Origin of the sequence: Synechococcus sp. NOUM97013 (assembly GCF_014279815.1) — a bacterium.
In the GTDB taxonomy this organism is placed as follows: domain Bacteria; phylum Cyanobacteriota; class Cyanobacteriia; order PCC-6307; family Cyanobiaceae; genus Synechococcus_C.
In genome coordinates, this window is record NZ_CP047941.1 from 281,430 (window position 1) to 715,708 (window position 434,279).

The following is a 434,279-nucleotide window of genomic DNA, read 5'->3' on the forward strand; positions in this document are numbered from 1 at the left end:
CGTGCACAGCACCATCGAGCGTTCTGCGCAACGGATTGTGATGCTCTACGGCGGCCGTTTTCAGTGGGACGGCACGGTCGAGGAATACCGCGCAACCGACAACCCCTATGTCGTTCAGTTCAGGACGGGTAACCTGCGCGGACCGATGCAACCCTCCGACCACTAAGCCATGCGCCGTAGTGTCCGTGAAGCCATCGTTGGGTTCTCGATCGTTGGAGCGATCGCAGGATTTGCTGGAACGATGCTCTGGCTCAGAGGCGTCCGGCTTGGCTCTGAAACCTGGACCGTGACGGCTGATTTCCAGAACGCTGGGGGTTTGGCCGCGCGTTCTCCCGTGACGTTCCGGGGAATCATGGTGGGAACAGTGCGCTCGGTCCAGGTCACGCCGATGGCAGTGCGAGCCACCCTGGAAATCAACAATGAGTCCCTGCAACTTCCGCTTCCGGTGAAGGCGGCGGTGTCGTCCGCTTCTTTGTTGGGCGGTGACGCTCAGGTGGAATTGGTGACCACGGCTGTGCCCTTGCCGAAGGATGCACCGGGGCCGAAGTCACGCCGTTGCAAGGACAGTGCAATCCTCTGCGATGGAGCCACGATCCGCGGTGAATCTGCAGCGAGCCTGGCCACGATCACCGCCACTCTGGAACAGCTGCTCAGTGAGGCGGAGAAGGCCAACCTGATCCCTGCGTTGGTGGAATCCACCAAGCAGTTCGGCATCACCAGCCAGGATGCATCCACGTTCCTGAACACCGCCGATGAGGCGGCTGAGAATGTTGACGCGCTGGTGCAGGAGCTGCGTGATGAACTGGCTCGGGCCCAACCCACGGTCGACAATCTCAACCGAGCAACAGCGGAGGCTGCTGCTGCTGCCGCCAACATCAACGCGCTGGCCGAAGCCTTCAACAACCCCGAGACCGTTGGTGACCTCAAGCAGACGGTGACCAATGCCCGTGATCTCACCGCTCGGCTGGATTCCGTCGGCGGTGATATCGAGCAACTCACCGACGATCAGCGCTTCATGGCCGGTCTGCGCAACGTGATGATCGGTTTGGGGGCCTTCTTCGAGGAGGTCTATCCAGTGCAAACCGGACCATCGAATTAGACCCCGTACCTCATGTCACGGAGTTGATGGCATCCATGGCCACTGCGGCAATGGCCTGATCGCTTGCTTTGGGAAGCTGAACGTATTTGCCTCCGGCGGCTTCGGCCAGGTCTTTGCCCATGCCACTGCCGATGAATTTGCGTTCAGTGTCGATCACCAGCAGTTTGATCCCGAGCATGCGGTAGCGGCTGGCGACATCCAGCACCTCCTGTTTGAGGTCGGGCTTGTCTTCGCCCTCCAGTTCCGGTTGTCCAAGGGAGGCGCTGAGGGGCACATTGCCGCGCCCGTCGGTGATGGCGACCACCACCACCTGACCCAGATCACCGGTGGCGAGCGCATTGGCGCCGACGCGGGCCGCCTGGGTGAGGCCGTGGGCCAGCGGTGAACCACCCCCACAGGGCATCGACTCCAGCCGTCTGCGGGCTGCTGTGATCGATCGCGTGGGCGGCAGCAGCACTTCAGCCTGATCGCCGCGGAAGGGGATCAGGGCCACTTCATCGCGATTTTCATAGGCCTCCGTCAGCAGACGGATCACGGCCCCTTTGGCGCTCTGCATCCGGTTCAGCGCCATGGAGCCACTGGCATCCACCAGAAAGATCACTAGCGCTCCAGCCTGACGCTGAAGAAGCTTGGCCCGCAGATCAGCTTCCTCCACGATCACGGTGCGATCCGGCTGCCGCTCGCGCCTGGCCTTCTGGTACGGCGCAGCGGCGCGCAGGGTGGCGTCGACCGCGATCCGACGGACCGGGCCGCGGGGCAGCATCGGCTTCACGTAGCGGCCGCGGCTGTCGCTGAGCACCACGGAACGGCTGCCACTGCTGCCGCTTTTGCTCTTGGCGGCGTTGAACAACAGCAAGTCGGAGTCAATGGCCACGGCTTCGGGATCGAGCATGAATTCCTCCGGCACCGCGGGTGGTGCCTGGTCTTCATCCGAGTCGTCGTCGTTGTTGTCGTCGTCCGTGTTGTCGTCGCTGTTGTCCTCGGGTTGATCGTCTTGATCCTGGTCAGATCCCTCCGGTGGCGGCGGCTGGTCCTCCGGGTTCTGTTCACCGGCGTCCGGTGGCGGCGGTGGCGTTTCGTCTTGAGGAGGCTCCGGCGGCGGTGGCGGCTCCATCTGCTGATCCGGGGGAGGCAGCTGGGAGGCCCGTGGTGCGATCACCAGGGCCACCGCCACCTGCAGGTCCTCGGCGTCAACCTGATCCCGACCGCTCAGGGCGGCGTGGGCCTTGGCCACACGTACGGCATAGAGCTCGGAACGATGCCCTTCAACACCACCGCGGATCGCTTCGGTGACAAGGTATTCGATTTGCTCACGACTGATCGACACATCCGGCAGCCACTGGCGGGCCAGCAACAGCTGGGTGGCGAGCGCGTCGGTGTCCTCTTTCCAGCGTTCCGCAAAACTGCGGCTGCACTGGCCATGACTGAGCACAGCGTTAGTGATCTCCACCCGCTGTTCGGTGCTCACCAGCTGATCGGCCGACAGGGCGATGGCAAAGCGGTCCAGCAGGTGGTCGCGGACGTTGCCTTCCTCCGGGTTGTAGGTCGCGATCAGCAGCGGTCTGCAGGGGTGGCTGAGACTTAAGCCTTCCCGTTCCACCTGGTTCTCGCCTGCGCCAACGGCTGCCAGCAGCAGATTGACGATGCCGTCGTCCAGCAGGTTGAGCTCATCGACGTAGAGCACTCCCCGGTGGGCTTCCGCCAGCAGGCCGGGCTGGAATACAGGGCTGCCGCTCGCCAGCGAGGCCGTCACATCGACGGCTCCCACCAGGCGATCTTCCGTGATGCCCAGCGGGACCTGCACAAAGGGAGCGGGAATCACCGTGGACGGCGGTTCGGTGCCGAGGGTTTCTCGGAGGCTGCTGCCCCATTCCTCCGGCCGTTTTGGATCCAAATTGCGCCCCGGTCCAATCGGCACCTGGGCATGGGCTGGGTCGAGAATTTCAATCGGTGGAAGCAAGGCATGAAGCCCCCTGGCCAGCACCGATTTGCCAGTGCCTCGGCCGCCGGCGATGATCACGCCTCCCAGTCCTGGATCCACAGCAGCCAGCATCAGGGCGAGCTTCAGCGTTCCATGGCCGGTGATCGCCGCCAACGGAAAGGCTCGGTTGGCTTGATCCATCGCTGCTGTGCTGGCCACGCCGCTGGCGACCCCTCCACCTGAAACCATGAACGTTTGCCGGCCCATCGCGTGAGCGCCAGTCTCGCTGATCAGGCTTGTTCTCTGGCAGTGGCGTTGGGGGCCAATCGTCCGAGTGCTGCGGGCAGCCCCCGACAGACCCTGATCCGCGTGCGTCCAGAGCTCGAAACGTTGCTGTGCGACTGGGCCCAGACCAGCCCTTCCCGCATCTGCTGTTCCTGGTCGCCTCTGCTCGAAACGGTTCCGGTGGGAGGGCCGCCGGGTCAGCCGATGTATTGCAACGCGGTGGTCTTGATCGGCGGTGTGCCTGGTCCTCCAGGGGTGGAGGCGGCGCTGGCGCTGCTGGATCGTCTTCAAGCGCTGGAGGCGCAGTACGGCCGTGATCGTGACCGGGAAGAGCGTTGGGGCCCCCGGTCCTTGGATCTGGATCTGCTCTTTTGGGGCGACTGGCGGTTGGAGCATCCCCGGCTGGTGTTGCCGCATCCACGCCTGCATCTCCGTTCCTTTGTGATGGAACCTCTGCTCGCGGCCATGCAGCGCTCCACGCTCTGGCGCGCCTGAGTCAGCTGCCAGCCGCAACCGTCCCGAGGTCGATCACGACATCGGCCAGGGTCAACAAATCCGGGTCGTGGCTGCTCACGAGCACCAGACGCTGCCTGGACCGTTCTTGAATTACCTCGCGCACCTGGGCTGCAGCGACAGCGTCCAGAAACGCAGTTGGTTCATCGAGCACGTCCACCGGCCGGTCCCGTAGCCAGGCGCGTAACAGTCCGAGTCGGTGAATCTCTCCACCGGAAAAGGGGCTCTGGGCCAGAGCCATCGGGGCCTCTAGGCCTTCCGGACGATCCAGCAGATGCGCAAGCCCCAGGCAGTGCAGCCAGCTGGCGATCGTGGCGTCCGGCAGCTCGCGGCCCAGGAGCAGGTTGTCGCGCAGGCTGGCCTCAAACAGCGCTGCATGCTGGGGCGCGCAGGCCATCAATTGATGCAGTTGCCTGGCGCCCGCTGGCCCCGAGAGCTGCCAGCGGGCGCTGTCGCAGGTGATGGTCCAGGCACTGTGTTCCTCCTCCTGCAAGCCGCTGATCTGATCCAGCAGGGTGGTCTTGCCGCAACCCGAGGGCCCTGTCACCGCAATCAGCTGGTTGGAGCGCAGGCGCAGGCTTTGGGGTCTGCCGTCCTGTTTCGTGGTGCTGCACCAGTCCAGCTGCGTCCAGCGGCTGCCATCCAGCGTTGTGAGTGCAGGACCATCCAGAACCATGCCCGTGACCTGTTCTGGACCTGGGCGCAGTTGCTCGCGGCGCAGGCAGAGGGCTTCATAGCCGGGGAGGTTGCCCAGGCACAGACGCCGGGCCTGGACCACACCACTCAGGGAGGATCCGGCTCGGTAGGCCAGCACCAGGGTGGTGGTGAGCACCTCGGCGGTCAGGGCGTCACCTTGCAGGAGCAGCCAGAGGCTGGCGATCGCCACCACGAGCGTGTCGCGCCAGGCGTTGTAGCCCGCGCGGCGGCGCACCCGTTCGCGCAGCAGCCATCGCCCCTTGGCGGTTTCCTGCGCAAACCGATCCAGGAGCCAGTGTTCGGCTGCCGCCGCTCGCACGGCCTTGAGGCCATGCAGGCCATCGCCCACGGTGCGCTGCAGTGCGGCATTCAGGCGGCTCTGAATTCGGCCCAGACTCCAGCTTCCCGATCGCTGCAACAGTGCGGCGATGGCGGTGGCCATCAGGGCCATCAGCAGTGGCCAGGCGGCGGTCCGACCCACCAGCAGCACGCTGGCCAGGTAGATCACCATTGCCAGCAGGGCCTGCAGCATGCGCACCGCCTGGTCCATGCCCAGGGCGGTGCGGTTGATGTCGGCCATGAGCAACGCCAGCAAATCGCCGCGGCCGAGTTGATCCAGCTGGTTTGAGGATGCTGAGAACACCTGTTGCAGCAGTTGCTGGCGCAGGCGATCCGTGAAACCGGAGCGCAGGCGTTCCCGGCTCACAGCCACGCGTCCCTGGATCAGTCCGCGCAGGAGGATCAGAGCCACCAGCAGGGCCAGGCTTGCCGTCAGCGGCAGGCTGACGTTCAGCCCCTGCATCGCGTTGGTGTTCGATTCATTGCCCAGCAACAACGTGATGGCCAGCCCCAGCCCTGCGATGTCCAGCACACTGCTGACCGCACTCAATCCGGCCAGGCGGCTCAGATGGCCCCATCCCGCCTCCTGGGCCAGTGCCTTGAGCAGCTGCAGCTGCCGCCGCCGGGGCAACACGGTGGGTGCCGTTGTGGGGGCAGCGGTGGTCGGCGCGTGATCGTGCAAGGACGGGTGGCCCAGCCGGTGATGTGCTGACGATCCTGCCGCGCAACCGCCATGCTGGTGCCCGCTTTGCTCTCTCTCATGGCATCACTGCCGGCCCCTGAGCCCTACGAGCTTCTGGAGACCATCGAAGCCCTGGATGCCCGCAAGGTGCGCTTTGAGCGCAATCGCATCAAGTTGCCCATGGGGGTGGAGGGCACCTTCGGGATCATTCGCCATCCCGGCGCATCCCTCGCCGTGCCGATCACCAATGACGGTCAGGTGGTGGTGCTGCGTCAGTACCGCTTTGCCGTTCAGGCGCGATTGCTGGAATTTCCAGCCGGCACGTTGGAGGAGGGGGAAGATCCGCTGGAGTCCATGCAGCGGGAACTCGGGGAAGAGGCCGGTTACAGCGCGGCCCGCTGGGACGCCCTTGGTCCGATGCTTCCCTGCCCCGGGTATTCCGATGAGGTGATCCACTGCTTCCTCGCCAGGGATCTCACGGCACTGGAGAACCCGCCTGCAGGCGATGACGATGAAGACCTGGAGGTTGTGCTGATGCGTCCAGCGGAGCTGGATGCCCGCCTGGCCTCAGGAGAGGAGTGGCTGGATGGCAAGAGCGTCACCGCCTGGTATCGCGCCAAACAACTGCTCAATCTCTGATCAAGACCATTCCGATGACCGCTCCCCGCACGCTTTTCTGGCACCGTCGCGATCTTCGCCTGGCGGACAACACCGGCCTGCAGGCGGCTGCGGCCCTTGGGCCTGCGGTCACCGGGGTGTATGTCCTGGACCCCGCCATTCTCAATCCACCCGCTGAGCTGCCGCCGATGGCGCCGGCGCGTCTCTGGTTTCTGGTGGAGAGCCTGGTGGAACTGCAGCAGCGTTGGCGCGACGCTGGCAGTCGTCTGCTGGTGGTGGCCGGGGATCCGGTGCAGCGTCTGCCGCTGCTGGCCTCGCTTCTGGAGGCCGCGGCGGTGGTCTGGAGTCGGGACGTGGAGCCCTACGCGCGCGAGCGCGACCGTCAGGTGGCGCGGGCTCTGCAGGCCTCCGGCCGCAAGGTGCTGGTCGACTGGGATCAGCTGCTGGTGGCTCCGGAGCTGCTCAAGACCGGCGGCGGTGATCCATACCGCGTCTATGGCCCCTTCTTGCGCAACTGGCGTGGACAGGTGGAGCGCAGCGAACCTGGCACCGTCGATGCTCCGACGGGGTTGATCGATCTGGATGCCGGCAGTCTGGAGGCATTGCAGACGGCTGCGGGTGAGCTCGGTCGCCTCTGCGCTGAAGGACAGCGCGAACTGGAGCAGCTCCGCTCCGGCCATGGCTTCCAGGGCACGGACCTCTGCCCCTGCCGTCCCGGTGAAGCGGCGGCGGCGGGACAGTTGGCTGCGTTCGTCGATGGTCCGCTGCTGGGTTACGAGCCGGATCGCAATTTCCCTGGGATGCCCGGCACGTCGTTTCTGAGCGCTGCTCTGAGTGTGGGCACCGTCAGCCCTCGCCAGGCCTGGTGCGCCGCTCAGGAGATCAAGGACGTGGCACGCAGTGATGAGCAGCGTCACGCCATCACCGTGTGGGAGCAGGAGCTGGGTTGGCGCGAGTTCTACCAGCAGGCGCTGTTTCACTTTCCTGAATTGGCGGATGGGCCCTACCGGGAGCAATGGCGTCGCTTCCCTTGGGACAACAACGAAGACTGGTTTGATTTCTGGAAGGACGGTCAGACCGGCATGCCGATCATTGATGCGGCGATGCGTCAGCTTAATCAGACCGGTTGGATGCACAATCGCTGCCGCATGATCGTGGCCTCCTTTCTGGTCAAAGACCTGATCTGCGACTGGCGCTGGGGAGAACGCGCCTTCATGGAGCTGGAGGTGGATGGTGACCTTGCCGCCAACAACGGTGGCTGGCAGTGGAGTGCCAGCAGCGGCATGGATCCCAAACCTCTGCGCATCTTCAACCCCGCGACGCAGTCAACGAAGTTTGATGCGGATGGTGAGTACATCCGGCGATGGTTGCCGGAGCTTCGCCATGTGAACACCAAGGATCTGCTCAGCGGTGAGATCGGCGCTCTGGAGCGTCGCGGTTATCCCGAACCGCTGATCGATCACAAGAAGCAGCAGGCCCGCTTCAAAGCGCTCTACGCCACGATCCGATCGTGAAGCTCAGGCGGCGACCTGGCAGGCCTGATCGCTGGTTGAGGGGCGTTGCTTGAGAAGGCCGCGCAACACGGAGATCACCTGGTTCTGCTGGTCTTCGGAAAGTTCAGGGAAGATCGGCAGGCTCAGCACTTCACTGCAGAGCTGTTCGGTCACAGGGAAACTGCCGGCCGCGAGATTCAGATCCGCGTAGGCCGGTTGGCGGTGAATGGGGATTGGGTAATAGATGATTGTGTTCACTCCCTGGTCCTGCAGGCTCTGTTTCAGCCAATCGCGGCAGCGGCTGCTGGGCAGACCGAACTCACTGGGAGTGTCGCTGCATTGACCCGCGCAATGGTTTTGTCCGTCGGGACAGAGGCTCACGCGCACCACAAATTGGTTCCAGCCATGGCCACAGCCCTGGGCTGGGTCAGGCAGCTGCAGTCCATCGAGATCAGCGAGGGCTTCGTGGTAGCGCGCTGCGATGGCCGAGCGTTTGGCAACCCATCCGTTCAAGTGCGGCAGCTTCACGTTCAGGACGGCGGCCTGCAACGCATCGAGCCGGCTGTTGTAGCCGAGCTCGGTGTGCAGATAGCGGCGCGGCATGCCATGCACCGCCAGTTCCCGCATGCGCTGGGCGATGGCGGCGTCATGACAGGTCACAGCACCACCATCACCGGCAGCACCAAGATTTTTGGTGGGGAAGAAGCTGAAGCAACCCACGTCCCCCCAGCTGCCGACAGGGCGTTGATCCCACGCGGCACCGGTGGCTTGGGCGCAATCCTCCACCACCTTCAGGTGGTGTTTCTGGGCAATGGCCATCAGACTGGTCATGTCCACAGGACGCCCGAACAGATGCACGGGGATCAGCACTTTCGTCGCTGATGTGATCGCTGCTTCGATCTGCTCCAGATCAATCAGATAGGTGTTCGGGTCCACATCCACGAACACCGGAGTGGCTCCCACCGCACTGATCGCCTCTGCGGTGGCAAAGAAGCTGAAGGAGGCGGTGATCACCTCATCGCCAGGTCCGATGCCAAGGCCTCGGAGAGCCAGGATCAGCGCATCGGTGCCGCTGTTGCAGCCCACGGCATGGGGCGTCCCAACAGCAGCGGCGAACGCGGTTTCAAACGACTTGATGTCGGGGCCGCCGATGTACTGGCCGCTGCGCAGCACCCGCAGCACGGCTTCATCGAGTTCCGGTCCCAGATCGGCAAGTTGCTGACTGAGACTGAAGGGAGGCACCTGCATGGAGGCACATTAAGCCGGTGTCCCGAACCATGGGGGTTCCTGTCCGGGATGCCACTTGATGTTGCAGCCGATGGAGGGCTGCTGGCGTTCACTCACCGCCTCTCCCTTCAGAACGGCATCGAGGGCGGCCCGTAGATCGCGACTATCCAGGGGAACCGCGTTGCCGGGACGACTGGCGTCCAGTTGGCCGCGATAGCGCAGGGTCTGACGGTTGCTGGCGTCGGGGGCGAACAGAAAAAACTCAGGTGTGCAGGCGCCCTGGAGGGCCTTGGCCAGGGTCTGCTGCTCATCCAGCAGGTAAGGGAAGCTCCATCCGTGCTGCATGGCTTGGTGTCGTAGCCCCTCGGGGCCGTCCTGGGGGTGCGTGGTGAGGCTGTTGCTGGCGATGCCGATCAGTGTCACCGCGCTGCCGTAGTTGTGTTCCAGCCGGCTCAGTTCCGGTTCCACATGCTTCACGAAGGGGCAGTGGGCGCAGAGCAGCATCAACAGCACGGGCCTTGAGGGCAGTTCCGCGTCGCTCAATATTTCCGGGGCCGATCCACCCTCTAGGCGGCCGCTGACCCGGGCCAACTGGAACGCCGGCAATGGCGTGCCAAGCGGAAGCATCGTGGAGGGAGTGAGAGCCATGACACCCAGCCGAAAATCGCTGCACTGGTGGTCATCCTCCGCCAGACTCCGGCCCTGCTGGTCAGTGATCGCGTGCGCAGGCGTGCTCTGGTGATGGGATTCCCCGGCCTGGCCCTGGCTCTCGTGCTCATGGGCTGTTCAGCCAGGACGGGTCCCAGCTGGAAGGTGTTCCCGCTGTCCAGACGCAGTCCCCATGACGGCCTGGCGGTGGTCAGTCAGCCCGATGGCTTTGGCCTTCATCTCTTTTTGGAGACGGACACCAGTGATCCGGAGCGATGCGAACCCCGCTGGTTCCCGGACGCCGCGCGATTGTTCAACGGCAATGGCACCGCTCCGTTCAGTGCTGGCTTGGCGCCTCGCGACGAGTTCTTCGCTGTGGTGCGTCGCAAGGAGGTTCGCGCGGCGCTGCAGAACGAACTGAAAGCGCTGTGTGCGCAACGGGCCCCGCAGGCGCGCTGGCAGTGGACGGATCCTCCGACTCAGGCCTCTGAGGTGATTCCGGTGCTGTTGCCGGCTTATGAGGGGGAGGATCTGCTCACTGATCCGGCCGAGGAACAGCAGCGTGAAAAGGCGTTGCTGGGGGAGAGTTAGAACCCTTCCCAGACGACAGGTTCCGCTTCACGCCAGTAGCGACTGAATCGGCCGAGCCTCGGTGGCCGCGGTAGTTGCACGAACGGCTCCGGTTCCAGCAATTCCAGATCGATCTGACCGTCAATCGCAGCCGCGATGCGCTCTAGGCGTGGATCCACCGGCAAGCTGCTGATCACTCCGTCGGCGTTGTGGCGTTTGGCGAATGCGATCACCTCCTCGGCGACGTCGCCTTTGCGCAGCGTCAGTGGCAGGTCAAGCGCGCTTTCGTAGAGAAATCCAAGGCGCTTGCGACTGATGCTGGCTGTCCGGATCCAGTGGGAGTCGAACACAAACAGTGCCGGAGTGCCCGGGTAGGCGATCAGAGCGGGATTGCTGGGGCCCAGAGCTTCCTCATGCACCCAGAGAATCGGTTGTTGAAAGGTCATCACGGGTTAGCGCTGGGGGCGGGCCATGGCGGCACTGTTGCCGCGTCCCTGCTGGCCGCGACGGTTGTTGCTGGGACGGTTGTTGCTGCGACGGGTGTTGGGTACGTCACGGATCGCGGCCTGTGCGGCGAAGAGTTGCGATTCCAGCTGGTCGTAGCTGCCCTCAAAGGGGCACTGATTCGCGCTGGGGCAGTGTTCGCAGAAGCGCCCGTCACTGAAACGCTCGAGGTTGCCCCTGTTGAAGAAGTAGGGCTTGTGGCTGAAGCTGCTGGCCACCCATTGCCAGCTGAGGTGATTGCTGGCGGGATCGCCGTCGATCAAATGCTGGAGAAACCAGTCCGCTCCGGCTTTCCAGTGCACCCGACGCCAGTGCACCACGTAGGCGGCCATCCACATGCGGGCGTGGTTGTGCAGCCAGCCCGTTGTGACCAGTTCGTTCTGGAAAGCATCCATGCAGGCCAAGTCGGTGCGGCCATCGCGGATGTCTTCTGGAAGGTCCCGCTGATAGGACGCCGGGTCGTGCCCGGTTTTGAGTTCCTCCTGGCTGTCATGAATGCCGTCACCAAGGTCGACCCACATCCGCTGCCAGAAGTCACGCCAACCCAGCTCATTAATCAATTTTGTGCCGTCGTCCCGGTTGCGGACGCGCTGGAACACGGCGTCTCGCACTTCGCTGAGACTGAGAACGCCATGGCGGATGTAGGGGGAGAGACCCGTTGCAGCACCCCTGAGATGGTTGCGGCTCTTGGCGTAGCGACGCGGATCGACCTTGTTCAAGAGCTTTTCAGCTGCCTGACGCCCTCCCCTTATGGGGCTGAGTGAACCCTCGGCTTCGGGGAACTGTTCGGCCAGAAGCTGGTCGAGGGCCGTTCGGTCGTGGATCGTTCTGGGCAGATCGTCAGGCTGATCAGGCCATGACAAGGGAGCTGGGGAAGGCTGCGGCGGCACCGTTTTGGTCGACGTCGTCGGCTCATCCTGTCGATCCGATCGTTCAACCGCGACTGCCGCTGGCAACGCAGGGGCCGGGATGGGTGAGAATCCCTGGATACTTCAGTGAATTCCGGTCCGATGCTTCTCGATCTCACGGGCAAGAAGATTCTCGTTACCGGTATCGCCAACAACCGATCGATTGCCTGGGGCATCGCGCAGCAGCTCAGGGCCGCAGGTGCCGAGCTGGGCATTACCTATCTCCCCGATGACAAAGGTCGCTTCGAGGCCAAGGTGCGTGAACTCACCGCGCCTCTCGAGCCTTCTCTGTTCCTACCTCTGAATGTTCAGGATGCGGCCCAGATGGAGTCGGTGTTCAGTGAAATTAAGGAGAAGTGGGGTGTGCTGGATGGTTTGGTGCACTGCCTGGCCTTCGCTGGTAAAGAGGAGCTGATCGGCGATTACAGCGCCACCACCGCTGAAGGGTTTGCCCGTGCCCTTGAGATCAGTGCTTATTCCCTGGCGCCTCTGTGCCGTCACGCCAAGCCGCTGTTTAGCGAGAAGGCCGGTGTGGTCACCCTGACTTACCTGGGTGCTGAGCGCGCGATCCCTAATTACAACGTGATGGGTGTGGCGAAAGCCGCTCTTGAGGCTTCCGTTCGCTACCTCTCGGCTGAGTTGGGCCCTGACAAGCAGGTGCGTGTCAACGCGATCAGTGCTGGTCCGATCCGCACTTTGGCCAGCTCGGCCATCGGCGGCATTCTCGACATGATCCACAACGTGGAAGAAAAGGCGCCGTTGCGTCGCACCGTCACGCAGACCGAAGTGGGCAACACAGCTGCCTTCTTGCTCAGTGATCTCTCCAGCGGTATTTCCGGACAGACCATCTATGTGGATGCGGGCTACTGCATCAACGGCATGTGACTCGGCATGATCGGTTCATCCACGTCGCCGCTGGAGCTGGGCAGCATGCGTACAGGTGAGATCCACAGGGTCACCGGTGAAACCGATGTGAAGGTGCGGCTTGGGCTGGATGGCACCGGTCAGTGCCAAGCCAGCACCGGCGTGCCGTTCCTGGATCACATGCTGCATCAGATCAGCAGTCATGGCCTGATCGATCTGGAGATCAATGCGGTGGGCGACACCCACATCGATGATCACCACACCAATGAAGATGTGGGGATTGCCGTGGGACAGGCCCTGGCGCAAGCCCTTGGAGACCGTCGCGGTATTCATCGCTTCGGCCACTTCGTGGCACCCCTGGATGAGGCTCTGGTGCAGGTGGCGCTCGATTGTTCCGGTCGTCCGCATCTCAGCTACAGCCTGAGCATTCCCAGCCAGAAGATCGGCACCTACGACACCGAACTGGTGAAGGAGTTTTTTGTTGCCGTGGTCAACAACAGCGGACTGACGCTGCACATCCGTCAATTGGATGGTGCCAACTCGCATCACATCGTGGAGGCCTGTTTCAAGGCCTTTGCTCGGGCCTTGCGACTGGCGACGGAACTGGATCCGCGTCGTGCCGGTGCTGTTCCCAGCAGCAAGGGAGTGCTGGAGCAGGCGGGTGCCAGCTGATCGGCATCCGCGCTTCACAGTCCGTTACGAGAGGATGGAGGCCTCTGCCATCACTCCGTGACCGTTGCTCCTGCTGCTGAACGCTTCCAACGAGCGGAGTGGGCCAGCGCATTCCGCAATGTGGAGGATGAGCTCACCGCCGTGCCGGTCAAGGCCGCTCGGGGCACGGTGCCTGCGGAGCTTCTGGGAACGCTGTACCGCAACGGCCCCGGTCGTCTGGAACGCGCCGGTCAGCGTGTGCACCACCCCTTTGACGGGGACGGCATGATCACGGCTCTGCGTTTCGACGCAGATGGTGTGTCGCTCACCAACCGCTTCGTGCGCACCGCTGGCTGGCAGGCGGAAGAAGCTGCTGGCAAGGTGCTCTACCGCGGTGTGTTCGGCAGCCAGAAGCCGGGTGGTCGTCTGGCCAATGCCTTTGACCTGCGTCTGAAGAACATCGCCAACACCGGTGTGGTGCAGCTCGGCGATCAGCTCCTGGCTCTCTGGGAGGCGGCCGAACCGCATGCGCTTGACCCGCACAGCCTGGAGACTCACGGGATCTGCCTGCTGGGGGGTGTGCTGAAGAAAGGGGAGGCGTTCAGTGCTCATCCCCGCTTCGATCCAGGTCACCACGACCGTCCCCGCATGGTCACCTTCGGTGTGAACACCGGGCCGCGCAGCACCATCCGGCTGATGGAATTCTCCACAGAGGATGATGCTGCTGCAGGGATCAAGGCCGGTGACCTGCTCAATGACCGCCGCGACACGTTCGGCGGTTTCGCCTTTTTGCATGATTTCGCGATCACGCCCAACTGGGCGGTGTTTCTTCAGAACGCGATCGACTTCAACCCCCTTCCGTTCGTGCTCGGTGAAAAAGGTGCTGCCCAGTGTCTCCGCTCGAATCCCAACGGTCAGGCCAAGTTCTGGTTGATTCCCCGTGACAGCGGCGCGTTTGCAGGGCAAGCGCCTCGCATCATCGATGCTCCTGACGGGTTCGTGTTCCATCACCTCAACGCATGGGAAGAGGACGGTGATGTGGTGGTGGAAAGCATCTACTACAGCGATTTCCCCTCCATTGGCCCAGACGTGGATTTCGCGGCCGTCGATTTTGACCTGATCCCCGAAGGTCTGCTGGAGCAGTGCCGCATCCATCTCGATCGCGGCACGGTGGAGACCAAGCGCCTCAGCGAGCGCTGCTGTGAGTTCGCCATGGTGAACCCGGAGCGGGAAGGTCTGCCCTGTCGGTTTGCCTGGATGGCTGCAGCGGCGCGCGCTCAGGGCAATGATCCCTTGCAGGTGATCAAGAAGCTGGATCTCAGCACCGGTGAGCGTCAGATCTGGAGTGCGGCACCGCATGGGTTTGTGAGTGAGCCGCTGATGGTCCCCAGGCCCGGTGCCACCACCGAAGACGACGGATGGGTGCTGGAACTGGTCTGGAACGGTGAGCGGGAAGGCTCCGATCTTGTGATCCTTGATGCGGCCGATCTGCAAGAACTGGCTGTGCTGGAGCTGCCTCTGGCCATCCCCCATGGCTTGCATGGCAGTTGGGTGTCCGCCAGCTGACGGATGGATCCGGTGATCACTTGGCGGTGATCAGTCATGGGCCAGTCACCTCTTGACGCGCGAGCGGATCTAGACATCGGTCGTGGCTCTGATCCCTGTTCTGCTGATGCGTTCCAGGTTTGTCTCTGTTCCCTGTCTGGCTGTGATGACGTCACTGCTGGCGGGAGTCGTTGTTCCCCCTTCCGTGCAAGCAGAGAGTCAAGGTCCTCAGTGTCGTGGCACATTGCTGCAGCTGATGGTTCAGGAGCGAGGACAGGCCCGCTCGGAACGCTTCCGCTTCAACCTGCGCTTGGAGGCTGAGGCCGCCAGCGCTGCGGCTGCGCTGGATCAGCTCAATGCTCGACTTGATGTGCTGCGCCAGGCTCTCACCCCGTTGGTGCAAGACAGCTTGGTAGTGCCCGCGCCCAGCACTTTCCCGATCGGATCGGCCGCTTCAGCGAGCCGTTATCGGGCTGCGACGACGATCAGCGGCCAGGTCAGCCGCGGCGACTATGACGCCTTGATTCAACGGGCCGGTCGCTTGCCAGGGGTGCGGCTGCAGGGCATGACATCGCTGGCGTCCTCCAGCGGACAGGAGGCACTTGAGGAGCGTTTGCTGAAGCGTGCCTTGGAGCGCGGTCAGCGCCAGGCCGACCGCACCGCATCCGCGCTGGGGCTTCGCCGCGCGTCGCTGCTGCGGATTGATCAGCGCAGCAGGCCTCCGGTTCGCGTATTGGCGATGGCTGCTGATGCCTCCTCTCGCTTCAAACCGGACGAGGCTCCATTGCCCACTGGAACGATCAATCTGGCTCTGGATTACTGCCTGCGCTGATGCTCTGGCCACTCCGGAGCGCTCGTGCTGTTCGGGTTAGCGATGGCGCCATTCCTTCCAGGCCAGGCGGGGCGCCGTCCAGAGCGTGCACAGCACCAGCGGGGTGACGGGCACTGCGGCGATCACGATGAAGGCCTGCAGGGCATCGATGGAGGTGCTGTCCCCCAGGCCCGTGCCGATGCGCAGCAGCACCAGGGTGAGGCTGCCGATCATCAAGGCCCAGAACAGCCGCAGCAGTGCCGGTGGTTGCTTGCGGCCGCTCACCACCATGGCCGCGGCATAACTCATCGAATCGGCGCTGGTGCACATGAACAGCACCACCAGCAAAAGGCCGATGGGGATCAGAACACCCGCAAGGGGCAACTGACTGAGGATGGTGAGCAGGGCAGCGGCAGCGCCGTTCTGAGCCAGCGCGTCACCGATGCCACCTCCGGCTAACTCCAGATACAGTCCCGTGCCACCCAGCAGGGTGAACCACAGGTTGGTCACGATCGGGCAGAGAATGGCCACCGCCAGCACCAGTTCACGGATGCTGCGGCCGCGGCTGACGCCGGCGGTGAACAGCCCCATCAGCGGCGCATAGCCGAGAAACCACCCCCAATAGAACACCGTCCAGCTGTTCACCCAGTTCGCCGGCACGGCATTTGGTGTGAGGGCCATCTGCGGCAGATGGATCAGGTAGGTGACAAAGCCGCTGAGGAAGTGCTGGATCAGCCAGAGACCCGGGCCCAGCAGCAGCAGGCCTGCCGCCATGGCCAGCGTGAGCCACACGTTGAGCTCCGACAGCCACTTGATGCCTTTCTGAATGCCGCTGACGGTGGAGCTCGCAAAGACGGCCGTCAGCAGCACCACCACGAGAGATTGCAGCCCAGCGCTGTCGGTCAGCCAGGGCAGTTGCCCTGCGGCGTTGCTCAGTTGCAGGGACAGGAATCCCAGGGGGCCGACGGTGCCGGCGATCGCCGCCACCACCGACAACCCATCCGCAAGGTGACCGAGCGGACCATCCACCCAGCGGCGCGGCACGATGTTCACCAACAGGGTGCGGGGACGCAGGGGTTCACCGCGTCGCTCCTGGATTGAAAAGGTGATTGTGGTGGTGGTGGCCACCAGGGCCCACGCCAGAAAGCCCCAGTGCAGAAAACTCACCGCCAGGGCGGGATCCACTGCCGCGGCTGTACTGCCCTCGACCCCTGCGAACACCGGTGATGGCGTCTGGAAGTGATACAGCGGTTCGGCTGCCGACCAGAACACACCACCCCCCGCTAGCAGGGTGCAGATCAGCACCGCGCACCAATCAAAGAATTTGAGGCTTGGTTTGGCGTCCGCTCCGCCGAGCCGGAGTGTTCCGATCGGGCTGATGGCAAGGAATAGTGCGATCAGAAAAAGCAGCACCACCATCCATTGCCAGACCCCGCCAAGGGCATCACTGATCACGGCTTTGCCGTTGTCGGTGAACTGTTTGGCCAGGGCCAGGTCGATGGCCGACACCAGCAGAAAGATCAGCAGAGGAATGGCGCCGACCCAGAGGGGGGGCTGGCGCCACCAGGAGCGCTGGCTCGTGGGGATGTCAGGCATCGGTTGAGGGGTGAGGGGTCAGGCGCGGACGGCGTCGCGTTGGTGGCTCCAGCAGGAGAGATCGACGGCGGGTTGTTCGCCGCTGGCGAACCGTGCCAGCGAATCACCGATCAGGGGAGCGAACTTGAAGGCCTGGCCAGAGCCTCCGGCGAACAGACTCAGCTTCGGGGTGAGCCGGTCGAGAACGAAGTTCACGTCGCTGGCCATCGAGTACGGGCTGATCACGGTCTCCACCCGCTCCTGCACGCCCTCCAGTTCGTTGAACAGGAAGGTGTCGAGCAGTTCCACCAGGCGTGCTGGTGGCTCGGTGACCATGGCGTTGGGTTCGGCGACGCGCAGCTCCTGCGGGGCCCAGTCGATGCCGGCCTTGATCCTTGGGCGGCCATCTGCTGTGTGGCTGAGCACTGGGAAGCCGTAGTAAAGACCACCGTCATCGCCGCGTTCCTGCTGGAAGCAGAACCACTGCGGGTACCGATCGGCCAGCGCCGGGTCGACGGTGTAATGGGCCCAGAGCATCGGCCACACCTCCAGCTTGGGAGCCAACCCCAGGGGGGCCAGCAACAGCTGGCTCCAGATCCCGCAGGCCACCACCAGCTGTCCGGCGGCGATGTGTGCGCCGCTTTCCAAGGTGACGCCACCGCCATCGGGATCGAGGCCCGCCACGGGGCAGTGCTCGATCAGCTGATGGCCGGCGTTGCGAGCGGTGTTGATCCAGTGGCTCACCACCTTGTCGCTGCGCACGGCACCGGCGGTGGGTTCGAACAGTCCGGTGAAGCCCGCCTTCGGCTTCAGCGGGAAGCGGGCAGCGATCTGGTCGGCATCGAGGGCTTCGTAGGGAATGCCCTGATCGTCCATGACCCGACGGGCTCCGGGGATCGATCCCTCAATCGTTTCTTCATCCCAGCTTTCGCCGTAGAAGAGCAGGCCGTGGGTTTCCCTCAGTTGTGCGCCAGCGTGGCTTTCTTCCTCGCGCCAGAGGCGATTGGCTTCCTGGGCTAGACGGCAGAGCACCGGGTCGGAGTACATCTCCCGGAACATCCGGGTTTCGCCGTAGCTGCTGGCCTTGGCGTGGGCCAGGGTCTGGGCTTCCAGCAGCACCACATCGCGGATGCCCCGGCGCGCCAGAGATGCAGCGCAGCTGAGGCCCGCCATGCCGCCGCCGACGATGACGACCGCCGCTTGGGTCGGAAGGGATGGTGGGGTCATTGGCCGTCTCCGAAGCTCAGTCCGATGGGTTTGCGTTCGCGTTCAGCCGCCACTTCCTCGAGGGCGGCCCCCACGGATAAGCCTTGCTCGCGTTGATTGAGATAGTCACTGGCCCGCTGCCGCACTTCGCTGCGCACAAAGGCGTAGACATCCTCTGCACCGGCGTGCTTCCAGGCTTCGGGTGAGAAGCGTTCGATGGAGTCGGCAATCACGGCACCGGCATTCACCAGCGGATCCGGCAGCACGCGAATGCCACGGCGACGCAGATCATCGGCGAGTTGAGGCGTCTGAAACGGAGCATTGGCTGCTGGAACCACAGACTTCACGCGCAGGGCTGAAGCGATCTCGGTGGTGATTAGCCCGGAAATAGAGCAGGGGAGCAGCAGATCCAGTTTCAGCTCCCACCACGGGCAGTCGAGTGGCAGGGGGGTCGCACCGACGAAGCCGGCGCGTTCCCGGTGGACATCCACGGTGAACACCGTCCAGCCATGGTCAACAAGATCCCGGGCCACGGTGCCGCCGACCGCACCGCAGCCATGCACGAGGGCTCGGCCAGGGCTGGCGTCCTTCAGCGCTTGTTCCAGCACAGCTTCCACGGCGCCGAGGGTGCCGTGGGCGGTGGCGGCACTGGCGTCCACCGGGCTGCCGACCGCTGCCAGCACGTGGGGGGTGAGCGCCGTCAGGCGTTCCATGTCCTCCAGGCTGGTGTTGAGATCGCAGCCTGTGATCATGGCGCCATCAAGCGACTCCAGCAGCTCGGCGGTGACGCTGATCAACTCATCCTTCACGGCAGCGGGTTCAGCGGCCCGGGCCACGATCTTGCCTCCGGCGAAACCGGTGCCGTAAAGATCGTGTTTGTGGGTCATCAACCCTGCCAGCCGCTGTCCGTCGGCGATGCAGGCCTCATCGCTGGGGTAGTTAAGAAGGCGCAGGCCCCCGTTGGCGGGTCGCTTGGCATCGGTGTCTTCCGCCACTACAAACACCGAGAGGTGGTCGGAGACGTGTTCCGCCAGCACCGACACCGTCGGCGCTGCTGTCTTGCCACTGCTCATCAGGCCACCTTCTCCATCATTTGGTGGTGTTCGACGTAATCCAGACTCCATTCGCTGGGAGCGTCGGCGATGCGCTGCTGCAGGCGCTTGAACACGGTGTCTGCTGCGGCCTCGCCAGCGGCACCGGCAAAGCTGTGGCGGCTCCAGCTGCGGATCGTCGCCATCAACCCAGCGGCGAAAGCGTCCGTGTCACCGTTTTCGTTCCAGCGGCGGCGGTAGGGGCATTTCACGTAAACCGTGCGCTCATCCACAAGGCGCAGACCATTGCGGTAGGGCGCCGAGCTGGTGTCCTTCAAGGGAGCCATGAACTCCTCAGGGGATTTGTAGAAGTTCAGAACTGTTCCGTTGCGGTACTGCTCCTCGCTGATCAGGCCTTCGTCCGCCATGCCACGCCAAATCTGGTGCAGCTGGTCATGCACGTTGCGGGTTTCGCCGCCGTTATGGCCGAGATAAAGGCCCGCTTCGTCACGGGAGAGGTTCACGGTCAGTAGTCGGCCGCCCACCTTCAGCTCGCGGCTGCGCAGCTCAAGGATGTGGGTCCAATCCTGCATCGCCTGGGTGGTGAAGCGCTGGAGCGCGTCGGCATCACCGGAGGCCAGCACATGGGTGTGGCTGTCGAGGGGGCCAGGGGAGGTGCTCAGCCAATGCATGGCCGTGGCGGAGAAGCCGAAGCTCACGCTGTTCGGCGCTACAGAGGGCTCGTAGAAGCTGCGGGCACTCACCAAAACGGTTGGCTTCGGATCGCGGGGGATCTGCAGGGCCAGGTTGTTGGCCAACGCAATGTTGTCGTTGCTTGGCAGGTCGTTGCCGATCAGCGTCAGGTGGGCCTTGGGCTGGTTGGCATGCAGGCGATCCAGCACCTGATTCCAGAGCCCGACTGCGGTGCCACCGTCGGCAGCCCCGTAATCGATCAGGACATGGCTGTCAGTAACAGCCAGTTGATTCACACAAGTCAGGGCCCAGTCGGAGGCGGCTTCGATGCAGAGGAGAGCGCCTTCGGTCTGCGCGCTGTAACCCGTGGTCATGGCGATGGCCATGGACCTCGTCAGCGTCAAGTTCCACCGTACAGACTGAGTCTTGTTCAGGCTTGCGATTCGCCTGGTCGGGTGGGATCAGTTCGCCTTCAGCAGTTGGCGCAGTTGCGGTTCCAGCAATGTGAAGGCTCGCCCCCGATGGCCGTGACTTTTCTTCTCCTTCAGTGACATTTCAGCGAAGGTACGGCCGGTGCCGTTCACTTCGAAAATCGGGTCGTAGCCAAATCCCTTGTCGCCACGCGCTGTTTCGGTGATGCGTCCTTCACAGCGGCCTTCCACCTCAAGCAGAACCGTGCCATCGGGAGCCGCCACGCACAGCGCTGCGCAGAAGCGGGCCGTGCGGTCCTGCTGGTCTCCCAGAGCCTTCAGCAAGCGCGCAATCCGTTCCGGGTCGCTTGGGGCGTAGCGGGCCGAATGCACCCCAGGTGCCCCATCGAGGGCATCGACACTGAGGCCCGAGTCATCCGCCAGTGCCCATTCACCTGTTGCAGCAGCAACGGCCAGCGCCTTGATCCGGGCGTTGGCGGCAAAGGTGCTGCCGGTTTCCTCCACCTCCAGACCCTGAGGTTGCGGTCGTACCAGCAGGGGCAGATCGCTGAGCAGTCCTTCGAATTCCCGGATCTTGCCCTGGTTTCCGCTGGCGATGACCAGTGTGCGCGTGCTCATGCTCAGGCCGCCTCCGCAAAGCTGCGGGCCCAGGCCAGCACTGCTGCCACCCGGTCAGCATCGGGTGCTTCGCAGTAGAGCCGCAGCAGCGGCTCGGTGCCCGAGAAGCGCAGCATCAACCAGTAACTGGCTCCCAGCCTCAGTTTCACGCCGTCGGTGGTGATCACCTCCTGCACCGGCATGCCTGCGATCTCCTGAGGGGGTGTGGTTGCCAGCAGCGATTCGAGGCGGCGGCGGGACTCCATGTCGGCCAATCGCAGATCGAGACGGTCGTAATGGCTTGCGCCGCCGCAGCGTTGGCGCAGCGCTTCCATCCGTGCGCCCAGGGGTTGACCGCCCTGCACCAAGGCTTCCAGCACCAGCATTGCTGCAAACAGGGCATCCCGTTCCGGCAGGTGCATGCCAAAGCCAACGCCGCCGGACTCCTCTCCGCCGATCAGCACCTCTCCGGCCAGCATTTCCGAGGCGATGTATTTGAAACCGACGGGCAGCTCCAGCACCTCACGGCCCAGGTCCTCCGCCACCAGGCGCATCAGATCGGAACCACTGACGGTTTTCACCACAGATCCCGGCAGGTTGCGGGTGCCTGCCAGGTGATCGATCAGCAGGGGCATCAGCTGCTGGGTGCTGCAGAAGTTGCCTTGCTCGTCCACAGCGGCGATGCGGTCGCCATCGCCGTCGAACACCAGGCCCACGGCGGGCTGGCCCCGTTGGCTGCAGGCCTGCACGGCTGCGATCAGTTCCTTCAGGTGAGGTGCAAGTGGCTCCGGAGGGCAGCCCCCGAACAAGGGATCACGGTTGCTGCGGATCTCCGACACGAGACCGTCGACGTCGGTGCCCAGCAGGTCCTGCACACATCCGGCTGCGGAGCCGTGCATCGGGTCCACAATCACCCTCAGCCCCATCGATTTCAGCCCTGCGCGGATCCCCTCCAAATCAAGTTTGCGACGCAGGCCTTCGAGGTGCTCGCTGCGGCCATCGAAGCGTTCCAGTTCGCCGGCGACTGGGACGCTGACCGCTCCAGCGGCCAGTCGCTCTTCCACGGCTGCGGTGAAGTCGCCCTCGACCGACCCCCCAAACGGACCCTTGATCTTCAAGCCAAGCCATTCCGGTGGGTTGTGGCTGGCGGTGATCACCAGGGCCCCGAGGGCCTGGCGTTCCACCACAGTCCAGCTGCAGGCTGGGGTTGGAACGGCTGAGCTGGTCAGTAGGGGTGTGAGGCCGACTCCGCGGACGGCGGATGCAATCGCTTCGGCCAGTTCCGGTGCCAGGAAGCGACGGTCATAGCCGATCACCACGGTGCGGCTCTTCAGTCCTGCCGGTGCCTGATAAGCGAGCTCCTGCGCTGAGGCTGCCGCGACGGGCAGCAGCCGTTCCACGGTGATGTCCACACCAAGGATTCCCCGCCATCCGTCAGTGCCGAAGCGGATGGGTGCTGCAGCCAGAGGGAGGGGAGGCGACGCCATGGGATGCCTGTGCTGCATGTGGATCTAGCAGCCGGCCGCCGTAACGTCGGCGGATGGGTGACACCCCTTCCGTTGACAAGCCACTCAACGACAGACTGCTGCGCAGTTGGACTCGTTGTCGCCGCCGCGCCTGGCTGGATCGCCATGGTGACCCCGCTCTGCGCGTTTACACAGCCCACAGGACGCTTCAGCTCGACGATCAGCAGCGCAGCTTCGTGGCCTTGCTGCCGCGCAAGCCAGGTCATGGCATCGACGCCTGTGCACGCGGTGATGCGGGGGTGGTTGGCCTGCGATTGACGGGTTTCACCGTGGATGGACACCGTCTCGAAGCCCATCCGGTGTTGTTACAGCGTCAGTCAGGCCAGAGCCGATGGGGTGATTACAGCTACAAGCCGGTGCTGGCCCGCCAGGGGAGACGTCTTACACGCGAGCATCGCCTGCAGCTGGCACTTTCCGCCCGGCTGCTGTCGGATCTTCAGCAGGCTCCGGTGACCCATGGCTTGGCTCTCGCTGGAGCGGGTCGGCGCTTGGAAAAGGAAACGGTTGCTTTAGGTGACAGCCTGCAGCGCCAGCTGGATGAAGCCCTGCGCAAGCTGGCGGCCGACCTGGAACGGCCTACGCCTCCACCATTGGCGGCTGATCGGCGCAAATGCACCCTCTGCAGTTGGCGGGGTGTCTGCAATGCCGAAGCCCGTCGGGAGGGACACCTCAGTGAGGTCAGCGGCATCGGCGCCAAGCGCCGGGACATGCTGCTTGAACTCGGTATCGACAGCCTGAAGACGCTGGCCGATGCGGACCCAGTCGTACTGGAAGCGCACTTGAAGCACTTCGGCGAACAGCATGGTGCTATGGCGGCACCGCTGGTGGCCCAGGCTCGGGCGCAACGGGATGGACAGGTGGAGTCCCTGCTCCCGTCGTCTCCCGCACTGCCGGAACTGGTGGATGCTCCCGGGGTGCTGCTCTATGACATCGAATCCGACCCGGATGCTCGCGACGACTTTCTGCATGGATTCGTGCGTCTGTCTCGGGATGGGAACGGCAGCTGGGCCCTGGATAGCGCCACCTATCACCCCTTGCTGGTGCTGCAGGAGCATGGTGAAGCCCGTTGCTGGAAGCGTCTCAGTCGCTTCCTGGCCCACTATCCCGATTGGCCGGTGCTCCACTACGGGGAGACGGAATCCCTGGCGTTGCGCAAGATGGCGCAGCGCCAGGGTGTGTCTGAGGCGGATCAACAGGCGTTGCGGCATCGACTGGTGGATGTGCACGCCCGCCTACGCCTTCACTGGCGGATGCCTCTCAACAGCTACGGCTTGAAAACCGTGGCGGATTGGCTGGGGTTCCGCTGGAGCCAGGTCGGGGTGGATGGCGCTCGGGCTCTGCTCTGGTGGAGGCAGTGGCGAGGGACCGGTCGTCGCGATCGTGGACCGGTTCAAGCCTTGCGCTGGATCTTCACCTACAACCGGGATGACGGCATGGCCACCTGGGCCGTGGCCGCCTGGATGTTGGCTCAAGATCGCTCTCTTCAGTCCCCCATCGGTGGATCACAGAACCCTCCGGGCCGTTGAAGCGTGATCGGGATCGCCTCGGCGCCGGCTTCCAGCCTCTCGGCATCAAGGGCCTGGCGTCGCACCAGGGCTAGACCGAACCATTGGCCTGACTGCGGGTTGCGTGCTGCGCTGGTGATCACACCGGCCCGCTCGGCGTTCAGGCTCAAGCGGTCGCCGCTCTTCAGTCGAGGCTCCTCAAAGGCTGTGGTGCTGCGCCAGCTGCGCAGTTGCTGTTTCACGCCACCACGGGACGCGAGCTTGGCCACGGTCTCCTGACCGAGGTAACAGCCTTTGTCGAGTTTCACCCACTGGGCTAGGCCCAGTTCAAAGGGATTGGTGTCTCCGTTGAGCTCCGCATCGCTCAGCGGCCAGCCCTCCCGCAGTCGCCAGGCTTCCAGCTGCTGCGCTGAAGCCGACGTCGATTCATTCCAGGCCGCTGGGGGCTCTGCGCCGTCATCCAGCCAAAGCACCGCTTCTGTTGCCGATAACTGTCCCTGTTGAAGGCGCTGCAGCCGGCGCTGATCCCGTATCGGGCCCAGTCGCACCCGGTCGGCCGGAAAGATGACCCGATCGAAACCCTGTGTCACGAGCTCGGGGTTGCCGTGCAGCACCAGCACATCGGCTCCTGTGTCATCCAGTTGGATCTCCAGCAGAGCCTGCACGCGGCCCGTGGCATTCAGCCAGCAGGCCGGAATCAGTTCGCCCTCGCTGGCACTATTCACGCTTGCGCTGGTCTGGCCGTGCAAAAAGCCGGCGCAGCCGCTGCCCTCGAGTCGGAGGAGCGGGAAGGTGGCGTCCCAGATCAGGCTGTCCATCGCTTGCATTGCTGTCGTCACTGGGTCAGTTCTGCGGCGCGGGCCGCGATCTCGCTCAGGCGAAACAGGCTCATCAACTGAAGTCCTGCGGCCTCCATCGCTTCGGCTCCGCCTTCCTCGCGGTCGACGATCGTCACCACGCGTTCCACGCTGTAGCCGGCCTCTTTGAGTTGGTTGACAGCCTTGATGGACGACCCGCCTGTGGTGACCACGTCCTCAAGCACCGTTACCCGCGCCCCCGCTGCAGGCAAAGGGCCTTCGAGCCAGGCGCCGGTGCCGTGGCCCTTCGCTTCCTTGCGAACGATCAGTGCATCCAGGGCGCGTCCCTGTTGGGCGGCGGCCATGGCGACACCGCTCACTAGAGGATCAGCTCCCAGGGTCAGCCCGCCCACGGCCGCGGCGTCCGCTTCCACCAGCGCCAGCATGGCGGGGCTGAGCAACGCCAGGCCACTGCCGCTGAGCGCCACGGGTTTGCAGTTCACGTAATGGTTGCTGCTGCGGCCGGAAGCGAGGGTGAACTGTCCATGCCGATAGGCCTCTTGGGCCAGGCGGTTGAGCAGGACATCACGGTCCATGGTCGTGTCGGAACGATCGGACATGGGGACTGGTGCACAGCGGATCCTCTGCCTAGTTTGCGCGCAGTGGTGTCTGGTCCCCTGTGAATCGGCAACGGTTGGGAGTGCTACTGGTGTTGCTCACGCTGGGTGCAGTCCCGGCTGTGCAGTCACGGCCGGTGATCTGTTCAACGACCCTGGAAGCGCCTCCACCTGCTCAGGAGCCTGGAATGCCGGTGGAGGTGACCCGTTGCGCACCGGTGCAGTCCACGACTGCTCTGGTTGAGGAGCGTTTCTATACCTGGACCGCTCCCTTCGCCAGTGGCGTTGACCTGTTGCATCAGGTCACCGATGTGCTCGGGATCGCAGTGGGAGGCGTTCAGGGCAACCGATTCATGGGTTTCGGCTTCCCCGATCAGACGATCATCTGGGATGGCACGGCGCTTGAGAACACGTATGCAGTTTTGCTCGAAGAGCAGAGCGACCCTGTGCCCTGGCGCACCGTGGACATCTTCAACGGCTTTGACGGCAGCCTTGCGGATGACGCTCGGCCCTCTGTTCCGGAGAGAGCAACAGCTGACACCACCTTCCCGCCGGTGCGTGCCCTGTGGTAAGACCACCGACCAAGGGGGGTCTAGCAATCTGGTGAATGCAGCGAACTCATAATTCGCCTAAGGCGGGTTCGATCCCCGCGACCCCCATCACATTGGATTGATGCGCACCCTGCTGCTGATCGCGCTGCTGGTTCTTCCGGCTCTGTTCGCAGCGGCAGAGGTGGCGCTGCTGCGTCTGCGTCCTAGCCAGGTGCAGGAGCTCACGGAAGAGGGTCGCCCCGGCGCACAGTCGGTGCAGCGCCTGCAGCGGCGGCTGCGCATCGCACTGCTGATGACCCAGTTCGGAGCCTGCCTGTCCCTGGTGGCTCTGGGCTGGATTGGTCGAGGCTTCGGTCAGCGCTGGTGGCCCCTGGGGATGCCCTCCGGACGCTGGTGGGACCTGGTCTGGTTTCTGTTGCTGGTCGTGCTGGCGACGCTGGTGGCTGGATTGTTGCCCAGGGCCTGGGTGCTCAGCCGTCCAGAAATGGCCGCCCTGCAACTCGGCCCTGTGCTGGAGGGTGCGATCCGGGTGATGCGCCCCGTGCTCTCGGCTCTGGATGCATTGGCTGCGTTGCTGCTGCGTTTGGCCGGGCTGAACCAACGCTGGGATCAACCGGTGCCTGCCCTGACAGCGGGTGAGCTGGAGACGCTCATCGAAAGCGGAGCTGTGACCGGTCTCAAGCCCGATGAACGCAACATCCTCGAAGGGGTTTTCGCTCTGCGAGACACCCAGGTGCGGGAAGTGATGGTGCCGCGCTCGGGCATGGTCACGCTGCCTGTGGAAGTGCGCTTCGCGGAGTTGATGGAAGCGGTCCACCGCACGCGTCACGCCCGATTCCCAGTGATCGGTCAGTCGCTGGATGATGTGCGCGGCGTGCTGGATCTGCGCCATCTGGCCGAACCCATTGCCCGAGGTGAGTTGCGTGAGGACTCATGGCTGGAGCCCTATCTCACCCCGGTGGAGACCGTGTCTGAGACCAGCAATCTCGCAGATCTGCTCGCGATCATCCAGTCAGGACATCCCTTCCTGCTCGTGGTGGATGAGCATGGTGGCACCGAGGGTTTGGTCACGGCTGCGGACCTCACTGGCGAGATCGTCGGCGATGAACCCGAAGATGAAACGGATGAACCCGACTTGCTGCCAGTGGCGGAGCAGCCGGGAACCTGGTCAGTGGCTGGGGATCTCGAAATTGTCGAACTGAACCGGCAGTTGCAGCTGGATCTGCCGGAAGCCGACGACCATCACACGCTGGCTGGCTTCCTGCTGGAACGCCTTCAGCACATTCCTTCTCCTGGCGAGGCCCTCAGTCACGGAGGCCTTCAGTTCGAGATCGTGTCGATGGCCGGTCCGAGAATTGCGCGGGTCTATCTCGTGCAAACAGAGGAACCCGAAGCGCCTCTGGATCCTCACAATCGGGAACAGGGCGCGACGTAAACCGCTGGGTTTCGCAGCGATCACCGATAATCAGCCGGTTCGCGCAGCCGCACTGATGACCGACCCCATGGTTCCGGTGAAGGTCGGTGTGATCGGGATTGGCAATATGGGCTGGCATCACGCCCGTGTGCTCAGTCTTCTCAAGGACGCGGAGCTGGTCGGTGTCGCTGACCCGGATGCGCAACGTGGTTCCTTGGCCACCGAACAATTCGGATGCCGCTGGTTCGCTGACTACCGCGACATGCTCAGTGAGGTGGAGGCGGTGTGCATCGCGGTGCCGACGCTTCTGCATCACCCGGTGGGTCTGGCCTGCCTTGAAGCGGGATTGCATGTCCTGATCGAAAAGCCGATCGCCGCCAGCCAGGAGGAAGCCGCAGCACTTAGCGAGGCTGCCAGTCGTGTCGGCAGGCTGCTCCAGGTCGGACACATCGAGCGCTTCAACCCTGCCTTCCGTGAACTCACCAAGGTGGTGGCCAATGAGGAAGTGGTGGTGCTCGAAGCCCGGCGTCACAGTCCTCACGCTGATCGTGCCAATGACGTGTCGGTGGTGCTCGACCTGATGATTCACGACCTGGATCTCGTGCTCGAACTCGCCGGTTCGTCGGTGGTGCATTTGGCTGCGGCTGGAGGTCGCAGCGCTGAGGGGCCGATCGACTACGTCAACGCGACCCTCGGTTTTGAGAACGGTGTGGTGGCCAGCCTCACGGCCAGCAAGATGAGTCACCGCAAGATCCGCACCCTCAGTGCGCATTGCCGCTCAAGCCTGGTGGAAACCGATTTCCTCAACCACAACCTGCACATTCATCGCAGGGCCCATGAGTGGTACTCCGCGGATCACGGAGAGCTGCTCTATCGCAACGACGGATTCATCGAGGAGGTGAGCACCACCTCCATCGAGCCGTTGTATGCAGAGTTGGAGCATTTTCTCCAGTGCGTCAGAGGCCGCGAGACTCCAGCTGTGGATGGCCAGCAAGCGTCGCGAGCGTTGAAGCTGGCTGATCTGATCGAACAGGCTGTTGAGCAACCTGGCGTCGGCGTTCCGATTCAGTCCCCGATCTGATCTGGATCCGTCAGTTCAGCCCTGCTTGTTCGGCGAGCTCTCTTAGCGCCTGGATCTGCCACTGGCGGCATTCCGCTGGGGAAGATCGATAGAACTGCTCCCATGCCGTTGCCTTATGGAGGGGGTAGTCCTCTGTCGGCTGCTCGGGATGGGTGTCTCGCCAGCCCACACGCACGGCGTGTCCTATCACCACATCCAGGGCGATGTCGTCGTCGAAGCGCATGCTCGGATTTGCTGTGGCGAAGGCCATCAACGAGAGCAGGCTCTCGGTGCAGAGCTGGCGATATTCCGGAGCCCCGATGCGGCTGAGCAGGTGCTCCACCTGAATGGCGAAGTTTCGCTCTCCAGGCGTTTTTTCCAGCAGCAAAGCACTGGTGAGTCGGTTGCGGCGTTCCAGCTTGTCGCCAATCACCAGGCCGCGGCAGTGGTGGAGGAGTGACCAAATCCCGGCGTAGAACTCCTTGGGGACCTGTTGCAGAGATCCAAGACGAATGCGGTGCTGCAACCAGTTGCTACCGCCAGGGCGTTCGTCCAGGGGTTCCGGGATGTTCCATTGCACCTGTCCGCTTAGGTGAAGCAGCTCGCGGCGTTGTAGGGCTGCCCGGGCGTGATCGACGTCTGCCAGCACCGTTCGCAAGCGCAGACTGATCTGGTGAGGTGGTTCATCACAAAGGGCCTCAAAGGCTTCGTCCTGGCTGAGCTGGCGTTCACTGGCCAGCTCTGAGGTCAGCAACAGCAGTAGCTGACCGAGCTGGAATGTCAGAGATCCTCTGATCATGTCGGGCTCGCGTCGCGCGATGCCGTCGAGGGCCAGCAGCAGCTCCTGCTGCAACATCCGTTCCCGGCTGTCGATGCCGCAGGTGCGATCAATCAGAGCGGCGATGGCTTGGCTGGAGATAGGACTGACCAGCCGTGAGTCGCTGGTGTAGTTGCGCCCCACCACCACCTGTTTCTGGCGGCTGAGGAGATCGATCACGGCATCTTCCAGCTGTGGATGGATCAGACCGATGGCGCCGGCGCAGCGGCGCGCCACGTTCCAGTCCTCCTGCTTCAGTCCGCGCCGGTAAATCTCCTCCACAAGCGTGTTCAGCTCCACAGGCGCGCCTTGCGGGCTCGTGAGGATGGCCTGATGCCCCAACCGACGGGTGAGCAGTTCCAGCACCTCCGCCTGTTCCCGGAGGGAGTGGCTGCTCCAAAGCCTGCGTCGCAGCTCCTTCAGCGGGACGTCGTCCAGTTCTTGTTCCTGCGCTGCCGTGAGGTCGCTCAAGTCGGTGGAGTCCTGCAGCAGCTCCGCAGCCTGGCCTTCGGCAGTCGGGCTGAAACGGTCAAGCTCAGCGGGTAGCTTCTGCCACTGGGCTTGCTGAGCCAGGGTCTCCAGGTCGCCGAACTGCACGGTCACCCCTTCCACGCAGCCGCTCTGCAGCCGCGCGGTCAGCTCCAGCAGCAGTCTGCTGCTGCGTTCCAGTAGAGCGGCCTGCACGGGAATCAGCAGCAGTGGTGCGCCAGGACCTTGCCAGTGCCGTTGCAGCAGATGCAGTTCGTTGACGACCGTGTCCACGAGATGACGTGGGTCATGGCTCAGGAAGAAGGTCCCTTCCTCCAACACGGCGGGTAAGAACCCGAGAGTCTGGTCGCCTTGGCGATACAGGCGGGCTGTGACGGTGGTTTCAGGTCTCAGTGGTGGGTGCCCTGTAAGGCCGAGTGCGGCATCAGCGCCGACATATTCCAGCCGCTCCCTCAGGGCATCGGAGGGCAGCACCTTCAGGCCCGCATGGTTGGGCTCACTCACAGGCAGCCCCAGGCTCTGCAGTCGCTGGGCGACGACCGCGTCAGCGGGAACCAGCGCCACCAGCACGGCAGGGCTTCCCAGAGACCCCTGATGTCGCCGCCCGCACGGGTCAAGATCCTCGGCTTCGATCAACCCCTCCAGGAGCATCTCTCCAAGCCAGGCCAGGCTCTGGGTCCAGAGCAGCGGAACGTTCTCATTGGCGACACGCCGTTGGCTGCCGGGGTTGCGTCGTTCCAAGGCCAGCAGCTCTTCAGGAACGAGATACAGCTCAGGGAAGAGGCGCTGCCCATCGCGGTCCACCTGGAGCGCCTCCAGGCGCTGCCGCCATTGCCTGGCTTCGTCCCAGCGCTGCTCGCAGCAGGCAGTCATCAATTCGTAGGCCAGGAACAGGGGCCATTCCGATTCGATCCCTTCGAACTTGGCCAGTTCATCCCGTTCGTAGTGCAAACGGCTGATGTCCTCCACCACGGTCTGATGGCCGTCGCGGCGGAAGCGCTTGTAGCCGTAAGCGCCGCCGAGTTCACGCCGGATGCGTGCGCTGGTGCGCTCAATCAGGCCTGGGTCCTCCACAGCCCAGGCCGGATAGCCGATCACCGAGAGGCAGGCGCTGTCGACTTCTTTGCTGGCGGATTCCCTTGGCAGCAGGCCCTGGAGGGCCCGTCGCAGACGCACGACGGCGCCATGGGGGATCAGGACTTGGGTGCTGCCATCGCCGTGTTCGCCGTAGAGGTCGATGCCATCGAGGGCTTCGAGCGCTGCTTTGGCCATGCCGATGGAGCTGGCATTGCGCTCCGGCAGCCCGTGATTGCCCTTGTCGCCCCGTTCCCAGATGCCGTAGTCCGGCACCCGGTAAGCCCGGGACACGTAGTACACCAGGTTCTGAACAAAGGCCGCTTCGTGCCGGTTGTGGATCAGGGTGAGGCCGCTGCGGGTCAGTTGAGCCAGCTGCAGCAGGAACAGGGACGTGGCATCGATCTGCAGATGTCCCCAGCCGTCATCCGGAACCACGGGCTCCCCGCTGGCGCTGTCGTATTTGGCATGCAAGGCATCGAGTGGATCCAGGCTGCGCTTGAAGCGCTCCACCTTCCCGGCCTGGCGCATCATCGCGTTGAGTAATCCGCGCATCAGGTCCACCACGCGCTGCTCCAGCTCCCAGCTGCGCTGGCAGGGGCCTTTCATCCGGTGATGCGCCTTTGCCAGGCCCCACACACATTGAATCGAATAGACGCAGTCCCGGACCCAGGCATCGCCGTAATTGCCATGCACGGTGTGGGCTGTGCTGGCTGGCAGCAGTCCGCTGATCGGGTTCTGGCGCTGCAGCACCACGGCCTCGATCGCCTGATCCAGTTTGTTTAGCCGCTCCAGTTGTTGGGCTTGGTCTTCAGCTGTCGGCTGCGACAGAACCATGGCGTCAAGCGCGACCAGACCTAGATTCTCTCTTGCAGGCGATCCCTGGATGGAACCAATCACCACTGGTCCGCGCGATCAGCGCCGGTGCCGCGTGCTCGGCATCCCCATTGATGTCTGCCGGGATGTGTTCGCCGCTGCCATCGGTCTGCACAGCGATGGTGGTGGTCAGATCGTCACCCTCAATGCTGAGATGACGATGAATGCCCGTCGCGACAGCGATTTGGGTGCTGTCATTGAGGCTGCGGATCTTGTGGTGCCGGATGGAGCCGGCGTGGTCTGGGCTCTGGGACGGCAGGGCGTGAAGGTGCGCCGCAGTCCAGGGATTGAGCTGGCCTGGTCATTACTTACCTATGCCGCTGCCCATGGCTGGCGTGTTGCGCTGGTAGGCGCTTCCCCTGATGTGATGGAGCGTCTGCTGGATCGACTCAGCGTCCAGTTGCCTGATCTGAAACTTGTATTTGCTGAAAACGGCTATCAGCAGCCTTCGGACTGGCCTTTGTTGGAAGCACGGCTAAAAAGCCTCAGGCCCGATCTTGTGTTGGTGGCACTCGGGGTACCCAGACAGGAATTTTGGTCCTGCAGCCAGCGTCAGGGGTTGCCAGGACTCTGGATGGGTGTTGGAGGCAGTTTCGACGTCTGGTCCGGTCTGAAGCAACGGGCTCCCGAATGGACCAGTCGACTCCGGTTGGAGTGGCTGTATCGCCTCGTTCAGGAACCGAGCCGCTGGCGCCGGTACCTGGTGCTACCTCGTTTTGTCTGGACAGTGCTGCGCCGTGGAGAACGGCGCAGCTGAGGGCTTTAACGGAAGCCGACCGAGGCCTGCCACACGAAGGCCAGAAGCAGGAAGAACACAGGGATGATCGGCAGGATGTCGATCAGCGGACCGAAAGCTTGATAAGCCTCAGGAAGCTGGGCCAGCAGATCGAGGGAAAGTGCAGCCATCCCGGCAATAAACAGTCAGTGTGCGGACGCTACCACGTGTGATGAGCAGGAGAGGTCTCCTCCCAGGGAGCGAAATCCTCTGAAAAACAGCCGTCCTGAATCGCCTGGGCCATCGCCGTGGTGAAGCGGATCAGATGGGTGAGGTTATGCAGGCTGAGCAGGGTCAGCCCCAGCAACTCCTCGCTGCGAATTAGGTGATGCAGATAGGCGCGGCTGTGCTGGCTGCAGGCCGGGCAGGGACAGGTTGGATCCAGTGGCGAGTGGTCATGGCGGAACCGGGCATTGCGCAGGTTCCAGCGTTCTCCGCCCACCATGGCGGTGCCGTGTCGACCCAGCCGCGTGGGCAGCACGCAGTCGAACAGATCAATGCCGTTGGCGACAGCCACGCTCATCTCCCGAAGCGTGCCGATCCCCATCAGGTATCGGGGGCGATCATCCGGAAGCAGCGGCGTCACCTGGCGCACGATCTTGTGCATCTCCTCCACAGGCTCGCCGACGCTGACGCCGCCGATGGCGATGCCCGGGAGATCAAAGCTGGCGACGGCGCGGGCGCTGCGTTCGCGCAGGTGGGGGAAGCAACCGCCCTGAACAATGCCGAATAGAGCCTGATCATCGCGATGGTGCGCCTGCGCGCAGCGCTCAAGCCATGCGTGGGTGCGACGGCTTGCTTCCTCCACATCGTTTTCTGTGGCCGGATAAGGGGGGCACTGGTCGAAGGCCATGGCCACATCCGCCCCGAGCGCCATCTGAATCTCCATTGAGCGTTCGGGTGTGAGCAGGATGCGGCTGCCATCACGGGGGTTGCGGAAGTCCACGCCGTGGTCGTCAATCCGATTGAGGTCGCCAAGGCTGAACACCTGGAAACCACCGGAATCGGTAAGCATCGGTCCGTCCCAGTTCATGAAGCGGTGCAGTCCCCCAGCGGCTTCCACCACTGCTTCTCCCGGTTGGAGATGCAGGTGATACGTGTTGGACAGCACCATCTGAGCGCCCGTGGCGGCGAGCTGATCCGTGGTCACGCCCTTCACCGTGGCCAGGGTGCCCACGGGCATGAAGCGTGGTGTGGTGACGGTGCCGTGGGGCGTGGTGAAGCTGCCGCAGCGCGCCGCCGTGCGCTGGCATTGATCCGTGATTGTGAAGTCGAACACCCGCCTCTCCAACCAAGGTCTGAACCTACGGTGAGCGCATCCCCGTGCGGTCGACGTCCTGCGGTTGAGCTCTCCTTCCTGGCTGCGTGATCTGGCCGGTGCCTGGGTCTTCTACACCGTCCTGCCCGGCTGGATCTGGCCGGCGCCCCGCTTTGAGCGCATCGCACGGTTTGCCCCCTGGATTGGTGCTGTCATCGGCGGATTGATGGCCGGTCTCTGGCTTCTGCTCACGGCTCTGGGCTGGAATGTGCTCTCGGTGGCGCCGGTCGTGTTGGCCTTCGGTTTATGGCTCACCGGGGGACTGCATCTCGATGGCCTGATGGACACGGCGGATGGTCTGGCCGCGGGAGCGACTCGGGTGCTGGAGGCGATGGATGACAGTCGCGTCGGCGCCAGTGGTGTGCAGGCCCTGGTGATGGTGCTGCTGCTGCAGTTCGCGGCCCTCATGCGCTTGGACGCGACGGCGCCGGCGGTGTTGATCCTGGCTGCCGTGGCGGGGCGGGTTGCGCCGCTCTGGGCGATGGCGCGCTTCCGTTATCTGCGCAGTGAGGGAACGGCTGCGTTTCATCGCCGCCATCACCGCGGGCTGCGGGAAGGTTGGCCAACACTGCTGTTGCTGGCGGTGGTGATGGTGATGGCCCTAATGCTTCAGCCAGGTCTGCTGCCGCTGCTGGTTGTCGTGGTGCTGCTGGCTCTGGGCGTTGCCGTGTTGGTGGCGGAATGGCTGGGGCGTCGCCTGGGGGGGCACACCGGAGACACCTATGGCGCCAGCCTGATGGTGACGGAAACCCTGGTCCTGCTCCTCATGGCGGTGTTGTTGCCTTGGATGACCGCGGCAGCCTGAGCACAAAGGCGTTGCCCATGGCCGGCAGGGTCGGATCCAGTGTTTTCGGAGTGGTCTGCAGTGTGAGCGAGCCGCCAAGGTTCTCTGCCAGCTGTCGCGCCAGGGCAAGGCCAAGGCCGGATCCCGGTCGATCGGTGCTGCTGCTGCCCCGCTCCCCTTGCGCGAAAATCCGTTCTCGTTCCTCGTCCGGGATGGCCGGTCCTGCATCCCAGATGCAGATGCCGTGATCGAGCAGCGTCAGGCCCAGCGCGCACCCCGCTGGGCTGTAGCGGAAAGCGTTTTCCAGCAGGTTGGCAACGATTTCCGCCACCACGGCATCGGCTGCGGCGCGGGGTGCCTGCGTCCAATCGGGCCATTGCGATGGCCCATGCCAGGGTCGGCTCTGCAGGGTTGCGGTGGCTGATGCCCTCTGAATCAGCGGAGACAACAGGTCCGAGACGGTGAGATCAGGAGCATCCGCTGGCACGGGTGGAAGCAGCAGCGGTGTGGCGTTGTCTGCTCCGAGGCGTGGATCCGCCTGGCCGATGCGATCGAGAGACTGCAGGTAAAGGTTGAGCTGGGCCTGTTCCTGCATCAGGCTTTCCACCAGTGAACGGTGCTGATCGTCTGGCCCGAGACGACGCAGCAACAGCTGGGCGTAGGTCCGCAGGGCCGTCAGTGGGTTTCGCAGCTGGTGCACCACCAGATTCAGTTGATTGCGTTGCTGATCCAGCTGGTCGTGCAGACGACGGCGTTCCAGTTCGAGGCCAAGGATGCACGCGAGAGTGTCTGCGCATGCCTGAAGACGCGGGGCCTCATGGCTCTGGGGATTGGGCGATGGATGTTGCTCGGCACGCAAGACGCCCAACAGGTTCTGGTCGTGGCGCAGTGGGTACCAGCGGCGTTCCGGTGCTGCGCTGCGCAGGCTGGGATCATCCGAAATCGCTGGGGGCAGTGTCTTGTTGTGCGGCCATTGCGCCACAAGAGTCAGCGTGGGCGTCTCCTGCTGATCCCGTTCGGTGACATAAAGGGCCAGTCGTGCCAGGTCAGCATCAGCGGCGAGGAATTCCAGTTGCTGCTGCGCGAGTTCCAGAAACCGATCGGAGAGATGCATCGGCGGAACCGTGTTGCTGAATACAGACGACTGGCCGGCAGCTGATCCGACCTGCTTGCCAATTTGGGAAAAAGTCTTAAGATCAGATGAACGACAACAAGCACACCCTTCGGGCGGCCGTGCTTCTTCGTTGCTCCAATTGAGGTTGCGCTTTGCGCTCAACCGAGGTTACAGCAGAGGTTGATGTATCCCCTGTTGACGTCGATGTCATGTCGACGTGAGCCATGGAGTGAGTCCATACGCGATCCGGTGACCCTGGATCCCTTGATTCCTGTGCTGATGATTGCCGACGCTTGTCGCGAGGTGGTCACTGAAGGGCTGTGAGCAACAGCTCGGATGTTCAGCGCTCCCCCGTCCTCTCTCTTCACTCCCGTCCACGGGAGCCTTTCTCTCATGTCAAAGAAGCGCAAGCGGATCAGTCGTCGTCGCCTCGCTGGCCAGCGTGTTCTCGCGCATGTGCCCACCTTCAATCTGGAAACCGGTGAACACAAGCCTGTGACGGCTGCTCGCCGTTTCATCGCTGAGGGTGGCCTTGTGCCTCCGGCCCTGCTGTTCGTCCGTCGTAACGAGCACACCACCGACCGCTTCTTCTGGGGGGAGAAGGGTTTGTTCAGCGCTCAATACGCTGAGGAGAACCACTTCCTGTTCCCTTCGCTGCGTTGCATCGTCGACAAGGTGGGTGAAGAGGTCATCTTCGAGGGGCTGGAACTGGCTTCTGATGACTGGGAAGAGATGGAAGAGTACGAATACGCCTTCGTCTGATCATCAGCCGCTCTGACTGACGGACCCGTAGCGCCCAAGGCCTGGCTGGATTAATCCAGCCAGGCCTTTAAGGTTTGGACCATCGCCTGCTCCGCTTGCTGCGGGATCGCATGACCGCCCGGAAAGTTGATTAAGTCACAGTCGGTGGATGATCCCTGCTTCAGTTGCGTCTGCAAATTGACGGAAGCTTCCGGCGGGACGACGTCATCATTGAGACCATGCAGCAACAGCACTGGGGGGCGCACCTGGGGTGGCGTCCAGCTCGGATGGCCGTAGGCGCTGCAACCAATCACGCCGGCCAATGGCAGGTTGCAGCCTGCGTGCACGGCCATGGCGCCTCCCTGTGAAAAACCGATCAGCACCGTTCTTGACAGAGGAATCGGCGTTTGCTCGAGTGCCTCAAGCCGCTGCTGCAGTTGGGCAACGGCTGGGGTCACGGCCTGCCAATCGGCAGGGAACAAGCCGTACCACTGGCGTCCCATGCCGCCGGGATGGGGATTGGGTGCAGGCAAGCCAAGACAATCAATCGCGGCTGGCAGCTGTGCGCTCAGTGCAGCGCCGAGGGGCATCAGATCATCGGCATCGGCACCCCACCCATGCAGAAGCACCAGTCGCGCCGTTGCCGGAGGCGTGGCGGCGTGAAGCACGGAATCGGGCATGGGTGCGTGTCCTGCTGCTGCGTAGGTTGGCCCAAGGTCTGTTCCGTGTCCTGCTGCCATGGCTCCCACAGCGCTGCTGAGCGTTTCCGACAAGCGCGGACTGGTGCCGCTTGCCGAGGCTCTGCATCACCGTTTTGGCTATCAGTTGCTGTCCAGCGGTGGCACGGCCAAGGTGCTTCAAGACGCCGGCCTTCCTGTGACGAAGGTGGCTGATCACACCGGTGCACCTGAAATTCTGGGTGGCCGCGTCAAGACCCTCCATCCCCGCATCCATGGCGGAATCCTGGCCCGACGGGGCGATGCGGCCCATGAGGCGGATTTGGTTGCTCAGAACATCGATCCGATCGATGTGGTGGTGGTCAACCTTTATCCATTCCGCGAAACGGTCGCCGATCCCGCTGTCAGCTGGGACAAGGCCATTGAGAACATCGACATCGGCGGTCCCACCATGGTTCGCTCAGCGGCCAAGAACCACGAGCATGTGGCGGTGCTCACCGCCCCGGATCAGTACGACAGGGTCCTGGCAGCATTAGAGGTGTCTGGCGGTGCACTCAATGCTTCGGTCCGCCGGCAACTGGCGCTTGAGGCATTTGCGCATACAGCGGCCTATGACGCGGCCATCACCCGCTGGATGCAGGCCCGACCTGAACTGGATCTGGAGCCAGAGACATCGGCCGCGGCTCTGCCCTGGCTGGAGGCGCTCCCCCTGCGTCAACAGCTTCGCTACGGCGAAAATCCGCATCAGAAGGCTGGCTGGTACAGCGCTGAGACATCCGGCTGGGGTGGTGCTGTGCAGTTGCAGGGCAAGGAGCTGAGCACCAACAACCTGCTGGATCTGGAGGCGGCTCTGGCCACGGTGCGTGAATTCGGTTACGGCAGCGGGGGACTGCATCCCGCCAGTCGTGCTGCTGCGGTGGTGGTCAAGCACACCAATCCCTGTGGTGTGGCCGTTGGTGATGGCACAGCTACGGCGCTCACCCGTGCGTTGGATGCCGATCGGGTCAGTGCCTTCGGCGGCATCGTGGCTTTGAACGGGTGTGTGGATGCTGCCGCAGCCAAGGAACTCACCAGTCTGTTCCTGGAGTGCGTCGTCGCCCCTTCGTTTGCACCTGAGGCCCGCGAGATCCTGTCGGCCAAGGGCAACCTGCGCTTGCTGGAGCTGGCTCCCGAAGCCATTGATGCGGCTGGGCGCGATCACGTCCGCAGCATTCTTGGCGGAGTGCTCGTTCAGGACCTTGATGACGAACTGGTCACACCTGACGACTGGACCGTGGCCACCGACCGTGCGCCCACGGCGACGGAGCGGGACGATCTCTGCTTCGCCTGGCAGCTGGTGCGACATGTGCGCTCCAATGCGATCGTCGTGGCACGCGATGGTCAGAGCCTCGGGGTGGGAGCCGGCCAGATGAACCGGGTGGGTTCGGCCCGAATTGCTCTCGAGGCTGCTGGCGCTCGGGCCAAAGGTGCTGTTTTGGCCAGTGATGGATTCTTCCCGTTCGATGACACGGTTCGCCTGGCCGCTGAACACGGCATCACCGCTGTGATTCATCCCGGTGGCAGCAAGCGAGATGACGATTCAATTCGGGCTTGCAACGAACTGGGCGTGGCCATGCTCCTGACGGGACGCCGCCATTTCCTGCATTGACGCGATCATTGCTGCGCTCGCCCGGGCATCAGCCCGGGGTGTTGCAGTTCTAGGGTCATTGAAATCCATGTGATCTTTGATGCCTGCGACCCTGTCTTTTGGCCTCAACTTCGTTCATCCCTTGATGATGTGGTCGCTGCTCGCCGCAGGCGGTTACGCCATGTATCTGGGCATCAAGGCCAAAAAGGTCCGAACCGGCACGGCCGAACAACGCAAGGCGTTGCTGCCCGGAAAGTTTGCTCAGCGCCATTACCTCTGGGGCAGTGCCCTGCTTGCCTTCATGGTGTTCGGCACCATCGGCGGCATGGCCGTCACCTACCTCAATAACGGCAAGCTCTTTGTCGGCCCCCACCTGCTGGTGGGCCTGGCGATGACCGCCATGATCGCTGGCGCTGCTGCATTGTCCCCATTGATGCAACGCGGCAATCTGATTGCCCGCAAGGCTCACGTCGGACTGAATATGGGCCTGCTCACCTTGTTCCTCTGGCAGGCGGTCAGCGGTATGGAGATTCTCAACCGCATCTGGGAAAACCGCTGATTCAGTTCATCTGCTGAGGTTTCAGTGCAGAAACCCCCTTCATCGATGGAGGGGGTTTTTTGATGGCGTTGATGATGCAGGGATCAACTCAGTTGGCGGCTAAGTGGTCTCGAGGCCGTTGAAGAGCTCTTGGTGCACCGCAAAGGTGTGATAAAGCGATGTGCCATCTTCCGGCTGAAGCTTCCGGCCATCGCAGGTGTAAGCGATGGAACAGACGAGATTTCCATGCCAGGCGATGTGGTCATCACTGTGTGACTGAGACCAAGACATCATTTCTGCAAAATCAATTGCGAGGTGCGCCCCGATTTTTGTGCAGGCTTTGCAGAGTTTGTAGAGGGCAGGAGGCTTTGAAGCTAGTGAGAGTGACTGCCTCAAAGACAATTCATTGAACACACCGGTGTAGCGGATGTAGTCAATGATTTCCGTTTCATCATCGCTGAGATCGGCCTTCAGCAACGCCGCTTCAAACCGTTCTGGATCGAGGCTGGGTCTGGGCGCGACCGACATGGGCAATCAGAAGGCGGCCCGACGCCGGGGGGGACATGCCAACCCGTGGCTGGCATGAAAGTCTTCCTGGACTTTCCAGGTGAGTCGACGAGAAATCTGGCGCACGATTTGGCGGAGCAGATGATCGCCGCTGGATTGGACCAGACGGTCGGGAAGCATGGTGATCACGCGAGGCAAGGCCACCCAGACCGTCAGATCCAGAGTCCAGCTCACCCAGGTCTGCGCGAGGCCTGAGGGATCCAGCTGATCATTCACCAACCCAAGGCTGGCCTGGAAGTCAACGTCGTACAACTTGGCCAGGCTGGGATCAAGATCCGGCAGCGCTACCGTCTCGATGGCGTATTGGTCGTTGTCCCGGGGCAGCAGACGCAAGCCGATGGTCGGCTCCACCTCGAATCCGAAGTTGCCGAAACGTCCCAGGGTGAGGGCATAGGCCTGGGCGTCGATAGCTTCCACGTCCATGGGAGCGGCGCAACGACGAAACCAGCCTTCGTGTTGATCGAGATAAGCCGAGACCGTCTGGGGATCAGCCCGCATTTCCATGCGGTCACTGAAGTGACTGCGGTAGCAGCGCACCTGGGGGTCTTGGTCCTGGCGAGAGCGCAGGGTATCGGCTGATGGTCTCGACAAGAGCAGCACGGATGGGAGTCCCTGGCGGGTCAGTCGCACAAGGTGAACTAATGTAAAGCGCTTGGGTCGTCAGTTCTCATCGCTGAGCGCAATCAAGCGTTGGATCACGTGTTCCACCACGCGATCGGGTGTGGATGCACCCGAGGTGATGCCCACGTTGATGGGGCCACTGGGTAAGAAGTTGTGGTCGCGGGTCAGGTCCTCGCCCAGTGGTTTGTGCTCAATGCTGTTGTCTTCGCTGATCCGTTCCGGCGTGTCGATGTGGAAGGAGCGAATGCCGCGACTGATCGCGATTTCCTGCAAGTGGGTGGTGTTGGAGGAGTTGTAGCCGCCGATCACGACCATCAGGTCCAAGGGTTCATCCACGAGCGAGAACATGGCGTCCTGGCGCTCCTGGGTCGCATCGCAGATGGTGTTGAAGGCCAGAAAGTGTTCGTTTAGCTGAGTCGGGCCGAACTTGCTGAGCATCGTTCGCTCGAACAGCCTGCCGATTTCCTCGGTTTCACGTTTGAGCATCGTGGTCTGATTGGCCACTCCCAGGCGTTCCAGATCGCGGTCGGGGTCAAACCCAGGTGAGCAGGCCTTGGAGAAGCGGGCCATGAAGCTGGAGCGCTCGCCTTTGCCAAGGATGTAGTCGGCAACAATCTGGGCTTCCTCCAGATCAAGAACCACGAGGTAAGTCCCGGCGAACGAACTGGTGGCCAGTGTCTCCTCATGCTTCACCTTGCCGTGAATGATCGAGGTGAACGTGTGCTTCTTGTGTTTCTCGACGGTGTTCCACACCTTCGACACCCAAGGACAGGTGGTATCCACGATGTGGCAGCCCCGTTCGTTGAGCAGCTGCATCTCCTGCACCGTGGCGCCGAAGGCGGGAAGAATCACCACATCGCCGTTGGTGACGCCAGAAAAATCCTTGACGCCATCCTCAACTGGGATGAACTGCACGTTCATCTCGCGCAGGTGATCGTTCACCGAAGGGTTGTGGATGATCTCATTGGTGATCCACAGGCGCTCGCTGGGGTAGTGCTTGCGGGTTTCGTACGCCATGGCGACGGCTCGTTCCACGCCCCAGCAGAAGCCGAAGGCTTCGGCTAGGCGCACATTCAGGCGGCCATGGCTGAGCTTGTAGCCGTTTTCGCGGATGGATCCGATCAGACCGCTCTGATAGGCCTGCTCAAGGCTTCCCGCCACTTCCTCGGCCCGTCCGAACCCGCGTCGGTTGTAACGGTCGGAGTGATGCAAGGAGCGCTTGAAGGCGTGGGTATCCATGGGCGCGGCGGCAGTTCGGTGACTCTATGGGCTGTGGGCCATGGTCGTCTTCATGGAATGACCAGGGCGAGGTCATTCCCATGGGAGTGACCATTAGAAAACCCCGACCCGTGAGGGCCGGGGTTGATGGGTTCACGTGATGAACCTCAGTTGCCGGCAGAGGCGAAATCGGGATAAGCCTCCATTCCGTGCTCGCCGATGTCGAGACCGTTGATCTCTTCTTCTTCGGTAACACGGATGCCGCCGAACAGAGCACCGATGATGCTCCATGCGATCCAGCAGGTGACCAGCGTCCAGATGGCATAAGCCGCGCAGCCAACAGCTTGGATGCCCAGCTGAGAGATGCCGCCGCCGTTGAACAGGCCAATGCCGGTTGCACCGTCAACGCCCCAGAGGCCAACCACCAGGGTGCCCCAGACGCCGCACACGCCGTGAACGGAGAAGGCGCCGACAGGGTCATCGATGCCTGCGTTGTCGAGGGCTGCGACCGCGAACACCACGATGATGCCGCCGATCAGGCCAGCCACCCAGGCACCAACCATGGTCATGTTTCCGCAACCTGCGGTGATGCTCACCAGACCGGCAAGGATGCCGTTGATGATCATGGTGAGGTCAGGCTTGCCAGACGTGATAGTGGATACGATTGTGGCGCCAATGGCTCCACCAGCTGCGGCAAGGGTGGTTGTCACGGCCACATAAGCAACCGTTTCATCCATCCCAAGCACAGAGCCCGGGTTGAAGCCGTACCAGCCGATCCAGAGGATCAAGGCACCCAGTGTGGCGATGGCCATGTTGTGGCCAGGAATGGCTTGGGTGCGGCCATTCACGTATTTACCGATGCGGGGTCCGAGCAGCATGGCGCCAACCAGGCCAGCCCAGGCACCCACGGAGTGAACGATGGAGGAACCAGCGAAATCGATGAAACCAAGTTTCGCCAGCCAGCCATCGCCGTTCCACTGCCATGAGCCGGAAATCGGATAGATGAAGGCGGTGAGGACCAGCGCGAAGATCACAAACTCACCGAACTTGACGCGCTCAGCAACAAGTCCGGAAACGATGGTTGCGGCCGTTCCTGCGAAAGCAGCCTGGAAAAGGAAATCAACGGAAGGAACGAGGCTTCCATCCGTGACCATCTCGGGAGTCACCGTGGGATCAAAGAACAGTCCCAAAGCGCCACCTTTGCCGTAGTAAAGGATGCCGTCCCAGAAGGCGCTGCCATACATCAGCGAGAAGCCGATGAACCAGTAGGCAGTCACCGCCAGAGCGAAGACGAAGAGGTTCTTGGCAAGGATGTTGACTGCATTTTTCTGGCGACACATCCCGGCTTCCACCATGGCGAAGCCGGCGTTCATGAAGATCACCAGAATGGTTGCCACCAGCAACCAGAGATTGTTGGCGAGAAACGCTGCGTTCAGATCGGGGAGATCAGCAGCGTGGGCCGACAGGTTGAAGAGGCCCAGACCCACGAGGGCCACAGGCACGCAAGCGAGCCAGGTGAGCGAGCGGTTCGTGCGGAAGCCGCGAATGCTTCTCAGGAGAAGCATCGGTCCATTCAGGAGGCTGACCTCCTGAAGCCGCGACTTGCTCCGCCTGGAAGGCGTATGCAGAGCAGTTGTCATGAATGAGGAGCAGGGCTGCAATCACAGTGAGGATTTCCTCACCGCTTAGATAGCAATGTGCACCTCAACTGACACCTGGCAAGTGTCTGTTGTTACACAACTGATGCTGGGTATTGCAAATTGTGCATGCGCAGTAACGAACGCTGCATTTCACTTGTTAAGCGGTTTTGGAAGGCACACATCCCTCGTCCCTTCCCAAAGCACGCGATCGGCTTCAAAGCGAAAACAACACGGGAGCACTTCAACGCCGCAGGCCATGGCTTCGCGGAAGAGCTCCCCATAGCGCGGGTCGGCGATGTCGCCTGGAGCAAAACCCGTCACATCCGGTCGGCTCAGGCAAGGCACCAGCACGCCGCGAGCCTCTGGCAGCACATGCATCAGTTCCTGCAGGTGTTTCTGACCGCGCTCTGTGACGGTGTCAGGGAAGAGGGCCAATGGGCCGTCGCTCCAGGTGGTGTTTTTGACCTCGAGATAGATCGGACGCTGATCTTCGGCGCTGGCATCCGGAGTGAGCAACAGGTCGATGCGACTGCGGCGGTTCTCGCCGTAGGCCACCTCAGCCCGGATTCCAGCAATCGCACCCAGCTGCTGCTCCAGGCAGCCGGCTTCGATCGTTGCCCGGATCAAACGGTTGGGTAGTGCGGTGTTGATGCCCACCCAGCAAGGCGTCCCGTCGGCACCGGGAACTTCCGCCTGCTCCCAGGTCCAGGCCAGCTTGCGCTTGGGGGAGGGGGCGTAGCGCATCCGCACCCTGCCACCGGGATGCAGCACTCCGGTCATGGGACCGGTGTTAGCGCAGTGGGCCGTCACAACGGTCCCGTCCTCGAGTTCAACGTCTGCCAGAAAGCGTTTGTAGCGCTTGATCAGGACGCCCTCCGTCAAGGGTTCGAATGCGAGCAGCGGGGTGACGGTCATCGGGGCGGGCTGGCTGCCGCCATCGTGCCTTGTACATGCACCGAGAATCCCCGCATGTGATGGAAGAGGCCTGCGGGCGTCAATGGCGAGATCCCTTAAGCGCATTGCCCTGGTGGTCACCTATGGCACCCTCCTGAGCAAAGGAGGTGGGTTGATTCGCCAACTGGTAATCGCTGCCGCCTTCGGCGTTGGTGCGGCCTATGACGCCTACAACTACGCATACGTGCTGCCTGGCTTTCTGCTGATCCTGCTTGGAGGGATCAATGGGCCGTTCCACAGCGCCATGGTCAGCGTGTTGAGCCGTCGCCCCCGCGACGAGGGAGCCCACATCCTCGCGGCGCTCAACACCACGGTGAGTGCCCTTTTGCTCGCGGTGACGGCGGTTCTGGTGCTGGCGGCAGAACCATTGATCACGCTTGTGGGGCCGGGACTGTCTCCTGAACTGCATGGGATTGCCGTCGCGCAGTTGCAGGTGATGGCTCCGATGGCCTTGCTGGCTGGCTTGATCGGCCTCGGTTTCGGGTCCTTGAACGCGGCGGATGAATTTTGGATTCCTGCCATCTCTCCGCTGATGTCGAGCCTGGCTCTGATCGTTGGGGTGGGTCTGCTCTGGTGGCAACTGGGTGCCTCGATCGCTGAACCCATCCATGCGCTTTGGGGTGGCGTGGTGCTGGCGTTGGCCACGCTTGTGGGGGCCCTGTTGCAATGGTTGCTCCAGCTGCCGGCGCTGGCGCGCCAGGGTTTGGCGCGTCTGCGCCTGGTGTGGGACTGGCGTCATCCCGGGGTTCGCGAGGTCTGGCGCGTGATGGGTCCGGCAACGCTCTCGTCGGGGATGCTTCAGATCAACGTGTTCACGGACCTGTTTTTTGCGTCGGGAATCTTCGGTGCAGCCGCCGGACTCGGCTACGCGAATCTCCTGGTCCAGACCCCTCTGGGTCTGATCTCCAATGCCTTGCTGGTGCCGCTACTGCCGACTTTTTCTCGCCTGACGGCTCTGGAAGATCGTCCTCAGCTGATCGCCAGAATTCGTCAGGGGGTGATGTTGTCAACGGCCTCCATGCTGCCGCTCGGCGCGTTGTTTCTGGCCCTGGCGGCGCCGATCGTGGCGCTCGTCTATGAGCGTGGTGCCTTTGATCAGCAGGCGGTGCAGCTGGTCACTGGGTTGCTGATGGCCTACGGCATCGGCATGCCGGCCTATCTGGGCCGGGATGTGCTGGTGCGGGTGTTCTATGCCCTCGGTGATGCGACAACGCCCTTCCGTCTTTCCGTGGCGGGCATTGGTCTGAATGTGCTTTTTGACTGGGCTCTGGTGGGTGGCCCCACGCCCTGGGGATCGCAGTTGCCGATCAATTTCGGCGCGCCCGGTCTCGTGTTGGCCACCGTTCTGATCAATCTGCTCACCTGTGTGGTGCTGTTGCTGGCGCTTCAGGCACGTCTCGGTGGGCTGCCGCTGAGGGAATGGGGCTTGGACACCATCAAGCTGATCCTGGCTGCGGTCGGCGCAGGTCTCTTCGCCTGGGGCCTCAGTGTTGGCCTCGCTTGGCCGGAGCATCTGATCGGACGTGGTCTCCAGGTGGCGCTTCCCGGGAGCCTGGGGCTGCTGCTCTTTATGGTTTTTGGTCAGGCTCTGGGCGTGCCGGAAGTGAACCAGATCAGTGGTGGCCTGCGGGGCAGGCTTATCCGTCGGTGAGCCGCACCGCGCGCTCCTCGCGCACTTGGATGGGTAGCTCGAGGTGTTGGCGTCCGATTACCTGTGGTCCTTCCACCGAGAGAATCCGCGCCTCGATGCCGAATTCGCGGAAGGCCGTATCGATCTCCTGGATCAAGGCTTTTTCAACCTGCGCTTCGGGATCGACAACCTTGCCAATCAGCCGTTCGCCCAGCCGACCAATTCTCTGGCGCACCACCTCTCTGGCGTTGGTGACCTCGATGATGAGCACGGGCACTCCAGGTTCTCAGCAACCTTATCGGCAGTGGTCCTCAAGAATCTGCTCGAGTTCGCAAAGTTGAGAGGACGGCAACAGGCGTGCCAGGGGTAGACGGCTGCTGCCGCCTCCAATCGGAACCTGCACGGCTTCGAGGGCACGCCGAGCACAAATGGCGGGGCCCTGGTCGAGAAGAGCGCTGCATTCAATGGCAAGCGTTTCGGCCAGGCCAGCGTCCCTGAGATACAGATGCCAGCCCGCCACCTGCAGATACAGACGGTCGCCCAGTGCAGCGGTGAGGTCCTGCAGATCAGCAGCGTCCAGGGTCATGGCGATGGCGAGGCTGCCGTCATGTTGCTCTCAGGATGCGGAGCTGTCCGCATCCTTACCTGGACGCAAGCGCAGAACGATCACCAGGTGGGTGATCAGTGCAGCAAGCCAAAGCTCGCTGAACAGGTCGAGATGACCCCAGGGTTGGCGCATTTCCTGGATAAACCAAAGCCCACTGTTCACTGCTGCAAACACCATGGCGTGCAGCACGAAATTCACCACTCGATTGAAGTGGCGGTACGTGGGATCGGTGGGGTCAGCGGGGCCGTACCAGCGGATGGGCATGGGGATGGGCCGTTGCAGTGAAGTGATTGTGGCGTGGGGATGGACCCCTGTTGACGAAGGGCACCTCTGTGGGGTCAGATGGTGTCACGCAAGCGCTTGTAGCTCAGCGGATTAGAGCATCTGACTACGGATCAGAGGGTCGGGAGTTCGAATCTCTCCAGGCGCGCTTTCAAACTGCCTCCGGGCAGTTTTTTTTTGTCTTTTTCGACAAACAGGGCCCGTTGCTTACGATTTAGGCAACGCAACATTGCAAGGCATGACGGATTTCGCTTCGGCCCCGATCAATGCATCCTTGGCCGCCATGGATCCGGCCATCGCTGGCCTGATCGATCAGGAGCAGAAGCGGCAGGAGACCCACCTCGAACTGATCGCCTCTGAGAATTTCGCGTCCCGCGCTGTGATGGAAGCGCAGGGTTCCGTGCTCACCAACAAGTACGCCGAAGGTCTCCCCAGCAAGCGCTACTACGGCGGTTGTGAGCACGTCGATGCCATCGAAGAACTGGCGATCGATCGAGCGAAAGAGCTGTTTGGTGCTGCCTGGGCGAATGTGCAGCCCCACAGTGGTGCGCAAGCCAATTTCGCGGTCTTTCTGGCTCTGCTGCAGCCTGGCGACACGATCATGGGACTCGATCTCTCCCATGGCGGACACCTCACCCATGGCTCGCCGGTCAATGTCAGCGGCAAGTGGTTCAACGTTGTCCAGTACGGCGTCGACAAGCACTCCCAGCGCCTCGACATGGAGGCCATCCGTCAGCTGGCGTTGGAGCACAAGCCAAAGCTGATCGTCTGCGGCTACTCCGCCTATCCCCGCATCATCGATTTCGCCGCCTTCCGTGCCATCGCTGACGAGGTCGGTGCCTACCTGCTGGCCGATATGGCCCACATCGCTGGTCTCGTGGCAGCTGGTGTGCATCCCAGCCCCGTGCCCCACTGCGATGTGGTCACGACCACCACGCACAAAACCCTTCGGGGGCCTCGCGGAGGTCTGATTCTCTGCCGTGATGCCGAGTTCGCCAAAAAGTTCGACAAGGCCGTGTTCCCCGGAAGCCAGGGCGGTCCTCTTGAGCATGTAATTGCGGCAAAAGCCGTTGCCTTCGGTGAGGCTCTGCAGCCGGCGTTCAAGCAGTACAGCCAGCAGGTGGTCGCCAATGCCTCAGCGCTTGCGGAACGTCTGGTGGCCCGCGGCATCGATGTGGTGAGCGGTGGCACCGACAACCACGTGGTGCTGCTCGACCTGCGCGGCATCGGCATGACTGGCAAGGTCGCCGACCTCCTGGTCAGTGATGTGCACATCACGGCCAACAAGAACACTGTGCCCTTTGATCCCGAATCCCCCTTCGTGACCAGCGGTCTGCGCCTCGGTACCGCCGCGTTGACCACGCGCGGTTTTGATGTCGAGGCCTTCCGCGAGGTGGCCGATGTGATCGCTGATCGTTTGCTCAATCCCGAGGATGATTCGATTCAGGCCCGTTGCTTGGAGCGAGTGGCAAGCCTCTGCAGCCGTTTTCCTCTGTACGCCACGGCTGCAGAGCCGGCGCTTGTCTGACTGGACCACACCCCCTTGGATCCACTCCAAGGGGCTGCCTAGGATTGCCCCATTACGGTCCGTACAGGGCTGCCACCTCCGGAGTTTTGCGTGACTCTCGCGAGCACTCCTCTCGCAGTCGCCATCGGGATCTTCGTCGTTTCGGCGTTGATCACCACGGTGATTGCGCCGGTGGTGCGGCGGCTGGGGTTGCTGCATGGATTCACCGACACGCCTGATCCGCGCAAGCAGCACAGCGTTCCCATGGTGCGTTTGGGTGGAGTGGCCATGGTGTTGGGCTTTTGTTTGGCCCTGGGGTTGACCTGGCTGGTCGGTGGATTCGGACTGCTCTCCCCAGCCCGCGATCAATTGATCTGGACCACGCTCGCGGGTTCGCTCTGCTTCTTCGTGATCGGTCTGGCTGACGACCTCTTTTCGCTCTCGCCCTGGCCGCGGCTTGCAGGTCAAGTGGCTGTTGCTGTGGTGGTCTGGTCGCAGGGGGTGCAGATCGGTGCGATCGATCTCCCCTGGTTGTCCAGCAGCGCAGAGGCGTTGGTGCTGCCCGACATGATCAGCCTCTTGGCCACGGTGATCTGGCTGGTTGGAATCACCAATGCCATCAACTGGTTGGATGGGCTGGATGGTCTTGCCGCCGGAGTGGCGGGCATTGCGGCCATCGGTCTCGTGTCGGTGAGCTTCTCTTTGCATCAGGTCGCTGCAGCGTTTCTCGCTGCAGCGCTCGCCGGATCCTGCTTCGGCTTTCTCCGGCACAACTTCAATCCCGCCCGCATTTTCATGGGCGACGGGGGGTCTTATTTCCTTGGTTTCAGCTTGGCTGCCATCAGCATCGTGGGCCCCGCCAAGGGGCTGACCACCGTCAGCCTGCTGCTGCCGCTGCTGATTCTCTCTCTGCCCTTGGCTGACATGTCGGCCGTGATCATGGGGCGGCTCCGCTCAGGACGATCTCCCTTCTATCCCGATCGCCGCCATCTGCATCACCGGCTGCTCAGGGCCGGATTCAGTCATCGCCGAACCGTGCTGCTCATTTACGTGTTCACCCAGTGGCTCGCAGCCATCGCGATGGTGGTGGCCAATGTGGAGATGCGTTTTCTCTGGCTCGGTCTTGCCACAGCGATTCTGGTCGGCACCGTCGTGGTGATTCAGCGTCAACGGGGCGACGCGCTCGAGTCTGAAGCTGTGCTCACTTCGAGTGATTCGTCAGTTCCGGAGGATTGTCCCCAGTCCTGCTGTTCCGACCCCCATGGTTGAGAGATCTCAGCCCTTCGGTGTGGAAATCCTCTGCGTCGGCACGGAGCTGCTGCTGGGCAACATCCTTAATGGCAATGCCCGCTGGCTGGCAGAAGAGCTTTCGGCCTTGGGGCTACCGCATTACCGGCAGACCGTGATCGGCGACAACCGTGAACGGTTGATCGCCCAGATTCAAGAGATTGCAGGACGCTCGCGGGTGTTGATCACCACCGGTGGGTTGGGCCCCACTCCCGATGACCTCACTACCGAAGCGATTGCCGCTGCGTTTTCAACGCCCCTTGAGGAGCGGCCGGAGGTCTGGGCTGACATCACGGCGAAGTCACGCAGTCGTGGTCGGGAGCCCAGCGTTGAGACCCGTCGTCAGGCCTTGCTGCCTCAAGGCGCAGCAGTGCTGCCCAACCCCACCGGGACTGCTCCGGGAATGATCTGGTCACCTGTGGAAGGGTTCACGCTGCTGACCTTCCCTGGTGTTCCGAGTGAGATGCGGGCGATGTGGCAACAGACGGCTGCACCCTGGTTTCGTCAGTCTGGTCTGTCCACTGGTGCTTACGTCAGCCGCATGCTGCGGTTCTGGGGGATCGGCGAATCGGCGCTGGCTGCGCAGGTTGGCGATCTGCTCGATCAGTCCAATCCAACGGTGGCACCGTATGCAGGCCGCGGAGAGGTGAAACTGCGAATCACGGCGCAGGCCGCGTCCGAGGCCGAGGCGCAGCGTTTGGTGATGGCCACGGAAGACGATCTGCGCCAGCGCACCGGCCAGCTCTGTTTCGGGGTCGATGATCAATCGCTGGCCAGCATTGTGCTTGCGCAACTGCGTCGACGCGGTCAGACCCTGGCAGTGGCTGAGTCCTGCACCGGAGGGGGGCTGGGCGCCGAGCTCACCGCTGTGCCTGGATCGTCGGACGTCCTTCTCGGCGGGGTGATTGCCTACTCCAATGCCATCAAGAACAAGGTGCTCGGTGTGCCGGAAGCTCTGCTTGAGCAGTTCGGTGCCGTCAGCGATCCTGTCGCTGAGGCGATGGCGGAGGGCGTCCGTCGCCTCACAGACAGTGACTGGTCTCTGGCCATTACGGGGATTGCGGGGCCAGGTGGTGGCACCGAGTCCAAACCGGTGGGTTTGGTGCATCTCGCTGTTGCTGGCCCCGATGGATGTGAGAGTCATCCCATCAGACTCGGCTCCAGCCGCGGTCGTGACTGGATCCGCATGGTCAGTGCCGGTGAGGTGCTCAACCGCCTGCGGCTGCGGCTGATCGCATCGAATTCCTGATAGCTGGCCATCTAGGGTTGGCTGTTCACAGCTGGCCTGGAATGAGCAGCGGAACCCTTTACGACAAGGTCTGGGATCTGCATCGTGTCGCGGATCTGCCTGGCGGAGCCACACAGCTGTTCATCGGTCTGCACCTGATTCATGAGGTGACCAGCCCCCAGGCTTTTGCTGCTCTCGACGAGAAAGGTCTGTCGGTGCGCTGTCCTGAGCGCACGGTGGCCACCGTTGACCACATCGTTCCCACCCTCAGCCAGGCTCGCCCGTTCGCTGATCCTCTGGCGGAGGAAATGCTCAGCACGCTGGAGCGCAACTGCGAACGTCATGGCATCACCCTCAATGGCCTCGGTAGTGGTCGCCAGGGGATCGTGCACGTGATTGCTCCCGAGCTGGGCCTCACCCAACCGGGAATGACTGTGGCTTGCGGTGACTCGCACACCTCCACCCATGGCGCCTTCGGTGCGATTGCTTTCGGGATCGGCACCAGTCAGGTGAGGGATGTGCTTGCGAGCCAGAGCCTGACGATGAACAAGCTCAAGGTGCGCCGGATCTGGGTGGAGAACCGTCTCAGCGAGGGTGTGTTCGCCAAGGATCTGATTCTCCATGTCATCCGCACTCTCGGGGTGAAGGCAGGGGTCGGTCATGCCTACGAATTCGCGGGACCCGCAATCGACGCCCTGTCGATGGAGGAGCGCATGACCCTCTGCAACATGGCGATTGAAGGTGGTGCGCGCTGCGGCTACGTGAACCCTGATCAGGTCACCTTCGACTACCTCAAGGGCCGAGCTGAGGCACCTGCGGAGGGACTGTGGGATCGAGCCGTCACGTGGTGGCGCTCGCTGGCCACAGATGCTGATGCTTGCTTTGACGACGAGATCCGTTTCGACGCTGCCACCATTGCTCCTACGGTGACCTGGGGGATCACCCCTGGCCAGGGCATCGGTGTGGATGAGTGTGTTCCGGTCTCGGACGAGCTCGAAGCTGCTGATCGCCCCATTGCGGAAGAGGCCTATCGCTACATGGATCTTGCCCCCGGTCAGCCCATCGAGGGTGTGCCGGTGGATGTGTGTTTCATCGGCAGCTGCACCAATGGTCGACTCAGTGACCTGCAGGCTGCTGCCGCTGTGGCCCGCGGTCGCCATGTGGCAGAGGGCATCAAGGCGTTCGTGGTGCCTGGCTCTGAACAGGTGGCCCGGGCTGCAGTCGCAGAGGGATTGGATCAGGTGTTCCGGGAGGCTGGTTTCGAGTGGCGGGAGCCAGGCTGCTCCATGTGTCTCGCCATGAACCCGGATCGTCTGGAGGGACGTCAGATCAGTGCCAGCTCCAGCAACCGCAATTTCAAAGGCCGTCAGGGTTCTCCCAGCGGTCGCACGCTGCTGATGAGTCCAGCGATGGTCGCTGCCGCTGCAATCGCAGGCCGAGTCAGCGATGTACGTCAGCTGAACTGAGCTCAGCGCTTCCAATTTCGTTGTTTTCTCGCTCCCGTTGTCTGTTTCGCTCATGACTGAGACCACTGCCTTCCCTCAGGGTCCGATTGTTCGGGTGTCAGGTCGTGGACTGGTGCTCCGGGGTGATGACATCGATACCGACCGGATCATTCCGGCCCGTTTTCTCAAATGCGTGAGCTTCGATGCCCTGGGTGAGCAAGCGTTCGCGGATGACCGCACGGAGCTCGCCGGCAAACACCCCTTCGACCAGGAGGCGCATCAAGGCGCGTCGATCCTTGTGGTGAATGACAACTTCGGTTGTGGATCCAGTCGTGAGCATGCGCCTCAGGCGTTGATGCGCTGGGGCATCCGAGCGGTGATCGGCGTGAGCTTTGCTGAAATTTTCTACGGAAACTGCCTGGCACTAGGCATTCCCTGCGCCACGGCTGGCGTGGACGAGATTCGCAAGCTTCAGGATGCGGTGCAGGCTGATCCAGCTGCGGAATGGACCCTTGATCTGGAATCACTGACGCTCAGTGATGGTGCGACGACCCAGGCGCTGGCTTTGGCCGGTGGTGCGCTCGACATGCTGCGCAGCGGTCAATGGGATGCCACCGGACAGTTGCTGGCCAGAGATGCTGAGCTCACCCGCACCATGGCAGGGCTTCCTTATCTGCACGGCTTCTGATTCGCGGCAGACAGCTGAATGATTGTCTATGACTGAGACAGAGGCTCCTCGGCCATGACTCAGTTCAGCTTTGTTCCGATGGCCGCTGCCGTGCTGCTGAGCGGTCTTGCTCCTTTGGCGCTGCGTGCTGGAACGGTCGAGTCCCTGCGGGTTGAACCCTATGGATCACCCCACGAACGCCTGATTCAGTCCGGTGCCTGCGTGGGCTGTGATCTACGTGGTGCTCCTCTGGAAGGCGCTCATCTCATCGGTGCTGATCTCCGCAATGCCGATCTTCGCGGAGCTGTTCTGCGAGAAGCCAATCTTGAAGGCGCTGATCTCAGTGGAGCCCGTCTTGATGGGGCTGATCTGCAGGGAGCCAGCCTCAGCAACGCCGATCTCTCCGGAACAGACCTGCGTCGTGCTGATCTGAGGGGCGCAGTGGTGATCAATGCCTATGCCCCCGATGTGCGTACAGAGGGCATGCGTTTCGCCGGTGCGGACCTCACCGGCAGTCATCTGATCTACGGAGGCGGCACCGATTGACGCCCCTGGGCATCAGAACGGTCGCTCTTCCAGTTCGTTGGGCAGATTTCTCGGTGTGTACGGAATGAAGGGGCGTCCGGTTCCCGTGAAGTTGAAATCATTCAGGCGGAAGCGGAAGCCGCCGATGCCTTCGTAGGGATTGAAGTAGAACCCGAGGTCATAGCTGCGCCGTTGCCAGCGCAGTTCGATGTTGGAGTTGATCACGTTGCCGTAGAACTCCGAGCCGGGGTCGATGTTGACCCCCACGCCTGCATTGAGCAGCAATGGACCGGCGATTTGCTGTGTGATGCCGATGCCGAGTGTGGCGAGATCCACCGGCTGATCGAATTTGAAGGGGCTTTCACCCTGCTTGAGGGTGCCACCCCCTGACACCGACAACTGGGTGTAGTCGAGGAATGGCTTGCTGAAGGTGCCGAGGGTCAGGGTCGGTCCACCGGTCAGGCTGATGGTGCCTTGGCTTCTGCCGTCACCGAAGGCCGCCATGGTGGTGTTGATATTGGTGCGGAATGTGAGGCCAGGAACGATCGCCACCGGCGAGTAGCGATAGGCCGCTTCCGGAGTGAGTGCCGCAGGCTTCCCGCGCCAGAGTGGATAGCTGCTGTTCATCGACCCGTAGAAATTCGCTCGCATGGTGTCGATGAGCGGATTATCGCTCTGGTTGGTTGTCGTGAAGCTCTCGGCCTGATAGTTGCCGACGCCCAGACGCCAGATGTAGTTATTGCTGAGCTTGCCCCAGTTCCAATTGCCTTTCTTCTCGCCGAATACGCCAAGAGCGCTGTAGACGTCGGTCTCACCCAGTGAGCCGTTCCAGGTGCGATAGCGGTAAGCACTGAAGAGACGGGCTTCCACTTCTCCCAGAAGTGGAAGATCGACAAACCGAGTCACATCGCCCCAGAAACGACTGCCGTTCAGGAAATTGCTCGGATCGAGCGTGCTGATGTCGGCTTCGGCCTTTGCCGTCCAGCCCATGACCTCCGCACTGAGCTCAGCTTCAAGGCCAAAGAGATCACCGAGGCTGTTCTCCTGGGTCACTTTGGCGCTGTCGATCGATGTGCCTGGGGCCACATAGCTGGAGTTGTCCCCGTTGATGGCCCGTTGCAGCATGAATTGCGGTTCGAGCTCCAGGGTGACATCGCTTGAGAGTTCGATCGGGCGGAGCATGCGCCCGATGTAGAAGCCACTGCGGTCTTCATCGTCGATGCCAAACACCCAGCGGTTCTCCACCTCTTCCTCTTGCTGGATGCGTTGCGTTCTCGAGACGGGGATCGGCAACCGCTCCTCGACGATCAGTCGGTTGCGCTCACTCTTGATCAGGATGTCGCCGTTTTCCACTTCCGTGGCGACCACATCCTCGGCATCGATGCGTGTCTGCGCTGGCGTGAAGGGGTCGTTGGTGAACCCCATCCGATCGCTCGTCCATCCCTCAGGGGTGAGTTGCACGCGCGCAGCCTGAATTCTCCAGCGACTGATTTCCCCTGTGATCAGCTTGGTGTCTCCTCGCTTGTTCAGTTGGGTGGGCTTCACACCGCCATAGCGATTTTGTGACAACACCTCGCTGTTGCGGAGGCCGTCGGCCCCTCCCTGGTTTTGTTCAATCACAAAACGTTGTTGCAACTGAATGCTCGTGATGCGTTGATCAAGAGCGGCGATCGCTTCGCTGCGCAGTCGTTCCTGTTCCCGGGGCGACAAACGTGATTCACGGGTCTGGGCAAGTGGTTCCGAAGAAAGACCATCTGTGGTGGCCCTGTCTGAACTGCGCGTCGGGTTGCCGAGGGTGATGTCTTCCAGCTTTTCGCTGAGTGTCTGTGGTGCAAGCCTCGACTCTCGGTTGGGATCAGGACATCCCAGTGGAGGCGGCACTTCTGTGCCGACGGAAGCCGGTTGGTCCTGCCCCCAGCGGTATCGCACACCCACCAGGTAGGCGTTGCTGCCTTCCTTGACGCCGTTGTAGGTGCCGAAGGCTCCCGATCGGTGGTGAATGCGTCCCACCAGGGACAGCTGCTCTGAAACGGTGGCCTCCAGTTCGAAGCCGAGATAGTTGAGCAGTTGCGAGAAGTTTTCTCGGTAGGTCTTCTCGTAGTTGCTGACGGAGGTGTTGTAGCTGATGCCTTCCACAAACCCGAAGCTCAGCCAAGGCTGCACCCAAAGGCGGGCGCCGATGCCGAGGATGCCTTCCCCGAACAGCTGACCTGGGGTGTCTGCGTTAGGGACGTCCTGGTTGAACGGTCCGCCCTGTTGCACGTAGGCCTGGTGGCCGAAAAGATCCGCTTCGAGTTCCAACTGCAGCGGTCCTGCACGCCAGATGCGTTTCTGCAAGCTGACGCCGAGCAAATACTCCGGCCGCATCCTGCCGTTGAAAAGAAACGTGTCGCCGAAATTGGAATCGATCATCTGCCCGCCCCAGGCGGTGACGGCCCAGGGATGCGGGTGCCAGTCGGGAATCGGTGGCAGTACGGCCGGGCAGGCCATGTAATCGCCTGGCGTTGGATTGTCAGCAGGCTTGTCGGGAACCGCCCATTCCGTTGCGGGCATGGGAAGCTCGGCTTCCCAGAAGTTGGCACCGTCTCCCTGGGGACTGATGCGATTGGCTGTGCTGGATTCCAGCTCGATGTCAATCGATGTGGGGAACCCAAGCCCGTTGCTTTCGATGACCGGCAGCAGCGCCTTGGGATCCCGGCCGGGGTCCTGAGAGCGACGGTCTACGGAGTCGCGGCTGGTGTCGCCTGCGCTCGGATTGCTGGGAAATGGGTTGAAGTCAGCTGCTGCTGAGTCGAGGTCGAGAACGCCGTAGACGTCCTCCATGGCGCCGTTGCGGTGCACCAGGCTGAAGCGCAGCGTGCTGGCCTGAAAATACTGAGCGCCTTTGCGATACCGGACGCTGCCTCGAGCAAAGAGGCTGTTGAAGTCGCTGTCGAACTCAAGCCGATCGGCCTGCAGCACGCCGCCATTGAGCAGCAGACGCACATTGCCTTCCGCGATGAACAGCTGGCGTCTGGCGTCGTAACTCTGACGATCGGACTTCAGCCGCAGTTCGAGGGGCGGCTCAGGAATGGCATCTGGATCTGGGTCAGCCTGCGAGGCTGACCTCGCCGTCAACGATGCACTGTCTTCAGAGCTTGCGAGTTCATTGATCTCGCTGGAACGGCAGGGGGACCCCAGTACGGCAGCAACCGCCATCAGGCCGGTGAGCGTGATCGAAGTCCGGGACGCTGACAAACCTGCGGCGCAGTGGCCGGTGATCCTCACATGGTCACCACCAGCAAAGGGCTGGAAATGACCAGTGCGCGTCGTGACCCTTCAGTGCCGGGTTGAACCGAACACCGTTGGATCCGATTCAATCCCCAATCAATCTTCCAGATCCTTGCGGCTGGGTGTCCGGCTGGGATCACTCGCCAGGAATCCGAACACGAAGATCCCGAGGAAGAAGAAGACGACCGAGTAAACGGAGATCTTGAGGGCGAGCATGGAGACCGACCGGCGTCTTTACAGCGCCATCATCTTATGGGTCAAGGTTGGGAGATCACGATGCAGGCCCCTCTGCAAGCCCGACGATTGGCGTGGATTGAAACGTTTCGACGTCGCAGCCGGGTGGATCTGCTGTCGTTCTGGCATCGCCATGGCGATCGGCAGCAACGGGCGGTCGTGCAGGAGCCATGGGGTGCAACGAACCGCCCTGACTGGGCTGAGAGGGGTCTGTTGATCTGGCCCCGCGGTGGTGTCTGGCTGCAGATCGAGCAGACGATCACCTGGCCTGAGCACTGGCGTCCTTGCGCGGACAGCTGTGAGCGATTGGAATTGAGCTGGTGGGCCGACGAAGTGCGTCTCTGGGTCGACGGCGATCTGGTCCATGAAGGGGATCTATTTGACACCCGCTGTCGCTGGGCGTTGCCGCATCACTGGTGTGAGGGGCCGGGAGTGCATGTCTTGCTGGAGCTGCGCAGTCCCTGCCACGACGATGGTGCGTTGATTACCAGTGCGTTGGTGCGTGAGCCGAAGCATCCCGAGCGGGATCCCCAGGGATGTCTGCTCCCGGAGGCCCTGCAGCTTGCCGGCACGGCTGTTGATGCCATGCCTGAGAGTTGGCTGGCGTGCGATCCAGAGTCAGACGAAGCCGTGGATCTGGTGCGGCAGCACCTCGCTCTCCAGTCCCGTCCCGGAGGTGGTCTGCATTGGGTCGGGCACGCCCATCTTGATCTGGCTTGGCTCTGGCCTGTGGCCGATACCTGGCAGGCAGCAGAACGCACGTTCCGTTCCGCCTTGCAGCTGATGGAGCGTGATCCTGAATTGCATTTCGCCCATTCCACGCCGGCTTTGTACAGCTGGATGGAGCGCTATCGCCCAGATCTATTCGCACAGATTCAGGAAGCCAGTCGCGAGGGACGCTGGGAGCCCATCAATGGACCCTGGGTTGAAACCGACTGTGTGCTGATCAGTGCAGCGTCGCTTTGGAGGCAGTTTCAGCTGGGTCAGGAAGCCAGTCGCCGGCAGTTTCCGGAATGGCGACACGACTTGGCCTGGCTCCCTGACAGCTTTGGTTTCGGGGCAGGCTTGCCAGCGGTCGCTCAGGCAACGGGTGTGCGTTGGTTCTGCACCCACAAGCTGGCCTGGAATGCCAGCAATTCCTTCCCTCATCGTCTGTTCCGGTGGCGCAGCCGAGGCGATGGGCAGGTGCTGGCGCTGATGCTGCCTGGGATCGGCACCGATGCCAGCCCCGTGGCCATGCAGCAGGAACAGCGTTGTTTCGAGCAGGCCACCGGCGTGGATCAGGCGTTGTGGCTCCCTGGTGTTGGTGATCACGGTGGTGGGCCAACCCAGGAGATGCTCGATCAGCTGCAGCTGTGGGACTGCCACCCCCAGTCGGTGTCACGACGTGGGGGCACGGTGCGTGGCTATCTGCAGGGGTTGGAGCCCTGGACGGCGTCGATGCCGATCTGGCGGGATGAGCTTTATCTGGAGTTGCATCGCGGCTGTCCCACCTCGCGTCCGGATCAGAAACGTCACAACCGCACCTTGGAAAGGCTGCTGCGCGAGGCGGATCTCGTCGAAGCGCTGGGTGCGGAGGCGATGCCTGGCAGGGACTGGCCCACGCTTCTGTTCCAGCAGTTTCATGACATCCTTCCCGGCACCTCGATTCCGGAGGTCTTCGATCAGGCGGAGTCTCAGTGGCGCCGCGCACGCCGTCAGGCGGCAACCGCTCTCACGGAAGGTTTGCGCTGTTTGCTCGATGGCAAGGCCTCTGATGCCGTGCCAGCCCCCGATGGTGTTGAGCGTTGGGCCTGGTGCGGTCTGCAACCGTTGCAGCGTTGGTCCCCGCTTCGGAGGTTGCCGAGCGGTGATTGGCGCTGCCAGGGACGCGATCTGCCGGTGCAGCAGGCTGCCGGTGGCGGCGTTTGGGTCCAGCTTCCAGAAGCTGCAGGCATCGTGGCCCTGCCGCTCGAGCGCAGGATGGATGCGATCGCCGGCTGTCCTGCTTCCGAAGCGATCCGTCATCCCATCTGGGTGCAGACCCTTGCCGAGCAGCACTGGCGTCTCGGTAACGGCTGTCTTGCGCTTGAGGTGGATGAGCGCGGTCTGATTCGTCTGCAGGATGCCCAGGGCGTGGATCAGCTCTCTGCCCCTGTTCAGATCAAGCGCTATCAGGACCATGGCGAGTTCTGGGATGCCTGGGATCTTGCGGGCGACTATTTGCAGCATCCGCTGCCGCTGCCGCAGCGATGGCAGGTGGAGATGCAGGAATGTGGCCCTCTGTTGGCACGGGTGGTTCTGCGTGGCTCGTTCGGCGACAGCACGCTGCGGATGGATCTGATCCTGCGCGCAGATACACCGTGGCTTGAGCTCCAGCTCAGCCTCGATTGGTATCAAACCCATGAACTGCTGCGGATGGTCTGCCCGCTGGCGGCTCCAGCCGTGCGCTGGGCGGCAGACACCAGTGGGGGTGTGCTCGAACGACCTGCCACCGCCACAACACCTGGTGAACAAGCGCGATGGGAGGTGCCGGTGATTTCCTGGATGGCCAGTGAGGCGTTTGCTCCGGGTGGAGGTCTGGGATTGCTGCTCGACGGGCCCCAGGGCGCCGATGCTGGACCTCAGCATCTCGGTGTGTCCCTGCTGCGTGGTCCGACTTGGCCGGATCCGTCGGCTGACCAGGGGCGTCATCGGCATCGACTGGCCCTCATGCCGTCGCCGCAGGGGTGGATGCGGGATGGCCTGCCGCAGGCCGCCATCGCTTTTCGCGAACCGGGCTGGCAAGGGCCGATGGACCTTGTGGAGAGTTGGCAGGGCTTTCCGGCCCTACCCCAGGCGCTCACACCAGTGTCGTTGCGCTCTGATCCGGAGCGGGCTGGGACGGTGTTATTGCAGGTGCTCAATCCCGGCGCAGCCCGGGTGATCTGGTCACCTTGTGACGGTGACTGGAGACTGGAGGGAGGGGCCGATGCCGGCCGCATTCCACCAGGTGTCCTCCGTGAACTCAGGCTGGTGCGTCAGTCCTCGTGATCATCAAAAGGATCGTCCAGTCGCTTGGATGGCGGACCGAAGGCTGTGTAGACCCCGAAGCCAGTGAGTCCAAGCAGGGCAGTCAACACCGCAATCGCCACGGATAGGGCCGGGGAGGAGCTTTCCATCACATCTCTCGACAGGATTGACCCTCTTCAGGGCCAGGACCCCTAGAGTATCCAGACTGAACTTCACCCGAGACCTCAGCGCCGCTATGGCTCAACGCACCCGTCTGGGCGATCTGCTCCGTCCCCTCAACTCCGAGTACGGCAAGGTTGTCCCCGGCTGGGGTACAACCCCAGTTATGGGCATCTTCATGGTGCTGTTCTTGGTCTTTCTCCTCGTGATCCTCCAGCTGTACAACCAGTCGCTGATCCTGGAAGGCATCAATGTGAATTGGAACGGTGCCGGCTGACCCGGCTGCATAGGTTCCTTTCATGAACATCTTTGGTATAGGCCTGCCTGAAATGGCGGTCATCGGCGCGGTTGCGCTGCTGGTGTTCGGACCCAAGCGTCTGCCGGAATTCGGCAAGACGCTTGGTAAAACGCTGAAGGGTTTTCAAACGGCGTCGAAAGAGTTTGAGCGGGAGATCAGCAAAGCCATGGCTGAACCCGAAGAACTGCCTGCTGCGAAGACTGAGATCGAGTCTTCTTCTCCGAAGGAGCACGAGGACTGAACCCTTGATTCAAAGCGGTGACCTCCGATTGGTGGTCGGGTTAGGCAATCCGGGCGAGAAGTACGCCTCCACTCGCCATAACGTTGGGTTCATGGCCTTGGAGCAATTGGCTTCTCGCGAGGGAGGCCGTTTTAAAGCGATGGGCAAGTTGCAGGGCGAACTGGCGGATGTCGGTTCCGGTGGTGCCCGTCTCCGGCTTTTGATGCCGCAGACCTTCATGAATGAAAGCGGTCGTTCGATCCGTGCGGCTCTCGACTGGTTCGGCTTCGAGATTCACCAGCTGATCGTGCTGGTCGATGACATGGATCTACCGCTGGGCCGGCTGCGGCTGCGCGCTGGTGGTGGTGCTGGAGGGCATAACGGCTTGAAAAGCACCATTCAGCATCTGGGGACGCAGCAATTTGCCCGGTTGCGAATCGGGATCGGTGCTCCTGGACGCACCCCGGAGGAGCGCCGCGCTCGCACCGTGTCTCATGTGCTCGGCCAGTTCAATCGCGATGAAGAGCCACTTCTCAATGATGTGCTGAGCGAGGTTCTCCGAGGTCTTGAACGCATCCAGCGCCAGGGCCTGGATCGTGCCGGCAATCATCTCAATGGGTTGAATCTGGCTCCGGTGGCTGAGGATGAAGCGGTCTGATGGCGCGGCTGCCCGTCACCACAGCGCATCTGCGTGTGCATCACCAGAGCTTTCGAGACCAATGCCTTCAGGGTGAAGTGCAGGCGGGGGGATTCAACTGGGAATTTCAGTGGTTCTTTGATCGTGGTGAACTCTGCGTTGAACCTTCACTCGGCAGAGCCCTGATTCAGGACGCGCTTCAGCGCTTTCTGGTCAAGTCGGATTATCGGCTGGAGGCCGGTGGGGATTACAGCTTCACGGTCAGGGCCCGATTCTGAGCGATGACGGCTCCGGCCAATCGAGTGGAAACCCGAGGTGGTTTTCCAGCATCACCAGTGCTGCGACAGCGTCCAGTTCGCCTGGGGGCAATTGCAGCCCAAGAGGCACCAGCCTGCGCCAACCGCGCGCTGGCCATAGCTGCCAATACCGCGATCGTGCCATCAATGTCGTGCCACGTTCGTCAACCAAAGTCACTGGCAGTTCGGTGGGGAGTTGCGCTGTCCAGTGAGCACTGGAGGTGCCATTGCCCACGATCAATTGTTCCGGTGGCGTGGAACGCTGCCACCGTTCCAGGGTATTCAGCACAGCATCGGCTGGGAGAACATGCCCTTCGATCACGCAGCGTTGCTCTTGGGACGCCAGCACCAGCCCGCACTTGCTGCGACCTGGATCAAGGGCGGCAATCCAGCTCATGAGCCCGAAGCATCCGAATTGGATTCGATGCTTCGCTTGATTCTGAGCTCGATCGCCACTGGATCGGCCGTTTCGCTGCGGCGAGCCGCCACCGCTTCGAGTTCAACGCGTCCCCGTCCCCGCTCGATCAGTTCCTTGGCGAGGCTATTCAGAGCATTGCCATCAAATTGGAGTCCCTGGCTGAGGGAGCCACGGCGCTGGGCCTTTGCCAGCGTTGATGCCAACAGCAAGTTGAGGCGGTTGCGGATCGCTTGCGGATCGCGTTCGTCACTGTTGAGCGTCGTTGTGGCCAGCACTTCACCTTCGATGGTGACCGTGACATTGGGACGGACATCCGGGAAGGCATAGACCACACGTTCGCCACGGAGCACATTGGCGGCGGAACGCAAGAGAACCACCCAGGTGCCGGGCTTGCGAATGGCCTGTTCGAGCCGGTTGATGTCTTGTCGGGGCACCAAGAGAATCTGCCGATCCGGGGCTTCGCCCGGTAGCACCTGTTGGTAGGCCTGCTGATTGGCCTCTCTGAGGATCTGGTCGATGACCTGGCGTGCCTGATCCGGTCGATCGAGTTTGAGGGTGACCGTTGCAAGAGGCTGGCCACTGCTGATCGCCACATTGCCCCGTCTCAGGGCGAGCAGATTCTCCTCCAGTTGCAGCAGTTCGTTTTCGCCGTCGCGGATCTGTGCACGAACGGCGTTCAGCTCGGCATCCGTGCGACGAATTTCGGCATCACGATTGCTGACGTCCTGGCTGAGGCGCTGACGCTCCGCTTCGAGGCGACGGGTCTGCTCCTGCAGCGGTTGCAGCGTGCTTCGCAATTCGCTGGCACGGGCTTGCGCGTCAGCCAGGGTTTGCCGAGCTTCGATTTCATCGCTGCGGGCCTGTTGGAGCTGGTCGCGTGATTCCTGCTGTGCTTTTTGGCTGGCCTTCAAAGCGGTGCGGCTGCTGCGCAGACGCGCCTGGAGTTCATTGAGTTCGAACAGGCCGACCCGCAGCTGGCGACTCACCAGGAGCATCAGCCCGAGCGACAGCACACTGATCAGGCTCCCTGTGAGCACAGTGATCAGGACTGCGGTCTGACGTGGGCGCAAGCCAAACAGACTCAGTCGGGCTTTGCCCACCCTTGAGCCCAGGCGATCTCCAAGTGTTGACAGCACCCCCCCCAGGATGAGGAGGGTCAGCAGCAGCAGCCAACCTGTCACGTGCTCTCAACCATGCGGCAGCCCGCTGAAGTGGTGCCCATCTTCACCCGTCGAGCATTTAGCTGAACCGCTTGGCTAGGGCGATGGGGTCAAGAACGGTGATCTTCTTGCGGTCGATCTCCACCAGGCCGGAGTTGCGCAAGTCTCCGAGCAGACGGGTGATCGTGACCCGCGTTGAACCGATGGCTTCCGCGATCGCTTGGTGGGACAGACGCAGGTCGATCGTGATGCCCTGCGTGCTGGGAATGCCGAAATCGCGGCAAAGCACCAGCAGAAAACTCACCAGTCGCGACGACATGTCGCGGTGCGTGAGCGTTTCGATCATGGTTTCGGTCTGCAGGATCCTGCTGGACAGACCTTGCAGCAGCAGAAGCCCAACGCTGGTGTCGGCTTCGATTGCCTGCCTGACGGAGCTCGCAGGTGCCGTCACCATTTCCACCCGTGTGAAGGCAACGGAGTGATAGAAGCGGTCGGAGCGATGACCCGTGAGCAGAGAGAGCACCCCAAAGAGACTGTTCTCTCGCAGTAGCGCCACGGTGATCTCTTCACCGGATTCGTAGACCCTGGAGAGACGCACGGCGCCGCGGCGGATCAAGTAAACGCGTTCTGCTGGATCGCCAGGGAAGAAGATCGTTTTGTTGCGCTCTACCAGTTCGGTGCTGGCACCTTCGAGCTCACGGATCACCTCCAGCAGCGTTCGGCTGGAGGGCGTGGGTGCATTGGTCAGGCTGGTTTCAGGCATCCGACCAACGGGTGGGACGGTTCGGCTGAACCCGCGCATCACTTCTGCCATCTCGACCCATCTGATGGGTGGAAGTTACGGAGCGATGCGGGGTCACCCTGTAGCAATCAACACGTTTCACGCTGCTGGTGAGTCCTGGAGTGCTGTCTGTTGGTGTGCCATCAGCCGGCTGAGGCCCGGTTCCGCCAGGTCCAGCAGGCTGTTCAGCTGTTGGCGGCTGAAGGCGGCACCCTCCGCTGTGCCTTGCAGCTCCAGGAGATCACCGGCGTTGTTCATGACCACATTCAGGTCCACGTCGGCGCGGCTGTCTTCGCTGTAGTCGAGATCCAGAAGAGGTGCACCATCAATCAGGCCCACGGACACGGCGGCCACTTGCGCTTGCACGGGATTGCTGCTGAGGCGGCTCTGCCCCACTAAACGTTCGCAGGCTTTCTGCAAGGCCAGCCAGGATCCGGTAATCGCCGCGGTCCTGGTGCCGGCATCGGCCTGAATCACGTCGCAGTCCACCAGCAGGGTGTTTTCCCCCAGCGCTTCCATGTTCAGGCATGCCCGCAGGCTGCGACCGATCAATCGCTGAATTTCCTGCGTGCGCCCGGAGAGTTTCATCAATTCGCGTCGCTGACGTTCGGGAGTGGATCCCGGCAACAAGCGGTATTCAGCACTGAGCCATCCCAGGCCTTGATCCCGACGCCAGCGGGGAACGCCCTCCTCGTGGCAAACGCTGCAAAGCACTGCGGTGCGGCCAGTGCGCACAATCACGGAGCTCAGGGCAAAGCCCATGGGGTCCCATTCCACCGAGAAATCCCTTAGGTCGGCGGGCATGCGGCCATCGTTGCGCGCGGTTTCGCTCATCGGTTATCAGCGTGTGTTGATGAGCCTGCCATTCGGTATGAGACACCAGGGATGGTGTCGAAGATCTTGTGAATCGCATTTTCACCGCTAGATTCGAAGCCTCCTGGTCGTTGTGGACCAGTCCAGACGAACGCGATGACCGCAAGCCTGAGCTCCAGCCATCGATCCCGCGATAGGCGCGGTGCCGATCACGGAGCAGTGGAGCGCTCGCGTCTTCAGCCCTTGCCGGCGCTTGACCCTCGCCCACCCCTGCATCTGGTGGCCCCTGAAGGTCAGCTTCAGGTGCACACCGCTCCTTATCGCGGCAGTTTTGGCACTGTGCTCAGTCAGGCCCTGCGGAGTGCCGGACTGGGAAGCCGCGTGGCCGTGATGCAGTTTCTTAAGGGCGGTGTTGCTCAGGGGCCTGAGGCTGCGCTTACCTTGTGTGACCGCATGACCTGGATGCGCCCAGCCGTGATGGAGTGCCTGTCGCAGCCCGCCAGTTCATCCGAGCCGGCCACGATTGAGGCGGTCGAAGCAGTCTGGGCGGTTTCCCGCGACCATCTCGCCTGCGGCGATCTCGATCAGCTGGTGCTTGATGAGCTGGGTCTGGCAATCGCCCTTGGATACCTCGATGAACAGGATGTGCGTGCCAGCTTGGAAGCTCGTCCGGGATCAATGGATGTGATCATCACAGGGACATCCATTCCTGAGTCCCTGATGGGGCTTGCGGATCAGGTCACCGAATTGCGCCGGGGTTTCTGATGCTCAAGAACGACCGCTGGATCACAGAACAGGCTGCCTCCGGCATGCTGGAACCGTTTCAGGATGGCCTGGTTCGTCATCTCGATCCCGATCAGCGGCAGCATCCTGTTCTGAGTTTTGGATGTTCGTCCTATGGCTACGACCTGCGGCTGTCGCCTCAGGAGTTTCTGATTTTCAAACACGTGCCAGGCACGGTGATGAATCCCAAGCGATTCAATCCAGCCAACCTCGAACCCACGGAACTGCATCGGGATGAGGACGGTGAGTACTTCATTCTTCCCGCCCATTCCTATGGACTTGGCGTGGCGTTGGAAAAAATGAAAGTGCCCCCCAACATCACAGTGATTTGCCTTGGCAAAAGCACCTATGCACGTTTGGGAATCATTGTGAACACAACACCGGCAGAAGCCAGCTGGGAAGGCCATCTCACGCTGGAATTCAGCAACAGTTCCGGCGCTGACTGTCGGATCTATGCCAACGAAGGAATCTGCCAGCTGTTGTTCTTTGAGGGTGATCCCTGCGACACCACCTACAGCGATCGTCAGGGCAAATACCAACATCAGCCTGAGCGGGTGACGCTGGCCAAGGTCTGAATGTCCTTGGCTTGAATGTCTTCAGGTCTGCAATGTCAGGGCGCGAGTCGCGCCTTGTGAAGCCTGGTTTTTTCATACCAAGCGGCGAATTCAGGAGCCCATTGCTGCAGATGCGGCCACATCAGATCGCAGAGCTCGCGGATTTCCTGCTGCGCGTCGAGCTTGGCTCGGAGATCCATGAAGTGGAGAAAGGCTCTGAGGCTGAAGCTCACCACGAAATGCTGGCGGTAGTCGAACGGCAGGATTCCGCGGGCGTGTTCTTCGGCGAAGCCTGAGCGCAGAAGGTCCCGGTAGCGCTCAGCAGCCTGTCGGCACAGCGTCAGGTCCTCGCCTCTGAGGGCGTCGCTGTAGGTGTATTTCTTGCCTTGGCGATCGCTGTAGTCCCCCACGGGGCGGAGGTAGAACACCTCCTCCAGTTCAAGCTCCCCGTCCGCGGCACGGCAAATCCTTTCGCCTGTGTAACGCATCGATTGCACATCGAAGCTCACCCCCACCCGGTGTGTGCGGGCCTGCTGCATTACGGAGTGAGGGAACCAGCCCACATTCAGCACGATTTGGGCGTGTTCCAGAGGGCCGTAGTGCCCTCGTTCACCAGCGAGTAGGCGTTTGATGCAGATTTCGCCCGCGCGCGTCTCATCCGGCCATTGCTCCCGGTCGCCAGCGACGAACCCTTCGCTGTAGTCCTGATGCATGCCTGCGTAGACACACTGCTGGGGGTTGGGTGTGGCGGAGATCAGGTCAACCCTGAAGCGGGAGTCCATGGCAGCGGTCAGATCGAGGGGCAGGGATGTCGGCTGATCATGGCCGCATCGGATGGCATTGAGCGGACTTTATGCGTGGCTTCGTGGTCCGGTGGCATCAAACGCGGCGGCTTCCGGCATGGGGCTGCTGCTGCCGATCCCTGCCAGCACAGGCAAGGGGCTGCCGTCGAGCAGTGAACTTGCGATGGCATTCAGCTCATCCGCCTTGCGGCCGCCGAGGGAGCGTCCACGCATGCTGCCGTCGGCAGCGAACAGATTCAACTGGGGAATTCCGGTGACGTCGTAGCGATCGGTCAGATCCAGCCAGCGTGGGTTGTCGATGTTGACCAACACCACATCCAGTGCTGAGCCGTGCTGCCGTTCCATTTCGAGCATGGCTGGTGCCATCTCGCGGCAAACCTCACACCAGTCGGCGTAAAACTCCAGCACGGTGGGACGACCATTGGTTAGCGCCACTTCGGGAGGCAGGGATCGTCGCGCCAGCTGGTCCAAAGGTGATTCCAGGCTCCCACCGTTGCGCAGCAGAAAGAGACTCACGGCCAAGGCGATGGCGGCCACCAGCAACAGCCCCTTCTGCAGAGGGGATAGTCCAGCGTTTGGTGAGCTGTCGGTCATGGGCGACTGACATCAGGGTTCCCACTCTGACAGGACAAACCGCTTGCTGTTGCTAGCGTCTGAGCGCAGAAGACGAAGCCGAATCACGGTGTTAGTCCGCCGCGAGTCCGCCACCAAGCTGATGTCCGTTCTGCGATTTTTGTTGCTGCCACTCCGGGCGCCCCTGCTGCTGGTGTTGTTCGGTGTGTCGCTGTTTCTCGGGCATCACTGGGCCATTCAGGAAACATGGTTGGCGGAGGCGCACTCCATTTCGGTGAATGCCTTCTGGGCCATCGAACTGATCCAGGCCCTGGTGGTTGTGATCATCTGCACGATGCCCGACCTGCTCTTGCGGCAGCTCTCGCTGCTGATGGCTTCAAGCCGTGTGCTCAGCCTTGTGGTGACGCTCACCCTGGTGATCACGGTGGGGCTTTATGTGTTGAGCCTCAGCCTGCTGTCGGATGTTCTCATCCTGGCGTCCGCCACCTTGCTGGCCCGGCTTGACCTGAGTCGCATCAAGGTGGTCCCTCCGCCGCAGCTGTTGGCCTTCTGGTTAGCGGTGATTGTGGTCAGTGGCATCTGGGTTGGTCATGGCCTCCCCAACCCCGCCGCTTCACTCAGTGCAGCGATCGCCGCTTGACGTCAGTTGGTGATAGGCCCAGAGATTGCCGAGCACTTTTTTCGTGTAGAGACGTGTCTCTGGGTAGGGAATGCGCTCTGTCCAAAGTTCAGGGTCCTGCTCCAGCTCTGAGCTGACCCATGACCCTGCAGCTCCAGGACCAGCGTTGTAGCTGGCGGCAACCAGCCAGGGATTGCCATCCCATTGCTGCAGCAGGAATGCCAGGTAGCGAGCACCCAGGACGGCATTGAGATCCGGTTGGCGCAGTTGCTCGGTGCTGAGCTCTTCTCCTGCCATCTCAGCGGCCGTTGCCGGCATCAGCTGCAGCAGGCCCTGGGCGCCGACCGGTGAGGCCACGGCTGGCGAGAAGCGTGATTCCTGACGAGCGATCGCCAGGAGCAGATCCAGGTTGACCTGCTCCTGTTCGGCTGCTTGCTGGAACTCGGTCAGCAGTGGTTTTGGATGCTGGCTGTGATGCAGCAGAAAGCGGGTCGGGCAGTCGGGATCCACCAGGCGCAAGCTGGATTTCCAGAGCCGACTGAGACCGCTCCAGTAGTCATTCACGCTCATCAAGAGTCGGCCTTCCACCAGGAGCTCCTGTGGGGATGGATCGCCGGCGGTGTCTCGGCTTTGCCAGGTCTCCAGGGCTTCGCGGTTCCAGCCGAGGCGCCACAGCTGATCGATCAAGGGATCGCCGCTGTCGAGTGCTGTCCAGGGTTGGCTCCGATCCGATTCCGTGTCCTCCGCTTCCAGCCCGCTGACGGCTTGCGTGCCAGACAGCTCCGGCAGCTCTGCGCCCTCCAGCCGTGCACCGGCTCTCCAGGTGTAGTAGCCAGGTGGTTGCGTGGCCACCAGTGCCTGCCAGATCTGCTGGGCGACGTCGTCGTTGCCGCGTTTGAACGCACTGAAGCCGCGCCAGAACTGCTGGCGTGCTCTCAGTGGGTCGGGCAGTTGCTCCTCGGGGATGGCGCTGAGCCACGTGTTCGCTTCATCCCATCGGCCTGCGAGTAAGGCTTCACGGGCAAGATCCCACTGCAGTTGCCAGCTGGCTGGATCGTCGGGCCAGCGTTGCAGCACGGCCAGTCCACCGTCACCACCGGCAAGGCGGACCCTTGCTGCGGCCACATCCACGGAGGCCGTTTGCACGGACTTAGGCAGCGCATCGAGCAGGACAGGGTCGGGACGCAGTGGCTCGCTCAGCAGGGCTGCGGCCGCGAGCGCTTCTGGGCTGTCTGGATGGTCGTGGGCGAGTTCTAGCAGCATCGCTTCTCCCCGGCCTCGCTGCTCGCGACTTCCCCGCATCAGGCTGCGACCGATCAAAAGGGCTTGCTTAGGAGCAAGGGGAGTGCCCTGCAGGCAGAGCTCCGCAGCATTGCCATCCCCGAGTTGGGCCAGAGCGCCGGCCAGCTGTAGGCGCTCCTGTTGCGTCATGCCTTCGCCAGTGATCGTCCCGCAGGCCTGACGCAGCAGGGATTGCGCCCCTGGCCACCGGGGACCCCAGCGGGCCAGGTGGAGTGCGCTGGTGAGAACGCGCTGCTGATCGGCATCCTTCGGCAGTTCCGCTGCTGCGGCTAGGGCAGCGGCATGGCGTGGCTGTTGGCGCAGCAGCTCGCGGTGCAGGTCGGCTTGGTTTTGGCCGAGGTGATACCGGGCATCAGCGCTCGCGGCAGTGGCAGGAAAGCGTTGCAGGAGTTCAAGCCAGAGCTCCTGCTCCTCTGCTTCCAGTCCCAGAGCCCCTGCCGTCAGCGCTTGCTGTTTCAGGGCGATCGCTGCAAGGGGATCCGGTCCCCATCCCTGGCCACTCAGCAGACGCCATCGGCGGTTGGGGGACGCGCTGCTGCGGCTGGCGAGAAGGAGAGCTGCTTCGCGTCGCTGCTGGGGTTCGCGCGACCACCGGTAGTGCTGCCAGAGTTTGGTGCTGCTCAGGTGGGGTGTTAGCTGGATCTGCCCATGGCGCAGCAGCTGACGGCCGCCAATGATCGCCAGGATTGCGAACAGGGAGGAGCCGCCGAGCAGCAGCAGGCCGCGAATGCGGGTGAGTCGAGCGCTCAAGCCAAGGCTCTGAACTGCTGGCATTCTGTGGCCAGCGGGGCTGATCTGGATGGTTGCGCAGCGACGGAGGCCTCGACCGGTCCAACAACAACAATTGCGTTGTGCCGTGGTCGGCGGCCTGGCCCTGCTGCTGTGGGGCCTGCGTTGGCTCTGGCCTCTGCCATGGCTGCCGGGCTGGTTGCTGTTGCTGATCGTTGCCTGGGCACTGCTCGAGTTGGCGGCCCTGATGCTCTTCCCCAGGCGTTGGCGCTGATCTCGATCGTGCAGCTGAGGGCCTGGCACCGATCGAACGGTCTGGTGTCTCAGGGCTCTTAGGGTTCAATCCACAAATGAGACCTCATGGCCTCCTCTGCTGCCCATCCGCTCGGTTCCCTTCCGTCGCCTCAGATCAGTTTCGGCACGGATGGTCTGCGCGGTCGGGTCGGCGATGCCATCACGCCAGCCCTCGCCTTGCAGGTGGGCTTTTGGTGTGGACGCGTGCTGCCGGCAGACGGCCCCGTGCTGATCGGGATGGATTCGCGCTGCAGTGGATCCATGGTGGTGGCAGCCCTGACGGCAGGCCTCACAGCGGCGGGTCGGGACGTGTGGACGCTCGGACTGTGCCCGACGCCCGCCGTCCCTGGGCTGATCCGTCGCTTTCAGGCTGCAGGTGGTCTGATGGTTTCCGCCAGCCACAACCCCCCGGAAGACAACGGCATCAAGGTGTTCGGCGCTGACGGGAGCAAGCTTGGCGCTGACTTGCAAAGCCGGATTGAGTCCGGCCTGCGAGGGGACGTGGAGGCCGCTTCGTCGCTGGGTACCTGCGGTGCTGCCCACCATCGCTCCGAGCTGCTGGAGCATTACCGCGACAGCCTGCTGAGCAGCGTTCAGCATCAAAGTCTGGCGGGGGTTCCGATCGTTCTCGATCTTTGCTGGGGCTCTGCGACAGCCTGCGGTGCCGAGGTGTTCCGCGCTCTTGGTGCTGACATCACCGTGCTCCATGGTGATGCCGATGGTGAGCGCATCAATGTGGGCTGCGGGTCCACCCATCTCGAACCGCTGCGTCGCGCGGTGGTCGAGCAGGGGGCTTCCATGGGCTTCGCATTTGATGGCGATGCCGATCGCATGCTCGCGGTGGATGGGCGCGGCCGCATCGTCGATGGCGATCATGTCCTCTATCTCTGGGGCTCAGCGCTTCAGGAGCGTCATGCCCTTCCGGATCAACGTCTGGTGGCCACGGTGATGTCCAACCTGGGTTTTGAACGGGCCTGGCAGGCACGGGGGGGGCAGCTGGAGCGCACACCTGTTGGCGACCAGCATGTGCATGCTGCGATGGTGAGCAGTGGTGCAGCCCTGGGCGGTGAGCAATCGGGTCACATCCTTTCGTCCGCTCACGGCCTCGCCGGGGATGGTGTGCTGACGGCGCTTCAGCTCGCCACCCTCTGCCATGCCCAGCAGATCACCCTCGCTGATTGGTTGGACCGCAGCTTCCAGGCCTACCCCCAGAAGCTTGTGAATGTGCGCGTGCCGGATCTGGCACGACGCAAGGGCTGGGCTGATTGCGAGCCGTTGCGCGAGCTGGTGGAGGAAGCCGAGCAGGCGATGGCTGACGAAGGCCGGGTGCTCGTGCGTGCCAGTGGCACAGAGCCGTTGCTGCGGGTGATGGTGGAGGCGGCGGATGCCACGACGGTGGAGCGCTGGACATCACGGCTGGCTGAGGCTGCCGATCAGCACCTCAATGCGGCCTGAGGCCGGCCCGATCCAGGGCGAGAACCAGGGCGCCGTGGCAGGCATCACCATCGGTGGTTTGCCAATGACTGTCGGGGAGCTGCTCGCGAAGCGATGTCTGCACCAGCTGGAGGAACAGCGGCATGTGTTCCAGGGCTCCGCCCCTGGCTTCCAGGCAGGGGGCCTGAAGGCCCAGAGCATGGGCGGTGGCTGTGGCTGCTTTCGCCAAGGCTGATGCTGAACACTGGAGGATCCTGCGGGCGGCCGGGTCTCCATTGGCGGCGGCATCCGCCACCAGGGGCGCCAGCCTTGCTTCATCGGCCACAGCGTGGCGATCGCGCACTACAAGTGCTTTGAGCTCGGCGGCACTGCGGCAATCAAGCGCTTCCCACAGGTTGTGGCGCAAAGGACCATCGGGAACCCGACCATCGGCCATGCGCACGCTGAGTTGCAGGGCTTGATGCCCGATGTCGAAGGCGGATCCCGCTCCATCCAGCCGCCAGCCCCAGCCTCCGCAGCGGTGCTCTCGACCGGTGGCATCGCGGCCCACCACGATCATCCCGGTGCCGCTGATCAGCACGATTCCTGCGCGATCAGGAAACGCACCACGCAACGCCGTGCGTTCATCGCCGGTGGCCAGGCAACGGTGTTCAGGCAGTGCCAAGGCACTGGCGAGTAGGGCCGCGCCGCGGGTCTGCAGATCCGTGTCGGCTTCGATGCCGCTGGCCCCGATTGCGGCTGCATGCAGATGCTCCCTGCCGAGAGGTTGTTCCCGGGATTCATCCCTGACTTGCTCCAGGGCCGCCTCCAAGCTGGAGTCGATGGCACGCCGGAAGCGTGCTTCACCATCGTGGGCATCGAGATGGGAGACGCCACTGCCACGTCCCTCGCCCAGCACTTGAAAACGCTCGCCGTTCCAGCGACTCAGCCGACAGCGGCAGGTGGTTTGTCCGGCATCGAAGCCGGCCAGGAGGACCAGTTCCTGGTTCACGGTTTGCGTGTCATCAGACTCAGGGTGGCCAGGCAGAACCATCCGCTGATCTGAACTTCCGGTCGGAAGAAGATCGTGTCTGCAGCCCCTTGCATCATCAGGCCGGCGATCGCTGCCAGGCACCCCAGGCAGGGGAGGGCCAGATCACTGTCTGCGCTGAGCGCCTGCAAACCGCGTCGCAGGCTGGCTGTGGCCAGACCGATGCAGGCCAGTAAGCCTGGAATGCCAGTTTCCACAAGGATTTCCAGGGGGAGGGAGTAGGCGCTAAGCGCATTGAATTTTGGTTGCTGATACAGCGGATAGATGCTGTTGAAGGCGGCATTGCCGGGGCCGATCCCTAGCCAGGGCCTGTCCTGGATCATGTCGATCGCCGCTAGCCAGACGTTGATGCGGAAGTTGTTTGAGCTGTCGCCTCGTCCCGCCAGCAGGCTGGTCATGCGGGTTCGGACGGGCTCCACTTGCGTGGCAGCGAAGGCAATCGCCATGCCCGCCAGCACCAGCAGGGCGAGAGGCAGTAGGCGACGCCAAAAGAGCGGCCAGTGGCGGATCTGCCGCAGCACCAGAAGCAGCATCAGTACGCCGAGAGCCGCCAGCATTCCCAGCCAGCCGCCACGGCTGTAACTGAACAGGGTTGATGCGGCGCCAAGCACCAGTGCGGTTGCGGCAAAGAGCTTGGATCCCCAGCCGCGCCATCGGAGCACTGCCACCACGGCAATGGGCAGGATCGGCACTAGGTACCCAGCCAGCAGATTGGGATTGCCCAGAGGGCCATAGATGCGAATCGTGCCCTCCGCCACGGAATTGGGATCCGCCCAGCGCGCCAGTTCCTCTGTGGGGCCGTAAAGCTGCCGCAAGGCCAGCACGCTGCTCAGCAGGGACCCACCCAGCAGCGCAGCCACCAGGCGGTCCCACCACTGCGGTGCCTCAGCCAGCAGCTGCCGCATCAGGGCGTAGACCCCGAGATAACTGATCAATTTCACAAGGCCTTTGGCTGCGGCCATCGGCACGGGGGAGGCCCCGGTGGCGAGTACTGCTACACCAAGGAACAACAGCACCCAGCTGCTGATCGGACCGATCCGTCCAGGTGCCCGCGTCAGTGACCACAGCACCCACAGGGCTCCGCAGGCGAGAACAATCAGTCCGAGTCCAGCGCGGGTGAGCACCGGCAAAAATCCCAGCAGCAGGATCAGCACCAGACCAGCGAGCGTGCTCAGGCGGTGCTGCTGCACGGACGATCCCCCTAGAAGCCCCTGCCAGCGCAGCAACCATGGAGTTGGGGCCGAAGCCTCAGGCATCAGGAAGTGAGAGCGGTTTCAGCGGGATTATCGACCCGTTGCCAAGCCTCCTCCAGGTCTTTGAGCTCCGGCACCGGCCGATTGTTGCGTCTATACAAAACGCGATAGGCCGGTAGGCCTTGCTCCTGCACGTAACGCTCGCGCTCGGTGGGCACCGGCAGCGGATTTTCTGCCCGCCAGGGACGCGCGTCCTCGTCTGGGCGTTCGAAGCAGTCGCTGAGTTCCGTCAACGCCACCATCGGTTCGATCACTTCGAGCACATCGCTTTGCAGGAACAGCTCCCTTCCAGGGGTGAGGGCCGCGGCGACGGCTCGCAGCAGCGAGGGTTGCATCACCCTGCGCTTGCGATGGCGTCGTTTGAACCAGGGATCGGGGAACTGAATGCTCACCAGCCGCAATTGATCCTCGGGAAGGGCTGCGAGCCAGCCCTCAACACTGATGTTCGCGTTGCAGAACAGGTAATGCAGGTTGTGGCGTTCGAGCCGATCGCGGTCGCGCTGTGCCGCCAGCACTAGGGGACGGCGGATCTCGACGCCGAGATGATTCCAGTTGGGTTTCAGAGCCGACAGTTCCAGAAGACAAAGACCACGTGCGCAGCCGATGTCCAGGTGAATGGGGCGCCTGGGGTCATCAAATAACTGGTCGGGTCCTGGCAGCTCCAGGGGTAGCTGGAAGAAGCGGCTCAGGGGATTGACGTGCTGACGCATCAGGACTGGCTGTCGCTTTCAGGGGGATCGCGGCGCAACAGGCCCCAGCAGGCGGTGTAGCCATGCAGATGAGTTGCCCCACCAAGAGGGCCAAGCTCGCCGTTGCAGAAGCTGCCGGTGACGGGAAGGTCGGGAAAGACGTCGCGGGCGATGCTGATGTCGCCGTCGGGGCCGCCGAACAGGCCGCTTCCTCGTCCCAGGCAGGCGAACAGTATGCCCATCAGGGGGGCGGAAGCTGGATCGCGTTCTCGGCTGTTGGCCAGCAGCTGTCTGGCTTCCTGCCTTGAGGCCTGGGCTTCACGCAGCTGGAACTGCACGTTCTGACCCGCGCGCACCCGATCCGCCACCGCGACAGCCCCATTGCGGGGATCCACGCCGATCAGGTTGCGCACCAGGAATGCGCGCTCAGGCTGCTTGTTGGAACGTTCGCGGGATTGGAGCTCCGCGAGCGCAGCACCCGCGCTGAGCTCCTGCCGTTCCACGCCAAGAAACAGCGAATGCTGAACCAGTTCGCGGTCTTCGTCGCTCAGGTCGGCCAGCACCCGCTGCAGGCATGCCACGGGGCTGGCGCGGCGATCACCATCGCTCAGTTCAAGCAACACATTCCTCTGGGCTTGCTCGATGGCAAACACAGGGCCGATCGGGCGGCACCCCTGCGCCACCACCGGATCGAGACACCAGCTGCCGCCAAGGCTCAGACCCACTGCGCCACTCAGCACCTGATCGTCCAGGAGCAGCGAGCCGTGGTCGGCGTTATGGGGCACAGCGATGCCGCCGATCTTGGCGATGCCTGGATAGGCGTAATCCAAACCGCTCACCAGATCGTTGATGTTGTTGCAGCTGGGGTCCATCAGCAGCAGAAGGGAGCGGCTCTGCGACGGGTCAACGCCTACCCAGTCCTGCCAGTGCTGGGCGGCTCCGTCGAGATCCGGAAGCTCGGTGCTGTCGAGGCGGAAACTGGTCAGTTCAGCGCCAGGAAGATTGAGCAGGCTGACGCTGAGGGCCGCAGAGCGCTCCAGCTCATGGGCATCACCAGCGCTGGTCGTCCCCACCACGCCGCCGCCGAGGCATCCCACCCAGTGCTTGGCTCTCAGGCGTTTCTGCAAGAGCGGCAGCAGGCGGGTCAGATCACTGGCGAAATGGCTGGAGACGAATACCAGGGCCAGGTCCGCTTCGGCAGAGCCCAAGCAGCCAATCACCTCGCGCGTCGCCTCTTCCATCGACGACTTGCTGGAGAGCGCATGGCGGCATCGCGCCTCTTGCCCGCGGCTCCTGAACCAGTCGAGGGGATTGAGCGGAACCATGAACTGGACCCTACCAATCCTGTGGACTTGACGGATGACCGTGATAATGAGCCTTCCAATGACCCTGGCCGGTGCCCGACCTCACGACTCGCACCCTGGTGTGGCTGACTTATCGCTTGGGAGCTGCCGTCGCTCTCGGCTTGCCTTTGGTGCTGCTGATCTGGTCAGGCATGAAACGGGAACCGGCGTTGGTTCGCCTGCTGGGCATCTATTGGAAGGTGGCCAGCCTGCTGGCGATCAGTGTTCTTCTGCTGACGGATCAGAGGCCCATCGGTTATCTCACCGCTTTCCTCGCGCCCTTGCTGATGGCGGCCTCTCTCTGGTTCTGGGTGGATCTGAACGAGGAATTGGCTGATAGCCCTCCCGGTCGGGCGCTGCCCATGACCGTTCGGATCTGGCGCTGGGCACTCACCTTCTTTGCGCTGTTCGCGGCTGTGATGTCAGGTTCAGCTCTTGATTGCACGCGTCAGCTTGAGGCGCAGAGCTGCCGGATCTGGCTGGAAGCACCGCAGGGACTGCACCGCGTTGTGGAACGCGTGTTTGATTTTGTCTTCGGCGGTGAGTGGACGATGGCTGTGGCCGCTTTCATCGGCTACGTGGCGTTGGTGGCCTACGCCGTGGGATTGCTGCAGTGGGCTTTGGTCCGCCTTCCTCGCCAGGGTCGGGTGGCAGGCGATTTCTGAGATGGAGCCTTCGGTTTTGGTGCAGAAGCTGGAGGAACGCACCCGGCTGAAGCCTGAGCGGGTGGTGCGTCTGCATGGCGTGGTTGGCGCCGAGCCCTTTGAGTTGCTGATTTTTCGTGGCTTCAGCAGCAGCACCACCCATCCAACCGCCTTTGATCCGGATGCCACCGTGCTGCCGGACGGCACGCAGCTGCAGCGAGCCGAACTGCTCCAGGGTCCACTGAACCCAGACGCAGAGATCGTCCTTGTTGGGCCGATCTCTCCAGATGAACTGCTGGCTCAGGCCATCTGGTGAGTGCGGCGTTCCAGCACGCCCACACAGCGTCCGCAGATGTGGGGATGCTCCGGGTGCTGACCCACATCGCCTTCGTAGTGCCAGCATCGCTCGCACTTTTTGCCACGTGCACGGCTCACTTCGATCACGGCAAGTTCGTCCTCCTGGCTGGCCAGTAGTTCGGCCCAGGGCTCACCGCCAATCTGCAGCTGTGAGACCAGCAACCAGTCCCGCAGGCCATCCACTTCTGCATCACCCTTCTCGCACAGCCAAGTGAGTGCGGCCTGCAGCTCGGGATTGCGAGCTTCGAGGCGAACCGAGGCTTCCAGCGATGCGCCCAGCTCCTGACGGCCGCGGCAATCTTCCAGCACTTTGTTGACGGCGGCGCGCAGCTCTCTCAGTTGCTGAATCGGAGCGCTGAGCTCGGGATCGCGCCAGTCGGATGGAACCGTCGGCCAGCCGCGGTGGAAGACCGAGGTCTCCTCCACGGGGTATGGCAGGTTCTGCCAAATGTCTTCGGCCATGTGGCACAAGACAGGAGCGATCAGTCCGGCCAGGCGTTCGATGATTAGGGCCATTACGGTCTGGCAGCTGCGCCGACGCCGGTCGGCGGGGGCACTCACGTAAAGCCTGTCCTTGGCGATGTCGAGGTAGAAGTTCGATAGATCGGTGACGCAGAAGTTCTGCAGCAACTGGAAGAAGCGGAAGAACTCGAAGCTTTCGAAGGCTTCCGTGATCTCATCCATCACTTCGGCTGTGCGCTGCAGCATCCAGCGGTCCAGTAACGGCAGTTCCGCCACAGGGATGGCGTCGGTTGCCGGATTGAAGTCGTGCAGGTTGCCCAGCAGGTAGCGGCTGGTGTTGCGCACCTTGCGGTAGACATCCGCCAGCTGGCGCAGGATCCCGGCCCCGATCGGCACATCGGCGGAGTAATCAACCGAACTCACCCAGAGCCGCAGCACATCGGCGCCGTAGGGCGGTTCCTGCTTCTGGTTCTTGCCCCCCTCGATGATCACCATCGGGTCGACCACATTGCCGAGGGATTTGCTCATCTTGCGGCCCTTCTCATCCAAGGCGAAGCCATGGGTGAGCACCCGCTTGTAGGGGGCGTGGCCATTCACGGCAACTGAGGTGAGCAGTGAACTCTGAAACCAGCCGCGGTGCTGGTCGGACCCTTCCAGGTAGAGGTCGGCGGGATAGCTCAGGTTGTCGCGCTGGCTGGCGACGGCAGCCCAGCTGGAGCCGGAGTCGAACCACACATCCATCGTGTCGGTGCCCTTTCGCCACTGGTCGGCTTGGTCGGCGTAGGCGGGCGGCAGCAGATCCGGTTCGTCTTTCTCCCACCAGACGTCGGCGCCGTGTTCGGCGATCAACGCTTGGATGTGATCCAGGGTGTCGGCGTTCAGCAGCACCTCGCCGTTGCTGCGGTGATAGAAGACGGGGATCGGCACCCCCCAGGTGCGCTGGCGGGAGATGCACCAGTCGCCCCGCTCCTTGACCATCGATTCGATCCGGTTCCGACCGGAGGCAGGGGTCCACTCCACTGCAGCGATCGCATCCAGGGCCTGTTGACGGAACCCTTCCACGGAGGCAAACCACTGTTCCGTGGCCCGGAAGATCGTGGGTTTCTTGGTGCGCCAGTCGTAGGGGTAGCGGTGGCCATAGGCCTCCTGCTTAAGCAGGGCTCCAGCGGACTCAAGCGCCTCGATGATTTTGGGGTTGGCATCTTTGAGCACATTCAGGCCCGCAAACGGCCCGGCTTCATCGGTGAGGGTGCCGGCTTCGTCTACGGGGCAGAGCACTGGCAGCCCGTTCTTCTGGCCGGTGTGGAAGTCGTCGACGCCGTGACCCGGCGCGGTGTGCACGAGGCCTGTGCCCGATTCAGTGGTGATGTAATCGCCGCCGATCACCACCGGACTGATGCGCTCCAGCAGCGGGTGGCGGTAGGTCAGCCCAGCGAGCAAGGCGCCTTTCACCGTGGCGCGTCGGCTCAGCGGTCGATCCAGGGTTCTGCTCAGGGTCTCGATCAGATCGGCAGCTACCAGCAGCAGGAGGCCTTCACCGTCGTCGGCCAGGGCGTAATCAAGCCGTTCATTCACCGACACCGCCAGGTTGGCCGGCAAGGTCCACGGTGTGGTGGTCCAGATCGCCACCTGAAGGGCCTTCCCCAGGGCTTTCTCCTCGGTGGGCAGATCCAGGCCCTCGGCCTTGAGGGCATCCCGCAGCGTGTCCGGCAGCTTCACGGCTGGGAAGGCGGCGTAGACGCTGGGGCTCGTGTGGCCGTCGGGATATTCCAGTTCCGCTTCGGCCAAAGCGGTGCGTGAACTCGGGCTCCAGTGCACCGGTTTCAGGCCTCGGTAGATGTGCCCCTTGAGCACCATCTCGCCAAACACCCGGATCTGAGCCGATTCGTACTCCTTTTGCAGGGTCAGATAGGGCTTTTCCCAGTCCGCCCAGATGCCCCAGCGCTGGAAGCCTTTCATCTGGCCATCCACCTGTTTGCGGGCGTAGGCGGCAGCTTTTTTGCGCAGCTTGAACGGTGTCAGCGCCTTGCGCTGCTCCTGATCCATCGACTGCAGCACCTTCAGCTCGATCGGCAGGCCGTGGCAGTCCCAGCCCGGCACATAGCGCACCCTCCGTCCTTTCAACACCTGAAATTTGTTGATGACGTCCTTCAGCACCTTGTTGAGGGCGTGGCCCATGTGCAGAGCACCGTTGGCATAGGGCGGGCCGTCATGGAGGGTGAAGGTTGGACCGCTGTTGTTCAGGCCCAGCTCGCCGTCGATGCCCTGGTCTTTCCAGAAAGCCTGCAGTTCCGGCTCACGTTTTACGGCATTGGCGCGCATGCCAAAACCCGTCTGCAGCAGGTTGAGCGTGTCCTTGTAGGAGGGACGTCCCTCGGCGGTGGCGTCGCGCGTCTCCTTGCTCACGTTGGGGCAGCTGCAGAGGAAATTATCCGTCTTCGTTGGCCGGAGTGGTGACAACGTTTTTCTCTGTGCTCTCGCTCTCGCCACTGGCGTCATGGTCAGAGGCTTCCTGAGGCTGGGGTTCTTCAGGACGGACCCAGCGCTTGCCGCTGCGGCTGCTGCCTTCCGGTCTCTCGGCGGCGGGGACTGAAGAGCGCAGGCTGCCTACGGCCTGGCCGGTGTTGCTGATCAGAGTATTGAAAGCGGTTCCGAGCTGCTGAACGCTGGTGGACCAGCGTTCTCGTGAACGCAGGCGTTGTCGTTCTTCCGGGCTAAGGCGCTGCCAGCGGGATTGGGCCACTTCCGCGGTGAGGCGACTGATCAGCAATCCCGCACAGACGACGGCGAGCATCGGGGCACCGCGCAGTCGATCGCTGCTGGTGACCAGCACAAGGCCGAGCAGTAGCACCACTCCGCCCCAGGCACCATCTCTAGGCCGACTGAGTTCCGTGGCCAGCAACGGCAGCAGCAGCACTGCCAGACCCAGCAGCAGGCAGACGTCTCCAGCAAGGGTGGCCAGCATCAGCACGCAGGGATGTCTGGGGTCATTCTGGGTCGCTGCCTAAAATTGTCGCCTGCCCATCTGGCGGAATTGGTAGACGCGCTGGTTTTAGGTACCAGTGGCTTCGGTCGTGGGGGTTCAAGTCCCCCGGTGGGCATCCATTTCCCTAATTTGGTGTTGATTTCTGTCAACAGACAACGCGCTTCGCTGAATGACTCAGGCTTTCGCACAACCTGCAATGCCGTCCGCTGAGGGGCGTCTGCGTTCGGTGCCGAAGCGGTTCGTCGATCCTCCAGCGGCGTGGAATCCCACTGTTGGTCTGTTTTTGGGGGGCTATGCCCTTGCTGCATTGACGATCTGGGGCTGGTTTGTCGCCGATTGGCCGTTGCTGGTGCTGCTCTGCACAGGGTTCCTCGCGCTGCACCTTGAAGGCACCGTTGTGCATGACGCCTGCCACAAGTCGGCCCATCCCGTTCCCTGGGTCAACCAGGCCATGGGCCATGGTTCCGCTCTTCTGCTGGGTTTTAGTTTCCCGGTGTTCACGCGGGTGCACTTAGAGCACCACGCCCATGTGAACGATCCGAAGAATGACCCGGATCACATCGTCAGTACCTTCGGCCCTCTCTGGCTGATCGCTCCTCGATTTTTCTATCACGAGGTTTTCTTTTTTCAGCGCAAGCTCTGGAAGCGCTGGGAACTGATGCAGTGGGGACTGGAGCGCGCCGTGTTCTTCACGATCATCGCGGCTGCAGTGAGCTTCGATTTCCTTTCTTTCATCTTCAATTGCTGGTTCGCACCAGCGCTGATGGTGGGTGTCACCCTTGGCTTGTTTTTCGACTATCTGCCTCACCGCCCCTTCACGTCCCGCAATCGCTGGACGAATGCACGCATCTATCCCGGCAGGATGATGAACTGGCTGATCATGGGTCAGAACTATCACCTGGTGCATCACCTCTGGCCATCGGTGCCCTGGTTTGAATACAAACCCGCCTACGAAGCAACCAAGCCTCTTCTGGATGCCAAGGGCTCACCGCAACGGTTGGGGATCTTCGAAACGCGTGCTGACAGCGCCAATTTCCTCTACGACATCCTTGTGGGCGTGCGTAGCCACAAGCTCCGCAGCGGCAAGATGCGTCGCGCCGCACGCTTCATCCCTGGACGCTCCCTGCAGCGCGGCTGGCTGAGTTTCGTCGACCGCATCGCGATCAAAACCCAGCCACGTCGGCCCCATCAGCGCTGATCACTCAGCAAGGATCTTCGGTACGCGGAAGAAATCACCTTCCCGCAAGGGGGCTTGATTCAGTAGTTCTTCTCTAACTTCGGTTGCGACCACTGTGTCTTCACGGGTCACATTCACCACTTCCACAGCGCGCGTAGTGGGTGGCACCCCATCCGTGTCGACACCCTGCAGCTGATCGACATAGTCGAGGATGCGCTCGAGCTGACCGGTGTAGGTCGTGATCTTGTCTTCGGGCAGATCCAGACGTGCCAGATGGGCCACCTTGCGGACGTCGTCGGCCGTGATCTTGCTCATGCGGCGTTGAGAAATGTGCTCAGATCCTCGCGCAGCGCCTCCGCTGCCGTGTGAAGCAGCTCTTCACCGTGTTCTGGTTTGGCAAGAAAGGGATCTGACCCCATGCGTCCGTCGGGGTAACGACGGCGGAAATCGGCTGGTCCATGAATCGAGCCGCACGGGGCTGCCTCTGGCAGGGCGCGCTGTTTGCTGATGAGGCTGTCGTGCAGATGAAGGGTGACGGCGATTTCGCTGGGTGTGGCGTGCTGGCCTTCGCGATTGCCGTAGAGATCACGGGCCCGCCGCATCACAGGGCCGGCCATGAACCAGTTGGCGAGCCTGCAGCGCAGACGGGGCGCCACCTCAAGGCCGCGGCTGGCCGCTGTGCCGTAGGCCTGTGCGAACGCGGCCTTGGCGGTGGCGATATTGCCACCATGACCATTCACCACCAGGATCCGCTCGAATCCGTGAGTGGCCAAGGACAGCACCAGGTCATGCAGCACGGCCAGCAGTGTGGCGGGCTGCAGGCTCATCGTTCCGGAAAAGCCGAGATGATGCTCGGCCATGCCAAAGGCCTGCACGGGGGTCACCAGAACGCCGCTCCTGCGGCCCAGTTCCAGGGCGACGGCTTCGGCCGTGAGGGCATCGGTGCCGATGGCACCGGTCGGACCATGCTGCTCGGTGGATCCCAGCGGGATGATCACGCCCTTGCACGTTTCCAAGTAGCGATCCACGTCCGGCCAGCTCTGCAAAGCAAGGCGGATGGCATCCGTGCTGGCGACAGGGCCTGGTAGCGAAGTGGTCATGTCCACATCCGAGCGGATCCTGATGATGGCGCTCAGTGGGCTGTGCCGTTGCCGTCGTACTTGTCGGTGTTGTAGTAGCCGCCGCGGGTGCCGAAGAATGCTGTGGCCAGCACGAACAGGCCGCTGCCGAAGAGCAGCACGGTGCCCAGGTTGAATCCAGAGAGTGCGGCGTCCATGGCGTTGCCTCGTGTCTTATCAGCCTGGCAGGGACGAGCCCGTTGTCATCGCCTGCATGAGCGGATCGTCATCGCCGCCGATTTCACTGCCGGTGCTGGGGATGTTCAGCCATTGGCGTAAGGCCCGGGTGATCCAGATGAAGGGCAGGGTGTCGGCCAGGGCCGCGACCGCTTTGAACAAATAGCCGCTGGCAATGAAAGCAAGCAGCTGCGGCGCCACTGGCTCGTCGGGCCTCACAGGAAGTACGCCTGCGGCGTAGTGACTGATCAGCACAACGGCACTGGTGTCCACCAGTTGACTGACGAGGGTCGAGCCGTTGTTGCGCAGCCACAGCGCCTGTCCATGGCTGAATTGCTTCCAAAAATGGAACATGCGCACATCGACAAACTGCGCGGTGAGATAAGCCGCCATGGACGCGAATACAGCTCCAAATGCCAGCCGCTGGATCTCAAAAAAAGTGTCGTCTGGAGCTCCTGCCAAGCCCGGAAGCAGGCCCCCAAGCCAGAGAATCAGCACCACCCAGCCATTGAGCAGCAGGCCCACCCACACCACCTGTCCGGCGCGCTCTTCGCCCCAGATCTCGCTGATCAGATCCGTGCAGAGGAATGTGATCGGGTAAGGGAGCGCTCCGACCGCCACCACAATCGGCCATGAGCCGATCTGCCCCAGGGCCAGAAATCGGGTCAGCCCAAGGATGTTGAGCATGGCCAACGTCCCTAGGAACAGTCCTGCCAGCACCAGAAAGGTCAGATCACGCCTGGCTTGTAAGGCCTTGGCTTGCTGAGCATCGAGCATCAGTGGGGGCAGAACGGTTGGCCGTGGCCGATCAAACGTTGTTTTAAGACAGATCCACGACGAAGCTCAGTGGTTCAACCGAACCATCACCATCGGGATAGTTGGCGAAGCCCACCACTTGATCGGCATAGATCGAATTGGCAGTGCTGAACACGCTTTCAATGTCGGTTCCGCTTTTCATGATGTCGAGGGTGTTCCACTCCGCTGCTTCCTTGAAGGCACCGCTGCGATCGCGTTCAATGGTTGCCACTGAGGCGATTGCCAGTTCTTCGTCACCGTTCAGATCTACCGATGTCGCAGGGAGGTGATAGGCCCCATCGTCGTCGCGATAAATTCCTTCGAAGTGAGTGATTAGATCGGCACCATCTTGTTCGTTGTTGTAAGAAAAAGTTTGATAATTAAAAAATCGTCCTGTAATTGAGTCGTAGTCAATTAAGTAGCCATCACCAATTGCGAGTTTGTCATCTTTTGAGTCGAGGACTGAGCCGCTTCCTCCGGCAATTGTGTAAAACCGTTTGTTGTTCTGCCAGATGCCATAGGCGGTATGCGTGACCAGAGGATTGCGATCTCCTGGGAAGCGAATGAATGATTGTTGTCCGCTTTGAAGGTCGACGAGAAAAGCTGTGGATTTCAAGCTGAAATATCCTGTTCTTCCGTCGCGATCCGCCTCGTCGGCATTGCCAACGGCCAAGCCACCGTCCACGGAGTGGACAAAGGTGTAGGTCGCGCGTTGCCTGGACTTGGTGATGCCTTGGATGGCGTTCCATCCACGGATGGTGGAGCCGTCCGATCGTCCGGCATACGTGAACCCCACAACCGCCGGATCGAAGGGGTTCGGGCTGCCCTCGGTGTCTCTGGTGAAAGCGCCCACGTAATTGACCCGGTCAACCCCCGGAAGGCGATCAGGCCCGTACACGCTGGTGCCAGCAGCTTCGAATCGCTCAGGGATGGAAACGATGGACCATCGCCCTGATCCGCTTACGCCGTTGGATTGCGCCGCGTCCAAGGGGCCTTGATAGGCCAGGCCGACGGGATTGGGGCCCGACGAGTTATTCGCGCCGACCAGCAAATAGCTGTTGTCTGTCTCGCCGCCTTTGATTCCCTGTAAGTAAGTGACGACCTCAGGCGAAGACCCTGGGTTGTACTGAAAGGGCGAGATGGTTGATTCAGGCTTGGTCATTGCAATCCACTCGCCACTTGTTGATCTTGGCGTCTGTTGTTCAAATCCTTGCGTTCCTCAATGTTTTTTTAGAATTCATCGAGTCATGGCTTGCTGGTTAATTAGAGAGGCATTTGTTTCATGATTGTGCTGTCAGTTCAGGCGGTTGTTGTTGCTTCTCTATGTAGCCTTGTCAGGATGAAATGAATACGGTTGTCGCTCCCGTCGCCGATATGTCCATCGCCAAGAATTTCCCAGCTCTCCCTCAATCCTTCTTTTGCTGCCCCGCAGAAGTTGTCGGACCTGGCTTGGTGGGCTGCAGGTTGGTGAAACGCCAAACAGACGGCAGCCTGCTCTGGGGTGTGGTGGTGGAAACGGAGGCGTATTCCCAGGATGAGCCCGCCTGTCACGGCTATCGCCGCCGTTCACCGCAGAACGAAACCCTGTTCGGTGAGCCAGGGCGGTTCTATGTGTATGTCAGCTATGGCATCCACCACTGCGTGAATGTGGTGACGGATCGGGCTGAATGGGCGAATGGCGTGTTGCTGCGAGCGGTGGCGCTCCCGGATGAACCCGAACGGGTGGCGGCAGGGCCTGGATTGCTGGCGCGCCGTTTTGGCATCGATCGCCAGCGTGATGCCTGTTCGGTTTGTGGTGAGCATGACCTGTGGCTGGCGCCGCGCACTGCCGCACTGATGGATCCCGTGTTGACCACCACCACCCGCATCGGTATTTCCCAGGGGCAAGCGTTGCCCTGGCGCTGGTATCTGCAAGCCAGCCGCAGTGTGAGCAAGCGTGCGCGCGGCGATCGTTCCCCGAAGCCTGCTGATGCCTTCCGACCGTGATGAGGCGTGGGCGGACGCGCGATGGGCCTCTACGGTTAATAGCAGTGATCGGACGCCCAGTTGAGCGCCTGGACCCACCGTCACATCCTTGATCTTGCGGATTTCTCCCGTGAGGATTTCGCCATGGTGCTGGAGCTGGCCCATCGCTTCAGTTCAATGCCAGCGACGGGTGCCAGAAGACTGCCGGCCCTGCAGGGTCGGCTCGTCGCCACGTTGTTTTTCGAGCCCAGCACCCGCACGCGCAGCAGCTTTGAGTTGGCGGCGAAGCGTCTTTCAGCAGATGTGTCCAGTTTTTCGCCGTCCAGCAGTTCGCTGAGCAAAGGCGAGTCGCTGCTGGATACCGCCCGCACGTATGTGGCCATGGGGGCGGATGTGCTTGTGGTGCGTCATCGCTGCACCGGTGTTCCTCGTCAGCTGGCGGAAGCATTGGAACGTACCGGTGAACGCACGGTGGTGCTCAATGCCGGTGACGGCCTGCACAGCCACCCCAGTCAGGGTTTGTTGGACCTTTACACGCTCGCTCATTACTTTGACCCCAAAAATCCGTTGCCTGAGGCACTGCGCGGGCGTCGCATTGTGATCGTGGGTGATGTGCTCCACTCCAGGGTCGCGCGTTCCAATCTCTGGGCGCTTAGCGCCTGCGGCGCGGATGTGGTGCTTTGCGGGCCCCCCAGCCTTGTTCCGGAGGCCTTTGCCCATTTCCTCGATGCGCCGCCGCCTGGTCAAACGCAGGATCCGGTGTCGCAACGCGGTTCACTCACGCTCAGCCGGGATCTCGATGCTGCACTCGTGGGAGCGGATGCTGTGATGACGCTGCGCTTGCAGAAAGAACGCATGCGCCAAAACATGCTGACCGATCTCGATCGCTACCACCGCGATTACGGACTTACCCATGAACGGCTGCGGCGCAATGGGTGCAGCATCCCTGTGCTGCACCCAGGGCCTGTGAACCGGGGGATCGAGATGAGCGGCGCTCTGCTCGATGACCTGAACGCCAATCTTGTGGAACGTCAGGTCAGCAATGGCATCCCGATCCGTATGGCCCTGCTCTATTGGATGGCGGCTGCTGAATCCGCGCTGGATCCGCCGTCAGTGGTTTGAGTGGACCGGCCTGACACCTGGTTGGAGTAGTAATCCATTGCTGCGCGGAGCGCAGCTCCGGGTTCGGCAATCGAGGGACCTGTCTCGGGAGCCATCGGGAACGCGGCATCCGGTGCATCCAACCCCATGTGCTGGCTGGGCATCCCTGTGAGCAGCATGGAGGCACGGTCCTGTGACACCACCGCAAACATCCACTTGACGAGCAGGGTCACGCGGTTTTCCCGGGTGGGCATGAAGGCCAGGTGGGCCGCTGCCCACAGCAGCCACCCGATGCCGCCTTTGAATTTCAAGCCCCGCAGGTCAGCGACGGCATCGATGCGGTCGAGCACTGCCATGCTGCCGAAATCAAACCAGCTAAAGCTGGGCCGTGCCGTCCCGGCCACGATGGCGGCGATGTCTTTGCCGACGAATCCACCGGCCTGGGTGGCCGGTCCCGCCATGCCAGGTAGCGGCTTGCCATCACGTGTGTGCTTGTAGCTGCAGAGGTCTCCCACCACGCGAATCTCGGGATGCCCAGCCACCGAGAAGTCGGGTTCCACCACCACACGGCCGGCGCGATCGGTCTCACAGCCGACGGAATCGGCCAGCTTGCGTCCCAGATGAGAGGGGCGCACACCTGCGGTCCAGATCACGGTGGCGGCTTGCAGGCGCTGATCACCGTCGGGTGTCCCTACAACCACCTCGCCGGGTTGCATTGCTTGCACCCGGCCTTTGAACAGAAACTCAACGCCGAGATCGCTGAGCGATGTTTGCGCTGCTTCGGAGAGTTGTTCCGGCATGGCGCGCAGCACCCTTTCGCCAGGATCCACAACCACGATTCGGGTGTCAGCTGGATCCAGTTGTCGGAATTCCTTGCGCATGGCATTGCGCATCAATTCCGAGGTGGCACCGGCCATCTCGCAGCCTGTGGGGCCACCACCAACAATCACTACTGTTTGTAGGAAGCGCCGAGCTTGCAGATCGGGAGTCTGTTCGGCCTGTTCCATGGCCATCAGCAGACGCCGCCGAATCTCTTCGGCATGTTCGAGGATCTTCATCGGTGGCGCAAAGGTGCGCCAGTCCTCGTGGCCAAAATAGGTACTGCCGGACCCTGTGGCCATCACCAGGTAGTCATAGCCATAGGTTTTGCCGTTGAAGACGATCTGCTTGCTGTCGGTTTTGATCTCGGTCACTTCCCCGAGCAAAACCTGCACATTGCGCTGACGTCCAACAAGCTGGCGGAGCGGTGTGGCGACATCACCTCGCGAAACCAGCCCTGTTGCCACTTGATACAGCAAAGGTTGGAAAAGGTTGAAATTGCGTTTGTCGATCAGAGTGACTCGAACGTCAGCCTGAGCTAACGCTTTGCAGGCCCGCACGCCTGCAAAGCCACCACCAACGACCACCACATGGGGAGCTTCGCGCAGACGCTCTTCAGGTGGCTCCAGCTCGAGGAAGAAGTGCTCTCCAGCCATGGATGCATCGGCGGCGGGTTTGTTTGCAGCGTATGGATGCCAATCCGATTTGTCTGCGCTTTTCGCAGCACTCTCGACTTTCAGAGAAGTTTGAAACCTTCCAGCAGCAGCCCATACAGCAGGCCGATTCGCGTCATGTCGAGCAGTTGCCGGCCAAGGTGACTGCGTTTGTCGCGTGCCCAGTGGCGACGCACTCGCACCATCACTTCCATCAGTCCCACGCTGAGCATGGCGGCCACGGGGTCCATAAGGCCCAGGCTGCCTGAGATGGAGGCAATGCCGTTGCCGATCATGAAACTGCCTGTCAATGCAATCAGCAGCAACGACGCTCGGCGCCAGGGGTTAGTCGCCCAAAGATCCAGTCGGGTCGAAGCATCGCCGACGCTGCGCTGGAGACGTGTGGATTGGAGGCGCGCTGTCACTAAGAGACTCCCCCACAAAAGGGGCAGGGAAGACAACCGATGATCCCCATCACCCGGCCCTTGCCCTGCCAGCAAATGTATACACCATTTATGGCGTGTATGCCTTTATCAAGCGCTACATATTGGGGCTTTTTATGAAAAAAGCCCGGAGAATCTCCGGGCCGGATGATGGGGACTGGCGAAGGAAAGCCCGAACAGTCCCGTTCTACAAGGGGGGTGTTTCCGGGTCAGTCGGATTCGGCTTTAGCTTTGCGGGAGCTCTTGCCTTCGAGAAGTTCAAGCAACGCTTCCATTTGGGCCATCACGCCACGCACCTCTCCGGCCTCTGGCAGCAGGCCATCTTCCATCACGCCTTGATGCATTTCGCGCAGTTCCTGGCGGATATAGCGCAGGTGGCTGACGACCTGTTCGCGTTTCGACTGAGACATCAATCGTGGCTTTCTCAGCCTCTCTTTTACCGCATGGCCTGATCCTGCGGACCCATTCGCTGAACATCAGCGGCGCGCCAGCCCTCCAGCCAGCAGGATCAGGCCATAGGTGAGCAGTGCTGATGGACGCATCAACACTGATAAAAAGGTGGTCATTGTCAACGCGCTCAGCAGCACCGGTCGGATCGAACGTCGGTAGCTGGTCAGAGAGCGTGCCATCACTCAGCGTTGTGCAAATTGTGCGCGGGCTTCGGCATAAAAAGCAGCATCGATGCATTCGAGCTGACGTTCCTTTGCCATGGATTCAATTCTTCGCCGTACGGCGGGACGCACGAAGAATGGAACTTCCTTGAGTGATTTTTCTGCTTCAGCGCTCCAGTTCACTCAGTTCCAACCATCCTCGATGGAGAATAGGGGATTCGAACCCCTGACCTCTGCGGTGCGATCGCAGCGCTCTACCAACTGAGCTAATTCCCCGCGCAGCGCAACTTAGCGCCTGTGTTTGCGATCTTCTGGGGGCAGGATGGATGAAAGTTCCAACGTTTGGATGCCGATTACACCGGAGCGACTGGCCGCCTTTGATGAAGTCTCGGTGGCAACGTTGGCGCGTCGTCTTGAAGACGACGACTATCCGACGCCGTTTGAGGGCCTCGGTGATTGGCATCTGCTCAGGGCACTTGCGATTCACCGTCCGGAACTCACGGCTCCCTACGTCCATCTGATCGATCAGGAGCCCTTCGACGAGGACTGAAGCGATGGAGGGTCTGCTTAAGGGGCGACGGATTTTGGTGGCGGCCTGTGGAAGCATCGCCGCAGTGAAGACGCCGCTGCTGGTCAGTGCGCTGGTGAAAGCCGGGGCTGAGGTGCGTTGCGTGGTCACCCGAAGCGCGGCTGAGTTGGTCAGCCCAGTGGCGTTGGCCACTCTCAGTCGTCAGCCCTGCCTGCAGGATGCCGACCAGTGGGATGCCGCAAGACCACGGCCGCTCCACATCGAATTGGCGGAATGGTCTGAGCTGGTGATCGTGGCTCCGCTGAGTGCGTCATCGCTGGCTCGTTGGGTTCACGGTGATGGTGAGGGGTTGTTGGCCAGTCTGCTGTTGGCCTGCGAATGCCCAGTGCTGGCCGCCGCCGCCATGAACACCGCGATGTGGCAGCACCCGGCCGTACAACGCAACTGGCTTCTCTTGCAGGACGACCCTCGCGTGTTGCCCCTGCAGCCCGAAGGTGGGTTGCTGGCGTGTGATCGCATTGGCACCGGCCGGATGGCGGATCCAGGTCAGATTGAACTGGCTGCGGCCAGTGTCCTGCTGCAGTCGAATGCCGAAGGCACCATCGCCAGAGATTGGCAAGGACGCCATGTGGTGGTGAGTGCCGGTCCAACCCAAGAGGGGCTGGATCGCGTTCGTGTGGTGTCCAATCGCAGCAGTGGCCGAATGGGGGTTCTGCTGGCCCAGGCTGCTCGCCTTCGAGGTGCCAGCGTTGATTTGGTGCATGGCCCGCTGCAGGTGCCTGTCTCTTGGCTTGAGGGGCTGCATTGCCATCCTGTTCAGTCGAGTGCAGCGATGGGTGACTGTCTGGACCAGCTCCAGCCCTCTGCCGATGCGGTGTTGATGTGTGCGGCAGTGGCGGATCTGCGACGTGCCGAGCCTGAGGACCCTGTTGATCCCAAGTTGCCAAAAGATTTGCTGCTGCAAGCAATGGAGAGCGGTTGGGAGCTGGTCCCGGATCTGCTCAGGCGGTTGGTGGATCGCCGCCCCGAAGGTCAGCTCATGCTGGGTTTCGCCGCCTTGGCTGGATCCGAAGAGCAGCTGCTTTCCGGTGGTCGCGAGAAGTTGCTCGCGAAAGGGTGTGATCTGTTGATGGTCAATCCCATCGATCGTCCTGGCCAGGGATTCGAGAGTTCACAAAACGGCGGCTGGCTGCTGGGACCCGCCGATCAGGCTGAGGCGTGCGCCCCGCAACACAAGCTCGCTCTTGCGCACCACCTGCTGAATCGCCTTCGTCGCTTGGCGGCTTAGGCGGCCATATCAGCGGGGCCTTGATCGAGAAGATCAATGAATGTGCGCAATTGCAACCGCGGGATGTAAGGCCATCCGCCACTGCGTTCCATGGTCTGCAGCAGGCCGAAAAGCTTCTGGCGATCTTCTGGGAGGCTGGCCCGGAATGCGCCGTCTTGGAGCTCCCGATGCAGTGCTTCGAGCTCCCGCAGCAGCATCAGCAATGTTTCCGGGTCACCCCGGTGCTCCTCTGACAGCTCACGCAGCTGATCGAGCATCGGCTGCAGTGTGTTGTGAATGGATTGGGTGCCGTTGCTCTCCACCGAGAACGCTTCACGTTGTTGAGACGTGCAAAAGGCTAGCCGGAACGGCTGTTTGCCCCTTGTAGGATCCGCCAAACCGGTGGATACCTTCATCGTCCGGCCTTTGGGCATCTCCTCCATGCGCTTCCGTCCCCTGCTGGCCTTGGTGCTGGCTTTCTGTCTCACCTTTGTGACCGCCTGCAGCGGCGGTGCTGACGCTGTCGAACGTGCGAATGTCACGTACGACGACATCCGCAACACAGGCAAGGCCAACGACTGCCCCACCCTGTCTGATTCCGCTCGCGGCTCTATCGCTCTCACTCCTGGCAGTGCTTACGAACTCCGTGGCATCTGCATGCACCCCACCCAAGTGTTCGTGAAGGGTGAGCCTGCAAACAAGCGTCAAGAAGCCCAGTTCATCGAGGGCAAGATCCTGACGCGTTACACCTCCAGCCTCGATGAGGTCTATGGCTCTCTCGTGGTGGGTGAGAACGGCATCGCCTTCCAGGAAGAGGGCGGCATCGACTTCCAGCCCATCACCGTTCTCGTCCCCGGCGGTGAGGAGTTCCCCTTCACCTTCTCAAGCAAGAACCTGCAGGCTGAAGCCGAAGGCGCTGCCATCACCACCAGCACGGACTTCGAGGGCACCTACCGCACCCCCAGCTACCGCACCAGCAACTTCATCGATCCCAAGGGTCGTGCCCTGACCACAGGCGTCGACTATCCCCAGGGTCTGATTGGTCTGGGTGGCGACTACAAGGAGCTGGAGACTGAAAACGTCAAGCGATACATCGATGGTCAGGGTGTGATGAGCCTCTCCATCACCAAGGTGGATCCTGAAACCGGTGAATTCGCCGGTGTTTTCTCCGCCATTCAGCCTTCCGACTCCGACATGGGTGGTCGTGAAATCGTTGACGTCAAGATCAACGGTGAGCTGTTTGGTCGTCTTGAAGAGGCCTGATTCCAGGTTGGGCTGACCCGTCTCTAGCGATGGGTCATTGGCAAGGGGGGCACAGCCCCCCTTTTTGATGTCTTGATGTCGGATGCCGGTCTTCACGCTGCGGTCTGGGAGAATCGCGCCGATATCCCTCCGCTCCGGCCTGTCATGACCGCCAGCACCTCTGCTTCCAAGACCGGTGTGATCGCCCCCTACGGCGGCACGCTCGTTGATCTCATGGTGCCGGAGGCTGACCGCACCGCTGTGAAGGCCTCTGCGACCAAAACCCTTGAGTGTTCCGATCGCAATGCCTGCGACGTGGAGCTGCTGACGGTCGGTGGCTTTTCGCCCCTGCGCGGGTTCATGCACCAGGAGGATTACGACGCCGTCGTCAGCGGTCACCGTCTGGCGTCCGGTCAGCTGTTCGGTCTGCCGATCGTGATGGACACAGACCGCGATGACGTCGAGGTCGGCGACAAGCTGCTGCTCACTTACAAGGGTCAGGATCTCGCCGTTCTCCATGTGGAGGACAAGTGGGAGCCCAACAAAGTTGCTGAAGCACAGGGTTGTTATGGCACCACCTCGATCGAACATCCGGCGGTGCGCATGATCACCATGGAGCGCAAGCGCTTCTATCTCGGTGGCAGCGTTCAGGGTCTTGAGCTTCCCCAACGCGTTTTTCCCTGCAAGACCCCTGCCGAAGTGCGTGCTGGTCTTCCCGATGGCCAAGACGTCGTGGCGTTCCAATGCCGCAATCCCATTCACCGCGCCCACTACGAGCTGTTCACCCGTGCGCTGCACGCTCAGAACGTCAGTGAGAACGCCGTTGTGCTGGTGCACCCCACCTGTGGCCCCACACAGCAGGACGACATCCCTGGCGCTGTTCGCTTCCAGACCTACGAGCGCCTGGCGGCGGAAGTGAACAACGACAGCATTCGCTGGGCTTATCTGCCCTACGCGATGCACATGGCAGGTCCTCGTGAGGCTCTGCAGCACATGATCATCCGCCGCAACTACGGCTGCACTCACTTCATCATCGGCCGCGATATGGCGGGCTGTAAGTCCTCCCTCAGTGGTGACGATTTCTACGGTCCCTACGACGCGCAGAACTTCGCCAAGGAGTGCGCGCCAGAGCTCACCATGGAGACGGTGCCCTCGCTCAACCTCGTCTACACCCAGGAGGAGGGTTACGTCACTGCTGAGCACGCCGAAGCCCGTGGTCTCCATGTGAAGAAGCTCAGCGGCACCCAGTTCCGCAAGATGCTGCGTGGTGGTGAGGAGATTCCTGAGTGGTTTGCTTTCCGCAGCGTTGTGGAAGTGCTTCGGGCCGCCTGAGCTCTCAGGTTCCTATTAACATTCCTTCACCAGAGGCGGAAGATCCTTGAACAAGCGTTGGCGAAACATCGGCCTCGGGGCCTTGCTGGTTCTGGCGATCGTTGTGATCGCTCCAGCTTTCTTTGGAGGTGGCAGCGGTCCTCAGCCTGAGGCTCGCTCCTTGCGATACAGCGATTTTGTAGAGCGTGTTCAGGAGGATCAGGTCAGCAGGGTGCTGCTGTCTCCTGATCGCGGTACAGCCCAAATCGTGGAGAACGACGGTCGTCGCGCGGAGGTGAACCTCGCTCCCGATAAGGATCTGCTGAAGCTGCTCACCGACCACAACGTTGACATTGCTGTTCAGCCTTCCCGTCAACCGGGCGCCTGGCAGCAAGCTGCCACCAGCCTGATTTTCCCTTTGCTGTTGCTCGGTGGGCTTTTCTTCCTCTTCCGCCGTGCCCAAGGTGGCGGAGGTGGCGGTAATCCCGCGATGAACTTCGGCAAGAGCAAGGCTCGGGTTCAGATGGAGCCCTCCACACAAATCACCTTCGGTGATGTGGCCGGTATTGAGGGCGCCAAGCTCGAACTCACAGAAGTTGTCGACTTTCTCAAGAACCCCGATCGTTTCACCGCCGTCGGCGCCAAGATTCCCAAGGGCGTGTTGCTGGTGGGCCCTCCTGGTACCGGCAAAACCCTGCTGGCCAAAGCGGTGGCTGGAGAAGCGGGAGTGCCGTTCTTCTCCATCTCGGGCTCTGAATTCGTCGAAATGTTCGTTGGTGTTGGTGCCAGCCGCGTCCGCGACCTGTTCGAGCAGGCCAAGAAGAATGCCCCCTGCATCGTGTTCATCGATGAAATTGATGCTGTCGGTCGCCAGCGTGGTGCCGGCCTCGGCGGCGGCAACGACGAGCGTGAGCAAACCTTGAACCAGCTCCTCACGGAGATGGATGGTTTCGAGGGGAACACCGGCATCATCATCGTGGCAGCCACCAACCGCCCTGACGTCCTTGATGCTGCACTGATGCGCCCCGGTCGTTTTGACCGTCAGGTGACTGTGGATCGTCCCGATTACGCCGGACGTCTCCAGATCCTCGGCGTTCATGCCCGTGGCAAGACCCTTTCCAAGGACGTGGATCTCGACAAAGTGGCGCGTCGTACCCCCGGCTATACCGGCGCTGATCTCTCCAACCTTCTGAATGAAGCGGCCATCCTTGCTGCTCGCCGTGATCTCAGCGAAGTCAGCAACGACGAGATCAGCGACGCCATCGAGCGTGTGATGGCGGGTCCGGAGAAGAAAGACTCCGTGATGAGTGATCGCCGCAAGCGTCTGGTCGCCTATCACGAGGCGGGCCACGCTCTGGTTGGAGCCTTGATGCCCGACTACGACCCGGTTCAGAAGATCTCCATCATTCCCCGTGGTAATGCTGGCGGCCTCACCTTCTTCACCCCGAGTGAGGAGCGGATGGAGTCGGGCTTGTACTCCCGTACTTATCTGCAGAACCAGATGGCCGTTGCCCTTGGCGGCCGTGTGGCGGAGGAGATTGTCTACGGCGAAGATGAAGTCACCACTGGTGCCTCCAACGATCTTCAGCAGGTGGCGTCAACAGCACGTCAGATGATCACGCGCTTCGGCATGAGTGACAAGCTTGGACCTGTGGCCCTGGGGCGCTCCCAGGGAGGCATGTTCCTGGGCCGCGATATTGCTGCTGAACGTGATTTCTCAGAAGACACTGCCGCCACCATCGACGAGGAAGTTTCTGAACTGGTCGCCGTTGCCTACAAGCGTGCCACCAAGGTTTTGGTCGACAACCGTTCGGTGCTCGATGAGCTCGCAGACATGCTTGTTGACCAGGAAACCGTCGATGCTGAGGAGTTCCAAGAACTTCTGATTCGCAGCGATGTCCGCATTGCCGAATACGTCTGACCGATCGGAGAGGTTGATTCGCAGTCTGCGTCTTCAACCTCTCCTCGTTGTTTTGCGTCCAGACGCCAGCGACTTCCAATCAGCGTTGCCTCACACCCGTCTCTGTCGTCAGCTGGATCAGCTGGCAGAGGCGGGTGTTCTTCATGTGGAGCTGGCCTGGACTGCCGACCCTCGCTGGGCCGATCTGGTGATGGCCTTGAAGTGCCGTCATCCCCAGTTGCAGATCGGTGCTGCCTCGATCACAGAGCTGTCTGCCCTCGAGCGAGTTGCTGAGCTCGACATCAGCTATGCCATGTCTCCTTTGCTGGATCCAGCACTTCAGGTCAGAGCGGATGCGCTTGATTGCTTGCTGGTGCCAGGTGTGATGACGCCATCCGAGATTCGCCAGGCCAGCAAGCTTGGCTGCCGGTTGGTCAAGTTGTTTCCGGCCAGCGTGCTCGGTTGCGGGTTTCGTCGCCAGATTGCTGCGCCGATGGGTCCGCTTCCGTTCTTGATTGCGGCAGGAGGGCTGCGAGCGGTGGATCTGTCCCCATGGCTCCGCGCCGGCTATGACGCCATTGCTCTGGGGCGAACGGTGTTCGAAGACGACCGGCTGGACCCCTCCCTGGGCGCGTGGCTCAACCCATAAGTGGTAGTCCTGAGACTCATCTGCTACACCTGAGATAGATATTGCGTCACTGATGTCTCAGTTATCCATCAAGTTGAGCGATAAGGCTGATGCCTTAATCGCCCAGTTGCAGAAGGAGATCTTCAATCGACGGCGAAAGAAGGTCACCGCTGCCGGTGTTGTCGAGACTCTTGTTGAGAGTGGTGCCCGCTCGCAATCCGACAAGCGTTTCGCCACCTCTTGGGTCAATCTGATCCAAGACATCGAAAAGGCGGCCAAGCTTGCCAATGCGCATGGCAGCAAACCGTCGACACTGACGGATGAAGAGTGGGTGATGGTGCTCAGCCATCGCAACCGTCAGGCTGCTGCCAAGCCCGCGCGCAAAACCGGTTCCAAGCAGCGCACGGCCCCAACAAAGTCAGCAACGAAGACGACGTCATCGCGCAAGTCTGCTGCCAAAACAACGACTGCTAAATCAACAACAGTTCGCGGCGCCAAAAAAGCCTCGAAAACCAGCGCATCGAAGGTTGCTGCTGCAAAGAGTGCCCCAGCGAAGACCGCGTCTGCCAAAACCACCGCATCTGTGGCATCAGCAGGCAAGCCGCGACCCGCGCGGAGAGCGCGTAAGGCCACCAAGTCCGCGTCAGTTGGCTCAGCAGCCGGCCGCATGGCCAAGGCTGTCGCTCAGCTCGCCAGTGCCAACGGCATCAGCTCACCCGCACGGAGCTGATGCGCTGCGTGGAGTGCTCACTTCACCAGAGGCTGCACTGGCCTTGCTGTCTCAGCAGATGATCGGCCAGCACCAGATTCACCATCGCTTCCACCATCGGCACGGCCCTTGGCAGCACGCAGGGGTCGTGACGTCCTTTAGCGGCGAGGGTTGTGGCCTCCCCCTTGTCGTTGATGGTCTGCTGCTCCTTGCGGATCGTGGCGGTGGGTTTGAAGGCCACGCGGATCACGATTGGCTCACCGTTGCTGATGCCGCCCTGAATGCCACCGGAATTGTTGGTGGCTGTGCGCAGTCGACCGTCGTCGCTCGGTAGGAAAGAATCGTTGTGCTCGCTGCCTTTGAGTTGTGTGCCGGCAAAGCCGGATCCAATCTCGAATCCTTTGGTCGCCGGCAATGACATCACTGCCTTGGCCAGGTCGGCTTCCAGTTTGTCGAACACCGGCATGCCCAGGCCCACCGGTGGACGATGGACCACGCATTCGATCAGCCCACCGCAGGAATCTCCCTCCCGGCCAATGGCCTCGATGCGTTCGATCATCCGGTCCGCCATGACGGGATCGGGACAACGCACGATGTTCGCTTCCACGTCATCTCTGCCGACGCTGTGAATGTCGACGCTGGCCTCCAGGTCGTGAATGCGTTTCACCCAGGCCACCACCTCGGTGCCGTGTGCCTTGAGCAGCATCTGTCGAGCGATGGCTCCAGCCGCGACGCGCCCAATTGTTTCGCGCGCTGATGCGCGGCCACCGCCACTGCGTGCCTGAATGCCGTATTTGGCCTGATAGGTGGCATCCGCATGGGATGGCCTGAAGGCCACTTCCATCTCCTTGTAATCCTGCGGCCGCTGGTCTTTGTTGCGCACCACCATCGCGATCGGTGTTCCCAGCGTCATGCCATCCATGACGCCGCTGAGAATTTCCACCTGATCGGCTTCCTTGCGTGGTGTCGTGATGCGACTTTGGCCAGGCTTGCGTCGGTCCAGTTCAGCCTGGATGGCGTCCCGGTTGATTTCCAGCCGCGGTGGACAACCCTCCAGGATCACGCCAACCCCGCCCCCGTGGGATTCCCCAAAGGTGCTGATACGGAACAGGGTGCCGAAACTGCTGCCCAATGGAATGCCTTCACTGGCATGAGCGTAAGAGAGCTCAGATCAGCGCGTTCAAGGCCCCAGCTGGGTGTTGGTCAGAGGGACGGTCTCGCAGCATCTCGAAGTCACCAAAGTCGAAGCCTGGCCCGACGCAGCAGCTCACCAAGGAGTACTGACCTTCCGCACGGGCTGCCATCCAGTGCCCGGCTGGAACCGCATGCACCGGTTGGTGCAGAGACAGCACGGTTTGTTCAGCCACGCCACCTTCTGGTTGCAGTGTCCAGAGGCTCAAGGGCGAGCCTTGAAGGTGTGTCCAGACTTCGTCAGCGTGGTGAACGGCATGCCATCGGCTGATGGAGCCTGCATCCAGCAGATAAAGGATCGTGGTGATGGCTGGGCGTTGCTGGCCATCGTTTCGCTGAACCGACAGTGCGCTGCGGTGCAACTCCTTGAACCAGCCACCCTCCGGATGAGGAGTCAGTTGCCACTCGCGGATCAGCTGATCCACCACTTGTTGGGGTGATCGCGTCGAAGTGGTGGTGTCCGGGGACGAGTCAGGCATCAGTTCGGAGTTTTCGCAAAGCGCATCCGCTTCCAGAAGAGCCTGACCTCGTCGTGAGTGCAACCCATTGATCCATCAGCTTCTCCGGCGGCGTCACGCGAAGGTTGGGTACCAGAGCAGCAGATCAGGCTGAAGGCAACGCTGTTGGGATTCATCGGGTTTCCTGGCGATGTGTTTTGTTTGGCAACTCAGTTCGCTTCGGATGTTGCTGGATTGTTGGATTGCAGACCCCGTCGCCAAAGGATGAAGGGAAGGATGGTGACCGTCATCAGCACGCCGTAGACCGCTGAAGGCAAGCTGAAGCTGTTCAGCTCTCCCTGCGTCAGTGCGGGGCCAAGCAAGGACCCGACGACGATACCGATGGTTCCGTTTTGAAAGCCCGCTTCAATGGACAGGGTTGTGGTCTGAGCTGTGGGCAGCTGCAGCAAGGCGCCGAGCGCGAGTCCGATGGTCAGCATGAGCAGATTGAGGCTCAGCAAGGTGGGACCGATCACCGAAAGATTGGAGGTGAACACGTTCCATTGGCTGGTCAGGGTCCCGACCACGATCAGCAGGAACAGCAGATTGGCCAGTCGACTGGCCGTCGGTTCCACACGTCCGCAGAACTGGGGTGCTTTCTGCTTAAGCCAAACCCCGATCAGCACCGGCACGGTGGCGATTGAAAACACCTTCAGGCTGAGCGGCAGGATCGAAATCTCCAGGGCTTGATTCGGCATGAACAACGGTGCTGTGACGCCAAGAATCAGCGGCAGGCTGATGGCTGTGAACAAACTGGCGAGCGCGGTGAAAGAGATCGATAGGGCGACATCTCCACGTGACAGGCGCGTCATCACATTGGAGGTGATACCACCTGGGCAGCAGCTCAGAATCATCACGCCGACGGCCAGTTGGCCATTCAGCCCGAATAGGCGCAGCAGGATGAAGGCCACTATGGGAAGCACAATCACCTGGGCCAGTGCACCGGCCAGCAGTGCACGTGGTTGTCGGAACGCCCGCGTGAAGTCCTCTGGTTTGAGGGACAGACCCAGGCTCAGCATGATGAAAGCCAGGCCGACGGAAAGAATGAGTTCGATCAAGGACTATCCAGCTGTGCAAAAACTTCGGGGAAGACTAACTGTGGTCCTCCAAACAGCCAATAAGGCTTGCAATCAAAGTCTTTACTGCTTTGCAAGTGCGTCTAAATGCGCGTGAAAATCATGCCAGTCACGACGAACTTGTTCTGCATAAGGTTGTGACACTGAGCGCACGAAATATTGGAATTCTGAGGGTTGATCATGCGCGATGAGATTGAGTTTATCCTCGAACGTGGATGTTGTTTGATGGTTGGTGAGACGCCGTGCTGCTCTTCGGTGTTTTAGAGCAAGCACCTCTCCCCACTGCTTCGCCATCAGGAGAAATGCTTTGGAGGAAAGTTGTGTTGTGTCAAAGTCGCGCTTGTAAGGACAGCGCTCACGGATGGAATAGCTTTCATGTTCGAGGTTGAGCCATCCCAGATGATGATCTGGGAAATCAGAGAGTGCCCTATAGGCATCGGCATGACGGATGGCGTGACTTGAGAAGTTCTGGTTGTATTCGTCTGTTTCCTCTTGGCTCATGTATCCATAGGCTGTGGGTTGATGTTGAAGTTTGATGTCCAGGATGAAGTCATGCTCCTCTGAATCCTGATCCGTTTCACGGATCAGGGCATAAAAGCGTTGATTACCCAACGAGCCTGTGCCTGCCCCGATGCGTTCAGCAACATCAAGAATTTGCATGCGGCTTTCAGAAAGCTCGAGGCCTGCGGATTCATCGTGGTGTTTTCGATAACTTTTGAGAGCGTCCCTTAATTGTTCACTACGCTGCCCGTCAAGGGGCTTGACTTTGCTCGGGTTGGGCTTGAAAAGACGATTTTCTGAGCCGATTGTCCATTTTTCGAGCATTTTTCTCCTCGAGCTTTTCTTCTCAGTTTTTTTTAGAAAATCCGATAGTGGTTTGCAGGTGTTGTTTGAGGTAAACGTGGTTGCAAACAGTTTTTCTGCTTTCACCGTTTTCTGGAAGCTCTTTAAATAAGAGCTGGAAAATGCATCGAGGGCAGTGCTGATTGTTTCTGTGTCGTAGAGCTGGCGTTCCCAGCAGTCGAGCACGATGCTCGTTGAGAACCGCCAAATGTCATATTGATAGTCGGCAACAAGCGAATCGTCGAAATCGTCAAAGCCAAAGCAGACCTTTTCGCCTTGATGCTTGAAGGCGCCCATGTTGTAGACATGAGAATCGCCTTGAAGCCATGTTCTGGACCATGCAGCTCCTCCGAATTGATGGAGTCTCCAGGACCCTGCAAAATCTGCCCAGAACAAATGATTGGTTCCACGATAAAAAATATAAGGGGATTGAGCCATCTTCTGAAATTTGATCCGCTTCGGCTCCTCCGGGAGATAAGAATTTTGGGCCCGAATTGCTTCTAGGATTTTGCCGTTTCGGTCATAGCTTTTTGATTTGCCAATCAGGTCTTTCATGCGGGTGCCTCCTCTGCCTTTTCTGCTGTCGTTCTAGCTAGGAGCGTTCCAAGGGTTGGTCTTGACGCCAACAAAAATCCCCCTTTGGGGAGAAGACTTCCCGATTGAACCGAAGCTGAATCTCTTTCCGATTTCAACCTCAGGCTGTTTCGAGCAATCGATGGTTGGAGCTTGCAGAGCCAAAGGGCTGGACTCAGCAGCAGCCCGGTCGACGGAAACGGAAAGAATGAGTCGATCAAGCTCGATGCAGCCGTTTGCGAGGGAGCAGGTCAAGTGCGGACGCATGAATCCATCAAAATGTCGAGCTGACGGCTCGGTGGGTCAAAAACTTGCTCTTTAAAGAAGACGCTCTACAACCAGTGAAAGAAGCGACTTATTGGCAAAATTGGGCATTGAGTAAAGATGCCCGTTGGTCGCCGAGTGAAGCCGCTTTGCCAAGATCGACACAAGCCTCTGCTTCGTTGCCGAGTCCACTTCTGGCGATGGCGCGGTTGACGTAGAAGTTGGCAAAGTTGGGTGCGATCTGAATCGCCTGATCAAAATCCTGGATTGCTTCCTGATAGCGGCCAAGATCAGATAGAGAATTGCCTCGATTTCCGTAGGCAATCGCCAGAGTGGGCTGAAGCTTAATGGCTTTCGTGTAGTCGTTAATTGCAGATTTGTTGTCCCCTAGTGCTCTGCTGATGGCGCCTCGATTCACATAGGCAATTGTGAGGCTTGGATTGATTTTTATGGCCTCGTTGCAGTCTGAGAAGGCATCTTTGAGTTGCCCTAGATTTAATTTTGCGGCGCATTTGTTGGCATGTGCCATGGCAAGGCCCGCATCTAAGGTCAATGCTTTATTGCAATCACTGAGGGCGGATTGGTATTGCCCCAGTGATACCTTGGCGCTGCATCGGTTCAGGTAAGAAGGGGCGAAGGCAGGTCCTTTCTCAATGGCGCGATCGCAATCCTTTTCGGCCTCAGAGAAATCACCCAGTTTTAACTGAATTGAGCAGCGGTTGTAGTAAGCGATGGCCAGAGAAGGATCAATCTGGATGGCCCTGTTGCAATCATTCCAGGCTTTTTCGTAGTAGGAAGCGTCGGCCGTGGCTTCGGCAAGCTGGGTGTATGCACCACAGCGATTCATCAGTGCGACTGCATGATTTGGATTCTTTTGAATGATGCGATCGAAGGTCCGAATTGCGGCTGTGTAATCGCCGGCCAGAAATTCCTGAAAGCCTCGCTCCACTTGCTGATCGCTTTGAGCATGGCCTGGCAGATGTGCCATGCAAGCTGTTGCGACAACAGCAAGAGAGAGAAAAGATCTAAGGATCAGAGGTGTGTGCAAGATCTTTGCTGATATTTTTCGACTCTATTCATCAATCTGATTTGTGCAAGAGGGATGACTCGACGATTGATCGTTGAATCCCCTCGAGTGGTCCTTAACACACAACAAAAAGCCCCCTCGTGAGAGGGGGCTTTCCGATTCAACCGAAGCTGAATCTTTTTGAGACTTCAGCCTCAGCCGATGGCGGGAGCTTGCAGAGCCACAGGAGTGGACTCAGCAGCAGCCAGGTCGAGGGGGAAGTTGTGAGCGTTGCGCTCGTGCATCACTTCCATGCCGAGGTTGGCGCGGTTCAGCACATCAGCCCAGGTGTTCAGGACGCGGCCCTGACCATCAAGGATGGACTGGTTGAAGTTGAAACCGTTCAGGTTGAAAGCCATGGTGCTGACGCCCAGGGCAGTGAACCAGATGCCAACGACAGGCCAGGCAGCCAGGAAGAAGTGAAGGCTGCGGCTGTTGTTGAAGGAGGCGTATTGGAAGATCAGGCGACCGAAGTAACCGTGGGCAGCCACGATGTTGTAGGTCTCTTCCTCTTGGCCGAACTTGTAGCCGTAGTTCTGGGACTCGCTCTCGGTGGTTTCACGCACCAGGGAGGAGGTCACCAGGGAGCCGTGCATGGCGGAGAACAGGGATCCACCGAACACACCTGCGACGCCCATCATGTGGAAGGGGTGCATCAGGATGTTGTGCTCAGCCTGGAACACCAACATGAAGTTGAAGGTGCCAGAGATGCCCAGGGGCATGCCGTCAGAGAAAGAACCCTGACCGAAGGGGTACACCAGGAACACGGCGGAGGCAGCAGCCACGGGTGCGCTGTAAGCAACGCAGATCCAGGGGCGCATGCCGAGGCGGTAGGAGAGTTCCCACTCGCGGCCCATGTAGCAGAAGATGCCGATCAGGAAGTGGAAGACAACCAGCTGGTAAGGACCGCCGTTGTACAGCCACTCATCGAGAGAGGCAGCTTCCCAGATGGGATAGAAGTGAAGGCCGATGGCGTTCGAGGAGGGCACAACAGCACCAGAGATGATGTTGTTGCCGTAGATCAGGGAGCCAGCAACGGGCTCACGGATGCCGTCGATGTCGACGGGGGGTGCTGCGATGAACGCAACGATGAAACAGGTGGTGGCAGCCAGCAGGGTGGGGATCATCAGCACACCGAACCAGCCCACATACAGGCGGTTGTTGGTGGAGGTGACCCACTCGCAGAAGGACTGCCAGCCATTGGCGCCGGAGCGCTGCTGAATGGTGGTGGTCATGAGAACGGGAAAGAATGTCTCCGAGGAGACGGTTTATGGAAGGGCAGGAAGCCCTGCCAAGCCGGAGTGTAAAGCAACATTGCGGAACGTGTCCACAGCTTTATGAAGCTGATGTGAAGAACCGTTGAGCCGGCGCTCCGGCGCTCTAGCTGAGGTGCTTGTTAGCGTCCGAGCCATGGACGGAATCACTCACCAGCCAGCGTTACCAGTTCTGAATGATCCGTCAGATGAACGGGTGCTTCTTGTTCGTCTGCCTTGCAATCCCATCTTTCCGATCGGCCCGATTTATCTGGCCGATCATCTGCACAAGTGTTTTCCCGGAATGCCCCAGCGCATCCTGGATCTCGCTGCCTTGCCGGTGCTGGACGTGCACCGCGTGCTGCGCATCACCATCGATCAGTTCCGTCCCACGCTTCTGGTCTTCTCCTGGCGAGACATTCAGATCTATGCCCCGGTGGATGGGCGTGGTGGCAACCCATTGCAGAACTCTTTTGAAGTGTTCTATGCCCGCAATCCTCTGAAACGGCTGCATGGGGCCCTCGGTGGTCTGCGGTTGATGACGAGCCACTACGGAGAGTTGTTCCGCAATCAGACGCTGGTGCGCCAAGGCGTCAAACGGGCGCGGCGCCATCACCCCCAAGCCCGCGCTGTGCTGGGTGGGGGTGCCGTCAGTGTTTTTTACGAGCAGCTGGGGCGTTCACTGCCGAAAGGGACCATCGTCTCGATCGGAGAAGGAGAGCCTCTCCTTGAAAAGCTGATTTGCGGTCAGTCAATTCATTCCGAGCGTTGTTTCGTTGTTGGCGAATCCATCCGACCGGGGTTGATTCATGAGCAGCCAGAAAGCCGCCCCAAGACAGCCTGCGATTACAACTACATCGCCTCGATCTGGCCCCAGCTCGATTGGTACCTCGAAGGAGGCGATTTTTACGTGGGTGTGCAGACCAAGCGCGGCTGCCCTCACAACTGCTGTTACTGCGTTTACACCGTGGTTGAGGGCAAGCAGGTGCGCCTCAATCCCGTGCAGGAGGTGGTTAAGGAGATGCGACAGCTCTATGACCGGGGCGTGCGCGGCTTCTGGTTCACCGATGCGCAGTTCATTCCCGCTCGGCGTTACATCGAAGACGCCAAAGAGCTGCTCCGCGCCATCAAAGCTGAGGGACTGACCGGCATCCGTTGGGCGGCCTACATCCGTGCCGACAATCTCGACCCCGAGTTGGCTCAGCTGATGGTCGAGACCGGCATGAGCTATTTCGAAATTGGGATCACATCGGGTTCACAGGAACTCGTTCGCAAGATGCGCATGGGATACAACCTGCGCACGGTGCTCGAGAGCTGCCGGATGCTTGCTGATGCCGGATTCCGTGACCACGTCTCGGTCAACTATTCGTTCAACGTCATTGATGAGCGCCCGGACACGATTCGTCAGACCGTGGCTTACCACCGTGAACTCGAGCGGATCTTCGGCGCCGAGCAGGTGGAGCCGGCCATCTTCTTCATTGGCTTGCAGCCCCACACGCACCTGGAGCAATACGGATTTGACCAAGGGCTGATCAAGCCGGGCTACAACCCAATGAGCATGATGCCCTGGACCGCACGCAAGCTGCTCTGGAATCCTGAGCCGATGGGAAGCACCTTCGGCCAGGTTTGCCTTGAGGCCTTTGACCGCAACCCCTCCGATTTCGGGCGCACGGTGATGGATCTGCTGGAACGGGACTACGGAGAAGCCCCGCTCAACGAAGCTCTCCGCGCCTCACTTCATGGTCGTGCTGCTTTGGCTAAAGCTGTCAGCTGACCCACAAGCAGCAAACTCAGGGCTGTGATTCCCACAACTCCGCCCAAGGGATTCGCATGAAGTCCCCCGGGACCAATCAGCCACTCCGGTGCACTGGGCGAAATCTGCAACAGTCCAGCCCGCAGGGCGAACCAACCGCCAACCAGGCCTCCGTGAAGGCCAACACATCCCCATAAAGACCCCCCATCCAGTCGACGCTGCACCGCAAGCACCAGACCTAGAAGCATGAGGCCTGTCAGCAGCCCGATCATCGGCAGGACCCCTTGATCGAAGCGGGTATGCACCAAGCTGAAAATGACCGCCTGACCAATCACTGCGATACGGCTGCCTGCGATTTCGTTCAATTCGCCCCAGAGCCATCCTCGGAAAAGCAGTTCTTCCGCCAGGCCAACCCCGAAGCAGAGCAAAAGCGCATTCAGGACGTCTCCGCTGGTGAGCTCTCCAAGCCACCGGCCCCATGACCCAAAGATGAGTGGAACGCTGATCAGCACCAAGAGGCCCACGGAGCGCAGCAATCCATAGGCCAGACAAACAGCGCCAGAGGGCTCTCCCCTGCGACTGCGCAACCCCAGCGTCAACCAGGGATGGCGACTGTTCCAGCGCTGCCGCACCCAGCTCGGCAGCAGAAGAATGAACAGCAGCAGGCTCTCGATCGTGCCGATCAGCGACAGCCGTGCCGCCGAGGTTTCAGGCAGCACCTGGGCCAGGGGCTGTGCCAGCAGCCAACCCAGCCCGTAGAGCAACGGAATCAGCAACAGAGTTGCGATCCAGCGAGGACGTGCCTGGAGCAGCCGTCTCCAGGTCTTCACCATGACAGGAACGATCAGTTTTCCGGCTCGATGCTGCTGGTCAGGCCCTTGCCCTTCAGCGTTTCGCAGTAGAACTCCGCCGGCTCGAGATCGCACACGATCACGAGGCCAACCCCGGTGTTGTGGGCTTCCAGCATCACCGCCATGCAGTCCTGTTCACTCAGCTGAGGAACCACCTGACGCAGAGTGGTGACCACGTATTCCATGGAGTTCACGGGGTCGTTGTGAAGCAGCACCTTGTAGCGGGGCGAGCGCTTGCGCACCCGCTCCGTTTCTTTGTCGAGAACCGCGGCTCCACCGGGTTTTGCGCTGGGGGACTCCACTGCCATCGCCATGGTTTTCAGCTGATTGAAATGTAAAGCGACCGAGCTCACGGCGGGATCAGAGGGCCTTGATCCGAGCCATGGCGGTGTCAACATTCTCGCGACTGTTGAACGCCGACAGTCGGAAATAGCCTTCGCCGGCTGCACCGAAACCGCTCCCTGGTGTGCCCACCACATTCGCCTTGTTGAGCAGGTGGTCGAAGAAGCCCCAGGAATCTATGCCGTCAGGGGTTTTGATCCAGACGTAAGGCGCATGCTCACCGCCGTAGGTGGTGAGACCGGCGGCATTGAGTTCACGGCGAATGATCGCGGCGTTCTCCATGTAGAAGCCCACCAGGGTCTTCACCTCCTTCTGACCCGCTTCGGAATACACCGCTTCAGCACCGCGCTGAATGATGTAGCTGACGCCGTTGAATTTGGTGCTTTGGCGACGGTTCCAGAGTCCCCAGAGTTCCACAAAGTCGCCGTTGGCGGCTTTGCCCTTCAACCCCTTGGGCACCACCGTGAAGGCGCAACGGGTGCCTGTGAAACCGGCGTTCTTGGAGAACGAGCGGAATTCAATGGCGCACTCCCGCGCTCCTTCGATTTCGAAGATGGAACGGGGCAGGCTCGGATCCTGAATGAAGGCTTCGTAAGCAGCATCGAAAAGAATCAGGGCATCGTTGCTGCGGGCGTAATCCACCCAGGCCTTGAGCTGCTCCCGTGTGGCGACCGCACCGGTGGGGTTGTTGGGGAAGCAGAGATAGATCAGATCGACCGGTTCGTTGGGAATCTGAGCTGCGAAGCCGTTGTCAGCACTGATCGGTAGATAGCTCAGGCCTGCGTAGCGCCCCTCATCACCAGCATCACCGGTGCGTCCGGCCATCACATTGCTGTCGACATACACCGGATACACCGGGTCGGTCACCGCGACGCGATTGCCCTCGCCGAGGATGTCGAGGATGTTGCTGCTGTCGCACTTGGAGCCATCGGAGACAAAGATCTCCTCAGCACTGATGTCGCAGCCCCGAGATTGAAAGTCGTGCTTGGCGATTGCTTCCCGTAGCCAGCCGTATCCCTGCTCAGGGCCGTAGCCGTGGAAGCCCTCCGCGGTGCCCATCTCATCAATGGCCGCTTTCATCGCTTCACGGCAAGCCAGCGGCAGCGGCTCGGTGACATCGCCAATGCCCAGACGAATCAGTGCCGCGTCGGGGTTGGCAGTGCTAAAGGCTTTCACCCGACGGCCGATCTCAGGGAACAGATATCCCGCCTTGAGTTTGAGGTAGTTGCCGTTGACCTGAACCACGGAAAAGCCGCTGTTTTGCGGGCATCCTCCTACATACGATGCAGGGAGCCGGGTCGGCACATCGTGACCGTCGCTCTGAACCCATCCATCGCTCCGGTGGCGTTCGACGCGCTTGTCGATGCCGGTATCAACCGGCCAGCCCGCTACATGGGCCATGAACTGGGCGTGGAGCCCCGCGACTGGCAGGGAGCACGCGTGCGCTGGGCGCTCACCTACCCAGAGATTTATGAGGTGGGCTCCAGCAACCTCGGGCACATCATTCTCTATTCGATCCTCAATGCCCTTCCGGGCCAGGTGTGTGATCGGGCCTATCTCCCTGCAGCCGACCTGGCTCAACGGCTAAAGGAGCGTGACCAAGCGCTCTTTGGTGTGGAAAGTCGCTGGCCGTTGAACGCCTTCGACATCCTGGGCTTCAGCCTCAGTTACGAGTTGGGTGCCACCAACATCCTGCAGATGCTGGATCTCTGCAGGGTGCCGATCCGTGCTGCCGATCGTGGTGACCGTCCCTTGGGTGACCCGGAGGCTCCGCCCTTGATCTTCGCTGGGGGACCGACGGCCACCAGCAATCCGGAGCCCTACGCCGCATTCTTTGATTTCATCGTGCTCGGCGATGGTGAGGAACTGCTGCCCGAGATCGGGCTTGTGCTGGCGGAGGGGAAGGAGGCAGGTCTGAGTCGCTCGGCACTCCTTCGCGATCTCGCCTTGGTGCCAGGCGTCTACGTGCCCTCGCTCTACGGGCCCGGGGCCGACGGGGTCACCATCGAACCCCTGGAACCCGGACTGCCTCAAAGGGTGTTGCGGCGGGTGGCGACGCCCATGCCGCATTACGCCATGGGTCTGGTGCCTCATGTGGAGACGGTGCATGACCGGCTCACGGTGGAGATTCGTCGCGGCTGCACCCGTGGCTGCCGGTTCTGTCAGCCGGGAATGCTGACGCGCCCTGCCCGCGATGTGGAGCCTGAGGCGGTAATCGAGGCAGTCGAGACCGGTATGCGCAAGACCGGCTACAGCGATTTCTCGCTGCTGTCGCTCAGCTGCAGTGACTACCTGGCCCTGCCTGCCGTTGGCGTTGAGCTGCGCAATAGGCTTGCGGACCGCAATGTCACGCTGCAGCTGCCCAGCCAACGGGTGGATCGCTTTGATCAAGACATTGCCCACATCCTTGGTGGCGCGCGCCAGGCGGGGCTGACCTTCGCGCCCGAAGCAGGCACGCAACGCCTTCGCGACATCGTCAACAAGGGGTTGACCGATGACGACCTGCTGCAGGGGATCCGAACGGCGATGCAGAACGGCTATCGCAAGGTCAAGCTCTATTTCATGATCGGTCTTCCGGGGGAGACGGATGCCGACGTGCTCGGCATTGCCGAGACCTGCCGGATGTTGCAAGAGCGTTGCAGGGATCTGGGGCGCCTGAGCCTCAACATCACCATCAGCAATTTCACGCCGAAGCCGCATACGCCGTTTCAGTGGCACAGCGTGTCGACGGCGGAATTCATCCGGCGCCAGCAGTTGCTGAGGGATGCCGGACGGCGATTGCGGGGCGTGCGCTTCAACTTCACCGATGTCCGTCTCTCGGCCATGGAGGATTTCGTGGGGCGCGGCGATCGACGGCTGGCACCCGTTATCGAGGCGGCCTGGCGCGCAGGTGCGGGGATGGACGCCTGGTTCGAAGCGCTGGATCGCACCTATGAAGCCTGGACCGGTGCCATTGCAGAGGCCGGTTTGGATGGGCGATATCGCGAGATGGAGCTGGGGAGCTGGGGTGCCGTGGCTGCTCTGGAACTGGAGGATCTCAAAGGGTTCTGTGCTCAGCCTCTGCCCTGGGATCACATTGACAGCGGCATCGATAAGTCCTGGCTTGCGGACGATCTTCAGCAGGCTCTGGCGGCCAGTGTGGTGCCGGACTGCTCGTTTGAAGGATGCAGCAGTTGTGGGGTCTGTGGTCCTGATCTGGGCCACAACGTGGTGGTGCCTCCACCTGCGGTGCCTGGTGCTGTTCCGCAGCAAGCCCCTCCGAGCGAACGGGTCTGCCGTCTGCGTTTTCGCTTCAGTAAGACCGGGGCCATGGCCCTGCTCAGTCACCTCGACCTGGTGCGATTGCTGGAACGCGCATTGCGTCGCAGTGAATTACCAGTGAGCTACACCGGCGGCTTTCATCCCTTGCCCCGCCTGCAATTGGCCCTGGCGCTGCCTTTGGGTGTCGAGGCGGAAGGGGAATGGATGGACCTGGAGTTCCTTGAACCTGTGGTTCCTTCCGAGGTGATGGAGTGTTGGCAAAAAGCACTGCCCCCGGGACTGTGCCTGCTGGAGGCCCAAGAGGTGCCGGTGTCGTCGCCCAAGCTTTCGCAGCAGCTCCAGGCCAGCCGGTGGCGCTTTGTGCTCTGTGGCACTCCGACTGAGCCTTTGCAGGATGGGGCTCCATGGCAGCAGGCCATCCATGATCTGCTCAACCAGCAGGAGCTGATCTGGGAAGACAGCGACAAGAAAGGTCGACCACGTCGCCGTGACATGCGTGCGCTGCTCCAGAACCTCCGCCTCGTGGATCTGATCGCAGACAATCCTGCTGCTCAGCCCTGCGCCGCCGAACTTGAGTTGACCGCGACCGTCGATTCCCAAGGCCGCAGTCTCAAGCCAGCGCAGCTGCAGATCTGGCTGGCGCAGCACCTGGGTTTTGAGTTGTCACTGTCACGCGTGCGGCGGATGGAGCTCACCCTCCTGCAGTGTTAAATTCAGGTCAGGACTTCATTCCAGAGGCTTGAGCCATGGATGCGTCCCGGTCTTCTTGTCCCCTTCATTGTTTGGAACGAGAGGCCTGAGCCTTCGTTCTAGCCGGCGTCACAGCGCTGAAGCGGTTCGACCATAGGAGTGTTTCACTCCGTGCCATTGAGACCCGCGGGTCCTTTCCAGAAGCAATTTCAATTTCCTCCGTTCGACGGCCCTGATGGTCCGTTGATTCGGCATTTGTCCTGACGGGCTGCGTCAGTTCCTGTTTATGCCCCAGCAAATCGTCATCGCCGAGCAGCTGCGCATCGCGGCAGTTCTGTCTGATGATCGCGTTGATGAACTGATCGTGGCGCAGGGCCGCTATCAAATCGGCGATGTTTACCTCGGCACGGTGGAGAACGTTCTGCCGGGCATTGACGCTGCTTTCGTGAACATCGGCGAAAGCGAGAAGAACGGCTTCATTCACGTGACGGATCTCGGTCCGCTGCGTCTCAAGAAAGGGGCAGCAGGAATCACGGAATTGCTGGAGCCTCGCCAGAAGGTGCTGGTGCAGGTGATGAAGGAGCCCACAGGCACCAAGGGGCCACGCCTGACCGGCAATCTCGCTCTCCCCGGGCGCTACCTCGTTTTGCAACCCAGCGGACAGGGCGTAAACATCTCCCGCCGGATTGGTGCTGAAGGGGAGCGCAACCGTTTGCGTGCGTTGGGTGTGCTGATCAAACCACCGGGCGCAGGCCTGCTGATCCGCACGGAAGCTGAGGGAATCAGCGAGGACCTGCTGATCGACGATCTGGAGTCACTGCTTCGTCAATGGGAAGCCATCCAGAAAGCGGCAGAAACGGCATCACCACCAGTTCTGCTCAATCGGGATGAGGATTTCATCCACCGCATCCTTCGGGATCACACCGGTCCTGATCTGGTGCGTGTGGTGGTCGATGAGGCGGATGCGGTTGATCGCGTCACCAGCTTCCTCGGTCAGGACGGCTCCAATGTGTCGGTGGAAGCGCACAGCGAATCCGATGAGCTGCTGGAGCACTTCAAGGTCAACGCCGCGATCCGCGATGCGCTCAAGCCAAGGGTGGATCTTCCCTCAGGCGGTTACGTAATCATCGAGCCCACCGAGGCGCTCACGGTGATCGATGTCAATTCGGGATCGTTCACACGCTCCGCCAATGCGCGCGAAACGGTTCTGTGGACCAACTGTGAGGCGGCGGCTGAGATTGGCCGGCAGCTGAAGCTGCGCAACATCGGTGGGGTGATCATCGTCGACTTCATCGACATGGATTCCCGTCGGGACCAACTCCAGCTTCTGGAGCACTTCACCACCGCTATCCGTGATGATTCGGCGCGCCCCCAGATTGCTCAGCTCACGGAACTGGGGCTTGTGGAGCTGACGCGCAAGCGTCAGGGCCAGAACATCTATGAGCTGTTCGGGCGAGCCTGCCCGAGCTGCGGCGGACTGGGCCATGTGGCTGTGCTGCCCGGCAAAGATCTTCTGCAGCCTCTAGCGACGGCCACCGGCTTGGTGCGGTCGGCAGCTTCAGCCCGAGCGGAGGTCTCTGCCCCTTCTGAAACCGGCGGTGGCCGCCGCCGCCGCGGCGGTCGCGGACGTGCCGGAGCTGCCTCTGAAACGACAAGCCCTGCCGACGCACCGCTGGAGGCTCAGGTTGCCGGCGAGTCCACATCGGAGGCGACGGAGCCTGCAGCAGCCAACCGTCGCCAGGATCCAGAACTGGTGGCCGTGCCGATGGATGACGATCAGGAAAAGGTCTACGGCTGGCTTGGCTTGAACCCCGTGCTGCTGCTGGATCCCCCGCCAGAGAACGACAACCTGATGGTTCGCGTTGTGCGGCCTGGGGAGGATGCCGACACTGTGCTCGAAGAAGCGCGGCAGCAACTGGCCGCGAGTTCAGGGCGTCGCCGCCGTCGCGGCAATCGTGGTGGTCGAGGCGTTGCGCGCAGCGGTTCTGCATCGCCTACGCCAGCGCCAGAACCCTCAGCCTCCCGCGCGGACGACAAGCCGTTGTTGGTGGAGATCACACCCTTGGAGGTGGCCCCGCTCATCGAGCTGCCACCAGAGCCGACAGCCGTGGTGGCACCAGAGCCCACCCCGGCTGCTGTTGCGGCACAGGAACCTGTCTCCGTGGCCGTTACAGAGCCTGAGATGCCAGCGGCTGAAGCACGTCCCGGTCGCCGCCGCCGTCGCTCTTCGGCCGCAGTGGAGTGATCGTCGGTGTTGATGAGGTTGGTCGTGGGTGTTGGTTCGGCCCCGTCTTTGCCGGGGCGGTCTGCCTCACCCCTGAAGCCGCCGACGCACTCTCTGATCTTGGGTTGACCGACAGCAAAGCGCTGTCTCCAAAACGACGTGCGGCCCTGGTTCCGGAAATCGAGTCCCGAGCCATGGTTTGGGCCCTCGGTCAAGGATCAGCGCGGGAGGTGGATTCGTGTGGGATTCGTGTGGCAACGGAGTTGGCGATGTTGCGGGCCCTTCAACGCCTTCCGAACACTCCGGATCTGGTGCTGGTTGACGGTGTTCTTCCTCTGCGTCTCTGGGCCGGTGAACAGCGCACCATTGTCCGAGGAGACAGCAAGGAAGCCTCGATCGCGGCAGCCAGTGTGCTGGCCAAGGAAGCGCGCGATGCCCTGATCCGCCGCATGGCGCTGCGTTTTCCCGGCTATGGGCTGGAATGTCATGCCGGTTATGGCACGGCTCGCCATCGTGCAGCGCTGCTCGAATCAGGGCCGACGCCGATGCATCGTCAAAGCTTTCTCACCAAAGTTTTGTCGGCTTCATGACCGGGCTTCGTTCAGCCCCACCTCTTGATGCGGGGATTGGGCGCACCAGTCTTGAAAATCTCGCACCAGTTGCCGGCCCACCCGGCCCTTGATCGTCACCAGGATGCCGTTGAGGATTGATTCACCGGTGCTCTCCAAGACACGCTTGGGAATCAGCTTCAGCAGCGGTGGCTGGCTCACCGTGACGCCCAGTCGCGCTTCGCCCTGCAAGCCCTGATCGCTGACCTCCAGCAGCGCTTCCAGACTCAGCTGAAAATCATCCACCAGGCCCAACCCCTGCAATGTGGCGTCTGTGGCCTGAATGGAAATCGATCCGTCTCCGCACACGGTTTTCAGTGAGACAACAGGTGCGACCTGAAGTTGAAACACCTGCAGGGTCGTCACGGTGTAGCGATACCGGGAGGGACCGGTCGCTTCCAGTTGCTGGGGGTCCAGCAAGGCCTTGATCACGCGCTCCTCTTCCTGCAGATAGCGGCGCAGGCGGTCCGTCTGATTCGCGACCGGCAGATCGAGATGCTGACTGGCGCGGAAGGCCAGGCTCATGCCCCTTGTGCTGACGCGGCATGATCCTATCGATGCGAGTGCAGGGATCCATGCCGATGCGGGTGGCGTTTTTGGGGCCAAAGGGCACTTATGGCGAGCGGGCTGCCAGGGCCATGGTGCGGTTGGAGCAGCTCGGGGAGGCTGATTTGGTGGCTTGCACCGGATTGCGCTCGGTGGTGGAGCATGTGGCGGATGGCCGCTGTGAGGCTGCCGTGGTGCCCGTTGAGAACTCCGTTGAGGGAGGGGTCACCGCCAGCCTGGATGCGCTCTGGTCCCATCGTGAGCTCTGTATCCGCCGCGCTCTGGTCTTGCCCATTCGTCATGCGCTTCTGAGCAGTGGCCCTCTGGAGGGCATCAGCGAAGTGCTGTCGCATCCACAGGCTCTGGCGCAATGCAGTGGTTGGCTGGCCACGCATCTGCCAAAGGCGCTGCAGTTGCCCACCACTTCGACAGCCGAAGCCGCCCGGATGGTGAAGGGCAGCCGCTTTCGTGCGGCCATTGCGGATCGGGCGGTGGGCGAGCAACAGGAGCTCGATGAACTCGCCTTCCCCATCAATGATGTGGCGGGCAATTGCACACGGTTTCTGCTGCTCTATCGAGGAGAACCTCTGCGGGAAGGACAAGTGGCGAGCTTGGCATTCTCCTTGCATCGGAATGCACCGGGTGCCCTCATCGAGGCTCTCCAGGGGATCGCTGGTTTAGGGCTCAACATGAGCCGGATCGAATCGCGTCCTTCCAAGCGTGAACTTGGTGAGTACGTGTTTTTTGTTGATGTGGAACTTCCTGTCCAGAACTCAGCAGCGGCGCTGACCGAATTGGCGAGCCGTCTTGAACCTCTCTGTGAACATCTGGCGGACTTTGGTGCCTACCCCAGCTCTGAACTCAATTGATCAGAACTGAGCCGGAATACCCCGAACTGCATCATCCCGCGCGCAAAAGCCCAGCGCATCAGCATCAGGGTCGGTGTTTCGCGCAATCCCTGAAGCACGGCGGATGGTCCGAGTCTGAGCACCGCCGCCGGTCGGCGTAGACCTTCATAGATGGAATCGTTCCAGGATGGCAGCGTGGCTTCCGTCCAGTCGCTGGTGTCGATCAGGCCGCGACGTTGATCACTGCACTCCAGGTTGTGCTGGAACCCGGGGATGCTGGCAAATTCAGGATGGGCCCATTGGGTCAGCAACTGATGCATGACCCACCGTTCCCGTGCATCAAGGGCACCGTCGCGGGGGTCGCGGCGATTCCAGTCGGCGACCGCCAGCGCCCCTCCGGGCCTGAGCACTCTCAGCAACTCATCGGCGAACCGCTGTTTGTCTGGCATGTGAGGACCGGCTTCAACACTCCACACGCCATCGAATTCACCATCGGCGAGGTTCAGGTCCAGCGCATCCATCACGGCGAAGCGGCAGGACAGCCCCTCCGGTGTCAATTCAGTTGCACGTCGAATTTGGGCCGGGCTGATGCTGATGCCGAGGACGTCAAAGCCGTAATCGCGAGCCAGGATTCTGGCGCTGCCGCCGATGCCACAGCCCACGTCCACCACCTTGGAACCCGGTGGCAGCCGATCCAATCCACTCCAGTGCACGAGTTCATGCACGAAATCAGCCTTGGCTCGCCTGAAATCGCGATGCCTCGGGGGATTGCCGTAATGCCCGAGATGGACATGCTCACCCCAGAGGGTTTCCAGCAATCGATCGTCGGTCCAGGCGTCGTAGGCGGAGGCCACGCTTTCGCTGGAGTGGTAAGCCCGATTGCGGCGCGTCCAGAGTGCGTAAATGCCGGCAGCAGCAGCGATCCCAACGGCTGTTGGGGCAAGGAAAGTGGGGAAAGACATCAACCGTCGTTGCCGGAATCGGCGGAGGAAAGGGTGTCGCGCAGCACCGTGCGAGCCGCGAGCTGACGCCGCGTTTCATCGAGCATTTCGAACTCCTGTTCGAGCCTGGTGCGGGTGCAAGTGAGTTCCAGCAGTTCCTGTTGTTGATCGGCCACGGGGCCACCGAGATGTGCACCGATCCAGAACGACAATTCCCGAGGTAAATCAGGAAGGTCTTCCGGCAGTTCGGTGGGAGAGTCAGTGAGCTTGCCTGTGAGCTCGACCACATCACGCAGGGCTGTAGTCACCGATTCGGTGAGCGTGTGCAAAGCATCGATGTTGTCTTCCGGATCGTCTTCGATCCAGCTGACCATGGCACTTCGGAAGGGTGTTTCTCGGGTCACGTTCAACACCCTGAACCGCTGTTGGCCAAGCGTGATGATGTTGCTTCGGCCGTCCTCGCCGGTCTGGTGTTGAATCACTTCCGCGCAGCAGCCAATCGGGGCCATGCTCTGGCTGCGGGGATCCCAACGCACCACGCCAAAACGTCGATCGCTTTCGAGGACGCTCTGCAGCATCATTCGATAGCGCGACTCGAAGATGTGCAGCGGCAGAACGTCGCTTGGAAAGAGAACGACATCCGGCAGAGGAAAGAGAGGCAGTTCTCTGACGGACAGATCAGCCACGCAGGAATCAATCGAAGAGAGAAATCCTAGGCAGCTGATCGGGGCATTGTGCTCGGCTCAGAGCTTCACTTCGATGTCAACGCCACTGGGAAGATCCAGCTTCATCAAGGCATCAATCGTCTTGGCAGACGGGCTGTAGATGTCGATGATGCGGCGGTGGGTGCGCGTCTCGAAGTGCTCACGGGAGTCCTTGTCGACGTGAGGAGAGCGCAGCACGCAGTAGATCTTTCGCTTCGTGGGAAGGGGGATCGGGCCGATAGCAGTCGCTGCTGTGTTGTCAGCCGTTTCAATGATTTTGTCGCAGGACAGATCCAGCATGCGGCGGTCAAACGCCTTGAGGCGGATGCGGATCTTCTGCTGAGCGATGGCAGTGGACATGAAGCGCTTAGAAATCTCCGAGGGAGATGACGAAAGGTGGATTGTCGAGGTGCAGATCGAACGTCAATTAGACAGTTCGACTCGATCGAAAAATAGTAAAGGATGGCCCGGTCGGAACCGGACCATCCCCAGAGATCTGGGACTCAGATCACTCGATGATCTTGGAGACCACGCCAGCACCGATGGTGCGGCCGCCTTCGCGGATAGCGAAGCGCATGCCTTGCTCGATGGCGACGGGGCAGATCAGCTCACCGGTCATCTGGATGTTGTCACCAGGCATCACCATTTCCACGTTGGAACCGTCTTCCGCGGTGAAGGCGGTGATTTGGCCGGTCACGTCCGTTGTACGGATGTAGAACTGCGGGCGGTAGCCAGCGAAGAAGGGAGTGTGGCGGCCGCCTTCTTCTTTCTTGAGCACGTACACCTGACCCTCGAACTTGGTGTGAGGGGTGATGGAACCGGGCTTCACGAGCACCATGCCGCGCTCGATGTCTTCCTTCTGAATGCCGCGCAGCAGCAGACCAACGTTGTCGCCAGCCATGCCCTCATCGAGCAGCTTGCGGAACATTTCCACACCGGTGACGGTGGTCTTGCGGGTGTCCTTGATGCCGACGATTTCGATCTCTTCGCCGACCTTGACGATGCCGCGCTCGATACGGCCGGTGGCCACGGTGCCGCGACCGGTGATGGAGAAGACGTCTTCCACAGCCATCAGGAAGGGCTTGTCGACTTCGCGCTCAGGCTCAGGAATGCTGGAGTCAACAGCCGCCATCAGTTCTTCGATCTTGGCTTCCCACTCAGCCTCGCCTTCGATGGCCTTCAGGCCGGAGACCTGAACCACGGGGATGTCGTCGCCGGGGAAGTCGTAGCTGGAGAGAAGTTCGCGGATCTCCATCTCCACCAGTTCGATGATTTCTTCGTCATCGACCATGTCGCACTTGTTCAGTGCAACAACCAGAGCGGGAACGCCCACCTGCTTGGCCAGCAGGATGTGCTCCTTGGTCTGGGCCATCGGGCCGTCGGTGGCGGCACACACCAGGATGGCGCCATCCATCTGAGCAGCACCGGTGATCATGTTCTTCACATAGTCCGCGTGGCCAGGGCAGTCCACGTGGGCGTAGTGACGAGTCTCGGTCTCGTACTCAACGTGAGCAGTGTTGATGGTGATCCCGCGCTCGCGCTCTTCAGGAGCGCCGTCGATGTCGGCGTAGTTCTGAACTTCAGCCTGACCCTTCTTGGCGAGCACGTTGGTGATCGCAGCGGTGAGGGTGGTCTTGCCGTGGTCAACGTGGCCGATGGTGCCGATGTTGACGTGGGGCTTGTTCCTTTCGAACTTCTCGCGTGCCATTTGTGTAAAGAATCGAGGGGTGAATTAAGGGTGTTTAGAGATCAGGAATTGCCCTGATTCTTGGAGATGATGGCCTCGGCCACATTGCGAGGAACATCCTCATAGTGGCTGAATTCCATCGAGAAAATACCCCGACCCTGGGTCATGGATCGGAGCTCGGTGGCGTAGCCGAACATCTCGGCCAGGGGCACCTTGGCCGAGACTTTCGACGTGCCATCGTCAATTGCCTGACCTTCAACCTGTCCTCGACGGGAGGACAGGTCACCGATGATCGAGCCGAGAAAATCCTCGGGGACCTCGACCTCGACTTTCATCATCGGTTCAAGAAGCACAGGATTGCACTTCTTGACCGCATCTTTGAAAGCCATGGAGCCGGCGATCTTGAACGCCATCTCCGACGAGTCCACATCGTGGTATGAACCGTCGACCATGGTGACTTTCACGTCGATCATGGGGAATCCGGCAATCACGCCGGACTCGCAGGTTTCCTTCATGCCCATTTCAGAGGGCTTGATGAATTCCTTGGGGACCACGCCGCCGACAATCTTGTTGACGAATTCGAAGCCGGATTCAGGCTCGCCGGGCTCCATTTCGATCACAACGTGACCGTACTGACCCTTACCACCGGTCTGACGGGAGAACTTGCCTTCACCACCAGAAGAGCTGCGGATGGTTTCGCGATAGGACACCTGAGGAGCGCCGATGTTGGCTTCCACCTTGAATTCCCGCAGCATGCGGTCCACCAGAATCTCCAGGTGGAGCTCGCCCATTCCGGCGATCACGGTCTGACCAGTTTCCGCATCCGTGTTGACGCGGAAGGTGGGATCTTCCTCAGCCAGTGCAACCAGCGCTTTGGAGAGCTTCTCCATATCGCCCTTGGTCTTGGGCTCAACAGCCACGGAGATCACAGGCTCTGGGATGAACAGGGTCTCCAGGACGATCGGATCGTCAGAGGAACACAGGGTGTCACCTGTGGTGGTGTTCTTCAGTCCGAGCACGGCGCCAAGATCGCCGGCGCGCAGGGCATCAACTTCTTCGCGGTCATCAGCCTTGAGCACCACGAGGCGGGAGATGCGCTCTTTCTCACCCTTGGTTGAGTTGAGCACGTAGCTGCCCTTCTGAAGCACACCGGAATACATCCGGACGAAAGTGAGCTTGCCGTAGGGGTCAGCCATGACCTTGAAGGCCAGTGCGCTGAAGGGTGCGTTGTCGTCAGATGGACGGACGGCTTCCTTTCCATCAGGCAGCACGCCTTGAATGGGGGGAACGTCGATCGGTGCAGGCAGGTAATCGACAACGGCATCGAGAACCAGCTGAACGCCTTTGTTCTTAAAGGCTGAACCGCAGAGAACAGGCACAAGGCCGTGCTTCAACACGCCTTCACGGATGCCTTTCTTCAGTTCTTCAGTGCTGAGTTCGCCAGATTCCAGGAACTTCTCGATCAGGGCCTCATCGGTTTCGGCGACGGCTTCCATCAGGAAGTTGCGCCATTCCTCAACCTGATCCTTCATGTCGTCAGGAACATCGGTCACTTCGATGTCCTGCCCAAGGTCATCCTTGTAGATGTGGGCCTTGTTCTCAACGAGGTCGATGATGCCGCTGAGTTCACCCTCAGCCCCGATGGGGAGCTGGATTGGTGCTGCGTTGGCCTTCAGGCGATCCTTGATCTGGCCGTGAACCTTGAGGAAGTCCGCACCCGTGCGGTCCATCTTGTTCACGAACACCATTCGAGGCACCGAGTACCGATCGGCTTGCCTCCAGACAGTTTCCGACTGGGGTTGGACACCACCCACAGCACAGAACACTGCGATCACGCCATCGAGCACACGCATGGAGCGCTCCACCTCAATGGTGAAGTCGACGTGCCCAGGCGTGTCGATGATGTTGATGCGGTGATCTTTCCAACTGGTGGAAATTGCAGCAGCTGTGATGGTGATGCCACGCTCACGTTCCTGGGCCATCCAGTCGGTCACTGCGGCGCCGTCATGCACCTCGCCGATCTTGTGAACCACACCCGAATAGAACAGGATTCGTTCTGTCGTGGTGGTTTTGCCAGCATCAATATGCGCGGCGATACCGATATTTCTGACGCGTTCCAGGGGGAAGTCGCGGGCCACAGGAGTTCTCCGGGGGTGAGGCGTTAAAAGGCGGGTGAGACTCTACAGGTCAGCCATGAACATTCGTGTTGATGACTGACTCCGAGAGGATCAGTAGCGGTAGTGGGCGAAAGCTTTGTTGGCTTCGGCCATCTTGTGAGTTTCTTCGCGCTTGCGAACGGCGCTGCCGGCCTCGTTGGCAGCATCCATCAGTTCACCAGCCAGTTTCTGGGCCATGCTTCGGCCGTTACGCGCACGGGAGAAGCTCACCAGCCAACGCAGCGCCATCGCAGTGCCGCGCTCCTGGCGCACTTCCATGGGGACCTGATAGGTCGCACCACCGACGCGGCGTGCACGCACTTCAACCAAAGGGGTGGCGTTCTTGACAGCGGTTTCGAACAGTTCGATGGGGTCACCGCCGGTCCGCTCGCCAATCAGGCTGAACGCATCAGAAAGGATCCGCTGTGCGGTCGACTTCTTACCGTGCTTCATCAACCGGGCCACCAGCATGGTGGCGAGGCGGTTGTTGAACTGAGGATCGGGAAGAACCGGGCGCTTGACGGCGGCGTTACGGCGTGACATGGACTGTCAGATCGGGATAAAGAACAGAGATTTGAGGGTGACGGGTACGGGACGGCCCGGAATCGGACCGCGCTGCATCACTCCTTAGGAGCCTTGGCGCCGTACTTCGAACGGGACTGGCGACGGTCCTTCACGCCAGCGGTATCAAGCGTTCCGCGAATGATGTGGTAGCGCACACCGGGCAGATCCTTGACACGACCGCCGCGGATCAGCACAACCGAGTGCTCCTGCAGGTTGTGACCAATGCCGCCGATGTAGGCGGTCACCTCAAATCCGGAGGTGAGGCGCACACGGGCCACCTTGCGAAGGGCCGAGTTGGGCTTTTTGGGTGTGGAGGTGTACACGCGGGTGCACACGCCACGGCGCTCGGGACAGGCCTTCAGGGCGGGAGACTTGGTTTTCGCCTTGGAGCTCTGGCGCTCAGTGCGGATCAGTTGCTGGATGGTTGGCATCGACGGTCGCGTGGCGGCCGGAGATCCGACCTGGTTCGACAATCCATCACCATACCGGGTCGCCTTCCCTGGTCTTTTCAGATCCGACTGAAGGCGCTTCCGCAGGCACAGCAGCGCACTTGATCGTTGCTGAGAATCAGAAAACCGCCCCCGCTGATGTCGCTCCGGTAGTCGAGGGTCAACCCTTCAAGCAACTTGAGCTGCGCTTGGGGTGCGTGCAGCGTCACCCCGTCAGCGCGTGCGACGGGAGTGCCGGCAAGATGTCCTGGCTGCAGGCGAATCACGTTCTGCTCGCAATGACCCTTGGTCAGATCGAGGTGCATCAGACCTGGGGTGCCAGCAACAGCGGCCTGGCGGCCCAATTCAGCGGCGGCTGTTGCGGTGATCTGCAGCATGGCTGCCATGGTCTGCGGCACGACGGGTTTTCCAGTTTCGCAGCATCCCGGTCATGGGCTGACAAAGCCAAGACCGTTCTGAACGCGGGGTGTGACGCCGCGACCGGTCATCAGGGTGTGATTGGCCGCCACCAAGGTGGTGGAGCTGCCGCCATCGAGATTGAGGGCGTCGCTGATGCCCAGCTGTTGGAGGGCCAGCGTGGTCTCCAGCAGCGTTGGGTCGCTGCCGGAACGTCCCCGCAGCGTGAACAGCCACACGCGCTTGTCGTCCTGCCCCACAACGGTTCGCGGGGCTGACTGGGAAAGGAACGCCTGACTGAAGCCTTCCTGGCGTCCTTGAAGCACCATCCGGCCCCCCTTCAAAAGCAAAGGGCCTCCCGCCAGAACCTGCGGTTGTTGGCCGACTGGGCTTGAAGGGCGCAGGTTGATGCTGACCTGATCGCCTGGCTTGGCTGGGAGTGGGGCCCCTGCACGGGACACGATCAAGGAGCTGCCGGCTGCAAGAGGGACTCCGCGCACCAGTGCCGCGCGATCGTGCTGGCCGATGACTTTCCCGGCACGAATCGAGATCGCTTTCTCTTCGCCGCTGAGTGCTTTGTAGACAGGCCCCCAGGCACGTGTGTAACGACTCAGGCCCCGCTGCACATAACCGCTGTTCAGATGGCCGAGCCCCCAGCGACGTCCGCCAGCGACCTGAAGGGTCTGATCCAGTCGCAAGCGGTCGAAGAGCAGGGGCTGGCCGATGGACCAGCCGATCGCGCCGCGATTGAGAATCGGGCCTGAGATCCAGGTGCCATCCATGCGAATGGCACCGAGCGGGAGTTGTCGCACGCGATTGAAAAACCCACCGTTCACGGCAGTGAGCGCGCGTTCTTGCTGCGCCAATTGCGTCAGATACCGAAGTCCTGTCTGGGATCCCCGGGCTGGGAGCGGACGCAGGCTGAGGCTGTCGCTGTCGAAGGGGGTGCCGGCGCGGTAAACGAGCAGCGGTTTGACACCCACGCGCACGGTTCGGACATCGAGCACCAGTCCCTGCGCTTGTGCGGCCTTGATCGCTGGGCTCATCAATGCCGCCTGCAATCCATTGCCTGGGGCCACACGGCCTGGACTCCGCGTCGGGTTCAGGCCATCGATCACGATTCGCCAAGGCCCCGCCAGCGTGAGCGTGGGCTGTTCGCCCTTGCCCTTCAACACCAACGCTTGAGATTGGCGTTGCGCGGTCAGTCCGATTTGCTTCAGCTGTGCGTTCTGTGCGGGGGTGGTTCTCACCCCAAGCAGCAGATCGTCATCCCTGCGTTGCATCAGCGCTGGGCCGCTCAGGTCCAGCACCAGGCGTCCCGCTGTGCTGCCCTTGCCCTGACGCAGTGCGAGCACGCGCGGGGAGGAGAGTGTGAGCGACAACACCTTGCCGCTTCTGCTGCTGCCCACCTTCAGAGCTCTGAACCAGGGGGCGGCATCTACTGCGACTTCATCGTCAAGGGTGCGCGTCGGCAGTGATGCCAGCAGCCGTCGCTCTCCGAACCACTCGAGCGCTTCGCCCGCTCGCTCCTGAACCCGTTGAAATCCCAGTCTCCCCGTGAGGATGTCGAGGGGAATCCAAAGCTGACGAGGGGATCGCCGGTCGCCACCGATCCAGATCCAGGTTCCTTCGGTGGTGATGCCACCGATGCGCACCGCATCACCCTGGCTCTGTTCCGCTCTCCGAATCTCAACAGTTGGTGGGGGAGGCGGCGGCGGTATGGGCATTTGAAGACGCTAGCCGGGGTGGTCGATCCTTAGGATTTGAGTTTGGGCCGTATGGATGAGATATCCAGTTACGGCATTCGTCCGACTTTTCTGCAGGTCATGACTCACCTTCCCGGTTCCTATTGGCCCTACAGCGACAGTGCTGCGCCTGAGGCCGTGGCCGGTGAAAAAGATGCTTGCGGCGTTGGATTCCTGGCGCAGCTTCAGGGTGAGGCCAGCCATTGGGTTCTGCAGCAGGCCTTGCGTGGACTGGGTTGTATGGAGCACCGCGGCGGGTGTGGCGGCGATGGGGACTCCGGCGATGGTGCTGGTGTGCTCTGTCAGATCCCCTGGACCTATCTACGGGAGGTTTGGCCAGAAGCGGCCGCAGCGAAAGGTCTGGGCATGATGTTCATGCCCACGGAGGCAAGCTGCCGAGAGGATGTACGCCGCGTCTGTGATGCGGAGGCCACCGCCCTGGGGTTGCGACCTCTGGGATGGCGCACGGTTCCTGTTGATCCAACCGTGCTTGGTCCCATGGCGCGGGCAACGGCACCTGTTATCGAGCAGTGGGTGCTCGATGGCACTGGGGATGACTCGGCTTTCGAGGGTCTGCTTCTGCGCTTGCGCCGCAGGATCGGTGCTCGAATCCGTGCCGAGTTCGGTACCGATGGTGGCCATGAGCTTTACGTGGCGTCCCTGAGCAGCCGCACGGTTGTTTACAAGGGGATGGTGCGCTCCGAGGTCTTGGCGCAGTACTACGCCGATCTCAGGGATCCGCGTTTCGCCGTCAGCTTTGCGGTTTATCACCGACGTTTCAGTACCAACACACTGCCCCGCTGGCCACTGGCCCAGCCGATGCGTTTGCTGGGGCATAACGGCGAGATCAACACCCTTCTGGGCAACCTCAACTGGGCCAAAGCCTCGGAAGCCAGTCTTGAGAACGTCTGGGGTGAGGCGGCCGATGACCTGATTCCGGTGGTGAATCCTGCCTTCAGTGATTCCGCCAACCTCGATGCCACCTTGGAGCTGATGGTGCGCAGTGGGCGGTCGATTACCGACAGCCTGATCACGCTGGTGCCGGAAGCATTCCGAAATCAGCCCGACCTCGACACTCGTCCGGATGTGACGGCGATGTACGAATTCAATGCCGGAATCCAGGAACCCTGGGATGGCCCGGCGTTGTTGGTGTTTGCCGATGGCAAGCGGGTGGGGGCCACGTTGGACCGCAACGGGTTACGGCCAGCGCGCTGGTGCACCACTGAGGACGGTTTCGTGATCATGGGATCGGAGACCGGTGTGGTGGATCTCAGCGGCAAGACCATCGTCCAGAAAGGGCGACTCGGCCCTGGACAGATGGTGGCCGTGGATCTGGAACGCGGTGAGTTGCTCGACAACTGGTCCGTCAAGGAGGACGCGGCGTGTCGTTTCCCCTACACCGAATGGTTGCAGCAGCACCGCCGCAGCGTGGCTCCGCAGCCCTGGGCCCAGGACCGACAGGTGAGTGAACTCGATCTTCTGCGCCTGCAGACCGCCATGGGTTTCACCGCCGAGGATTTCGATCTGATCATTGAAGACATGGCGGCTCTGGGTAAAGAGCCGACCTACTGCATGGGTGATGACATCCCCTTGGCGGTGCTCTCCGATAAGCCCCACCTGCTGTTCGACTACTTCAAGCAGCGCTTCGCCCAGGTCACCAACCCACCGATCGATCCGCTTCGGGAAAAGCTGGTGATGAGTCTGGAGATGCATCTCGGTGAACGACGTCCTGCCCTGAAGCCCCAGGCCGAGGCCGCTGCCGTGATCCATCTGGAGACCCCAGTGTTGAACGAGGCCGAGTTGGCTGCCATCAGCCAGCAGGGGCTGCCGGTGCAGACCCTGTCCACGCAAGTTGCAGTTGAGGCTTGTGCCGGCGGGCTGCAGCCTGCGCTCGAAGCGCTCTGTCAGGCCGCAGAACAAGCGGTGCGCAGTGGTGCACAGGTGCTCGTCCTCTCCGACCGAGTCGATGCGTCAGGTGCCGCTGCTCCGCTCACCCCCACCACGGTGGCCATGCCATCGCTGCTGTCCGTGGGAGCTGTGCACCATCACCTGCTTCGACAAAAGCTGAGGTTGCAGTGCTCCCTGGTGGTGGATACCGCGCAGTGCTGGAGCACGCACCACATGGCGTGCCTAATCGGGTATGGCGCCAGTGCCGTTTGTCCTTGGCTCACTTGGGAGACCACCCGACACTGGCTGGAGCACCCCAAAACCAAAAAACGCATTGAGCAGGGCAAGCTGCCCGCCCTGGATGCCGATCAGGTGCAGGCCAATGTGCGTTTGTCTCTTGAAAACGGCCTTCGCAAGATCCTGTCCAAGATCGGAATCTCGCTGCTGGCCAGTTACCACGGCGCTCAGATCTTCGAGGCGATCGGTCTTGGTGCCGATGTGATCGACATTGCCTTCAGCGGGACCACCAGCCGGGTCGCGGGCATGACTCTTGCTGAATTGGCCAATGAAACCCTGTCGATGCATGCCAAGGCCTTCCCCGAACTGAATCGCAGCAAGCTCGAGTTCATGGGTTTTGTTCAGTACCGCAGTGGTGCCGAGTACCACCGCAACAACCCCGAACTCTCCAAGGCATTGCACAAAGCTGTAGCCCAAGGCCCTGGCTACGACCATTTCTCCACCTACCAGGCTCTGTTGGAGAACCGACCGGTCATGGCCCTGCGGGACCTGCTGGACTTCAAGTTGGCATCCACCCCGCTTCCCCTCGATCAGGTGGAAAGCGTTGAGAGCATCTGCACGCGCTTCTGCACGGGTGGAATGAGCCTCGGCGCACTGTCCCGTGAAGCCCATGAAGTCCTGGCGGTGGCGATGAATCGCATCGGCGGCAAGAGCAACAGCGGTGAGGGCGGTGAAGACCCAGCCCGTTTCCAGGTGCTTAAGGATGTCGATGGAGAAGGTCGATCGGCGTCCTTCCCCAGCATCGGTGGACTGCGCAATGGCGATACCGCCTGCTCCGCGATCAAACAGGTGGCTTCAGGCCGTTTCGGTGTGACAGCTGAATACCTGCGGAGTGGTAAGCAGCTGGAAATCAAGGTGGCTCAAGGGGCCAAGCCCGGTGAGGGCGGCCAGTTGCCAGGTCCGAAGGTGGACAAGTACATCGCCTGGCTTCGCAACAGCAAGCCAGGTGTGGCTTTGATTTCACCGCCGCCGCACCATGACATCTATTCGATTGAAGATCTCGCCCAGTTGATCCACGATCTCCACCAGGTCCATCCCGCAGCGCCTGTCAGCGTGAAGCTGGTGGCTGAAATCGGTATCGGCACCATCGCTGCCGGTGTGGCGAAAGCCAATGCCGATGTGATTCAGATCTCGGGCCATGACGGCGGCACCGGCGCCTCACCGCTCAGCTCGATTAAGCATGCCGGCGGCCCTTGGGAGTTGGGCCTGACCGAAGTGCATCGCGCTCTGTTGGAGAACGGTCTGCGTGAACGGGTGCTGCTGCGGGCCGATGGTGGCCTTAAAACCGGCTGGGACGTGGTGATCGCTGCCCTCCTTGGTGCAGAGGAGTACGGCTTCGGTTCGATCGCCATGATCGCCGAAGGCTGCGTGATGGCTCGCGTTTGCCACACCAACAACTGCCCTGTTGGTGTGGCCACACAGAAGGAGAACCTGCGCAAGCGCTTCACCGGCGTCCCCGAGCATGTCGTCAACTTCTTCTGGTACGTCGCCGAGGAAGTTCGTCAGCTGATGAGCTTGCTGGGTGTGAGCAGCCTTAAAGATCTGATTGGACGCACCGATCTGCTCAAGGCCCGATCGATCGAGTTGGCCAAGACCAAGTGTGTGGACCTTTCCAGCCTGCTCGCTCCGATCCATGGTGCTGAGGATCGCTCCTGGCTTTGCCATAGCGCTCAGGCCCATGGCAATGGCCCGATCCTTGAGGATCAGCTCCTGGCGGACGCTCAGCTGATGGCTGCGGTGGAGAGCCATGGCTCGCTCAGCCGCAGTGTTGAGATCATCAACACCGACCGCAGTGTCTGCGCCCGACTGGCGGGTGAAATCGCCCAACGCCACGGCAACCGTGGTTTCAACGGACAGCTCGATCTGACCTTCCGTGGCGCTTCCGGGCAGAGCTTTGGTGCCTTCCTGGTGCAAGGCATGAATGTTCGGCTCGAGGGTGAGGCGAATGATTACGTCGGCAAGAGCATGAACAGTGGCCGGATCACCCTGGTGCCTGCTGATGCCACTGCCAATCCTGGCGATCAGGTGATTCTCGGCAACACCTGTCTGTACGGAGCGACCGGTGGCGAACTGTTTGCCCATGGTCGTGCCGGTGAGCGCTTTGGTGTCCGCAACAGTGGTGCCCGTGCGGTCGTGGAGGGCGCCGGAGATCACTGCTGTGAGTACATGACCGGTGGCGTTGTGGTGGTGCTTGGCAGCACCGGACGCAACGTCGGTGCCGGCATGACCGGTGGTGTGACCTTCCTGCTCGATGACAATGACCGGGTCACTCCCCGCGTCAATCCTGAGATCGTTGAAGTGTGCAGCATCACCACCGATGCGCAGGCTTCGTTGCTGAAGCAATTGCTCGAGTCGCATGTGGCGACCACTGGCAGTGAGAAGGCTGCAGCCCTGCTGGCGGATTGGTCAGCGGCCAAGTCGCGGTTCAAGGTGCTGGTGCCACCAAGTGAGCGGGAGGCCATGGGCTTGCTGGATCGGGCTGCTGTGGCGGCCTGATCGCTCTTGATCCATGCCTTGGTTCGTCAAGCAGGAAGTGTTCACGCCAGCCATGCGGGCACTTCCTGCCGATGAGCGTCGCTCCCACTGTGATGCCCATCGCGCATGGCTCGATGCTGAGCGGGCGAAAGGCAGGACGCTTTACAGCGGTTTTCTCGTGGATGGCCAGGAGAAGCCCGGAGGCGGCGGCTTGCTGATCTTTGAGGCCGCGTCCTATGAAAGCGCCCATGCCTGGGTGACGCGCGATCCAATGATTCACCGCGGCCTGGTGACCTGGTCGCTGCATGCCTGGCGACCTGTTTGTGCCAATGCCTTGCCCTCTTCGCAGGCTTGGTGAGCTTGCGGCGCAATTTTTCCTGACTGGTCCCTGGCAGGCTTCTGGTTAGCGGGGATGGCTGAGCATCAGCTTTTGCACCTCGCCAGCGTGGTAACTGCTGCGCGTGAGTGGTGTGCTCACCACCTGAAGGAAGCCCAGCTCACCTTCACCCACCTCGCGGTACGAGTCGAACTGCTCTGGAGTGACGAAACGGTCCACCGCCAGATGCTTCGGACCGGGTGAAAGGTATTGACCGATGGTGACGATGTCGACCTGATGCGCACGCAGGTCGCGCAGCACATCAATCACTTCCGCATCGTTTTCTCCGAGCCCCACCATCAGTCCTGATTTGCTGTAGGCCTTGGGCCAGCCTTCACGCACACGCTTCAGCAGCTCCAGCGATCGCTGGTACTCACCCTGTGGTCTGGCTTGTCGATACAAGCGGGGCACGGTTTCGATGTTGTGATTCAGCACATGGGGCGCCGCCTCCATCACGGTGGCGAGGGCATCCCAGTTGCCGCAGAAGTCAGGGATCAGCAGTTCGATGGTGGTGAGCGGTGAGCGCTGTTTGACCTGTTCGATGCAGGCCACGAACTGGGAGGCGCCACCGTCCTCCAGGTCGTCGCGATTCACTGAGGTGATCACGACGTGCTTCAGACCGAGCCTTGCCACAGCCTCGCCGAGGCGTTCAGGCTCTGTGGGGTCGAGCTGCCGAACGCTTTTGTCGAAGTCGATGTCGCAGTAAGGGCAGGCGCGCGTGCAACCGGGGCCCATGATCAGAAATGTGGCCGTCCCGCCTGCGAAGCATTCCCCGATGTTGGGACAGCTGGCTTCCTGGCAGACCGTGTTGAGCTTCAGGTCAAGCAGCATGTCTGCAACGGCTCCGATGCGTTCCCGTTGCGGTGCTTTGACGCGGAGCCAGTCAGGTTTCAGGACGGAGGTCATCTTCTAGAGTCGGGCCATCGGGATGTAGCGCAGCTTGGTAGCGCACTTCGTTCGGGACGAAGGGGCCGCAGGTTCGAATCCTGTCATCCCGACTGCATTGGTCGGCATCAACTGAGTGCGGCTCCGGGGTATCCACGGGGGGTCACCATTCGGCCGCCCATGACCCGACTGCTGCTGTTGCCGATTACCAGCACAGTGAGCATGTCAACGTCAGCTGGCTTGAGGCTAGCCAGCTCGAACAGGCTCACGCTCTCCTCCCGTCGTCCAAGTTGGCGCGCCATCACCACGGGTGTTGTTGTCGGTCGATCGGTGAGCAGGATCTCAATGGCTCGCTGAAGCTGCCAGTCACGACCTTTGGAGCGTGGGTTGTAGAGCGCCACCACAAAATCTCCTGCTGCGGCAGCGTGCAGCCGTCGTTCAATCACCTCCCAGGGTGTGAGCCTGTCACTCAGGCTGATGGTGCAGAAGTCATGCATCAGCGGTGCTCCGGCTTTGGCCGCCGCCAGTTGCAGGGCTGAGAGGCCTGGGTGCACCTGGAATAAAGGCCGATCGCTTTCAGGCAGATTCATCCACAGTTCCAGGGCGAGTCCGGCCATGCCGTAGATCCCGCTGTCGCCTGACGACACCAGCGCAACTCTGGTGCCCGCACGGGCCATCTCCAGGGCCTGCTGACACCGGTCGCGTTCCCGTGTGAGCTGTCCATCCACCCGCACCTGATCGTGGCGGCGCAGGGGCTCAAGAAGATCCAGATACAGTCCGTAGCCGACCCACGTCACACACCGACTGAGGGCTTGCCTGGCATCGGGGGTGAGCAGCTCCAAGGCACCTGGCCCACTGCCGATCAGATGCAGCTCGCCCCGTTGAGGTGCAAAGGCTTGGCTTGCTTCAGCGATGGCGACCGTGACGGCACCCTGTTCACCAGGTTCGGCATGAAAGATCTGCTTGGGTTGATGGAGAGGAGCGCCGTCTCCTGCTGCCAGTAGAGCCGCAGCTTCCGCGACCGATGCCGTACCCATCTCCGCTTTCACCACCTCAGATGGCGTGGGCACGGCAACCTTCGCCAGGCTGGCAGCGTTATGGAGTCGAAAGGGCCATCCGTGCTGTTCGCTTAGGTGAAGGAGCGCTGGCTCATCAGCCTTGGCGTCGATGCTGCTGATCCCGGCCACCGCTTCAGGCGCCAGTGATGCTTGAGCGAGGACCGATGCGACAGCACGGTCCACCAGGCTCTCGCTGGTGTTGCGCTCGCAACCGATGCCGATCCAGAGCGTGGCGGGATGCCAGCGGCAGGCCGCGGCGTCAGTGCTAGCCCCGATGCTCAAGGCGGCCGATGGGTTGGCTCCATCCAGAAGATTGAGCCGTTGGCTGCCAGCACTGGTGGACCAGAGCGTTGTTCCGCTCTGCTGAGCCAGGCTCAGCGGTTGCTCCATGGCCTGGGATTGCATCAGCTGATGCCAGGCGCTGGCTTCGCCTGCGCGAGTCCAACCCCATGCCTCGCCGAAGGCATCCAGTGCCAGGCGACCTTGCGTATTGGCATCACCGGTGAGAACGGCTCGGCCTCCAAGAGCTGCGGCCAGATCGCGTGCCAGCTGCTCTGCGCCAGCGGCATGTCCACCCAAGAGCGGCACCACATGCTCACCCCGTGCATCCACCACCACCACCGCCGGATCGGAGTGCTTGTCCTGCGCCAGAGGAGCCACCAGCCTGGTGACGGCGCCAATGGCGCCAATCACCAACAGATTGCCTCCACGGTTCCAGTGCGCTGACAGCAGCTGCGAAGCCTGGCCAATCTGCAGATCCGCGGGTTTGTCCTGCAGCGCGGTTGCAGCACCGGGTGTCAAGGCGATTGTCTGGATGTGTTCCATCTGCTGCAGGCGTTGCAGCAGCGGCAAGGCGCTCGCTGAGAGGCCGAGAGCCAGCGACAGGGTGTCCGCCTTGTGCGTGTTGGTGATGTCAGCGTTCAGGGCGAGAAGCCTCGGGAGATCAGCGCTGGGTGCCGTTGGCGTTCAACAGCTCCCTGGCTGATCCTCCCAGGCTGCTGGTGGGGGCATTGGTGTTGGACTCCTTCTCTGGGGCGAGTGGTGGTGCAGCGATCGCCTTGGGCTGGCTGGTGCGCTCGCTCTTCGGCGGGTTGGCTGCTGTGGGTTTGGCGTCGGATGGGTCCGGCGACTCAGTCACCTGTTCGCTGGCGGGCGCGGGCTGCGGTTCCAGCTGGACCGCATCACTGTCGCCCGTGATCGACTGAGAATCTGGCGTTGAGGTCGTGTCTTCGACGGTGGGAATGGGTTGTGGCTCGGGGGCAGCGGGTTGCTCTGACTGGGTGGGCTGCTCTGTCGTCACGACAGCTGTGGACTTGGCTGGTGGCGTGGGTTCTGGAATGGCCTCTCCGAGCAGACGTGCGATCTGCTCATCGGAGAGCTTGGATTGCATCCAAATTGGTCGCTCTCCTGAAAGGGCGTCTGGGGAGCGGAACTGATTGTTGAAGACCGGAGTGATCGGTTCCCCCATGCCATCCAGCAGCTCCATCTGAACACCACCATTGCCGGCACCTTTCAACCAAAGGGCGTCCTGGCGGTCGGCCAGAAAGCTGTCGCCGTTCACGCTGATGCGCAGCCTCCATCGTCCATCGCCTTCGCGAAGGTTTTGCAAAGGCGCATTCCAGATGAGCCAGTCGATCAGCAGCGGCTCGCCGCGTCCCAGTTCTGCAGGACTGACGACGGCAAGCCATGGCGCATCCTGTTCGGGCTGTGTGCCGATCAGTTCCTGCAGAAGGTCCAGTCGCCATTGAATGCTGGCCCCAGGCGATTTCACGGCTTCGCCCCAGGGCATGGCTGCATAGGCGCTGAAGCGATGACTCCCAGGGGTGAGGTCCGGCAGGTCAATGCTCAGTCGACCCTCGCTGGCCTGGCTGAATCGCAACGGCGTCTGATCATCGATTTGCAGAGCCACGTGCGCCCCAAGCCCCAGCTGAGGGTCTTCAGCCAGCGGCCAATCTTCCACCTGAATCTCAATGGATGTGCGGCGATTCTTCAGCAGGCTTCCATCGTTTGGACTGATCAGCGTTAGGCGCGGCTGGTGACGATTGAGGGCCTGTTGCAGTTGCTGCACCGCGCCAGGGGGGCTGACTTCCTGCAGGCGACCCGTCGGCGCGCTGGCATCGACGATGCGATCCTCGCGAGCCCTTGAGCTGTTTTGATCGCCTCCCCATGGCCAGGCCTGAACTGGCGCGGCTGACCAGACGCTGATCAAGAGCACCATCACGGCTGCCAGCCAGCGTTGAAGGATGTGGTTCCGGCCTGATGCCGTCATGGAGCCGAGCTTGAGTGCAGTCATTCTGGTCATCGACGACAGGTCGTCACTCGCAAGCGAAATATGCATTATTTAGGCGAATATTTTTTGTCTTTCGGTGATGTTTACTCCCTTGAATCGATCTTGCTTCGCTGATATTCAGCTTTGGGAAAACCCTAGATGGAGACAGGCCCGCGGCCGGATTGAACCTTTGTAACTCCCTTGGGTGAGATGAGGGTCTCCGCTCCTATGCTTCCGCCAGCGGTCCCCTCATCAGGGGCCCCAGCTCCAGTGGCTGTCAGGGGTTTTGATCCTTGAACGCCATTGGTGCCCGGCCGTAGCGAGGTTCGTCCGAACTGCGTCCGGGGCCCCGGTGAATCTTCGGATTTGCTGGAGGGGTGTCCCACCACCTCGATCCCGTCCCTCGAGGAACGACTCGATGACCATCAGCCCACCAGAGCGTGGGAGCACCGCGAAGACTCAGGTCGAGAAGGTCGACAATCCAGCGACCTTCGAGCTGTTCGGAAAGCCCGGACACTTCGACCGAGCCCTCGCGAAAGGTCCCAAAACCACTACCTGGGTTTGGAACCTCCACGCCAACGCTCACGACTTCGACAGCCACACGAGTGACCTTGAGGAGGTTTCTCGGAAGATCTTTAGTGCTCACTTCGGCCATCTGGCCGTGATCTTCATCTGGCTGAGCGGTGCCTTCTTCCATGGCGCTCGCTTCTCCAACTTCTCCGGCTGGCTCGCCGATCCCACTCACGTCAAGCCCAGTGCTCAGGTGGTGTGGCCGGTGTTCGGCCAGGAAATCCTCAACGGCGACATGGGTGCCGGTTTCCAGGGCATCCAGATCACCTCTGGTCTCTTCCATGTTTGGAGGGCCTGGGGCATCACCAACGAGACGCAACTGATGTCTCTAGCCATCGGCGCTCTGGTGATGGCCGGCCTGATGCTGAATGCAGGCGTTTTCCACTATCACAAGGCAGCTCCGAAGCTCGAGTGGTTCCAGAACGTTGAGTCAATGCTCAACCACCACCTCGCTGGTCTTCTCGGCCTGGGCTCACTGTCCTGGACCGGTCACCTGCTGCATGTGTCCCTGCCCACCACCAAGTTGATGGATGCCATCGACGCTGGCCAGCCGCTGGTGCTCGACGGCAAGACCATTGCTTCAGTGGCGGACATTCCCCTTCCTCACGAATTTTTCAACCAGGATCTCCTGGCTCAGCTCTACCCAGGATTCAGCGCTGGTATTGGCGCTTTCTTCCGTGGTGACTGGGCTGCCTACAGCGATTTCCTCACCTTCAAGGGTGGTCTGAATCCGGTGACTGGAAGCATGTGGATGAGCGACATCGCTCATCACCACCTGGCTATCGCGGTGCTGTTCATCGTGGCCGGTCACATGTACCGCACCAACTGGGGCATCGGACACTCCATCAAGGAGATCCTCGAGGGGCAGAAGGGTGATCCCCTGCTCTTCCCTGCAACCAAGGGCCACGACGGCCTGTTCGAGTTCATGATCAACAGCTGGCATGCTCAGCTGGCCGTGAACCTTGCACTGCTGGGATCTCTGAGCATCATCGTTGCTCAGCACATGTACGCGATGCCTCCTTATGCGTACATGGCGATCGACTATCCGACTCAGATCGGTCTGTTCACCCACCACATGTGGATTGGTGGCTTCCTGATCGTTGGCGCTTCCGCTCACGCGGCTATTGCCATGATCCGCGACTACGACCCCGCCAAGCACGTCGACAACGTGCTCGACCGGGTGCTCAAGGCACGCGATGCCATCATCAGCCACTTGAACTGGGTCTGCATCTGGCTGGGTGCCCACAGCTTCGGTCTGTACATCCACAACGACACCATGCGTGCTCTGGGTCGTCCCCAGGACATGTTCAGCGACTCCGCCATCCAGCTGAAGCCGATTTTCGCTCAGTGGATTCAGGGTCTGCACGCCTCCGCAGCCGGCAGCACGGCGCCTAACGCTCTCGCCAGCGTCAGTGAAGTGTTCAACGGTTCGGTGGTTGCCGTCGGCGGCAAGGTTGCCGCTGCGCCGATCCCCCTCGGCACCGCTGACTTCATGGTGCACCACATTCACGCCTTCACGATTCACGTGACGGTGCTGATTCTTCTCAAGGGTGTGCTCTACGCCCGTAACTCCCGTCTCATCCCCGATAAGGCCAACCTCGGCTTCCGCTTCTCTTGCGATGGCCCTGGTCGTGGCGGCACCTGTCAGGTGTCTGCTTGGGACCACGTGTTCCTCGGTCTGTTCTGGATGTACAACTCCCTGTCCGTCGTGATCTTCCACTTCTCCTGGAAGATGCAGAGCGATGTCTGGGGAACGGTGAGGCCTGACGGTTCCGTCCAGTACCTCTCCAATGGCAACTTTGCCAACAGCGCCATCACCATCAATGGCTGGCTGCGTGACTACCTGTGGGCACAGGCCGCACAGGTGATCAACAGCTACGGATCCAACACGGCCGGCTACGGAATCATGTTCCTTGCAGGTCACTTCGTTTGGGCCTTCAGCCTGATGTTCCTGTTCAGCGGCCGCGGCTATTGGCAGGAGCTGATTGAGTCCATCGTCTGGGCTCACAACAAGCTGAAAGTGGCTCCGGCCATCCAGCCCCGTGCGCTGTCCATCATCCAGGGCCGTGCCGTGGGTGTTGCCCATTACCTCCTGGGTGGCATCACGGTGACGTGGGCCTTCTTCCACGCCCACATCCTTGCGGTGGGCTGACCTTTCCTGACCTTTCCCTCTAATGGCAACGAAATTTCCTTCGTTCAGCCAGGGTCTGGCACAGGACCCGACAACCCGCCGTATCTGGTACGGGATCGCCACGGCTCACGACTTCGAGAGCCATGACGGAATGACGGAGGAGAAGCTTTACCAAAAGCTCTTCTCCACCCACTTCGGTCACCTCGCGATCATCGGCCTGTGGGTTTCGGGCAACCTGTTCCACATCGCCTGGCAGGGCAACTTCGAGCAGTGGGTCGCCGATCCTCTGCACGTAAGCCCTATCGCTCACGCAATCTGGGATCCCCACTTCGGTGAAGGCGCCATCACGGCGTTCACCCAGGCGGGAGCTTCCTCACCGGTGAACATTGCCTACTCAGGCCTGTATCACTGGTTCTACACAATCGGCATGACCACCAATGCCGAGCTGTACCAGGGATCCATCTTCATGATGATCCTGTCAGCCTGGGCTCTCTTTGCCGGTTGGCTGCACCTTCAGCCCAAGTTCCGGCCTTCCCTGGCTTGGTTCAAGAACGCTGAATCGCGCCTCAACCACCACCTTGCTGTCCTCTTCGGCTTCAGCTCGATCGCCTGGACCGGTCACCTGGTTCACGTCGCTATCCCTGAATCCCGCGGCCAGCACGTCGGCTGGGACAACTTCCTCAGCGTGATGCCCCACCCCGCTGGTTTGGGTCCCTTCTTCACCGGCAACTGGGGTGTGTATGCCCAGAACCCTGACACCATGGGTCAGGTGTTCGGTACTGCTGAAGGATCCGGCACTGCGATCCTCACCTTCCTCGGTGGTTTCCACCCTCAGACCGAAGCCCTCTGGCTTACGGACATCGCCCACCACCATCTGGCCATCGGCTGCATCTTCGTGATCGCCGGCCACATGTATCGGACCAATTTCGGCATCGGTCACTCCATTAAGGAGATTCTCGAAGCCCACAATCCTCCGAAGGGCACTCCCGGAAACCTCGGTGCAGGTCACAGCGGTCTGTACGACACCCTGAACAACAGCCTGCACATGCAGCTGGGTCTGGCTCTCGCCTCCCTCGGCGTGGTCACCTCACTTGTTGCTCAGCACATGTACGCCATGCCGTCGTACGCCTTCATTGCGAAGGCCTACACAACGCAGGCTGCTCTGTACACCCACCACCAGTACATCGCCATCTTCCTGATGTGCGGTGCCTTCGCTCACGGTGCGATCTTCTTCATCCGTGACTACGACCCCGAAGCCAACAAGGACAATGTCCTGGCCCGGATGCTCGAGCACAAAGAAGCGGTCATCAGCCACCTGAGCTGGGTCACTCTGTTCCTCGGTTTCCACACCCTGGGTCTCTACGTCCACAACGACGTGGTCGTGGCCTTCGGTACCCCCGAAAAGCAGATCCTGGTTGAGCCTGTCTTCGCCCAGTTCGTTCAAGCCGCTTCCGGCAAGGCGATCTACGGCTTCGATGTGCTGCTCTCTAATGCTGGTGGCGCCGCCGCCAATGCCAACGCTGCCTACATGGGCGGTTGGATGGATGCCATCAACGGTTCCCGTGGCAGCAACGATCTGTTCCTGCCCATCGGCCCTGGTGACTTCCTGGTTCACCACGCCATCGCACTGGGTCTCCACACCACCACCCTGATCCTTGTGAAGGGTGCCCTGGATGCCCGTGGCTCCAAGCTGATGCCCGACAAGAAGGACTTCGGCTATTCCTTCCCCTGCGACGGCCCCGGCCGTGGCGGCACCTGTGACATCTCCGCTTGGGACGCCTTCTACCTGGCTGTCTTCTGGGCGCTGAACACAGTGGGTTGGGTCACCTTCTACTGGCACTGGAAGCACCTCGCCATCTGGCAGGGCAACGTTGCTCAGTTCAACGAGTCCAGCACTTACCTGATGGGTTGGTTCCGTGACTACCTGTGGCTGAACTCATCCCAGCTGATCAATGGATACAACCCCTTCGGCAGCAACAACCTTGCTGTCTGGGCTTGGATGTTCCTCTTCGGTCACCTGGTGTGGGCCACCGGTTTCATGTTCCTCATCTCCTGGCGTGGTTACTGGCAGGAGCTGATCGAGACCATCGTCTGGGCTCATCAGCGCAGCCCCATCGCCAACATGATGGGCTGGCGCGACAAGCCTGTGGCACTGTCCATCGTTCAGGCTCGCGTTGTTGGTCTGGCTCACTTCACCGTGGGTTATGTCCTCACTTACGCGGCATTCCTGATCGCATCGACGTCGGGCAAGTTCGGCTGATCCAGCTGATGGTCCTCTGAACACCAACGTCGTTTCTCGAAATTCCCCCGTCCGGCTCTGCCAGGCGGGGGTTTTTTCTTGTTTGCGGGGTTCGCCTCAGATGGTTCGTGTCAGACAGTGAGGCCCAGCGCGTGTCTCAGCTGATCTCGCTACGACGGCTTGTTCATCCATGCTGCATTGCAGCCCCCACCCAAGCAGCAAGACCGGCATCAGGCTGCACGCTTTTGGTCAGGATCTCCTATTCAGATCGGCCAAGGCCATGGACCATCATCTCGCCAAGACATCGCCCGAAATGTTGGTCCTTGCTGGATCAGTTGCTGAACAAAATGTCGAGTGTGCGCAGATAGGTGTGTAGTCCAGCGTCCTGGATGGGGAGCACGTAGGCATCAGCTCCGGATTCGTTGTGATGGGAATGCCAGTAGCCCGGTGGCGTCACGAAAGCAGCGCCAGCGACCCAGTCCTCTCGGTGGGGATTGCGGATCCCACCCTGGTCATCTAGTTCTGTGCCGATCAGCGTGTAACACCCCGGTTCGCAGCCGACGGCGAAATCCAGGGCGATCGACTGGTGGCGGTGCGGTTTCTGTTCCTGGCCGGCGGGCAGGATGCCGAGCATCGCCCAGAGAGTGTGGGTGACTGTTCGAGTCTGTGGAAACGCAGCGTTCCCCAGCAGCACGCTGACGCGATTGGCGCGGGCGCCACTCGGGCTTGCCGCGATTTCCGCCAAGCGTCCCTGGCTGTCGAGATGGCTGTAGAACGTGGGCTCAAATCGGGATTCACTGGGCGTGACGCCCAGATGGCGCAGCAATGGCGCGTCGTGCACCCAGTAGAGAGCACCCTTGCCGCGACTGGTGTGAATGGCATCGCCGCCTGCGGGTAAGACGAGCATGTCGCCTTTGCTCCAGCTGAAATGCTCGCCGCAAGCTTCGGTTTCGCCTTCGCCATCGGCCACGAAAAACAGCTGGCTCGTGGCCACCGCCGCTGTTCGCAATTCGGTGTCATGCACGCGCACGAAGTTCGCGCAGAGCGACGGACCGGTGGCTGGTCCGTCGCAGTTGAGCTCCGCGCTGAGGTCGAGTGGCAGCACGGCACTGCCACTCTCCTCGAAGAATCTCGGTGAGAAACTGCGATAGGGCACCACAGAGGTGAGGCCGCTGCGGATCGGATTCGCTGCTTCGCCGTAAGAAAAGAATTGCGCCTGTTCTGAGGAAGCCCGCCGTTGTGTTGTGCTGATCACCATGGCGCGGCTTCTTTGAACAACAAGGGCACCCACACTACAAATCGCTGCATCCAGGGGTTGTATGCATTGCGTCATGGTTCCGACTGGAGTCAGTCATGGCTCGGACGCATCCTTGATGTGGACTGAGAACCATCCAGGTTCTGTCCTCCTTTCCATGTCGATGCCCTCATTTCCACCAAGGCTCGAGCTTGTCGTGTTGCTTGCAGGCGCTGTGGTCGGTTACAACCTCACGCTGCAAATCCTGCCAAGTCAGCGCATCAACCTGGCGCAGCTCGAGGTGCAGGACCGACTCGATCGTGGAGAACCCAGACCCTTGGATGCCACCAGGACGTCCATGCCGGTCACCCAATCCGATGCGGTTGCAACCGCCATGGCTTTGGGTTCAGGTGTCTGCACGGTCCCAGCGGGGGGCGGACCTGCCTTGAACGAACGCTTTGAACCCTGCTAATGGGAGTGCTGGCCCTGGTGTTCAAATGAATGACCTTGGGGGTTCAACCATCCAGCTCTGGTGTTGCAGGTGCCACACCACGCCAGCGTTTGATAGAGAAGTAAATGGACGGCACCACAAAGAGCGACAGCAGGGTGGATGCCAGCAAACCGCTGAACACCACAGTGCCGATGCTGATCCGGCTCGCTGATCCGCTGCCTGTGGCGAGCAGCAGTGGTAGAAACCCTGCGAGGGAGGTCACGGCGGTGAGCAGGATCGGCCGCATCCTGTTGATGGCGGCGCCTTCAATGGCTTCGAGCAGACCAATGCCCTGCTGGAGGCGTTGATTGGCAAACTCCACGATCAGGATTCCGTTTTTCGCCGCCAGGCTGACGAGTACCAGCAGACCCATTTGGGCGTAGACATCGAGGCTGAGACCACGCAACTTCAGACCGATCAGAGCACCCAGGAGTGCCATCGGCACAGTGAGCAGAATGATCATTGGATCAACAAAACTTTCGTAGAGGCCTGCGAGCAGCAAGTACACCACCGTGAGGCCGAGGGCGAACAGCACCCAGGACACTGACTCCGCGCGGGTCTCCTCTCTGGCTAGGCCCGTGAAGGCCAGGGCCAGATTGTTTCCGCCGGTGCTTTCGCTCAGTGCTTCGAGTAAATCGATCGCCTGGCCGCTGCTGATGTTCTCCTTCGGTACAGCCGTGATGCTGATCGAGCGATTTTGATTGAAATGGTTGATCGTGTTGGCTCCGGTGTCACGGATCAGGCGTGCCACGTTTGCGACTGAGACCAGTTCACCGCTGCGGTTGCGCACCATCAGACTGGTCAGATCATTGGGCGTGCTGCGATCCCTTCCCTCCAGCTGGATGTAGATGCTGCGGATTTCTCCGCCTTCAAAGGTGTCGTCGATGTAGCGACCGCCGATGGCGGTGCCGATGTCCCTCAGCGTTGCTCCGACTGGTAAGTCCAGTGAAGCCATCAAACTGCGGTCAATCTCCAGGCGCCATCGTGGTGAACTGGCATCGAAACGGGTGCTGACCCGTTGGAAGCTGCCAGTGGCTTCAGCGGCCTGAATGAACTGCTGGGCCTGTTCTTCAAAGGCTTGCAGGCTCAGTTGGCCACCGCTTCGGTCGAGCAACTCCAGTTGCAGACCCGACTCACTGCTGAATCCCCGCACGGTGGGGGGTGTGGTCACGATCACCCGTGCATCACTGATGCGCTGACGCAACGCACGGTTCAGCCGTTTTTTTATGGCTTCGCTGCTGTTCTCGCGTCCCGGTCTGTCCTTGAGCGGTGCCAGACGCAGATAAAAGGAACCGGCATTCTCTCCGCTCTGTCCGAAGGAGCTTCCTGCATAAAAGTTGCCGCTGCGCACCAGCGGTTCCTCCGCGACAACTGACCGAATGCGCTCCATCACCGCTTCGGTGCGCTCCAGGCTGGCCCCGTCCTGAAGAGTGAAATAGCCACGCACCTGCCCTTGGTCTTCATTGGGAATGAAGGCTGTGGGAATGGTGGCCAGGCCAATCCCTGTGATGACCAAACCAGATAGCAATAGGGCGATCACCAGGCGACCGCGTGGGAGCCACACCGCGAGTAGACGGCTGTAGGTCTGCTGGACCTGAGTCATTCCACGGCGCAGTCCGCGACTGAGTGTCTGCACCGGTCCCGGCAACCGTCCGCCTCCAGGCCCAAGCACACGCGCGCAGGCCATGGGCGTGAAGGTGAGGGCATTGAAGGTGGAGAACAGAATCGCGCCGCAAATGGCAAGAGCGATCGGTTGATAGAGACGGCCGATGGATCCTGGGATCAGCAAGACCGGCAGGAACACGGCTGCCAACACCAGTGAGGTGGCGAGCACGGCGCCACCGAGCTCAGCCATGGCATCTTCAGCGGCCCCTTGTGGTTCGTCGCCGGCTTCAATGCGGCCAGCGATGTCTTCACTCACCACAATCGCGTCGTCCACCACGATGCCCGTGGCCAACACGAGGCCGAACAGGATCAGGCTGTTCAAATTGGAACCGCTCAGCCGAACGACGGCAAGACTGCCGATCAAGGCGACAGGCACGCTGAGACCAGGAATCATTGCCAGTCGCCAACGCCCCAGAAACAGCACAAGCACGACGAGCACCAGCACCACCGAATCGCGAAGCGTTGCGGTGGTGCGATCGAGGTTGGCCTGGACGGTGTCCGCCACATCAACAATCACTTGCATCGTCAGCCCCGGTGGGAAGCTGCTTTCCAGTCGCTCCAGCTCATCCCTGACCGCCCGGCTCACCGCAAGAGCGTTGGTCCCGTCACGTTGATAGATGCCCATGGCGACCGAGCTCTCTCCCTGCAGGTTCAGGGCTCTGCTGCCGTAGTTGCGCTGTCCAAGCTCCACACGACCAACATCCTTTAGCCGCACCAGCCCTCCACTCTCTGTTCGCTGCACGACCATGTCTTCGAAGTCGCGAATGCTGCGCAGGCGCCCTTCTGCATCCACGGGCAGGCTGAACAACTGACCGCCGGGGGCCGGAGCTTTGCCGAGGTTGCCGACTGCCGCCAGAACGTTCTGTTCTGCCAATGCGGCACTGATGTCGTTGGTGGAAAGGTTGAACTGCTCCAGTCGGTTGGGATCCAGCCAGAGACGGAACGCCAGTTCGCTGCTGCCGAACACCCGGACATCCCCAACTCCAGATGCGGAGCGCAGGCTTTCGCTCAGGCTTTGATCCAGCCAGCCACCGAGAAAGATTGGCTCATACATCCCGGCCGGGGCGCTGAAGCCAAGGATCAACAGCAGATCGTTGCTGGATTGGCTCACGGTCAGCCCCTGACGCGTGACGGCCTGGGGCAGACGGCGACTGGCGAGGTTCACCTCGTTCTGCACCTTGATGGCGTTGAGCTCGGGGTCCCCGGACGCAAACCGCAAACTGAGGCTGGCGCCTCCTTGTCGGCTTCTGGAGGTCATGCTCTCCAGCCCATCGAGACCGTTGAGCTGCTGTTCCAGCACGGTGGTGACGCTCTGCTCCACCACCTCAGCCCCAGCCGCCGGAAAATTGGCGCGCACACTCACGCGTGTCGGAGCCAGTGGCGGAAGATCCTCGAGGCCTAGCCCTATCAGGGACACCACACCGGCGAGGAGCACCAACAGGCTGCAGACGATCGTGAAGACGGGCCGTCTCAGGAATGGCTGGGAGATGGACCGCACTGCTTCGATCTCAAACGCAGTGGCAGTCAGACAATAAAGATCCCCTCCAACAATCGCCGATGGTTGAAGGGGATGGAATGGGAATTGGGTTTAAAAACAGTTCCCGGTAATCAACCGACGCTCCAGACGCCAGCAGCAATCTTGAACAGGTCCTGAACGTGGACGGTGTTGCAGAGGAACCAGGCGAACACAGCACCACCACAGCCGCCGAGCCAGAAACCACTGGTGAAATCAGCCCAGCCCATCCGAGTGAACAGATCAGCGGGAGGATTCTCGACGGTGGGGTCGGAAGGCGGAACGTTCGGCTGGGCACCCGGCTGGTTGTAGAGCAGGAACAGCAGGGTCAGGATGTGCACAGCACCGATGGCAGCCAGCAGACCTGCTGTCTGGGCGTATTCGGTGTTGCGAAGGGGGCCGCAGATCGTGAAGGGGCCGTAGAGCAGGTAGCCGAACGCAGCTCCGGTTTCGATTCCACGGAAGTTGGCGGAGATCCCTGGCCGATAGAGGGGCAGGTTGTTGATCAGCGCCTTAATGAAATAGCCACTGTTGACGGGTGTCGCCAGGTTCCCAACACAGGGATCAGACGCTGGAGTGACGGTCATTGGATGAAAAAGCCGAGGTTGAAGGGTTTGCAGCCAGCGATCACTCAGCTGCTGTAATCACACGTCCAACGAGAACGATGAATACTGCGGGAAAAACAATTCCGATGATCGGCACAAAGATCACCGGCAGCCATGCGGCTGCAAATTCTCCAGTCATGGCAGCGGCCAAAAGGTCCGCCGTTACTGTAGGGACTGCCTTTCTGCTGGTCTCAGACCAGGCTGATCGGCGACATAAAAGTTCAATCCATCCGGCCTTTGCCGTTCAGTGCCCATGAATCAGCTCCTTGCAGGTGGTGCCGCACTCGTGCTGATGGCTGTGCTTTGGGCCCTGGGCCGTCGGCCTGGAAAAGTTCTGCTGCGCAGCACGGATGCAGCGTCCGTGGCGGCGATCAATCGGGCACAGCTGGGTGTGGTTGAAACCGTGCTGACCAAGGCGGACGGCACGTCCCCAGCCGAACCTGGCAAGGTCAAAATTGCAGCTGTTCAGTTCGAGCCTCCCGCCGGAGTCTCGGAGCGCATCGCTTTGGAACGTCAGTTGCGTCAGGCAATGGATCAAGGCGATCCCCTGCTCAGACTTGATGCCATCGTCACAGCCGGTGCCTGGGGGCATGGGAATGTCCTGCCGCTCTTGCGCCGTGGTTTGCGTGATGCGGACAGCCGTGTGGTCGAAGCCGCTGCGGCGGCGATTGCGCGACACCGTGGAGCCACCAAGTTGCCTGCAATTCAGGCGGCTCGCCCGCCCCGCAACGTGGCGCGGATGCGGTAGATCGGCCGCCCCTGGCTTTCGTGATAAGTGCGAATCAGGAGCTCCGCTAATAGGCCAAAGCAGAACAACTGGATGCCCGCCAAGCCCAGCACCACGGCCATCGTCAGCAAAGGACGGTTGCCGATGTCGGCTCCCATCAGCTTGATCACCAGGAGGTACGAGCTGGCGACAAGACTGGTGGCAATGGCAATCAGTCCCCCGAATCCGAACACGTACATGGGCCGGGTGAGGAAGCGTTTCATAAACCACACCGTGAGCAGGTCCATGAGCACGCGGAAGGTGCGGTCAATGCCGTATTTGCTGGTTCCGTACTGTCGGGCGCGGTGATTCACCTTCACCTCGGTGATGCGAGCCCCTTCGATGAAGGCCAGTGCGGGGAGGAAACGATGCAGTTCCCCATAGAGGCGCATGTCGGAGAGCACGTCACGGTCATAGGCCTTCAGCGAGCAGCCGTAATCGTGGAGCCGCACGCCGGTGACGCGGCCGATCAGTTTGTTGGCCAGCCGTGAAGGGAGTTTGCGTTGGAGTTCCGCATCCTGGCGATCGAAGCGCCAGCCACTTACGAGGTCGTAGCCCTCACGCAGCTTGTTCAGCAGGAGTGGAATGTCGGCGGGATCGTTTTGAAGGTCACCATCCAGACTCACGATCACCTGCCCCTGGGCCACATCGAAACCAGCGGCCATGGCCGCGGTTTGGCCGTAGTTCTTCCGTAGCAAGACGCCCACCAGCTCGGGAACCTCGGCACTGATGCGCTCCAGCACGTCGGATGTTCCATCGGTCGACCCGTCGTTGACGAGCACTAGCTCAAAGCGCTCACCGGTCGGTCGAAGCGCTGTCAGGAGCTGCTCCACCAGCTCCGGCAGGCTTTCCTCCTCGTTGTAGAGGGGAACCACGACCGAAAGGTCCAGCCCAGCCGTCATCGAGATCCGATCGATTTCAGAGCAACTTAATCGGCGTCAGCGAACACACCTGCAGGCCCGAGCTTTGCGTCCTGTCCATTTCTCAGGGCAAGGTGCTCCCGTCATGGCAGCGGGTGACCCGCCCCGCACCGCGCAGTTCCGCTCGGTAGTGGCTGGCCACAGGATGACCATCAGCAGGGTCAAGGCTGTCGATGCCAATGCCGTTGCGGCCATGGTCACGGCCAGAGCTGTGCATGTATCGACCATCTCCCAGATGGATCCCCACATGGGTGCAGCGCTCCGGCTGGCCGAAGAAAATCAGATCACCCGGTTGCAGCTGGGTTGGATCCTCAGGGCTCACAGCCACCGGATGGCAGAACCGTTCCTGTTGGTAAGCATCACGAGGAAGCCAGATCCCGGCGCTGGCAAATGCGGTCTGAACCAGGCCGGAACAGTCGAGATCAGGACCGATCGTCCCTCCCCAGAGATAGGTGTTGCGGCGCTTCGAGGCCCTGTCCAGCCAGGCGAGAACGTCGCCAAGGCGAGCCTGGATGGCATCGGCGCTGAGCAGATGGGGGTCCCAGGCAGAGCAGGCAACGGCCTGTCCATCCAGCTCGCTGAGGGACAGCCAACAGGGATATCCGTCCTCCATCAGCACCACGCGCATCCGGTTGTGTGCGTCGGGCTGTAAGGGTTCGATCACCTCGCAACGCCGACCTGCTGCTGCCTGGGTGGCCAGGCCTTCTCCATGGTTTTGGGCGTAACCATTGAGGTCACGACCCAGACTCCAGCAGCTGCCGGCGCGGATGAGGTCCGGTGCGATCGGGGTGCCTAGGGTCGGCATTGCCACAAGCCATTGCCATGGCGTTCTACCGCCCCGAGCAGGGGATGCAGGGTCATCTCGCTGGGTTGATCGATCGGTTGGCGGATGATGGCCGTCCCGGCCTTCATGACCAGATCTCTGTCACCTGGGTCCGTTACGACGACTCTTCCCCCACCAGTGGCAGTGGGTTGGGTGCTGGATGGGCTGATCAAAAACAGCGTTATCCCGCCAGTGTTGTCAAGTTGATCTACGCGGTTGCCGCGGAGCATTGGCTGCAGCGAGATCTCATTCCCGACAGCGAGGAGCTTCGCCGCGCGCTGCTCGACATGCTCGCTGATTCGAGCAATGACGCCACCGGGCTCATTGTCGATCTGCTCAGCGGTACCACCAGCGGTCCGACGCTGCGCTCGCCGTTTCGAGAGCAATGGGAACAGCAACGCCTCGTCGTGAATGACTGGCTGCAAACCTTCGGCTGGCCTGAGCTGGAGCACATCAACTGTTGTCAGAAAACCTGGGGAGATGGTCCCTATGGCCGTGAGAAAGCGTTCTACCGGGATGACAACAGCAATCGCAATGCACTCTGTACAGCCGCGGTCGGACGCATGCTCGAGGCGGTGATGACCGATGCGGTGCTGTCACCCCCCGCTTGCCAGCGCTTGCGTGATCGTCTGCTGCGTTCCCTGGATTTCACCGCACGCGCCGCGGATCCTGAGAATCAGGTGGATGGATTTCTCGGAGGTGGTCTGCCGTTGGAGTCTCTCCTCTGGAGCAAGGCCGGCTGGATGAGTCAGGCCAGGCATGATGCGGCCTGGTGGGTGGTGGAGGATCAACCGCCAACGCTTTTGATCGTGTTCTCTGAAGGCAGCAAACAAGCAGCAGATGAAGCGTTGCTGCCCGAAATCGCCAAGGCAGTTGCTGCTTATCAGGCCGTTTAGGGCTTGTGTTCAATTCAACGGAGAGGGAGGGATTCGAACCCTCGACAGAAGTTGCCTCCTGTAACTCCTTAGCAGGGAGCCGCTTTCAACCACTCAGCCACCTCTCCAGCGGCCCGACCACCATATCAAGCTGTCGTCCGATCAGACCACCAGTCGCGGCAGGCGATGTTTGAAGCCGCACAGCACCTCCCAGGGGATCGACTGTGCCAGCTCCGCCCAATCCTGTGGGCGAATCACCTCTTGACCGTCTTGCCCCAGAAGTGTGATGACGTCCCCGACCTCGACATCCGGATGATCGGTGACATCCAGCACCAGCTGATCCATGGTGATCGAACCCACCTGAGCCAGGCTGCGACCGCGGTGCAAGGCATGAATGCGCCCTGACAAACAACGGCTGACGCCATCGGCGTAGCCAATCCCAATCACTGCGAGTCGACTGGGGCGATCGGTGATGAAGCGGTGGCCGTAACTCACGCCAACGCCGGCATCCACCTCCCGGATCAGGCTCACGCGTGCTTTGACCGCCATAGCGGGCTGCAGATCCAAGCTCTGCTCCAGGTGGGCACTGGGCGCGTGGCCATAGAGGGCCAGGCCGACCCGCACCTGATCGTGATGCAGCGAGGCATGGCGGAGCGTTCCGGCTGAGTTGGCGAGATGGCGTTCCAGGCCGTGGGCTCGATGGGCACGCGTGACCGCTTCAAATCGCTCGTTTTGCATGCGGGTGATGCGCTCGGCATCGCCGTCCAGTTCCCCATCAGCCAGTGCTAGATGGCTGTAGACCGCACGTAGGTGCAATTGGTCGAGCTGAAGGATGGCGTCGGTCAGGCGTTCACCGTCCTCCCAGTTGCAGCCAAGACGGGTCATGCCCGTGTCGATCTTGAGCTGCACTGTGAAGCGGCGACCGCTGCCGCTGGCGAGGTTCTGACAAAGCAGGGCTTCGCGCATGCTGCTCAATGTCGGCATCAGTTGCCAGTGCAGACAGGCGCGCAGCTCCTCTGCCTGGGTCAGGTTGCCAAGCACCAGCACAGGCAGTTCCAGTCCCGCTCGGCGCAGTTCGATGCCTTCCTGCAGGGTGGCGACGCCGAGACTGCTGGCTCCCCCGCAAATGGCAGCGCGGGCCACGGTTTCAGCCCCATGGCCATAGCCATCGGCCTTGACCACTGCCATGAGAGCGCAGTCATCGGCCAGCAAGCGTTTGATGGCCCGTGCATTGGCTTCCACGGCCGCGGCTGATACCTCCATCCAGGCGCGCTGGCGCGGATCAGCTCCAACAACGCTTTCAGGACCTGAAGCGCTGTTGGGCTCGGCGGACAAATCAGGCATGCGAGCCAGGGTAGTGAAGGTCACAAAGCTGCCTCTGTGACCCCATTAGCATGCCGTGAAACCAGAGGGCTGGCATGGGCCAGGTTCTTGTCCTCAATGCGTCCTATGAGCCGCTGAACATCACCACGTGGCGGCGTGCTGTCGTGATGATGATCAAAGGCAAGGCTGAAAGCCTTGAACACGATTCACAGCGACTGGTGCGTTCCGACCTGCACGTCCCTACGGTCATCCGTCTGCGTCAGTTCGTGCGGGTGCCATTTCGTCGCATTCCCCTCACTCGCCGCAACCTCTTCCAGCGGGACAATCACACCTGTCAGTACTGCGGCAGTCGTGAGCAGCTCTCGATCGACCATGTCATTCCACGCAGTCGGGGTGGCCAAGACATTTGGGAGAACGTGACTACCGCCTGTACCAGTTGCAATGTTCGCAAGGGCAGTCGAACGCCTGATGAAGCAGAGATGCCGTTGCAGCGGGCCCCTCGGCGCCCATTGAGCAGTCTGAGTTTCGAGGCGGTTCGTCAGATTGATTCGGGTCGGCACCGTGAGTGGGCGAAATATGTCATCGGTGCCTGATGGCCGCGATGTCAGTCGTCGGACTGTTCGCTCAGTGCTTCCAGTTTGCTGCGTTGTTCTTCCGCGACGCAGGCATCAATCACATCCTCCATCTGTCCTTGAAGCACTGGATCAAGACTGAAATTGCGACCCAGTCGATGGTCGGTGACGCGGTTGTCTTTGGCGTTGTATGTGCGGATTTTTTCGCTGCGATCTCCAGTGCCAACCTGGGCACGACGGGCTGAACTCTCACGTTCATTGGCTTCAGCCAGCTGTCGCTCATAAAGCTTGGCCCGGAGGATCTCCATGGCCCGTTCCCGGTTCTGCAACTGTGACCGTTCCTGGGTGCAGAACACCCGGATGCCGGTTGGCTTGTGCAGCAAGTCAACGGCGGTTTCCACCTTGTTCACGTTTTGTCCTCCGGCACCACCTGAGCGGGCTGTGCTGATGTCCAGGTCACCGGGATCAATCTGGACTTCCACAGGATCCGCTTCCGGCATCACGGCCACGGTTGCCGTCGAGGTGTGCACACGTCCCTGAGACTCTGTCGCGGGAACCCGTTGCACCCGGTGCACACCGGCTTCGAATTTCAGTTCGCTGAAGACGGCGTCACCCTTCACGGACAGAATCAGCTCTCGATAGCCCCCCAGGTCTGCTTCGCTGGCGCTGACCGGTTGCACGCTCCAGCCTCGACGGCTGCTGAACCGCTCATACATCCGTGCCAGATCTCCCGCCCAAAGACAGGCTTCATCGCCACCGGCACCAGCTCGGATTTCGAGCATGACGCTGCGTTCATCACGAGGATCCCGTGGCAGCAATGCCACTGTCAATTGTTGAATCAAGGCGTCGTGGCGTGCATCCAGTGCCTCCAGCTCCTGCTGAGCCAGCTCCTCCATCTCCGAATCTCCGCGGCTGTCGCGGAGCATTGAACGCGCCTGGTCTCGTTCGTGAATCACGGTCTTCAGAGCTGCGTAGTCCAGCACCAGAGGTTCCAACCGTGAACGCTCCTTGGCGATCGTCTGCAGACGTTCAGGATCTGCTGCCACATCAGGGTCAGCGAGCTGACGTTCCAGGTTGTGGAAACTGCTGGTGGCCGCGTCGAGGCGACTGTTCAGGGTTGAAGGATCCATCGCCACGGGTGCACTGACTTGAGCGGGAACGGACAGGAGAGATCAAACAGAAAAAAGCCCCGAAAGCAGAGCGAGTTCTGCTTCCGGGGTTCTGGATCAATGGCCTGAAGTTCAGGAATCGGCCTTGGCGTCGCTGGCCTTGTCGTCGGATGTGGCGCTGGTGCTGCCCATCCCGTATTTGCGCATGAAACGATCCACACGACCTTCGGTATCCAGAATTTTCTGGGTGCCGGTAAAGAACGGATGGTTGCCGCTCCACACATCGACGTGGATTTCGGGTTGGGTGGAGCCAGTGGTCATCACCACTTCCCCGTTGCAAATCACCTTGGCATCGGGATACCAGGTGGGATGAATGTCGGACTTGGGCATGACAGAGATCAGCGCTTGGAGAACTGGGGAGCCTTGCGAGCTTTCTTGAGGCCGTACTTGCGACGTTCCTTCGCCCTGGGGTCACGGCTGAGGTGGCCTTCAGTCTTCAAGGGCTTGCGGTTGTCAGCGGACAGCTCGCACAGTGCACGGGCGGCACCTTGCTTGATGGCGTCAGCCTGGCCGGTCAGTCCACCACCACGAACGTTCACCAGAACGTCGTATTCAGCGGTGAGACCCAGGGTCTGCAGCGGAGCCTTGACGGCTGCGATGTATGCAGGGTTGTAGTTCAGGTAGTTGTCGCCAGGACGACCATTGATGGTGATCGTGCCGTTGCCGGGGACGAGGCGAACGCGGGCAACGGAGGTCTTGCGGCGACCGGTGCCCCAGTAGACGACGGAGTTGGAAGTGCTCATTGGGCAGAAGCGGCGGGATCGAGCTGCAGGGGCTGGGGCTGCTGGGCGGCGTGGGGATGCTCTGCACCCTTGTACACCTTGAGCTTGCGGAACATCTGGCGTCCCAGTGCGTTGTGGGGAAGCATGCCTTTGATGGCTTTCTCCACGATGCGCTCGGGCAGTCGCTCCTGGAGGTGGGCGAAGGTCTCGACCTTCATGCCACCGGGACGACCGGAGTGACGCCGATACAGCTTCTGCTGTGACTTGTTGCCACTGACACGCACCTTGTCGGCATTCACGACAACGACGAAATCGCCGGTGTCCAGGTGGGGGGTGTAGCTGGCTTTGTTCTTGCCGCGAAGCACGGAAGCCACTTCGGTCGCCAGGCGGCCGAGGGTTTGATTCTCAGCGTCCACCAGGTACCACTGGCGTTCGATCGAATCGATGGAAGGGACGGAGGTCTTGTTCATCGCGCCGGCATGCCGGTTCGGTTATGCCCCGTCGCATGACGACGAAGCTGGGCAGGGAGCATCAGTGACGCCGTGGCGTTCTGACCAGAGCTCAAAGATCGACTTTACCTGTCCGTGGTGCACCCCTTGATCAAGCAAGGAGGAACCGACCGGTCAGGCTTGGTGTGGCCAGGGTGGTGGATCCGGGGGCGGATCTTCCGAGGCCAGAAAAAACGTCGGTTGACAATCGTACCAGCCGCCCTTGCTGAAGATCTCCTCGGGGTACCCAGCGCGCAGCAGGCACAGACCTTGGGGTGGTGCTCCATCCTTCACTTCATGGCGGCGCCGTTCCCGCCAGCGTTGCTCAAAGTGTTGCAGGGTCAGTCGGTGTTCTCCCACAGCGACCAGTTGGCCCATCAGCAAGCGAACCATGCCGTAGAGGAACCCACTGGCCTGGATCTCGACGTGAATCAGATCTCCCGCACGCTGGATGCACACGTCCTGAATCGTGGTTCGGGAGTGCGACCTTCGACTGCCGGCTCGCTGGAACGCTGCGAAGTCATGGCTGCCAAGAAGGCCTTGTAGTGCCTGCTGCATCACCTGTTCATCGAGGCGGGCCTGATAGCGATGCCAGCTCCACGGTGCAAGAAACAGGTTGGGGCGGCGACCGTTGTAGATGGTGTAGCGATAGCGCCTGTAGCTCGCGGAATAGCAGGCATGCCAGTCGAGCGGGCGCTCGACAGCTTCACGCACCCGGATCGAACCAGGCAGTCGCCCGTTCAGTGCAGGTGCCCAGCGGCTGGCGGGGATGGGGCCACTGCAATCGAAATGCACCACCTGGCCAGCGGCATGAACGCCGGAATCGGTGCGTCCGGCGGCGACGCTGTGCACCGGCCGATGAGGATCGAGGGCTGCAATGGCGTCGTCCAGCACGCCTTGAACGCTGGTGCCCTGACGCTGCCGTTGCCAACCGCAAAAAAAAGACCCCTCGTACTGAAGGCTGAGGGCAATCCGTCGTGGACGATTGCCGACAGGTTCAGTCAAGGAGTCAGTTTCGGAGCGCTTTGAAATGCTGATGCCAGACAGTCTCAGACCAATTCGATGATGGCCATCTCGGCGTTGTCACCACGGCGACGAACCGTGCGAGTGATCCGGGTGTAGCCGCCCTTGCGATCGCTGTAACGCTCAGGAGCCTTTTCAAACAGAGCGTGCACCAGCTGTTTGTCGTAGACGTAGCCCAGAACCCGGCGACGGGAGGAGAGGCTGCCTTCCTTGGCAAGCGTGATCATCCGTTCTGCTTCATCACGCAGAGCCTTGGCACGTGCCTTGGTGGTGGTGACGCGACCTTCGCGGATCAGCTGCGTGGTCAGGCCACGCAACATGGCTTTGCGTTGGTCAGCGGGGCGACCCAGCTGCGGGACTCGGCATTGGTGACGCATGGTTCTGTCGGGACTGAAGACGTAAGGACGGGAGTGAGATCAGGCGCTGGTGCGGCTCTGAGGGATCTGGATGCCGATGCGCTCGAGAGCCTCGATTACTTCGTCAGCAGACTTGGAACCGAAGTTCTTGATTTCCAGCAGATCCTCGTAGCTGAAGCCCATCAGATCGGAAACTGAATTGACCTGTGCGCGCTTCAAGCAGTTGTAAGCACGCACCGACAGATTCAGCTCCTCGAGAGGGATCTGGGCTTCTGCTGTGGGTTCCGGTTCGGCGGGAACCTCTTCCACCATGGTCACAGTGGCCAGGGGCTGGAAGAGTTCAATCAGCTGATTGGCCGATTGGGCGATGGCGTCATCGGGTGTGATGGAGCCATCGGTCACCACCTCCATCCGCAGCCGCTCGCGGGCGGAGCCTCCTTCTGCGACAGCGGTTTCGTCAATGGTGAAATTCACACGGTGGACGGGCATGAACACCGCATCGATCTGGAGAAGATCGATGGCGCTGGTGTCTTCGCTGTGGCGATCAACAGGGCGATAGCCCACGCCACGCTCAACGTGCACTTCAAGCTCGAGGCTGTAACCCTCGCTGACGGTGGCGATCACCCGCTCTCCGTCGACAACTTGAACCTGTGAGGAGAACTGCAGATCCTTGGCTTTCACCGTTGCGGGCCCGGCAATCACCAGACGGCCGATTTCCAGTTCGCTGGTGCGACTGTTGACCGTGATCTGCTTGCAGTTCAGCAGGATGTCGAGCACATCTTCCCGAACGCCGGGAATGGTGGCGTACTCGTGATTGACACCAGCGATGCGCACGGCCGTTACGGCTGTGCCCTCGAGGTTGCCCATCAGCACCCGACGCAGCGAATTGCCAAGCGTCGTGGCTTGACCACGCTCCAGTGGGCCGATGAGAAACACACCGGTCTGGGAGCGATCGTCAGCGATCTGATGCTCGATACGGTCGATCTGGTATTGCAGCACGGTCTGAGGCGGGGGAGAGAGGGACCTGAACAGGGACGCGTTGATCAGACGCGACGACGCTTGGAACGGCGGCAGCCGTTGTGGGGCAGCGGAGTGACGTCGCGGATCAGCGTGATTTCAAGACCTGCAACCTGAAGGGCACGGATGGCGGTTTCGCGACCTGAACCAGGTCCACGCACCAACACCTCGATCTGACGCATGCCCTGTTCGAGGGCGCGACGAGCAGCCGCTTCAGCTGCGGTTTGGGCGGCGAAGGGTGTGCCTTTGCGAGCACCCTTGAAGCCACTGGCACCAGCCGACGACCAGGAGATGACCTCTCCGGTGGTGTCGGTGATCGACACGATCGTGTTGTTGAAGGTGCTCTGGATGTGGGCAACGCCGTTGGGGACGTTGCGCTTGGCCTTCTTGGGACCTGATTTCTTGACGGTTTTGGCCATGGGCCTGCAGTGAGAGAGGGCTTATGGAACAGAAAGATCCGATCTGCCGCGGAAGGCTTACTTCTTCTTGCCAGCCACGGTTTTGCGGGCGCCGCGGCGGGTGCGGGCGTTGGTGCGAGTCCGCTGACCACGCACAGGCAGGCTCATGCGGTGACGACGTCCACGCAGGCAACCGATGTCCTGCAAGCGCTTGAGAGCCATGCCCTCCTGGCGACGCAGATCACCTTCGATGGTGAAGGCTTCGGTGGCACCGCGCAGTTTCTGCACATCGCCATCCTCGAGATCCTTGACTCGAGTGTCTGGGTTGACACCAGTCTTGGAGAGGATGGTTTTGGCCCTGGTGGGACCAATTCCGTAGATGTAGGTGAGGGCGACTTCGATCCGCTTGTCGCGGGGAATGTCGACACCAGCAATCCGTGCCACTGAGCTAACAATCGAGGGGGAACAGGTGCCGCCGAAAGGCGGCGAGGGGGGCGATCAGAATCAGTCGTCCAGGGTCAACCCTGGCGCTGCTTGTGCTTGGGGTTTTCGCAAATGACCAGGACGCGGCCGTGGCGACGAATCACCCGACACTTGTCACACATTTTCTTGACCGAGGCGCGCACCTTCATGGTGTGGCTCTCCAAAAATTCCAAACAGCTAACGTACCACAGCGGGTCAAGCAAGTACCTCTTCGATGCGCTGGGTGATCGCTTCGACGCCTCCGTGCGCTTCGACTGAGACCAGCAGGTTTTTCTCGCGGTAGTAATCGATCAGCGGGGCTGTTTGCTCCTGATACACCGCGAGCCGGTTGCGGATCACGGCTTCGTTGTCATCCGCACGGCCACGGCCCAGAAGACGTTCGATCAGCACTGCATCGTCGAGTTCCAGCAACACCACGCTTTCAATGCTCTGGTTGAGCTCCAGCAGGAGGGGTTCGAGCGCTTCGGCCTGGGCCACATTGCGCGGGAAGCCATCCAGCAGCCAGCCCTGGCCATTGAGGGCTGAAAGCTGGGATTTCACGATTGCCAGCACCAGGCTGTCGCTCACCAGCTCGCCACGATTCATCACGGCTTCGGCTTCCTTGCCCAGTTCGCTGCCGGCAGCCACTTCAGCGCGCAGCAGGTCGCCTGTGGAGAGATGGCGGAGATCGTGGGCGGCGCAGAGCCGGGCGGCCTGAGTGCCTTTACCGGCACCAGGAGGGCCAACGAAGAGGAGGCGTTGCTTCATTGAATTCAGAGACTGGTCGAAAAAGGTCTGTGGTCCTCGCAACTACTGGCGCACAAGGCCTTCGTAGCGCTGAGAGATCACATAGGTCTGAACCTGCTTGGCCGTGTCGATCGCGACACCGACGAGGATCAGCAGTGAGGTGGCACCCAATCCCTGGAATGTGGTCACGCCGGTCGCGCGTTCCACCGCTGAGGGAATGATGGCCACGGCCCCAAGGAACAAACCTCCGAGCAGGGTGAGCCTGTTTTTCACGCCCTCCAGGTAAGTCGCGGTTGCGCTACCTGGGCGTACGCCCGGGATGGCAACGCCTCCACGCTTCAGATTGCTGGCCACGTCAACTGGGTTGAACGTCAGCGAAGCGTAGAAATAGGAGAAGCCGAGAATCAGCGAAAAGAACACCAGGGCATAAATCCAGGCATTGGGGCCGCCGGGGTTCAAGGCGCTGGCAGCTTTGATCAGGAACGGGTTGTTACTGACATTGGCCAGGGTGAGAGGCAAGAAAATCAGCGCTGACGCGAAGATGATCGGCATCACGCCGCCGGCGTTCAACTTGAGGGGCAGATAGCTCTGACGATTGGGAAGAACGGCGCCTCCCCCGACCTGGCGCTTGGCGCTCACGATCGGTAACCGTCGCTGACCCTCCTGCACGAAAATGATTCCCACGATGGTGATTAGAAACACCAACACGAGGATCACGATGCCGAAAACGTCGTTCCGATCGCCCGTCTGCGCCTTTTCGATGGTTGAACCAAGCGCTTTGGGCAGAGTTGCAACGATGTTCAGGAAAATCACCAGAGACGCGCCCTGACCAATTCCCCGCTCGGTGATCACTTCACTGAGCCACATCACGACCATGGAACCCGTCACCAGCGCCAAGGCGGTCTGGGCAACAAACACCACCTCAGATAGGCCTTCTATGGCGTAAGGCCGCAGGATCATCGCGAAGATGATGCTCTGAATAAGACCCCAGCCAAGCGCGACATAGCGCGTGATCTGGGCCAGTTTGCGTCGACCCGCTTCACCTTCATTCTTCTGAAGGTCTTCCAGCTGCGGCAGCGAGGCAGTCAGCAGCTGCAGGATGATCGAAGCATTGATGAACGGCAGGATCCCGAGGGCGAAAACGCCAAGCGTTGAGATGCCGCCACCGGTGAAGATGTCGAGGAAGCCGATCAGCTGTCCACCCTGTTCGATGAACGACTGAAAGGCGACGCGGTCGATACCCGGCATCGGGATGTAGATGCCAAGACGAATCAACATCAGCAACCCCAGCGTGGTGAGAACCCGGCCTCGCAGCTCTGGGTTCTGAACCAGCTGGGTGATCACTTCAGCAGCGCTGGGGTTGCGTCCCCGACTGACGAGCATGGAACAGAGATTGTGTGGGTTGGGCTTGATGCAGCAAAGCCGTCCGCGGATGGTATCCAGCGGACGGCTTTGACCTTAGATCTGTGGAGGTTGATCAGTGTGGATCTCAGTCCAGCAGTTCGCAGGTGCCACCGGCTGCTTCGATTTTGGTCCGTGCGGAGGCCGTGAAGGCAGCGGCTTGAATGGTCAGCTTGGCCTTGAGTTCCCCGTTGCCAAGGATTTTCAAGGGATGCTTGGGGCTGGTGACGATGCCGTCTTTCACGAGTGAATCGAGATTGACGGTGCTGCCAGCCTTGAGCTCATTCAGAGCTGACACATTCACCACGGTGAAGTTCTTGGGGTTCACCACCGGGAAATGCTTCAGCTTCGGAACGCGCCGATACAGAGGCATCTGGCCACCCTCGAAGCCGGGCCGGGTTGGACGGCCCGAGCGGGACTTCTGTCCACGCATGCCGAAGCCACAGCTCGCACCTTGGCCAGCGGCGATGCCGCGACCTTTGCGCAGTTTGCGGCGACGGGCGCCTTTATTGGCCTTGAGAGAGTCGAGTCGGAGAGTCATGGGGAATCAGGAGTAGATCTGCTCGAGGGAGATCCCCCGTTCCTTTGCGGTCTCCTTGTGCGTACGGAGACTGTCCAGGGCCACCATCGCAGCCCGGGCGTTGTTGAGGGGTGTCTTACTGCCGAGGCGCTTGGCCAGCACGTTTTTGATGCCAGCCAGTTCGAGCACGGTGCGGATGGAGCCGCCCGCGATCACTCCGGTACCCGGTGCGGCAGGGCGAATCAGCACGCTGGCAGCACCGTCACGACCGTTGGACAGGGTCGGAATGGAGTTGTGACGGGTGAGCGGCACCTTCACGAGGTGCTTCTTGCCATCAGCAACGCCTTTGCGCACGGCACCGATCACATCACCGGCCTTGCCGACGCCGACGCCGACCTGACCACGCTCGTTGCCGACGACAACGATGGCGCGGAAGCTCATCTTTTTACCGCCTTTCACGGTTTTGGAGACACGGCGGATCTGCACCACCCGTTCTTGCCATTCGGAGTCACGCTCCTGGTTTCGGCGGTCGCCGCGACGTCCGCCTCGGCGGTCTCCACGGTCACGACCACCACGACGCTGCTCCTGCTGCTGACCTTCGGCCGCTGCAGGGACGTCGGACGCTGCCGGGACAGCGTTGGAATTGGATTGAGGGTTGGAATCGGTCATGGGTTAAGCAGGAATCAGAACTGAAGGCCCGCTTCCCGGGCGGCGTCGGCAAGGGCTTTCACCCGGCCGTGGTACAGGTTGCCGCCGCGATCGAAGACCACCTGTTGGATGCCCTTGGCCAGGGCACGTTTGGCCACCAGTTCACCGACAGCGACAGAGGCGGGGCAGGTGCTGCTGGTGTCTTTGAGACTGGTGCGCAGGTCCTTGTCGAGGGTCGATGCCGAGCACAGAGTGCTCTGGGCATCGTCGTCGATGACCTGGGCGTAGATGTGACTGTTGGAGCGGAACACAGCCAGACGGGGACGCGCGGCTGTGCCATTGAGGTGACGACGCAGGCGGCGATGACGCTTCTGAGTCTGTTGTTTGCGGGAAAGGGTCGACATGGTGGATAAAGCGGAAGGTTGTCTGGCAGTGGATTACTTCTTGCCTGACTTGCCTGCCTTGCGCAGGATGCGCTCGCCCGCGTACTTGATGCCCTTGCCCTTGTAAGGCTCGGGTGGGCGGATCGCGCGGATCTTGGCGGCTTCATTGCCCACCAGCTCCTTATCGATGCCGGAGACCGTGACGTTGGTGTTGTTTTCCACTGCGAAGGTGATCCCTTCGGGTGCCAACATTTCGATCTGGTGGCTGTAGCCAGCGCTGACGACGAGCGTCTTGCCCTTCACCTGAGCCCTGGAGCCCACGCCGACGATTTCCAATCGCTTGGAATAGCCGTTGCTGACACCTTCGATCATGTTGGCGACCAGCGTGCGGCAAAGGCCGTGGCGCTCCCGGGAGGTGCGCTTGGTGCTGGTGGGAGCCACCACGATGGTGTTGTCCACCTGATCGACACTCACGCCGTCGGGGAGTGTGCGTTTCAATTCGCCCTTGGGTCCCTTCACGGTGACGGCGAGGCCATCGAGGCTCACGGTCACCTTGTCGGGAACGGGAATGGGGGATTTACCGATACGAGACATGATTGCGGCTCCGGATCAATAGACGTAGCAGAGCACTTCACCGCCGACGCCTTGCTTGCGGGCGTCGCGGTCGCTCATCACACCCTTGGAGGTGGAGATGATGGCCACCCCCAGTCCGCCGAGGACCTTGGGCAGGCCGCGGGTGTTCTTGTAGATGCGCAGGCCAGGCTTGCTCACCCGCTGCATCGAGCGGATGGTGGGCTGGCGGTGCTTGCCGCTGTACTTCAGCTCCAGCACCAGACTGGTGTGGACGCCTTCGCCTTCTTCACTGATCTCGGCAATGAAGCCTTCCTGCTGCAGCACTTTGGCGATGCTGCGCGACATGCGGGAAGCGGGGACTTTCGTGTTTTGGTGACGTTTCTCACTCGCATTACGAATGCGGGTGAGCATGTCGGAAATAGGGTCGTGATTGGCCATGGTGGTTTCCGAGGAGGGCTCAGTTGCTGCGGAATGGCATTCCCATCTCGCGGAGGAGGGCCCGGCCCTCTTCATCCGTGCGGGCAGTGGTCACGATGGTGATGTCCATGCCCCTGATGGCGTCGATCTGGTCGAAGGAGATCTCAGGGAAGATGATCTGCTCTCTCACCCCCAGGGTGTAGTTGCCGCGTCCGTCAAAGCTCTTGGGGCTCACGCCGCGAAAGTCGCGGATGCGGGGCAGTGCCAGGTTGATCAGGCGCTCCAGGAAGGCATACATGCGATCGCCACGCAGGGTGACGGCGCAGCCGATGGGCATGCCTTGGCGGATCTTGAAGCCGGCGATGGCTTTCTTGGCGCGGGTGACAACGACCTTCTGGCCGGTGATCTGCGCGAGCTCGTTGACCGAAGCCTCAAGAGACTTGGCATTGGCGGCGGCTTCGCCGAGTCCCCGGTTCACGGTGACTTTCAACACCTTGGGAACTTCGTGGACGTTGGAGAGACTCAGGTCTTTCAGCAACTTGGGCTGAATGGTCTCCCTGTAGCGCTGTTTCAGTGACATGGCTGGGGGATGAAACTTCTGGACTTGGTCAGAAGGCGGTTCGAGGTGATCAGTCGATCACTTCGCCGGTTTTCTTGAGGCGGCGCTTCTTGTTGCCGTCTTTGTCGGTGATCAGCTCGACTCGGCTGACCACTTTCTTGTCAGTGGAATAGAGCATCACGTTGGAGGCGTGCAGGGAAGCCTCTTCCGTGACGATCCGACCACTTTCACCTTCCTGGGTGGGCTTCACATGCCGGGTGCGCATGTTGATCCCTGCGACGATCACACGGTTTTCGGTGGGAAGGGTGCGGAGAACCTCTCCGGTCTTGCCCTTGTCCTTGCCGGTGATCACCTGAACGGTGTCGCCCTTGCGCAAACGCATCTTGAGGCGCTGCGTTGAGCCAGATTTAGGGGTTGCAGTTGCCATTTTCAGATCACCTCCGGTGCGAGGGAGACGATTTTGGTGAAGTTGCGATCACGCAGTTCACGCGCGACAGGACCGAACACGCGAGTGCCCTTGGGGTTCTTGTCGTCGTTGATGATCACAGCTGCGTTGTCGTCGAACCGGATCGAGTTGCCGGTGTCGCGACGCAGGGTGGCCTTGGTGCGGACCACCACAGCCTTCACCACATCAGACTTTTTCACGCCCATGTTGGGCATGGCGTCTTTGACGGCGGCCACGATCACATCGCCCACGTGGGCGTAGCGACGGTTGGTGCCCAGCACACGGATGCACTGGATGCGCTTGGCGCCACTGTTGTCAGCGACGGTGAGGAAGGATTCCTGTTGGATCACTTGGCGACCTCCTCAGCTTTGGGACTGTGGCTGAGAACTTCAGCCACGGCCCAGCGCTTGTGGCGGCTAAGCGGACGTGTTTCGGTGATGCGAACACGGTCACCGACGCGAACGCTGTTGTTCTCGTCGTGAGCCTTGTAACGGGTGGTGCGGCTCACCGTCTTTTGATAGATGGGATGGGGGAAGCGGTTTTCCACCGCCACCACCACCGTTTTGTCCATCTTGTCGCTGACGACGGTGCCGACCCTTTCCTTGAGTGCCATGGGAATGAAGCGGAGGATCAGGAGGCGGTGGAGCTTTGACGCTCCTTCTGCACCGTCAGGAGCTGGGCCAGCTTGAGGCGGCTTTCCTTAAAACGGTGAGTGTTGGCCAGCTGCCGGGTGGCTTGCTGGAAGCGCAGGTCAAACAGCTCGCGACGGAGACCGTTGATCTGGTCGGTGATGTCTGCATCAGAGAGTTGACGCAGCTCGGAAGCGTTGGGACGGGCCATGGTCAGGACTCCACGGTGGCGGCAGCAGCTGCCGGAGCCTTGGCACCGGAGGACTGCTCCTGTTCATCGAGAGTGATGAACTTGGTCTTCACAGGGAGCTTGTATTGCGCGAGGCGCATGGCTTCCTTGGCGATTTCGGGGGTGATTTCATCACCGCCCATCTCGAACAGAATCCGACCGGGCTTGATCACCGCAACCCAGAATTCCGGGTTGCCCTTACCGGAACCCATCCGGGTTTCAGCGGGGCGCATGGTGACGGGCTTGTCCGGGAAGATTCGGATCCAGATCTTTCCGCCACGCTTGACATAGCGGGTCATGGCACGACGGCTGGCCTCGATTTGGCGGGAGGTGATCCAGCCGCACTCTTGGGCCTGCAGAGCGAACTGACCGAAGGCGATGGTGTTGCCACGAGTGGCAACACCGCGCATGCGGCCGCGCTGCTGTTTACGGAATTTGACGCGTTTTGGACTCAGCATGGTTCAGGCCTCCTGTTCACCCCTCGTTGGAGCGGTCTTCGAACTGTTGGGGCCTGCGACCGGCCCGTCGACGCGGGGTTGCCCCCACAGGCATCTGTTGCTGGGCTTCATCACCCAGCACTTCGCCTTTGAACACCCACACCTTGATGCCCAGCACGCCGTAGGTCGTGCTAGCCACCTTGGTGGCGTAATCGATGTCGGCGCGAAGGGTGTGCAAGGGCACACGTCCTTCTCGCGTCCATTCGGTTCGTGCGATTTCCGCACCGTTCAGACGTCCTGAGACCTGGATCTTCAGGCCGAGAACGCCAGCGCGTTGAGCACGCTGAACAGCCATGCGGATGGTGCGACGGAAGGCGACGCGCTTCTCTAGCTGCTGAGCGATGTACTCAGCGAGAAGGAAGGCATCAGCGTCGACACGCTCCACCTCGACCACGTTGATCCGAACCTGACGGTTGCGGTCGCCGACGGTCTTCTGGATGCCGGAGCGCAGCTCTTCGATGCCACTGCCCTGGCGGCCTACGAGGACGCCGGGACGAGCTGTCTTGAGCTCCACTTCAAGCTGATCGGCCTTGCGAGCAATCAGCACGTCGCTGATGCCGGCGGAGCCGTACTTCTTGTGGATGAACTTGCGGATCCGGTCATCCTCTTGGAGGAGGCTCGGATAACTCTTGCTGGGTGCGTACCAGCGGGACCGGTGCTCCTGGGTGATCCCCAGGCGTAAGCCGGTTGGATGGATTTTGTGTCCCATCAGTCGGTGTGCTCGGGGGTCAGGAGTCGGTCTTGGCTGCCACAGCAATGCTGATGTGGCAGGTCTGCTTCTTGATCTGGTAGGCCCGGCCTTGGGCACGGGGCCGATAGCGCTTCATGGCAGGGCCCATGTCAGCGCTCGCTTCAGAGATCACCAGGGTGGAAGGATCAAGACCGAGGTTGTGCTCGGCATTGGCCACTGCGGAACGCAGAACCTTGGTGATGGGACCGGTGGAGCGATAGGGCATGAACTCGAGCATGATCAGCGCGTCGCGATAGCTGCAACCGCGGATCTGATCGAGCACCCGCCGCACCTTGGACACGGAACCGCGGATGTAGCGGCCGTGGGCCTGGGCAGTGGTTGCCGTTGGGGATGACGTTGTCATGGTCTCAGCGGCCTCCTTTTTTGTCTTTGATGTGGCCCTTGAAGGTGCGGGTGGGCGCGAATTCGCCCAGTTTGTGACCCACCATTTGTTCAGTCACGAAGACGGGCACGTGGGTGCGTCCGTTGTGAACGGCGATGGTGTGGCCGATCATCATCGGCAGGATCGTGGAGGCCCTGGACCACGTTTTGATCACCGACTTGTCGTCGGCGGCATTTTGCTTTTCAACCTTGCGAAGAAGGCTGTCAGCGATGAAAGGGCCTTTTTTAAGTGAACGTCCCATGGCGGATTAGGCGAACGGCAGAACAGTGATGAACATCAGGAGTCGCGTCCGCCACGGCTCCGCTTGGACGTCTTGCGACGCTTCCGGAGGACGAACTTGTTGCTCGGCTTGTTGCGCTTGCGGGTCTTCAGACCCAAGGCAGGTTTGCCCCAGGGGGTCACCGGGCCTGAGCGGCCGATCGGTGCACGACCCTCACCACCACCGTGGGGGTGATCGCAGGGGTTCATCACGCTGCCTCGAACCTGAGGACGGCGGCCGAGCCAACGACGTCGACCCGCTTTGCCCAGGCTGGTGTTGCGGATCTCTGAGTTGCCGACTTCGCCGAGCGTGGCGTAGCACTCACGACGAACGAGGCGTACCTCGGTGGAGGGCAGCTTGAGAGCGACGTAATCACCCTCTTTGGCCATCACCTGGGCGCTGGCACCTGCAGTTCGGACCATTTGGCCACCGCGTCCGGCATAAAGCTCGACGCAATGGACGCTGGAACCGAGGGGCACGGCCGAAAGAGGCATGGCATTGCCAACTTCGATCGGTGCCTCAGGACCAGACATAACGGTCTGACCAATCGCTACTCCTGCGGGAGCGAGGATGTAGCGCTTCTCGCCATCGGCATAGAAGAGCAGGGCCAGACGCGCATTGCGATGCGGGTCGTAATGGATGGCTGCCACCTTGGCGGGCACGCCGTGCTTGTTACGCCGGAAGTCGACGAGGCGGTATTGCCGCTTGTGACCGCCACCGCGATGGCGGCAGGTGATCACGCCGCGGTTGTTACGTCCTTTGCGGCGGTGCTTGGCCACCACAAGGGATCGTTCCGGCTTGCGGCCGGTGACTTCACTGAAGTCGGTGACCACCCGGGTGCGGGTTCCGGGGGTATAGGGGCGGAAGGTACGGATTGCCATGACGTTTCAGACCCCTCAGGACTCAGGGAAGAGTTGGATGGAGTTGCCCTCGGCCAGGCGCACCACCGCCTTCTTCACCTGAGCGCGCTTGCCGGCGAAACGGCCGACCCGGCGACTGCGGCGGGGAGGATTCATGGTGCTGATGCCGATGACCTTGACATCGAACAGCTGTTCGACAGCTGCCTTGATGTCAGGTTTGGCGGCCCGAGGGTCCACCTCGAAGGTGTACTGGTTTTGTTCCAGTGCACGGGTGGCTTTTTCTGTGATCAGAGGCCTGCGGATCACATCCGCGAGGCGTGCGGTGAAGCGCTCAGTCATCTCCGTAGACCTCCTGGATGGTTGCGAGTGCCTCTTCGCCCAGCACCAACGCGTTGGCGTGGAGCAGATCGAAGACGTTGAGCTGATCTGCGGCGATCAGCTTCACCTTCTCGAGATTGCGCACGGAGCGACGGACTGTCTCAGACGGTGAAGTGAGCACGATCAGCACCTTGGCGTCAGCCGCAATGCCCAAGCGACCCAGCGCATCGAGGACTTCGCGGGTCTTGGGGGCTTCGAGTGATGCACCGAAATCCTTCACCACGGTGACGTCATCAATGCGAGCCATCAGCGCAGTGCGCAGGGCCAGACGACGCTCCTTGCGATTCATCGCAAGGTTGTAGGTGCGGGGTTTCGGTCCGAACACGATGCCGCCACCGGGACGCAGGGGGGTGCGGATCGAACCCTGACGGGCGCGACCGGTGCCCTTCTGCTTGTAGGGCTTACGACCGCCACCGCGCACTTCCGAGCGGGTGAGGGTGCTGGCAGTGCCCTGACGGCTGTGAGCCTGCTGACGCAGCACAGCGCGATGCATCAGGTCGAGAGCGGTGGATTCCTTGGCCACCTTCAGGTCGAGGGAGGCCTTGCCGGCTTCCTTCCCTTGCCAATCACGAACAACACAATTGGCCATCACTTACCTCCTTTGGCGGGCTTGGCACCCACGCGATTGGCGGGACGGATGTTCAGCAGTGAACCGGGCTTGCCGGGTACGGAGCCTTTGACGACAAGCAGGTTGCGAGCACTGTCCACTTTGAGGATGGTCAGCGCGCGTGTCGTGGTCTTCTTGCCGCCGTAGCGACCAGCCATCCGCTTGCCGGGGTAGATCCGACCGGGGGTGGTGCCTGCACCCGTCGAACCGGGTTCGCGGTGATTCTTGGAACCGTGCGTCATCGGGCCACGGCTGAAGCCGTGGCGCTTCTGATAACCAGCGAAACCACGGCCCATGGTGTCGCCACTAACGTCAACCTTCTGGCCGGCTTCGAAATCACCAACGGTGATAGCGCCACCCAGCTCGAGACCGCTCAGGTCGTCGACGCGGTACTCACGCAAATGACGGAGCACCTCATCACCTGACTTGGCGAGGTGACCCTTGGCGGGCTTGTTGACCAGCTTGTCGCGCGTTTCGCCGAAGCCGATCTGGACGGCCTCATAGCCGTCAGTTTCTGTTGTCTTGAGTTGGGTGATCCGGCAAGGGCCCGCCTCGATCAAGGTGACCGGGACGGCTTTGCCTTGCTCATCGAAGAACTGGGACATACCCAGCTTCTTCCCAAGGATGCCGATGGACATGGGAGGTAATGACGCCAGCGTGGACAACCCTCATCACTGCGGCTGAACGCTGCAGAAATGACGGCCTGAGGGCGCTGATCGATTGGACGCAGTCATGACCGAAAACTCAGAACAAATGTGTTCCGCGCATTTCGGATTGGGGCTAGCGAGCGAATCAGCTGGCTGGGACTTGCCCGATCAGAAGGATCGGTAGTTTCCCGGCAGCGCATCGAACAAGTTCGTTGTGCTGCTCTGGCCTGTGGATCCGGCGCAATCGCCGGACCTGCTCGTCGTACTGGAGGCCCGGCTAGCGGACGGGCACAGATCGACAGAGCAAACAAAAACACTACACCACAGGGTTCCCCATTCCCCAGACCACGCTCCAACTGCCAGACTCCTCACCATCTGAATCAAATCCATGCCGTTGCTGCTTTCAGGTCGGGGCTTCCGCCGTGAACTGGAGTCGGCTGGAGTGATGGCGGTGCATGCCCCTCTTGAGGGCGGTGCTGAGACGCGACTGCTGCGACGCCTGCGCGCCGCCGGGTATCGCACGCAGATCACCTCCGCGCGAGGCCTGGGTGATCCTGAAGTCTTTTTGTTCCAGAAACACGGGATCCGACCGCCACACCTTGGCCACCAGAGCGTTGGTCGTGGTGCCGCTGTTGGTGAGGTGCAGGAAGTGATGCCTCAGCTCGGAGAAGCATTGCTTGGCGACAAGCCCGTTGTCCTTTGGTTGCTGGAGGGTCAGGTGCTTTCGCGCTCGGAGCTTTTGTCGCTGTGCGATCTCTGTCGCCGTGAGCCACGTTTGAAGATTGTGGTGGAGATGGGTGGAGCCAGAAGTCTGCGTTGGCAACCCTTAAGCCAGCTTCTTGGGGTCTGACTTCCACAGCGTTGACAACCAGCGCTCCACGCCTTTCCGGTGACGACGCCCTTGCACAGGGGCGTTGGGTCAAGCTGATTTGCGGTGCCAGTAACCAGGACCTGGCATCTATTGCCGACCTCTGCGCTCTCTACGCCGTTGCCGGCGTCCATTGTGTTGATGTGGCGGCCGATCTCGCGGTCGTGCGAGCGGCGCGCCTGGGGCTCCAATGGGCTTTTGAACACACGGGCCAGCGTCCATGGCTGATGGTCAGTGTCAGCGATGGTGCTGATGCGCATTTCCGCAAAGCTGCGTTTGATCCCACTCTCTGTCCATCGGATTGCCCGAGACCCTGCGAGGCGGTTTGTCCTGCGGAGGCCATCGATGCGGAGGCGGGAGTGGTTCGGGATCGTTGCTATGGCTGCGGGCGCTGTCTACCCGCCTGCCCGCTTGGGCTGATCGCAGCATCGGATCATCGCGTCGGTCTTCAGGACCTTGGCCCCGTGCTGGAGCAGTTGCGTCCGGATGCTCTTGAGATTCACACCGCTCCCGGACGTCTGGATGATTTTCAACGCATGGTGGATCAAGTTGTCGCTGCTGCGATTCCGTTGCGGCGGCTTGCCGTGAGCTGTGGGCTCGAGGGGCATGGCTTGAATCCCGAGGGTCTGATCCGTGAGCTTTGGGGCCGCCATCAGGTGCTGCGCCGTTTGGCTTTGAAGCCCCTCTGGCAGCTGGATGGGCGCCCGATGAGCGGTGATGTGGGCCTCGGGACGGCGAGGGCTGCGCTGCGGCTTTGGCAGCAGGTGCGCACCAGCGCGCCGCCGGGGCCTCTGCAATTAGCAGGAGGAACGAATGCGGCCACACTTGACCTGCTCGATGGTCTCGGCATCCCACGCAGCCAAGGTCCTGCCGGTGTTGCCTTCGGTGGCAGGGCACGTGCACTGGTGCAGCCTCTTCTGCAGGAGGCTGAAGCGCGTCAATGCAGTCTCCGCGACTGGCCTGAGGGATGGTCTCAGGCTCTCGAGCTGGCACGCAGCTTGGTGGATCCATGGCTGGCCCGTGGCCTGACACCCCAGCAGCAGCCTGAGTCCTGCTAGAAGGCGGAGATGGTCCGATCTGCCATGGGCCTTCGACCATGAGCACCGAGCGAATTACCGATGACCTGCAGCGCCTGTTGGCGCTCTTGCCAGCCTTGGTTCAGGACGCGCTGGAACCCGATGACCGGCGTGATCAGCTCCTCGAGGTGGTCCTGGATCTGGGCCGGGTGCCTGAGGCGCGTTATCCGGGACGTTCCATTGCGCTGGGCAGTCGTTGTCTTGAACGTCAGGATCTGCAGGAGGTGGTGAACCGTCTCGGTCAGTTTGGTGCTGATAACCGGGCCGGCATCGAGAGGACCCTGCACCGCATCAGCGCGATTCGCAATCGCCGTGGAGAGGTGATTGGCCTCACTTGCAGGGTTGGCCGTGCTGTGTTCGGCACCGTTGCCATGGTTCGTGATCTGTTGGACACCGGACGCTCGCTGTTGCTGATGGGCCGCCCGGGTGTGGGCAAGACCACGGCATTGCGCGAAATTGCCAGGGTGCTTGCGGATGACCTGCAGAAACGCGTGGTAGTGATCGACACAAGCAATGAGATCGCTGGCGATGGTGATATTCCGCACCCAGCCATCGGTCGTGCACGTCGGATGCAGGTGGCCAGGCCGGAGCTTCAACACCAGGTGATGATCGAAGCGGTGGAAAACCACATGCCTGAGGTCATCGTCATCGATGAAATCGGCACGGAACTGGAAGCCCAGGCGGCTCGCACCATTGCCGAGCGTGGCGTGATGCTGGTGGCCACAGCTCATGGCAACGCCCTTGCCAATTTGATCAAGAACCCCACGCTCTGTGATTTGGTTGGGGGCATTGAGTCCGTCACGCTCGGTGATGAGGAGGCCAGGCGCCGCCGCACCCAGAAGACCGTGCTTGAGAGGGCCGCAGAGCCGACTTTCCCGCTGGCGGTGGAGATGCACACCCGTGACCGCTGGGCTGTGCATGAGGACGTGGGACGCACGGTGGATTTGCTGTTGCGTGGCCAGAACCCCAGGCCTCAGCAGCGTGAACTCCTCGAGGACGGCCAGGTGCGTCTGGTGATGTCTGAGCCGTCGGAGCTCCGGCCACCGCAGCGTCGTCCTGCTCTTGCCGTGGTTCCAATGCCCGATCCAAGGCAAGGACGCACCAGCTCCCGCCGCGCCGGCGACACGCCTTCAACTGATGCTGAAACTCATCCAGTGGATGGCGACGCCGTCGCGACTCAGTCTCCGTCCACGACGGTCGCCGACCTGCAGGTGCTCTGCTGTGGGCTCAGTCGTCAGCGCCTCGAGGAAGCCGTGCGCTGCCATCGATGGCCTGTGCAGGCGGTGGACGATCTGGCCGATGCCGATGTCCTTCTGAGCGTCCGACAGGGGCTCGGTCGTCAGCCCGCCTTGCGTCGTCAGGCCCGAGAGGCTGGTGTGCCGATCTTGGTGATCAAGTCGGACTCGCTGGCCCAGGTGGAACGGGCTCTGGAACGTCTGCTCAGTCGCCGGCGCAGCGCCAGTTCGGATCAAGACCCTGCATCCACATCTGCCTCCCCGGATCGCGGAGATGCTCTGGCTGCGCTTGAAGAATGCCGACTGGCGGTTGAGCAGATTGTGATGCCGGAGGGGCGGCCTGTGGAGTTGCTCCCACGCAGCGAAGCCGTGTTGCAGATGCAGGCAGACCTTGTGTCTCGCTACAGCCTGAGCAGTGATGTTTATGGCCCCTCTGATCAGCGCAGACTCAGAGTTTTCCCCCCCTGACTCTTACCTTGCTGGTCCCAGTGGATTGACGAAGGTCACTCTGCTGTGGGTAACTATTTGAACGCCGGTGCTGCACTCCATTGGGAGTCGCAAATCTGGATTCAATGGGCCGTCGCCAAGTGGTAAGGCAGCGGGTTTTGGTCCCGCCATTCCTAGGTTCGAATCCTAGCGGCCCAGTTTTTTCTCAATCAAGGTGCCCGCTGCCGATCTCCTGGTCTTCGATTTCGACGGGGTGATCGTGAATGGCATGCAGGAATACTGGTGGAGTGCCAGGCGTGCGTTGTTGAGGCTGCAACCCCAGTCCTCACTCCAGGAGAGCGTTCCTGAAGCGTTCTGCCAGCTCAGGCCCTGGATCCATCACGGCTGGGAGATGGTGCTGATGGCTGCACTGCTGTCAGAAGCGGATGGGCCTCTCCAGCAACGCGGTGTGATGACGTTCGTCGGTGACTACGACCGACAGTGCAAGGCCGCACTCGCGCGTTTCGGTTGGGAGCCGTCATTGCTGCAGGCGACCCTTGAAGCGGTGCGCGCCGATGCGGTGGAGGCTGATCGCGACGGCTGGCTGGCTTTGCATCAGCCTTATCCCGATGTCCCCGATCGTTTGAAGGCTCTGGCTGAAGAGGGCATCGCCTGGTCTGTGCTCACCACCAAGGGAAAGGCTTTCACCGCGGAGCTGCTGGCCGCGATGGGGCTCGTGCCCGCCCGTCTCGATGGTCATGAGTCGGGCCCGAAGCCGGAGGTGCTGTTGCGCTTGGCCGAGCAGTGGCATCTGCGCGGCTTCGTTGAAGATCGTCGCCCCACCCTTGAGAGCGTGCGTGCCACTGCAGGCCTGGCTGAGCTTCCGTGCTGGCTTGTCAGCTGGGGTTATCTGCAGCCCGCGGACTCTCAACAGCTTCCCAGCGGCATTCGCCTGCTGAGTCGAGATCGCTTCGTTTCCCCCTTGGCGGAGTGGCCCTGATTCGATAACGTACATCTGTACTACGTGAGACGGATGGCCTGAGTCGGGGCACTGGATGGTTTGTCCGGTCTCTGATCTCACCGCGACGTCGGTTTCACCGCCGTCCCGATCAGCTGCTTGCGGCGTCCTTCTGCTCTTTAACTGTCTAAGCCATGCCAGCCGACGTGAAAGCCTCCCAGTCCTCCGGCGGAGATGTCCGCCCAGGTGAGCGCGATAAAGCGCTCAACCTCGTGCTCGGTCAGATCGAGCGCAACTTCGGCAAGGGCTCAATCATGCGCCTTGGAGATGCCTCCAGGATGCGGGTTGAAACAATCTCCACCGGTGCTCTCACCCTCGATCTTGCCTTGGGTGGCGGGTATCCCAAGGGGCGTGTGGTCGAGGTCTATGGCCCAGAGAGCTCCGGTAAAACGACGCTCACCCTCCATGCCATCGCTGAGGTGCAGCGCAGGGGCGGTGTTGCGGCCTTCGTCGACGCCGAGCATGCGCTCGATCCGGTGTATGCAGCGTCGCTTGGCGTTGATATCGAAAATCTGCTGGTCTCGCAGCCTGACACTGGCGAGATGGCCCTGGAGATCGTCGACCAGCTTGTGCGTTCTGCTGCCGTCGACATCGTGGTGGTCGACTCGGTTGCGGCGCTCACGCCCCGGGCCGAGATTGAAGGAGAAATGGGTGATCTGGCGGTGGGCAGTCAGGCCCGCTTGATGAGCCAGGCGATGCGCAAGATCACCGGCAACATCGGTAAATCCGGTTGCACCGTGATCTTCCTCAACCAGTTGCGCCTGAAGATTGGCGTGACCTATGGCAACCCTGAAACCACCACCGGTGGTAACGCGCTCAAGTTCTACGCCTCGGTGCGTCTTGATATTCGTCGCATTCAGACGCTCAAGCGAGGAACCGAGGAGTACGGCATCCGGGCCAAGGTCAAAGTGGCCAAAAACAAGGTTGCCCCTCCGTTCCGCATCGCAGAGTTCGACATTCTCTTTGGGCGGGGGATCAGCACGCTCGGCTGTCTGCTCGACCTCGCTGAAGAAACCGGTGTCGTCACCCGTAAAGGTGCCTGGTACAGCTACGAGGGCGACAACATCGGGCAGGGTCGTGACAACACGATCGGCTGGCTGGAGCAGAACCCTGAGGCCAAGGAGGCCATTGAAGTGCTGGTGCGTCAGAAGCTGACGGAAGGATCGGAAGTCACCTCCAATTCCATGCGACCTCTCGCTGCAGCTGCGCGCTCCGCAGCTTCAAAGACTGCCGGCAAGTCAGAAGCGGCTGCGTCAGCGAAGGGTGCCGCCTGATCACCCTTGAAGGGTCTGAGGGGAGCCGCTTTCTTGGCGGCTTCCCTGCAGATTGCTGGCGATGCGTTGTAGTTCCTGAATGGCTTCTGCGCCTTCGAATTTCACCAGCTCGCGTCCATTGCGAGATTCAACCCAGCTGATGCCGAAATCAGACACCAGGAATCGCACCATGTGTTGGTCGCCGATCTCGGCCATGAAGGATGCGCCGCTGCCATTGCGACCTTCGCCATCGTCACAGACGTAGCACGTTGCTGTGATTCCTTCTTTCTTCAGGCTGGATGCCAGAGCCTGCAAGCTCATCACCAGGTCTTGAACAACCGATCGGTATTGCTCGGAAAGACGGAGAAACACGGAAAGCGACCCCCAGAGTGAATCAATTCTAAAGGTTTTCTTCTGATTTCAGTGTTCAGTGTTGACCGGCCGGTTCAGGGCATGTCCGCCAGGGTCCACCAGCCGGCAGCAGGGCCGATGAAGCGCACCACGACCCAGAGCACCACCAGTGCGCCAATGCCGATCCAGGCGCCTCGTGTGGTGATGTCAACGAACTGAGCGCCCTGGGCACGGGTGAGGGGTAGCCAGGCGATGAAACGTTCGGCCTCTTTCGGGTCTGGTTTGCGTTGCCGGGGGGGCAGTCCCTGGCTGGCACGACGGCGGGCTTCACCCATCACACGAGATTCATCTCGACGGCAGCCTAGAAGTGATGCTCACTCCGGACGCAATCTCTGCAACGGTTCCCAGGGTTCCATGGCGCGCAGGACTTGTTCCCCCCAGCTGCGTCCACGAACGCGTCCATCGAGCATGGCCAGCCGGCCTCCGCTTTGCCGAAGTGGGGCAATGGCCGGGATCAGTTTGGCCAAGGCTTCCGGGAGAAGCAGGGTTCTGAACCAGTCTTTGCCCTGACGCTTCAGCGACTCCACGCGAGCAGCTGTCAGTGGTTCTTCCAGGCTGGCAATCGGGAGCATCGCCGCGATCAGTTGATCGGGGGCCGGAAGTTGATGCTGATGCTCGAGCCACCAACTCCAGCGGCAGCAGATCACCCCGTTCACTTCCGGTGCTGTGCTTTCCAGGGTGACTCGGCTGCCGAACTCCGCCGCCAGTTCACTGCAGAGGCGCTGGCGCATCCCAGGCGGGTCGAGCAGCACAACAGTTAACCCTGTGCGTCCCAGGATCAGGCGTCGACTTTGTTCCAGCAGATGGCTGGAATAGATCTCCGTGTTGGGGAGTGGCTGACGTCTCGGCAGATACAGCGGGATTGGTTCAGCGCGGGGGACGTCGCGTAGGTCAATGTGCAGGGCGTCGTCGGACGTTTCAGTCGAGTCACCATGGCGGCGACAGCCCCCGTCGCCATGCAGCAGCGTCCAGGGATGCGTGCTGAACATCCGCTCGAGAGATGCCAGCGGCTCCAGGGGTTGAAGATGCCAGCTCCACTGCAGTGTCTTTGCATTCCAGTTGGCCCAGCTGGCCCAGGACGACTGGTCCAGTGCCATCAGGTGGCACCAGGGTGCAGGTGTGGACCCCAGCAACTGCAGGAGATCCCGCACCCGCGTCAGAGCGCTCTCAGGCATGGCGATGTCCCGGTCGGTCCCTGTTCCGCAGGAGGCGACCTGACGGCTGAGGCGCTCGTGTAGTTCCAGCAGGCCTTCACCCGCTGCAGGGAACGCTGTGCGCAGTTGCTCCCAGTGCACGGAGTCGATTTGCAGTGCCATGGCCAGGCGCAGTCGCGACGCCAGGGTCTCCGCCGCCGGAATGACCAGATGGTCTTGGGGGCGCAGCCTGCCGTCGCGATGCAGGTCGACCAGCTGCTGCGGCGTTACCAGCCAGAGCTGATCCCCAGGCGGGGGCAGATCACCGGTCCAGCAACTCAGTCGGATGCCGCTCTCCATCAGTCGAGGGCGCTCCACCTGGAGCAATCGCTGCTGTTGCAGAGCGTCCAGCACTAGCACCGTGTGACGGCTTTGTAGGGCCAGCGGCACCATCAATGCCAGCCACCAACGAGCGTTGCTGCCCGCGGACAGTTGGATCCGGGTTCGATCCTGACGGCGCAAGCTGCGTCCCACCAGGCGGCTGAGCGTGAGCTCGTGCTCCCAGTGCCCTGCGCTCCCCCGGAGGAGGTGTTTCAGCTGCTGATGGGCCTGAACTTCCAGCATGCGCGCCACCCTAAGAAGCGTTCATCGGGTGGTTGGTTCACGCTGAGCTGTTCCTTCACGGTTGATGGCCAAGCAACATGGGTGGCTTGTGCAGGCTGGGCATGGACGACGGGCGGGTTCGAGCACTGGGCGTCAGCCGTGTGGGTGTGGTCGGTCTTGGTTTGATCGGTGGTTCGATCGCCCTTGATCTGCGCGCACTTGGTGTGCCTGTGCAGGGGCTCGTTCATCGCGCCAGCACCGCCGAGAGGGCAACGGCCAGGGGGCTGGTGGATGCCGTCAGTTGTGATCCAGCCTGTCTTCAAGGTTGTGATGTGGTGGTTTTGGCTCTGCCTCTGGAGGCTCTGTTGAACCCTCCTGAGGTGCTGGTTAAGGCGCTGCCGGACGCCGCCGCTGTGACCGATGTGGGGTCTGTGAAAGGGGCGGTACTGGATGTCTGGAGGCATCGGCATCCCCGTTTTGTGGCGTCGCATCCGATGGCTGGAACTGCCGAGTCGGGGGTGGAATCCGGGTGTGCAGGCCTGTTTCGCGGACGTCCTTGGGTTGGAACCCCCGAGGCTGCAACAGACGCGGACGCTGCGCAGCAGATCCAGCAGCTGGCTGAGGCCCTCGGCGCGCATTGGATTCAGGCTGACCCGCTCATTCACGACCAGGCTGTTGCTCTGATTTCGCACCTGCCCGTGATGGTGAGTGCTGCTTTGCTGCGCGCAGTCGGTGAGGAACGGGACCCGCGCGTGCGCGAACTCGCCAAGCAGCTGGCATCCAGCGGTTTTGCCGACACCACCCGGGTTGGCGGCGGCAATCCCGCTCTGGGAACGGCCATGGCTTCACGTAACACCGGCGCCTTGCTCAAGGCGCTCGCCGCCTACCGCTGGAGTCTTGAACAGCTGGAGGAGGCGATCCTCAACGGTCACTGGGCCCAGTTGGAGCGGGAACTCCAGACCACGCAAGCCTTGCGACCGGAGTTCCTCAACGGTCCGTCGGCCTCCTCTAGCGCTTCAGGCTGAGTTCCCGTCCGCGCGCAGCCATCATCTGTTGGCAGGCCATCAGTGCAGACAGGCTTACTCCCGCGGTTCCCTCGCCAGGGTGGATCGAATCTCCGCACAGCCAGAGATTGGCCACCGGTGTTCGGCTGGCCAGGCCGAAGGGACCGAAACGGTCAGGACTTTGCCCGAGCCCACCCACGATTCCCTGGGGTCGACCGGTCCAGTGAGCGAAGCCTCGGGGTGTGGCCAGTTCCTGATGCAGCCAGGCGTGATCGGGTAGATCCAGCGCCGCATTCACCCCCATCCGAATGGTGGTGAGCAGCTCCTGTTTGCGGCTCTGATAGGCCTCCTCCTCCATGGTGTGCCATCCCTCCGGTGAGGTGAACACGCTGGCGATCACGGTGGCTCGACCCTCCGGGGCTCGGCCATCACCGTCATGGCTCACGGAGAGAAACAGAGAGCCCGGCGACGCTTGATCGCGCTGCAGATGGCCTGGACAGTCCGGAGGCAGGTGTCGACGCTCCAGTGCTCCGTAGAACACGATGGCGCCACTGGGTGCTTGAAGTGTGTCCAGGTGGCGTCGGTAGGTGTCCGGCATGAGGTCAGGGTCAGGCAGCAGTGCCGGCAGGCTCTGGGGAGGAAGGCTGCAGATCACGTCGCTGGCGTGAAGGCTTGGCTGGGATCCATCCGGCAGGTCCACCTGAACCCTCCACCCGGAACCGTCTGAACCCCGCTGTAACCTCTGGGCCCGATGGCGCAGCAGCACCTGGCCACCATCGCGTTCGATGGCGCTTCGGAGGCTTTCACTGAGACTCTGCATGGAACCCTGCAGGTGCCAGAGCCCTAGGGGCGCTTGACACATCTGCAGCACCGTGGCGCCGTAGAGCGCTGCCGTGCGGTCACAGGGCTGCTGGGAATAGAGGCGTAGCTGCAGGTCAAGAAAGCGGCGCAGCCGTCGGTTCCCGCCGCACCCCGTCAAGCGCAGTAGATCCCCCACTGTCAGCAGACCAAGAGGGGCGCTGATCAGATTGCCCAGGCTCAGCGCTGCGAGCGTTCGACTGAGATCCCAGCCGCTGCGAACGGGAAGGACAGGATCAGCAGCGGCGAACTGCCAGTTCTGCTGATGAATCCAGCTGCAAAGCTGCCAAAACCGTTCAGTGCCTGGGAATTGCGCCTCACGCTCCTGATGCCAGCGCTGAGGGTCGTGCCAGAGGTGGATGGACGCTGAGCCGTCGTTGAGGTCCACCACACAACCCGGGTCGAGTCGCTTGGCCGCTGGTGGGTTGATGTTCAGGTGGTCAAACAGACGGGCGTGGCTGCCCCCCGGTTCCAGACCGGCCACCTGGGTGGCGCCAACGTCGAAGGTGTAAGGCCCCCGTCGGAATGTGCCGGCACATCCACCCAGCTGATGGTGGGATTCCAGCAGGGTGACTGCGATCCCGTCATGGGCAAGAAGGGCTGCGGCCGTGAGACCAGCAATGCCACCGCCGATCACAATCACATCCTGGCCGGCGTCCATCCGCGGCTGCCTCCATCGGGCGATTTCGATCGCGTCATGCTGGCAGCAGCGACCGATCAGCGTGGATGCGGGATGAGCTGGAGCAGGCCCTCGTTGCGGCTGGCGACCTGCTGGCCGGTCGGCAGATCGTCGATCTCAGCCCTGTTGGTGGTGGAAGTGTCGGCTCCAGTTGGCGCGTGACGCTCAGCAATGGCGAGGCACTGTTCGTCAAGCTCGCTCGGCCTGACAATTTGCTTGCGGAGCAGTCGGGATTGGTGGCGTTGCGGCAATGGGCTGATCCCGCGCTGATCGAAGTCCCTCAAGTGCTTGCCCACCTGCGCTTGGGTGCACGCTCCGCATTGGTGATGGCTTGGTGGAACCCAGGACGGGGTGATCAGTTTCAGCTCGGTCGCGGCTTGGCTCGACTGCACCGCAGTTCAGCTCTGTCGAATCCCCGTCGTTTCGGCTGGGATCAGGACGGCTTCATTGGCCTCGGACCTCAGCCTGGTGGCTGGTGTGAATCCTGGGGAGAGGCGTTCACGCGATTGCGTCTGCGCCCCCAGCTGGAGCTGGCGCTTGATTGGGGTCTCGTTGAAGCGGATTGGGAGCCGTTGCTCTCACCCGTGATGAATTGGCTCAACCGGCATGCGCCACAACCTTGCCTGGTGCATGGAGACCTCTGGGCCGGTAATGCCGCGGTGCTGGATGACGGCCGTGGGCTCTTGATTGATCCCGCGACTTGGTGGGCCGACCGTGAGGTCGATCTGGCCATGACACAACTTTTTGGTGGATTCACCCGCCGTTTTTGGGAGGGGTACCAACAGGAATGGCCTCTGGATGACGGGGCCGAGCAGCGGATTGAGGTGTTGAATCTTTATCACGTGCTCAATCACGCCAATCTGTTCGGTGGCGGGTACCAACAACAAAGCCGCAGCATCCTTAAGGCGCTGCGGCGTGATTGGCTCTAGGAGAGCGTGATGGGTTGTTAGTGAGCGAAAGGGCGTCAGCCCAGATACTCCTGACGCAAGGACTGGATCCGGGTCACCAGGGCACTGCGCTTGTCACTTGTGGTGAGGTTTTTCCAGCTCCATTGACCGACGACGACGACACCGAGTAGCTCGAGCAGGCCGGGCACAACCGGAAGCAGATTGATGGTGTCGAGAATGCCCTTGATCAGGATCTGAGCAACGATCACCGCGGCGAAGATGCCGACCACCTTGCCGATGCGTCCGGCTTGGCTCCAGTCGACTTTGTCGAGGGTTTCGTTCACCTTGCCGAGAATGTCCTTGTAGCGTTCGGCAAAATCGACGGTGTCAGTGCTGCTACCGGTGGTCTCGGTCGCCTGAGTGGTGGTTTCGTCGCTCATGACGCCTAGGCGTGGATTTAATACTCCGAGACAATATCGGCAAGCTCAGTCGAATGCCATGGCGGCTCTGCATCGATGTTGAGTGTCTGATCATTCTCAGGGCTTCTCTTGCAGCTGTTGCACCCGAGGAAGGTTGCGCTCTGCTGATCGGCGAGTCGTCGTCGGAGTGGTCGATTCGTCAGGTGTGGCCTTGTTGCAACGTGTGGAAGCCTGGGCTTTCGGGCTTCCCGGAACCGGAGGGCAACGGTGCTGCCGATCCCCTGGAGCTGCCATCACGCTGCTCGCGATTTGTGCTCGACCCACGTGAGCAAATCGCAGCACAACGCTGGGCAAGGGCCCGTGGTTGGCAGGTGCTGGGCAGCGCCCATTCCCATCCAGGCGGTCAGCCGGTGCCCAGTGCCATCGATCGTCGATGGGCTGCAGCCGCTGGTGTGATGCTGATCGATGCCGGCAGGGGCGGTCTCGCGGCATGGTGGCTTCAGGGCTCTGCCCCGGATGCTGTGCACGCACTGCCGCTGGTGACCTGCCACACCATCCCCGCTTAGCCCCATTCCCCCTGCTTCGGTGATGACGGAACCTCAAGTCCAACTCGATCTCAGTCCTGACGAGCGGGGACGGTATGCCAGGCATCTCACCTTGCCGGAACTGGGTATTGAGGGTCAGAAGCGACTGAAAGCTTCATCGGTGCTCTGTGTCGGCGCCGGTGGACTGGGCTCTCCACTGCTGCTGTATCTCGCGGCAGCGGGTATCGGCAGGATCGCCATCGTCGATGACGACTGTGTGGAGGTCTCCAACCTGCAGCGCCAGGTGATTCATGGTGAGGGAACGGTTGGCCAGCCGAAAGCACAGTCCGCCAGGCGACGGATGCTTGACCTCAACCCCCATTGCCAGGTGGAAGAGCATCGCTGCCGCATCACAGCGGCGAACGCCCTGGATTTGATCGCTGACCACGATTTGGTGGTCGACGGGTCCGACAACTTCCCCACGCGTTATCTGATCAGCGATGCCTGCGCTCTGTTGAACAAGCCATGGGTGTACGGCTCGGTTCAACGCTTCGAAGGGCAGGTGAGCGTGTTCAACCGGGGACCCGCGTCACCTGACTATCGCGATTTGGTGCCGGAACCCCCTCCGCCGGATCTCGTTCCCTCCTGCGCTGATGGTGGAGTGATGGGCGTGATGCCTGGACTGATCGGGTTGATTCAAGCCACCGAAGTGATCAAGGTGCTCGCCGAGATTGGTGACCCGTTGGACGGACGTCTTTTGCTTGTGGATGGGTTGTCGATGCGCTTCCGGGAACTTCGGCTTCAGCGCCGACCGGCTCGGACATCGATCACTGGCCTGGTTGACTATCAGGCGTTCTGCAATGCCGCTGAAACCAAGCGCGGCGAGGAGTCGACAGCGGTGAACAGCATTTCCGTGCGCGAGCTCAGTGCCCTGATGGCGCAGGGGTCCGAGTGGGTTCTGATTGACGTTCGCAATCCTGCTGAGGCCGACGTGGCTGTGATCGAAGGTGCGCAGTTGGTGCCCCTCGCCAAGATTGAAAACGGTGAAGGTGTGGAAACGGTGCGCAGCCTGGCGGACACGCGACCGATCTATGTGCACTGCAAGATGGGCGGTCGCTCTGCCCGTGCGGTGGAGCTGCTCGCGCAGCACGGGATTGACGCCACCAACGTGACCGGAGGAATCAATGCCTGGTCCCAGGAGGTGGATGCCAGCGTTCCCGTCTACTGAGGGCCCTCGCCGCAGGCCGTCAGTAGTCCACTCCCCGCTTCAGATCCACCCCCTGTTCGGCGTAGTGCTTGTGGCACACCATTTCGGAATGGACACTGGCCAGATCGAAGTAGGCCGGGGGATGTTTGCAGCGGCCCGTGATGATCACTTCGGTTTCAGAGGGCTTGCGAACCAGGGCTTGCACGATTGGTTCCACCGGCAGTAGCTCCAGATCCACGGTGGGATTGAGTTCGTCGAGGATCACGGTCTTGTACAGACCGCTGGCGATGGCCGCCCGAGCAATCTCCCAGGCCCGTTCGGCCTCCACGTAGTCAATCGGTTCCTGTTGGCCTCTCCACACGATCGCGTCACGCCCCGAGCGCAGATGATCCACGAGATGCGGGTAGCTCTCGCGTAGCGCAGCGATTGCAGCATCCTCGGTGTAGCCGCTACCCCCTTTCAGCCACTGCAGGATCAACACGCGGTGGCTTTTGTCCTGACTGATCCCGCGTCCGATGGCCTGCAGCGCTTTGCCGAGGGCGCTGGTGGATTTTCCCTTGCCTTCACCGGTGTAAATCTCGATGGCACCGGGAGTGGTGTAAGGCAGAAAAGTGTCGTCAGACGGTTCGATCCGGCGATGGGCACGCATCTCCGAGTGCAGATCGGCGATCTGAATCAAAGGCTGGGGTGCAGCCCGACCCGTCACGATGATCTCCATGCCCTCCGGCCGTGAGGAGAGGGTCTTCACCACATCGTCAATATCCAGCAAGCCCAGGTCGAGCAAGGGGTTGAGCTCGTCGAGCACCACGACGGAGTACAGCGCACTGGCGATGGCTCCACGGGCGATATCCCAACCGCGTTGTGCTTCCTGCTGGTCGAACTTGGTGGCTTCCTCGGCATTGAAGTAATCCGCCCGGCCCGTGCGCACCTGATCGATTAAGTGCGGGAAGCCTTGCTGGAGAGCCTCGATGGCCGCGTCCTCGTCGTAGGCCCGCCCCGGTCCTTTCAGAAAACGCAGCAGCAGCACGCGCGTGCGTCGCTGCTCACAGATGCCAAGACCGATCGTGCGCAGCACCACGCCAAGTGCCGCTTGACTCTTGCCCTTGCCTTCCCCGTCATAAACATGCAATTGACCGAGACTGCGCTCTCGGCTGTCGGCAGCGGTCACGATGCCGATGTCTCGTTTGCTGCGACGTCGTGATGCGCTCGAGCTTCCGGATGACCGGGTTGCGTCCATCGTCAGGCCCTGGATGGCGCTTCGTACGATCGGAGCATACCCAGATTCCCGCGTTCAGCAGTGGCTTTAGAGACTTTTCGCCTGCTGGAACGCCTGTCGCCTGAGGATGCTGAGAGGCTCGGTCATCTGCGGGAATGGATCCACGCCTTTGACAACGTCTGCGTGGCCTATTCCGGTGGTGTTGACAGCACCTTGGTCGCTGCCATTGCCAAGGAACAGTTGGATGAGCGCGCTTGGGCGATCACCGGGGTTTCACCCGCGCTGGCTCCCCACCTGCTGGCAGAAGCCCGTCTGCAGGCGCAGTGGTTGGAGATGCAGCATCGCGAGGTGGAAACCCGTGAACTCCAGGATCCTGCCTACAGCAGCAATCCCACGGATCGCTGTTACGCCTGCAAACGGGAGTTGCACAGTCAGCTCGGGCCGATTGCCAAAGCAGCGCAGGGCGCTCAGGTTCTCGATGGGGTCAACCTGGATGACCTCAGTGACCATCGTCCTGGCATTCAGGCGGCCCGTGATGCCGGTGTGCGCTCCCCCCTGGCGGAGTTGAAGATCGATAAGGCAGGAGTGCGCCGTCTCTCCAAGGCACTCGGTTTTCCCTGGTGGGACAAACCGGCCCAGCCTTGTCTCGCCTCCCGTTTTCCCTATGGCGAGGCGATCAGCCATCGCCGTTTGCAGCAAGTAGGCCAGGCCGAAGCCTGGTTGATTCAACAGGGTTTTCCGCGGGTAAGAGTGCGTTCTCAGGGACTGTCGGCACGGATCGAAGTGCCGCAAGATCGCCTGCCAGAGCTGCTGGACCCCACTCGACGCACCGCCGTGGTTGAAGCGCTGATGAAGCTCGGTTTCACCAGCGTCAGCCTGGACCTTGAAGGGTTGGTGAGTGGCAAGCTCAACCGGGTTTAAGCAGGCAAGGCGGGTTCAGCCTTTCTCAGGGCAGGGTGTGCGTTCAGCATCCGCAATCGCTGCAGGGGTCTCGCGCAGAAAACTCCGCAGTGCATGCTTGCGCGCACCCAGTTCGGTCCTGAGGTGTTCACAAGCAGATTCCGGCATGGTGTGGTCTCCGCAGGTGAAAACATCCACCGCGGCGTAGCCGTTTTCGGGCCAGGTGTGGATGGAGATGTGCGATTCCGCTAGCAGCGCCAGACCGGTGACCCCTTGGGGTTCGAAACGGTGGGTGATGAGGTTGAGAAGCGTCGCACCAGCACGTTTTGCTGCAGTTGTGATGGTGGTTCTCAGAAAGGCTTCGTCGTCGAGCTTGCTGTGATCGCAGTCGTAAAGCTCGAGGATGCAGTGCTTACCCACCATGTCGGTGGCACTGGTGCTGGCAGAGCTAGAAACAGGATTGATCTGGGCATCGCCCCATCCTGGGTTGGGATGCAGGCAAGGCAGGGATTGCTCCATCAGAGGACGCAACAAAGGGTTGCTGAATTTAGCTTTTTCTCATCCCGTTTCTCAAGTGATCGGCGTTGAGAATCTGGGAGCGTTGGCGCCAGCCTCCTTCGAAGGCATCCAGGTGAGTGGCGCTCACAAGGCACTGATGCGTGTCCCCAACGGCCTCTAGCAAGGCCAGCTGCCGGCGTGGATCGAGTTCCGCCAGCACGTCATCCAATAGCAGCAGTGGAGGGTGTCCGCACAATTCACCCACCAGCTCCAGTTCGGCCAGCTTGAGAGCCAACACGATGGTTCTCTGCTGACCTGCAGAACCGAAGCGACGTGCAGCCGTGCCGTTCAGGACTAACTCCACCTCATCGCGGTGGGGACCCACCCTGCAGCTTCCAAGTCGTTCCTCTTCCGGGCGTTGTCGTCGTAACTGCTCTTCTATCGAGAGACGCCAGGGTTCTTCTGCCTCTTCACCGTCCAAGCTGCTGCCGGGGGCGTAGCGAAGCTCCAGCTGCTCCTGCCTGTCACTGAGGCGTTCTTGCCAGGCCGCCGCCAGGGGTTCAAGCCTGGCCAGCGCGCGGCGCCTGCGCCGGTGGATGCGTGTGCAGACCAGCGCCATCTGGGTGTCGAAGCTGTCCAGCAAGACCTGTTGTTCCGATGAGGATCCGAGCCCACCGCGGCGCCAGAATTGACTGCGTTGACGCAGCAGCCGGTTATAGCGACCGATCAGATCGGCATAAATCGGCTCAAGCTGGAGCACCACCCGGTCCAGCCACTGCCGTCTGAGGGCGGGCTCGCCTCGCACCAGATGCAGATCAAGGGCACTGAAGCCCACACAGCGCAGTGGCCCCACAAGGTCCATCTGGCGCTGCAGCACTTTGCCGTTGCGTTTGGCTTGGCGTCCGCCTTTGCGCCTGATTTCCAACTCGACCTGCTCATCGTCATGACAGGTGGCCTTGAGCAGGGCACGTGAGGCATCCCAGTGGATCAGATCCGCGTCTTGGCTGGAGCGATGGGAGCGAAGACTTCCCAGCAGTTCAACGGATTCCAGCAGGTTGGATTTGCCGATGCCGTTGCTGCCGATCACAAGCAGGCGCGGCGCATCAATCTCCAGCTGCAGCTGGCAGTGGTTGCGGAACTCCTGCAGTTCGAGCCGGAGAAGCCGAATCGGTCCGGGTGCGGCGTGTGGCTAAGGTAACTGTCTCGCGGTTGATCTCACAGCCAAGCGGGGGCATGTAGCTCAGTTGGATAGAGCATCAGATTCCGGTTCTGAGGGTCGGGGGTTCGAGTCCCTCCATGCTCGTATTCAGAGAGGTTGTTCGCTCAGCGAAGCCTCAGCCCCATGGCTCTGATCCCTCCAGGATCGAGCAGAAATCCCTGCGACTTGATCGCGTCTAAGGCCTGGACCGGTGCGGAAATGGAAATGCTGCATCCCGGCAGGTCGCGACGCAGGCACGCCAGGGATCGATGCACGAGCGCCTTGAGCAGCTTGGGCTGATCCTCTCCAGGGGCCGCGGCCAGATTCCAGAGGTTGGCATTGAGGGCCTGATCGCTGGTGGCTCGGACGAATCCGACCAGTCGCTGCTCTTCCTGATCCAGGATGCAGAGATGCCAGAGGCTGCGTTGCAGCGCCAGGGGCCAGCGTTCCACTGGATGCGGTTGGTCACCGCACGCCTGCAACAGCGCGTTGATGCAGGCGCCATCGGGAACATGTTCCATGCTGAAGCGGTAGCGCTCCGGCAGGCGTGGGACGGCAGCTTGTTGGCGAAAAGGAAGTAGTCCCACTTAGCCGGTGTTGCGCATGCCGGCGGCGATGCCGTTGATGGTCAAGAGAGCGCCGCGAAGCAGTTCGCTCCGGCTGTAGGTGCGTCCGTCTCCATCGCTGGATGACTCACTCATGGGCGGCTGGCGGTTCTGATCCCTCAGCCGCTTGAGCAGAGCCACCTGGAGGAAACCGAGCGGCACGATCGTGCGGTTGCGCAGGCCAACGGAGAGCTGCAGAGCGGGATCGGCATCCAGCAGCCTTTCCTGCCGAGTGATCTCCAGCACCAGGCGTCTAGTCAGGCTGTATTCCTCAGCGATGGTGGTGTAGATGCGCTCGAAAGCTTCACGATGCTCGGCGCTCCCGAGGCTGCTCACGTAGTGGCGGGCCAGGTCGAGATCCACCTTGGAGAGAGTCATCTCCACTTTGGAAATCAACATGCGGAAGAACGGCCAGCGCTGGTGGAGCGTGCGCAACAACGACAGCTGATCCGGATCAGCCTCCAGTTCCTCGCTGAGCGCGGTTCCGACTCCGAACCAGCTGGGGAGGAGGAAGCGGCTCTGGGTCCAGCCGAACACCCAGGGAATGGCGCGGAGGCTGGAGAGATCTCTGGCCCCCGATTTGCGTCGCGCGGGTCGACTGGAGATCTGCAACTTGCTGATTTCTTCGATTGGGGTCACCTGTTCGAAGAAGGCCACGAGATCGGGGTTGTCGTGCACCAGGGCTCTGTAGTGACGCCTGGAACACTGGGCCAACCGTGCCATCAGGTCATTCCAACTGGGCGTTGCATCCAGTTGATTGGTCACCAGACTGTTCTGCACCACCGCGGTGGTGACGGTTTCGAGGTTGTAGAGCGCCAGTTCCGGCAGGCTGTATTTCGAAGCCAGCACCTCACCCTGCTCGGTGATCTTGATCCGACCCTGCAGGGTTCCGCTGGGCTGAGCCAGGATCGCCTGGTAAGCAGGGCCGCCTCCGCGGCCAACGGAACCGCCACGGCCGTGGAACAGGCGTAAGGCCACGCCGTTGTGGGAGGCCAGATCCTGCAGCGCAATTTGGGCTTTGTGAATTTCCCAGTTACTGGAGAGGAAGCCGGAGTCCTTGTTGCTGTCGGAATAGCCCAGCATCAGTTCCTGCAGCGGCAGGCCTTGGCCACCCACCCGCGGCAGCAGATCTCGGTAGAGCGGGGTCTGGAACAACTGCTCCATCACCTCTGGGGCCCGCTGGAGATCCTCAACGGTCTCGAACAGGGGAACCACCAGCAAATCTGCGTGGCCGGCGGAGGGATCCACCAAGCCGGCTTCCTTGGCCAGCAGCAGTACTTCCAGCAGGTCGGACACGCTGTGACTCATGGAGATCACATACGTGCGACAGATGCGGCTGCCGAACTCGTCTTGAAGGCGATGCAGCATCCGGAACACATCCACGGTTTCCGCAGTGGTGGCGGACCAGTCCACGGAAGGGGGAATCAGTGGCCGTCTTGTCTGCAGCTCCTGCAGCAGCCAGGCGACCCTCTCGTCTTCATTGAGATCGCCGTAGGCCTGATCAGGGTTCAGATAGCGACTGAGTTCGTCGAGGGCATCGCTGTGCCGGGTGCTTTCCTGACGGATGTCGAGACCTGCAAGGGAGAACCCGTAGATGTGCACCTGAGTCAGCAGGGTGTCGAGGGGTTCACAGGTGAGATCCGTGCTGACAAGGCTGGTGCGGATTAGCTCGAGATCGCTACGGAATTCAGCGACCGATCCGTAATGCAGGGCTTCGCTGGGTTGTGCATCTGGAGGGCAGGGCGCGAGGCCATCGGCAGGCGCGCGCCAGCCGGCATCCGCCAGCTGATCGTTCCGCAGTTGCGTGAGGCGCAGCCGTTCCAGCATGAAGCTGAGCTTGAGTCGGTAGGGCTCCAGGCGATAGCGAGTCGCGCGTTCCTCATAGACCTCTGGAAACCGCAGTCGGTCCATTTCGAGCGACTCCAGCAGCGGTGCACTTACCTGACTCCATTGCATGGAGATGCTCAGCTGGTCTCGCAGGTTCTGAACCGCGTTGACGTAGCGGTCCAGCATCAATTGACGCTGATAACAGGCCGTGCGCCAGGTGATGTCGGTGGTCACCGAGGGGTTTCCGTCTCGGTCGGATCCAACCCAGGAGCCAAAGGTGCAGAACGAAGAAGGCGGCAGCTGCACATCCGGGTAGCTGCTTGAGAGCGCCGTCGAGAGACGCCGCCGCAGCTGAGGCATGGCATCAAACAGCACCTGCTGGAAGTAGTGCAGGGCGTAGTCCACCTCATCCAGCACCGAGGGCTTGAACTGGTGCAGCTCATCGGTTCTCCACCAAAGCCGAATTTCTTCTTCCAGCTGCAGACGGATGCCGGAGGCTTCGGATGGGCTGGTGTCGGTTTTGGCTTCCAGTTGCTGCAGCAGGCTGGCAACACGCCTCTGTTTGTGCCGCACCGTGTGACGCACGATCTCGGTTGGGTGAGCCGTGAACACCAGTCGGATGTCCAGTTCCTGGAGAAGTGTTTCCAGCTGGTTGGGTGGGACGTTCAGGCGGCGCAGCCGTTCAAACAGCTCGCAGAACGTGGCGGGTTCGGTCTGGGTCGCGAGCGGTGGAGCGAAAGGGTCGATCTGGTCAATCAGTTCTTGGGAGCGGACAATGCTCTCCAGGTAGCTGTCTTCCTCGATGCGTTGCTCGAGAATGTTGACCAGCTGGAAATAGAGCGAGAACGCACGGGCTGCCGCAATCGCTTCGGACAGGTCCATGTCGCGGATGAGCGACGCCACGCCACCGCTGTTCTGGTCGCTGCTATCCGGAACGCCAGGGTCGCTGAGCTGCTTCATGCGCAGCAGCCGTTCGGCTTGATCCGCAGGACACTCGCTGCGTAGCACTGTCTGCCAGAGATCCTCCACAAGGGCCAGTCGCTGCTGAAGCAGCTGACCGTTACCGGGGCACTCGGAGACCTCCGCCCTGGGCTGATCGCTCGCAGGAATCGTTGCGGAGGATGAGGACATGGACAGCGGGCTGGGATCGGAAGTCGTCATGATCATCCCAAAGCGCGTTCAGCCGAGACACAAACACCACGCATCTCTTCGTCCCGCATGGCGCTGATACTGCCTCTCAGCATCGCTTCAACTGTTTGTCCGCGATGAATGCCATCCAGCCAGCGCATGGACTGATTGCCGTTCATCAGAATGGATTGAAGCGGTTGAAGCTGCTCATGCAATCCCAGCTCATGGGCGAGTGGGGTCACCGAGGCAATCAGTTGCTTGAGCCAGTCTCGGCAGGAGCGCTCATGGCCGTCATGCCAGTCACGGAGCGTGGCTTCGAGGCTTGACTGCGCCGCGGCCCGGTCGTTGTCCATGCTCAAGAGTTCCAGATCTTCAAGGCTGAGGCTGCTGCTGTGCAGAGGGTCATGGGTCTGGGGGTCACGCAACACCTGCTGCACGCGCAGTTCAAGCAGAGCGGTCACGGCCAGCAGCACTTCGGGATCTGTAATCAGATCACAGATGCGCAGTTCCAGTCGGTTCAGCTGATGGGGGCGATCCGGTCCATTGGCACGAACCGATGTCCACAAATGTCGAACGTTGTGCATGGTGCCGGCATCGATCTGGGCTTCGGTCCAGGAGATGAAGTGCTGGTGATCGCGGAAGAGCGGCACGCGGGCTGGTGTCAGGGGGAATTGCAGCCATCGCTGGGAATGGGCGCCAGTGACCTGGCCGTTCAGGAAAGGCGAGCTGGCACTGAGCGAAAGAAGCAGCGCGGCTTCACAACGCACGAGACGCAGAGCTGCGAACAGGTCATTCGGGTCGTCAATGCCCAGATTGACGTGAACGCTGGCCGTGACCACCGCGGTCCCATAGGTGGCCTCAATCAGGGCGTGGTACGGGTTATTGGGATCGGAGCGTTCGAAATGCTGGGTGTCTCCGAGGCTCAGCGTGCTTCCAGGCAACAGCGTGAGGTCCTGATCCATCAGCCAGCGGCGGAGTTGGCGTCGTGGTGACAGCAAGGCTTCCGAAAGCCCTTCGTAGTCGGCTTGGGGAGCCGTCACGTACTCCAGATTGCGATGGTCCGGCTCCGTGACGAACCCTGTCAGCTCTTGTTTGGCACGTGCCGCAACGCCGACATTGCGCCCGTCTTCACGGCCGGTGAACAGCTCCACTTCGAATCCCTTCAGCAGGCGATCACTGCTCATGCCTGGGAATCCTCGAGACAGGCCAGTGCCGTCAGCATTCCTCTGGCTTTGTTCAGAGTCTCCTGGAACTCCGATTCAGGTTGGGAGTCAGCGACGATTCCAGCTCCTGCCTGCACATGCAGTGTCCAGCCGCCACTCTCTTTGGGCTGAACCACCATGGTTCGAATCGTGATGGCAGTGTTCAGGGCACCGGCGAGGTCAACGGAGCCATACACGCCGGAATAAGGACCTCGGGCATCAGGCTCCAACTTGTGAATCAACTGCATGGCACGGATCTTTGGAGCGCCGCTCACGGTGCCGGCAGGGAAGGACGCCATCAGCAGATCCCAGATGTCCTTGCCTGGAGCCAAGCGCCCTTCCACTTCGCTGACGATGTGCATCACGTGGGAATAGCGCTCGATCACCATCAGGTCTCCGACGGAGACCGAGCCTGGTGCGCAGACTCTGCCGAGATCATTGCGACCCAAGTCCACGAGCATCACGTGTTCGGCACGTTCCTTGGGGTCGGCAAGCAGGTCGGCTTCAAAATTGCGGTCTTCCACCGGGTTCGCACCACGGGGGCGGGTGCCCGCAATGGGACGGAGCACGGCACGGATCCCGCCTTGATCAGGCTCCGCCTTGACCATCACTTCCGGGCTGGAGCCAATCAGCTGCCAGTCGCCGAAATCGAAAAAGGCCATGTACGGCGATGGATTGATCATCCGCAGACTGCGGTAGAGATCCAGCGGAGGGTGGCTCACATCCGCACTCAAGCGCTGGCTGATCACCAGCTGGAAGGCATCCCCTGCAGCGATGTGCTCCTTGGCGGTATCGACGGCTTGATGGAAGTCCTCTCGCGTTCTGTTGCTGGCCGTCGTGGGTGAGTTGCCACGATCCGGCAACCAGTTCAAGGGTCGAACGGGAGGCAGTGGTGCCGCCATGCGTTCACGCAGGGCATTGATTCGCGCCATCGCGCTGTCCCAGGCCTCTTCAGGGCTGGATGAAGCGCCACGCTCACCACTTAAATCGCCGTAGGCAACGGCGGTGATCAAGCGTTTCACCTGATCGAAGATCAAGATGCTGTCCATCAGCATCCAGACGCCATCAGGGGGCGATCCGTCCGCCGGTTGGTGAACGGGAACTGTGGGTTCGATCCAGCGGATCAGTTCATAGCCCCACATTCCATACAGCTGGCCGAGGGGGGGGAGGCCGGGAAGTGAGGTCGGGATATAAGGACTGAGGCAAGCACGCAGGCAGTCAAAGGGATTGCCCGAGAAGGTCTCCCGATGACCATCGCGCCACACACGCTGCAGGCCTTGGGGCCCTGCCGACAGTGTCCAGAGCGGGTCACAGGCCACCACACTCCATCGACCAAGCGTTTCACCGCCTTCAACAGATTCGAGCAGAACACCTGGAGGTCTCCCGTCGCCAACCTTGAGCCAGGTGGTGAGTGGCGTTTCCAGATCCGCTGGCCAACTACAGGCGACGGGGATCAGGGTGGAACCCGATTCGGCGGATTCCAGGAAAGCTTTGCGGTCGGGACTGAGCATGTCGAAATCGTCAAAACCGACCGCAGACCATCATGCCGGGTGATTGCCCGGCGTGATGGCTGGGTGATTAGGCGATCAGGAGTCGAAGGTGTTGCGACCGCTGAACTTGATTTTGGCGGGATCGGTGTTCTGACCGATGCGACGAGCGTTGTGCCCCACCATGGAACGTCCCTCGTTCACTTTTTCGGGGAAGACGCCGTCTGCAGGATGCAGGAACTCGGTGTCACCACCAGGGAAGATCCGATAAATCTTGTAGTCCTCGATCCGGGGCTTGAACTTGGTGCGGAGCTGGGTTCCGAGCGCCAGGCATTGCTCTTTACGAGCGAAATACATGATGTTTTCGCCTGAGTTCATCATGGCTGCCCCGCCAGTGGGGAGTTCGAACGCCTGGTCAGCGTTGCTGCTCCAGGTGATCGCATACTTCTCTTCCGTCTCAGCGGAGTTCAGAAGGCCGCCGGTGCTGCCAATGAACTGTGGAAGCTGTCCTGTCAACGCCGTTGATGCCATGGCTGTCCTCGGGAGATCGGAGTGCCGATATGGCTGGAAAGTAGCAAATGATTTGGTGCGAAATCCTCTTCCGGCAAGGACCTTCACACCCGTCAACAATGACTTGCGATCGGAAAGAAAACGGTCAGTCCTTGATCCCGGCGCTGAGTGAGGCGACCACCCAGTCGTTCGAGCAGGTCTCGAGTGGCGTTCTGGCTGAGTTGCAGGCCTCCTGTGCTCGTGTTCCAGCTGAGTACGGGGCCCAGTTGCTCCTGTGAAAGGTTGTCGCTCTCAAGGCTCTCGAGTTGGTCGGGAGTTCGACTGAGCAGCTGCAGTTTGAGCTTGGCGCCAGCGGGTTGCAGGGTGAGCGTGAGGCTGCTCCCCGCCGGCAGCCCGCGACTGCAGCGATCGATCAGGCCGCCCAGCATCGGTTCCAAGCGTCCAGGGTCACTCAGAACTGGAGACAGATCCTGCTCAATCTTCAGCTCAAGGGTTAGTCCGCGGCGTTGAAGTTGTTGTTCCCAGCCTGGAGCGAGTGTCTGCAGCATCGCTCCAAGGTCGGTGCGCGCAAGGGCAGAGGGGCTTTCGGGTTGTCGCTGGAGTTCGGCAGCCTGAAAGATCAGCCCGAAGCGGTCGATCTGTTCGCTGCATTCGGTGTCGATCTGAGAGAGGCGATCCAGCACCTGCTCCGGCAGGTCTCGCCGTCTCAGCAGGGAGCGGATCAAGGTGCGAATCGTGGCAAGAGGGGTGCGCACCTCATGGGTGATCGCTTCCAACAAGGACAGCTCTGCATCGGCTTTGTCCGCGTTGGATTCAGCCCGCGGCTGATCTGAGCCGAGATCGCTGGCGCGGGCTGCCTGCAGCGTGACGGTCGGAACCATGCCCGCCAGTCGCTCGGCCAGCTTCGGCCAGAACTGCATCGCAAGATCGCTGCTGCTCTGGAGAGGGCCCAGGAGGCGAATGGCCTGTTGGAGATCGTTGGCCTGGTCTGGCGCATCACGGCGCAGTCGCTGCTCCACGAGGGTCAGCACCTGGCCAAGGACGTCTGGCTCACTGCGCATCAGCAGCTGACGTTGGCCTTCTGCGCCGTAGAGCGCGAGGGCGACCTGCAGTTTCCCTGTGATCACGATCAGCAACGGGTCTTGACTGTCGGAGTCTTGAAGGGGCAAGCGCTGGAAGTGGTTGCAGGATGCGGCCGCTTCCGCCTCTGCATCAGGTTTGTGTCGTCGATCGGGCGGAAGCAGCGTCGACCTCTCAGCGGCGTGCAAGGCATCGAGGGCCTGCGGTGCCCAGACCCAGCCCTGAAACCGTTTCAGCAGGTCCGGTGAATAGAGGGCCGGAAGCGGTGCTGCCAGCCAGACTCCTCCGCTGGCATGCCCGTCGGATCCGAGAAGTTCCTGAAGCACTTCCAGGGCTGCCCACCAGAGTCGGCGGGCATTGGAATCGTTGGCGTGTCCCTCAGGAACATCCGCGGCCATGCAGGCATGGATCGACTGCAGCAGCGGTGTGGAGTCTTTCAACGGATCAGGGCCCGTCTGGATCGTCTCGCCACTGAGAGACAGAGGCCGAGGGCGATGAAGTTCACGACCATGGCGCTGCGCCCGTAGCTCATGAAAGGGAGAGGAATGCCTGTGACGGGGCCCAGGCCGATCGTCATAAAGATGTTCACCACAATCTGGAACATCAACATCGTGGCAACGCCGATCACTGCCAGAGATTCGAAGTCGGTGCGAGCTTTCCCTGAAATCTGCAGCAAACGCCCCATCAGCAGCGCGAAGCCGACAACTACCAAGATCGTTCCTAAAAAGCCCATTTCTTCGCCCAGTGCACTGAAGATGAAATCAGTGTGTTGTTCGGGAATGAAGCGCAGCTTTGTGAGTTGCCCTTGCAGCAGGCCTGTCCCAAAGAGTTCTCCGGAACCAATCCCCACCGTGCTTTGTAGGAGGTGATAGCCACCACCCAAAGGGTCCTTGGCCGGGTCGAGAAACAGCACGAGTCGATCGCGCTGATAATCCTGCAAGCCGTTTTGCCAGAGCCATGGAGTTACGACTGCAGCTGCGCTTTGAATCGCCAGAACCAAAGCCAACGCTGTTTTTTTCCAGGGAAGAGATCGGTAAGCGATCGCCAGGGTGAGCGGAATCCAGAGGGCCAGGCCCCAGGGGAACAGTCCTGCCACCAGCGCTGTGATCAAAGGTGAGAGCAGCAGAATGAGCCACTCAAACGGCATCCCTGACCAATAGAGCATCGTGAGCAGAAGCGCTCCGAAGACAAGCGATGTTCCTAGGTCGGGTTGGATGAAGACCAGGAACCAGGGAATCGAGATCACGCCCAAAGGACGCAGCAGGTCGACTGGGCGTTCCACCGGGTGCCGATCAAGCACAGCTGCCAGTAAAAGAATGGCTGACAACTTTGCAAATTCCGAGGGCTGAATGTTGAAAGGTCCGATGCTGATCCAACGTTGGGCACCAAGGGCTGTAACCCCGATCATTCGAACAGCGATCAGGCTGATCACTGTGAAGATGTAGATAGGAAGCAATAAAGGCTTTAAACGCTCGAGCCTTAATTTGGCTAAAGAAAGTGCAATAAGGATGCCAAAAACAGCTGTCACAAGCTGCGACAACCACAGCTGGGTGTTCATGAATCGAAGAAGGCCTGTGAAGCTAAGGGAGAATGAAGACAATCCTTCCAATGCTTCTTGGCGCTCGATGCTGAGGATTAAAAAGCTGGAAATTGTCACCATTACGAGTGGCACACCCCAGAGAATCCAGTCGCGCTCTCGACCCTGCCGTTTCCCTGGCCGTCTGACCAAAGGCTGTCCGTTGAGGCCCACTCCGGACACCATGATCAGCGTTTCTCGATCACCGTCGGTGTCAGTCGCTCCGCTAGCTCGAGGAAGGTGCGAGCACTCGCCGAGTTGGGATGGGCCAGGGTGATGGGCTGACCTTGGTCGCCTCCTTCTTGCACGAGCATTTCCATGGGGATTTGTGCGAGCAGAGGTACGTCGAAGGCGTCAGCAAGGGTTTGGCCGCCGCCGCTGCCAAACAAGGCATAGCGCTTGTCGGGCTGATCCGGGGGAATGAAGGCACTCATGTTCTCGACGACGCCCAGCACCGGAATGCTCATTTGGCGGAACATCGCCAGGCCGCGGCGCGCATCCTGAAGAGCCACCTGCTGGGGCGTGGTGACGATCACCACGCCTGCCATCGGGACGGCTTGCGCCAGAGAGAGTTGGGCATCGCCCGTGCCGGGAGGAAGGTCCACCACCAGCACATCCCGCTCGCCCCAGTTCACCTGGTAGAGGAATTGGCGGATGATGCCGTTAAGCATCGGACCTCGCCAGATGACCGGCTGGTTCTCTTCGATCAGTAAACCCATCGACACCATGGCCACGCCGCAGGTTTCGATCGGCTGCATCGACTGGGTGTCACCACTGCCACTCACTTCAGGGGTGCGATCGGCGACGCCGAGCATGGTTGGAGCGTTGGGGCCGTAAATGTCGGCATCGAGCAGGCCCACCCGCAGACCTTGGGCCGCTAAGGCGCACGCCAGGTTTACGGCGACGGTGCTTTTGCCTACGCCGCCCTTGCCGCTGCTCACGGCGATCACATGGCGAACCCCTGGAATGGATTGCCGCTCCGCAACCTGCCCATGGCCAGCCTGGCCGATGCCGCCCTGGGACGGAGGTTGGCCAAGCTCAAACTGAACGTCATCAATGCCTTCCAGCTGCAACAGCCGTTGCTTGGCTGCGCTGACGATCTGATCACGCTGGCTTTGTGCGAAGCCAGGCAGGTTGAGTCGGATGACGGCTCGAGGGGGTGCCACTCTGACCTGATCAAGCCAGCCCAGCTCCAGCAGTGAGCGCTCGCTTCCAGCATCGCGGAGGTCGCTGAGAGCCTGCGTCGCCTGTTCTGCTGTGGTCATGCATCCCTTTCGATGGGCTGGATCCTAGGGGCGCTTCCCATGACAGTCCTTCACACCCACTTGTCGGAGGTGGGTCTCTGCTGAAAAGGTCAGAGGAATTCTGTCCTTCTCAAAATGGTCCGTTCCCTGCTGAAGCGTGTGAAGGGCCGAGTACTGGGTGGTGGATCGTCGTCCCCCGCAGTCCCTGCTGGTGAGCGACCGCCAGCCGACTCTCGTGAGCGCGCCCGCGCTTTGGTGATGGGTTTGCAAGACGAGATCTGTGCCGGCTTGGAACAGCTCGATGGTGTCGGCCGTTTTCAGGAGGAGAGCTGGGATCGTCCCGAGGGTGGTGGTGGCCGTTCCCGTGTGATGCGTGAAGGCCGGATCTTTGAACAAGGCGGCGTGAACTTCTCCGAAGTTCATGGCCAGGAACTGCCTCCTTCCATCCTCAAGCAGCGCCCCGAGGCGAAAGGGCATCCATGGTTTGCCACCGGGACCTCGATGGTGCTGCATCCCAGGAATCCCTTCGTCCCCACCGTGCACCTGAATTACCGCTACTTCGAGGCAGGTCCGGTGTGGTGGTTTGGCGGTGGAGCGGACCTCACGCCCTTCTATCCCTTTCTTGAGGATGCCCGGCATTTCCACCGCACCCACAAGCAGGCTTGTGACTCAGTCGATGAACGGCTTTACCAGGTATTCAAGCCCTGGTGTGATGAGTACTTCTTCCTGAAGCACCGTCAGGAAACCCGCGGGATCGGTGGCATTTTTTACGACTATCAGGATGGTTCAGGTCGGCTGTATCGCGGTCAAGATCCTGAAGGCCCAGCAGCCATCAAGGCCGGTGAAATCGGATCCGTAACCCTGAACTGGGAGCAGCTCTACGCTCTCGCCCAGGCCAACGGCAAAGCATTCCTGCCCGCCTACACCCCAATCGTTGAGAAGCGCAATGGCCTGGCTTATGGCGATCGTGAGCGGAACTTCCAGCTCTACCGGCGTGGTCGCTACGTGGAGTTCAACCTGGTTTGGGATCGGGGAACGATCTTTGGCCTCCAGACCAATGGACGGACTGAATCCATCCTGATGTCGCTTCCACCTCTGGCTCGCTGGGAGTACGGCTATCAGGCGCAGGAAGGGTCTCGTGAAGCCTTGCTTACGGATCTGTTCACCCGTCCACAGCACTGGTTTGATGACCCATCGTTGGAGGAGCGCTGCCGTCCTCATCAGGCCGTCGACTGATCGTTGGCTGCGGCTTTGGGGGTGTCGACCCCCAGTTGGATCGCTTCAACAATCCGGTAAGCCAACGCTGTAATCACAGCGTCACGGCTGATCGGATCACGCAATTTGGCCTCCAATGCTCCTTCCAGCTTCCCGATTTCCAGGATGCTGATCCCCCGCTTGGGAGCGCCAAGTCCTCCGCGAAAGCGAAGGGGATAACGACCGAAATTCAGCGCCAGGCTTTCATCGATCCGGGTTGCAGGGCTGCGCAGATTCGGAATCAGTCCCGATCCGACGCCGTGTTTGCCGTAAGCATCGAAATGGATCTCCACGGCGTAGCCACCGCTGTCGTGGTGACGACGGCCGACGGACCAGTTGGTGTCGGGATCCTCCGGGTTCGGAATGCTGATTCGCTCGGGTTCGTAGCCGCTGATGTTGAGGCCCCGTGCCTGACCTTCCGCGACGACCGCGTCACGGACGCGACGATTCCAGAACAGTTCATCGCGCATGCGTGGATCCATGGGTGGGGCCCCACGTCGGTCGACGGCCGCGCCGGAGGTTCCGGCACCCTCGATGCCCTGTGAATCGGCATGTCCAGCCAGCACAAGGATGGGGACGTCGGATGGATGCCGCCGGCGACCTGTCCAGGATGCGGGTTTGGAAGCTTGGACTCCTGTCAGGGGGTCAACGGTCAGCAGGTGCGGAGTGTCGGCAGCTGTGGCCAGGCTTGCCAATGCAGCCATGCCCGCTGCGTTGAGAGCGGTGATCAGTGCCAGCCGCCGCTTCTGCATGGTCAGATCGGGGAAGAGAGCAATGCCCCGTCGCTGGCCAGTTCCAGCGACTCGGCCAGGTCCAGCTCAAGGGCAATCAGCTCATCGCGATGGGCGCGCAGACGCAGTGTGCTGCCATCGCGGGGTGCGGGTTCAATCAGCCGAATCTGAATTTCTTCGGTGCGCCGTGACCGGCGGGTGTAGATCAAGCCAGCTAGTGGGCCGAGTGCAGCAAGCAGCAGAGGCCACCAGCTCAGTGCTGGGTTCACCTGGCGGACGACCAGGCCGAGGCTGCCTGCTCCAACGGTTCCCAGCAGGGACAGCAGCACCGCCAGAGGGATGCTGCTGTCCACTTGGCCTCTGTATGCCAGGACGCAACGTTCAGCATCACCGCCCTGCTGACTCCAGCCGCGCTCTTTGAGCCATGCATCCAACCCCTCGAGCACCTCAACGGGTGGACGAGGAGAATGCACCTCCACGATGGTGGTGCGGTCTTTGCTGGCTGCTCTCAGGAAAAAGACAAGGCCGATGCCCAAGAGCACGGTGAGCAGCAGCGTGGATGTCTGAGGCGATGGCATCCGTTGCTGCTTGAAGGATCTGACCGTTCTAAGTGGTCAGGGGGCCATGCTCGTGCAGCCAGCGGTGCCAGGGCTCCATCAGACGCTCCGCTTGCCCTCTGGCGTCCTGATGCAGGTGCAGCATGCGCCGTGGTCTGCCTCGGCTCGGGCAGCGCTTCGTGTAGGAATCGAGCATGTCTTGGCGCTCGAGGAAGTCGACCGCCTGATGCAGGACGGTCTCGGACAGCCTCAGCTGAGGATGATCGTTCTGCAGGCGATGAAGCAGTCCGGAGGGGTAGCTGTCATCTTGCAGAAGGCAGGCCAAAACCCAGCAGACGGCCAGCTCGAGATCGAGGAACAACGGGGGCGGCTGCTGGAAGTAATGCTCGATGTCTGCAAGGCAGGCGCGCGCGGGTTTCCGTTGGGTGAGCATGAGAATCTGCTGTCTCAGTTGTGTCTAACCTCGTCTCATTCTGATTTTCAAGCGTCCAGTTAAAACTCATTCGCTGGGGTTGTGGCGTCAAAGTGGGGATTGGTTGGCCTGCTCCCTGCTCCTCTTCTATGGCTGAGATTCCCAATGAACCCCGTGCCTTCGCTGTCTTTGACGGCGATCTGGATCAGGATTGGTTTGATCGGTATGCGGGGGCTCAGGCTCTTGCGGTCGACACCGAGGCGATGGGCCTGATTCATGGTCGGGATCGGCTCTGTTTGGTGCAGATCTGCGACGACAACGATCAGGTGGCCTGCATCCGCATCGCGCGTGGTCAGGCTGATGCGCCCCGGTTGAAGGCCTTGATGGAATCCCCTTCGATTGAGAAGGTGTTCCACTTTGCCCGTTTTGATGTGGCGGCCCTGGCCTCCGGGCTTGGGATTCGGGTGAATCCCATTTTTTGCACGAAGGTGGGTAGTCGCTTGGCGCGCACTTACACCCCCCGGCACGGCTTGAAAGACCTCGTCAACGAGCTGGTGGGTGTGGAGCTGGACAAACAAGCCCAGAGCAGTGACTGGGGCCGCGTCGATGAATTGAGCGACGTGCAGCTGGCGTATGCCGCGAACGATGCCCGCTACCTGCTGCCGGCTCGGCGGCAGCTGGAGATGATGCTTCGCCGTGAGGAGCGCTGGGAGCTGGCGGAGCGCTGCTTCGCCTGCATCCCAGTGATGTCGGATCTGGATCGCTTCCGTTTCATCAACACCTTTGAGCACTGAGACTGGTCGCCAACGGGAGCCCGGTTGGCAGGCTGCTGTTGGCCTCAGTCTTCGAGCATGAAATGCTCGTCTTTGGGATCCGCTTCGAGCAAGCGATCCAGATTTGTTCCGGCTGGAGTCTCCGCTTGATCAGCGCGGGCTTCATCCAACAGTTTTTGCGCCATGGCTCGGCGGCTTTCCACGTCCCTGGCTCCATCCCGTGCCGCTTGTTGATCCACGCGTCGTCTGGCTGATGCCTGGCTGATGCTCAGCAGGCTGGCCAGTTCCGCGCAGAGCCTCAGATAGTCGCGGTCCTGGATGGCAGCCATGGCGAAGGGAAGGAAGGTTGTGCTTGGGAATACAGCTCCAGTATCAGCGTTCAGGTGCAAGCTGTTGGATCACCTGCTGTGCAATGGCATCGCTGCCGCCGGCCGAGCCCATTCGTTGGCGCCCAACGCGTCCCATCTCTTGCCGCAATTGTTGGTTGTTCAACAGTTGCCCCAGGCGGCGACTCAGCTCGTCTTCGGAGCTGCAGATGCGCACGGCGCCCCCAAGTAAGCGACTCTGGCGTTTGGCAAACCCCCGGGTGAACTGGGGCCCGCGACCTGGCAGGGAGAGGGCGGGAATTCCAAGTCCCACCAGTTGCTCTGTGGCGGTGCCGGCGGTGGCGACGCCGGCTTCTGCCCAGCCTGCCCACCGGCCGAAGCGTCCTGGGCCGAGCAGCAGCAGTAGCGGTCCACGAACCCAGCATTCGGTGGCTTCGAGGTCGACACTCGGCGGTGGACAGTTGCGGAAGCCCAGGTCATCGAGGAGTGGGTGCAGGTCTTGGTGTGAGGGTGACGAGCCCGTCGCGGCCAGCACGGCCACAGGCACCGAGCTGGGCAAACAGATCAGGGCGCTGAGCAGCCGACGAAAATTGCTCAGTGCTTCGGGCATCCGGCTTCCGCAGAGCAAGAGGATGCGTCGGCAGCGTTCAAGGCTTTGAGGTGCTGGTGTCAGACACAGTCCATCCATCATTGGGTTGCCGGGACTGTCCGCGTTCACGCCATGGCGCCGTAGCCCTCTGGCCGTGAGCCTGTCGCGCACGGCAACCAGCCTGCAGAGCCGGCGCTTCATCAGGTGCCATTCCCAGGGATCCCATTCACTCCCTTTGAGTGCGTGGTAACGATCGCTTAGGGCGCGCCCAGGGCCGCTGGTCCAGGTGAAATCACTCTTCGGGGTGCCGATGAAGCCAAAGGGCAGGCCTGAATTCCAGGCCATCAGTAGTGGCAGCAGATCCCCCACGGCGAGGATTCCTGCAAGGTCCTGGCGCGACTTGCGCAGGCTGCGCCACTGCCGCCAGGTGAGGAGTGGAAGCCCGGCGAGTAGGTCTGCAAGAAGTGCCCGCAGGCTTTGGTTGCTGAACCCACCACTGGGCAGGCGGGCACCCGGGCCGACCCGCTGCAGCCACCCTTCCTGCTCGGCTGTTTGAAAGCAGCGCCCCTCGCCCACCAGTGGCAAAACCTTGAGCCGCCACGTCGGCTGCCGTCGATGCAGGGCCTCGAGAATCTTGAGGGCGATCAGATCCTCACCGTGTCCGTTGCTGACGACCAGCAGGGCCGGGGCGGTCTCGCTGATACGATCCGCCAGTGGAGCGCCAGCGCTCCGGACGGCGGCATGGCCAAGTGGTAAGGCAGAGGATTGCAAATCCTTTATCCCCAGTTCGAATCTGGGTGCCGCCTTCGTCATCTTCTGATCACTCGCAGGTTCAGAGCGTTGCTTCTGCACGAATCTGCCCTCCATTGGGTCCGACGGCCGAACAGCGGATTGTGTTGTCTTCGCGCGCGCAACGGCCGTCTTTGGCTGGCCAGGCTTTCGGAACGCTGACGGCAAGGCCATCGTTGCTGTAGCGGGCCACGGACACGCTGTTCACCGGGCCGGCCCAGCTTGGGGCTTCCAGCGCACAGCGACCGAGCTGACAGCGCAGCGGAACGATTGCATCTGCATCCGGTAGCGCGACCACAAAGGTCAGGGTCTCGATGGAGCCTGGCTCCTCTCCATCGCTGAAGAAGTGAATGCTCAGTACGGATTCGGTGCGTCCATCGATTTGCACCCGCCAGCAGCGTTCGCTGGCTCCGCCCGACGTCGTCTTCAGACAGTTTTTGCTCGCGGTCTCGAAGCGACCTGTGAATGACTCCAGTTCGGCTTTCGCCATGCCAGGCAGCATGAGCCCCACGCTGAGAGTTGAGGCGACGGCCGTTCGCCGGAGCAGCTTGCATGAACGCATGGGCTCAGTATTCGTTGTCGGCCACGCACATGCCCATGCAGCGGATTCCATTGTTGGCCGTGCGTTGGCAATGCGGACACAACACGCGATCGCCAGGACTCAAAGCATCGTTGGTCTTGTCATCGATGGGAGTCGGTGCTGGTTCGGCAGCGGACACAGACATCACTTGAGACGCTTTCCAGCGATCATGGCGTGGAGCGAACCAGGCCGGTGTGACAGGAATCGGATTCGGCACGTGGTCGTGGGGCAATCAATTGCTGTGGGGATATCGCCCTGGTCAGGATGACCCGGAGCTGAAGGCAACGTTTTCAGCGGCTGTCGCAGCCGGTCTTCGGCTGGTGGATACGGCGGATTCCTATGGGACAGGGCGCTTGAATGGACGCAGCGAGGCCCTGCTCGGTCAGTTCCTGGCTGAGATGGAGCCAGCAGCGTGCCGGCAGATGACTGTCGCCACCAAGCTCGCACCCTTTCCCTGGCGTCTAGGGCGTCGAGGTTTGGTCAAGGCGTTTCAGGCCAGTCGTCAGCGTCTGCAGGGCCGACTCGACAGGGTCCAACTGCACTGGAGTACGGCCCGTTACGCCCCATGGCAAGAGCTGCCTCTGCTCGATGGTCTTGCCGATCTGGTGGAGCGGGGCGAGGTGCGAGAACTCGGGCTGTCCAACGTGGGGCCCCGCCGACTTCGTGTTCTGCATCGCCGGCTTGCGCAACGTGGCGTCAAGCTGGCCAGTGTGCAGGTGCAGTTTTCGCTGCTTGCTCCAGAGCCGTCACGACCGGGTGGCATTCTCGAAGTGTCACGGGACCTCGGTGTCGAGGTGCTGGCGTACAGCCCTCTTGCGCTTGGGGTTCTGGCCCGGCCGTCGGGTTGGGCTCCCCAGAGCGACACGGTGTTGCGTTCAAGCCTCTACCGACGTCTGCTGCCTGGTTCCGAAGTCTTGCGTCAGGCCATGGCCGCGATCGCTGCGGCACGAGGTGTCACTCAGATGCAGGTGGCGCTCAATTGGTGCCGCGCCCATGGAGCCTGTCCGATTCCCGGTTTTCGTCGACCATCCCAGGTGGTGGATGCTCGGCAGGCTCTCAACTGGATGCTCACAGAGGACGAGCGACGTCAGTTGGATCAGCTCAGTTTCGAGTCGGCCGTGAGGATGCCGGACAACCCGTTTCAGAGCGCCTGATCGCTGGGCTCAGGATCAGGGCTCACGACCACCGGCAGGCTTGAGGCCTGAGGCTGCAAGGAAACCACCTTGAGTGGGGGTTTTTCGTCTTTAACCGCTTGGTCCGCACTGTTTTCGCAGGCCGTGAGAGCTTCTTGCAGCAGGGAGTCGAACGTGGCGCCGGGCAACCGGTGCCGCGCGATCTCAAGGAAGGTTCGGGGCAGAGATTCGCCCGCTGCCATGCGAATGGCTGGGTTGTCCCTGCGCTGTTGTTGTTCGTCTTCAATCGCCCTGAGGAATCGATGCGTGACGTCTCGTTTGGTACATGCCTTGATCAGGGTGTCCCGGTCACCCTGCATCTGCTCTAGTTCGGTGATGCGTCGTTCAAGGCTGACCAGGACTTCTGCCGCCTCTTTGCTGATATTGGCGAGCTGCCCATCGGCCAGAAAGGGCATATCGGCGACAAACACTTTGCCGTGATCTTTGAGTGCCAGGAATGTGGGCCTAGGACCACCCTGTCGTTGGGGGCCGTTCTTGTCGTAACCAATGGGGGCTGGACGTCGGGGAGGCGTTGGACCTGCCGATGAACGACGTCGAGTTGTGCGCTGCTGCGGCCTATCGAATGGCATGTCTCTAAGACGTATGTGACGACGCTTGGATCGACAACGTGCCGATCAGTCTGTGTCGACGATAACGAGGGCACTCGATCCCAGAGCGTTTTCTCTGAAGGCTGTTGGAGATTGTTGGACGAGGGTTCGCTCAGGCTGGCAATCCGCGAACAGGCGTGTTGTCACTGCCATTCGCTTCGCAGATGCTGCCGATGGTCCAAGCCTGGAAACCGCTGGCTTCGCAGCATTGGACAGTGCTTGCGACTGCCGTTTCGGGAAGCACCAGGCAATAACCAATCCCGAGATTGAAGGTGTGCCAGAGATCCCGTTCCTGAATCTCGCCCGCGCGTTGAAGCCATTGGAACAGCTCCGGTCGGGGCCAGCTCTCAGCAGTCACGTCAGCGATCAGGCCAGCAGGCAGGCACCGCGGCAGGTTCTCGGGAATCCCTCCTCCAGTGATGTGGGCCATGGCGTGAATGGGGGTTCCCTGGCCGAGGAGATCTTTCACCAGTGCTCCATAAAGATGTGTCGGACGCAGGAGGGAGTCGATCAGTAGTGCGTTATCCGGTCCGAAGCGGGTTTCTGCGCTTGCGTCATTGGCTTCAAGAATTTTTCGCACCAGGCTGAAGCCATTGCTGTGAACGCCGCTGCTGCTGATCCCAACAATGCGATCACCGGCCTGGACGCCCTGTCCGTCAATGACGGCATCTTCGTCGACAACGGCAACGCAGAATCCGGCAAGGTCGTAGCGACCCGGCGGATAAAAACCGGGCATTTCAGCGGTTTCTCCCCCGAGTAATGCGCAACCGCTTTGGCGGCAGCCATCGGCAATCCCTTCAACCACGGTGGCCATGGCGTCCGGGCTCAGGGCACCGGTGGCCATGTAGTCGAGAAAGAAGAGCGGTTCGGCGCCACTCGTGATCACATCGTTCACGCACATCGCCACCAGATCGATGCCGACGTTGTGATGGGCCTGGTGCTCCTGAGCTAACTCCAGCTTGGTGCCCACTCCGTCGGTTCCCGAGACCAGTAAGGGCCGTTTGATTCCTGCAGGCAGGCGGATCATGCCCCCGAAGCCGCCGAGACCTCCCACCACCTCCGGTCGGTGGGTCGCTTCCACCCCGGCTTTGATCCGGTTCACGAAGGCACGCCCCGCTTCAACATCCACACCGGCGGCTCGGTAATCCATTCGCAGCAGCAGTTCTCACCTGATCCTCTCCCCTCGTGGGCGCCATGGCTCGATCGAGGGGTGTGGCGGTGGATTAGCCGGCCCCGGCCTCATTAACAGGGCTTGTTGATTGGATTGTGCTGGCTGATGTTTCCTGCTTCTTCCTGCGGGCCATGCATCCCTGTGGCAGCAAGCGCTGGGACTTGATCACAGCTTTGAGCCTGAGCACATCGCTGATCGGATCGCGCTTGGCAATAGCACTGAGCATTTTTACGGTCATATCGCTTTCGATTGCTCAGGTCAACGGCCAGACGTCCTCAGGTTTTGACGACGTCGTGATCCAACCGCAGCCGTCCAACCGCCAGCTATGGCTCGACTCCTTCCTTCGGCCGCTGCATTTGCAGCAGTTTCACTCTCTGCAGTGGCGCTGTTCCCTGTTTTCGCGCGGGACCTTGAGGGTTTCGAATTCACGGATCCGCTCGATCTGGTGATTCCTGCCGAGCCTGCTGCTGCCATTGAGCCTTCTGCTCCCAGCCTCGAACCCGCAGCCCCTGTTCTTGAGCCCGCTGATCAGTCGGACTTGGCCATCGTCGAGCCCCAGGAGGTTGCGCCGGAGTCCTTGCTGCCAGCGCCGCCACCTCAGCCGACAGGTCCCGTTGTGGTTTCAACCCACTCTGGTGAAGCCAGTTGGTACGGCCCTGGCTTCTACGGCAACCGCACTGCCAATGGTGAGGTGTATCAGCCAGGCACGATGACAGCTGCCCACAGAACACTCCCTTTCGGCACCCGCGTGCGTGTGACCAACCTCTGGAATGGTCGGATTGCTGTCGTCCGCATTAACGACCGAGGGCCTTTTGTCGGTCATAGGGTCATTGACCTTGGCCATGGCGCTGCCCATGAGCTGGGCCTGGTCAGCAGTGGCATTGCTCAAGTCCGTCTTGAGGTGCTCCGCTGAGTCTCCGCGTACTGCGCAATCTCGCTGAGCTGCGTGCTTGGCGTGCCTCACGGCAGGGGCCCGTGGAGTTCGTGCCCACCATGGGTGGTCTTCATCACGGCCACGCCAGCTTGATTCGATCAGCACGGGTTGATGGCCCAGCGGCGGCGTCAGTGCTGGTCAGCGTGTACGTGAATCCGCTTCAGTTCGGAGAGGGAGAGGATTTCGAGCACTACCCCCGCACACTCGCGTCGGATTGTGATCTGGCCGAGAGCGCCGGGGCGGATGCAATCTGGTGTCCTGATGATGTTCAGATCTACCCCGAGGGCCTTGCCAATGGCTGGAGGCTGACGGCCCCATCAGCGCTGCAATCGAGGCTGTGCGGACCCTGGCGACCAGGCCACTTCGATGGCGTGGTCACCGTCGTCACCCGTTTGCTTGCCTTGGTGCGTCCTGATCAACTTTGGTTGGGAGAAAAAGACTGGCAACAGCTCACCATCTTGCGTCGGATGGTGGCTGACCTCGGTCTGCCAGTGCGGGTAAGGGGCTGCGCCACGGTGCGAGAGGTCGATGGTGTGGCAGCCAGTTCGCGCAATCAATATCTCGCTCCTGCTGAGCGCCTCAAGGCCTCCGAGCTGTCTGCAGTGCTCCGGGAGGCTTCGAACGACTTATGCGACGGCGATCAGAATCTGAATGCTGTGTTGTCGGAACGCAGGCGGCAACTTCATCAGGTCGGTTTCAAGGTGGAGTATGTAGAGGTCGTCCATCCAGCCACACTGCAGCCGTCGGCTTCCCCTCGATCGCTGCGTCTGCTCGCTGCTGCAGTCCAGTGCGGTTCAACCCGACTGATTGATCACGTCTTCGTTATGACCCGTTCTCCCATCGTTGCCATTGACGGTCCTGCCGGTGCTGGTAAGAGCACGGTTACCCGGGCATTCGCCGAACGATTGGGTCTGCTTTATCTCGATACCGGTGCGATGTATCGCGCGGTGACTTGGTGGGTTCAACAGCAGGGGTCTGATCCTGCTGATGAATCAGCCGTGAAGGTCCTTCTCGACGGTCTGGAGGTTGATCTCTCCCCTTTGAAGAATGGAGTGCAGACCGTTCGCGTCAATGGCAAGGATGTGACCGATGCCATCCGAGATCCCAAGGTCACCGGCTCGGTTTCGCTGGTGGCTGCCCATCCCTGCGTTCGGGAGCTTTTGACGCAACAGCAGCAGCGGCTCGGTGAACGAGGCGGGCTGGTGGCCGAAGGCCGCGACATCGGGACGGCTGTGTTCCCCGATGCCGAGTTGAAGGTGTTTCTCACGGCCACACCGGAGGAGAGAGCCCGGCGCCGTGCCAAGGATCTTGAGGCCCGCGGCCATGCCGTTCCCGATCTCGCTGAGTTGGAAGCGCAGATCGTCGAACGCGACAGGCTCGACAGCACCCGTGCGGTGGCACCACTGGTTCAAGCAGAAGATGCCACGGAAGTGATCACCGATGGCATGTCCATCGAAGCGGTGATCGATGCATTGGAAGATCTCTTCCGGTTCCAGGTCGCTGAAGAGGTCTGGCCAACGCCGGCACGGGATTGAGTTCAGGGTTGACGTTCACTGCCTGCGCTTGCTGGCAGCAGCTCGTCAAGCAGCGCTGTGCAGGCATCGTCAAGGAGGTCGAGCACATGCTCAAATCCCTCATCGCCTCCGTAATAGGGATCAGGCACCTCCGTTTCGTTGAAGTGCCTGGCGTAGCTGAGCATGGGGCGGATCTCAGCGGAGGCTTGAGCTCCGGCTTCCTTGGCCAGGCTCGTGACAGCTGCAAAGTTTGCATCGTCCATGGTGAGCACCAGGTCAAACTCAGCCAGATCGCTGAGCTCGATCTGGCGGGCGCGGCTGGGTAGGTCGATGCCGCGCCGCTGGGCTGCAGCCCGCATCCGTCGATCGGCTGGGTTACCCACGTGCCAGCTGCCGGTGCCGGCTGAGTCGACCACGAACCGGTCACTCAGGCCTCGCTCCTGCAAATGATGCAAAAACACTCCCTCGGCAGCGGGAGAACGGCAAATGTTGCCGAGACACACGAACAGCAGCTTCTGAGTCATCGCTTTGACACGCGGAGCAGAGCCAGATCAGCCCTCTGTCGCACCACCCTGACAGGCTCCTCGACCGATGCCAGTTGTTTCAGAACAGTCATCGCCTTGGTTTGAAGCAAGGGCGTGATGACGTTCGAGATCAGGCGTCGTTCCAGGCCATAGGCCGCGGCGTAACGGACGACCCATTCGTCATCTACACCGGCGTGCAGAAGGCCCTCACAGCAACGCACGAGTTGATCGTCTTGGTTCAGCAGGTCGAGGTCCAATTCGGCGAGGCCTCGTGTCGCAGACCGACGCACGCTGGGGGCAATGTCGGCTCGCAGGGCGTGATCGAGCAGGTCGAGACCACGTGGATCCCGCAGAGCGGCCAGCGCCTTCACTACCCATGCCCGAGCTCCGTAATTGCCTGTGTCCATGCTTGTGAGCAGGTCAGGAACGACTGCTCGGCCCAACGCAATCAGTCCTTGCGTTGCAATCGCTGCCACGGCCGGGTTGTTGTAACTCAGCACCTTGATCAGTGCCGGTGCCGCGTTGGCGTCGTTCAAGGCACAGATGCCCCGGGTTGCCTGAACAAGTTCGGGCGTTGATGTGGCCCGGTCGAGTTCCAGCACAGCAGTGGTTAAGTCAGTCATGACCGCTAGAGCAGGGCATCCATGGCATCCAGCACCGTGGTGGAATCACGGGTGGCATCACGGGATTCCGCCAGGCCACGCAAGGCCACCAGCTTCAGACTGGCTTCGACGCTGGCGTCTTGAATGGCTGTGAGTGCCCCTGTCCAGCCGGTGGCGCCCAGATCAAGCAGTGCTCCTCGCCGCACGAGTGGTTCCGGGTGTTGAAGCAGGCGGATCAGTTCCTCGCCGAAGTGCACCTCATGGGTCAATTGCAGCAGCGCACGGCAGGCCGCTGCCCGCACCAGTGGCCTGGGGTGGTGCTGGAAGGGGTGGAGGGTGGCGGTCACCTGAGCGGTGTTCAAGCCGATGTCGCCCAGAGCCTCCAGTAAGGCTTCACAGGGTTCGCGCAGACGAGGGCTTCCGTTCTGTTCGGCTCCTGCTTGTTCGATGCCACTGCTGAGGCGATGGCAGATGGGCTGGATGGCAGCTTCGGCTCGGATCGAGCCCAGGCTGCGGGCCGCTTCTTCCCGCACGGTGTAGTCGTCAGACTGCAAGAGCTGGATCAGTGCATGAGTGGCCGCGTCGTCTTGAAGCAATCCGAGGGCACGAATCGCATTCAAGGCGACACCACGTTGATCAGCATGCGTGTCGTTTTGGTTGAGATAGCCAAGACATCGAAGCAGCAGTGGGAGTGCATCTGGATGCCTTGACCGCATTTTTCCCAGCCACCAGGCTGCGTAATACTGCGCTGAATAATCCTGTTCCTGTCGCAGATTCTCGAGAATCCGTTGTTCGCTGAGAGGTTCCATTACGTCCAGTTGGCTGGAAGGTCGGTTGCCCAGCTCGCCGTTTTTTGGAACTTGAACTCACCGGCAATGGATCCCCAGCAGCGTTCGTTGGTTTTGGGATCATGGCCTCGATCCAGCGTCTGCAAGGAATCTCCTTCCAGTCGAAAGGTGCTCACCAAAATCGTGTCTTTGCCGTTGCGGTGCACGATGCAGCGGCAGTTGGGTTCCATGGATCCTTCATACACACCACGCTGTTCAATGACCTGGTAGTGGCATTGGTCAAGACAGATCAGGTCGCTGTCTTGGATTGCACTGCGACAGTCATCGTCAAAGATGGCTGTGCTGAAGCGTGACGGATCTCGGAACGTGTGGTTCCAGAGCTTGATCACGCCTCCCTGTTGCTCTTCAGCACGGATCACGCGCAGGCGGTAGGGATTCTTGGGATCAACGGCATAGGTCTGTTCCAGCAGGATTGAGCCTGCTGGAAGTTGCGCGATCGGCCGATAGCGGAGATGGATATGGGCGAACAGGGGGGGATTGTCGAAGGCCTGCTTTTGATTGCTGTATTCCCCGCAGAGCAGAGACAGAAAGCGCCCGACAGTGGACGTCATCAAGAGTTCTTCCCGCGTCAGATTCTGAACATTAAAAAAGCCCTCCGGAGGAGGGCTGGGACTCAAGCTCGCTGATCGATCAGATCAGGGCGTTGATGGCGTAATCGATGTAGCTGTTGGCTTCGGTTGCTGCGTCGCCACTCAGACCGTGGTTGGCCTTGATGTGCTTCAGAGCTTCCACGTACCAGGAAGGGGAGAGCTCGAAGGTGCGGTTGATCTCGTCGAGACCGGCGATCAGGTAGTCATCCATGGGGCCGGTGCCACCAGCCACCAGGCAGTAGGTGACCATGCGCAGGTAGTAGCCCACGTCACGGGAGCACTTGGCCTTGCCCTCAGTGGTGGTGGAGTAGTTGGACCCCTCCATCTGAGTGGTGTAGGGGAACTTGGTGTACACAGCCTGTGCAGCACCGTTTACCAGGGAATCAGCCTTGGCGGACAGAGCCTTGGCAGCTTCGAGGCTGGCCTTGGCGCGGTTGAAGCGGCCGGAAGCGGCCTGCACTTCGGTGTTGCTCAGGAAGCGACCCTGGGAGTCGGCAGCTGCGACGGCTTCGGTCAGGGGGGTTTTCATTGATCGTTAATGGTGAAGAGAACGACTGATCCGATGGCTCGATCAGGCGACAGCGGCTGCAGCGCGGTCGAAGTAGGTGCCGATTTCGCTGCTCAGGGAAGCGCAATCGCCGGAGGTCACGCCAGCTTTGTCATTCACGATGGCCAGGGCGGCATCCTTCATCAGGTTCACGCCAGCGGCAACAGAAGCGCCGGGGGTGCCAAGAGCCAGGTAGGTCTCACGCAGGCCGTTCAGGCAGCGGTCCTCGAGCACGGAAGCGTCGCCAGCGAAGCTTGCGTAGGTGACGTAGCGAAGGATGATCTCCATATCGCGCAGGCAGGCAGCCATGCGGCGGGAGGTGTAAGCGTTGCCGCCGGGGGCGATCAGCGCAGGCTGCTGAGCGAACAGCTGGCGAGCGGCTGCAGCGACGATGCTGGAGGCGTTGCTGGAAATGCGGTTGACAGCGTCAAGGCGCTTGTTGCTGTCGGAAACCATCGCAGCCAGGGCGTCGATTTCGCTGGCGCTGATGTACTGGCCCCGGGCGTCGGCCTGGGCGACAACCTTGGTGAAGGCGTCGAACATGGGTGAACTCCTTGAAACTGTGTCTGGAGAGTAAAAAATCTGCAGACCTGAATGGGGACGGCTGGGAAGCTGTGCCCATCCCGTCGCCAGCGATTCTGGCCAACTCCCCGGAAGCCCCCCGATCCCTGTTCATAATGTTTAATCCCACTGCCGTGGAACAGGTTTCGGGGGGTGAGGGGATCGACGATTAGTCCAGGTCAAACAGCACGTCGTGGATCAGGCGTTCGGTCCAGTCGCTGCCGTGAAAACGCCCGAGCATTCCCCGCGCTGGATCCTTCTCCGCCCTGTAAGCCGTGTAGCGCCGTTGGCCATCCAGCAGTTGTTGGGATCTTTCCTCTGCAACAGGCTCCGCTTCCCTCACCAGATCGAGATACAGCTCGAGGTACTCGATGTAGGCAGGGAATACAGCATCACGAATCAATGCGTCGCCTTCGTCGCCGAGAGGAAGACGCGTCCATAGAAAACAGGGTGAAAAGAAGGGTTCGGCTTCTTCCGGAATGGGGCCTCCGCCAGGCAGTTGTGCACGCCAGCGTTCAAAGATCGGTGTGAGACGCGCCCAGACGGCTTGGGTGTGGGCCGCGTCTGTTTTGAGTGCTGGTTGGAGATCCAGAGCGATCAGATGTCCGTTGGGGAGTGTGACTAGATCCGCGCCGAAGAAGGGCAAGTCGTAGCTCGTCCTGGGATTCATCACCAGATTGAGCACGGAAGCTGCGTTGCCGGCTTCCACGCAGGCGGCGCGCACTTGCCTGAGCTTGGTGGTGCTGCAACCCCAGGTCTGCGTGGTGGCTTCGAAGGGTCGGGATGCTGATCCGCCGCGATCGGTTTTATCGAGAAAAGTTGATTCGATCGGATAGGGCTCAGGTGCTTGAGCCTGGAGACGACTGATGGCTTCTTTCAGGAAAGAGGCCCAGCGCCAGCCGCTCAGTTGGATCGGGTCGATGCTCGAGGAACGTGCTGCGCTCATGTCAGGCTGCAGGGAAGAGGAAGTTGTGGAGGAATCGGTCGGACCAGTCTTTGCCGAAGTGACTGGTGAACAGCCCATGGGCAGGGTCCCGTTCAGCGCTATAGCGGTCGTAGGCAATTTGAAGCTCCGCAACCCGATCGGGGGAGAGTTGAGAAGGCTCAGATGCGGCCGAATCGTGCATCTCCCAGAAGCACTTCAAAAAAACCGAGAACGCTTGCGGAAGTGATTGTTGAGCCTGTTCCGCGCCGCCTCGGCAAAACAGGAGCCATGGGGAGAAGTACTGATTGGGATCAAACGAACGCATCGTTTCCTCTCCGCTCAGATCCGGATAGGTCTCGTTGAGTGCTTTCAGCCCCTGATAGTGCCGCTCCATGTAGGCGGAATCCTGAATCAAAGGTTGGAAGTCGAGGACGGCTACGAGCTTCTGTCTTGCCCCAAACCAAAGCAGATCGATCCCGAGAATGGGGTGATCGAGCGTGTGGTCTGGATACGCGACCGAATTCAGCACCTGAAGCGAATCGCCGGCATCCAAACGGGTCACACGCCAGCGGCGGAAGCCAGGAACTGACCAGAGCCAGCTGTTGATGGTGCTGTTGTTTTTCTGAGACCGCTGGGCCGCAAACGTGGGGTCCAGGTCCTGCTGTGTTCCACCCCTCTGCTGGATGTCGTGATGGAGGGACTCAAGGAAAGGGTCGAACATCGAATTTCAGGCCTCCCGGTCGGCAGTGCTCTTGGCCAACGACAAGATGTCATCCGTGCTGGTGCAGCGTCGCTCGGTGCAGTAAGTCGTCATGCTCACACCGTTGAGGTTCTGCACCGAGCTCACGCGCATCCGGAGCTGATCGGTCACAAACCAGCAGCGTTCAATGCCCACGCTCGTGTCGTAGCGGGTGGTGATCGTGAGCACACCGTCTTCGTCGAAGCGGTAGTGGCTCAGCACCGCTTGTTTCTCGACGTATCCCTTGTCGCGCAGGAGAAAGCCGCGGCTTGGATCGCTGGCATCAGCAACATTCACCAATGCAGCCGCCCGGTCGTCGCTGCGGTCTCCTTTCTTGAGGTTGCTCTCCCACCAGAAGCGAGCTCCACCAGCAGCCTCTTTTGTCTCCACCCCGAGCGCTGAGCAGATGGTGGCAACGCAGGGGTCGTCGGCACCAAAGGGAGCCACGATCAGATTGGAATCCCCAGCCTCGTCGTCCTGATGATCCAGGTGATGCACTACCCGACGGATCATCCAGTTGCCAGCACTGGCCTCAAGGAAGTCGCTCATGGAGCGTGGGCGGATGCAGAGGGAGCCAGTCATCAGGCGCTGTGTTGGCGGATCTGTTCTTCCAGCTGTTCCACCACAACAGTCAGGCGCTGCAGTTCGGGATGTTCCGCAATCGTCGCGTCGATGCGTTTCTGGGGCAGCTTGAGCTTCTGGCCCATGGCGATCACGTCATCGCGGAGGCGGTCTCGATAAGCAGAAAGCTCTTTCAGTGTGTCCTGCAGTTCTGTAATGGACGGCTCGGTCATGGGTCGGGCTGGAATGGGCGGAGCGTAATCCTCAAAACGATCTTCATTAAAAGGTGAAGCAAAACGGAAGATGCCCGTTTTGATCGGGGGCTGCGAGTCCTTGTTGAGGCTGCTGGGACGCCCAAACCGTCTGGTGATTCAGACTTCTCAGTGTCATGGTGCTCTGGATGACGAACCTTTGCGTAACAGCGACCACTTCGGCGAATCAACCGGTCGAAGCCCCTAGTTTCATGTGGCGCTTAGGGCATCGCTCCAAGCACCCAGTCACCAGCTATTGAGCCTGAGGGTTTGATTGCAGTCCATCGGTTTCGTTGAAACTCCTTGGCACGCGGTGGCTTTCTTCCCTCAATGTCCTGCTTTCCAATGCTCGACGCATTTTCTCGTTCCGTCGTCAGTGCTGACGCCAAGACCGCAGCAGTCGGCGCCGGCGACATCGCCGCTCTCCGCAGCTACGTGTCCGAAGGCAACAAGCGCCTGGATGCTGTGAATGCCATCACCTCCAATGCCTCCTGCATCGTGTCCGATGCTGTGACCGGCATGATCTGCGAGAACACCGGCCTGATCCAGGCTGGCGGCAACTGCTACCCCAACCGCCGCATGGCTGCCTGCCTGCGTGACGGCGAAATCGTTCTCCGCTACATCTCCTACGCCCTGCTGGCTGGCGACGCTTCCGTGCTGGACGACCGCTGCCTGAATGGCCTGAAGGAGACCTACATCGCTCTGGGCGTTCCCACCCAGTCTGCTGCTCGCGCTGTCGCCATCATGAAGGCCTCCGCCACAGCTCACATCGGTGAAACCAACACCGAAGCCAACGGTGGCAGCAAGTTCCGCAAGATGGAAACCACTAAGGGTGACTGCTCCGCCCTCGTTGCTGAAGCAGCTTCTTACTTCGATCGTGTGATCAGCGCCGTCAGCTGAGTCATTCGGGTTTTCCCTTTCTTTCAAAACAAACTTCCATCACAGGATCTCCACGATGAAATCCGTCGTCACCACTGTCGTGACCGCCGCTGACGCAGCCGGTCGCTTCCCTTCTCAGAACGACCTCGAAGCCGTTCAGGGCAACATTCAGCGTGCAGCTGCTCGCCTGGAAGCCGCTGAAAAGCTGGCTGCTGGTCTTGACGCTGTCACCAAAGAAGCCGGCGACGCCTGCTTCAACAAGTATCCCTACCTCAAGCAGCCCGGTGAGGCTGGTGAGAACCAGACCAAGGTGGACAAGTGCTACCGCGATCTGGGTCACTACCTGCGCCTGATCAACTACTGCCTGGTTGTCGGCGGCACCGGCCCTCTGGACGAGTGGGGCATCGCCGGCGCCCGTGAGGTGTACCGCACCCTGGGTCTGCCCACCGGCCCCTATGTGGAAGCACTCACCTTCACCCGCGATCGCGCTTGCGCCCCTCGCGACATGAGCCCCCAGGCTCTGAACGAGTTCAAGTCCTACCTCGACTACGTGATCAACGCTCTTTCCTGAGTCCTCGATTACGTTCACTCGATTGTCAAGAAAGGAGGCCGCAAGGCCTCTTTTTTTGTCTGATTTTTAGTGCCCTTATAGTTCATTGTCTCCCTTAGATTGGAGTGCAAATTCGGAACTCATTGAAGGGTTCAAATTCTTTTCTGATACGACCATGCCTGCAGTGAATGATGAGCGTCCCGATCTCGACGCTTTGTTTGCCGATCTGGCTCATCCCAATCCCCATCTGCAGACCCAGGCCTATCTCGCGATGGTCGACCACTGGCCCGAGGAGTCGATGCCGCGACTGATTGATCTTCTGGATCAGCCGGATGTGTCGCTTAGGCGTGCGGCTGTTCGTGGTCTTGGCGCTTTCGGTCGCACGGCCTTGCAGCCTTTGGCTGCTTTGTTTCAGCAGAGTGACGATGGAACCGTCCGTGCCAGTTGCGTGAAGGCGTACGCGCAGATTGCTTCCAATTATCCCGGTGAGCCTTTTTCCAGCGAAGCGATGGCAGTGTTGGATCAGGCCCTGTCGGATGCGTCTCCCGTCGTTTCCCAGTCAGCGGTGATGGCTCTGGGCCAAGTCGGCATCCAGGCGTTGCCAACACTGATCCGGGTCTGCAAAGGCGACAACATTGCCCATGTGCAGTCGGCTGCGATGGCCCTTGCCGAGATCCCCGATCCCAGGGCTGAGGCCTGTCTTCGCGAGGTGCTCAGCGATCCCGACACGGACCCTCTTTGTCGTCAGATGGTTGAAGCGTCCTTGGGGCGCCTGGAGAGTGCGCGCTAATCAACATAAAAAAACGGGGTCGGGCCCCTCAGCCCTTCCCCGCATCTGCGCATGCAGTGCTCGACGCGAACACTACCCATGAAACATAAGTTAAAGACCTCCGACTCTGACGATCAGCGCTCCTGACCAAGCTGGTTGATGGCTAGCCGGAAGATGGGAATGAGGCTGGCGTCCTGCTCGCTGCTCATGCACGACTCGAGCTCAGGAATGGCTGATGGATCGTCGAGCTTCATCAATGCGAGCGCTGCATTTTTGCGGACCAATGGCGATGAATCTTGAAGGTTTGGGATCAGCAGAGGCATAGCCCAACCGCTGTCGTTGAGTTTGCCCATCAGGGTTGTGGCTTCAGAACGCACCTCTTCATCGGGATCCTTCAAGGCACCTAGCAGCAACTGCCTGGCCTCCTCGTCCCCCTGGTTTTGGATTTGATCGCCAAGGGCTGCGATCGCTGCCGTTCGAATCAACGCATTCTCCGATTTCGCTGCATCGCGAAGTGCCTGGGGGGCACGAGCTCCGACAAACGCCAGTCCCCAACTGGCCAATCCCGTTTGCATGGGTGTGTTGTTGGGGTCAACGATGATGTTCAGCAGACCGTCCACGGCATCGGCACCGATCACGGCCATCGCACCAACGGCTGATCCCTGAACCACGGGGTCGTCGTCATTGAGCAGGGCTTTCAGCAGGTGTGGTAGCGCTTGCTTATCGGAAATCAGGGTGAGGGTCTTGGCCGCGGCACGACGCACGGTGACGTTGTCGTGATCACACATGGCCTGACACAAGGCAGGTACCGCAGCACTGCCCACCGTGCCGAGGCTTTCTGCAAAGGTGAGCCGGAGCAGTCCTCGCTTGTCGCCGAGTCCGGCCACCATCCGCTCGATCGCCTGGGTGTCTCCCGCCAGACGTTGACCTTGACGCAACTGCTGCTTGAGCTCCTCGGCAAGTTGCGCAGCTTCGTCTTCACTCAGCGTGACGGGTTCAGCACTGGTCAGCGATGAGGGTGCGTTGGTCAAGAGTTGAGCTGAAGCGGTGATTCAGTATCCGATGCTGTGGCGGCTAAGGTCACACCAATGTTCTGAATCGTTGTGACCACCTTCGTTCTTTCCCACAATCTGCAGGTGAACGATTCGGCTGTTCCTGCCTTGGTTTTTGATGCTTTGGCTGCTGGTTTGCAACAGCATTGCCCTTCTGTCACCGCGGCTGAAGCGCTCAGTCACCCACATTGGAAAGTGAAACTTGAGTCGACGGCTTCTCCTGAGGCTCTGGCGCGTGAGCTCGTCCAGGGCTGGCGTCGGGTGCGTATGGACCTGAGTCACGGCCAGGCTCATGCCGTCATGGCTCTCGGAGGTCGCAAAGATTCGGAAGGGAACCCTGGAGCGCCCCTGCAACAGGGTGGTTGGGGCGTTGATGTGGTGGAAACAGTGGACCCGAAGGGTTTTCTGGCTGCGATCAACTGGACCGGCCTAACGGCCGGTCGCCCTGCGGATGGGGTCTTTGAAGTGGTTGACCCCGCGGCCTGAGTTCAACCGCGGCGGCGTTTGGAATTCCGGCGCCCTGCTTTCTTGGACGTCGACGCTGCTGTGGCGGTCTTGGGAGCCACTGACTTGACGACGGGGTCTGGGCTTGGTGCCTGATCCTGATGTGCAACGTCGGATCCCACTCCGTGAATGCTCAATCCACGGCTGTGCATCGATTGAACACTGCGGCTCAGATGTTGAAAGGGAATTTTCAGGCTCCGTGCGGTCCATGGGCGGGAGCCCGGCACGATGCCTGCATGCACGGTGATGGACTGTTCAAGCGTTGGGCCCATGGCTATTGCGCAATCGATTCCTTGGAAGATTGACGCAGAACCCCTGTTGCGCCAAATCTTCTCAATCTTCCGTATCAGCAGGTGATTTCGCTTCGCCAGGGCAGGAGCTCCTGCAGAATTAACACCATCAAAGACCGCTCAGATGGCCGGAGCACTCGACAATATTCATCCTGGTCTGTCGCAACAGGAAGCCATCCGCTTGTTGATGGCTCCTTTGGAGACTCTGGAGTCGCAAAGCGACCCCTATATGGCAGCCGCACATCTCATCAATTTTCCTGGTGAAGCAACAGAACAAGCGCTGCTTCGGTTAGTCGCTGATGCCGAACAAGCGCAACCTCGCCGTTTGGCGCGTCGCAAAGCTGTTGAAGTTTTGGCGCGGCTGGGTTGCCGTGATGCCATCCCTGCGATCGGACGTTGTTTGCAAAGTGATGACCCCTATCTGGTTGAAAATGCTGCCTTCGCGCTCAAGGAGTTGCGCTGCCAAGACGCGGAGATCCATGCAACATTGGTCTTCTTAGTGGATCAACCGTCTCAGAATCAGCGGGTGTTGATTCAGAGCCTGGCCGCTCTTGGAGTGGATCAAGCCCTCCCATCCATTCAGAAACTTCAGGAGGCTGATTCGCCAGGTGTGCGTGGTGCGGCCATCAGTGCCATGGCTCAACTGGGCGGTAGCCGGGAGTCATTGCAACAACTGGAGGACTCCATGGTGTTGCCGAACCAGATGGATCGGCAATCTGCCATCCAGGATGCCATTGATGCAGATGCAGTGGAATTGCTTCCGCAGATTCTGCAAGCCCCGGTGTCGCCAGTCTTTCGGATGCGAGCCGTTAAGGCGCTCTGGCCTCAGGATGTTGCTCAACTGGACAATTTGAATTTGCTATCTGTTCTTGATGCACTTGCACATGATCATCCTGAGTCTCTCCAGTTGGTGCATGCTTACGATCAAGCTCCGACCGACGAATTCTTGATCCAGGAGTTTTTCGGCACTGATTTCAGTCGTTGTTATTTAGCTTTGCAGACACTCCGGGATCGATCTGCCGAGGATCTTTGGCCTCTTCTGCATCGGCGTTGGAATGAAGAAGCGCACAATGATTACGGTGCCCATTACTTTTTCATTCGGCTATTCGCTTCGTTGGCTGATGCCTGGTCTCAAGATGCACGAGCCATCATCCAGAACATCCTTGAAGACGCGATCAAAACTCCAAGGCCGCAATTTATGAAATCCAAACCTGCTGCAGTGTTGGCATTGTCGCGGCTTGGCCTCATACATTCTGAAGCACACTTCGAATCTCTACTGGATCCATCGCTCACTCCCTTCTGGGAATGTCGCTATGCAGCCGTGATGGTGGCACCTAAAACGTGTCTGCAGGGTTCGCTCAGCGACCCATCGTCCTTTGTGGCGGCCCGTGCCAGTGAAGCTGTAAAGGCGTTGTGAGGCGAAGCGGTGTTCAACCGTTTGATTGATCCAAAAAAAAGGGCGGTGAAACCGCCCTTGGATCTGATGAATCGGATCGATTCGCTCGGCTGACAATCAGGCGAGGGAGTTGATCACGTAGTCCAGAGCAGCGTTGTACTCGGTCAGAGCCTGGGGGCTCAGGTCGCGGGGGGCGCAACCGTCGTTACGCATCTGGGTGAAACCAGCAACGTAGGTGCCGGGGTCGATGCTGAGGGCCTTGTAGACCTCACGCTGACCGTTGATGGCCAGTTCGTCCAGAGGGCCGGTGCCGCCGACAACCAGGGAGTAGTTGATCAGACGCAGGTAGTGCACGAAGTCGCGCTTGCACTTTTCCTTGCCTTCGGTGGCGCACTGGCGGGGCTGACGGCCGGTGGCACCGTTGGGGTACTGGGTGTAAACAGCGTCGACAGCGCGCTGGGCGATGGCGTCGTAGTTCTGAGCGATCTTTTCAGCAGCCTCGAGACGGGCAGCTGCACGCTGGAGGGAACCCTGCACAGACTCCAGGTCGGAGCTGGTGGGGAAACGGGAACCGCTGTCAGCGGAGCCGATGACGGTGGTGAGAACGGACTTCATTGATTTAGAAGAAGGGTGTGCTTGAAAATCTCAGGCGGTTCAGCTGATGGCGCTGATCACCATGTCGAAGTAGGAAGCAGCCTCAGCGGAGAGTGCGTTGCAATCGCCCTCGGTCACGGGCATTTTGCGCTTCTCACCAGTGGTGTTGTTGGTGTTGGTGATGTGGGCGCAGGCAGAAGCCTTCATGATGGCCACAGCACGAGCAGCGGAGCCGGAGGGCACACCCAGAGCTGCATAGGTCTCGCGAAGACCATTCAGGCAGCGGTCCTGAAGCACGGAAGCGTCGCCGGCCAGCAGGGCGTAGGAGACATAGCGCATGATGATCTCAGCATCACGCAGGCAAGCAGCCATCTTGCGGTTGGTGTACACACCACCGTTGGGGGCAGTCAGGCCGGTGTTTTCGCAGCAGATGCCTGCAACGGAGTCGGACACCACGCAGGAAGCGTTGGCAGTGATGGCGTTCACGGCGTCAAGGCGCTTGTTGCCCTCGGCGATGAATGCCTTGAGGTCGTTCAGCTGAGCGCCGCCGATGAAGCTGCCGCTGGAATCAGCGGAGACAGCCTGCCTAGAGAATGCGTCGAGCATAGTCAATGCTGTTGGGAGGGGAGGAGATGCGATGCATCACGCTGTGAACGTACGCCCGTTGAACGGTGGTGAGGGCTTTCCTGTTGAGCTTCTCAATAGAAGTTTGCAAGTGATAAAACCAAAGAGAATGTGAAGAGCGTCTCTTGGGTGTTCAATTCATCTTCTTCAGCACTTGTGCGCAGCTCCAGCGCAAGGGGAGCCAGCCATGGCTGCAGCTCAGTTCGTTGATGAGATCGCGTTGATCGCTGAGTGAAAGGTGCAGGCAGCTCCAGGCTGCAGCAATCCTCGACTTTGCGTATTGAGGTCCTGTTTCTGCCAGGGCATCCCGCACCAGGTCAGCGCGTTGCGTTAGGCCAAGCAGTCCGGTGCAGTTGGCGAGCAGGTAATGCACCCCGTAATCGCTGCCCAAGCTGGTGCGCAAGTCGTCGATCAGGTTGAGCTGCTGCTCGGGAGCCAGGGTCATCAAGGCGCGAGCGGCTGAGTACTGACGTGCTTCGTCACGGTGTTGCAGGTCAGCGCGAATGGCTTCGGGGGTGCTGGCCGTGTCTGCGATGCCATCCAGATGCAGTTGGCGTGGGTCATCCATCAGCAGCTGTTCCAGCAGCGCGGTGCTGTGCGAAAGGATGTCGCCGGACGGGTCGCTGCTGATTTGGAAGGCACTTTTGGCGCGCAGTGGCATCGATACAGGACATCGGATCAAGGCTGGCAGTGCCTCGATTTCACGAGCGTCCCCCAGGTCAATCACAGCGGCGCGGCGCCGGCCTGGATTCTCATCAGTGAGTTGGCCGAGCAACGCGTCGAGACCATCAAGTTTGTGCAGCACACGAATGCTGTAGGCGCGTGCGGCTCCGGCCACCAGGGGATTGCTGTCGTGCTGGCAGCGGGTGATGGCATCGCCGCGATCGACCAGTTGCAGGCGCGTGAAGGTCTGGATCACGGCCCGGCGCTGGTTGTCGGGTCCGTTGAGGGCCCCGAGCAAGGCGCTTTGCTGTTGCTCATCGAGCGGGGCATTGATGCGTGTGATGGCATCGGCGGCGTTCACCACAGTGGGCTCATCGCTGTCGTCCAACGCATGGACCAGGGCTGGAATCGCTGTGGCGTCTTTGCGACGGCCAAGGGCTTCAAGCGCTTTTCTGCGCGTGATGCGTTCAAACAAGTTGGCGTTGGTTGACCAGGCAACGTTGATCAGCGTTTGCAGCGATTCTTTTGAGCTACAGGCTCCTAGGCGAGAAGCTGCCAGATATTTGAGGCCTGGATTGTCAAGTTCTGAGGGGTCTTGTTGAATCAAATCAAGAGCTGACTCTTCACTCATCCCGGCGAAAAGAGTGTCGAAGCGTTCGCTCATGATTGGGGAAAACTGTGTCTATAGCGTCGAAAGGCTGAGTTGGCCTATAGTCGCCGCGCGCTCACTTTACGGCAGATGGCTGTTTCAGAGCTGGCAATGGTTGAGCTTCAACGTTTTGTTGAAGATTTAGGTGCTGAATCTTCCCTGAAGTCTGTGTCTACTCAGCAAGACCTGGATGCATTGCTTCAGAAAATAAAGAGTCCTTTGGCGTCGGCTGTGATTCCTATGGAGCAGGCCACAAGGCCTCCGAAGATTTTGGTGGACTCGGGGACCACTGAAATTGGTCTGCCGTGGCGCATTCTGCAGTGCCCGGGAGGGCCGCTTGTGCTTCAGATGATCTGTGACGAGATCAACTTTGCTCTTTGGATTCAGGAGTGCTGATTGTGAGCTCAACTAGCCTTGAAACATTCATCCAGCGGGTGGTTGATGATCATGCCTTGGCCACAGGCATTAAGCCACTCCAGACGCATTACGACATCGTCGATTATGCGGCAAAGTCTGGCTATGAATTTGGCTTTACTGACTGGGCTCGGCATCTGGCGCTCGATGCGTTGAAGGCGTCCGATGATGATCTTGATCAGATGTTGCGTGCTGATCCGGTTCATTGGAGCTGGGCTTTCCGGCAGTTATCCACTTGGCGGAATCTCTTGATGGATGGTGCCGCTTCAGATGGGCTTCGCCCTGGTTTGTCGCCTGCAAGTCCTGCGGCTGTTGTTCAGCCTGAGTCTGAATCTGAGCAGGATGCTGTGCTGGAAGCATTCATTGCTGTCGTCAAGCAGCAATCTGACTTGAAAGATCGAGTGAAATCTGCTCGCAACCAAGATGAGGTGATTGAATTGGCTCAATCCATGGGCTATTCAATTGACTCGTTGACACTTTTGCGTCGTTGGAGTCAGGTGTCTGATTTCAGCAAGCCGACCTGGTTTGGTTGGTTCGATGATTGAATCATTCAGCTAATTTCGGCGTAGCGAGTTCGGGTGGAGCCGCGTTTGGCCCAGTAGGTCACTAAGTCTTCACCCCCCGGTCGAGGTACAGCAGCCGTTGCTCTCAGGATTTTGAAGGTGCGTCGTGGTCCCATCGGCCAATTTCCCGCAGCCGAAACGGTTCGAATGTGTCCGCCGAGGTTTTCGATGCACTGTTCAAATTTGTCCAGGTGGCTCTGATCGACGGTTTCGAAGACAAAGTCCGTGCCGACACAGATCAAATGCTGTGATCGGATCCAGGTTTTGAGTTGTTTTTCGGCGTTCACGCTGGACATCGGATCAGCGTCCGATCCTGGAAACACTATCAGCCAAGCCAGTCAAGTGTGAGTTCGTTTCCGAGATGAGCCATTCTCTGGAATCGGAGTGCACCATGCTCGGATCCCCAACATTGTGCATCTGATTCAGGGTCAAAACCACGGTCCCGGCTGATCCAGGTCGTCGCATTGACATCGACTTCGCTGACGAGATAGGTCAACTTGCCGTCGCGGGGAACCATGCAGTTCTTCCCTGGCTCCACTTCTCCTTGGTATCGGCCGGGTTCGATTTCTCTGAAATGCATGGCGCAGCCACAACGGGGTTTCAGAGACTCAACATTCAAGCTGTTGAGCAGCTCAGGCCGAGATCCAGCTCCAGCTAGTCGGATGGGGTCGCTGAAACCGAAGTTTTCGACGACAAAACAATCATCACTGCTAGTGAGCTTATGGATGCCTTGTCGGTAGGGCCGCCATGGATCGTGGTTGTAGCTCTGTTCTGAATAGAAACCTGGAGCGTTGAGTAGGCTGAAGGGGAGAGGCCTGAAAAAAATATTGATGTGGGCAAAGTCTTTTGGGTTGTTTCGCGCTTGCTCATAATTGCTGTAATGGCCAGCAAGCGTTTTGGCGAACGCAAGAAGAGCGTTTTGATCGATCTGACTCAACATCATCTTGGAATTAGTGGGTCAGTCGTCGAACTTCTGACGCGAATGATGTTTGCAGCACGCCAGAACCTGCTGATGTTCGCAGCACTGATGAACGGCAGCGCACATGCTCTGAGACGAACCAAATGCGTTCTTCCGCGATCGACTGCTCGTATTGCGTTGTCAGAAGAAAGGTGCCGTCTTCAAGAAAGCTGTATTTCGAAATGGCAGGCTCGGATTCGGCATACCCGACACTGCGAATTAATTGTCCTGAGGTTTCATTGTCGGGAATGGGAACCAGCAAGCAGCTTCCTGAAGAAACTGCGCTGGGGTCGTCGGGTTCCCAGTCGCTTTCCGCAGCCCATTCCATCCGAAACGCAGATTGAAAGCTTGCGTTGTTATCCAATGATGAGGATGCGATCAGTTCTTTGATATCACTTTGATCGCTTTGATCGGTGCTCTTGATTTCAATCTCGCTGAGGACGTCCTCGAATTGCTGAAAGGCGAGTGAATGTCCAGAGCGCATCGAGCGCCATTTTCCCACACTTTGTGAGACGAATGATTCGATCCTCATTCAGGCTGTCAACCCTGCTGCTTGCTGTTTGCTGAAGGGGCCGAGCTGCGATTGTTTTGCACCATGTTCACCATGGAGTCAATCATCAGCGACATTGCCATGGGAACTCCTGCGACGGAATCCTGAAAGCCCTGGGTTTGACCTGAAAGCTTGCTTGAGGTGTTGCGGACGATCGGCATCTGTTTTTTGCAAAGGGCAATTCCAGATCGCCTGGTGGGTCGTCTGGAAATTGGTCCTGGTGTCGGCCAGGACCAATCATGCTTGAAAAAGCAGGCTGGATCGGGAAATCCAGCTCAAGCTTTAAGCGTTCGCAATAGAAAGAATGCGTCCGCCTTGAGCCTGAATGCTCTGGATGGTTTTGGACAGTGAGCCGTAGCTCACAACCGAGCGCTGCGAGGAGCGACGCACGGCACCCAGCTGAACGCGGGATGTCCAGAGGATGGTGAAGGAATTGCCACCGCCAACAACCTTGCGCGTACCGGCAGCGGTGGGATTGGTGTTGGAAGCCACGCTGGTTTGCAGCACGGAGTCGCCAGAGCGATCGAAGCCTGCAAATCCAGTGTCCAGCGCTTTGGTGCGTTGGTAGGTGACGTTGCTTTGGCCCACCTGGCTGAGGGAGGTGCGTGCGTAAGGAATGCTGTCGGTGCCGAAGTTGTTCAGGTACTCGTCGCTGTAGGTGTAGCTGGCGATTTCTGCTTCAAAACCTTCTTCAGCCAGCAGCTTCACGTGAGCGCTGATTTCCGCCTGATCGCGGGGAGGACGGCCCAGCAGGTGCTTGAAGTTCAACTCAACAAACCGGTAGGGGCTGTTGGTCTCGAGATAGAGACGGCGATAGGTCTCGGACTGCGCCAGTGCGGTCACAAGACCCTGCACGGTCAGATCACCATTGATGAACAGAGCCTCAATCGATGGGCACTGGTCCAGCTCCATCAGATGGCGATTGCCAAACACCTGGCGATAGGCAGCGCGGATGATGTCGCCTGCGTGCTCACGATCAAGATTGGCCGTGCTGGCGAGCGTGGCTGTTGCAGTCATGGGTTGAGGGGAAGGGTGCGTCGATGTGCGGGCCTGGATCGCAGATCAGGTCTGGAAGAGACCCGCTGGGGGGAGGGGAGGTGGACGGTGCGTGATGCAGGGATTACATCACTTCGCTGATGGAGACAATCCGTCCGCCACGGGCGTGGATGTACTTCATCTGGCTGGTCATGTCCTTGCCATTCACCAGGTAGCTGGCGTTCGGTGTGCGCTGGCGACCGCCGCGAGGCTGGGCCTGCACCACGATGCGGAAGCGCTTGGTTGTTGCCGAGGGGGAACCGGCAACGGCACCGTTGCGGTTGGCGCGGACGGTGGTGCTGCGCCAGCCGCTGGGCACGCTGTTGGTGGCGACGGAGGTGACCAGTGACGAGCTGTTGGTGACCGCGTCGCTGGCGGCATAGCCTTCGGCCAGCGACAGATGGCGGTTGAAGGCGACCTGAGAACGACCCTGTTCGCTGAGGATGCGCATGTAGGGCACCGTGTCTTCACCGAAGGTGGACTGATACTCGGTGCTGTCGAGATAGCTGTTGATTTCGGCTTCGTAGCCGTCGTTCGCCAGGATCTGGATGTGCTCGCTTAGCTCGGCCTGCGAACCGGGTGCGCGACCCAGAAGGTGTTTGAAATTGAGCTCGACGAAACGGTAAGGCGCGTTGCATTCGAAGAAGCGACGGCTGTACTCGGGTGAGAGCGCAATGGCACGGACCAGTTCCCTGGTGCTGAGATAGCCCTCGGCGAACTTGCTTTCAGCGCTCATGGCACGCTCCGACTCCATCAGGTGGGGGTTGCCCATGACCTGTCGGTAGGTTGCACGGATCAGACCGTTGATCTGATCAGCGGTATCGGCAGGGCAGCGCTGGAAGACTTCCTGTTCGCGTTGGCCGAGACCGAAGCCAACGTAGGCATCGTTGCGAATCGGGGTGGAATCGCCACCATCGCTGCTGGTGCGCTTTTTGGGCGCAAAGCGGACGCCGCCGGAAGGGCTCGCGCCTCCGCTGGCACCACGGGCACCGGAAGGAAGGGCGATGTAGGCGCTCGTGCCGCGAGCCAGCACATTGCTCAGCTGGCTGCTGGATCCAACGGCACTGTCACTGATGGCGAAGCCTCGCTCGAGCGCCGCCATGTTGGCGAAGCTGTTGTTGGGAATTCCGGCTGCCGAGGTGAAGGAGCGGGTGTAGGGAACAACGTCATCACCGAAGACCTCGGCGTACTCAGCGCCGTCAACAATGAAATCGACGACGGCGTCGTGTCCGCGGTCAGCGAGCAGTGCGATGTGCGCTGACATCTCAGCCTGATTGATCGGTGGCCGTCCCAGCAGGTGCTTGAGGTTCAGCTCGATTCCCCGCTGCGGAGCGACGCCTTCAAAGAAGCGAGAGCGATAGAAGCTGGACTTGGCCAGGCCGCGCACGAAGTCACGCACGTTCAGTTCGCCGTTGCAGAACTGGGCTTCGAGCTCAGCCGAGCGCTCGTTGTCCATCACATGGGCGTTGCCGTACACCTGGCGGTAGGCCGCGCTGATGGCCGTGGCCAGCGCCGCTGCGTCATCGGGTGCATAGCGCTGAGCGGTGACGCCGTGGGGGCAATCCTCGTGATTGCGGGGCCCGATGGCGATCTTCATCGTGCTGCAGGACTGACGTAGAAATTCGCCATTGCTGAGCGCAGGCTTGGCCGCAGCGTTGCGGTTCCTGCTGAAGGAGACCGGTCCGTCGTTCAGGGATTCAGCGCCAAAACCTTTGGAGGCAGACATGGTGAGTGATTCGCGAGGAGAGGTGGGAGTGAGTGTCCTGGTTGGCTGAGAAGCGAGGTGTGGATGTCATGCGCAACATCCGATGCTCGCTTCAATCAGTGTTCAGCCTGTTGAAGGGACAGGCGTCAGCGCTCAATTCGCTGGTGTGATGCTGGCGATCTTGCCGCCCTCGGCGTGGATGCGCTTGAACTGCTCAGAAAGCTTGTCGAAGGGCACGTAGTACACCCGGTTCGAGCGGGTGTAACGCGAGATGCGACGCACGTTGTTGGCCTTGTAACCCGTGACTTCGATCCGGTAGGTCTTGCCCTGATCGCCTGCGCCAGCGCCGTTGCGGTTGGCAGCATCCTGGAGGTTGGTGGAAGGACGGAAGCTCCAGCCCTGCGCTTCTAGAGAGGAGGGCGGTACCACCGGCATCGGACGGTTCTGATAGGCATTGCCGCCGAGCTTGCTGCTGATGCCCGAAAGATCACCCTTCAAGCTGCTGCTGCTGTTGCCGCGCAGAAGCTGGAAGCTCCAGGTGAATTCCTGCAGGGTGGTGCAGGATTCCGTTTTCCAGCCGCGCTGGAAGGGCACCGTCCACTCGCCGAAGGTGTCCTGATAGTCAGCGCAGTCGAGAAAGCTATCGATGTCGGCCTCGTAGCCATGGCTGTCAAGACGCTCGGCGTGGGCGCGCATTTCGTTGAAGTCAACGGGTGCGCGTCCTAGGAGGTGCCTGAAGGCCAGCTCGATGTAGCGGTAGCGGGAGCAGGAGTCAAAGAAGCGATCGCGGTAAAGCTCGCTCTTGGCGATGCGACGCACCAGCTCACGAACACTGATTTCACCGAGTTTGAACTGGGATTCCGCGACGAGCTGGCGCTCGCTCTCCATCACGTAGGCGTTGCCGAGGACCTGCTTGTAAACAGCACGGATGATCTGTTCTTTCCTGGCGTCGTCATCGCCCGGAATCAGCTCGAGAGGAGCTTCGCTTTCCTGGGAGAAACGCTCAACCCCGAGCAGGGAGGCAGGACCGAAGGGCATGGAAAACGCCGTCTGTTACGGCAGCCATCGTCAGATGTCTGCGGTAGCGATGGCAGCTTTCTTTATAAACCTCAATCAATTGTGTGGGAATGTTGCGTGACGTGTCACTTTTTCAGCCCCTCTTGGGCCAGCTTTGATTTTCGAAGGTGACTTTCAAGTTGGTCGCTGCCTTTTCAGCGCAGATCTTCTAAGGATGCGCGCGTGTTCTGTCGGGTCATCGGGTTCCAGCAATCCAATTCTGTGTAGGGGTGGCTCTGAAGCACTCCCACCTGATCTTTCAGGCCTGTGGTGAGTGAGAAGTCGGCCCCTGCGATCGATTCAATGCCTTCAAGGCCAGCTTCGGTGAGATCGGCTCCACGAAAATCGGCAAAATCAAGCTGGCATCCGCTGAAGCGTGCCCCCCGACAGCGTGCGCCTTGGAGAACGGCATGGCGTAGATCGGCGCCCACCAGTCTCACCTCATCCAACAGGCAGCCGCTCAGGTCCGCTCCGCTGAGATAGGTCCCCATCAGATTGGCGCCGCGTAGGTCCATGCCGCGCAGGTCGGCCCCATTGAGAAAGGCGCCATTGAGCCGAGCGCCAGGGCCGACCGCCCCAGAGCTACGTGCGTCAAATCCCTCAGGAAACTTCGTGCTGTCGTCGTAGCGAGCCAGGCGCAGGTCAGCGCCGTCCAGTCGGCAGCTGCTCAGGTCGGTGCCGCGCAGGTCGACCCTGCAGAGCAAGGCGTCACGAAGGTCCTGGTTGTCCAGTCGAAGTCCGCGCCAGTCCGCACCACGGGCATCCTTCGAGGCACCTTGAAGATCTTCAGGGCGCTTCAGTTCGGACGGTGTCCAGTCGGTCAGTTGCAGCGATGCGGTCAAGTGAATCAACGGGTGCTGTACATCGAGCCTGCCACGATCAAGACGACCCTGAGCAATTCGATGCCGCCCACGACGGCCAGGCCGAGCCAAAGCTTCTTGGCCCATGCAGGTGGCTCTTTTATCCAGACCGGAAGCTCGCTGAGTGCGTCCTTCGTCTGCAGCTTCTGCTCCCACAGCATGTCTCGGTGATCGCTGCCGTAGCGGGGGAAGCGCTGGTAGATCGGCTTTTCGCCAGTCGGCGCACCAGGGATCACCCGTGATCGCTGGCACGGCACGTCGTCATAGCCGAAGGCATCGAGATATTCCGCGCTGTCGAGCACGGCATCGACGAAACCACTGAACCCCTTATCGGCAATCACGATCGACCAGCTGATCCGCTCGCTCTGGCCATGAACAGGACGACCCAGCACCCGTCCCACCACCTGGTCAACCAGGCGGTAGTTAGTGCTGCAGGCGACATAGCCTTCTTGGAACCGCCGTGAGAGCAGCAGGCTGCGGATGAAGTCACGGGTCGTGATGCTGCCATCACGAAACTGCGACTCGAGATTGACGTCCCGGTCGCATTTCATCGCATGGAAGAAGATCTGCCGGTAGGCCTGTTCGATTTGGGCGCTGCGATCGTCGCGGCTCGGAAAGGTTGCTCTTTTGAGTTCGGAGGTCAGGCCACCCAGATCCCCAACGCGCTGGTTCTGGCTTGTCAACGGATACTCCAGTAGCTGAAGCGCCATCGGTAGAAATGCTTAGTTGATAACGGAAATTCTCGGCCTTTTTCTCCCGCTAGAGATTATTGGCTTCGTGTCTCTTCATCACGTGTCGAATCATGTTGCTGATGTGCTCGAGCGTTTCCCCCAATGCCTTGGCGTGGTCGGCTGAGCTGAGGCCTGCGTAGGTCTGCATGGAGTTCTGGCGGAGGTGGGCCAGGGCTCGTAAGAGTGCCGGCACGGGCACATCCAGCAGGCTGTAGAGCTCAGCCAGGGCCACCATCCCTTCGCGATCGGTGATCTCCGTGCGCTTCAGGGCGATGCCATAGATGCTCACGCGCAGGAAATGAAAACAATCTCGCCAGCAGGCATCTGCTCGCTCCTGGGGGTGGAGCTTGCCACCAGGTTTCACCAGGTCGGGCTCGTCGCTCAGCAGCGCAGACCGTGATCGGTCCACAAGCGCAGGCACGAGGTCCTGAAGGCTGACCAATGGAGCGCAGTCCACTCCTGACCATTGACAGCAGCGCTGCAATTCCTCAGTGCTCAGCAAGCGTTGATCGCGGTTCGCCGTCGCAATCACCTGGCGCAGATCGAGGGCAATGGTGGGGTCCTGGTCGAGACCGCACACTTTGGCCCGTTGTGCCAAAGCTCTGATCTGATCTGCGCTTGCAGCGTTCACGGCTGCGCCGATCCCAAGGGAATGTTGGGCAACACCGGGCAAGCGGTCAGCCAGCCGTGACGTTCGAGGTAGAACGCCCAGACGATGTCTCCACCCACGCCTGGGCAGTGCTTAGGCATGGCCTCCGCGAGGGAGGAGCTGATGCCCAGGTGTTGCAACAGCGCTCCTGCATCCAGTGCCGATCCGACGTCGGCGGATCGAATGGCAGCTCCCACCACCCAGGTCAGTCGCGTCGACTCAAGGGCGCAGCTGTCGCTTTCGCAGGCCAAGAGGATGTTTCCTGGCTGCGGCATGGCGGCGTAGGTGTCCTGCCAGAGCTTCAGATCATCGGGTTTCAGGTTCAGCCGGAGAACGTGCTGATCGATGGTGTGCAGCTGCTCGTTCTCTTCCCCGAGATTCTCCATCAAGGACCTGAGGCTCGCCTGTGGTGATTCGTTCATCGCTCGACTCAGGCCAAACCAACTGTATCGGTGTTGTTTGGAGACATCTCACGCCTCTGAAGGTGTTGCCACAAATGGGTGAAAACGACGTCGCTGGACAAGTTCTGGACGATCGATACCATCAGGCCGACCCGGTGCTTTTCCCATGGCCGCAACTGACTCCAGTTCCGCGATGGTTCAGCAACTCAGTCGTCAGCTGCATGCGGTCAGTGGCATTGCTGAATCGCTGACGCTGCGCTTGCTGGCATTGGAAGAGCGCTTTGCGCAGATCGAGACTTCTCTTGATGCTGCGCCTGAGCACGCCGAACACGATGCTGACTCCCAGCAATTGTTGGTCGAAAGCAGTGATCGCCTGAAGCATCTCCAGGGCCTTCTGGATGACATGCCGGCTGAGGTTGCCACCGCTCTCCAGGCCGTTGATGAGCCCGCGGTGTTAGCTGTCGTTCAAAACAACGACTCGGTTGAGGACGACCTGATGGAGTCGGAGCACGAGCTCGACGCTGATCCCACTGAGACGGTGTACGTGGATGATCCGCAAATCGAGCATCTCGAGGAGCCTGTGAGCCAGGAGAGAGATGAGGATCAGATCGATCTGCTGAGCGCCTGACGATCCTTCTCAGCCCACCAGGATTCAACTGTTCAGATCCAGAAGACGCACGCGGAAACGGGCCACTTGTCGAGCCTGCGTTGGCTCGGATTGCACAAAGGGGTGGTCGCTGAGGTGTGTCAGCACGATTTCGATCCGCTGCTCGAGTGATTGGTCGTCGAGTTCACCTGCCTTGAGGCAGCGTTGCCAGGCTGGATCAAACACCATGGCGAAACCATCGGCGTTGTTGAACTGGCGATCGTCGTTGATCGGAACAGGGATCAAGGAGCGATTCAGCGAAATGCCAGGACCCAGATTTGAACTGGGGACACGGCGATTTTCAGTCGCCTGCTCTACCAACTGAGCTATCCCGGCGCGTTGTCTGCGCGACCCGCGAATCCTAAATCACGGCGTGACGCTGAGGCGTGTTCTCGCCAGACAAATCACCCCCTGGGTGACGATTCCAGCGGTTTGCAAGGCGTCACGGGCGGCCATGACAGTGGCTCCGCTCGTGACGATGTCATCCACCAACCACACCTGCGCAGCGTTTGAGCTGAGTGTTTCCAACAGCCCAGTCGATGAAAGGCGCTCCCTCACCACTTGAAAGCTCCCTTGTTGATTGAGCAATCGCTGCCGGCGGTTGAGGTGGTGTTGCCCCACGGTGGGACGACTGCGTTCGAGCACAGGGACGCACGGTTTCTGGAGGCTGCGGCACAGCAACTGCGGAAGGTGATTGGCCCGGGATTTCGCTTTCCAGCTAGGGATGGGAATCAGCAGGGCATGTTGCGACAGTGCGCTGCGCAGTTCTCGGCACAAGATGTGCAGAACAGTGGAGTCTGGTGTGATGCGCAGGCGTAGAACCATCCGCCTCAGTGCACCCTCGTACCAGCCGGCCGCATGCCAGGACAGTGGCTCGAGACCCTTCAGTCCAGAGGCTTTCAACCCCAGGCTCTGCCAGCACGTCTGGCACAGACCTTCCTGCTCAGTGGTGAATGGATTGGGGGTCTGGCAATGCCAGCAGACTGGCTGAATGAGCAAATCGCTCAAGCAGCGTTTCAGGGAAATCAGCACGTCATGGCAACAGGGGTTGCCGTCAGGATTCCCCGCTTTCGGCAGGTGCCGGCATGGCGCGGAGCATGGCGACCATCGTGCGATGGGCGTCTTCGCTGTCGGTGAGGGTGTGATCGAAGCGGATGCTCACCGGCTGACCATTCACATCCAGGATCATGGCTTCAGCGGTCACTTCCGACATCTTGGCGGCGGTGGCATCCGTCAGACCGCCGTAGTGATGGGCGTAACGCAGCACAGCATCACTGTGATCGTCGTTCATATGACGACAGATGCGTTCGCTGACTGCGGGGGTGAGCGGATCGGCGGCCATGGGAAAAAATTGGGGTGGAGAGGAACAGGTCAGCTGAAACGCTGCCAGAGCAGCAGGGCCAGGCGGAAACCGCTGAATCCCACGTATCCGGCCAGCACGATGAACAGCCCGATGGCGAGTGCGTCGCGAAGTCGGTTCGGCAAGGGCTTATGAAGGCGCATGCGATTCTCCCTCGGAAATCACGGATTGTTCACGCGTCTGTTGCAGAGCATGCAATGCCAGCCGTGCGACGCCTGCGGCTGGGGGCGACGCACAACTGCGGATCGGCAGCTGCAGAAAGCGTTCCCTGATCTTTCGCCATTGAGGATTGCGGGCTCCGCCGCCGAGGGTGACTAGGCGTTTCGGTGCCGGTGCGCCCAATTCGGTGAGCTTCGCCCACCCCTGGCATTCGATCCGGCTCAGTCCTTCGAGCAGAGCGTGGAGGTAGAGGGCATCACTGACTGGACGCGGCGTCAGCACCGCTTCCATCTCGGGCGCATCCACGGGAAAGCGCTCACCCCGACCGATCAAAGGACGCAACTGCAATCCACTGTCGCGATCAGGGTCAATCTGACGGCTGAGCTCTGCCAGATCGATGCCTGGAAAGCACTGGTGTAAGACAGCACCGCCACTGTTCGAAGCACCTCCCGCCAGCCAACGGCCGCCGACGCGATGGGTGGAGGTGCCAGCTCCACTGTTGAGGGGGCGATCCGTGAAGCGTTTGAGCACCAGCGTGCTCCCCAGCACGGTGATGCCCTCGTCCTCTGCGGCATCTGCCGTCAGCACGGCTGCATTCGCATCCGTGGTGCCCGCGATCACCTGCAGCTGTTCAGGCAAGCCGAGCTGTTGGGCTAGCGCAGGTGCGATGGTGCCGAGCGGTGTCCCGCTGGGACGGATTTCGGGCAGGGCCTCCTTCCAGGGCAGGTCTTGGAAGGCTTCGGGCCACCTGTTCTCGTTCAGGCACCAGCCGAGACGAAGATTGTTGCCTTCTTCGCCATAGCGCCAGTTCTGCATCAACCAGCCGCTGATCCAGTCGGCTTGATGGCGGAGCAGCAGCGGTTGCGGATGCTGCTGGATCAAGCGCAAAGCACGCGCCACGCTGCCGCTGGCACTGGCCGCAGGCCCACCCTTTGGAATCAGTGCGGCAACTGCGGAGATGTGTTCAGGGCACGCCAAGTTGTAGGGCAGGGCGTTGCCGAGTGGTTGGCCGTCTTGGCTGCAGGCGAGAAGGGTGCCCGAGGTGCCATCGACGGCCATCGCCGCCAGGCGCATCCTGTCCGCGCTGGGAATGGCTTGGATCAGTTGGCTGCATCCGGCGACCCAGTCCTCGGGATGTTCCAAGCCTCTGGGATAACCAACCGCTTCGCTGAACAGCAGGTCCCGCTGCGCATTCAGAACGGCGACACGCACACCACTGGTGCCCAGATCAATGCCGAGCACCAGGGGGTTGCCCATGCTGGTTTCAGGCGTTGCGCAGTTCCGCTGCCTTGGCATCCACGTCTTCCCAGGGTGCCTTCAGATCGTTGCGGCCAAAGTGTCCGTAGGCCGCAGTGTTTTGGTAAAAGCGTCCGCCACGTTTTTGCGGCAGGTTCCGGAGATCGAAGGTTTCGATGATGGCTCCAGGGCGCAGATCAAAGTGTTGCTGCACCAGCGCAGTGAGAGCGTCGTTCGCAAGCTCACTGGTCCCAAAGGATTCCACAAGAATGGAAACGGGTTTGGCCACACCAATGGCGTAGCTGAGCTGCACTTCAGCGCGTTCAGCCAGTCCTGCCGCCACAAGGCATTTGGCGACATAACGCGCTGCATAGGCTGCAGAACGGTCCACTTTGGTGGGGTCTTTACCGGAGAAAGCGCCGCCACCGTGGCGGGCATAACCGCCATAGGTGTCGACGATGATCTTGCGGCCGGTGAGACCGGCATCTCCTTGTGGTCCGCCCACCACAAATTTGCCCGTGGGATTCACCAGATATTTGGTCACTTCCCGGTTCGGTTTCAGAGCGAGATCCGCTGTGGCTGGTTCCACGACATGGGTCCAGAGGTCTTCGGTGATTCGCTCGCGGATTCCTTGCTCATCGCTGATACCGGCGACCTCTTCAGTGTGTTGCGTGGAAATCAGGATGGTGTCGATCGCCACCGGCTTGTCGTTTTCATAAACAACACTCACCTGGGTCTTGCCGTCAGGCAGCAGGTACTCGAGAGTGCCGTTGTGGCGCACTTCCGCGAGGCGTCGCGACAAGCGGTGGGCCAAGCTGATGGGCAGGGGCATCAGCTCCGGTGTCTCATTGCACGCGTAGCCAAACATGATTCCCTGATCACCGGCACCGACGAGATCCAGAGGGTCGCCGGCATGGTCATCGGCCTCGTTCACACCCTGGGCGATGTCAGGGGATTGTTGATCGAGTGCGACCAAAACGGCACAGCTGTTGGCGTCAAATCCACCTGCCCGGGCTCCGCTGTAGCCGATGTCATTGATTACATTGCGGACCAGGCGAATGAAGTCGACCTGGGCCTTGGACGTCACCTCGCCGGTGATCATGCACAGGCCGGTATTCACAACCGTTTCGCAGGCGACGCGGCTGGAGGGATCCTGGGCCAGAAGGGCGTCGAGTACGGCATCACTGACTTGATCGCAGATCTTGTCGGGATGGCCCTCCGTCACGGACTCGGAGGTGAAGACGTATCGACTCATGACCTTCGGTAATTGCCCGGGACTGTAAGGCGTCGATGCCTCAGGACTGCTTGGACTGCCCTCCGAGCGTGAGTTCACTCCAACGGTGAATCAGGTGCTCATGTGCTGTGAGTTGAGGAGATTGGTGCCACCCGGCCACATAACCCAGGGTGATTCCGATTCCGGCTTGTCGTGCCATCAGTAGATCTGTATCGGCATCGCCAATCAGGGCGCAATGCGATGCCTTCAGATTCAGCTTTGTGCACAGTCCGTGCACAGCTCCTGGATCAGGTTTGCTGGGTTGATTGTCTGCACTCCAGACATCGGTAATGCACTCACCCAGTTGATGTGCATCGATGAAGCCCTGAATCCCCGCTGTGGTGTCATTGCTGATCAAGGCACAGACCACACCTGCTGCCTTGAGTTCTCGCAGGATGTCTGCAGCACCTGGAAGGAGTGCAGTGGAGTTCCCCGTGGAGCTCTTGGCTTCATGGTTTTGGTCCACCGCATCGAACATCTCGTCGGCCAAGACCAGGGCGCGTGGCCAGCCGAGCCGCATCTGACAGAACACTGTCGCCGTGCTCAACAGGTTGTGTTGCCGAGAGGCCACTGCCAGGGTTCCGTCAGGGGTGACGCCGGACTCACAGCGGCCGTAGGTTCTGGCCAGCAGGTCGTGGAGTTCGCTGAGCTCGCTCTTGGATGCACCCATCGCTTGGAAACGTTCCAGGGCTTCCGTGATGCGAGCATCTGCAAGAGCAATCAGACGAGGCTCGCTATGGGAAAGGGTGCCGTCCTTGTCGAACAGCACCCCTTGCACCGGGCCGAGTGAACGGCCCCTGAGTTGGAGATGAGCCACAGGCTCAAACACCTCAGACCATCATTGAGCCAAGAGACTCTTCGCCTTCCTCGGCCTGTTCCAGCAGCATCTGCTTGTAACGGGCAGCCATTTCTTCGGCCTTATCGAACACCTTCTGAGGGTCGGTGAGCATGTCACCGGGCTCGGGTTCAAGTGCCTTGGTCGATAGAGAGATCCGACCGCGCTCCGCATCGAGGTCGATGATCATCACCTTCATTTGATCATTCACATTGAGCACCGAGTGCGGTGTCTCGATGTGCTCGTGACTGATTTCGGAGATGTGCAGCAGACCGCTGACGCCGCCGATGTCGATGAAGGCACCGTAGGGCTTGATGCCACGGACAGTACCGACAACAACTTCGCCGACTTCGAGGCGATTCATCTTGCGCTCGACCAACGCACGACGGTGGCTCAGCACGAGACGGTTGCGCTCTTCATCCACCTCGAGGAACTTCAGAGGCAGGAAGTCAGCAACGAGTTCTTCCTTGGGCTTGCGGGTGCTGATGTGGGAGCCCGGAATGAATCCACGCAGACCCTCAACCCGAACCAGTGCACCACCCCGGTTGGTTGCAAACACTTCGGAGTAAATGGTGGCGTCTTCTTTTTGAAGCTGACGCACGCGTTCCCAGGCGCGCTGGTATTCGATCCGACGAATGGACAGCGATAGCTGACCGTCTTCGTTCTCTTCACTCATGATGAAGAACTCCCGGATCTCTCCGGGCTGGAGCACATCGCTCAGGCCCTCAACACGATTGATCGAGACCTCTTGAAGAGGCATGAAGGCCGCTGTTTTGGCCCCGATGTCGATCATTGCGCCCTTCGATTCGAGCGCGAAGACTGTGCCGTTGACGATGTCGCCAGGCTTGAAGTTGTAGTCGTATTTGCTGAGCAGCGCTGCGAACTCGTCGAGCGTGAAGCCAGCGCTGTCCATGTCCCGGCTGGCAGCTCTGCTGCTGGGGTCGTCAGCAGTCGGGATGTCATCAGGAATGCTGAGGTCTTCATCCGTGCCGAAGTCAGCTTGATCAGCTGCGCCTTCAACCACTGCGTCTGGCGCGGATGCGACGGCTTCAGCGGAGTCCACTGCAGATTCCTGGGAAGGATCTGTGGGGGTGACAGTCATGGAGCGATGGCGGTCTGTCCGATGGACAGAGCGAAAGAAACCGAGACAGGCCCGCCGACCTGAATCGAGCAATCTTCCATTTTACAGGGTGACGGCCAGGCTCAGATTGCGGCTGTCAATTCCGTCTTCGATGCGCTGATTCCTTCAAGGGTCGCCACGAAGTCACTGACCCCGCTGAACTGGCGGTAGACCGAGGCAAATCGGATGTAGGCAACCTCGCTGATCAACTTGAGTTGATCAAGCACCAGTTCGCCGATGTCGCTGCTGGAAACCTCACGGCCACTGCGCTGTTGGAGGCTGAGTTCGAGTTCCTCAACCATGGTTTCCAGCCGTTCAGGTGCAATACCCGTTTTCTCGCATGCACGACTTAAGCCATGCAGAAGTTTGCTGCGGCTGAATGTTTCTCGGTGTCCGTTGCGCTTAATCACCGTGATTGGCACGGTTTCCACTCGTTCGTAGGTGGTGAAGCGAAATTCGCAATTGAGACATTCCCTCCTGCGTCGCACACTTCTTCCACCATCGGCTGCTCTTGATTCGAGCACCCGGCTATCGGTGTTTTGGCAGGAAGGGCACTGCATGCCCGCAAAATCGCGTTACTGAATGAATTGTACGTGTTGCGTCCACCCATGACCGCTTATGGCTCAATTCACGCTGTTTGACATAAAAAAAGCCCCGCCGAAAGGCGGGGCCTGAGGGATTACTTGCCGATCTTCGGGGGATCGCGGAAGGCGATCGCGAAGAAGAGGGTGGCAATCGCAAGAGTGAGGATGAGGATGTAAGCGAAGCTTTCCATCGGTTATCTCCTGTAGGGCGATCAGCTGAGGGGAGTGCCTGCCGGGGGCACGAAGCCTTCGGGCAGACGACGGGTGGAACGGTCTCCCAGTTTTTGGAAGAGGCCGAATTCCACCTGTTCGCCGAGATCGGGATCGATGCCTGCGAACACGTCCCGGTAGAGGGTGCGAGCACCATGCCAGATGTGGCCGAAGAAGAAGAGGAGGGCGAAGGTGGCGTGACCGAAGGTGAACCAGCCGCGGGGTGAACTACGGAAGGTACCGTCCGAGTTATAGGTCTCGCGATCGAACTCAAAGGCTTCGCCAAGTTGAGACTTGCGAGCAAGACGCTTCACTTCCGCAGGGTCGGTGAAGGTTTGACCATCCAGAGCGCCGCCGTAAACGGTGGCCGTGATGCCCTGCTGTTCGAAGGAGTACTTCGCTTCAGCACGACGGAAGGGGATGTCTCCACGCACAATGCCGTCACTGTCTTCGAGAATCACAGGGAAGTTCTCGAAGAAGTTGGGCAGACGACGTACCTGAAGGTCGCGACCTTCTTTATCGGTGAAAGAGATGTGGCCCAGCCAGCCGGTGGGAAGTCCATCACCGTTCACCATGGGGCCGACGCGGAACAGACCACCTTTGGCGGGGCTGTTGCCGACGTAATCGTAGAAAGCCAGTTTCTCGGGGATTGATGCGTAGGCCTCAGAGGCTGTAGCACCTTGATCCATCGCCGTTTGTACGCGACGGTTGATTTCGGTCTTGAAGTAGCTCTGATCCCACTGATAACGAGTGGGGCCAAAGAGTTCGATCGGGGTGGCAGCAGCCCCGTACCACATCGTTCCGGCGACGATGAATGCTGCAAAGAACACAGCAGCAATCGCACTGGCAAGGACGGTTTCGATGTTTCCCATGCGAAGAGCCTTGTAGAGGCGCTCCGGAGGACGGGTGGTGATGTGGAAAATGCCGGCGATGATGCCAACAATTCCGGCCGCAATGTGGTGAGCGACGATTCCACCCGGGTTGAAAGGGTTGAATCCTTCAGGTCCCCAAGCAGGTTGGACGGGTTCGAGGTGGCCAGTGATGCCGTACGGATCGGAAATCCACATTCCCGGTCCAAACACACCGGTGAGGTGGAAAGCGCCGAAGCCGAAGCAGCCCAGACCTGCGAGCAGAAGGTGAATACCGAAGATCTTGGGGAGATCAAGGGCGGGCTCACCGGTACGGGGGTCCTGCCAGATCTCAAGATCCCAGAAGGTCCAGTGCCAGATGGCCGCGAGCATCAGCAATCCGCTGAAAACAATGTGCGCAGCGGCGACGCCTTCGAAGCTCCAGAAGCCGGGATCAACGCCGGTGGCGCCAGTGATGCTCCAGCCACCCCAGCTGTCCGTCACGCCCAAGCGGGCCATGAAGGGCATCACGAACATGCCCTGACGCCACATGGGGTTCAGGACTGGATCGGAGGGGTCGAAGATGGCGAGTTCATAGAGAGCCATCGAGCCGGCCCAGCCGGCAACGAGGGCTGTGTGCATGAGGTGCACGGCCAGTAGTCGGCCGGGGTCGTTGATGACGACCGTGTGCACCCGATACCAGGGCAATCCCATGGGTCAGGTTCGGGGGAACGGAGCTGCTAATGCAGCCAGACCCGGCGATCGTAGGCCGTTCGCTTCAAGACACGCGTCCAGCTGTCGCGAGCCGCAATGTCTGGGTCTCGCCTTTTTGGAGATCGAAGTTCTCGGCTCCGCGCCTGTCCTGGGATCGCAGCTGTCTTTCCTTGCCACGGTCAGGGGGGTTACAAAACGCAACCTCTGGGGACAAAGTGGTTGCGTTTCGGCGTGTCACAGCGCTTTTGCCTCGGAGGTCTCATGCCCGTTATTCGTTTCGTTCGCGAAGGTCGGGATGTGGAGTGCTACCCAGGCGAAAACCTGCGTGAGGTTGCGCTTCGCGAAGGCATCCAGCTCTACGGATTGAAAGGTCAGCTGGGCAACTGTGGCGGTTGCGGCCAGTGCATCACCTGTTTCGTCAAGGTTGAAGGTGACTCCTCTGAGCAGGCACTTAGTCGGCGAACAGCGGTTGAAGACGTGAAGCTCAAGCGCCGTCCAGAGGAGTGGCGTCTGGCTTGTCAGGCCTTGGTCGAGCAATCGGTGGTTGTGCTCACCAAACCTCAGACCTCGATGGCTGATCAGCAGAGGCGTGTGGCAGCTGCGTTGCAGGCGCCCTTGCCCTCTGGGCCTGTCGAATGGCCGCGTCCAGTTGGCGCTGATGACGACGAGGAAGATGCCGTCGAGGAGGGTGACGCGGAGGGCTCGGCCGATGCTGAGATGGATTCAGAGAAGGCTTCCCCGCCTGCTACGCCCGGTGACGACCGCTGATCGCTTCGCGTCAAAGCTTTCCGGACGGTGATACGTTCCAGCAGGTTCTTTCACGTTCATGGAAACCAACGATCTCGGCTTCGTAGCCAGCCTGCTGTTTGTTCTGGTGCCGACCGTCTTCCTGATCATTCTTTTCATCCAGACAAACAGCCGCGAAGGTTGATCACCTGCGGCTGTTGAACGTCTGGGGTGTTCAGCTCCAGGCCGTTGGGGTTTCTGGTGTCATTCAGCCCTGCTCCGGTTCTCTCACCAGGAGAACAGGCGCGGGGGCATGAACCCTGATGTAATCGCTCACAGAGCCACCCAGCAGTTTGTCGAGGTCTACGAGACCTCTGGCGACCAGAGGGCGTCGGTCTTGAGATGCCAAAACCACCAGATCAGCATTGATCTCTTCAGCAGCACGACACACTCCCTTGCCGATGTCTGTGTCGGTGACGTGGAGTGGTTTCAGGTCCACCCCGAATGTCCGCGCCCGTTGCACCGCTTTGTCGAGAAAGCTGTCAGTGGTCGTGGAGGCTCCGCGTGATGGCGTTGGCTCCTGCCTTGCCACGTGGACGCCGGTGAGTTGACCGCCAGGGATGTCACGCACCATTTCGCAGGCCAGCTTCAAAGCGTCATCGCCAACGCCTGTCCCATCAATCGTGACCATGATGCGATTGATATGTCTCACATACAGGTCGTCACGCACCAGAAGCATCGGACGTGTCGAGAGTTGAAAGACGTACTGGCTGGCACTGTTCGAAAGGATGGATTGCAGGCGCCCGAGGCCTCGCGAACCCATCACGATCAAGTCGACATTGAGTTCTTCGGCAACCTTCAGAACGGTCTGCTTGGCGTCGCCGTGGCGGATGATCGAATTGACTTCCTGGGGGTTGAGGCCAAGTTTTTCAATGGATGAGGACAGCAGGTTCCCGGCTTCGGACCAGTGTTCCTCGGACTCGTTTTTGCTTTGCTCCGTCACCACGTGCAGGAGGTTCACGCGAGCGGCCTTGAATGCCGGTAGGTCGCGCAGCATGTTGATCATTTCTCCGACATGGCCTTTGCCGGAGTCGGCGATTAAAAGGTTCTTGAACACGGCGAAATTTCAGCCTGTGCAGCAGCCTATGGCCGATTCCTACGTCCGGTAGACATGGTGAGTGAGAGCGTTACGGCCGCCTGGTGCTTGACCAAGCGTGTGCTTCCTCAGCACACCGATCACGGTGGCGTGATGTGGCATGGCGCCTATGTGGGATGGCTTGAGGAGGCAAGGGTGGAAGCCCTTGCTTCCACTGGGCTCCCTTACGAGCAGATGACCGCGGCAGGGTTGGAGATGCCGGTGGTCAATCTGCAAATCCGTTATCGAGAGGCGTTAAGGCTTGGTGACTCCGTTGTTCTGTCGAGTCGATCCGAGCCACAGAAAGGGGTTCGCTGGCCTTGGAGAACGCGCTTTCTGCGGCATGGGGTTTGTATCGCCGAGGCGCAGGTGGATCTTGTGCTGCTACGGATGGACTCCCGGCAGGTGCTGCGACGTCCACCTGAGTCCGTGGCCCAGGCCTTTGCACTTTTGCGGCAAGGCCATCAGACGTAGGTAGTAGTTTATTTGTACTAGTCCGGATTGGCTTTTGCGTTCCTGGTGGTGGTTGTGGTCGGCATGTCCCCAGATCGGGTCGACGCGAATGCGCCAGCTCGCTGCGGTTGCAGACGCGCTCCCCGAGGGGTGGCCAGAGCTTTGGCGTTGGCCACTGGAACGGTTCCGACGGGAGTTCTCTTGGCCTGAATCGGTGCTGACCAGCATTGATGCCTTCCGCTCGACGTGTGATGACGCGCAGCCTTACGAGGTGCCGGCTCAGGTGTTGTTGCCCTGTGATGACCTTTGGCCAACGCTGTTTGCTCGTTTGGAGCGGCCGCCGCTGTCTCTTCAATGGGAAGGTGAGGGGTGTTTGTTGCCCTGCATCGCATCTCAGCAGGCCGTCGCTGTGGTCGGCACGCGACGTCCCTCGTCCCATGGTCTGCGCATGGCCGAACGCATTGGTGAACTCCTGGCTCATGCGGGTTGGCCGGTGGTCAGTGGTCTGGCAGAAGGAATTGATGCCGCCTCTCATCGGGGCTGTTTGCGCAGTGGTGGTCGTCCTGTCGCGGTTCTTGGAACGCCTTTGCATCGTGTGTATCCACCCGAGCATCGTGCTCTTCAGGGGGCTGTGAGTCAGTCGGGGTTACTGGTCACTGAGCTTCGCCGCGAAACCAGGGTTCAGCGATCGAGCTTTGCGTTGCGGAATCGCTTGCTCGTTGCGTTGACTCGCGCTGTTGTTGTTGTGGAGTGCCCAAAAAGCAGCGGTGCGCTGCTCTCCGCGGCCATGGCCCAACGTTTGGGCGTGCCTGTGTGGGTGGTGCCTGGAGATGCGCTGCGCGATTCAGCGCGCGGTAGCAATGCACTGCTCCGTTCTGGAGCGCATGCGCTTCTGGATCCACAAGATTTGCTTGATGCACTGGGTCCTGGGCCAGTCAAAGCGGTGAGCCCTTCGCCAGTTGCGCGAGAAACGAAGACGGCCATGTCTCCTTCCATCGGCGATCTCCATAGGCAAGTGCTTGAGCTTGTGGATGCCGGCTCAACCCTGGAGGAGATGGCCCATGCGTTGAAGCTCGATTCACAGGCTGTGGCTGCGGAGTTGCTCAGGCTTGAGCTGGATGGTTTGCTTTTGGCGCAGCCAGGACTGCGCTGGAGACGGCTTTAGGTTTGTCGGATGGTCTCCCACCTTTGTTCCGGTGAAGAGCTGCTGGCTTGGCGTCGAGCTCAGCTTGCCCTCGGAGGCCGGTCTGTTGATCTCGACTGGCTCCTGGATCTGCAGGGCGAGCTGCGTTGGGCTGAGCTTCAGAGATTGCGACTGCGTCCAGAGTTAACGGTGTCGTTGGCCTGCTCTTTAGAAGCGCTTGCACACCTCTGGAGGCGACATCTGGATGGCCATGTTCCTTTGCAGCACCTCGTCGGCCGTTGCCCCTGGCGTGATCTGGATCTTCAGATCAGTGCCGCTGCCTTGATTCCACGACAGGAGACGGAGCTTCTCATCGACTTGGCATTGGAGCGTCTCCAGGATCCAGCCCTTGCGCCTCATCTGCGGGATAGACGCTGGGCTGATTTGGGCACAGGAAGCGGTGCGATGGCAGTCGCTCTGGCTCGTGCGTTGAGGGGATGGCATGGCCATGCCGTTGATCTCAGCCCTGCGGCCCTGGATCTTGCCCGGATCAATTGCCAGCGCTTGGCGCCGGAAGGTGGGTGCCAATTGCATCTGGGCCATTGGTGGACGCCGCTGCGTCCTTGGTGGGGGCAGTTCAATCTCGTGGTGTCCAACCCTCCCTACATTCCCTCCAAAGTGGTCGATGCGCTTGAGCCTGTGGTTCGAGACCATGAGCCTCGCCAGGCGCTCTGCGGTGGTGCAGATGGTCTTGATGCTTGTCGGGAGATCGTGGAGCTTGCTCCTCAGGCGTTGGCTCCAGGGGGGTGGCTGCTCATTGAGCATCACCATGATCAGAGTGAACAGGTGCTTCAGTTGATGGAGTCCTCTGGACTGGTTGCTGCCGAGGCCCGCTGTGATCTTGGCGGTGTGAAGCGTTTCGCCATGGCCTGTCGAGAGCCCAGATCGTCCGTCACGTTGCCTCCCTCTGCATGACCACCGACGCATTGCCTTGGCTGCAGGTTGATGAGATGGCACTCCATCTGAACCAAGGTGGAGCGGCTTTGCTTCCCACTGACACGCTGCCGGCTCTGGCGGCTGCACCTGACCACGCGGCTCAGGTTTGGAAGCTGAAGCAACGTCCACAGGACAAGCCGCTGATTCTGATGGCGGCGGATGTCGATTCGCTTCTCAGTCTCACCACCGATGAGGTGCGTCTGGATGCTGAACCACTGGCGCATCGTTACTGGCCTGGTGCCCTCACTCTGGTGTTGCCGGTTGAGGGTGAGCAATACGCCGGGCTCAATCCCGGAATGAACATGCTGGGCTTGCGCATTCCTGCCTGCACAGCGACGCGCGAACTGTTGCGAGCCACAGGTCCCCTCGCCACCACGAGTGCCAATCGATCAGGGGTGCCAGCCAGTCAGAACGAAATGGAAGCCTCCACGGCTTTTCCGTCTTTGCCTCTTCTGGGGCCGCTTCCCTGGTCCACTCCTTCAGGTCAAGCCAGCACAGTGATTGCTTGGTTATCTCCTGGGAAGTGGCATTTGCTGCGCCAGGGCGCTGTGATGGCGAATGAGATCAACGGATCCCCCCCATGCTCTGGCTGATCGGACTTGTGCTTGTGCTTCAAGCAGCGTTCCACTGGATGCTGGAACCCATCATCCAAGCAGTGACGCCATGGTTCGAGCTCAAGTTCATGCCCTGGCTGTTGGCTGGCATAGGACTGTGGCTGCTGTCTGGTGGGAAAGACGTAGATGATCCGTCTTGAAGACAGGGCTGGACGGGATCAGAAAGCCGGCTGACGGATTTGAACCGACGGCCTTCGCTTTACAAAAGCGCTGCTCTACCACTGAGCTAAGCCGGCAATGGGGGAACTGTACCGGTGCACATCTCCTCGAGAGGCTTGGATCGTTGCATCCACCAGAGCGTGAGTTGCAACCGAGATCTGCAGCCTGTTTTGTTGAGCGCACTGCTGATATGACTTTCCACTGTCCGAACGCTGATCAGTCGAGCGTTAGCGATGGAACGGTTGCTCATGCCCTGGAGCAACAAGTTGAGAACCGCGACTTCGGCTGGTGTGATGTTGAAATTGGCCATGCTCGGGGGAATGAGTGTTGAAAGCATTCCCCGGCGAGCCGTGATCAATCAGGTGTGCTTGTCGCCAGTGAACGTCGGATGGGCAGGTTCGCCACCAAAGCGGTGACGCGATCTTCGGTTTCAAGACTCACATCACCTTCCTCCAGATCGATGTCGACATACTTGGCTACCACTTCAAAGATCTCCCGTCGCATCTGATCCAGCTGTTCTGGGCTCAGATCACTGCGGTCATGCGCCAGAACCAACTGGAGGCGTTCTCGCGCAGTGGTCGCACTGGCCGGCTGCCGTCGCACAATTTTGTCGATGAGGTCGCGCAAGTTCATAACGGTCAGAAGATCTTGGTTTGGATCAAACGGCGCACCTTGGCGCGGAATCCGCGACGCCCTTCTCGGGCCGGATCCATGAGCGGGATGTCTTCTCCTTGAAGACGTTGGGCGATGTTTCCGTAGGCCTTAGCGGCCGGTGAACCACTCCCATTCAGGGTCAAGGGTTCTCCTCGGTTGGTGCTGACGATCACCTGTTCATCCTCAAGGACCAGGCCCAGCAAAGGCAACGCCAGGATGTCGGTGACATCGTCAACGGCCAGCATGTCCTGACTGGCCATCATCTTGGGCCGCACCCGATTGAGCACGAGCTGAACGGGTGAAACGCCGTGGGTGTTGAGCAAACCGATCACACGATCGGCGTCCCGCACGGCGGACACTTCGGGCGTCGTGATCACGATGGCTTCTTTGGCCGCGGCGACAGCGTTCTTGAACCCGTCCTCGATGCCTGCCGGGCAATCGATCAGAACGTAGTCAAAGCGTTCAGAGAGCATCCCCGCAATGGTTTGCATGTCTTCGGGCTTCAGCCACTCGAGCATGCGTGGGTTGCCTGCCGGCAGCAAGGCCAGGTTCGGCTCCTGCTTGTGCTTCACCAACGCCTGATCCAGGCGGCAGGTCTCAGCCAGCACTTCTTGAGCTGTGTAGACGATCCGATTTTCCAGGCCGAGCAGGAGATCGAGGTTCCTTAGGCCGAAGTCGGCGTCTAGGACAACAGTGCTGGCGCCTTGCCTGGCCAGGGCAATGCCCAGATTGGCTGTGAGGGTTGTCTTGCCGACACCCCCTTTTCCCGAGCAGATCAGGATCGTTCGCGAATTGGTCACGGGGTCCCGGTTGGTCGAGTCACATTAATGGCATCAACCGATTGCGTCTTTCTGCAGCCGTGGTGGCTGCAATGCTGAAAAAGGAGCCTTGGCAGCTTCGATGGTGATCGCTCCATCACGTACGCAGGCCTGTTCCGCCAGTCCTTCTTGCGGTGTTTCCTCCGGCCCCCTGGCGACGAGATCGGCGATCCTCAGCTGCAGAGGCCTGAGCTGAAGCGCCACGATCCGTGCAGATTGATCACCGTTCCGCCCGGCATGCGCACGACCGCGCAGTCGTCCCCAGACGTAAACATCGCCGTCCGCGGAAACCGATCCACCAGGATTCACATCACCCACCACCAGTAGGTGACCGTGGGTTTCCAAGTGATCTCCTGATCGCAGCGTTCCCTGATGGATGCTCAAAATCTGACTCTTCCCATTCTCATGATTCATCGGTGGGTCCCGATGATCTGCGCTCTCAAGGGCTTGTCTAGATTTCAGTCCTAGAGCCGCTGCGCTGATCAGGGTCTGCTGGCAATGGCTGGTGACCAGCTGCAGCTCATGGCCGGTGTATTCAAAAACTTCAAGGATCGATGCAAAGTCTCTGCAGGTGAGCGACCAGTCGCAGGTATCGAGGTCGATGGGTCCAACTGGCATGGAGGCGAGCTGGGCAGGGAGCCACTGCTGCCAGGCATTGGTCTGGAACGGTGGGAGTTGGAGACGCAAGCTCGGCTGTGGAATGGAATCGACGTTCATGGGCGAACGCTAGATCGATTCGCTGGGCCTAGAGCGTGTTGGCGTGGGCTTCGCGCAGTTCGTCAGTGATTTCACGGGGGTGAATCAGCCAGGCTGTGTCCGCTGGTGTCGCCAGGCTGTTCACCAGGGGTGAGCACTGTTCCAGAGCCTGCAGATTGTGCCCATCCCAAAGCCTCAGACCGCCGCGATACGGGTGGTATCCATAAATCTGATGATGACGCAGGCCGCAGCAGAGTTCCGGGTCCAAACCAGCGCGGTCGGCACTGGTTTGGGCTTTGGCCAAAAGCTCCAACTGCAAGGAAGCAGACAACTGACTGACATCGAGGGCTTTGAGCAGACGGCGGTTGATAAAACGGTCGCAAAGCTCTGCGAGCGGCTCGGGGGCCTCATCTCTCCAGCGCTGGAGGTGATAGCCCGTTCGGATGTCGTCATTGGCGAGATAACGATCCAGGTCCAGTTCCGAGGACTCCCACAACCAATCCCGCATTGTTGCGTCGGCCCAGATGCGATCGGGCCCTAGTCGTCTGGCCTGACGGATCAACTGCTCCAGCAACCAATTGCAGACCACGTTCAGGCGGTGGTTGTAGACGCTTCGATACATCAGGTTCCGGACCACCAGGTAGTGCTCTACGGCCATGAGGCCCTTTGGATGAATCGCCATTTCCCCATCGGGGGCCAGAGTGATGGCGGCCAGAATCCGTTCCAGATCCAGTTGGCCATAGCGGGCGCCCGTGCTGTAGCTGTCGCGCAGCAGATAATCGAGCCGGTCGCAATCCAATTGGCTGCTCACGAGCGCCTTGATCACACCGCGTTTGGAGCGGCCATGCTCCAGCAGGTCGGCCACGGCATCCGCTGTTCCTGCCGCAAAAGACTCCAGCGGCGTTCGGATCTGAGGATGGTCGCGAACGATTCGCGCGGACCATTGCTCGTGGTGCGTGCCGAACATCTCCTCGCCGGTGTGGCTGAGGGGGGCATGGCCGAGATCATGCAGCAATGCGGCTGCGTAGAGCACACCTTGTTCGGATTTGAGCGAAGGGTCGAGTTCGATCAGCCGGCCCATGGCGCGGCGTGCGATGGCGAAAACCCCAAGAGAGTGTGTGAACCGACTGGACTCTGCGCCGTGGAAGGTGAGAAATGCTGGTCCGAGCTGACGGATGCGGCGAAGTCTCTGAAACGGGGCTGAATCAACCAGGGAAAGCACCATGGCCTCCGCTGGCTGATCCGTGTCAAGGCTGATCCCATGGTGCAGAGGATCGTGATAAGTCCTGGTGGACATTCAGCTCAGTTCCTCGTCAACACCTTCGACCGGCGGGGATGGTGGTTCCTCTGCCACCTGATTGGCCTCCTGGTCGATCAGAGACTGGAGCATGCGTTCTGCATCGCTGAGCCAGCGATCACCTTCGCCGCCTGGGTTGAGCGGTTCGGGCCCATCGAGGGTTTTGTCCGGTGTGATGCCTTGGCCCTGGATGTCGCGTCCGCTTGGCGTCACATAGCCGGCCACAGTCACAGCGAGGCCACTCCCATCACTGAGATTGGTGAGCGTCTGGATGAGCCCTTTCCCGAAGGTGTTGCTGCCCAGAAGCAGGGAACGGGCATCGTCCTGGAGCGCGCCGGCAAGGATTTCACTGGCGCTTGCTGTCCCCCCATTCACCAGAGTCACCATCGGCCCCGAATACAGAATCTCCGGCCCCGCCTGAATCGGATCGGCGATTCCCTCGCGATTGCGGGTCTCCACGATGGGCTGCTGATCCAGAAAAGCGTCGGCCACCGCTAGGCCTGCACTGACCAATCCGCCTGAGTTGTTGCGCAGATCCAGGACCAAGCCTTCCACGCTTTTATCTGAGAGATCCTCAATCGCTTCACGGACCTGATCGGGAACGCTCTCACTGAATTGTGTGATGCGGATGTACCCGAGTGTGTGCGCATCACTGCGAAGGCGACGGGTTCGCACAGGACGCAAGTCGATGTTGCGGCGTTCCAGGGTCAGCTCCAGTGGCTCTTCTTCCTCCGGTGGCAGAAGTGTGAGGACCACCTGGGACCCGACCGATCCCCTCAGGCGGGCAGCCGTTGCCTCAAGGCCGAGCGTCTCCACCGATTCACCATTGACTGCCAGCACTTCCGTGCCACTGACCACGTCAGCCTCAGCAGCAGGAGAATCCTCCAATGGAGCGATTACCACAATGGCGTTGCTGTCTTGTCGATGTCCCAGTTGAAGCCCGACGCCACTCAGGCTTCCTTCGTTACTGGCCTTCATGACGGCATAGTCATCAGGACGCAGAAGCCGGGTGTAGGGATCGTCGAGCGGTAACAGCATCGTTTCAATGGCGCTGTAAGCCTGCTCGCTGGTTTCGATCGTGTTCTCAAGAGCCTTTTGACGGAGGCGTTTCCAGCGGATTCGATCGAACTGGTCCGGGTCCAGATATCCCTGGTTCACCAGACGCCAGCTTTCCACCACCAACTGCTGCGCATCGTTCAGTGCAACTGCGGAAGGACTAGCCATCAGCAGGATCAGTGTGATCGCCATTACTCCAGAGGCCAGACGCCGCAGGCGATCTGACCACCCGTTAACAGTCGGCAACATTGGCTTCATCCCAGCGCGCAACAGGAACGTCATCAGTAGACTCTCGCAATCCAAGCCCACCTCTGCATGGCGAACTCCTCACCTGTCTACGACTGGTTCCAGGAACGTCTTGAAATTCAGGACATTGCTGATGACATCAGCACCAAGTACGTGCCCCCGCACGTCAACATCTTTTACTGCCTGGGCGGGATCACCCTTGTGTGCTTCCTGATCCAGTTCGCGACAGGTTTCGCGATGACCTTCTATTACAAGCCCACTGTGGCGGAGGCCTACAGCTCCGTTCAGTACTTGATGACGGACGTGAGCTTCGGCTGGTTGATCCGCTCGGTGCATCGCTGGAGCGCCTCGATGATGGTGCTGATGCTGATCCTTCACGTCTTCCGCGTCTATCTCACCGGTGGTTTCAAGCGTCCTCGTGAGCTGACCTGGGTGACCGGCGTCACCATGGCTGTGATCACTGTTTCCTTTGGTGTGACCGGTTACTCCCTTCCTTGGGATCAGGTCGGTTACTGGGCTGTGAAAATCGTGTCCGGAGTCCCCGCTGCCATCCCTGTTGTCGGCGACTTCATGGTTGAGCTGCTTCGCGGTGGTGAGAGTGTTGGTCAGTCGACTCTCACTCGCTTCTACAGCCTGCACACTTTCGTGATGCCCTGGCTGCTTGCTGTGTTCATGCTCATGCACTTTCTGATGATTCGTAAGCAGGGCATTTCCGGTCCCTTGTGATCCATTTCAGTCTCTGAGCTTCACGCTTTCAGAGTCGTTGATCTGATTAAGGTTCCAACAACACCCATTTGATCCATGCACATTCTTAAGAAGCCGGATCTCTCAGATCCCAAGATGCGCGCCAAGCTCGCCAAGGGTATGGGCCACAACTATTACGGTGAGCCAGCCTGGCCAAACGATCTGCTCTACATCTTCCCGGTCGTGATCCTGGGAACCATTGCTTGCATCGTTGGCTTGGCTGTTCTCGATCCCGCCATGCTGGGTGACAAGGCTGATCCCTTCGCAACCCCTCTGGAAATTCTCCCTGAGTGGTACCTCTATCCGGTGTTCCAGATTCTGCGTGTGGTGCCCAACAAGCTTCTGGGCATTGCTCTTCAGACTCTGATTCCTCTGGGTCTGATGCTGGTTCCCTTCATTGAGAGCTTCAACAAGTTCCAGAATCCGTTCCGTCGCCCTGTGGCCATGGCTGTGTTCCTCTTTGGCACTGCCACCACGATCTACCTCGGAATTGGTGCCGCTCTGCCCATCGACAAGTCTCTGACTCTCGGCTTGTTCTGATCAGGTTTTGGTCTGATCAAGTTCGATTTGCTCATCCCATCAGCCCGGCAAATGCCGGGCTTTTTTTTGGGTTGTTTCGACACCACTGCATCAGTCCCCTGGCTTGGAGCCCAACGCTCGTTGTTCTGATCGTCAGCTTGAGCAGAATTAAGACAGTGAGCTGCTTTCTGCGTTGGTCTCGCCGGGTTCTGGCACGGCACCATCATCCAGATCCAGCAACAGAACGTCGTCCGGCTTCACGCGAAGGAAGTGATGGAGGAGCAGAAATCCCACAATGGTCCAGGTTTGGTAGGTCCTGGACTGTTGTCCGACCCAAGTACCAGTTGGGCCATCGAAGTACTCCGCCCATTGCTGTCGGGGGAGCTGATTGAGATGACTCCAGTACGACTCCTCCAAGAGTGCCTTCATCTGTCCCATCAGCAGCACATCGGCATGGGGGTGACGACGTTCATGGAGAAGGATCGAACTTCCGAAGAACCACAGCAGGCTGGGCCAGTGACCACCGTTGTGGTAGCTCCATGGCCAGTTCTTGGGATCAGAGCCTGTCTTGTTCTGCCATTCGAGACTGTCCATGGGTGGATGACAGATCCGCATGGGCATCTCAGCCATGAGATGGTCGCGGTTGTGCAAGGTGAGCCTGAACAGTGCACGTTGCTGAGGCGCTGTCAGCAGGCCGAACAGGCAGCCAAGTGAATTGCCGAGGCTGTAGAACCTGAAATCGGGTCTGCTGGTTCGCATGTTTCCGATCAGATAGCCACCGCGGTTTTCCAGCCAGTCCTGCAACCAGTCAGGAATCACCTGAGGTTGAACATTGAATTCGTTCTGGTGCTGGTTCTCTCCGTACTGTTCCGTTGGTCGACGACGCAGCACCTGCATGGTCTTGCTGGTGACCCAATAATGCTTGAGCAGAAACTGGCGCAGGTCGTGCACCCACTGGCGTGTAAGCACCAGCCGTTGATCCAGAAGTCGGCTGCCCTGATGCTTTCTCCCCAGTTCCATCAGCTGGGTGCAGCAACGCAGTGATCCATACAGGAGCACTTCCACTTCCAATGGAGCGCCCCAGACATCCATGGGGCGATCAATCATGAACGCACAGTCCGGAACGAAGAGAACCGGAGTGCCTTCGAAGGTGGGGTGAAGCACCAGATCCAGAAGTAGTTGCACACCGCGTTGCACGGCCTGACTTGAGGCGAACTCTTCGTCTCCGCTTGATTTCACATACATCCAGCAGAGCACTGGCCACCACAGGCTGGCGTCCACGGACGTGATGCGTCCGATCGAACGCTGTCCGTAGTCAGCGATGAGCTGTCCTTCCTCTTCCACGAAGGATGTTGGGAAGACACCACGCGTCTGATAGGTGGTGCTTTGCAGATCCAGACAGATACTCAGGAACTGGCGAACGATGTCAAATCGCTTTTGGGTCAGCAGGTAGACCATGACGGGAACGTTGTCCCGCAGGAAGATTTCGCCGTAGTTGGCAGCTTCGTCGTGGCGTGGATGTTCCAGTGCGGCAACACTTCCGGCCAGCTGGCCTTTCACGGGGATCAAGGTCCGCTCGAAGTGCTCACGTGCCTTCTGCACCACTTGATCTTCCTTGGAGCTTGGACGCACACGCTGGTTCTGCTGGCTGAACCGTCCTGCCATGACTGCACTCCATTCATCTGAAACGTAGTGACGGCGACAGATGCCGGCAGTGGAAGCAACCCTTGAGATAGGTAAAGGGGTTGCGAAGTAGATGGTGAAGGGGTTATGGTTTTGGACTGCGCGGGGGGCTAAAGCCTGAAGCGCAGCTTCTAAACGTGAAGAGCGCGAGCTTGTAGTGTTTGGAAGTGCTTACGAGGCCAAGAGGGAGCAATCCCACGGTGTTGTAAGTTTCAAAAGCGGTCGCAAGACTGCACCGCCAACCGTTCCTGAGAGGGGGCGCGAAGGCAGCTTCTAAACGTGAAGAGCGCGAGCTTGTAGTGTTTGGGAGTGCTTACGAGGCCAAGAGGGAGCGATCCCACGGTGTTGTAAGTTTCACAAGCGGTCGCGAGGCCGCACCGCCAACCGCTCCTGAGAGGGGGCGCGAAGGCAGAACCTGGACAATCGAAAAGTTTAGGAACTGACGCTTTCATCGCGTCAAGGACCGCGAGATACATCGTTTGATGTGTGTTGCGGGATTTGATGAAAGAGCGATGAAGGTGTGAGGTCCCGTCAACAATTATTCGTTGCAAAGAAGCATCGTGCTTACAGCTTGAAAGTTTTCACGAGCTTTTGAGTTGTCGGTGTGCGCGATGTGGAGCAACAACCGGATCTGAGATCCTGGAAAGTCATTGAAAGAGAAATCTAGAGATGCACTCTTAAGAACCCTTTTGTGTCAGCGAAAGGAGGCCTCAACTGTTGCGAGTGAAAACTGAGCAATGGGTGACGCAAATCATTTTGAGGACGTGAGAACGTCTAAGAGGAAATGATCTACAACGGAGAGTTTGATCCTGGCTCAGGATGAACGCTGGCGGCGTGCTTAACACATGCAAGTCGAACGAACCTTCGGGTTAGTGGCGGACGGGTGAGTAACGCGTGGGAATCTGCCCTCAGGAGGGGGATAACGGTTGGAAACGGCCGCTAATACCCCATATGCCGAGAGGTGAAATGAATTTCGCCTGAGGATGAGCCCGCGTCTGATTAGCTAGTTGGTGAGGTAAGAGCTCACCAAGGCATCGATCAGTAGCTGGTCTGAGAGGATGATCAGCCACACTGGGACTGAGACACGGCCCAGACTCCTACGGGAGGCAGCAGTGGGGAATTTTCCGCAATGGGCGAAAGCCTGACGGAGCAACGCCGCGTGAGGGATGAAGGCCTCTGGGCTGTAAACCTCTTTTCTCAAGGAAGAAGATCTGACGGTACTTGAGGAATAAGCCACGGCTAATTCCGTGCCAGCAGCCGCGGTAATACGGGAGTGGCAAGCGTTATCCGGAATTATTGGGCGTAAAGCGTCCGCAGGCGGCCCTTCAAGTCTGCTGTTAAAACGTGGAGCTTAACTCCATCATGGCAGTGGAAACTGTTGGGCTTGAGTGTGGTAGGGGCAGAGGGAATTCCCGGTGTAGCGGTGAAATGCGTAGATATCGGGAAGAACACCAGTGGCGAAGGCGCTCTGCTGGGCCATCACTGACGCTCATGGACGAAAGCCAGGGGAGCGAAAGGGATTAGATACCCCTGTAGTCCTGGCCGTAAACGATGAACACTAGGTGTCGGGGGAATCGACCCCTCCGGTGTCGTAGCCAACGCGTTAAGTGTTCCGCCTGGGGAGTACGCACGCAAGTGTGAAACTCAAAGGAATTGACGGGGGCCCGCACAAGCGGTGGAGTATGTGGTTTAATTCGATGCAACGCGAAGAACCTTACCAGGGTTTGACATCCTGCGAATCTCTTGGAAACGAGAGAGTGCCTTCGGGAACGCAGTGACAGGTGGTGCATGGCTGTCGTCAGCTCGTGTCGTGAGATGTTGGGTTAAGTCCCGCAACGAGCGCAACCCACGTCTTTAGTTGCCAGCATTTAGTTGGGCACTCTAGAGAGACCGCCGGTGATAAACCGGAGGAAGGTGTGGATGACGTCAAGTCATCATGCCCCTTACATCCTGGGCTACACACGTACTACAATGCTACGGACAAAGAGCAGCAAGTTCGCGAGGACAAGCAAATCTCATAAACCGTGGCTCAGTTCAGATCGTAGGCTGCAACTCGCCTACGTGAAGGAGGAATCGCTAGTAATCGCAGGTCAGCATACTGCGGTGAATACGTTCCCGGGCCTTGTACACACCGCCCGTCACACCATGGAAGTTGGCCACGCCCGAAGCCGTTACTCCAACCCTTGTGGAGGAGGACGTCGAAGGTGGGGCTGATGACTGGGGTGAAGTCGTAACAAGGTAGCCGTACCGGAAGGTGCGGCTGGATCACCTCCTAACAGGGAGACAACACAATGATTTTGATGCCTGAGTACTTTTATTCTTAGGCCGAAATCCTGTCACCTTAGGTCGATCGGTACCTCAGCATTAAGAGCAGTAATTGATGAGCAATTATCAAGAGACTGAAGGAGATGTTCAGTTCCTAAACTTTGTCTAGGTCACACCCCACAAGGGTTGAGTCTTCCTGGGCCATTAGCTCAGGTGGTTAGAGCGCACCCCTGATAAGGGTGAGGTCCCTGGTTCAAGTCCAGGATGGCCCATTCGGTGTTGGGGGTTTAGCTCAGTTGGTAGAGCGCCTGCTTTGCAAGCAGGATGTCAGGAGTTCGAGTCTCCTAACCTCCACTGTCCGAACTTAATCTCCATCTTCTGAATTATGGAAGGTGAACTCGATGGCGTGTGATTTAGATGTGTCCGCTGGCATGAACTCAGCTTCCTGTCATTCTAAGTGAAGAGTTTTTCTCTGAATTTGGTTGATAAGATGCTGGGCTCGAACTGAGCAATCAGTTGGATGTCTAGCAGAACCTTGACAACTGCATAGGTGAGTCTGGAAAGAATAAAGCATCTCTCATGGATGCATCATTCTTTTTTGAGGATGATGTTAATTCTTGAGCAAGAGCCGAGACTCCATCACGTTCTTCTGATTGTGTCGAGCAATCAGGAGTTTGATTATTGATTTAGGAATAAATCAGTGAGAATCCGTTTCAACGACGGCAAGCGTGTTGGAGATTATATGGTCAAGCTACAAAGGGCTCACGGTGGATACCTTGGCACACAGAGGCGATGAAGGACGTGGTTACCTGCGATAAGTCTCGGGGAGCTGGAAACACGCTTTGATCCGGGAATTTCCGAATGGGGCAACCCTTAATACGGCCAGCTGAATCCATAGGCTGGCGCGAGCCAACCCAGCGAACTGAAACATCTTAGTAGCTGGAGGAAAGGAAAGTAAAAACGACTCCCTAAGTAGCGGCGAGCGAACGGGGAAGAGCCTAAACCAATAGTTTCGACTATTGGGGTTGTGGGACAGCAATGTGGAAAAGGAATGTTAGTGGAAGTGTTTGAAAGACACACCACAGAGGGTGAAAGTCCCGTACACGAAAACTGAACTGACCTAGCTGTATCCCGAGTAGCACGGAGCACGTGAAATTCCGTGTGAATCTGCGAGGACCACCTCGTAAGGCTAAGTACTCCTGTGTGACCGATAGCGAAACAGTACCGCGAGGGAAAGGTGAAAAGAACCCCGGGAGGGGAGTGAAATAGAACATGAAACCGTGAGCTTACAAGCAATGGGAGCCCTACTTATAGGGTGACCGTGTGCCTGTTGAAGAATGAGCCGGCGACTTATAGGCACTGGCGGGTTAAACCGGAAATGGTGGAGCCATAGCGAAAGCGAGTCTGAATAGGGCGTTTGTCAGTGTTTATAGACCCGAACCCGGGTGATCTAACCATGGCCAGGATGAAGCTTGGGTGATACCAAGTGGAGGTCCGAACCGACTGATGTTGAAAAATCAGCGGATGAGCTGTGGTTAGGGGTGAAATGCCAATCGAACCCGGAGCTAGCTGGTTCTCCCCGAAATACGTTGAGGCGTAGCGTCTCGTGCTCCAGCAGGGGGGTAAAGCCACCATTTCGGTGCGGGCTGCGAGAGCGGTACCAAATCGAGATGAACTCTGAATACCCTGTGTGTAGCGAGGCAGTCAGACTGTGGGGGATAAGCTCCATGGTCGAGAGGGAAACAGCCCAGACCGCCAGCTAAGGTCCCCAAATCAACACTAAGTGATAAAGGAGGTGGGATTGCCCAGACAACCAGGAGGTTTGCCTAGAAGCAGCCATCCTCAAAGGAGTGCGTAATAGCTCACTGGTCGAGCGATCCTGCGCCGAAAATGAACGGGGCTAAGTGTTGTACCGAAGCTGCGGATTTATGGTAGGGGAGCGTTCTATGTGGGGCGAAGCGTTAGCGTGAGCGGGCGTGGACTGCATAGAAGTGAGAATGTCGGCTTGAGTAGCGAAAACATGGGTGAGAATCCCATGCACCGAAACCCTAAGGGTTCCTCCGGCAGGCTCGTCCGCGGAGGGTTAGTCTGGACCTAAGGCGAGGCCGAAAGGCGTAGTCGATGGATAACAGGTCAACATTCCTGTACCGGTTATGTTTTGGGAAGAGGGACGGAGAAGGCTAGCCAAGCCAGATGTTGGTTACTGGTTCAAGCGTTCAAGGCGTTGAGGAGCGGCGAAAACGTTCCGAGCTGAGGCGTGAGTACGAGCTGCTACGGCAGCGAAGTTGGTGATGTCAAGCTTCCAAGAAAAGCTCTATACCCGTTAAGGCATAACTGCCAGTACCCGAAACCGACACAGGTGGGGTGGTAGAGAATACCGAGGTGCGCGAGGTAACTCTCTCTAAGGAACTCGGCAAAATGGCCCCGTAACTTCGGGAGAAGGGGTGCCACCGCAAGGTGGTCGCAGTGAAGAGGCCCTGGCGACTGTTTACCAAAAACACAGGTCTCCGCTAAGTCGCAAGACGATGTATGGGGGCTGACGCCTGCCCAGTGCCGGAAGGTTAAGGAAGCCGGTCAGCGTAAGCGAAGCTGGCGACTGAAGCCCCGGTGAACGGCGGCCGTAACTATAACGGTCCTAAGGTAGCGAAATTCCTTGTCGGGTAAGTTCCGACCCGCACGAAAGGCGTAACGATCAGGGCGCTGTCTCGGAGAGAGGCTCGGCGAAATAGAATTGTCTGTGAAGATGCGGACTACATACACCCGGACAGAAAGACCCTATGAAGCTTTACTGTAGCTTGGTATTGTGCCCGGGCTCTGAATGCGCAGGATAGGTGGGAGACGTTGATCTCGTGCTCGTGGGTACGAGGGAGTCAATGGTGAGATACCACTCTTTCAGAGCTAGGGTTCTAACGTTCACCCGTTATCCGGGGAGCGGACAGTATCAGGTGGGCAGTTTGACTGGGGCGGTCGCCTCCTAAAAGGTAACGGAGGCGCGCAAAGGTTTCCTCAGGCTGGTTGGAAATCAGCCGACGAGTGCAAAAGCAGAAGGAAGCTTGACTGTGAGACCTACAAGTCGAACAGGGACGAAAGTCGGCTTTAGTGATCCGACGGTTCTGAGTGGAAGGGCCGTCGCTCAACGGATAAAAGTTACTCTAGGGATAACAGGCTGATCTCCCCCAAGAGTTCACATCGACGGGGAGGTTTGGCACCTCGATGTCGGCTCATCGCAACCTGGGGCTGAAGTCGGTCCCAAGGGTTGGGCTGTTCGCCCATTAAAGCGGTACGCGAGCTGGGTTCAGAACGTCGTGAGACAGTTCGGTCCATATCCGGTGTATGCGTAGGAATATTGAGAGGATTTCTCCCTAGTACGAGAGGACCGGGAGGAACGCACCTCTGGTGTACCAGTTATCGTGCCAACGGTAAACGCTGGGTAGCCATGTGCGGAGTGGATAACCGCTGAAAGCATCTAAGTGGGAAGCCCACCTCAAGATGAGTATTCCCATGGGGTAACCCAGTAAGGTCACGGGAAGAACACCCGTTGATAGGCTCTACGTGGAAGTCCAGCAATGGATGCAGCGGAGGAGTACTAATAGACCGAGGGCTTGACCATTCATTTGGCTCTTGTCTGAGGCAAGTTTTATTCGATTCTGACCATCACTTTGAAGCGAAAGTGGAAGGTGATGACCTATGCAGTTCTCAGGGTTCACTCCTTGAGAATGTTTTCTATCCTGGTGTCCATGGCGCTGTGGTCCCACTCCGATCCATCTCGAACTCGGTTGTGAAACGCAGCAGCGGCGACGATATTTGGGGGGTAGCCCCCTGAGAAAATAGCTCGATGCCAGGTAAAACATTCTGATCACTGCTGTGATCCAAAGAAAGCCACCCCGCGATGGGGTGGCTTTTTTTGTGCCCATTGATTGTGCATAAACCTGATGGGAAGGCCAGGGTTATGGCATCAGGTCGTGGAAGCTTTGAATCAGATCATGCTGGCCGGGGTCTTGATGGGGGTTGCCAGGTCGAAGGCAGAAGGTTGTGCGTAATCCTGCGGAGAGGGCTGCATCGCACTCTCCGGGATGATCACTGATGAAGAGAGCAGATTCTTCTCGTGTGTTGAGGGTTCGGCAGATCTTGGTGTAACTCTCAGTTTTTAACTTTGGCCCCGTGCGTGTGTCAAACCAGTGGCTGAATCTGTCGCTAATGTCTCCTTGGCTTGTGTGTTCATAGAGCAGTTTCTGCGCTTGCACACTTCCTGAAGAGTAGACAGCCAAGGTCATTCCTTTATAGGTCCATGCATCAAGGCTGGGCAACACATCGGCGAATAACTGTGTTGTCAGTTCTCCGGATTCGTAGCCTTGTTTCCAGATGATTCCCTGAAGTTCTTTCAGGGCGGTTGATTTTCTGTCTGACTTGATCAGATGCTGAAGGTATTCAGCAACTTGTGCATTCGATGGTGGAGATTGATTCGCAATGGCCAGCATCTGCTGGCAGGTCGGATCTGAATCCTTATGCCATTCGTCAATTGCCTCCTGGAGGATGTTGGCAATTGTTGGCTCGTCTCTTCCTCTTTCGAGCGTTTGGTTTAAGTGCGCTTGTGCATAGGGAAAGAGTGTTTTCGCGACGAAATCCACTGGGCACGTGGTTCCTTCGATATCCAGCAGAATGACTTGGATCACAAGCGGTTGGTGACGAGAGTTTGTCTCCAGGCGAGCTCCAGGAGGAACTCATGGATCTCAGTATGGCGACGGGCCTGCTGAAGATCAGCTCCCCAGGCATAGAGACCATGGCCCGAAACAAGCAAGCCATGGGGTGCTTGTTCAAGCCGTTGACCCGCCGTTTCACTCAACGTTTCAAGATTCTGGTCATTGTTGATGATTGGCAGCTCAATGCTGGTGGCGTGCGTGTTGATGCCCTGCAGGCCTTTCAGCATTTCCCAGCCCTCGAGGACGAGAGATCCTTGATCTAGAAATCTTCTGGAGAGCCATGTGGCATTGATGGAATGCGTATGCAGAACGGCGCCAGCACCGCATTGCTCAACAATGCGCAGATGCATCAGTGTTTCAGCGCTGGCTCGTCCGTTGCCTTTCATCACCTTCCCTTCGCCGTTCACAACGATCAGATCACCTCTGGTGACAGTGCCTTTGTCGACGCCACTCGGCGCCATCAGCAGTTGCAATGGCTCGCGATCGACCACAACACTGAAATTTCCCCCTGTTCCATCGCACCAGCCTCTCCGGTGCAGCGCTTGCATGGTGGAGATCAGCGCACTCGCCTGGTGATCGGCAGACATGGACCAAGGGCTTGGCTTTCAGTTTCCGTCCTATCGCAAGCTTTGCCTAGCTCTGACAGGTGGGGCACCAATGGGTGCTGCGCCCTGCCAGTTTGATTCGTTCGATGGGGGTTCCGCAGCTCAGACACTCCTTGCCAGTTCGCCTGTAGACAGCGGCCTGGCCTCCATAGTTTCCATTCACACCTTCCAAATCACGGAAGTCGCTGAAGGTGGTTCCGCCGACGCCAATGCTGATCTCCAATACGTGAACCAAGCTGTCGCGCAATTTCTCCAATTGTTGGCGATTGAGGCGACCCGCTGGCGTTTGAGGTGCGATGCCTGCGACGAACAAGCTTTCGTCGGCGTAAATGTTGCCCGTGCCCGCCACCAGTGATTGATCCAGAAGTGCCGCTTTGATCGATCGTGTGGATCCTTTCAGTTCGCGCTGAAGGTAGCTGGCGTTAAAGGCATCACTGAATGGTTCGGGACCCAGTCGTTTCAGGCCAGTGATCACCGAGTCGATGGGTGTGCCGTTAGGCACCCACCACATTTCCCCGAAGCTGCGCATATCAACGAAACGCAGTTCCTGACCCTGCTCGTTCCAAAAGCGAGCACGGGTGTGTTTGCAGGGATCACTGGGCTCGTCATGCCACTGGAATTGACCGGTCATGCGCAGATGAACGCCCCACACACCGCTGGCTTGATGGGTGCCTGGTTTATGAAGCGAGGCCATCAGGTATTTGCCTCGACGAGTCCATTCACCGACACGTTGGCCTCGGAGGCCATCACAGAACGTGATGATCCCTCCCGGGCTGGCTACAGCCCGTTCACGAAGGATTTCAACCTGTTGGATGAGAAACGAATCAAGACGGCTCGCTAATCCGCGGCGAACCGTCTCAACTTCCGGAAGTTCCGGCAAGACTCAAGCGGGCTCGAGTTCGGACATCGCAAAGTTGTTGGTGTTGATGCCACCGTCGGTGCCCTGTAGGCCGTTGTAATTGACCTGTTCAAAGCGGACCACAACGGGATAGCGGATTCCGGAGGTGTCAATCGACGCCACCTTGCCCACTTCGTTGAACCAGAAAGACTCAGGGCGCTTGATGCGCACCATGTCACCGCGGGAGATCGCCATCGCTGCGCTGGAACTCGGCTGCATGCAGAGCGTATCGCCGTGTCTCCCGTTCAGGGATCGAGCGACACACAATGTCGTCCTGCACTTGAAGAAAGTGTTCTGTGCCATGGCAGCATCCAGCCTTCGGTGCGTTGCTGACCTTGCTACCCACACAACCTGAGCCGCCTGTGCTGGAGCTGGATCTTCCCGATCCTGAGCAGGATGACATCAGCACCATGGAGTTTCTGGCTCGGCTTGAGCAGGCCTGGGCGGTCTGTGACAAGTTCGACCTGCAAACCGAAATCTGGCGCGGACGCATCCTCAAGGCTGTGCGCGATCGCGAAAAGCGAGGTGGAGAGGGGCGTGGCGCTGGCTTCCTGCAGTGGTTGCGCGAGCGAGAGATCAGCAAGACCCGTGCCTATGGCTTGATTCAGTTGGCGGAGTCCGCTCAGGAAATGTTGGGTGAGGGCGTTTTGGAGGAGAGCAGTGTCAATCAGTTCTCCAAGCGGGCCTTCATGGAAACGGCCCAGGCGGCTCCCGAAGTGCAGTTGATGATTTCGGAAGCCGCCAATGAGGGCCAGGAGATCACCCGTAAACAGGTGCGACGTCTCACCGATGAGTTCACCGCAGCCACCAGTCCCCTTCTCCCTGAAGAAATTCGTCAGCGCACCCAGGAGAACTTGCTTCCACCGAAGGTTGTCGCGCCTCTGGTCCGCGAACTGGCGAAATTGCCTGAGCCACAGCAGGACGACCTGCGCAAGGTGCTTCGCGATGAACCGGAGCTGGAGCGCATCAAAGACGTGACGCACACTGCGCGATGGATCACCAAGGCGACCGAATCCGGTGAGGCGGTGCGTGCCTTCCAGCAGGGTGAGTTCGATCTGGAAAAAGCCATGCAGGAAGCACAGCGTCTTGATGCCCTTGGGCTTCTTGCTGATGCCGTCGGACAGGCTCAGGCACTGGAATCAGCGGTTCTCAAATTGCATACGTCATGGCGCCGATTGGGCGGCCTGCAAGAGCGTCTTTGGGTGGAGAGCGGCAGCAGCACGCCTTATCTCCGGGATGTTTTGTCTGCGCTGCAAAGCCTGAGTGGAGCCACGCTCCGCGTTTCGCTTGGTGAATTGGCAGGTGGCAAACGTGTTCGTCTGCAGTTGGTGGAGGAATCGCCTGACCAGCTGGAACCCCCGCCTATTCCCTAGATCTGGTGCTCAGTAAGCTAAAGACGCCATCCATGGTGTGTCTTGGATCTGCTTCTGGATGCGCTGGAACGCCATTACGGCTGGGATGACTTCCGTCCTGGACAGCGTCCAGTGGTCGAGTGTCTGCTGCGTGGCCAGGACTGTCTCGCAGTGCTTCCGACTGGAGGGGGCAAATCCCTCTGTTATCAATTGCCTGCCCTAGTTCGCTCAGGGCTTGTGGTGGTGATTTCGCCTTTGGTCGCCCTGATGGAGGACCAGGTGCTGCAGCTGCGTCGTCGTGACATCGCCGCGGCCTGTCTGCACGGCGGTATCGAGCCCGATCGACGCCGTGAGATTTTGCGCCAGCTCTCTGATGGTGATCTCCGTCTGCTGTATCTCGCCCCCGAGCGGCTGCAGGGAGAAGCGACACGTTCAATCCTTCAAGAGCACGCCGCAACGGGCCAGCTGGTTGCTTTTGCCGTGGATGAAGCTCATTGCATCAGTGCCTGGGGGCACGACTTCAGGCCCGACTATCGGCGTCTCGGTCAACTCAGAGATCTGTGCCCGGGGGTGCCGATGGTGGCCCTCAGTGCCACCGCCGCACCTCGGGTCAGGGCCGACATTCTGCGCCTTCTGCATCTGAGGCGACCTCTGATTCAGGTCGGTTCTGCACGCCGCGACAATCTGCACTACGCCATGCGTCGTCGGGCGAAAGATCCCTTGCCCGATGTGATGGAGGCTCTTGAGCAGGCCCGTGGCGCCTGCCTGATTTATGCCCGCACGCGCCGGTCTGTGGAGCAGTGGACGGAACGTCTCTGTGCCAATGGTGTCCAGGCCATTGCCTATCACGCTGGTCTTGAGCCTGATGTGAGACAGCGCGCTTTGGCACATTTTCTCGAGGCCGAGGCCCCCGTACTGGTGGCCACAGTGGCGTTCGGGATGGGTGTGGATCGATCCGATGTGGGTCTTGTTTTGCATCTGGATCTGCCCAGCACTCCTGAGGGCTATCTGCAGGAATCCGGGCGGGCCGGGCGTGATGGTCGCCCTGCCCATTGCCTGGTTCTCTTTTCTCCCAGGGACCGCACCAGTCTTGGCTGGGCCATGCAGAACGCGCTTAGGCGTGCCTCCGGGACGGATGCGGTGGAGGAGGCGCGGCGGATTGAACTGGCGCAGCAGCAGTTGCGTCGTATGGAAGCTGTAGCCGAAGGCGAGCACTGCCGAGAGCAATCCCTTCTGCTGTCAGTCGGCGAATTAGTGCCTCCCTGCGGTCGTTGTGACCGATGTCTTTCGCAGGCGCCACGTTTGGATTGGTCCGATGAAGCCAAAGCGGTGCTCGAATGCCTCGCCCAGGAGCACGGGACTGATGCCCGCAGCTTGAGCGACCGTCTCAATCTGGAGGAAGGTCGTGCACCGCACTGGGGTTGGTTAACGCGACGATTGGTTCAGGAGGAACTGATCCACGAAAGCAACGACGGCAGTCAGCGGTTGTATCTCAAGGACAGTGGCCGACGCTTTCTGCGTCAGCCCTGGCCTTTGCATTACGCAGCTTGAGCGCAGCTCAGCTCTTGATGGCTGAGCAGCGATCCTTCACGAGGGCGCGTTCAAACTCGGTCTGGGGTGCGATCCAGCTTTTCCACATGCCGTTGGCGCCCGTCACGTTGATTTTTTTCGCCGAACAGTTCACGGCAACGTAAAGGGACTGTCCCTCTCCATTGAGGGTTGGTGCCACCTCGCTGCCAGCCATCGACTGCCAGTTGCCCCAATCGACTTGGAGGGGGCCGTAGGTTCTCCAGGAGGCTTGTTTGGGCTCGACGCTGGTGCTTGGTGCTGTAGTGGCGGCAGCGGTCACCACCGGTTCCTTGGCAACGGTTTCGGTGACCACCGCTTCTGTTGTCACCGTCTCTGTGGCCACAGCGTCAACCGAGTCCCCTGAACCTTCAGATGCTTGCGAGGCTGGCACTGAATCTCTGGGACCCGATGTTGTGTCCAGCTGCGGTTGGCTGGAGCGCAGCATCAGTTGGGTGCCCACTTTCACCTGGTTGGGATTGGCGATGGCGTTGATGCTGATCAGAGACGCCATTGGGATGTCGTAAGCCTTGGCGATCTGCGTGAGGGTCTGACCCCGCGCCACGGTGTGTGAGGTGGCGTTGGGATCGGCCTTGATCGGGGCGGGTTGAACGCGCGCAGTCGCTCGGGGTGCAGCTTGAGGAAGCACCGCATTGCTTGGCAGTTTCAGTGTTTGACCGATTTCCACGTGATCGGCACTGGGCAAGGCATTCAGCACGATCAGCTGACGTTCCGAAACCCGATACTGCGCTGCGATTCCGCTGAGGGTGTCGCCGGATCGCACGGTGTGGCGACCCGAGCCAGCACTGACGGTTCCGGGAATTCGTAGCCGCTGGCCTGCCTGCACGAAATCAGAATCACGCAGTCCGTTCAGACGCATCAGGCTGTTGACGGAGACTCCGTAGCGAGCCGCGATGTCGGACAGGGTCTCACCTGATTTGACGGTCACCGATGCCGCATGGCCTGCCAGGGGCGAAAGGGCCAGCAAGGTCAGGATGGTGAGGAGGGTGCGGCGCATGCGTCTCCGGTGGCTGGGCGAACCATAAGGTGCCTCCGGCTTGATGCCAGTCCCCACCTGGCCATTCACTGCAGATGCTCAGCTCAGCAAACGACGAAATGTGTCTGGGCTGAGCGTGTAAGGGGGATAACGCTGAGGGAGATCGAGCCAGAACGGGCGACGCAGAACTGAGCGTTCGTGGGAAAAGGTGCGGAATCCCGCTTCACCGTGGTGGGCACCCATGCCGCTGGCGCCCACCCCTCCAAACGGCAGATCAGGAACACCTGCTTGCATCACCACATCGTTGAAGCACACCCCACCAGAACTGGTTTGACGCAGCACCTGCTTCTGATCGTTGGTGTCGCCGCCGAAGAGATAGAGGGCGAGGGGTTTGTCTTGTTTCTGAATGTGTGCGATGGCCGCATCCAGATTGGGGATGGAGAGCACAGGGAGAAGGGGACCGAACAGCTCATCGGCCATCAAGGGGTCATGCTCATCGCGCACGGCAATCAGGCTGGGTGCGATTCGGCGTCGTTCAGGGTCGAATTCACCGCCAAGCAGCACCCGTCCCTCTGCTTGAGCACCGCGCAACAGGGTTTCCAGCCTGCTGTAGTGCCTGTCGTGAATGAGGCAGCACAGATCGCTCGACTCAAGCGGTTGTTCGCCATACAGCTTGAGCCTCTCCCGTGCGATGGCATCCAGCAGGGGCTCGCGCACATCCTCCTGAACGAAAAGGTGATCCGGCGCGATGCAGGCTTGCCCGGCATTGAAACCCTTGCCCCAGACCAGGCGGCGCGCTGTCACGTCGAGATCGGCATCGTTGAGGACGATCGCTGGGTTCTTGCCCCCCAGTTCCAGCGTGACGGGCGTGAGGTTGGTTGCTGCACCCTCCAACACCTTGGCGCCGATCCGTCCGCCACCGGTGAAGAAGATGTGATCAAAGCGCTGACGCACCAAGTCCGCGGCCACCTCTCCGTCTCCATTGACCACGGTCACCACGTCCTCCCCGAAGTGCATGGGGATCAACTGTTCGATCAGTTCGGCGGTGGCCGGAGCATGTTCTGAAGGTTTGATCACGGCGGTGTTCCCCGCGGCCAGTGCGCTCACGAGGGGCCACAGAGTCAGACTGAATGGCAGGTTCCAGGGGCCGATCAGCAGAACACATCCCAGGGGCTCCCGGATCAGTTCGGCGCGGCCAGGCTTCTGCACGATTGGGACGGGAATGCGTTGCGGCCGCATCCAGGAGCGCAATCGCCGTTCGGCCAGCTTTAGCTCCTGAAGAAGGGCCACCACTTCGGCCATGGCTTCCAGGGGAGGTTTGGCCAGGTCTTGATGCAGTGCCTCGAGAATTGCCGATTCGTTTTTGCTGACGAGGTTTCGCAGGCGCTGCAGTTGTTCTCGCCGCCAGCGTTCCGGTTGCGTGACGCCCTTCAGGACCGGTTCGCGCATCCGCTGCAGATCGGCATCGGTGAACGCGGTGGCGGTGCTGGCCTCGGCCATTACGTCAGGAGCAGGGTTTGCTGGTCGTCATGCTCGCAAGTCCGTCCCATCAACCGTTGCTGAGGGGATGACGGCACAGCCGATTGCGCCTACTACAAAGAGAGAGTGATCGGCTTGATGGTTCAGAAGCTGCCGTGGTGGAACGGGGCCGTCATCTACCAGCTGATCGTGCGCAGCTATGCCGATGGCAACGGTGACGGCATTGGCGACCTTCAGGGGTTGGCAAGCCGTCTCCCTTATCTGCGCTGGCTTGGTGTGGAAGCGATTTGGCTGACGCCTATCTATCCCTCCCCGTTGCAGGACGGTGGTTATGACATCACCGATTTCAAGGCGATTCATCCCGACCTCGGAGATCTGTCTGCATTTCACCGGGTGCTGACTGCAGCGCACGGTCAGGGCATGAAGGTTGTGATGGATCTGGTGATGAATCACACCAGCACCCTCCATCCCTGGTTCCAGCGAGCGCGCTGGGCACCTCAGGGCAGTCCTGAACGCGACATCTATGTCTGGAGTGATGACCCGCATCGTTATGCGGATGCTCCGGTGCTCTTCCGTCATTTCGAGTCGTCCAACTGGGAATGGGATGAGGTAGCTGGGCAGTACTACCTCCATCGATTCCTGCGTCATCAGCCGGATCTCAACTACGACAACCCTCTGGTTCAGGAGGCGATGTTGGATGTGGTGGATTTCTGGATTGAGCGAGGTGTGGACGGCTTTCGGCTGGATGCTGTGCCGTTTCTCTATGAAGCAGAAGGCACCCGCTGTGAAGGTCTGCCTGAAACGCATGCGTTTCTCAAGCGTTTGCGCGACCGGGTCGACTCCCATGGCCGTGATGTGCTCCTGCTTGGGGAAGCGATTCAGCCATTGGATGAGATCGCTCCTTATCTGATGACAGATGAGCTGCATGGCGCATTCAATTTCGCCCTGACGGCCCACCTGTTCGCCGCCATTGCCAGTGGCGCTGTTGAGGGCTTGCGCAATTGTCTGAGCGAAGCGCAGGAAGCTGTGCATGGATGTCGTTGGGCCTTGCCCTTGCGCAACCATGACGAGCTGTGGCTGGGGGACGGCCACCTGGTTCCTGAAGACGTGATTCAGACCATTCGCGCGGGTCTGCATCAAGGTCAGGGGCACTGGCTCAACTGGGGAATCAATCGTCGTTTAGCCCCGTTGCTCAATGGCGATTCAGGATCCAACCGGGTGCTGCATGCTCTGCTGTACAGCCTTCCTGGCATGCCCTGCCTCTATTACGGAGATGAGTTGGGGATGGGGGACTGGCCTGGACTGCGTGATCGCGATCCCAACCGCACCCCCATGGCGTGGACTCCAGCGCGAAATGGTGGGTTCTCAACAGCACCTGATCCTCTGCTGGTGCTCCCACCGATTACTTCTCCGGGATACGACTACCGCGTGGTGAATGTGGAGGTTCAGAAGCAGCTGCCTGCTTCGCTGCTCAACTGGCATCGGCGCATGCTCACCTGTCGGCGGCTGCTGCCGGCCCTTCGCCACGGTGATTTTGAGCTGTTGCACTGCACGCATCCCAGTGTCATCAGCTACGTGCGTTGTGATGGCGGCATGACAGTTCTCGTCGCTGCCAATCTCTCCGCGGCCGGAGCCTCCCTGCGACTCGATCTCAGTCGCTGGCGCGGTGAGCGAACCCGTGAGGTGCTCTGGGGCTGTGAATACCCGCCTGCATCGGATTCATGGTTTGTCTATCTCCCCGCCCATGGATTCAGCTGGTGGCTGATCGGTGAGGTGGAAGACGTGGAAGGAGTGGAGGATGTGCGGGACGCCGAGGACGTTCGGCAGCCCTCTTGACCCCAGCCAGCTCAGCGCTCATGCATTCAACGCAAGCGCTGAGCTGTCCTCCCTGCCGCACTCTTCAAGAATCGTCCTCACCACAGGCGTGAGGCGTTCAGCTTCGCTGCAGTTCACCATGGCCAGTCGATTTCGTCGTGCGAGCAGATCGGTGATGCCATGGGCATGTTCTGCGGCGACGGCGTGGCGAAGTTCTCCCTCACAGATCGGAATCACGTCACTGAGCGGTTCCCGTTGTTGGGCCGTCCAACCGCTCACGAGCTCGGCTGCTGCCAGCCCGTGATTGCCCTCCAGGTGCTCGATCTGGTGCTGAAGCCAGGGGGAGTCAGGAAGCAGATCGTTCAGTAGCTGACGTTGTTGCACCAGCCGTTCCGAGGTCCTGGAGGGATCGACGTCGGATCCCAGCAAGGGGAGCGTCTTGGGGGGTGGCAAGGGCCTGTCCAGTTGCTTGGCAACGGCCTCCAGCGTGTCGATCGCCATCGGTCGGCAGGTGGTCCATTTGCCGCCCATCACGCTCACCAATCCACTGGGCAGGGTCTCCACCTCGTGCTCCCGCACGACACGGCTGCTGTTCACATCGGCATCGGCGGGTTTGAGGAGCGGTCGGCCGCCTGCCCAGCAGCTGCCGATGTCGGGGTCGCCTACTTCAGGGAACCATCGCTTCACGTAATCGAGCAGGTAGGTCTGCTCCTGATCGGACGGCTGTGCCGCCTGTTCCTGAGGACAGGCGGTGTCGGTGGTGCCCACCAGCGTCCCCCCGAAGAAGGGCAGCATGAACAGGACGCGTCCGTCATCGGTGGAGGGGAGCAGCAGTCCTATCCGTTCAGGACAGAGATTCTGTTTAAGCACGATGTGCACGCCGCGGCTCGTGAGCATGCGTTCACTGCAGTCCGCCGATGCCATGCGTCGCACCGCATCGGCATGCAGCCCAGTGGCATTGACCACGGTGCGTGCACGCCAGCGCTGACGCTCCCCGCTTGCGTTTTCGCTGATGGCCCCACACACCTGCCCGTCGCTGTTCTTTTCCAGTGCGACCACCGGCGTGCGGTTCCTGACGACAGCACCGGCCCGCTCGGCGGTGAGGGCCAGCAGCAGATTCAGTCGAGCATCGTCGAACTGTCCATCGCTGTAGGCCACGCCCCTGCGGATGTCGTCGCGAAGCTGAGGCAGGGCGACCTGCAGTTGTTCTCTCGAAAGCAATCTGCTGCTGCCGATGCCTGCCTTGCCGGACAGGGCGTCATAAAGACCGAGTCCAAGGCGGTAGTAGAGCTGCCCGATCACGCAGTCGGTCGGTAGCGCTAGCTCCAGGCGATGGGCCAGAAATGGAGCTTGCTGCAACCAGTGGCCGCGTTCCAGCAGGGCTTCCCTCACCAGTCGCAGTTGCGCCTGGTCAGCGGTTTTGAATGCCAGCTCGAGATACCGGACACCCCCATGCAACAACTTGGTGCTGCGTGAGCTGGTGCCACTGGCGAAGTCGTTGGCTTCGAGCAAAGCAACCCGAAGGCCGCGGCGGACGGCTTCATAGGCGACGCAAGCGCCGCTGGCGCCGCCACCAATGATCAGAATGTCGTAACAGGTGTCATCCATGCCAGTGAAGACTCCTTGCGACAGCATCGTTCCAGCGCTTGAGCCAGGCTTGTCGCTCCTCCGTTCCCATCGAGGGGGTGAAGGTCGCGGTCTGCTGCTCCCGCGTTGAGACCAGATCACTGAGATCTGAAATCACCCCTGCTTGCACGCCGGCCAACAACGCCACACCCCGCGCGGTGCTTTCCAGGTGGGCTGGACGTCGAACACGCAGACCTGTGCTGTCCGCCTGCGCCTGCAGAAGGGGATCCGATGCTGCCGCTCCCCCGTCGACAGCGAGCTCGCCCAGGCTGTGCCCGATTGACTGCTCTGCCAGCTGCACTAGGCCAGCCACTGACAGGGCGATGCCGTCGAGCGCTGCACGGGCGATCTGGGCACGACAGCTGTTCCGGGTTAAGCCGATCAGCAGCCCACGGGCGCCAGGGTCCCAATGGGGGGTGCCCCAGCCGGTGAATGCCGGAACGAGCATCACGCCACCTGAGTTCTCCACACCATTGGCGAGCCGGTTGATCTCATCGGCGGTCTCGATGATGCCGAGCCCATCCCGCAGCCACTGAACAACGGTGCCTGCATTGAACAGGCTGCCTTCAAGGCAATACGTCGGTTCACCTTGGTCATTCGTCCAGCCCAGCGTGCTGAGTAGTCCTGCATCACTGCGGCGGATTGTGCCGCCGGTGTTCACCACCAGGAAGGCACCGGTGCCGTAGGTGCATTTGGCTTCGCCAGGTTCAAGGCATAACTGCCCGAGGGTGGCGGCCTGCTGATCACCCAGAAGCGCGCCGATGGGCACACCCGCGAACGGCAGCCCTGCCGCGATCGCTCCGAAATTGCCGCGGCAGGGCACCAGTGTCGGCAGGGCACTGGTGGGAAGCTGGGCCTGCTCGCAGAACGACTCCACCCACTCTCGACGCTGCAGGTCCATCAACAGCGTGCGGCTGGCGTTGCTCATATCGGAGCAATGCCGGGTGGCACCGCTCAGATGCCAAAGCAGCCAGCTCTCAACCGTTCCGAAGCAGAGGTCGTTCTGGTTGGCGGCTTGGCGGGCTGCGGATTCGTGCTGGATCAACCAGTGGATTTTGCTGGCGCTGAAGTAGGGATCCAGCAGCAGTCCTGTGTGTGCTCTCCACTCCTGCTCCAGCCCTTCCTGCTTCCATCGGTCACAGAGAGCGGCCGTGCGACCGTCCTGCCAGACCAGAGCTGGGCCGCAGGGCTGCCCATCGCTACGGCGCCAAAGAATGGTGGTCTCGCGTTGATTGGTGATGCCGCAGGCGACGACAGCACTGCGCTGCTCTGGAGTAATGGATTGCTCCAGGCGGCTCATCGCCAGTCGCTGGCTTTCCCAGATGGCCATGGGGTCCTGTTCCACCCAGCCATCAGCGGGGTACTGGATCGCCAGGGGAGCGGTGGCACTGGCGATCGGACATCCACGTTCGTCGTAGAGCGCGGCCCGGGAACTACTGGTGCCTTGATCCAGTGCCAGCAGGAGTGGCGGTGCAGCCATACGGGAATCGTTTTCCACGTGCTAGCGGGGGGGAGATGGTCGTGCAAAGGAGCGTGAGGAACACTGAAGTGTTTATGAGCGGTCTGTCCGTTCCTCGCATGAACCAGTCATCCGATGAAGATGTTTATTCCTCGTCTGCGCGACCAGTTCGGTTGGCTGTTGATCCAATCAGCTGGACCTCGGGATGCATCAGCTGGAAGTCTTTCAATCGCTGTTCAAGATCTGTCCTGAGATCGCGAATGGCAGTTGTGGCGCTGTGCTCGCGTCTCGTGACGAGCGCAACACCGGTGTTCACATTCAGACGGAGTGGTAAAGCAACGAGCTTTGGTTTGTCTTGATCGTGTCGCAGCACGGAGCCCAGATGCAGGGTGCTTGCGTTTGCCTGCTGACTGGTTCCTGACTGCGTGGTCTGTTTTTTTGTCTTTCGCAGCGGAGAGAAATCAAGGGATTGCAGCACCCTCTCCGTGCCTGGATAAGCCTTAGGTGGAATGTGCTCAAGGGGGTACTGCTTGACCTGATCAAGCGTGAGATCACCGCGTTTCAGCAGTGGATGGTCTGGGTAGACCAGTAATTGCAGGGGAAGTTGGCATAAGTGAAAGATCGTCAGGTCCTTACCGTCAGTGGGGGCTTCATGCAGTGGGCATAACCAGGCATCCACGATGTTGGTCGTGAGCAAATCCTGGGAGTGCGGCGTGCCAAGTCTTTTGCTGCGTCCAGTCAGCCAACCGTTGGGTGCAGGAGACACAAGGGTCCCATCCAAAAAAAAACTGACGTCTAATCTGAGCGGAGCTTTCTGCAGGAAACGGGCGCATTGATGAACTTTGCGTTCCAGATTGAGAAGCTGAGGGTTGCCATCGATTAACCATTGTCCGCTTGATTTTTGAAAGGAGAGTCCGAAGATTTCAGAGCATTTCTTCAGGTTTCGGCTGACAGTGGTTTGATGCTGATGAAAACGCTCACCAACCTTTTTGCCTGACTGAAGCCAGATCAAGCCATCAAGACTGGAAAGCAGGTCAAGACTGACCAAAACAAGGTCATTACGGAGCTCTCACCCGATCCTCAGAATCTTCGCCTCGTCGAACAATCCCCAGTTCTGGGTAGGGATTAATCCGCCGCTCTGATCGGCAGAGTGATGCGTGCCCGCAGGCCTCCCAAAGGGCTTGGGCTGAGGGCGAGGTCGCCGCCATGTCCTTCAGCAGCGCTGCGAACAAGGAACAGCCCCAAACCACTGCCTTCGGGTTTGCTGCTCATCAGCGTCAGGTCCGACAGTCGCTCTGCAGGGATCCCCGGGCCGTTGTCGTCCACATCAATGATCCACTGGTGGCCGTTGCGGTGCAGGGACACACGGATGAGTGGGCTTTTCTCATCTTGTCCAGCGAGCCGTGGTTCGCTGCTTAGGGCTTCAACGGCATTTTTGAACAGGTTGATCAACGCCAGCTGCAGCTGAATGGCATCGCCTTGAATAACGGTGTATTCATCCGAGATCTGCTGCAGCGGTGTGCTGTCGAACCAGCGCTGGTTGCTGTGGTTCGACTCGACATAACGCACACTGCTTTCAATCACCTGGATCAGATCCACTGGCTCGGTTTTGGTCTGAGCATTGCGAAGAAGCGCCCTGATTTTTTCTGTGATCGTGCTGATGCGCTCGGTTTCCTGATTGAGGGTGACCAATCCATCGTTAATGGCTTTTGGAATGGCTTGATTCACCGTGCGGTCGAGGGCGTGGTGCAGGCTCTGTGATGTGAGGCGCACGATGCTGAGCGGTTGCTTGATTTCATGGGCAATCGAAGCGGCTTCTAGGCTGACTTTGAGCTTGCTGCTCATGGCCGCTAAGGCCTGTTCGTCTTTTTGGCGAATGGTTTGGGTGAGGCGATTGAACGCCTCCACCATGGACTGAATGGCCTGATTCAGATCAAGCACTTCCCGGGTGCTGGAGGCACCAAGGTCGCAGTTGTAGGCCAGGGGGGACGAGCTTTCGGAATCGAGCTCACCCTCTTTGATCTGATGCTTAGTACTCAGGCTTGCTGATGTGAGTGCCGTCAGAGGTGTCAAAAGTCCGCGAATCTGGCGCCGGTTGATCAGAAGAGCGATCAGAATAGCCGTGATGCTGATGCCTAAGAAGAGAATTTGATTTCGCTGCGCGGCACCCCACTCCTGATCGGCTTTGACAGCAGTGATCAGATACCAATCAAGGCCATAGTTCTTTCCCCAAGCTGTTGATTTGGTGAGGAAGTGCTCGTTGTCAACCTTGAAGAGTCCTGGCTGTGTTGATGGCGTTGATATTGATGCTGACTGGTCTGTGCCACTCTGTGATCGGCTTTGAAAGTATTGCGTATGTAAATGACTGGCCAATTGATGATCGAGCTCGCTGATATTGGCTCTGCGAATTTTTTTTCCGTCTCTAACCAGAGTGAGTGTTGGTGATGAACTGGCGACAAGATCTCCATTGGCCTCAACAATCAAGGCTAGGCCTTGGTCATTTTTCCAGACGTCCTGTAGCCATGTGCTGAGTTGGTTGATGATCATGTCAACGCCAACCACGCCAAGCAGCTGTTGATCGTTGCTAACAATCGGTGCGTTGTAGGAAATTGAAAATGTATCGGGCTTGTCCTCCCAGGCATAAATGCTGCTCCAGGTGGGTTTCCCCGCTTTCACGGTGTCGACATACCAAGCTTCCTGGTGGGTGGCACTCATGCCTGGAATAGTGTCCTCTTGCTTCCGTCGGTTTCCTGTCTCAGTCATGCTGAAAACCGCCATCGTTCCGCGACCAAAGCGTTCGCTATCTTCATAGTGAAGGATCTCGCTTTGATTGGTTTTCTCTAGGCCTAGAAAAATGCCATTGGTTCCACCAAAATTGATGTAGTCGACCGGGAATGAATGTAATTGTCGCCAGAATCGATTGCTGAGCCTGTCAAAGTCGTTGAGAAGTTCAGGGTCAGCTGCAATGGCGGCTTCATTCAATTCATTGATAATGGTTGGATAGCTGAGCTTTTTGCTCAGTTGCTCAGACACTTGAACGACAGGAATTCGGGCTCTGAGAGCCTCACGTTGTTGGATGGCACCCTGGCGCCCGAGGCTGAAGCTGAACACACTGAGCGAGCCAGCAACGAGGATGAGCTGTGCACCGGTGGTCAGGCTGAGTTTTTCGGCGAGTGACTGCTTCTTCTTCGGCATCAGTCAATCTTTTGGATGTGCTGATTGAGAGCGGCCGCTCGAATCAGTTCGGCGCCACTGAGGTTCATGTGTCTTGCAATGGCTTTGCGATGTGTTTCCACAGTGGAAATTGAGCTGCCAAGTTCTTGGGCGATCTCCTTGTTGCTTTTTCCTTCTCCAATTAAGCCATAGATTTCTTTTTGTCGCTCGGTCAGCGTCTGATGAACGGGTTGGATGATTTGATTTAGGCAGTTTCGCAATGCTTCGAAAGCATCGGCCTTGTCGATCACCCCACTGATCGAATCCAACAGGTGTGGTGGACAAATGAACTCTTGAGCTGCTCCAGACAGAATGATCAATTGGATCTCAGGGTGTTGTTGCAACAAGCTTGTTGCCAGCTCGCATCCTTTCCCATCAGGAAGCATGAGATCCACGATTGCGATATCAATGGGTTGCTGGGTACTGATGCTGTTGGCCATTTGCACGCAATCAGCTTTGGAGACCCTCTTAATCTCAGGGAAGCTTTCCACCAAGGCTGCCAAAAGATCCAGAAAGATCGTTTGGTCGTCGATGACAAGACAATGCATCTATTCATGATCCTGTTTTTGTGGTCTTGATGCCAGCACTGTCACCTGGCTTGATCTGTCGTCCACTTCCATTGCCCCGATGCTTGTTGACGCGACTCAGGATCAGCAGCACGTCAGGGTCGCTCGCCCATCGGATTAGGCAGTGGCAGGAGAGCTTGGTCGTGAGTCATCCGCGCTGGCCCGAAACGAGGAGCAAGCTCCCGATTCGCTTGCGATGAGTGGAGCCGGACTCTCGCTAGCGCGTGACTACCAGCTTTGATTGAGGCCAGGCTTGCATCAAGGCCAGGCGTTACCGAGTTTCAACACCCGGTGCCGGGGTGTTGTGGGGAAGCCCTTGTCGAGACTTGAACTCGAGACCTCTCCCTTACCAAGGGAGTGCTCTACCGCTGAGCTACAAGGGCATGTGTGGATGGGCCGGGTTGGATTTGAACCAACGTAGGCAGAGCCAGCGGATTTACAGTCCGCCCCCATTAACCACTCGGGCACCGACCCGACACACCGCGATAATTTACCAGCCCATGAGCTGGGCCTCGCTGGATACGATCGGATGACACCATTTCCGCGGGCGATGCAACTGCTGCTGCTCAATGGGCCCAATCTCAATTTGCTCGGGCAGCGGGAGCCCGGTCTGTATGGGCGTCAGACGCTTGATGCGATTGAGCAACAACTGAAACAGCGTGCCGCCACTGCCGGTGTGCAGTTGGACTGTTACCAGAGCAACTTTGAAGGTGCTCTTGTGGAGCGTATCCACCAGTCCATGGGCACGGCCGACGGCATCATGATCAATGCGGGTGCCTTCACCCACACCTCCATCGCGTTACGCGACGCTTTGCTCGGTGTGGCAATTCCTTACGTGGAGCTCCACTTGAGCAACACCCATGCGCGTGAGTCGTTTCGCCATCAGTCCTATCTGGCGGATCGAGCGGTTGGTGTGGTGTGCGGCTTTGGTCCCTTCAGCTACGAGCTCGCCTTTGATGGGTTGCTGCATCACCTGCGACAGGTGGAAGCATGACCATGGTCACGTCCACACCCTCTGTTGCGTTTGACGAGTCCGCCATCACATCCACTGTGAGCAGCATTCGTTGGTTGGCCGCCCCCACTAGTCGCTTGTGGGTTGAGCAAGCAATTGCCAAGCCGATGCAGGTTCTGATCGACCATGCGCATTGCGAGCGCAAAGCGGCTGGCTCAGCTGTTCAGTTGATGTTCCGCTATCTCTGCGAACCTGGGCTTGGTGAGGTGTTGAGCCCGCTGGCGCGTGAGGAGCTTGAGCATTTCGAGCAGGTGTTGGATCTGCTCAAATCGCGTGGTCGTTATCTCGAGCCGCTGCGTTCTCCAGGCTATGGGGCGGCTCTCGCCAAGCATGTGCGACGGGCGGAGCCTGATCGCATGCTGGATTCTTTCCTTGTGGCGGGTCTGATTGAGGCGCGCAGTCACGAACGCATGGCTTTGCTCGCAGAGCACAGTTCTGAAGTGGCGTTACGGGCTCTTTATGGCAGCTTGCTCCAAAGCGAAGCCCGCCACTTCGGGGTGTATTGGGTTCTCTGTGAGCAGAGATATTCAAGAGATGTGATAGTGCCCCGCCTGGAGCAGTTGGCTGAAGCAGAAGTTGATGCTCTCCGTGGAGAGCTCGAGCATCCGGATGATGTGCGGATGCATTCCGTCGGTGTCGATACTTGAGGCGTCCTGGCTTTCTTTTAAGATGGATTGAGATGTATCAAAACCATGAGTGGAAGCGGGCATTCTCACGGTGATATCCAAAAAGTTAAAAATGTGACTGAACCTCGTCCGATTGGAGGAGGTGCGCGGTGGTCAGAAAAAGCTTTCAAAGAATTTTTCGCTTCAGTTGTTGGGCGTGAATCGGGTGATGTTATCGATTACAACGTTCATTTAGAGTCGGATGGCGATGTTTATAACACCCATGAAATCTATCCCGGTCCGGACGGGATGGTGTATTTCACCCAGAGCATGCATGATCGTGTTGGACGTCTGACGCTTGATGGGCGTGTTGAGCTATTTGAGCTTCCACAGGGGTCTTACCCTCATGGAATCCGGTTTAGTGAAGAAGGTCGTTGGTATGTAACTTTGGAGGATTTTGATCAAATTGTTGAACTTAGCAAGCGTGATGGTTCGATTCTGGCTACCTATAATGTTGCTTTCGATAATCCTCAGGTCGAGGGTGTTGTCGGGCCTCATGGTTTCGCCATCGACCCCCAAGGCAGGCTTTGGTATACCGGGAGAACCTCCGATGTGCTCGGTTGGGTGGATCCCGCGACAGGAGATCAACGTCGTTTTGAACTCCCGACTCGCGCTGCCATCGCTCCCAACTTCAATCATGATCGTATTAAGCCTGCAGCTAGTGCTCCAATCAATATCGAGTTTGATCAGGTGGGAAACGCATGGTTTGTGAACTTGCAGACCAATCAGATTGGAAGGATTGATCTGAATGATGAATTGAGCCTTTTTGAGATCGAAGGCTTTGGAACTGATAACACACGTCCGATCAATATCTTTCAAGGTCCTGAGGGCTTTATCTGGGTCACGATTGAGGGTGACAACAGTCCTGAATTGGTTGGTACGCAGCAAAGTTTGGGTGGTATTGCCCGCTTCGATCCTGCATCTGAAACTTTCAGGGCTTACCCCCAGACTCTTTCCAAAGGAGCTGGTGGTGTATTGGGTGTCAAGCCAGATTCTGTCTGGTTCCAATACCAGGAAGACGACCTGGTTCGCTTGGATGTTGATGAATCAGGACGCCGAGATCAAACGGTTTTCCCACTGCCTGACATCGGTTCTCGCAACCGTGTGATGCACCGGATTGGCCAGGGGCCAGATGGATCGATGTGGTTTACCAGTTTAAATGCGGATCTTGTCAGTCAGATTTCAACTGAAGAGCAGGGCTTGCCTGTGTATTCCTTCGATGATTCATCGTCTGGCATTCAATACTTGTCGTCTTTGCCTCAGGAATGGACCCTGCTATTGGGAGAGGGCTCTGGTGCTGAGGATCCTGATCCTTTGTTCTTGAGTACTGCGGACGTCAGCGATTCCGTGGCAACGGCGCGTTTCCGTGATCAGATCACCGGTCAGACAGTCTGGACTGCAGATCCCACGGAGCAATTTATTTGGTCGCAAAGTTTTCGATATCAATATATTGCGGAAGATTTTCGGGTTTTTGATGAGATTAATGACGCCCAGGATCTCATCCCTGTTTATCGAGCATTTGATGATCAGGCTCGTGCATTCCTCTGGTACACAGACCCACTCAGTGTGGACTCTGCTGACCACGCTTCTGCTGAAATTGCATGGTATGCACACGCTATCCCTGAAAATGCAATGTAAGGCTGAGTTCTGAGTTGACGAAGAGTGTTTCGTCGACAGGATCGCTCCTGGTTTGAGCTGTCGGTTTGTTTGAGGGGCCACCAAGCCTTCCAGATGTGATGACTCGGCGTGGTTGGTCCATGTCGAGGTCAGCCTTCCGTAACCGTGGACCCAAAGCAGTCCGAAGCGACGCGCAATGTTTGTTGGGACGCTTTTAAAATTGCTCCAGTCACGTTGCGAAGTCGAGTGATTGACCCTGTGACCGCTGTCGCCGATTCCCTGCAGGCTCTGCGGAATGGCACCACCGATGAGCAGTGGAATGGCCTCAAGGCTGATCCTCTTCTCCGTGACCTCATCGGACGGTGCGCTGACCTCGAATCGGCTCTGCTGCTTGCTGATGAAGGTGCGGTGAAGGTGGCTACCGGCAAGACTGCTGCGTTCAAGTCAGCCGTTGATGCCCGGTTGCTTCTGGCTGCGTGAAGTCGCGTTTCACCCTTCTGACGACTGCTATTCGGCCGGGGTTGTGAGCAGGGGATAGCGCTCAGCGATGGAATCCCCTGTGAATTCCGCTACCCAGCCGCTGGGATTGCAGAAAAAGCGAATGGCGCAAAACTTTGGGGTCGGCCCCATGTCAAACCAATGACGGGTTCCGGCGGGAACACTGATCCAGTCGCAGGCTTCACACAGCACCTGGATCACTTCATCCCCGAGGTGAAGGCAGAACAGGCCCTGACCCTCCACGAAAAAGCGAACTTCGTCTTCGCTGTGGGTGTGTTCGCTTAAGAATTTCTGCCGCAGATTGGCACGGTCCGGATGATCCGGTTGGATGCGAATGGCATCAACGGTGGGGTAGGTCCCCCGTGCTTGGGTTCGTTGGATGTCGTGCTTATAGGCCGCGAGGATTTCCTCCTGGCTGGCACCTGGGTCAAGCTGTGTCTGCGTTGGCCAGCGCTCAAAGCCGATCCTGCGTTGCTTGAGCTCCTTCTCGATCTGTGTTCTGTCGAGGGTGTGCAGAAGTACGTCGCTGGAGCGATCCGAAAACAGCGTCAGTTCACTCATGCTGCAAATGGCCTTGAAAAGAGCCTCTGACCAACCCGTTCAGCATGCTGGATGGTTGATCTGTCCCTTGCGCCGTTGTCCTTGTCGCCCACGTTTGCTCCTGATCAGTTGACGCTGGTGGGAGTCGGTCCTGGTGATCCGGAGTTGCTCACGGTCGCTGCGGTGAAGGCCCTGGAGCAGGCGGATGTGGTGGCTCACCCTGTGGCCCGCGAAGGGCAACCTGGGATGGCCTTGACGATTGCGTCGCGCTGGTTGCAGCCACAACAACAACTCCTGCCGCTGGCATTTCCGATGGTGGCGGAGCCAGAGCCGCGAATTTCCGCTTGGCATGAGGCTGCCGATGTGCTCGCCAGCCAGGTGAGGGCAGGCCGCAGGGTGGTGTTGCTGTGTGAGGGGGATGTGTCCCTCTTTGCAACCGGCAGTTATGTGCAGCTGGCTCTGCGTCGCCGCCATCCCGACCTTCCCTTTGCACTGATTCCTGGGATTCCCTCCGTTTGCGCCGCAGCCGCAGCCGCGGCACAGGTGGCGGTCGATCTTCCCTTGGCGCTTCAGCAGGAAGGGCTGCTGATTCGTCCATGTCCGGAGAACGCCAGCGACTTCCGCAAACTGCTGCAGAGCGCACGTGATGGGTCCACCGTGATTGGGTTGATCAAGGTGGGACATCGCTGGCCCTGGGTGTTTGAGGTCCTGTCGGAGGAGGGACTGCTGGATCAGGCCCTGTTCGCGCAACGGGTGGGCTGGCCTGATCAGAGGGTGGCCGCCGCCTCGGATGTGCCCCCCGATGCGAGACCCTATTTCTCACTTCTGCTGATTCGTCAGCTCTGGCCTGAGGTGTTGCCTTGATTGCTGCCCTTCCATCGTTGACGGTGAGCCAATGGTTTGCTCTGGTGCATCCGGTGCTGATCATCCTGTTTGTCTATCCCGTGATCGGCGCAACGATCAGGCTGGGAATCCTGGCCAGGGAGCGGCGATTGCAGCTCAATCCGATTGCCCCCACGGTTCCCGTGGAGCACGTGGAGCATGGCCGCTGGGCCACAGGAGGTCTGCTGCTGGCCGTGCTCTTCGCTTTGGGCCACGGATTAGCGGATGGTGGAGCCGGTTTGGCGACCTGGCTTGTGGTGTCGCTCCAGGCTGCGGCTGTCGCCGCTGCCTTCGTGGCGCTCTTGCGCACACGACGACTGATGTTCCGTCTTCTGTGCGCCTGGAGTTGCTGGCTGTTTCTGCTGCTGATCAGCCTGCAGCCCTTGTTGATCGTGGAACGCTCTCGTCTGCCGTCAGCGATCTGGGAATCCCACACCTGGGGTGGCCTCGCGCTTCTGGCTTTGCTCCTTTTCACGATGGCTGTGCAACGGGAGATCGCCGGCAGGCTGTGGATGCGCCAGTTGCATGTGTCCCTGAATGTGTTGGTGGCTCTGCTGTTGGCGACGCAAGCGGTTACGGGCACCCGTAATCTTCTGCTGGGCTAAGCCGCTACGGCCGGTTAGGTCAGCAGTTCCTGCTGCTGTTTCAGCAACGCTAGAGCGAGATCCGGTGTGGAGGCTCGCATCAGTTGTTGGCGGAATTGCGAGGCACCGGTGAAGCCGGTGCATGTCCAACTCATGTGTTTCCGTGCGATCAGCAGGCCGTGGTCGCCGCGTGCTTCCACCAGGGCTTGTAATTGTTCGGCCGCCAGGATCAGGCGTTCTCTGGGTTCTGGTGTTGGAGGGATGGGCTGGCCGTTGATTGCGGCATCGATCTGACCCACAAGCCAAGGAGCGCCCATCGTTCCACGGCCCACCATTACGCCATCGGCACCGGTGACCTTCAGACAGCGCAAGGCGTCGTCCGGGTTGTAGACATCGCCATTGGCGATCACGGGGATGTGCAGGCTTTGCTTGACGGCCGCGATCGCGTCCCAGTTGGCGTTGCCGCTGAAGCGTTGTTCGCGGGTGCGGCCATGCAGGGTCAACAGTTGAGCCCCGGCATCCTGCAGCCGGCGACTCCAGGCCACTGCATCGTCATGCGTTGAGGGCTGTTCCGAACTGCCGCACCAGCCGAGTCGAGTTTTCACAGTGACCGGCACGCCAACGGCAGAGGCCACGGCGTCAACGATCTGGCAGGCCAGATCAGGGTCGCGGATTAGACCGCTTCCGCCTCCCTTGCGAGCAATCTTGCGTACGGGGCATCCCATGTTGATGTCCACCAGAAACGCGCCAGCGTCTTCAGCACGACGGGCGGCATCCGCCATGGCTGCAGGTCGGTGGTCGAACAACTGGACGCCGATCGGTCCGCGTTCTTCGCTGAGTTCTTCCACCTTGGCTCGGCCATGGCCGAGTTCGAGGCTGGTGGCGTTCACCATTTCGGTGAACAGCAAAGCATCAGACGACCAACGTCGCACCAGGGAGCGGAAAATCCGATCGCTGACGCCTGCCAGCGGTGACTGCAGTACGCGGCAACGCAAGGAGCGCTCAACGCGGCTGCCGCGCAGCCGCAGTTCCCTGGTGATCGTCGGGGTTGCCATCACGCCATTGTCGCCAGTGGTCGTTTTCGGGGGATCAAGCCACGGATTCATCCAGGCCGAGCCGGAGGCGGGCCTGGCGCACCTGCGTTTCGATGGCATCGTGCAGCCAGGCCTGCATTGACCAGTCTTCCTGGATCGCCAGTCGTTCAACGTCCTGCAGCAGGTCGAGGGGGAGCGCCAGGCTGACGTCCTGGATGCTGTGCGGGCTGGCCAGTCCTCCTTGATGCGGTGCGTCCAGATGGAGGATCTGCGCTTTCAGGACCTGCAGCTTGGTGCCTGGCTTGGGCTGTCGACGAAAAATCTGGCGCAGGGTGAGTCGCACCTTGCAGCCCGGGCGCACCCGTTGAAGCCCCTGGGTTCCTAGGGGAGAGTCGCGACGGTCGACATACACCGGTGCATGGCTGCCCGCGGAGGCGCTGTAGGTGAAGCTGACCCTGCCGTCGCCGTGCCAAGGGGGTGCAGCCTTCCCGGTCGACTGCTGTTTCAGCATGCGGCGCTGGTCACGTTTCACTGCGGTCATGACAGCCACAGGCAGGAGGAAGACCAGTCGCTGGTAGGCGTTGTCTGCCACCAGTGACGTCTCCGGCTCGAGTGTGGTGTCAAACACATACATGAAGCTGTCGTCGAAGGAACTTCTCAGGGGGTTGCCATGGGGCCCTCAGCGCCGAAGCATGGTCAGATCCGCACGCTGCTGATGACGTTTCCCAGCTGGAGCCTGAGCCGGCCTCTGCTGATGGCGATCCTTGAGGACCGTTTGAGCGATCAGTTCGTCGCCCAATTGGTATGGGAGCGTCTGGGCTACCGCCCCTCCACTGCCGCTGATGGTATTTGGAGAGCCGGTCCGCAGACACCTGCCGACTGGAGTGAGGCCTTTCCGGAGGCTCCTCCAGTGATCGCGACGCGGCCGGCTTCCGTGCGTCTCACGCGATCGATCCCTAAGCCCTACAAGCAGCTTTTGAAGGAGCAGCTCCACTTCACGGGCTATCGCATCGGTGAGCTTTATCCCCGGCGAACCCGCCGGGCCACGGTGGTCAATTGGTTGCTGGCTTTCTTGGCGATTGAGGGGCAGGCGCTGCTCGAAGACGGCGATCTGCCGCCGCTGCTGGCAGCGCCGCTCGATCCCGTGCAGGGCCACCCTGGGGACCCGGCTGTGGGCTGAGTGCGCCTCAAACCTGGATCACCACCTTGGTGCCTTTGCGGGTGTTTTCGAACAGCCATCGCGCCTGGTGGGTGGGCATACGAACGCATCCATTGCTGCGAGGAACGCCAAAGGCCTGGCCTGCATCCTCCTGCCAGGGAGCGCCATGCATGCAGATCATTTCGTTGGCGGTAATGCACATGGCATAGGGCACCCCTGGTGCCACATAGCCCCGGCCACGCATGGTCACGGAACGGTATTTGGTCAACACCTTGGCCTCCCCAGTGGGGGTGGGTGTTGATGCTTTGCCGGTGCTCACGGGAATCACCCGCACGATCTCTTGATTGGCGTCGTAGACGGTCAGCTTCTGGTCAGAGAGGTCGACCACAAGGGTGGCGATCAGTTCAAGCATGGTGTTGTGACAGTGGCCGCACTGCACTCGTAGCTGTCTCGTCTTGGTCTTATGTGTCTCGCTCTGAAAGAATTCCCATTCGCGCCCTCAGGTTGGTCTTTTCGGTTGTTGTGCAGGCGCCTCTGTACTGTCAAGTCAGTCCCCGCTTGAGACCGAGTTGGCGCGTCCCGTCGTCGCAATCATCGGGCGCCCCAACGTCGGTAAGTCCACGCTGGTCAACCGCCTGTGTCGCAGCCGAGAGGCCATCGTTCACGATGAGCCAGGGGTGACCCGTGACCGCACCTATCAGGACGGTTACTGGGGGGATCGCGAGTTCAAGGTTGTGGACACCGGTGGCTTGGTGTTCGACGATGACAGTGAATTCCTGCCGGAAATCCGAGAGCAGGCCTCTCTTGCCTTGGAAGAAGCCAGCGTTGCCTTGGTGATCGTGGACGGGCAGCAGGGGCTGACGGCTGCCGACGAAGCCATTGCTGAATTTCTGCGCGGCCAGCCTTGTCCGATTCTGCTCGCTGTGAATAAGTGCGAGTCGGCCGAGCAGGGCTTGGCCATGGCTGCCGAATTCTGGAGCCTTGGTCTGGGTGAGCCCTATCCGGTGTCAGCCATCCACGGCGCTGGCACGGCAGAGGTGCTGGACCAGGTGCTCAAGTTCTTCCCTCCCAAGGATCAGGAGGGTGATGAGGAAGAACCCATCCAGATGGCCATCATCGGCCGACCCAATGTGGGGAAATCCAGCCTGCTCAATGCGATTTGCGGCGAACAGCGCGCCATTGTGAGCCCAATTCGCGGCACGACCCGCGACACGATTGACACCAGCATTGTGAGGGAGAACAGGCCCTGGCGTCTGGTGGACACCGCTGGCATCCGACGTCGTCGCAGTGTCAATTACGGCCCTGAATTCTTCGGGATCAACCGCAGTTTCAAGGCCATCGAACGCAGTGATGTCTGTGTTCTGGTGATTGATGCTCTCGATGGCGTCACCGAGCAGGATCAGCGACTGGCGGGCCGGATCGAGGAGGACGGCCGGGCCTGTGTGGTGGTCGTGAACAAATGGGATGCCGTTGAGAAAGACAGCCACACCATGACCGCCATGGAAAAGGAGCTGCGCGCCAAGCTCTACTTCCTCGACTGGGCTCCGATGCTGTTCACGTCTGCACTGACGGGTCAGCGGGTCGACAGCATTTTTGCTCTGGCTGCGCTTGCGGTCGAGCAGCATCGCCGCAGGGTGAGCACCTCCGTGGTCAATGAGGTGCTGAAGGAGGCCCTGAGTTGGAGAAGCCCGCCCACCACCCGTGGCGGCCGGCAGGGGCGTCTGTACTACGGCACCCAGGTGGCTAGTCGTCCGCCAAGCTTCACGCTGTTCGTGAATGATCCCAAGTTGTTTGGTGACACCTATCGCCGCTACGTGGAGCGTCAGATCCGTGAAGGACTGGGCTTTGACGGATCACCGCTGAAGTTGTTCTGGCGGGGTAAGCAGCAGCGCGATGCCGAGCGGGATCTCGCCAGGCAGCAGAACCGATAGGGCTGATTGCAATGGATTGGCTCCGGCAGATCCCGATCGGGCAGTACGTGGATGGTGCCGCCGGATGGCTGCGTCAGCTCGACCCACGACTCAAGCTGATGTGGGTGCTGATGTTTTTGCTCACGCCTGTGCTGGCTGGTCCGATCTGGCGGGTGGCGCTCGTGCTGGCACTTGTTCTGATCACTGCGGTGAGTGGATTGCCGGCACGTTTGTGGTGGCGCTCGCTTCTGCTGGTTGTGCTGCTGGGTTGTGGCATCGGTCTGCTGGCCATGCTGCTGCCCACAGGTGAGCCGGGCGCCAGCTTGAACCTCCGCCCTACGGATGAGGTCCCCGGTCTCCTGTTGGCGTCACCGTCCTGGGAATTCGTGCGCCTCGGCCCTTTGCAGCTCGGTTCCTTCGATCTGGGGCCTCTCGTGGTGGACAGGCGCTCGGCGGAGCTGGGCCTCAACAGCGCCACGCTCATCGTGACGGTGGTGCACAGCGTCAATTTGATGCTGCTGTCCACGCCTAGCGAAGAGTTGATGTGGGCGCTCAGCTGGTGGCTGACTCCGCTGGCGCGACTCGGTGTCCCCGTTGACCGACTCAGTTTTCAGCTGTTGCTTGCGCTGCGTTTTCTCCCCCTGGTGCAGGAGGAGCTTCAGAACCTTCTGCGTTCCCTGGCCAGTCGGGCCGTGAATCTGCGCCGACTTGGCTTCAAGACCTCGTTTGGACTTGTGCTGTCGGTGGGTGAACGCCTGTTGGCCAACATCCTGCTGCGGGCTGAACAGGGGGCTGAAGCCCTGATGGCTCGCGGTGGAACTTGGTTGCCTGCCGAAGCCTTTCGACCCGAGCCCTCGCAACAGATCGGTGCCCAACGGCTTCTCAATGGCCTGGCTGCTGTTGGACTGATCGTGGTGCTTGTCCTGCGCGGCAGGTACGGTGCCCTGTAGTCACTGTTCGTGGATCTGTGAGCGCTGAGGGTTATCTCAATCACCCCACCTTTGGCATGCTTTACAAAGTGGCGCCAGCTGGTGAGGGACGGGATGTCTACGCCACGTTGTACGCCCAGCGCATGTTTTTTTTGGTGACCCTGCAGCCACGTGGGGCTCAGTTTGAGGTCATTCCTTATTTGGATGCCCGGCATCACGCTGAACTGAATCTGGCCCGTAGCCGTCGGGACTCACCGGAAGAGCACGAGAGCTGGAAGCAGCTGTTTGATCAGACCTTCATCTGAGCCGTCCCAATGGAACAGCGCGGATGACGGAGCTTCAGAGCCGCTGGGAGCAGTTGCGTTCAAGGCTGCCTAACGGTGTGAATCTGCTGGCAGTCAGCAAGCGCCAGCCTGCTTCGGCGGTGCGTGAGCTGGCCTGTTGCGGTCAGTGTGACTTCGGGGAAAGCCGCGTTCAGGAAGCGCTGCCGAAGCAGCAGGAGCTGTCGGATGTTGCCGGTCTGCGCTGGCATTTCATCGGACGTCTGCAGGCCAACAAGGTGCGGCCGGTGGTGAAGGCCTTTGATTGGATTCACTCCATTGATTCACTGGCTCTCGCGGAGCGTGTTTCGCGCATTGCGCTCGAGGAGAACCGGCGTCCCTCGGTGCTGTTCCAGGTCAAGCTCCGGCCCGATCCTGACAAGACGGGATGGGACCCCTCTGCGCTGAAGCAGGCCTGGCCTGGCTTGTGTCAGTTGCAGGGGCTGAATCCTTGCGGGTTGATGACCATGGCTCCGCTCGGGTTGTCAGAAGCTGATCGGCGCGGTCTGTTTGAGGATTGCCGTCAGCTCGCCGATGCCATGGATTTGCCGCAATGTTCGATGGGCATGAGCGGCGACTGGCCCGAGGCCGCGGCTGCCGGTGCCACCTGGGTGCGCGTTGGATCGGCGCTGTTTGGTGCTCGCCCCCAGGCGGGGCCCTAAAAACGGCGGATCATGCTGACTGTCCGGAATGGACATCAATCCATCTGGACACGCTTGCTCACAACTCCGCGGAGCGCTATTCAAGGTCAAGGTTACGCAGATTTCCGGTGTCGTTGATTTCTCGCCTTCGTGCGGTCGTTGCAGGGGATGATTACCTCGATGGCGACTATGACGAGCTCGATTACGACACGGGTGAGCACGACGATGCTGTGCCGGGCATGACGTCTGCCAACAGCAGCGCACTGGCTCCTCTCGATGCATCCAATCCCTTCGAGATGGATCAGAGTTTCTCAGGCACCAATGTGATCGGCATGCCTGGCATCAGCTCCAGTGCCGCTGAAGTGTCTTTGATGGAGCCCCGCAGCTTCGATGAGATGCCTCGGGCCATCCAGGCCCTGCGCGAGCGCAAGACTGTCATCCTTAATCTCACGATGATGGAGCCTGATCAGGCTCAGCGTGCCGTGGATTTTGTGGCCGGTGGCACCTTCGCCATTGATGGCCATCAGGAGCGCGTCGGTGAAAGCATTTTCCTGTTTGCCCCCAGCTGCGTCACCGTCACCAATGCCAGTCAGGAAGAGAGCACCACGCCCACGGTGGTGACCAAAGATGTGGAACAGGCCTCCGCAGAAGCCAGCGTTGCTCCTGCACCCGCTTGGGCGGCGTCTGACGCCACGGCCCTCTGATCAGCGCGTCCGTTTCGGTGACTGCTTCCGTCGGTGTAATCGGTCTGGGCCGCATGGCTCAGGCCCTGGTGCGACCGCTGATCGAGCGGAAGATTCTTGCGGCTTCCGAGTGCATCGGTGTGGTGGGACTTGAAGCAAGTGCGCAACGTCTGCGCACAGAGTTGCCGTCCGGCTTCACGGTTGTTCCGGCTTCTGATCCCCGTGCTGCCGAAGCTTGGACGGCTCCGGTGCAGTTGCTGGCGGTCAAGCCGCAGCAGCTCGACGCCGTGGCCGCTGGCGTGATCCCTCCCGCACCTTCGACAGCATCCCTGGTGATTTCTGTGTTGGCGGGAGTCACTCTGGAGCGATTGCAGCGCACGTTTCCAGGTCGCGTGTGTGTTCGAGCGGTTCCCAACACCCCCTGCCTGGTTGGTGAGGGGTTGTGTGGGCTGGCCTGGGGAGAGGGCGTGACGCCCGAGCAACAGCAGTGGGTGCGGGATGCTTTTGCACCCGTCAGCGAGGTGTTGGAACTGCCGGAGTCGAGGCTGGATGCTTTCTTGGCGTTGACTTCATCAGGTCCCGCTTATGTGGCGTTGATCGCTGAGGCCCTTGCGGATGGTGCGGTGGCAGCGGGGCTTCCCCGTGACCAGGCGCATCACCTTGCGCAGCGCACCCTCGGCGGGACGGCGGCCCTGCTGCAACAACAGCATCTGCATCCCGCCCAACTGAAGGACATGGTCGGTTCACCGGGGGGCACCACCATGGCTGCAGTGCGCAAGTTGGAGCAAGCCGGCCTGAGGTCGGCACTGATCGAAGCAGTTCTGGCTGCCACGGAACATGGCAGGTCCTTGCGCTAAGCCGCCAGAGGTGCGGTGCGGGTGAGTTCTCCGTAGAGGTTTTCCAGCGCATCGATGTTCCGAGCCATCGTGTAGCGCTCCATCACCCGCTCGCGCGCCTGTCGGCCCAGCGCTTGGGTGAGCACCGGTTGATCACGAAGCACGGGCAGCAGCGTGCGCAGCTGACTGGTGACCCCCAGCGTGTTCATCACGATGCCGGCTCCTCCGGCGAGCACCTCGCCGTCGGCTCCCGCATCCGTGGCGACGCAAGCGCATCCGCTGGCCATGGCCTCCAGTAGTGCCAGCGATAAGCCTTCCACCAGAGACGGCAGCAGGAACACTTCGGCGGATTGCAGCAAGGCCACGCGCGTGGCCAGGTCGGACTCATAGCCCCACCACAGCACGTTCTCCATCTGGCCGTAGCTGTTCTGAAGCGTGCTGCGCAGCGGCCCATCGCCAACGATGACCAGACGGCAGCCGGCGGTGTCCACCAGTCGCCAGGCTTGCAGCAGTGCTTCCACGTTCTTTTCTGTGGAAATCCGTCCCATGTAGAGGAAGACGCGTTCGGTGCCCAGGCGTGAACGCACCCTCTGCAGCTCACTGCCGATTGCAGAGGGCAAGGCATCGGCCGGTCGCCATTGCGTCGTGTCGACTCCGTTGGGAATCACCGCCAGGCGATCCTCTCGGACGCCGAGGCGTGCGAGCACGTCAGCTTGCAGCTCAGAGAACACGATCACCCGGTCATAACGGGAGAGTGCAGGGGCATACAGCTGATAAGTGAGCTGTTGTGTCCCTGCTGTGAGGTTGCGCAGGCCTGCATCGAATGGAGGGTGGAAGGTGGCCACCAGCGGAACCTGCAGTTGCTGGCAGAGCTCAGGCAGTCGGAAATCCAGGGGTGAGAGGGTGAGGCTGGCGTGCACCAGATCCGGCTGGAGCCGTTCCAGCGAGTCGCGGAGCTCCCGCTGCGCGCCGGGGGAAGGGATGGTGTAAACCTGCGACTTCACCAGGTAGGGCAGGCTCACATCCGGATCGTTAGCCAGAAGGGATGTGCTGCTGCCTGGTGCTTTCGGGTTGTCGAAATGGATGAAGCTGGTCTGGTGACCACGGGCCCTCAGGGCTTCCGTGGTGCTCAGCCCGTAGGTGACATTGCCGCAGAACGGAGTTTTTTTGCCCAGCCAGGCAATATGCGTCAAAGCCACTGAGGGAAGGGCTAGGCAAACGCTAGCAGCGCTGCCAGGGGCGCTCGATCAGGGCGGCAACCAGGGCCAGGCCAGCCAGGATCCACAGCACCGGCAGCAGCCCCACACTGCTCACTAGAGCGCCTGCCAGCACAAGGGGGAGGCTGAGGGCAATGTTGATCAAATTGTTCTGCAGCCCGAACACGCGCCCGCGCTGCGATTCAGGCGTGTCCTCCTGAATTGTGGTCTGCGCGGGGATGGCCACCAGCGCGGCACCGGCCCCGAGCAGCGCGCATAGCCCCAGGGTGTAGGTGAGGTTGCCGCGCAATTGCCCGAGCAGCACCAGGCTCCAGGTGATCGCCCCCAGTCCGGTGGCTGCCAGTCGGCGGCGGCTGAATCCATGGCCCATCTGCGCCACCACGACGGCCCCGATGGCCATTCCCAGCCCGCTCATCGCCAGCAGGCTTCCGAAGCCGGTGGGGCCAAGACCCTGAATGGCCGACGCCAAGCTGATGGCCAGCACGTAGAGAGCTGCCAGCAGGCTGTAAAGCAGCACCAGATGCACCATGGCCGTCCGCACTGAGGCGCGCTCACGCAGCACCTGAAGCCCTGCCACGATTTCTTTCCAGACCGACTCGCCGTTATGGGTCCGGGGCTGTTCGCGCATCCGGATCGTGCTCAATGAGATGGCCGCCATGCCGTAGCAAAATGGCAGAAGCAGAAATTCACCACCCTTGAGGCCAATTGCCTGAAAGAGACTGTCCAATCCCCGCAGGATCGGCTCTCCCAGGGCAAAACCAACGATCGTCGCTCCCATGCTGGTGGCCTGGTAGAGCGAATTGGCTGCCAGCAGATGTTCCTTGGGCACCAGCATCGGGATGGCGGCCTGTTCGGCCGGTGCGAAGAACTGGGTGAGCACCGATTCCAGAAAGGTCATCACCAGAAGGGCCCAGTACCCCCAGCTGAGGCCGAGCCAATGGGGTCCTGGCAGCAGGAAAAACGGGGTGAACACCACAAGCAGGGCCCGCAACCCGTTCGAAGCGACCATCACCCGCCGTTTGGGCCAGCGGTCGACCCAAACTCCCGCCACTGAACCCAACACCATTGCTGGGATTGTGTTGGCGACATAAACCCCTGTCGCCAGCAGGGTGATCCGTTGCGCACGGGTTTCAAAGTCCATGCGGATCGCTGATGCGATTTCCGCCAGGGCTCCATTGTCCTGCGGTGTGTTGGTCACCCAGTACTGGGCGATCAGATACACCATCAGAACGATGTAGAACTTGTCGGCCAGCTGCGAAAAGATCTGGCCGATCCAGAGACGGCGGAAGCCGTCGAAGCGCACCACCGTCTGCAGGCCTCGAGGGCCTTCCGGGTTTCCACCGGTCGGGAGCGCGGGCTCCGGACTGTTCAGGGAAGATCCGCTCACGGTGCCTGCAATGACCGGGTCATGATCGCTTACGGCGCAGGCAGGCTGTCGCTGACCATTTTCAGCGAGCGCACAGGGCGGGGCAGATGAACCCGGCACCAGCAATCGATCAAGGCCAGCAGCTTGAGCCACACCGGCCGCGGTCCCATCAGTTCACCATTGGGACGCTTGGGAAGATCCGCTCGGGGCAGCCGTTGCAGCAGTGCAAGTTCGGAGGGGTTGAGTTGCAGCCTGGCGCCGGGAAGACTTCCGAGTGCGAGACCCTCTTCGGGTAGCAGGCTGCAGCGCCACTCCCACTCACCGATCGGTGGAATCAGTTCAGCACCGCTTTGGCAGCAGACCTGCAGCGGCAGGCCGTAGCCGCCAAGCGCCAGCAAGTGCACGCCGGCCTGAACCACCATCGCGAGGCTGAGGTCGGGATCCGGGTTCGATGAGCGGCTCAGGGCCTCCAGTCTTTCCAGGTGAATCAGCACCGTCTCCAGCAGGCCCTGGATGGGGTTGTCATCACTCACCAGAGCAATTGAGAGTTCCGCCAGGGCTTGGGCGGCCGCCAGGGTCTCCAGATGCTGCCCGACGCCGCTGAAGTTGTGACGCACCTGCAGCTGCCGTACGCGTTGGAGGCCGCGGCGACCCACGACCTGCAGATCCAGGAGAGTGAGGGGAATGGCGGCAGCAAGGCTGCTTTTGGGGCGGCGAGCGCCAGGCACGGCCAGCCGCACCACCCCGGCCTCATCGCTCAGCAGGGTCAGCAGCCTGTCGTGCTCACCCAGTGGCCCTACCTTGAGGGCCAGGCCCTGAAGGCGTCTGTCGCCGCTCATCGCTCCTGGCGCAGTGCTTGCACCAGTGACGGACCATGGCCGGTGCCCAGGCCCCTGGCACCCGCTTCCACCAGATCCAGGGCCTGCTCCAACGCCCGGATTCCACCGGCTGCCTTGATGGCACAGCGCCCGCGCGTGTGTTGCCCCAGGGTTTTGATCTGTTCGGGTGTGACAGCGGGCCCGAAGCCGTTGCCGGCCTGCAGTGCGGCGGCACCTGCATCCATGGCGGCTTCTGCCGCCAGAGCGAGCTGTTCGTCTTGGAGCTGATTGACGTCGAGAACCACCGTCATGGGCAGATCCAGCGCCGCGATCGCAGCCAGTTCTTCGGCGAAGGCATTGGCCCGGCCATTCACCAGCGCGGACCAATCGGGTGTGACATCCAGAGCATCAGCGCCATGGGCGGCGGCCCACTCCGCCTCCGCTTGTTTCAGTTCTGCCGGTAGTGCTCCGAAGGGGAATCCCACCGTGGCGGCCAGTTTTACTGGTCCGGTTCCCCCCAGTCGCTGGCGCACTGCCTCGAGGTGGCTCAGGCTGACGCAGACGCCCCCGAATCCAAGCTGTCTGGAGGCATCGCAGAGGTTATGAAGCTCCTCCTCCTGGAGGAGTGGGTTGAGCAGGGCCTGGTGGATCAGCGGGGGAAGGTCCGGCAGGTCCTGACGCCGCGGTGACATGGTCATCGCTGAGGATCAGACGGAAGAATCCGTCAAGAAAGGTTCAGTTGCGAGCTTGGATCACACCGTATCCACCGTGATTGCGTCGGTAGATCACCTGCAGCTCATCACTGTCACGGTCGCGGAACAGATAGAAGTCGTGATCAATCAGGTCGAGTTGATGGCGCGCGTCATCGACGCTCATGGCGGGCATGGCGAAATACTTGCGCCGCACGCCGGGGTTCGGCAGCTGAGCTTCCTTGCCATCTAGCAGCGATTCCTCCACAGGGCTGTCGTTGAGCACCGCTTCGGTGGCTGGGGTTTCGGTGGCGCGATGGCCGTGGCTGTGATGGTGATCGCTGGTACGGTCCTTGAAACGACGCAGCTGCCGGGCCAGTTTGCTCGCCACCAGATCAATGCTGGCGTAGAGGTTCTCGCTGCGTTCCTGGGCCCGGATCACGGTGCCATTGGCAAACACCGTGACCTCAGCCGTCTGTTGCGGAACTCTGGGGTTGCGGGCTACCGAGAGGTGCACATCCGCTTCATGAACAAGATCGTTGAAGTGATGAATGGCCCGGTCAAGCTTGGTTTCGGTGTAATCCCGCAATGCGGGCGTGATATCCAAGTTGCGACCATGGATCAACAGCTTCATGCATCCCTCCGATGCCTGGTCCTATCGGCAAGCTAGTGACGCCGCCTGATTCCGCAAATGAGTCTTCGGCATTTCTTTTTCAGCCGCAGCAACTCGTTCCCTTTGCGCAGGCCTGGCAGGAGCAACGGTGCTGGCAGGAAGGCCTGCTGGCAGAGCCCGCTGCCGCAGGTGGTGCTGAAGCCGTCTGGTTGCTGCAACATTCCAGTTGCTACACGCTCGGCCGTGGTGCCAGTGAAGCCCATCTTCGTTTTGATCCGCTTCAGCCTCCGGCACCGCTGCACCGCATTGACCGTGGCGGCGAAGTGACCCATCACGCCCCTGGTCAGTTGGTGGCTTACCCGGTGCTGGATCTCCGTCGTCATCAACCCGACCTGCATTGGTATCTGCGCCAGCTCGAGCAGGTGGTGCTGGATGTGTTGCAAGCCCTTGATCTCCATGGTGAGCGGATCGATGGGCTCACGGGGGTCTGGCTGGATCAGCGCAAAGTGGCGGCGATCGGGGTCGGCTGTCGTCGCTGGATCACCCAGCACGGATTGGCTCTCAATGTGACCTGCGATCTGGCGGGGTTTGAGGCCGTGGTGCCTTGCGGCCTGACGGATCGGAAGGTTGGCCGTCTCAGCGATTGGGTCCCTGGACTGTCCTTGGAGGAAGTGCGCCCTCTGCTCCGTGATGCTCTGGCTCACCGATTCGGGCTCCGTTGGCAGTCGGTGATTGAGGGGATGGCGATTGCCGAAGCCTCGTCAAGGTGATAGGCCTGGGCGACCGCGCTCTGTTCCTGTGACTGCTGCCGCCCATGCTTCCTGGCAACCCACACCCCGTGAGCAGGAGGCACTCGCTCGTCAGTCCCATGTGCAGGCCCTCGGACGCGTCGATCAGGTTTGGCCGTGGCTGGCGACGAACCATGGCGAGGTGATGGCCGTCGATGCGCCCCATGCGGCCCATCCCGAGCGATTTAGTTACCAGCAGTTGGCAGAACGCATTGCGCGCGCTGCCACGGCCTTCCAGCTGCACGGGCTCAAGGCTGGCGATGTGGTCGGCCTGTTTGCCGAGAACAGCCCCCGATGGCTGGTCGCTGACCAGGGGGTGATGCGTGCTGGTGGGGTAGATGCGGTGCGTGGGGCAGCCGCGCCGGTGGAGGAACTGCGTTACATCCTCGAGGACTCCAAGGCTGTGGCCCTGGTGGTGCAAACCGGCGATCTGCTGGACCGCCTGCAGCTGCCTGTAGATCTGCAAGCCCGTCTGCGCTTCGTGTTGGTGTTGGAGGGTGAAGCACCGGCGGGTGCGCTGGATTTCGACACGTTTTTGAGCCGTGCCGATGGGCATCAGCCTCCCGATCCCATGGCGGGCCGCGAGCAAGCCTCGGCCGCTGACACCATCGCCACGGTCCTCTACACCAGCGGCACAACCGGTCGGCCCAAAGGGGTGCCGCTGACCCACGCCAATCTGTTGCACCAGATGCGCAGCCTGGCCGCCGTCACCCGCCCGGATGCCGGAGCACCGGTGTTGAGCGTGTTGCCGATCTGGCATTCCTATGAGCGCAGTGCGGAGTACTACTTCTTCGCTTGCGGTTGTTCGCAGAGCTACACCACGATTAAGCAGCTCAAAAAGGATCTGCCGCGGGTGAAACCGGTGATCATGGCCACGGTCCCCAGGCTCTGGGAGGCGGTGCAAGCGGGCTTTGACGATGTAGTGAAAACGCTGCCCCCTGCCCGTCAGCGCCTGCTCCTGTCGGCCTTGGCCAACAGCAAGGCCTACACCCTGGCTCGGCGCCGCAGCCTTGATCTTTTGATCGAGCCTCTGCGCAAGCGCGATCGTTTGCGTGCCCTGGCGGAGTTGACACGGCGATGGCCAGCCCATGCCCTGGCCTCTCAATTGATCTGGCCGAAGTTGCGCCAGCAGCTCAGCGGTGGCGCTTTGCTTTATCCGATCAATGGTGGTGGCGCGATCGCCCCCCATGTGGATGCGTTCTTCGAAGCGGTGGGCATCGAACTTCTGGTGGGATATGGCCTCACCGAGACCAGTCCTGTGGTGAGTTGTCGCAGGCCCTGGCGCAACATCCGTGGCAGTTCCGGATTGCCGATGCCGGAGACGGAGTTTCGCGTGGTGGATGCGGAGACCCGTGTCCCGCTGGGGTACCGGCAACGCGGCGTGGTGCTGGTGCGTGGTCCTCAGGTCATGGGGGGCTATTTGGGTAAGCCGGATGCCACAGCCAAGGTGTTGGATGCCGAGGGGTGGTTCGACACCGGTGATCTGGGCATGCTTCTGCCCGATGGATCCGTGGTACTCACCGGACGTGCCAAGGACACCATCGTGCTCAGCAGCGGCGAGAACCTCGAGCCGGGTCCTTTGGAGGAAGCACTTGTGTCCTCGCCATTGGTGGAACAGGTGATGCTTGTGGGGCAGGACGAGCGCCAGCTGGCGGCCTTGGTGGTCCCGAAGCAGGAGTCGCTTCAGGCCTGGGCTCTGGAACAGGGCTGTGATCCAGGCCCGGATCTGGGGGGTCGCCCTGGTGATCCGGCTTTGCTGCGTTTGCTGCGCGGAGAGCTCAATCGGTTGCTGGCTGCTCGCGTCGGCTCGAGGGCAGATGAACGTCTGGGCGGTGTGGCGCTGGTCGAGCCGTTTTCCATCGAGAACGGTTTGCTGACGCAGACGCTCAAGCAGCGCCGCGATCGCATCACGGACCGCGATCGCACCGTGATTGAGGGCCTGTACGGCCGTTGAGTCCGGGCCTGCTGCGGTGGCTTGACCATCCGGCGCGGGACTGAGACGCTTGGCGCTGCTTCCTGGCCCTCATGTCCGACGGCACCACCTTGTCGATCAAGCGCTCCATCACCATTCGCGCGGTGGTGACTCCGGCGTGGAAGGAGGAAGCCGAACGTGAGCTCAGTGGCGCCATCGCCACCACCGATCAGCAGCTGGCCCAGCTCGAACAGGAGGGTCAGCAGGTGGTGGATGAAGTGCGTCGTCAAAGTGCGAATCCTCTGGATCCCCGCGTTCAGGAGCAGGTGGGGCAGGTGCAGCAGCAGGTGGCTGCCAAGCGGGCTGAACTGGAGGAGCAGAAGCGCAACCTGCTGCAGCAGCAGGCTCAGGTGCGCGAGCTGGAGATGGAACAGATCGTGGAGCAGGGCCAGCTGGAGAGCTTTTGCGACATCCAGGTGGGCGACAACCTGGTGAGCAAGATGCAGGTGTCTGTTGTGGTTCGTGACGGGGTGATCGAGTCGATCCAGCAGGGCTGACCTCTGCGAAGGGCCGCCCTGTCGGCCCGTAAAATCCCCCCTACATAGCCCCTCTGGAGACGGTTTTGGCGACCCACGACATCTTCATGCCTGCCCTCAGCTCCACGATGACGGAGGGGAAGATCGTCGAATGGCTCAAGAAGCCTGGCGACAAGGTTGGCCGCGGCGAGTCGGTGCTCGTTGTCGAATCCGACAAGGCCGATATGGACGTGGAGTCCTTCAACGAGGGATACCTGGCTGCCGTGCTGATGCCTGCGGGAAGCACCGCTCCAGTGGGCGAAACGATCGGGTTGATTGTTGAAACGGAGGCTGAGATTGCTGAAGCTCAGGCCAAGTCCCCCTCCGGTGGTGGCGCCGCTCCTTCCGCACCTGCCGCTGCCACAGCACCGGCTCCAGCCGCTGCCCCTGCTCCCGCCGCGCCCGCGGCGACCCCTGCTGCCCCAGCACCCGCACCCGTGGCGCCACCAGCGCCGGCGGCTGCACCAGCCGCCAATGGGCGAGTGATCGCCAGTCCACGGGCCAAGAAGCTGGCCTCACAGATGGGCATTGAGTTGGCGACTCTGCGTGGCAGTGGCCCGAACGGTCGCATCCAGGCCGAAGACGTTGAGCGTGCTGCCGGTCGCCCTGTGAGTGTGCCGCGTGTGGGTGAGGGTTCCGCGGCTGCCGTGGTGGCAGGAGCCACTGGCGCGGCTCCTGCACCGAGCGCTCCCGCCGGCAATAGTTTCGGTCGACCCGGTGAAACAGTTGCGTTCAACACCCTGCAGGGGGCGGTGAACCGCAACATGGAAGCCAGTCTTGCTGTGCCCTGCTTCCGCGTCGGCTACACCATCACCACCGATAAGTTCGATGCTTTCTACAAACAGGTGAAGTCGAAGGGCGTCACGATGACGGCTCTGCTCGCCAAGGCCGTCGCCGTCACCCTGGCCCGTCACCCCCAGGTCAATGCCGCCACTACCGCTGCCGGCATGGCTTACCCCGCTGATGTGAATGTGGCCGTGGCTGTGGCCATGGAAGACGGTGGTTTGATCACGCCTGTTCTGCGTCAGGCCGATCGCACCGACCTCTATGAGATGTCTCGTCAGTGGAAAGATCTGGTGAGTCGCTCACGCAGCAAGCAACTGCAGCCTGAGGAGTACAGCACCGGGACGTTCACGCTCTCCAACCTGGGCATGTTTGGTGTGGATCGCTTCGATGCCATCCTTCCCCCGGGGACCGGCGCGATCCTTGCCGTGGCGGCCTCTCGGCCTACGGTCGTGGCAGGAAAGGATGGATCAATCGCTGTGAAGCGGCAGATGCAGGTCAACCTCACCGCAGACCATCGAGTGATTTACGGCGCCGACGGTGCGGCCTTCCTGAAGGATCTGGCTGAACTGATTGAGACCCGGCCTGAAAGCTTGGTCCTGTGAGCTGATCGGCCTTTGCGCTGATCGGTCGTTGGCCTGAGCGTCCCGCGTCGAGCATCTGCCAGGTTTGTCGACCATTGCCACTCTTGGAGCGGCAATGGTCGACAACTGCTGTGTCCGTTCGATGGTTCTCCCGTCTGCTGGGGCATCCGTTGCCGCGCTCCAGTGCAGGCGATGAGCGACTTCCCAACATTCAGGCGCTGCCGATTCTGTCGTCAGATGCGCTGTCATCAGTTGCCTATGCCACTGAGGCGGCGCTGGGCATCTTGATTCTGGGTGGAAGCGCAGCCCTAAAGCTGTCGCTGCCCATCACGCTCGCGATCATCGCTTTGATCGTGATCGTTGTGCTGTCGTACCGACAGGCGATTGCCGCTTATCCCAATGGCGGCGGTTCCTATGTGGTGGCCCGCGACAATCTCGGACGCAATGTCGGGCTGGTGGCCGCTGCGGCGTTGTTGATCGACTACGCGCTGACGGCAGCGGTCAGCCTGATGGCGGGCACCCAGGCCTTGTCATCGCTCGACCCCACGCTTCTGCCCTACGAAGTGCCGATTGCCCTGGTGCTGCTGGTGTTGGTGGGTTGGGCCAATCTGCGCGGGGTGAAGGAAGCAGGGCGAGTGTTTGCGATCCCCACTTACGCCTTCGTGCTGATGATCGCGCTGCTTACGGTGGCGGGACTGAGAGATCTGACCTTCCATCACGGTTGGCATCCCGATCCACCGCCATTGACGGCGGCCTTGGAGCCGATCGGGTTGTTCATGATCCTGCGCGCGTTTAGTTCCGGTTGCTCAGCGATGACGGGCATTGAAGCGATCGCCAATGGGGTGAAGGTGTTTCGTGAGCCGGCACCGGTCAATGCACGCAAGACGCTGTTGGTGATGGCCGTCCTGCTCTCAGCGATGTTCTTCGCCGTCAGCGGCATGGGGTTCATGTATGGGATTGCGCCGAATCCCGACATCACCGTGCTGGCCCAGATCGGACAGCGCGTTTTCGGGAACGGCAGTGTTCTGTATTGGACTCTGCAGATCACGACCCTGCTCATCCTGGTGCTGGCCGCCAACACGGCGTTCTCCGGCTTCCCCAGGTTGGCGGCGATGCTCGCGGAGGATCGTTGCCTGCCGATGCAGATGAATCTGCTCGGAGATCGGTTGGTTTATCAAAACGGTATCGGTGTGCTGCTGGGCATCACTGCGCTGATCATCGTGATCTGCCGGGGTGACACCACCGTGGCGGTGAACCTTTATGCCCTGGGGGTGTTCACAGCCTTCACCCTGTCGCAACTGGGCCTGGTGCGTCGCTGGTGGATGCAACGGGGCCCCGGCTGGCGAGGTCGCATGCTCATGAATGCGCTCGGGTCGCTCACCACCTTCGTGGTGCTGGTGGTGATCGTGGTGAGCAAGTTCGATGAAGGGGCCTGGACGGTGGTGATCGCCATCCCGCTGTTGGTGTGGGGACTGGCTGTGATCCGCCGCCGTTACCGCCAGATCTTTGCGGCATTGGCCCCCGACCCTGATGCGGCTCCTCTGCAAGTGGTCCCCCGAGATCCGCCGACTGGGCATCACGCCATCGTCTGGATTCCGAGCATGATGCGGCCCGCTTTCGAGGCGGTGCGTTACGCCTGTTCCTTTGCCGATTCAGTCACCGCGGTGGTGGTGGTTCAGAACGATCAGGACGCCGGACATCTCAGTCAGATGTGGGATCGCTACGTGGGACCCAACACCGGTGCGCTCGAGTTGGTGCTGCTCGACAGCCCGTTCAGTTCTCTGCTGGATCCTTTCTGTGATTTTGTGACGGCGGCGGAGCAACGGCATCCCGAACGCATCACCACCGTGGTGATGCCGGTGGCGATTCCCAGGGACCGTCTCGATGTTGCGTTGCTGAATCAGCGGGCTCGGGCCCTGTTCGAAGCGCTCTCCGATGACCAGAGCCGCGTGTTCTCGATCGTGCGCTATTTCGTGCCGAATGGTCGCGACCCGGCCGGCTCTCGGTCTTCAGGCAGCATGGAATGATCATGATCACGCTCTGTGGCTGACCCTCGGGATCTCCAGCTCAGCTCCTACGACTACCAATTGCCGGAGGAGCGCATCGCTCAGTCGCCAGTGGAGCCGCGACATGCCGCAAGGTTGCTGTCGGTGCCAGCACTGGAAGACTCGATCGAGCGGGCGGGACATCTTCAGGTGTGGGATTGGCACGAGCAGCTTCAGGACGGCGATCTGCTCGTGGTCAATGACACCCGTGTGCTGCGAGCACGACTTCGGGTGCGCCGATCAGGCGGAGGCCTTGCCGAACTGCTGGTGCTGGAACCTCAGGGTGAGGGGCGCTGGCTCTGTCTGGCACGACCGGGCAAGAAGCTGAAGCCTGGCGATCAGGTGTGGCTGGAAGCCCTGGAGCAGGAGCCCCTCCCGTTGCAGGTTGTGGCCACCGATGGATCGAGTGGCGGTCGCATCATCCAGTTCCCTCTGGGCTATGCCGATGCGGCAGCAATCGAGGGCCTGCTGGAACGCTACGGCGAGGTGCCGCTGCCGCCCTACATCACCCGGCATGACGACTCCGACCAGGAGCGCTATCAGACGCGCTACGCCTCCCGCCCGGGAGCGGTGGCGGCTCCCACAGCGGGTCTGCATCTCAGCGATGAGTTGCTGCAGGCGATCAAGGACCGGGGCGTGCAGATGGCGACCATCACTCTCCACGTGGGGTTGGGTACCTTCCGGCCGGTGGAAACGGAGGATCTTCGTGACCTCAGCCTCCACAGCGAGTGGGTGGAGGTCACACCTGATCTGGTGGCTCAAGTGGAGGCCTGTCGCCGACGCGGAGGTCGGGTGATTGCTGTGGGAACCACCAGTGTGAGGGCCCTGGAAGGGGCCGCGGCAGCATCAGGAGGAACGCTGCAACCGTTGAAGGGGCCGGTGGATCTGGTGATTCAGCCTGGTTTCCGCTTTGCGGTAGTGCAGGGATTGTTGACCAATTTCCATCTGCCTAAGAGTTCTCTGCTGCTGTTGGTCAGTGCCCTGATCGGGCGTCAACGACTGCTGGATCTCTATCGGGTCGCCATTGATGAGGCCTATCGCTTCTATTCCTACGGTGATGCGATGTGGATTGCTCCAGAGGCAGTGCTTCCTGAAGCCCGATGTGCCGCACGCGCTTCAGGTTCAGATCCCCAATCGAAACCCTTCCAATCAGACGACCACAGTTGATGCTTCCTCGACAGCGCCACATCTTTCTGAATCGTTATCGATTGCGTCGCAGCCTGACCATCGGCACCATCTTGACGTTGCTCTTCTATCACCCGTTCACGGGTAAGGAAGCACTGTCCATCGGCATGTTGGCGGCGTTGGTGGTGGATGCAGTGCTCTTCTTCAAAACTTCATGGTCAATGGATTACGCGCAGACCAAGGCGCTGTTTGATCATGAAAGGTTGCGTCCCGGTCTCTTGATTAAAAGCACGGTGGCGATTAATTTTCTCGGCCTGGGTGTGATGAGCCTTTGTGTTAGTGATCTCGGTTCCAAACAGCCAGTGCTGCCAGAGGATCTGCGTATTTTTATTTATTTTGTCTCGATCTTGCTGATTTGGATCAGCCTGCATCACGGCTATGCCATGCATTACGCCAAGATTTTCTTCCACGTGAATGCCGATAGGGATGATGCAGAAAATGCGGAATCAGCCACAAAGGTGTTTTCTTTTCCAGATGATCGACGTCCAGTCTTGTTTGATTTTCTCTATGTCGCTTATGCCATTGGGATGACCTTTGGGATGACCGATGTTGGTGCGCAATCAACCGAGATTCGTAAGGTTGTGCTGGCGCAGGCGATGCTGGCTTTTCTCTTCGCGACAACGGCAATTTCAGCCATTGCTAGTTTGTTCACCGCCTGAAAGCTGACATCAAAAAAGCCCTGCTATTCAGCAGGGCTTCAGTTGCATTCAGGAAAGACCTGATCCTGTTCAGACAGCGACGGGTTGTTCGATGATGCCGGTGGGAACATCGGCAAACATCACAGAGGAGAGATAGCGCTCCGCCAGGTCAGGCAGCACCACCACGATGGTCTTGCCGGCGTAGGCGTCCTGTTGTGCCAGGCGAATGGCAGCGGCGGCTGCGGCGCCACAAGAAATGCCCACCAGCAGACCTTCCTCCTTGGCCAGACGCAGAGCCATCGCGATGGATTCGTCGTTGGTCACCTGCTCCACCTTGTCGACCACGGAGAGGTCAAGGTTCTTGGGAATGAAGCCAGCGCCGATGCCCTGAATCTTGTGGGGGCCAGGCTTCACCTCTTCGCCGTTTATGGTCTGGGTGATCACTGGGCTGTGGGTGGGTTCCACGGCGACGGATTCAATCGCCTTGCCGGCTTCATTCTTGATGTAGCGCGACACACCGGTGATGGTTCCACCGGTTCCAACGCCAGCGACGAGCACGTCGATGGCGCCATCACAGTCATTCCAGATCTCAGGACCGGTGGTCTTCTCGTGGATTTCGGGGTTGGCCGGGTTGTCGAACTGCCCAGGCATGAAGTACTTGCCAGGATCGGTGGCGGCGATCTCCTTGGCCTTGGCGATGGCACCGGGCATGCCTTTGGCTGCTTCGGTGAGCACGATCTCAGCACCCAGAACGGCCATCACGCGGCGACGTTCGATCGACATCGACTCGGGCATGGTGAGCACGAGTTTGTAACCGCGGGCTGCTGCGGTGAAGGCCAAGGCAATGCCGGTGTTGCCGGAGGTGGGCTCCACAATCACCTTGCCTTCGGTGAGCTCACCACGCTTCTCGGCGTCCCAGATCATGTTCGCGCCGATCCGGCACTTCACGCTGTATGCGGGGTTGCGACCTTCGACCTTGGCGAGGACGGTGGCTTTGCAGCCCTTGGTCACGTGGTTGAGGCGCACCAGGGGGGTGTTGCCAATGGCCTGGCTGTTATCGGCGTAAACGCGAGACATGGGAAGTCGGAGATTGGCCAATTTCAGCAATGTAGATAGAGCATTTGACTACTCGCCTGTGTCTTAAGGGCTTGTTCAAAATCTGATAGATCGACCCCATTCAGGTGTTGCGGTCGCTGATGGGAACCGAGCCTTGTGGCGATCGACATCAGTGACCCCAAAAGCCCCTGTGTGTCTAAGCCCTCAGAGCTTGTTCAAAGCGCTGCCAAAGCTCTTCCGGGTCCTCAAGGCCCACCGACACTCTCAGCAGATGGGATGGCACGCCACAGCGTTCCGCCCAGGCCAGCTCCTCGTAGTGAGCGAGAAGCACATAGGGACAGACCAGTGTGAAAGCGGTCCCAAGACTGGGACCTTTGCAAACCGCTAGGGCGTCGTACACCCGTTGCGCTTGTTCGCTGCCGCCCTTGAGTTCAAAGGAGAGCAAGCAGCCATGGCCTCCGCCCGGTCGTTGCAGCTGCCGAAAGTTCTCACAGTCACCAGGATGAAACACCCTTGCCACCGCAGGGTGCTGGCGCAGGCGTTTCGCCAACAACAGGGTGTTGGCATTCAATCGGGGGATGCGATCGCCGACATCGCGGCTTCCTTGCTCCAAGACCATGGCATCGAGGTCTGCTAGTGGGGCTAGGGGTTGGCGTTGTCGTGCCGTTTCAGTGAGCTGTGCGTGCCAAGGGGAGTGGGGGCTGATGACCAGGCTGCCCGCGAGCACATCGCCGCGACCGGCAAAGCTTTTGGTGAGGGAACTGAAGACCATGTCGACGTGCGGCAAGGCATCGACATTCAGACCGGAGCCGATGGTGTCGTCGGCGATCACAGGAATGTTGCGTTGGTGCGCGAGCTCGCTGATCACGGCAAGGTCGACACAGCGCAGCATGGGGTTGCTGGGTAGCTCCACCACCACCGCAGCAGGTTGCAGGGCGTCGAGCGTGGATTGCACGCTGGCCGCGCGGTCATCCAGCGTGAGCTCCGCTCCCGCGAAGACCACCTGCGGCAGTTTCAGCACGTCGACGTAAGGGAAGCCGATCTGCAGCACCGGCCGTGTCGGCTTCGCATCAAACACCAGTTCAAGCGCTCGATGCAGGGCGGCCATCCCGGAGGGATGCAGGCTGATCGCCTCGTGCTGGCAGCCGTAGATCTCAGCCAAACGCTGAACCACGTTGAAGCGTGCGGATGCACCGGCCTCTGGATCTGGCGCGCTGTCATGACCAAGGGCCACAGCGGCAAGCCTGGAGGAGGCACCAAGCCCTGTGTGTTGCCAGTACGCCTTAGCTGCTGGTGTGCTGATGGCATCGGCGACCAGGCAGGTCAGTCCATGGATGGTTTCCAGATGTGTGGTTCCGTTGGCTTGTTGCCGCGAGCAGTGCGTCTGAGCCGCGGTTGCTGCAGCCCGATTGGGATAAGGCCAGCTGCTTGATCCCTGAGGAAAAGCTGCGTTGGCCTGCTGCAGTGCCTCTTTCGCCAGTGCGGCCACCAGTGGATGCAAACCGAAGCGCGGGTACACCGTTCGCAGGGCGTTGCGGCAGTTCGGATCGTTTTCCTCGTAAGCGATCACATCACGCCAGGTGGGCAGGGCCACCGAGACGGCGTGAGGGGAATCGGGCAGCGGATGGCCCAGATCGCTGGCCTGCCAGCAGGGATCGCGCCATAAGTCGCGAGCACTCATTGCAGCTGAGACAACGCCTGGTCGAGATCGTCAATCAAATCCGAGACATCCTCACAACCCACCGACAGGCGGATCAGCCCATCGCTGATGCCCAGCTTCTGCTTCACCTCGCTGGCAACAGCGGCGTGGGTCATGGTGGCTGGATGGCAGATCAGGCTCTCGACGCCACCGAGGCTTTCAGCCATCGTGAACCAGCGCAGTGCCTTGCAGACGGCGTAGGCCTGGTCACGGCTGGCGTTGATGCCGATGGTGACGATGGCTCCCCCATGGCGCATCTGCTTGAGGGCTACGTCCTGCTGGGGATGGTCTGAACGGTGGGGATAACGCACCCAGCTCACCTGAGGGTGATTTGCCAGGTGATCCGCCAGTGCGGCGGCATTGGCCATCTGCTGCTTCAGCCGCAGGGGCAGGGTTTTGATCCCGCGGGTGATCAACCAGCAGTCGAAGGGTGACGGCTGCAGGCCCAGGGCCTTCTGCGCGAACACCATCTTCTGGTACCAGCTGGGATCGTCAGTGCACACCGCCCCACCCAGGGCATCGGAATGGCCGTTGATGTATTTGGTGGTGCTGGTGAGCGAGAGGGTGGCTCCCAGTTCCAGCGGGCGTTGCACCAGGGCTGTGGCAAAGGTGTTGTCCACCACAACCGGAACATCGGCGGCCTTGGCAGCGGCACACACCGCCTCCAGATCAATCACCTTCAGCAAGGGATTGGTGGGGCTTTCCAGCCAGACCATGGCTGGCTGGCTGGCGGCAATGGTCTCAGCCGCTGATGGGGCGGTGAAGTCCACCCATTGCGTGCGCACGCCGAACTTGGCGAACACCTGCTCGAACAGACGCACGGTGCAGCCGTAGAGATTTTCTTCGCACAGCACCAGATCGCCCTGACGTAGTCCGGAGGCAATGGCGGTGATCGCGCTCACGCCGGAGCCGAACACCGTGGCGTGTTCACAGTGCTCCACCGACGCCAGCACACCCTCCAGGATCCGGAAGTTGGGGTTGCCGGAGCGCGTGTAGTCGAACCCCTCGGGGTTGCCGTGGGCAAACGTGGAGGTGGCATAGATCGGAGGCATCACCGTGCCCGTGCCCTCCGCGAAGCTCTCGCCGTGATGAATGGCTCGGGTGCTGTCGGCCGGTGCTGGTGCGGGACGCTGCAAGGCGTGGCTGCGATCAAGCGGCAAGGCTAGGAAACGGCCTGTTGACCGCCGCTAGCGTCGGGTCAGATCAGATCTTCCGCCGTGGCTGAAAGCGCACCGCAGCAGCTTGAAAAAGATGAATGGCGGGATCACGTGCTTAGCGAGATCGTCACGTTTCTGAGCGAGAACAAAGAGCAGATTCATGCCCGCTACCTGGAGCAGCGTGACGGTCAGCTGTCACGTCAGCTGATCGAGGAGGCAGGGTTGATGGATTTTGAACTGGCCATCACGTTCCTGGAAGACAAACCCAAAGGCTTTGGCCTGGGTCTGGGCTTTTTCAAGGCCAACCTGATCCGCTGAGGCACGGATTCACTGAGGCACTGATCCGCGCAGGTGCAAAAAAATCCCCGCCTCGGCGGTGCCGGGCGGGGACGATGACCATGAACGGGATGAGCAGGTCTCAGACCTTGCGGGAGTAGTACTCCACCACCAGCAGTTCATTGATTTCCAGTGCGACCCATTCGCGTTCGCACTTGCTCACGACCTTGGCGCTGAGCTTCGATTTATCGAGCTCCAGGTGCGGAGGCACGTTGGCCAGGCCGGGGAATTCGAGGTTGCCTTCAGCCAGCTTTTTGCTGCCTTTGCGTTCGCGGATCGCGATCACATCACCGGCCTTGCATTGATAGCTGGCGATGTCGGTGACGCGGCCGTTCACGGTGACGTGGCCGTGGTTCACCAGCTGGCGGGCGCCAGGCACGGTGGGGCCGAAACCGAGACGGAAGCAGACGTTGTCGAGACGGTTCTCGAGCAGCTTGAGCAGGTTGGTTCCTGTGGAACCGTCCTGGGCGCGCGCTTTCTTCACGTAGCGCACGAGTTGGCGTTCAGACACGCCGTAGTTGAAGCGAAGCTTCTGCTTCTCTTCGAGACGGATCGCGTATTCAGAGCGCTTGCGACGGGCCTGGCCGTGCTGACCGGGGGGATAGGACCGCTTTGCGGCCTTCCGGGTGAGACCGGGGAGGTCTCCCAAGCGCCGCGTGATCCTCAGGCGAGGGCCGCGGTAACGAGACATAAGTAAGGAAGGTGTTGGAGCATCCGCACCGCTCAACCGTCATGCTGGACACAGGGTCCGCACCGCGGTTTCACATGCGCGAATCAAACACTTTATCTGGCGACAAACCTCACACCTTGGCGCGATCCCTCAACCAGACGCTGGCGCAGTTGATGCTGGCGCTGATCGGCTTCTATCGCCGCTGGATCTCGCCGATGCTTGGCCCCCGCTGTCGTTTTATTCCCACCTGCAGCGCCTACGGAGTGGAAGCGATTCAGCGCCATGGTCCATGGCGTGGTGGCTGGCTCACCCTGCGCCGGATCAGCCGGTGCCATCCCTTCACCCCCTGCGGCTGTGACCCCGTCCCCGACTGAACCGCTTCAGCTCACCCTGTTCAGCCGCCAGGGTTGCTGCCTTTGTGAGGGCCTGGAGCAGCGGCTGCGGCAGTTGGATCTCAGCCAGTTGCGCCCTCCCCTGCAACTCACGGTCATTGATATCGATGCTCCGGGTGTCGACCCAGACCTGCACGCTCGCTACGACCTTGAGGTGCCGGTTCTGCATCTCATGGATGTTCCCTTACCCCGGGTCTCGCCGCGCCTGAATGCCGAGGGACTGTTCAGTTGGTTGCAACGGCTATCTCCCACCAGCGCAGGATCGGACTAGAAAAGCTGGATTCATGGGGGTTGTTGGTGACGCAGACGCTTCATTCCCTTCTCAAAACGGCCGCGCTCCCCGTGCCGGAAGGCTTCCCCAACCCGGGGATTGAAGCGATCACCTGCGATTCCCGCAGCGTCGGACCCGGGTGTCTGTTTGTGGGGCTTCCAGGGGAGCGGGTGGATGGTGGTCAGTTCTGGAAAGCGGCGTTGGAGGCCGGTGCGGCGGCAGCGTTGATCGGCGCCGCAGCCGCTGCTTCCCATCCACCCACCAGTGAAGATCCGGTGTTGGTACTTCCGGCACCTGTGGCCCATTGGGCGGGTGAGCTGGCCGCGGCGTTCTGGCAGCAGCCCTCATCGCGGTTGCATCTCATTGGGGTCACCGGCACCAATGGCAAGACCACCACAACGCATCTAATTGAGCATCTGAGTGCGGAGTGCGGCCGTCCTGCGGCATTGTTCGGCACGTTGGTGAATCGCTGGCCTGGCCACAGCATCACCTCCACCCACACCACGGCGGTGGCGGACCGATTGCAGGCGCAGCTGGCGGAGGCCCTCGCCGGCGGGACCCAGGTGGCGGCCATGGAGGTGAGCTCCCATGCCCTGGATCAGCGACGGGTGGCGGGATGCCGGTTTGCTGGGGCCGTCTTCACCAACCTCACCCAGGACCACCTCGACTATCACCCGTCGATGGAGGACTACTTCGAAGCCAAAGCGCGTCTGTTCGCGGAGCCTTTTCTTGTGGGGGACGGCCCAAGTGCCGTGGTGAATGTGGATGATCCCTGGGGACGTCGACTGGCGGATCGGTTGGGCGAACGCGCTTGGCGATGCAGCCTTGAGCAGGAGGCAGATCTGTGCATGCGCGATCTGGAGATGACCTCCGCGGGTGTGCAGGGCTTGTTGATCACACCCAAGGGAGATGCCCGCTTTCATTCGCCTTTGGTGGGACGTTTCAACCTGATGAATGTGATGCAGGCCGTGGGCGCGTTGCTTCAGCAGGGATTGCCCCTACCGCTGCTGCTCGAGGCCTTGCCCAAATTCCGTGGGGTTCCAGGACGGATGGAACGCGTGATGCCCTCGGCCCCCACCGCAGAGCAACGCCCTTCTGTGCTTGTGGATTACGCCCATACGCCCGATGGATTGCGCAGCGCTCTGGAGGCTTGTCGCCCCTTTGCCGACGGGCGTTTGATTTGCGTGTTCGGATGCGGTGGTGATCGCGACCGGGGCAAACGCCCTCAGATGGCCGCGATTGCAGCGGAGCTGGCCGATGCCGTGGTGGTGACCTCCGATAACCCTCGAACGGAAGATCCTGAACAGATCCTCATGGATGTGGTGCAGGGTCTGCCGTCCGATGCTGAGCGTGTGGTGGAAGCCGATCGCGCCGTGGCGATCGCTCAGGCGATCGCGGCATCCGAGCCCGGTGATCTGGTGTTGATTGCCGGGAAGGGGCATGAGGACTACCAGATCCTCGGCACCGAAAAGGTGCATTTCGACGATCGAGAAGAGGCGGAAAAAGCGCTGCGCCGCTTGGGTTGATCAACAGGCTGTCAATCAGCAGTCTGTCAATCAAGAGGCGGTGGCTTCTTGGTTCAGCGCGTGGGTGAGACGTTCGAGCTCATCCACCGTGGTGCAGATGTGTGTGCAGGCGCGCAGACAGGAGGGATCCGCCAGATCGCGGATCCACAGCTGTTGCGTTCCAAGCCGTTGCACCACTGTGGCGGGATCGCGCTGCGTTGCTCCCTGGCCGATCTGAAAGCTCACCAGACCGGCCGGTGGTGGTCCATCCAGCAACGGCGTCACCCCCGGGAGGGTATTGAGCTTGTTCCAGAGCGAGGCGCTCACCGATGTGATCCGTTCCAGTCGCTCCTCCGCAGATCCCTCTTGGTCGAGCAACTCCAGGGAACGGCGCAGCCCGGCCATGAGCGGAACGCAGCTGGTGGCCACTTCAAAACGGCGGCTGTCGTGATGGAACGGATCGGGGTCACCGGCAATCGCTCGGCTCTCGTCTTGAAGGCTGCGCCAGCCGATGATCGTGGGGTTGGCTTCGCTCAGCACGCGTTCAGACAGGGCCAGGCCGCCCAGACCCTCAGGACCACAGGCCCATTTGTGGCCGGTGAAGGCATAGATGTCTGCGGCTGAAGCGGCGTCAGAGACGGGAATCTGACCCACGCTCTGGGCCGCATCCACCAGCAGGTAGGGGTGAGCAGGGTGTTGCGTCAACCGTTCGGCCACGGCTCGAATCGGCATCACTTGGCCTGTGTTCCAGAGCAGATGGGACAGCACCACCAAGCGAGTCTTTGGGCTGAGGTGTTCCTCCAGGCTGCTCAGCAGGGCCTGATCGGTCTGCTGCTGCCCGTCGCGACCAGCGCGCAGTTGTTTCACCGGCAGAGTTGCAAGCGTGAGTCGCAGGCGCCGGGCGAATTCGTGGCAGGCGCTCACCACCCCGGGGTGCTCACAGTCACTGATCAGGATCTGATCGCCCTCGTTGAGGGGCAGTCCCCAGAGCGGCAACACGCAGCCGGTGGTGACGTTTTCGCTGAGGGCCAGTCGATGGGGCGGGACCCCGCAGATTCGAGCGAGCTGGCCGCGCGTGCTGTTGACCTCCTTGCTGATGTAGGGCCAGATCTCTGCTGTGAACGGTCCCAGTTCCTGGATGCGTTTCCAGCTGGTTGTGATCGCTTCCAGTGAGGGTGTCGGCAGAGGACCCTGACCGCCGTAGTTGAAGTAGGTCTTGTTGGCCAGGGCAGGGCAGAGGTCGCGCATGGACACGGCAATGGCGTGAGCCAAAGGATGGGTGCCACCACGTTGGCAGTGACTTCATTGGCCTTCAGGGTCTTTGCTTCTTGGTCAACGACTCAGCCCTACTTTTTTCTGGTCTGTTTTTAGCTGTGCGTTCCATCTGCCATCCCGACCACCGTCGCCATTCGATTTCCGCTGCCGTCAGGAATTGATGGTGATTGATGTCGGTTTCGCTGGCTTCAAGGCCCACCTTCGATTTGAACCACTGACTCTTCCACCAGAGAGATCAGGGCAATCGGTGACTGGCAGATCTCTGGTGCCATCCGAGTGATGTTGTGAAAGCCTTTCCCAGGCTTTGTTCCCAGAATCCGATAGTCACTCAGGGACCTCAGCCTGGCTGCTTCGCTGATTGGCCTGAGCGCTGCCTGCATCGGCTTGCCTCGCTAGGCATGCCAATGATCTAATGAATGATTTTTTTGGTTTCCTGTCAATGTGCAGTGCGAAAATTGCTTGATTGATTTTAATTTTCTGGATTAATTAAATTTGCACGCCCTCATGGTGTGGGATTCATTCCGCTGGCCATGCTTGAGCGCGTAAGGGCGCGAACACTCGCTTGTGACCATCACTGATTGGCTCTGGATTCTTCATCCCGCCCTTGCGGTTGTTCTGATTTATCCCCTCATCGGGATGGTGGTGCGTCTTGCCTGGCAGACCCGTCAGAGGCGCGTCGCCAAGGTGAAACATCCACCGGTGGTGGGCCGCGATCACAGTGATCTGGGCCGTTGGCTCGCGGGGGGTGTCGTGCTCCTGGTGCTGATCGCCTTGACCGTGGTCATCGCCACCAAGGCGCCACCAGCTGATTTCTCTGGCGGCGCTGGTCGTGCCATCCAGCTGCTCATCGTGCTGCTGGGGACGGGGGTGAGCCTTTTTGCTCTTTGGCGATGCAAGGCGGCAGCCCTGCGCCTCAGCTTCAGCTTGATCACCTGGATTGGCGTGCTCACGCTCGGAGCCCAACCGGAGGTGTGGCGACTTTCGGATGATCCCCTCTCGCCTGCGTTCTGGCAGTCCCACTACTGGGCTGGCGTTGCCGTTACCGGTCTGATGCTGTTTTCTTTGGGGGCCCGGCCTGAGATCCTGCGGGATCTTCGCCTGCGCCGATTGCATGTCACGGCCTCGGTGCTGGCGGCGCTGCTTTTTGTGATGCAGGGCATCACCGGCACGAGAGATCTGCTGGAGATTCCCTTGAGTTGGCAAAAACCAGCGGTGTACGCCTGCGACTTTGATCAGCAGCGTTGTCCTTGAGCCGAGCCCCCAAGGTGCTGCTCTGCATTCAGGAACGACGTGGCACAAGGGAACGGTCGAACGCTTGAGGATCTGAGCCGCCGAAGAGCAACCGTTTCAGCAGCATCAGCAGCCCCAACACTTCTTGTCGGGGCCTCCGGTCCGGCCAGATCCCATCGCTGCAGAACAACCAGTGGATCAGGCTGTGCTGCTGTCGTCTGTTGAGCTCTCCCCAGTCCAGGGCTGCCCGACGCTCTTGGATCTTGAGCAGCTCGACCGGCAGAGGTGGAACGATCGTTGTCCACTGCAGCTGGCTGCTAGCCACAATCGGCGGGACCTTCGTGGCGAAGGCCAGCTCCACACCGCTTTCACTGATGGCGGTGATCCGACAGGGATGGCTATGGCCCCCGGCATCGGTCACGTTCGCGGCGTGATCAAGGCTGAGCCAGGGTGAGGGATCGCTCTGGGGAGGGTTCCAGCAGGCGCGAAGAGCGACGAGAGTTCCCAACAAATTCAGTCCTGCCCAGACCAGCCCCAGCTGAAGTGCCCCCAGTTCGCCCCAGCCCTGCAGCATCAGCTGATGCACGAGCTCCAGCAGATTCGCCAGGTTGAACAGGCTGAGCACGATCAGGGGAAGCGCCAACAACCACGACCAGCCGCCCCGGGAACGCTGGCGATGCTTGGGGGTGACCTGGAATCCAACGGAGGAACCGAGGACTTGGCAGATCAGGCTCACCACCAGCGGAACGGTGAGCACCCAGCCGGTTAGTTCGGTCAGCAGGGCTGAGCGGCTGTTGCGGTTCAGCCAGCCGATGCTGAGCAGCACCGTTCCCCACAGCGGCAGCATCAACTCGATGATGGCTCGCTGATCCAGCAGGATTGGTGCAATGCCGACCAGCCCGTAGCTCAGCGGCATCAGCATCAGCACCAACCTCGGCAGGTTGTTCAGCCAATGGATGACGCCCTCCAGGTAGGCCAATCTCTGGCCGGGGCTGAGGCCACAAGCCCGTAGCGGGCCATGGGGTAGTCCCAGGCTTTGCAGCGTGCCGTTGGCCCAGCGTTGGCGCTGTCGCACAAAATCCTCCATGGACTCTGCGGCCAGTCCGGCACTGAGCTTCTGCTGGAGGTACAGCAGCTTCCAGCCCTGTGCACGCAGGGCAATGCCGGTGACGTAGTCCTCCGATAAGGCACCCTCGACGAAGCCGCCGATTTCATCCAGGGCGCGCCGTCGCACCACGAAGGCTGTGCCGGCGCAGACCACGGCCCCCCAGCCGTCCCGTACCGGTTCGATCCAGCGATAGAAGCTCTCCTCATCCGGCAGCAGCCACGACTCCATCCGCAGGTTGCGCATGACCGGATCGGCATTGATGAATGACTGCGGCGTCTGCAGCAGGGCCACATCGGGGTCCAGCAGAAAGCCGATGCTGCGTTCCAGGAATCGGTGCTGGGGGATGAAGTCCGCATCGAACACCGCCACCAGCTCGCCATGACATTCGCTTAGCCCGGCGTTGAGGTTGCCTGCCTTGGCGTGCAGGCGTTCGGGGCGATGCTGGTAGCGACAGCCCAGTCGTTTGGCCAGACGCTTCACCTCCTCACGGCCAGCGTCATCCAAAACCAAGACGCTGGTGTGGGCATAGCTCTGTTGCGTGCAGCCCAGAAGCGAGCGTTGGAGCACCTCCAGCGGCTCGCCGTAGGTGGGAACAAGGATGTCGACGTGGGGCCTCCACTGCGAGGCCTGCCACGCTTGAAGGCGTGCCTGGGCTTCCCGACGTCGATCCGGGAAGCGGCGCCAGGCCAGCCATAGCGGCAGCAGACCGGTGATCAGTAGCCAGCTCTCCGCCAGCAGCAACAGGCCGCTGAGGCCGGTGGAAACCGAGCTTTCGAGATTGAGGCTGGCGGTGCAGCGCCAAGACAGATAACGCAGGGTCAGGACGCTGATCAACAGGATCAGGCTGCGTCGGGCCCACAGCGGAGACTCCGTTTCCGGCCGCTGGATAAGCGCCAACGGCCAGAGCAGCAGCAGCAGGCTCACTCCACGGCCAGGCGTTAGTTCTTCAGCAACGCTAAGAGGGGTGCTGGAACGACTGAGGGGGGGTCTGCTGGAGATTCCCTTGAGCCGCTTCGTAGATACGAACGCTGCGCCCATCTCTGAGGGTCACGCTGGTGCGTTGGTACACCTCAGGCACCTCTTCCCAATCATCCAAGGCTGGCCAACCAAGGTCGGGCACCCAGTACACCTCTCCTTCAATAGACCCGTCCCCCCTCTGCAGCATCGGATAACTACGGTGTTCGATTTCGACGAAGCCATCAACGATGCCGTCTCGATCGCGTTTGCTGCCCTTCAGCAAGTGATGGGCACTGCCGTTGCTTTTGAGTGATCCGTAGACGAAGAGGCGCTTCAGAGCACTTGCACCACTTCGCTCACTTCAGGAATCGCTTCGCGCATCTTGCGCTCGATGCCCATCTTCAGCGTCATCGTGCTGCTGGGGCAGCTGCCGCAGGCACCCTGCAGGCGCACCTTCACCACCGGTCCGTCGATCTCCACCACTTCCACATTGCCGCCATCAGCCATCAGGAAGGGGCGCAGCTCATCGAGCACCTTCTCCACATTCTCGCTGGTGAGAGGCATCGTTTCGGTGCTCATGGCTGACTTCAATCTCGATGTAATCCAGCGTAGGCAGCCGTGCGTCCGGGCGGATTCATAGCCTTAGGGCTTAGGACCCGTCGCTGCCATGGACCGTTACGACGCTGTGCTCGTGGGCGCGGGAATCATGAGTTCCACCCTGGCGTCGTTGCTGCATGCACTCGACCCAGGGCTGCGCCTGCTGCTGGTGGAGCGGCTTGAGGGGCCTGCCTTGGAAAGCAGTGCGGCCGTGAACAATGCCGGCACCGGCCATGCGGCCAACTGCGAACTCAACTACACGCCGCAACAGCCCGACGGAACGGTGGCCACCGCCAAGGCGCTCTCCATCAATGCGGCTTTTGAGCGCAGCTTGGAGTTCTGGGCTTCTTTGGCCGAAAAGGGACAGCTGGACCCAGCCAGCTTTCTCCACCAGGTGCCGCATCTGAGCCTGGTGTGGGGGCAGGACGATGTGGCGTTCCTGCAGCAGCGGCATCGACAACTCAGTCAGCTCCCTGCGTTTTCGGCCATGCAGTGGAGCGTGGATGCCGCCGAAATTGCCGATTGGATGCCTCTGGTGATGGAGGGGCGCCGGCGCGATCAGCCCGTGGCAGCAACGCGGATTGAACGGGGGGTTGATCTGGATTTCGGTTCGCTCACCCGAGCGTTGCTGCAGCCCCTGCAGACCGCCGGTGCGCTGGAGGTGTGTTTCGGCACCAGCGTGCAGGGGCTGAGTCGGTTGCGCACTCCAGCGATGACCTCCGGCGATTGGCAGTTAGAGCTCAAGGGCCCCACCGGTCGCCGCTCCGTTCAAGCCCCCTTTGTGTTTCTTGGTGCAGGCGGTGGGGCCTTGCCGCTACTGCAGAGCAGTGGCATTCCGGAGGCGGCTGACTATGCCGGTTTCCCGGTGAGTGGTCAGTGGTTGGTGTGTGGCAAATCGGCGTTGGTGGAACGGCACCACGCCAAGGTTTATGGCAAGGCGAAGGTCGGTGCCCCGCCGATGTCGGTGCCTCATCTCGACACCCGCTGGATTGATGGTCAGCGCTCGCTGCTGTTCGGGCCCTATGCGGGATTCAGCAGCAAGTTCCTGAAGACTGGTTCGCTGCTGGATCTGCCTCTTTCGGTGCGTCCCACCAACCTGCTGCCGATGTTGCAGGTGGGGGTCAACAACCTGCCGCTGGTGAAGTATTTGATCAACCAATTGCGCCAGAGCGAGACGGACCGCATGGAGGCCCTGCGTGCCTTCCTGCCGGAAGCGCGCGATGAGGATTGGAGCCTGTCCGTGGCCGGTCAGCGGGTGCAGATCATCAAGCGCACCCAAGACGGCGGCAAGCTGCAGATGGGCACCGAAGTGGTGACGGCTGCCGATGGATCGTTGGCGGCGTTGCTGGGGGCTTCGCCTGGGGCGAGCACCTCGGTGCGGATCATGCTGGAGGTCTTGGAACGCTGTTTTTCCTCAGGACTGGCCAGCGATGATTGGCAGCAGCGCCTCCAGGCTCTGATCCCTAGTTATGGACGAGACCTCAACGCTGACGCAGAGCTGTTGGTCAAGACGCGTCAGCGCAGCGATGCGCTGCTCGGGCTAAGCGTCTGATTCGGCGTTGTTGCGGGTGCGGCGCTTCACCAGGCCCGCCACCAGGGCTAGGGCGAACACCCCAAGCACCCCTCCGATCAGCAGTTTCTGGCCGTCCTGGAAGATGCCGGCGCCCAGGGCAACGATCGGGGCCGTGCTCAACAGCACGCTCAACAGGAGCGGCACGGCAAAGCCTCGCCAGCGGGTCCCGCTGAGGCCAGCGGCGTAGCTCACGAAATCGAAGAACCCGGTCATCAGCATTCCCGTCAGCAGGAAGGGATTGCCCTCCAGCTGGTTGCGTCCGAAGTTTTCGATCCTCACCATCGCTTTCTCGCCCACGAGGCGCCGCACCGGTCCTCGGCCATACACCTGTGCGAGCAGGAATGCCGACTGGCAGAAGATCAGGTCGCAGACCACTATCGTGATGAAGCCTGACTGGAAGCCCAGCAACGCTCCGGCCAGCAGCGAGTAGGCCGTGCTTGGCAGGGCGGGCAGCAGGATGCTGATGCCGCGCAGCACCACGATCCCCAGCGGTGCCCACACCCCCAGCTGCTCCACCTGGGCGCGGATGGGTTCCAGCCCATGCACATGAATGAGGTGAAGTAACACGGCGAGTGCGGCCACCACGGCCGTGATCAGCAGCAGACGACGCCAACGCTGCATGGGGGTGTTACGTCAAAACTGTTGCTGAGGCTCCCATGGAACGGGGGCCTGATTCAGCCGTTCTTCATCGAACCCGACAGATTCACGATCACCACTCCAGCGGTGATCAGTCCCATGCCCATCAGTTGTGCTGGGCTTGGCATCTGGTCGTAGGCCAGCATCCCGATCAACACAATGGCCACGATGCCGATGCCACTCCAGAGGGCATAGGTGAGCCCAATCGGCAGCACTTGCACCACCCGCGACATCAAGGTCATGGAGATGCCATAGGCCGCCAGCACCACGATGGTTGGGCCCGGACGGCTGAATCCCTCCGACAGCTTCAGGCAGGAGGTGCCCACCACTTCGGCGCTGATCGCCAGCAGAAGCAGCAGCCAGGGGGATGGCATGGCGCTTGATCGAAATCAGGCTCTATTCAAAGTGAGCAGTTGTTGCGCTCCGCTGAATCCAACACTCTTTTCGTTCGGTGACCAGGAGCGAGAGTTCGTGATTGACAGTTGTTCTGAGATGTCTAGGTTTTTTGTAGATGATTGACCGTGATGGGCTCCGCTGCTGCGCGGTCGTTTGATGCAAGCGATCCACTGAGACTTCTACCCACAGCGACGGAACGGCGCGTGGCTGAATTGATGGGGTTCAACCCTGATCAGCTCAGTGACCATGAGTTGATGCTGACGCGCGACGTTCTAAATGTGAGTGCTCAGATCGGTCGCGGGGAGCCGAAGACGTCCGCAGATATTGCTGAGATTCGCCAGACCATTGACGATGCGCAATCGTCCACTGCACGACCACCCAATCTGGTGGTGTTCATTAGGGATCAAGTCAAACCGGAAGACCTCTGGTTGCCGCGTGATTGGGCACGCGAAAACCTCCCGACCCGGCAGTGGTTGCTCGATAACGGACTGTCGTTTGAGAACTCATTCACCAACACGGCGATGTGTTCTTCGGCGCGGGCAACCTTCTTCACAGGCAAGTTTCCCGCTCAGCACGAACTTGGCCTGCTGTTGAGTGATATCGAGAATCCAGTGCTCGATTCACAGGTGCAGCTGAACCCTGACCTGCCCACCTTGGGCACCGTCTTGATGGATCAGGGGTATGACGTGTCGTTTTTCGGCAAGACCCACCTGAGCAAGACCATCACCCTTGAAGACGGTGAGGTCGTCTATCAAGACATGCAGCCTTACGACTTCCAGGCCTGGCAAGGTCCGGATGCTGGGCAAGACATGAAGCCTGAGAATGCAGGCGGCGGCTATGCCGACAACGACTCTCGCTTTATTGAGGAAGCCACCAGCTGGCTGGAGCAGCGCGTTGCGTCTGCGAACGATCGGCCTTTCGCCATGGTTGTGTCCCTGGTCAACCCTCACGATGTTCTCTCCTATCCCCTCACCTGGAGTGATGAGGATCCGGAGACGGATTTCGGCTACAGCGCGGAGATGATCGAGGGGAGCATTGACATCCTGCCCCCGACGGTGACTGAACCAATCAGCACTCCGGTGTTGGCCAAGAATGGCATCAACCTTGCGGGGAATTACAAACCTCAGATTCAGCGTGAGTGGTTGTTGGGTCAGGCCGGCACCCAGCCTTTGCCGACCGATCAAAAGAAGCTGAATTACCTCAACTTCTATGGAAATCTGATGGCCATTGCCGATGGCCAGATGGGTGAGGTGATTGACACGCTGCGTGAGCAAAAGGTTCTGGGCGACACCATGCTCGTGAGCACCAGTGATCACGGCGAGATGGGCATGTCGCATGGCGGCATGGTGCAGAAGATGTTCAACGCCTATGAGGAATCGATCCGGGTCCCAATGATTTGGTCGAACCCGCGCTATTTCAAAGGCGGACAGACCAGTGATGCACTGGTGTCATTGGTGGATTTTCTGCCCACCGTGGCTGGTCTGTATGGCTCCAGTGATGAACAACTGCAGAGCTACAACTTCAGCGGTGTCGACTACTCATCAATTCTGAGCCGGGCATCACGGTTTTCATCGCTTCCGATCGATGATCTCGAAGTGCAGTCGTCCGTGCTTTACACCTACGACGACATTTATGCAGGCCAGAATCCTCGCAATTCTGTTCCCGAGGGGGCCTGGGATCACGGTTTGCTGCCAGGTCCCAATCGTTTGCAAGCGGTGCGCACCAAGGATTTCAAATATGTGCGCTATTTCTCAGGTGATGATGCCTACGAGCCCGCCAATTGGCAGGGGGAGTTGTATGACCTGCGTCCGGATGGTGGGGACTATTACCCCGAGGTGGATCCATTGACTGGGGTGTTGAACCCCTTTAAGGCCGCGCCACTGGAATTGCGCAACCTCGACCCCAAGGCCGAGGCCTTGCGCGTGCTGAATGGCGAGCAGCCACTGGCCACCGATGCACAGCGATTGGCTTATACCCAGATGTCGCAGTTGCTCGATGAGCAGATCGACACGCGCTTGCAACCCCTTTTGCCCTTTCCTTCCCAAGCGCCCTCCATCACTCGCTACCGCGGCGGCTCCTTTGGGGACGCGTCGGCCTACGACGATGGAGATCGCATCGTGCGCTTCTTGCCCGAATCCGATGGCACACAAGCGCTTGAGGTGGCCTTCAACACACGCGCCGGCCAGAGCTACAACCTCGTGTCGCTTGAGCGCACCATCAACGAAGACGGTGAGCTCGTGGTGAGTGTTGGGGATCGCTTGGTTCCCAACATCATCGGCACTAATGGACCGTCGTATCAGTATCTGCGCGGGCTTTCGGAAGACCTGCAGCTCTCTGATCTGGCGGTGGAGTGGATCGGTGGATTCTTGCCTCTGGGGGGGCTTGGATGAGCGGTCAAGACCAGCTTGTGGCTTTTCTGGAGCGCGTACGAACGGATGATCAGCTTCAGCAGCGGCTTGCTGAACACCGCGTGGAGCTCTGGGGTGACAGCCACCTGCCCTTGGACATCGACTTGGATGCGGTCATCGCTCTGGCCGCCGACCTGGGTTTTGGCTTTGACCGTGCAGATGTGGTCGCCTGTCAGTGCCGCCAACTAGAGCGTTTTTCTTCGTTTGAGATGGAGAACGCTGTGGTGGCAAGCCGATACCTGGCCCGCTTGCAGCTGCAGATTGAACGTGGTGGGCGGCCTGAGCCTCCAATCAACTACTACCGCGGCTAGTCAGGGCCGCGTCTGGGCGCTTCATGGATGCCGCTGGTGGCTCCCTAGGATTGGTTCAACGAACTGATCAGCCCGAGCCGGGATTCCGCCAATCGCATGACCGACGCTCCCGTCTCACGGATCCGTAATTTCTGCATCATCGCCCACATCGACCACGGCAAGTCGACGCTGGCGGACCGGCTCCTGCAAGACACCGGCACGGTGGCCAACCGCGACATGCAGGACCAGTTCCTGGACAACATGGATCTGGAGCGGGAGCGGGGCATCACGATCAAGCTCCAGGCGGCGCGAATGAACTACACCGCCGCCGATGGGGAGACCTACACCCTCAATCTGATCGACACCCCTGGCCACGTCGACTTTTCCTATGAGGTGAGCCGCAGCCTCCAGGCCTGTGAAGGCGCGTTGCTGGTGGTTGATGCCAGTCAGGGTGTGGAAGCGCAGACCCTGGCCAACGTGTATCTGGCCCTAGAGAACGATCTAGAGATCATTCCGGTGCTCAACAAGATCGATCTGCCGGGGGCGGACCCTGACCGAATCAAAGAGGAGATCGAGGCGATCATCGGCCTGGATTGCAGCAATGCCATTCCCTGTTCGGCCAAGACCGGCCTGGGTGTGCCCGAGATCCTGCAGGCCGTGGTCGACAAGGTTCCCCCGCCGGCCGACACGGTGGAGGAGCCCACCAAGGCGTTGATCTTCGATTCCTATTACGACCCCTATCGGGGCGTGATTGTGTATTTCCGCGTGATGAGCGGAAGCATCAACTGCAAAGACAAGGTGCTGTTGATGGCGAGCAAGAAAACCTATGAACTCGATGAGATCGGGATCATGGCGCCCGATCAGCGGAAGGTGGATGAGCTGCACGCTGGTGAGGTGGGTTACCTGGCGGCGTCGATCAAGGCGGTGGCTGATGCGCGAGTGGGCGACACGATCACCTTGGTGAATGCTCCGGCCGATGAGCCCTTGCCCGGTTACACCGAGGCCAAGCCGATGGTGTTCTGCGGCCTGTTCCCCACAGAGGCCGATCAGTACCCGGATCTGCGCGAAGCACTCGACAAGCTGCAGCTGTCGGATGCGGCCTTGCAGTTCGAGCCCGAAACCAGCAGTGCCATGGGCTTCGGTTTCCGCTGCGGCTTCCTCGGCCTGCTGCACATGGAGATCGTGCAGGAGCGTCTCGAGCGCGAATACGACTTGGATCTGATCGTCACCGCGCCGTCGGTGATCTACAAGGTGAACATGGTCGATGGTTCGGAGGTGATGATCGACAACCCGGCCACGCTTCCAGATCCGCAGCAGCGTGAATCGATCGAAGAGCCCTACGTGCGCATGGAGATCTATGCGCCGAACGACTACAACGGCGCGCTGATGGGGCTCTGCCAGGAGCGGCGCGGTGAGTACGTCGACATGAAATACATCACCACCGATCGGGTGACGTTGATCTACGAATTACCGCTGGCGGAAGTGGTGACCGACTTCTTCGATCAGATGAAGACGCGCACCCAGGGCTATGCCTCGATGGAATACCACCTGATCGGCTACCGCAAGAATGAACTGGTGCGGTTGGATGTGTTGATCAACGGCGAGCGGGCGGATCCTCTCACCACGATCGTGCATCGCGACAAGGCTTACAACGTGGGCAAGGGCCTGGTGGAGAAGCTCAAGGAGCTGATTCCACGCCAGCAGTTCAAGATTCCCCTGCAAGCTTCCATCGGCAGCCGCATCATTGCCTCCACCAGCATCAGTGCTATGCGCAAAGACGTGTTGGCCAAGTGCTACGGCGGCGACATTTCCCGCAAGAAGAAACTGCTGAAGAAACAGGCCAAAGGCAAGAAGCGGATGAAGGCCATGGGCAAGGTGGATGTGCCGCAGGAGGCCTTCATGGCGGTGTTGAAGCTGAATCAGAGCCCTTAATTGAACTAGCTTTTGCTACCTTGACTCTCCTCAAGGGAATTTTTGTCGATCTGGTTGTAGTAACCCTGTGTCAATTCAGATAATTTCTCCAGCCATGGTGATTGCAGCCCTAGAGAAGTTGTATTCACAATGAGTGCTCGATCTTTTCCATCATATTTTCGATCATCATTTTCATTGGCGTAGAAATTAGCTGTTGATTGGTGGTCCCTACTCGACCAACTGCCTCCATTACGGTCTCGGTTGGGCTGGCCATCTGACATGAGATAAAGCGTGTCGGTTTCAGTGTCGTCGAATGCCTTTTGGATGGCATTCCATGGATCAGTTCCACCCCATCTTGTAACTTTTTCGTTATCTAACGTGTTGACAAATTGGATGGCCGAATCGCGCTTGTTTTCATCACCAAGTCTTACTAATCCATCCTTAGAAGCATCCCATTCTTTGTTATTGCCGTACCCTTTGGAGCTGAAGGATGTAAGCCCTACTTTGGTGTTGTTGGGTAGCTGCTCGAGGATCATAGTCATCTCGCTGATCAGCGCTTCCATTCGCGTGAGGGCACAGATTTGGCGCGTGTCGCGGTAACGACCAAGGTTGGGATCGTAAAAAGTGCGCCAAGAGCCGTACCCATCTCCCCACATCACGCAGGCACTCATCGATCCTGATCCATCGATGACAAAGCGCACATTACTGCTGGTAATGTTTTGGAAAAACGCTCCATTCAAAGGGCCACCCACTCCTTCTTCTCCAAAATTTTCTACACGTTTGTCAGCGCGTGCAAAGGCGGTGAAATAAAGCGGTTGGTAGGTGACTTCTTTGTCGCCAACGCCAAGCTTGTTGATAAAGCTTTCGGTGATGTTGTCCTCTTCAGTACCTTCCTCTGATGCGGTAGGGTCAATAAACTTCACTAGTTTAAAGTTGCTGTCGGTTTCGATTCGGAGTGCTGGCTGACGTTCCGTGCGGCTCGGAGTCTTTCCTTGAGTGAAGGTAAAATCACTGCTGTTTAAGATCTGCGATTTATCAGGGCCATCTTCCTCGCATACTGAAGCAAGGCTTTCGCCTTCTTTGAGCTCATCTTCTTTACGGCAAGGAATGGCTCCAATATGATCGATAACGCGGGAAAGGAACAGATTTGCTGTTTCATTGTATTTCCCATCTGGTGTGAGTGGAGCCCCACAACGCTCGATGGTAAATCCACCAGATCTTGTACTCATGCCATACAGAACAGGTTGATTAAGTTCCACCATTTTTACGCCGAAGAGTGGCTGAAATGGTCGCTCACCCACAAGCTCTTTGCAGTCGGAAACTAGGGATGAATAGCGGTTGTCGTTCAAATTGATATGGCTTTGCTCGTCAGTAAATGCTTCTGTTCGATTAAGAACAAGATGCATGCTTCGTTCAACTTCTGATCGTAGTAATCGCAACCCGTTGATTGAATTTTGGCGTAGTGTTGTCTTCTCTTCGGATTGATGAATCAGTGTCCCGGTCGATTGAAGGGCTAAGCCCGAAGCCATGATCAAGAGTGTTCCGACACCACCAGCGATGACCAACTCACTCATTCCCGCAAACCCGTTGCGCGGTAGCCTATGAGTTTTGGAGAATCTTTTTTTGAGCAACATCATGAGTTTATGGCTCTTTTTTCAGTGTGCCTCAATTGAGAGAAAGTATTCGTCATCTTGAATGATGACCAGATGAGTATTGTCTGAGATATTTCATTTTTCGCATCTTGATTGTGTGTCATTCCAGCTAGCGCTGAAAATTGTTCCTGTTCCTGAAATCTGAAGGCATCGCGTGCGTAGTTTGCTCTGGTCGCTTTCTTTGGATCGGATCAAAAAGATGAGGTCATCAGACATGGTGCTAGTTCCCGGTGGAGTCAGTTCATAATTTTCTAAATTGACGGCCACTTCAACCGCATCGGAAATAGAAGTTCCTTCTTGCTCGATTAGTCGCAGTGACCGATCACGAATGACCCTGTCTTTTTCAATTCCGGATAAATTCTCTGCCAATAACGAGCCAACATTAGGTCCACTGGTGCATCCGCTGTCGATGTTCTTTGCTTGATTGGCTGCCTTGATGTCGCTATTGCAGCATTCAATTCTTTCCGGATGCGTTTTCATTTCCAGAAGGTCTTTAGGCGACTTAAAAGTTGTTAGTTCAGCCCCCTCAAATTTCAAGGTGCAGCTGGTTTTTTGTTGGCCAAGTTTGGCCCGCAAACTGAATAATCCTGTTTCCAGTTGTTGGGTGTAGCGATCAACCTCCCCTTGTCGCATGTTCCTAAATAAGGAGGGCATCACGGCTGATACGCCCATGGCTACCAATGCTCCGCCAGCGATGAGTTCGAGAAGTGTGAATCCTGCTGAATGTTGTCTCATGATGTTTGATAGCAATTTGATGCGAAGTTTGGTGTCATCTCGATTTCCCGTTGCTCTTTTCCAATTTGTTGCTCTGGGGCGGTGAATTTGTAGATAATTTTTAGGATGTCTAGGGTTGAGTCATAGTCAAAGGTTCTTTCGATTTCTTCCAGTTCTGGTTCAGGAACTTTCGATTCAAGATACAGCCGTAGTGTTAAGTCAGGTGCATTGCATGCGCAGCCTATGTCTGTATCGCATGTGATAACAGAAAGCTTATTTGCATTGCTGAGTCCCTTTTTTGCGGCATAGCAGTCGGCTATGCTTTCACTATTAGTTCCGCACTGATTATTTTCTATTGTGGATTGACTGGATTCAATGTATGTCTGTATTTGACCTGAGTTCTCCTCCATCCATGCATGTGTAAGGTATGAGTCTTCTTTTTGCAGGGCTTGGATATTGTTATTGATAGCTGCTTCGATTTTGGCGCGCTTCGATAGATGTGCACTGCTGCTCAGGGCCGCTACAGAGAGTCTGCCGACGGCTGCGAGAGCTGAGGCCATCAGAATTCCAGCAATCAGAACTTCAACCATCGAGAATCCATCTTTTGGTCTTCTTCTGAAGCCTCGAATTTTGGAATGTCTTCTGAACATCATGGTGAGTCGTGGATTTGTTAACCATGTGTCTGTCTAGATAATTTCAATGTAGATGGTCTTCTGGCTGCTTTCCTGAGTTGAATCTGAGTGTTTGCTTACCAGCGCCGGAATGTGTCAAGCCCTGTGCCGCGAATGCCGCGGGTGACCATTTTTCCGTAGCCAGGAAAATTCTGATCTTCCCACCCCCATTGGCTATTGAGATCTCTTACAACGCTGCTGTTTGCTTTGGTTTCGCTGATCAATGAGAAAGGGCCTGCATTGGTGCAGATTCCATCAGCCCAAATCAGACCATTCAGGGTCGTTGCCATTGGTCCGGTTTTGACGACGCCTGGAATCAGATGAACCGTGGCATAGGGAAGGCTATTCCCCTCAAAGGCGAGCACGTAGGGTTCATTTTGAGGGCTAATCTCGCAAGTGCTCAATCTGGCTGGTTTGGGTACTGTTGAGAGAATAACCAGTTGCTCTGGTTTCTCGTTGCATTCGAAGGATCCTGCATCAACTCCACAGAGTTGGCTCCCATCCGCCAAATTAATGCTACCTGTTATACCAGTTTCTAATGGCTCTTTGGTTGTCGTGTTTGGGTATTCTAGATGCAGAACAATAGGCCTTTCTGCGCTCGTTTCGATCAGAAGACGGGTGTCGCTGAGATTAATGTGCTCCACGAAAATATGGCAGTCTTCACCCGTTCCACCACAGAGTTCGTTGGAACTCAGCCGGACTGTAGCTCCGTTTTCATTGTTGTCTTGTAGATCGCTGCGTCCAGTTAGTTCCTCAATGTTGCTGTCGCGGCTGCAGGCGATGGCAGTGCATTGTTCAAATGTCTCGGTGTCGTCAAAACTCCAGATTCTGATCTCATCAGAACCGTCTTCTGTGTCTTTTGTCAAACCTTGATTCCATAAACTACCGGTTGGTAGCCCTTTCTCAAGGATTGGGATCACTCTTCCTTCAAGATTTGTATTGTCTGTTGCATGAATATCATCGAGCAAATTGATGCATCCATTTCCTGTGAGGTAATAATCTGCTGAGTTGACATTCAACAAGATTTTTCCATCACCATCATCGCCATTGCGTGTTTGAATTTGAGTGTCTCCTAGCCAGAGATTTTGACCTGCTAAAACTGCCCAGTCACCATCACCAGCAACAATTGAGCTCACATAGAGGGATCGGAGTAACAGCGTTCTTGCCAAATAGCCTGTTTTGGGATCGTCGCCGTCTCTGACCACGAGTCCTTCAACCTGAAAACGACCCTCCCCAAGACCATTGTTGCTTGCTGTAGCCGTGGTTGTGTAACCCCTGAGTCGATAATGCAATTGAATATTCTCTTGACCATCATCGCGCTGACTTGATGAACTTTCTGTTAAGGCGATGTAGGGAGGATTAGAGCTGCTCGAACTTCCAGGTACCGCTTCCGGCATTTGACTTCGGTCAGTGCAGAGTTCTCTCAGCGGGAAGTTGGCCTCATTAGATGCATTCCAACCCCACCTCTCACTGCCTGCAGTGCTTTCGTCCCCGCTGTGATGGTCAAGCGTGAAGAGATAACCTTTATACAATGTGCTCTCATTGGTGTTGAGATCACCCAAGATGCGATTAAAGCCATTGAGTGCGGCGGCTTCTGCCATTTGTTGATAACTCTCGGAAGCACCGAGTTTTCTGGCCATCAGTTGCCGAAGCAGCAAGCCTGTCACTCCTGAGATCAACACCATGCCCATCATCAAGCTGAGGACTAGTGCGATACCTTGTTCATATTTAGGGACTTGACTTGGTCCTGCCGATAATTTTCTGAAGATTGCATTTTTCATTTTATCCACAATTGGGTGTTGTTGTTTCTTCGTCTTTTGTCCCTTTATTCATCCCACTGGCCCCGTTGGCAAGGTCGAGGCATGCGATGACGTTCAGATTGGAATTGTCATTGGGTGTGGCTGTGATGGTGAACAGATTGCCATCATTTGTGATCGTCACATCATAAAAACCACCCAAGAGTGTGATGGGCTCGAAGTTATTGTCTTCAGCTGGACCATCGTTGGTGATCACCGCGCTGATTTTATTCAATTCACTCCATTGGCTAGGAAGGCTGCCGTACTCATCGGCGTAGGCAGCGATTGTGGTTTGAATTTGGGACACGCTGGAGACGGCTTCGTTTTGTCTAGAGCGATCAATGTTGCCTTTGAAGCTGGGTATTGCCACGCTTGACAGCAAACCAGTGATGGCAACGGTTGCCAAAACTTCACTCAGTGAAAATCCGAGTGATTTTTTTTGGTGCATTTTGCTTTTTAAACTCATTCTTAGCCTGACGCATTTTCTATTAATAGTTTATTTGATAATTGCGATTTGGAGCTGAAGTTACGATTGGTTTTTGCTGAATAATGAGTGAGTGCTGAAGTTCTTTAATCGCATAAAAGCCGCCCGTTAAGGGCGGCGATTTCAAATGCTATGATGCAATTGCTGAAGATTTGGCATTCTTTTGGTTTTTGATGGTTAGCCGGTAGGCTTGCTGTCTGCTTTTGTTCCGCCGAACATTTCGCTGGTTTGGTTTGTAACCGTCACGATTTGACCCAATGGCACATTCAGCGTCATTTGGACGGTGTTGGTCTCGATGGAGTCATCCATTGCACTAGCTGTTGCTGTGACCTTTAAGATGTCTCCATCTTTTTCGCAAACATAATTGAATTTTCCGCCTGATTGGGCCACTGCAGGATTGACGGTATCATCAGCTGCAACAAAATTATCTGGGCCTCCTAGTCGGCTGCAAGTTGGGTTTCCAGTAATGTCAATGGCGTTCATTCCGCCATCTGCATAAAGGCCACCTGCAGTTTTCATGATGGCTGAAATTTGGGATTTGGCTTCTGTGCCTTTTGCTTTGTTGGACTGACTGAGAAAATTGGGTAAAGCTACAGAGCTCAAGATTCCAACAATCACAATCACGATCATCAGCTCCACGAGGGTGAAGCCCTTTTGGAGCAGATTGCGACTTTTTTTGCGATTGAGCATGGCCAGCTGGAGCCGGCTGTTGAGAGTGGTCATGGCTGGTCCGTGGATTGGATGAATGGTTTTGGCACCTGTGGTGCTCACAGATTCACCATCTCCCTTTCTCATGGTCCGTACAGGAATGAACGGCTAAAGCTTCCTAAGAAGGTTCTTAGGGTTCGTCTCAGCCGTTGACACACCAGCCGCTGCGGTCATTAAGAGGGTGGCTTCAGTCCACGGCCGTGCTCACGGTGATTGCCGGCTACACCCTGTTGCTGGGTCTCAACGGTGCCCTCTCGGATCTGCAACGGCGTCAGCAGCATCGTGACCTGATTCAGGCCCTCGTTGAACAGGTGTCTGCTGGTCAACCGGTCCCTGAGGCGTGGAAAGGGATTGGTCTGGAGGTGTCGCTGCTCGCCCAGGGCGCAGACAAGCCACCCCGCATTCAGCCCGCTGCCTCCGGAGAGCAATGGCTGGTGAGCCGGCGGGCTGTGCAGTTGCCAAGCGGTGAACAGCGCTGGCTGGAGCTGCGTCAGAACGTGACTGCGTCACTGGAGCAGGAACGCACCACCCAGCTGCTGCTGGTGGCGGCAGCGGGGGTGTCGATCCTGTTCACGTCGCTGTTGTTGCGTCCCGTGCTGCGTCGTGGCCTGGTGGTCCCCCTCGATCAGTTGGATCAACAACTGCAGCGTCTGGAGGCCGACAACCTCGGAGAACACCTGTTGGATCCTGCAGCTCAGCCGGAAGAGTTGCGCTCGATGGCTATTGCGTTCAACAACTTGCAGCAACGGTTGGCGGCTGCCTGGAAGCGGGAGCGTGCGTTCGTGGATGGTGTCGCCCATGAGCTGCGCACCCCGATCACGGTGATTTCGGGCCATGCTCAGCGCCTGCAGCGTCAGTCCTTGCCGGAGTCTGCCCAGCGCTCTGCTGATCGAGTCAGCGCCGAAGCTCTGCGCATGACCCGGCTGCTGCGGGTGTTGCGGGATCTGGCCCTGATCGATGCCGGGCGTGTGCAGTTGCACGCCAGTGCTCTGGATCCTGAAGCGCAGTTGCTGCAGATCTACGAAACGTTGTCGACATCTGCTGCTGGACGTCTCCAGTTACCGCAACCTGCAGAGTCGCCATTGCCCGCGTTGTGGGCCGATGCCGACCGCCTGCAGCAATGCCTGCAGGAGCTGGTCGGCAACGCACTGGCCTACGCCTCCGGATCGATTCAGCTGCAGGCGCAGCACGACGGCGATCAGCTGGTGCTGCAAGTGCTGGATCAAGGCCCCGGTATTCGTGAAACGGAGCGGGCGTTGGTGCTGCAGCGTTTCAGGCGCGGCAGCACTGCCGCCGGCACCCGTGGCACTGGGATTGGTCTGGCCTTGGTGGATGCATGGATGCGGGCGATGGATGGTGAGGTCGTAATCGCCGAAGCACCTGGCGGTGGTGCTGATCTGCAGTTGCGCTTCAGCTGGGCTCCACCCGAGCCATGAAGCCGACGCCGCGAATGGTATGCAGCAGCGTTGGCTGGCCAGACATCTCCACCTTGCGGCGCAGATAGCCCATGTAGACATCCAAGGTGTTGGGATCGCCCACGAACGGTGCTCCCCATACGTTGTCCAGGATCGTTTGCCGGGGTTGCACCTGATCGTGGTGTTGCACGAGATAGGCCAGCAGATCGAATTCCCGCTGCGACAGCTTCAGCTGCTTCTCGCCTCGGCGCACGTCGCGTGAAAGCAGATCGATGCGCAGGTCCCCCAAGCTGAGGCTCTCTATTGATGGTTCGCTGGTGCTGTAGTTGCTGCGCCGCAGCTGGGCGCGCACGCGGGCCTGCAGTTCCTTCAGCTCGAACGGTTTGGTGAGGTAGTCATCGACCCCCAGGTCCAAGGCCTGCACTCGCTCATCCACATCGTCGTGAGCCGTGAGCATCAGCACGGGGGTGGTGTCGCCGCTGCTGCGTAGGCGCCGGCAGATCTCGATGCCTTCGAAATCGGGCAGGGTCCAGTCCAGCACCACCAGATCGAAGCGCTCCTGCCGGAGCTGCAGCAGCGCATCACTGCCGCAGTTGGCGACATGGCAGTCCCAACCGCTCTCACTGAGCTCGTCGCACAGCAGCTGCAGCAGTTCGGGATCGTCATCGACGATCAACAGCCGGCTCGCGGCAGCATCAGCCATGGCGTGCGCGTGGGTGTTTGCACCTTATGGGTGGTTGGCGGGGAATGCTTCCACCAGTCGCGTTTTCAGGTTGTGGCGTTGGTTCTCCCTCAATCAAGAGAGCGGTTGGTGTTGCAACGGCGCAGTGGCTTCGTGATGCCACTGGCAATGACGCTATCCGCGGTGTTGCTGCTTGGTAGTGCCTCGATCCACACGCTTTCCCTGCAAGGTCATTGGCGCCATCAGGCCAGCCTGCAAAGGCTCCAAGCGCTCGATCAGCTCCAGTCCGCGGCCCAGGCCTTTGTTGCCGGTGCCCGTGCTGCGGAGGCCTGCCTGCTGTTGCAATCCTCCGATCAATGGCATCAGCCCAGCAGTGATTGCCTCCACGCCGATCCGGATCGTCTGCGCCAGGGACGAGTGAACGATCAGATTTGGCAGTTGGTGGCTTGGCGTGCGGATCACGACAGCGGTCAGCTGGATCTGCGCCTGGTCGATGGTCGCGCTGCCCGGTTTCAACTGCAGTTGGACCCAGCCGGCCCTGCGGTGGTGGCTGTATCGCAACCCCAGCTGCTGGGCCGCGTGCAAGCCAGGGGGGCGGCATGAGCCTTGTGGAGGTGATGGTTTCATTCGTGCTGGTTGGCATCAGCAGCACTGCTGCACTTGGTGTGTGGAACCAAGCGGCGGCGTTGGTGCACGACACCGCATCGATGGAGCGCAAAGCGGCTGATCTGGAGATGCTGCGTCTCGCCACGCAACGTTGGCTCGCGCAACACCCGGCAAACACCGTGCAGCGCATGACGGCAGTGGCGCCCTGCCAGTGGGATGCGGTTGCCGTCGCTGCCGCAGCCGATGCCGCGTTGCCGTTGCCGAAGGGAATCACACGGCAATGGACGCAGGATTCCCAGCTGCGCGGCCTCTGGCAGCAGCTCGCGCTGCTGGATGACGACGGGTCCGTACTGATGCAGCGCCGTCAGTTGCTCAGCCCTGCTGCCTTTGGACTGTGCCGGCCATGACCCGTTCTCAAGCCGGATTCACGTTGATTGAGCTGCTCTGCGTGGTGGCCTTGCTGGGGCTGATGGTGTCGCTTCCCTTGGTCACCAGCGGAAGCGACCGTGATCGTTTGCAGCTCGATGCCGCCGCCCGTCGTCTGTTGCTCGGTCTGGAGAGGGCCCGCTCCGTGGCGCGACGGGAGCAGATGGCCTGCGGCATCGCTTTGAGCGTTGATGCCTGGAGTGCTCCTGAGGCGGAGGCGTTGCAGTCCGAGTTGCCCCCCTGCCCTGGCGTGTCTGTGGCGTTGCAGGAGGTCCTCCACCAGGGGCCGATCCAGTTGCACACCAACTTGCCTGCCGTCATGCGCGTGTCGGCCAACGGACTGCTGCTGGATGGCGGCACCACCGTGCTCAGCCATGGGCGCCTGGATCACACCCGTTGTTTGGTGGTGAGTCTGCCCCTGGGGGTGAGCAGGCTCGGCCGCTACCAAGGGGGGCCACCTGCTGAAGGCCAGCGTCTCAGCAGTCGGCGCTGCCTGCCCGATTCGCAGGAGGCTTGAGCCGATGCGATGGCGCGTGCAGCCGATCAAGACGAAGGGATTCACCCTCATCGAGCTGATGTTGGCCCTCAGCCTGGGTAGCTTGCTGTTTGCGTTGATGCTCCGACTCATCGGTGCGGATCTGCGCTTGGGGCAGGCCATGGCCCAGCATTGGCGCGAAACAAGTCGGCAGCAGCGCAGCCTTGAGCTGATCCGCGAGGAACTGGCCCTAGCCCATGGCTGGATGCTGGATCCGCCGCTTTCGATGCGCTGGCCCTGTCCCATGGCGGGACGACGACCCGTGCTCGCCATTGCCACCCAGGCTGACGATCCACAGGCCCGTGGCGAGCAGGTGATCGTCTATGCCGTTGGCCCTGCACCTGACCGCATCTGGCGCGGACAGGTGCTGATGCGCTGCGGCCCTGGTTACAGCCTTGATGGCGTGCCTACCCTTCAGGGTGCCTTCCAGAACCGGGTTCTGCTGGATGCACTGCCCCAAGACTCCAGCGTTGGTTTCCAGGTGCACCAGCACCCGACGCTTCCGGTGCTGGAACTGGAGATCGAGCAGGAACTGCCGGCAGCGTCCGGGGGGAGCAGGATTCTGCGCCGACGCCTTGCGGCCTGAGCTTCGGCGATTGGGGTCGGTGCATCCCCTGAATGGGGGAAGACAACCATGAGCTTTGGCGCTGGACTGAGGGGCCGTTGCTCTCATTGGTTCATGCCTTGGCGCCGATCAGCGGCGATCGCTTCGACGCGTTCGATTCAACGCCGGCTGGAGCGCACCGGGGTGGTGGCGCTGTTGTTGGGGTATGGCCTGCTGCTGGCGGTGAATCTGCAACTGTTCCGGGAGCAGCGCTATCAACGCCAACTGCAGACCATGCGCAGGGCAGAACGGCTGCTGCGCAGCAGCGAGGATCAACAGAATTCGCAAGCACTCAGGCGGATTCTCAGCGATTTTTCGTCGTTCGACCTGGTGCTCTGGGGGCATCCCGATGGCTTCCCTGCCGGCCTTGTGATGCCGCAATCCAGCAACAACGATCGCCTGGCGTCGAGCCCAGGGTTGTTGCTGCAGGCGGAGGCGCGATCCGACCAGAGCATGGCTCCTCAGCTGTTTGAGCATGACGAGCGCAGTTACATGCTCAGCAGCGAAGAGATCAACTGGGGCGGCACGCCTTGGCGGTTTCATCTGCTCCGCGATGTGAGCGATGCGGTCGCTTTTCAGCGGCAACTCAACGGGCTGTTGTTGCTGGCAGCGGTGTTGGCGTCTGTGGTGTCGATCCTGATCAACCGAGGCGGAATTCGGCGCGGTTTGGATCCGCTCAAGCGCTTTGGTGAGTCGCTGGCATCGGTGCGTTCGAATTCCCTGCAGCAGCAGCGCTTCCAACCCGAGCAGCAACCTGATGAGCTTCAGCCTTTGGCGATGGCCTTCAACAACCTGCTGGATCGTTTGGCGGAGTCGTTCGATCGCCAGAAGCAATTCGCCAGCACGGTGAGCCATGAACTGCGCAATCCCATCACCTTGATCGCCGGTTACAGCCGACGCCTATTACGCCGTGCCGACAATCTCAGCGATGAGCAGTGCCACCAGCTGGCCATTGTTGAAGAGGAAAGTCGCCGGCTGGGGCACCTGGTGACGGATCTGCTGGCGCTCACCCGTGCCGAAATGGGCCATCTGCAGATGAATCTGCAGCCGCTGTACGTTTGCGATGCCGTGCAGCAGGCCATCGCCCTTTGCGAAGGATCCGGCGAACAACGCTTTTCTCTCTGTCTGCCGGAGAACCTCGATCCCCACACGATCCATGCCCTCGCCGATCGCGATCAGGTGGTGCAGTGCTTGGTGAATCTGATTGAAAACGCCTGCAAATACAGCCCGCCGCAGTCCCCTGTTGAGATCGGCTGTCGGCGTGAGCAGTCGATGGTGTTGCTCAGCGTGCGCGATCACGGACCCGGCGTCCCCGCCGATGAGCGGGATCAGGTGTTTGAGCGCTTCCAGCGCGGCCGCAACAAGGGAGAGATCCCTGGCACCGGCATCGGCCTGGCGGTGGTCAATACGCTGATCGAGCAGATGGGCGGCAGCGTGTCTGTGCAGGATGCGGAGGGCGGCGGTGCTGTCTTCGTGCTTGCCCTCAAAACGTGCGCGGCTCCTCCTGCTGCTGCTCCGGTTCCTGTTCGCTGAGCAGATAAAACCCCAGCACGGCGACGCAGGCGATGGCTAGGAAGAGATGGTCGACCCAGCCGTATTGCACGCCCATGCCCTCCAGCGTGATTTGGCAGTTCACCACCACAAGCACCACCGCGAAGCTCGACAGCAGGACGGCTGGCAGCTTTTGCACGCGCTGACGTTGCTGCCAAAGGCTCCAGAGCGGTGGCAACAGCACCGCAGTGCTGATGCCATGCAGCAGCCGCATGCTCAGATCACTGTGCAGGTGCGGTGTGATGGCGGCCCAAAGGTTCGAGGGCACCAGCAGCGACACCACGATCAGATAAGCAATCACGGTGCCTCCTGTAATTGGATCCGGAAGCAGCTGCCCATGCCCGGTTCGCTTGTCATTGAAATGCTGCCACCCATGGCGTTCACCAGCAGTTGCACCACCGACAGTCCGATGCCGCTCCCACTTTGGCCAGCAGTGTTCGAACCGCGGTGGAAGCGATCGAAGATCTGCGCTTGATCCGCGTGCGGAATGCCGATGCCGCGGTCTTCCACCTCGAGAATGAGGGCGTGGTGGTGCTTCAGCAAGCGCAACTGGATGGGCAGGTCCGGTGGCGAATATTTGTGCGCGTTCTCAATCAGATTGAGCAGCACCTGATGCAGTCGAGCCTCATCAGCCAGGGCGCACTCCAACGGCTCCGATGCGTCGCCGTTGCCGGTCGGTAGCGCGAGCTGGATCGTGCGATCCAGTGTTTGGGCCTGCACACGCACCACCGTGGCCAACAATGGCCTTAAGGCCACCGGTTCCTGTTTTACCTGCAGGCGGCCTGAATCACTGCGTGAGAGATCCAGTAGGTCGTTGAGCAGCTGCTGCATGCTGCGGGTCTCTTCTTCGGCATCGCGGAGCCGTTGGGACAGAGCTGGTTCCAGGTCTGGCGCCTTGCGCAAGACCCGTCTGAGCGAGCCCGACACCAGGGTCAGTGGGGTTTGCAGTTCATGGCTCACGGCGCTGACGAACTGGCGTTGCTGGCTCCATGACTGCGCCAGTCGTTGCGTCAGCGCGTTGTAGGTGCGGGTGAGCTGGGTGAGTTCAGCAGGGCCTTTGGGCACTGGCAGGCCGGCGTGGTTGAGCGCGTCGGCGGTCAGCTCGGCGCTGCGGGCGCTGAGCTCCTGCAGGGGGCGGGTGATCCGCTTCACCAGCACGCTCACCAGCAGCAAAGAGGCCCCCAGGGATCCGCCCCAGATCACGATCATCCAGGCCAGATATTCGCTCTGGGCTGTGCCCACACTGGTGATTTCCGTGCTGCTCCACAGCCAGGGCCCGTCATTCACATGGCGTGTGAGCAGGGTGAGGTAGTCACGTCCATTCACGGTGATCACCTCCACCTGGCCGGCACGCCGCTGTGGGTTCGCGGCCATGGCGTCCGGCACCAGTTCCTTGGGGATGGGGTGAGGTCCTTCAGACGGCGTGATCAGGCTGCCGCTGGGTTGCTCCAGCCAGAGATGGGTCCGCCGGCTCGAGTGGTGTTTAAGCGTTGCCTGCATCGTGGCGAGATCGCCCTTGCTGTTGGATGGCCACGCTTGTGCCACGGCGTCCGCCGCTGCCCGCAGTTCGCTCTCCCCCAGCCGCTTTTGGTTGCGTTCGCTCAACAACAACCCTGTGGTGGTGGCACCGGTGAATCCCAGCAGCACGGCGGCATAGGTCGCCAGTTGCAATTGGCCGAGCATCGAGCCCGTCAGACGTGAGCGCCAGCGGTCGGTCTGCTTCATGCCCCAATCCTGATCAAGAACGCAAAGCCGGGCAAGAATGCGCGCAGCAGATTGGCTGCCTCCTTGAGCTTCGCCTCGTCACCCCTTGGCATCACCCGTCCCAGCCTGTCGGCTCGCATGGCCCGCTGGGGTCTGGTGATCGTGGCGATTTATGCCCTCGTGGCCGTCGTCACTCCCTTGTTGCTGTCTGCTGGTTGGCTGCCCGATCCCAATGCCGGCCTCGACAATCCCATCTATGCCCCCCCATCGCTGCAGCACTGGTGCGGCACCGATCGACTCGGTCGTGATGTGTGTGTGCGCACGCTCCAGGGCAGTGGCGTCGCCCTTCAGGTGGTGCTGCTGGCGGTGGCGATTGCCTTGGTGATCGGGGTGCCGTTGGGGATGGTGAGCGGTTATCTCGGCGGTGCGGTGGACCGGGTGCTTGTGCTGCTGATGGACACCCTCTACACCTTGCCTGTGCTGTTGCTGTCGGTGGTGCTGGCTTTTTTGCTGGGCCGCGGCGTTCCCAATGCGGCAGCGGCGCTCTGCGTGGTGTACGTCCCTCAGTACTTCCGTGTGGTGCGCAACCAGACCGCCCAGGTGAAAGCCGAGTTGTTCGTGGAAGCGGCACGCACTCTTGGGGCTGGGCCGGTGTGGGTCCTGCGCCGTTATTTGCTGCGCAATGTGATTACCTCGGTGCCGGTGTTGCTCACCCTCAATGCCGCCGATGCGGTGCTGGTGCTGGGAGGCTTGGGTTTCCTGGGGCTGGGATTGCCCGAAACGGTGCCGGAATGGGGCAGTGATCTCAATTTGGCGTTAGCAGCCGTGCCCACCGGCATCTGGTGGACAGCCCTCTATCCCGGCTTGGCGATGTTCGTGCTGGTGCTCGGGCTGTCGTTCCTGGGTGAGGGTCTTGAAGCTTGGGTCAGCAGCACTGGCCGGGACGCTGCAAAATAGAGAAAGGATTCAGTTAGGCCATGCCGTTCTGGGCCACCATTGTGATGCTGCTTCTGATGCTGACCCTTTGGGCATCGGGTCGCAGCAACCCTGATGACGTGATCGGTCTGCTTGAGCAGATGCTGGCGATCGCCCTCGGTCTGGTGGTGTTGTTCATCGGCCGCAGCTTGCCTCTGGAAATCCTGGCCTTGGTCTTTGCGCTTCGCCTCCCGGCCGCGCGACGCAATCACCCGGTGATGGAGCGCACCCAGGGCAGCAAGGATGTGTTGATGCCCTTCTGAGTTCAGCGTCGTTCAGCAGCGCAATTTGGCGGTGCGAGGCAGTTCCTCAAGAATCTCGCCCTCGTCTCCCAACGCGGGGTAGGGCCGATCCTGATCACGGCACCAGGCCGCCACCTCGGGATAACACCACTCGAACAGCAGCGTGTCGTAATCACCAGCGGGGATCCCTTCCCCTTTCTGCGGGGCCAGACCGGCCACCTGACGTTGCCGCAGCGCTTCGAACAGCAGGGTGGCTGTGGCCACAGACACGTTCAGCGACTGCACCATGCCCCGCATCGGGATGTACACCGCCTGATCCATCAGAGCGGTGGCCTCCTCGGTGAGGCCCCATTTCTCAGCGCCGAGCACGAAGGCGCAGGGGCCGGTGAAATCACACTCGCGATAGTCGCGGGCATCCACGCTCAGGTTGGTCCCGAACAAGCGAAAGCCCCGCTGTTTGAGATGGCTGATGGCGCTGCCAATGTCGGCATGGTCGTGCAGCGGCACCCAGCGCTGGCTTCCCTGGGCGGTGCTGTTGAACGTGCGCGGGCGTCCACTGAAGCTGACGGCGTGCGCTTCCAGAACGCCGACCGCATCACAGCTGCGCAGGATCGCGGAGAGGTTGTGGGGCTTCTCCACGTGTTCCACCAGCACGGTGAGGTCGGCCATCCGTTGATTGAGCACGGAGCGCAATCGCTCAAAGCGCCGGGGAAGCAGGGGCATCAGCCGATCGAATCCGTCGAGACTCTGCTCTGAGGCTATGTAATCCCCGATCGGTCACATCTGGATGCAAGCGCGTTGGGGTTCAGTCACCTGGCGGCAGATTCCCTCAGGAGGATGGAGGGGACGTTGAACGGTGCCTTGATGAAACGGATTGTCTTCGCCAGCGTTGCGGCAGCACTGTCAGTGACAGCGGGCCTTCCTGCCACTGCGACGCCCCGCTGGGCCAATGCGCAACCGATGCATGTGTACGACTATGACCAGGGCTACGGTCGAGATCGACAGACGTCGCTCGTGGCACCCGATGCAGACACCAATAGCTGCCTGGAGGGAAGCGTGATCGGCGGCTTGCTGGGAGCGGGCCTCGGTGCGGTGTTGTCCCGTGGCGATGGCCGTTGGATCGGCGTCCCTGTGGGTGGTGCGGCCGGTGCTCTGCTCGGTTGTCAGGTGGATGGGGGCTGACGGCCAAGATCGGCAGTCGCCGTTTGACAGCCGCGTTCTGGCGGCTGTGGCACTGATCCCCCCTGGTCGTCTGGCGACCTACGGACAAGTGGCTGACTGGATTGGTGCCTACGGCTGTGCGCGGCAAGTGGGCTGGGCCCTGCGCCGGCTCAGCTTGCCGTCGTCGATTCCCTGGCAGCGGGTGGTGAATGCTCAGGGGCGCATCTCTATGAGCCTGAGCCGGGAGGGCTCGGACTGGATGCAGCGTGAGCTGTTGTTGGCGGAAGGCATTCCGGTGGATGAAGACGGTCGTTTGCCCCTGAAGCAATTTCTGTGGGCTCCCGATCCCGAGCAGATCGCCGAGGCGCTAGGTCTGGAGGTTGTGCCGTCTCTGACGCGTGAGTGAGTCGCCGTCTCGATCTGATGCTCCTGGTCTCGCCTCCAGGCGTTTGGCTTGGGACGTCCTGGAGGCTGTGGCCGCTGGGGCCTATGCCGATGTGGCTCTCGAGCGTGCCTTGCGGCATCGGCCACTGGGTGCCGCGGACCGCGGTCTGGCCACTGAGCTGGCCTACGGCGCCATTCGCTGGCGTCAGTGGCTGGATGCCTGGATCGACAAGCTCGGCAAAGTGCCGGCGCGCAAGCAGCCTCCACGGCTGCGCTGGTTGCTCCACATCGGCCTCTATCAGTTGCTGCGGATGGAGCGCATTCCTGCGGCCGCTGCTGTGAACACCAGCGTGGAATTGGCCAAGACCACCAAGCTGGCGCGACTTGCGCCGGTGGTGAATGGTCTGCTGCGGGCAGCGTTGCGGGCCCATGAGGCTGGCGAGGGCCTGCCGGTGCCAGAGACACCCGCGGATCGTCTGGCGCAGGATCAATCATTGCCCCAGTGGTTCAGTCGGGAGCTGCTGCAGTGGTGTGGCCCTGAGCAGGCGCAGCAGGTGGCGCTGGCCTGCAACCAGGTGCCCCCGCTTGATCTGCGGGTCAATCGTCTGCGGTCGACCCCTGAGCAGGTGGCGGCGTCGTTGGCGGCCAATGGCATCGCCACGGCGGCGATTGAAGGCTGTTCCCATGGGCTCCGGGTGCTCCAGCCTTCCGGCGATCTGCGTCAATGGCCTGGCTACGACGCGGGGCACTGGTGTGTGCAGGATCGAGCGGCGCAGTGGGTGGCGCCACTGTTGTCTCCACAACCGGGGCAGAAGGTGCTGGATGCTTGCGCTGCGCCGGGGGGCAAGGCCACGCACCTGGCTGAGTTGATGGGTGATGACGGTGAAATCTGGGCGGTGGATCGCTCCCCTGGTCGCCTGCAACGGGTGGCCGCCAATGCGGCGCGTCTTGGCTGCAGCAGTATCAACGCCCTGGCGGCGGACGCTGCGTCTCTTCTCAAGGAGCGCCCCCAATGGAAGGGGATGTTCGATCGCATCCTGTTGGACGCTCCCTGTTCAGGACTGGGTACGCTGTCGCGCCATCCTGATGCGCGCTGGCGCGTCACGGCCGCATCGGTGGCGGAACTGCTGCCCTTGCAAGCGGTGTTGCTGGATGGCTTGTTGCCTTTGCTCGCTCCAGGTGGATGTTTTGTTTACGCCACCTGCACCATTCACCCGGACGAAAACACCCGGCAGATTCAGAGCTGGTTGCAGCGCCATCCTGAGCTGAGCCTCGAATCCGAGCAGCAACGCTGGCCGGATCCCTCAGGCGGTGACGGCTTCTATGCCGCTGTGATCACTGCACCGGCAGCGGCCTGAAGAATTCGTCCACTGGAGGCCCACTGGCTGGAGCCACGTAACGCGGGGGAGCGGTTGTGGCTTCGGACGGCTCCTCGCCGCTGCTGAACACATCGGCATCGGTGTCGGTCTGATCGCCGTTGAGTTCTGCGTCGTCCTTGCGTTGGCTTCCCTGGCGGCGCCGGTCCTTGAAGGTGCGCGTGAGCACCGGTTTGGGCGGAAAATTTTGAATGGCGTAGTTGCCCTTCACTTGATTCATGAATTGTTTCCAGGCCCAAGCCGCTTCGCCGCTGTTGCTCTTGGTCTCGGCGTTGTTGTCGTAGCCGAACCACACGGCTGTCGTGAGCTGGGGGATCGATCCGATGAACCAGAGATCGCGCGCCCCTTCTGAGGTGCCTGTTTTGCCAGCCACCGGGCGGTCGTCCAGCCGTGCAGCAGCACCTGTTCCGCCTGTCACCACCCGCTGCAGCATCCAGTTCATGGCATCAGCGACGTCGCTGTCCATGGCCCTTCGGCCCTTGTCGCCATCCACGCGGCGACTCCAGAGCACATTGCCTTCCGGTCCGCGGATTTCCTCGAACGCCATGGGTTTGACGTACACGCCCCGGTTGGCGACCGCGGCATAGGCGGTGGTCATGTCCAGTACGGTTTGCTCATAGGCCCCAATCGCCATTGGGTAGTACTTGCCGAGAGGACGCTGATTGCCGATCCCCAGCTGATTGGCTGTGGCAATGATGGCGTCGAAGCCCACCTTGTCTTGAAGCTGAACCGCCACTGTGTTCAGGGAGTTTTTCAGCGCTTCAGCCAGTGAGATCTTGCCGAAGTATTTGTTGCCGAAATTCTTAGGGCAGTAGCCCGACCAGCAGCGGGGGGCATCCATAAATGTGTCTTCAGGCTTCACGCCGGCGTCGATGGCCGCGGCATAGGGAAACAGCTTGAAGGTGGAACCGGGAGAGCGCAGCGCCTGGGTGGCGCGGTTGAACTGACTGCTGCTGAAGCTCTTCCCACCCACCATCACGCGCACCAGACCGGTGCCTGGTTCCATCGACACGATGGCGCCTTCGGTGTTGAACGGGGCGTATTGCCGCACCACCTGCTGCGCTTTCTTTTGCCAGTCGAGATTGAGGCTGGTGCGGATTTTCAGGCCACCCACTTCGAGTTGTTCGGGTGTCAGCAGCTGCGGCAGCTGCTGTGCCACCCAGCTGGTGAAGAAAGGGGCTGCGCTGTTGAAGTATTTAGGGATCGCCGGTTTGAGATCCAGAGCACTGGCTTTGGCTTCGTCTCTTTCGGCCTTGGTGATGAAGCCGGCCTGTTGCATCCGATCGAGCACGATTCCCCGTCGCTCGAGGGCCAGTTCAGGGTTGACCAGTGGTGAATACACCGAAGGAGCAGGGGGCAGACCGGCGATCAGCGCTGCTTCCTGCAGGTTGAGTTCGTCGGGGGTTTTGGAGAAATACACCCAGGCGGCATCGGCCAGGCCGTAGGCGCTGGAGCCGAGATACACGTAGTTGAGGTACTGCTCAAGGATCTGCTCTTTGCTCAGCTGGCGTTCGAGTTTGTAGGCCAGCGCCGCTTCCTTCAGCTTGCGGGTGAGAGTGCGGTCTTGGCTGAGAAACACCGTGCGGGCCAGCTGCTGGGTGATCGTGCTGGCGCCTTCACGCACTGCCCCTTGACGCACGTTGCGCACCAGGGCGCGTCCAATCCCCCAGAGATCCACACCGTTGTGGTCGTAGAAGCGCCGATCCTCCGCCGCGATGAAGGCTTGCTTCACCAGCAGCGGCATCTGACCGGGTTCAATCTTTTCGCGCGTCGCCGGTCCAAGCTTCTGGATCACAGCACCATTGCTGGCCAGCAGAGTGATCGTGCCGGGCCGTGTGAAACGGCTGATGCCACGGGCGTCGGGCAGGGTGGAATCGACGGCTCGCACTAGAGCCGATTGCGCCAGGGCCACACCACTGCCGATGACCACGGCAGAGCCGCCGATCAGCAACCAGTGACGACGGGTTCGATTCACATGCCTTGTGTGAGAGGGCTGTGCCCAACCGCCAATGCGGTCACGAGCATGCCGAGCACCAGGAAAGGTTGTGCACTGGCCTGGTATTTCACGTCGTAGGCCACGGGATCACGCAGCAGCCAGATGTCCTGGAAGGTGATCTGGGGCACGATCAGCAGCACGAGGAGAACGGCAGCGAAATGCTGACCGATGGCGATCAGCACCGCAACCATCAGCAACTGAAAAAGATCGATCATTCCAGCGCTGATCCAGCTTGCGCGCTGAATTCCGAATGCAACAGGAAGTGACTGCAGACCCAGCTCACGATCACCTTCAACGCTTTTGAAGTCGTTGACGACGGCGATGCCCAGACCCGCAAGGCTGTAGGCGAGCGTCAGGATCGCTGTAGCCCAGGTGAGCTGACCGAACAACGCTTGACCTGCCCACCAGGGAAGCGCGATGTAGCTCGCTCCGAGGGCGTAATTGCCCAGCCATCCGTTCTGCTTGAGCTTGAGCGGCGGGGCTGAGTAGATGTAGCTCACGAACGATCCGCCCAGAGCCAGCAGGAACAGCACCGGTGTCGTGTGTTGAGCCCAAACATCAAGCCCCCAGGCCACACCCAGGCCGGCCAGCAACAGAGCCCAGATCTGGAGTTTGACCTGGCCCAGAGGAATGGCTCCGGATGGGATCGGCCGATAAGGCTCATTGATCGCGTCGATTTCGCGGTCGTAGTAGTCGTTGATGGTCTGCGTGTAGCCAGCGAGCAGCGGACCGCTCATCACCATGCAGGCCACAGCCGCCAGAAAATGGTCGAGCCGCCATTCATAGTGACCGCTCGCCGCTGCGCCACAGACAACGCCCCAGATCAGGGGAATCCAGGTGACCGGCTTCATCAGCTGCAGGCGCAGCTTCCAGAGATTGGTGGTGCCGCTGGCACCCTTCATGCCGAGCAGCTGACGGGCGTCACTCACAGATACGAACCTCAGGCTGCGACGATTTCGTCTTCGAAGAACCAGGAGCTGGATCCGTCGCTGAGCTCGACAATCACACCGATTCCTTTGCCATCCACCGTGCGGAACTCGGTAACGGTTCCAAATGCATCGGTCTTCAGCAGTTCAACCATGCCTTGGGGGATACGGTCGCGAACCCGGGTCACCCGCACCTTGCTGCCCACTTCGATGGATTCGAGCTGTGGGGTCGGCAGAGGCTCCGATCCGGTGAACCGTTTGATCAGACTTCCCAGCATGGCCTGCGAGGCTTGGAGAGAGGCTGCACCTTAACAGCCATATCTCGAATGCCATGGTCGCTCTCCGCCTGATTCCCTGCCTTGATGTCGCCGATGGACGGGTGGTGAAGGGCGTTAATTTCGTTGGCCTTCGCGATGCAGGAGATCCCGTTGAACTCGCTTGCCGCTACAGCCAGGCAGGCGCTGATGAATTGGTGTTTCTTGATATCGCCGCCAGCCACGAAGGTCGGGCCACCCTGGTGGACCTGGTGCGACGCACATCGGAGCAGGTCACGATCCCCTTCACGGTCGGGGGTGGCATCGGATCAGTCGAGGGCATCACCGAACTGCTCCGTGCCGGAGCCGACAAGGTCAGTCTGAATTCGTCAGCAGTGCGACGTCCTGAGCTGGTGCAGGAGGGGGCGGATCGCTTCGGCTGCCAATGCATCGTCGTCGCCATCGATGCACGCCGCCGCGAGGTGGGCGGCTGGGATGTCTATGTCAAAGGGGGGCGTGAGAACACCGGCCTGGATGTGGTCGAGTGGGCGCGTCAGGTGGCTGATCTCGGGGCGGGCGAAATTCTGCTCACGTCCATGGATGGAGATGGAACCCAGGCTGGGTACGACCTGACTCTCACGCGCGCGGTGTCCCAAGCCGTGCCTGTGCCTGTGATCGCCTCCGGTGGCGCTGGATGCCTGGATCACATTGCGCAGGCTCTCGACGGCGGCCCTGAAGGTGGTCAGGCCTCTGCGGCGCTGCTGGCATCCCTACTGCACGACGGCGTGCTCACCGTTGAAGAGATCAAATCGGATCTGCTGCGTCGGGGGCTGACCGTGCGACCGCTGGAAACCTGAACAACCTTCTTAACGTGTAGTGCCCCACTCAGACTGACGTCGACCCAACGGTGCTCTTCGCGTCAACCACCATCGAGGAAGTTGTGCTGCCTGCAGCACAGCCTCTGATCCCCGCCAGCTGGACGCTCCCTCTGGGTGTGTTGCTGGTGTTGGTGGTGATTGCCTTAGTGGCATGGGCGCTTCAGCTCATGCAGGCGGCCATGGATCAGCGCGAGTTTTCGCTGATGCTGGCGGGATGTTTGGTGTGTTCGGCGGCCGTGGGATTGGCCACGGTGATGGTGATGGCACTTAACGGTTTGATGTTGTGAAACCCGGTGATGCGGAAGCTGTTGAACAGCTCTTCAATGACGCTGCGCCCACCTATGACCGTCTCAATGACTGGTTGAGCTTTGGATTGCATCGCCAGTGGAAGCGTCAGATGCTGCTCCAGTTGTCTCCGCAACGCGGTGAGCGCTGGTTGGATCTCTGTTGCGGCACAGGAGATCTGGCCCTGGCGCTGGGCCGGCGTCTGCGGCCGGGCGGTGAAGTGATTGGGGTGGATGCAGCAGCAGCACCGCTGGTCGTTGCTGCCGATCGTTCCGCCCGGGAACCCTGGTTGCCGATTCTGTGGAGGCAGGGTGACGCCCTGGCCCTTGATCTGCCGGATGCCAGCGCTGACGGCGCTGTGATGGCCTATGGCTTGCGCAACCTGTCCGATCCTGCGGCCGGTCTCAGGGAATTGCGCCGCGTTCTGCGTGATGGTGGACGGGCCGGACTGCTGGATTTCAACCGGTTACCGGCGGGATCGACGGCTGCCGCGTTTCAGCGCACTTATCTGCGCCGCGTGGTGGTGCCGGTTGCAGCGCGTGCTGGCCTGGAAGAGCACTACGCCTACTTAGAGGCCAGCCTCGCGCGCTTCCCCAACGGATCGGAACAGGAAGCCCTCGCGTTGCAGGCGGGCTTCCAGGAGGCCCGCCATCGGCCCGTCGCCGGTGGCCTGATGGGGCTGCTGATCGTGAAGGCTTGAGAGATTAATCGTTCAGGCGGTCCCGCTTGCGACAAGCGAGACCGGTGAACTAGAAAGAAATGATTAAGAAACAGGGGGAGCCACGTGGCCTTTCCGCTGCCGTCTCTGCTGCCTTCCATTGAGGATCTTCTCGAGGAAGTCCAGTGGCTCGACGGGATGATCCTGGTGACTGACTCGCAGAAAGCCACGTTCGTGTCTTTCTCGCAGGTGGATCCGGTGTTGCGTCGCCTGCGATCCCGCCCCAGGGGCGCCGAGGTGGCTGAAAAGCTGTGCATGTCCTTGTTGGAAACCCATGGCAAGGGGGCCTGTAAGCCGGTGCTGGTGTTTCAGGGAGATGGCAGCTTCTGGCTGGGAACGATGGGGCCGGGCCGCAGTCACCCCCACCGCCACCACGCCATCGCCCATTTGCACCGCTGCCTCTCCTTGAGCTGAGGGGGGAGGGGCTGAACGAGAGAATGCTGGAGATTGGCTCCAGCGCTCGGATGCATTTCCAGGACATCATCACCACTCTCAACCAGATTGTGTGAGCGACTGGGTTCTGCGCTGCTAATACTACTGGGATCAACAAGGGATCAACGCTATGGTCCGTTGGTTGTTGAAACCATGTGGTGCTCTGGGCGCATACTTCCCGTGCTGTTGATCCCTTCAAGGGGTTCGCTGCAGCAGTGCGGAGAAGTGTGTGCTCGCTAGGTGTCGTACCGACCTTCCTGCTGATTCCGAGTCCCGAGGCAAACGAGAAGTACACAAGAAACTTCCCGCCGTTCTTCTATCGCTGCGACAACGGTCAGACGCTGGTCTCCCGACTGGAGTACGAGAACCAGTTCGGTGATGGTGAGGTGCTCTCGGTCTATCCGTACCCAGTGGAAGAGCGTTCACAGGTCCTCTGGCGCTCTGCAGGGAGGCAGTACATCGCTGTAGATGGGCAGCAGCACGACTTCAAAGCGTGGTGGCGTGGCGATAACGGTGATGGTGATGGTGATGGTGATGGTGATGGTGATGTTGGTGTTGGTGTCTGGGCAATACCTGATCCAGCAGCGTTGAGGGACTACGCCAAGCGGTTCAACACGGCAGGGAAGTACCGCTACATCTGCGGCGAACACACCGTCCTCTTTCGGATCACTGCCTTCCTGGACGGTGGATTACGCCATGGCGTGATGGAAGTGGATGACCAGGAGGTGGTGGGTCTCTCTCACTCCCGAGGTAATTCAGGGAACTTCAACGGCAAGGCGAGCAGTGAACCAGGAATCTCCTTCGCCTGGGGCATTCACACAGGTGACGACAACAAACCCGTGATCAGGTGGTTCCTGTCCATTGACGACCAGACCTTCACCTGCAACCGAGGTGGGTACTGATGAGCGGTGCCCTGCTGGAAAAGATTCCTCTGCTCGGTGGCGAGTTTGAGATCTGCCGCTTCGCCAACAAACCTCGGTTCTGGTGGTTTCGGCAGTACATCCCTGCTGGTCCGAACAACAAGCGGACCTACATCAAGCGATCCCTGAAGACCGAAGACAGGGCACAGGCAGAGCGTCGTGCCTATGAGGAGTGGCGCAAACTCAAGACCATTGAGGAGGACGGCGGCAGCATCACCGCCAAGAGCGTCCAGGACCTGATGGACGACTGGATAGAGAAGTCGTACCAGCGTGTGATTACTGGCGAAATCCAGGAAGGCACATGGCGTAGTAAGCGAGCATTTTTTGCCAACGCTCTTCCTAACTATTTCAAGAGTCGTGGTGTGAAAATGGTCACTGATCTTCAGGCAGATACTTTTGATGATTTCCGTTTCTGGCGTACTACGGAAGGTTGGAAATACTACAAAGGTTCTAATCCGAATCAGCGCAAACCGCCAACTGATGGAACGATAAACTCTGAAATTGGTTTGATCAACGAATGGTATAACAACTATCTGGTTCCCAAAGGATATGTGCGTCGTAAACCTCCAATTAAAATGAAGCAGTTGGATCTAGATGATCTATCTGCTAACCCTCCAATTCCTGTGAAGCAGTGGGAAATGATATGGCGCTACTTGAAGAGTTGGTCCGAGTCAAAGGTAGGTGTGAACAGGGTAGAGGTCACTTATTGGAAGCAGTGTTTTAGGCATTATCTGCTGGTTGCTTACAACCTGGGTAATCGTCCATCCGAGATGATTGGGCGCTTTAACAACAAGAAGGATGTCTTGGAGCGTGGGGTCCCTTGGGACGATGTTGAGATCATTCCACAAACCAGATGGTCCGAGAGTCAGAAACGAGAGGTGGAAGATAAACCGATCTCATTGGTTCATATTCGCAAGACGAAGACCAAGGTCCCTCGTGAGGTTCCCTGTCGGGCAGCAGAGTATCTGGAGCGATGGCGTGATTTTGTTGTTGAGTGGCGTAAGGAAAATGGGTATCCACCTCTCAAGAGCGGTGATCTGATCTTCGCCAACCCCAAAACAAATAAACCTTATTCGTACACCATGTACTCAAAAGCATGGTCCCAACTCAAGGCAAAAATTGGAGATAAGTTTCAGGATCAGTACACTCTTTACTCCACACGCAGCAGTTTCGTCACCAACTTGCTAGAGGAAGGTGTATCTGCTGATGATGTTTGTAAGTTGACTGGGCATAGTTATTCCGTCATGAGGCGTCACTATGACCGTATGAAAATGCGTAACCGTATCCCAGAAGTTACCAAGCGTCAGTACGGCAAGAAGGATCAGAACCCCTACGGCAGCAGGAAACTCATATAAGTTTCTGTTTACTCTGCTCGTTGCTTGGTAACAGTTGTAGGGTCAAGTTTTTCTAGGGATCCAGTCACGACATACGGCTGACGATGCTTTTTGGTTGACACAATGCCCTGGTGCAGGCGGCGGATCGTCAGTAAGGACGCACAGCAGTGTCGCGTAGTGCTCGTGCTGTCCTCAGCAGAAGCAATGAGTATCGCTTCATAAAATCAACCCCTTACAAATGCAAAATCATAGTGAATTAGTCATAAAAAGCATTCTTGAAACTCTTTTTTCTTCTATTGGCATCAAGAACTTCAGCAACCATTTCTATAGTGTCAGACCTGTCTAAAAAATGTTTAGCAACTTCATCGTTAAAGTCTTTATTCTTGGTATAACTAATCTCCAAAGAACTATCCTGTTTTTCTGAGGTAATTTTCTTAATAGAACCATCTGAAATTCGTTGAACAAGAGAGCGATGCGCTGCACGGACAGATTTCATTGTGAAATCAAATGTGTTTTGGCAATCATTCACTGTAGGCAACGCGTGGTATAAGATGTCACCCGAATCTAATCCCTTAGAAAGTTTGTGAATGGTAGAACCTACAAGGTGAAAATTATTATCTTGAGATGCCCAAAAATTGCATGAAGAACCTCTGTAGTAAGGACTTACTCCCATATGGATGTTTATAGCGCCTTTTCTCACTAACTCATCAATTAACCAACCCTTAATGAAACTTGACCCAAATACTACATAGTAGTCAGACGAAAGAGCGGGTTCAAGTATTTCCCTAGAGACTCTGTTGAGGTCTCCTGACTTAAGAGAGATGCTTCTGTTGTTAGAGGGCGAAAAACTGTTATGGCCGAAAAACTTTTTCTCTGACAATTGCACATTTTTAAAATAGTCTTGCATCACCTCAGACTTTGCGAAAAAATCTTTAGTCTGCCCAGGAAAAATAGTATTGCATTCAAGCACTGAGTAGCACTCGTCGCATATTTCGGACAACTGCGAGATAAGATGTAAATGCCTTGCCTGATTGCTGGTAAATATAGTAATTTTCATCGCGTGTAAATACCTGTTTTTTTAATTTGCTTCATAACATTAGCATGATCTTCTCTTGGAATTTCTAAATTGCTCATCGCTACTGAAGGGGTCATGCTTGATCTAAATCCAATTGAGATGCCCAAACTTCTAAGGATTGAAATTGTGGAATTGTTGTAATTTCCGCAAGGATGTGACATGCATTGTGGGTTTATCGCCAAGGTCTTCTTGAGAAACTCTAGGTTCTCTTCGTATTCGCGTCTTTGTGTTTTTTCGTCTAATAAATGGATCTGGGTAGGGTGAGTATGTGAGTGCAATCCAATGACATGACCATCACAGTAGAGGGAAGCAATGTCTTGCTTGTCCATGAATAAAATTGAACGCCTATCATCTTTGCAGTAACCTAGGTTTAGCATCATTGACTCTAGCAGTGAATTGTATCGTTCTTCTCCTAAGATCTTGTCTCTGACAAATCTAAATCGTCTATCATTCTCGGTGTAAAATGGAAAGGACTCTAGGTAGTCCTTGGGGTAGGTCTCGGCATATTCTTTTCCGCAATCTGGATATTTGGAAGTGAGTTCGTCAAAAAATGATCTGTAAAAAGAGTCTAAATCTTCAAAGTAAGTATTTCTGAAGTCTCTGTAATACTCAAGTGGGTCAGGGTTGTTCCCAAATACACTGCTGTAAACAAAGAAAAATGCATTGATATCGTATTTTTTGAGTATTGGAGCGGCAATATCGTATTGACACTTTAATGCGTCATCAAAAGTTAGCGTTAAATCGTTTTGTTGAAGTGTGCCGTCGCTTGCCTTTTGAATGTATTCTGGAGCATCGAGTATATTGAAATTCCTTTTGACTTTGTTTATCAATATTTCTAGGTCATCTGAGGATATTGAACCTTGTCCTTTTTGGTGGTTCTCTTTGTCGTGAAAATGATGAAACATTAAACCGTGAGACATTGCGATCCTCAATATTATTTTTAACTTATTTGTTTTTAGGCGTTTGTCCAGTGAGGCGAGGGTATTTTAACAAAATGAAAGAGCTTGCTGTTGGAAGGTTTCCCTTGTCTTGTTCGCTTAAATAGTCAATGCGCTTTCCTGATGTTCTTTTTGAGTCTATTGGTTATAAGTGGGTTGATGAAAATTTATCCCCGCTAATGTCAGTATGCCGACTCCGCTCAATGTTTAGAAACTGAGGGTGTGCTCAATCTTGAATATAAGAAAACGCTTTATTTATCTTATTTGGAATGATGCCCTGGAACAAGCGGCAGATCGTTAAGGGAACACATAGTAGCGTCGGATGGTGCTTGTAGTGCCCGCAGTAGGGGCAAGCGTTAGCGCCTTCACCTGCTAGGGATAGATGCCCGTAAGGCAGGTAACCCCGTTCCTCTGGATCGGTCATCGGGCAGCAGCGTCAAACTCCAGGACAGTTCAGATGTGCCACAGACATCAATGCTCAAGAGATGTCGTGCATCTGTCTCATTTCTCGTCTCAACGAATCGGTCAAAACCAAATGCCTGTCTGGGACTGGATTCCTTGGTTGATCTTTCAGGGATAGTGCAACCAATCGCAGAGAAGACGACTCTCTCCGTGCAGAGACGCAGTATGCTTTGGGTGTTCACGCCTTTTTCCGTGTCTGTCTTCCACAAGGTCAACCGCTCTGGAAATTCAAAGGTCCTCTCCGCCGAGGAGCGTGAATTGATCCAGAAGCACCTTCCCGAGAAATACCGACTGATCACAGAAACCTTGTATTGGTCAGCAGGTCGCATCAGGGAGGTGCTCACCATCCGAGTGAGGAACCTTGTTCCTGACCGTCAGATGGTGGTTCTGGAGCGGATGACCACCAAAACGAAGGAGACACGAGAGATCTATCTGCCTGACCACCTGATGCAGAAACTGCTGCTGCGGGTGCGTTCTCTGGATCTGGGACCTGCTGACCACTTGTTCTTCAACGAGAGTCCGACTCAAAACCAGCACTGCCGCAAGCATCTCTCCACGCAGTCCTTTGATAAGGAACTGCGCTGTGTGTGCGACTGGAACAACCTCCAGGGAATCTCATCCCACTCGTTCCGCCGCACTCAACTGACGGAGTTGTATCGGGATGGATGGTCGCTGCGAGAGATCCAGCACATCAGTGGGCATAGGTCGCTCCAGGAGTACCTGGAGATTGATAAGGCAGAGGTCGTGGACAAGTACCGCCAGCGCATGGCGACCACCTAACCAGAGTTCAATGCTTAATCGTTTCCACATAACAGCGGGCATCTTCCTCGCTGCTATCAATGTTCTTCCTGCATTCGCACTTCCTTGCGACACCGCATACAAACAGTTCAGGAAACAACTCCTGACTGCTGGGTGGACCCCAGTGGATTGTGAGCAAACAGAGCGGGTCTACATCTCCGACTATCCCGAGTTATGTGCTGCGACTCGTGAGGATGTTGGATTCGCTCATTGGGAGGATCCCAGAACCGACTCCCGCTTGCGGTTCATGACTTGGGCACCAGGAGGAGTCCCGAATCAGTGTGTACCTCCCTGGTTTGATGTTGTGCGGTTGGGTCCTGAACCAGCACCAGTGGAGTCGTGATGCCTAGTTATGTCGCCAAGGTGGAGTATGTGATCAGCACTCAATACAGTTATTCCAAGAGGACCTGGACAATGAACATTGCAGGTCAGTTCGCTGGGAAGACCGAGAGTGCTGTGATGAAGAAATTGCGTGACCGTCACGGTTCATCCAAGGAGATCACCATCACATCAGTTGAGTTTCGCTAAAAAACTGCAATGGTATGGATCTGAACCATTGGATTCACATCTATTGCAGTTGTATTGCAAAAGTTTCGTGTTTTTCGTTAGATTCAATGACTCATGTATCAATGTGGACGAAAACGGGTTTACAGAAAAAGAGTGATTGAATTATTCCAAGCCACGCCACGAATTATCTCTATTTTTTAGATCACGGATTTTCTGTGAACGAGGGTCACCTCCCTCTGTACTTGGGTTCTTGGTTTTGCGTTTCTTTGAGTTCTTGCGTTCTTGTAACTCCTGTGACCTGCGGATGTCCTCTCGCATCTGACGAAATGATTTACCGCCCTCCTGCTCATGGAAGTTGGCGATGCCTCCCACATAGATCAAGTTGGAGTCGTCTTTGGGACTGTCGCCCTGGGGTACATCAACGCTTGAGGGGTCCTTGGATTGCCCTCTGCCCTTGAGTGTCTTGATTCGTTTGCGACTGTCCTTGCGCTTCCGATCAGATTCATTCACAGCACTTTGCCTCCTTTCCTCTTCATGTCGGCGTAAGGTTTCTCAATCAGATCTTCAACGATCAGATTTGCCTTTTTGTTGCTGTGACGCTTGCTGATGTCGGTCAGCATGGACATTGTGGTGTCGCTGATGGATAAGGCTTTCATTTACTTGCTAGTTGTCGTTTCTGCTCTTGCAGAAGTTGTTTGTGGATGTTCCTCTTCACCCAACCTGATTTTGTAGTGAAGTTGTCCTTGCAGTATCGGTCAAACTCCTTGAGGAGGACTAACTCTTCTGCTGTAAAATGTACGCTAATATTGCGTCCTGTTGGAAGCGTGTGCATGATTCTGTTTCCTTGTAAATACGGATTCTCCTGTCTAGATCTACCTTACACTCTCTCAGGAGAGTGTGTAACCAAGACCAGCGTGCATCATCAAGTTTTTCGGCATAATCTTCGCTGATGTCCGCTAAATAGGAGTACGAATACATTCTTCGTTTGCGAGAGTGAGACATGATGACCCTTCGGTGGTAGAGGGGTCCCTTTTTATGCGCTCAATTCAATGACACCAGTTTGCATCAGATTTACATAATTATTGTTGATTGCGTGAATATATTTATATAGTTTGTGTTCTTTGGATGTCCATATCTTCAGTGCTTGCTGTCTTAACCAACGAGCACTGCATAGTTAAAAAACATGATTTCCTCGCCATCGCATTCCGCCACATTGCGGAGTGTTTGATCAGTATTTCAACCAGTCCTCCAGTGTGTTCTGCACCTTCTCGGCAAGGTGCGGGTGCTGTTGAGCGATCTCACGCAGACGCCTGCGGTAGTTGAAGCGTTGACCCCGTGAGTCGGTCTTCAGGTACTCCAGGGCAATCTTGTGGATGTAGTCATGGGCATGCAAACTCCAGAACCCATCACGCCCACCACGGACCCTGTTCAGGAATCCAGTGAAATCCGACATAGGACCTTGGATCAGGTCTTCTAGCGACTGCAGATTGAAGAGCGTCTTCAGGTTGTCGGGTGCGTCCTTCCAGGTGGTCTTGAGGTCGTTGAGCAGTTTCCCGACCATTTCATGGGATCTGTCCTTATTCCTTCGCAGGCGCAGGGCGGTTGTGGACTGATCCTCCTGGTGCTGTGTCTTGAACCCGTAGGTTGTGACCAACTTTTCCAAGTCGCTCTTAAACCGTTCCAGGTGCTCTGGATCAAGAGCAGATGGACCGAGGACAGTCGCTATGGGACTGAAGTCAGTTGGTACTGCCTCCTGGGTCCCAACGAAGCGAAACTCTTTTAACCAGCGTGTGAGAACACCCTGGGAAACACCTGGGTGCAGTGCGCCGCTGTTCACCGCCTCCTTCAGTTCCTCATCGTTCAGGCAGTGGACCTGATGGATCGTTGTGTACGAGGGAGGCAGGTGTTCCTGGATCCCTTCCAGGCGGTCATCAAGACCGATCTGCAGGAGTTTGGACGTGATTTTCTGACCCTTGCCCCAGCGATCACGAAGGTCCTTGAACTCCGATTCAGGAAGGGTCTCCTTCGCAGTGCTGATGGTTCTGCAGATCTGGAGAACACCGTCAACGGATTCCATTGACCCCTGAACCAGGACCTCTAGGAATTCAGTCGTTGTCGTGGGTGTTGCTGCCTTCTTCATGCGGTCAAGGTACGACACTCTCTGCGCCAGATCAACGACTCTCTCTGTAGTTGGTTGTCGTTAGGGCGGGAACCGCACCCTGAAGCGCCAGAACTACTGCAAAACCTGCATTTTTGTTTGTCCCAGGTTGTTCTGGGTCTACTGCCTGTCGTTGATGACCACCCTTCTCGTAGTCAAGAGCAGCGCCTGCCTGCAGAGATACTACCATCTCTTTACGGAGAAAGTCGTAGGTTCTGTGCTTCTCTCTGAAGTTGTATACGACTGTCTCCGTGCAGAGAATGTCGTTCTATCGTATGTGCATCGAAACGAGGGAGGCAACCCGATGACCGCCGCCACCACTCAATCCATCCAGATCAACCAGGAGCAGTACAGCGCCCTTGAAGAACTCCTGATGGGTGTGCTCTACGAGGGAACCCTCCACTACAGCGACGACAGGGATTCCGAGTTCAACGCTCTCGGTGCGATCTACGACCAACTGGTGGATCTGCGACAGGAAGAGATCTCCTGCTGAACCTGCTTCAACTACCTGCCCTTACAAACCTCATTGACTCAACAGATGTTCCAGATCACCGCTGCAACCAACACCGAAGTGACTCCCTGCACTCTTCCCTCTGAAGATCGGGCATACCTGTCCGCCATGAAGAGGGCAAAGAAGTTGCCCGAGGTTCAGCAGAACGAGACCTTTGCCGATGCGGTTGCGTTCCTGGAGGTTTGCTTCAAGGAGCGTGTGAAAGAAGGAGAGCGCACTGGATCCAACAGGAACGAAGGGTCTCTTGGATCCGTTTGGGAGGCAATGCAGTGTGCTGAAGCGTTGGAGAACCTGATTGAGTCCGACGCCTGGAGCGGTACTGATCACCTGCTGTGTCGCCTCAACTGCCTCACTGGAGTCATTGAGGCAATTTGCTTTATGGCGGAACGGCCTGCCGTCACTGGGAAGGACTTCCTCGCTTGATGCTGTGACGACAGCAGACCGTCAATAAATAACCAGTACCTAGTGCTGGAGTGCCCGACAAACAAGGCGAATAGAGCAGCACTTCATAGAACCGAACTGAATACTTCCGAACTCATCCAACAAACTTGCTTGAATCATTTACGTGCATAACTGTTCAATACATCCATCGCTCTGAACTTACGTGCGATGAGGATATGACTAGTGTTTTTAAGGAAAAGTGTTACTGGGTTGCCTTGGGAGATGGTGTCCCTGATCTATTGGAATTGGAATACGATGACCCTGCTGAACAGTACGCAGAACCTAGTAATGTTCTCCAAGCCATCTCCGACAGCGGTGTATTAAATCTTGTACCTTCTGGTCAAGAGGATCATTGTCATCGCATTGTGTTCAGGGATTTAATGCGTAAACTGGACGAACTACCTTCTGACTCACCATCTGGTCGTTGGTTCTTTAGGTGCGTGGATAGCGACTGATGCTGATCAAATCGTTCTGTTGAGTAACTGATTGCTCTTTTCAACTGCTAGACGCTTGTGCAGAGCAGAGTATCCAACTCTGTGCTACTTCATGAGCATCTCTTCAAGGTCAGTGATGTAGTCCTCACTGGAGGAAAAACTAATGTGTTTCATCTTGGGTGCCTTACTGGATTCCATTTGGATTCAATCTGTACCGTTGCCTTAACTGTATTTAGGTCTAGATCAGTTGGTGTGACTGAAGAGTAAGTTGTTTGAGTTCGTTCTCTGTCTCTGGAATTGAGTGCCTCTGTGCTCTAGAACTCTTCAAGGAACTATAGAATCAATATTCCGAAGATACTCAAAGTTTATTTATGCAAAAACTAACTACTTTCTGGACAGCTGTTAACAAATGGAAACAAACAAGTACGCCAATCCCTTTGGGGATGGTGGGCAACTATCGTTGTCTCAATCAATCACTGACGAACAGAAATGGCGTTACTGGTTAGAGGTTATTGATCGTGGTGTGATCAGCGACATCTCCCATCAACTCCAAGGTTTTGAGCAGCAGCACTCTGGTCGGTCAGTCAATGACATCTTCCGCTGCCCCTTCTGTTCGGCACAGCAGAAAACTGCCTATGAGAAGACGAGGGTCACTGCGTGCCTTCGTGAAACAGGAGGTCGTTATGGATCCAGCAGCAGAGGCGGATATCAGTTCCACTGCTTCCGTTGCAAGAGCACTCACACGCTCTTCCAGTTCCTTGAGGCGACGGAGAACGGTCAGATCGCTGATCAGTACCGCTGGGACCGCTTCCGTCGGAAACTCACTGGTGCTGGATGGAACTGTCCGTTGCCTCCCAAAGAGCAGCGTGATGCCCTGAAGAATCCGCTGTACGCAGGCAGTGATGTTCCTCCTCCTTCCAAGGCGGACCGTGCAGCAGCGCATAGGCGCCGTTACGAGGACCAGAGGCGCCTTGATTACATCCACAAACATAGATGCCCTCCGCCCAGGGGCAAGAGCGATTGAGGGTCCTCCTGGGTGTCTCTGCCGTTCTGCTTCAGAGATGTCGTTTGGTTTGAGGGTGGTAATGCGTTGATCCCACCCGTCATTTGGGAAAATAGTGCGGTTGATCTGGCGGGATCAACAAACGGATCAACAGGTCTCGTAATTACTGGGGTTTTCGCTCTGGGATCAACAAGGGATCAACAGATTTCACCGCCCTAAACCCCCACCATCACAAGAATAGACCAACATATGCACTTCCAGGACATCATCAGCACCCTCAATCGTTTCTGGTCAGAACAGGGGTGCCTGTTGTTGCAGCCCTATGACACCGAGAAAGGGGCTGGCACCATGAGCCCGCACACGGTGTTGCGAGCCATCGGTCCTGAGCCTTGGGCGGTGGCCTATCCCGAGCCCTGTCGTCGTCCCACCGACGGTCGATACGGCGACAATCCCAACCGGGCGCAGCACTATTTCCAATATCAAGTGCTGATCAAGCCATCACCTGACGGTATTCAGGAGACCTACCTCGCGTCTCTTGAAGCGTTGGGCATTCGAGCTGCGGATCACGACATCCGTTTTGTCGAAGACAACTGGGAGTCCCCCACCCTTGGCGCTTGGGGTGTGGGTTGGGAGGTGTGGCTGGATGGCATGGAAGTGACCCAGTTCACCTACTTCCAGCAGTGCGGGGGTCTGGATTGCAAGCCGGTGTCCATTGAGATCACCTACGGCCTTGAGCGGCTGGCGATGTACCTCCAGGATGTTGAGAACATCTGGGATCTCAGCTGGAACGGCGAGCGCAGTTATGGCGACATCTGGCTGCCTTTTGAGAAGGGGCAGTGCCATTTCAATTTCGAGGCGTCCAATCCGGAGCGTCTCAAGCAATTGTTCGCCATTTATGAAGCGGAAGCGGCGGATCTCATCGATAAGAACCTGCCGGCACCGGCCTTGGACTTCGTGCTCAAGTGCAGTCACACCTTCAACCTGCTGGAGGCCCGTGGCGTGATTTCAGTGACCGAGCGCACCGCCACCATTGGCCGCATCCGCAACCTGGCTCGCAAGGTGGCGGAAGCCTGGCTGGCGGAACGGGAGGCCTTGGGCTTCCCGCTGTTGAACCGGGAAGCGGCGACGGCGGCCTGAACCACGGGGAACCCTTGCATCACCTTGCGCGGGTGATGCATGAATCCGGCTGTCTCGGGCGCCCTGCTCTTGCTCCTGGCCTGCATGGGGGCGGCTCAGGTGCGACTGCCAGCGCAAGGTATTGCGCTGGCAGTCGTGCTCGCGTTGGGGTTGGCTGGCTGGGCACGCCGTTGGACGCGAACCCCTCAGCAGCTCCTCGCTTTCGCCGTGGTGCTCGGTCTGGCCAGCAGCCGATGCGGGATGGCCTCGGTGCCTCGGCCCCAGATCGGTGATCCGGCTCAACTCATCCCTGTGGATGGTCCTGCGCCAGTGGTGCAGCTGACTGGTCGCGTCCGCGCTGATGCGCCGGTTCGGGATCACCGTTGCCGTGCGCTGCTGCAGGTCAGCCGCATCGATGGCGTGATCCGTCATGGCCGCTCTGAACTCACACTTGAAGCCTGCGAGCAGCCTTTGCTGGAGGGGGCCTGGATCGAGGTTCGCGGACCGCTGACGAGGCCCCAGCCATCGGCCCATCCCCTGCTTTCGGATGCCTTCAGGAGACTGGCTGCTCAGGGGTGTTGGAGTCGTCTGCGAACCGACGCCATCCGGTTGTTGCGTCAGGACGCGACTCCCCTCGCCGATGCACGCCGCCGTATCGCCCGCTGTTTCATCGAAATCGCAGGTGAAGAGCGAGGCAGTCTGCTGGCGGCGCTGGTTCTCGGCAGTGCTCAGGTGTCTTTGCCTGAGAGCTTGCGTGACGGGTTCCGGGTTGCTGGGTTATCCCATGCCCTGGCGGCGTCAGGTTTTCATCTGTCCGTGTTGCTGGGCACCACATTGGTCTGCACGCGTCGCTGGCCAGCACCGTCTCGGTTGGGAGCTGGTGTGGCGGCCATGGTTCTGTTTCTGGCCTTGGCGGGTGCCCAGGCTTCGGTGGTGCGCGCGGTGCTGATGGGCGCTGCGGCGTTACTGATTCGAGAGCGTGGTTATCGCAGCCGCCCCCTTGGTGTTCTGCTGATCACCCTGGTGGTGATGCTCTTGGTGCATCCGGCCTGGGCACGCTCGATCGGCTTTCAACTCAGTGCCGCTGCTACCGCCGGTCTGCTGATCTCCGCTGCCCCCATCGAACAGCAGTTGCGCAGCTGCTGCCCGTCGTTTGTCGCGCGTTTGGCTCCTCCTCTGGCCGTGCCGGTGGCGGCCTTGTTGTGGACGCTGCCCCTGCAGTTGTTCCACTTCGGAGCCGTTCCTCTGTATGCCCTCCTGAGCAATCTTCTGGCGGCTCCTCTGCTGTCACCACTCACCCTGGCGTCGATGTTGATGGCCTTGATGGTGTTGCTCCTGCCGGCATCGATCACAGCACTGCTGTTGCCTGGGTTGATCTGGCCTGTGCAGCAGCTGGCAGAAGTGCTGATCGCGTTGGTGTTGTGGATTCGTCACTGGCCCTGGGCCCAGCTGTTAACCGGTCGAATGCCGTCATGGCTGCTGTTGTTGTTGCTCCCGGCCTGTCTGCCCTGGGTGTTGCCTGCCCTGCGGCGCTGGCGTTGGCGCCTGGCGCCGTTCCTTCTGGTGGTGGCGTGCGTTCAGGCTGGATTGAGGTTGCAGGATCGTTGGATCCACGTGGAGCAATGGGGGCGTCAGTGGCTGCTGCTCCGTCATCGCGGCAGGGCTGCGCTCCTGGCGACCCATGGCGATGCTCTCAGTTGCCATCAGGCGGGACGGCTGAGTCATGGGATGGGGCATCTGCGTTTGGATTGGGTGGCCGTTCTGGATCCCGTTGGGACGGAGCAGCGGGCCTGTTGGAGCGCGATCACCCACACCCTGCAGGCGGAACAACAGGGCCGACTGCCATTGGTGCAGGGTCAGCGCCTACAGAGTGATGGCTTGAGCCTCGCCCTCGCGGATCCGCATGGGCGCACCTTGCGTGTGGTGGTTGGGCCGCGAATCAAGGTTCTGCGCCGATCGGATTTGCAATCGGTCCGCGTGCCACCCCGAGGAGCAGACGAGGGCGTGCATCTACAATGAAGCTGCGCTTATTGCGCAAGGAGAGGTGGCAGAGTCCGGTTGATTGCGCACGACTCGAAATCGTGTAGGGGTCACACCCTCGTGGGTTCGAATCCCACCCTCTCCGTTTTAAATTTCCTGAATACGCATTTTTTAATGTTTTGTAACTTTTTTGTTGCGTGGGCTCTTCAATCGCATGAAAGTGAAGTCAAACAAAACAATTCATCTGTTAAATAGGATCTATCAATGGCAAATGTTGGCTTCTGGCGAAAGGTAAAGTATCGCCTCAGTTCGCGAATGGAGAAATATACTTTCTCACCTGATTCCAAAAATGATCCACTTCGTTCTCAAAAGGGTCAGCTCAGATTTGTTTTGGAAAATGTGTTCAATTACGCCAAAAATGGGCTTCATCGAAATGGATATTTTGTGGATCTTGCGGCAGCTCATCCAAAACGATTTAGTAATACTTTCTTTTTAGAGAAGAAGCTAGGTTGGCGAGGCATCTTGATCGATGCGAATCCTTACTTTACAAAACTACTGCGTGAAAACAGGACCAGTCAGGTATTTGAGTGCGCAATCACTTCGTCAAATGAAACTCTTGTTGATTTCCGTATTGATAATGGTGAGCTTGGAGGAATTGTAGGGGATGCGTTTGATAACAGCTACTCCATAAGAGGAGGTGAGTTAAAGTCTGCAAAGATTATAAAGGTCAAGACTAGAACTTTAGAGTCAATACTAGATGAAGCCAACGCGCCTGCAGTAATAGATTATCTTTCTCTTGACATTGAAGGAGCTGAATATGAGGCTCTTAAAACTTTTGATTTCTCCAAGTATAGGTTTAGATGCATGACGGTTGAGTGCCCTCCACTCGACTTAGATTTGCTTCTCGATAGCCATGGCTATGTACAAGTTCAGCATAGTAAATATGATACATTTTATATCCATAAATCTCAAATATCAGAAGCTTGTCTTGATAATTGTAATCCTCATTTTTTTGCAACGCCAGCAAAAGATTGGTAGCATTTAGGGGTAAATATTCATTTAATTTTTTTAAGTTTTCACGCAACATATATGAAGCTAATAATTTTGTTCTCGGCTAGTAAGCAATTAGAGAATTTTTGCGTACTTTTTCAGCGAGTACCAAGCCTTCTGTAGATCTACTCTTTCATGTCATTCATAAATTATACTACTTGAATTACCTGCTTTACACTCATAAAAACTATTCTCAACGATTGAAAATCCATTTGTTCAAAAGTCTAAATTCTCCAAAAGACTATCATAAGCCCGAAAACCTTAATTGATTTTTCATCATCGAATATATTTGCTAAGAATCTTTAGTCTCTATGACTGCTACATTGGCAACCAATATTTAAAAGTAAGCATAAATTGAATCAAATAAAGTTGCGATTAGAATGAATAGCTATAAGCCCTGGAACGCGCAAAGACTAATATTATTTTGTATATCTGTGGACCAGAAAAGATATTTGCAGGATTTGAGTTCTTGTGACTCTTTTTTTCGTTGCTTTTGGCCCATAATTATAGTTGACAAATACGATTCATATCTGTGAGTATTTAAATATAATTAAAGATAAGTGACTTTGTCAAACTTTACCACCTCTGCAATGGCGTTGATGATTTGACCAGATAGCGTTTAATACTAATCTACTACAATCAACAATAAAAAATTATTTAAATTAAATCTAAAATGCATCGCGAAGATAATTGAATACATAAGAAACTAACCTTCGATTTCATAATTGCTCCTGCTCATCAACAGTAAATCATTGTTTTTGAAATTCAATGCATACTTTGCCAGCCCAACTAATGATCTTTGAATGTTGACTCGATTCCGGTTGGCATAAATTGGCGATGATTTGAATCTTCGGAGATTTTTATTTGTATTTAAAACATCGAGCTGATAATCTTTTGATGAGAACTCAGATGATTTACCTCGGCCTCCTCTTTTGTAAGTGACTGGATAGTAATGCGCTGTTAATGATTTCCTGGAATGTCCTTCTGTCCTTTGATTTGATGAACCATGCAAAAGAGAAGGATGCCAGAACAATACATCCCCTTTTTTGAGATGAATAGGCTTACACTTGAATTCTTGACTTAGGTCATTTGACCATTTTATGAACGCATCATGATCAAGACTTTTCCAGTAATCCGGCTTAACATACTCGCTAAGGTGTGAACCGGGATATACGTGAAACTCACCACCATTTCCATCGATATCTTCTAGAGCAATCCATGCTGCAATTAAACTTCCCATTGGGTCAGTATCCAAGTACCAAGTATCTATATGATCAATAGTTCCAGTTGATTTGTCAAAAAACATATTTTGCCACATGCAAAAATCTATAGTTTTGCCGTGAATCTCTTGTAGACAAGCTTCAATCCTATTTGATAAAAGAATATTTTTGCCGTTAATAGAAAGTAATGGCGACCATATCAAATCTGTAAAATTCTCCAATGATTTTTCTAGTAAACCATATTTATCAAGGTCTTGGTTCACTCTTCTCCAATTGTGATTTGATTGACTGTAATAGAGACCATTACTTATCTTGAATTTTTCAAACGAATCAAGAAGATTTGATATTTCTTTGACGTCTACTAGTCCTTTTTGAATGCAGTATCCGTATTTTTGAAAATGATTAAAGAGATTCATCGGATAGTGTATTATAAAAAATCATATTAAAGCATATTGATTGCTAGCTGTCAATCAACTTCTTCGCTCAATCTGTCAAATTGCCTGAATATTTAACATTGTAATTGTTTGTCTTGTAAATAGAGGTTTTCCTGGCAATTAATAATAGATTTAATAGAAGCCAAGACATAGAACTCATATTTAATAAATATATATTCGATGATAGGTTATTTGTTGGTTTTCTACTGACGATGCAATGCAAAGGAGTTGCTTAGTGATAATATTTTAGAGGAAAATTTAAAGACGATTTTTAATCAAGCTTGCAATTGTAACTAGTGTGCATCTAATGCAGCAGAGTTAGCAGGGATCATTTGCTCAGGTTGCAGGCTCTTTAGTGGAAAAAGTGTTTATCTTGAGAAACTAATTCTCATTTAATTCAATCTAGTTTACTGATCTTTCTGATTCCAAGAATATATATCAAGTTTTATCCCTTAAAAGTTGCTTATGGCAATAAGTTACAAATATGATTAAAGTTTTTTATTTTCGAGAAGCCCTTGACCACAACCTAAATCGAGATTGTAATTTTTTTCTTTGACAGGAGAGGTTGGCTACATATAATGTATAATTATAAAAATTAATTACTCTTTTGTCGATTGTAATCGTATTATTGCAATTGCTTTGGTGGCTGCTCTTTGGAGGTTTGTAATTAAAGGAGTGAAAAACAATAGGACTGTATTTTAGTGATAATTTATTTGGTTTTTCAGGATAATTGCCTCCCAATTATTTATGTAATGCACAAATGAAAATCGTTGGTGCTTCTGCAGCTTCAGTTGCTTAAGTCAACTTGTTTAATTTGTGTTAAATAAAAAGCTTTTTTTATAAGTTTTCTATGCTGTGCTATTCCTGCAGCCATGCGGTACACTAATGGCTTCTGTTAAAGTAATACTACAATAGAGAATAATTTCATGACGAGACTTTATTTGCCAGTAATTATTTAATTAAAATACTCTTTAATTTTTGCATTTATTCAAATAGCTTGATATGTAATGTTTACTGCTGAATTTGGATAAGTCCACGATTTTATAGTATTGTTTTTACTGGAGAAGTGTGCTCGGCTTTCAGTTGTGATTAGTAAGCCTGGTTGAATGCAAAGCATTGGTTAAAAAATCCCAAACTATGCCATCTATTCGGTATTAATTGTATAAATTTAGTACGGGTTTGAGTGGACCTTATCCTGAAAAACAGGATTGCTTCTTCTCAATCGCTAATGCAAAACCCCTGATCATTAATCGATTCTGTTGAGATGACTCATCTGACCGAAATGAAAGAGCCTTCCTACGATTACTTAGGGGTGATTGCAGCTTCATCTGCTTTGGCTATCGGGGTAGGCCTGCAGAGGACAGAATTAGCTGTTCTTGGCAATATGATGGTTGAAGCTAAGTGGATTAATTCAGACAATATTGGACAACTTGTAGGATTAAATTTAGCGGGATACCTTGCTGGATGTGTTCACCAAACAAGGATTAAACGTGAGGATCAGTCCCTTCGAATGATTCGAATTGCACTTGTTGTTTGTGTTCTCATATTTTTTATTGAACCGTTATTCCCATCCATGGGATGGAATACGATATGGCGCCTCGTTTCTGGTTGGGGTTGTGCACACTTAGTGACAGGGTTGCCTGGTTTCGGCACACGAAAACTACATCCTGATCAAAAGAGATTGGCGATGGGGATTATTTTTGCAGGTGCAGGGATAGCACCGCTTCTAGACTCTGTGATGCTCCCACTTTTTGTTAAAAGCTCGCCAGTTGCAGCTTGGGATTTTACCGGCCTATTCTCCATACTTTTTGCAATTCCAATTTGGTTGTTGATTTCTAGAGGATTAGCAGAAGAGAGAGAAGTAAAGTTGTCTAATCAAACGGATAACAACTCATCTTCATCATCTTCTCAAGATCATGCAAATGGAGGTGGAAGTGTCTCAGGAGCAGTTAACTGGTCTCCCGCATTGAAAATATTTGCACTGACAACACTTCTTTATGGTGCCTCCCAAGTTTCAATTTTAACCTATCAGCCATTATACGTCACTTCAGTTTTTAAAGTATCAACTGAAGTCGCAAGTAATTCATTCGCTTTGGTTGGGTTTGGGTATACCTTAGGTGCCATCATCGCGGGATTAGTACCAAAGAAGATTCCAACAGATTCAGTTCTACTGGCTTCTGTTGTGATTGGAACGTTTGGAACTTGTCTATTTGTCTTTTCGCGAGTACTTTCTATTGTTAATTTTGGAGCATTTCTTTTCGCTTTTTGGAACGGTGCATACATTGGATTAATCGTCGCTCGTCTCACAGAAGTTGTTGGTCCTCATGTCGTCCGACCTGCATGGGCCTTATTCAGCTTTTTGTTGAGCATTGGATTTGTATCAATGACATTCATCGCTGGATACATATCAACCTTTTCTGTGCCTTTGATTTTTTATGTTGGCCTTGCACTTGTCGTGATTAATCTCATTCTCATGTCAATCACTGCGTACTCGTTCAAGAAGCAGAATCTCTAGTTCTCAAAGAAAAGAGTTTTTGAACTAACTTTATTAACTTCTTAAGTCATGATTAAATCAAGTGATTAAAGATTAATGCTGGCTACGGTTAGATTATTCACTGTGATTTCTAGTTGTGAGTCAGTTTCGCATCGGCTCCCTCTACCCTGTCGACCGTGACGGGATCCCAAATGTATTTTTATCATCTGGATATAGCCTCGGACAGGATAGTAATGGATTTTATATCAGCGAAAATGGTTCGAGTAACGGTTCTCTTAAGGCTCAGCTAGAAATTACGACAGATCCGGTTGATATTAAAAATGTAAGCGCTTTTATTACTGATTGGCTCGTCCCTCAATTAACAAACAAGGATGATGAAAGTAGTATATTCAATCAATATCTGAAATCGATAACAAGTACTCCACCTTCGGGTGGATGGGGTGTTTATCCCAATAATGAGCTCTTGGAAGCACTTAGTTATATCGGTTATAGAGGTTATGGTTACGATCAAGCGGCTAACCAAACAGGTTTCTGGGCAGAAACATCCACGCCGTCTGGCTTGCTGTATCAGGAGGTATTGAAAAAGGACAATTATTTTCCTGAAGAGCTGTGGAGTAACGACAAGAAGATTGATACGATCTTATCTGATTTTGATAGTAATGCCCTTCTCAAAAATTTGGCGGTAATGAGTGGAGCCTCCGAGGAAATACCACCTCTTTGGTATCCATCAATGCTTTATACCTATGGTTTAAAGGGCAAAGGGACATCCTATCCAGGCCCCGTCTTAATGATTAAGCCTGGTGAGACTTTAGAGCTGGAATTTGATAACAACATCAGTATTGCAGGCCTCACAGGAATGCAAGCTCAAATGGCGTCCCTGGTTGAGAATAATTCCTATGGGCTGAATGGCGGCTCGATGGCTGGCGCCATGGACAGCACTAATTTTCATATGCATGGTGGTCATGTAACACCTACTGGATTCGGAGATAACGTTGTTAGTCGATATACAACGGGGCAAGATTGGACAACCATTATTGATATTCCCGAAGATCATGGCAGAGGTTCTTACTGGTATCACCCCCATTTTCACCCAGCTGTTAATACACAAGTGTATGGCGGTTTATCTGGATTTATGCAAGTTGGGGATCCCTTAAGTTTAATCCCTGCATTTAAAGATGTACCTAGAAACTTAGGTGTGATTAAGACGATGCAGGTTGGCATCGATCAAACATCTGGCGACTATCAACTCGCCGCAGTGAATGGCAATATCCTTGGCACAGAGGGGCTGGCTGCTAATCGGGCTAGTATGTTTACAATTAATGGTGAATATCAACCAGAGGTTGATATCAAATCAGGCGGTTGGCAGTCGTTTAGTTTCAGCAATCAAGACAATAATTACTATATGAATATAGCAATGCGCCATCAAAAGGCTGATGGTTCTTGGGTTGAGCTTCCACTTTATATTTATGGTGAAGATGGTCATACTTATCCTCAGATTCGCAAAGCGAGTCAGGGTGTATTAGGTTATCAACAAGCTGAGAATGCTATCAATGCGACTTCATATAAGCAAGCCTCAAATCTGATTTCTTTGCCTTCTGGAAAAAGACTCGATCTATTGGTCTATCTTCCCGCAGGTAAATCAGAATTGATCAGTGCCTATGGTTTTGAAGATGCAAATGGACAGGAGTTTGGTGTTAATAATCTACGTTGGCAACCCGATAAATATGCAGAGCTTTCAACTGAAAATACTGACTTTTCTGACCCTAACTCAGGCCCTGGAGCAATTGCTTCGTTTAATGTTAGTAGTGATTCCCCGGATCTAAATACTCAGGTTCTAGATAACTATATTGAACAGGCAAATCAGCAAATTAATGTTCAAGAAATAAGCCCACAAACAACTAGTGAAGACTATTCCTCGGATGCAATCCCCAGCGTTAACTTGTTTGAAAAGGATTGGAATCCTACCCGTCAACGCCAGTTCAATTGGCAAATTTTGCAATTAGTTGGTCCTGAAGATCAATGGGATATCCCCACTCAAAAAGAAGTTGCTAAACGTGCAGGCACTGACTTCGCTGTCACCAAGCATGAATTGATTCCAACATCTCTCGATAATCCCTGGCTCGGTTATATCAACCCTGACCTCATCAATGACCATGTTTTTCCTCAAGGCCCATTGGTGATTGCACAGCTTGGAACTATGGAAGAGTGGTCGCTGCGCAATTGGAATTGGGGCGGTAAGAGTGTTGCGAATGGTGGTTTCTTCACATCCCATCCCTTCCATATTCATGTTAATGATTATCAAGTCAAGCAAAGTGATAACGAGTTGCCTGATAAGCGTAATTTAGAAGATGTCACTCAACTTAATTCGTCAGGATATAATTATGTTGATAGTGCAGGAGTTAATTACAAGCTCGACCCACTTGTCGGTGAATTTGTTGCGATTGACGAGGCTCTGAATCCTAATTCATCGGATGATTTGTATACAACGGGCTATAATGAGACAACAATTAGGATGTTATATCAAGACTTTCTTGGTACGTATGTCCATCATTGTCACTTGCTCGAGCATGAAGATGCTGGGATGATGCAAGTTGTTTCGGTGATTGAAAACACTGATTCTAGCTGGATTATTCCTGCCGAATCATTTGGCTTAAACCAGAAAGGTCTTGTTTTACGTGAAGCTGATTCACTTGAACAAGTGACTCTTGATTTACAGCCGGAACTTAGCAATACACTTCAGCGAACCCAAGTTGGTGATATCACTAATGACTTTGTTCAGGATATTATCTTGTCATTTGGTGGATTTAATGGCTCTTCTGGACAAGTTCGTATTTATGATGGTTCTTCGTTGAAGAAGAATCAAGAAGCTGTTTTACTGTCTTCTTTTAGGCCTTATGAGGATTCAACGTTGTCGCCTTGGGCTTTTAATAGTGATTTTACTGGTGATGGAAAGAGAGATTTAATCACTGCAGGATTTGTCAAGTCTCCAGATAAGGATAATCAAGTGAAACTTCCCGATTTGGAACTGATAGGTTGGCAGGCTAAAGAGACTAACTATGATTGGTCAAATCTATATAGTTACCGTCCTTGGGAAAATGTTGCTGATGCAAGTTCTATCCTGCTATCTAGTGATTCAACAGCTGTTGGTGTTGGAGACTATAATTTAGATAATTTTGATGATTATGCATTTGCTTATGTTGACCAAGGTGTTCTGAGGATCCGCATTCTTGACGGAGCGTCGGTTTCTCTGCTCAACCAGACTGGACAATTTGAGGGAGGTTATTTACCCGATACTGATATCTTAACGGACATTGAATATTCGCCAGCATCAACATGCTGTTTCGATGACCTTAAGTCGCTTTCAATCACCTCAGGTTTTAATAGTTATTCTCAATCGGCAATTGAGAATCTCATTGTCACTGCAGAGTCGAAATCTGGCCACAGTGAAGTGCTTACTTTTCAACTTAATTCTGGACACTTTATTGCCACAGGCTCAACTCAATCTGACGAGTCGAAGATGGATGGTCATAGCGAGATGAATGGTCATAGTGATATGGCTGGGGGGCAAGCCCATTCCGAACATGACCATAGTTCGCATCAAGGTCACATCATGTCGACGGCTTCTTTGGAAGGTGTCAATCAGGTTGGAGGTGCCTTTATGTTGAGCTTGACCAATCATCAATTGATTGAACCTGGTTTGTCGTCTGCGACTCCTACTTTTGCTGGTGCACTTGCAAATGGGGCTTTGGTTATTGATGATCGTTTGGTATTAAGTCAAGGTGCTTCTGATGGCGACTATTTCATCGGTAATCCATCTAGTTCTAACGATATGGCCAACAGTACACAGGATTTATATCTTAATCTTGAAGGAATTAATCGTGTCAATATTGATGATCTAACGGGGATTACTCAGCCTATACAAGAGAACCCGTTATATGGATCAGTGATCTTTGATAATGCTGTCGATGCTGATCAACGCGTGAATCTCACATTATTGGCTTACCAAGCCTATACCAATACGATGATCAAACCCAGCGATTTGGCGACCCTATCAGTTGGGAATGAGCGTTCAGAATTGTCATCTCGCGATCTTGTTGATCGAATCCTCAATGACTACTCTGTTCAGGTTGAATCGTATTATGGTGAGAGCTTTGATGAGATGTCTATTGACTCAATTGCAAGAAAAGCTTTCAATACTCTTTATGATAGAAATCCATCCTCTGCTGAGTTGTCTACTTTGAACTCTGCAGTCAAGAATGGATTGTCTAAAACTGACTTGCCAATGGCTATTTTACGTTCGACTAACGGCTTTGATACTTATCGAGTGGCCTTGTTGTCGGCTGCAAGCAAGTGGTCTCAAGCTCAATGGGGCACAAATTCTGTGATCGATGGAGATTTTGGTCAGGGCTTTGTCGCTAGAGCATCAAATTTTGATAATCTCTCTAATCTTCTTCTTGGCTCTGGATTAGTCAGTGGTTGGGCAGAAGCTAATTCTTTGTTTGAACAATATAGAGATGATGTGCTGACGTCGTTGAGCGGGTCTCCGATCTCAGATACCGGTTTCTTTTAACCCATTATAAAAAAATTATGAATTCTTGATTGCTGTCTATATGCAATGACTAAAGTCAAAATATAGAGTCTTTCTTTTTCATGAAGGCGTTTGACTATATAATTGTCGGTGCGGGAACCGCTGGGGCTGTGATTGCCTCTCGGCTAACAGAAGATGAAAATATCAAGGTGTTGCTTTTGGAGGCCGGCCCCCATTTCACCTCCATTGATGAAACCCCTCGAGACCTTTTGGATTCTCGGGCAGTTTCTGTAGAAGACCATGATTGGCACTACATCACCCAGGTCACTCCAGGGCGAGACTTCCCTTATGCCCGAGGGAAGGTCAGTGGTGGCTGCTCTGCTGTCAATGGTGTGATTTCTCTCAGGGGTCTCCCTCAAGATTTCAGGGCATGGGCTGCAGCTGGCAACACTGGCTGGGACTGGGAAGACATTTTACCCATGTATAAACGAATCGAAAACGATATCGATTTTGGATATGCCTCTTATCACGGTAGTTCTGGAAAGATTCCTATCCAACGTTTTAAACCCGATCAGTATTCACCAGTTGTCGCTGCTTTTAAAGAATCGGCCATGGCCGATGGTTACGCCTGGGTGCCAGACCATAATCACCCCAATGGTTACGACGGCGTTGGGCCCATACCCATGAACCGAGCCGGGGATGGTTCACTTCGTGTTTCCAGCTCTATCGCTTACCTCTTGGAAGCTCAATCCCGGCCGAATCTGACGATTAAAGACCGAACGATGGTCAATAAGGTTCTTTTCTCTGGTAAAGATGCCATCGGCGTCGAAGTGATCAACTCGGACGACTCGGTGGAAAGCATTTTTGGTGGAGAAGTGATTTTGAGTGCTGGTACGATCAATTCTCCTTCTATTCTCCTTCGCTCAGGTGTTGGTCCTGTTGATGATCTGGATCGGCTGAAGATTGACTGTGTTAATAATCTCCAAGGGGTTGGTAGCAACCTCATTGATCACTCGCTCGCTGTTGTTGCTTCGTATCCAAAACCTGGGATCGTTAACGAGAGTGATGATGATGTTCAAATGGTGATTCATTACACGGCCCCCGGCAGCGCTCACATTAACGATATGCAAATTTATTGTCTCGGTAAATTAGGTGCCGAGCGTTTCCCAGGTGCTGATCCAACTCGAGGATTAATGTTTGGCACTGGTATTGTGATCAATCGACCCGAGTCCCGTGGTCGTGTCACATTGCAATCGTCTGATCCAAATCAGCAACCCCGTATTGACCATCGCTTAAATTCACATGCAGAAGACATGCGCAAGATGGTCGACGGGGTGCGGCGTGGCTATGAGTTACTTACTACAGGTGCACTTAAGGATATTTCTGAGGGAGTCGCCGTTTTAACCGATGATATGCTTAATGATACCAAGTTTATCGAGCAATACATTACTGATCGCTCTGCCACAATTTGGCATGCAGTTGGCACCTGCAAAATGGGCCCAGCTTCCGATAATCATGCTGTTGTTGATCCTTATCTAAAAGTTCATGAATGTAGCTCCTTAAGAGTTGTCGATTGCTCAATTATTCCAGACCATGTCTCTCGCAATCCAATGCTGACCTGTTACGCCATAGCTGAAAGACTGGTCGACATCATCAGGGCCGGTCACTAGTTTCTTCTCAATTCGCCATCTGTTTTTCCTCATCACATGTCTCTGATCTCTTCTGATTCCAATACGTGGGTTTCTTGGACAATAACTTGTTCTTGTAAGCCAGATTCATTTGCACAAATTTCTGCGCTTGCAGCCAAAATGACTGAGTATTTTCAGTCCAATGAACCCGACACCACTAATTTCGAATTCAGTGTTAATCCTGCCCATGACGAAGTTCATGTGTATGAGCGTTATGCTAACTCTGCGCAGGCACTCCTCCATATGAAGGCTTTTGGAGACATGTTCGGCTCTGATTTCATGGGTCTTTTGACTCCTGTCAAGGTCGTAGCCTACGGCTTTCCAACTGAGGAGTTGTCGAACGCTCTAAGTGCTCTTTCACCTGTCAAGATGACTTCTTTCCAAGGTTTCTGCCGATAAGAATTTCGCTCCTATCACACTTTTAAACTGCCTTGTCACCATCGCATTGCTTTGGTGGCTTTTTTTATTCAGTTGTTTCGGGCACCTTGTTGTTTTTTGAAGAATTCATTATATCTTCTTTACGATTTGATTTCATGCTGTCTTCCTCAGTCTTCAAATCCTAATCTGTTGGCTTCTTTTTACGTTTTGCCTAAAGTGAAAGAAGTTGCTCACTGTTCATGAAGCGTACTGACTCCTTTATCAGCATTTATCCTCTTTTCCGCGTGAAGGATGGTCAAATGGCTGCTATTAAAAAGATCACGGATGAAATTATCTCCCGTGGTCATGGCGAGGAAGGCACACTGTTATTTACAGCTGCATTTAGTGATACTCATTTGTTCCTCAGAGAAAGCTATGTTGACCACAAAGCTTTTCATGTTCATCTCGATACTGTCAAAGATATTTTGGATGAATTCTTCTCGCTGCTTGATCTGGAAAGCCTTGTTATTGTCGCCAGTGCTGATGATATTCAAAAAATGAAACTTGAGATGAAGACTCTCGGCATGGAAGCTACTTATTGTGTCATTAATAATGGATTTTCAATTTAGCAGTCATTTTTTAGGACTATTAAGTGAGTAGATTTTTATCTAATTTGTCTTTTGATAGACGTTATGCCCAGCTATAGTAATCAGCTTGCAAACCCCAAGTGGCTTGCCTGTTAACTCCCTCACCGTGATACACCGCACTTTTGGTTAAGTGCATAAGTGTTGCATTGCCATCATCTTGCGTTAAAAGCAAGCTTCCCTGCCCCCTATTATCTGCATCAATATCAAAATATTGAAAATCTATATCTATATATCTATTGTTCAACGTGATTGCTCCATTCATTAATAACTCAGTAACCTGACTGCCTTGATGCTTTTCTATTTTTGATGGATTTGTTATTTCATCCTCCATGCTCATCATGCTACTTTCTCCACTTTTATTGCTCATATTCATCATGCTATGTTCATTATCATGATTATTAGAACCATGACCAGCATGAGCACCTTCTGCTGAATTAAGTAGCCAGTTCTTAATTTCTGAATTGTTACCTTTTGATTTTGAATCAACCACCATAGTTGATAAATTAGCCAAGTAGGTCTGGTTATACTTCTCATCTATGAACTTATATTCTTCACCATCAGGTGCCTGTGGTTGCTCATCTGGAAGTGAATAACCAATCGCTATGCGAACAGCATTATTAGTATTTCCATGTGGTTTAAAATATGATGAGTTATCCCAAAGTTTTGCCATACTTGAGAGCTTCTCGTCTTCGCACCCTGCGGCAGAATGATCCGTTAGTTTCTTTCCATTGAAGCCATCTACGATGCCCTCCCCACCTTCGAGTTGGCTAACAATGATATCTGCAAAGTTATCACCATTCATGTCTCCTACAGCAAGATCAATTCCATCGCTTTTTGCCCCATTGAAGGGCGTTAAGCAATAGAGTTCCTCATAATTTGCCCCACTAAAGACACGAATCTTTGTATCGTAGTTCTTACCTGAAATACCAACGATGATGTCGTCATAACCATCACCATTAACGTCGCCTAGTGCCAGGGCTGATTTTAAGTTTTCTCGGTTTCCTTTTCCTTCTGCGCTTATTGTTAACTCTTTCAATCTTTTCAGTGTTTCTAATTTTGGATCATTCCCCCTTAGCTTCTCTTCGTAAAAATCTTTCGCACTCTGCCCGTCGAAAATATTTAATTTGAACTTTCCTTTATTTGTAGATGTGGCCTCAATTACCGCCAGATCTTCAATGTTATCGGTTACATGGACTGTTCTAGCTTCTGGCCCGGGCACAAAGTTCAATGCATTGATATCCCCACTGTCGATGTTCACTCCATTTGATCGTGAATTCTCAAATGGCTTGAATTCAATCTTATTTTCCCGGTTCGATCCAAGTGATAGTTCAACGCTGCCCTTTCTTGGCGAACCATTCGTGATCCAGCTGTCGTTGGTATTGAGGATGGTCAACACGGGCACCATCATTCCTGAATCTTCATGGAACAACAAGTGGCAGTGATCGACATACAAGCCGGTAAAGTCTTCAAATCGAACCAAAATATCGGTTTTTGAGTCTATTAAATATCCTTTTGGTGGTGATCCATCGGATCCCCAATTTTTTCCATTGCCGTCGATGTAGTTCCCTTCTTCGTCAAGAATCATTGGTGTGCCATATGGATTTCCTGTTGTTGCAGTTCCCTTGGCATAGGCCGGTCCCATTTGGAAGACATCGATTACTGAATCTCCTACATATGCATCACCAACTTGATTTGTATCAGGATCAATTCCTACATTTAGGCCATTAATTGTTTCAACAATGAATTCATTTTGATGCAGATGAAAAGGATGGGATTGCCCTATTTCTATCTGTGTTACTGGGGCTTCTACAGGCCAATTTGCCCTTTTTGTTGATTTTGAAGCATTGACGAGTGACCAGCGCTCCAATGTGTCCAACATTGCAATTGTTATTGTTGGACTCAGCGCTGGTTTGGTTGACCAATATTGTTGGTTAATTCTCCATAACCCCTCAAAACCCACCGGTTCATTAAATCCGGGATCATCATATTCCTCGCCGTCAGGACCAATTTTTGGTCCACTGCTCTCTTCTTCAAAAGTTCCGCCTGTCCTCCAAGTAAATGTTCTTGATCGAGCTACCCCCGATGTTGCAGCTTCCTCCTTGAGTCCAATTGCATGATCTCTTTGCCCATCCAGATAGTCCCAAGCATCAGGCTGATTAGAAGTGTCTACGGTCGATCCTGTAACTTCTACTGTGGCTAAGACCTGAGATGGTGTAATTTGAAAGCCGTCATTATACCCAAGATACGTTTCGCTAGAATTTTTGGGCCTATTTGATGCAATAGGTGCTAAGTCTTCGAGTACTTCTTTGCTTGCATTGCTAATAAAGTAATATTCGCCTGGTTTGTCAAAGGAATGCTGGATTGTTACCCTTCCACCCGGTGATATCAGCGGCAATGTTGACACAGAGGTGTCGTATTCCGAAGACCATCGCGAAATATCTGAATCGATACCCAATAAGTTTGGCGATTCTAAGCTTATGTTTCCGTCACTATCAACACGAATCAACTGAATTATGTGACTGGAATTCAAAGAGAAATTCAGAAAGCCAAATGTGACCCACTCACCTGTATTGGCTTTAATTGTTGGGTTGTATTGTCCGTTGACTGTATGTATTAAATTCTCGTTTGGTTCGGCTGCGACAACAGATCCATATGTACTACTTGGATTCAGTGGCTGGTTATTCTGCCCATTGAAAGGTGCAGATGCATACTTGTAAAAGCTAGTTCCGTTATCATCAAATATCCTCGCAGGCATTTGTTTTGTGTTTACCCAGTTGTTTCTTCCCTGTACAACATTGGGATTAATCTCTTGTTCTACCGCCCATGATTGTAAACTTAATAGGTGAATATTTTCTTTTGTCGGATCATATCCACTGAGATTGTTTGTATCTTCCGAGTCTGGCAAGATGAACACCGGCAATGCTGCCCCGCCAGATAACGATAATGCAGTTGAGCCATGTAGATGTGGATGCATCCAAAGCAATCCACTGGGATGATTTTCTGGAATTTTGTATTCATATTCTCTACTTTCACCATTCCCTAAGGTAATCATAACGTTATCACCATAACCTTGAGGTGATACGTGGGAGCCGTGCAAATGGAGGTTAGTACTATCTGCTACTCCATTCCACTCATTTGTTTGTGAATCTATGCCAAGGTTGTTTGTTAACTTGACTTTTATCGTATCTCCTGGATCAGCGATGATGACAGGTCCTGGCGTCTGACTGTTGTACAGCCAGAATTCATTGTCGTAAATGCTCTGTGAGAATTCCTTCCTCACTCTTATTTCGCCAAAACCATCTATCGTAATTTTGTTGTGAGATGCCAGTGATAAATCAATATTGACGACATTAAATTCTGGTCCCCAACTTGAAAAGAATGTCCCACTCTTATTTGTTTGTTGATAGATACCCTTCTCGTGTTCACTATTCCCCTTTTGCCAATCCAGCCAACCGCTTGCGATGTTGACGACGCCTTGATGTTGTGGCAGTACGTTGAGGTATGCGCTATCTTGAGCAATTCCTGTTAGTCCTACATTCGCCGACCATTTTTTAAAATTTTTCTGGCCGATCGTTTTTGCATTACGCAGGCTTTTGAGGTTTGCCACAACTCATCTTACTTTTCCATATTTTAAGAGAATAACCTCTACTGTCTTCATTAGTTCATAGTTTATTCATTTTTAATGTTTCATTTTCTTCGCTATAGTTTCCTTTCTCATCGACAATCATTAGTGCTCCAAGATAATTGCGAAGTGATGATTTCAAAATCACCACTTCTTATGTGACTAGATATTTAGGGCATCAGTCCCTCACCATCCAAACGCTTCTAGTACAAAATCATAGGCACTATTCATTTCCGCAGTTTTAAGGTGTAGTAGTGTTTTTAAACCATTGTCCTGTGTCAGGAGCAAGCCGCCCTCTCCCCTCTGATTAGGCTGAATATCAAAGTAATTAAAATCGATATCTGTATAGAGTCCTTCCAAGACAAATTTTCCATTGGAGACTAAATCGTCTGGTGTGATTTTCTCCATTCCCATTGACGTCATTGGATTGATGAGTTCATCGTGCATCATGCTGTGTGCAGTGTCTTCACTATCTGAGCCATGCCCTGCATGAGCTCCATCTTTCGATTTATACAGCCAGTTTTTAACAGTTGTTTTTTCAACCGCTGTACCTGTAATGACCTCTAATGTTGATAAATTTGCCAAATATGTTTGATTATGCATGTTGTCCATGAATTGATAATCGGCACCAGACGGTTGCTCATCCGGGAGCGAATAGCCAATGGCGACTCGTACGGCGTTACTTGTTTTGCCATGTGGATTGAATGGAGTGTCCCAGAGTTTGCTCATGCTTGATTGCATCATTGAGTTCTTGTTGTCGGCTAAGTGATCTGTCAGTTTTTTTCCATTAAAGCCATCAACAAGTCCTTCCCCGTCCTCAAGTTGGCTAACAATAATATCTCCATAGTTGTCTCCATTAATGTCTCCAATTGAAACATCAATACCGTTGCTCAATGCTCCATCGAATGGTGTTAGACTATAAAGTTCCTGATAATTTTTGCCGCTGAAAACACGTATTTCGGGCTTATACCCATTCCCCGAAATTCCAACAACAATCTCATCATACCCATCTCCATTGATATCCCCAACTGCAATTGATGATTTTAAATTTTGGCCACTATCCTGGCTGTTTGCATTGATTGTTATCTCTTTCAGTTTTTCTAGCGAACTTAAGGCTGGATCTTTGCCATTGATTTTGTTTGAATAGTAATCCTTCACGCTCTGACCATCAAAAACATTTAATTTGAATGCACCTGTGTTTGATGACGTGGCTTCAATGACTGCAATATCTTCGATGTTGTCGCTGACATTGACTGTTCTCGCTTTGGGGCCAGGCTCAAAGTTCAATGCATTGATATCACCACTAGCGACATTGACACCCGTTGATAATGTTTCTGCAAATGGTTGAAATTGGATCGTATTCCCTTTGTTAGAACCTAGAGACAAATCAATGCTGTTGCTTGTTGTTGATCCACTTGTAATCCAACTATCATTGGTGTTGAGGATGGTTAATACTGGTACCATCATTCCACCATCTTCATGGAATAATAGGTGGCAGTGATCGACAAACAGCCCTGTGAAGTCTTCGAAACGAACCAGGATGTCGGTCTTTGAATTTGTCAGATATCCATCTGGTGCGAGTCCATTCGGTTTAGAGTCAGGCCCCCAGTTATTTCCATTGCCATCAATATAATTTCCACTTTCATCCAAAATCATTGGTGTCCCAAATGGATTGTCTGATGTTGCACTGCCTGTAGCATAAGCAGGCCCCATTTGATAGACATCAACCAATGAATCACCGACGAAGGCATCTCCAACTTTGTTTTGTTTAGGTGTTGTTCCCACTTGTAAACCATTAATTGTTTCGACTATGAATTCGTTTTGGTGCAGGTGAAATGGGTGTGATTGCCCTATCTGAATTTCAGTTCTGGGTTTCTCTGTTGGGTACTTATCTCGTTTGACGGATTGTGAACTGTTGACCAGCGACCATCTCTCCAATGTATCTAACATTGCAATGGAGATTGTTGGACTTTGGGTTGCTTTGTGCGTCCACCATTGTTTGTTGATTGTCCATACTCCTTCCCAGTCTTCTGGGTCGTTGTATCCAGGATCAACGTATACAACCCCATCCGGAGTCGTTCGTGTTTGGCGATCTTTTTCCACTGGAATTGCTGGCGGGTATGTGTTCCACACAAACTCTCTGCTTCTATCCACTCCAGATTTTGCTGCTTCCTCTTTGAGGCCGAGTGCGTGTGCTCTCTGTTTCTCTAGGTAGTCCCAAGCATCAGGTTGATTTGAACTTTGAAATTTGCTTCCTGATACATCGACTGTTGCTAAAACTTGCGACGGTGTGATTTGAAAACCGTCATTGTATCCAAGGTACGTTTCGTTTGAATTTTTCGGCCTATTTGTTTCGATTGGAGCTAAATCACCGAGGACTTCATCGCTTGCATTGCTAATAAAATAATAACTGCCAGGCTTGTTAAACGCATGCTGGATGGTGATTCTTCCACCGGGCGATATTCCTGGAAGGGTGGTTACTGAGGTGTCATCATCAGATGCCCAACGCGAAATATCGGAATCGATTCCCAACAGGTTGGGTGATTCCAGCGTTAGGTTGCCATCTTCGTCGGCATGAACAAGTTGAATCACATGGCTTGAATTCAATGAAAAATTGAGAAATCCAAAGGTGACCCATTCACCTGTATTTGCGTTAATGGTTGGATTGTATTGCCCATTAACTGTATGGATCAAATTTTCGGTTGTTTCAGCAGCCACGTAGTCTGCATAGGTGGCACCACCCGTTTTAAATATGTCAGTATCTGTAAAAAATGCCAGTGGTTGATAATTGTTCCCATTGAAAGGAGCTGATCCATACTTGTAAAAGCTGTTTCCATCCTCCTGAAAAACCCGTGGGGGCATTTGTTTTGTGTTTTCCCAATTGTTTTCCCCAGGCGTAACACTTGGATTGTTTTCTTGTTCAACCGCCCATGACTGCAGGCTGAGAAGATGGATGTTCGATGTTGTTGGATCGTAGTCGTCTAAATTGTTAGTATCTTCTTTATCGGGCAATACAAAGACCGGTAAAGCGGCTCCACCTGCCAATGAGAGTGATGTTGTGCCGTGCAGATGCGGATGCATCCACAGTAAACCGCTCGGATGATTTTCTGGGATTTGATAGATATATTCTTGGCTGTCACCATTTTCGACAGCAATCATCACGTTGTCACCCTTGCCTTTGGGCGACACGTGTGAGCCATGCAAATGCAGGTTGGTGCGCTTAGCTAGTGAATTCCATTCCTCTGTTTGAGCATCGACAGTCAAATTATTGCTTAACTTAACTCTTATTGTGTCTCCTGGGTCTGCAACGATGATTGGTCCTGGTGTTTGGCCGTTGTACACCCAGAACTCATTGTCATAGATGCTTTTTGAAAACTCTTCGCGTGTTCTTAGTTCACCAAATCCGTCGATTGATATTTTGTTTTGGGATGCAAGTGATAGATCTACGCTGACTTCGTCGAATTTTGGTCCCCAGCTCGAGAAAAATGAACCTTGCTTATTTGTCTTTTTATACTTACCGTTTGCATGCAATTTGTTTGCTTCCTGCCAATCAAGCCATCCACTTCTTATGACAATATCCTTCTCGTGCTGCGGAAGCACATTTAAATATCCACTTTTTTGTGGATCACTTGATAACCCTGCATTTTTCGACCACTCTTCAAACTTCTTCTGGCCAATGGTTTTTGCATTGAGCAGGTCTTGAAAGCTTGCCATGGTTACAATCCATTTATATAATTTTAGAAGAAAAGCACTTGTCTTTATGCTGCTTAATATTCATTTCGCTTTTGTGTTGTTAGTTGCCGGTTTTCCGAGGATTTTCTTTTCTTCTGTTGTTTTAGGATTCTATTTTTGTTCGTTTCCTAACTTCTCTTGCTCGGGCTGACCAGCTCTTTGGCGTCTTGTAGTTGTAAGCTCGATTTCGCCACTTTTTTGGATTTTATATTCTTCGAAGCAATGATGAATCCTTTTGTGGCGATTGTTTTTGCTTCCATTGTTTTCGGTCGTTTTATTGCCTGTTTTTGCGGTTTGATTTTTTGTTGCTTGAGAATGTCTAGATAGCTTCATTCCTTGTGCTTTGCGTTATCCATTGTTCTGATTAGGTGCTGCGAGGCAGTTTCTTTTCACTTGGTAGCGGCGCTTGTTGGATCGTCTTTATGATTTTATTTAATCAGTGCGATCTTTTTGTTTGGGATGCGCGTTGAACTTAAATTTATTTGTTGTGTGATCTCGAGATTCAATCGGCATTGATCATGAGTGGAAGAGTAAAACCAATCCTTTGGTGACTTGATGAAACTCCCGTTCTTCTCGGCTGAGATCTAGGCCAACTTTGAGGCCTTCAGTCAGTGCTTCTTCAAAGGGGGGTGTCGATGGAGCGTTGTCCCCGTGCCAGAGTGCAGCAATGCCTACTGGAGTGGCGTGCCAGTGGAAATGATCGGTCTCTCCGATGGGCGGTTCCGCGAGGGATTCATCGAGGAGTCCGTTGAGTGAAGTGCTGGTGAAAGCCATGCGCCAAGCATCGTGAGCTGGGCGACTGACGGCAACGGCCTGAGAAACTTCTTGACTATGCGGTCGCGTTCTGAGACCTTGTTGGATCTGGCCTGTGGACGGCCTTTGTCCCTGTGCCGTTGCCGTTTCTGGCCCTTGGTACCTGACGAACGCAAGGCTTTGAGGTTGATTGGAGTGAGACAAGAGGGACAGTTTTTGGCGAGTTCCTCGCGTCGTTCAGGTCTTCCGACAACACCCTCAAAGCTGAGGCGCCAGGCGTCACGTCGCCACCTCGCTTTAATTTCTGCACCACCTTCGAGCCTTCCGGCAGTTTCGCTGGTGCGTCGTCAGAGCCGCTTAGGTCGCTCCCTGAAGCGCACTGGTGATGTGTTGTTTTCGATGGCTGTTCTCGGAATCGGGTCGCCTCTGTTCTTGCTGCTCGCTGCTCTGGTCAAGCTCAGTTCTCCGGGACCTGTTTTTTACGTTCAAAAGCGAGTCGGACGGGGATACCGCCGCTTTGGGTGCATCAAGTTCCGCACCATGCGCCCTGATGCAGATGCTGTGCTGGCCCAGGTGTTGGAGCGATCTCCTTCGATGCGTGAGGAATTCGAGCGCGATTTCAAGCTGCGTGATGATCCCCGCATCACTCCGATCGGTCGCTTCCTGCGTCGCTCCAGTCTGGATGAGCTTCCACAGTTTCTCAATGTTCTGCGCGGCGAGATGAGCGTGGTCGGTCCCCGCCCGATCGTTGCCAAGGAGATTGAGCGTTATGGCATGTACATGGATGAGGTGCTCGCGGTTCGACCTGGCTTGACTGGACTCTGGCAGGTCAGTGGACGCAACAACCTCAGCTACCCGAAACGGGTTCGCTTGGATCTGGCCTATGCCCGAGGCCGTTCGGTGCTGCTCGATCTGGCCATCATCCTGCGCACTTTTGGTGTGTTACTTCTCCCGATGGATCGAGGCGCCTACTGATCTGCCTCTGATCGGTACTGCTTTTGCTGAGAGGTCGAACGCTCATCAGCTACGAGAGCCAGAGGGTGCATCCGAGCGCCATCAGCAGCCAGAGCATTTCCAATCTCCTGCTGAGATTGAGGATGGTTTCCACACTTTGCTTGCTGGCGCCTTGGAAGCCATTCCCGAGCAATGGCTTGTCAACCCAGCCAGCCTCGTATCGGTTCCGACCCCCGAGTTGCACTTCGGCGCAGTGGGCATAAATCGCTTCGGAGCGTCCGGCATTGGGAGAAGGGTCATGCTGCCCATCGCGCTCTGCGGCCAGCACGAGCGATGCCCATCGGTCAATGGTTTGACTGACCAGAGGCAGGGTCAGCATCACCAGTCGACAGGGGATCCATATCAGCAGGTCATCCAGACGCGCACCTGCCGTGCCAAGCCAGCGCAGGCGTCCCTTGCGGTAACCCAGCATGGAATCCAGTGTGCTGGCTGCTTTGAACGACCAGGCCAGAGCGAGCGGCCCCGGTGCGTTCGTCAGTCCCGCTGACCAGAGCCCAAGCCCCACGAGCATCCAGAACAAGGGCGCGAACAGGCCATCCACGGCATTTTCACTGGCCGTTTCCGCTGTGGCGCGGAGGATCTCGTCCACGCTGAGCTCCGTGGTGTCACGGCCCACGATCCAGCTGAGACGTTGACGGGCCTCGATCGGCTCTGCATTTCGCTCGGCTGGAAGGGCCTGAAGCACGCGGCGAGCTCCGTCTTCCAGGCTTTTTCCGGCCAGGGCGCTGGCCAGGGCTAGAACCCAGCACGCGCTGGCAAGAATGTTGACCCAGCCATGGCTGCCGGCACTGTCTCCCAGAAACTGTTGTCCTGGTAGCAGTTCTCCAAGCATCAATTGTTCCAGCAGCCAACCACTGATTCCGCTCCCCATTACCAGCGTGACGGTGATGAGGTACCCGGCGATCGATAGCTTGAGCGGCTGATCCATTGCCCAGTTCTCGGCTTTCAGGCGCATCTGTTTGATGCCCCAGCCCATCACGACCACGGGATGGAGCCAGCTGGCTGGATCGCCAATGCTGCGATCCAGCACCGCTGCCAGAAGAATGCCTGTCGCTGCAAGCGTTGACGTCTGCAAGCTCATGTCGGTGTTGCATGTCGGCTCTGCGTGATGGCCAGAGTGATGAACCCTGCTGACACCAGTGGCAGGGCCACTACCAGGTTCAGCACTTGGCAGATCAAGCCCAGGCCGATGCTCCCCACCAGGCCGCCGACGGCCCCCGACCGCACTAGCACCTGCCAGCGCATGGGCTCATCGCCCAGTGGTGTCATTCGTTCAACCAGCGCGGCATCGCTCACCGCCGCCAGCACTCCGATCGGTACAAACAGCAGCACTGCGAACCAGGGGGGCACTGCTGCCTGGCTGAGCAGCAACAGGGCGCAGATCAGCACGTAGGGCAGCCAGCGCGGCAGTCGAGGCGTCCACCGACTGATCGCTCTGCCCAGTCCATAGGCCGCCAGCACCATGCCGAAGTCGAAGCACTTGCCGCCATCGATCTCCCGCACCCACAGAGCCAGCAGAGCGAACAAACCACCCATGACCAGCCCTTGAAGGGAACAGGATCGATTCCAGGGCAGTGGGTTGGAGACCTTGGTCGCCGTTGGCATCGGGCTCGCTTGTGGCGCCGGCTGTGAAGACACCACAGCGAGAGGCAGCAGCAGGACTAGGGCAGGCAGAAACTGACGCAGGGCGGGAAACAACAGAGCGGCCAGCAGGTTTCCAATTAGGGACCCGATTTCCTGACTGCTGCGCAAGCGCTTCATCGAGCTGCCGGCTTCATCAATCAGTTGTCGCTGCAGGGGGAGAGCTGAGATTTCCTGGCCGATCTGGAACAGCAACACAGCAGCGAAGCTGCCAAGCAGCAGCAGTGTTTTGTATTCACCCATCGGCTTGAGGGCCAGGCTCACGCCCAACAGAATCAGCACACCCACAATCTGAAGCCAGTAGCCGCGTGCTGTTCGCTTCAGCTGCAGCAGAAAGGGCAATGCACCCAGGGCTGGAAGCAAGGTGTTCAGGAGCGGTGATGCGGTGATGCCACTCACCATCCATGCGGTTGCCGCCAGCGACAAATTGGCCCCTGCCTGGGCAGAACCTTGCAGCAGCATGGGTGATGCAGGCAATCGGGCGTTCATCGTCGACTTGATCGATGCATCACTCATCGATCACCTTGCCGAGTGCTGAGGCCGCGCGCATGGCTGTAGTCGTTGCGAAGCTGGCGCGCCATGCACCAGCTTCGCTGAGACCTATGACTCAGGTTCAGGAGGCCTTCAGCCAGCTGAACATCGAGCGCAGGCCCTTGCCCACCTCTTCGATCTTGTGACCGCGGTCGCGCTCACGGATCTTGTTCATTTCAGGCTTGCCGGCATCGCATTCGGCCACGAAGTTCTTGGCGAAAGTGCCGTCTTGGATGTCGCCGAGAATCCGCTTCATCTCTGCCTTGGTGTCGGCGGTGATCAGGCGGGGACCACTGACGTAGTCACCGTATTCAGCGGTGTTGGAGATGGAATCGCGCATGGAGCTCAGGCCGCCTTTGACCATCAGATCCACGATCAGCTTTACTTCGTGCAGACACTCGAAGTAGGCCAGCTCAGGCTGGTAACCCGCTTCCACCAGAGTCTCGAAACCGGCCTTCACAAGCTCGGACAGACCACCACAGAGCACGGCCTGCTCTCCGAAGAGATCGGTTTCGGTCTCTTCCTTGAAGTTGGTTTCCAGGATGCCGGCGCGGGTGCCGCCGATGCCTTTGGCGTAGGCCATGGCGAGGCCACGGGCATTACCGGAGGCGTCCTGTTCGATGGCGAAGAGGGCAGGCACGCCCTGACCGTTCTGGTATTCCCAGCGCACGGTGTGTCCAGGGCCCTTGGGGGCGATCATCACCACGTCCACATCCGCGGGAGGCTTGATCAGCTCGAAGCGGATGTTGAAACCATGCGCAAAGCTCAGCACCTTGCCAGCGCTGAGATGGGGAGCGATTTCCTTCTCGTAGACGTCCTTCTGGAATTCATCGGGCAGCAGCACCATGATCCAGTCGGCTTTGGCGGAGGCATCAGCCACGCTCAGCACCTCGAGGCCGTCGGCTTTGGCTTTCTCCGCGGAGCGGCTGCCGTCATACAGGCCAACCACCACGTTCACGCCGCTGTCCTTGAGGTTCAAGGCATGGGCGTGACCCTGGGAGCCGTAGCCGATGATGGCAACCGTTTTGCCATTGAGCAGCGAGAGATCGGCGTCGGAGTCGTAAAAAAGCTGAGCCATCCGGGCGATGAACGTGGAGCTGAGTAACGACCGAGCTTACGCAAGCGCCTGTTCGATCAAGCTTCGTTGGGATGCGAGATCACACGATCGATCAGCCCGTAGTCCTTGGCTTCTTCACTGCTGAGGAAGTAGTCACGGTCGGTGTCTTTCTCGATCTTTTCGAAGCTCTGGCCGCTCATGTCCGCCATTGAACGGTTGAGCATCTCTTTCATGCGCAGAATTTCACGCGCCTCGATTTCGATATCACTGGCCTGGCGCTGGGCGGTGCCACCCAGGGGCTGGTGAATCATGATGCGGCTGTGGGGCAGAGCTAAGCGCTTGCCTTTGGTGCCGGCAGCGAGCAGGAATGCTCCCATCGATGCCGCCAGTCCCACACAGATGGTGACCACGTCACTTTTGACGTATTGCATGGTGTCGTAGATGGCCAGGCCGGCCGTAACCGAACCACCGGGGGAGTTGATGTAGAGATAGATCGGCTTGCTGCTGTCCTCAGAGTCGAGGTAGAGCATTTGCGCCACAAGGCTGTTGGCGACCGCATCATTCACCTCGGATCCGAGGAACAGAATGCGTTCGGCGCCTAGGCGCGTGTAGATGTCGACCCAGCGCTCCATCTGGCTGCCAGGAAGTCGGTAGGGGACGCTGGGGGTTCCGATGGGCATGGCTGGTGTTGTGAGTGCTGTGGGTCGGGGTTGGGGAGAAGCTGAAAGTGGGTGGCGTCGGATCAGGCGGCCGGAACAGGAGCCGGTAGCTCCTTGCGGCTGCTGAGCACGCGATCAATCAGGCCGTAGTCCTTGGCCTGCTCGGGGGTGAGATAGCTCATCCGGTCGGAGTCCTTGGAGAGTTCCTCGACACTGCGTCCGGTGTTGGTGGACAGAATTTCCAGCATCGCCCGCTTGTTATGAAGCACTTCCTTGGCGCGGATCTGAATGTCCGTGGCTTGGCCTTGCGCGCCACTGCGCGGTTGGTGCAACACGATGGAAGCGTGGGGCAGCGCCGCACGCTGGCCTTTGGTGCCAGCGGAGAGGATCACAGCGGCAGTGCCCATGGCCTGACCGATGCAGATCGTGTGGATGGGAGGTTTGATGTATTGGAGGGTGTCGCAGATGGCGAAGGCTTCGGTTTCAAAGCCGATGGCATCCCCTGTGTACCAGCTGGTGCCAGTGGAGTTGATGTAGAAGTAAATCGGCTTTTCTGGGTTGTCGAATTCCAGATAAAGCAACTGCGCAATGATCAGTTCGGTGACGTCCAGACCCACCTGACGCTTGGTGTCGTCATCTGAGAACAAGGGCAGACCGAGATAGACAATTCGCTCTTTCAGCAACAGAGACGGCAGGTCCGGTGGCGGGGTCCGCATCACCGATGAATCGCCGTAGTAAGGAGCTGATGTGGTCATCCGAGCGCACCGCCTTGGGTGGCTGGAGCCTAGCGGGATCCTGAGGTTGGACGCTCATTGCGCTTGGTTTTGCGGGCGGTTTTTCCCGTGGCTGTCCCCTTGGTTGTGCTGACCGGTGTTCCCTCCTGGTTGAGTCGTCCGAACACCATGCGTCCACTGGGGTTCTGAAGGGCGCCAGTGATCACCACCGAGCGGCGTTCTCCAATGGCTTCGCGGGCGTTTTCCACTACCACCATCGTGCCGTCTTCGAGGTAGGCCACGCCCTGGTGGTCTTCCTTGCCTTCCCTGACAATCTTGAGATTCAGCTCGTCGCCGGGTTGCACTTCCGGCCGCAGGGCGATCACCAGTTCGCTCAGATTCATCACCTTGAGCTTCTTGACGCGGGCTACCTGCGCCAGGTTGAAGTCAGCGGTCACCAGGGTGCCGCCGGTGTCTTCCGTGAGCTGAAGGAGACGATCGTCGGTGCCGTTGCCGTCGTAGCGGGTGGTGTTGATCACCAGGCGTTTGTCGTAGGCCTCGCGCAGCTCGTTGAGCAACTTGAGTCCTCGTCGGCCTTTGCCGCGTTTTTCCAGGTTGTTGGAGTCGGCCAGCTGTTGCATCTCATCGATGACCGTCTCTGCCACGATCACCTTTCCTTCCAGCAGGCCGCAGCCGATCATTCCGCGAATGCGGCCATCGATGATCACGCTCGTGTCGAGGATCTTGGCCGTAGCAGGCGTCAGCACCCCATCAGCCACCAGCAGGGCTTCGGTTGAGGTGGGGTTGAACAGGCGCAGCAGGGTGCGGCCATGCACTTCAGCGAGGTTGTAACCCAGCACGCCGAAAAACACATTGCTGAGAATGGCGGCCAGCGGTTTGACCAGGGAACTGGCACCGGCCAGGGGCAGCAGAAGGATGGGCGCCAGCAGCAGATTGGCCACGAGCAGGCCAAGGATCAGACCCACGGCCCTGCTGATCAGCAGATCAGTGGGCATGGTCCGCACCTGATTCATCAGTTGCTGGCGCAGTCCGCGGAACACCCGACCCGCTATCAGCCCCACCACTGCACCGGCAGCGCTTAGGCCCAGACGCACCTGTTGAGGATTGACGTCATCCAGAAGTTCCTGCGGGAGCAGGTGCACGCCCATCCATCCGGTGGCTGCACCGGAAATCAGGAACAGAATGATGATGAGCGCTTCAACCATGGTGATCGGTTCTCGCTGCTCAGTCGACTTGCAGGCAGCATGCACCATCTTGTCTTGAATGGCTCGGGATGATGACCGCACCCGCGCCTCGAAGCGCCTACATCCACATTCCCTTCTGCCATCGGCGTTGCTTTTACTGCGACTTCGCCGTCGTGCCGCTGGGTGATCAGGCCGACGCCTCCGGAGGCCCCGGCAGTCGGTCGATCGCGCTCTACCTCGAGCAGTTGCTCGAGGAGATCAGCCTGTCGCCTGCAGGCCCGCCCTTGGCGACGGTGTATATCGGCGGTGGAACTCCATCGCTGCTCACCCCTCTCCAGGTCGGTCAGGTGCTGAAGGCCCTGCGTCGGCGGTTTGGGCTGCAAAGCGGAGCGGAGATCAGCCTGGAGATGGATCCCGCCAGTTTTGGGCGGCTGGATCTCGACGCCCTCACTCAGCAGGGGGTCAATCGGGTGAGCCTGGGTGGACAGAGCTTTGACGATGCGGTCCTGGCGTCCTTGGGACGTCGCCATCGCCGTGCGGACCTGCTGGAGGCTTGCGCCTGGTTGCAAGCAGCGGTTGTTCAGGGGCGCCTCGCCAGCTGGAGTCTGGATCTGATCCGCAACCTGCCTGATCAGACGGACGCGGCCTGGGCGGATCAGCTGGAACAAGCTCTTGCGTCGAAGGCTCCCCATCTCTCCATTTACGACCTCAGCCTGGAGCCCGGCACGGTGTTTTCCCGCTTGGAACAGCGCGGTGATCTGCAGATGCCCGATGAGGATGGTGCGGCGGATCGCATCGCTGCCACCAGCGAGCGGCTGTCACGTGCTGGCTACTGCCGCTACGAGATTTCCAATTTCGCTTTGCCGGGTCACGCCTCCCGTCACAACAGGGTTTATTGGAGTGGTGCCGGTTGGTGGGGCTTCGGGTTGGGGGCCACCAGTGCTCCTTGGGGTGAACGCTTGGCCCGTCCTCGCACCCGTGAGTCCTATGCGGACTGGCTGAAGGAGCAGCGCCTGCGAGGCCCGGACCGTTCATTGGTACAGGCCACGGCCTCACCGCTGTCTCTGGAGGATCGCTTGCTGGTGGGCCTGAGACGGCATGAAGGCGTCGATCTGATGCGTCAGGCAGGCTGCTGTGGTTGGAGTGCAGCGGACTGTCGACGTTGGTTGCCTTTGCTGGAGCAGCGATGGGAGCCGTTTCGGCAGACCGGGTTGATGCAATGCCATGGATCCCGGTGGCGTCTCAGCGATCCTCTGGGCATGGCCGTCAGCAATGCGGTGCTGGTGGAGCTGGTGGCGTGGTGGGAGGAGGTGTCTGTTGACGCTGTTCCTTCAGCCAGCTCTGCAGGGCTGTGATGCCAAGGCCACGACCATCCATCCGAGCCTGGCTGAAGGGGGGTTGTGAGGCTGTGAGTCCGAGCAGGTCTGCTGTCACGCTGACCTGTCCATCACAATCCGGCCCGGCACCAATGCCGATCACGGGGATGCTGAGTTGACGCCTGACGCGCCCGGCAAGCTCCTTCGGGACGTGCTCCAGCACCATGGCGAAGCACCCGGCTGACTCCAGTTCCTTTGCTTGCTGGAGCAGACGGTCTTGGCTGCGGGGATCCTGGGCCTGCCGCCTGTACCCCAGACGGTGAACGGCTTGAGGTGTGAGGCCCAGATGGCCCATCACGGGAATGCCGGTGCGCACCAACCGTTCGATCACTGCAACGGTCTCCGGTTCGGCGCCTTCCACCTTCACGCCGGCCGCATCGGACTGCTTCAGAAGGCTTCCTGCAGCTGCGACTGCGCGATCGAGACCGCACTGATAGCTCAGAAACGGCAGATCGGTGATCACCAGCGGTTGCTCCGCCAGCGGTTGACTGAAGCCCCGACAGACCGCCTGCGTGTGCAGCAGCATTTGCTCGAGTGTGACCGGCAGTGTGGTGCTGTGGCCGAGGCTGACCATCGCCAGGGAGTCACCCACCAGCACCACGTCAGCGCCGGCAGCTTCCACAAGGGATGCGCTCAGGGCATCCCAGGCCGTGAGCATGGTGATCGTTTGCCCGGTCTGCTTGAACCGGATCAGGTCGGAGGCGCGCAACCGATTGTTCGAACCAGCGGACGTCCATTGCTAGCATTGCAACCGACTCGGACCCATGCGGTCCGGACGCCCAAACCTGGTCAGAACCGGAAGGCAGCAGCCACACGGGATGCTCAGGACAGGCGTGGTCTCCGGGTCACCAAATTCAAGCTCTGAACCGGACGCACGGGTTCAGAGCGATCGGGGATACGACTGTGATCGCGATCAGTTGATCGAATCAGCGTCGTTGCGTTGCTGACGCTGGCGCAAAAATTCAGGAATACGAGCGCCGGAATCCTGCGCATCCGCTGCTGCAAACGTCGACGTCGTCGAACGGGGAACGTTGCGCTCCGTTCGGTAGGGCTGGCCGTTCTCAAAGCCGGTGGCGATCACCGTTACGTGAATCTCACCCTCGAGGCGCTCATCCACCACGGCTCCAACAATGATGTTGGCTTCTGGATCGACCACGTCGTAGATCACTTCCGAGGCACTGGTCATGTCCTCGAGGGTCATGTCGCGGCCGCCGCTGATGTTGATCACACAACCCTTGGCACCATCGATGCGTGCAGCCTCCAGTAAGGGGCTGTTGATGGCGGTCTGAGCCGCTTCGATGGCACGGGACCGGCCTGATCCCACGCCGATGCCGAGCAGGGCTGTGCCGGCTTCGGTCATGACGGAGCGCACATCGGCGAAGTCAACATTCACCAGGCCAGGGCAGGTGATGATGTCGGTGATGCCTTTGACACCCATCCGCAGGACGTCATCCGCGCTGCGGAAGGCTTCCTGCAGTGGGGCACTGCCGATGGCATCGCGGAGACGGTCGTTGGGAATCACGATCAAGGTGTCCACGTGCTCTGCCAGTCGAGCAATGCCTTCATCGGCCTGGCGCATGCGTCGGCGGCCTTCGAATCCGAATGGCTTGGTGACGATGCCCACGGTGAGCGCACCACTTTCCTTGGCGACCTCTGCCACCACTGGTGCCGCTCCAGTGCCGGTGCCGCCACCCATTCCCGCTGCGATGAACACCAGGTCCGCGCCCTGGAGTGCTTGCTGAAGATCAGCGCGGGATTCTTCTGCAGCTTTCTGACCAATGCTGGGATTGCCGCCGGCACCCAGGCCGCGGGTCAGGGTCTGACCGAGCTGGACTCGGTTGTCTGCTGATGACTGCAGCAGAGCCTGTGCATCCGTGTTGAGCACCCGATAGGCCACGCCCTCCAGATCGCTCTGAATCATTCGATTCACGGCATTGCTGCCACCGCCACCGACGCCGATCACTTCGATCCGAGCGGACTGGCTAGGGCTAATCCCCGCTGATTCAGGAGAAGGGGACATTTGACCGCTCACCATCTCCATCTTTGGCTTTGAACCATTGAGCTGCGTGTGCATTATGTCCCTGCGGGTGAACTTCGCCGAGTTCTGAGCACACTCGTTGCTGTTTCTGAAATCTGCAACCGGGGGTCAGGGTTTGCTCGTTTTCGGGTCTGCAGCTGCTTTGGGGTCCGGTTTCAGTTGCAGTTCCGGTTTCGAGGGATCCGAAAGATCGATGGCATCGTTGGTCTGCCCCCGCAGGTTGTCCGGCAGGCTGCTGGATAGCAAAGCGATGGTGTTCAGCTGCTGGTTCAGCAGTTTTTGATTGGAGCCGAGCTTGATCAGGCCCAGAGCTTTGGTGCGCAGGCTGATGTCGCCATCCGGGGCGATCTGAATCAAGAGCAGAGGACTGCCGAGCTGATCCTGACGCTCCAGCAAGGACGCGATGACGGCCCGTCGACTGGGAATCCATCCCTCGACGCGAACCGCTGTTGCCGGCGCTTCGCCTTGGCGCGCCACGGTGAGCGGCATCCAGTTGCCTTCGCGATCCACCATGCCCTGTTCCCTGCCGCGAGCGCCGGTTCGGCTGGCGGCGGCAATCGGACGCCGGTCCTCCAGGGCGATGTCAAGGCCAGGCGGCAGCAGGCGACGTTGCACGGAAACCGACTGAACGGGGAGTTCCGCCATCAGTCGCCGTTCCAATCGTGCGGGTTCGAGCGTGATCAGTGGGCGTGGGAAGCGCAGGCCGGCGGCCTGGACGACCGCATCTCGGCCCAAGCGGGTGCTTCCCTCAACCGTGATTTGCTTCGGTGATCGCAGACTCCAGCCGGCACCCACCAGCAGCCAGGCCAGTGCTGCAGCGCTGCCGCTGAAGACCGTGATCCGCCAGATCTGAACCAACCGGTCGCGTCGCCGTTCTTGGCGCAGCCGGCGGCGACGTTCGACGCCGGGAGGCAAAGGACCTGTGCTTCGGCGTTCACGCGCTCCTGGCTTGGTACGCGCCATCACAGATCGCAGCGAGCCTTTGCCATCAATTGATTCATCCAGCCTCGGGCCCGTTCCGCATCGGAGAACGGAACATCCATCTGCTGGTTCTCACCGATCAAACGCAGTCGGCATTGCCCCTGGGATTCATCGGCCAGTGGGGCTTCGCCGGAGGCAAGCGACATCAGTTCCACTACCTCCAGGCTTTTGATCACGAAGCGCCCTTCCTCCTTGAAACTGCCTGCGTGGAAGCTGCTCCAGCACAGTTCCCCGTCCTTGAGCTTGGCGGCGCCACAGCCATCGAGCTTGGCCAGTTCCGCGGAGTCGCTCCACACCCGGAAGAGGTTCTGGCGCCGACGTTCCAGCCAGCCAAGAGCGGCCAGCATCACGAATGCCAGCAGCAGCGGGATCCAGAGCAATCCATGCATCATTGCGGCGGCAGCAGCGGCAGTCGGCTCATTCTCGCGCTGACTCCACCAGCTCCGCCACCAGCTGTGGCAAACCAATGCCGGAGGCTTCCCACAACGTGGGATACATGCTCTGTGACGTGAAGCCGGGAAGGGTGTTGATTTCGTTCAGCCAGATCTGACCCTTCTCTTCGTCGTAGAACACATCCACCCTGGCCTGGCCATAGGCATGGACTGCCCGGCAGGCGCGGATTGCCATCGCCTGGATCTGTTGCGTGACCGAAGCAGGCAGTGGCGCTGGGATCAGCGTGTGGCTGAGCCCTTCGGTGTATTTCGTCTCGTAGTCGTACCAGTCGGAGTCGAAGCGCACTTCCCCCACCACCGATGATTTGAGCGTGCTGCGGCCGAGCACGGCACATTCCAATTCCCGCGCGTTCACGCCTTGCTCCACCACGACGCGGGGATCGAGTCTGGCGGCCTGGTTCAGCCCTTCCAGCAGTTCATCGCGATTGCGAACCTTGCTGATGCCCACGGATGAACCGAGGTTGGCGGGCTTCACGAAACAGGGGTAGCCGAGTTCGGCTTCCAGACGGTTCAGTAAACGTTCCAGCTGTTCGGGATCCTGCAATTCGGACGCATTCAGGCCCACGTAAGGAACCTGTGGAATGCCGGCCGCGGCGAAGGCTGCCTTCATCGCCAGTTTGTCCATTCCTACGGCGGAACCGAGCACGCCGGAGCCGACGAACGGTTGTTGCATCAGGGTGAACAGGCCTTGCACGGTTCCGTCTTCACCGTTGGGCCCGTGCAGCACCGGATACCAGACGTCGATGCTGTCGGCGTCCACAGGAATCCGGCGCAACCCGCGAGCGGGAAGTGGTTCGGGCAGTTCCGCCGTTTCAAGTGCTTGCCCCTGGTTCAGCACTTGGTCAGCCACGGATTCTGGCCACCAACGACCGTCGCGGTCGATGTAGATGGGGACCACCTGAAACCGCTCTTGATGACTCGGGTCGGATAGGCCACGGATCACGGTCGTTGCCGATCGGATCGACACGTCATGTTCACCGGATGCCCCTCCGAACACCACGCCAACGCGGAGAGGGGAAGTCGGCATGGTCTGGCCGTTGACGGTAAAAGCGAAACCGAAAGGTATCAGCTGTGCACGGGAGTGCCACTGAGAGAGAAGGAGCGCACGGCATCGATGTGCACATTCACCAGATCACCGGCCTGATAACGCCGGCCATCAGCTCCGGTTGCACTGAAGAAGGTGAGTCGGTTGGTGCGGGTCCGTCCCATCAGCTGGGTGGGGTCCTTCGGGTTGATGCCTTCCGCCAGCACTTCTTCGGTGCGGCCTTCGTAGCGGGCATTCGCCTTGCGGGCGCACTGCTCCACCAGGGCATTGATCTCCTTCAGCCGTGCCACCTTCACCTCTTCCGGCAGTTGGTTGTCCCAGTCCGCCGCCGGTGTATTAGGGCGAGGGGAGTAGGCGGCCGTATTCACTTGGTCGAAGCCGATCTCTTCGATCAGATCCAGGGTGCGTCGGTATTGCGCATCGGTCTCGCCAGGGAAGGCCACGATCACATCGGCGCTTAACGAGGCGTCGGGCATCCGTTCACGGATGTAATCGATGATCCGCCTGTAGCGCTCCACGGTGTAGCCCCGGGCCATCGCTTGCAGCACCTCGTTGTCGCCGCTCTGAAACGGGATGTGGAAGTGCTCGCACAATTTCGGTAGCTCGGCACAGGCGTCAATCAGGCGATTGGTGAAATAGCGCGGGTGGCTCGTGGCGAAACGAATGCGTTCAAGCCCCTCCACGTCGTGGACGTGATGGAGGAGATCTGTGAGCGTGTGCTGCCGGCGTCCTTCCGGGGTGATGCCGGGCAGATCCCGCCCATAGGCATCAATGTTCTGCCCCAGCAGGGTGATCTCCTTGTAGCCCTGGGCCGCGAGGCCTTCCATCTCGAGCTTGATGGCCTCTGGAAGTCGTGACTGCTCCTTGCCGCGCACCGACGGGACGACGCAGTAGGTGCAGCGTTCGTTGCAGCCGTAAATCACGTTCACCCAGCCGCAGATGCTGCTGTCGCGCCGGGCTGTAGTGATGTCTTCGAGGATGTGGTGGTCTTCGGTGGCGACCACCTGTTGGCCGCTGTCCACCTGTGTCAGCAGGGTCTCCAGTCGGTTGGCGTGTTGCGGCCCCATCACAAGATCTAGCTCCGGCACTCGCCTGAGCAGGGATTCGCCCTCCTGTTGGGCCACACAGCCGGCCACCACCAAGGTGAGATTCGGGTTCGCCCGTTTGCGCTGCGCCTGACGGCCCAGGTAGCTGTAAACCTTTTGTTCGGCGTTGTCCCGGATCGTGCAGGTGTTGTAAAGCACCAGATCGGCATCCAGTTCGGCGCTGGCCTCCCGATAGCCCATGGATTGCAGAATCCCGGCCATCCGCTCGGAATCGGCCTTGTTCATCTGGCAGCCGAAGGTGGTGATCCAGTAACTGCCTCGCTCCTGGGTCGGCGTGGTGGCGGTGGAGACAGAGGCGGTAGCGGTCAAGGCGGAGGGCCGTCCCAGAGGCCGGCGGAAGGGAGAGCTGCTTTCAGTGTCGGACACCGGGGTCTTGTGTCAGTTTGAAGATCGGTGCGCCGTTGGCATGGGCTGGACTTTGCGTCGGTTTCCGCTCACTAAAGCGGTTCCTTTGGCCATCAGCCGGGGCACCACTGCAGCGGTTGAACGCCTGGAGCTACGTCTCGACCATGACGGCGTCATCGGTCGGGGCGAAACAGGTGGTCTCGACACCGGTCACCGCGCGTATCAGCTGGCCGGCATCGAGGCGGAGCTTCAGGCCTTATTGCCCAGTCTGAATGCCCTCAACCCTCGCAATCGTCATGGCTTTGACGCCTGCTTGAGCGGCTTGTCGCCGCCGGCTTGCTGTGCGGTGGATCTGGCCCTCTGGGACTGGTGGGGCAAGTCGTTGCAGCAGCCGATCTGGCGGCTCTGTGCCTTGGATGGATCGGTGGCGGTCGCCACCAGCGTCACGCTGGGCTTGGCCACGGTTGAGGCGGTGCTGCAGCGCCTGCAGCGCTGGTGGAACCAGCTGCCAGCCACCCGCATCAAGTTGAAGCTCGGCAGTCCAGATGGCCTGGATCACGATCGCGCCCTGCTGGTTGCCGTTGCCAAGTCGCTGGAAAACCGCAGGCAGGCAACCGGTGGGCCTGTGGAACTTCAGGTGGATGCCAATGGTGGTTGGTCGCTGGATCAGGCGAAAGCCATGGTTGTTGATCTGATGCGTGCTGATGTGGTGCTGCTGGAGCAGCCGTTGGCTGCGCAACAGGATCCCGAACGCGATGCTGCGGGCTTTGCGGCGTTGCAACCGGATTGCCCCTTGCCGCTCGTGGCCGATGAAAGCTGTTGGTCGCTTGAGGATTTGCTGCGCCTCGCGCCTCACGTCGATGGGGTGAATCTCAAGCTGCTGAAAACAGGAGGCTTGTCGGAAGCGTTGCTGATGGCCCGCGTTGCCCAGCGGTTGGATCTGGATCTGATGGTGGGCTGTTATTCCGACAGTTCGCTGCTCAACGGAGCAGCGGCCCAGTTACTGCCGTTCATCCGCTGGCCCGATCTGGACAGCCATCTCAACCTTGTGGATGACCCGTATATGGGCCTTGGGCTTGATGGGGACCGACTCAGGGTTCCCGCCGCCCCTGGACTCGGCATTGATCGTCAGGAGGGACGGTGATGCTGAAGGCGCAGGATCCCGTGGTGTTGCTGCAGCACGGTGGACTCGACAGCCTCACTGGCAAAACCGGTTTGGCGATGCTGCGGCATCGGCAAGGTCCGATTGTGGCGGTGATCGACCCCTCCCATGCCGGCCAACGGCTCCAGGACATCACCGGTATTCCCCGGTCCGTGCCGGTGGTTGCCGATCTGGCTGCTGCGCTCCCCTATGGCCCAAGTGTTGCGGTGGTCGGTCTGGCGCCCTCCGGTGGGGTGCTTCCGGAGGCGATGCGAGCGGATGTGCTGGCGGCACTCCAGGCCGGGCTGTCCATCGCCAGCGGTCTTCACACCCGGCTGGACGATGACCCTGCGCTGCATGCCGCGGTGCAGCCTGGTCGGTGGATCTGGGATCTTCGCCGGGAACCCGCGGCTGTTCAGGTGGCGCAAGCGCGCGCTGCCGACTTGTCCTGCCGGCGCGTGCTGGCCGTCGGTACGGATATGGCTGTTGGCAAGATGAGCGCCTGTCTGGCTGTGCATGAGGCGGCGCTCCGCGCCGGCGTGTCCTCAGCCTTTGTGGGCACCGGCCAGGCTGGGATCCTGATCAGTGGCACGGGAGTCCCCGTGGATGCGGTGCGCGTGGATTACGCCGCTGGCGCGGTCGAAGCCGCGGTGATGGAGGCCGCGTCAACGCTGCCCGAGACGGGACTGGTGCTCGTGGAAGGTCAGGGGTCGCTCTGCCATCCAGGCTCCACGGCCACCCTCCCCTTGCTTCGCGGCAGCCAGCCCACAGCCCTTTTGATGGTGCATCGGGCCTGCCAGACGCGCATCGAACGGGTTCCGCAGATTCCTCTGCCACTACTGCAGGATCTGATTGCACTCTGTGAGGCCTTGGCTGCCATCGGCCGTCCGATCGGTAGTGCACCTGCACCGAAAGTGCGGGCACTGGCCCTGAACACCGCGCGTCTGGACGAACCCGAGGCCACCGCCCTCAGTCGAGAGCTCAGCGACCAGCTCGGACTGGTCTGCAGAGATCCGATCCGCCATGGAGCGGAGGATCTGCTGGAGGCATTGCTGGCCCCATGACCCGAGGGTGATGAGGAGAGAGGGCGAGCGAGGGGATTCGAACCCCCGAATAGCGGCGCCACAAGCCGCTGCCTTAACCACTTGGCGACGCCCGCCGCGTCGGTAAGAATCTACCAATTCATCTCCACTGGCCACGCGCATGTCTTCGCCTCGTCGGCGCTGGCCTTCCGCAACTCTCGTTGCATCAGCGCTGCTGCTGGCTGGAAGCGGTGCTGCGCTGGCCTTCTCCAACCCGAGTCGCTCGGATTACAACGCCTTTGCTGGCCGTCAGTTGGTCAGCCTGGCGACGGAGGAAATCTGTCAAAGACAAGTGCTGCCCTTGGTGCTGCAGCTCTGGATCAGCGACTGTCCGCGCCTGATCGCCGATCAGGAACCAGTCCTGGCGACGCTTGCCGATCAATTCACCCGACGCTGGAATCTCGGACTGGCCAGCGTCTATGTGATCGAGGTTGGTGGCCAGGATCTTCTCCCGAGCCTTCGGCTTCCGAGCTACCGCGTCACCACCCTGGGAATTGCAGGTCAGTTTCTGGTGCTGAATGCTCATTCCAAGGATGGCGATCGTCGATGAGTTCGATGCTGCAGACCTCTCGCTCTGGTTCACTCAAGGCTCGCTGCCCCCGCTTGCTTCTCGAGACGGCCCTCGCGAGGGCCGTTGATCTTTCGAAGGCTGCGGGATCGGATGGTCTGATCCCCGTTTCGATCCGTTGGCATGAGGGGCTGATCGATGCGGTCGAGCCTGTACCGGACGCCGAGGGCCTGGTGTTGCCGCGGCTGGTGGAGCCTCACGCTCACCTGGATAAAGCCTTCTCCTGGAATGACTATCCCAATCCCGTCGGCACGTTTGCGGCGGCTTTGGCGGCCAACTTCAAAGAGCATCAGACGCGCACTCTTCAGAAGGTGCAGGCCCGTGGCGAGCGTGCACTTGCGTTGGCGTGGCGTCATGGGCTGAGAGCCGTGCGCAGCCATATCGACAGTCTCGGGCCGGGTGCTGCCTGCAGTTGGGAGGCGCTCACCGCTCTGCGAGAGCGATGGCGTGATCGGCTGGAGTTGCAGCTGGTAGCTCTCGTGCCGGTCGAGCACTGGGCGACCCCTGAGGGAGCGCAACTGGCAGGCACGGTGGCTGCGGCCGGTGGCGCCCTCGGTGGTTTCATTCAGCCCCCATGTCGAGGCCGGAACGAACGACAGGGCTTGCGACGGCTGCTGGAGCTTGCCAATCAGCATGGTTGCCTTGTCGACCTTCATATCGATGAGGCGTCGTCCCATCCAGCTGCAGGAATGCATCAGCTGCTGCGCACGATGGAGCGCATGGAGTTGTCGGTCCCGGTGACCTGCAGCCATGCCAGCAGCCTGGCGCTGTTGCGGGATGGCGCTCTGCGGCGTCTGGCTGATCGGATGGCGCGACAGAACCTGCAGGTGGTGGCCCTGCCGCTCACCAATGGTTGGTTGCTCGGCCGTCAAGGCGACACCACCCCCCTGCGTCGCCCGTTGGCACCGATCCGGCAGTTGCAGAACGCCGGTGTGCGTGTGGCTGTCGGTGGCGACAACGTTCAGGATCCCTGGTTCCCCGGTGGGCAGCTCGATCCCCTGGCTTTGATGGCGATGAGCCTGCCCCTCGCGCAGTTGGCCCCGTGGGATGACCACGGGTTGAAGCCCTTCTGCACCGATGCCGCTCAGCTGATGGGGCTGGCCTGGGATGGCGTGCTGCGCAACGGTGCTCCAGCGGATCTGATTCATCTCCCGCAAGGGGGGTGGCCGGAGTTGCTGGCCATCCCCAGCGCGCGGCGCGTGCTGGCTGGGGGACAGTGGGTTGACAATCAGTTTGTTGGCGATCAGTCGGTTGCCGATTCAACCGACAGTCCGTGAGGGGAACCTGATGCTGACCGATGCCATGCGAAGCGCGCTGACTGCCATCCCCGGCCTGAGCGTGCTGACCGAGCCGGACGACCTGGAGCGTTATTCACGCGATGCGTACGACTACTCGCCGGTGCTGCGGGAGCGCCTGGCGGAGTGTCGGGCTGATGTGGTGGTGCGCCCTGACAGCGTCGATGCGGTGGTGCAGGTGGCCGGGCTGTGCCACCGCCATGGGGTGCCACTCACTCTGCGCGGTTCGGGAACAGGCAATTACGGCCAGTGTGTGCCGCTCGAGGCCGGGGTGGTGATGCTGATGAGCCACCTGCGGTCCGTACGCGCCATCGATCCGGACACAGGCGACGTCACGGTGGAGTGCGGTTGTCTGCTCAAGGACCTGAACCGCGATCTGGTGGCCAAGGGGCGTCAGCTGCGGCTGATGCCGAGCACCTGGCGCAGCGCCACGATCGGTGGATTCATCGCTGGCGGCTCCGGTGGCATCGGGTCTGTGCGCTGGGGATTCCTGCGCGATCCCGGGCACTTGCTTGGGCTGGAGGTGGTGACGCTGGAGCCGGAGCCCCGAGTGCTTCAACTCGAGGCCTCCGAAGCGGAAGCGTTGAACCATGCCTACGGCACCAACGGCATCATCACGGCTCTGACGCTGGCCACGGCTCCGAATATTGCCTGGCAGGAACTGGTGGTGGACTGCCCCGACTGGTCTTCGGCTGTGGAGCTGGCGCGCCATTGCTGTGCTGCGGCCATCGACCTGCACTTGTGCACCGTGCTGGAGGCGGCGGTGGTGGAGCAGCTGCCCCAGTGGGATCTGCCCGTGTCAGCGAAGGACCGTCTGCTGCTACTTGTGTCGCCTGATGCAGTTAGCACCGTGCACCGATTGGCGACAGCAGCTGGAGCCGCCGTCACCCATCTGGGCTCCGAGGCCGATCGGCATGGCAATGGTTTGAAGGAGCTCACCTGGAACCACACCACCCTGCATCTGCGGCAACGGGATTCCTCTTGGACCTATCTGCAGATGCTGCTGCCCCAGCCCGAGCTCGCCTTCCTCGACAACCTCAAACAGGCCTGGGGAGATGATCTGCTCTGGCATCTGGAAGGTGTGCGTCAACAGGGGACCCAGCGATTGGCAGCCCTTCCTCTAGTGCGTTGGCGAGGGGCGGAAGCGCTGGAACGGCTGATCCAGCAATGCCGCGATCAGGGTGCGTTGATCTTCAACCCCCACGTGCTCACGGTGGAAGGTGGTGGTCTCGGTGTGATCGACGGCGATCAGGTGGCCGCCAAACACAATTTCGATCCTGCCGGTTTGCTGAATCCCGGCAAGCTCGGTGGTTTCAACAGTTGAGGCTGTCGCGGGTCAACACCCCCGTGACTGGATTGACGCCTTCGGCTTCCTGGCAGAGGCGCCGTTGATCATCGCGGTCGAGGAGGGCATCGCTGAAGTCAGCGCCCTCTACTTGGGCGCCGGCGAAGCTGCTGCCGGAGGCAATTACTCCCACCAGCAGGGCGTCCCGTAGATCTGTGCCGGTGAAGTCAGCGCGATCCATCAGCGCATCACTGAGGTCGGCGCCATGAAAATTGGCATCCGCAAAGGCCCCTTGCGTGAAGATCGCTCCTGACAGGTTGGTGTCGCTGAAATCAGCACCTCGGCCGACGGCACCGGCAAAGGAGGTGTTGGTGAGCTGCTGCCCGTGGAAGTCCACGTCGCTCTGGTTGGTCAGGGTGTAATCAACCCGGTCTTGGAACAGAGCTCGGTCTTGCAGTCCGACCCCGGCTGAGGTGTCGAGGGCGATGGCCGAGACCGGCATCAGCCAGAGCATCAGAGCGAATGCGGCAAGGGCCTTCAGCAGCGCGTGCATTGCATGGATCAGCGGCATGCCGTTCACTCTGCCTGCACCAGACCGATTTCCATGAGCTGCCCGATCAAATAGAGCGATCCGGCGATCACTGGAGCGGTGGGTGGCCATCCCTCAGCCTGCAGTTGCTGCAGGGCTTCAGCCGCGTCCACCGCGGCTTTCAGCTGATCGGCCTGCTGCGGACATTGCGCCTTCAGTTGCTCCGCACTCCAGCTCTGGTGACCCGGTACCGGCACGATCCACGCCTGATCGCCGGGATGCAGAAGCTGGTTGAGCATCTCCGGGGCTTGCTTGTGCGCCTGAATCGCCAGGATCCAGGTCTGTGGGGTTCCGTCGTCTGACCAGCGACGGCGTTCCTGGTCAAGTTGCACGGCCGCTGGTGGGTTGTGGGCACCATCCACACGCACGCGCAGTTCTTGCCAGCGCATCCACTGCAGCCGTCCTGGCCATCGTGCCGCTGCCAATCCTTCACGGATCGCTGCAGCGGAGATCGCCCCTGAGTCCTGCCCGATCCAGCGCAGCGCAGCAGCGGCCACAGCCGCGTTGCTCTGTTGCCAAAGGCCTGGCAGCCCCAGGGTCCAGGTTTCATCCAGCGGTTCCACCCATTCCAAGGTTCCGGCCATGGCGTTCACCCGCTGTTCAAGCACTGCCCGCACAGCAGCCAGTTGGGGACCACTCACCACGTGGGCGCCGGGACCGATGGCCGCGGCTTTCTCGGTGGCGATGGCCTGCAGAGTGGATCCAAGGTGCTCGCGATGGTCGAGACCAATGGAGGCCACGGCGATCAAGGGCCGGCGCGGGTGGGCCGTGGTGGCATCCAGGCGACCGCCAAGCCCAGCCTCCAGCACCAGCCAGTCGGGCTGTTGTTGATCGAAATGCACCAGTGCGGCGCAAATCAGTTGTTCGAAGGGCGTCAGACGACAGTCTTCGACCACGGGCTGCAGGGATTCCAGGAGGCTGCGCAGCGTTTCAATCCTGATCAAGGCGTTGTCGATCCGGATGCGTTCGCACCAGCTCACGAGATGGGGTGAGGTTGTCAGACCGGAACGCAGCCCCGCCGCCATCAGACCGTGATGGATCAAACAGGCGATCGAGCCTTTGCCATTGGTGCCCACCACCTGAACGGCGGGAATGGAGCCCGCGGGGCTCTGCAGGTGTTGCAGCGCTGCATGCATCCGCTCCAGGGAGAGATCCATGCCCCGGAGGTCAAATCGCGGCAGCAGGTCACTCAGGTCCTGCGGATGGGATGACGACGATCGCTCCACTCAGGTCACGCGGACCAGGGCCCGTTCCAGTCGCGTGAGCAGGATCTGCACTTCGCGGGAGCTGATCACCAACGCCGGCACCATCCGAATCACCTGGGCTCCGGCGGGGACCAGCAGCAACTGTTCCTCCAGGGCTGCTTTCACCACATCAATGGCCTGGATCCCGCAGTCGTCTTTCAGCACGAGTCCCTGCAGAAGGCCCCAGCCACGGCTCCCCTCCAGCTGGTCCGGATAGCGCTCCACCAGCCGGTTCAATCCGGCTCGCAGTTGGTCGCCGCGTTCGCGCACATTGCTGAGCAGATTGCGCCGTTCGATCTCGCTGGCCACCGTCAGCCCCGCACGACAGGCGAATGGATTGCCTCCAAAGGTGCTCGCGTGGTCACCGGGTTCGAACACATCGGCATTGCTTCGCACCATGAGTGCTCCCACGGCATGGCCGCCTCCGAGCCCTTTGGCCAGTGTCAGCGCGTCAGGGACCACGCCGAGTTGCTCATAACCCCAGAGCGTGCCGGTGCGACCCATGCCCACCTGCACTTCATCAAAGATCAGCAGGATGTCGCGGGCATCGCAGTGTTGGCGGATCGCCTTCATCACGGCAGGAACGCCCGGGTTCACGCCGCCTTCACCCTGCAGGGGTTCGATCAGCACGGCCGCCACGCGGGGCCCGTTCTGTTCAAGCCGTTCGAGCAGCTGTTCGAAATCAGCGAGGTCGTTGTAGGTGAAGAACTCAAACCCCTCGACCATGGGCTCGAAGCCTTGGTGATAGCGAGGTTGGCCTGTGGCGCTGACGGCAGCGAGCGTGCGTCCGTGGAAGCTTGCGGAAGCGGTGATGATCACCGGGCGATCAATGCCTCGCTTCTGGTGGCCGTGCTTGCGGGCCAGCTTGATGGCGGCCTCGTTGGCTTCAGCACCGGAATTGCAGAAGAAGACGCTGTCCGCACAGCTGTTGTTCACCAGCCACGCCGCCAGTTGTTCCTGTTCAGGGATTGCATAAAGGTTGGAGACGTGCTGGAGCCTGCGCAACTGACCTGTCAGGGCTTTGCGGATCGCTCGGTTGCTGTGGCCCAGGGTGCAGGTGGCAATGCCGGCGACAGCATCCAGGTGGCGTCGGCTCTGGTCATCCCACACCCAGCAGCCTTTGCCCCGGAGCAAGGCGATCGGGAAGCGGTTGTATGTGCCCATCACCGCGGCAGACGGAGTCACTGGCGAGGCATCCACCATGGATCTGTAAGGACTGGTCCCGGAAGGGATTGAACGTGGTGGCATTCTCCCGCAGCACCCTGCCGAATGCCTGAAGAGCTGCCGTCCCTCCTTGAAATTGATACGCAACCACCGTTGGGTTCGAAGGTGCGACCGTGCCGTGACTTGTCAGCAATTCCCCAATTGCTTGCATCACGGCTTCGGCACGGTTTCATGGCACCAACACAGTCGCCTCCGCTGGCATGTCCGAGCTTCTCAAGCGTCAGATTGAGCGACTTGAAACAGATATTGATCTCTCAACGGATTGGCTTGAAATCCGTTACCTGATGTCGGAGTTGGATCAGCTCAAAGCGTTGTACGAAGAGTCCGGCGCTGAGGCGGCCTAGTGCGTTGGATTTTAGGAATGTCCTTGTCCCATTTCTGATCCTCCCAAGCACATGTCTGTGGAAGCCAGGTCGTACATCTCTTGATGGATGTTCGGTGATTCCTGGGTGAACCAGTCGGTGTAGCGCGGTGGATGGATCACTTTCTCTCCAAAATTCAGGATTTGATATTCAAGGGAGATGAAGTCAGCGTCGAATCGATAGCCAAGGTCCACCAGGATCTTCCCGTTTGCTGCTGGTAGGTCAATTGATGTTTTGGTTTGGCTTGATCGCACTTCGATTGTTTTGGAGGCAATGGAGTGATCTCCTGAAATATCCCTGATTCGGATGAAGACTTTGGCGCCAAAGTCTCGCTCGATCATTGCTTTTGTTTCTTGCCTGAGCTGCCATTGGCAGTACAGGACTCCAGGCGTTTGTTTAACGTTAAGAAACGAATTGTCTTCGGTTGTTGAATTGGCTGTCGTCGATTTTTTGTCGGTTAATCCAAGGAGTGAAAGCAACCATTTCATATGATTGTTTCGCTTTGATCATCAGAGAGCTTTCTAGCCTGCAGCCCCATGCTGTTGCTGGCTTCGCATTGATGCTTAACGTCTGATCTCCTGGCTGCCAGATGTTGCTTCACCAGGGCCGTTGACCTTTGCTGTCAATGCCTAAGTCGATCGTTCATTTCAAATGGATTGCAGTCGACCCACCGCTTCGGCTTGACAGAGAAGCGGGTTGAGAATTAATGCTCCGGCTTGATCAATCAAGCTTCACGGAGTTGTTTTCATACAGGCGGTCGGACTTGAACCGACAAGAGTTTCCCCGGCGCATTTTGAGTGCGCTGCGTCTACCAATTCCGCCACGCCTGCTCGTGGTTTAAGTGGATGCTACACGCTGGCAGCTGGTCATCAACAAGACGCGGATTGTTCATCAGGCGCTGATCAAGGGCAAGATCTTGCGGTTCAGGATCCGTGGCGTTCGAGTCGTGCGCCGCTTCCCGTGAGCTTGGCCTCGATTCCCGCGTAGCCGCGATCCAGGTGGTTGAGTCCGCTTACCTGTGTTTTGCCCTTGGCTACAAGGCCCGCTAGCACCATCGCCGCTGAGGCTCTGAGGTCAGTTCCCTTCACCGGTGCTCCGCTTAGGCAGGGCACACCTTCCACCACGGCGCTGTTGCCTTGAACGCGGATCGATGCGCCCATGCGCTGCAATTCCGCCACATGTTGCATGCGGTTTTCGTAGATCTTCTCGGTGATCACGCTGGTGCCTTGCGCTGTGGCCAGGAGGGCCATGAACGGGGCCTGCAGATCCGTCGGAAAGCCAGGGAAAGGTTGTGTCGTGATGTCAATGCCATGGATCTCGCCAGGCGTGATCACGACGCCGTCTCCATCGAGCTTCAGTTTGCAGCCACAGTCTTTGAGCTTCTGCAGCACAGCGCTGAGATGGTCGGGAATCACCGGCGCGACCCGCAGAGTGGAGCGGGTGATGGCGGCTGCCAACAGAAACGTTCCGGCTTCGATTCGGTCGGGAATCACGGTGTAGTCGCAACCCCGCAAGCGTTCGACACCTTCGATGGTGATCGTCGGACCGCCGGCGCCGCTGATGCGGGCGCCCATGGCATTCAGCAGGTTGGCAAGGTCTTGAACCTCAGGCTCTTGCGCGGCGTTTTCGATCACGCTGGTGCCATCGGCCAAGGTGGCGGCCATCAGGATGGTTTCAGTTGCGCCGACGCTGGGGCAGTCCAGGACGATCGAATTGCCTTTGAGGCGTTGGCTCTTGCCGGGAACGGTGGCCGAGACCACCCCATGGTCAACGGTCACGATTGCGCCGAGTGCTTTGAGGCCGCGGATGTGCTCCACCACAGGACGCGCTCCGATGCGGCAGCCGCCCGGCAGGGGGACTTTGGCGTGGCCCATGCGCGCCAGGATGGAGCCGATCGCAAAGAAGCTGGCCCGCAGACCGTTTACCAACTCGTAGGGGGGCTCTGCACTGGTCAGTGCGGCGGCATGCAGTCGAACCGTTTCATCGCTGCGCTCGACAGACACACCCATCGACATCAGGATCTGGACCATCCCATCGATATCGGTGAGAGGCGGGACGTTGCGCAGCGTCAGGGGCTCATCGGTGAGCAGGGACGCCGTCATCAGCACCAGGGCGGAATTCTTGGCTCCACTGACGCGTAGTTCACCCTCCAGTCGGTGCCCGCCATCGATCTCAAGGTGCGGCTTGAGAATGTCCTGAGACACGGGGGCCGCGGCTGTCATTCCTTGGGATTCCTAGGGGAATGCCCATCTTGGCCAGAACGTCTGAGACCGTCTAGACGGCCGGCCCTCAAAGTGGCTTTTGGGCTTGGGCTTGAGCGGCGTGGCGATGTCGTATGTTTCACAGGTCGCTTGAGCGACGAACGCCAGCGGATGTGGCGGAATTGGTAGACGCGCTAGTTTCAGGTACTAGTGGCAGCAATGTCGTGGGAGTTCAAGTCTCCCCATCCGCATTATCTTGTTGGAGTCAAGCTCCGACAACCGGCCATGATTGTTTTGAAGATCTCCAACTCATCGGAGGTGGTGGCTTCCAAGGTCGGAAAGTTTCTCGAATTTCTGACGCCCGACAACATGGATCAGTCGGCGGTTGAAGATCAGGTCATCAAAAAGTTGGTTGAGAATCTCGCTGCCGAGGGGATCAAGGGTGAGATCGCTGCTGTGAATGGCATGGATATCGATGGCAAAGAGCTCAGCCTCCAGGAAGGATTGAAAGTGCGGAAACACGCCAGTTTCTGAGGAGAGCCTTCTGGTGGGACAGGCGGTTGATCTGATTTCCAGTCGTCGCAATCCTTTGATTCGGCGTCTGCGGTCTCTGGCTTCACCGTCGGGTCGACAGCAGGACGGGCATCTGCTGCTGGAAGGCACCCACCAGCTTCAGGAGTTGATGGCTTTAAAGCACCAGCTTTCGGAGCCTGTTCAAGTGTTCGCAACGACGGAATGGCTCGATGCCCATACGGCATTTCTGCAGCCCCTCTCGGACTCCATCCGCGTGCAGCCCATGTCGGATGAAGCCCTTAAAGCGGCGCTGTCCACGGTGAATCCCGATGGTGTGGCCTGTTTGCTTTCCCTTCAGCGGTTGCCATCTCCTGGACCATCACCGTCGTTCGTGCTGGCGCTTGATCGTGTTCAGGACCCCGGCAATCTCGGCACCTTGCTGCGCACTGCCCTTGGGGCTGACATAGAGCAGGTGTGGCTGGCGGCTGGTGCTGATCCGCTCGCTCCGAAAGTGCTGCGTTCTGCGGTCGGCGCTGTGCTGCGCGTGCCTTTCCGGCGCTTTGGGCCCACTCACGATGTCGGTGTGGAACAACTCGCCGCTCAACTGCGTCAGGCCCGAGAGCGAGGTCTTCAGGTGGTGGGCACCCTGGTGCCCGATTCGGCCGTGAGTTTTCCTGTGATCCCCTACTGGGAACTGGATTGGTGCCAACCCACGGTGTTGGTGCTCGGCAATGAGGGATCAGGCCTGCACCCGATGCTCCAGGCCTGTTGCAGCCACGGTGTGACCCTGCCCCATAGTCCACACCTGGAGTCGCTGAATGTGGCAGCTGCAGCAGTTCCTCTCCTTCTGGAACGTCGACGAGCGACAATGACCGCTTCCACGCAGCACTCCGGGTGAGCGACGCCAGTTTCGACTTCGATGTGATCGTGATCGGCGCCGGCTATGGCGGTTTCGATGCGGCCAAACATGCCGCGGATCACGGTCTGAAGGTTGCGATCGTCGAATCGCGTGACATGGGCGGGACCTGCGTCAACCGCGGCTGTGTTCCCTCCAAGGCTTTGCTGGCAGCCTCCGGCCGGGTTCGTGAGCTGGCCGATGCCGAGCATCTGTCTGGTTTCGGTATCCATGCAGCTCCCGTCCGGTTTGAGCGCCAGAAGATTGCAGACCATGCCAACGAGCTGGTGGCCACGATCCGTAGCAATCTCACCAAGACCCTCGAGCGGGCTGGCGTCACCATCATTCGCGGTAAGGGACGGCTGGCGGGCTCTCAACAGGTGGGTGTCCGTGAGGTCAGCGGTGTGGATCGGGTGCTCACAGCCCGTGATGTGATTCTGGCCACGGGGTCTGATCCTTTTGTTCCTCCCGGAATTGAAACCGACGGTCGCAGTGTGTTCACCAGCGACGAAGCGGTGAATCTCGAGTGGCTGCCGCGCTGGATCGCCATCATCGGCAGTGGCTACATCGGCCTGGAATTCGCGGATGTTTACACCGCGTTGGGTTGCGAGGTGACCATGATCGAGGCCCTCGACCGGGTGATGCCCACCTTCGACCCCGACATCGCCAAGCTGGCCGCTCGCAAGTTGATCGATGGCCGGGACATTGATGCCCGTTCCGGTGTGCTCGCCAAGTCGATCAAGCCCGGTGCTCCTGTGCAGATCGAGTTGGTCGACATGGAGACCCGTGACCCAGTGGAAACCCTGGAGGTGGATGCGGTGCTGGTGGCGACGGGCCGTGTTCCCAGCAGCAAGGATCTCAACCTTGAGGCCCTTGGCGTTGAAACCAACCGGGGTTTCGTGCCCATCGACGACCGGATGCGTGTGCTGGCCAACGGTCAGCCCGTGGACCATCTCTGGGCGGTGGGTGATGTGACCGGCAAGTTGATGCTGGCCCACACCGCTGCGGCTCAAGGCACCGTTGCCATCGACAACATCCTTGGCCACAACAGAGAGATCGACTACCGCAGCATCCCTGCGGCCACCTTCACCCATCCCGAGATCAGCTCGGTGGGTCTGAGTGAAGCGGATGCCAAGCAGGAGGCGGCTGATCAGGGCTTTGAGTTGGGTGTTGTGCGCAGCTACTTCAAGGCCAACTCCAAGGCTCTGGCCGAGCTGGAAAGCGATGGGTTGATGAAACTGCTGTTCAACAAGGTCACCGGAGAGGTGCTGGGCGCTCACATCTACGGGCTGCATGCCGCTGATCTGATCCAGGAGGTGTCCAACGCCGTGGCCCGCCGTCAGAGCGTGCGTCAGCTGGCTACGGAGGTGCATACCCATCCGACCCTCAGTGAAGTCGTTGAAGCGGCCTACAAGCAGGCTGCCGCAGCGCTTCCCGCCGCTGCCTGAGTTCAAACCGCGTTGTTATCAGTCATGGAGATTCGTCGTCGCCCACCCAACCCCAAGGTTCAGGTGGCTCATCTCGAATACGCGATCCCGCATGAGGACAGCGAGCCCCGCAACATCCTCGAAAAGATTGTCTGGGAAAAAGACCGGGAAATCGAGTCGGCCCGTCAGCGCATGCCGCTGGCGCAGCTGAAGGCTCGGGTCGCTGAGCTGCCAGCACCCCGGGACTTTCTTGGCGCCCTGCGAGCGGCGCCGGTGATGCCGGCGGTGATTGCCGAGGTGAAAAAGGCCAGTCCCAGCAAAGGGGTCATCCGCGAAGACTTTGACCCCGTGGCGATCGCGCGCGCCTATGCCGCCGGTGGTGCCAGCTGCTTGTCTGTGCTCACCGACAAGACCTTCTTTCAAGGTGGGTTTGATGTGCTGATTGCTGTGCGTGAGGCCGTCGATCTGCCCCTGCTTTGCAAAGACTTCATCCTTAGCCCTCATCAGCTGTATCAGGCCCGTGCCGCTGGCGCCGATGCTGCTCTGCTGATTGCGGCGATCCTTTCTGATCAGGATCTGGCTTACCTGCACAAAGTGGCCAAGACGCTCGATCTCACGGTGCTGGTGGAAGTGCATGACGAGCAAGAGCTCGAGCGGGTGCTGACCATCGGGGACTTCCCGCTGATTGGCATCAACAATCGGGATCTCACCAGTTTTGAGACGGATCTGGCCACCACGGAGCGTTTGATGGAGCGTTTCGGAGAGCGACTGCGCCAGCAAGGCTCTCTGCTAGTCAGCGAATCAGGTTTGTTCGCACGATCTGATCTGGATCGGGTGCAGCAAGCCGGAGCAGGAGCCGTTCTGGTGGGTGAGGCGCTGATGCGTCAGTCGGATGTGGAGGCGGGTTTGCGTCAATTGATTGAGGGTTAATGCAGTTGATTGGTGCTTAAAAAGCGCTGAATCATTCCCCAGGACCCCAGGGTTACCTTCATTCCAACGAGGATGTTGAGGATGGGGAGTAGCCCTCCACTGAGCACAGCTCCGTAGTCGCCCGTGGGCAGATTGATGCCTTCCAGAAGCAGCAAGCTGAGCACGATGAATAGCAGCACAGCGCTCTCTTCAAGCACTTCGGCGCGCATGGTCCGGTAGGCCCGCATCGCCTCTGTGGACCCACCGAAGAGAAGTACTAGTGCCAGAGCTGTGCCTCCGGCCACCCCTGCTGCAAATCCACCGCCGGGACTCAGGTGTCCCCGCACGGCCAGTTCCACGGCGATCAAGGTGTTGAGAACAGCGGCAATGCGAAACAGCATCACCACCGCTTCATCATCAGCGGGTTTCAGTTGCTCGCTGGCGACTTCGTCGTGAAGGAGCTGGTGCACTCCCATCGAGGCCAGCGTGAACACGATCACTTCCCCCACCGTGTCGTACAGCCTCAGATCCAGAACAATTGGGGTCACCACATTGGGAACGCCGAATTGATCCACTAGCGCTGTGGCTGACAGGGGACCCGGCACCACCTGGTTCATCCCTTCGACCAGCCCGCATCCGGCGTTAACCAGCGTGACCACGAAGCCGATCAGCGCGAGGAGTGGCAACAAGAAGCGAATCATCGGTTTGTCAGCGAGGGATCCAAAACAAGATTCATGGCCTTTGCCGTTGCTGGGTCCTGGGTCATCAGTGCATCCAGCAGGGATCGGTGGCGCAGCCGAACGCTGGGGGGCTCGTGCGCGTTGCAGATCCAGGCGGCATGCAGATCTCCGCTGTCAGCGGCTGGCGCTGTGTCGACCAGCTCGAGTTGCAGTCCCACGGTTGTCAGCAAGCGTTTGAGTTGTTCCTCCCGCTCCAGTGGCATCGGCGCCTGCGGATCCTGCAGGAGTCGGAATGTGGTGGTGTGTTTGATGGCCACCGCGTACAGCAGGGTGGACAGCAAGGTGCCGACGAGGGCTTCGGTGAGCGCCACATCCACAGCGCCGTAGGTGGCGAACAACAGCGAGGCGAAGCCCCCGAGAGCGCTGCGCAGCACCAGGGCTTTCCAGGGGGCGTCACAGCGCACCAGTGCCAGGCCGATCAGGGGGATGCCCAACAGAGGGGGCAAGACATAGGTCGGCGTCATCGGATCGCCTCCTCATGCAGAACGCCGGTTTGTGGATCCGTGGCTTGGTCTGCTGCCAGTCGGCTGAGCACGATGCTGAAGGTGGAGTTCCACAGCACCAGGCTGATCAGGCTGAGCAGCAGCAACGGCCATTCGCGACTGCGGAGCAGCAGTAGTCCGCTCACGATCAACAGCGATCCGATCGTGTCGGCGACCGTGAGCGCATGCAGTCGAAAAAAGATCGATCGCAGCAGCAGCAGCGGCAGCGTTCCCCAGAACCACAGGAGAATGCCGACGCCAATCAGGCCCCAGGCCAAGGTTGGCAAGACAGGGGTTGAGAGCAGGGTGTTCATGGTGCGTCTCCTGCCCAACGCGCCAAGAGCACGAGGCCGGCATCACCACTGATCAAGGTCACCACGGCGACCAGGCCCAGCATCCAGTCGTCTCGGATCACGGACAACACAAGAAGAATCATGGGCAGTCGTACCGACAGGCTTCCCAGGCAGGCGATCCGCGACATGCGGCAACTTGTCCGGATTAGGGCCAGCGTGGCCAGCAGTGCTGCCACCTCCATCAGGTCGAGGGCAAGGTCTGCGGCAGTCATGGCAGTTTCTCCAAGTGAGTTCGCACGGACTCGCGGCTGGTCTTCAGCACGAGTGTTTTGGGCGTGAAGGAGACCATCACCAGCCAGCTGAATCTCAGCATTGGATCGCGCCCGGCCCATGGAGGCCATGGGTCGTCCTGCACATCCGGCCGGCTCTGCAGTCCTTGGAACGGGAGTGAAAGCCCTTCCTTGAGGCCTTGAACCATTGTTGTCGGAACCATCCGCAGCATGGCGATCAGGTTGCTGCGATTGGTTTTGCGCTGGTTCAACGGCGGCAGCAGCAGGGCTAGGGCCAGGCCGATCAATACGTTGAGAACGCTCAGGCTGGAGCTGAGCAGCAGCCAAGTCGCCAGGATTGCGGCGATCTGAAGGGGGCTGGCGGATCGCTTCATGGCAGGGCGGCTCCCATCACAAACGTGTTGTTGATCACTGTCCCCAGCAGCAAGGTGACCCCTGTGGCCACGACGATGGCTTTGAAGTTCTCCAGGTCTGGAGGCGTCCAGCCGCGCAGTGATGGACGCACCATGCGTTCACCGAGCACCGCCAGACCAAGCACCAGGGCAATTTTCAACAGGGGCATTCCACGCAATCCGAGCGGTTGATTCAGCACTGCAGCGAGCACGTATAACGATCCGCACAGCAACCAGATGCCGGTGAGTGGAATGGCGCTGACCTCACGGGGTCGGGTTGCTGCGGGTGCTGGTTGGTTTGACCAGTGATCCGGTAACAGTTTCACCAGCACCAGCGCTGTGATCAGTCCGAGCCAGCCCACCACAGCGGCGATCGGTGGTGGCAACGCTTCGACCAGGGCTTCCTTGGCGCCGTAGCCAAGACTGATGGGTAGACCGATCAGAGACAGGCCTGCCAGCAGCATGGGCCAACCGATTCGGCCTGGGATGGCCTGTTGTTGAAGCGATCGAATCGATCGCGTCGGCAGTCCCCCCACGCCGAGAAACAGCGCGGCTTTGCCGAGACCATGGGCCAGGGCATACAGGCCAGCCGCCGCTGGAAGCAGAAGCGCGAAACCCATCTGCGACACCGTGCTCCAGGCCAGCAGGCGTTTGATGTCGTCTTGCACCAAGGCCCCGATGCCGCCAATCACCACGCTCAGCAGGCCAAGAATCAGCATCAGTTGTGCGGCCTGTCCATTGATCAGGCCCAATCGGCTCAGGGGGGCGATGCCTGCGGTCACCACACTTCCAGACAGCAGCGCAGACATGTCTGCGGAGATGGCGGCATGGGTTTTGGGCAGCCAAAACCCCGGCAGGAAGGCTTCGGATTTGATCAGCAAACCCACCACCATCAACACGATGGCGACACCCGGAGCTCCCGCCGCAGCGCCGACGGCAAAGGATCCCGAGGCGGCGTAGACGATTAGCACTCCCAGGAGGAACAGTTGCATCGCTAGGTCGCCAAGCAGCAGGTAGCGGAACGCGACCCAGAGGCTGGCTCGATGCCTGAGATCCACCATCAGCAGGAAACTGACGATCGAGATCAGCTCAATCGCTACGTAGATGCTGACCAGATCGGCTGCGAGATAAATCGAGTTGAGGGCCCCGTGCAGCACCAGCAGCAACACCACGCGCAGGTGACGGCGGTGTTGCTGGCTGTCTTGCAAAGCGATGGCCAGCAGCACCAGCGCATTCAGCAGCACAAAAGGCAGTTGCGCTGTGTCGAGCTGCAGCGTGACGGCTGGGTTAACACTGATGGTGAGTGGCAGCAGGGAGGCCTGGGGCCCCAGAAAACAACCGGCGACCACAAGGCTCAGGGTGGGGATCGCCAACAACAACCCACGCCCCAGCTTGGGCAGCAGTGCGGCCAGAAAAGCCGCGATGGCTGGAAGCAGCAGCCATCCAAGAGTGAGGCTGGCGGCTGTCATGGCCCTGTGATCTCACGATCGAAGTCATCGACGCGCAGCAGTGGATGCTCCCGGGCCATATGGCGGAGCAGCACCAGTGCCAGAGCTTCCACTGAAAAGCCGATCACGATCGCCGTGAGAATCACTCCCTGGGGAAAGGGATCGGCGATGAAGGATGAGACGTCGTTTTGATCGCTGACGATCGGCGGCACCAGCCCGGTGCGTGAGGCCACCAGGATGAACAGAGTGATCACCCCGGTGGCGGCCACATCGATCGAAAAAAGTTTGGACAGCAGGCTCTGCCGCAGTGCAAACCCCCCCAGACCAATCAGACAGGTGATCAGTGCCGCTCCGATCGGGGCGATGGGTGACAGTTCCATTACCGTCTCCTCGGCGACACGATCGTATGGCACCGCTCGATCAGGCCACGATCGCGATCACTTCGCCGATCAGGCTTTCCACGGGTACAGGGCCGAAGTGCCGGCTGTCGGTGCTTGCCTCTGGATTGTCACCGCGGAGATCCAGCTGCTGATCCGTGCGTTCATACAGGCGTTTGGTGATGACAAGATCGGGCTGGCCGGGATGTCTGCAGACCACGACCGATCCGGTCTGGGGAAGTGCCTGGCCCAGGCGATGCGGCTTCACCAGCAGTCGCTGACCTGGTTTCAGCGCTGGGAGCATCGAGGGTCCCTGTACTTCAAACAGGCGGCGACGTCCCAAAAAAAACAGCAGCAGATCCATAGGACCTGCTGCTGGGAGTGATCGATTCACCTTGAAAGGTGAGTTGTTGAGGATGCGGTCACCCACGCATCGTTGCGGCCTTTGGACTGCCAGAACATGCCGTGGATTTTCTGGACCGAAGCCATCAGCTCTTCCGCCTTGGCCTGATCGATGTTCACCTTGCAGGCACTGCAGAGCTTGGCTGCTTTCCAGAAGGTGTCGAGCAGATCGGGGAAGGTGGCGAGGTGCTCAGGCTTGAAGTAATCGGTCCAGAGGATCATCAGCTCCTTCTTGGCCTTGGTGGCTTCTTCTTCCTTGATCGCGACGTAACGCGAGAAGGTGTTGTTGTAGGTCGCCAGAGCAGCGGCATCACCCGCTGCTGGAGCCTCCATGCCTTTGAGTTTCTTGGTCATGGACAGCACGGCTTCCGCTGCCACACGAGCGGAAGCCGGGTCATAGACGCCGCAAGGGCCGTCGCAGTGAGCTTGAACTGCCTCAGCAGGCAGGGCTTGGAAGAGGGCTGAAAGTGCCGAGCGGAACATTCGGATGGGTCGTCAACTGCCGTGATCACACCCTAACCGGCGCTCAAGACTTGATGTCCAGCAGCTCGACGTCAAAGATCAAGGTGGCATTGGGGGGAATCACACCACCGGCACCGCGTGCGCCGTAGCCGAGGTCCGGGGGAATTACCAGCTTGCGCTTTCCACCCACTTTCATGCCCTGGACACCTTCGTCCCAGCCTTTGATCACGCGGCCAGCGCCCAGAGGGAAGCTGAAGGGCTTGCCACGGTCGTAGCTGGCATCGAATTGGGTGCCGTCTTCCAGGGTGCCGCGGTAGTGCACCACGACGGTCTGACCGGCGGTGGCTTCAGCGCCATCGCCGACTTCGATGTCTGTAATGCGCAGGCCACTGGCCGTGAGTTGCGACTTCTCAGACTTCATGGGGCCGCCGAGCGCGGAGGCATCGGCCTGGTTGGAGTCGGGAGCCATGGCGAAAAGAGTGGGGTTGGTTTCTTCAGGATCCAGCTCCATGGGGCTGGAGCTGGTGGTGAGATCGGCGGTCTGGACCGCTGCCGATTGCGCGGCGGGTGCCGGTGCAGCGGCCACCACGGTGGAGGGAGCCACGATCTGGCTCACCAGGGCCACCACCAGGCAAGCAATGCAGACGGCGGAACTGATCAGGATGTCGCGCACGGAGGGTCTGTTCGTTCGGCGCGATTCTGGCAGGTTCATTCCTGACGCTCCCGTTGGCGCAGTTGCTGCTCGAGCCGGTCGATCCGGCCACGCAGTTCGTCGAGTTCCTTCTGGCTGGCCAGCCCGAGATCCTGGAGAAGATTGTCGCGGTTGCGCTCCAGGTTGCGCCCCATCTGCTGCTCAAGCTCAGGGGTTTCCCCGCGCAGTGCTTTTAAGACGTCATCGACGAGAGCTGAGGCATGGGTAGCGTCCAGGCGACCGCTGCTGACCCACTCCTGGGTGACATCGCGCAGGCGATCGGCCACCAGCGTGGTGGTTCCCAGGCCGCGGAGCAGCAGCTGTTGCAAGGGATTGGCGGTCTCCATCGCGGATCGCGGTTCTGTCTGAGTTCAGGATGACGGGATCCGATGGGGCTGACCATGGGCAATGACCGATCCCTGTTGCTGCATGGGCTTGCCGGGGGTGTGCTGTCGGGCCTCGGTCTGTGCTGGTCAGGGCCCTGGTGGATGCTGCCTGCTCTGGCGCTGCTCTGGTCATCGGCCCGGTCGCCATGGGCCGCAGCGCTCTGGGGTGCATCAGCCATTGCCATCAGCCATTGCTGGCTGCTGGCGCTCCATCCCCTCACCTGGTTGGGTGTGCCGGCTCTGCTCAGCCTTCCTTTGGCGATGGCGGTGTGGCTGATCTGCGCTCTGGCTGCTGCCGTGCTGACAGCGGCCTGGAGTGTTGTCGGCCGTTGCCTGCCATCCCCAGGCACCCTCCCGCATGCCCTGGTTCTGTCGCTGATCTGGGGACTGACGGAAACTCTGCTGGCCCGGGAACCGCTCTTCTGGATCGGTGTTGGCGGCAGCGTGCTGCCTGGAGACCCCTGGTTGGCCGGTCTGTCCCGCTGGGTGGGTGCCGGAGGCCTGGCGGCGGTGCAGTTACTGCTGGGATGGGGGCTCTGGAAGCTCTGGCTGTTGTCCAGGACGGACACCGGCTTCTCGTGGCGTTGGTCTGGCCTGGCGGCGCTGGCTCTGGCGGTGGTGCATGCCTTCGGGGCGCTGGCGCTCTACGGCGGAGCCCCTGGCCAGAGTTCGGGTGATGTCATGTCTCTGGCTTTGTGGCAGCCAGCGATTCCCACGCGCGAGAAATTCAGTGATCGCCGCCAGGCCGAGCTCCCTGGGCGCTTTGATGCGGTCGAGGCTCGCGCGCAGCGGGATGGTGCGCAGCTGCTGCTTGCGCCAGAAGGAACGCTGCCCCTGGATCGCCGTCGGTTCGACGACAACGCGTTGCCCGTGATCAGCGGCGGTTTTCGTTGGGTGGCCGGTCAGCAACGCAGTGCACTGCTTCTGCTCGATCCTCAGGCTTTCGGTCCACCCAACGCGATCGACAAGCATCGGTTGGTTCCCTTGGGGGAATGGTTTCCCGCATGGCCTGGACTCAGCGGACTCTCTGCTGTCGGTGGGCTGGAAGCGGGGTCGGCTTCGCGGCTGTGGCCTTGGGGTGGTCCTCCTGCAGCGGTGGCCATCTGCTACGAGATCAGCAACGGCACGGCCCTGGCCCGAGCAGTCGCGGACGGGGGGCAGTGGATTCTGGCCGCGGCCAACCTGGATCCCTATCCACAGCTGCTGCAGCATCAATTCCTGGCCCTGGCGGGGTTGCGCAGTCTGGAAACCGCCCGACCGCTGGCGTCCGTGGCCAACACCGGGCCCACGGCCATGTTCAACGCCCAAGGGCAGATCACAGACTCCCTGGCTCCGATGCGTCCTGGGTTGCTTCAGGCTGCGTTGCAACCCACCGATGGTTTCACGTTGTATGTGCGCTGGCGGGAGAGGCCGCTCTGGTGGGCGCTGCTGGCTGCCGTGCTGGCGTTGTTTAAAACGAGCTCTGGATCAGGCCTCCCCCCAGCACTGCCTCGCCGTCGTAGAACACTGCCGCCTGACCGGGTGTGATCGAGAACTGCTCCTCCGTAAAGGTGAGTCGGCAGCGATGGGGCCGACCTCCGTCGCGATCTGTCTCGGTGGCATCGATGCAGGTGAGCTGAGCCGTCACGGGTGCGCTGCGGTAGCGCACCTGCACCTCCACCTCAAGGCTTTGGCCTGGTTCGGGGGGGGCTATCGAGATCCAGTTGACGGCACCCACCTCACAGCCGTTGCGACCGGCTTCAGCGCGAGGGGCCACGATGACCCGATTCATCGCTGCATCCAGACGGATGACATGCAGCGGTTCGCTCCAGGCCACGCCGAGTCCCTTGCGCTGACCGATGGTGAAGTGTTCGATCCCATCGTGTTCACCCACGACGGTGCCGTCCTGCAGCACGATCTCCCCCTGGCGTGGCGGCAAGTAGGCATCCAGGAAAGCCCGCATCGAGCCGTGGTGATCGGCCAGGCAAAGGTCCTGGCTTTCGGGTTTTTCAGCGGTGCGCAGACCATGGCGTCCCGCTTCGAGGCGGGTGTCGGGCTTAGTGAGTTCCCCGAGGGGAAACACCACGCGGGAGAGCACGTCCTGGTTCAGGTCGTAGAGGAAGTAGCTCTGGTCTTTGCGGGTGTCGAGGCCACGCAGCAGCTTCCAACGCCCACTGCTTTCATCCAGTCGGATTCGGGCGTAATGGCCGGTGGCCACGCGTTCCAGCCCCCGTTCATGGCGTGCCCAATCGAGCATGGGGCCGAACTTCACCGCCCGATTGCAACGCGAACAGGGCAGGGGGGTGATGCCGGCTTGGTAGCCCTCGATCAGGCCGTCCACGATCTCGCGCACGAAGGTGTCGCGTGAGTCGACGACGTGATGGGGAACGCCCAGCTGCTCACAGATGCCAGCGGCATCCACCAGCCCCTCCGCACAGCAGGCACCCTTGCCGCTCATCAACCACAGCGTGACCCCTTCCACTTCCCAGCCGGCTTCCACGAGCAACGCGGCTGTGAGGGAGCTGTCCACACCACCGGACAAGCCCACGGCCACCCGATGTTCACCGGGCCAGGCCTGCAGGCGTTCCAAAGCCTGTGCTCCGGCGGTGGTGGCAGCAAGGCTGGATGACGCGGCCGTCATGGAGCTTCGGGCGTGAACGGGCTTCTCTTTCCATAGTGAGGTCCCATGGGACCTGGCAGTGCTCTGGCCACCCGCCGATGCCGATCATCTCCTGGTCAGCGCCGACCAGATGCTGACGCTGGAGCAGCAATGGTTGGCCAGTGGTCTCCCCGTGGCCGCCTTGATGGAAACCGTCGGTCAGGGCATGGCCGACTGGTGTCTGCAACGACCGGACCGGTTGCAACACGGCGTGCTGGTGCTGGTCGGGCCTGGTCACAACGGTGGTGATGGATTGGTGCTGGGCCGCAAGCTCTTGGAAGCTGGCGTTGCCGTGCGTGTCTGGGCACCGATGCCCCTGCGGCAATCGCTCACGCAGGAGCATTGGCGCCACCTTGTGTGGCTTGGCGTGTCGCCGTTGACGTCTGCGCCTGCGCCAGGGGATTCAGCTCTCTGGATCGACGCCTTGTTCGGTCTCGGGCAGAAGCGGCCCTTGCCATCGGATCTGGCTGATCTTCTGCAGCGCCGCCACCGGCAGGCTCCGGGACGGCTGATCAGCCTTGATCTTCCTGCTGGACTGCACTCCGACTCCGGCTGTCCCATGGAGGGAGGGGCAGCCAGGGCTTCCGACACCCTGTGCGTCGGCCTGATCAAGCGCGGCCTTGTCCAGGATTCAGCGTTGGACTTTGTCGGTGCCTTGCATCGCATCGATCCCGGTGTGCCGCCGCGGCTGTGTGCGGCATTGCCGGCACCGCTGATGCGGCGGCTGACGCCCGATGACCTGACGACACTCCCCAGGCCTGTTCAGTCGCTGGCGGCCATGAAATATCAGCGGGGAAGGCTGTTGCTCATTGCCGGAAGCGATCGCTATCGGGGCGCCGCCTTGCTCGCGCTGCAGGGTGCACTGGCGAGTGGCGCCGGCAGTGTTGAAGCCTGCGTTCCCGCTGCGGTGGCCGATCAGCTCTGGCAGCTGGCTCCGGAGGTGGTGCTGGATGGGGCGCTTGGCTCTGACGCTGCTGGTGCATTGGTCTGGGGCTCCGCCGTCGAGGCCCGGGATTGGTCACGGTTGGATGCGCTGCTGATCGGGCCAGGCTGGGGTCGAATCGAAGCCCCCTGGGACCCCTGGGCGGAGCCGCTGTTGGGCTTCAAGGGATTGCTGGTGATCGATGCGGACGGTCTCAATCAGCTGGCGAGCTCGAGCGAGGGTTGGCGCTGGTTGTTGAAGCGTTCAGGCCCCACCTGGCTCACCCCCCATGGCGGTGAATTTGATCGCCTGTTCCCCGACTGCCACGGGGAGATGCCGCATGAGCGAGCTTTCGCCGCCGCTCAGCGCTCAGGGGTTGTGGTGTTGTTGAAGGGCGCGCACAGTGTTGTGGCAGCTCCATCCGGTGAGGTGTGGCAGTTGACCGGGACGGACCCTGCGGCGGCTCGCACTGGGTTTGGCGACCTGCTGGCGGGGCATGCCGCTGGGTGGGGTGCTCGCTGTCTGGCGGCGGCGGGATCCGTTGATGCCGCTGATCTGGCGGCTTCGGCGTTGATGCATGCTCAGTCAGCCAAGCGTTGTGATCAGGGCAGCAGCGCTGGAGCTGTGGCGTCACAGCTGACTGCGATGACGCGAAAAATGATGCGTTTTTGACAGAAAACGAGAGCAATGTTCATGTTTCAGGATTTTTGCTGTGATTTCTGGGGTTTTGTGTCGTTTTCAACGCATGAATCTGAAGGGTTGCTGAAAACACATCGCTGAACGGGAAATTCATAGGACAGTCGCTTCACAGCAGACACGCATCCCCATGGTCTCAGCGGCAGCAGGGGTTTCTGAAACCCAAAGACGGCGAAGTAGCGATCCGATCAGTTGGTATCTCGCCACGATTGGACGGATTCCTCTTCTCACTCCCGCTGAGGAGATTGAGCTGGGCAATCAGGTTCAGAAGTTGATGCAGCTCACAGAAGACGGAACGATTGCGTCAGATAGCGAAACTTTCACAGGCCCCCAACGACGCTTGATTCGTGTCGGTTTGCGTGCCAAGCAGCGCATGATGAAAGCCAATCTCAGGCTTGTTGTCAGCGTCGCAAAGAAGTATCAAGGCAAAGGACTTGAACTCCTTGATTTGATCCAGGAGGGATCTCTTGGCCTGGAACGTGCGGTGGAGAAATTTGATCCAACCCGCGGTTACAAGTTTTCCACCTATGCCTTCTGGTGGATTCGCCAAAGCATGACGCGCGCGATTGCATGTCAGTCACGCACGATTCGATTGCCGGTTCACCTGAGCGAACGCCTTACAACAATCCGCAAAGTCAGTCTGGATCTAGCCCACAAACTGGGTGCCATGCCCAGCCGCATCGAGATCGCGGAAGCGATGGACATGCCAGTGGAGGAGCTCGATTCCCTGCTGCGCCAGGCGCTCACCACCAGCAGCCTGGATGCGCCCGTCAATGGTGAGGAGGGTCGCAGTTTTCTGGGTGATCTGATCGCCGACTCCTCGCTCGGAGAGCCTCTAGACAAGGTGGAGCAACGGATCCATCACGAGCAGCTGGGCCGCTGGATGAGTCATCTCAGCGAACAGGAGCAGCACGTGCTCACGCTGCGATTCGGTCTCAATGGCCATGAGCGCCACACCCTTGCGGAGATCGGCCGTTTGCTGGAGGTGTCCCGTGAGCGTGTGCGTCAGGTTGAGCTGAAGGCGCTGCGCAAGCTCCGGAATCTCACCCGTCGCGTCGCTCCGAGCTTCTGATCCTCCAGACTCCCGGGGCTGACATGAACCGTTGAAGCCCCCGCTCGTCTACCACGAGGCCTACAGCGCGCCGCTTCCCAGCACCCATCGTTTTCCGATGGCCAAGTTCAGGCAGCTGGAGGGCTGTCTGCGCGATATGGGTCTGGCCAGTGATGGACAGATCCATCGACCGCTGCCCGTGCCCCGCCGCTGGCTGGAACTGGTTCATCCGCGTGGCTATCACCAGGCCTTTGCTCGCGACCAGTTGGACCGTCAGGCGCAACGCCGCATTGGTCTGCCCGCCACAACGCCACTGGTGCAACGCACTTGGCTTGCCGTAGGTGGGACCCTGCTCACGGCCCGTCTGGCTCTCCAGCATGGTGTGGCCTGCCATTTGGCCGGTGGTACCCACCATGCCTTCCCCGATTTCGGCAGTGGGTTCTGCATCTTCAATGACCTGGCAATTACGGCACGGGTGCTGCTGGAGCAAGAGGGGTTGCAGCGCCTGCTGGTGGTGGACCTTGACGTTCACCAGGGCGATGCCACTGCGCTGATCTTTCAGGGCGATGCTCGGGTGTTCACCTTTTCAGCCCATGCAGCATCCAATTTTCCGGCGCGCAAACAGGTGAGTGATTTGGATCTGCCTTTCCAGGATGGGGTGGGGGATCAGGACTATCTCTCCCAGGTGGGTGAGTGCCTCCCTGCACTTCTGGAGAGATTGCAGCCTCAGCTTGTGCTTTACAACGCTGGTGTCGATCCTCATCAGGAGGATCGGCTGGGTCGCCTCTGCCTCACAGACTTGGGCCTGTTGCAGCGCGATCATCTGGTGCTGGACGCCTGTCTGCGCCGGGGCATTCCGATTGCCACCGTGATCGGTGGGGGCTACGACACGATGACGCCTCTGGTGAAGCGTCATGCTCTGGTGTTTCGTGCGGCGTCCGATCAGGCCCGTTTGCACGGGCTCTGAGGCGCGCCAGGGCTCAGTCTTCCGCCCAGATGTATTTGGTCAGTTCCGAGCCGTCGGGCTCGGGTGCACTCAGGGCGAAGTCCACGCAGTCCTGCACTTCGGCATCGATTTCCTTCTCGATCGCCCGCAGATCGTCGGCGCTGACCAGGCCCGCACCCACGAGATCACGCTCCAACGCTTTGAGTGGGTCGCGCTTGGCCCAGAACTGTTTTTCCTCTTCCGCACGCAGTTCATCGGGATCCGCGAGGGAGTGGCCGCGGAAGCGGTAGGTGAGGCACTCCAGCACGGTGGGACCTTCACCGGCGCGAGCGCGCTCGATCGCCCGTTGCGCCGCAGCGCGCACCGCAAGCACATCCATGCCGTCGACTTCTTCGCCCGCCATGCCGAACGCACCGGCCTTGCGCCAAATCTCAGGGTCACTGGTGGCTCGGTCGTGGGCCATGCCGATGGCCCACTTGTTGTTCTCCACCACGAAAATGATTGGCAGCTTCCAGAGCTGCGCCATGTTCAAGCATTCGAAGAATTGACCGTTATTGCAGGTGCCATCCCCGAAGAAGGCCGCGGTTACGGCATTGCTGGTGGAGTCGCCCAGGGCGTCTCGCTTGTAGCGGCTGGTGAAGGCTGAGCCGAGGGCAACGGGAATGCCTTCGCCAATAAAGGCATATCCTCCGAGCAGGTGATGCTCCTTGGAGAACAGGTGCATCGAGCCGCCTCGGCCCTTGCTGCACCCCGTCGCTTTGCCGAACAGCTCACTCATCACCTCACGGGCGGGCACGCCAGCGCTGAGGGCGTGTACGTGATCGCGATAGGTGCTGCAGAACCAGTCGTGTTGACGTTTCATCGCGCCAATCACGCCGGTGCTCACGGCTTCCTGTCCGTTGTAAAGGTGCACGAACCCAAACATTTTGCCGCGGTAGTACATCTCCGCGCACTTGTCTTCGAAACGCCGACCCAGGGTCATGTCGCGATAAAGGGCCAGACCCGTGTCCCGATCCACGCTGGCCCGTTGGGAGGTGACCAGGGTCGAGAGCCGTTCCGCATGCGCTCCGAGCAGCGATGTTCCTGCCGCTGCGGCGCTTTGTGCATCCGTGCCCATTGCGATGTCCTGGCCCATGGCACCACCTGTTTGACCACTGACTTTAAGGGTCGATGGCGGATCAATGGGCAAAATCCCTGACTCTGCCTACAGTCTGCTGCCAATGGCTGCGCTGCTGGTGGACCTTCCCATCGACCATTTCCGTTTGTTGGGAGTCAGTCCGGCTGCGGAGCCCGAGGCTGTGCTTCGAACGCTTCAACTGCGGTTGGATCGATGTCCTGACCAGGGATTCACCCATGAAGCTCTAAGCCAGCGCGCTGAGCTCCTGCGCCTGTCAGCGGATCTGCTCACCGACACGGTTCGGCGGCGTGACTATGAAGCGGCGTTGATGGAGTTGGGCCAGGACCATCCCGGAGAGACGGCTGGGCTCGAGCTGGCGTTCAACAGAGAGGTTGCTGGATTGATCCTGTTGTGGGAGGCCAATGCGCCCCACGAGGCGTTCCAGCTCGCCCGACAGGCCCTGCAACCGCCTCAAGCGCCAGCGCTGGGGAGCGGTCGTGAATCGGATCTGTCGTTGCTGGCTGCTCTGGCCTGTCGCGATGCCGCCCGTCAGGACCAGGAGCAACGCCGCTACGAGTCGGCGGCCAATCTGCTGCAGGACGGCGAGCAGCTGCTGCAGCGTATGGGCAAGTTGCCGGATCAGCGGCTTGCGCTGGAGACCGATCTGTCTCAGCTGCTCCCCTTTCGGATTCTGGATCTGCTCAGTCGGGATCTGGCTGAACAATCCGCGCGCCGTGAGGGTCTGGCGATGTTGGAGGAGTTCATCCGCGCCCGTGGAGGACTGGAGGGCAGTGGCCTGGACGGTCTGGCGGCAACGGAGCTGCCTGCAGGCATGGATCAGGGAGCCTTCGAGCTGTTTTTCCAGCAGATCCGCCGGTTTCTGACCGTTCAGGAGCAGGTGGACCTTTACGGCAGGCTGCAGCAGGCCGGCTCCGTCGATGCGTCCTTCCTTGCGGCGATGGCTCTTGCGGCTGCAGGCTTCACCCAGCGCAAGCCGGAACGCATTCAGGACGCCCGTCAGCGTCTGCAGGAGCTGGTGCTTGACGGACTCGACACCAAGCCGCTGCTGGGCTGCCTTGATCTTCTGCTTGGTGATGTGGATCAGGCCGAGCGCCATTTCGCCGCCAGCACCGATCCCGAGTTGCAGGCCTGGATGCTGGATCATCCCGGCGACACCCTGGCTTCGCTCTGTGAGTACTGCCGCACCTGGCTGGCACGGGATGTGCTGCCCGGCTATCGCGATGTGGACGCGGAGGCGGTCGACCTGGAGACCTGGTTCGCCGATCGCGATGTGCAGGCTTTTGTGGAGCGTCTTGAGCGCCAGCAAACCCGTCAGGACCTGACCAAGACCGAAGACAACAAGTGGCTTCTGGGAGATGGGTTGCCGTTGCCGCTCGATCCCGAAGGAACACTGCCTCTGTCTTTGACGGATCCAGCTGCGCCACCGCGTCCGGATGGGGACGCATCTGATGGCGGCGGTGAAGGTGAAACGGCGTCTGGGAGCTTCCAATGGCCGTCCTTCCCGCGCCCATCCCTGCCTGCATTGGCCTGGCCTGAGCTGCCACGGCCGGGGCGTGCGGTCTGGATCGGCTCCGGTGCCTTTGTGGCACTGGTGCTGGTGATCGGTGGCTTCAGCCTGGTGGGTCTGCGTCGCGATGCGGATCAGACCATCGCGCCGGATGAGGTCGCGACACCATCTCTGGATGAAACTCCTGCAGCGGAAAAACCGGAGGAGGCGCCGCAGCCGGAGCCTGTGATCACGGCTGCTCCTGCGCAAGCTGGCGATCCATCCCTGCGGGCGGAGACGCCCTCCAAAGAGGAGCTCGAAGCCTTGTTGCAGACCTGGCTCGACAGCAAATCCACGGTGCTCAGCGGTGATGGTTCAGCCGCTGAGTTGCTGGAACCGATTGCTCGGGCTGGCTTGATCACCCAGGTGAAGCGTCAGCGCGCAGCCGACCAGGCGGCAAGTGTCACCCAGAAGGTGGAGGCGACCGTTGATTTCATGCGCGTGGTCAGTCGTAGTCCCAAGCGCATCGAGCTGCGGGCTGATGTTGATTACCGCGATGAAACCCTCAATGCAGCGGGTGCTGTGGTGAAACGCACCCAACAGCAATCGCTCAAGCGCACCTACATCCTTGGCCGGGTCGATGGCCGCTGGCTTCTGCTCGACTTCAGGCCCGGTTGAGCTGCGGGATCCAGCCCCCTCGGCCCGGCCACTTTTACGATCGGTGATCTGAAACCGATCCCCTGACGATGTTCGACGAGCTGTCAGCCCGCTTTGAAGACGCCGTCAAGGGCCTGAAAGGTGAAGACAAAATCAGCGATACCAATGTTGAGGGGGCGCTGAAGGAGGTTCGTCGGGCGCTGCTGGAAGCCGATGTGAGCCTTCCTGTGGTGAAGGATTTCGTGGCTGAGGTCCGCGAGAATGCCGTGGGTGCCGAGGTGGTGCGCGGTGTCAGCCCCGACCAGAAGTTCATCCAGGTGGTGCATGAACAGCTGGTGGAGGTCATGGGGGGCAACAACGCGCCTCTGGCCAAGGCCGCTGAAGCCCCCACCGTCGTGTTGATGGCTGGCCTCCAGGGCGCTGGTAAAACCACCGCGACGGCCAAGCTGGGTCTGCATCTGAAGGATCAGGGCCGCCGCGCCCTGATGGTGGGTGCCGACGTGTACCGTCCAGCTGCCATCGAGCAGCTGAAAACGCTCGGTGCTCAGATTGATGTGGAGGTGTTCAGCCTCGGTGCTGAGGCCAAGCCTGAAGACATTGCGGCCGCTGGTCTGGCCAAGGCGAAGGAGGAAGGCTTCGACACGCTCCTGGTCGACACCGCAGGTCGCCTCCAGATCGACACCGAGATGATGGAGGAGATGGTGCGGATCCGCACCGCTGTGCAGCCCGATGAGGTGCTGTTGGTGGTGGATTCGATGATCGGCCAGGAAGCGGCCGAACTCACCCGGGCTTTCCATGACCAGGTGGGCATCACCGGAGCCGTGCTCACCAAGCTTGATGGTGATTCTCGTGGCGGTGCCGCCCTCTCGATCCGCAAGGTGAGCGGTCAGCCGATCAAGTTCATCGGCACCGGCGAAAAGGTGGAGGCATTGCAGCCCTTCCACCCGGAACGGATGGCCAGCCGCATCCTCGGCATGGGCGATGTGCTGACGCTGGTGGAGAAGGCCCAGAAGGAGGTGGAGCTCGCCGACGTCGAGAAGATGCAGAAAAAGCTGCAGGAGGCGACGTTTGATTTCTCCGATTTCGTGCAGCAGATGCGCTTGATCAAGCGCATGGGTTCGCTCGGCGGTCTGATGAAAATGATCCCGGGCATGAACAAGATCGATGACGGCATGCTCAAGCAGGGCGAGCAGCAGCTGAAGAAGATCGAAGCGATGATCGGCTCGATGACCCAGCAGGAGCGGGAGAATCCCGATCTGCTGGCGAGTGAGCCCTCCCGTCGTCGTCGCATTGCCAGAGGCAGCGGCCACCAGCCCGCAGATGTCGACAAGGTGCTCGCCGATTTTCAGAAGATGCGCGGCTTCATGCAGCAGATGACCAAAGGCGGCATGCCGGGCATGGGCGGTATGCCAGGGATGGGCGGTATGCCGGGAATGGGCGGTATGCCCGGCATGGGTGGGATGCCTGGAATGCCTGGTGGGATGCCAGGCGGTATGCCGGCAGGTCGTGGCGGACGCGGTGGCGGAGCGCCCCGTCGTCAGCGCCCGGTCAAGAAGAAGAAAGGCTTCGGCGACCTCTGATCAGGCGGCAGGGTAAGTTGGTTGTTTGGCGCGACTGTCAGCTGCGCCGAACTGTTCCAATCACCAGCCAGCGCCACGATGATCAAGCTCCGCCTGAAGCGGTTCGGTAAGAAGCGGGAAGCCAGCTTCCGTCTCGTGGCCTGCAACAGCACCTCGCGCCGCGACGGTCGTCCCCTGCAGGAGCTCGGGTATTACAACCCCCGCACCAAGGAGACCCGTCTGGATGCTGAGGCCCTGCGTGAGCGTCTCAGCCAGGGAGCACAGCCCACCGATGTGGTGCGCACCTTGCTCGAGAAGGGTGGTCTGATCGAAAAGACTGTCCGTTCTGCTGAGACCGTCGGCAAGGCCAAGCAGGCTGCCAAGCGCGAGGCCGATGCCAAGCAGGCCGCCAAGGAAGCTGCAGAAGCCAAAGCTGCTGCTGAAGCAGAAGCCAAGGCAGCTGCTGAAGAGCCCGCCGCCGACGAAGCCGCTGCTGAAGGCTGATCAACAGCATGTCCGAAGCCACCTCAATCGGTCGCTTCGTCTTTGATCTTCCCCATACGGAGGCAGCCCTCGCTCTGGCGGGCGGTCCCTCCTCCCAGACCCTGCGTCAACTAGAAGCCCTGACCGGGACTTCTTTGGTGATGCGGGGTCTTCAATTGGAGATCAGTGGCAGGCCCAACCAGCTCGAGCGCACGGCCGCCGTTGTGGAGCTGTTGCGCAAGTTCTGGGAAGCGGGTGAGTCGATTTCACAGGTTGATCTGCAAGCGGCCCTTCAGGCGCTCGACACGGGCCGCGACCGGGAACATGAAGCGATGGGTCAGCAGGTGCTGGCCAAGAATCAGCGCGGCAACCTGTTGCGGCCTCGCACCCTCCGTCAGAAGTCCTATGTGGAGGCGATGGAGCGCAATGATCTCACCTTCGCCCTCGGGCCTGCCGGAACCGGGAAGACATTTCTGGCCACGGTGCTGGCCGTGCGCATGTTGACCGAGCGCAAGGTGGAGCGATTGGTGCTCACCCGACCTGCGGTTGAAGCGGGGGAGCGTTTGGGATTTCTTCCGGGGGATCTTCAGCAGAAAGTGGATCCCTATCTGCGGCCCCTTTATGACGCCCTGCACATGTTGCTGGGGGCTGAAAAAACCGCCGCTTTGCTGGAGAAGGGGGTGATCGAGGTGGCGCCACTGGCCTACATGCGTGGCCGCACCTTGGCTGAATCCTTCGTGATCCTCGATGAAGCCCAGAACACCACGCCGGCTCAGATGCGCATGGTGTTGACCCGACTCGGGGAGCGTTCTCGCATGGTGGTGACCGGCGACATCACCCAGGTGGATCTGCCGTCCGGTCAGCTGAGCGGTCTGGTGGAGGCGTCTGAGGTACTGGATGGTGTGGAGGGCGTGGCGGTTTGCCGCTTGACGGCCGCGGATGTGGTGCGTCACCCCCTGGTGCAGCGGGTGGTGGAGGCCTATGCGCGCCGGGACAAAACGCATCCGCGTCGGGATGGTGCGCCTCCACGCCGTTCGATGGGGAGATCCGCACCGGGCTGAGGACCACAACCCGGCTGAAGCTGGCAGGATGAGCCCAGTGATCTGGGGCGACATGCCAGCCAGCAGCAACTTTCAAAACGCCATTCGCGAGGCGCAATCCAGCGCCCTCGTGGGGCCCAATGTGGTGAAGAAAGCCCTCCCTTACGTGGGAGGCGGAATGGTGTTGACCGCAGGAGGTGCTCTTGGGGGGATGGCCCTCCTGGCATCGGGGAGTGCGCTTTACATGCCTCTCTTCCTCGTCGCAGCCATCGGCAACCTTGTTCTGTTCTTTGTGGCGCAGAACATCGCCATGAAGGGAGATAACGGCACTGCTTTGCCGTTGTTGTCGCTCTACAGCCTCATCAGTGGTTTCACCCTGAGCGGCCTGGTGAGCTATGCCATTCAGGTGGTGGGTGCTGCCAATCCAGCCAATCCCTATGCCGGTGTTGGTGCCGTCGGTATCGCGGCCCTTGCCACGGGTGTCACCTTCGTGATTGCGTCGTTCTTCGGAAGCCGCATGAGCGACAGCGTCGGTCAGGCCCTCAGCGCTGTTGTAGGAATCGGCCTGGTGGGACTTCTGATCGCCATGGTCGGCATCGCGATCGGTGGATTCTTCATTCCTGGCCTCTACCAATCCACCAACCTGCTGATCTCCGGTTTTGGAACCGTGCTGTTTGTGGGAATGGCCTTCGTGGACTTCTACACGATGCCTCGCACATACCGGGACGATCAATACCTGGCTGGTGCTCTCAGCATGTATCTCACTTTTATCAACCTGTTCATCTTCGTTCTGCGTCTGATCATTGCCCTGAACAGCGGTGGCCGCCGCGACTGAACCCCACGCGTTGGTTTGAACGAAACACAACAAAGCCCCGGCGAAACCGGGGCTTTTTGCTGTCTGCGTTTCGAGCGATCGACATGAAAAAACCTCGGAAAGGTTCCGAGGTTGTGTGAATGCCGGTTGATCCCCATCACCCGGCCGTGCGAGAAGACTAGGCGCGTTGAAATAGAAGGTGTCTCAACTTCAGATTGGCCTAATAGTGTTGCAAATCAACGCTTCATGAAGCGAAACACCAGATCTGGTGCCGTGCTGGATCAAGTGTCCGCCACAGCCATCACGGCATCGCCAATGGCCTGTTTCTGCTGGTCGTCGTAGCCCCAGCGTTCGAGAAAGGCCAGATCGTCACCCCGGTTCTGGTTTGCGGCCTCAAGCAGCACCTCCAGCCTGTCTTTCACCCGTTGCGACTCCAGCTGGCGTAGCAGTTCCGTGCAGCGCTGATTCACCCGTTCCGAGCCAGCAGCCTGGTCGTCATCGCCGTTGCTGCGGTGATGCACCACCATGGCGGCGCTCATCGCCAGGTTCCGGGCGGTCAGATCCACCACCCCATCACCGGCTTCACGCAGTTTGAGCACCAGGGCTTCCGGCAGGCGATCCATCAGCAAGCTGTCACCAGCCAGGCTCACCACAAAAAAGCCGCGGGCTCCATCCCGACTGGCCACCAGCTCACCGATCCGGTCCGCCAGCACCTCGTCGCTGATCTCCTCCTGGTCCCACTGCTGCAGCCAGGTCGCTGTGATTTCCATGGCCTGCTGGAAGGTGGGTTGCTGGTCCGCCATAGCAGCGCAGAACGACTCCCCCAAGGCTATGGGCCGATGCCAGGGCTGCCGCGCCCTGACAGCGCAGACTGATCCCATGCAGTCATCGCCACTCCCGGAGAATCACCGCTCCGGTTTCATCGCTCTGATTGGCCGCCCCAATGTCGGCAAATCCACCCTGGTGAACCAGTTGGTGGGAGACAAGGTGGCGATCACATCTCCTGTCGCGCAGACCACGCGCAATCGTCTGCGCGCCATTCTCACGACCCCGGAAGCGCAATTGATCCTGGTGGATACCCCTGGGATTCACAAGCCGCACCATTTGCTGGGGGAACGTCTGGTGCAGAGTGCCCGCGCCGCCATCGGCGAGGTGGATCAGGTGCTGCTGCTGCTGGAGGGCCATCAGCCGCCGGGGCGTGGTGATGCCTTCATCGTCAATCTGCTGCGGCAGCAGCGTCTTCCGGTGCAGGTGGTGCTGAACAAATGGGATCTGGTGCCTGTGGATCGCAAGCCGGAGGCGGATGTGGCCTATCGCGAGTTGTTGGCAGACACCGAATGGCCCGTGCATCACTGTTCAGCGCTGGATGGTGCTGGCTGCCCCGAATTGGTGTCCGCCGTCAGTGCGTTGATGCCCGAGGGACCACGGCTCTACCCGCCCGAGATGGTCAGTGATCAGCCCGAACGGCTGTTGATGGCGGAACTGATCCGCGAGCAGGTGCTGATGCACACCCGGGAGGAGGTGCCCCACAGCGTGGCGGTGAGCATCGATCGCGTGGAAGAGGTACCGGCCCGTGGCAAGAGCAAGGCGCGCACGGCGGTGCTGGCCACCGTTCTGGTGGAGCGCAAAAGCCAGAAGGGGATCCTGATCGGCAAGGGCGGCGCCATGCTCAAAACCATCGGCCAGGGGGCCCGATTGCAGATGCAGACGTTGATCGATGGACCGGTGTATCTGGAGCTGTTCGTGAAAGTGGTGCCTGATTGGCGCAGCAAGCCGCAGCGTCTGGCCGAACTCGGTTACGCCGAGGAGAGGGTCTGAAGGGCTGCGGTCTCCTGCGAGGATGGGCGGATGGATGAAACCGCTTTCCCTCCAGCCGATCTCAAGGCTTTTCTCCAGCTGTGCGAAGGCCGTTGGATGAGCCTGCGCAGTCGCTTTGATTTCAATGGTTCCGACGAGGACTGGCATGCCAGTGATCGCGGCGAGGTGACCGTGACCTTCCGCGATCATGACGGTGCATCGGAGCTGGCGGTGCAGCCGGCTGAAGGCCCTGGCAGTGCGCTGCAGTTCACTCCGGATGGTGCTCTGGCCGTGACCTCCGCAGAGGGGTCTCGGAATGGCCGCTGGCAGTTCCGGCCCGATGCCAGTGTGGAGCTGGAACTGGGCGATGACCAGGCAGGGGCAAAGGTGCTTGAGCGCATCTGGTTCATTAAGCCGAATCTGCGTCTGCGCAGCACCACAGCGCTGGCCGCGGATGGCACGCCGCTGCAGGCGCGCTTCTGCTCCGAGATTCGGCGTGTCTCCGCTCCCCAGGCCTAATCCGGTGAGTGCGTATCGCCTGGATGTGGTGAGCCTGGCTCCGCAGGCGTTCGAGCCCTTGAAGGAGTTGGGGGTGATCGGTCGGGCCTTCGCTGCCGGTCGCGCCGAGCTTCATCTGCACAATCCCCGCGATCACGCCACCGATCGCTACCGCAAGGTCGACGATGAACCCTATGGCGGTGGTGCGGGCATGGTGCTCAAGCCCGAACCGGTGTTCGCCGCTTTCGAATCGATTCCCGTGCATCCCAGGCGGCGGGTGTTGCTGATGACGCCTCAGGGCCGACCGCTGCGCCAGTCAGATCTGCAGCGCTGGGCGGAGCAGCATGACCAGCTGGTGCTGCTGTGTGGTCACTACGAAGGCTTCGACGAACGCATCCGTTCTCTCGCCGATGAAGAGGTGTCGCTGGGGGATTTTGTGCTCACCGGTGGTGAGTTGCCAGCGATGACGATCATCAACGGTGTGGTGCGTCTGCTGCCGGGAACGGTCGGTACCGCGGCATCACTGGTGGAGGAAAGCCACAGCGATTGGCTGTTGGAGCATCCTCACTACACGCGCCCGTCTGAGTTCCGGGGGATGGCCGTGCCGGATGTGCTGCGCAGTGGAGACCATGGCGCCATCGCGCGATGGCGTCAGCAGCAACGCGAGCAGCGCACGGCTGAACGTCGACCGGATCTGCTGGAGCGCTGGAAGCAGCGCACCGATGCGGAGAATGACCCCAAAGGCACGACCTGAACGAGCGCGCGCATGACTCTCCGCATTGGCAACGGCTACGACATCCACCGCCTGGTTCAGGGGCGTCCGCTGATCCTGGGTGGTCAGCGCTTGACGCATCCCGACGGCCTTGGTCTGGATGGCCACAGTGATGCTGATGTGCTCGTGCATGCCGTCATGGATGCCTTGTTGGGAGCGCTGTCGCTTGGGGATATCGGCAAATACTTCCCCCCGAACGATCCCCAGTGGAAAGGGGCCGACAGTCTGGTGCTGCTGGAGCAGGTGGTGGCCCTGGTCAAGGACCGTGGCTGGGAGGTGGTGAATGTGGACAGCGTCGTGATCGCTGAACGCCCCAAACTCAAGCCCCACATCGAGGCCATGCGCACCGCTATTGCTGAACGCATGGGACTCGCGCCGGATCAGGTGGGGGTCAAAGCCACCACCAATGAGACCCTTGGACCTGAAGGGCGGGAGGAAGGCATCTCCTGTCACGCCGTAGCCCTGTTGAGCAAGCCATGACGCGGCTGGTGAGAGGTCTCTCTACGGTGATTGGGTTCTGCCTGGCGGTGCTGATTCTGCTTTCAGGTCCTGGCGATGGTCGCGCTGAAGCGTTGCCCGGTTTGGATGGGCATTTCGATGTTGCTGTGATCGAGCATCTGCGCATTCAGGTTCCCCGTGAGGGGCGTCAGGCCTGGCTCGAAGCCGAGCGCGGCAGCTGGGAACCCTGGCTTGCGCAACAGCAGGGGTTCGTGGGCCGAGATCTGCTCTGGGATCCCAGCAGCGAAGAAGGAACCTTGCTGATCCGCTGGAGCAGCCGGGATGCCTGGAAAGCGATCCCCGTCGAAGAGGTGGAGGCGGTTCAGCAGCGCTTTGAACGCCTGGCCCGTGAGGCCATCGGTCAAGCCGAGGGCAATCCGTTCCCCTTGGTGTTTGAAGGCGAGTTGCTGCCAGCGTGAGTGCTCCTGAGGCGCGACTGGATCTGCAACGTCGCCAGCGGCTCGGGATGGTGGAGGCCGTCTGGGGTGAGCACAAAAGTGCCGATCAGATTGTGGCCATCCTCCAGACCATGCACCACGCCGGTGAACTGGCGTTTGTGACACGTGTGGATCCGCTGAAGGCTGCGGAGGTGCAGGCCCGCTGCCCCGAGGTTCAGGTGCACGCGGCTGCTGCCTGTCTCACCCTGGGTGATCTTCCGGCAGCTGATGGCCAGCCTTTGGTGGCGGTGTTAAGCGGCGGCACCAGTGATCGCCGCGTGGCGGAGGAGGCGGCGCTGGCGTTGCGGGTGCATGGCGTCAGCACTACATCGTTCCTCGACGTGGGTGTGGCCGGGCTGCATCGCTTGCTGGCGGTGTTGCCCGATCTCGAAACGTTGCCGGTGCTGATCGCGTGCGCGGGAATGGAGGGTGCTCTGCCCACAGTGCTGGCCGGGTTGGTGCCGCAGCCTGTGATCGGTGTGCCGGTATCCGTTGGCTATGGCGTCAGCGCTGGAGGCCGTGCCGCTCTCGACGGCATGCTGGCCAGCTGCGCACCGGGTCTGAGTGTGGTGAATATCGACAATGGCTATGGCGCTGCCATGGCGGCTTTGCGCATCCTCAAAAGCAGCCCCTAGGAAGACAGCCGCTTTCAGTGCGCTGGGGGGTGAGCCTGGCCCGGCATCAACGGTTGAGCCGGCTGACTGGGATCCAGTTCAAGGGTCGCTTCCACCCACAGACGCATGGATCTGGGAAGCGTGTGTTGCTCGTAGCGCAGCAAGGCCTCCATCAGCACCGTTGAATTCACCCAGTGCGGAGATCGAGCGGCCATGCAATCCGTGCGATGTCTGCAGGATGAGGGAGCGCCTGCAAAGCAGCAAGGGGGACGGTCCAGGTTCCGGATCAGCGTGTCTGTTCAGAACTCCAGATCAGCTGCTGGGGCTGCATTTGGCTTCCAGCCGAGACAGCTCATCGCTGTGAATCGGCGGCTCTACGTTCTGCAGGATGCGCAGTAGATCGAACAGATCACGACGGTCGAGTTCACCGTTGGACTGCCACTGCATCACACGGGGATCTGGAGGTGAAGCCGCGGCAATCACAAAAAAAATCTGTCGAAACGTCCTTCAACGTATCGACAGATAGGGGTCTTGAATGGAAAGAAATTCCTTGGAATTTCAAGCACTTCTGAAGATCGAATCAGAGGTGCTGAAGGTTCGGATAGGCCGTGACCAGTTCATCAGCGCTGAGCACGTCGCCGGAGCCATCGGGCTGCCAGATCACCTCCAGAGCCATCAGGTCGCTGGAGGCGGTCGAGCCCAGGATCCGCAGCGATTCCCGCAGCTGTTCGCTGGTGTCAGCTTTCTTCAGGTTCACCGCCTGGCGGCTGGCCACCAGCACCGTCACCACGATGAATTCATTGGTGGCATCGGCATCGCCGCGGCTGCTCAGGGTCGCTGCAGAGGAGCGAACACCGCCGACGTTGGTGGTGAGTTCTTCACGCAGCTTGCTGCGCTCGGTCATTGACAGGCGATTGAAGGTGGATTCCGCTGCATTGAACGGAACGCTGCCCGATTCCACGTTGGCGTAGACCCACAGGTCGGGCTGCCGGAGCAGCGCCAGGGTGGTGTCTTGCAGGACACGCTGCAGTCCGGCGGAGCTGCTGGTGTCAGCGCTGGCCGCCAGCTGACGCAGATCTGTCTGCAGATCTTTGGCGCTGGCCAGAAGGCCGATCTGGAGCTGCAACAGCGACACCGGACCACCGGCGATTTCGCGCGGACTGTCGTAGCCGCCGATGGCGGCGCGGCCGCCGGATCCACCACCTCGCACTGCATTCACCAGAACGCCCACGATGCCCATCAGCACCAGGAAGCCCAGCAGGCCGCCACCCCCGAATCCGAAGATCGGAATGATGAAGGGAAAGCCGAATCCGCCGCCGCCGTAACCGCGGTTGTAGCCACCTCCCATGCCGCCACCGCGGTAGCCGCTGCTGCGTGGCATGGAGGGAGCGCGGAAGCTGCCCCCTCCGATGCGGCCACCACGGGCTGCTTCGCTGGGCTGGGGCATCAACACCAGCAGTCCGATCAGGAGCACTGGCACCATCAGGCCCGAAAGCCAACGGTGCAGAAGACGGCGGGTGGGGCGGTTCGGCGAATCGGCCAAAACAGCGAAAAAAGCTGATTGGATCCTAGGAACCTCCGCCTACGATGGTGACGATCTCCAGGCTGTCACCATCCTTCACAGCTTGCTCTGCCCAGCGATCGGGCGTGAGGATCAACCCGTTGAATTCCACCACCACCAGCTTGGGGTGATGGCCGAGGGCTTCGATCACTTGGTTGAGATGCGTCAGGCCTGCATCGAGGCTGCGCTGTTCGCCATTCACCTTGAGCTGCATGTGTCGGACCGGAGCGATGGAGCGGGAAGAGGGGGACGCAGCCTGGAAGGCTCAGCTCAGGAGAGCTGGTGAAGCAGGTGCCGACTGGCCTCTGCAGGGTCATCGGCCGCCATGATCGCGCTCACCACAGCGATGCGGGAGGCTCCGGCTGCGCGAACTTCCGCAATGGTGCTGGTGTCAATGCCGCCGATGGCGAACCAGGGCACCGTGGCGGCCGCATTGGCCTTGCGCACCCACTCGAGTCCTGCGGGGGTCCGCTCGGCCTTGGTGCGGGTGGCATAGACGGGTCCGACTCCGACGTAGTCGGCACCGTCGTCCTGCGCTTGGATCAATTGCTCGAGCCGGTGGGTGCTGCGACCGATCAGCTTGTCGCAACCCAACAGCGCACGCGCTTCCGCATGGGGCAGGTCTTCTTGGCCGAGATGCACGCCATCGGCGCTCACCAGCAATGCAAGATCGATGCGGTCGTTCACGATGAACAGGGCTTGGTGACTGCGGCACAGCTCGGCCAGTTGTCTGGCCTCCTGCAGCCGCAGGCGATCGTCGCCCTGCTTGCGCCGGTATTGCACCAGCGTGACGCCTGCCCGCAAAGCCGCCTCCACGCGCTTCAGCATCGCGCTGCTGTCGTCATCCGGACCCGGATCGGTAATCAGGCAGAGCTTGGCGCTCTCCAGTTGCTGACGCCGATGGTTGTGGTCGCAGGCCTCAAGGATGCGCACTTCGTGGTCGTAGAGCGCGTAACGCACCGTGGCGGCTGTGGTGGCCAGGGGGGCGTCTGTGGTGCGGGCAAACTCCTCGATCACCCGCAGGGCTTCCTGCACACGACTGGCATTGGCCTTCACCACCTGGCGGCTGTCGGTGCGTGTCTGCTGCGCCGGGTGGCTTAGGCCCGCTGCGGTGTCGGTGGCGGTGGAGCGGGCCTGCCGGTAGAGGTCCGCATGCAGTAGCCCCAGCTGCTGACGCCAATCTTTCAAGGGCACCACGAGGTCTTCGCGGTCCAGTCCGAAGCGGCACCAGTCTTCGATCACCCGCAGCCCTTCGCGCGCCCTGTCCAGGTTGGCGTCGATCAGCCTTGCAACACGTGGCTCAGTGCTGGGGGCGACAGGCATCGGTTCCATGGCACTCTGGGCAGAATCTCATGCCTGGGTCGGCGATGGAGAACGGTGGATCTGAAAGCACGATGCACGTGCTGGTGTGGGGAATCATCCTCCTGGGCAGCATCGGCGTCTTCATCGTCTGGGGGTTGTCCAACGCCTACCCCGCTGTCTCCTGAAGCCGCTCGCGTGCCTGCTGGGCATCGCGACTGATCTGAGCGCTGAGTTCTTCTAGGCCGGAGAAGCGGCACTGGCCCCGCAGTCGTTCTACGGGCTCCACCCTGAGAGTGCGCCCCACGAGTTCCCGGCGCGTATCGAGCAGATGCACTTCCACGGCGGAGGGTGAGTCGGGGTCAACGGTGGGTTGCGGTCCGAGGTTCATCACAGCTGGTATGGCCGCGTCTTCACCCTCCACCCAGGCCCAGGCCGCGTACACCCCCAGCCCAGGAAGGAACTTGCGTCCATCCACCTGAAGATTGGCGGTGGGCCAGCCGAGCTGATGGCCTAGGCCACGGCCCTGAACCACGGTTCCCTGGAACTGGTAGGCCCGCTGAAGCAGCTCGCGTGCGCTGATCAGGTCACCCTCGCCCAGGGCTTGGCGAATCCGGCTGCTGCTCATGCGGCCTCCTGGATCTTCCAGGATCGGCACCACGGTCACGCGCACGCCGACGGCTTCCGCCATTGCTTTCAAGGTTTCGGCACCGCCTTCACGGCCGCGGCCAAAGCGGAAGTTGGCCCCCACGGCGATGTGGCGTGCCTGCAGCGTCCCGATCAGCATCTCCTCCACGAAGCGGCTGGCACTCAGCTGCGCCAGCTCCCGGTTGAAGGGCACCAGCACCAGTTGCTGAATGCCCAGCGGGTCCAGCAGATGCAGTTTTTCCTCGGGCAGGTCCAGGCGCAGCCTCGGCTCGCCATGCAGCACCTCGCGCGGGTGGGGCCAGAAACTCACCACCGTGGGGATGCCGCCGGCGGGTTCGCGGCAGACGGCATCGATCACCCGCCGGTGTCCGGCATGCAGGCCGTCAAAGCTGCCCAGAGCCAGGGCGGTGGGCGTGCGGGCCTGCTGTGGCGAGCAGAGAGGGATCAACGGGCCGTGCACGGTGCGGTGGTTGATGGCAAGTTTGGACGACAGACCTCCACGCCCGCATGGCTGATCGGCTCGACTTCCAGTTGCTGGCCCTCGGCCTGCGCCGCACCGCCTGGATCCGCTTCTGGATCCAGACCGCCCTCGGTGTCGTGGTGGTCGGGGTGCTGATGTTCAACAACATCGGCGGCAGCCTCTCCCGTAATGCCGATCGGGCCGTGGGCCTGAGTCCTGGCCTGTCGCTCACCACCCTGTCGTTTTTCGTGCTGCTGTTCAGCCTCTGGCAGGGATGGCTGATCGTGCGCCTGGGTCGCGCGCTCGACAGCGGGGCGCGTCCCAGCCGCGGTGAAGCCAGTCGGTTGATCAAGCGCGGAATCTTTGCCGATCTGCTCGGCCTGGTGTTCGCGGCGGTGGGCTATCAGTCGCTCGCGGGTGCCCTGTTTGTTCAAGCGTCCCAGCAGACGCCTGGCATCGCTATTGGTGGCCAGGGGGTGGCTGAAAACCTGGCGATCACCTCGCTGGAGATGCTCTCAGTGCTGAGCAACACCCAGGTGCTGTTCGCGCACCTGATCGGTTTGCTGTTCTCGCTGTGGTTGCTGCAGCGGATCTACCGCACCCGCTGACCGTCCAGTTCCAGTTGCGGAAGGCTCCCCAAGGAGCCGCGCCAGAACAGTTCCGGTTGGATCGGGGTGAGTGACGGGGCGTTGGCTTCGATCTGCGCCACATCCGTGGGCCAGTCGCGGGGCCCATCGCCGCCGGACTCCAGGTCTTCCACCACCTCGCCGGCGAGCCAGTAGTAGGTGCGTCCCTGGGGGTCCTTGCGGGGGCTGAACTGCTCGTCGTAACGACGGATCGACAGTCGTGTCCAGCGCATCGGTCCCATGGTCTCCGCCTTGCAGGGCGGCAGGTTGAGGTTGAGCAGGAGGTTCTCCGGCCAGCCTTCCCGGAGTGCTGATTCGGCGGCATCGACGGCGATCTGCGCGGCCCCTTCGAAATCGCGCCATTTGAAGCAGGCGCTGCTCACGGCCATGGCGGGCCGACGCTCGAGCGTGCCCTCCATGGCGGCAGCCACGGTGCCGGAACAGAACACGTCGGTTCCGAGATTGGGGCCATGGTTGATGCCCGATAGCACCAGGTCCGGTGGGGCATCCAGCAGTTCGAACAGCGCCAGCTTCACGCAATCGGCTGGGGTGCCGCTGCAGGCCCAGGCGGTGATGTCGTTGCCGAACAACCGGTCAGCGCGCTCGGCTCGGATCGGTTGCTGCAGGGTGAGTCCGTGGCCGGTGGCGGAGCGCTCCTTGTCAGGACAGACCACGGTCACTTGGTGGCCGCGGCCGGCGGCAGCCAGTGCCAGGGCTTTGATGCCGTCGGCAAACACGCCGTCGTCATTGCTGATCAGGATCCTCAGCGGGGCCATCAGGGGTGCAAGAGCCGGTGGGGCGAACCTAGTCGTGACCACTGCTTACAGTCAGCTGCCGTCTTCCCAAAGCCGTGAGCGCCACCATCACCCTGCAGCAGCTCACCGATCAGCTTGACGCGCTGGAAGCTGAGGCCGCCGAAGCCATTGCGGCAGCTGCGGATGCTGAGGCGCTCGAGCAGTTGCGTGTCGGTTTGCTTGGCAAGAAGGGCCGGCTCTCCGGTGTGCTCGGTGCGATGGGCAAGCTGCCCGGCAACGAGCGTCCCCTGGTGGGACAGCGGGCGAATGTGCTCAAGACCCAGGTGCAGTCGCTGCTGGGTGACCGTCTGCAGGCGGTGAAGCAGGCCGCCATGGAGGCGCGCATCGCCGCTGAAACCCTGGATGTGACGGCGACCGCCCAGGGAACCCCCATGGGGCACCGCCACCCCCTGATCTCCACCACCGAGGAGATCGTTGATCTGTTCTGCGGCCTGGGATATCAGGTGGAGGAAGGCCCCGAGGTGGAAACCGACCACCACAACTTCACCGCTTTGAACATTCCCCCGGACCATCCGGCCCGGGACATGCAGGACACCTTCTATTTGAAGGACAACCTGCTGCTGCGCACCCACACCTCACCGGTGCAGATCCGCCATCTG

General features: G+C 59.5%; 455 protein-coding genes, 19 tRNA genes, 3 rRNA genes and 1 other RNA gene (2 of these 478 cut by a window edge). 199 read left to right on the plus strand and 279 right to left on the minus strand.

The genetic code is table 11. The features are described from left to right. A protein-coding gene (locus SynNOUM97013_RS01340; protein ID WP_186481346.1) for an ABC transporter ATP-binding protein crosses the window boundary here: on the plus strand, positions 1–166 show its end. Its footprint begins 593 nt before the window's first position; only the last 166 of its 759 coding nucleotides appear in the window; the start codon falls outside the window, past its left edge; the stop codon is at positions 164–166. A gap of 3 nt (positions 167–169) precedes the next feature. After that, on the plus strand, positions 170–1,099 hold the full coding sequence (locus SynNOUM97013_RS01345) for an MlaD family protein (protein ID WP_186480470.1): 930 nt from the start codon (positions 170–172) through the stop codon (positions 1,097–1,099). 10 nt (positions 1,100–1,109) lie between these two features. On the opposite strand, the gene SynNOUM97013_RS01350 is transcribed toward SynNOUM97013_RS01345, so the two are convergent. Next, on the minus strand, positions 1,110–3,269 hold the full coding sequence (locus SynNOUM97013_RS01350; protein ID WP_255442880.1) for a magnesium chelatase subunit D family protein: 2,160 nt from the start codon (positions 3,267–3,269) through the stop codon (positions 1,110–1,112). A 21-nt stretch (positions 3,270–3,290) separates the two neighbouring features. On the opposite strand from SynNOUM97013_RS01350, the gene folK reads away from it, so the two are divergent. After that, positions 3,291–3,800 carry a 2-amino-4-hydroxy-6-hydroxymethyldihydropteridine diphosphokinase gene (gene folK / locus SynNOUM97013_RS01355; RefSeq protein WP_186480472.1) on the plus strand — a complete coding sequence of 170 codons (510 nt, stop codon included), beginning with the start codon at positions 3,291–3,293 and terminating at the stop codon, positions 3,798–3,800. Position 3,801: 1 nt separating this feature from the next. Here folK and SynNOUM97013_RS01360 read toward each other — a convergent pair whose 3' ends face one another. Then, complete coding sequence (locus SynNOUM97013_RS01360) at positions 3,802–5,535, minus strand: ABC transporter ATP-binding protein (protein WP_255442882.1); 1,734 nt, start codon at positions 5,533–5,535, stop codon at positions 3,802–3,804. 78 nt (positions 5,536–5,613) lie between these two features. On the opposite strand from SynNOUM97013_RS01360, the gene SynNOUM97013_RS01365 reads away from it, so the two are divergent. Together SynNOUM97013_RS01365 and SynNOUM97013_RS01370 are read left to right on the plus strand one after the other, a co-directional pair. After that, positions 5,614–6,174, plus strand: a complete 561-nt coding sequence (locus SynNOUM97013_RS01365; protein WP_186480473.1) for an NUDIX hydrolase — start codon at positions 5,614–5,616, stop codon at positions 6,172–6,174. Positions 6,175–6,188: 14 nt separating this feature from the next. Beyond that, entirely contained in the window at positions 6,189–7,667 is a 1,479-nt protein-coding gene (locus tag SynNOUM97013_RS01370; protein ID WP_186480474.1) for an FAD-binding domain-containing protein, read from the plus strand. 3 nt (positions 7,668–7,670) lie between these two features. On the opposite strand, the gene SynNOUM97013_RS01375 is transcribed toward SynNOUM97013_RS01370, so the two are convergent. Both SynNOUM97013_RS01375 and SynNOUM97013_RS01380 read right to left on the minus strand, forming a co-directional pair. Further along, a complete protein-coding gene (locus SynNOUM97013_RS01375) occupies positions 7,671–8,894 on the minus strand; it encodes a DegT/DnrJ/EryC1/StrS aminotransferase family protein (protein WP_186480475.1) in 1,224 nt (407 codons plus the stop codon). 9 nt (positions 8,895–8,903) lie between these two features. After that, the gene (locus SynNOUM97013_RS01380; protein WP_186480476.1) at positions 8,904–9,521 is read right to left on the minus strand and encodes a thioredoxin family protein; all 618 of its coding nucleotides are present in this window, start codon (positions 9,519–9,521) and stop codon (positions 8,904–8,906) included. Positions 9,522–9,614: 93 nt separating this feature from the next. On the opposite strand from SynNOUM97013_RS01380, the gene SynNOUM97013_RS01385 reads away from it, so the two are divergent. Then, a complete protein-coding gene (locus SynNOUM97013_RS01385) occupies positions 9,615–10,112 on the plus strand; it encodes a hypothetical protein (protein WP_186481348.1) in 498 nt (165 codons plus the stop codon). Here the strand turns inward: SynNOUM97013_RS01385 and SynNOUM97013_RS01390 are convergent. Together SynNOUM97013_RS01390 and SynNOUM97013_RS01395 are read right to left on the minus strand one after the other, a co-directional pair. Further along, complete coding sequence (locus tag SynNOUM97013_RS01390) at positions 10,109–10,537, minus strand: hypothetical protein (protein WP_186480477.1); 429 nt, start codon at positions 10,535–10,537, stop codon at positions 10,109–10,111. The two genes, SynNOUM97013_RS01385 and SynNOUM97013_RS01390, sit on opposite strands and share 4 nt — an antisense overlap. A 6-nt stretch (positions 10,538–10,543) precedes the next feature. After that, the gene (locus tag SynNOUM97013_RS01395; RefSeq protein ID WP_186480478.1) at positions 10,544–11,485 is read right to left on the minus strand and encodes an FAD-binding domain-containing protein; all 942 of its coding nucleotides are present in this window, start codon (positions 11,483–11,485) and stop codon (positions 10,544–10,546) included. Positions 11,486–11,605: 120 nt separating this feature from the next. On the opposite strand from SynNOUM97013_RS01395, the gene fabI reads away from it, so the two are divergent. The 4 genes from fabI (at position 11,606) to SynNOUM97013_RS01415 (ending at position 15,395) form a co-directional block, all read left to right on the plus strand. Next, positions 11,606–12,388: an enoyl-ACP reductase FabI gene (gene fabI, locus SynNOUM97013_RS01400; RefSeq protein WP_186480479.1), complete on the plus strand. Its 783-nt coding sequence runs from the start codon at positions 11,606–11,608 to the stop codon at positions 12,386–12,388. 45 nt (positions 12,389–12,433) lie between these two features. Next, positions 12,434–13,039: an imidazoleglycerol-phosphate dehydratase HisB gene (gene hisB / locus SynNOUM97013_RS01405; RefSeq protein WP_186481349.1), complete on the plus strand. Its 606-nt coding sequence runs from the start codon at positions 12,434–12,436 to the stop codon at positions 13,037–13,039. 57 nt (positions 13,040–13,096) lie between these two features. Continuing rightward, positions 13,097–14,584: a carotenoid oxygenase family protein gene (locus tag SynNOUM97013_RS01410; protein WP_186480480.1), complete on the plus strand. Its 1,488-nt coding sequence runs from the start codon at positions 13,097–13,099 to the stop codon at positions 14,582–14,584. Positions 14,585–14,690: 106 nt separating this feature from the next. Continuing rightward, entirely contained in the window at positions 14,691–15,395 is a 705-nt protein-coding gene (locus tag SynNOUM97013_RS01415) for an SIMPL domain-containing protein (RefSeq protein WP_186480481.1), read from the plus strand. Positions 15,396–15,431: 36 nt separating this feature from the next. Here the strand turns inward: SynNOUM97013_RS01415 and SynNOUM97013_RS01420 are convergent, their stop codons facing one another. The 6 genes from SynNOUM97013_RS01420 to SynNOUM97013_RS01445 all read right to left on the minus strand — a co-directional run bounded on the left by SynNOUM97013_RS01420 (position 15,432) and on the right by SynNOUM97013_RS01445 (position 22,394). After that, positions 15,432–16,970 carry a BCCT family transporter gene (locus SynNOUM97013_RS01420; protein WP_186480482.1) on the minus strand — a complete coding sequence of 513 codons (1,539 nt, stop codon included), beginning with the start codon at positions 16,968–16,970 and terminating at the stop codon, positions 15,432–15,434. Between the two features lie 18 nt (positions 16,971–16,988). Then, the gene (locus tag SynNOUM97013_RS01425; protein WP_186480483.1) at positions 16,989–18,176 is read right to left on the minus strand and encodes an FAD-dependent oxidoreductase; all 1,188 of its coding nucleotides are present in this window, start codon (positions 18,174–18,176) and stop codon (positions 16,989–16,991) included. Further along, positions 18,173–19,228: a Glu/Leu/Phe/Val dehydrogenase dimerization domain-containing protein gene (locus SynNOUM97013_RS01430; protein WP_186480484.1), complete on the minus strand. Its 1,056-nt coding sequence runs from the start codon at positions 19,226–19,228 to the stop codon at positions 18,173–18,175. Before SynNOUM97013_RS01430 ends, SynNOUM97013_RS01425 begins: the two co-directional genes overlap by 4 nt. Beyond that, positions 19,228–20,265 carry an SAM-dependent methyltransferase gene (locus tag SynNOUM97013_RS01435; protein WP_186480485.1) on the minus strand — a complete coding sequence of 346 codons (1,038 nt, stop codon included), beginning with the start codon at positions 20,263–20,265 and terminating at the stop codon, positions 19,228–19,230. The genes SynNOUM97013_RS01430 and SynNOUM97013_RS01435 overlap by 1 nt, the downstream gene beginning before the upstream one ends. A gap of 75 nt (positions 20,266–20,340) precedes the next feature. After that, positions 20,341–20,928, minus strand: coding sequence for an RdgB/HAM1 family non-canonical purine NTP pyrophosphatase (gene rdgB, locus SynNOUM97013_RS01440; RefSeq protein ID WP_186480486.1), 588 nt, complete (start codon positions 20,926–20,928; stop codon positions 20,341–20,343). A gap of 2 nt (positions 20,929–20,930) precedes the next feature. After that, positions 20,931–22,394: a phosphoglucomutase/phosphomannomutase family protein gene (locus tag SynNOUM97013_RS01445; RefSeq protein WP_186480487.1), complete on the minus strand. Its 1,464-nt coding sequence runs from the start codon at positions 22,392–22,394 to the stop codon at positions 20,931–20,933. Positions 22,395–22,447: 53 nt separating this feature from the next. Between SynNOUM97013_RS01445 and SynNOUM97013_RS01450 the strand changes: the two genes are divergently transcribed. Beyond that, a complete protein-coding gene (locus SynNOUM97013_RS01450) occupies positions 22,448–23,959 on the plus strand; it encodes a TM0106 family RecB-like putative nuclease (protein ID WP_186480488.1) in 1,512 nt (503 codons plus the stop codon). On the opposite strand, the gene SynNOUM97013_RS01455 is transcribed toward SynNOUM97013_RS01450, so the two are convergent. Then, complete coding sequence (locus SynNOUM97013_RS01455; RefSeq protein ID WP_186480489.1) at positions 23,917–24,756, minus strand: folate-binding protein YgfZ; 840 nt, start codon at positions 24,754–24,756, stop codon at positions 23,917–23,919. The genes SynNOUM97013_RS01450 and SynNOUM97013_RS01455 overlap by 43 nt on opposite strands. Positions 24,757–24,773: 17 nt before the next feature. After that, positions 24,774–25,355, minus strand: coding sequence for an orotate phosphoribosyltransferase (gene pyrE / locus SynNOUM97013_RS01460; RefSeq protein WP_186480490.1), 582 nt, complete (start codon positions 25,353–25,355; stop codon positions 24,774–24,776). Positions 25,356–25,414: 59 nt separating this feature from the next. Between pyrE and SynNOUM97013_RS01465 the strand changes: the two genes are divergently transcribed. The 4 genes from SynNOUM97013_RS01465 to SynNOUM97013_RS01480 all read left to right on the plus strand — a co-directional run bounded on the left by SynNOUM97013_RS01465 (position 25,415) and on the right by SynNOUM97013_RS01480 (position 28,398). Continuing rightward, the gene (locus SynNOUM97013_RS01465; protein WP_370586435.1) at positions 25,415–25,924 is read left to right on the plus strand and encodes an occludin/ELL family protein; all 510 of its coding nucleotides are present in this window, start codon (positions 25,415–25,417) and stop codon (positions 25,922–25,924) included. Positions 25,925–25,938: 14 nt separating this feature from the next. Further along, positions 25,939–26,011, plus strand: a tRNA-Ile gene (locus tag SynNOUM97013_RS01470). A 13-nt stretch (positions 26,012–26,024) separates the two neighbouring features. Then, positions 26,025–27,338 carry a hemolysin family protein gene (locus tag SynNOUM97013_RS01475; protein WP_186480491.1) on the plus strand — a complete coding sequence of 438 codons (1,314 nt, stop codon included), beginning with the start codon at positions 26,025–26,027 and terminating at the stop codon, positions 27,336–27,338. Positions 27,339–27,393: 55 nt separating this feature from the next. Then, on the plus strand, positions 27,394–28,398 hold the full coding sequence (locus SynNOUM97013_RS01480) for a Gfo/Idh/MocA family protein (protein WP_186480492.1): 1,005 nt from the start codon (positions 27,394–27,396) through the stop codon (positions 28,396–28,398). A 10-nt stretch (positions 28,399–28,408) separates the two neighbouring features. Here SynNOUM97013_RS01480 and SynNOUM97013_RS01485 read toward each other — a convergent pair whose 3' ends face one another. Beyond that, entirely contained in the window at positions 28,409–31,594 is a 3,186-nt protein-coding gene (locus tag SynNOUM97013_RS01485; protein WP_186480493.1) for a glycoside hydrolase family 15 protein, read from the minus strand. 49 nt (positions 31,595–31,643) lie between these two features. Between SynNOUM97013_RS01485 and SynNOUM97013_RS01490 the strand changes: the two genes are divergently transcribed. After that, positions 31,644–32,390 carry a WecB/TagA/CpsF family glycosyltransferase gene (locus SynNOUM97013_RS01490; protein WP_186480494.1) on the plus strand — a complete coding sequence of 249 codons (747 nt, stop codon included), beginning with the start codon at positions 31,644–31,646 and terminating at the stop codon, positions 32,388–32,390. Positions 32,391–32,395: 5 nt separating this feature from the next. On the opposite strand, the gene SynNOUM97013_RS01495 is transcribed toward SynNOUM97013_RS01490, so the two are convergent. Both SynNOUM97013_RS01495 and tgt read right to left on the minus strand, forming a co-directional pair. Beyond that, on the minus strand, positions 32,396–32,539 hold the full coding sequence (locus SynNOUM97013_RS01495) for a photosystem II reaction center protein K (protein ID WP_186469963.1): 144 nt from the start codon (positions 32,537–32,539) through the stop codon (positions 32,396–32,398). A gap of 29 nt (positions 32,540–32,568) precedes the next feature. Continuing rightward, the gene (gene tgt / locus SynNOUM97013_RS01500; RefSeq protein WP_186480495.1) at positions 32,569–33,687 is read right to left on the minus strand and encodes a tRNA guanosine(34) transglycosylase Tgt; all 1,119 of its coding nucleotides are present in this window, start codon (positions 33,685–33,687) and stop codon (positions 32,569–32,571) included. A 64-nt stretch (positions 33,688–33,751) separates the two neighbouring features. Between tgt and cobS the strand changes: the two genes are divergently transcribed. Then, positions 33,752–34,531, plus strand: a complete 780-nt coding sequence (cobS, locus tag SynNOUM97013_RS01505; RefSeq protein ID WP_186480496.1) for an adenosylcobinamide-GDP ribazoletransferase — start codon at positions 33,752–33,754, stop codon at positions 34,529–34,531. Here cobS and SynNOUM97013_RS01510 read toward each other — a convergent pair. After that, positions 34,491–35,624, minus strand: a complete 1,134-nt coding sequence (locus SynNOUM97013_RS01510) for a sensor histidine kinase KdpD (protein WP_186480497.1) — start codon at positions 35,622–35,624, stop codon at positions 34,491–34,493. The genes cobS and SynNOUM97013_RS01510 overlap by 41 nt on opposite strands. Before the next feature lie 393 nt (positions 35,625–36,017). Between SynNOUM97013_RS01510 and SynNOUM97013_RS01515 the strand changes: the two genes are divergently transcribed. Continuing rightward, a complete protein-coding gene (locus tag SynNOUM97013_RS01515) occupies positions 36,018–36,386 on the plus strand; it encodes a DUF3155 domain-containing protein (RefSeq protein ID WP_186480498.1) in 369 nt (122 codons plus the stop codon). Positions 36,387–36,436: 50 nt separating this feature from the next. On the opposite strand, the gene SynNOUM97013_RS01520 is transcribed toward SynNOUM97013_RS01515, so the two are convergent. Further along, entirely contained in the window at positions 36,437–37,105 is a 669-nt protein-coding gene (locus SynNOUM97013_RS01520) for an alpha/beta hydrolase (protein WP_370586436.1), read from the minus strand. Here SynNOUM97013_RS01520 and purH point away from each other — a divergent pair. Both purH and SynNOUM97013_RS01530 read left to right on the plus strand, forming a co-directional pair. Then, entirely contained in the window at positions 37,104–38,690 is a 1,587-nt protein-coding gene (gene purH / locus SynNOUM97013_RS01525) for a bifunctional phosphoribosylaminoimidazolecarboxamide formyltransferase/IMP cyclohydrolase (protein WP_186480499.1), read from the plus strand. The genes SynNOUM97013_RS01520 and purH overlap by 2 nt on opposite strands. Before the next feature lie 79 nt (positions 38,691–38,769). Then, a complete protein-coding gene (locus SynNOUM97013_RS01530) occupies positions 38,770–39,228 on the plus strand; it encodes a DUF4079 domain-containing protein (protein WP_186480500.1) in 459 nt (152 codons plus the stop codon). Between the two features lie 99 nt (positions 39,229–39,327). On the opposite strand, the gene SynNOUM97013_RS01535 is transcribed toward SynNOUM97013_RS01530, so the two are convergent. The 5 genes from SynNOUM97013_RS01535 to sfsA form a co-directional block, all read right to left on the minus strand. Continuing rightward, entirely contained in the window at positions 39,328–39,684 is a 357-nt protein-coding gene (locus SynNOUM97013_RS01535) for a hypothetical protein (RefSeq protein ID WP_255442884.1), read from the minus strand. 57 nt (positions 39,685–39,741) lie between these two features. Then, positions 39,742–40,374: a DUF1997 domain-containing protein gene (locus SynNOUM97013_RS01540; protein ID WP_186481352.1), complete on the minus strand. Its 633-nt coding sequence runs from the start codon at positions 40,372–40,374 to the stop codon at positions 39,742–39,744. A 60-nt stretch (positions 40,375–40,434) separates the two neighbouring features. After that, on the minus strand, positions 40,435–41,634 hold the full coding sequence (locus SynNOUM97013_RS01545) for a 4-hydroxy-3-methylbut-2-enyl diphosphate reductase (RefSeq protein ID WP_186480502.1): 1,200 nt from the start codon (positions 41,632–41,634) through the stop codon (positions 40,435–40,437). 146 nt (positions 41,635–41,780) lie between these two features. Beyond that, on the minus strand, positions 41,781–43,253 hold the full coding sequence (locus SynNOUM97013_RS01550; RefSeq protein ID WP_186480503.1) for an ammonium transporter: 1,473 nt from the start codon (positions 43,251–43,253) through the stop codon (positions 41,781–41,783). Positions 43,254–43,403: 150 nt separating this feature from the next. Continuing rightward, on the minus strand, positions 43,404–44,168 hold the full coding sequence (gene sfsA / locus SynNOUM97013_RS01555; protein ID WP_186480504.1) for a DNA/RNA nuclease SfsA: 765 nt from the start codon (positions 44,166–44,168) through the stop codon (positions 43,404–43,406). Positions 44,169–44,250: 82 nt separating this feature from the next. Between sfsA and murJ the strand changes: the two genes are divergently transcribed. Further along, positions 44,251–45,858: a murein biosynthesis integral membrane protein MurJ gene (murJ, locus tag SynNOUM97013_RS01560; protein WP_186480505.1), complete on the plus strand. Its 1,608-nt coding sequence runs from the start codon at positions 44,251–44,253 to the stop codon at positions 45,856–45,858. On the opposite strand, the gene SynNOUM97013_RS01565 is transcribed toward murJ, so the two are convergent. From SynNOUM97013_RS01565 to SynNOUM97013_RS01575, 3 genes are read right to left on the minus strand one after another with little or no spacing between them, the layout of a single operon-like run. Continuing rightward, complete coding sequence (locus tag SynNOUM97013_RS01565) at positions 45,845–46,108, minus strand: cytochrome-c oxidase (protein WP_186481353.1); 264 nt, start codon at positions 46,106–46,108, stop codon at positions 45,845–45,847. The two genes, murJ and SynNOUM97013_RS01565, sit on opposite strands and share 14 nt — an antisense overlap. A 24-nt stretch (positions 46,109–46,132) precedes the next feature. Continuing rightward, positions 46,133–46,423: a DUF3181 family protein gene (locus SynNOUM97013_RS01570; RefSeq protein WP_186480506.1), complete on the minus strand. Its 291-nt coding sequence runs from the start codon at positions 46,421–46,423 to the stop codon at positions 46,133–46,135. Between the two features lie 30 nt (positions 46,424–46,453). Further along, positions 46,454–46,708, minus strand: coding sequence for a hypothetical protein (locus tag SynNOUM97013_RS01575; RefSeq protein ID WP_186480507.1), 255 nt, complete (start codon positions 46,706–46,708; stop codon positions 46,454–46,456). Between the two features lie 92 nt (positions 46,709–46,800). Between SynNOUM97013_RS01575 and SynNOUM97013_RS01580 the strand changes: the two genes are divergently transcribed. The 7 genes from SynNOUM97013_RS01580 (at position 46,801) to SynNOUM97013_RS01610 (ending at position 53,406) form a co-directional block, all read left to right on the plus strand. Then, positions 46,801–46,874: transfer RNA gene (locus SynNOUM97013_RS01580), tRNA-Arg, on the plus strand. 90 nt (positions 46,875–46,964) lie between these two features. Further along, positions 46,965–48,254 carry a serine hydroxymethyltransferase gene (gene glyA / locus SynNOUM97013_RS01585; RefSeq protein WP_304623131.1) on the plus strand — a complete coding sequence of 430 codons (1,290 nt, stop codon included), beginning with the start codon at positions 46,965–46,967 and terminating at the stop codon, positions 48,252–48,254. Positions 48,255–48,344: 90 nt separating this feature from the next. After that, the gene (locus SynNOUM97013_RS01590) at positions 48,345–49,502 is read left to right on the plus strand and encodes an MraY family glycosyltransferase (RefSeq protein ID WP_186480508.1); all 1,158 of its coding nucleotides are present in this window, start codon (positions 48,345–48,347) and stop codon (positions 49,500–49,502) included. Continuing rightward, positions 49,495–50,769, plus strand: coding sequence for a competence/damage-inducible protein A (locus SynNOUM97013_RS01595; protein ID WP_186480509.1), 1,275 nt, complete (start codon positions 49,495–49,497; stop codon positions 50,767–50,769). The genes SynNOUM97013_RS01590 and SynNOUM97013_RS01595 overlap by 8 nt, the downstream gene beginning before the upstream one ends. A 41-nt stretch (positions 50,770–50,810) precedes the next feature. Continuing rightward, positions 50,811–52,214, plus strand: coding sequence for a 3-isopropylmalate dehydratase large subunit (gene leuC, locus SynNOUM97013_RS01600; RefSeq protein WP_186480510.1), 1,404 nt, complete (start codon positions 50,811–50,813; stop codon positions 52,212–52,214). A 52-nt stretch (positions 52,215–52,266) separates the two neighbouring features. Then, a complete protein-coding gene (locus SynNOUM97013_RS01605; protein WP_186480511.1) occupies positions 52,267–52,881 on the plus strand; it encodes a 3-isopropylmalate dehydratase small subunit 2 in 615 nt (204 codons plus the stop codon). Positions 52,882–52,935: 54 nt separating this feature from the next. After that, positions 52,936–53,406, plus strand: a complete 471-nt coding sequence (locus tag SynNOUM97013_RS01610) for a pentapeptide repeat-containing protein (protein WP_255442885.1) — start codon at positions 52,936–52,938, stop codon at positions 53,404–53,406. A 12-nt stretch (positions 53,407–53,418) separates the two neighbouring features. Here SynNOUM97013_RS01610 and SynNOUM97013_RS01615 read toward each other — a convergent pair whose 3' ends face one another. Both SynNOUM97013_RS01615 and SynNOUM97013_RS01620 read right to left on the minus strand, forming a co-directional pair. Then, positions 53,419–56,622: a DUF3769 domain-containing protein gene (locus SynNOUM97013_RS01615; RefSeq protein ID WP_370586437.1), complete on the minus strand. Its 3,204-nt coding sequence runs from the start codon at positions 56,620–56,622 to the stop codon at positions 53,419–53,421. A gap of 129 nt (positions 56,623–56,751) precedes the next feature. Further along, on the minus strand, positions 56,752–56,871 hold the full coding sequence (locus SynNOUM97013_RS01620) for a photosystem II reaction center protein I (protein ID WP_006042333.1): 120 nt from the start codon (positions 56,869–56,871) through the stop codon (positions 56,752–56,754). Positions 56,872–56,907: 36 nt separating this feature from the next. Here SynNOUM97013_RS01620 and SynNOUM97013_RS01625 point away from each other — a divergent pair, with 36 nt between their 5' ends. Beyond that, positions 56,908–59,901 carry an alpha-mannosidase gene (locus SynNOUM97013_RS01625; protein ID WP_255442887.1) on the plus strand — a complete coding sequence of 998 codons (2,994 nt, stop codon included), beginning with the start codon at positions 56,908–56,910 and terminating at the stop codon, positions 59,899–59,901. Here the strand turns inward: SynNOUM97013_RS01625 and psbN are convergent. Further along, positions 59,889–60,029 carry a photosystem II reaction center protein PsbN gene (gene psbN / locus SynNOUM97013_RS01630; protein WP_186480512.1) on the minus strand — a complete coding sequence of 47 codons (141 nt, stop codon included), beginning with the start codon at positions 60,027–60,029 and terminating at the stop codon, positions 59,889–59,891. The two genes, SynNOUM97013_RS01625 and psbN, sit on opposite strands and share 13 nt — an antisense overlap. Positions 60,030–60,115: 86 nt before the next feature. On the opposite strand from psbN, the gene psbH reads away from it, so the two are divergent. The 4 genes from psbH to SynNOUM97013_RS01650 are packed head-to-tail and all read left to right on the plus strand — an operon-like array spanning position 60,116 to position 61,472. Further along, positions 60,116–60,316 (plus strand): photosystem II reaction center phosphoprotein PsbH, encoded by a 201-nt coding sequence (psbH, locus tag SynNOUM97013_RS01635; protein ID WP_006042330.1) that lies wholly within the window; start codon positions 60,116–60,118, stop codon positions 60,314–60,316. 22 nt (positions 60,317–60,338) lie between these two features. Continuing rightward, positions 60,339–60,578, plus strand: a complete 240-nt coding sequence (locus SynNOUM97013_RS01640; RefSeq protein WP_186480513.1) for a TatA/E family twin arginine-targeting protein translocase — start codon at positions 60,339–60,341, stop codon at positions 60,576–60,578. 7 nt (positions 60,579–60,585) lie between these two features. Beyond that, positions 60,586–61,215 carry an aminoacyl-tRNA hydrolase gene (pth, locus tag SynNOUM97013_RS01645; RefSeq protein WP_186481358.1) on the plus strand — a complete coding sequence of 210 codons (630 nt, stop codon included), beginning with the start codon at positions 60,586–60,588 and terminating at the stop codon, positions 61,213–61,215. Further along, positions 61,215–61,472, plus strand: a complete 258-nt coding sequence (locus tag SynNOUM97013_RS01650) for a DUF3146 family protein (protein WP_186480514.1) — start codon at positions 61,215–61,217, stop codon at positions 61,470–61,472. The genes pth and SynNOUM97013_RS01650 overlap by 1 nt, the downstream gene beginning before the upstream one ends. Here SynNOUM97013_RS01650 and SynNOUM97013_RS01655 read toward each other — a convergent pair. From SynNOUM97013_RS01655 to rph, 4 genes are all read right to left on the minus strand, one after another. Beyond that, positions 61,456–61,887: a resolvase gene (locus SynNOUM97013_RS01655; RefSeq protein ID WP_186480515.1), complete on the minus strand. Its 432-nt coding sequence runs from the start codon at positions 61,885–61,887 to the stop codon at positions 61,456–61,458. The two genes, SynNOUM97013_RS01650 and SynNOUM97013_RS01655, sit on opposite strands and share 17 nt — an antisense overlap. Beyond that, a complete protein-coding gene (locus SynNOUM97013_RS01660; RefSeq protein ID WP_186480516.1) occupies positions 61,884–63,089 on the minus strand; it encodes a DUF3084 domain-containing protein in 1,206 nt (401 codons plus the stop codon). The genes SynNOUM97013_RS01655 and SynNOUM97013_RS01660 overlap by 4 nt, the downstream gene beginning before the upstream one ends. A 58-nt stretch (positions 63,090–63,147) precedes the next feature. Further along, positions 63,148–63,882: a global nitrogen regulator NtcA gene (gene ntcA / locus SynNOUM97013_RS01665; protein ID WP_186480517.1), complete on the minus strand. Its 735-nt coding sequence runs from the start codon at positions 63,880–63,882 to the stop codon at positions 63,148–63,150. Positions 63,883–63,948: 66 nt separating this feature from the next. Further along, positions 63,949–64,683, minus strand: a complete 735-nt coding sequence (gene rph / locus SynNOUM97013_RS01670) for a ribonuclease PH (RefSeq protein WP_186480518.1) — start codon at positions 64,681–64,683, stop codon at positions 63,949–63,951. A 135-nt stretch (positions 64,684–64,818) separates the two neighbouring features. Here rph and SynNOUM97013_RS01675 point away from each other — a divergent pair, with 135 nt between their 5' ends. Both SynNOUM97013_RS01675 and dcd read left to right on the plus strand, forming a co-directional pair. Next, on the plus strand, positions 64,819–65,427 hold the full coding sequence (locus SynNOUM97013_RS01675) for a cob(I)yrinic acid a,c-diamide adenosyltransferase (protein ID WP_186480519.1): 609 nt from the start codon (positions 64,819–64,821) through the stop codon (positions 65,425–65,427). After that, entirely contained in the window at positions 65,427–66,020 is a 594-nt protein-coding gene (dcd, locus tag SynNOUM97013_RS01680; RefSeq protein ID WP_186480520.1) for a dCTP deaminase, read from the plus strand. Before SynNOUM97013_RS01675 ends, dcd begins: the two co-directional genes overlap by 1 nt. Positions 66,021–66,055: 35 nt before the next feature. Here the strand turns inward: dcd and thyX are convergent, their stop codons facing one another. Together thyX and SynNOUM97013_RS01690 are read right to left on the minus strand one after the other, a co-directional pair. Beyond that, a complete protein-coding gene (thyX, locus tag SynNOUM97013_RS01685; RefSeq protein WP_186480521.1) occupies positions 66,056–66,781 on the minus strand; it encodes an FAD-dependent thymidylate synthase in 726 nt (241 codons plus the stop codon). Positions 66,782–66,850: 69 nt separating this feature from the next. Next, positions 66,851–67,396 (minus strand): thioredoxin domain-containing protein, encoded by a 546-nt coding sequence (locus SynNOUM97013_RS01690; RefSeq protein WP_186480522.1) that lies wholly within the window; start codon positions 67,394–67,396, stop codon positions 66,851–66,853. Positions 67,397–67,517: 121 nt separating this feature from the next. Between SynNOUM97013_RS01690 and SynNOUM97013_RS01695 the strand changes: the two genes are divergently transcribed. Next, the gene (locus SynNOUM97013_RS01695; protein ID WP_186480523.1) at positions 67,518–68,015 is read left to right on the plus strand and encodes a hypothetical protein; all 498 of its coding nucleotides are present in this window, start codon (positions 67,518–67,520) and stop codon (positions 68,013–68,015) included. On the opposite strand, the gene SynNOUM97013_RS01700 is transcribed toward SynNOUM97013_RS01695, so the two are convergent. Further along, complete coding sequence (locus tag SynNOUM97013_RS01700; RefSeq protein WP_186480524.1) at positions 67,989–70,070, minus strand: lytic transglycosylase domain-containing protein; 2,082 nt, start codon at positions 70,068–70,070, stop codon at positions 67,989–67,991. The two genes, SynNOUM97013_RS01695 and SynNOUM97013_RS01700, sit on opposite strands and share 27 nt — an antisense overlap. A 25-nt stretch (positions 70,071–70,095) precedes the next feature. On the opposite strand from SynNOUM97013_RS01700, the gene SynNOUM97013_RS01705 reads away from it, so the two are divergent. Together SynNOUM97013_RS01705 and glmM are read left to right on the plus strand one after the other, a co-directional pair. Continuing rightward, on the plus strand, positions 70,096–70,299 hold the full coding sequence (locus SynNOUM97013_RS01705) for a hypothetical protein (protein ID WP_186480525.1): 204 nt from the start codon (positions 70,096–70,098) through the stop codon (positions 70,297–70,299). 86 nt (positions 70,300–70,385) lie between these two features. Further along, the gene (gene glmM / locus SynNOUM97013_RS01710) at positions 70,386–71,774 is read left to right on the plus strand and encodes a phosphoglucosamine mutase (RefSeq protein WP_186480526.1); all 1,389 of its coding nucleotides are present in this window, start codon (positions 70,386–70,388) and stop codon (positions 71,772–71,774) included. Here glmM and SynNOUM97013_RS01715 read toward each other — a convergent pair. The 4 genes from SynNOUM97013_RS01715 to SynNOUM97013_RS01730 are packed head-to-tail and all read right to left on the minus strand — an operon-like array spanning position 71,761 to position 76,050. After that, positions 71,761–72,786 (minus strand): N-acetylglucosamine kinase, encoded by a 1,026-nt coding sequence (locus SynNOUM97013_RS01715; RefSeq protein WP_186480527.1) that lies wholly within the window; start codon positions 72,784–72,786, stop codon positions 71,761–71,763. The genes glmM and SynNOUM97013_RS01715 overlap by 14 nt on opposite strands. Further along, positions 72,741–74,039, minus strand: coding sequence for an IctB family putative bicarbonate transporter (locus tag SynNOUM97013_RS01720; protein ID WP_186480528.1), 1,299 nt, complete (start codon positions 74,037–74,039; stop codon positions 72,741–72,743). Before SynNOUM97013_RS01720 ends, SynNOUM97013_RS01715 begins: the two co-directional genes overlap by 46 nt. Beyond that, positions 74,039–74,746, minus strand: coding sequence for a tRNA (guanosine(46)-N7)-methyltransferase TrmB (trmB, locus tag SynNOUM97013_RS01725; protein ID WP_186480529.1), 708 nt, complete (start codon positions 74,744–74,746; stop codon positions 74,039–74,041). Before trmB ends, SynNOUM97013_RS01720 begins: the two co-directional genes overlap by 1 nt. Continuing rightward, entirely contained in the window at positions 74,746–76,050 is a 1,305-nt protein-coding gene (locus SynNOUM97013_RS01730) for an FIST N-terminal domain-containing protein (protein ID WP_186480530.1), read from the minus strand. Before SynNOUM97013_RS01730 ends, trmB begins: the two co-directional genes overlap by 1 nt. A 71-nt stretch (positions 76,051–76,121) precedes the next feature. Here SynNOUM97013_RS01730 and SynNOUM97013_RS01735 point away from each other — a divergent pair, with 71 nt between their 5' ends. Next, positions 76,122–76,733: a DUF3177 family protein gene (locus tag SynNOUM97013_RS01735; protein WP_186480531.1), complete on the plus strand. Its 612-nt coding sequence runs from the start codon at positions 76,122–76,124 to the stop codon at positions 76,731–76,733. Position 76,734: 1 nt separating this feature from the next. Further along, a complete protein-coding gene (locus tag SynNOUM97013_RS01740) occupies positions 76,735–77,028 on the plus strand; it encodes a hypothetical protein (protein ID WP_186480532.1) in 294 nt (97 codons plus the stop codon). Here the strand turns inward: SynNOUM97013_RS01740 and ileS are convergent. Together ileS and SynNOUM97013_RS01750 are read right to left on the minus strand one after the other, a co-directional pair. Then, the gene (ileS, locus tag SynNOUM97013_RS01745; RefSeq protein WP_186480533.1) at positions 77,013–79,937 is read right to left on the minus strand and encodes an isoleucine--tRNA ligase; all 2,925 of its coding nucleotides are present in this window, start codon (positions 79,935–79,937) and stop codon (positions 77,013–77,015) included. The two genes, SynNOUM97013_RS01740 and ileS, sit on opposite strands and share 16 nt — an antisense overlap. A 22-nt stretch (positions 79,938–79,959) precedes the next feature. Then, positions 79,960–80,496: a Ycf66 family protein gene (locus tag SynNOUM97013_RS01750; protein WP_186480534.1), complete on the minus strand. Its 537-nt coding sequence runs from the start codon at positions 80,494–80,496 to the stop codon at positions 79,960–79,962. A 54-nt stretch (positions 80,497–80,550) separates the two neighbouring features. On the opposite strand from SynNOUM97013_RS01750, the gene SynNOUM97013_RS01755 reads away from it, so the two are divergent. After that, positions 80,551–80,632, plus strand: a tRNA-Leu gene (locus SynNOUM97013_RS01755). A 54-nt stretch (positions 80,633–80,686) separates the two neighbouring features. Further along, positions 80,687–81,715, plus strand: coding sequence for a beta-carotene hydroxylase (gene crtR, locus SynNOUM97013_RS01760; protein ID WP_186480535.1), 1,029 nt, complete (start codon positions 80,687–80,689; stop codon positions 81,713–81,715). Here the strand turns inward: crtR and gatC are convergent, their stop codons facing one another. Genes gatC through SynNOUM97013_RS01785 form a run of 5 tightly spaced genes read right to left on the minus strand, consistent with a single transcriptional unit; the run spans position 81,716 to position 84,946 of the window. After that, positions 81,716–82,009, minus strand: coding sequence for an Asp-tRNA(Asn)/Glu-tRNA(Gln) amidotransferase subunit GatC (gatC, locus tag SynNOUM97013_RS01765; protein ID WP_186480536.1), 294 nt, complete (start codon positions 82,007–82,009; stop codon positions 81,716–81,718). After that, the gene (locus SynNOUM97013_RS01770) at positions 82,006–82,794 is read right to left on the minus strand and encodes a creatininase family protein (RefSeq protein ID WP_186480537.1); all 789 of its coding nucleotides are present in this window, start codon (positions 82,792–82,794) and stop codon (positions 82,006–82,008) included. Before SynNOUM97013_RS01770 ends, gatC begins: the two co-directional genes overlap by 4 nt. 32 nt (positions 82,795–82,826) lie before the next feature. Then, positions 82,827–82,970, minus strand: coding sequence for a hypothetical protein (locus SynNOUM97013_RS01775; protein WP_186470011.1), 144 nt, complete (start codon positions 82,968–82,970; stop codon positions 82,827–82,829). 19 nt (positions 82,971–82,989) lie between these two features. Then, positions 82,990–83,766: a queuosine precursor transporter gene (locus SynNOUM97013_RS01780; RefSeq protein ID WP_186480538.1), complete on the minus strand. Its 777-nt coding sequence runs from the start codon at positions 83,764–83,766 to the stop codon at positions 82,990–82,992. Between the two features lie 43 nt (positions 83,767–83,809). Then, entirely contained in the window at positions 83,810–84,946 is a 1,137-nt protein-coding gene (locus tag SynNOUM97013_RS01785) for a hypothetical protein (protein WP_186480539.1), read from the minus strand. 182 nt (positions 84,947–85,128) lie between these two features. Here SynNOUM97013_RS01785 and SynNOUM97013_RS01790 point away from each other — a divergent pair, with 182 nt between their 5' ends. Both SynNOUM97013_RS01790 and SynNOUM97013_RS01795 read left to right on the plus strand, forming a co-directional pair. Beyond that, positions 85,129–85,770: a DNA-3-methyladenine glycosylase gene (locus SynNOUM97013_RS01790; RefSeq protein WP_186480540.1), complete on the plus strand. Its 642-nt coding sequence runs from the start codon at positions 85,129–85,131 to the stop codon at positions 85,768–85,770. 60 nt (positions 85,771–85,830) lie between these two features. Next, the gene (locus SynNOUM97013_RS01795) at positions 85,831–86,871 is read left to right on the plus strand and encodes an aspartate carbamoyltransferase catalytic subunit (protein ID WP_186480541.1); all 1,041 of its coding nucleotides are present in this window, start codon (positions 85,831–85,833) and stop codon (positions 86,869–86,871) included. Here the strand turns inward: SynNOUM97013_RS01795 and SynNOUM97013_RS01800 are convergent. The 6 genes from SynNOUM97013_RS01800 to SynNOUM97013_RS01825 all read right to left on the minus strand — a co-directional run bounded on the left by SynNOUM97013_RS01800 (position 86,820) and on the right by SynNOUM97013_RS01825 (position 89,652). Further along, positions 86,820–88,325: an NAD(P)/FAD-dependent oxidoreductase gene (locus SynNOUM97013_RS01800; protein ID WP_186480542.1), complete on the minus strand. Its 1,506-nt coding sequence runs from the start codon at positions 88,323–88,325 to the stop codon at positions 86,820–86,822. The two genes, SynNOUM97013_RS01795 and SynNOUM97013_RS01800, sit on opposite strands and share 52 nt — an antisense overlap. 80 nt (positions 88,326–88,405) lie before the next feature. Beyond that, on the minus strand, positions 88,406–88,747 hold the full coding sequence (locus SynNOUM97013_RS01805) for a DUF565 domain-containing protein (protein WP_186480543.1): 342 nt from the start codon (positions 88,745–88,747) through the stop codon (positions 88,406–88,408). Between the two features lie 227 nt (positions 88,748–88,974). After that, the gene (locus SynNOUM97013_RS01810; RefSeq protein ID WP_006042295.1) at positions 88,975–89,175 is read right to left on the minus strand and encodes a hypothetical protein; all 201 of its coding nucleotides are present in this window, start codon (positions 89,173–89,175) and stop codon (positions 88,975–88,977) included. Positions 89,176–89,241: 66 nt separating this feature from the next. Next, positions 89,242–89,394 (minus strand): hypothetical protein, encoded by a 153-nt coding sequence (locus SynNOUM97013_RS01815; RefSeq protein ID WP_186481674.1) that lies wholly within the window; start codon positions 89,392–89,394, stop codon positions 89,242–89,244. A gap of 3 nt (positions 89,395–89,397) precedes the next feature. Further along, complete coding sequence (locus tag SynNOUM97013_RS01820; RefSeq protein WP_186480544.1) at positions 89,398–89,559, minus strand: PCP reductase family protein; 162 nt, start codon at positions 89,557–89,559, stop codon at positions 89,398–89,400. Between the two features lie 20 nt (positions 89,560–89,579). Next, a tRNA-Ala gene (locus tag SynNOUM97013_RS01825) sits at positions 89,580–89,652 on the minus strand. A gap of 70 nt (positions 89,653–89,722) precedes the next feature. Here SynNOUM97013_RS01825 and SynNOUM97013_RS01830 point away from each other — a divergent pair. Together SynNOUM97013_RS01830 and coaBC are read left to right on the plus strand one after the other, a co-directional pair. Next, positions 89,723–89,926, plus strand: coding sequence for a DUF2555 domain-containing protein (locus SynNOUM97013_RS01830; protein ID WP_255442893.1), 204 nt, complete (start codon positions 89,723–89,725; stop codon positions 89,924–89,926). 4 nt (positions 89,927–89,930) lie between these two features. Continuing rightward, on the plus strand, positions 89,931–91,193 hold the full coding sequence (gene coaBC / locus SynNOUM97013_RS01835) for a bifunctional phosphopantothenoylcysteine decarboxylase/phosphopantothenate--cysteine ligase CoaBC (RefSeq protein ID WP_186480546.1): 1,263 nt from the start codon (positions 89,931–89,933) through the stop codon (positions 91,191–91,193). On the opposite strand, the gene SynNOUM97013_RS01840 is transcribed toward coaBC, so the two are convergent. Next, positions 91,190–91,450: a hypothetical protein gene (locus SynNOUM97013_RS01840; RefSeq protein ID WP_186481359.1), complete on the minus strand. Its 261-nt coding sequence runs from the start codon at positions 91,448–91,450 to the stop codon at positions 91,190–91,192. The genes coaBC and SynNOUM97013_RS01840 overlap by 4 nt on opposite strands. 163 nt (positions 91,451–91,613) lie before the next feature. On the opposite strand from SynNOUM97013_RS01840, the gene psbO reads away from it, so the two are divergent. From psbO to SynNOUM97013_RS01865, 5 genes are all read left to right on the plus strand, one after another. Next, positions 91,614–92,435 (plus strand): photosystem II manganese-stabilizing polypeptide, encoded by an 822-nt coding sequence (gene psbO / locus SynNOUM97013_RS01845; RefSeq protein ID WP_186481360.1) that lies wholly within the window; start codon positions 91,614–91,616, stop codon positions 92,433–92,435. Between the two features lie 144 nt (positions 92,436–92,579). Beyond that, the gene (sat, locus tag SynNOUM97013_RS01850) at positions 92,580–93,746 is read left to right on the plus strand and encodes a sulfate adenylyltransferase (RefSeq protein ID WP_186480547.1); all 1,167 of its coding nucleotides are present in this window, start codon (positions 92,580–92,582) and stop codon (positions 93,744–93,746) included. Positions 93,747–93,792: 46 nt separating this feature from the next. After that, positions 93,793–95,646, plus strand: a complete 1,854-nt coding sequence (gene ftsH, locus SynNOUM97013_RS01855; protein WP_186480548.1) for an ATP-dependent zinc metalloprotease FtsH — start codon at positions 93,793–93,795, stop codon at positions 95,644–95,646. Between the two features lie 13 nt (positions 95,647–95,659). After that, the gene (locus SynNOUM97013_RS01860) at positions 95,660–96,274 is read left to right on the plus strand and encodes a bifunctional 4-hydroxy-2-oxoglutarate aldolase/2-dehydro-3-deoxy-phosphogluconate aldolase (RefSeq protein ID WP_370586438.1); all 615 of its coding nucleotides are present in this window, start codon (positions 95,660–95,662) and stop codon (positions 96,272–96,274) included. Between the two features lie 52 nt (positions 96,275–96,326). Next, a complete protein-coding gene (locus SynNOUM97013_RS01865) occupies positions 96,327–96,983 on the plus strand; it encodes a hypothetical protein (RefSeq protein WP_186480550.1) in 657 nt (218 codons plus the stop codon). A 22-nt stretch (positions 96,984–97,005) separates the two neighbouring features. Here the strand turns inward: SynNOUM97013_RS01865 and aroC are convergent, their stop codons facing one another. The 6 genes from aroC to psbA form a co-directional block, all read right to left on the minus strand. Further along, positions 97,006–98,094, minus strand: coding sequence for a chorismate synthase (gene aroC, locus SynNOUM97013_RS01870; protein ID WP_186480551.1), 1,089 nt, complete (start codon positions 98,092–98,094; stop codon positions 97,006–97,008). 34 nt (positions 98,095–98,128) lie between these two features. Next, positions 98,129–98,632, minus strand: coding sequence for a cupin domain-containing protein (locus SynNOUM97013_RS01875; RefSeq protein WP_186480552.1), 504 nt, complete (start codon positions 98,630–98,632; stop codon positions 98,129–98,131). 188 nt (positions 98,633–98,820) lie between these two features. Beyond that, positions 98,821–99,708, minus strand: a complete 888-nt coding sequence (locus SynNOUM97013_RS01880; RefSeq protein WP_186480553.1) for a bile acid:sodium symporter family protein — start codon at positions 99,706–99,708, stop codon at positions 98,821–98,823. 81 nt (positions 99,709–99,789) lie between these two features. Next, a complete protein-coding gene (locus SynNOUM97013_RS01885; protein ID WP_186480554.1) occupies positions 99,790–101,124 on the minus strand; it encodes a DUF2252 family protein in 1,335 nt (444 codons plus the stop codon). A 373-nt stretch (positions 101,125–101,497) separates the two neighbouring features. Then, positions 101,498–102,394, minus strand: coding sequence for a tetratricopeptide repeat protein (locus tag SynNOUM97013_RS01890; RefSeq protein WP_186480555.1), 897 nt, complete (start codon positions 102,392–102,394; stop codon positions 101,498–101,500). Positions 102,395–102,627: 233 nt separating this feature from the next. Continuing rightward, positions 102,628–103,707, minus strand: coding sequence for a photosystem II q(b) protein (gene psbA, locus SynNOUM97013_RS01895; RefSeq protein ID WP_006040880.1), 1,080 nt, complete (start codon positions 103,705–103,707; stop codon positions 102,628–102,630). Positions 103,708–103,882: 175 nt separating this feature from the next. Between psbA and SynNOUM97013_RS01900 the strand changes: the two genes are divergently transcribed. Next, complete coding sequence (locus SynNOUM97013_RS01900) at positions 103,883–105,499, plus strand: photosystem II high light acclimation radical SAM protein (protein ID WP_186480556.1); 1,617 nt, start codon at positions 103,883–103,885, stop codon at positions 105,497–105,499. On the opposite strand, the gene SynNOUM97013_RS01905 is transcribed toward SynNOUM97013_RS01900, so the two are convergent. From SynNOUM97013_RS01905 to SynNOUM97013_RS01915, 3 genes are read right to left on the minus strand one after another with little or no spacing between them, the layout of a single operon-like run. Then, complete coding sequence (locus tag SynNOUM97013_RS01905; protein WP_186480557.1) at positions 105,463–106,311, minus strand: CPBP family intramembrane glutamic endopeptidase; 849 nt, start codon at positions 106,309–106,311, stop codon at positions 105,463–105,465. The two genes, SynNOUM97013_RS01900 and SynNOUM97013_RS01905, sit on opposite strands and share 37 nt — an antisense overlap. A gap of 11 nt (positions 106,312–106,322) precedes the next feature. Further along, positions 106,323–106,643 carry an ATP-dependent Clp protease adapter ClpS gene (gene clpS, locus SynNOUM97013_RS01910; RefSeq protein ID WP_186481361.1) on the minus strand — a complete coding sequence of 107 codons (321 nt, stop codon included), beginning with the start codon at positions 106,641–106,643 and terminating at the stop codon, positions 106,323–106,325. Positions 106,644–106,689: 46 nt separating this feature from the next. Next, positions 106,690–107,916 (minus strand): LL-diaminopimelate aminotransferase, encoded by a 1,227-nt coding sequence (locus SynNOUM97013_RS01915; RefSeq protein ID WP_186480558.1) that lies wholly within the window; start codon positions 107,914–107,916, stop codon positions 106,690–106,692. 147 nt (positions 107,917–108,063) lie between these two features. On the opposite strand from SynNOUM97013_RS01915, the gene SynNOUM97013_RS01920 reads away from it, so the two are divergent. From SynNOUM97013_RS01920 to SynNOUM97013_RS01930, 3 genes are all read left to right on the plus strand, one after another. Then, on the plus strand, positions 108,064–110,643 hold the full coding sequence (locus SynNOUM97013_RS01920; RefSeq protein WP_255443054.1) for a TIGR03960 family B12-binding radical SAM protein: 2,580 nt from the start codon (positions 108,064–108,066) through the stop codon (positions 110,641–110,643). Positions 110,644–110,908: 265 nt separating this feature from the next. After that, positions 110,909–112,867: an Rne/Rng family ribonuclease gene (locus SynNOUM97013_RS01925; RefSeq protein WP_186480559.1), complete on the plus strand. Its 1,959-nt coding sequence runs from the start codon at positions 110,909–110,911 to the stop codon at positions 112,865–112,867. Further along, positions 112,864–113,436, plus strand: coding sequence for a ribonuclease HII (locus SynNOUM97013_RS01930; protein ID WP_186480560.1), 573 nt, complete (start codon positions 112,864–112,866; stop codon positions 113,434–113,436). The genes SynNOUM97013_RS01925 and SynNOUM97013_RS01930 overlap by 4 nt, the downstream gene beginning before the upstream one ends. Here SynNOUM97013_RS01930 and SynNOUM97013_RS01935 read toward each other — a convergent pair. Then, positions 113,431–113,979 carry a DUF1997 domain-containing protein gene (locus SynNOUM97013_RS01935; RefSeq protein WP_186480561.1) on the minus strand — a complete coding sequence of 183 codons (549 nt, stop codon included), beginning with the start codon at positions 113,977–113,979 and terminating at the stop codon, positions 113,431–113,433. The two genes, SynNOUM97013_RS01930 and SynNOUM97013_RS01935, sit on opposite strands and share 6 nt — an antisense overlap. A gap of 50 nt (positions 113,980–114,029) precedes the next feature. Between SynNOUM97013_RS01935 and pheA the strand changes: the two genes are divergently transcribed. After that, positions 114,030–114,869 (plus strand): prephenate dehydratase, encoded by an 840-nt coding sequence (gene pheA / locus SynNOUM97013_RS01940; RefSeq protein WP_186481363.1) that lies wholly within the window; start codon positions 114,030–114,032, stop codon positions 114,867–114,869. On the opposite strand, the gene SynNOUM97013_RS01945 is transcribed toward pheA, so the two are convergent. The 9 genes from SynNOUM97013_RS01945 to SynNOUM97013_RS01985 form a co-directional block, all read right to left on the minus strand. After that, positions 114,845–115,810 (minus strand): methyltransferase domain-containing protein, encoded by a 966-nt coding sequence (locus tag SynNOUM97013_RS01945; protein ID WP_186480562.1) that lies wholly within the window; start codon positions 115,808–115,810, stop codon positions 114,845–114,847. The two genes, pheA and SynNOUM97013_RS01945, sit on opposite strands and share 25 nt — an antisense overlap. After that, positions 115,810–116,475 (minus strand): LON peptidase substrate-binding domain-containing protein, encoded by a 666-nt coding sequence (locus tag SynNOUM97013_RS01950; protein ID WP_186480563.1) that lies wholly within the window; start codon positions 116,473–116,475, stop codon positions 115,810–115,812. The genes SynNOUM97013_RS01945 and SynNOUM97013_RS01950 overlap by 1 nt, the downstream gene beginning before the upstream one ends. A 57-nt stretch (positions 116,476–116,532) precedes the next feature. Continuing rightward, positions 116,533–116,853 carry a 30S ribosomal protein S10 gene (gene rpsJ, locus SynNOUM97013_RS01955; RefSeq protein WP_006042265.1) on the minus strand — a complete coding sequence of 107 codons (321 nt, stop codon included), beginning with the start codon at positions 116,851–116,853 and terminating at the stop codon, positions 116,533–116,535. A gap of 148 nt (positions 116,854–117,001) precedes the next feature. After that, entirely contained in the window at positions 117,002–118,201 is a 1,200-nt protein-coding gene (tuf, locus tag SynNOUM97013_RS01960; RefSeq protein WP_006851621.1) for an elongation factor Tu, read from the minus strand. Between the two features lie 41 nt (positions 118,202–118,242). Continuing rightward, the gene (gene fusA / locus SynNOUM97013_RS01965) at positions 118,243–120,318 is read right to left on the minus strand and encodes an elongation factor G (RefSeq protein ID WP_186480564.1); all 2,076 of its coding nucleotides are present in this window, start codon (positions 120,316–120,318) and stop codon (positions 118,243–118,245) included. Between the two features lie 90 nt (positions 120,319–120,408). Then, entirely contained in the window at positions 120,409–120,879 is a 471-nt protein-coding gene (rpsG, locus tag SynNOUM97013_RS01970; RefSeq protein ID WP_011932305.1) for a 30S ribosomal protein S7, read from the minus strand. 77 nt (positions 120,880–120,956) lie between these two features. Continuing rightward, positions 120,957–121,331, minus strand: a complete 375-nt coding sequence (gene rpsL / locus SynNOUM97013_RS01975) for a 30S ribosomal protein S12 (RefSeq protein ID WP_186481364.1) — start codon at positions 121,329–121,331, stop codon at positions 120,957–120,959. Between the two features lie 77 nt (positions 121,332–121,408). Beyond that, complete coding sequence (locus SynNOUM97013_RS01980) at positions 121,409–121,735, minus strand: AIR synthase (RefSeq protein ID WP_186481365.1); 327 nt, start codon at positions 121,733–121,735, stop codon at positions 121,409–121,411. 42 nt (positions 121,736–121,777) lie between these two features. Further along, entirely contained in the window at positions 121,778–123,472 is a 1,695-nt protein-coding gene (locus tag SynNOUM97013_RS01985; protein ID WP_186480565.1) for a phosphodiester glycosidase family protein, read from the minus strand. 99 nt (positions 123,473–123,571) lie between these two features. On the opposite strand from SynNOUM97013_RS01985, the gene gltB reads away from it, so the two are divergent. Further along, the gene (gltB, locus tag SynNOUM97013_RS01990; RefSeq protein ID WP_186480566.1) at positions 123,572–128,170 is read left to right on the plus strand and encodes a glutamate synthase large subunit; all 4,599 of its coding nucleotides are present in this window, start codon (positions 123,572–123,574) and stop codon (positions 128,168–128,170) included. A 13-nt stretch (positions 128,171–128,183) separates the two neighbouring features. Then, positions 128,184–128,507: a YciI family protein gene (locus SynNOUM97013_RS01995; RefSeq protein ID WP_186480567.1), complete on the plus strand. Its 324-nt coding sequence runs from the start codon at positions 128,184–128,186 to the stop codon at positions 128,505–128,507. A 45-nt stretch (positions 128,508–128,552) separates the two neighbouring features. On the opposite strand, the gene lipA is transcribed toward SynNOUM97013_RS01995, so the two are convergent. Further along, on the minus strand, positions 128,553–129,431 hold the full coding sequence (lipA, locus tag SynNOUM97013_RS02000) for a lipoyl synthase (protein ID WP_186480568.1): 879 nt from the start codon (positions 129,429–129,431) through the stop codon (positions 128,553–128,555). Between the two features lie 18 nt (positions 129,432–129,449). Between lipA and SynNOUM97013_RS02005 the strand changes: the two genes are divergently transcribed. After that, positions 129,450–129,523 (plus strand) — tRNA-Pro (locus SynNOUM97013_RS02005). Positions 129,524–129,538: 15 nt separating this feature from the next. Here SynNOUM97013_RS02005 and cobJ read toward each other — a convergent pair. Both cobJ and SynNOUM97013_RS02015 read right to left on the minus strand, forming a co-directional pair. Then, positions 129,539–131,293 carry a precorrin-3B C(17)-methyltransferase gene (cobJ, locus tag SynNOUM97013_RS02010; protein WP_186481366.1) on the minus strand — a complete coding sequence of 585 codons (1,755 nt, stop codon included), beginning with the start codon at positions 131,291–131,293 and terminating at the stop codon, positions 129,539–129,541. Between the two features lie 118 nt (positions 131,294–131,411). Beyond that, positions 131,412–132,737 (minus strand): hypothetical protein, encoded by a 1,326-nt coding sequence (locus SynNOUM97013_RS02015; protein WP_186480569.1) that lies wholly within the window; start codon positions 132,735–132,737, stop codon positions 131,412–131,414. A 418-nt stretch (positions 132,738–133,155) separates the two neighbouring features. Here SynNOUM97013_RS02015 and psaA point away from each other — a divergent pair, with 418 nt between their 5' ends. Beyond that, positions 133,156–135,459 (plus strand): photosystem I core protein PsaA, encoded by a 2,304-nt coding sequence (gene psaA, locus SynNOUM97013_RS02020; RefSeq protein ID WP_186480570.1) that lies wholly within the window; start codon positions 133,156–133,158, stop codon positions 135,457–135,459. 22 nt (positions 135,460–135,481) lie between these two features. Next, complete coding sequence (gene psaB, locus SynNOUM97013_RS02025) at positions 135,482–137,698, plus strand: photosystem I core protein PsaB (RefSeq protein WP_186480571.1); 2,217 nt, start codon at positions 135,482–135,484, stop codon at positions 137,696–137,698. A gap of 310 nt (positions 137,699–138,008) precedes the next feature. Here psaB and SynNOUM97013_RS02030 read toward each other — a convergent pair whose 3' ends face one another. Continuing rightward, positions 138,009–138,935, minus strand: a complete 927-nt coding sequence (locus SynNOUM97013_RS02030) for a cupin (protein ID WP_186481367.1) — start codon at positions 138,933–138,935, stop codon at positions 138,009–138,011. Between the two features lie 154 nt (positions 138,936–139,089). Here SynNOUM97013_RS02030 and SynNOUM97013_RS02035 point away from each other — a divergent pair, with 154 nt between their 5' ends. Next, positions 139,090–139,383 (plus strand): hypothetical protein, encoded by a 294-nt coding sequence (locus SynNOUM97013_RS02035; RefSeq protein ID WP_255442899.1) that lies wholly within the window; start codon positions 139,090–139,092, stop codon positions 139,381–139,383. Between the two features lie 43 nt (positions 139,384–139,426). On the opposite strand, the gene SynNOUM97013_RS02040 is transcribed toward SynNOUM97013_RS02035, so the two are convergent. The 3 genes from SynNOUM97013_RS02040 to SynNOUM97013_RS02050 all read right to left on the minus strand — a co-directional run bounded on the left by SynNOUM97013_RS02040 (position 139,427) and on the right by SynNOUM97013_RS02050 (position 143,323). Further along, positions 139,427–142,564: an efflux RND transporter permease subunit gene (locus SynNOUM97013_RS02040; RefSeq protein ID WP_186480573.1), complete on the minus strand. Its 3,138-nt coding sequence runs from the start codon at positions 142,562–142,564 to the stop codon at positions 139,427–139,429. A gap of 110 nt (positions 142,565–142,674) precedes the next feature. Then, positions 142,675–143,166 carry a photosystem I reaction center protein subunit XI gene (locus SynNOUM97013_RS02045; protein ID WP_186480574.1) on the minus strand — a complete coding sequence of 164 codons (492 nt, stop codon included), beginning with the start codon at positions 143,164–143,166 and terminating at the stop codon, positions 142,675–142,677. A gap of 40 nt (positions 143,167–143,206) precedes the next feature. After that, the gene (locus SynNOUM97013_RS02050; RefSeq protein ID WP_186470955.1) at positions 143,207–143,323 is read right to left on the minus strand and encodes a photosystem I reaction center subunit VIII; all 117 of its coding nucleotides are present in this window, start codon (positions 143,321–143,323) and stop codon (positions 143,207–143,209) included. Positions 143,324–143,437: 114 nt separating this feature from the next. Between SynNOUM97013_RS02050 and SynNOUM97013_RS02055 the strand changes: the two genes are divergently transcribed. Continuing rightward, on the plus strand, positions 143,438–143,932 hold the full coding sequence (locus SynNOUM97013_RS02055; protein WP_186480575.1) for a HEAT repeat domain-containing protein: 495 nt from the start codon (positions 143,438–143,440) through the stop codon (positions 143,930–143,932). Here SynNOUM97013_RS02055 and SynNOUM97013_RS02060 read toward each other — a convergent pair. Further along, entirely contained in the window at positions 143,890–144,852 is a 963-nt protein-coding gene (locus SynNOUM97013_RS02060; RefSeq protein WP_186480576.1) for a glycosyltransferase family 2 protein, read from the minus strand. The genes SynNOUM97013_RS02055 and SynNOUM97013_RS02060 overlap by 43 nt on opposite strands. Positions 144,853–144,934: 82 nt before the next feature. Next, complete coding sequence (locus SynNOUM97013_RS02065; protein WP_186480577.1) at positions 144,935–145,675, minus strand: C40 family peptidase; 741 nt, start codon at positions 145,673–145,675, stop codon at positions 144,935–144,937. A gap of 17 nt (positions 145,676–145,692) precedes the next feature. On the opposite strand from SynNOUM97013_RS02065, the gene SynNOUM97013_RS02070 reads away from it, so the two are divergent. After that, positions 145,693–146,589: a serine hydrolase gene (locus SynNOUM97013_RS02070; protein ID WP_186480578.1), complete on the plus strand. Its 897-nt coding sequence runs from the start codon at positions 145,693–145,695 to the stop codon at positions 146,587–146,589. Between the two features lie 18 nt (positions 146,590–146,607). On the opposite strand, the gene SynNOUM97013_RS02075 is transcribed toward SynNOUM97013_RS02070, so the two are convergent. Next, positions 146,608–146,696: transfer RNA gene (locus SynNOUM97013_RS02075), tRNA-Ser, on the minus strand. A 34-nt stretch (positions 146,697–146,730) separates the two neighbouring features. Then, positions 146,731–147,912, minus strand: coding sequence for an alanine racemase (gene alr / locus SynNOUM97013_RS02080; RefSeq protein WP_186480579.1), 1,182 nt, complete (start codon positions 147,910–147,912; stop codon positions 146,731–146,733). Positions 147,913–147,986: 74 nt separating this feature from the next. Here alr and SynNOUM97013_RS02085 point away from each other — a divergent pair, with 74 nt between their 5' ends. Then, complete coding sequence (locus tag SynNOUM97013_RS02085) at positions 147,987–148,484, plus strand: HNH endonuclease (RefSeq protein ID WP_186480580.1); 498 nt, start codon at positions 147,987–147,989, stop codon at positions 148,482–148,484. An 11-nt stretch (positions 148,485–148,495) separates the two neighbouring features. Here the strand turns inward: SynNOUM97013_RS02085 and prfA are convergent, their stop codons facing one another. The 30 genes from prfA to rplC form a co-directional block, all read right to left on the minus strand. After that, entirely contained in the window at positions 148,496–149,593 is a 1,098-nt protein-coding gene (gene prfA, locus SynNOUM97013_RS02090) for a peptide chain release factor 1 (RefSeq protein ID WP_186480581.1), read from the minus strand. 111 nt (positions 149,594–149,704) lie between these two features. After that, positions 149,705–149,962, minus strand: a complete 258-nt coding sequence (gene rpmE, locus SynNOUM97013_RS02095; protein ID WP_186480582.1) for a 50S ribosomal protein L31 — start codon at positions 149,960–149,962, stop codon at positions 149,705–149,707. Positions 149,963–149,970: 8 nt separating this feature from the next. After that, positions 149,971–150,375 (minus strand): 30S ribosomal protein S9, encoded by a 405-nt coding sequence (gene rpsI / locus SynNOUM97013_RS02100; RefSeq protein ID WP_186480583.1) that lies wholly within the window; start codon positions 150,373–150,375, stop codon positions 149,971–149,973. Continuing rightward, positions 150,372–150,824, minus strand: coding sequence for a 50S ribosomal protein L13 (rplM, locus tag SynNOUM97013_RS02105; RefSeq protein ID WP_186470063.1), 453 nt, complete (start codon positions 150,822–150,824; stop codon positions 150,372–150,374). Before rplM ends, rpsI begins: the two co-directional genes overlap by 4 nt. A 153-nt stretch (positions 150,825–150,977) precedes the next feature. After that, positions 150,978–151,847 (minus strand): tRNA pseudouridine(38-40) synthase TruA, encoded by an 870-nt coding sequence (gene truA, locus SynNOUM97013_RS02110; protein WP_186480584.1) that lies wholly within the window; start codon positions 151,845–151,847, stop codon positions 150,978–150,980. A 44-nt stretch (positions 151,848–151,891) separates the two neighbouring features. Continuing rightward, the gene (rplQ, locus tag SynNOUM97013_RS02115; RefSeq protein WP_186480585.1) at positions 151,892–152,242 is read right to left on the minus strand and encodes a 50S ribosomal protein L17; all 351 of its coding nucleotides are present in this window, start codon (positions 152,240–152,242) and stop codon (positions 151,892–151,894) included. Between the two features lie 39 nt (positions 152,243–152,281). Beyond that, positions 152,282–153,220: a DNA-directed RNA polymerase subunit alpha gene (locus SynNOUM97013_RS02120; protein WP_186480586.1), complete on the minus strand. Its 939-nt coding sequence runs from the start codon at positions 153,218–153,220 to the stop codon at positions 152,282–152,284. Between the two features lie 44 nt (positions 153,221–153,264). Continuing rightward, on the minus strand, positions 153,265–153,657 hold the full coding sequence (rpsK, locus tag SynNOUM97013_RS02125) for a 30S ribosomal protein S11 (RefSeq protein WP_007099867.1): 393 nt from the start codon (positions 153,655–153,657) through the stop codon (positions 153,265–153,267). Positions 153,658–153,714: 57 nt separating this feature from the next. Next, positions 153,715–154,080, minus strand: a complete 366-nt coding sequence (gene rpsM, locus SynNOUM97013_RS02130) for a 30S ribosomal protein S13 (protein ID WP_186470067.1) — start codon at positions 154,078–154,080, stop codon at positions 153,715–153,717. A gap of 74 nt (positions 154,081–154,154) precedes the next feature. Next, positions 154,155–154,268: a 50S ribosomal protein L36 gene (gene rpmJ / locus SynNOUM97013_RS02135; RefSeq protein ID WP_186470068.1), complete on the minus strand. Its 114-nt coding sequence runs from the start codon at positions 154,266–154,268 to the stop codon at positions 154,155–154,157. A 46-nt stretch (positions 154,269–154,314) separates the two neighbouring features. After that, a complete protein-coding gene (locus SynNOUM97013_RS02140; protein ID WP_186480587.1) occupies positions 154,315–154,866 on the minus strand; it encodes an adenylate kinase in 552 nt (183 codons plus the stop codon). Between the two features lie 42 nt (positions 154,867–154,908). Continuing rightward, the gene (gene secY / locus SynNOUM97013_RS02145; protein ID WP_186480588.1) at positions 154,909–156,228 is read right to left on the minus strand and encodes a preprotein translocase subunit SecY; all 1,320 of its coding nucleotides are present in this window, start codon (positions 156,226–156,228) and stop codon (positions 154,909–154,911) included. A 106-nt stretch (positions 156,229–156,334) separates the two neighbouring features. Further along, positions 156,335–156,787, minus strand: coding sequence for a 50S ribosomal protein L15 (rplO, locus tag SynNOUM97013_RS02150; protein WP_186480589.1), 453 nt, complete (start codon positions 156,785–156,787; stop codon positions 156,335–156,337). Positions 156,788–156,793: 6 nt separating this feature from the next. Next, positions 156,794–157,435, minus strand: coding sequence for a 30S ribosomal protein S5 (rpsE, locus tag SynNOUM97013_RS02155; protein ID WP_186470072.1), 642 nt, complete (start codon positions 157,433–157,435; stop codon positions 156,794–156,796). A gap of 14 nt (positions 157,436–157,449) precedes the next feature. Further along, positions 157,450–157,818, minus strand: a complete 369-nt coding sequence (rplR, locus tag SynNOUM97013_RS02160) for a 50S ribosomal protein L18 (RefSeq protein ID WP_186480590.1) — start codon at positions 157,816–157,818, stop codon at positions 157,450–157,452. A gap of 33 nt (positions 157,819–157,851) precedes the next feature. After that, positions 157,852–158,391, minus strand: coding sequence for a 50S ribosomal protein L6 (gene rplF / locus SynNOUM97013_RS02165; RefSeq protein WP_186480591.1), 540 nt, complete (start codon positions 158,389–158,391; stop codon positions 157,852–157,854). A gap of 15 nt (positions 158,392–158,406) precedes the next feature. Next, entirely contained in the window at positions 158,407–158,808 is a 402-nt protein-coding gene (gene rpsH / locus SynNOUM97013_RS02170) for a 30S ribosomal protein S8 (RefSeq protein ID WP_186470075.1), read from the minus strand. A gap of 19 nt (positions 158,809–158,827) precedes the next feature. Continuing rightward, entirely contained in the window at positions 158,828–159,367 is a 540-nt protein-coding gene (gene rplE, locus SynNOUM97013_RS02175) for a 50S ribosomal protein L5 (RefSeq protein ID WP_186470076.1), read from the minus strand. Between the two features lie 49 nt (positions 159,368–159,416). Further along, complete coding sequence (rplX, locus tag SynNOUM97013_RS02180; RefSeq protein ID WP_186480592.1) at positions 159,417–159,773, minus strand: 50S ribosomal protein L24; 357 nt, start codon at positions 159,771–159,773, stop codon at positions 159,417–159,419. Positions 159,774–159,775: 2 nt separating this feature from the next. Then, the gene (gene rplN, locus SynNOUM97013_RS02185) at positions 159,776–160,141 is read right to left on the minus strand and encodes a 50S ribosomal protein L14 (protein ID WP_038543134.1); all 366 of its coding nucleotides are present in this window, start codon (positions 160,139–160,141) and stop codon (positions 159,776–159,778) included. Next, the gene (gene rpsQ, locus SynNOUM97013_RS02190) at positions 160,138–160,404 is read right to left on the minus strand and encodes a 30S ribosomal protein S17 (protein WP_186470078.1); all 267 of its coding nucleotides are present in this window, start codon (positions 160,402–160,404) and stop codon (positions 160,138–160,140) included. The genes rplN and rpsQ overlap by 4 nt, the downstream gene beginning before the upstream one ends. Before the next feature lie 17 nt (positions 160,405–160,421). After that, positions 160,422–160,631: a 50S ribosomal protein L29 gene (rpmC, locus tag SynNOUM97013_RS02195; protein WP_186480593.1), complete on the minus strand. Its 210-nt coding sequence runs from the start codon at positions 160,629–160,631 to the stop codon at positions 160,422–160,424. A gap of 2 nt (positions 160,632–160,633) precedes the next feature. Beyond that, complete coding sequence (gene rplP / locus SynNOUM97013_RS02200) at positions 160,634–161,107, minus strand: 50S ribosomal protein L16 (RefSeq protein WP_186470080.1); 474 nt, start codon at positions 161,105–161,107, stop codon at positions 160,634–160,636. Between the two features lie 16 nt (positions 161,108–161,123). Further along, positions 161,124–161,855: a 30S ribosomal protein S3 gene (gene rpsC, locus SynNOUM97013_RS02205; RefSeq protein ID WP_186480594.1), complete on the minus strand. Its 732-nt coding sequence runs from the start codon at positions 161,853–161,855 to the stop codon at positions 161,124–161,126. A 19-nt stretch (positions 161,856–161,874) separates the two neighbouring features. Further along, positions 161,875–162,240 carry a 50S ribosomal protein L22 gene (rplV, locus tag SynNOUM97013_RS02210; protein WP_186470082.1) on the minus strand — a complete coding sequence of 122 codons (366 nt, stop codon included), beginning with the start codon at positions 162,238–162,240 and terminating at the stop codon, positions 161,875–161,877. Between the two features lie 4 nt (positions 162,241–162,244). Continuing rightward, positions 162,245–162,520, minus strand: a complete 276-nt coding sequence (rpsS, locus tag SynNOUM97013_RS02215; RefSeq protein WP_006854824.1) for a 30S ribosomal protein S19 — start codon at positions 162,518–162,520, stop codon at positions 162,245–162,247. A 35-nt stretch (positions 162,521–162,555) separates the two neighbouring features. Beyond that, positions 162,556–163,419: a 50S ribosomal protein L2 gene (gene rplB, locus SynNOUM97013_RS02220; RefSeq protein WP_186480595.1), complete on the minus strand. Its 864-nt coding sequence runs from the start codon at positions 163,417–163,419 to the stop codon at positions 162,556–162,558. A 15-nt stretch (positions 163,420–163,434) separates the two neighbouring features. Then, positions 163,435–163,737, minus strand: a complete 303-nt coding sequence (locus tag SynNOUM97013_RS02225) for a 50S ribosomal protein L23 (RefSeq protein WP_186480596.1) — start codon at positions 163,735–163,737, stop codon at positions 163,435–163,437. Then, on the minus strand, positions 163,730–164,365 hold the full coding sequence (gene rplD / locus SynNOUM97013_RS02230; protein WP_186480597.1) for a 50S ribosomal protein L4: 636 nt from the start codon (positions 164,363–164,365) through the stop codon (positions 163,730–163,732). The genes SynNOUM97013_RS02225 and rplD overlap by 8 nt, the downstream gene beginning before the upstream one ends. Then, positions 164,365–165,021: a 50S ribosomal protein L3 gene (rplC, locus tag SynNOUM97013_RS02235; protein WP_186480598.1), complete on the minus strand. Its 657-nt coding sequence runs from the start codon at positions 165,019–165,021 to the stop codon at positions 164,365–164,367. Before rplC ends, rplD begins: the two co-directional genes overlap by 1 nt. A 397-nt stretch (positions 165,022–165,418) precedes the next feature. Here rplC and SynNOUM97013_RS02240 point away from each other — a divergent pair, with 397 nt between their 5' ends. The 6 genes from SynNOUM97013_RS02240 (at position 165,419) to recA (ending at position 170,927) form a co-directional block, all read left to right on the plus strand. After that, positions 165,419–165,880, plus strand: coding sequence for an NAD(P)H-quinone oxidoreductase subunit N (locus tag SynNOUM97013_RS02240; protein ID WP_186480599.1), 462 nt, complete (start codon positions 165,419–165,421; stop codon positions 165,878–165,880). An 11-nt stretch (positions 165,881–165,891) separates the two neighbouring features. After that, positions 165,892–166,956: an LdpA C-terminal domain-containing domain gene (locus SynNOUM97013_RS02245; protein WP_186480600.1), complete on the plus strand. Its 1,065-nt coding sequence runs from the start codon at positions 165,892–165,894 to the stop codon at positions 166,954–166,956. A gap of 38 nt (positions 166,957–166,994) precedes the next feature. Beyond that, the gene (locus SynNOUM97013_RS02250; protein WP_186480601.1) at positions 166,995–168,677 is read left to right on the plus strand and encodes an AAA family ATPase; all 1,683 of its coding nucleotides are present in this window, start codon (positions 166,995–166,997) and stop codon (positions 168,675–168,677) included. 105 nt (positions 168,678–168,782) lie between these two features. Then, positions 168,783–168,854, plus strand: a tRNA-Gln gene (locus SynNOUM97013_RS02255). A gap of 16 nt (positions 168,855–168,870) precedes the next feature. Next, on the plus strand, positions 168,871–169,635 hold the full coding sequence (locus SynNOUM97013_RS02260; RefSeq protein WP_186480602.1) for an HAD family hydrolase: 765 nt from the start codon (positions 168,871–168,873) through the stop codon (positions 169,633–169,635). Positions 169,636–169,787: 152 nt separating this feature from the next. Beyond that, positions 169,788–170,927 carry a recombinase RecA gene (recA, locus tag SynNOUM97013_RS02265; RefSeq protein WP_186480603.1) on the plus strand — a complete coding sequence of 380 codons (1,140 nt, stop codon included), beginning with the start codon at positions 169,788–169,790 and terminating at the stop codon, positions 170,925–170,927. On the opposite strand, the gene SynNOUM97013_RS02270 is transcribed toward recA, so the two are convergent. The 3 genes from SynNOUM97013_RS02270 to SynNOUM97013_RS02280 form a co-directional block, all read right to left on the minus strand. After that, entirely contained in the window at positions 170,928–171,278 is a 351-nt protein-coding gene (locus SynNOUM97013_RS02270; protein ID WP_186480604.1) for a DUF1815 family protein, read from the minus strand. Positions 171,279–171,352: 74 nt separating this feature from the next. Continuing rightward, positions 171,353–171,592: a DUF2839 domain-containing protein gene (locus SynNOUM97013_RS02275; protein WP_186480605.1), complete on the minus strand. Its 240-nt coding sequence runs from the start codon at positions 171,590–171,592 to the stop codon at positions 171,353–171,355. Between the two features lie 39 nt (positions 171,593–171,631). Continuing rightward, entirely contained in the window at positions 171,632–173,074 is a 1,443-nt protein-coding gene (locus SynNOUM97013_RS02280; protein ID WP_186481368.1) for a helicase, read from the minus strand. A gap of 101 nt (positions 173,075–173,175) precedes the next feature. Here SynNOUM97013_RS02280 and SynNOUM97013_RS02285 point away from each other — a divergent pair, with 101 nt between their 5' ends. Beyond that, entirely contained in the window at positions 173,176–174,078 is a 903-nt protein-coding gene (locus tag SynNOUM97013_RS02285; protein ID WP_186480606.1) for a prephenate/arogenate dehydrogenase, read from the plus strand. Here SynNOUM97013_RS02285 and crtD read toward each other — a convergent pair. Next, complete coding sequence (gene crtD / locus SynNOUM97013_RS02290) at positions 174,062–175,576, minus strand: C-3',4' desaturase CrtD (RefSeq protein ID WP_186480607.1); 1,515 nt, start codon at positions 175,574–175,576, stop codon at positions 174,062–174,064. The genes SynNOUM97013_RS02285 and crtD overlap by 17 nt on opposite strands. A 65-nt stretch (positions 175,577–175,641) precedes the next feature. Between crtD and SynNOUM97013_RS02295 the strand changes: the two genes are divergently transcribed. After that, positions 175,642–176,523, plus strand: coding sequence for a fructosamine kinase family protein (locus SynNOUM97013_RS02295; protein ID WP_186480608.1), 882 nt, complete (start codon positions 175,642–175,644; stop codon positions 176,521–176,523). A gap of 35 nt (positions 176,524–176,558) precedes the next feature. Here SynNOUM97013_RS02295 and SynNOUM97013_RS02300 read toward each other — a convergent pair whose 3' ends face one another. Beyond that, complete coding sequence (locus SynNOUM97013_RS02300; RefSeq protein ID WP_186480609.1) at positions 176,559–176,921, minus strand: CAAD domain-containing protein; 363 nt, start codon at positions 176,919–176,921, stop codon at positions 176,559–176,561. A gap of 53 nt (positions 176,922–176,974) precedes the next feature. Here SynNOUM97013_RS02300 and SynNOUM97013_RS02305 point away from each other — a divergent pair, with 53 nt between their 5' ends. Both SynNOUM97013_RS02305 and moeB read left to right on the plus strand, forming a co-directional pair. Continuing rightward, the gene (locus SynNOUM97013_RS02305) at positions 176,975–177,466 is read left to right on the plus strand and encodes a M67 family metallopeptidase (RefSeq protein ID WP_186480610.1); all 492 of its coding nucleotides are present in this window, start codon (positions 176,975–176,977) and stop codon (positions 177,464–177,466) included. A gap of 22 nt (positions 177,467–177,488) precedes the next feature. Beyond that, the gene (moeB, locus tag SynNOUM97013_RS02310; protein WP_186480611.1) at positions 177,489–178,652 is read left to right on the plus strand and encodes a molybdopterin-synthase adenylyltransferase MoeB; all 1,164 of its coding nucleotides are present in this window, start codon (positions 177,489–177,491) and stop codon (positions 178,650–178,652) included. A gap of 19 nt (positions 178,653–178,671) precedes the next feature. Here the strand turns inward: moeB and SynNOUM97013_RS02315 are convergent, their stop codons facing one another. Next, positions 178,672–179,868: a cob(I)yrinic acid a,c-diamide adenosyltransferase gene (locus SynNOUM97013_RS02315; protein ID WP_186480612.1), complete on the minus strand. Its 1,197-nt coding sequence runs from the start codon at positions 179,866–179,868 to the stop codon at positions 178,672–178,674. Between the two features lie 60 nt (positions 179,869–179,928). Here SynNOUM97013_RS02315 and larE point away from each other — a divergent pair, with 60 nt between their 5' ends. Beyond that, positions 179,929–180,768, plus strand: a complete 840-nt coding sequence (gene larE / locus SynNOUM97013_RS02320) for an ATP-dependent sacrificial sulfur transferase LarE (RefSeq protein WP_186480613.1) — start codon at positions 179,929–179,931, stop codon at positions 180,766–180,768. Between the two features lie 15 nt (positions 180,769–180,783). On the opposite strand, the gene speD is transcribed toward larE, so the two are convergent. Together speD and recF are read right to left on the minus strand one after the other, a co-directional pair. Then, a complete protein-coding gene (gene speD, locus SynNOUM97013_RS02325; protein WP_186480614.1) occupies positions 180,784–181,266 on the minus strand; it encodes an adenosylmethionine decarboxylase in 483 nt (160 codons plus the stop codon). A gap of 28 nt (positions 181,267–181,294) precedes the next feature. Further along, the gene (recF, locus tag SynNOUM97013_RS02330) at positions 181,295–182,392 is read right to left on the minus strand and encodes a DNA replication/repair protein RecF (protein WP_255443058.1); all 1,098 of its coding nucleotides are present in this window, start codon (positions 182,390–182,392) and stop codon (positions 181,295–181,297) included. An 82-nt stretch (positions 182,393–182,474) separates the two neighbouring features. On the opposite strand from recF, the gene SynNOUM97013_RS02335 reads away from it, so the two are divergent. Further along, positions 182,475–182,548: transfer RNA gene (locus SynNOUM97013_RS02335), tRNA-Arg, on the plus strand. Positions 182,549–182,568: 20 nt separating this feature from the next. On the opposite strand, the gene SynNOUM97013_RS02340 is transcribed toward SynNOUM97013_RS02335, so the two are convergent. The 8 genes from SynNOUM97013_RS02340 to SynNOUM97013_RS02375 form a co-directional block, all read right to left on the minus strand. Next, positions 182,569–183,030 (minus strand): N-acetyltransferase, encoded by a 462-nt coding sequence (locus tag SynNOUM97013_RS02340; protein ID WP_186480615.1) that lies wholly within the window; start codon positions 183,028–183,030, stop codon positions 182,569–182,571. After that, a complete protein-coding gene (gene ppc / locus SynNOUM97013_RS02345) occupies positions 183,031–186,042 on the minus strand; it encodes a phosphoenolpyruvate carboxylase (protein ID WP_186480616.1) in 3,012 nt (1,003 codons plus the stop codon). Further along, complete coding sequence (gene gshA, locus SynNOUM97013_RS02350) at positions 186,039–187,187, minus strand: glutamate--cysteine ligase (RefSeq protein WP_186480617.1); 1,149 nt, start codon at positions 187,185–187,187, stop codon at positions 186,039–186,041. Before gshA ends, ppc begins: the two co-directional genes overlap by 4 nt. After that, the gene (locus SynNOUM97013_RS02355) at positions 187,184–188,716 is read right to left on the minus strand and encodes an anthranilate synthase component I family protein (protein WP_186480618.1); all 1,533 of its coding nucleotides are present in this window, start codon (positions 188,714–188,716) and stop codon (positions 187,184–187,186) included. The genes gshA and SynNOUM97013_RS02355 overlap by 4 nt, the downstream gene beginning before the upstream one ends. 75 nt (positions 188,717–188,791) lie before the next feature. Then, positions 188,792–189,223 (minus strand): photosystem I reaction center subunit II PsaD, encoded by a 432-nt coding sequence (locus SynNOUM97013_RS02360; protein WP_186470104.1) that lies wholly within the window; start codon positions 189,221–189,223, stop codon positions 188,792–188,794. Between the two features lie 92 nt (positions 189,224–189,315). Continuing rightward, entirely contained in the window at positions 189,316–190,722 is a 1,407-nt protein-coding gene (locus tag SynNOUM97013_RS02365) for a sensor histidine kinase (RefSeq protein WP_370586439.1), read from the minus strand. After that, positions 190,719–192,044, minus strand: a complete 1,326-nt coding sequence (gene rodA / locus SynNOUM97013_RS02370) for a rod shape-determining protein RodA (RefSeq protein ID WP_186480619.1) — start codon at positions 192,042–192,044, stop codon at positions 190,719–190,721. The genes SynNOUM97013_RS02365 and rodA overlap by 4 nt, the downstream gene beginning before the upstream one ends. Positions 192,045–192,046: 2 nt before the next feature. Then, entirely contained in the window at positions 192,047–193,123 is a 1,077-nt protein-coding gene (locus SynNOUM97013_RS02375) for an Mrp/NBP35 family ATP-binding protein (protein ID WP_186480620.1), read from the minus strand. A gap of 114 nt (positions 193,124–193,237) precedes the next feature. Between SynNOUM97013_RS02375 and hemF the strand changes: the two genes are divergently transcribed. Then, positions 193,238–194,338, plus strand: coding sequence for an oxygen-dependent coproporphyrinogen oxidase (gene hemF / locus SynNOUM97013_RS02380; protein ID WP_186480621.1), 1,101 nt, complete (start codon positions 193,238–193,240; stop codon positions 194,336–194,338). Here hemF and SynNOUM97013_RS02385 read toward each other — a convergent pair. The 3 genes from SynNOUM97013_RS02385 to SynNOUM97013_RS02395 are packed head-to-tail and all read right to left on the minus strand — an operon-like array spanning position 194,323 to position 196,077. Then, complete coding sequence (locus tag SynNOUM97013_RS02385; protein ID WP_255442902.1) at positions 194,323–195,108, minus strand: N-acetylmuramoyl-L-alanine amidase; 786 nt, start codon at positions 195,106–195,108, stop codon at positions 194,323–194,325. The two genes, hemF and SynNOUM97013_RS02385, sit on opposite strands and share 16 nt — an antisense overlap. A 2-nt stretch (positions 195,109–195,110) precedes the next feature. Further along, entirely contained in the window at positions 195,111–195,665 is a 555-nt protein-coding gene (locus tag SynNOUM97013_RS02390; protein ID WP_186480622.1) for a cofactor assembly of complex C subunit B, read from the minus strand. A 28-nt stretch (positions 195,666–195,693) separates the two neighbouring features. After that, a complete protein-coding gene (locus tag SynNOUM97013_RS02395; RefSeq protein WP_186480623.1) occupies positions 195,694–196,077 on the minus strand; it encodes a helix-turn-helix transcriptional regulator in 384 nt (127 codons plus the stop codon). Positions 196,078–196,205: 128 nt separating this feature from the next. Between SynNOUM97013_RS02395 and SynNOUM97013_RS02400 the strand changes: the two genes are divergently transcribed. Beyond that, entirely contained in the window at positions 196,206–196,850 is a 645-nt protein-coding gene (locus tag SynNOUM97013_RS02400; RefSeq protein ID WP_186480624.1) for a ribonuclease D, read from the plus strand. Positions 196,851–196,894: 44 nt separating this feature from the next. Here SynNOUM97013_RS02400 and SynNOUM97013_RS02405 read toward each other — a convergent pair whose 3' ends face one another. After that, entirely contained in the window at positions 196,895–197,158 is a 264-nt protein-coding gene (locus tag SynNOUM97013_RS02405) for a hypothetical protein (RefSeq protein WP_186481371.1), read from the minus strand. A 43-nt stretch (positions 197,159–197,201) separates the two neighbouring features. Continuing rightward, positions 197,202–198,425 carry a lipid-A-disaccharide synthase-related protein gene (locus SynNOUM97013_RS02410; protein WP_186481372.1) on the minus strand — a complete coding sequence of 408 codons (1,224 nt, stop codon included), beginning with the start codon at positions 198,423–198,425 and terminating at the stop codon, positions 197,202–197,204. Between SynNOUM97013_RS02410 and SynNOUM97013_RS02415 the strand changes: the two genes are divergently transcribed. Continuing rightward, complete coding sequence (locus SynNOUM97013_RS02415; RefSeq protein ID WP_186481675.1) at positions 198,360–198,500, plus strand: hypothetical protein; 141 nt, start codon at positions 198,360–198,362, stop codon at positions 198,498–198,500. The two genes, SynNOUM97013_RS02410 and SynNOUM97013_RS02415, sit on opposite strands and share 66 nt — an antisense overlap. Beyond that, a tRNA-Cys gene (locus SynNOUM97013_RS02420) sits at positions 198,480–198,550 on the plus strand. Before SynNOUM97013_RS02415 ends, SynNOUM97013_RS02420 begins: the two co-directional genes overlap by 21 nt. Positions 198,551–198,576: 26 nt before the next feature. Here SynNOUM97013_RS02420 and SynNOUM97013_RS02425 read toward each other — a convergent pair. Both SynNOUM97013_RS02425 and SynNOUM97013_RS02430 read right to left on the minus strand, forming a co-directional pair. Next, positions 198,577–199,095, minus strand: a complete 519-nt coding sequence (locus tag SynNOUM97013_RS02425; RefSeq protein WP_186480625.1) for a hypothetical protein — start codon at positions 199,093–199,095, stop codon at positions 198,577–198,579. A gap of 4 nt (positions 199,096–199,099) precedes the next feature. Beyond that, positions 199,100–199,258 carry a hypothetical protein gene (locus tag SynNOUM97013_RS02430; RefSeq protein WP_186480626.1) on the minus strand — a complete coding sequence of 53 codons (159 nt, stop codon included), beginning with the start codon at positions 199,256–199,258 and terminating at the stop codon, positions 199,100–199,102. Positions 199,259–199,307: 49 nt separating this feature from the next. Here SynNOUM97013_RS02430 and SynNOUM97013_RS02435 point away from each other — a divergent pair, with 49 nt between their 5' ends. Further along, positions 199,308–200,267: an aldo/keto reductase gene (locus tag SynNOUM97013_RS02435; protein WP_186480627.1), complete on the plus strand. Its 960-nt coding sequence runs from the start codon at positions 199,308–199,310 to the stop codon at positions 200,265–200,267. Here the strand turns inward: SynNOUM97013_RS02435 and SynNOUM97013_RS02440 are convergent. Both SynNOUM97013_RS02440 and purM read right to left on the minus strand, forming a co-directional pair. Then, complete coding sequence (locus tag SynNOUM97013_RS02440; RefSeq protein ID WP_186480628.1) at positions 200,255–200,875, minus strand: histidine phosphotransferase; 621 nt, start codon at positions 200,873–200,875, stop codon at positions 200,255–200,257. The genes SynNOUM97013_RS02435 and SynNOUM97013_RS02440 overlap by 13 nt on opposite strands. Before the next feature lie 130 nt (positions 200,876–201,005). Next, complete coding sequence (gene purM / locus SynNOUM97013_RS02445) at positions 201,006–202,043, minus strand: phosphoribosylformylglycinamidine cyclo-ligase (RefSeq protein ID WP_186480629.1); 1,038 nt, start codon at positions 202,041–202,043, stop codon at positions 201,006–201,008. A gap of 346 nt (positions 202,044–202,389) precedes the next feature. Between purM and SynNOUM97013_RS02450 the strand changes: the two genes are divergently transcribed. Together SynNOUM97013_RS02450 and SynNOUM97013_RS02455 are read left to right on the plus strand one after the other, a co-directional pair. After that, positions 202,390–202,977 carry a septal ring lytic transglycosylase RlpA family protein gene (locus SynNOUM97013_RS02450; RefSeq protein WP_186480630.1) on the plus strand — a complete coding sequence of 196 codons (588 nt, stop codon included), beginning with the start codon at positions 202,390–202,392 and terminating at the stop codon, positions 202,975–202,977. A gap of 62 nt (positions 202,978–203,039) precedes the next feature. Continuing rightward, positions 203,040–204,533 (plus strand): bifunctional pantoate--beta-alanine ligase/(d)CMP kinase, encoded by a 1,494-nt coding sequence (locus SynNOUM97013_RS02455; protein WP_370586440.1) that lies wholly within the window; start codon positions 203,040–203,042, stop codon positions 204,531–204,533. 2 nt (positions 204,534–204,535) lie between these two features. On the opposite strand, the gene SynNOUM97013_RS02460 is transcribed toward SynNOUM97013_RS02455, so the two are convergent. The 10 genes from SynNOUM97013_RS02460 to SynNOUM97013_RS02505 all read right to left on the minus strand — a co-directional run bounded on the left by SynNOUM97013_RS02460 (position 204,536) and on the right by SynNOUM97013_RS02505 (position 210,642). After that, positions 204,536–205,036: a low molecular weight protein-tyrosine-phosphatase gene (locus tag SynNOUM97013_RS02460; RefSeq protein WP_186480631.1), complete on the minus strand. Its 501-nt coding sequence runs from the start codon at positions 205,034–205,036 to the stop codon at positions 204,536–204,538. Then, complete coding sequence (locus tag SynNOUM97013_RS02465; protein ID WP_186480632.1) at positions 205,033–205,659, minus strand: HEAT repeat domain-containing protein; 627 nt, start codon at positions 205,657–205,659, stop codon at positions 205,033–205,035. Before SynNOUM97013_RS02465 ends, SynNOUM97013_RS02460 begins: the two co-directional genes overlap by 4 nt. A gap of 5 nt (positions 205,660–205,664) precedes the next feature. Then, positions 205,665–206,447 (minus strand): HEAT repeat domain-containing protein, encoded by a 783-nt coding sequence (locus SynNOUM97013_RS02470; RefSeq protein WP_186480633.1) that lies wholly within the window; start codon positions 206,445–206,447, stop codon positions 205,665–205,667. Then, positions 206,447–207,037 (minus strand): chromophore lyase CpcT/CpeT, encoded by a 591-nt coding sequence (locus tag SynNOUM97013_RS02475; protein WP_186480634.1) that lies wholly within the window; start codon positions 207,035–207,037, stop codon positions 206,447–206,449. Before SynNOUM97013_RS02475 ends, SynNOUM97013_RS02470 begins: the two co-directional genes overlap by 1 nt. A 79-nt stretch (positions 207,038–207,116) precedes the next feature. Next, complete coding sequence (cpcA, locus tag SynNOUM97013_RS02480) at positions 207,117–207,605, minus strand: phycocyanin subunit alpha (protein ID WP_186480635.1); 489 nt, start codon at positions 207,603–207,605, stop codon at positions 207,117–207,119. Between the two features lie 42 nt (positions 207,606–207,647). Next, positions 207,648–208,166 (minus strand): phycocyanin subunit beta, encoded by a 519-nt coding sequence (locus tag SynNOUM97013_RS02485; RefSeq protein WP_186480636.1) that lies wholly within the window; start codon positions 208,164–208,166, stop codon positions 207,648–207,650. 187 nt (positions 208,167–208,353) lie between these two features. Then, positions 208,354–209,130, minus strand: coding sequence for a phycoerythrobilin:ferredoxin oxidoreductase (locus SynNOUM97013_RS02490; RefSeq protein ID WP_186480637.1), 777 nt, complete (start codon positions 209,128–209,130; stop codon positions 208,354–208,356). 1 nt (position 209,131) lies between these two features. Next, positions 209,132–209,830, minus strand: a complete 699-nt coding sequence (locus tag SynNOUM97013_RS02495; protein WP_186480638.1) for a 15,16-dihydrobiliverdin:ferredoxin oxidoreductase — start codon at positions 209,828–209,830, stop codon at positions 209,132–209,134. A 6-nt stretch (positions 209,831–209,836) separates the two neighbouring features. After that, positions 209,837–210,397: a phycobiliprotein lyase gene (locus SynNOUM97013_RS02500; RefSeq protein WP_186480639.1), complete on the minus strand. Its 561-nt coding sequence runs from the start codon at positions 210,395–210,397 to the stop codon at positions 209,837–209,839. A gap of 32 nt (positions 210,398–210,429) precedes the next feature. Next, complete coding sequence (locus SynNOUM97013_RS02505) at positions 210,430–210,642, minus strand: hypothetical protein (protein ID WP_186480640.1); 213 nt, start codon at positions 210,640–210,642, stop codon at positions 210,430–210,432. Between the two features lie 363 nt (positions 210,643–211,005). Here SynNOUM97013_RS02505 and cpeB point away from each other — a divergent pair, with 363 nt between their 5' ends. From cpeB to SynNOUM97013_RS02520, 3 genes are all read left to right on the plus strand, one after another. Beyond that, a complete protein-coding gene (gene cpeB, locus SynNOUM97013_RS02510; RefSeq protein ID WP_186480641.1) occupies positions 211,006–211,560 on the plus strand; it encodes a class 1 C-phycoerythrin subunit beta in 555 nt (184 codons plus the stop codon). Positions 211,561–211,615: 55 nt separating this feature from the next. Continuing rightward, positions 211,616–212,110: a class 1 C-phycoerythrin subunit alpha gene (cpeA, locus tag SynNOUM97013_RS02515; protein WP_186480642.1), complete on the plus strand. Its 495-nt coding sequence runs from the start codon at positions 211,616–211,618 to the stop codon at positions 212,108–212,110. A gap of 154 nt (positions 212,111–212,264) precedes the next feature. Further along, on the plus strand, positions 212,265–212,879 hold the full coding sequence (locus SynNOUM97013_RS02520; RefSeq protein ID WP_186480643.1) for a HEAT repeat domain-containing protein: 615 nt from the start codon (positions 212,265–212,267) through the stop codon (positions 212,877–212,879). Between the two features lie 113 nt (positions 212,880–212,992). Here the strand turns inward: SynNOUM97013_RS02520 and SynNOUM97013_RS02525 are convergent, their stop codons facing one another. Then, positions 212,993–213,889: a HEAT repeat domain-containing protein gene (locus tag SynNOUM97013_RS02525; RefSeq protein ID WP_186480644.1), complete on the minus strand. Its 897-nt coding sequence runs from the start codon at positions 213,887–213,889 to the stop codon at positions 212,993–212,995. A 72-nt stretch (positions 213,890–213,961) separates the two neighbouring features. On the opposite strand from SynNOUM97013_RS02525, the gene SynNOUM97013_RS02530 reads away from it, so the two are divergent. After that, a complete protein-coding gene (locus SynNOUM97013_RS02530; RefSeq protein ID WP_186480645.1) occupies positions 213,962–214,396 on the plus strand; it encodes a DUF2656 family protein in 435 nt (144 codons plus the stop codon). Positions 214,397–214,398: 2 nt separating this feature from the next. On the opposite strand, the gene SynNOUM97013_RS02535 is transcribed toward SynNOUM97013_RS02530, so the two are convergent. Next, positions 214,399–214,686, minus strand: a complete 288-nt coding sequence (locus SynNOUM97013_RS02535) for a hypothetical protein (RefSeq protein ID WP_186480646.1) — start codon at positions 214,684–214,686, stop codon at positions 214,399–214,401. A 247-nt stretch (positions 214,687–214,933) separates the two neighbouring features. Between SynNOUM97013_RS02535 and SynNOUM97013_RS02540 the strand changes: the two genes are divergently transcribed. Continuing rightward, entirely contained in the window at positions 214,934–216,121 is a 1,188-nt protein-coding gene (locus SynNOUM97013_RS02540) for a HEAT repeat domain-containing protein (RefSeq protein ID WP_370586460.1), read from the plus strand. A gap of 96 nt (positions 216,122–216,217) precedes the next feature. Here the strand turns inward: SynNOUM97013_RS02540 and mpeA are convergent, their stop codons facing one another. The 3 genes from mpeA to SynNOUM97013_RS02555 all read right to left on the minus strand — a co-directional run bounded on the left by mpeA (position 216,218) and on the right by SynNOUM97013_RS02555 (position 218,456). Beyond that, positions 216,218–216,715: a class 2 C-phycoerythrin subunit alpha gene (gene mpeA, locus SynNOUM97013_RS02545; protein ID WP_011932406.1), complete on the minus strand. Its 498-nt coding sequence runs from the start codon at positions 216,713–216,715 to the stop codon at positions 216,218–216,220. Positions 216,716–216,754: 39 nt separating this feature from the next. Further along, positions 216,755–217,300, minus strand: a complete 546-nt coding sequence (locus SynNOUM97013_RS02550; RefSeq protein WP_011932407.1) for a bleomycin hydrolase — start codon at positions 217,298–217,300, stop codon at positions 216,755–216,757. 151 nt (positions 217,301–217,451) lie between these two features. Continuing rightward, a complete protein-coding gene (locus SynNOUM97013_RS02555; RefSeq protein WP_370586442.1) occupies positions 217,452–218,456 on the minus strand; it encodes a HEAT repeat domain-containing protein in 1,005 nt (334 codons plus the stop codon). A 264-nt stretch (positions 218,457–218,720) separates the two neighbouring features. On the opposite strand from SynNOUM97013_RS02555, the gene SynNOUM97013_RS02560 reads away from it, so the two are divergent. Together SynNOUM97013_RS02560 and SynNOUM97013_RS02565 are read left to right on the plus strand one after the other, a co-directional pair. After that, complete coding sequence (locus SynNOUM97013_RS02560; protein WP_186480649.1) at positions 218,721–219,026, plus strand: hypothetical protein; 306 nt, start codon at positions 218,721–218,723, stop codon at positions 219,024–219,026. Further along, positions 219,008–219,589 (plus strand): Nif11-like leader peptide family natural product precursor, encoded by a 582-nt coding sequence (locus SynNOUM97013_RS02565; RefSeq protein ID WP_255442906.1) that lies wholly within the window; start codon positions 219,008–219,010, stop codon positions 219,587–219,589. Before SynNOUM97013_RS02560 ends, SynNOUM97013_RS02565 begins: the two co-directional genes overlap by 19 nt. A 5-nt stretch (positions 219,590–219,594) precedes the next feature. Here the strand turns inward: SynNOUM97013_RS02565 and SynNOUM97013_RS02570 are convergent, their stop codons facing one another. The 11 genes from SynNOUM97013_RS02570 to SynNOUM97013_RS02620 all read right to left on the minus strand — a co-directional run bounded on the left by SynNOUM97013_RS02570 (position 219,595) and on the right by SynNOUM97013_RS02620 (position 227,573). Then, positions 219,595–219,903, minus strand: a complete 309-nt coding sequence (locus SynNOUM97013_RS02570; RefSeq protein ID WP_186480650.1) for a CpeR family transcriptional regulator — start codon at positions 219,901–219,903, stop codon at positions 219,595–219,597. Positions 219,904–219,932: 29 nt separating this feature from the next. After that, positions 219,933–220,550, minus strand: coding sequence for a chromophore lyase CpcT/CpeT (locus SynNOUM97013_RS02575; protein WP_370586443.1), 618 nt, complete (start codon positions 220,548–220,550; stop codon positions 219,933–219,935). 7 nt (positions 220,551–220,557) lie between these two features. Continuing rightward, entirely contained in the window at positions 220,558–221,097 is a 540-nt protein-coding gene (locus tag SynNOUM97013_RS02580) for a phycobiliprotein lyase (RefSeq protein WP_186480652.1), read from the minus strand. Between the two features lie 8 nt (positions 221,098–221,105). Then, a complete protein-coding gene (locus SynNOUM97013_RS02585) occupies positions 221,106–221,276 on the minus strand; it encodes a hypothetical protein (RefSeq protein WP_186480653.1) in 171 nt (56 codons plus the stop codon). 121 nt (positions 221,277–221,397) lie between these two features. After that, positions 221,398–222,132 carry a phycobilisome rod-core linker polypeptide gene (locus tag SynNOUM97013_RS02590; protein ID WP_186480654.1) on the minus strand — a complete coding sequence of 245 codons (735 nt, stop codon included), beginning with the start codon at positions 222,130–222,132 and terminating at the stop codon, positions 221,398–221,400. 103 nt (positions 222,133–222,235) lie between these two features. Beyond that, entirely contained in the window at positions 222,236–223,876 is a 1,641-nt protein-coding gene (locus SynNOUM97013_RS02595; protein WP_186480655.1) for a phycobilisome rod-core linker polypeptide, read from the minus strand. Positions 223,877–224,008: 132 nt separating this feature from the next. Further along, on the minus strand, positions 224,009–224,893 hold the full coding sequence (locus SynNOUM97013_RS02600) for a phycobilisome linker polypeptide (protein WP_186480656.1): 885 nt from the start codon (positions 224,891–224,893) through the stop codon (positions 224,009–224,011). A 173-nt stretch (positions 224,894–225,066) separates the two neighbouring features. After that, positions 225,067–225,753, minus strand: a complete 687-nt coding sequence (locus SynNOUM97013_RS02605; protein WP_255442910.1) for a pentapeptide repeat-containing protein — start codon at positions 225,751–225,753, stop codon at positions 225,067–225,069. A 5-nt stretch (positions 225,754–225,758) separates the two neighbouring features. Further along, complete coding sequence (locus tag SynNOUM97013_RS02610) at positions 225,759–226,481, minus strand: phycobilisome rod-core linker polypeptide (protein ID WP_186480658.1); 723 nt, start codon at positions 226,479–226,481, stop codon at positions 225,759–225,761. Between the two features lie 49 nt (positions 226,482–226,530). Continuing rightward, positions 226,531–227,133, minus strand: coding sequence for a phycobilisome polypeptide (locus SynNOUM97013_RS02615; protein ID WP_186480659.1), 603 nt, complete (start codon positions 227,131–227,133; stop codon positions 226,531–226,533). Further along, positions 227,130–227,573: a hypothetical protein gene (locus tag SynNOUM97013_RS02620; RefSeq protein WP_186480660.1), complete on the minus strand. Its 444-nt coding sequence runs from the start codon at positions 227,571–227,573 to the stop codon at positions 227,130–227,132. Before SynNOUM97013_RS02620 ends, SynNOUM97013_RS02615 begins: the two co-directional genes overlap by 4 nt. Before the next feature lie 145 nt (positions 227,574–227,718). On the opposite strand from SynNOUM97013_RS02620, the gene SynNOUM97013_RS02625 reads away from it, so the two are divergent. Continuing rightward, the gene (locus SynNOUM97013_RS02625; protein ID WP_186480661.1) at positions 227,719–228,180 is read left to right on the plus strand and encodes a hypothetical protein; all 462 of its coding nucleotides are present in this window, start codon (positions 227,719–227,721) and stop codon (positions 228,178–228,180) included. Positions 228,181–228,204: 24 nt separating this feature from the next. On the opposite strand, the gene SynNOUM97013_RS02630 is transcribed toward SynNOUM97013_RS02625, so the two are convergent. The 11 genes from SynNOUM97013_RS02630 to psbB all read right to left on the minus strand — a co-directional run bounded on the left by SynNOUM97013_RS02630 (position 228,205) and on the right by psbB (position 236,537). Next, positions 228,205–228,444 carry a hypothetical protein gene (locus tag SynNOUM97013_RS02630; protein WP_186480662.1) on the minus strand — a complete coding sequence of 80 codons (240 nt, stop codon included), beginning with the start codon at positions 228,442–228,444 and terminating at the stop codon, positions 228,205–228,207. A 17-nt stretch (positions 228,445–228,461) separates the two neighbouring features. Continuing rightward, a tRNA-Phe gene (locus tag SynNOUM97013_RS02635) sits at positions 228,462–228,534 on the minus strand. Between the two features lie 30 nt (positions 228,535–228,564). Next, positions 228,565–229,197: a ComF family protein gene (locus SynNOUM97013_RS02640; RefSeq protein WP_255442911.1), complete on the minus strand. Its 633-nt coding sequence runs from the start codon at positions 229,195–229,197 to the stop codon at positions 228,565–228,567. 55 nt (positions 229,198–229,252) lie between these two features. After that, entirely contained in the window at positions 229,253–229,540 is a 288-nt protein-coding gene (locus tag SynNOUM97013_RS02645; protein ID WP_186480663.1) for a DUF2470 domain-containing protein, read from the minus strand. 147 nt (positions 229,541–229,687) lie between these two features. Next, positions 229,688–230,974, minus strand: coding sequence for an FGGY-family carbohydrate kinase (locus tag SynNOUM97013_RS02650; protein ID WP_186481376.1), 1,287 nt, complete (start codon positions 230,972–230,974; stop codon positions 229,688–229,690). Between the two features lie 7 nt (positions 230,975–230,981). Then, a complete protein-coding gene (gene metK / locus SynNOUM97013_RS02655; protein ID WP_186480664.1) occupies positions 230,982–232,208 on the minus strand; it encodes a methionine adenosyltransferase in 1,227 nt (408 codons plus the stop codon). A 40-nt stretch (positions 232,209–232,248) separates the two neighbouring features. Next, positions 232,249–233,043, minus strand: coding sequence for an HAD family hydrolase (locus SynNOUM97013_RS02660; RefSeq protein WP_186480665.1), 795 nt, complete (start codon positions 233,041–233,043; stop codon positions 232,249–232,251). A gap of 13 nt (positions 233,044–233,056) precedes the next feature. Further along, the gene (locus SynNOUM97013_RS02665) at positions 233,057–234,163 is read right to left on the minus strand and encodes a 30S ribosomal protein S1 (RefSeq protein ID WP_186480666.1); all 1,107 of its coding nucleotides are present in this window, start codon (positions 234,161–234,163) and stop codon (positions 233,057–233,059) included. 101 nt (positions 234,164–234,264) lie between these two features. After that, complete coding sequence (gene nrdR, locus SynNOUM97013_RS02670; protein ID WP_186480667.1) at positions 234,265–234,741, minus strand: transcriptional regulator NrdR; 477 nt, start codon at positions 234,739–234,741, stop codon at positions 234,265–234,267. A 119-nt stretch (positions 234,742–234,860) separates the two neighbouring features. After that, positions 234,861–234,956 carry a photosystem II reaction center protein T gene (locus SynNOUM97013_RS02675; RefSeq protein WP_006042122.1) on the minus strand — a complete coding sequence of 32 codons (96 nt, stop codon included), beginning with the start codon at positions 234,954–234,956 and terminating at the stop codon, positions 234,861–234,863. A 21-nt stretch (positions 234,957–234,977) separates the two neighbouring features. Continuing rightward, complete coding sequence (psbB, locus tag SynNOUM97013_RS02680) at positions 234,978–236,537, minus strand: photosystem II chlorophyll-binding protein CP47 (protein ID WP_186480668.1); 1,560 nt, start codon at positions 236,535–236,537, stop codon at positions 234,978–234,980. 261 nt (positions 236,538–236,798) lie between these two features. On the opposite strand from psbB, the gene SynNOUM97013_RS02685 reads away from it, so the two are divergent. Together SynNOUM97013_RS02685 and psbM are read left to right on the plus strand one after the other, a co-directional pair. After that, on the plus strand, positions 236,799–237,305 hold the full coding sequence (locus SynNOUM97013_RS02685) for a 2Fe-2S iron-sulfur cluster-binding protein (RefSeq protein ID WP_186480669.1): 507 nt from the start codon (positions 236,799–236,801) through the stop codon (positions 237,303–237,305). Positions 237,306–237,363: 58 nt separating this feature from the next. After that, the gene (gene psbM, locus SynNOUM97013_RS02690; RefSeq protein ID WP_006042119.1) at positions 237,364–237,468 is read left to right on the plus strand and encodes a photosystem II reaction center protein PsbM; all 105 of its coding nucleotides are present in this window, start codon (positions 237,364–237,366) and stop codon (positions 237,466–237,468) included. 63 nt (positions 237,469–237,531) lie between these two features. Here the strand turns inward: psbM and SynNOUM97013_RS02695 are convergent, their stop codons facing one another. Continuing rightward, entirely contained in the window at positions 237,532–238,380 is an 849-nt protein-coding gene (locus tag SynNOUM97013_RS02695; RefSeq protein ID WP_186480670.1) for a universal stress protein, read from the minus strand. Positions 238,381–238,434: 54 nt separating this feature from the next. On the opposite strand from SynNOUM97013_RS02695, the gene SynNOUM97013_RS02700 reads away from it, so the two are divergent. The 5 genes from SynNOUM97013_RS02700 (at position 238,435) to SynNOUM97013_RS02720 (ending at position 241,724) form a co-directional block, all read left to right on the plus strand. Beyond that, positions 238,435–238,872, plus strand: coding sequence for a thioesterase family protein (locus tag SynNOUM97013_RS02700; protein ID WP_186480671.1), 438 nt, complete (start codon positions 238,435–238,437; stop codon positions 238,870–238,872). An 88-nt stretch (positions 238,873–238,960) separates the two neighbouring features. Further along, a complete protein-coding gene (locus tag SynNOUM97013_RS02705; RefSeq protein ID WP_186480672.1) occupies positions 238,961–240,016 on the plus strand; it encodes a DNA-processing protein DprA in 1,056 nt (351 codons plus the stop codon). Between the two features lie 9 nt (positions 240,017–240,025). Beyond that, complete coding sequence (gene prmC / locus SynNOUM97013_RS02710) at positions 240,026–240,949, plus strand: peptide chain release factor N(5)-glutamine methyltransferase (RefSeq protein ID WP_186480673.1); 924 nt, start codon at positions 240,026–240,028, stop codon at positions 240,947–240,949. Further along, positions 240,946–241,563, plus strand: coding sequence for a Sua5/YciO/YrdC/YwlC family protein (locus tag SynNOUM97013_RS02715; protein WP_186480674.1), 618 nt, complete (start codon positions 240,946–240,948; stop codon positions 241,561–241,563). Before prmC ends, SynNOUM97013_RS02715 begins: the two co-directional genes overlap by 4 nt. After that, complete coding sequence (locus tag SynNOUM97013_RS02720; RefSeq protein ID WP_186480675.1) at positions 241,551–241,724, plus strand: hypothetical protein; 174 nt, start codon at positions 241,551–241,553, stop codon at positions 241,722–241,724. Before SynNOUM97013_RS02715 ends, SynNOUM97013_RS02720 begins: the two co-directional genes overlap by 13 nt. Before the next feature lie 24 nt (positions 241,725–241,748). On the opposite strand, the gene SynNOUM97013_RS02725 is transcribed toward SynNOUM97013_RS02720, so the two are convergent. The 7 genes from SynNOUM97013_RS02725 to ctpZ form a co-directional block, all read right to left on the minus strand. Then, a tRNA-Thr gene (locus tag SynNOUM97013_RS02725) sits at positions 241,749–241,820 on the minus strand. Continuing rightward, positions 241,811–242,080: a response regulator transcription factor gene (locus SynNOUM97013_RS02730; protein ID WP_370586444.1), complete on the minus strand. Its 270-nt coding sequence runs from the start codon at positions 242,078–242,080 to the stop codon at positions 241,811–241,813. The genes SynNOUM97013_RS02725 and SynNOUM97013_RS02730 overlap by 10 nt, the downstream gene beginning before the upstream one ends. Positions 242,081–242,097: 17 nt before the next feature. Next, complete coding sequence (gene minE / locus SynNOUM97013_RS02735; protein WP_186480677.1) at positions 242,098–242,376, minus strand: cell division topological specificity factor MinE; 279 nt, start codon at positions 242,374–242,376, stop codon at positions 242,098–242,100. Between the two features lie 5 nt (positions 242,377–242,381). Beyond that, positions 242,382–243,197: a septum site-determining protein MinD gene (gene minD, locus SynNOUM97013_RS02740; RefSeq protein ID WP_186480678.1), complete on the minus strand. Its 816-nt coding sequence runs from the start codon at positions 243,195–243,197 to the stop codon at positions 242,382–242,384. Positions 243,198–243,230: 33 nt separating this feature from the next. Then, positions 243,231–243,902 (minus strand): septum site-determining protein MinC, encoded by a 672-nt coding sequence (gene minC, locus SynNOUM97013_RS02745; RefSeq protein WP_255442915.1) that lies wholly within the window; start codon positions 243,900–243,902, stop codon positions 243,231–243,233. A 58-nt stretch (positions 243,903–243,960) separates the two neighbouring features. Next, positions 243,961–245,208 carry an HD domain-containing protein gene (locus SynNOUM97013_RS02750; protein WP_186480680.1) on the minus strand — a complete coding sequence of 416 codons (1,248 nt, stop codon included), beginning with the start codon at positions 245,206–245,208 and terminating at the stop codon, positions 243,961–243,963. Then, positions 245,209–246,513 carry a carboxyl-terminal processing protease CtpZ gene (ctpZ, locus tag SynNOUM97013_RS02755; RefSeq protein ID WP_186481377.1) on the minus strand — a complete coding sequence of 435 codons (1,305 nt, stop codon included), beginning with the start codon at positions 246,511–246,513 and terminating at the stop codon, positions 245,209–245,211. A 66-nt stretch (positions 246,514–246,579) separates the two neighbouring features. Between ctpZ and petB the strand changes: the two genes are divergently transcribed. After that, positions 246,580–247,236: a cytochrome b6 gene (petB, locus tag SynNOUM97013_RS02760; RefSeq protein WP_011128825.1), complete on the plus strand. Its 657-nt coding sequence runs from the start codon at positions 246,580–246,582 to the stop codon at positions 247,234–247,236. Between the two features lie 75 nt (positions 247,237–247,311). Continuing rightward, positions 247,312–247,794 (plus strand): cytochrome b6-f complex subunit IV, encoded by a 483-nt coding sequence (petD, locus tag SynNOUM97013_RS02765; RefSeq protein ID WP_186470167.1) that lies wholly within the window; start codon positions 247,312–247,314, stop codon positions 247,792–247,794. Between the two features lie 147 nt (positions 247,795–247,941). Here petD and SynNOUM97013_RS02770 read toward each other — a convergent pair whose 3' ends face one another. After that, positions 247,942–249,438 carry a glycoside hydrolase 100 family protein gene (locus SynNOUM97013_RS02770; RefSeq protein WP_186480681.1) on the minus strand — a complete coding sequence of 499 codons (1,497 nt, stop codon included), beginning with the start codon at positions 249,436–249,438 and terminating at the stop codon, positions 247,942–247,944. A gap of 809 nt (positions 249,439–250,247) precedes the next feature. On the opposite strand from SynNOUM97013_RS02770, the gene SynNOUM97013_RS02775 reads away from it, so the two are divergent. The 5 genes from SynNOUM97013_RS02775 to rrf all read left to right on the plus strand — a co-directional run bounded on the left by SynNOUM97013_RS02775 (position 250,248) and on the right by rrf (position 255,565). Then, positions 250,248–251,732, plus strand: a 16S ribosomal RNA gene (locus SynNOUM97013_RS02775). Positions 251,733–251,919: 187 nt separating this feature from the next. Further along, positions 251,920–251,993 (plus strand) — tRNA-Ile (locus SynNOUM97013_RS02780). A 9-nt stretch (positions 251,994–252,002) separates the two neighbouring features. Next, a tRNA-Ala gene (locus SynNOUM97013_RS02785) sits at positions 252,003–252,075 on the plus strand. A gap of 390 nt (positions 252,076–252,465) precedes the next feature. Beyond that, positions 252,466–255,331: ribosomal RNA gene (locus tag SynNOUM97013_RS02790) — 23S ribosomal RNA — on the plus strand. Between the two features lie 117 nt (positions 255,332–255,448). After that, positions 255,449–255,565 (plus strand): 5S ribosomal RNA (rrf, locus tag SynNOUM97013_RS02795). Together the 16S, 23S and 5S rRNA genes with 2 tRNA genes alongside form the textbook arrangement of a ribosomal RNA operon. Positions 255,566–255,668: 103 nt before the next feature. On the opposite strand, the gene mtnC is transcribed toward rrf, so the two are convergent. The 4 genes from mtnC to SynNOUM97013_RS02815 are packed head-to-tail and all read right to left on the minus strand — an operon-like array spanning position 255,669 to position 258,119. Then, positions 255,669–256,394 (minus strand): acireductone synthase, encoded by a 726-nt coding sequence (gene mtnC, locus SynNOUM97013_RS02800; protein ID WP_186480682.1) that lies wholly within the window; start codon positions 256,392–256,394, stop codon positions 255,669–255,671. Continuing rightward, entirely contained in the window at positions 256,391–257,008 is a 618-nt protein-coding gene (mtnB, locus tag SynNOUM97013_RS02805; protein ID WP_186480683.1) for a methylthioribulose 1-phosphate dehydratase, read from the minus strand. Before mtnB ends, mtnC begins: the two co-directional genes overlap by 4 nt. 46 nt (positions 257,009–257,054) lie before the next feature. Then, positions 257,055–257,906: a DNA-formamidopyrimidine glycosylase gene (locus SynNOUM97013_RS02810; RefSeq protein WP_186480684.1), complete on the minus strand. Its 852-nt coding sequence runs from the start codon at positions 257,904–257,906 to the stop codon at positions 257,055–257,057. 3 nt (positions 257,907–257,909) lie between these two features. Further along, the gene (locus SynNOUM97013_RS02815; protein ID WP_186480685.1) at positions 257,910–258,119 is read right to left on the minus strand and encodes a photosystem I reaction center subunit IV; all 210 of its coding nucleotides are present in this window, start codon (positions 258,117–258,119) and stop codon (positions 257,910–257,912) included. Positions 258,120–258,220: 101 nt separating this feature from the next. On the opposite strand from SynNOUM97013_RS02815, the gene SynNOUM97013_RS02820 reads away from it, so the two are divergent. Both SynNOUM97013_RS02820 and SynNOUM97013_RS02825 read left to right on the plus strand, forming a co-directional pair. Beyond that, positions 258,221–259,297 (plus strand): hypothetical protein, encoded by a 1,077-nt coding sequence (locus SynNOUM97013_RS02820; protein ID WP_255442916.1) that lies wholly within the window; start codon positions 258,221–258,223, stop codon positions 259,295–259,297. A 42-nt stretch (positions 259,298–259,339) separates the two neighbouring features. Beyond that, entirely contained in the window at positions 259,340–260,827 is a 1,488-nt protein-coding gene (locus SynNOUM97013_RS02825; protein WP_186480686.1) for an ATP-dependent DNA helicase RecQ, read from the plus strand. A gap of 7 nt (positions 260,828–260,834) precedes the next feature. Here SynNOUM97013_RS02825 and SynNOUM97013_RS02830 read toward each other — a convergent pair whose 3' ends face one another. Both SynNOUM97013_RS02830 and SynNOUM97013_RS02835 read right to left on the minus strand, forming a co-directional pair. After that, a complete protein-coding gene (locus SynNOUM97013_RS02830) occupies positions 260,835–261,860 on the minus strand; it encodes a LysM peptidoglycan-binding domain-containing protein (RefSeq protein ID WP_186480687.1) in 1,026 nt (341 codons plus the stop codon). Between the two features lie 78 nt (positions 261,861–261,938). Beyond that, positions 261,939–263,339 carry an aldehyde dehydrogenase family protein gene (locus tag SynNOUM97013_RS02835; protein WP_186480688.1) on the minus strand — a complete coding sequence of 467 codons (1,401 nt, stop codon included), beginning with the start codon at positions 263,337–263,339 and terminating at the stop codon, positions 261,939–261,941. 117 nt (positions 263,340–263,456) lie between these two features. On the opposite strand from SynNOUM97013_RS02835, the gene SynNOUM97013_RS02840 reads away from it, so the two are divergent. Then, the gene (locus SynNOUM97013_RS02840) at positions 263,457–265,154 is read left to right on the plus strand and encodes an alpha-amylase family protein (RefSeq protein WP_186480689.1); all 1,698 of its coding nucleotides are present in this window, start codon (positions 263,457–263,459) and stop codon (positions 265,152–265,154) included. A gap of 18 nt (positions 265,155–265,172) precedes the next feature. Here SynNOUM97013_RS02840 and SynNOUM97013_RS02845 read toward each other — a convergent pair whose 3' ends face one another. From SynNOUM97013_RS02845 to SynNOUM97013_RS02875, 7 genes are all read right to left on the minus strand, one after another. Beyond that, entirely contained in the window at positions 265,173–266,741 is a 1,569-nt protein-coding gene (locus tag SynNOUM97013_RS02845; protein ID WP_186480690.1) for a glycerol-3-phosphate dehydrogenase/oxidase, read from the minus strand. After that, entirely contained in the window at positions 266,734–268,239 is a 1,506-nt protein-coding gene (gene glpK, locus SynNOUM97013_RS02850; protein WP_186481379.1) for a glycerol kinase GlpK, read from the minus strand. The genes SynNOUM97013_RS02845 and glpK overlap by 8 nt, the downstream gene beginning before the upstream one ends. Positions 268,240–268,363: 124 nt before the next feature. Continuing rightward, entirely contained in the window at positions 268,364–268,984 is a 621-nt protein-coding gene (locus SynNOUM97013_RS02855; protein ID WP_186480691.1) for a LysR substrate-binding domain-containing protein, read from the minus strand. A gap of 359 nt (positions 268,985–269,343) precedes the next feature. After that, positions 269,344–271,413: an ATP-binding protein gene (locus SynNOUM97013_RS02860; RefSeq protein WP_186480692.1), complete on the minus strand. Its 2,070-nt coding sequence runs from the start codon at positions 271,411–271,413 to the stop codon at positions 269,344–269,346. Beyond that, on the minus strand, positions 271,413–271,979 hold the full coding sequence (locus tag SynNOUM97013_RS02865) for a response regulator transcription factor (protein WP_186480693.1): 567 nt from the start codon (positions 271,977–271,979) through the stop codon (positions 271,413–271,415). Before SynNOUM97013_RS02865 ends, SynNOUM97013_RS02860 begins: the two co-directional genes overlap by 1 nt. Before the next feature lie 329 nt (positions 271,980–272,308). Further along, a tRNA-Thr gene (locus tag SynNOUM97013_RS02870) sits at positions 272,309–272,380 on the minus strand. Between the two features lie 9 nt (positions 272,381–272,389). After that, positions 272,390–272,471, minus strand: a tRNA-Tyr gene (locus tag SynNOUM97013_RS02875). A 76-nt stretch (positions 272,472–272,547) separates the two neighbouring features. Between SynNOUM97013_RS02875 and aroQ the strand changes: the two genes are divergently transcribed. The 4 genes from aroQ (at position 272,548) to SynNOUM97013_RS02895 (ending at position 275,771) form a co-directional block, all read left to right on the plus strand. Continuing rightward, positions 272,548–272,991 carry a type II 3-dehydroquinate dehydratase gene (gene aroQ, locus SynNOUM97013_RS02880; protein WP_186481380.1) on the plus strand — a complete coding sequence of 148 codons (444 nt, stop codon included), beginning with the start codon at positions 272,548–272,550 and terminating at the stop codon, positions 272,989–272,991. Between the two features lie 2 nt (positions 272,992–272,993). Next, positions 272,994–273,656, plus strand: coding sequence for a tRNA-(ms[2]io[6]A)-hydroxylase (locus SynNOUM97013_RS02885; protein WP_186481381.1), 663 nt, complete (start codon positions 272,994–272,996; stop codon positions 273,654–273,656). 45 nt (positions 273,657–273,701) lie between these two features. Continuing rightward, entirely contained in the window at positions 273,702–275,312 is a 1,611-nt protein-coding gene (locus SynNOUM97013_RS02890) for a hypothetical protein (protein ID WP_186480694.1), read from the plus strand. Between the two features lie 225 nt (positions 275,313–275,537). Further along, positions 275,538–275,771, plus strand: coding sequence for a hypothetical protein (locus SynNOUM97013_RS02895; protein WP_186480695.1), 234 nt, complete (start codon positions 275,538–275,540; stop codon positions 275,769–275,771). Positions 275,772–275,798: 27 nt separating this feature from the next. Here the strand turns inward: SynNOUM97013_RS02895 and SynNOUM97013_RS02900 are convergent, their stop codons facing one another. Continuing rightward, positions 275,799–276,350, minus strand: coding sequence for an acireductone dioxygenase (locus tag SynNOUM97013_RS02900; protein WP_186480696.1), 552 nt, complete (start codon positions 276,348–276,350; stop codon positions 275,799–275,801). Positions 276,351–276,401: 51 nt separating this feature from the next. Between SynNOUM97013_RS02900 and cobI the strand changes: the two genes are divergently transcribed. After that, positions 276,402–277,193, plus strand: coding sequence for a precorrin-2 C(20)-methyltransferase (cobI, locus tag SynNOUM97013_RS02905; RefSeq protein WP_186480697.1), 792 nt, complete (start codon positions 276,402–276,404; stop codon positions 277,191–277,193). Continuing rightward, positions 277,193–277,816, plus strand: a complete 624-nt coding sequence (locus tag SynNOUM97013_RS02910; RefSeq protein WP_186481382.1) for a DUF4079 family protein — start codon at positions 277,193–277,195, stop codon at positions 277,814–277,816. The genes cobI and SynNOUM97013_RS02910 overlap by 1 nt, the downstream gene beginning before the upstream one ends. Positions 277,817–277,830: 14 nt before the next feature. Here the strand turns inward: SynNOUM97013_RS02910 and dusB are convergent, their stop codons facing one another. Together dusB and SynNOUM97013_RS02920 are read right to left on the minus strand one after the other, a co-directional pair. Beyond that, a complete protein-coding gene (dusB, locus tag SynNOUM97013_RS02915) occupies positions 277,831–278,850 on the minus strand; it encodes a tRNA dihydrouridine synthase DusB (protein WP_186480698.1) in 1,020 nt (339 codons plus the stop codon). Positions 278,851–278,884: 34 nt separating this feature from the next. After that, complete coding sequence (locus SynNOUM97013_RS02920) at positions 278,885–279,463, minus strand: hypothetical protein (RefSeq protein ID WP_186480699.1); 579 nt, start codon at positions 279,461–279,463, stop codon at positions 278,885–278,887. 36 nt (positions 279,464–279,499) lie between these two features. Between SynNOUM97013_RS02920 and SynNOUM97013_RS02925 the strand changes: the two genes are divergently transcribed. Next, positions 279,500–280,009, plus strand: a complete 510-nt coding sequence (locus SynNOUM97013_RS02925) for a DUF1823 family protein (RefSeq protein ID WP_255442917.1) — start codon at positions 279,500–279,502, stop codon at positions 280,007–280,009. Positions 280,010–280,016: 7 nt separating this feature from the next. Here SynNOUM97013_RS02925 and SynNOUM97013_RS02930 read toward each other — a convergent pair whose 3' ends face one another. Beyond that, positions 280,017–280,400, minus strand: coding sequence for a L,D-transpeptidase (locus tag SynNOUM97013_RS02930; protein WP_186480701.1), 384 nt, complete (start codon positions 280,398–280,400; stop codon positions 280,017–280,019). Between the two features lie 157 nt (positions 280,401–280,557). Here SynNOUM97013_RS02930 and der point away from each other — a divergent pair, with 157 nt between their 5' ends. The 6 genes from der to proC all read left to right on the plus strand — a co-directional run bounded on the left by der (position 280,558) and on the right by proC (position 285,328). Continuing rightward, positions 280,558–281,919 (plus strand): ribosome biogenesis GTPase Der, encoded by a 1,362-nt coding sequence (gene der, locus SynNOUM97013_RS02935; RefSeq protein WP_186480702.1) that lies wholly within the window; start codon positions 280,558–280,560, stop codon positions 281,917–281,919. A gap of 11 nt (positions 281,920–281,930) precedes the next feature. Continuing rightward, entirely contained in the window at positions 281,931–282,848 is a 918-nt protein-coding gene (locus tag SynNOUM97013_RS02940; RefSeq protein WP_186480703.1) for an energy-coupling factor transporter transmembrane protein EcfT, read from the plus strand. A gap of 17 nt (positions 282,849–282,865) precedes the next feature. After that, complete coding sequence (locus SynNOUM97013_RS02945) at positions 282,866–283,132, plus strand: PipX family protein (protein ID WP_186469391.1); 267 nt, start codon at positions 282,866–282,868, stop codon at positions 283,130–283,132. Positions 283,133–283,155: 23 nt separating this feature from the next. Next, complete coding sequence (locus SynNOUM97013_RS02950; RefSeq protein ID WP_186480704.1) at positions 283,156–283,809, plus strand: YggS family pyridoxal phosphate-dependent enzyme; 654 nt, start codon at positions 283,156–283,158, stop codon at positions 283,807–283,809. 107 nt (positions 283,810–283,916) lie between these two features. After that, on the plus strand, positions 283,917–284,492 hold the full coding sequence (locus SynNOUM97013_RS02955; RefSeq protein ID WP_186480705.1) for a cell division protein SepF: 576 nt from the start codon (positions 283,917–283,919) through the stop codon (positions 284,490–284,492). 17 nt (positions 284,493–284,509) lie between these two features. After that, positions 284,510–285,328, plus strand: a complete 819-nt coding sequence (gene proC / locus SynNOUM97013_RS02960; RefSeq protein WP_186480706.1) for a pyrroline-5-carboxylate reductase — start codon at positions 284,510–284,512, stop codon at positions 285,326–285,328. Here proC and SynNOUM97013_RS02965 read toward each other — a convergent pair. Genes SynNOUM97013_RS02965 through hpf form a run of 5 tightly spaced genes read right to left on the minus strand, consistent with a single transcriptional unit; the run spans position 285,325 to position 290,031 of the window. Continuing rightward, positions 285,325–286,500: a glycosyltransferase family 4 protein gene (locus SynNOUM97013_RS02965; RefSeq protein WP_186481383.1), complete on the minus strand. Its 1,176-nt coding sequence runs from the start codon at positions 286,498–286,500 to the stop codon at positions 285,325–285,327. The two genes, proC and SynNOUM97013_RS02965, sit on opposite strands and share 4 nt — an antisense overlap. 28 nt (positions 286,501–286,528) lie before the next feature. After that, on the minus strand, positions 286,529–287,911 hold the full coding sequence (locus SynNOUM97013_RS02970) for an MFS transporter (RefSeq protein ID WP_186480707.1): 1,383 nt from the start codon (positions 287,909–287,911) through the stop codon (positions 286,529–286,531). A 29-nt stretch (positions 287,912–287,940) separates the two neighbouring features. After that, positions 287,941–288,729 carry a DNA repair protein RecO gene (locus SynNOUM97013_RS02975; RefSeq protein WP_186480708.1) on the minus strand — a complete coding sequence of 263 codons (789 nt, stop codon included), beginning with the start codon at positions 288,727–288,729 and terminating at the stop codon, positions 287,941–287,943. Then, entirely contained in the window at positions 288,726–289,406 is a 681-nt protein-coding gene (gene deoC, locus SynNOUM97013_RS02980) for a deoxyribose-phosphate aldolase (protein WP_186480709.1), read from the minus strand. Before deoC ends, SynNOUM97013_RS02975 begins: the two co-directional genes overlap by 4 nt. 37 nt (positions 289,407–289,443) lie before the next feature. Beyond that, positions 289,444–290,031: a ribosome hibernation-promoting factor, HPF/YfiA family gene (hpf, locus tag SynNOUM97013_RS02985; RefSeq protein ID WP_186480710.1), complete on the minus strand. Its 588-nt coding sequence runs from the start codon at positions 290,029–290,031 to the stop codon at positions 289,444–289,446. 11 nt (positions 290,032–290,042) lie between these two features. Between hpf and lipB the strand changes: the two genes are divergently transcribed. The 7 genes from lipB to SynNOUM97013_RS03020 all read left to right on the plus strand — a co-directional run bounded on the left by lipB (position 290,043) and on the right by SynNOUM97013_RS03020 (position 298,541). Beyond that, positions 290,043–290,780: a lipoyl(octanoyl) transferase LipB gene (lipB, locus tag SynNOUM97013_RS02990; protein ID WP_186480711.1), complete on the plus strand. Its 738-nt coding sequence runs from the start codon at positions 290,043–290,045 to the stop codon at positions 290,778–290,780. Between the two features lie 28 nt (positions 290,781–290,808). Beyond that, a complete protein-coding gene (locus tag SynNOUM97013_RS02995; RefSeq protein ID WP_186480712.1) occupies positions 290,809–292,752 on the plus strand; it encodes an AMP-binding protein in 1,944 nt (647 codons plus the stop codon). Positions 292,753–292,823: 71 nt separating this feature from the next. Next, on the plus strand, positions 292,824–293,267 hold the full coding sequence (locus tag SynNOUM97013_RS03000; RefSeq protein WP_186480713.1) for a YlqD family protein: 444 nt from the start codon (positions 292,824–292,826) through the stop codon (positions 293,265–293,267). A gap of 65 nt (positions 293,268–293,332) precedes the next feature. Next, on the plus strand, positions 293,333–294,673 hold the full coding sequence (locus SynNOUM97013_RS03005) for a dihydrolipoamide acetyltransferase family protein (protein ID WP_186480714.1): 1,341 nt from the start codon (positions 293,333–293,335) through the stop codon (positions 294,671–294,673). A 110-nt stretch (positions 294,674–294,783) separates the two neighbouring features. Beyond that, positions 294,784–296,679 carry an APC family permease gene (locus tag SynNOUM97013_RS03010; protein WP_255442919.1) on the plus strand — a complete coding sequence of 632 codons (1,896 nt, stop codon included), beginning with the start codon at positions 294,784–294,786 and terminating at the stop codon, positions 296,677–296,679. A 15-nt stretch (positions 296,680–296,694) separates the two neighbouring features. Further along, positions 296,695–297,864 (plus strand): tRNA preQ1(34) S-adenosylmethionine ribosyltransferase-isomerase QueA, encoded by a 1,170-nt coding sequence (queA, locus tag SynNOUM97013_RS03015; RefSeq protein ID WP_186480715.1) that lies wholly within the window; start codon positions 296,695–296,697, stop codon positions 297,862–297,864. Between the two features lie 41 nt (positions 297,865–297,905). After that, positions 297,906–298,541 (plus strand): DUF1345 domain-containing protein, encoded by a 636-nt coding sequence (locus tag SynNOUM97013_RS03020; RefSeq protein ID WP_186480716.1) that lies wholly within the window; start codon positions 297,906–297,908, stop codon positions 298,539–298,541. A gap of 69 nt (positions 298,542–298,610) precedes the next feature. Here the strand turns inward: SynNOUM97013_RS03020 and cysK are convergent, their stop codons facing one another. The 3 genes from cysK to SynNOUM97013_RS03035 all read right to left on the minus strand — a co-directional run bounded on the left by cysK (position 298,611) and on the right by SynNOUM97013_RS03035 (position 302,411). After that, positions 298,611–299,597 carry a cysteine synthase A gene (gene cysK, locus SynNOUM97013_RS03025; RefSeq protein WP_186480717.1) on the minus strand — a complete coding sequence of 329 codons (987 nt, stop codon included), beginning with the start codon at positions 299,595–299,597 and terminating at the stop codon, positions 298,611–298,613. Between the two features lie 175 nt (positions 299,598–299,772). Further along, entirely contained in the window at positions 299,773–301,257 is a 1,485-nt protein-coding gene (locus SynNOUM97013_RS03030) for a PLP-dependent transferase (RefSeq protein WP_186480718.1), read from the minus strand. Continuing rightward, on the minus strand, positions 301,254–302,411 hold the full coding sequence (locus SynNOUM97013_RS03035; protein WP_186480719.1) for a PLP-dependent aspartate aminotransferase family protein: 1,158 nt from the start codon (positions 302,409–302,411) through the stop codon (positions 301,254–301,256). Before SynNOUM97013_RS03035 ends, SynNOUM97013_RS03030 begins: the two co-directional genes overlap by 4 nt. 81 nt (positions 302,412–302,492) lie before the next feature. Here SynNOUM97013_RS03035 and SynNOUM97013_RS03040 point away from each other — a divergent pair, with 81 nt between their 5' ends. After that, on the plus strand, positions 302,493–302,750 hold the full coding sequence (locus SynNOUM97013_RS03040; RefSeq protein ID WP_186480720.1) for a hypothetical protein: 258 nt from the start codon (positions 302,493–302,495) through the stop codon (positions 302,748–302,750). Between the two features lie 100 nt (positions 302,751–302,850). On the opposite strand, the gene rpsD is transcribed toward SynNOUM97013_RS03040, so the two are convergent. After that, positions 302,851–303,459, minus strand: a complete 609-nt coding sequence (gene rpsD, locus SynNOUM97013_RS03045) for a 30S ribosomal protein S4 (protein ID WP_186469373.1) — start codon at positions 303,457–303,459, stop codon at positions 302,851–302,853. Positions 303,460–303,533: 74 nt separating this feature from the next. Between rpsD and yidD the strand changes: the two genes are divergently transcribed. From yidD to SynNOUM97013_RS03060, 3 genes are read left to right on the plus strand one after another with little or no spacing between them, the layout of a single operon-like run. Next, positions 303,534–303,812 (plus strand): membrane protein insertion efficiency factor YidD, encoded by a 279-nt coding sequence (yidD, locus tag SynNOUM97013_RS03050; RefSeq protein WP_186480721.1) that lies wholly within the window; start codon positions 303,534–303,536, stop codon positions 303,810–303,812. Further along, positions 303,793–304,101, plus strand: a complete 309-nt coding sequence (locus SynNOUM97013_RS03055; RefSeq protein ID WP_255442922.1) for a glutaredoxin family protein — start codon at positions 303,793–303,795, stop codon at positions 304,099–304,101. Before yidD ends, SynNOUM97013_RS03055 begins: the two co-directional genes overlap by 20 nt. Before the next feature lie 26 nt (positions 304,102–304,127). Next, positions 304,128–305,627 carry a UDP-N-acetylmuramoyl-L-alanyl-D-glutamate--2,6-diaminopimelate ligase gene (locus tag SynNOUM97013_RS03060; protein ID WP_186481385.1) on the plus strand — a complete coding sequence of 500 codons (1,500 nt, stop codon included), beginning with the start codon at positions 304,128–304,130 and terminating at the stop codon, positions 305,625–305,627. A 30-nt stretch (positions 305,628–305,657) separates the two neighbouring features. Here the strand turns inward: SynNOUM97013_RS03060 and SynNOUM97013_RS03065 are convergent, their stop codons facing one another. Continuing rightward, complete coding sequence (locus SynNOUM97013_RS03065; RefSeq protein ID WP_186481386.1) at positions 305,658–306,854, minus strand: aminotransferase class V-fold PLP-dependent enzyme; 1,197 nt, start codon at positions 306,852–306,854, stop codon at positions 305,658–305,660. A gap of 591 nt (positions 306,855–307,445) precedes the next feature. Between SynNOUM97013_RS03065 and SynNOUM97013_RS03070 the strand changes: the two genes are divergently transcribed. Then, on the plus strand, positions 307,446–308,132 hold the full coding sequence (locus tag SynNOUM97013_RS03070) for a DUF4079 domain-containing protein (RefSeq protein WP_186480723.1): 687 nt from the start codon (positions 307,446–307,448) through the stop codon (positions 308,130–308,132). 28 nt (positions 308,133–308,160) lie between these two features. On the opposite strand, the gene SynNOUM97013_RS03075 is transcribed toward SynNOUM97013_RS03070, so the two are convergent. Genes SynNOUM97013_RS03075 through SynNOUM97013_RS03085 form a run of 3 tightly spaced genes read right to left on the minus strand, consistent with a single transcriptional unit; the run spans position 308,161 to position 310,755 of the window. Further along, positions 308,161–310,143, minus strand: coding sequence for a glycosyltransferase (locus SynNOUM97013_RS03075; RefSeq protein ID WP_255442923.1), 1,983 nt, complete (start codon positions 310,141–310,143; stop codon positions 308,161–308,163). 31 nt (positions 310,144–310,174) lie between these two features. Then, entirely contained in the window at positions 310,175–310,513 is a 339-nt protein-coding gene (locus SynNOUM97013_RS03080) for a gamma-glutamylcyclotransferase (RefSeq protein ID WP_186481387.1), read from the minus strand. Continuing rightward, entirely contained in the window at positions 310,510–310,755 is a 246-nt protein-coding gene (locus SynNOUM97013_RS03085) for a NifU family protein (RefSeq protein WP_186469368.1), read from the minus strand. The genes SynNOUM97013_RS03080 and SynNOUM97013_RS03085 overlap by 4 nt, the downstream gene beginning before the upstream one ends. An 88-nt stretch (positions 310,756–310,843) precedes the next feature. Here SynNOUM97013_RS03085 and SynNOUM97013_RS03090 point away from each other — a divergent pair, with 88 nt between their 5' ends. Beyond that, complete coding sequence (locus tag SynNOUM97013_RS03090) at positions 310,844–312,325, plus strand: malate:quinone oxidoreductase (RefSeq protein WP_186480725.1); 1,482 nt, start codon at positions 310,844–310,846, stop codon at positions 312,323–312,325. On the opposite strand, the gene SynNOUM97013_RS03095 is transcribed toward SynNOUM97013_RS03090, so the two are convergent. Then, positions 312,314–312,967: a TVP38/TMEM64 family protein gene (locus SynNOUM97013_RS03095; RefSeq protein ID WP_186480726.1), complete on the minus strand. Its 654-nt coding sequence runs from the start codon at positions 312,965–312,967 to the stop codon at positions 312,314–312,316. The two genes, SynNOUM97013_RS03090 and SynNOUM97013_RS03095, sit on opposite strands and share 12 nt — an antisense overlap. A gap of 53 nt (positions 312,968–313,020) precedes the next feature. Beyond that, a complete protein-coding gene (locus SynNOUM97013_RS03100) occupies positions 313,021–313,356 on the minus strand; it encodes a multidrug efflux SMR transporter (RefSeq protein WP_186480727.1) in 336 nt (111 codons plus the stop codon). Positions 313,357–313,506: 150 nt separating this feature from the next. On the opposite strand from SynNOUM97013_RS03100, the gene SynNOUM97013_RS03105 reads away from it, so the two are divergent. From SynNOUM97013_RS03105 to lepA, 3 genes are all read left to right on the plus strand, one after another. Next, positions 313,507–315,768: a sulfatase-like hydrolase/transferase gene (locus SynNOUM97013_RS03105; protein ID WP_186480728.1), complete on the plus strand. Its 2,262-nt coding sequence runs from the start codon at positions 313,507–313,509 to the stop codon at positions 315,766–315,768. Further along, positions 315,765–316,097 (plus strand): Nif11-like leader peptide family natural product precursor, encoded by a 333-nt coding sequence (locus SynNOUM97013_RS03110; protein ID WP_186480729.1) that lies wholly within the window; start codon positions 315,765–315,767, stop codon positions 316,095–316,097. Before SynNOUM97013_RS03105 ends, SynNOUM97013_RS03110 begins: the two co-directional genes overlap by 4 nt. 96 nt (positions 316,098–316,193) lie before the next feature. Further along, the gene (lepA, locus tag SynNOUM97013_RS03115; protein ID WP_186480730.1) at positions 316,194–318,008 is read left to right on the plus strand and encodes a translation elongation factor 4; all 1,815 of its coding nucleotides are present in this window, start codon (positions 316,194–316,196) and stop codon (positions 318,006–318,008) included. A 5-nt stretch (positions 318,009–318,013) separates the two neighbouring features. Here lepA and SynNOUM97013_RS03120 read toward each other — a convergent pair whose 3' ends face one another. From SynNOUM97013_RS03120 to SynNOUM97013_RS03145, 6 genes are all read right to left on the minus strand, one after another. Beyond that, complete coding sequence (locus SynNOUM97013_RS03120; protein ID WP_186480731.1) at positions 318,014–319,561, minus strand: vWA domain-containing protein; 1,548 nt, start codon at positions 319,559–319,561, stop codon at positions 318,014–318,016. Positions 319,562–319,714: 153 nt separating this feature from the next. After that, positions 319,715–320,374 (minus strand): Tfp pilus assembly protein FimT/FimU, encoded by a 660-nt coding sequence (locus SynNOUM97013_RS03125; protein WP_186481388.1) that lies wholly within the window; start codon positions 320,372–320,374, stop codon positions 319,715–319,717. Next, a complete protein-coding gene (locus SynNOUM97013_RS03130; RefSeq protein ID WP_255442925.1) occupies positions 320,371–320,943 on the minus strand; it encodes a hypothetical protein in 573 nt (190 codons plus the stop codon). The genes SynNOUM97013_RS03125 and SynNOUM97013_RS03130 overlap by 4 nt, the downstream gene beginning before the upstream one ends. A gap of 158 nt (positions 320,944–321,101) precedes the next feature. After that, positions 321,102–322,805: a hypothetical protein gene (locus tag SynNOUM97013_RS03135; protein ID WP_186480733.1), complete on the minus strand. Its 1,704-nt coding sequence runs from the start codon at positions 322,803–322,805 to the stop codon at positions 321,102–321,104. Between the two features lies 1 nt (position 322,806). Beyond that, complete coding sequence (locus SynNOUM97013_RS03140) at positions 322,807–323,286, minus strand: type IV pilin protein (protein ID WP_255442927.1); 480 nt, start codon at positions 323,284–323,286, stop codon at positions 322,807–322,809. A gap of 195 nt (positions 323,287–323,481) precedes the next feature. Continuing rightward, on the minus strand, positions 323,482–324,027 hold the full coding sequence (locus SynNOUM97013_RS03145) for a type IV pilin protein (protein ID WP_186480734.1): 546 nt from the start codon (positions 324,025–324,027) through the stop codon (positions 323,482–323,484). A 134-nt stretch (positions 324,028–324,161) separates the two neighbouring features. Between SynNOUM97013_RS03145 and SynNOUM97013_RS03150 the strand changes: the two genes are divergently transcribed. Further along, positions 324,162–325,448, plus strand: coding sequence for a sensor histidine kinase KdpD (locus SynNOUM97013_RS03150; protein ID WP_255442928.1), 1,287 nt, complete (start codon positions 324,162–324,164; stop codon positions 325,446–325,448). Here the strand turns inward: SynNOUM97013_RS03150 and SynNOUM97013_RS03155 are convergent. Next, entirely contained in the window at positions 325,423–326,130 is a 708-nt protein-coding gene (locus SynNOUM97013_RS03155) for a response regulator transcription factor (protein ID WP_186480735.1), read from the minus strand. The genes SynNOUM97013_RS03150 and SynNOUM97013_RS03155 overlap by 26 nt on opposite strands. A 78-nt stretch (positions 326,131–326,208) precedes the next feature. On the opposite strand from SynNOUM97013_RS03155, the gene SynNOUM97013_RS03160 reads away from it, so the two are divergent. The 5 genes from SynNOUM97013_RS03160 to SynNOUM97013_RS03180 all read left to right on the plus strand — a co-directional run bounded on the left by SynNOUM97013_RS03160 (position 326,209) and on the right by SynNOUM97013_RS03180 (position 329,813). Continuing rightward, positions 326,209–326,712 carry a hypothetical protein gene (locus SynNOUM97013_RS03160; protein WP_255442929.1) on the plus strand — a complete coding sequence of 168 codons (504 nt, stop codon included), beginning with the start codon at positions 326,209–326,211 and terminating at the stop codon, positions 326,710–326,712. Between the two features lie 14 nt (positions 326,713–326,726). Continuing rightward, the gene (locus SynNOUM97013_RS03165) at positions 326,727–327,122 is read left to right on the plus strand and encodes a hypothetical protein (protein WP_186480736.1); all 396 of its coding nucleotides are present in this window, start codon (positions 326,727–326,729) and stop codon (positions 327,120–327,122) included. Continuing rightward, positions 327,119–327,658, plus strand: coding sequence for a prepilin-type N-terminal cleavage/methylation domain-containing protein (locus SynNOUM97013_RS03170; RefSeq protein WP_186480737.1), 540 nt, complete (start codon positions 327,119–327,121; stop codon positions 327,656–327,658). Before SynNOUM97013_RS03165 ends, SynNOUM97013_RS03170 begins: the two co-directional genes overlap by 4 nt. A 4-nt stretch (positions 327,659–327,662) precedes the next feature. After that, complete coding sequence (locus SynNOUM97013_RS03175; RefSeq protein WP_186480738.1) at positions 327,663–328,262, plus strand: prepilin-type N-terminal cleavage/methylation domain-containing protein; 600 nt, start codon at positions 327,663–327,665, stop codon at positions 328,260–328,262. A gap of 93 nt (positions 328,263–328,355) precedes the next feature. Next, positions 328,356–329,813: a sensor histidine kinase KdpD gene (locus SynNOUM97013_RS03180; RefSeq protein ID WP_186480739.1), complete on the plus strand. Its 1,458-nt coding sequence runs from the start codon at positions 328,356–328,358 to the stop codon at positions 329,811–329,813. Here the strand turns inward: SynNOUM97013_RS03180 and SynNOUM97013_RS03185 are convergent. Further along, entirely contained in the window at positions 329,764–330,132 is a 369-nt protein-coding gene (locus tag SynNOUM97013_RS03185; protein WP_186480740.1) for a hypothetical protein, read from the minus strand. The two genes, SynNOUM97013_RS03180 and SynNOUM97013_RS03185, sit on opposite strands and share 50 nt — an antisense overlap. Continuing rightward, complete coding sequence (locus SynNOUM97013_RS03190; RefSeq protein WP_186480741.1) at positions 330,129–331,556, minus strand: HAMP domain-containing sensor histidine kinase; 1,428 nt, start codon at positions 331,554–331,556, stop codon at positions 330,129–330,131. Before SynNOUM97013_RS03190 ends, SynNOUM97013_RS03185 begins: the two co-directional genes overlap by 4 nt. Before the next feature lie 117 nt (positions 331,557–331,673). Between SynNOUM97013_RS03190 and SynNOUM97013_RS03195 the strand changes: the two genes are divergently transcribed. Beyond that, positions 331,674–332,492 carry an ABC transporter permease gene (locus SynNOUM97013_RS03195; protein WP_255443064.1) on the plus strand — a complete coding sequence of 273 codons (819 nt, stop codon included), beginning with the start codon at positions 331,674–331,676 and terminating at the stop codon, positions 332,490–332,492. A gap of 20 nt (positions 332,493–332,512) precedes the next feature. Continuing rightward, positions 332,513–332,773: a hypothetical protein gene (locus tag SynNOUM97013_RS03200; protein ID WP_186480743.1), complete on the plus strand. Its 261-nt coding sequence runs from the start codon at positions 332,513–332,515 to the stop codon at positions 332,771–332,773. Positions 332,774–332,785: 12 nt separating this feature from the next. Here SynNOUM97013_RS03200 and trmH read toward each other — a convergent pair whose 3' ends face one another. After that, positions 332,786–333,475, minus strand: a complete 690-nt coding sequence (gene trmH / locus SynNOUM97013_RS03205) for a tRNA (guanosine(18)-2'-O)-methyltransferase TrmH (RefSeq protein WP_186480744.1) — start codon at positions 333,473–333,475, stop codon at positions 332,786–332,788. A gap of 141 nt (positions 333,476–333,616) precedes the next feature. Between trmH and SynNOUM97013_RS03210 the strand changes: the two genes are divergently transcribed. Genes SynNOUM97013_RS03210 through SynNOUM97013_RS03220 form a run of 3 tightly spaced genes read left to right on the plus strand, consistent with a single transcriptional unit; the run spans position 333,617 to position 335,655 of the window. Next, entirely contained in the window at positions 333,617–333,934 is a 318-nt protein-coding gene (locus SynNOUM97013_RS03210) for a glycine zipper 2TM domain-containing protein (RefSeq protein ID WP_186480745.1), read from the plus strand. Further along, positions 333,924–334,319, plus strand: coding sequence for an MGMT family protein (locus SynNOUM97013_RS03215; RefSeq protein ID WP_186480746.1), 396 nt, complete (start codon positions 333,924–333,926; stop codon positions 334,317–334,319). The genes SynNOUM97013_RS03210 and SynNOUM97013_RS03215 overlap by 11 nt, the downstream gene beginning before the upstream one ends. Before the next feature lie 43 nt (positions 334,320–334,362). Then, complete coding sequence (locus SynNOUM97013_RS03220) at positions 334,363–335,655, plus strand: 16S rRNA (cytosine(967)-C(5))-methyltransferase (protein WP_255442931.1); 1,293 nt, start codon at positions 334,363–334,365, stop codon at positions 335,653–335,655. Here SynNOUM97013_RS03220 and SynNOUM97013_RS03225 read toward each other — a convergent pair. From SynNOUM97013_RS03225 to SynNOUM97013_RS03235, 3 genes are read right to left on the minus strand one after another with little or no spacing between them, the layout of a single operon-like run. Further along, entirely contained in the window at positions 335,633–337,648 is a 2,016-nt protein-coding gene (locus SynNOUM97013_RS03225) for a transglycosylase domain-containing protein (RefSeq protein ID WP_186480748.1), read from the minus strand. The genes SynNOUM97013_RS03220 and SynNOUM97013_RS03225 overlap by 23 nt on opposite strands. Next, positions 337,645–338,598 carry a chlorophyll synthase ChlG gene (gene chlG, locus SynNOUM97013_RS03230; RefSeq protein ID WP_186480749.1) on the minus strand — a complete coding sequence of 318 codons (954 nt, stop codon included), beginning with the start codon at positions 338,596–338,598 and terminating at the stop codon, positions 337,645–337,647. Before chlG ends, SynNOUM97013_RS03225 begins: the two co-directional genes overlap by 4 nt. Before the next feature lie 11 nt (positions 338,599–338,609). Continuing rightward, the gene (locus SynNOUM97013_RS03235; protein ID WP_186480750.1) at positions 338,610–338,873 is read right to left on the minus strand and encodes a DUF2862 domain-containing protein; all 264 of its coding nucleotides are present in this window, start codon (positions 338,871–338,873) and stop codon (positions 338,610–338,612) included. Positions 338,874–338,926: 53 nt separating this feature from the next. On the opposite strand from SynNOUM97013_RS03235, the gene hisF reads away from it, so the two are divergent. From hisF to SynNOUM97013_RS03265, 6 genes are all read left to right on the plus strand, one after another. Beyond that, on the plus strand, positions 338,927–339,706 hold the full coding sequence (hisF, locus tag SynNOUM97013_RS03240) for an imidazole glycerol phosphate synthase subunit HisF (RefSeq protein WP_186480751.1): 780 nt from the start codon (positions 338,927–338,929) through the stop codon (positions 339,704–339,706). A 50-nt stretch (positions 339,707–339,756) separates the two neighbouring features. Continuing rightward, on the plus strand, positions 339,757–340,014 hold the full coding sequence (locus SynNOUM97013_RS03245; RefSeq protein ID WP_255442932.1) for a hypothetical protein: 258 nt from the start codon (positions 339,757–339,759) through the stop codon (positions 340,012–340,014). Then, positions 340,011–340,712, plus strand: coding sequence for a bifunctional demethylmenaquinone methyltransferase/2-methoxy-6-polyprenyl-1,4-benzoquinol methylase UbiE (ubiE, locus tag SynNOUM97013_RS03250; RefSeq protein WP_186480752.1), 702 nt, complete (start codon positions 340,011–340,013; stop codon positions 340,710–340,712). The genes SynNOUM97013_RS03245 and ubiE overlap by 4 nt, the downstream gene beginning before the upstream one ends. Positions 340,713–340,796: 84 nt before the next feature. Further along, positions 340,797–341,144 carry a hypothetical protein gene (locus tag SynNOUM97013_RS03255; protein WP_186480753.1) on the plus strand — a complete coding sequence of 116 codons (348 nt, stop codon included), beginning with the start codon at positions 340,797–340,799 and terminating at the stop codon, positions 341,142–341,144. A gap of 245 nt (positions 341,145–341,389) precedes the next feature. Continuing rightward, positions 341,390–342,064, plus strand: a complete 675-nt coding sequence (locus SynNOUM97013_RS03260; protein ID WP_186480754.1) for a hypothetical protein — start codon at positions 341,390–341,392, stop codon at positions 342,062–342,064. Continuing rightward, the gene (locus SynNOUM97013_RS03265; protein ID WP_186480755.1) at positions 342,064–343,437 is read left to right on the plus strand and encodes a site-specific integrase; all 1,374 of its coding nucleotides are present in this window, start codon (positions 342,064–342,066) and stop codon (positions 343,435–343,437) included. The genes SynNOUM97013_RS03260 and SynNOUM97013_RS03265 overlap by 1 nt, the downstream gene beginning before the upstream one ends. A gap of 235 nt (positions 343,438–343,672) precedes the next feature. Here the strand turns inward: SynNOUM97013_RS03265 and SynNOUM97013_RS03270 are convergent, their stop codons facing one another. After that, entirely contained in the window at positions 343,673–344,323 is a 651-nt protein-coding gene (locus tag SynNOUM97013_RS03270; RefSeq protein ID WP_222929831.1) for a formyltransferase family protein, read from the minus strand. A 146-nt stretch (positions 344,324–344,469) separates the two neighbouring features. Then, positions 344,470–345,411, minus strand: a complete 942-nt coding sequence (locus tag SynNOUM97013_RS03275) for a polysaccharide deacetylase family protein (RefSeq protein ID WP_186480757.1) — start codon at positions 345,409–345,411, stop codon at positions 344,470–344,472. A gap of 672 nt (positions 345,412–346,083) precedes the next feature. On the opposite strand from SynNOUM97013_RS03275, the gene SynNOUM97013_RS03280 reads away from it, so the two are divergent. Next, positions 346,084–346,671, plus strand: coding sequence for a site-specific integrase (locus SynNOUM97013_RS03280; RefSeq protein WP_222929832.1), 588 nt, complete (start codon positions 346,084–346,086; stop codon positions 346,669–346,671). A 1,031-nt stretch (positions 346,672–347,702) separates the two neighbouring features. On the opposite strand, the gene SynNOUM97013_RS13625 is transcribed toward SynNOUM97013_RS03280, so the two are convergent. Together SynNOUM97013_RS13625 and SynNOUM97013_RS03285 are read right to left on the minus strand one after the other, a co-directional pair. After that, positions 347,703–347,852 (minus strand): hypothetical protein, encoded by a 150-nt coding sequence (locus SynNOUM97013_RS13625; protein WP_222929833.1) that lies wholly within the window; start codon positions 347,850–347,852, stop codon positions 347,703–347,705. A gap of 572 nt (positions 347,853–348,424) precedes the next feature. Next, complete coding sequence (locus tag SynNOUM97013_RS03285; protein WP_186480759.1) at positions 348,425–349,273, minus strand: hypothetical protein; 849 nt, start codon at positions 349,271–349,273, stop codon at positions 348,425–348,427. Positions 349,274–349,658: 385 nt separating this feature from the next. Between SynNOUM97013_RS03285 and SynNOUM97013_RS03290 the strand changes: the two genes are divergently transcribed. The 6 genes from SynNOUM97013_RS03290 to SynNOUM97013_RS03315 all read left to right on the plus strand — a co-directional run bounded on the left by SynNOUM97013_RS03290 (position 349,659) and on the right by SynNOUM97013_RS03315 (position 355,877). Further along, positions 349,659–349,847, plus strand: a complete 189-nt coding sequence (locus tag SynNOUM97013_RS03290) for a hypothetical protein (protein ID WP_186480760.1) — start codon at positions 349,659–349,661, stop codon at positions 349,845–349,847. A gap of 45 nt (positions 349,848–349,892) precedes the next feature. Then, on the plus strand, positions 349,893–350,288 hold the full coding sequence (locus SynNOUM97013_RS03295) for a hypothetical protein (protein ID WP_186480761.1): 396 nt from the start codon (positions 349,893–349,895) through the stop codon (positions 350,286–350,288). A gap of 1,704 nt (positions 350,289–351,992) precedes the next feature. After that, positions 351,993–352,880, plus strand: a complete 888-nt coding sequence (gene glyQ, locus SynNOUM97013_RS03300) for a glycine--tRNA ligase subunit alpha (RefSeq protein ID WP_186480762.1) — start codon at positions 351,993–351,995, stop codon at positions 352,878–352,880. Between the two features lie 39 nt (positions 352,881–352,919). Beyond that, complete coding sequence (locus tag SynNOUM97013_RS03305; protein WP_186480763.1) at positions 352,920–354,878, plus strand: ComEC/Rec2 family competence protein; 1,959 nt, start codon at positions 352,920–352,922, stop codon at positions 354,876–354,878. 19 nt (positions 354,879–354,897) lie between these two features. Next, positions 354,898–354,984, plus strand: a tRNA-Ser gene (locus tag SynNOUM97013_RS03310). 170 nt (positions 354,985–355,154) lie between these two features. Beyond that, positions 355,155–355,877, plus strand: a complete 723-nt coding sequence (locus SynNOUM97013_RS03315) for an FkbM family methyltransferase (protein ID WP_186480764.1) — start codon at positions 355,155–355,157, stop codon at positions 355,875–355,877. 718 nt (positions 355,878–356,595) lie between these two features. On the opposite strand, the gene SynNOUM97013_RS03320 is transcribed toward SynNOUM97013_RS03315, so the two are convergent. Then, entirely contained in the window at positions 356,596–357,525 is a 930-nt protein-coding gene (locus tag SynNOUM97013_RS03320; RefSeq protein WP_186480765.1) for a phytanoyl-CoA dioxygenase family protein, read from the minus strand. A gap of 1,282 nt (positions 357,526–358,807) precedes the next feature. On the opposite strand from SynNOUM97013_RS03320, the gene SynNOUM97013_RS03325 reads away from it, so the two are divergent. The 5 genes from SynNOUM97013_RS03325 (at position 358,808) to SynNOUM97013_RS03345 (ending at position 367,239) form a co-directional block, all read left to right on the plus strand. Further along, positions 358,808–360,058: an MFS transporter gene (locus SynNOUM97013_RS03325; RefSeq protein ID WP_186480766.1), complete on the plus strand. Its 1,251-nt coding sequence runs from the start codon at positions 358,808–358,810 to the stop codon at positions 360,056–360,058. 115 nt (positions 360,059–360,173) lie between these two features. After that, positions 360,174–364,607, plus strand: a complete 4,434-nt coding sequence (locus SynNOUM97013_RS03330; RefSeq protein WP_186480767.1) for a multicopper oxidase family protein — start codon at positions 360,174–360,176, stop codon at positions 364,605–364,607. A gap of 80 nt (positions 364,608–364,687) precedes the next feature. Further along, entirely contained in the window at positions 364,688–366,235 is a 1,548-nt protein-coding gene (locus tag SynNOUM97013_RS03335; protein WP_186480768.1) for a GMC family oxidoreductase, read from the plus strand. A 36-nt stretch (positions 366,236–366,271) separates the two neighbouring features. Next, entirely contained in the window at positions 366,272–366,652 is a 381-nt protein-coding gene (locus SynNOUM97013_RS03340) for a hypothetical protein (protein WP_186480769.1), read from the plus strand. A gap of 218 nt (positions 366,653–366,870) precedes the next feature. After that, entirely contained in the window at positions 366,871–367,239 is a 369-nt protein-coding gene (locus SynNOUM97013_RS03345) for a putative quinol monooxygenase (protein WP_186480770.1), read from the plus strand. A gap of 61 nt (positions 367,240–367,300) precedes the next feature. On the opposite strand, the gene SynNOUM97013_RS03350 is transcribed toward SynNOUM97013_RS03345, so the two are convergent. The 3 genes from SynNOUM97013_RS03350 to SynNOUM97013_RS13705 form a co-directional block, all read right to left on the minus strand. Continuing rightward, the gene (locus tag SynNOUM97013_RS03350; RefSeq protein ID WP_186480771.1) at positions 367,301–370,864 is read right to left on the minus strand and encodes a multicopper oxidase domain-containing protein; all 3,564 of its coding nucleotides are present in this window, start codon (positions 370,862–370,864) and stop codon (positions 367,301–367,303) included. A gap of 201 nt (positions 370,865–371,065) precedes the next feature. After that, on the minus strand, positions 371,066–374,593 hold the full coding sequence (locus tag SynNOUM97013_RS03355; protein WP_186480772.1) for a multicopper oxidase domain-containing protein: 3,528 nt from the start codon (positions 374,591–374,593) through the stop codon (positions 371,066–371,068). A gap of 534 nt (positions 374,594–375,127) precedes the next feature. After that, on the minus strand, positions 375,128–375,385 hold the full coding sequence (locus SynNOUM97013_RS13705) for a hypothetical protein (RefSeq protein ID WP_255442934.1): 258 nt from the start codon (positions 375,383–375,385) through the stop codon (positions 375,128–375,130). Positions 375,386–375,580: 195 nt separating this feature from the next. On the opposite strand from SynNOUM97013_RS13705, the gene SynNOUM97013_RS03365 reads away from it, so the two are divergent. Then, positions 375,581–376,339, plus strand: a complete 759-nt coding sequence (locus SynNOUM97013_RS03365; RefSeq protein ID WP_186480774.1) for a sugar transferase — start codon at positions 375,581–375,583, stop codon at positions 376,337–376,339. 49 nt (positions 376,340–376,388) lie between these two features. On the opposite strand, the gene cbiB is transcribed toward SynNOUM97013_RS03365, so the two are convergent. The 6 genes from cbiB to SynNOUM97013_RS03395 form a co-directional block, all read right to left on the minus strand. After that, entirely contained in the window at positions 376,389–377,459 is a 1,071-nt protein-coding gene (gene cbiB, locus SynNOUM97013_RS03370; protein ID WP_186480775.1) for an adenosylcobinamide-phosphate synthase CbiB, read from the minus strand. After that, positions 377,456–378,535 (minus strand): hypothetical protein, encoded by a 1,080-nt coding sequence (locus SynNOUM97013_RS03375; RefSeq protein WP_255442935.1) that lies wholly within the window; start codon positions 378,533–378,535, stop codon positions 377,456–377,458. The genes cbiB and SynNOUM97013_RS03375 overlap by 4 nt, the downstream gene beginning before the upstream one ends. 97 nt (positions 378,536–378,632) lie before the next feature. After that, positions 378,633–379,628: a ketol-acid reductoisomerase gene (gene ilvC / locus SynNOUM97013_RS03380; RefSeq protein ID WP_186480776.1), complete on the minus strand. Its 996-nt coding sequence runs from the start codon at positions 379,626–379,628 to the stop codon at positions 378,633–378,635. A 56-nt stretch (positions 379,629–379,684) separates the two neighbouring features. Continuing rightward, the gene (locus SynNOUM97013_RS03385; RefSeq protein ID WP_186480777.1) at positions 379,685–380,287 is read right to left on the minus strand and encodes an ATP-dependent Clp protease proteolytic subunit; all 603 of its coding nucleotides are present in this window, start codon (positions 380,285–380,287) and stop codon (positions 379,685–379,687) included. A 62-nt stretch (positions 380,288–380,349) separates the two neighbouring features. Next, a complete protein-coding gene (locus SynNOUM97013_RS03390; RefSeq protein ID WP_186480778.1) occupies positions 380,350–381,021 on the minus strand; it encodes an ATP-dependent Clp protease proteolytic subunit in 672 nt (223 codons plus the stop codon). 29 nt (positions 381,022–381,050) lie between these two features. Next, the gene (locus SynNOUM97013_RS03395; protein ID WP_186480779.1) at positions 381,051–382,205 is read right to left on the minus strand and encodes a PIN/TRAM domain-containing protein; all 1,155 of its coding nucleotides are present in this window, start codon (positions 382,203–382,205) and stop codon (positions 381,051–381,053) included. Positions 382,206–382,276: 71 nt separating this feature from the next. Here SynNOUM97013_RS03395 and SynNOUM97013_RS03400 point away from each other — a divergent pair, with 71 nt between their 5' ends. Further along, on the plus strand, positions 382,277–383,539 hold the full coding sequence (locus SynNOUM97013_RS03400; RefSeq protein ID WP_186480780.1) for a coproporphyrinogen-III oxidase family protein: 1,263 nt from the start codon (positions 382,277–382,279) through the stop codon (positions 383,537–383,539). Here the strand turns inward: SynNOUM97013_RS03400 and panB are convergent. Continuing rightward, positions 383,451–384,269, minus strand: a complete 819-nt coding sequence (gene panB, locus SynNOUM97013_RS03405; RefSeq protein WP_186480781.1) for a 3-methyl-2-oxobutanoate hydroxymethyltransferase — start codon at positions 384,267–384,269, stop codon at positions 383,451–383,453. The genes SynNOUM97013_RS03400 and panB overlap by 89 nt on opposite strands. A 44-nt stretch (positions 384,270–384,313) precedes the next feature. Here panB and ffs point away from each other — a divergent pair. Next, positions 384,314–384,410: signal recognition particle sRNA small type (gene ffs, locus SynNOUM97013_RS03410), an RNA gene on the plus strand. A 63-nt stretch (positions 384,411–384,473) separates the two neighbouring features. On the opposite strand, the gene ftsZ is transcribed toward ffs, so the two are convergent. The 5 genes from ftsZ to miaB form a co-directional block, all read right to left on the minus strand. Next, positions 384,474–385,634: a cell division protein FtsZ gene (gene ftsZ / locus SynNOUM97013_RS03415; protein ID WP_186480782.1), complete on the minus strand. Its 1,161-nt coding sequence runs from the start codon at positions 385,632–385,634 to the stop codon at positions 384,474–384,476. A 72-nt stretch (positions 385,635–385,706) separates the two neighbouring features. Beyond that, positions 385,707–386,561 (minus strand): cell division protein FtsQ/DivIB, encoded by an 855-nt coding sequence (locus tag SynNOUM97013_RS03420; protein ID WP_186480783.1) that lies wholly within the window; start codon positions 386,559–386,561, stop codon positions 385,707–385,709. Beyond that, on the minus strand, positions 386,561–386,971 hold the full coding sequence (locus SynNOUM97013_RS03425; RefSeq protein ID WP_186481394.1) for a hypothetical protein: 411 nt from the start codon (positions 386,969–386,971) through the stop codon (positions 386,561–386,563). Before SynNOUM97013_RS03425 ends, SynNOUM97013_RS03420 begins: the two co-directional genes overlap by 1 nt. A gap of 25 nt (positions 386,972–386,996) precedes the next feature. Further along, complete coding sequence (locus SynNOUM97013_RS03430) at positions 386,997–388,058, minus strand: D-alanine--D-alanine ligase family protein (RefSeq protein WP_186480784.1); 1,062 nt, start codon at positions 388,056–388,058, stop codon at positions 386,997–386,999. A gap of 38 nt (positions 388,059–388,096) precedes the next feature. Further along, positions 388,097–389,491: a tRNA (N6-isopentenyl adenosine(37)-C2)-methylthiotransferase MiaB gene (miaB, locus tag SynNOUM97013_RS03435; protein ID WP_186481395.1), complete on the minus strand. Its 1,395-nt coding sequence runs from the start codon at positions 389,489–389,491 to the stop codon at positions 388,097–388,099. Between the two features lie 97 nt (positions 389,492–389,588). On the opposite strand from miaB, the gene SynNOUM97013_RS03440 reads away from it, so the two are divergent. Further along, positions 389,589–390,671 (plus strand): dipeptide epimerase, encoded by a 1,083-nt coding sequence (locus SynNOUM97013_RS03440; protein ID WP_186480785.1) that lies wholly within the window; start codon positions 389,589–389,591, stop codon positions 390,669–390,671. Further along, positions 390,671–391,732 (plus strand): DUF1611 domain-containing protein, encoded by a 1,062-nt coding sequence (locus SynNOUM97013_RS03445; protein WP_186480786.1) that lies wholly within the window; start codon positions 390,671–390,673, stop codon positions 391,730–391,732. The genes SynNOUM97013_RS03440 and SynNOUM97013_RS03445 overlap by 1 nt, the downstream gene beginning before the upstream one ends. Positions 391,733–391,754: 22 nt before the next feature. Here SynNOUM97013_RS03445 and SynNOUM97013_RS03450 read toward each other — a convergent pair. After that, a tRNA-His gene (locus tag SynNOUM97013_RS03450) sits at positions 391,755–391,827 on the minus strand. Between the two features lie 44 nt (positions 391,828–391,871). Between SynNOUM97013_RS03450 and SynNOUM97013_RS03455 the strand changes: the two genes are divergently transcribed. The 3 genes from SynNOUM97013_RS03455 to SynNOUM97013_RS03465 are packed head-to-tail and all read left to right on the plus strand — an operon-like array spanning position 391,872 to position 394,937. Continuing rightward, entirely contained in the window at positions 391,872–392,300 is a 429-nt protein-coding gene (locus SynNOUM97013_RS03455) for a DUF4359 domain-containing protein (RefSeq protein ID WP_186480787.1), read from the plus strand. Between the two features lie 5 nt (positions 392,301–392,305). Further along, positions 392,306–393,595, plus strand: coding sequence for an amidohydrolase family protein (locus SynNOUM97013_RS03460; protein WP_255442936.1), 1,290 nt, complete (start codon positions 392,306–392,308; stop codon positions 393,593–393,595). Positions 393,596–393,605: 10 nt separating this feature from the next. After that, positions 393,606–394,937 carry an FAD-binding oxidoreductase gene (locus SynNOUM97013_RS03465; protein WP_186480789.1) on the plus strand — a complete coding sequence of 444 codons (1,332 nt, stop codon included), beginning with the start codon at positions 393,606–393,608 and terminating at the stop codon, positions 394,935–394,937. On the opposite strand, the gene SynNOUM97013_RS03470 is transcribed toward SynNOUM97013_RS03465, so the two are convergent. The 3 genes from SynNOUM97013_RS03470 to SynNOUM97013_RS03480 form a co-directional block, all read right to left on the minus strand. Beyond that, the gene (locus tag SynNOUM97013_RS03470; protein ID WP_186480790.1) at positions 394,927–395,451 is read right to left on the minus strand and encodes a pentapeptide repeat-containing protein; all 525 of its coding nucleotides are present in this window, start codon (positions 395,449–395,451) and stop codon (positions 394,927–394,929) included. The genes SynNOUM97013_RS03465 and SynNOUM97013_RS03470 overlap by 11 nt on opposite strands. Positions 395,452–395,474: 23 nt before the next feature. Then, complete coding sequence (locus SynNOUM97013_RS03475) at positions 395,475–396,644, minus strand: folylpolyglutamate synthase/dihydrofolate synthase family protein (RefSeq protein WP_186481396.1); 1,170 nt, start codon at positions 396,642–396,644, stop codon at positions 395,475–395,477. A 69-nt stretch (positions 396,645–396,713) separates the two neighbouring features. Further along, on the minus strand, positions 396,714–397,934 hold the full coding sequence (locus tag SynNOUM97013_RS03480) for an aspartate aminotransferase family protein (protein WP_255442937.1): 1,221 nt from the start codon (positions 397,932–397,934) through the stop codon (positions 396,714–396,716). Between the two features lie 221 nt (positions 397,935–398,155). On the opposite strand from SynNOUM97013_RS03480, the gene SynNOUM97013_RS03485 reads away from it, so the two are divergent. Then, a complete protein-coding gene (locus tag SynNOUM97013_RS03485; protein WP_186469305.1) occupies positions 398,156–398,299 on the plus strand; it encodes a hypothetical protein in 144 nt (47 codons plus the stop codon). Between the two features lie 11 nt (positions 398,300–398,310). On the opposite strand, the gene SynNOUM97013_RS03490 is transcribed toward SynNOUM97013_RS03485, so the two are convergent. From SynNOUM97013_RS03490 to murA, 3 genes are all read right to left on the minus strand, one after another. Continuing rightward, positions 398,311–398,805, minus strand: coding sequence for a hypothetical protein (locus SynNOUM97013_RS03490; RefSeq protein WP_186480791.1), 495 nt, complete (start codon positions 398,803–398,805; stop codon positions 398,311–398,313). A gap of 260 nt (positions 398,806–399,065) precedes the next feature. After that, a tRNA-Leu gene (locus SynNOUM97013_RS03495) sits at positions 399,066–399,147 on the minus strand. A 93-nt stretch (positions 399,148–399,240) separates the two neighbouring features. Further along, positions 399,241–400,539 carry a UDP-N-acetylglucosamine 1-carboxyvinyltransferase gene (gene murA / locus SynNOUM97013_RS03500; RefSeq protein ID WP_186480792.1) on the minus strand — a complete coding sequence of 433 codons (1,299 nt, stop codon included), beginning with the start codon at positions 400,537–400,539 and terminating at the stop codon, positions 399,241–399,243. Between the two features lie 146 nt (positions 400,540–400,685). Here murA and SynNOUM97013_RS03505 point away from each other — a divergent pair. The 5 genes from SynNOUM97013_RS03505 to trpC all read left to right on the plus strand — a co-directional run bounded on the left by SynNOUM97013_RS03505 (position 400,686) and on the right by trpC (position 404,283). Continuing rightward, positions 400,686–400,769: transfer RNA gene (locus SynNOUM97013_RS03505), tRNA-Leu, on the plus strand. 34 nt (positions 400,770–400,803) lie between these two features. Further along, positions 400,804–401,052: a hypothetical protein gene (locus tag SynNOUM97013_RS03510; protein ID WP_186481398.1), complete on the plus strand. Its 249-nt coding sequence runs from the start codon at positions 400,804–400,806 to the stop codon at positions 401,050–401,052. 13 nt (positions 401,053–401,065) lie between these two features. Further along, positions 401,066–401,929: an RNA methyltransferase gene (locus tag SynNOUM97013_RS03515; protein ID WP_255442938.1), complete on the plus strand. Its 864-nt coding sequence runs from the start codon at positions 401,066–401,068 to the stop codon at positions 401,927–401,929. Then, positions 401,926–403,374, plus strand: coding sequence for a dihydrolipoyl dehydrogenase (gene lpdA, locus SynNOUM97013_RS03520; RefSeq protein WP_186480793.1), 1,449 nt, complete (start codon positions 401,926–401,928; stop codon positions 403,372–403,374). Before SynNOUM97013_RS03515 ends, lpdA begins: the two co-directional genes overlap by 4 nt. Before the next feature lie 24 nt (positions 403,375–403,398). Then, positions 403,399–404,283: an indole-3-glycerol phosphate synthase TrpC gene (gene trpC, locus SynNOUM97013_RS03525; RefSeq protein ID WP_186480794.1), complete on the plus strand. Its 885-nt coding sequence runs from the start codon at positions 403,399–403,401 to the stop codon at positions 404,281–404,283. Here trpC and SynNOUM97013_RS03530 read toward each other — a convergent pair. Genes SynNOUM97013_RS03530 through SynNOUM97013_RS03580 form a run of 11 tightly spaced genes read right to left on the minus strand, consistent with a single transcriptional unit; the run spans position 404,280 to position 410,186 of the window. Then, positions 404,280–404,948 (minus strand): MnhB domain-containing protein, encoded by a 669-nt coding sequence (locus SynNOUM97013_RS03530; RefSeq protein ID WP_186480795.1) that lies wholly within the window; start codon positions 404,946–404,948, stop codon positions 404,280–404,282. The two genes, trpC and SynNOUM97013_RS03530, sit on opposite strands and share 4 nt — an antisense overlap. A gap of 11 nt (positions 404,949–404,959) precedes the next feature. Then, positions 404,960–405,466, minus strand: coding sequence for a hydrogenase subunit MbhD domain-containing protein (locus SynNOUM97013_RS03535; RefSeq protein ID WP_186480796.1), 507 nt, complete (start codon positions 405,464–405,466; stop codon positions 404,960–404,962). After that, entirely contained in the window at positions 405,463–405,798 is a 336-nt protein-coding gene (locus SynNOUM97013_RS03540; protein ID WP_186480797.1) for a monovalent cation/H(+) antiporter subunit G, read from the minus strand. Before SynNOUM97013_RS03540 ends, SynNOUM97013_RS03535 begins: the two co-directional genes overlap by 4 nt. Beyond that, positions 405,795–406,049, minus strand: coding sequence for a hypothetical protein (locus SynNOUM97013_RS03545; RefSeq protein WP_186480798.1), 255 nt, complete (start codon positions 406,047–406,049; stop codon positions 405,795–405,797). Before SynNOUM97013_RS03545 ends, SynNOUM97013_RS03540 begins: the two co-directional genes overlap by 4 nt. Beyond that, on the minus strand, positions 406,046–406,441 hold the full coding sequence (locus SynNOUM97013_RS03550) for a hypothetical protein (RefSeq protein ID WP_186480799.1): 396 nt from the start codon (positions 406,439–406,441) through the stop codon (positions 406,046–406,048). The genes SynNOUM97013_RS03545 and SynNOUM97013_RS03550 overlap by 4 nt, the downstream gene beginning before the upstream one ends. Continuing rightward, positions 406,438–407,928, minus strand: a complete 1,491-nt coding sequence (locus SynNOUM97013_RS03555; protein WP_186480800.1) for a proton-conducting transporter membrane subunit — start codon at positions 407,926–407,928, stop codon at positions 406,438–406,440. The genes SynNOUM97013_RS03550 and SynNOUM97013_RS03555 overlap by 4 nt, the downstream gene beginning before the upstream one ends. Then, entirely contained in the window at positions 407,925–408,320 is a 396-nt protein-coding gene (locus SynNOUM97013_RS03560; RefSeq protein ID WP_255442940.1) for a cation:proton antiporter subunit C, read from the minus strand. The genes SynNOUM97013_RS03555 and SynNOUM97013_RS03560 overlap by 4 nt, the downstream gene beginning before the upstream one ends. A 7-nt stretch (positions 408,321–408,327) precedes the next feature. Further along, complete coding sequence (gene sodX, locus SynNOUM97013_RS03565; protein WP_255442941.1) at positions 408,328–408,648, minus strand: nickel-type superoxide dismutase maturation protease; 321 nt, start codon at positions 408,646–408,648, stop codon at positions 408,328–408,330. 26 nt (positions 408,649–408,674) lie between these two features. Next, on the minus strand, positions 408,675–409,169 hold the full coding sequence (gene sodN, locus SynNOUM97013_RS03570; protein WP_186480801.1) for a superoxide dismutase, Ni: 495 nt from the start codon (positions 409,167–409,169) through the stop codon (positions 408,675–408,677). Positions 409,170–409,212: 43 nt separating this feature from the next. Further along, positions 409,213–409,821 carry an FKBP-type peptidyl-prolyl cis-trans isomerase gene (locus SynNOUM97013_RS03575; RefSeq protein ID WP_186480802.1) on the minus strand — a complete coding sequence of 203 codons (609 nt, stop codon included), beginning with the start codon at positions 409,819–409,821 and terminating at the stop codon, positions 409,213–409,215. A 35-nt stretch (positions 409,822–409,856) separates the two neighbouring features. After that, the gene (locus tag SynNOUM97013_RS03580) at positions 409,857–410,186 is read right to left on the minus strand and encodes a phasin family protein (RefSeq protein ID WP_186480803.1); all 330 of its coding nucleotides are present in this window, start codon (positions 410,184–410,186) and stop codon (positions 409,857–409,859) included. A gap of 54 nt (positions 410,187–410,240) precedes the next feature. On the opposite strand from SynNOUM97013_RS03580, the gene SynNOUM97013_RS03585 reads away from it, so the two are divergent. Then, entirely contained in the window at positions 410,241–411,752 is a 1,512-nt protein-coding gene (locus tag SynNOUM97013_RS03585) for an apolipoprotein N-acyltransferase (protein ID WP_186480804.1), read from the plus strand. Here SynNOUM97013_RS03585 and mnmA read toward each other — a convergent pair. Continuing rightward, a complete protein-coding gene (mnmA, locus tag SynNOUM97013_RS03590; RefSeq protein ID WP_186480805.1) occupies positions 411,676–412,845 on the minus strand; it encodes a tRNA 2-thiouridine(34) synthase MnmA in 1,170 nt (389 codons plus the stop codon). The two genes, SynNOUM97013_RS03585 and mnmA, sit on opposite strands and share 77 nt — an antisense overlap. Before the next feature lie 58 nt (positions 412,846–412,903). Here mnmA and SynNOUM97013_RS03595 point away from each other — a divergent pair, with 58 nt between their 5' ends. The 3 genes from SynNOUM97013_RS03595 to SynNOUM97013_RS03605 all read left to right on the plus strand — a co-directional run bounded on the left by SynNOUM97013_RS03595 (position 412,904) and on the right by SynNOUM97013_RS03605 (position 416,499). Beyond that, positions 412,904–414,457, plus strand: a complete 1,554-nt coding sequence (locus SynNOUM97013_RS03595) for an NAD(P)H-hydrate dehydratase (RefSeq protein ID WP_186480806.1) — start codon at positions 412,904–412,906, stop codon at positions 414,455–414,457. Positions 414,458–414,611: 154 nt separating this feature from the next. Next, entirely contained in the window at positions 414,612–415,553 is a 942-nt protein-coding gene (locus tag SynNOUM97013_RS03600; protein WP_186480807.1) for an RpoD/SigA family RNA polymerase sigma factor, read from the plus strand. Positions 415,554–415,584: 31 nt separating this feature from the next. Further along, the gene (locus tag SynNOUM97013_RS03605) at positions 415,585–416,499 is read left to right on the plus strand and encodes a histone deacetylase (RefSeq protein WP_186480808.1); all 915 of its coding nucleotides are present in this window, start codon (positions 415,585–415,587) and stop codon (positions 416,497–416,499) included. Between the two features lie 13 nt (positions 416,500–416,512). Here SynNOUM97013_RS03605 and pdhA read toward each other — a convergent pair whose 3' ends face one another. Continuing rightward, entirely contained in the window at positions 416,513–417,613 is a 1,101-nt protein-coding gene (gene pdhA / locus SynNOUM97013_RS03610) for a pyruvate dehydrogenase (acetyl-transferring) E1 component subunit alpha (protein WP_186480809.1), read from the minus strand. A gap of 85 nt (positions 417,614–417,698) precedes the next feature. Between pdhA and SynNOUM97013_RS03615 the strand changes: the two genes are divergently transcribed. From SynNOUM97013_RS03615 to SynNOUM97013_RS03635, 5 genes are all read left to right on the plus strand, one after another. Further along, positions 417,699–419,780: an IMS domain-containing protein gene (locus SynNOUM97013_RS03615; RefSeq protein ID WP_255442943.1), complete on the plus strand. Its 2,082-nt coding sequence runs from the start codon at positions 417,699–417,701 to the stop codon at positions 419,778–419,780. 68 nt (positions 419,781–419,848) lie between these two features. After that, positions 419,849–421,339, plus strand: a complete 1,491-nt coding sequence (ffh, locus tag SynNOUM97013_RS03620) for a signal recognition particle protein (protein ID WP_186480811.1) — start codon at positions 419,849–419,851, stop codon at positions 421,337–421,339. Between the two features lie 78 nt (positions 421,340–421,417). Then, entirely contained in the window at positions 421,418–421,822 is a 405-nt protein-coding gene (gene rpsP, locus SynNOUM97013_RS03625) for a 30S ribosomal protein S16 (RefSeq protein WP_186480812.1), read from the plus strand. An 8-nt stretch (positions 421,823–421,830) separates the two neighbouring features. Beyond that, positions 421,831–422,862 carry a PhoH family protein gene (locus tag SynNOUM97013_RS03630; RefSeq protein WP_186480813.1) on the plus strand — a complete coding sequence of 344 codons (1,032 nt, stop codon included), beginning with the start codon at positions 421,831–421,833 and terminating at the stop codon, positions 422,860–422,862. A 52-nt stretch (positions 422,863–422,914) separates the two neighbouring features. Beyond that, entirely contained in the window at positions 422,915–423,676 is a 762-nt protein-coding gene (locus SynNOUM97013_RS03635) for a Bax inhibitor-1 family protein (protein WP_186480814.1), read from the plus strand. Between the two features lie 260 nt (positions 423,677–423,936). Here SynNOUM97013_RS03635 and SynNOUM97013_RS03640 read toward each other — a convergent pair whose 3' ends face one another. After that, positions 423,937–424,458 carry a hypothetical protein gene (locus SynNOUM97013_RS03640; protein WP_186480815.1) on the minus strand — a complete coding sequence of 174 codons (522 nt, stop codon included), beginning with the start codon at positions 424,456–424,458 and terminating at the stop codon, positions 423,937–423,939. Between the two features lie 76 nt (positions 424,459–424,534). Between SynNOUM97013_RS03640 and era the strand changes: the two genes are divergently transcribed. The 6 genes from era to larB are packed head-to-tail and all read left to right on the plus strand — an operon-like array spanning position 424,535 to position 428,292. Then, entirely contained in the window at positions 424,535–425,473 is a 939-nt protein-coding gene (era, locus tag SynNOUM97013_RS03645) for a GTPase Era (RefSeq protein ID WP_186480816.1), read from the plus strand. Positions 425,474–425,503: 30 nt separating this feature from the next. Next, complete coding sequence (locus SynNOUM97013_RS03650; RefSeq protein WP_186480817.1) at positions 425,504–425,971, plus strand: phycobiliprotein lyase; 468 nt, start codon at positions 425,504–425,506, stop codon at positions 425,969–425,971. A 4-nt stretch (positions 425,972–425,975) separates the two neighbouring features. Then, complete coding sequence (gene trmD, locus SynNOUM97013_RS03655) at positions 425,976–426,704, plus strand: tRNA (guanosine(37)-N1)-methyltransferase TrmD (protein WP_186481402.1); 729 nt, start codon at positions 425,976–425,978, stop codon at positions 426,702–426,704. 12 nt (positions 426,705–426,716) lie between these two features. After that, positions 426,717–427,202 (plus strand): 2-C-methyl-D-erythritol 2,4-cyclodiphosphate synthase, encoded by a 486-nt coding sequence (gene ispF, locus SynNOUM97013_RS03660; protein WP_186480818.1) that lies wholly within the window; start codon positions 426,717–426,719, stop codon positions 427,200–427,202. Beyond that, positions 427,199–427,639, plus strand: coding sequence for a TIGR03792 family protein (locus SynNOUM97013_RS03665; RefSeq protein WP_186480819.1), 441 nt, complete (start codon positions 427,199–427,201; stop codon positions 427,637–427,639). Before ispF ends, SynNOUM97013_RS03665 begins: the two co-directional genes overlap by 4 nt. Continuing rightward, complete coding sequence (gene larB, locus SynNOUM97013_RS03670) at positions 427,636–428,292, plus strand: nickel pincer cofactor biosynthesis protein LarB (RefSeq protein WP_186480820.1); 657 nt, start codon at positions 427,636–427,638, stop codon at positions 428,290–428,292. The genes SynNOUM97013_RS03665 and larB overlap by 4 nt, the downstream gene beginning before the upstream one ends. A gap of 14 nt (positions 428,293–428,306) precedes the next feature. Here larB and SynNOUM97013_RS03675 read toward each other — a convergent pair whose 3' ends face one another. The 5 genes from SynNOUM97013_RS03675 to SynNOUM97013_RS03690 form a co-directional block, all read right to left on the minus strand. Continuing rightward, positions 428,307–428,486, minus strand: coding sequence for a hypothetical protein (locus SynNOUM97013_RS03675; RefSeq protein ID WP_186480821.1), 180 nt, complete (start codon positions 428,484–428,486; stop codon positions 428,307–428,309). Between the two features lie 97 nt (positions 428,487–428,583). Continuing rightward, on the minus strand, positions 428,584–428,718 hold the full coding sequence (locus SynNOUM97013_RS13710; RefSeq protein WP_255442946.1) for a hypothetical protein: 135 nt from the start codon (positions 428,716–428,718) through the stop codon (positions 428,584–428,586). 133 nt (positions 428,719–428,851) lie between these two features. After that, positions 428,852–429,814, minus strand: coding sequence for a DUF1517 domain-containing protein (locus SynNOUM97013_RS03680; protein ID WP_255442947.1), 963 nt, complete (start codon positions 429,812–429,814; stop codon positions 428,852–428,854). Between the two features lie 25 nt (positions 429,815–429,839). After that, a complete protein-coding gene (thiS, locus tag SynNOUM97013_RS03685) occupies positions 429,840–430,046 on the minus strand; it encodes a sulfur carrier protein ThiS (protein ID WP_186480822.1) in 207 nt (68 codons plus the stop codon). Between the two features lie 56 nt (positions 430,047–430,102). Further along, complete coding sequence (locus tag SynNOUM97013_RS03690; RefSeq protein ID WP_186480823.1) at positions 430,103–431,164, minus strand: thiamine phosphate synthase; 1,062 nt, start codon at positions 431,162–431,164, stop codon at positions 430,103–430,105. Positions 431,165–431,184: 20 nt separating this feature from the next. Here SynNOUM97013_RS03690 and SynNOUM97013_RS13715 point away from each other — a divergent pair, with 20 nt between their 5' ends. Further along, positions 431,185–431,319, plus strand: coding sequence for a hypothetical protein (locus SynNOUM97013_RS13715; RefSeq protein WP_255443118.1), 135 nt, complete (start codon positions 431,185–431,187; stop codon positions 431,317–431,319). Here SynNOUM97013_RS13715 and SynNOUM97013_RS03695 read toward each other — a convergent pair. Then, the gene (locus SynNOUM97013_RS03695; RefSeq protein WP_186481404.1) at positions 431,301–432,227 is read right to left on the minus strand and encodes a bifunctional riboflavin kinase/FAD synthetase; all 927 of its coding nucleotides are present in this window, start codon (positions 432,225–432,227) and stop codon (positions 431,301–431,303) included. The genes SynNOUM97013_RS13715 and SynNOUM97013_RS03695 overlap by 19 nt on opposite strands. A 59-nt stretch (positions 432,228–432,286) precedes the next feature. Here SynNOUM97013_RS03695 and SynNOUM97013_RS03700 point away from each other — a divergent pair, with 59 nt between their 5' ends. Beyond that, positions 432,287–432,847, plus strand: a complete 561-nt coding sequence (locus SynNOUM97013_RS03700; protein WP_186480824.1) for a DUF3611 family protein — start codon at positions 432,287–432,289, stop codon at positions 432,845–432,847. On the opposite strand, the gene surE is transcribed toward SynNOUM97013_RS03700, so the two are convergent. Continuing rightward, positions 432,832–433,641 carry a 5'/3'-nucleotidase SurE gene (gene surE / locus SynNOUM97013_RS03705; RefSeq protein WP_186480825.1) on the minus strand — a complete coding sequence of 270 codons (810 nt, stop codon included), beginning with the start codon at positions 433,639–433,641 and terminating at the stop codon, positions 432,832–432,834. The two genes, SynNOUM97013_RS03700 and surE, sit on opposite strands and share 16 nt — an antisense overlap. Before the next feature lie 74 nt (positions 433,642–433,715). Between surE and pheS the strand changes: the two genes are divergently transcribed. Further along, on the plus strand, positions 433,716–434,279 hold the 5' portion of the coding sequence (gene pheS / locus SynNOUM97013_RS03710; RefSeq protein WP_186480826.1) for a phenylalanine--tRNA ligase subunit alpha. Its footprint extends 444 nt past the window's final position; the window shows 564 of its 1,008 coding nt (coding positions 1–564); its start codon is at positions 433,716–433,718; the stop codon falls past the right edge of the window.

What these genes read in the sequence shown, in the direction of transcription:
- SynNOUM97013_RS01730 (WP_186480530.1), bottom strand. Translation starts at nt 76,050, where the DNA reads ATGGTTCCGCTCAATCCCCTCGACTGGTTCAGGAGCCGCGGGCAAGAG.
- SynNOUM97013_RS03615 (WP_255442943.1), top strand. Translation starts at nt 417,699, where the DNA reads ATGGCTGCGCTGCTGGTGGACCTTCCCATCGACCATTTCCGTTTGTTG.
- SynNOUM97013_RS03100 (WP_186480727.1), bottom strand. Translation starts at nt 313,356, where the DNA reads ATGCCATCCCCCTGGCTGCTGCTTCTGCTGGCGATCAGCGCCGAAGTG.
- hpf (WP_186480710.1), bottom strand. Translation starts at nt 290,031, where the DNA reads ATGAAGCTGTTGATCCATGGTCGCAACTTGGATATCACGCCCGCATTG.
- psbH (WP_006042330.1), top strand. Translation starts at nt 60,116, where the DNA reads ATGGCTCAACGCACCCGTCTGGGCGATCTGCTCCGTCCCCTCAACTCC.
- SynNOUM97013_RS02650 (WP_186481376.1), bottom strand. Translation starts at nt 230,974, where the DNA reads ATGGGCAACCCCCTGGTGCTCGGCATTGATCTGGGCACCAGTGGTGTG.
- SynNOUM97013_RS03445 (WP_186480786.1), top strand. Translation starts at nt 390,671, where the DNA reads ATGCTGAAGGCGCAGGATCCCGTGGTGTTGCTGCAGCACGGTGGACTC.
- SynNOUM97013_RS01450 (WP_186480488.1), top strand. Translation starts at nt 22,448, where the DNA reads ATGGGTGACACCCCTTCCGTTGACAAGCCACTCAACGACAGACTGCTG.
- rplF (WP_186480591.1), bottom strand. Translation starts at nt 158,391, where the DNA reads ATGTCTCGTATCGGTAAATCCCCCATTCCCGTTCCCGACAAGGTGACC.
- SynNOUM97013_RS01610 (WP_255442885.1), top strand. Translation starts at nt 52,936, where the DNA reads ATGACTCAGTTCAGCTTTGTTCCGATGGCCGCTGCCGTGCTGCTGAGC.
- rpsD (WP_186469373.1), bottom strand. Translation starts at nt 303,459, where the DNA reads ATGTCTCGTTACCGCGGCCCTCGCCTGAGGATCACGCGGCGCTTGGGA.
- trpC (WP_186480794.1), top strand. Translation starts at nt 403,399, where the DNA reads ATGGAGATTCGTCGTCGCCCACCCAACCCCAAGGTTCAGGTGGCTCAT.
- SynNOUM97013_RS02890 (WP_186480694.1), top strand. Translation starts at nt 273,702, where the DNA reads ATGAGTGGAAGCGGGCATTCTCACGGTGATATCCAAAAAGTTAAAAAT.
- crtD (WP_186480607.1), bottom strand. Translation starts at nt 175,576, where the DNA reads ATGGACGCCGGCCAGGATGTGATTGTGATCGGCGGTGGCATTGCTGGT.
- SynNOUM97013_RS02860 (WP_186480692.1), bottom strand. Translation starts at nt 271,413, where the DNA reads ATGCCGAAGAAGAAGCAGTCACTCGCCGAAAAACTCAGCCTGACCACC.
- ispF (WP_186480818.1), top strand. Translation starts at nt 426,717, where the DNA reads ATGACTCTCCGCATTGGCAACGGCTACGACATCCACCGCCTGGTTCAG.
- SynNOUM97013_RS02055 (WP_186480575.1), top strand. Translation starts at nt 143,438, where the DNA reads ATGAATCAGCTCCTTGCAGGTGGTGCCGCACTCGTGCTGATGGCTGTG.
- SynNOUM97013_RS03385 (WP_186480777.1), bottom strand. Translation starts at nt 380,287, where the DNA reads ATGCCCATCGGAACCCCCAGCGTCCCCTACCGACTTCCTGGCAGCCAG.
- SynNOUM97013_RS03580 (WP_186480803.1), bottom strand. Translation starts at nt 410,186, where the DNA reads ATGGAGACCGCCAATCCCTTGCAACAGCTGCTGCTCCGCGGCCTGGGA.
- SynNOUM97013_RS03275 (WP_186480757.1), bottom strand. Translation starts at nt 345,411, where the DNA reads ATGTCTCACGGTTTAATGTTTCATCATTTTCACGACAAAGAGAACCAC.
- SynNOUM97013_RS01875 (WP_186480552.1), bottom strand. Translation starts at nt 98,632, where the DNA reads ATGCCTGACTCGTCCCCGGACACCACCACTTCGACGCGATCACCCCAA.
- SynNOUM97013_RS13715 (WP_255443118.1), top strand. Translation starts at nt 431,185, where the DNA reads ATGCCTGGGTCGGCGATGGAGAACGGTGGATCTGAAAGCACGATGCAC.
- SynNOUM97013_RS01840 (WP_186481359.1), bottom strand. Translation starts at nt 91,450, where the DNA reads ATGCTCGATCAGCTGCGTGAGCTGTCAGAGGAGCACCGGGGTGACCCG.
- ctpZ (WP_186481377.1), bottom strand. Translation starts at nt 246,513, where the DNA reads ATGTTGCCGACTGTTAACGGGTGGTCAGATCGCCTGCGGCGTCTGGCC.
- recA (WP_186480603.1), top strand. Translation starts at nt 169,788, where the DNA reads ATGCCAGCCGACGTGAAAGCCTCCCAGTCCTCCGGCGGAGATGTCCGC.
- psbM (WP_006042119.1), top strand. Translation starts at nt 237,364, where the DNA reads ATGGAAACCAACGATCTCGGCTTCGTAGCCAGCCTGCTGTTTGTTCTG.
- SynNOUM97013_RS03585 (WP_186480804.1), top strand. Translation starts at nt 410,241, where the DNA reads ATGGGCAATGACCGATCCCTGTTGCTGCATGGGCTTGCCGGGGGTGTG.
- SynNOUM97013_RS03190 (WP_186480741.1), bottom strand. Translation starts at nt 331,556, where the DNA reads ATGAAGCAGACCGACCGCTGGCGCTCACGTCTGACGGGCTCGATGCTC.
- SynNOUM97013_RS01425 (WP_186480483.1), bottom strand. Translation starts at nt 18,176, where the DNA reads ATGACCCCACCATCCCTTCCGACCCAAGCGGCGGTCGTCATCGTCGGC.
- gltB (WP_186480566.1), top strand. Translation starts at nt 123,572, where the DNA reads ATGACTCACCTTCCCGGTTCCTATTGGCCCTACAGCGACAGTGCTGCG.
- SynNOUM97013_RS03470 (WP_186480790.1), bottom strand. Translation starts at nt 395,451, where the DNA reads ATGCACGCGCTGCTGAAGGCCCTTGCCGCATTCGCTCTGATGCTCTGG.
- SynNOUM97013_RS02665 (WP_186480666.1), bottom strand. Translation starts at nt 234,163, where the DNA reads ATGACTGTCACCCCCACAGATCCTTCCCAGGAATCTGCAGTGGACTCC.
- SynNOUM97013_RS01545 (WP_186480502.1), bottom strand. Translation starts at nt 41,634, where the DNA reads ATGGATACCCACGCCTTCAAGCGCTCCTTGCATCACTCCGACCGTTAC.
- SynNOUM97013_RS02925 (WP_255442917.1), top strand. Translation starts at nt 279,500, where the DNA reads ATGGGGCCCTCAGCGCCGAAGCATGGTCAGATCCGCACGCTGCTGATG.
- SynNOUM97013_RS01655 (WP_186480515.1), bottom strand. Translation starts at nt 61,887, where the DNA reads ATGAGCTGGATTGCCGCCCTTGATCCAGGTCGCAGCAAGTGCGGGCTG.
- SynNOUM97013_RS03110 (WP_186480729.1), top strand. Translation starts at nt 315,765, where the DNA reads ATGAGCGGTCAAGACCAGCTTGTGGCTTTTCTGGAGCGCGTACGAACG.
- SynNOUM97013_RS03400 (WP_186480780.1), top strand. Translation starts at nt 382,277, where the DNA reads ATGACCGCACCCGCGCCTCGAAGCGCCTACATCCACATTCCCTTCTGC.
- SynNOUM97013_RS01980 (WP_186481365.1), bottom strand. Translation starts at nt 121,735, where the DNA reads ATGGCAGCCATGCTGCAGATCACCGCAACAGCCGCCGCTGAATTGGGC.
- SynNOUM97013_RS02030 (WP_186481367.1), bottom strand. Translation starts at nt 138,935, where the DNA reads ATGGTGATCAGCACAACACAACGGCGGGCTTCCTCAGAACAGGCGCAA.
- SynNOUM97013_RS03215 (WP_186480746.1), top strand. Translation starts at nt 333,924, where the DNA reads ATGGGGGCTGACGGCCAAGATCGGCAGTCGCCGTTTGACAGCCGCGTT.
- murJ (WP_186480505.1), top strand. Translation starts at nt 44,251, where the DNA reads ATGGCGAGATCCCTTAAGCGCATTGCCCTGGTGGTCACCTATGGCACC.
- SynNOUM97013_RS01720 (WP_186480528.1), bottom strand. Translation starts at nt 74,039, where the DNA reads ATGCCTGAGGCTTCGGCCCCAACTCCATGGTTGCTGCGCTGGCAGGGG.
- SynNOUM97013_RS01390 (WP_186480477.1), bottom strand. Translation starts at nt 10,537, where the DNA reads ATGACCTTTCAACAACCGATTCTCTGGGTGCATGAGGAAGCTCTGGGC.
- SynNOUM97013_RS01485 (WP_186480493.1), bottom strand. Translation starts at nt 31,594, where the DNA reads ATGGTTCTGTCGCAGCCGACAGCTGAAGACCAAGCCCAACAACTGGAG.
- SynNOUM97013_RS01380 (WP_186480476.1), bottom strand. Translation starts at nt 9,521, where the DNA reads ATGGCTCTCACTCCCTCCACGATGCTTCCGCTTGGCACGCCATTGCCG.
- petB (WP_011128825.1), top strand. Translation starts at nt 246,580, where the DNA reads ATGGCGAACTCCTCACCTGTCTACGACTGGTTCCAGGAACGTCTTGAA.
- SynNOUM97013_RS01750 (WP_186480534.1), bottom strand. Translation starts at nt 80,496, where the DNA reads ATGCTGGCCACCCTTGCTGGAGACGTCTGCCTGCTGCTGGGTCTGGCA.
- SynNOUM97013_RS03635 (WP_186480814.1), top strand. Translation starts at nt 422,915, where the DNA reads ATGCCAGCCAGCAGCAACTTTCAAAACGCCATTCGCGAGGCGCAATCC.
- hisB (WP_186481349.1), top strand. Translation starts at nt 12,434, where the DNA reads ATGCGTACAGGTGAGATCCACAGGGTCACCGGTGAAACCGATGTGAAG.
- SynNOUM97013_RS02085 (WP_186480580.1), top strand. Translation starts at nt 147,987, where the DNA reads ATGGGCCAGGTTCTTGTCCTCAATGCGTCCTATGAGCCGCTGAACATC.
- SynNOUM97013_RS03430 (WP_186480784.1), bottom strand. Translation starts at nt 388,058, where the DNA reads ATGCCGACTTCCCCTCTCCGCGTTGGCGTGGTGTTCGGAGGGGCATCC.
- hemF (WP_186480621.1), top strand. Translation starts at nt 193,238, where the DNA reads ATGGTCCGTTCCCTGCTGAAGCGTGTGAAGGGCCGAGTACTGGGTGGT.
- SynNOUM97013_RS03545 (WP_186480798.1), bottom strand. Translation starts at nt 406,049, where the DNA reads ATGACTGCCGCAGACCTTGCCCTCGACCTGATGGAGGTGGCAGCACTG.
- SynNOUM97013_RS02675 (WP_006042122.1), bottom strand. Translation starts at nt 234,956, where the DNA reads ATGGAAAGCTTCGCTTACATCCTCATCCTCACTCTTGCGATTGCCACC.
- SynNOUM97013_RS02620 (WP_186480660.1), bottom strand. Translation starts at nt 227,573, where the DNA reads ATGAACGAATCACCACAGGCGAGCCTCAGGTCCTTGATGGAGAATCTC.
- era (WP_186480816.1), top strand. Translation starts at nt 424,535, where the DNA reads ATGCAGTCATCGCCACTCCCGGAGAATCACCGCTCCGGTTTCATCGCT.
- SynNOUM97013_RS02385 (WP_255442902.1), bottom strand. Translation starts at nt 195,108, where the DNA reads ATGCAGAAGCGGCGGCTGGCACTGATCACCGCTCTCAACGCAGCGGGC.
- alr (WP_186480579.1), bottom strand. Translation starts at nt 147,912, where the DNA reads ATGCCTGATTTGTCCGCCGAGCCCAACAGCGCTTCAGGTCCTGAAAGC.
- SynNOUM97013_RS01690 (WP_186480522.1), bottom strand. Translation starts at nt 67,396, where the DNA reads ATGACCGACAGCTCACCAAACGCTGGACTATCCCCTCTGCAGAAGGGG.
- SynNOUM97013_RS03490 (WP_186480791.1), bottom strand. Translation starts at nt 398,805, where the DNA reads ATGAAATGGTTGCTTTCACTCCTTGGATTAACCGACAAAAAATCGACG.
- SynNOUM97013_RS03375 (WP_255442935.1), bottom strand. Translation starts at nt 378,535, where the DNA reads ATGAGTGATGCATCGATCAAGTCGACGATGAACGCCCGATTGCCTGCA.
- SynNOUM97013_RS03665 (WP_186480819.1), top strand. Translation starts at nt 427,199, where the DNA reads ATGACGCGGCTGGTGAGAGGTCTCTCTACGGTGATTGGGTTCTGCCTG.
- SynNOUM97013_RS01920 (WP_255443054.1), top strand. Translation starts at nt 108,064, where the DNA reads ATGGGCCATGAACTGGGCGTGGAGCCCCGCGACTGGCAGGGAGCACGC.
- SynNOUM97013_RS01435 (WP_186480485.1), bottom strand. Translation starts at nt 20,265, where the DNA reads ATGGCCATCGCCATGACCACGGGTTACAGCGCGCAGACCGAAGGCGCT.
- SynNOUM97013_RS01365 (WP_186480473.1), top strand. Translation starts at nt 5,614, where the DNA reads ATGGCATCACTGCCGGCCCCTGAGCCCTACGAGCTTCTGGAGACCATC.
- SynNOUM97013_RS03065 (WP_186481386.1), bottom strand. Translation starts at nt 306,854, where the DNA reads ATGCGCGACCTCTGCCCTGCCCTGGCCAACAAGACCTACTTCAACTAC.
- glpK (WP_186481379.1), bottom strand. Translation starts at nt 268,239, where the DNA reads ATGGCTGCACCGCCACTCCTGCTGGCACTGGATCAAGGCACCAGTAGT.
- murA (WP_186480792.1), bottom strand. Translation starts at nt 400,539, where the DNA reads ATGACAGCCGCGGCCCCCGTGTCTCAGGACATTCTCAAGCCGCACCTT.
- yidD (WP_186480721.1), top strand. Translation starts at nt 303,534, where the DNA reads ATGCGCGAATCAAACACTTTATCTGGCGACAAACCTCACACCTTGGCG.
- rplV (WP_186470082.1), bottom strand. Translation starts at nt 162,240, where the DNA reads ATGACAACGTCATCCCCAACGGCAACCACTGCCCAGGCCCACGGCCGC.
- SynNOUM97013_RS02715 (WP_186480674.1), top strand. Translation starts at nt 240,946, where the DNA reads ATGACCACCGACGCATTGCCTTGGCTGCAGGTTGATGAGATGGCACTC.
- SynNOUM97013_RS02460 (WP_186480631.1), bottom strand. Translation starts at nt 205,036, where the DNA reads ATGACTCAGAAGCTGCTGTTCGTGTGTCTCGGCAACATTTGCCGTTCT.
- SynNOUM97013_RS02940 (WP_186480703.1), top strand. Translation starts at nt 281,931, where the DNA reads ATGGATTGGCTCCGGCAGATCCCGATCGGGCAGTACGTGGATGGTGCC.
- SynNOUM97013_RS02390 (WP_186480622.1), bottom strand. Translation starts at nt 195,665, where the DNA reads ATGCCATCGCCTCAGACATCCACGCTGCTGCTCACCGTGCTCTTGGGC.
- SynNOUM97013_RS02570 (WP_186480650.1), bottom strand. Translation starts at nt 219,903, where the DNA reads ATGTCCAGCGTGAACGCCGAAAAACAACTCAAAACCTGGATCCGATCA.
- rpsP (WP_186480812.1), top strand. Translation starts at nt 421,418, where the DNA reads ATGATCAAGCTCCGCCTGAAGCGGTTCGGTAAGAAGCGGGAAGCCAGC.
- SynNOUM97013_RS02900 (WP_186480696.1), bottom strand. Translation starts at nt 276,350, where the DNA reads ATGAGTGAACTGACGCTGTTTTCGGATCGCTCCAGCGACGTACTTCTG.
- rpsI (WP_186480583.1), bottom strand. Translation starts at nt 150,375, where the DNA reads ATGAGCACTTCCAACTCCGTCGTCTACTGGGGCACCGGTCGCCGCAAG.
- gshA (WP_186480617.1), bottom strand. Translation starts at nt 187,187, where the DNA reads ATGAGCAGTGATCGCCTGCTGAAGGGATTCGAAGTGGAGCTGTTCACC.
- ppc (WP_186480616.1), bottom strand. Translation starts at nt 186,042, where the DNA reads ATGATCATGACGACTTCCGATCCCAGCCCGCTGTCCATGTCCTCATCC.
- SynNOUM97013_RS01985 (WP_186480565.1), bottom strand. Translation starts at nt 123,472, where the DNA reads ATGCCCATACCGCCGCCGCCTCCCCCACCAACTGTTGAGATTCGGAGA.
- aroQ (WP_186481380.1), top strand. Translation starts at nt 272,548, where the DNA reads ATGCAACTGCTGCTGCTCAATGGGCCCAATCTCAATTTGCTCGGGCAG.
- clpS (WP_186481361.1), bottom strand. Translation starts at nt 106,643, where the DNA reads ATGGCGATGGCAGTGGAGTCCCCCAGCGCAAAACCCGGTGGAGCCGCG.
- SynNOUM97013_RS03135 (WP_186480733.1), bottom strand. Translation starts at nt 322,805, where the DNA reads ATGAAAAATGCAATCTTCAGAAAATTATCGGCAGGACCAAGTCAAGTC.
- prfA (WP_186480581.1), bottom strand. Translation starts at nt 149,593, where the DNA reads ATGGATCCTTCAACCCTGAACAGTCGCCTCGACGCGGCCACCAGCAGT.
- SynNOUM97013_RS03460 (WP_255442936.1), top strand. Translation starts at nt 392,306, where the DNA reads ATGCTGCAGACCTCTCGCTCTGGTTCACTCAAGGCTCGCTGCCCCCGC.
- SynNOUM97013_RS01800 (WP_186480542.1), bottom strand. Translation starts at nt 88,325, where the DNA reads ATGGCTGGAGAGCACTTCTTCCTCGAGCTGGAGCCACCTGAAGAGCGT.
- SynNOUM97013_RS02920 (WP_186480699.1), bottom strand. Translation starts at nt 279,463, where the DNA reads ATGTATGTGTTTGACACCACACTCGAGCCGGAGACGTCACTGGTGGCA.
- SynNOUM97013_RS03355 (WP_186480772.1), bottom strand. Translation starts at nt 374,593, where the DNA reads ATGGCAAGCTTTCAAGACCTGCTCAATGCAAAAACCATTGGCCAGAAG.
- SynNOUM97013_RS02550 (WP_011932407.1), bottom strand. Translation starts at nt 217,300, where the DNA reads ATGCTCGACGCATTCTCTAGGCAGGCTGTCTCCGCTGATTCCAGCGGC.
- rph (WP_186480518.1), bottom strand. Translation starts at nt 64,683, where the DNA reads ATGAGCGAAACCGCGCGCAACGATGGCCGCATGCCCGCCGACCTAAGG.
- cpcA (WP_186480635.1), bottom strand. Translation starts at nt 207,605, where the DNA reads ATGAAAACCCCCCTGACCGAAGCCGTCGCAGCTGCCGACTCCCAGGGT.
- SynNOUM97013_RS03140 (WP_255442927.1), bottom strand. Translation starts at nt 323,286, where the DNA reads ATGAGTTTAAAAAGCAAAATGCACCAAAAAAAATCACTCGGATTTTCA.
- ntcA (WP_186480517.1), bottom strand. Translation starts at nt 63,882, where the DNA reads ATGGCAGAAGTGATGCGCGGGTTCAGCCGAACCGTCCCACCCGTTGGT.
- SynNOUM97013_RS03105 (WP_186480728.1), top strand. Translation starts at nt 313,507, where the DNA reads ATGGGCTCCGCTGCTGCGCGGTCGTTTGATGCAAGCGATCCACTGAGA.
- SynNOUM97013_RS01925 (WP_186480559.1), top strand. Translation starts at nt 110,909, where the DNA reads ATGCCCCAGCAAATCGTCATCGCCGAGCAGCTGCGCATCGCGGCAGTT.
- cpeB (WP_186480641.1), top strand. Translation starts at nt 211,006, where the DNA reads ATGCTCGACGCATTTTCTCGTTCCGTCGTCAGTGCTGACGCCAAGACC.
- SynNOUM97013_RS03510 (WP_186481398.1), top strand. Translation starts at nt 400,804, where the DNA reads ATGATTGTTTTGAAGATCTCCAACTCATCGGAGGTGGTGGCTTCCAAG.
- SynNOUM97013_RS01695 (WP_186480523.1), top strand. Translation starts at nt 67,518, where the DNA reads ATGTCCGTTCTGCGATTTTTGTTGCTGCCACTCCGGGCGCCCCTGCTG.
- SynNOUM97013_RS02300 (WP_186480609.1), bottom strand. Translation starts at nt 176,921, where the DNA reads ATGAGCGACGAAACCACCACTCAGGCGACCGAGACCACCGGTAGCAGC.
- SynNOUM97013_RS13705 (WP_255442934.1), bottom strand. Translation starts at nt 375,385, where the DNA reads ATGGCTTTCACCAGCACTTCACTCAACGGACTCCTCGATGAATCCCTC.
- SynNOUM97013_RS02375 (WP_186480620.1), bottom strand. Translation starts at nt 193,123, where the DNA reads ATGACCACAGCAGAACAGGCGACGCAGGCTCTCAGCGACCTCCGCGAT.
- trmH (WP_186480744.1), bottom strand. Translation starts at nt 333,475, where the DNA reads ATGCCCCTGCTTCCCCGGCGCTTTGAGCGATTGCGCTCCGTGCTCAAT.
- SynNOUM97013_RS02720 (WP_186480675.1), top strand. Translation starts at nt 241,551, where the DNA reads ATGCTCTGGCTGATCGGACTTGTGCTTGTGCTTCAAGCAGCGTTCCAC.
- rplB (WP_186480595.1), bottom strand. Translation starts at nt 163,419, where the DNA reads ATGGCAATCCGTACCTTCCGCCCCTATACCCCCGGAACCCGCACCCGG.
- SynNOUM97013_RS01905 (WP_186480557.1), bottom strand. Translation starts at nt 106,311, where the DNA reads ATGGTGAAGACCTGGAGACGGCTGCTCCAGGCACGTCCTCGCTGGATC.
- psbO (WP_186481360.1), top strand. Translation starts at nt 91,614, where the DNA reads ATGCGCTTCCGTCCCCTGCTGGCCTTGGTGCTGGCTTTCTGTCTCACC.
- rpsG (WP_011932305.1), bottom strand. Translation starts at nt 120,879, where the DNA reads ATGTCACGCCGTAACGCCGCCGTCAAGCGCCCGGTTCTTCCCGATCCT.
- tuf (WP_006851621.1), bottom strand. Translation starts at nt 118,201, where the DNA reads ATGGCACGCGAGAAGTTCGAAAGGAACAAGCCCCACGTCAACATCGGC.
- SynNOUM97013_RS03700 (WP_186480824.1), top strand. Translation starts at nt 432,287, where the DNA reads ATGGCTGATCGGCTCGACTTCCAGTTGCTGGCCCTCGGCCTGCGCCGC.
- SynNOUM97013_RS01605 (WP_186480511.1), top strand. Translation starts at nt 52,267, where the DNA reads ATGACTGAGACCACTGCCTTCCCTCAGGGTCCGATTGTTCGGGTGTCA.
- SynNOUM97013_RS01350 (WP_255442880.1), bottom strand. Translation starts at nt 3,269, where the DNA reads ATGGTTTCAGGTGGAGGGGTCGCCAGCGGCGTGGCCAGCACAGCAGCG.
- SynNOUM97013_RS03640 (WP_186480815.1), bottom strand. Translation starts at nt 424,458, where the DNA reads ATGGCGGACCAGCAACCCACCTTCCAGCAGGCCATGGAAATCACAGCG.
- SynNOUM97013_RS03095 (WP_186480726.1), bottom strand. Translation starts at nt 312,967, where the DNA reads ATGCAGCGTTGGCGTCGTCTGCTGCTGATCACGGCCGTGGTGGCCGCA.
- SynNOUM97013_RS02560 (WP_186480649.1), top strand. Translation starts at nt 218,721, where the DNA reads ATGGCTGTTTCAGAGCTGGCAATGGTTGAGCTTCAACGTTTTGTTGAA.
- SynNOUM97013_RS02975 (WP_186480708.1), bottom strand. Translation starts at nt 288,729, where the DNA reads ATGAGCGGCGACAGACGCCTTCAGGGCCTGGCCCTCAAGGTAGGGCCA.
- SynNOUM97013_RS02495 (WP_186480638.1), bottom strand. Translation starts at nt 209,830, where the DNA reads ATGTTCGACCCTTTCCTTGAGTCCCTCCATCACGACATCCAGCAGAGG.
- SynNOUM97013_RS02505 (WP_186480640.1), bottom strand. Translation starts at nt 210,642, where the DNA reads ATGACCGAGCCGTCCATTACAGAACTGCAGGACACACTGAAAGAGCTT.
- ftsZ (WP_186480782.1), bottom strand. Translation starts at nt 385,634, where the DNA reads ATGCACACGCAGCTCAATGGTTCAAAGCCAAAGATGGAGATGGTGAGC.
- SynNOUM97013_RS03690 (WP_186480823.1), bottom strand. Translation starts at nt 431,164, where the DNA reads ATGGAACCGATGCCTGTCGCCCCCAGCACTGAGCCACGTGTTGCAAGG.
- SynNOUM97013_RS02600 (WP_186480656.1), bottom strand. Translation starts at nt 224,893, where the DNA reads ATGCCCTTCGGTCCTGCCTCCCTGCTCGGGGTTGAGCGTTTCTCCCAG.
- SynNOUM97013_RS02470 (WP_186480633.1), bottom strand. Translation starts at nt 206,447, where the DNA reads ATGGAACCTCTCAGCGAACAACGGATTCTCGAGAATCTGCGACAGGAA.
- speD (WP_186480614.1), bottom strand. Translation starts at nt 181,266, where the DNA reads ATGGAGCAATCCCTGCCTTGCCTGCATCCCAACCCAGGATGGGGCGAT.
- lipB (WP_186480711.1), top strand. Translation starts at nt 290,043, where the DNA reads ATGCCTGGTCCTATCGGCAAGCTAGTGACGCCGCCTGATTCCGCAAAT.
- sodX (WP_255442941.1), bottom strand. Translation starts at nt 408,648, where the DNA reads ATGGATCTGCTGCTGTTTTTTTTGGGACGTCGCCGCCTGTTTGAAGTA.
- sfsA (WP_186480504.1), bottom strand. Translation starts at nt 44,168, where the DNA reads ATGACCGTCACCCCGCTGCTCGCATTCGAACCCTTGACGGAGGGCGTC.
- dusB (WP_186480698.1), bottom strand. Translation starts at nt 278,850, where the DNA reads ATGGCAACCCCGACGATCACCAGGGAACTGCGGCTGCGCGGCAGCCGC.
- glyQ (WP_186480762.1), top strand. Translation starts at nt 351,993, where the DNA reads ATGCACTTCCAGGACATCATCAGCACCCTCAATCGTTTCTGGTCAGAA.
- SynNOUM97013_RS03345 (WP_186480770.1), top strand. Translation starts at nt 366,871, where the DNA reads ATGAAGCGTACTGACTCCTTTATCAGCATTTATCCTCTTTTCCGCGTG.
- SynNOUM97013_RS03170 (WP_186480737.1), top strand. Translation starts at nt 327,119, where the DNA reads ATGACCCGTTCTCAAGCCGGATTCACGTTGATTGAGCTGCTCTGCGTG.
- SynNOUM97013_RS01595 (WP_186480509.1), top strand. Translation starts at nt 49,495, where the DNA reads ATGGTTGAGAGATCTCAGCCCTTCGGTGTGGAAATCCTCTGCGTCGGC.
- trmB (WP_186480529.1), bottom strand. Translation starts at nt 74,746, where the DNA reads ATGCGTCAGCACGTCAATCCCCTGAGCCGCTTCTTCCAGCTACCCCTG.
- SynNOUM97013_RS02950 (WP_186480704.1), top strand. Translation starts at nt 283,156, where the DNA reads ATGACGGAGCTTCAGAGCCGCTGGGAGCAGTTGCGTTCAAGGCTGCCT.
- SynNOUM97013_RS01830 (WP_255442893.1), top strand. Translation starts at nt 89,723, where the DNA reads ATGCCGATTACACCGGAGCGACTGGCCGCCTTTGATGAAGTCTCGGTG.
- SynNOUM97013_RS03145 (WP_186480734.1), bottom strand. Translation starts at nt 324,027, where the DNA reads ATGACCACTCTCAACAGCCGGCTCCAGCTGGCCATGCTCAATCGCAAA.
- SynNOUM97013_RS02705 (WP_186480672.1), top strand. Translation starts at nt 238,961, where the DNA reads ATGCGCCAGCTCGCTGCGGTTGCAGACGCGCTCCCCGAGGGGTGGCCA.
- SynNOUM97013_RS01780 (WP_186480538.1), bottom strand. Translation starts at nt 83,766, where the DNA reads ATGCTCGATGCTCAGCAAGCCAAGGCCTTACAAGCCAGGCGTGATCTG.
- SynNOUM97013_RS02885 (WP_186481381.1), top strand. Translation starts at nt 272,994, where the DNA reads ATGGTCACGTCCACACCCTCTGTTGCGTTTGACGAGTCCGCCATCACA.
- SynNOUM97013_RS03285 (WP_186480759.1), bottom strand. Translation starts at nt 349,273, where the DNA reads ATGGAATCCGTTGACGGTGTTCTCCAGATCTGCAGAACCATCAGCACT.
- mpeA (WP_011932406.1), bottom strand. Translation starts at nt 216,715, where the DNA reads ATGAAGTCCGTTCTCACCACCGTCATCGGCTCCGCTGACAGCGGTTCC.
- SynNOUM97013_RS01675 (WP_186480519.1), top strand. Translation starts at nt 64,819, where the DNA reads ATGACCGCAAGCCTGAGCTCCAGCCATCGATCCCGCGATAGGCGCGGT.
- moeB (WP_186480611.1), top strand. Translation starts at nt 177,489, where the DNA reads ATGACGGAACCTCAAGTCCAACTCGATCTCAGTCCTGACGAGCGGGGA.
- SynNOUM97013_RS03480 (WP_255442937.1), bottom strand. Translation starts at nt 397,934, where the DNA reads ATGGTGGATGCCTCGCCAGTGACTCCGTCTGCCGCGGTGATGGGCACA.
- SynNOUM97013_RS01420 (WP_186480482.1), bottom strand. Translation starts at nt 16,970, where the DNA reads ATGCCTGACATCCCCACGAGCCAGCGCTCCTGGTGGCGCCAGCCCCCC.
- rplM (WP_186470063.1), bottom strand. Translation starts at nt 150,824, where the DNA reads ATGAACAAGACCTCCGTCCCTTCCATCGATTCGATCGAACGCCAGTGG.
- SynNOUM97013_RS01890 (WP_186480555.1), bottom strand. Translation starts at nt 102,394, where the DNA reads ATGGCACATCTGCCAGGCCATGCTCAAAGCGATCAGCAAGTGGAGCGA.
- rpsK (WP_007099867.1), bottom strand. Translation starts at nt 153,657, where the DNA reads ATGGCCAAAACCGTCAAGAAATCAGGTCCCAAGAAGGCCAAGCGCAAC.
- SynNOUM97013_RS01785 (WP_186480539.1), bottom strand. Translation starts at nt 84,946, where the DNA reads ATGACCAAGCCTGAATCAACCATCTCGCCCTTTCAGTACAACCCAGGG.
- SynNOUM97013_RS02280 (WP_186481368.1), bottom strand. Translation starts at nt 173,074, where the DNA reads ATGCTGGAAGTTCAGGCCCATCAGCAGCTGAAACACCTCCTCCGGGGG.
- pdhA (WP_186480809.1), bottom strand. Translation starts at nt 417,613, where the DNA reads ATGGGCCAGGACATCGCAATGGGCACGGATGCACAAAGCGCCGCAGCG.
- sodN (WP_186480801.1), bottom strand. Translation starts at nt 409,169, where the DNA reads ATGTTCCGCTCGGCACTTTCAGCCCTCTTCCAAGCCCTGCCTGCTGAG.
- cysK (WP_186480717.1), bottom strand. Translation starts at nt 299,597, where the DNA reads ATGTCTCGCGTTTACGCCGATAACAGCCAGGCCATTGGCAACACCCCC.
- SynNOUM97013_RS02610 (WP_186480658.1), bottom strand. Translation starts at nt 226,481, where the DNA reads ATGGCGCTTCAGCTACTGGAGTATCCGTTGACAAGCCAGAACCAGCGC.
- SynNOUM97013_RS02645 (WP_186480663.1), bottom strand. Translation starts at nt 229,540, where the DNA reads ATGGCCGCCGATCCGCTCACCCCCGCAGTCAGCGAACGCATCTGTCGT.
- SynNOUM97013_RS02520 (WP_186480643.1), top strand. Translation starts at nt 212,265, where the DNA reads ATGCCTGCAGTGAATGATGAGCGTCCCGATCTCGACGCTTTGTTTGCC.
- cbiB (WP_186480775.1), bottom strand. Translation starts at nt 377,459, where the DNA reads ATGAGCTTGCAGACGTCAACGCTTGCAGCGACAGGCATTCTTCTGGCA.
- SynNOUM97013_RS03265 (WP_186480755.1), top strand. Translation starts at nt 342,064, where the DNA reads ATGAGCGGTGCCCTGCTGGAAAAGATTCCTCTGCTCGGTGGCGAGTTT.
- SynNOUM97013_RS02595 (WP_186480655.1), bottom strand. Translation starts at nt 223,876, where the DNA reads ATGTCTGCCTCCAAAGGTTTTGGCGCTGAATCCCTGAACGACGGACCG.
- SynNOUM97013_RS03550 (WP_186480799.1), bottom strand. Translation starts at nt 406,441, where the DNA reads ATGAAGCGATCCGCCAGCCCCCTTCAGATCGCCGCAATCCTGGCGACT.
- SynNOUM97013_RS02315 (WP_186480612.1), bottom strand. Translation starts at nt 179,868, where the DNA reads ATGGACGCAACCCGGTCATCCGGAAGCTCGAGCGCATCACGACGTCGC.
- SynNOUM97013_RS02430 (WP_186480626.1), bottom strand. Translation starts at nt 199,258, where the DNA reads ATGTCTGTGTCCGCTGCCGAACCAGCACCGACTCCCATCGATGACAAG.
- SynNOUM97013_RS02035 (WP_255442899.1), top strand. Translation starts at nt 139,090, where the DNA reads ATGTCGATGCCCTCATTTCCACCAAGGCTCGAGCTTGTCGTGTTGCTT.
- hisF (WP_186480751.1), top strand. Translation starts at nt 338,927, where the DNA reads ATGGTCGCTCTCCGCCTGATTCCCTGCCTTGATGTCGCCGATGGACGG.
- minE (WP_186480677.1), bottom strand. Translation starts at nt 242,376, where the DNA reads ATGAACTTGCGCGACCTCATCGACAAAATTGTGCGACGGCAGCCGGCC.
- SynNOUM97013_RS02285 (WP_186480606.1), top strand. Translation starts at nt 173,176, where the DNA reads ATGGACGACGGGCGGGTTCGAGCACTGGGCGTCAGCCGTGTGGGTGTG.
- SynNOUM97013_RS03125 (WP_186481388.1), bottom strand. Translation starts at nt 320,374, where the DNA reads ATGAGACAACATTCAGCAGGATTCACACTTCTCGAACTCATCGCTGGC.
- psbA (WP_006040880.1), bottom strand. Translation starts at nt 103,707, where the DNA reads ATGACCACCACCATTCAGCAGCGCTCCGGCGCCAATGGCTGGCAGTCC.
- SynNOUM97013_RS02425 (WP_186480625.1), bottom strand. Translation starts at nt 199,095, where the DNA reads ATGCGTTCATGCAAGCTGCTCCGGCGAACGGCCGTCGCCTCAACTCTC.
- SynNOUM97013_RS03180 (WP_186480739.1), top strand. Translation starts at nt 328,356, where the DNA reads ATGCCTTGGCGCCGATCAGCGGCGATCGCTTCGACGCGTTCGATTCAA.
- SynNOUM97013_RS02830 (WP_186480687.1), bottom strand. Translation starts at nt 261,860, where the DNA reads ATGCGCCGCACCCTCCTCACCATCCTGACCTTGCTGGCCCTTTCGCCC.
- SynNOUM97013_RS03555 (WP_186480800.1), bottom strand. Translation starts at nt 407,928, where the DNA reads ATGACAGCCGCCAGCCTCACTCTTGGATGGCTGCTGCTTCCAGCCATC.
- rplR (WP_186480590.1), bottom strand. Translation starts at nt 157,818, where the DNA reads ATGTCGACCCTTTCCCGCAAACAACAGACTCAGAAGCGTCATCGCCGC.
- SynNOUM97013_RS02575 (WP_370586443.1), bottom strand. Translation starts at nt 220,550, where the DNA reads ATGATGTTGAGTCAGATCGATCAAAACGCTCTTCTTGCGTTCGCCAAA.
- SynNOUM97013_RS03120 (WP_186480731.1), bottom strand. Translation starts at nt 319,561, where the DNA reads ATGAGTGAGTTGGTCATCGCTGGTGGTGTCGGAACACTCTTGATCATG.
- SynNOUM97013_RS03420 (WP_186480783.1), bottom strand. Translation starts at nt 386,561, where the DNA reads ATGGCGCGTACCAAGCCAGGAGCGCGTGAACGCCGAAGCACAGGTCCT.
- thyX (WP_186480521.1), bottom strand. Translation starts at nt 66,781, where the DNA reads ATGGACTCCCGCTTCAGGGTTGACCTGATCTCCGCCACACCCAACCCC.
- SynNOUM97013_RS01455 (WP_186480489.1), bottom strand. Translation starts at nt 24,756, where the DNA reads ATGGACAGCCTGATCTGGGACGCCACCTTCCCGCTCCTCCGACTCGAG.
- rpsC (WP_186480594.1), bottom strand. Translation starts at nt 161,855, where the DNA reads ATGGGACACAAAATCCATCCAACCGGCTTACGCCTGGGGATCACCCAG.
- rplO (WP_186480589.1), bottom strand. Translation starts at nt 156,787, where the DNA reads ATGACTCTCCGACTCGACTCTCTCAAGGCCAATAAAGGCGCCCGTCGC.
- SynNOUM97013_RS02275 (WP_186480605.1), bottom strand. Translation starts at nt 171,592, where the DNA reads ATGGGTGAAGCCCGCCGTCGTGCCAGCCAGGGACTGCCCCCCCGGCAA.
- coaBC (WP_186480546.1), top strand. Translation starts at nt 89,931, where the DNA reads ATGGAGGGTCTGCTTAAGGGGCGACGGATTTTGGTGGCGGCCTGTGGA.
- rplP (WP_186470080.1), bottom strand. Translation starts at nt 161,107, where the DNA reads ATGCTGAGTCCAAAACGCGTCAAATTCCGTAAACAGCAGCGCGGCCGC.
- SynNOUM97013_RS01375 (WP_186480475.1), bottom strand. Translation starts at nt 8,894, where the DNA reads ATGCAGGTGCCTCCCTTCAGTCTCAGTCAGCAACTTGCCGATCTGGGA.
- psbB (WP_186480668.1), bottom strand. Translation starts at nt 236,537, where the DNA reads ATGGGATTGCCCTGGTATCGGGTGCACACGGTCGTCATCAACGACCCC.
- rpsJ (WP_006042265.1), bottom strand. Translation starts at nt 116,853, where the DNA reads ATGTCCACTGCCATCGCTCAGCAGAAGATCCGCATCCGCCTCAAGGCG.
- sat (WP_186480547.1), top strand. Translation starts at nt 92,580, where the DNA reads ATGACCGCCAGCACCTCTGCTTCCAAGACCGGTGTGATCGCCCCCTAC.
- SynNOUM97013_RS02835 (WP_186480688.1), bottom strand. Translation starts at nt 263,339, where the DNA reads ATGGCCGAGGCCAGCACCGCCACCGCGTTCACCGATGCCGATCTGCAG.
- SynNOUM97013_RS02065 (WP_186480577.1), bottom strand. Translation starts at nt 145,675, where the DNA reads ATGCCGACCCTAGGCACCCCGATCGCACCGGACCTCATCCGCGCCGGC.
- surE (WP_186480825.1), bottom strand. Translation starts at nt 433,641, where the DNA reads ATGGCCCCGCTGAGGATCCTGATCAGCAATGACGACGGCGTGTTTGCC.
- dcd (WP_186480520.1), top strand. Translation starts at nt 65,427, where the DNA reads ATGCTCAAGAACGACCGCTGGATCACAGAACAGGCTGCCTCCGGCATG.
- SynNOUM97013_RS02400 (WP_186480624.1), top strand. Translation starts at nt 196,206, where the DNA reads ATGGCTGAGATTCCCAATGAACCCCGTGCCTTCGCTGTCTTTGACGGC.
- SynNOUM97013_RS03235 (WP_186480750.1), bottom strand. Translation starts at nt 338,873, where the DNA reads ATGCTGGGAAGTCTGATCAAACGGTTCACCGGATCGGAGCCTCTGCCG.
- SynNOUM97013_RS03440 (WP_186480785.1), top strand. Translation starts at nt 389,589, where the DNA reads ATGGGCTGGACTTTGCGTCGGTTTCCGCTCACTAAAGCGGTTCCTTTG.
- SynNOUM97013_RS03270 (WP_222929831.1), bottom strand. Translation starts at nt 344,323, where the DNA reads ATGCAAGACTATTTTAAAAATGTGCAATTGTCAGAGAAAAAGTTTTTC.
- SynNOUM97013_RS03465 (WP_186480789.1), top strand. Translation starts at nt 393,606, where the DNA reads ATGCTGACCGATGCCATGCGAAGCGCGCTGACTGCCATCCCCGGCCTG.
- SynNOUM97013_RS03325 (WP_186480766.1), top strand. Translation starts at nt 358,808, where the DNA reads ATGACTCATCTGACCGAAATGAAAGAGCCTTCCTACGATTACTTAGGG.
- SynNOUM97013_RS01430 (WP_186480484.1), bottom strand. Translation starts at nt 19,228, where the DNA reads ATGAGCAGTGGCAAGACAGCAGCGCCGACGGTGTCGGTGCTGGCGGAA.
- SynNOUM97013_RS03535 (WP_186480796.1), bottom strand. Translation starts at nt 405,466, where the DNA reads ATGACGCCGACCTATGTCTTGCCCCCTCTGTTGGGCATCCCCCTGATC.
- metK (WP_186480664.1), bottom strand. Translation starts at nt 232,208, where the DNA reads ATGAGTCGATACGTCTTCACCTCCGAGTCCGTGACGGAGGGCCATCCC.
- SynNOUM97013_RS03295 (WP_186480761.1), top strand. Translation starts at nt 349,893, where the DNA reads ATGTTCCAGATCACCGCTGCAACCAACACCGAAGTGACTCCCTGCACT.
- SynNOUM97013_RS03340 (WP_186480769.1), top strand. Translation starts at nt 366,272, where the DNA reads ATGTCTCTGATCTCTTCTGATTCCAATACGTGGGTTTCTTGGACAATA.
- SynNOUM97013_RS01885 (WP_186480554.1), bottom strand. Translation starts at nt 101,124, where the DNA reads ATGAAAGACCTGATTGGCAAATCAAAAAGCTATGACCGAAACGGCAAA.
- rpsE (WP_186470072.1), bottom strand. Translation starts at nt 157,435, where the DNA reads ATGACCGATTCCAACCCTCAATCCAATTCCAACGCTGTCCCGGCAGCG.
- SynNOUM97013_RS03130 (WP_255442925.1), bottom strand. Translation starts at nt 320,943, where the DNA reads ATGGTTGAAGTTCTGATTGCTGGAATTCTGATGGCCTCAGCTCTCGCA.
- pyrE (WP_186480490.1), bottom strand. Translation starts at nt 25,355, where the DNA reads ATGTCCGATCGTTCCGACACGACCATGGACCGTGATGTCCTGCTCAAC.
- psbN (WP_186480512.1), bottom strand. Translation starts at nt 60,029, where the DNA reads ATGGAAAGCTCCTCCCCGGCCCTATCCGTGGCGATTGCGGTGTTGACT.
- SynNOUM97013_RS02070 (WP_186480578.1), top strand. Translation starts at nt 145,693, where the DNA reads ATGGCGTTCTACCGCCCCGAGCAGGGGATGCAGGGTCATCTCGCTGGG.
- SynNOUM97013_RS02395 (WP_186480623.1), bottom strand. Translation starts at nt 196,077, where the DNA reads ATGCTCACCCAACGGAAACCCGCGCGCGCCTGCCTTGCAGACATCGAG.
- SynNOUM97013_RS01705 (WP_186480525.1), top strand. Translation starts at nt 70,096, where the DNA reads ATGGTTGCGCAGCGACGGAGGCCTCGACCGGTCCAACAACAACAATTG.
- SynNOUM97013_RS03455 (WP_186480787.1), top strand. Translation starts at nt 391,872, where the DNA reads ATGTCTTCGCCTCGTCGGCGCTGGCCTTCCGCAACTCTCGTTGCATCA.
- glyA (WP_304623131.1), top strand. Translation starts at nt 46,965, where the DNA reads ATGACGGATTTCGCTTCGGCCCCGATCAATGCATCCTTGGCCGCCATG.
- SynNOUM97013_RS03475 (WP_186481396.1), bottom strand. Translation starts at nt 396,644, where the DNA reads ATGGATCTCTCCCTGGAGCGGATGCATGCAGCGCTGCAACACCTGCAG.
- SynNOUM97013_RS03320 (WP_186480765.1), bottom strand. Translation starts at nt 357,525, where the DNA reads ATGAATCTCTTTAATCATTTTCAAAAATACGGATACTGCATTCAAAAA.
- SynNOUM97013_RS01550 (WP_186480503.1), bottom strand. Translation starts at nt 43,253, where the DNA reads ATGACAACTGCTCTGCATACGCCTTCCAGGCGGAGCAAGTCGCGGCTT.
- deoC (WP_186480709.1), bottom strand. Translation starts at nt 289,406, where the DNA reads ATGACCATGTCACCGCGGCGTCAGGACCTGCCGGACCTTCCCCCGCTG.
- SynNOUM97013_RS01945 (WP_186480562.1), bottom strand. Translation starts at nt 115,810, where the DNA reads ATGTCTTTCCCCACTTTCCTTGCCCCAACAGCCGTTGGGATCGCTGCT.
- purM (WP_186480629.1), bottom strand. Translation starts at nt 202,043, where the DNA reads ATGGATTACCGAGCCGCCGGTGTGGATGTTGAAGCGGGGCGTGCCTTC.
- SynNOUM97013_RS03650 (WP_186480817.1), top strand. Translation starts at nt 425,504, where the DNA reads ATGGATGAAACCGCTTTCCCTCCAGCCGATCTCAAGGCTTTTCTCCAG.
- SynNOUM97013_RS02535 (WP_186480646.1), bottom strand. Translation starts at nt 214,686, where the DNA reads ATGGGCCCAACGCTTGAACAGTCCATCACCGTGCATGCAGGCATCGTG.
- SynNOUM97013_RS02015 (WP_186480569.1), bottom strand. Translation starts at nt 132,737, where the DNA reads ATGACGGCATCAGGCCGGAACCACATCCTTCAACGCTGGCTGGCAGCC.
- SynNOUM97013_RS02415 (WP_186481675.1), top strand. Translation starts at nt 198,360, where the DNA reads ATGCAGGGCCTCGAGAATCTTGAGGGCGATCAGATCCTCACCGTGTCC.
- SynNOUM97013_RS01815 (WP_186481674.1), bottom strand. Translation starts at nt 89,394, where the DNA reads ATGGCACGCTCTCTGACCAGCTACCGACGTTCGATCCGACCGGTGCTG.
- gatC (WP_186480536.1), bottom strand. Translation starts at nt 82,009, where the DNA reads ATGAGCAAGATCACGGCCGACGACGTCCGCAAGGTGGCCCATCTGGCA.
- SynNOUM97013_RS01495 (WP_186469963.1), bottom strand. Translation starts at nt 32,539, where the DNA reads ATGGCTGCACTTTCCCTCGATCTGCTGGCCCAGCTTCCTGAGGCTTAT.
- ilvC (WP_186480776.1), bottom strand. Translation starts at nt 379,628, where the DNA reads ATGGCTCAGCTTTTTTACGACTCCGACGCCGATCTCTCGCTGCTCAAT.
- SynNOUM97013_RS01570 (WP_186480506.1), bottom strand. Translation starts at nt 46,423, where the DNA reads ATGACCCTGGACGCTGCTGATCTGCAGGACCTCACCGCTGCACTGGGC.
- SynNOUM97013_RS01995 (WP_186480567.1), top strand. Translation starts at nt 128,184, where the DNA reads ATGCCTTGGTTCGTCAAGCAGGAAGTGTTCACGCCAGCCATGCGGGCA.
- SynNOUM97013_RS01740 (WP_186480532.1), top strand. Translation starts at nt 76,735, where the DNA reads ATGGAGCCTTCGGTTTTGGTGCAGAAGCTGGAGGAACGCACCCGGCTG.
- SynNOUM97013_RS02440 (WP_186480628.1), bottom strand. Translation starts at nt 200,875, where the DNA reads ATGCCATTCGATAGGCCGCAGCAGCGCACAACTCGACGTCGTTCATCG.
- SynNOUM97013_RS02250 (WP_186480601.1), top strand. Translation starts at nt 166,995, where the DNA reads ATGAGCACCGAGCGAATTACCGATGACCTGCAGCGCCTGTTGGCGCTC.
- leuC (WP_186480510.1), top strand. Translation starts at nt 50,811, where the DNA reads ATGAGCAGCGGAACCCTTTACGACAAGGTCTGGGATCTGCATCGTGTC.
- SynNOUM97013_RS01900 (WP_186480556.1), top strand. Translation starts at nt 103,883, where the DNA reads ATGGACGGAATCACTCACCAGCCAGCGTTACCAGTTCTGAATGATCCG.
- SynNOUM97013_RS01510 (WP_186480497.1), bottom strand. Translation starts at nt 35,624, where the DNA reads ATGCATCTCTCCGATCGGTTTCTGGAACTCGCGCAGCAGCAACTGGAA.
- SynNOUM97013_RS03000 (WP_186480713.1), top strand. Translation starts at nt 292,824, where the DNA reads ATGTCCGACGGCACCACCTTGTCGATCAAGCGCTCCATCACCATTCGC.
- SynNOUM97013_RS01865 (WP_186480550.1), top strand. Translation starts at nt 96,327, where the DNA reads ATGTCTCAGTTATCCATCAAGTTGAGCGATAAGGCTGATGCCTTAATC.
- SynNOUM97013_RS02580 (WP_186480652.1), bottom strand. Translation starts at nt 221,097, where the DNA reads ATGAGGATCGAATCATTCGTCTCACAAAGTGTGGGAAAATGGCGCTCG.
- SynNOUM97013_RS03390 (WP_186480778.1), bottom strand. Translation starts at nt 381,021, where the DNA reads ATGACCACATCAGCTCCTTACTACGGCGATTCATCGGTGATGCGGACC.
- SynNOUM97013_RS02865 (WP_186480693.1), bottom strand. Translation starts at nt 271,979, where the DNA reads ATGCATTGTCTTGTCATCGACGACCAAACGATCTTTCTGGATCTTTTG.
- mtnB (WP_186480683.1), bottom strand. Translation starts at nt 257,008, where the DNA reads ATGTCTGCCGATCACCAGGCGAGTGCGCTGATCTCCACCATGCAAGCG.
- SynNOUM97013_RS01620 (WP_006042333.1), bottom strand. Translation starts at nt 56,871, where the DNA reads ATGCTCGCCCTCAAGATCTCCGTTTACTCGGTCGTCTTCTTCTTCCTC.
- SynNOUM97013_RS01345 (WP_186480470.1), top strand. Translation starts at nt 170, where the DNA reads ATGCGCCGTAGTGTCCGTGAAGCCATCGTTGGGTTCTCGATCGTTGGA.
- rplQ (WP_186480585.1), bottom strand. Translation starts at nt 152,242, where the DNA reads ATGCGTCACCAATGCCGAGTCCCGCAGCTGGGTCGCCCCGCTGACCAA.
- SynNOUM97013_RS02485 (WP_186480636.1), bottom strand. Translation starts at nt 208,166, where the DNA reads ATGTTCGACGCCTTCACCAAGGTTGTCGCCCAGGCCGACGCCCGGGGC.
- cpeA (WP_186480642.1), top strand. Translation starts at nt 211,616, where the DNA reads ATGAAATCCGTCGTCACCACTGTCGTGACCGCCGCTGACGCAGCCGGT.
- rplD (WP_186480597.1), bottom strand. Translation starts at nt 164,365, where the DNA reads ATGGCCAATTGTGTTGTTCGTGATTGGCAAGGGAAGGAAGCCGGCAAG.
- SynNOUM97013_RS03085 (WP_186469368.1), bottom strand. Translation starts at nt 310,755, where the DNA reads ATGAGCACCGAAACGATGCCTCTCACCAGCGAGAATGTGGAGAAGGTG.
- SynNOUM97013_RS03315 (WP_186480764.1), top strand. Translation starts at nt 355,155, where the DNA reads ATGGAGAAATATACTTTCTCACCTGATTCCAAAAATGATCCACTTCGT.
- SynNOUM97013_RS03335 (WP_186480768.1), top strand. Translation starts at nt 364,688, where the DNA reads ATGAAGGCGTTTGACTATATAATTGTCGGTGCGGGAACCGCTGGGGCT.
- SynNOUM97013_RS01370 (WP_186480474.1), top strand. Translation starts at nt 6,189, where the DNA reads ATGACCGCTCCCCGCACGCTTTTCTGGCACCGTCGCGATCTTCGCCTG.
- nrdR (WP_186480667.1), bottom strand. Translation starts at nt 234,741, where the DNA reads ATGCAGTGCCCTTCCTGCCAAAACACCGATAGCCGGGTGCTCGAATCA.
- SynNOUM97013_RS02500 (WP_186480639.1), bottom strand. Translation starts at nt 210,397, where the DNA reads ATGAGCGACTTCCTTGAGGCCAGTGCTGGCAACTGGATGATCCGTCGG.
- SynNOUM97013_RS03155 (WP_186480735.1), bottom strand. Translation starts at nt 326,130, where the DNA reads ATGGCTGATGCTGCCGCGAGCCGGCTGTTGATCGTCGATGACGATCCC.
- SynNOUM97013_RS03395 (WP_186480779.1), bottom strand. Translation starts at nt 382,205, where the DNA reads ATGGTTGAAGCGCTCATCATCATTCTGTTCCTGATTTCCGGTGCAGCC.
- SynNOUM97013_RS03195 (WP_255443064.1), top strand. Translation starts at nt 331,674, where the DNA reads ATGGCCCGCTGGGGTCTGGTGATCGTGGCGATTTATGCCCTCGTGGCC.
- SynNOUM97013_RS02930 (WP_186480701.1), bottom strand. Translation starts at nt 280,400, where the DNA reads ATGCTTGAACTGATCGCCACCCTTGTGGTCGACCTCTCTGACCAGAAG.
- thiS (WP_186480822.1), bottom strand. Translation starts at nt 430,046, where the DNA reads ATGCAGCTCAAGGTGAATGGCGAACAGCGCAGCCTCGATGCAGGCCTG.
- SynNOUM97013_RS03540 (WP_186480797.1), bottom strand. Translation starts at nt 405,798, where the DNA reads ATGAACACCCTGCTCTCAACCCCTGTCTTGCCAACCTTGGCCTGGGGC.
- SynNOUM97013_RS03675 (WP_186480821.1), bottom strand. Translation starts at nt 428,486, where the DNA reads ATGGCCGCTCGATCTCCGCACTGGGTGAATTCAACGGTGCTGATGGAG.
- SynNOUM97013_RS02540 (WP_370586460.1), top strand. Translation starts at nt 214,934, where the DNA reads ATGGCAGCCGCACATCTCATCAATTTTCCTGGTGAAGCAACAGAACAA.
- SynNOUM97013_RS01650 (WP_186480514.1), top strand. Translation starts at nt 61,215, where the DNA reads ATGGCGCGGCTGCCCGTCACCACAGCGCATCTGCGTGTGCATCACCAG.
- SynNOUM97013_RS13625 (WP_222929833.1), bottom strand. Translation starts at nt 347,852, where the DNA reads ATGAAAGCCTTATCCATCAGCGACACCACAATGTCCATGCTGACCGAC.
- SynNOUM97013_RS03165 (WP_186480736.1), top strand. Translation starts at nt 326,727, where the DNA reads ATGGTTTCATTCGTGCTGGTTGGCATCAGCAGCACTGCTGCACTTGGT.
- rdgB (WP_186480486.1), bottom strand. Translation starts at nt 20,928, where the DNA reads ATGAGCACGCGCACACTGGTCATCGCCAGCGGAAACCAGGGCAAGATC.
- lepA (WP_186480730.1), top strand. Translation starts at nt 316,194, where the DNA reads ATGACCGACGCTCCCGTCTCACGGATCCGTAATTTCTGCATCATCGCC.
- SynNOUM97013_RS03425 (WP_186481394.1), bottom strand. Translation starts at nt 386,971, where the DNA reads ATGATGCATGGATTGCTCTGGATCCCGCTGCTGCTGGCATTCGTGATG.
- SynNOUM97013_RS03305 (WP_186480763.1), top strand. Translation starts at nt 352,920, where the DNA reads ATGAATCCGGCTGTCTCGGGCGCCCTGCTCTTGCTCCTGGCCTGCATG.
- rplC (WP_186480598.1), bottom strand. Translation starts at nt 165,021, where the DNA reads ATGTCCATCGGCATCCTTGGGAAGAAGCTGGGTATGTCCCAGTTCTTC.
- SynNOUM97013_RS01530 (WP_186480500.1), top strand. Translation starts at nt 38,770, where the DNA reads ATGCCTGCGACCCTGTCTTTTGGCCTCAACTTCGTTCATCCCTTGATG.
- SynNOUM97013_RS03485 (WP_186469305.1), top strand. Translation starts at nt 398,156, where the DNA reads ATGTCCGAGCTTCTCAAGCGTCAGATTGAGCGACTTGAAACAGATATT.
- SynNOUM97013_RS01480 (WP_186480492.1), top strand. Translation starts at nt 27,394, where the DNA reads ATGACCGACCCCATGGTTCCGGTGAAGGTCGGTGTGATCGGGATTGGC.
- SynNOUM97013_RS02585 (WP_186480653.1), bottom strand. Translation starts at nt 221,276, where the DNA reads ATGCCGATCGTCCGCAACACCTCAAGCAAGCTTTCAGGTCAAACCCAG.
- SynNOUM97013_RS01700 (WP_186480524.1), bottom strand. Translation starts at nt 70,070, where the DNA reads ATGCCAGCAGTTCAGAGCCTTGGCTTGAGCGCTCGACTCACCCGCATT.
- ffh (WP_186480811.1), top strand. Translation starts at nt 419,849, where the DNA reads ATGTTCGACGAGCTGTCAGCCCGCTTTGAAGACGCCGTCAAGGGCCTG.
- cobI (WP_186480697.1), top strand. Translation starts at nt 276,402, where the DNA reads ATGGTTGATCTGTCCCTTGCGCCGTTGTCCTTGTCGCCCACGTTTGCT.
- SynNOUM97013_RS03210 (WP_186480745.1), top strand. Translation starts at nt 333,617, where the DNA reads ATGAAACGGATTGTCTTCGCCAGCGTTGCGGCAGCACTGTCAGTGACA.
- SynNOUM97013_RS03630 (WP_186480813.1), top strand. Translation starts at nt 421,831, where the DNA reads ATGTCCGAAGCCACCTCAATCGGTCGCTTCGTCTTTGATCTTCCCCAT.
- SynNOUM97013_RS01935 (WP_186480561.1), bottom strand. Translation starts at nt 113,979, where the DNA reads ATGAGCCTGGCCTTCCGCGCCAGTCAGCATCTCGATCTGCCGGTCGCG.
- SynNOUM97013_RS01640 (WP_186480513.1), top strand. Translation starts at nt 60,339, where the DNA reads ATGAACATCTTTGGTATAGGCCTGCCTGAAATGGCGGTCATCGGCGCG.
- cobJ (WP_186481366.1), bottom strand. Translation starts at nt 131,293, where the DNA reads ATGGAACACATCCAGACAATCGCCTTGACACCCGGTGCTGCAACCGCG.
- rpsH (WP_186470075.1), bottom strand. Translation starts at nt 158,808, where the DNA reads ATGGCCAATCACGACCCTATTTCCGACATGCTCACCCGCATTCGTAAT.
- SynNOUM97013_RS01520 (WP_370586436.1), bottom strand. Translation starts at nt 37,105, where the DNA reads ATGGCAGCAGGACACGGAACAGACCTTGGGCCAACCTACGCAGCAGCA.
- SynNOUM97013_RS02050 (WP_186470955.1), bottom strand. Translation starts at nt 143,323, where the DNA reads ATGACTGGAGAATTTGCAGCCGCATGGCTGCCGGTGATCTTTGTGCCG.
- SynNOUM97013_RS02770 (WP_186480681.1), bottom strand. Translation starts at nt 249,438, where the DNA reads ATGGCAGGACGGTTCAGCCAGCAGAACCAGCGTGTGCGTCCAAGCTCC.
- rpsQ (WP_186470078.1), bottom strand. Translation starts at nt 160,404, where the DNA reads ATGGCACTCAAGGAAAGGGTCGGCACCGTCGTCAGCGACAAGATGGAC.
- SynNOUM97013_RS02845 (WP_186480690.1), bottom strand. Translation starts at nt 266,741, where the DNA reads ATGGATGACACCTGTTACGACATTCTGATCATTGGTGGCGGCGCCAGC.
- SynNOUM97013_RS02140 (WP_186480587.1), bottom strand. Translation starts at nt 154,866, where the DNA reads ATGAAGCAACGCCTCCTCTTCGTTGGCCCTCCTGGTGCCGGTAAAGGC.
- SynNOUM97013_RS01625 (WP_255442887.1), top strand. Translation starts at nt 56,908, where the DNA reads ATGGGTCAAGGTTGGGAGATCACGATGCAGGCCCCTCTGCAAGCCCGA.
- SynNOUM97013_RS02295 (WP_186480608.1), top strand. Translation starts at nt 175,642, where the DNA reads ATGCGGGATGAGCTGGAGCAGGCCCTCGTTGCGGCTGGCGACCTGCTG.
- psaA (WP_186480570.1), top strand. Translation starts at nt 133,156, where the DNA reads ATGACCATCAGCCCACCAGAGCGTGGGAGCACCGCGAAGACTCAGGTC.
- SynNOUM97013_RS02045 (WP_186480574.1), bottom strand. Translation starts at nt 143,166, where the DNA reads ATGACCGTCACTCCAGCGTCTGATCCCTGTGTTGGGAACCTGGCGACA.
- SynNOUM97013_RS02405 (WP_186481371.1), bottom strand. Translation starts at nt 197,158, where the DNA reads ATGGCTGCCATCCAGGACCGCGACTATCTGAGGCTCTGCGCGGAACTG.
- SynNOUM97013_RS02465 (WP_186480632.1), bottom strand. Translation starts at nt 205,659, where the DNA reads ATGACTGACTTAACCACTGCTGTGCTGGAACTCGACCGGGCCACATCA.
- SynNOUM97013_RS01810 (WP_006042295.1), bottom strand. Translation starts at nt 89,175, where the DNA reads ATGTCTCAGTCGAAACGCGAACAGGTCGTCAGCCACCTGCGCTATATC.
- SynNOUM97013_RS03030 (WP_186480718.1), bottom strand. Translation starts at nt 301,257, where the DNA reads ATGAGTGCTCGCGACTTATGGCGCGATCCCTGCTGGCAGGCCAGCGAT.
- SynNOUM97013_RS03600 (WP_186480807.1), top strand. Translation starts at nt 414,612, where the DNA reads ATGGTCTCAGCGGCAGCAGGGGTTTCTGAAACCCAAAGACGGCGAAGT.
- SynNOUM97013_RS01715 (WP_186480527.1), bottom strand. Translation starts at nt 72,786, where the DNA reads ATGGTTCTGCCTGGCCACCCTGAGTCTGATGACACGCAAACCGTGAAC.
- SynNOUM97013_RS02360 (WP_186470104.1), bottom strand. Translation starts at nt 189,223, where the DNA reads ATGGCATCAACGGCGTTGACAGGACAGCTTCCACAGTTCATTGGCAGC.
- SynNOUM97013_RS03175 (WP_186480738.1), top strand. Translation starts at nt 327,663, where the DNA reads ATGCGATGGCGCGTGCAGCCGATCAAGACGAAGGGATTCACCCTCATC.
- SynNOUM97013_RS03090 (WP_186480725.1), top strand. Translation starts at nt 310,844, where the DNA reads ATGGACCGTTACGACGCTGTGCTCGTGGGCGCGGGAATCATGAGTTCC.
- secY (WP_186480588.1), bottom strand. Translation starts at nt 156,228, where the DNA reads ATGCTCGTCAGTCGGGGACGCAACCCCAGCGCTGCTGAAGTGATCACC.
- SynNOUM97013_RS01575 (WP_186480507.1), bottom strand. Translation starts at nt 46,708, where the DNA reads ATGCCCATCCGCTGGTACGGCCCCGCTGACCCCACCGATCCCACGTAC.
- rpmE (WP_186480582.1), bottom strand. Translation starts at nt 149,962, where the DNA reads ATGCCCAAGTCCGACATTCATCCCACCTGGTATCCCGATGCCAAGGTG.
- rpsL (WP_186481364.1), bottom strand. Translation starts at nt 121,331, where the DNA reads ATGCCAACCATCCAGCAACTGATCCGCACTGAGCGCCAGAGCTCCAAG.
- SynNOUM97013_RS01775 (WP_186470011.1), bottom strand. Translation starts at nt 82,970, where the DNA reads ATGGACGCCGCACTCTCTGGATTCAACCTGGGCACCGTGCTGCTCTTC.
- SynNOUM97013_RS01490 (WP_186480494.1), top strand. Translation starts at nt 31,644, where the DNA reads ATGGAACCAATCACCACTGGTCCGCGCGATCAGCGCCGGTGCCGCGTG.
- rodA (WP_186480619.1), bottom strand. Translation starts at nt 192,044, where the DNA reads ATGGTGTCCGGAGTGGGCCTCAACGGACAGCCTTTGGTCAGACGGCCA.
- crtR (WP_186480535.1), top strand. Translation starts at nt 80,687, where the DNA reads ATGACTCAGGCTTTCGCACAACCTGCAATGCCGTCCGCTGAGGGGCGT.
- SynNOUM97013_RS02225 (WP_186480596.1), bottom strand. Translation starts at nt 163,737, where the DNA reads ATGACTGAGCGCTTCACCGCACGCCTCGCGGATGTGATCCGCAGGCCT.
- SynNOUM97013_RS02840 (WP_186480689.1), top strand. Translation starts at nt 263,457, where the DNA reads ATGGTTCAGAAGCTGCCGTGGTGGAACGGGGCCGTCATCTACCAGCTG.
- SynNOUM97013_RS02060 (WP_186480576.1), bottom strand. Translation starts at nt 144,852, where the DNA reads ATGACGGCTGGGCTGGACCTTTCGGTCGTGGTTCCCCTCTACAACGAG.
- rpmC (WP_186480593.1), bottom strand. Translation starts at nt 160,631, where the DNA reads ATGGCCCGTCCCAACGCTTCCGAGCTGCGTCAACTCTCTGATGCAGAC.
- SynNOUM97013_RS01385 (WP_186481348.1), top strand. Translation starts at nt 9,615, where the DNA reads ATGGGATTCCCCGGCCTGGCCCTGGCTCTCGTGCTCATGGGCTGTTCA.
- SynNOUM97013_RS02730 (WP_370586444.1), bottom strand. Translation starts at nt 242,080, where the DNA reads ATGCTTTCAACACTCATTCCCCCGAGCATGGCCAATTTCAACATCACA.
- SynNOUM97013_RS02590 (WP_186480654.1), bottom strand. Translation starts at nt 222,132, where the DNA reads ATGACTGCAACAGCCACGCTCGCCAGCACGGCCAATCTTGATCGTGAG.
- SynNOUM97013_RS02700 (WP_186480671.1), top strand. Translation starts at nt 238,435, where the DNA reads ATGGTGAGTGAGAGCGTTACGGCCGCCTGGTGCTTGACCAAGCGTGTG.
- petD (WP_186470167.1), top strand. Translation starts at nt 247,312, where the DNA reads ATGCACATTCTTAAGAAGCCGGATCTCTCAGATCCCAAGATGCGCGCC.
- SynNOUM97013_RS01790 (WP_186480540.1), top strand. Translation starts at nt 85,129, where the DNA reads ATGAATACGGTTGTCGCTCCCGTCGCCGATATGTCCATCGCCAAGAAT.
- SynNOUM97013_RS01415 (WP_186480481.1), top strand. Translation starts at nt 14,691, where the DNA reads ATGCGTTCCAGGTTTGTCTCTGTTCCCTGTCTGGCTGTGATGACGTCA.
- prmC (WP_186480673.1), top strand. Translation starts at nt 240,026, where the DNA reads ATGGTCTCCCACCTTTGTTCCGGTGAAGAGCTGCTGGCTTGGCGTCGA.
- rplX (WP_186480592.1), bottom strand. Translation starts at nt 159,773, where the DNA reads ATGGCAACTGCAACCCCTAAATCTGGCTCAACGCAGCGCCTCAAGATG.
- SynNOUM97013_RS03200 (WP_186480743.1), top strand. Translation starts at nt 332,513, where the DNA reads ATGCCGTTCTGGGCCACCATTGTGATGCTGCTTCTGATGCTGACCCTT.
- SynNOUM97013_RS02815 (WP_186480685.1), bottom strand. Translation starts at nt 258,119, where the DNA reads ATGGCGATCTCCCGCGGTGACATGGTGCGCATCAAGCGCCCTGAGTCT.
- rplE (WP_186470076.1), bottom strand. Translation starts at nt 159,367, where the DNA reads ATGTCACTGAAACAGCGCTACAGGGAGACCATTCAGCCCAAGTTGCTG.
- pheA (WP_186481363.1), top strand. Translation starts at nt 114,030, where the DNA reads ATGCCGATGCGGGTGGCGTTTTTGGGGCCAAAGGGCACTTATGGCGAG.
- SynNOUM97013_RS02355 (WP_186480618.1), bottom strand. Translation starts at nt 188,716, where the DNA reads ATGCTCAGTCCCGACCGCAAAGCTTTCCTGGAATCCGCCGAATCGGGT.
- SynNOUM97013_RS03290 (WP_186480760.1), top strand. Translation starts at nt 349,659, where the DNA reads ATGACCGCCGCCACCACTCAATCCATCCAGATCAACCAGGAGCAGTAC.
- SynNOUM97013_RS02490 (WP_186480637.1), bottom strand. Translation starts at nt 209,130, where the DNA reads ATGAGCGCAGCACGTTCCTCGAGCATCGACCCGATCCAACTGAGCGGC.
- SynNOUM97013_RS02450 (WP_186480630.1), top strand. Translation starts at nt 202,390, where the DNA reads ATGGCTCGACTCCTTCCTTCGGCCGCTGCATTTGCAGCAGTTTCACTC.
- mnmA (WP_186480805.1), bottom strand. Translation starts at nt 412,845, where the DNA reads ATGACGGCCGCGTCATCCAGCCTTGCTGCCACCACCGCCGGAGCACAG.
- SynNOUM97013_RS01475 (WP_186480491.1), top strand. Translation starts at nt 26,025, where the DNA reads ATGCGCACCCTGCTGCTGATCGCGCTGCTGGTTCTTCCGGCTCTGTTC.
- SynNOUM97013_RS02750 (WP_186480680.1), bottom strand. Translation starts at nt 245,208, where the DNA reads ATGTCCACCAGGACTTATCACGATCCTCTGCACCATGGGATCAGCCTT.
- psaB (WP_186480571.1), top strand. Translation starts at nt 135,482, where the DNA reads ATGGCAACGAAATTTCCTTCGTTCAGCCAGGGTCTGGCACAGGACCCG.
- lipA (WP_186480568.1), bottom strand. Translation starts at nt 129,431, where the DNA reads ATGACCTCCGTCCTGAAACCTGACTGGCTCCGCGTCAAAGCACCGCAA.
- SynNOUM97013_RS02625 (WP_186480661.1), top strand. Translation starts at nt 227,719, where the DNA reads ATGGCCGCAACTGACTCCAGTTCCGCGATGGTTCAGCAACTCAGTCGT.
- SynNOUM97013_RS02685 (WP_186480669.1), top strand. Translation starts at nt 236,799, where the DNA reads ATGCCCGTTATTCGTTTCGTTCGCGAAGGTCGGGATGTGGAGTGCTAC.
- SynNOUM97013_RS13710 (WP_255442946.1), bottom strand. Translation starts at nt 428,718, where the DNA reads ATGCAGTGGCAGTCCAACGGTGAACTCGACCGTCGTGATCTGTTCGAT.
- fabI (WP_186480479.1), top strand. Translation starts at nt 11,606, where the DNA reads ATGCTTCTCGATCTCACGGGCAAGAAGATTCTCGTTACCGGTATCGCC.
- glmM (WP_186480526.1), top strand. Translation starts at nt 70,386, where the DNA reads ATGGCCTCCTCTGCTGCCCATCCGCTCGGTTCCCTTCCGTCGCCTCAG.
- SynNOUM97013_RS01515 (WP_186480498.1), top strand. Translation starts at nt 36,018, where the DNA reads ATGTCAAAGAAGCGCAAGCGGATCAGTCGTCGTCGCCTCGCTGGCCAG.
- SynNOUM97013_RS02475 (WP_186480634.1), bottom strand. Translation starts at nt 207,037, where the DNA reads ATGACGTCCACTGTCGGGCGCTTTCTGTCTCTGCTCTGCGGGGAATAC.
- SynNOUM97013_RS01770 (WP_186480537.1), bottom strand. Translation starts at nt 82,794, where the DNA reads ATGACCACTTCGCTACCAGGCCCTGTCGCCAGCACGGATGCCATCCGC.
- rpmJ (WP_186470068.1), bottom strand. Translation starts at nt 154,268, where the DNA reads ATGAAGGTGCGCGCCTCGGTCAAGAAAATGTGTGACAAGTGTCGGGTG.
- SynNOUM97013_RS02240 (WP_186480599.1), top strand. Translation starts at nt 165,419, where the DNA reads ATGCCGTTGCTGCTTTCAGGTCGGGGCTTCCGCCGTGAACTGGAGTCG.
- SynNOUM97013_RS02305 (WP_186480610.1), top strand. Translation starts at nt 176,975, where the DNA reads ATGCCATGGCGGCTCTGCATCGATGTTGAGTGTCTGATCATTCTCAGG.
- SynNOUM97013_RS01445 (WP_186480487.1), bottom strand. Translation starts at nt 22,394, where the DNA reads ATGGCGTCGCCTCCCCTCCCTCTGGCTGCAGCACCCATCCGCTTCGGC.
- rpsS (WP_006854824.1), bottom strand. Translation starts at nt 162,520, where the DNA reads ATGGGACGTTCACTTAAAAAAGGCCCTTTCATCGCTGACAGCCTTCTT.
- purH (WP_186480499.1), top strand. Translation starts at nt 37,104, where the DNA reads ATGGCTCCCACAGCGCTGCTGAGCGTTTCCGACAAGCGCGGACTGGTG.